This is a genomic window from Erwinia phyllosphaerae (genome assembly GCF_019132875.1).
In the GTDB taxonomy this organism is placed as follows: domain Bacteria; phylum Pseudomonadota; class Gammaproteobacteria; order Enterobacterales; family Enterobacteriaceae; genus Erwinia; species Erwinia phyllosphaerae.
In genome coordinates this window covers 56,534-517,906 of sequence record NZ_JAHSPF010000001.1, presented here as the reverse complement: position 1 = coordinate 517,906, position 461,373 = coordinate 56,534, and the positions used below count along the sequence as shown (strand labels likewise).

Annotated in this window: 379 protein-coding genes, 5 tRNA genes, 7 pseudogenes, 1 riboswitch and 1 other annotated feature (2 of these 393 only partly in view); of the genes and pseudogenes, 245 read left to right on the top strand and 146 right to left on the bottom strand. The window is 54.3% G+C overall.

Annotated elements, in window-relative coordinates; translation table 11 throughout:
• The 6 genes and pseudogenes from sanA to metG form a co-directional block, all read right to left on the bottom strand.
• Positions 1–76: pseudogene (gene sanA, locus KUE00_RS02250) on the bottom strand (outer membrane permeability protein SanA); its annotated part reaches 632 nt to the left of the window's first position; the annotation flags it as partial.
• Positions 77–226: 150 nt separating this feature from the next.
• The gene (locus KUE00_RS02245; protein ID WP_246757859.1) at positions 227–1,924 is read right to left on the bottom strand and encodes an NAD-dependent malic enzyme; all 1,698 of its coding nucleotides are present in this window, start codon (positions 1,922–1,924) and stop codon (positions 227–229) included.
• Positions 1,925–2,055: 131 nt separating this feature from the next.
• Entirely contained in the window at positions 2,056–2,937 is an 882-nt protein-coding gene (gene cdd, locus KUE00_RS02240; protein WP_246757858.1) for a cytidine deaminase, read from the bottom strand.
• Positions 2,938–3,063: 126 nt separating this feature from the next.
• On the bottom strand, positions 3,064–3,756 hold the full coding sequence (locus KUE00_RS02235; protein WP_246757857.1) for a CidB/LrgB family autolysis modulator: 693 nt from the start codon (positions 3,754–3,756) through the stop codon (positions 3,064–3,066).
• Complete coding sequence (locus tag KUE00_RS02230; RefSeq protein ID WP_246757856.1) at positions 3,749–4,135, bottom strand: CidA/LrgA family protein; 387 nt, start codon at positions 4,133–4,135, stop codon at positions 3,749–3,751. The genes KUE00_RS02235 and KUE00_RS02230 overlap by 8 nt, the downstream gene beginning before the upstream one ends.
• 115 nt (positions 4,136–4,250) lie before the next feature.
• Complete coding sequence (metG, locus tag KUE00_RS02225) at positions 4,251–6,284, bottom strand: methionine--tRNA ligase (protein WP_246757855.1); 2,034 nt, start codon at positions 6,282–6,284, stop codon at positions 4,251–4,253.
• Between the two features lie 162 nt (positions 6,285–6,446).
• On the opposite strand from metG, the gene apbC reads away from it, so the two are divergent.
• The gene (gene apbC, locus KUE00_RS02220; RefSeq protein ID WP_246757854.1) at positions 6,447–7,553 is read left to right on the top strand and encodes an iron-sulfur cluster carrier protein ApbC; all 1,107 of its coding nucleotides are present in this window, start codon (positions 6,447–6,449) and stop codon (positions 7,551–7,553) included.
• A gap of 75 nt (positions 7,554–7,628) precedes the next feature.
• On the opposite strand, the gene KUE00_RS02215 is transcribed toward apbC, so the two are convergent.
• Positions 7,629–8,051 (bottom strand): GNAT family N-acetyltransferase, encoded by a 423-nt coding sequence (locus tag KUE00_RS02215; RefSeq protein WP_246758074.1) that lies wholly within the window; start codon positions 8,049–8,051, stop codon positions 7,629–7,631.
• 2 nt (positions 8,052–8,053) lie between these two features.
• Positions 8,054–8,308: a hypothetical protein gene (locus KUE00_RS02210; RefSeq protein WP_246757853.1), complete on the bottom strand. Its 255-nt coding sequence runs from the start codon at positions 8,306–8,308 to the stop codon at positions 8,054–8,056.
• Positions 8,309–8,535: 227 nt separating this feature from the next.
• Positions 8,536–8,638, top strand: a riboswitch (TPP riboswitch).
• Positions 8,639–8,670: 32 nt separating this feature from the next.
• Here KUE00_RS02210 and thiM point away from each other — a divergent pair.
• From thiM to fbaB, 3 genes are all read left to right on the top strand, one after another.
• On the top strand, positions 8,671–9,459 hold the full coding sequence (gene thiM, locus KUE00_RS02205) for a hydroxyethylthiazole kinase (protein WP_246757852.1): 789 nt from the start codon (positions 8,671–8,673) through the stop codon (positions 9,457–9,459).
• Entirely contained in the window at positions 9,456–10,253 is a 798-nt protein-coding gene (gene thiD / locus KUE00_RS02200; RefSeq protein ID WP_246757851.1) for a bifunctional hydroxymethylpyrimidine kinase/phosphomethylpyrimidine kinase, read from the top strand. The genes thiM and thiD overlap by 4 nt, the downstream gene beginning before the upstream one ends.
• A gap of 132 nt (positions 10,254–10,385) precedes the next feature.
• The gene (gene fbaB / locus KUE00_RS02195) at positions 10,386–11,438 is read left to right on the top strand and encodes a class I fructose-bisphosphate aldolase (protein ID WP_246757850.1); all 1,053 of its coding nucleotides are present in this window, start codon (positions 10,386–10,388) and stop codon (positions 11,436–11,438) included.
• 39 nt (positions 11,439–11,477) lie between these two features.
• Here fbaB and KUE00_RS02190 read toward each other — a convergent pair whose 3' ends face one another.
• The 13 genes from KUE00_RS02190 to KUE00_RS02130 form a co-directional block, all read right to left on the bottom strand.
• Positions 11,478–12,164, bottom strand: coding sequence for a GntR family transcriptional regulator (locus KUE00_RS02190; protein ID WP_246757849.1), 687 nt, complete (start codon positions 12,162–12,164; stop codon positions 11,478–11,480).
• Between the two features lie 100 nt (positions 12,165–12,264).
• Positions 12,265–13,722: a mannitol dehydrogenase family protein gene (locus KUE00_RS02185; protein WP_246757848.1), complete on the bottom strand. Its 1,458-nt coding sequence runs from the start codon at positions 13,720–13,722 to the stop codon at positions 12,265–12,267.
• Positions 13,723–13,762: 40 nt separating this feature from the next.
• Positions 13,763–15,046, bottom strand: a complete 1,284-nt coding sequence (locus KUE00_RS02180) for an MFS transporter (protein ID WP_246757847.1) — start codon at positions 15,044–15,046, stop codon at positions 13,763–13,765.
• Positions 15,047–15,160: 114 nt separating this feature from the next.
• Positions 15,161–16,171 carry a Zn-dependent oxidoreductase gene (locus KUE00_RS02175; protein ID WP_246757846.1) on the bottom strand — a complete coding sequence of 337 codons (1,011 nt, stop codon included), beginning with the start codon at positions 16,169–16,171 and terminating at the stop codon, positions 15,161–15,163.
• Between the two features lie 10 nt (positions 16,172–16,181).
• Complete coding sequence (gene manD, locus KUE00_RS02170) at positions 16,182–17,396, bottom strand: D-mannonate dehydratase ManD (protein ID WP_246757845.1); 1,215 nt, start codon at positions 17,394–17,396, stop codon at positions 16,182–16,184.
• A 262-nt stretch (positions 17,397–17,658) separates the two neighbouring features.
• Complete coding sequence (gene yegS, locus KUE00_RS02165; RefSeq protein ID WP_246757844.1) at positions 17,659–18,561, bottom strand: lipid kinase YegS; 903 nt, start codon at positions 18,559–18,561, stop codon at positions 17,659–17,661.
• Positions 18,562–18,972: 411 nt separating this feature from the next.
• Positions 18,973–20,310, bottom strand: a complete 1,338-nt coding sequence (trhP, locus tag KUE00_RS02160) for a prephenate-dependent tRNA uridine(34) hydroxylase TrhP (RefSeq protein ID WP_246757843.1) — start codon at positions 20,308–20,310, stop codon at positions 18,973–18,975.
• 93 nt (positions 20,311–20,403) lie between these two features.
• Positions 20,404–21,111 carry an envelope stress response regulator BaeR gene (gene baeR / locus KUE00_RS02155; protein WP_246757842.1) on the bottom strand — a complete coding sequence of 236 codons (708 nt, stop codon included), beginning with the start codon at positions 21,109–21,111 and terminating at the stop codon, positions 20,404–20,406.
• Between the two features lie 26 nt (positions 21,112–21,137).
• Positions 21,138–22,529, bottom strand: coding sequence for an envelope stress sensor histidine kinase BaeS (gene baeS / locus KUE00_RS02150; protein ID WP_246757841.1), 1,392 nt, complete (start codon positions 22,527–22,529; stop codon positions 21,138–21,140).
• Entirely contained in the window at positions 22,530–23,936 is a 1,407-nt protein-coding gene (gene mdtD, locus KUE00_RS02145) for a multidrug transporter subunit MdtD (RefSeq protein ID WP_246757840.1), read from the bottom strand.
• Positions 23,937–23,951: 15 nt separating this feature from the next.
• On the bottom strand, positions 23,952–27,026 hold the full coding sequence (mdtC, locus tag KUE00_RS02140) for a multidrug efflux RND transporter permease subunit MdtC (RefSeq protein WP_246757839.1): 3,075 nt from the start codon (positions 27,024–27,026) through the stop codon (positions 23,952–23,954).
• Entirely contained in the window at positions 27,023–30,142 is a 3,120-nt protein-coding gene (locus tag KUE00_RS02135; RefSeq protein WP_246757838.1) for an MdtB/MuxB family multidrug efflux RND transporter permease subunit, read from the bottom strand. Before KUE00_RS02135 ends, mdtC begins: the two co-directional genes overlap by 4 nt.
• The gene (locus tag KUE00_RS02130) at positions 30,142–31,362 is read right to left on the bottom strand and encodes an MdtA/MuxA family multidrug efflux RND transporter periplasmic adaptor subunit (RefSeq protein WP_246757837.1); all 1,221 of its coding nucleotides are present in this window, start codon (positions 31,360–31,362) and stop codon (positions 30,142–30,144) included. Before KUE00_RS02130 ends, KUE00_RS02135 begins: the two co-directional genes overlap by 1 nt.
• Positions 31,363–31,626: 264 nt before the next feature.
• On the opposite strand from KUE00_RS02130, the gene KUE00_RS02125 reads away from it, so the two are divergent.
• Complete coding sequence (locus tag KUE00_RS02125; protein WP_246757836.1) at positions 31,627–32,586, top strand: aldo/keto reductase; 960 nt, start codon at positions 31,627–31,629, stop codon at positions 32,584–32,586.
• Here KUE00_RS02125 and yegD read toward each other — a convergent pair whose 3' ends face one another.
• The 3 genes from yegD to KUE00_RS02110 all read right to left on the bottom strand — a co-directional run bounded on the left by yegD (position 32,587) and on the right by KUE00_RS02110 (position 37,621).
• On the bottom strand, positions 32,587–33,939 hold the full coding sequence (gene yegD, locus KUE00_RS02120) for a molecular chaperone (RefSeq protein ID WP_246757835.1): 1,353 nt from the start codon (positions 33,937–33,939) through the stop codon (positions 32,587–32,589).
• A 275-nt stretch (positions 33,940–34,214) separates the two neighbouring features.
• Entirely contained in the window at positions 34,215–36,845 is a 2,631-nt protein-coding gene (locus tag KUE00_RS02115) for a diguanylate cyclase (protein WP_246757834.1), read from the bottom strand.
• Positions 36,846–36,991: 146 nt separating this feature from the next.
• Entirely contained in the window at positions 36,992–37,621 is a 630-nt protein-coding gene (locus tag KUE00_RS02110) for a phosphatase PAP2 family protein (protein WP_246757833.1), read from the bottom strand.
• 273 nt (positions 37,622–37,894) lie between these two features.
• Between KUE00_RS02110 and udk the strand changes: the two genes are divergently transcribed.
• The 3 genes from udk to asmA all read left to right on the top strand — a co-directional run bounded on the left by udk (position 37,895) and on the right by asmA (position 41,132).
• Positions 37,895–38,536 (top strand): uridine kinase, encoded by a 642-nt coding sequence (gene udk / locus KUE00_RS02105; protein WP_246757832.1) that lies wholly within the window; start codon positions 37,895–37,897, stop codon positions 38,534–38,536.
• 85 nt (positions 38,537–38,621) lie between these two features.
• Positions 38,622–39,215 (top strand): dCTP deaminase, encoded by a 594-nt coding sequence (gene dcd, locus KUE00_RS02100; protein ID WP_246757831.1) that lies wholly within the window; start codon positions 38,622–38,624, stop codon positions 39,213–39,215.
• A 90-nt stretch (positions 39,216–39,305) separates the two neighbouring features.
• Positions 39,306–41,132: an outer membrane assembly protein AsmA gene (asmA, locus tag KUE00_RS02095; RefSeq protein ID WP_246757830.1), complete on the top strand. Its 1,827-nt coding sequence runs from the start codon at positions 39,306–39,308 to the stop codon at positions 41,130–41,132.
• A gap of 84 nt (positions 41,133–41,216) precedes the next feature.
• Here asmA and KUE00_RS02090 read toward each other — a convergent pair whose 3' ends face one another.
• Positions 41,217–42,788 (bottom strand): TerC family protein, encoded by a 1,572-nt coding sequence (locus KUE00_RS02090; protein ID WP_246758073.1) that lies wholly within the window; start codon positions 42,786–42,788, stop codon positions 41,217–41,219.
• Positions 42,789–43,568: 780 nt separating this feature from the next.
• On the opposite strand from KUE00_RS02090, the gene wbaP reads away from it, so the two are divergent.
• From wbaP to galE, 15 genes are all read left to right on the top strand, one after another.
• Positions 43,569–45,002 carry an undecaprenyl-phosphate galactose phosphotransferase WbaP gene (gene wbaP, locus KUE00_RS02085; RefSeq protein ID WP_246757829.1) on the top strand — a complete coding sequence of 478 codons (1,434 nt, stop codon included), beginning with the start codon at positions 43,569–43,571 and terminating at the stop codon, positions 45,000–45,002.
• 246 nt (positions 45,003–45,248) lie between these two features.
• Positions 45,249–46,382, top strand: coding sequence for a polysaccharide export protein (locus KUE00_RS02080; RefSeq protein WP_246757828.1), 1,134 nt, complete (start codon positions 45,249–45,251; stop codon positions 46,380–46,382).
• 10 nt (positions 46,383–46,392) lie between these two features.
• Positions 46,393–46,827 carry an arsenate reductase/protein-tyrosine-phosphatase family protein gene (locus KUE00_RS02075; RefSeq protein ID WP_246757827.1) on the top strand — a complete coding sequence of 145 codons (435 nt, stop codon included), beginning with the start codon at positions 46,393–46,395 and terminating at the stop codon, positions 46,825–46,827.
• Positions 46,828–46,839: 12 nt separating this feature from the next.
• Complete coding sequence (gene wzc / locus KUE00_RS02070; RefSeq protein WP_246757826.1) at positions 46,840–49,017, top strand: tyrosine-protein kinase Wzc; 2,178 nt, start codon at positions 46,840–46,842, stop codon at positions 49,015–49,017.
• A gap of 110 nt (positions 49,018–49,127) precedes the next feature.
• Positions 49,128–50,045 (top strand): glycosyltransferase family 2 protein, encoded by a 918-nt coding sequence (locus tag KUE00_RS02065; protein WP_246757825.1) that lies wholly within the window; start codon positions 49,128–49,130, stop codon positions 50,043–50,045.
• 23 nt (positions 50,046–50,068) lie between these two features.
• A complete protein-coding gene (locus KUE00_RS02060; protein WP_246757824.1) occupies positions 50,069–51,196 on the top strand; it encodes an EpsG family protein in 1,128 nt (375 codons plus the stop codon).
• Between the two features lie 67 nt (positions 51,197–51,263).
• Positions 51,264–52,016 (top strand): glycosyltransferase family 2 protein, encoded by a 753-nt coding sequence (locus KUE00_RS02055; RefSeq protein WP_246757823.1) that lies wholly within the window; start codon positions 51,264–51,266, stop codon positions 52,014–52,016.
• A 43-nt stretch (positions 52,017–52,059) separates the two neighbouring features.
• A complete protein-coding gene (locus tag KUE00_RS02050; RefSeq protein ID WP_246757822.1) occupies positions 52,060–53,094 on the top strand; it encodes a glycosyltransferase in 1,035 nt (344 codons plus the stop codon).
• A gap of 68 nt (positions 53,095–53,162) precedes the next feature.
• Positions 53,163–55,310 carry a phage tailspike protein gene (locus KUE00_RS02045; RefSeq protein WP_246757821.1) on the top strand — a complete coding sequence of 716 codons (2,148 nt, stop codon included), beginning with the start codon at positions 53,163–53,165 and terminating at the stop codon, positions 55,308–55,310.
• Between the two features lie 78 nt (positions 55,311–55,388).
• Entirely contained in the window at positions 55,389–56,372 is a 984-nt protein-coding gene (locus KUE00_RS02040; RefSeq protein WP_246757820.1) for a glycosyltransferase family 2 protein, read from the top strand.
• 36 nt (positions 56,373–56,408) lie between these two features.
• On the top strand, positions 56,409–57,836 hold the full coding sequence (locus KUE00_RS02035) for an oligosaccharide flippase family protein (protein ID WP_246757819.1): 1,428 nt from the start codon (positions 56,409–56,411) through the stop codon (positions 57,834–57,836).
• 31 nt (positions 57,837–57,867) lie between these two features.
• Positions 57,868–58,812 carry a polysaccharide pyruvyl transferase family protein gene (locus tag KUE00_RS02030; protein WP_246757818.1) on the top strand — a complete coding sequence of 315 codons (945 nt, stop codon included), beginning with the start codon at positions 57,868–57,870 and terminating at the stop codon, positions 58,810–58,812.
• A 30-nt stretch (positions 58,813–58,842) separates the two neighbouring features.
• Positions 58,843–59,652, top strand: a complete 810-nt coding sequence (locus KUE00_RS02025; RefSeq protein WP_246757817.1) for a glycosyltransferase family 25 protein — start codon at positions 58,843–58,845, stop codon at positions 59,650–59,652.
• Between the two features lie 271 nt (positions 59,653–59,923).
• Positions 59,924–60,820, top strand: a complete 897-nt coding sequence (galF, locus tag KUE00_RS02020) for a UTP--glucose-1-phosphate uridylyltransferase GalF (protein ID WP_246757816.1) — start codon at positions 59,924–59,926, stop codon at positions 60,818–60,820.
• A 46-nt stretch (positions 60,821–60,866) separates the two neighbouring features.
• A complete protein-coding gene (galE, locus tag KUE00_RS02015) occupies positions 60,867–61,880 on the top strand; it encodes a UDP-glucose 4-epimerase GalE (protein WP_246757815.1) in 1,014 nt (337 codons plus the stop codon).
• Positions 61,881–61,963: 83 nt separating this feature from the next.
• Here the strand turns inward: galE and rfbA are convergent, their stop codons facing one another.
• Both rfbA and rffG read right to left on the bottom strand, forming a co-directional pair.
• Positions 61,964–62,836 (bottom strand): glucose-1-phosphate thymidylyltransferase RfbA, encoded by an 873-nt coding sequence (gene rfbA, locus KUE00_RS02010; RefSeq protein WP_246757814.1) that lies wholly within the window; start codon positions 62,834–62,836, stop codon positions 61,964–61,966.
• Between the two features lie 9 nt (positions 62,837–62,845).
• Positions 62,846–63,910, bottom strand: coding sequence for a dTDP-glucose 4,6-dehydratase (rffG, locus tag KUE00_RS02005; RefSeq protein WP_246757813.1), 1,065 nt, complete (start codon positions 63,908–63,910; stop codon positions 62,846–62,848).
• A 473-nt stretch (positions 63,911–64,383) separates the two neighbouring features.
• On the opposite strand from rffG, the gene rfbC reads away from it, so the two are divergent.
• From rfbC to gndA, 9 genes are all read left to right on the top strand, one after another.
• Positions 64,384–64,917, top strand: coding sequence for a dTDP-4-dehydrorhamnose 3,5-epimerase (gene rfbC, locus KUE00_RS02000; protein ID WP_246757812.1), 534 nt, complete (start codon positions 64,384–64,386; stop codon positions 64,915–64,917).
• Between the two features lie 82 nt (positions 64,918–64,999).
• Positions 65,000–65,875 (top strand): dTDP-4-dehydrorhamnose reductase, encoded by an 876-nt coding sequence (gene rfbD / locus KUE00_RS01995; RefSeq protein WP_246757811.1) that lies wholly within the window; start codon positions 65,000–65,002, stop codon positions 65,873–65,875.
• A 101-nt stretch (positions 65,876–65,976) separates the two neighbouring features.
• Entirely contained in the window at positions 65,977–66,810 is an 834-nt protein-coding gene (locus KUE00_RS01990) for an ABC transporter permease (RefSeq protein WP_246757810.1), read from the top strand.
• Positions 66,800–68,170, top strand: coding sequence for an ABC transporter ATP-binding protein (locus KUE00_RS01985; RefSeq protein ID WP_246757809.1), 1,371 nt, complete (start codon positions 66,800–66,802; stop codon positions 68,168–68,170). Before KUE00_RS01990 ends, KUE00_RS01985 begins: the two co-directional genes overlap by 11 nt.
• Positions 68,160–72,164: a glycosyltransferase gene (locus tag KUE00_RS01980; protein ID WP_246757808.1), complete on the top strand. Its 4,005-nt coding sequence runs from the start codon at positions 68,160–68,162 to the stop codon at positions 72,162–72,164. The genes KUE00_RS01985 and KUE00_RS01980 overlap by 11 nt, the downstream gene beginning before the upstream one ends.
• Before the next feature lie 17 nt (positions 72,165–72,181).
• Positions 72,182–73,984, top strand: a complete 1,803-nt coding sequence (locus tag KUE00_RS01975; RefSeq protein ID WP_246757807.1) for an HAD family hydrolase — start codon at positions 72,182–72,184, stop codon at positions 73,982–73,984.
• Positions 73,985–74,917, top strand: a complete 933-nt coding sequence (locus KUE00_RS01970; RefSeq protein ID WP_246757806.1) for a glycosyltransferase family 2 protein — start codon at positions 73,985–73,987, stop codon at positions 74,915–74,917.
• Positions 74,918–74,931: 14 nt separating this feature from the next.
• Positions 74,932–75,750 carry a glycosyltransferase gene (locus KUE00_RS01965; protein WP_246757805.1) on the top strand — a complete coding sequence of 273 codons (819 nt, stop codon included), beginning with the start codon at positions 74,932–74,934 and terminating at the stop codon, positions 75,748–75,750.
• A 229-nt stretch (positions 75,751–75,979) separates the two neighbouring features.
• The gene (gene gndA, locus KUE00_RS01960) at positions 75,980–77,386 is read left to right on the top strand and encodes an NADP-dependent phosphogluconate dehydrogenase (protein WP_246757804.1); all 1,407 of its coding nucleotides are present in this window, start codon (positions 75,980–75,982) and stop codon (positions 77,384–77,386) included.
• Positions 77,387–77,452: 66 nt separating this feature from the next.
• Here the strand turns inward: gndA and KUE00_RS01955 are convergent, their stop codons facing one another.
• The 11 genes from KUE00_RS01955 to hisL all read right to left on the bottom strand — a co-directional run bounded on the left by KUE00_RS01955 (position 77,453) and on the right by hisL (position 85,858).
• A complete protein-coding gene (locus tag KUE00_RS01955; RefSeq protein ID WP_246757803.1) occupies positions 77,453–77,920 on the bottom strand; it encodes a hypothetical protein in 468 nt (155 codons plus the stop codon).
• A gap of 153 nt (positions 77,921–78,073) precedes the next feature.
• Complete coding sequence (locus KUE00_RS01950; RefSeq protein WP_246757802.1) at positions 78,074–78,550, bottom strand: YbaK/prolyl-tRNA synthetase associated domain-containing protein; 477 nt, start codon at positions 78,548–78,550, stop codon at positions 78,074–78,076.
• Between the two features lie 43 nt (positions 78,551–78,593).
• A complete protein-coding gene (hisIE, locus tag KUE00_RS01945; protein ID WP_246757801.1) occupies positions 78,594–79,205 on the bottom strand; it encodes a bifunctional phosphoribosyl-AMP cyclohydrolase/phosphoribosyl-ATP diphosphatase HisIE in 612 nt (203 codons plus the stop codon).
• On the bottom strand, positions 79,199–79,975 hold the full coding sequence (gene hisF / locus KUE00_RS01940; RefSeq protein ID WP_246757800.1) for an imidazole glycerol phosphate synthase subunit HisF: 777 nt from the start codon (positions 79,973–79,975) through the stop codon (positions 79,199–79,201). The genes hisIE and hisF overlap by 7 nt, the downstream gene beginning before the upstream one ends.
• Complete coding sequence (hisA, locus tag KUE00_RS01935; protein ID WP_246757799.1) at positions 79,957–80,694, bottom strand: 1-(5-phosphoribosyl)-5-[(5-phosphoribosylamino)methylideneamino]imidazole-4-carboxamide isomerase; 738 nt, start codon at positions 80,692–80,694, stop codon at positions 79,957–79,959. Before hisA ends, hisF begins: the two co-directional genes overlap by 19 nt.
• Entirely contained in the window at positions 80,695–81,285 is a 591-nt protein-coding gene (gene hisH / locus KUE00_RS01930) for an imidazole glycerol phosphate synthase subunit HisH (protein ID WP_246757798.1), read from the bottom strand.
• Complete coding sequence (hisB, locus tag KUE00_RS01925) at positions 81,285–82,352, bottom strand: bifunctional histidinol-phosphatase/imidazoleglycerol-phosphate dehydratase HisB (RefSeq protein WP_246757797.1); 1,068 nt, start codon at positions 82,350–82,352, stop codon at positions 81,285–81,287. The genes hisH and hisB overlap by 1 nt, the downstream gene beginning before the upstream one ends.
• Positions 82,349–83,431, bottom strand: coding sequence for a histidinol-phosphate transaminase (gene hisC, locus KUE00_RS01920; protein ID WP_246757796.1), 1,083 nt, complete (start codon positions 83,429–83,431; stop codon positions 82,349–82,351). Before hisC ends, hisB begins: the two co-directional genes overlap by 4 nt.
• Entirely contained in the window at positions 83,428–84,732 is a 1,305-nt protein-coding gene (gene hisD, locus KUE00_RS01915; RefSeq protein WP_246757795.1) for a histidinol dehydrogenase, read from the bottom strand. Before hisD ends, hisC begins: the two co-directional genes overlap by 4 nt.
• Positions 84,733–84,735: 3 nt before the next feature.
• Entirely contained in the window at positions 84,736–85,635 is a 900-nt protein-coding gene (gene hisG / locus KUE00_RS01910) for an ATP phosphoribosyltransferase (RefSeq protein ID WP_246757794.1), read from the bottom strand.
• Between the two features lie 78 nt (positions 85,636–85,713).
• Positions 85,714–85,835: a sequence feature (His leader region), on the bottom strand.
• Positions 85,811–85,858 (bottom strand): his operon leader peptide, encoded by a 48-nt coding sequence (gene hisL, locus KUE00_RS01905; RefSeq protein WP_100396937.1) that lies wholly within the window; start codon positions 85,856–85,858, stop codon positions 85,811–85,813. Its footprint overlaps the feature before it by 25 nt.
• Positions 85,859–86,037: 179 nt before the next feature.
• Between hisL and KUE00_RS01900 the strand changes: the two genes are divergently transcribed.
• Positions 86,038–86,865: an SDR family oxidoreductase gene (locus KUE00_RS01900; RefSeq protein ID WP_246757793.1), complete on the top strand. Its 828-nt coding sequence runs from the start codon at positions 86,038–86,040 to the stop codon at positions 86,863–86,865.
• 91 nt (positions 86,866–86,956) lie between these two features.
• Here KUE00_RS01900 and KUE00_RS01895 read toward each other — a convergent pair whose 3' ends face one another.
• From KUE00_RS01895 to puuR, 4 genes are all read right to left on the bottom strand, one after another.
• Positions 86,957–87,895: a glycosyltransferase family 2 protein gene (locus KUE00_RS01895; RefSeq protein ID WP_246757792.1), complete on the bottom strand. Its 939-nt coding sequence runs from the start codon at positions 87,893–87,895 to the stop codon at positions 86,957–86,959.
• Positions 87,895–88,257, bottom strand: coding sequence for a GtrA family protein (locus KUE00_RS01890; protein ID WP_246757791.1), 363 nt, complete (start codon positions 88,255–88,257; stop codon positions 87,895–87,897). Before KUE00_RS01890 ends, KUE00_RS01895 begins: the two co-directional genes overlap by 1 nt.
• Positions 88,258–88,404: 147 nt before the next feature.
• Positions 88,405–89,682, bottom strand: coding sequence for an NAD(P)/FAD-dependent oxidoreductase (locus KUE00_RS01885; protein WP_246757790.1), 1,278 nt, complete (start codon positions 89,680–89,682; stop codon positions 88,405–88,407).
• Positions 89,683–89,697: 15 nt separating this feature from the next.
• Positions 89,698–90,255 carry an HTH-type transcriptional regulator PuuR gene (gene puuR, locus KUE00_RS01880; protein ID WP_246757789.1) on the bottom strand — a complete coding sequence of 186 codons (558 nt, stop codon included), beginning with the start codon at positions 90,253–90,255 and terminating at the stop codon, positions 89,698–89,700.
• 335 nt (positions 90,256–90,590) lie between these two features.
• Between puuR and KUE00_RS01875 the strand changes: the two genes are divergently transcribed.
• Positions 90,591–92,009: a glutamine synthetase family protein gene (locus KUE00_RS01875; RefSeq protein ID WP_246758072.1), complete on the top strand. Its 1,419-nt coding sequence runs from the start codon at positions 90,591–90,593 to the stop codon at positions 92,007–92,009.
• A gap of 52 nt (positions 92,010–92,061) precedes the next feature.
• On the opposite strand, the gene KUE00_RS01870 is transcribed toward KUE00_RS01875, so the two are convergent.
• Positions 92,062–92,391 (bottom strand): hypothetical protein, encoded by a 330-nt coding sequence (locus KUE00_RS01870; protein WP_246757788.1) that lies wholly within the window; start codon positions 92,389–92,391, stop codon positions 92,062–92,064.
• Between KUE00_RS01870 and KUE00_RS01865 the strand changes: the two genes are divergently transcribed.
• Positions 92,390–93,754 (top strand): APC family permease, encoded by a 1,365-nt coding sequence (locus KUE00_RS01865; protein WP_246757787.1) that lies wholly within the window; start codon positions 92,390–92,392, stop codon positions 93,752–93,754. The two genes, KUE00_RS01870 and KUE00_RS01865, sit on opposite strands and share 2 nt — an antisense overlap.
• A gap of 105 nt (positions 93,755–93,859) precedes the next feature.
• Here KUE00_RS01865 and sbcB read toward each other — a convergent pair whose 3' ends face one another.
• A complete protein-coding gene (gene sbcB / locus KUE00_RS01860) occupies positions 93,860–95,287 on the bottom strand; it encodes an exodeoxyribonuclease I (protein WP_246757786.1) in 1,428 nt (475 codons plus the stop codon).
• Positions 95,288–95,579: 292 nt separating this feature from the next.
• Here sbcB and dacD point away from each other — a divergent pair, with 292 nt between their 5' ends.
• The 16 genes from dacD to KUE00_RS01780 all read left to right on the top strand — a co-directional run bounded on the left by dacD (position 95,580) and on the right by KUE00_RS01780 (position 116,135).
• Positions 95,580–96,749, top strand: coding sequence for a serine-type D-Ala-D-Ala carboxypeptidase DacD (gene dacD / locus KUE00_RS01855; protein WP_246757785.1), 1,170 nt, complete (start codon positions 95,580–95,582; stop codon positions 96,747–96,749).
• Between the two features lie 218 nt (positions 96,750–96,967).
• Positions 96,968–98,026: an FUSC family protein gene (locus KUE00_RS01850; protein ID WP_246757784.1), complete on the top strand. Its 1,059-nt coding sequence runs from the start codon at positions 96,968–96,970 to the stop codon at positions 98,024–98,026.
• 158 nt (positions 98,027–98,184) lie between these two features.
• Positions 98,185–98,505 carry a DUF496 family protein gene (locus tag KUE00_RS01845; protein WP_246757783.1) on the top strand — a complete coding sequence of 107 codons (321 nt, stop codon included), beginning with the start codon at positions 98,185–98,187 and terminating at the stop codon, positions 98,503–98,505.
• A gap of 203 nt (positions 98,506–98,708) precedes the next feature.
• The gene (locus tag KUE00_RS01840; RefSeq protein ID WP_246757782.1) at positions 98,709–100,166 is read left to right on the top strand and encodes an EmmdR/YeeO family multidrug/toxin efflux MATE transporter; all 1,458 of its coding nucleotides are present in this window, start codon (positions 98,709–98,711) and stop codon (positions 100,164–100,166) included.
• Between the two features lie 16 nt (positions 100,167–100,182).
• Positions 100,183–101,427: an MFS transporter gene (locus KUE00_RS01835; RefSeq protein ID WP_246757781.1), complete on the top strand. Its 1,245-nt coding sequence runs from the start codon at positions 100,183–100,185 to the stop codon at positions 101,425–101,427.
• A 339-nt stretch (positions 101,428–101,766) separates the two neighbouring features.
• The gene (fes, locus tag KUE00_RS01830; protein WP_246757780.1) at positions 101,767–103,005 is read left to right on the top strand and encodes an enterochelin esterase; all 1,239 of its coding nucleotides are present in this window, start codon (positions 101,767–101,769) and stop codon (positions 103,003–103,005) included.
• Entirely contained in the window at positions 102,992–103,204 is a 213-nt protein-coding gene (locus tag KUE00_RS01825) for an MbtH family protein (RefSeq protein WP_246757779.1), read from the top strand. The genes fes and KUE00_RS01825 overlap by 14 nt, the downstream gene beginning before the upstream one ends.
• Complete coding sequence (locus tag KUE00_RS01820; protein WP_246757778.1) at positions 103,201–107,118, top strand: enterobactin synthase subunit F; 3,918 nt, start codon at positions 103,201–103,203, stop codon at positions 107,116–107,118. Before KUE00_RS01825 ends, KUE00_RS01820 begins: the two co-directional genes overlap by 4 nt.
• Entirely contained in the window at positions 107,115–108,368 is a 1,254-nt protein-coding gene (gene entS, locus KUE00_RS01815) for an enterobactin transporter EntS (protein WP_246757777.1), read from the top strand. Before KUE00_RS01820 ends, entS begins: the two co-directional genes overlap by 4 nt.
• 202 nt (positions 108,369–108,570) lie before the next feature.
• Positions 108,571–109,749: an isochorismate synthase gene (locus KUE00_RS01810; RefSeq protein ID WP_246757776.1), complete on the top strand. Its 1,179-nt coding sequence runs from the start codon at positions 108,571–108,573 to the stop codon at positions 109,747–109,749.
• Positions 109,750–109,759: 10 nt separating this feature from the next.
• A complete protein-coding gene (locus KUE00_RS01805; protein ID WP_246757775.1) occupies positions 109,760–111,370 on the top strand; it encodes a (2,3-dihydroxybenzoyl)adenylate synthase in 1,611 nt (536 codons plus the stop codon).
• Positions 111,371–111,384: 14 nt separating this feature from the next.
• A complete protein-coding gene (locus KUE00_RS01800) occupies positions 111,385–112,236 on the top strand; it encodes an isochorismatase (RefSeq protein WP_246757774.1) in 852 nt (283 codons plus the stop codon).
• Positions 112,233–112,985: a 2,3-dihydro-2,3-dihydroxybenzoate dehydrogenase gene (gene dhbA / locus KUE00_RS01795; RefSeq protein ID WP_246757773.1), complete on the top strand. Its 753-nt coding sequence runs from the start codon at positions 112,233–112,235 to the stop codon at positions 112,983–112,985. Before KUE00_RS01800 ends, dhbA begins: the two co-directional genes overlap by 4 nt.
• Positions 112,985–113,407, top strand: coding sequence for a proofreading thioesterase EntH (gene entH, locus KUE00_RS01790; protein WP_246757772.1), 423 nt, complete (start codon positions 112,985–112,987; stop codon positions 113,405–113,407). The genes dhbA and entH overlap by 1 nt, the downstream gene beginning before the upstream one ends.
• A 116-nt stretch (positions 113,408–113,523) precedes the next feature.
• Positions 113,524–114,522, top strand: a complete 999-nt coding sequence (gene yncE / locus KUE00_RS01785) for a 7-bladed beta-propeller protein YncE (RefSeq protein WP_246758071.1) — start codon at positions 113,524–113,526, stop codon at positions 114,520–114,522.
• 176 nt (positions 114,523–114,698) lie between these two features.
• Positions 114,699–116,135, top strand: a complete 1,437-nt coding sequence (locus tag KUE00_RS01780; RefSeq protein WP_281434434.1) for a glycoside hydrolase family 1 protein — start codon at positions 114,699–114,701, stop codon at positions 116,133–116,135.
• 96 nt (positions 116,136–116,231) lie between these two features.
• On the opposite strand, the gene uxuR is transcribed toward KUE00_RS01780, so the two are convergent.
• From uxuR to uxuA, 3 genes are all read right to left on the bottom strand, one after another.
• Complete coding sequence (uxuR, locus tag KUE00_RS01775; RefSeq protein ID WP_246758070.1) at positions 116,232–117,020, bottom strand: Uxu operon transcriptional regulator; 789 nt, start codon at positions 117,018–117,020, stop codon at positions 116,232–116,234.
• A 120-nt stretch (positions 117,021–117,140) separates the two neighbouring features.
• Positions 117,141–118,556: a glucuronate isomerase gene (uxaC, locus tag KUE00_RS01770; protein ID WP_246757770.1), complete on the bottom strand. Its 1,416-nt coding sequence runs from the start codon at positions 118,554–118,556 to the stop codon at positions 117,141–117,143.
• 22 nt (positions 118,557–118,578) lie between these two features.
• A complete protein-coding gene (gene uxuA / locus KUE00_RS01765; RefSeq protein WP_246757769.1) occupies positions 118,579–119,757 on the bottom strand; it encodes a mannonate dehydratase in 1,179 nt (392 codons plus the stop codon).
• Between the two features lie 376 nt (positions 119,758–120,133).
• Between uxuA and KUE00_RS01760 the strand changes: the two genes are divergently transcribed.
• Entirely contained in the window at positions 120,134–121,435 is a 1,302-nt protein-coding gene (locus KUE00_RS01760; protein ID WP_246757768.1) for an MFS transporter, read from the top strand.
• 13 nt (positions 121,436–121,448) lie between these two features.
• Complete coding sequence (locus tag KUE00_RS01755) at positions 121,449–123,854, top strand: glycoside hydrolase family 31 protein (protein ID WP_246757767.1); 2,406 nt, start codon at positions 121,449–121,451, stop codon at positions 123,852–123,854.
• Between the two features lie 135 nt (positions 123,855–123,989).
• Here the strand turns inward: KUE00_RS01755 and KUE00_RS01750 are convergent, their stop codons facing one another.
• On the bottom strand, positions 123,990–124,943 hold the full coding sequence (locus KUE00_RS01750; protein ID WP_246757766.1) for a nickel/cobalt transporter: 954 nt from the start codon (positions 124,941–124,943) through the stop codon (positions 123,990–123,992).
• A gap of 597 nt (positions 124,944–125,540) precedes the next feature.
• Between KUE00_RS01750 and KUE00_RS01745 the strand changes: the two genes are divergently transcribed.
• Complete coding sequence (locus KUE00_RS01745; protein WP_246757765.1) at positions 125,541–126,971, top strand: MFS transporter; 1,431 nt, start codon at positions 125,541–125,543, stop codon at positions 126,969–126,971.
• A 49-nt stretch (positions 126,972–127,020) separates the two neighbouring features.
• On the opposite strand, the gene KUE00_RS01740 is transcribed toward KUE00_RS01745, so the two are convergent.
• From KUE00_RS01740 to KUE00_RS01730, 3 genes are all read right to left on the bottom strand, one after another.
• Positions 127,021–127,365, bottom strand: coding sequence for an ArsR/SmtB family transcription factor (locus KUE00_RS01740; RefSeq protein WP_246757764.1), 345 nt, complete (start codon positions 127,363–127,365; stop codon positions 127,021–127,023).
• A 181-nt stretch (positions 127,366–127,546) separates the two neighbouring features.
• Positions 127,547–128,074 (bottom strand): RES family NAD+ phosphorylase, encoded by a 528-nt coding sequence (locus KUE00_RS01735; RefSeq protein WP_246757763.1) that lies wholly within the window; start codon positions 128,072–128,074, stop codon positions 127,547–127,549.
• 290 nt (positions 128,075–128,364) lie between these two features.
• Positions 128,365–129,252, bottom strand: a complete 888-nt coding sequence (locus KUE00_RS01730) for a LysR family transcriptional regulator (protein ID WP_246757762.1) — start codon at positions 129,250–129,252, stop codon at positions 128,365–128,367.
• Positions 129,253–129,377: 125 nt separating this feature from the next.
• On the opposite strand from KUE00_RS01730, the gene KUE00_RS01725 reads away from it, so the two are divergent.
• A complete protein-coding gene (locus KUE00_RS01725) occupies positions 129,378–130,904 on the top strand; it encodes an MFS transporter (RefSeq protein WP_246757761.1) in 1,527 nt (508 codons plus the stop codon).
• A gap of 95 nt (positions 130,905–130,999) precedes the next feature.
• Here the strand turns inward: KUE00_RS01725 and KUE00_RS01720 are convergent, their stop codons facing one another.
• The 3 genes and pseudogenes from KUE00_RS01720 to KUE00_RS01710 form a co-directional block, all read right to left on the bottom strand.
• Positions 131,000–131,389 carry a DUF943 family protein gene (locus KUE00_RS01720; protein WP_246757760.1) on the bottom strand — a complete coding sequence of 130 codons (390 nt, stop codon included), beginning with the start codon at positions 131,387–131,389 and terminating at the stop codon, positions 131,000–131,002.
• Positions 131,389–132,161 (bottom strand): annotated as a pseudogene (locus KUE00_RS01715) (DUF3289 family protein). The gene KUE00_RS01720 and the pseudogene KUE00_RS01715 overlap by 1 nt, the downstream one beginning before the upstream one ends.
• A gap of 584 nt (positions 132,162–132,745) precedes the next feature.
• Positions 132,746–132,821, bottom strand: a tRNA-Asn gene (locus KUE00_RS01710).
• 322 nt (positions 132,822–133,143) lie between these two features.
• Here KUE00_RS01710 and KUE00_RS01705 point away from each other — a divergent pair.
• Positions 133,144–134,265 (top strand): Gfo/Idh/MocA family protein, encoded by a 1,122-nt coding sequence (locus KUE00_RS01705; protein WP_246757759.1) that lies wholly within the window; start codon positions 133,144–133,146, stop codon positions 134,263–134,265.
• Positions 134,266–134,390: 125 nt separating this feature from the next.
• Positions 134,391–134,924, top strand: a complete 534-nt coding sequence (locus KUE00_RS01700; protein ID WP_246757758.1) for a VOC family protein — start codon at positions 134,391–134,393, stop codon at positions 134,922–134,924.
• A 68-nt stretch (positions 134,925–134,992) separates the two neighbouring features.
• On the opposite strand, the gene KUE00_RS01695 is transcribed toward KUE00_RS01700, so the two are convergent.
• Positions 134,993–136,453: an AMP nucleosidase gene (locus KUE00_RS01695; protein WP_246757757.1), complete on the bottom strand. Its 1,461-nt coding sequence runs from the start codon at positions 136,451–136,453 to the stop codon at positions 134,993–134,995.
• A gap of 141 nt (positions 136,454–136,594) precedes the next feature.
• Here KUE00_RS01695 and KUE00_RS01690 point away from each other — a divergent pair, with 141 nt between their 5' ends.
• Together KUE00_RS01690 and KUE00_RS01685 are read left to right on the top strand one after the other, a co-directional pair.
• Positions 136,595–137,221 carry a nucleotidyltransferase family protein gene (locus tag KUE00_RS01690; RefSeq protein ID WP_246757756.1) on the top strand — a complete coding sequence of 209 codons (627 nt, stop codon included), beginning with the start codon at positions 136,595–136,597 and terminating at the stop codon, positions 137,219–137,221.
• Positions 137,205–138,206: an XdhC family protein gene (locus KUE00_RS01685; protein ID WP_246757755.1), complete on the top strand. Its 1,002-nt coding sequence runs from the start codon at positions 137,205–137,207 to the stop codon at positions 138,204–138,206. The genes KUE00_RS01690 and KUE00_RS01685 overlap by 17 nt, the downstream gene beginning before the upstream one ends.
• On the opposite strand, the gene KUE00_RS01680 is transcribed toward KUE00_RS01685, so the two are convergent.
• The 4 genes from KUE00_RS01680 to KUE00_RS01665 form a co-directional block, all read right to left on the bottom strand.
• On the bottom strand, positions 138,184–140,466 hold the full coding sequence (locus KUE00_RS01680; protein WP_246757754.1) for a xanthine dehydrogenase family protein molybdopterin-binding subunit: 2,283 nt from the start codon (positions 140,464–140,466) through the stop codon (positions 138,184–138,186). The genes KUE00_RS01685 and KUE00_RS01680 overlap by 23 nt on opposite strands.
• Complete coding sequence (locus KUE00_RS21890) at positions 140,463–141,461, bottom strand: FAD binding domain-containing protein (RefSeq protein ID WP_246757753.1); 999 nt, start codon at positions 141,459–141,461, stop codon at positions 140,463–140,465. Before KUE00_RS21890 ends, KUE00_RS01680 begins: the two co-directional genes overlap by 4 nt.
• Entirely contained in the window at positions 141,458–141,949 is a 492-nt protein-coding gene (locus KUE00_RS01670) for a (2Fe-2S)-binding protein (RefSeq protein ID WP_246757752.1), read from the bottom strand. Before KUE00_RS01670 ends, KUE00_RS21890 begins: the two co-directional genes overlap by 4 nt.
• Positions 141,950–142,198: 249 nt before the next feature.
• Complete coding sequence (locus KUE00_RS01665) at positions 142,199–142,651, bottom strand: type II toxin-antitoxin system RatA family toxin (protein ID WP_246757751.1); 453 nt, start codon at positions 142,649–142,651, stop codon at positions 142,199–142,201.
• A gap of 304 nt (positions 142,652–142,955) precedes the next feature.
• Here KUE00_RS01665 and KUE00_RS21910 point away from each other — a divergent pair.
• The 11 genes and pseudogenes from KUE00_RS21910 to mdcH all read left to right on the top strand — a co-directional run.
• Positions 142,956–143,072: pseudogene (locus KUE00_RS21910) on the top strand (type II toxin-antitoxin system RelE/ParE family toxin); the annotation flags it as partial.
• Between the two features lie 94 nt (positions 143,073–143,166).
• The gene (locus KUE00_RS01655; RefSeq protein WP_246757750.1) at positions 143,167–143,469 is read left to right on the top strand and encodes a helix-turn-helix domain-containing protein; all 303 of its coding nucleotides are present in this window, start codon (positions 143,167–143,169) and stop codon (positions 143,467–143,469) included.
• 243 nt (positions 143,470–143,712) lie between these two features.
• Positions 143,713–143,931 carry a DUF7661 family protein gene (locus KUE00_RS01650; RefSeq protein WP_246757749.1) on the top strand — a complete coding sequence of 73 codons (219 nt, stop codon included), beginning with the start codon at positions 143,713–143,715 and terminating at the stop codon, positions 143,929–143,931.
• A gap of 340 nt (positions 143,932–144,271) precedes the next feature.
• Entirely contained in the window at positions 144,272–145,927 is a 1,656-nt protein-coding gene (gene mdcA / locus KUE00_RS01645; protein WP_246757748.1) for a malonate decarboxylase subunit alpha, read from the top strand.
• Entirely contained in the window at positions 145,927–146,778 is an 852-nt protein-coding gene (locus KUE00_RS01640; protein ID WP_246757747.1) for a triphosphoribosyl-dephospho-CoA synthase, read from the top strand. Before mdcA ends, KUE00_RS01640 begins: the two co-directional genes overlap by 1 nt.
• A gap of 9 nt (positions 146,779–146,787) precedes the next feature.
• Positions 146,788–147,087, top strand: coding sequence for a malonate decarboxylase acyl carrier protein (mdcC, locus tag KUE00_RS01635; RefSeq protein ID WP_246757746.1), 300 nt, complete (start codon positions 146,788–146,790; stop codon positions 147,085–147,087).
• Positions 147,080–147,916, top strand: coding sequence for a biotin-independent malonate decarboxylase subunit beta (locus KUE00_RS01630; protein WP_246757745.1), 837 nt, complete (start codon positions 147,080–147,082; stop codon positions 147,914–147,916). Before mdcC ends, KUE00_RS01630 begins: the two co-directional genes overlap by 8 nt.
• Positions 147,913–148,710, top strand: coding sequence for a biotin-independent malonate decarboxylase subunit gamma (gene mdcE / locus KUE00_RS01625; protein WP_246757744.1), 798 nt, complete (start codon positions 147,913–147,915; stop codon positions 148,708–148,710). Before KUE00_RS01630 ends, mdcE begins: the two co-directional genes overlap by 4 nt.
• A 130-nt stretch (positions 148,711–148,840) precedes the next feature.
• Positions 148,841–149,800, top strand: coding sequence for an AEC family transporter (locus KUE00_RS01620; RefSeq protein ID WP_246757743.1), 960 nt, complete (start codon positions 148,841–148,843; stop codon positions 149,798–149,800).
• Positions 149,801–150,409 (top strand): malonate decarboxylase holo-ACP synthase, encoded by a 609-nt coding sequence (locus KUE00_RS01615; protein WP_246757742.1) that lies wholly within the window; start codon positions 149,801–149,803, stop codon positions 150,407–150,409.
• Positions 150,406–151,311 carry a malonate decarboxylase subunit epsilon gene (mdcH, locus tag KUE00_RS01610; RefSeq protein WP_246757741.1) on the top strand — a complete coding sequence of 302 codons (906 nt, stop codon included), beginning with the start codon at positions 150,406–150,408 and terminating at the stop codon, positions 151,309–151,311. Before KUE00_RS01615 ends, mdcH begins: the two co-directional genes overlap by 4 nt.
• Here the strand turns inward: mdcH and KUE00_RS01605 are convergent.
• Positions 151,287–152,240, bottom strand: a complete 954-nt coding sequence (locus KUE00_RS01605; protein ID WP_246757740.1) for a LysR family transcriptional regulator — start codon at positions 152,238–152,240, stop codon at positions 151,287–151,289. The two genes, mdcH and KUE00_RS01605, sit on opposite strands and share 25 nt — an antisense overlap.
• Positions 152,241–152,478: 238 nt before the next feature.
• On the opposite strand from KUE00_RS01605, the gene KUE00_RS01600 reads away from it, so the two are divergent.
• Entirely contained in the window at positions 152,479–153,093 is a 615-nt protein-coding gene (locus tag KUE00_RS01600) for a TetR/AcrR family transcriptional regulator (RefSeq protein WP_246757739.1), read from the top strand.
• Between the two features lie 25 nt (positions 153,094–153,118).
• Positions 153,119–154,018 (top strand): alpha/beta fold hydrolase, encoded by a 900-nt coding sequence (locus KUE00_RS01595; protein ID WP_246757738.1) that lies wholly within the window; start codon positions 153,119–153,121, stop codon positions 154,016–154,018.
• Between the two features lie 17 nt (positions 154,019–154,035).
• Here the strand turns inward: KUE00_RS01595 and KUE00_RS01590 are convergent, their stop codons facing one another.
• A complete protein-coding gene (locus KUE00_RS01590) occupies positions 154,036–155,277 on the bottom strand; it encodes an NAD(P)/FAD-dependent oxidoreductase (RefSeq protein ID WP_246757737.1) in 1,242 nt (413 codons plus the stop codon).
• Positions 155,278–155,442: 165 nt separating this feature from the next.
• Positions 155,443–156,930 carry a D-xylose transporter XylE gene (gene xylE, locus KUE00_RS01585; protein ID WP_246757736.1) on the bottom strand — a complete coding sequence of 496 codons (1,488 nt, stop codon included), beginning with the start codon at positions 156,928–156,930 and terminating at the stop codon, positions 155,443–155,445.
• A 379-nt stretch (positions 156,931–157,309) separates the two neighbouring features.
• On the opposite strand from xylE, the gene xylA reads away from it, so the two are divergent.
• From xylA to KUE00_RS01570, 3 genes are all read left to right on the top strand, one after another.
• Positions 157,310–158,635 (top strand): xylose isomerase, encoded by a 1,326-nt coding sequence (gene xylA, locus KUE00_RS01580; RefSeq protein ID WP_246757735.1) that lies wholly within the window; start codon positions 157,310–157,312, stop codon positions 158,633–158,635.
• Between the two features lie 27 nt (positions 158,636–158,662).
• Positions 158,663–160,114, top strand: coding sequence for a xylulokinase (gene xylB / locus KUE00_RS01575; protein ID WP_246757734.1), 1,452 nt, complete (start codon positions 158,663–158,665; stop codon positions 160,112–160,114).
• A gap of 203 nt (positions 160,115–160,317) precedes the next feature.
• The gene (locus tag KUE00_RS01570) at positions 160,318–161,562 is read left to right on the top strand and encodes a XylR family transcriptional regulator (RefSeq protein WP_246757733.1); all 1,245 of its coding nucleotides are present in this window, start codon (positions 160,318–160,320) and stop codon (positions 161,560–161,562) included.
• Positions 161,563–161,694: 132 nt separating this feature from the next.
• On the opposite strand, the gene KUE00_RS01565 is transcribed toward KUE00_RS01570, so the two are convergent.
• A tRNA-Asn gene (locus tag KUE00_RS01565) sits at positions 161,695–161,770 on the bottom strand.
• 144 nt (positions 161,771–161,914) lie between these two features.
• Positions 161,915–162,823, bottom strand: a complete 909-nt coding sequence (locus tag KUE00_RS01560) for an AraC family transcriptional regulator (RefSeq protein WP_246757732.1) — start codon at positions 162,821–162,823, stop codon at positions 161,915–161,917.
• 116 nt (positions 162,824–162,939) lie between these two features.
• Here KUE00_RS01560 and KUE00_RS01555 point away from each other — a divergent pair, with 116 nt between their 5' ends.
• On the top strand, positions 162,940–163,956 hold the full coding sequence (locus KUE00_RS01555) for a zinc-dependent alcohol dehydrogenase family protein (RefSeq protein WP_246757731.1): 1,017 nt from the start codon (positions 162,940–162,942) through the stop codon (positions 163,954–163,956).
• Between the two features lie 104 nt (positions 163,957–164,060).
• Here the strand turns inward: KUE00_RS01555 and KUE00_RS01550 are convergent, their stop codons facing one another.
• The 4 genes from KUE00_RS01550 to KUE00_RS01535 all read right to left on the bottom strand — a co-directional run bounded on the left by KUE00_RS01550 (position 164,061) and on the right by KUE00_RS01535 (position 169,162).
• Complete coding sequence (locus KUE00_RS01550) at positions 164,061–165,605, bottom strand: methyl-accepting chemotaxis protein (RefSeq protein ID WP_246757730.1); 1,545 nt, start codon at positions 165,603–165,605, stop codon at positions 164,061–164,063.
• 503 nt (positions 165,606–166,108) lie between these two features.
• Positions 166,109–166,366: a hypothetical protein gene (locus KUE00_RS01545; protein ID WP_246757729.1), complete on the bottom strand. Its 258-nt coding sequence runs from the start codon at positions 166,364–166,366 to the stop codon at positions 166,109–166,111.
• A gap of 499 nt (positions 166,367–166,865) precedes the next feature.
• Positions 166,866–168,191, bottom strand: coding sequence for a ferredoxin reductase domain-containing protein (locus KUE00_RS01540; protein WP_246757728.1), 1,326 nt, complete (start codon positions 168,189–168,191; stop codon positions 166,866–166,868).
• A gap of 563 nt (positions 168,192–168,754) precedes the next feature.
• Positions 168,755–169,162: a nuclear transport factor 2 family protein gene (locus tag KUE00_RS01535; protein WP_246757727.1), complete on the bottom strand. Its 408-nt coding sequence runs from the start codon at positions 169,160–169,162 to the stop codon at positions 168,755–168,757.
• Between the two features lie 105 nt (positions 169,163–169,267).
• On the opposite strand from KUE00_RS01535, the gene KUE00_RS01530 reads away from it, so the two are divergent.
• Positions 169,268–170,230 carry a LysR family transcriptional regulator gene (locus tag KUE00_RS01530; RefSeq protein WP_343215869.1) on the top strand — a complete coding sequence of 321 codons (963 nt, stop codon included), beginning with the start codon at positions 169,268–169,270 and terminating at the stop codon, positions 170,228–170,230.
• A gap of 44 nt (positions 170,231–170,274) precedes the next feature.
• On the opposite strand, the gene KUE00_RS01525 is transcribed toward KUE00_RS01530, so the two are convergent.
• Positions 170,275–171,339, bottom strand: a complete 1,065-nt coding sequence (locus KUE00_RS01525; RefSeq protein WP_281434433.1) for a LacI family DNA-binding transcriptional regulator — start codon at positions 171,337–171,339, stop codon at positions 170,275–170,277.
• Positions 171,340–171,534: 195 nt separating this feature from the next.
• Here KUE00_RS01525 and KUE00_RS01520 point away from each other — a divergent pair, with 195 nt between their 5' ends.
• The 8 genes from KUE00_RS01520 to KUE00_RS01485 all read left to right on the top strand — a co-directional run bounded on the left by KUE00_RS01520 (position 171,535) and on the right by KUE00_RS01485 (position 178,296).
• Positions 171,535–172,353 carry an ABC transporter substrate-binding protein gene (locus KUE00_RS01520; protein WP_246757726.1) on the top strand — a complete coding sequence of 273 codons (819 nt, stop codon included), beginning with the start codon at positions 171,535–171,537 and terminating at the stop codon, positions 172,351–172,353.
• Positions 172,354–172,423: 70 nt separating this feature from the next.
• Positions 172,424–173,230: an amino acid ABC transporter permease gene (locus KUE00_RS01515; RefSeq protein ID WP_246757725.1), complete on the top strand. Its 807-nt coding sequence runs from the start codon at positions 172,424–172,426 to the stop codon at positions 173,228–173,230.
• A 1-nt stretch (position 173,231) separates the two neighbouring features.
• The gene (locus tag KUE00_RS01510; protein WP_246757724.1) at positions 173,232–173,978 is read left to right on the top strand and encodes an amino acid ABC transporter ATP-binding protein; all 747 of its coding nucleotides are present in this window, start codon (positions 173,232–173,234) and stop codon (positions 173,976–173,978) included.
• Positions 173,978–175,051, top strand: coding sequence for a Gfo/Idh/MocA family protein (locus KUE00_RS01505; RefSeq protein ID WP_246757723.1), 1,074 nt, complete (start codon positions 173,978–173,980; stop codon positions 175,049–175,051). The genes KUE00_RS01510 and KUE00_RS01505 overlap by 1 nt, the downstream gene beginning before the upstream one ends.
• 32 nt (positions 175,052–175,083) lie before the next feature.
• Positions 175,084–176,202, top strand: coding sequence for an NAD(P)/FAD-dependent oxidoreductase (locus KUE00_RS01500; RefSeq protein ID WP_246757722.1), 1,119 nt, complete (start codon positions 175,084–175,086; stop codon positions 176,200–176,202).
• A 121-nt stretch (positions 176,203–176,323) separates the two neighbouring features.
• Positions 176,324–176,542 carry a ParD-like family protein gene (locus KUE00_RS01495; protein ID WP_246757721.1) on the top strand — a complete coding sequence of 73 codons (219 nt, stop codon included), beginning with the start codon at positions 176,324–176,326 and terminating at the stop codon, positions 176,540–176,542.
• On the top strand, positions 176,523–177,314 hold the full coding sequence (gene map, locus KUE00_RS01490; protein WP_246757720.1) for a type I methionyl aminopeptidase: 792 nt from the start codon (positions 176,523–176,525) through the stop codon (positions 177,312–177,314). Before KUE00_RS01495 ends, map begins: the two co-directional genes overlap by 20 nt.
• A 163-nt stretch (positions 177,315–177,477) precedes the next feature.
• Positions 177,478–178,296, top strand: a complete 819-nt coding sequence (locus KUE00_RS01485; protein WP_246757719.1) for an AraC family transcriptional regulator — start codon at positions 177,478–177,480, stop codon at positions 178,294–178,296.
• On the opposite strand, the gene KUE00_RS01480 is transcribed toward KUE00_RS01485, so the two are convergent.
• A complete protein-coding gene (locus KUE00_RS01480) occupies positions 178,267–178,905 on the bottom strand; it encodes a LysE family translocator (RefSeq protein WP_246757718.1) in 639 nt (212 codons plus the stop codon). The genes KUE00_RS01485 and KUE00_RS01480 overlap by 30 nt on opposite strands.
• 270 nt (positions 178,906–179,175) lie before the next feature.
• Positions 179,176–179,251, bottom strand: a tRNA-Asn gene (locus KUE00_RS01475).
• A gap of 497 nt (positions 179,252–179,748) precedes the next feature.
• Between KUE00_RS01475 and KUE00_RS01470 the strand changes: the two genes are divergently transcribed.
• From KUE00_RS01470 to cbl, 5 genes are all read left to right on the top strand, one after another.
• Positions 179,749–180,663, top strand: a complete 915-nt coding sequence (locus tag KUE00_RS01470) for a sugar ABC transporter substrate-binding protein (RefSeq protein ID WP_246757717.1) — start codon at positions 179,749–179,751, stop codon at positions 180,661–180,663.
• Positions 180,664–180,678: 15 nt separating this feature from the next.
• Positions 180,679–182,163, top strand: coding sequence for a sugar ABC transporter ATP-binding protein (locus KUE00_RS01465; RefSeq protein WP_246757716.1), 1,485 nt, complete (start codon positions 180,679–180,681; stop codon positions 182,161–182,163).
• A 26-nt stretch (positions 182,164–182,189) separates the two neighbouring features.
• Entirely contained in the window at positions 182,190–183,203 is a 1,014-nt protein-coding gene (locus tag KUE00_RS01460; RefSeq protein WP_425523558.1) for an ABC transporter permease, read from the top strand.
• 272 nt (positions 183,204–183,475) lie between these two features.
• The gene (nac, locus tag KUE00_RS01455; RefSeq protein WP_246757714.1) at positions 183,476–184,393 is read left to right on the top strand and encodes a nitrogen assimilation transcriptional regulator NAC; all 918 of its coding nucleotides are present in this window, start codon (positions 183,476–183,478) and stop codon (positions 184,391–184,393) included.
• Between the two features lie 139 nt (positions 184,394–184,532).
• Positions 184,533–185,492, top strand: coding sequence for an HTH-type transcriptional regulator Cbl (gene cbl, locus KUE00_RS01450; RefSeq protein ID WP_246757713.1), 960 nt, complete (start codon positions 184,533–184,535; stop codon positions 185,490–185,492).
• 148 nt (positions 185,493–185,640) lie between these two features.
• On the opposite strand, the gene KUE00_RS01445 is transcribed toward cbl, so the two are convergent.
• The gene (locus tag KUE00_RS01445) at positions 185,641–186,300 is read right to left on the bottom strand and encodes an O-methyltransferase (protein WP_246757712.1); all 660 of its coding nucleotides are present in this window, start codon (positions 186,298–186,300) and stop codon (positions 185,641–185,643) included.
• 263 nt (positions 186,301–186,563) lie between these two features.
• On the opposite strand from KUE00_RS01445, the gene KUE00_RS01440 reads away from it, so the two are divergent.
• From KUE00_RS01440 to KUE00_RS01380, 13 genes are all read left to right on the top strand, one after another.
• Positions 186,564–188,024: an NAD-dependent succinate-semialdehyde dehydrogenase gene (locus KUE00_RS01440; protein ID WP_246757711.1), complete on the top strand. Its 1,461-nt coding sequence runs from the start codon at positions 186,564–186,566 to the stop codon at positions 188,022–188,024.
• Positions 188,025–188,390: 366 nt separating this feature from the next.
• Complete coding sequence (locus tag KUE00_RS01435) at positions 188,391–189,860, top strand: aldehyde dehydrogenase family protein (RefSeq protein WP_246757710.1); 1,470 nt, start codon at positions 188,391–188,393, stop codon at positions 189,858–189,860.
• Positions 189,861–189,886: 26 nt separating this feature from the next.
• Positions 189,887–190,555: a haloacid dehalogenase type II gene (locus KUE00_RS01430; RefSeq protein ID WP_246757709.1), complete on the top strand. Its 669-nt coding sequence runs from the start codon at positions 189,887–189,889 to the stop codon at positions 190,553–190,555.
• A 20-nt stretch (positions 190,556–190,575) separates the two neighbouring features.
• The gene (locus tag KUE00_RS01425) at positions 190,576–191,853 is read left to right on the top strand and encodes an NAD(P)/FAD-dependent oxidoreductase (RefSeq protein WP_246757708.1); all 1,278 of its coding nucleotides are present in this window, start codon (positions 190,576–190,578) and stop codon (positions 191,851–191,853) included.
• A 21-nt stretch (positions 191,854–191,874) separates the two neighbouring features.
• Positions 191,875–193,479 (top strand): ABC transporter substrate-binding protein, encoded by a 1,605-nt coding sequence (locus KUE00_RS01420; protein ID WP_246757707.1) that lies wholly within the window; start codon positions 191,875–191,877, stop codon positions 193,477–193,479.
• Positions 193,480–193,560: 81 nt separating this feature from the next.
• Positions 193,561–194,514, top strand: coding sequence for an ABC transporter permease (locus KUE00_RS01415; RefSeq protein ID WP_246757706.1), 954 nt, complete (start codon positions 193,561–193,563; stop codon positions 194,512–194,514).
• Positions 194,514–195,365: an ABC transporter permease gene (locus KUE00_RS01410; RefSeq protein WP_246757705.1), complete on the top strand. Its 852-nt coding sequence runs from the start codon at positions 194,514–194,516 to the stop codon at positions 195,363–195,365. The genes KUE00_RS01415 and KUE00_RS01410 overlap by 1 nt, the downstream gene beginning before the upstream one ends.
• A complete protein-coding gene (locus KUE00_RS01405) occupies positions 195,362–197,059 on the top strand; it encodes an ABC transporter ATP-binding protein (protein WP_246757704.1) in 1,698 nt (565 codons plus the stop codon). The genes KUE00_RS01410 and KUE00_RS01405 overlap by 4 nt, the downstream gene beginning before the upstream one ends.
• Before the next feature lie 13 nt (positions 197,060–197,072).
• Positions 197,073–197,906 carry a GNAT family N-acetyltransferase gene (locus tag KUE00_RS01400; protein ID WP_246758065.1) on the top strand — a complete coding sequence of 278 codons (834 nt, stop codon included), beginning with the start codon at positions 197,073–197,075 and terminating at the stop codon, positions 197,904–197,906.
• On the top strand, positions 197,903–198,826 hold the full coding sequence (locus KUE00_RS01395; protein WP_246757703.1) for a 2-hydroxyacid dehydrogenase: 924 nt from the start codon (positions 197,903–197,905) through the stop codon (positions 198,824–198,826). The genes KUE00_RS01400 and KUE00_RS01395 overlap by 4 nt, the downstream gene beginning before the upstream one ends.
• Positions 198,826–199,953 carry a M20 aminoacylase family protein gene (locus tag KUE00_RS01390; protein WP_246757702.1) on the top strand — a complete coding sequence of 376 codons (1,128 nt, stop codon included), beginning with the start codon at positions 198,826–198,828 and terminating at the stop codon, positions 199,951–199,953. Before KUE00_RS01395 ends, KUE00_RS01390 begins: the two co-directional genes overlap by 1 nt.
• Positions 199,954–200,064: 111 nt before the next feature.
• Positions 200,065–201,381, top strand: a complete 1,317-nt coding sequence (gene gabT / locus KUE00_RS01385; protein ID WP_246757701.1) for a 4-aminobutyrate--2-oxoglutarate transaminase — start codon at positions 200,065–200,067, stop codon at positions 201,379–201,381.
• A gap of 120 nt (positions 201,382–201,501) precedes the next feature.
• Positions 201,502–202,005, top strand: a complete 504-nt coding sequence (locus tag KUE00_RS01380) for an Lrp/AsnC family transcriptional regulator (protein WP_246757700.1) — start codon at positions 201,502–201,504, stop codon at positions 202,003–202,005.
• 308 nt (positions 202,006–202,313) lie between these two features.
• Here KUE00_RS01380 and KUE00_RS01375 read toward each other — a convergent pair whose 3' ends face one another.
• Positions 202,314–203,192, bottom strand: coding sequence for a LysR family transcriptional regulator (locus KUE00_RS01375; RefSeq protein ID WP_246757699.1), 879 nt, complete (start codon positions 203,190–203,192; stop codon positions 202,314–202,316).
• A 332-nt stretch (positions 203,193–203,524) separates the two neighbouring features.
• Here KUE00_RS01375 and KUE00_RS01370 point away from each other — a divergent pair, with 332 nt between their 5' ends.
• From KUE00_RS01370 to phnH, 3 genes are all read left to right on the top strand, one after another.
• Entirely contained in the window at positions 203,525–205,429 is a 1,905-nt protein-coding gene (locus KUE00_RS01370) for a hypothetical protein (protein WP_246757698.1), read from the top strand.
• Between the two features lie 397 nt (positions 205,430–205,826).
• Complete coding sequence (locus tag KUE00_RS01365) at positions 205,827–206,276, top strand: lysozyme (RefSeq protein ID WP_246757697.1); 450 nt, start codon at positions 205,827–205,829, stop codon at positions 206,274–206,276.
• A 128-nt stretch (positions 206,277–206,404) separates the two neighbouring features.
• Positions 206,405–206,962 carry a phosphonate C-P lyase system protein PhnH gene (gene phnH, locus KUE00_RS01360; RefSeq protein ID WP_246758064.1) on the top strand — a complete coding sequence of 186 codons (558 nt, stop codon included), beginning with the start codon at positions 206,405–206,407 and terminating at the stop codon, positions 206,960–206,962.
• Positions 206,963–207,008: 46 nt separating this feature from the next.
• Here phnH and KUE00_RS01355 read toward each other — a convergent pair whose 3' ends face one another.
• From KUE00_RS01355 to KUE00_RS01345, 3 genes are all read right to left on the bottom strand, one after another.
• Positions 207,009–207,827, bottom strand: a complete 819-nt coding sequence (locus KUE00_RS01355; protein WP_246757696.1) for a glycosyltransferase family 8 protein — start codon at positions 207,825–207,827, stop codon at positions 207,009–207,011.
• A complete protein-coding gene (locus KUE00_RS01350) occupies positions 207,824–209,212 on the bottom strand; it encodes a D-arabinono-1,4-lactone oxidase (protein ID WP_246757695.1) in 1,389 nt (462 codons plus the stop codon). The genes KUE00_RS01355 and KUE00_RS01350 overlap by 4 nt, the downstream gene beginning before the upstream one ends.
• Before the next feature lie 122 nt (positions 209,213–209,334).
• A complete protein-coding gene (locus KUE00_RS01345) occupies positions 209,335–209,997 on the bottom strand; it encodes a TetR/AcrR family transcriptional regulator (protein WP_246757694.1) in 663 nt (220 codons plus the stop codon).
• A gap of 175 nt (positions 209,998–210,172) precedes the next feature.
• Between KUE00_RS01345 and KUE00_RS01340 the strand changes: the two genes are divergently transcribed.
• Positions 210,173–210,352 (top strand): hypothetical protein, encoded by a 180-nt coding sequence (locus KUE00_RS01340; RefSeq protein WP_246757693.1) that lies wholly within the window; start codon positions 210,173–210,175, stop codon positions 210,350–210,352.
• Between the two features lie 93 nt (positions 210,353–210,445).
• Here KUE00_RS01340 and KUE00_RS01335 read toward each other — a convergent pair.
• Positions 210,446–210,997: pseudogene (locus KUE00_RS01335) on the bottom strand (UPF0149 family protein); the annotation flags it as partial.
• 246 nt (positions 210,998–211,243) lie between these two features.
• Here KUE00_RS01335 and KUE00_RS01330 point away from each other — a divergent pair.
• From KUE00_RS01330 to KUE00_RS01315, 4 genes are all read left to right on the top strand, one after another.
• The gene (locus KUE00_RS01330) at positions 211,244–213,040 is read left to right on the top strand and encodes a DNA/RNA non-specific endonuclease (protein ID WP_246757691.1); all 1,797 of its coding nucleotides are present in this window, start codon (positions 211,244–211,246) and stop codon (positions 213,038–213,040) included.
• A gap of 176 nt (positions 213,041–213,216) precedes the next feature.
• Positions 213,217–213,558, top strand: coding sequence for a hypothetical protein (locus KUE00_RS01325; RefSeq protein ID WP_246757690.1), 342 nt, complete (start codon positions 213,217–213,219; stop codon positions 213,556–213,558).
• Between the two features lie 257 nt (positions 213,559–213,815).
• The gene (locus tag KUE00_RS01320) at positions 213,816–214,298 is read left to right on the top strand and encodes a cold-shock protein (RefSeq protein ID WP_246757689.1); all 483 of its coding nucleotides are present in this window, start codon (positions 213,816–213,818) and stop codon (positions 214,296–214,298) included.
• Positions 214,299–214,354: 56 nt separating this feature from the next.
• Positions 214,355–214,894 (top strand): DUF2058 domain-containing protein, encoded by a 540-nt coding sequence (locus tag KUE00_RS01315; RefSeq protein ID WP_246757688.1) that lies wholly within the window; start codon positions 214,355–214,357, stop codon positions 214,892–214,894.
• Positions 214,895–215,073: 179 nt separating this feature from the next.
• Here the strand turns inward: KUE00_RS01315 and KUE00_RS01310 are convergent, their stop codons facing one another.
• Entirely contained in the window at positions 215,074–215,772 is a 699-nt protein-coding gene (locus KUE00_RS01310) for an RluA family pseudouridine synthase (protein WP_246757687.1), read from the bottom strand.
• Positions 215,773–215,938: 166 nt separating this feature from the next.
• Between KUE00_RS01310 and KUE00_RS01305 the strand changes: the two genes are divergently transcribed.
• On the top strand, positions 215,939–216,181 hold the full coding sequence (locus KUE00_RS01305) for a DUF2543 family protein (protein ID WP_414148533.1): 243 nt from the start codon (positions 215,939–215,941) through the stop codon (positions 216,179–216,181).
• A 154-nt stretch (positions 216,182–216,335) separates the two neighbouring features.
• Here KUE00_RS01305 and KUE00_RS01300 read toward each other — a convergent pair whose 3' ends face one another.
• Positions 216,336–216,566 carry a hypothetical protein gene (locus KUE00_RS01300; RefSeq protein WP_246757685.1) on the bottom strand — a complete coding sequence of 77 codons (231 nt, stop codon included), beginning with the start codon at positions 216,564–216,566 and terminating at the stop codon, positions 216,336–216,338.
• A gap of 993 nt (positions 216,567–217,559) precedes the next feature.
• Between KUE00_RS01300 and KUE00_RS01295 the strand changes: the two genes are divergently transcribed.
• From KUE00_RS01295 to KUE00_RS01240, 10 genes are all read left to right on the top strand, one after another.
• On the top strand, positions 217,560–223,802 hold the full coding sequence (locus KUE00_RS01295) for an amino acid adenylation domain-containing protein (protein ID WP_343215866.1): 6,243 nt from the start codon (positions 217,560–217,562) through the stop codon (positions 223,800–223,802).
• 28 nt (positions 223,803–223,830) lie between these two features.
• A complete protein-coding gene (locus KUE00_RS01280; RefSeq protein WP_246757684.1) occupies positions 223,831–232,758 on the top strand; it encodes a non-ribosomal peptide synthetase in 8,928 nt (2,975 codons plus the stop codon).
• On the top strand, positions 232,755–244,481 hold the full coding sequence (locus tag KUE00_RS01275; RefSeq protein WP_246757683.1) for a non-ribosomal peptide synthetase: 11,727 nt from the start codon (positions 232,755–232,757) through the stop codon (positions 244,479–244,481). Before KUE00_RS01280 ends, KUE00_RS01275 begins: the two co-directional genes overlap by 4 nt.
• Positions 244,478–245,242 carry an SDR family NAD(P)-dependent oxidoreductase gene (locus KUE00_RS01270; RefSeq protein ID WP_246757682.1) on the top strand — a complete coding sequence of 255 codons (765 nt, stop codon included), beginning with the start codon at positions 244,478–244,480 and terminating at the stop codon, positions 245,240–245,242. The genes KUE00_RS01275 and KUE00_RS01270 overlap by 4 nt, the downstream gene beginning before the upstream one ends.
• Before the next feature lie 43 nt (positions 245,243–245,285).
• Complete coding sequence (locus KUE00_RS01265) at positions 245,286–245,498, top strand: MbtH family protein (RefSeq protein WP_246757681.1); 213 nt, start codon at positions 245,286–245,288, stop codon at positions 245,496–245,498.
• A 27-nt stretch (positions 245,499–245,525) separates the two neighbouring features.
• The gene (locus KUE00_RS01260; RefSeq protein WP_246757680.1) at positions 245,526–247,190 is read left to right on the top strand and encodes a cyclic peptide export ABC transporter; all 1,665 of its coding nucleotides are present in this window, start codon (positions 245,526–245,528) and stop codon (positions 247,188–247,190) included.
• A 28-nt stretch (positions 247,191–247,218) separates the two neighbouring features.
• Positions 247,219–255,618: a non-ribosomal peptide synthetase gene (locus tag KUE00_RS01255; protein WP_246757679.1), complete on the top strand. Its 8,400-nt coding sequence runs from the start codon at positions 247,219–247,221 to the stop codon at positions 255,616–255,618.
• The gene (locus KUE00_RS01250) at positions 255,618–256,358 is read left to right on the top strand and encodes a glycosyltransferase family 32 protein (RefSeq protein ID WP_246757678.1); all 741 of its coding nucleotides are present in this window, start codon (positions 255,618–255,620) and stop codon (positions 256,356–256,358) included. The genes KUE00_RS01255 and KUE00_RS01250 overlap by 1 nt, the downstream gene beginning before the upstream one ends.
• A 122-nt stretch (positions 256,359–256,480) precedes the next feature.
• Positions 256,481–257,170, top strand: coding sequence for a thioesterase II family protein (locus KUE00_RS01245; protein ID WP_281434431.1), 690 nt, complete (start codon positions 256,481–256,483; stop codon positions 257,168–257,170).
• 65 nt (positions 257,171–257,235) lie between these two features.
• Positions 257,236–260,346 carry an efflux RND transporter permease subunit gene (locus tag KUE00_RS01240; protein WP_246757676.1) on the top strand — a complete coding sequence of 1,037 codons (3,111 nt, stop codon included), beginning with the start codon at positions 257,236–257,238 and terminating at the stop codon, positions 260,344–260,346.
• A 48-nt stretch (positions 260,347–260,394) separates the two neighbouring features.
• Here KUE00_RS01240 and KUE00_RS01235 read toward each other — a convergent pair whose 3' ends face one another.
• A complete protein-coding gene (locus tag KUE00_RS01235) occupies positions 260,395–261,129 on the bottom strand; it encodes an SDR family oxidoreductase (RefSeq protein WP_246757675.1) in 735 nt (244 codons plus the stop codon).
• A gap of 99 nt (positions 261,130–261,228) precedes the next feature.
• Here KUE00_RS01235 and KUE00_RS01230 point away from each other — a divergent pair, with 99 nt between their 5' ends.
• Positions 261,229–262,122: an AraC family transcriptional regulator gene (locus tag KUE00_RS01230; protein WP_246757674.1), complete on the top strand. Its 894-nt coding sequence runs from the start codon at positions 261,229–261,231 to the stop codon at positions 262,120–262,122.
• 25 nt (positions 262,123–262,147) lie between these two features.
• On the opposite strand, the gene KUE00_RS01225 is transcribed toward KUE00_RS01230, so the two are convergent.
• The gene (locus KUE00_RS01225; protein WP_246757673.1) at positions 262,148–262,738 is read right to left on the bottom strand and encodes a hypothetical protein; all 591 of its coding nucleotides are present in this window, start codon (positions 262,736–262,738) and stop codon (positions 262,148–262,150) included.
• A 223-nt stretch (positions 262,739–262,961) separates the two neighbouring features.
• On the opposite strand from KUE00_RS01225, the gene KUE00_RS01220 reads away from it, so the two are divergent.
• The 4 genes from KUE00_RS01220 (at position 262,962) to KUE00_RS01205 (ending at position 265,582) form a co-directional block, all read left to right on the top strand.
• Positions 262,962–263,483, top strand: coding sequence for a GNAT family N-acetyltransferase (locus tag KUE00_RS01220; RefSeq protein ID WP_246757672.1), 522 nt, complete (start codon positions 262,962–262,964; stop codon positions 263,481–263,483).
• A 2-nt stretch (positions 263,484–263,485) separates the two neighbouring features.
• Positions 263,486–264,043 (top strand): GNAT family N-acetyltransferase, encoded by a 558-nt coding sequence (locus KUE00_RS01215; protein ID WP_246757671.1) that lies wholly within the window; start codon positions 263,486–263,488, stop codon positions 264,041–264,043.
• 107 nt (positions 264,044–264,150) lie between these two features.
• Positions 264,151–264,633 (top strand): glutathione peroxidase, encoded by a 483-nt coding sequence (locus KUE00_RS01210; RefSeq protein WP_246757670.1) that lies wholly within the window; start codon positions 264,151–264,153, stop codon positions 264,631–264,633.
• 220 nt (positions 264,634–264,853) lie between these two features.
• Positions 264,854–265,582 carry an SDR family NAD(P)-dependent oxidoreductase gene (locus tag KUE00_RS01205; RefSeq protein WP_246757669.1) on the top strand — a complete coding sequence of 243 codons (729 nt, stop codon included), beginning with the start codon at positions 264,854–264,856 and terminating at the stop codon, positions 265,580–265,582.
• A gap of 228 nt (positions 265,583–265,810) precedes the next feature.
• Here KUE00_RS01205 and KUE00_RS01200 read toward each other — a convergent pair whose 3' ends face one another.
• Positions 265,811–266,278 carry a GNAT family N-acetyltransferase gene (locus KUE00_RS01200; RefSeq protein WP_246757668.1) on the bottom strand — a complete coding sequence of 156 codons (468 nt, stop codon included), beginning with the start codon at positions 266,276–266,278 and terminating at the stop codon, positions 265,811–265,813.
• Between the two features lie 290 nt (positions 266,279–266,568).
• Between KUE00_RS01200 and KUE00_RS01195 the strand changes: the two genes are divergently transcribed.
• Together KUE00_RS01195 and KUE00_RS01190 are read left to right on the top strand one after the other, a co-directional pair.
• Positions 266,569–267,138, top strand: coding sequence for a cupin domain-containing protein (locus tag KUE00_RS01195; protein WP_246757667.1), 570 nt, complete (start codon positions 266,569–266,571; stop codon positions 267,136–267,138).
• An 8-nt stretch (positions 267,139–267,146) separates the two neighbouring features.
• Positions 267,147–267,452, top strand: a complete 306-nt coding sequence (locus KUE00_RS01190) for a hypothetical protein (protein WP_246757666.1) — start codon at positions 267,147–267,149, stop codon at positions 267,450–267,452.
• A 396-nt stretch (positions 267,453–267,848) separates the two neighbouring features.
• Here KUE00_RS01190 and KUE00_RS01185 read toward each other — a convergent pair whose 3' ends face one another.
• Positions 267,849–268,583, bottom strand: a complete 735-nt coding sequence (locus tag KUE00_RS01185; protein WP_246757665.1) for a metallophosphoesterase family protein — start codon at positions 268,581–268,583, stop codon at positions 267,849–267,851.
• Positions 268,584–269,269: 686 nt separating this feature from the next.
• Between KUE00_RS01185 and KUE00_RS01180 the strand changes: the two genes are divergently transcribed.
• The 3 genes from KUE00_RS01180 to KUE00_RS01170 are packed head-to-tail and all read left to right on the top strand — an operon-like array spanning position 269,270 to position 272,976.
• Entirely contained in the window at positions 269,270–270,325 is a 1,056-nt protein-coding gene (locus KUE00_RS01180; RefSeq protein WP_246757664.1) for an amidohydrolase family protein, read from the top strand.
• Positions 270,315–271,583 carry an MFS transporter gene (locus KUE00_RS01175; RefSeq protein ID WP_246757663.1) on the top strand — a complete coding sequence of 423 codons (1,269 nt, stop codon included), beginning with the start codon at positions 270,315–270,317 and terminating at the stop codon, positions 271,581–271,583. The genes KUE00_RS01180 and KUE00_RS01175 overlap by 11 nt, the downstream gene beginning before the upstream one ends.
• Before the next feature lie 58 nt (positions 271,584–271,641).
• Positions 271,642–272,976, top strand: coding sequence for an MFS transporter (locus KUE00_RS01170; protein WP_246757662.1), 1,335 nt, complete (start codon positions 271,642–271,644; stop codon positions 272,974–272,976).
• A 39-nt stretch (positions 272,977–273,015) separates the two neighbouring features.
• Here the strand turns inward: KUE00_RS01170 and KUE00_RS01165 are convergent, their stop codons facing one another.
• Complete coding sequence (locus tag KUE00_RS01165) at positions 273,016–273,732, bottom strand: IclR family transcriptional regulator (protein WP_246757661.1); 717 nt, start codon at positions 273,730–273,732, stop codon at positions 273,016–273,018.
• A gap of 166 nt (positions 273,733–273,898) precedes the next feature.
• Between KUE00_RS01165 and KUE00_RS01160 the strand changes: the two genes are divergently transcribed.
• Positions 273,899–274,594, top strand: a complete 696-nt coding sequence (locus KUE00_RS01160; protein WP_246757660.1) for an RraA family protein — start codon at positions 273,899–273,901, stop codon at positions 274,592–274,594.
• Complete coding sequence (locus KUE00_RS01155) at positions 274,591–275,538, top strand: hydroxyacid dehydrogenase (RefSeq protein WP_246757659.1); 948 nt, start codon at positions 274,591–274,593, stop codon at positions 275,536–275,538. The genes KUE00_RS01160 and KUE00_RS01155 overlap by 4 nt, the downstream gene beginning before the upstream one ends.
• A gap of 189 nt (positions 275,539–275,727) precedes the next feature.
• On the opposite strand, the gene KUE00_RS01150 is transcribed toward KUE00_RS01155, so the two are convergent.
• Positions 275,728–276,633: a LysR family transcriptional regulator gene (locus KUE00_RS01150; protein WP_246758062.1), complete on the bottom strand. Its 906-nt coding sequence runs from the start codon at positions 276,631–276,633 to the stop codon at positions 275,728–275,730.
• 428 nt (positions 276,634–277,061) lie between these two features.
• On the opposite strand from KUE00_RS01150, the gene KUE00_RS01140 reads away from it, so the two are divergent.
• Entirely contained in the window at positions 277,062–277,355 is a 294-nt protein-coding gene (locus KUE00_RS01140; protein ID WP_246757658.1) for a DUF1330 domain-containing protein, read from the top strand.
• Between the two features lie 185 nt (positions 277,356–277,540).
• On the opposite strand, the gene KUE00_RS01135 is transcribed toward KUE00_RS01140, so the two are convergent.
• Positions 277,541–277,972: a carboxymuconolactone decarboxylase family protein gene (locus KUE00_RS01135; protein ID WP_246757657.1), complete on the bottom strand. Its 432-nt coding sequence runs from the start codon at positions 277,970–277,972 to the stop codon at positions 277,541–277,543.
• Between the two features lie 291 nt (positions 277,973–278,263).
• Between KUE00_RS01135 and KUE00_RS01130 the strand changes: the two genes are divergently transcribed.
• Complete coding sequence (locus KUE00_RS01130; RefSeq protein ID WP_246757656.1) at positions 278,264–278,716, top strand: acyltransferase; 453 nt, start codon at positions 278,264–278,266, stop codon at positions 278,714–278,716.
• Between the two features lie 153 nt (positions 278,717–278,869).
• Here the strand turns inward: KUE00_RS01130 and KUE00_RS01125 are convergent, their stop codons facing one another.
• The 3 genes from KUE00_RS01125 to KUE00_RS01115 all read right to left on the bottom strand — a co-directional run bounded on the left by KUE00_RS01125 (position 278,870) and on the right by KUE00_RS01115 (position 281,357).
• Entirely contained in the window at positions 278,870–279,586 is a 717-nt protein-coding gene (locus KUE00_RS01125; protein ID WP_246757655.1) for an N-acyl homoserine lactonase family protein, read from the bottom strand.
• Positions 279,587–279,819: 233 nt separating this feature from the next.
• A complete protein-coding gene (locus KUE00_RS01120; RefSeq protein WP_246757654.1) occupies positions 279,820–280,326 on the bottom strand; it encodes a P-loop nucleotide/nucleoside kinase family protein in 507 nt (168 codons plus the stop codon).
• A 305-nt stretch (positions 280,327–280,631) separates the two neighbouring features.
• On the bottom strand, positions 280,632–281,357 hold the full coding sequence (locus KUE00_RS01115; RefSeq protein WP_246757653.1) for a type 1 glutamine amidotransferase: 726 nt from the start codon (positions 281,355–281,357) through the stop codon (positions 280,632–280,634).
• A 118-nt stretch (positions 281,358–281,475) separates the two neighbouring features.
• On the opposite strand from KUE00_RS01115, the gene KUE00_RS01110 reads away from it, so the two are divergent.
• Positions 281,476–282,249, top strand: coding sequence for an AraC family transcriptional regulator (locus KUE00_RS01110; RefSeq protein WP_246757652.1), 774 nt, complete (start codon positions 281,476–281,478; stop codon positions 282,247–282,249).
• Between the two features lie 638 nt (positions 282,250–282,887).
• Here the strand turns inward: KUE00_RS01110 and KUE00_RS01105 are convergent.
• A complete protein-coding gene (locus KUE00_RS01105; protein WP_246757651.1) occupies positions 282,888–283,586 on the bottom strand; it encodes a glutathione S-transferase family protein in 699 nt (232 codons plus the stop codon).
• Between the two features lie 165 nt (positions 283,587–283,751).
• On the opposite strand from KUE00_RS01105, the gene KUE00_RS01100 reads away from it, so the two are divergent.
• Together KUE00_RS01100 and KUE00_RS01095 are read left to right on the top strand one after the other, a co-directional pair.
• Positions 283,752–284,663, top strand: coding sequence for a LysR family transcriptional regulator (locus KUE00_RS01100; protein WP_246757650.1), 912 nt, complete (start codon positions 283,752–283,754; stop codon positions 284,661–284,663).
• A 17-nt stretch (positions 284,664–284,680) separates the two neighbouring features.
• Positions 284,681–284,929: pseudogene (locus tag KUE00_RS01095) on the top strand (hypothetical protein); the annotation flags it as partial.
• A gap of 290 nt (positions 284,930–285,219) precedes the next feature.
• Here the strand turns inward: KUE00_RS01095 and KUE00_RS01090 are convergent.
• Entirely contained in the window at positions 285,220–286,008 is a 789-nt protein-coding gene (locus KUE00_RS01090) for a sulfite exporter TauE/SafE family protein (protein ID WP_246757649.1), read from the bottom strand.
• Between the two features lie 108 nt (positions 286,009–286,116).
• Between KUE00_RS01090 and KUE00_RS01085 the strand changes: the two genes are divergently transcribed.
• The 8 genes from KUE00_RS01085 to KUE00_RS01050 all read left to right on the top strand — a co-directional run bounded on the left by KUE00_RS01085 (position 286,117) and on the right by KUE00_RS01050 (position 296,019).
• Positions 286,117–286,884: an AraC family transcriptional regulator gene (locus tag KUE00_RS01085; protein ID WP_246757648.1), complete on the top strand. Its 768-nt coding sequence runs from the start codon at positions 286,117–286,119 to the stop codon at positions 286,882–286,884.
• 681 nt (positions 286,885–287,565) lie between these two features.
• The gene (locus tag KUE00_RS01080) at positions 287,566–288,771 is read left to right on the top strand and encodes a bifunctional succinylornithine transaminase/acetylornithine transaminase (protein ID WP_246757647.1); all 1,206 of its coding nucleotides are present in this window, start codon (positions 287,566–287,568) and stop codon (positions 288,769–288,771) included.
• A gap of 15 nt (positions 288,772–288,786) precedes the next feature.
• Positions 288,787–289,821, top strand: coding sequence for an arginine N-succinyltransferase (gene astA, locus KUE00_RS01075; RefSeq protein WP_246757646.1), 1,035 nt, complete (start codon positions 288,787–288,789; stop codon positions 289,819–289,821).
• The gene (astD, locus tag KUE00_RS01070; RefSeq protein WP_246757645.1) at positions 289,818–291,284 is read left to right on the top strand and encodes a succinylglutamate-semialdehyde dehydrogenase; all 1,467 of its coding nucleotides are present in this window, start codon (positions 289,818–289,820) and stop codon (positions 291,282–291,284) included. The genes astA and astD overlap by 4 nt, the downstream gene beginning before the upstream one ends.
• A 13-nt stretch (positions 291,285–291,297) precedes the next feature.
• Positions 291,298–292,641, top strand: coding sequence for an N-succinylarginine dihydrolase (astB, locus tag KUE00_RS01065; protein WP_246757644.1), 1,344 nt, complete (start codon positions 291,298–291,300; stop codon positions 292,639–292,641).
• Positions 292,625–293,629 (top strand): succinylglutamate desuccinylase, encoded by a 1,005-nt coding sequence (astE, locus tag KUE00_RS01060; protein ID WP_246757643.1) that lies wholly within the window; start codon positions 292,625–292,627, stop codon positions 293,627–293,629. The genes astB and astE overlap by 17 nt, the downstream gene beginning before the upstream one ends.
• A 10-nt stretch (positions 293,630–293,639) precedes the next feature.
• The gene (locus KUE00_RS01055) at positions 293,640–295,058 is read left to right on the top strand and encodes an amino acid permease (protein WP_246757642.1); all 1,419 of its coding nucleotides are present in this window, start codon (positions 293,640–293,642) and stop codon (positions 295,056–295,058) included.
• A 220-nt stretch (positions 295,059–295,278) separates the two neighbouring features.
• Positions 295,279–296,019: an SDR family oxidoreductase gene (locus tag KUE00_RS01050; protein ID WP_246758061.1), complete on the top strand. Its 741-nt coding sequence runs from the start codon at positions 295,279–295,281 to the stop codon at positions 296,017–296,019.
• Between the two features lie 40 nt (positions 296,020–296,059).
• On the opposite strand, the gene KUE00_RS01045 is transcribed toward KUE00_RS01050, so the two are convergent.
• Positions 296,060–296,326 carry a tlde1 domain-containing protein gene (locus KUE00_RS01045; RefSeq protein ID WP_246757641.1) on the bottom strand — a complete coding sequence of 89 codons (267 nt, stop codon included), beginning with the start codon at positions 296,324–296,326 and terminating at the stop codon, positions 296,060–296,062.
• A 284-nt stretch (positions 296,327–296,610) separates the two neighbouring features.
• Positions 296,611–296,913 carry a hypothetical protein gene (locus tag KUE00_RS01040; RefSeq protein ID WP_246757640.1) on the bottom strand — a complete coding sequence of 101 codons (303 nt, stop codon included), beginning with the start codon at positions 296,911–296,913 and terminating at the stop codon, positions 296,611–296,613.
• A 240-nt stretch (positions 296,914–297,153) separates the two neighbouring features.
• On the opposite strand from KUE00_RS01040, the gene KUE00_RS01035 reads away from it, so the two are divergent.
• Together KUE00_RS01035 and KUE00_RS01030 are read left to right on the top strand one after the other, a co-directional pair.
• Positions 297,154–297,684 carry a DUF2778 domain-containing protein gene (locus tag KUE00_RS01035; RefSeq protein WP_246757639.1) on the top strand — a complete coding sequence of 177 codons (531 nt, stop codon included), beginning with the start codon at positions 297,154–297,156 and terminating at the stop codon, positions 297,682–297,684.
• Positions 297,662–297,934 (top strand): hypothetical protein, encoded by a 273-nt coding sequence (locus tag KUE00_RS01030; protein WP_246757638.1) that lies wholly within the window; start codon positions 297,662–297,664, stop codon positions 297,932–297,934. The genes KUE00_RS01035 and KUE00_RS01030 overlap by 23 nt, the downstream gene beginning before the upstream one ends.
• Before the next feature lie 281 nt (positions 297,935–298,215).
• Here KUE00_RS01030 and KUE00_RS01025 read toward each other — a convergent pair whose 3' ends face one another.
• Positions 298,216–299,133, bottom strand: a complete 918-nt coding sequence (locus KUE00_RS01025; protein ID WP_246757637.1) for a LysR family transcriptional regulator — start codon at positions 299,131–299,133, stop codon at positions 298,216–298,218.
• Between the two features lie 103 nt (positions 299,134–299,236).
• Here KUE00_RS01025 and KUE00_RS01020 point away from each other — a divergent pair, with 103 nt between their 5' ends.
• A complete protein-coding gene (locus KUE00_RS01020; RefSeq protein ID WP_246757636.1) occupies positions 299,237–300,433 on the top strand; it encodes an MFS transporter in 1,197 nt (398 codons plus the stop codon).
• 164 nt (positions 300,434–300,597) lie between these two features.
• Here KUE00_RS01020 and KUE00_RS01015 read toward each other — a convergent pair whose 3' ends face one another.
• The 4 genes from KUE00_RS01015 to KUE00_RS01000 all read right to left on the bottom strand — a co-directional run bounded on the left by KUE00_RS01015 (position 300,598) and on the right by KUE00_RS01000 (position 305,315).
• The gene (locus KUE00_RS01015; RefSeq protein ID WP_246757635.1) at positions 300,598–301,152 is read right to left on the bottom strand and encodes a P-loop NTPase family protein; all 555 of its coding nucleotides are present in this window, start codon (positions 301,150–301,152) and stop codon (positions 300,598–300,600) included.
• A gap of 176 nt (positions 301,153–301,328) precedes the next feature.
• Positions 301,329–302,372, bottom strand: coding sequence for an NAD-dependent epimerase/dehydratase family protein (locus tag KUE00_RS01010; RefSeq protein ID WP_246757634.1), 1,044 nt, complete (start codon positions 302,370–302,372; stop codon positions 301,329–301,331).
• 268 nt (positions 302,373–302,640) lie between these two features.
• Complete coding sequence (locus KUE00_RS01005; RefSeq protein ID WP_246757633.1) at positions 302,641–303,384, bottom strand: alpha/beta fold hydrolase; 744 nt, start codon at positions 303,382–303,384, stop codon at positions 302,641–302,643.
• Between the two features lie 155 nt (positions 303,385–303,539).
• On the bottom strand, positions 303,540–305,315 hold the full coding sequence (locus KUE00_RS01000; protein WP_246757632.1) for a bifunctional diguanylate cyclase/phosphodiesterase: 1,776 nt from the start codon (positions 305,313–305,315) through the stop codon (positions 303,540–303,542).
• 801 nt (positions 305,316–306,116) lie between these two features.
• Here KUE00_RS01000 and KUE00_RS00995 point away from each other — a divergent pair.
• Positions 306,117–308,243 carry a sensor domain-containing phosphodiesterase gene (locus tag KUE00_RS00995; RefSeq protein WP_246758060.1) on the top strand — a complete coding sequence of 709 codons (2,127 nt, stop codon included), beginning with the start codon at positions 306,117–306,119 and terminating at the stop codon, positions 308,241–308,243.
• Here KUE00_RS00995 and KUE00_RS00990 read toward each other — a convergent pair.
• The gene (locus KUE00_RS00990; RefSeq protein ID WP_246757631.1) at positions 308,240–309,160 is read right to left on the bottom strand and encodes an AraC family transcriptional regulator; all 921 of its coding nucleotides are present in this window, start codon (positions 309,158–309,160) and stop codon (positions 308,240–308,242) included. The two genes, KUE00_RS00995 and KUE00_RS00990, sit on opposite strands and share 4 nt — an antisense overlap.
• Positions 309,161–309,265: 105 nt before the next feature.
• Between KUE00_RS00990 and KUE00_RS00985 the strand changes: the two genes are divergently transcribed.
• Positions 309,266–310,099 carry an oxidoreductase gene (locus KUE00_RS00985; RefSeq protein WP_246757630.1) on the top strand — a complete coding sequence of 278 codons (834 nt, stop codon included), beginning with the start codon at positions 309,266–309,268 and terminating at the stop codon, positions 310,097–310,099.
• Positions 310,100–310,194: 95 nt separating this feature from the next.
• Here the strand turns inward: KUE00_RS00985 and putA are convergent, their stop codons facing one another.
• Positions 310,195–314,145, bottom strand: coding sequence for a trifunctional transcriptional regulator/proline dehydrogenase/L-glutamate gamma-semialdehyde dehydrogenase (putA, locus tag KUE00_RS00980; protein ID WP_246757629.1), 3,951 nt, complete (start codon positions 314,143–314,145; stop codon positions 310,195–310,197).
• A 431-nt stretch (positions 314,146–314,576) separates the two neighbouring features.
• Between putA and putP the strand changes: the two genes are divergently transcribed.
• The 9 genes from putP (at position 314,577) to KUE00_RS00935 (ending at position 325,265) form a co-directional block, all read left to right on the top strand.
• Entirely contained in the window at positions 314,577–316,061 is a 1,485-nt protein-coding gene (putP, locus tag KUE00_RS00975; protein ID WP_246757628.1) for a sodium/proline symporter PutP, read from the top strand.
• Between the two features lie 207 nt (positions 316,062–316,268).
• A complete protein-coding gene (locus KUE00_RS00970) occupies positions 316,269–316,625 on the top strand; it encodes a toxin-antitoxin system TumE family protein (RefSeq protein WP_246757627.1) in 357 nt (118 codons plus the stop codon).
• Between the two features lie 22 nt (positions 316,626–316,647).
• Entirely contained in the window at positions 316,648–317,028 is a 381-nt protein-coding gene (locus KUE00_RS00965; protein ID WP_246757626.1) for an HVO_A0114 family putative DNA-binding protein, read from the top strand.
• A gap of 194 nt (positions 317,029–317,222) precedes the next feature.
• A complete protein-coding gene (gene efeU / locus KUE00_RS00960; RefSeq protein ID WP_246757625.1) occupies positions 317,223–318,050 on the top strand; it encodes an iron uptake transporter permease EfeU in 828 nt (275 codons plus the stop codon).
• Positions 318,051–318,077: 27 nt separating this feature from the next.
• On the top strand, positions 318,078–319,196 hold the full coding sequence (gene efeO / locus KUE00_RS00955) for an iron uptake system protein EfeO (protein ID WP_246758059.1): 1,119 nt from the start codon (positions 318,078–318,080) through the stop codon (positions 319,194–319,196).
• A gap of 1 nt (position 319,197) precedes the next feature.
• Entirely contained in the window at positions 319,198–320,478 is a 1,281-nt protein-coding gene (efeB, locus tag KUE00_RS00950; RefSeq protein WP_246757624.1) for an iron uptake transporter deferrochelatase/peroxidase subunit, read from the top strand.
• Between the two features lie 545 nt (positions 320,479–321,023).
• Complete coding sequence (gene phoH / locus KUE00_RS00945; RefSeq protein ID WP_246757623.1) at positions 321,024–321,812, top strand: phosphate starvation-inducible protein PhoH; 789 nt, start codon at positions 321,024–321,026, stop codon at positions 321,810–321,812.
• A gap of 327 nt (positions 321,813–322,139) precedes the next feature.
• The gene (locus tag KUE00_RS00940) at positions 322,140–323,672 is read left to right on the top strand and encodes a methyl-accepting chemotaxis protein (protein ID WP_343215865.1); all 1,533 of its coding nucleotides are present in this window, start codon (positions 322,140–322,142) and stop codon (positions 323,670–323,672) included.
• A 297-nt stretch (positions 323,673–323,969) separates the two neighbouring features.
• Positions 323,970–325,265 (top strand): hypothetical protein, encoded by a 1,296-nt coding sequence (locus tag KUE00_RS00935; RefSeq protein WP_246757621.1) that lies wholly within the window; start codon positions 323,970–323,972, stop codon positions 325,263–325,265.
• Between the two features lie 955 nt (positions 325,266–326,220).
• Here KUE00_RS00935 and KUE00_RS00930 read toward each other — a convergent pair.
• Positions 326,221–326,308, bottom strand: a tRNA-Ser gene (locus tag KUE00_RS00930).
• A gap of 244 nt (positions 326,309–326,552) precedes the next feature.
• Here KUE00_RS00930 and phoA point away from each other — a divergent pair.
• Complete coding sequence (phoA, locus tag KUE00_RS00925; protein WP_246757620.1) at positions 326,553–327,956, top strand: alkaline phosphatase; 1,404 nt, start codon at positions 326,553–326,555, stop codon at positions 327,954–327,956.
• Positions 327,957–328,694: 738 nt separating this feature from the next.
• Here phoA and KUE00_RS00920 read toward each other — a convergent pair.
• Positions 328,695–328,782 (bottom strand) — tRNA-Ser (locus tag KUE00_RS00920).
• Between the two features lie 219 nt (positions 328,783–329,001).
• On the opposite strand from KUE00_RS00920, the gene KUE00_RS00915 reads away from it, so the two are divergent.
• The 4 genes from KUE00_RS00915 to KUE00_RS00900 all read left to right on the top strand — a co-directional run bounded on the left by KUE00_RS00915 (position 329,002) and on the right by KUE00_RS00900 (position 332,851).
• Positions 329,002–330,465: a peptide MFS transporter gene (locus tag KUE00_RS00915; protein ID WP_246757619.1), complete on the top strand. Its 1,464-nt coding sequence runs from the start codon at positions 329,002–329,004 to the stop codon at positions 330,463–330,465.
• Positions 330,466–330,537: 72 nt separating this feature from the next.
• Positions 330,538–331,476 (top strand): glyoxylate/hydroxypyruvate reductase GhrA, encoded by a 939-nt coding sequence (ghrA, locus tag KUE00_RS00910; protein ID WP_246757618.1) that lies wholly within the window; start codon positions 330,538–330,540, stop codon positions 331,474–331,476.
• Between the two features lie 40 nt (positions 331,477–331,516).
• A complete protein-coding gene (locus KUE00_RS00905; RefSeq protein ID WP_246757617.1) occupies positions 331,517–332,254 on the top strand; it encodes a phosphatase in 738 nt (245 codons plus the stop codon).
• A gap of 33 nt (positions 332,255–332,287) precedes the next feature.
• Positions 332,288–332,851, top strand: coding sequence for a TorD/DmsD family molecular chaperone (locus tag KUE00_RS00900; RefSeq protein WP_246757616.1), 564 nt, complete (start codon positions 332,288–332,290; stop codon positions 332,849–332,851).
• A 64-nt stretch (positions 332,852–332,915) separates the two neighbouring features.
• On the opposite strand, the gene KUE00_RS00895 is transcribed toward KUE00_RS00900, so the two are convergent.
• Both KUE00_RS00895 and KUE00_RS00890 read right to left on the bottom strand, forming a co-directional pair.
• A complete protein-coding gene (locus KUE00_RS00895; RefSeq protein ID WP_246757615.1) occupies positions 332,916–334,289 on the bottom strand; it encodes a CoA transferase in 1,374 nt (457 codons plus the stop codon).
• A gap of 44 nt (positions 334,290–334,333) precedes the next feature.
• The gene (locus KUE00_RS00890) at positions 334,334–335,221 is read right to left on the bottom strand and encodes a DMT family transporter (RefSeq protein ID WP_246757614.1); all 888 of its coding nucleotides are present in this window, start codon (positions 335,219–335,221) and stop codon (positions 334,334–334,336) included.
• Positions 335,222–335,336: 115 nt separating this feature from the next.
• On the opposite strand from KUE00_RS00890, the gene KUE00_RS00885 reads away from it, so the two are divergent.
• Together KUE00_RS00885 and exaC are read left to right on the top strand one after the other, a co-directional pair.
• Complete coding sequence (locus tag KUE00_RS00885; protein ID WP_425523557.1) at positions 335,337–336,044, top strand: glutamine amidotransferase; 708 nt, start codon at positions 335,337–335,339, stop codon at positions 336,042–336,044.
• Positions 336,045–336,149: 105 nt separating this feature from the next.
• The gene (exaC, locus tag KUE00_RS00880; RefSeq protein ID WP_246757612.1) at positions 336,150–337,670 is read left to right on the top strand and encodes an acetaldehyde dehydrogenase ExaC; all 1,521 of its coding nucleotides are present in this window, start codon (positions 336,150–336,152) and stop codon (positions 337,668–337,670) included.
• A 503-nt stretch (positions 337,671–338,173) separates the two neighbouring features.
• On the opposite strand, the gene KUE00_RS00875 is transcribed toward exaC, so the two are convergent.
• Both KUE00_RS00875 and KUE00_RS00870 read right to left on the bottom strand, forming a co-directional pair.
• Complete coding sequence (locus KUE00_RS00875; protein ID WP_246757611.1) at positions 338,174–340,351, bottom strand: putative bifunctional diguanylate cyclase/phosphodiesterase; 2,178 nt, start codon at positions 340,349–340,351, stop codon at positions 338,174–338,176.
• Positions 340,352–340,441: 90 nt separating this feature from the next.
• Entirely contained in the window at positions 340,442–341,794 is a 1,353-nt protein-coding gene (locus KUE00_RS00870; protein WP_246757610.1) for a cation:proton antiporter, read from the bottom strand.
• Positions 341,795–342,155: 361 nt separating this feature from the next.
• On the opposite strand from KUE00_RS00870, the gene hemB reads away from it, so the two are divergent.
• Positions 342,156–343,133, top strand: a complete 978-nt coding sequence (gene hemB / locus KUE00_RS00865) for a porphobilinogen synthase (protein WP_246757609.1) — start codon at positions 342,156–342,158, stop codon at positions 343,131–343,133.
• Between the two features lie 49 nt (positions 343,134–343,182).
• Here the strand turns inward: hemB and umuC are convergent, their stop codons facing one another.
• From umuC to KUE00_RS00820, 9 genes are all read right to left on the bottom strand, one after another.
• Complete coding sequence (gene umuC, locus KUE00_RS00860; RefSeq protein WP_246758058.1) at positions 343,183–344,445, bottom strand: translesion error-prone DNA polymerase V subunit UmuC; 1,263 nt, start codon at positions 344,443–344,445, stop codon at positions 343,183–343,185.
• Between the two features lie 111 nt (positions 344,446–344,556).
• Positions 344,557–344,997 carry a translesion error-prone DNA polymerase V autoproteolytic subunit gene (gene umuD, locus KUE00_RS00855; protein ID WP_246757608.1) on the bottom strand — a complete coding sequence of 147 codons (441 nt, stop codon included), beginning with the start codon at positions 344,995–344,997 and terminating at the stop codon, positions 344,557–344,559.
• A gap of 418 nt (positions 344,998–345,415) precedes the next feature.
• Positions 345,416–346,489 carry a porin gene (locus KUE00_RS00850; RefSeq protein ID WP_281434427.1) on the bottom strand — a complete coding sequence of 358 codons (1,074 nt, stop codon included), beginning with the start codon at positions 346,487–346,489 and terminating at the stop codon, positions 345,416–345,418.
• Between the two features lie 82 nt (positions 346,490–346,571).
• Positions 346,572–347,228, bottom strand: a complete 657-nt coding sequence (locus tag KUE00_RS00845) for a flavin reductase family protein (RefSeq protein WP_246757607.1) — start codon at positions 347,226–347,228, stop codon at positions 346,572–346,574.
• 1 nt (position 347,229) lies between these two features.
• The gene (locus tag KUE00_RS00840; protein WP_246757606.1) at positions 347,230–348,651 is read right to left on the bottom strand and encodes a M24 family metallopeptidase; all 1,422 of its coding nucleotides are present in this window, start codon (positions 348,649–348,651) and stop codon (positions 347,230–347,232) included.
• Positions 348,652–348,675: 24 nt separating this feature from the next.
• On the bottom strand, positions 348,676–349,500 hold the full coding sequence (locus tag KUE00_RS00835; protein WP_246757605.1) for an ABC transporter permease: 825 nt from the start codon (positions 349,498–349,500) through the stop codon (positions 348,676–348,678).
• Positions 349,493–350,320 carry an ABC transporter permease gene (locus tag KUE00_RS00830; protein WP_246757604.1) on the bottom strand — a complete coding sequence of 276 codons (828 nt, stop codon included), beginning with the start codon at positions 350,318–350,320 and terminating at the stop codon, positions 349,493–349,495. Before KUE00_RS00830 ends, KUE00_RS00835 begins: the two co-directional genes overlap by 8 nt.
• Positions 350,321–350,329: 9 nt before the next feature.
• Complete coding sequence (locus tag KUE00_RS00825; protein ID WP_246757603.1) at positions 350,330–351,379, bottom strand: ABC transporter substrate-binding protein; 1,050 nt, start codon at positions 351,377–351,379, stop codon at positions 350,330–350,332.
• A gap of 22 nt (positions 351,380–351,401) precedes the next feature.
• Positions 351,402–352,508, bottom strand: coding sequence for an ABC transporter ATP-binding protein (locus tag KUE00_RS00820; protein ID WP_246757602.1), 1,107 nt, complete (start codon positions 352,506–352,508; stop codon positions 351,402–351,404).
• Between the two features lie 523 nt (positions 352,509–353,031).
• On the opposite strand from KUE00_RS00820, the gene KUE00_RS00815 reads away from it, so the two are divergent.
• The 3 genes from KUE00_RS00815 (at position 353,032) to KUE00_RS00805 (ending at position 355,989) form a co-directional block, all read left to right on the top strand.
• On the top strand, positions 353,032–354,135 hold the full coding sequence (locus KUE00_RS00815) for a sugar phosphate isomerase/epimerase family protein (protein ID WP_246757601.1): 1,104 nt from the start codon (positions 353,032–353,034) through the stop codon (positions 354,133–354,135).
• 92 nt (positions 354,136–354,227) lie between these two features.
• A complete protein-coding gene (locus KUE00_RS00810; protein WP_246757600.1) occupies positions 354,228–354,968 on the top strand; it encodes a GntR family transcriptional regulator in 741 nt (246 codons plus the stop codon).
• Positions 354,969–355,296: 328 nt separating this feature from the next.
• Positions 355,297–355,989: a DUF421 domain-containing protein gene (locus KUE00_RS00805; RefSeq protein WP_246757599.1), complete on the top strand. Its 693-nt coding sequence runs from the start codon at positions 355,297–355,299 to the stop codon at positions 355,987–355,989.
• A gap of 54 nt (positions 355,990–356,043) precedes the next feature.
• Here KUE00_RS00805 and KUE00_RS00800 read toward each other — a convergent pair whose 3' ends face one another.
• A complete protein-coding gene (locus KUE00_RS00800; protein WP_246757598.1) occupies positions 356,044–357,126 on the bottom strand; it encodes an aldo/keto reductase in 1,083 nt (360 codons plus the stop codon).
• A gap of 338 nt (positions 357,127–357,464) precedes the next feature.
• Between KUE00_RS00800 and KUE00_RS00795 the strand changes: the two genes are divergently transcribed.
• From KUE00_RS00795 to KUE00_RS00735, 13 genes are all read left to right on the top strand, one after another.
• Positions 357,465–358,379, top strand: coding sequence for a manganese catalase family protein (locus tag KUE00_RS00795; protein WP_246757597.1), 915 nt, complete (start codon positions 357,465–357,467; stop codon positions 358,377–358,379).
• Positions 358,380–358,672: 293 nt separating this feature from the next.
• Positions 358,673–358,915 carry a regulatory protein YcgZ gene (ycgZ, locus tag KUE00_RS00790; RefSeq protein WP_246757596.1) on the top strand — a complete coding sequence of 81 codons (243 nt, stop codon included), beginning with the start codon at positions 358,673–358,675 and terminating at the stop codon, positions 358,913–358,915.
• Positions 358,916–359,051: 136 nt separating this feature from the next.
• Positions 359,052–359,300, top strand: a complete 249-nt coding sequence (locus KUE00_RS00785) for a hypothetical protein (RefSeq protein ID WP_246757595.1) — start codon at positions 359,052–359,054, stop codon at positions 359,298–359,300.
• A 259-nt stretch (positions 359,301–359,559) separates the two neighbouring features.
• Entirely contained in the window at positions 359,560–360,732 is a 1,173-nt protein-coding gene (locus KUE00_RS00780) for an HD-GYP domain-containing protein (protein ID WP_246757594.1), read from the top strand.
• Positions 360,733–361,172: 440 nt separating this feature from the next.
• Entirely contained in the window at positions 361,173–361,931 is a 759-nt protein-coding gene (gene otsB / locus KUE00_RS00775; RefSeq protein WP_246757593.1) for a trehalose-phosphatase, read from the top strand.
• Between the two features lie 12 nt (positions 361,932–361,943).
• Positions 361,944–363,368 (top strand): alpha,alpha-trehalose-phosphate synthase, encoded by a 1,425-nt coding sequence (otsA, locus tag KUE00_RS00770; RefSeq protein ID WP_246757592.1) that lies wholly within the window; start codon positions 361,944–361,946, stop codon positions 363,366–363,368.
• A 928-nt stretch (positions 363,369–364,296) separates the two neighbouring features.
• Entirely contained in the window at positions 364,297–364,650 is a 354-nt protein-coding gene (gene flhD, locus KUE00_RS00765) for a flagellar transcriptional regulator FlhD (RefSeq protein ID WP_246757591.1), read from the top strand.
• Entirely contained in the window at positions 364,650–365,228 is a 579-nt protein-coding gene (flhC, locus tag KUE00_RS00760; RefSeq protein ID WP_246757590.1) for a flagellar transcriptional regulator FlhC, read from the top strand. The genes flhD and flhC overlap by 1 nt, the downstream gene beginning before the upstream one ends.
• Before the next feature lie 127 nt (positions 365,229–365,355).
• The gene (gene motA / locus KUE00_RS00755) at positions 365,356–366,234 is read left to right on the top strand and encodes a flagellar motor stator protein MotA (RefSeq protein WP_246757589.1); all 879 of its coding nucleotides are present in this window, start codon (positions 365,356–365,358) and stop codon (positions 366,232–366,234) included.
• Positions 366,231–367,268 carry a flagellar motor protein MotB gene (motB, locus tag KUE00_RS00750; protein ID WP_246757588.1) on the top strand — a complete coding sequence of 346 codons (1,038 nt, stop codon included), beginning with the start codon at positions 366,231–366,233 and terminating at the stop codon, positions 367,266–367,268. The genes motA and motB overlap by 4 nt, the downstream gene beginning before the upstream one ends.
• Positions 367,269–367,278: 10 nt before the next feature.
• Entirely contained in the window at positions 367,279–369,279 is a 2,001-nt protein-coding gene (cheA, locus tag KUE00_RS00745; RefSeq protein ID WP_246758055.1) for a chemotaxis protein CheA, read from the top strand.
• A gap of 23 nt (positions 369,280–369,302) precedes the next feature.
• On the top strand, positions 369,303–369,800 hold the full coding sequence (gene cheW, locus KUE00_RS00740; RefSeq protein ID WP_246757587.1) for a chemotaxis protein CheW: 498 nt from the start codon (positions 369,303–369,305) through the stop codon (positions 369,798–369,800).
• A 209-nt stretch (positions 369,801–370,009) separates the two neighbouring features.
• Positions 370,010–371,668, top strand: coding sequence for a methyl-accepting chemotaxis protein (locus KUE00_RS00735; protein WP_246757586.1), 1,659 nt, complete (start codon positions 370,010–370,012; stop codon positions 371,666–371,668).
• Positions 371,669–371,812: 144 nt separating this feature from the next.
• Here the strand turns inward: KUE00_RS00735 and pdxH are convergent, their stop codons facing one another.
• Positions 371,813–372,397 carry a pyridoxamine 5'-phosphate oxidase gene (gene pdxH / locus KUE00_RS00730; protein ID WP_246757585.1) on the bottom strand — a complete coding sequence of 195 codons (585 nt, stop codon included), beginning with the start codon at positions 372,395–372,397 and terminating at the stop codon, positions 371,813–371,815.
• Positions 372,398–372,655: 258 nt separating this feature from the next.
• On the opposite strand from pdxH, the gene KUE00_RS00725 reads away from it, so the two are divergent.
• The 11 genes from KUE00_RS00725 (at position 372,656) to KUE00_RS00675 (ending at position 382,656) form a co-directional block, all read left to right on the top strand.
• A complete protein-coding gene (locus tag KUE00_RS00725; protein WP_246757584.1) occupies positions 372,656–374,311 on the top strand; it encodes a methyl-accepting chemotaxis protein in 1,656 nt (551 codons plus the stop codon).
• Positions 374,312–374,660: 349 nt separating this feature from the next.
• On the top strand, positions 374,661–375,533 hold the full coding sequence (gene cheR / locus KUE00_RS00720) for a protein-glutamate O-methyltransferase CheR (protein WP_246757583.1): 873 nt from the start codon (positions 374,661–374,663) through the stop codon (positions 375,531–375,533).
• The gene (locus KUE00_RS00715; protein WP_246757582.1) at positions 375,533–376,582 is read left to right on the top strand and encodes a protein-glutamate methylesterase/protein-glutamine glutaminase; all 1,050 of its coding nucleotides are present in this window, start codon (positions 375,533–375,535) and stop codon (positions 376,580–376,582) included. The genes cheR and KUE00_RS00715 overlap by 1 nt, the downstream gene beginning before the upstream one ends.
• A 41-nt stretch (positions 376,583–376,623) precedes the next feature.
• Positions 376,624–377,013: a chemotaxis response regulator CheY gene (gene cheY / locus KUE00_RS00710; protein ID WP_034935773.1), complete on the top strand. Its 390-nt coding sequence runs from the start codon at positions 376,624–376,626 to the stop codon at positions 377,011–377,013.
• A 9-nt stretch (positions 377,014–377,022) separates the two neighbouring features.
• Complete coding sequence (gene cheZ, locus KUE00_RS00705; protein ID WP_246757581.1) at positions 377,023–377,664, top strand: protein phosphatase CheZ; 642 nt, start codon at positions 377,023–377,025, stop codon at positions 377,662–377,664.
• 157 nt (positions 377,665–377,821) lie between these two features.
• On the top strand, positions 377,822–378,967 hold the full coding sequence (gene flhB / locus KUE00_RS00700; protein ID WP_246757580.1) for a flagellar biosynthesis protein FlhB: 1,146 nt from the start codon (positions 377,822–377,824) through the stop codon (positions 378,965–378,967).
• Positions 378,967–381,048, top strand: a complete 2,082-nt coding sequence (flhA, locus tag KUE00_RS00695) for a flagellar biosynthesis protein FlhA (protein WP_246757579.1) — start codon at positions 378,967–378,969, stop codon at positions 381,046–381,048. The genes flhB and flhA overlap by 1 nt, the downstream gene beginning before the upstream one ends.
• Positions 381,048–381,440: a flagellar protein FlhE gene (flhE, locus tag KUE00_RS00690; protein ID WP_246757578.1), complete on the top strand. Its 393-nt coding sequence runs from the start codon at positions 381,048–381,050 to the stop codon at positions 381,438–381,440. Before flhA ends, flhE begins: the two co-directional genes overlap by 1 nt.
• A gap of 323 nt (positions 381,441–381,763) precedes the next feature.
• A complete protein-coding gene (gene mchS3 / locus KUE00_RS00685) occupies positions 381,764–382,153 on the top strand; it encodes an MchS3 family protein (protein ID WP_246757577.1) in 390 nt (129 codons plus the stop codon).
• A 15-nt stretch (positions 382,154–382,168) separates the two neighbouring features.
• Complete coding sequence (locus KUE00_RS00680; protein WP_246757576.1) at positions 382,169–382,372, top strand: hypothetical protein; 204 nt, start codon at positions 382,169–382,171, stop codon at positions 382,370–382,372.
• Positions 382,373–382,500: 128 nt separating this feature from the next.
• Positions 382,501–382,656, top strand: a complete 156-nt coding sequence (locus tag KUE00_RS00675) for a hypothetical protein (protein ID WP_343215864.1) — start codon at positions 382,501–382,503, stop codon at positions 382,654–382,656.
• Between the two features lie 168 nt (positions 382,657–382,824).
• Here KUE00_RS00675 and KUE00_RS00670 read toward each other — a convergent pair whose 3' ends face one another.
• From KUE00_RS00670 to argS, 3 genes are all read right to left on the bottom strand, one after another.
• Positions 382,825–383,088, bottom strand: a complete 264-nt coding sequence (locus KUE00_RS00670; protein WP_246757575.1) for a hypothetical protein — start codon at positions 383,086–383,088, stop codon at positions 382,825–382,827.
• Positions 383,089–383,101: 13 nt separating this feature from the next.
• Positions 383,102–383,311: a hypothetical protein gene (locus KUE00_RS00665; protein WP_246757574.1), complete on the bottom strand. Its 210-nt coding sequence runs from the start codon at positions 383,309–383,311 to the stop codon at positions 383,102–383,104.
• Between the two features lie 194 nt (positions 383,312–383,505).
• Complete coding sequence (gene argS, locus KUE00_RS00660) at positions 383,506–385,236, bottom strand: arginine--tRNA ligase (protein ID WP_246757573.1); 1,731 nt, start codon at positions 385,234–385,236, stop codon at positions 383,506–383,508.
• A 646-nt stretch (positions 385,237–385,882) separates the two neighbouring features.
• Here argS and KUE00_RS00655 point away from each other — a divergent pair.
• Entirely contained in the window at positions 385,883–386,449 is a 567-nt protein-coding gene (locus KUE00_RS00655) for a VOC family protein (protein WP_246757572.1), read from the top strand.
• Here KUE00_RS00655 and KUE00_RS00650 read toward each other — a convergent pair.
• A complete protein-coding gene (locus KUE00_RS00650; protein ID WP_246757571.1) occupies positions 386,446–387,594 on the bottom strand; it encodes a MalY/PatB family protein in 1,149 nt (382 codons plus the stop codon). The two genes, KUE00_RS00655 and KUE00_RS00650, sit on opposite strands and share 4 nt — an antisense overlap.
• A 99-nt stretch (positions 387,595–387,693) precedes the next feature.
• Here KUE00_RS00650 and cutC point away from each other — a divergent pair, with 99 nt between their 5' ends.
• Positions 387,694–388,446 carry a copper homeostasis protein CutC gene (cutC, locus tag KUE00_RS00645; protein ID WP_246757570.1) on the top strand — a complete coding sequence of 251 codons (753 nt, stop codon included), beginning with the start codon at positions 387,694–387,696 and terminating at the stop codon, positions 388,444–388,446.
• A gap of 167 nt (positions 388,447–388,613) precedes the next feature.
• A complete protein-coding gene (locus KUE00_RS00640) occupies positions 388,614–389,480 on the top strand; it encodes a hypothetical protein (protein WP_246757569.1) in 867 nt (288 codons plus the stop codon).
• A gap of 29 nt (positions 389,481–389,509) precedes the next feature.
• Here KUE00_RS00640 and KUE00_RS00635 read toward each other — a convergent pair whose 3' ends face one another.
• The gene (locus tag KUE00_RS00635; protein ID WP_246757568.1) at positions 389,510–390,607 is read right to left on the bottom strand and encodes a glycerol dehydrogenase; all 1,098 of its coding nucleotides are present in this window, start codon (positions 390,605–390,607) and stop codon (positions 389,510–389,512) included.
• Between the two features lie 160 nt (positions 390,608–390,767).
• Here KUE00_RS00635 and KUE00_RS00630 point away from each other — a divergent pair, with 160 nt between their 5' ends.
• Positions 390,768–391,391 carry a LysE family translocator gene (locus KUE00_RS00630; RefSeq protein WP_246757567.1) on the top strand — a complete coding sequence of 208 codons (624 nt, stop codon included), beginning with the start codon at positions 390,768–390,770 and terminating at the stop codon, positions 391,389–391,391.
• Between the two features lie 296 nt (positions 391,392–391,687).
• On the opposite strand, the gene KUE00_RS00625 is transcribed toward KUE00_RS00630, so the two are convergent.
• Complete coding sequence (locus KUE00_RS00625; protein ID WP_246757566.1) at positions 391,688–392,149, bottom strand: hypothetical protein; 462 nt, start codon at positions 392,147–392,149, stop codon at positions 391,688–391,690.
• Positions 392,150–392,593: 444 nt separating this feature from the next.
• Between KUE00_RS00625 and KUE00_RS00620 the strand changes: the two genes are divergently transcribed.
• Together KUE00_RS00620 and KUE00_RS00615 are read left to right on the top strand one after the other, a co-directional pair.
• Positions 392,594–392,848 carry a hypothetical protein gene (locus tag KUE00_RS00620; RefSeq protein ID WP_425523549.1) on the top strand — a complete coding sequence of 85 codons (255 nt, stop codon included), beginning with the start codon at positions 392,594–392,596 and terminating at the stop codon, positions 392,846–392,848.
• Between the two features lie 302 nt (positions 392,849–393,150).
• Positions 393,151–394,188, top strand: a complete 1,038-nt coding sequence (locus tag KUE00_RS00615; RefSeq protein ID WP_246757565.1) for an Abi family protein — start codon at positions 393,151–393,153, stop codon at positions 394,186–394,188.
• Positions 394,189–394,441: 253 nt separating this feature from the next.
• Here the strand turns inward: KUE00_RS00615 and cmoB are convergent, their stop codons facing one another.
• From cmoB to KUE00_RS00590, 5 genes are all read right to left on the bottom strand, one after another.
• Complete coding sequence (cmoB, locus tag KUE00_RS00610; RefSeq protein ID WP_246757564.1) at positions 394,442–395,407, bottom strand: tRNA 5-methoxyuridine(34)/uridine 5-oxyacetic acid(34) synthase CmoB; 966 nt, start codon at positions 395,405–395,407, stop codon at positions 394,442–394,444.
• Entirely contained in the window at positions 395,407–396,147 is a 741-nt protein-coding gene (cmoA, locus tag KUE00_RS00605; protein ID WP_246757563.1) for a carboxy-S-adenosyl-L-methionine synthase CmoA, read from the bottom strand. Before cmoA ends, cmoB begins: the two co-directional genes overlap by 1 nt.
• A gap of 88 nt (positions 396,148–396,235) precedes the next feature.
• Positions 396,236–396,631, bottom strand: coding sequence for an MAPEG family protein (locus tag KUE00_RS00600; protein WP_246757562.1), 396 nt, complete (start codon positions 396,629–396,631; stop codon positions 396,236–396,238).
• An 84-nt stretch (positions 396,632–396,715) separates the two neighbouring features.
• Positions 396,716–397,540, bottom strand: coding sequence for a DUF72 domain-containing protein (locus KUE00_RS00595; RefSeq protein ID WP_246757561.1), 825 nt, complete (start codon positions 397,538–397,540; stop codon positions 396,716–396,718).
• A 55-nt stretch (positions 397,541–397,595) separates the two neighbouring features.
• Positions 397,596–398,159 carry a hydrolase gene (locus tag KUE00_RS00590; RefSeq protein ID WP_246757560.1) on the bottom strand — a complete coding sequence of 188 codons (564 nt, stop codon included), beginning with the start codon at positions 398,157–398,159 and terminating at the stop codon, positions 397,596–397,598.
• Between the two features lie 278 nt (positions 398,160–398,437).
• On the opposite strand from KUE00_RS00590, the gene aspS reads away from it, so the two are divergent.
• The 6 genes from aspS (at position 398,438) to ruvB (ending at position 403,871) form a co-directional block, all read left to right on the top strand.
• On the top strand, positions 398,438–400,234 hold the full coding sequence (gene aspS / locus KUE00_RS00585) for an aspartate--tRNA ligase (RefSeq protein ID WP_246757559.1): 1,797 nt from the start codon (positions 398,438–398,440) through the stop codon (positions 400,232–400,234).
• Positions 400,234–400,668, top strand: coding sequence for a dihydroneopterin triphosphate diphosphatase (gene nudB, locus KUE00_RS00580; protein WP_246757558.1), 435 nt, complete (start codon positions 400,234–400,236; stop codon positions 400,666–400,668). Before aspS ends, nudB begins: the two co-directional genes overlap by 1 nt.
• A gap of 196 nt (positions 400,669–400,864) precedes the next feature.
• Positions 400,865–401,608 carry a YebC/PmpR family DNA-binding transcriptional regulator gene (locus KUE00_RS00575; protein ID WP_246757557.1) on the top strand — a complete coding sequence of 248 codons (744 nt, stop codon included), beginning with the start codon at positions 400,865–400,867 and terminating at the stop codon, positions 401,606–401,608.
• Positions 401,609–401,642: 34 nt separating this feature from the next.
• A complete protein-coding gene (gene ruvC / locus KUE00_RS00570) occupies positions 401,643–402,167 on the top strand; it encodes a crossover junction endodeoxyribonuclease RuvC (protein ID WP_246757556.1) in 525 nt (174 codons plus the stop codon).
• A 73-nt stretch (positions 402,168–402,240) separates the two neighbouring features.
• On the top strand, positions 402,241–402,858 hold the full coding sequence (gene ruvA, locus KUE00_RS00565) for a Holliday junction branch migration protein RuvA (RefSeq protein WP_246757555.1): 618 nt from the start codon (positions 402,241–402,243) through the stop codon (positions 402,856–402,858).
• Positions 402,859–402,866: 8 nt separating this feature from the next.
• Positions 402,867–403,871 carry a Holliday junction branch migration DNA helicase RuvB gene (gene ruvB, locus KUE00_RS00560; RefSeq protein ID WP_246757554.1) on the top strand — a complete coding sequence of 335 codons (1,005 nt, stop codon included), beginning with the start codon at positions 402,867–402,869 and terminating at the stop codon, positions 403,869–403,871.
• A gap of 10 nt (positions 403,872–403,881) precedes the next feature.
• Here the strand turns inward: ruvB and znuB are convergent, their stop codons facing one another.
• Both znuB and znuC read right to left on the bottom strand, forming a co-directional pair.
• Positions 403,882–404,667, bottom strand: coding sequence for a zinc ABC transporter permease subunit ZnuB (znuB, locus tag KUE00_RS00555; RefSeq protein WP_246757553.1), 786 nt, complete (start codon positions 404,665–404,667; stop codon positions 403,882–403,884).
• Positions 404,664–405,416, bottom strand: coding sequence for a zinc ABC transporter ATP-binding protein ZnuC (znuC, locus tag KUE00_RS00550; RefSeq protein ID WP_246757552.1), 753 nt, complete (start codon positions 405,414–405,416; stop codon positions 404,664–404,666). Before znuC ends, znuB begins: the two co-directional genes overlap by 4 nt.
• A gap of 76 nt (positions 405,417–405,492) precedes the next feature.
• Between znuC and znuA the strand changes: the two genes are divergently transcribed.
• The 3 genes from znuA to lpxM all read left to right on the top strand — a co-directional run bounded on the left by znuA (position 405,493) and on the right by lpxM (position 408,880).
• Entirely contained in the window at positions 405,493–406,440 is a 948-nt protein-coding gene (gene znuA, locus KUE00_RS00545) for a zinc ABC transporter substrate-binding protein ZnuA (RefSeq protein WP_246757551.1), read from the top strand.
• A 12-nt stretch (positions 406,441–406,452) separates the two neighbouring features.
• Positions 406,453–407,784, top strand: a complete 1,332-nt coding sequence (gene mepM, locus KUE00_RS00540; protein WP_246757550.1) for a murein DD-endopeptidase MepM — start codon at positions 406,453–406,455, stop codon at positions 407,782–407,784.
• Between the two features lie 127 nt (positions 407,785–407,911).
• Positions 407,912–408,880 carry a lauroyl-Kdo(2)-lipid IV(A) myristoyltransferase gene (lpxM, locus tag KUE00_RS00535; RefSeq protein ID WP_246757549.1) on the top strand — a complete coding sequence of 323 codons (969 nt, stop codon included), beginning with the start codon at positions 407,912–407,914 and terminating at the stop codon, positions 408,878–408,880.
• A gap of 52 nt (positions 408,881–408,932) precedes the next feature.
• Here lpxM and KUE00_RS00530 read toward each other — a convergent pair whose 3' ends face one another.
• Together KUE00_RS00530 and pyk are read right to left on the bottom strand one after the other, a co-directional pair.
• A complete protein-coding gene (locus KUE00_RS00530) occupies positions 408,933–410,165 on the bottom strand; it encodes an MFS transporter (RefSeq protein WP_246757548.1) in 1,233 nt (410 codons plus the stop codon).
• A gap of 151 nt (positions 410,166–410,316) precedes the next feature.
• Positions 410,317–411,759 (bottom strand): pyruvate kinase, encoded by a 1,443-nt coding sequence (gene pyk, locus KUE00_RS00525; protein ID WP_246757547.1) that lies wholly within the window; start codon positions 411,757–411,759, stop codon positions 410,317–410,319.
• 676 nt (positions 411,760–412,435) lie between these two features.
• On the opposite strand from pyk, the gene KUE00_RS00520 reads away from it, so the two are divergent.
• The 10 genes from KUE00_RS00520 to KUE00_RS00475 all read left to right on the top strand — a co-directional run bounded on the left by KUE00_RS00520 (position 412,436) and on the right by KUE00_RS00475 (position 423,041).
• On the top strand, positions 412,436–413,266 hold the full coding sequence (locus KUE00_RS00520) for a hypothetical protein (protein WP_246757546.1): 831 nt from the start codon (positions 412,436–412,438) through the stop codon (positions 413,264–413,266).
• A 9-nt stretch (positions 413,267–413,275) separates the two neighbouring features.
• On the top strand, positions 413,276–413,998 hold the full coding sequence (locus KUE00_RS00515) for a 2OG-Fe dioxygenase family protein (protein WP_246757545.1): 723 nt from the start codon (positions 413,276–413,278) through the stop codon (positions 413,996–413,998).
• Positions 413,991–414,713: an SDR family NAD(P)-dependent oxidoreductase gene (locus KUE00_RS00510; RefSeq protein ID WP_246757544.1), complete on the top strand. Its 723-nt coding sequence runs from the start codon at positions 413,991–413,993 to the stop codon at positions 414,711–414,713. The genes KUE00_RS00515 and KUE00_RS00510 overlap by 8 nt, the downstream gene beginning before the upstream one ends.
• 45 nt (positions 414,714–414,758) lie before the next feature.
• A complete protein-coding gene (locus KUE00_RS21885) occupies positions 414,759–415,742 on the top strand; it encodes a TauD/TfdA family dioxygenase (RefSeq protein WP_246757543.1) in 984 nt (327 codons plus the stop codon).
• Positions 415,743–415,746: 4 nt separating this feature from the next.
• Entirely contained in the window at positions 415,747–416,094 is a 348-nt protein-coding gene (locus KUE00_RS00500) for a hypothetical protein (protein ID WP_246757542.1), read from the top strand.
• A 191-nt stretch (positions 416,095–416,285) separates the two neighbouring features.
• The gene (locus KUE00_RS00495) at positions 416,286–417,470 is read left to right on the top strand and encodes an aminotransferase-like domain-containing protein (RefSeq protein WP_246757541.1); all 1,185 of its coding nucleotides are present in this window, start codon (positions 416,286–416,288) and stop codon (positions 417,468–417,470) included.
• 153 nt (positions 417,471–417,623) lie between these two features.
• Positions 417,624–418,892, top strand: coding sequence for an ATP-grasp domain-containing protein (locus KUE00_RS00490; protein ID WP_246757540.1), 1,269 nt, complete (start codon positions 417,624–417,626; stop codon positions 418,890–418,892).
• A gap of 15 nt (positions 418,893–418,907) precedes the next feature.
• Entirely contained in the window at positions 418,908–420,131 is a 1,224-nt protein-coding gene (locus KUE00_RS00485) for an MFS transporter (RefSeq protein WP_281434426.1), read from the top strand.
• A gap of 404 nt (positions 420,132–420,535) precedes the next feature.
• On the top strand, positions 420,536–422,011 hold the full coding sequence (gene zwf / locus KUE00_RS00480) for a glucose-6-phosphate dehydrogenase (protein ID WP_246757539.1): 1,476 nt from the start codon (positions 420,536–420,538) through the stop codon (positions 422,009–422,011).
• 391 nt (positions 422,012–422,402) lie between these two features.
• Entirely contained in the window at positions 422,403–423,041 is a 639-nt protein-coding gene (locus tag KUE00_RS00475) for a bifunctional 4-hydroxy-2-oxoglutarate aldolase/2-dehydro-3-deoxy-phosphogluconate aldolase (protein ID WP_246757538.1), read from the top strand.
• Between the two features lie 98 nt (positions 423,042–423,139).
• Here KUE00_RS00475 and purT read toward each other — a convergent pair whose 3' ends face one another.
• Complete coding sequence (gene purT, locus KUE00_RS00470; RefSeq protein WP_246757537.1) at positions 423,140–424,324, bottom strand: formate-dependent phosphoribosylglycinamide formyltransferase; 1,185 nt, start codon at positions 424,322–424,324, stop codon at positions 423,140–423,142.
• 138 nt (positions 424,325–424,462) lie between these two features.
• Between purT and KUE00_RS00465 the strand changes: the two genes are divergently transcribed.
• Complete coding sequence (locus tag KUE00_RS00465) at positions 424,463–424,804, top strand: YebG family protein (RefSeq protein ID WP_246757536.1); 342 nt, start codon at positions 424,463–424,465, stop codon at positions 424,802–424,804.
• A 478-nt stretch (positions 424,805–425,282) separates the two neighbouring features.
• Here KUE00_RS00465 and KUE00_RS00460 read toward each other — a convergent pair whose 3' ends face one another.
• Complete coding sequence (locus tag KUE00_RS00460) at positions 425,283–426,122, bottom strand: sugar phosphate isomerase/epimerase family protein (RefSeq protein WP_246757535.1); 840 nt, start codon at positions 426,120–426,122, stop codon at positions 425,283–425,285.
• 300 nt (positions 426,123–426,422) lie between these two features.
• Between KUE00_RS00460 and KUE00_RS00455 the strand changes: the two genes are divergently transcribed.
• Positions 426,423–428,486, top strand: coding sequence for a prolyl oligopeptidase family serine peptidase (locus tag KUE00_RS00455; protein WP_246758053.1), 2,064 nt, complete (start codon positions 426,423–426,425; stop codon positions 428,484–428,486).
• Here the strand turns inward: KUE00_RS00455 and exoX are convergent.
• The 3 genes from exoX to KUE00_RS00440 all read right to left on the bottom strand — a co-directional run bounded on the left by exoX (position 428,483) and on the right by KUE00_RS00440 (position 430,230).
• Entirely contained in the window at positions 428,483–429,145 is a 663-nt protein-coding gene (gene exoX / locus KUE00_RS00450; RefSeq protein WP_246757534.1) for an exodeoxyribonuclease X, read from the bottom strand. The genes KUE00_RS00455 and exoX overlap by 4 nt on opposite strands.
• 12 nt (positions 429,146–429,157) lie before the next feature.
• Positions 429,158–429,916 carry a carbon-nitrogen hydrolase family protein gene (locus KUE00_RS00445; RefSeq protein WP_246757533.1) on the bottom strand — a complete coding sequence of 253 codons (759 nt, stop codon included), beginning with the start codon at positions 429,914–429,916 and terminating at the stop codon, positions 429,158–429,160.
• A gap of 83 nt (positions 429,917–429,999) precedes the next feature.
• Positions 430,000–430,230 carry a DNA polymerase III subunit theta gene (locus KUE00_RS00440; protein ID WP_246757532.1) on the bottom strand — a complete coding sequence of 77 codons (231 nt, stop codon included), beginning with the start codon at positions 430,228–430,230 and terminating at the stop codon, positions 430,000–430,002.
• Positions 430,231–430,387: 157 nt separating this feature from the next.
• Between KUE00_RS00440 and yobA the strand changes: the two genes are divergently transcribed.
• The 3 genes from yobA to KUE00_RS00425 are packed head-to-tail and all read left to right on the top strand — an operon-like array spanning position 430,388 to position 432,015.
• Positions 430,388–430,747, top strand: a complete 360-nt coding sequence (gene yobA / locus KUE00_RS00435; RefSeq protein ID WP_246757531.1) for a CopC domain-containing protein YobA — start codon at positions 430,388–430,390, stop codon at positions 430,745–430,747.
• Position 430,748: 1 nt separating this feature from the next.
• The gene (copD, locus tag KUE00_RS00430; protein ID WP_246757530.1) at positions 430,749–431,627 is read left to right on the top strand and encodes a copper homeostasis membrane protein CopD; all 879 of its coding nucleotides are present in this window, start codon (positions 430,749–430,751) and stop codon (positions 431,625–431,627) included.
• 49 nt (positions 431,628–431,676) lie between these two features.
• Entirely contained in the window at positions 431,677–432,015 is a 339-nt protein-coding gene (locus tag KUE00_RS00425) for a YebY family protein (RefSeq protein WP_246757529.1), read from the top strand.
• A gap of 308 nt (positions 432,016–432,323) precedes the next feature.
• Here the strand turns inward: KUE00_RS00425 and KUE00_RS00420 are convergent.
• From KUE00_RS00420 to KUE00_RS00410, 3 genes and pseudogenes are all read right to left on the bottom strand, one after another.
• Positions 432,324–432,829 (bottom strand): annotated as a pseudogene (locus KUE00_RS00420) (tyrosine-type recombinase/integrase); the annotation flags it as partial.
• A 414-nt stretch (positions 432,830–433,243) separates the two neighbouring features.
• Positions 433,244–433,594 (bottom strand): DUF1493 family protein, encoded by a 351-nt coding sequence (locus KUE00_RS00415; protein WP_246757528.1) that lies wholly within the window; start codon positions 433,592–433,594, stop codon positions 433,244–433,246.
• Positions 433,585–434,031: an STM2901 family protein gene (locus KUE00_RS00410; RefSeq protein ID WP_246757527.1), complete on the bottom strand. Its 447-nt coding sequence runs from the start codon at positions 434,029–434,031 to the stop codon at positions 433,585–433,587. Before KUE00_RS00410 ends, KUE00_RS00415 begins: the two co-directional genes overlap by 10 nt.
• Before the next feature lie 464 nt (positions 434,032–434,495).
• On the opposite strand from KUE00_RS00410, the pseudogene KUE00_RS00405 reads away from it, so the two are divergent.
• The 11 genes and pseudogenes from KUE00_RS00405 to KUE00_RS00355 form a co-directional block, all read left to right on the top strand.
• Positions 434,496–434,702 (top strand): annotated as a pseudogene (locus KUE00_RS00405) (S24/S26 family peptidase); the annotation flags it as partial.
• A 147-nt stretch (positions 434,703–434,849) separates the two neighbouring features.
• Complete coding sequence (locus KUE00_RS00400; protein WP_246757526.1) at positions 434,850–436,109, top strand: hypothetical protein; 1,260 nt, start codon at positions 434,850–434,852, stop codon at positions 436,107–436,109.
• A gap of 550 nt (positions 436,110–436,659) precedes the next feature.
• Positions 436,660–437,079 (top strand): PH domain-containing protein, encoded by a 420-nt coding sequence (locus KUE00_RS00395; RefSeq protein ID WP_246757525.1) that lies wholly within the window; start codon positions 436,660–436,662, stop codon positions 437,077–437,079.
• Positions 437,080–437,634: 555 nt separating this feature from the next.
• Positions 437,635–439,266 carry a TIGR04028 family ABC transporter substrate-binding protein gene (locus KUE00_RS00390; RefSeq protein WP_246757524.1) on the top strand — a complete coding sequence of 544 codons (1,632 nt, stop codon included), beginning with the start codon at positions 437,635–437,637 and terminating at the stop codon, positions 439,264–439,266.
• A gap of 12 nt (positions 439,267–439,278) precedes the next feature.
• The gene (locus tag KUE00_RS00385) at positions 439,279–440,220 is read left to right on the top strand and encodes an ABC transporter permease (protein WP_246757523.1); all 942 of its coding nucleotides are present in this window, start codon (positions 439,279–439,281) and stop codon (positions 440,218–440,220) included.
• Positions 440,217–441,068 carry an ABC transporter permease gene (locus KUE00_RS00380; protein ID WP_246757522.1) on the top strand — a complete coding sequence of 284 codons (852 nt, stop codon included), beginning with the start codon at positions 440,217–440,219 and terminating at the stop codon, positions 441,066–441,068. Before KUE00_RS00385 ends, KUE00_RS00380 begins: the two co-directional genes overlap by 4 nt.
• The gene (locus tag KUE00_RS00375; protein WP_246757521.1) at positions 441,065–442,684 is read left to right on the top strand and encodes a dipeptide ABC transporter ATP-binding protein; all 1,620 of its coding nucleotides are present in this window, start codon (positions 441,065–441,067) and stop codon (positions 442,682–442,684) included. The genes KUE00_RS00380 and KUE00_RS00375 overlap by 4 nt, the downstream gene beginning before the upstream one ends.
• A complete protein-coding gene (locus KUE00_RS00370; protein WP_246757520.1) occupies positions 442,681–443,685 on the top strand; it encodes a putative FMN-dependent luciferase-like monooxygenase in 1,005 nt (334 codons plus the stop codon). The genes KUE00_RS00375 and KUE00_RS00370 overlap by 4 nt, the downstream gene beginning before the upstream one ends.
• Before the next feature lie 11 nt (positions 443,686–443,696).
• Complete coding sequence (locus tag KUE00_RS00365; RefSeq protein ID WP_246757519.1) at positions 443,697–444,794, top strand: alkylhydroperoxidase domain protein; 1,098 nt, start codon at positions 443,697–443,699, stop codon at positions 444,792–444,794.
• Positions 444,795–444,874: 80 nt separating this feature from the next.
• Entirely contained in the window at positions 444,875–445,720 is an 846-nt protein-coding gene (locus tag KUE00_RS00360) for a VOC family protein (RefSeq protein WP_246757518.1), read from the top strand.
• Between the two features lie 220 nt (positions 445,721–445,940).
• Positions 445,941–446,405 (top strand): OB-fold putative lipoprotein, encoded by a 465-nt coding sequence (locus KUE00_RS00355; RefSeq protein ID WP_246757517.1) that lies wholly within the window; start codon positions 445,941–445,943, stop codon positions 446,403–446,405.
• Positions 446,406–446,567: 162 nt separating this feature from the next.
• On the opposite strand, the gene KUE00_RS00350 is transcribed toward KUE00_RS00355, so the two are convergent.
• The gene (locus KUE00_RS00350) at positions 446,568–446,738 is read right to left on the bottom strand and encodes a hypothetical protein (RefSeq protein WP_246757516.1); all 171 of its coding nucleotides are present in this window, start codon (positions 446,736–446,738) and stop codon (positions 446,568–446,570) included.
• 175 nt (positions 446,739–446,913) lie between these two features.
• Between KUE00_RS00350 and KUE00_RS00345 the strand changes: the two genes are divergently transcribed.
• The 3 genes from KUE00_RS00345 (at position 446,914) to KUE00_RS00335 (ending at position 448,652) form a co-directional block, all read left to right on the top strand.
• Positions 446,914–447,114, top strand: coding sequence for a hypothetical protein (locus KUE00_RS00345; protein WP_246757515.1), 201 nt, complete (start codon positions 446,914–446,916; stop codon positions 447,112–447,114).
• A gap of 355 nt (positions 447,115–447,469) precedes the next feature.
• Positions 447,470–447,769, top strand: coding sequence for a DUF3811 domain-containing protein (yjbD, locus tag KUE00_RS00340; RefSeq protein WP_246757514.1), 300 nt, complete (start codon positions 447,470–447,472; stop codon positions 447,767–447,769).
• A 235-nt stretch (positions 447,770–448,004) separates the two neighbouring features.
• The gene (locus KUE00_RS00335; RefSeq protein WP_246758051.1) at positions 448,005–448,652 is read left to right on the top strand and encodes a metallophosphoesterase; all 648 of its coding nucleotides are present in this window, start codon (positions 448,005–448,007) and stop codon (positions 448,650–448,652) included.
• A gap of 1 nt (position 448,653) precedes the next feature.
• Here the strand turns inward: KUE00_RS00335 and rsmF are convergent, their stop codons facing one another.
• From rsmF to yebS, 3 genes are all read right to left on the bottom strand, one after another.
• Positions 448,654–450,090, bottom strand: a complete 1,437-nt coding sequence (rsmF, locus tag KUE00_RS00330) for a 16S rRNA (cytosine(1407)-C(5))-methyltransferase RsmF (RefSeq protein WP_343215861.1) — start codon at positions 450,088–450,090, stop codon at positions 448,654–448,656.
• A 150-nt stretch (positions 450,091–450,240) separates the two neighbouring features.
• Entirely contained in the window at positions 450,241–452,877 is a 2,637-nt protein-coding gene (locus KUE00_RS00325; protein WP_246757513.1) for a PqiB family protein, read from the bottom strand.
• Entirely contained in the window at positions 452,846–454,090 is a 1,245-nt protein-coding gene (gene yebS, locus KUE00_RS00320) for a membrane integrity lipid transport subunit YebS (protein WP_246757512.1), read from the bottom strand. The genes KUE00_RS00325 and yebS overlap by 32 nt, the downstream gene beginning before the upstream one ends.
• A gap of 199 nt (positions 454,091–454,289) precedes the next feature.
• On the opposite strand from yebS, the gene KUE00_RS00315 reads away from it, so the two are divergent.
• The 4 genes from KUE00_RS00315 (at position 454,290) to htpX (ending at position 458,730) form a co-directional block, all read left to right on the top strand.
• Positions 454,290–454,790 (top strand): GAF domain-containing protein, encoded by a 501-nt coding sequence (locus KUE00_RS00315; protein WP_246757511.1) that lies wholly within the window; start codon positions 454,290–454,292, stop codon positions 454,788–454,790.
• A 97-nt stretch (positions 454,791–454,887) separates the two neighbouring features.
• Entirely contained in the window at positions 454,888–455,568 is a 681-nt protein-coding gene (gene proQ, locus KUE00_RS00310) for an RNA chaperone ProQ (RefSeq protein ID WP_246757510.1), read from the top strand.
• 19 nt (positions 455,569–455,587) lie between these two features.
• The gene (gene prc, locus KUE00_RS00305) at positions 455,588–457,615 is read left to right on the top strand and encodes a carboxy terminal-processing peptidase (protein ID WP_246757509.1); all 2,028 of its coding nucleotides are present in this window, start codon (positions 455,588–455,590) and stop codon (positions 457,613–457,615) included.
• Positions 457,616–457,848: 233 nt separating this feature from the next.
• Complete coding sequence (gene htpX / locus KUE00_RS00300; RefSeq protein WP_246757508.1) at positions 457,849–458,730, top strand: protease HtpX; 882 nt, start codon at positions 457,849–457,851, stop codon at positions 458,728–458,730.
• Between the two features lie 42 nt (positions 458,731–458,772).
• Here htpX and KUE00_RS00295 read toward each other — a convergent pair whose 3' ends face one another.
• Entirely contained in the window at positions 458,773–460,158 is a 1,386-nt protein-coding gene (locus tag KUE00_RS00295; RefSeq protein ID WP_246757507.1) for an MFS transporter, read from the bottom strand.
• A 190-nt stretch (positions 460,159–460,348) separates the two neighbouring features.
• On the opposite strand from KUE00_RS00295, the gene kdgR reads away from it, so the two are divergent.
• On the top strand, positions 460,349–461,140 hold the full coding sequence (kdgR, locus tag KUE00_RS00290; RefSeq protein WP_246757506.1) for a DNA-binding transcriptional regulator KdgR: 792 nt from the start codon (positions 460,349–460,351) through the stop codon (positions 461,138–461,140).
• Positions 461,141–461,176: 36 nt separating this feature from the next.
• Here the strand turns inward: kdgR and KUE00_RS00285 are convergent, their stop codons facing one another.
• Positions 461,177–461,373, bottom strand: partial view of a YobH family protein gene (locus tag KUE00_RS00285; protein ID WP_246757505.1) — the 3' portion only. Its footprint extends 40 nt past the window's final position; the window shows 197 of its 237 coding nt (coding positions 41–237); its start codon lies beyond the right edge, outside the window; it ends in the stop codon at positions 461,177–461,179.

Here is a 461,373-nt window from a genome sequence, read left to right as displayed (position 1 = left end):
AGCGGTCCAGGCCGAGCGCGGCTAAGACCATCAAAGTAATGATGATCAACAGACCGTAAATCAAGCGTTTTAGCATGCCGGACGGTACTCAGACTTAAGCGTAAAGGGTGGCTCAAGGCTACTTTACAAGGCGAGGTGAAGCAAGCGGCAGCGCACCGGCTGGCGGCTTTTTGCGCAGCGGCTCGCAGAAGTGGAAAAGCCGGGCGCAAAGGCCCGGCAACCGTCCTCAGATTGAGGTGCGGCGATAGTTACGGTATTGCGGTAGCCAGAAGTTAGCGGCAATGGCACGCGAAAGCACATCTTCCGACGTGACCACCGCTACGCCTGCCAGCTGGGCGGCTTTGCCCACGGCCATCGCGATAACTTTCGAAACGCCCTGAATATCTTTCACTTCAGGCAGTACCGCACCCGCGCCGTCGTTCACCAGCGGCGAGCAGTCTGCCAGCGCGCGACTGGCGGCCATCAGCATGCTGTCGGTAACGCGAGTTGCGCCGGAGGCGATCACGCCCAGACCAATACCAGGGAAAATGTAGGAGTTGTTGCACTGCGCGATAGGGAAAGTTTTTTCTTTCCAGGTCACAGGTGCAAACGGACTGCCGGTGGCGACCAGCGCCGCGCCGTCGGTCCATTCCAGAATGTCCTGCGGCGTCGCTTCCACGCGAGAAGTCGGGTTAGACAGCGGCATCACGATAGGACGCGCGCAGTGCTTATGCATCTCGCGAATGATTTCTTCGCTGAACAGGCCGGGCTGACCGGAAACGCCAATCAGGATATCCGGGCGGGCGTTGCGCACCACGTCCAGTAGCGACAGCGAATCAGAGGCGGAATCCCAGCTGTGCAGATTTTCACTTTTCTGTACCAGCTTGCTCTGGAAGCCCAGCAGGTTTGGCTGCTTGTCGGTCAGCAGGCCGAAGCGGTCCACCATAAAGACGCGGGCGCGAGCTTCCTCGTCGCTCAGGCCTTCCGATTTCATCTGGGCGATGATCTGTTCAGCGATGCCGCATCCCGCGGAGCCTGCACCCAGGAAGACAACCTTCTGCTCGCTCATTTTGCTGCCTGCCGCGCGGCTGGCGGCGATCAGCGTGCCAAGCGTAACGGCTGCGGTGCCCTGAATATCGTCGTTAAAGCAGCACACCTCGTCACGGTAGCGTTCCAGCAGTGGCATCGCATTCTTTTGTGCAAAGTCTTCAAACTGCAGCAGCACGTTCGGCCAGCGGCTTTTTACCGCCTGAATAAATTCGTTAACGAAGTTGTCATACTCTTCGCCGGTGATGCGCGGATGACGCCAGCCCATATAAAGCGGATCGTTGAGCAGCTGCTGGTTGTTGGTGCCGACATCCAGCACCACCGGCAGCGTATAGGCCGGACTGATGCCGCCGCAGGCGGTATAGAGCGACAGCTTACCGATTGGAATCCCCATGCCGCCGATGCCCTGGTCGCCCAGGCCCAGAATGCGTTCGCCATCCGTCACCACGATAACCTTCACGTTTTGCTTGGTGGCGTTTTGCAGCATATCTTCAATGCTGGCGCGGTTAGGGTAGGAGATAAACAGCCCGCGCGCACGACGATAAATTTCTGAGAAGTGTTCACAGGCCGCGCCGACGGTTGGGGTGTAGATAATCGGCATCATCTCTTCCAGATGATTGTCCAGCAGGCGGTAAAACAGCGTTTCGTTGGTGTCCTGGATATTACGCAGATAGACGTGCTTATCGTTGGCGTTTTTAAAATCCTGGAACTGGCGCCAGGCGCGCTGGGCCTGCTCTTCAATGGTTTCAACCGTTTCCGGCAGCAGGCCGTTCAGGTTGAAATCGTTACGCTCTTCAACGGAGAAGGCGCTGCCTTTATTGAGTAACGGAAATTCCAGCAGGATAGGGCCAGCGTAGGGGATATAGAGTGAACGCTTGTTTTCGTAGTCGAGTTCCATGTCATTAATGCTCGTCAGGATCGGAATGGTGTGGCCCAATCCTAAAATAATTCATCTGAAAGTACAGCTTTTGTTAACAGCTGATAACAAAAGCCCTCAATTTTCAATAACAAAAAACGCAACGCCAGCGGTCAGCTTAACGGAATAGTTTGCAGGCTGGCACAGCCGAGCGCCTGGAGAGTCGCGGCCGTCGCCTGACGCTGAATCACCCGTGCATCCGGTTCTTCTGCCAGAACAGCGCGCTGAATTTGCTTCACGTCGTAACCGGCCATGTTCAGCAGGATCAGCGCGGCCTGTAGCGGCGGCAGCGTCGGGTTAAAAGCCGCGTTTTCCGCATAGCTGCCTGCGAAGATAGCGCCATCGGCCATCTGTAGCGCAACGCCGCTTAGCGCCTGAGAATAAGGTGCATGGCTGCGGTTTGCGGCTTCCAGCGCGGCTTTGCAAAGCTCGTCGCCTTTAATCAGTAAATTATGGTCAACGTCATCCAGCAGCAGCGTTTTGATAGCCAAATCGCGTGGGCCAAAAGCATCCGGCAGATAGTCGCCCAGCGTGGCCGGCTCGCGTCCCGGCAGGTGAATACGTAAATGCGTACCGCTGTTCAGTTCATTCATAAACTGACGGCAGTGGCCGCATGGCGTGTAGTTAACGGTGATGGCTTCCAGCGCCCCCTCGCCGCGCAGCCAGGCGTGTGTAACCGCGCTTTGCTCGGCATGCACCGTTTGCTGCATCGTTGCGCCGCTGAACTCCATATTGGCCCCAAAGTAAAGATGGCCGCTTTTGCCCAGCGCCAGCGCGCCAACGTTAAAACTGGAAAGCGGCGCAACGGCACAGGCTGCCGCCAGCGGGAGCAGCGCGAAGGTCAGCTCACGATTATCCAGGCCGGTTTGCGCTCTGATTTCATCCATCTGCGCTGGCGTAAAGAATGCCGGAAAATCGTCGGCCAGTACGGGCTGTAGCGCATCTTGCAACACGGTTGGCAAGGTGGCAAAAGCAGTATGAAAACGTGATTGCATAGGGGCTTCTCTTTCGTGAACGGCCGCTTATTCTGGCGGGCGGGTTCGGTAATGTATGTGATTATAATCACATACATTATGTAATTTATGAAAGAGAGCTGTGAAATGCGCGACTTATCGCAAGTTTTAGCGCCATAAATGCATCATCAGCGGATACAAAAGCGGCGCGAGCAAGGATGTGATAATGCCGCAAATCACCAGCGCCAGCGAGCTGTAGGCCCCTTCCTGATAATCCAGCTCCGAGCAGCGCGCCGTGCCTAATGCGTGAGAAGCATTGCCAATTGCCAGCCCGCGTGAGGCTTTGCTACGAATTTTCAGCAGGTTCAGCAGCATATGGCCAAATACCGCGCCCAGCACGCCCGCTATCAGCACGCAAATGGCGCTAATGGCCGGAATGCCGCCCAGCGTGGCCGAGACCGCCATGGCAATAGGCGTTGTCACCGACTTGGGCATAATAGTAGCGGCAATTTGCGGGGTAGCGCCCATCCACAAAGCGATAGCCGTACCGGAAATCATCGCCGTCATGCTGCCGATAAAGCAGACGCCGATAATCGATTTCCAGCGCGCCCGAATCTGGTGCATCTGTTCATACAGCGGAAGCGCCAGCGCTACCACGGCGGGTTGCAACAGCTGGTTGAGGATGGCGCTGCCCTGAAAGTAGCGGGCGTAAGGCATCTGCATTAGCAGCAGCAGTGGAATAATTACCGCCATAGAGATCAGCAGCGGATTCAGCAGCGATATTTTCACCTTTGCCGCCAGCCGACGCGCGCCGAAAAAGACCAGCAGCGTTAGCGGCAGCGACCACCATATATCACTCATCGGCCGCTCCCTTTACCTTGCCGTGCAGCTTATGTGAAACCAGGCCTACGGTTAGCAGCACGATAAAAGTACTGGCCACGCAGGAAACCACGATGGGGCCAAACTGCGCGCTTAGCACGTCGGTATAGCCCATTACGCCGACGCTTATCGGCACAAACAGCAGCGCCATATAGCGTATCAGCAGCAGGCTACCGGGTCTGACCCAGTCGGGCGGCAGCAGTTGGAAAGCCATCAGGAAAAACAGAATGAGCATGCCGATAATACTGCCCGGTACGGCAAAAGGAAGCAGTGCGGCAAGCGCATTTCCGGCATAGAGGCAGAGATAGATAATCAAAAAAGCGCGCAGGTAGCGCCAGACGGCTAACAGTGCGGTACGCATGATAAGCTCCTGTTTTTCAGCGCGTTAATCATACGATTAAAAGAATAAGCGGGCTACCCGTAACAGCGGGCCAGGCAACAATAAAGCGGGCGAAAATTTCGCCCGCCAGCCTGTATTATTTTACCTGCATGCCGGGCTGCGCGCCGCTGTCCGGGCTGAGCAGGAAGATATCCTTGCCGCCAGGGCCTGCCGCCATCACCATGCCTTCCGAAATGCCAAAGCGCATCTTACGCGGTGCCAGGTTGGCCACCATCATCGTCATGCGGCCAATCAGCACTGACGGATCGGGATAGGCGGTACGGATGCCGGAGAGAATGTTACGCGTTTCGCCGCCCAGATCCAGCGTCAGGCGCAGCAGCTTGTCCGATCCCTCTACAAACTCGGCGTTCTGGATCAGGGCAATACGCATATCTACCTTAGCGAAATCATCAAAAGTGATGGTATCAGCAACAGGAGCGTCCGCCAGTGGGCCAGTGACGGCTGGTTTGTTCGCCGCTGCGGCATCTTCTTTCGAAGCCTCGATCAGCGCGTTCACCTTGTCCATCTCTACGCGGCTGTAAAGCGCTTTAAATGCAGAAATAGAGTGATCCAACAGCGGCTGCTCAATGCCGTCCCAGCGCAGTTCCTGGTTCAGGAAAGCTTCGGTGCGCTCGCTTAATGACGGCAGCACCGGCTTCAGCCACGTCATCAGCACACGGAACATATTAATACCCATTGAGCAGATAGCCTGCAGATCGGCGTCGCGGCCTTCCTGCTTTGCCACGACCCATGGTGCCTGTTCGTCTACGTAGCGGTTCGCCACGTCCGCCATCGCCATGATTTCACGCACGGCGCGACCAAACTCGCGGCTCTGCCAGGCATCCGCAATGCTGGCTGAAGCGTCGACGAATGACTGATAAAGCGCAGGATCGGCCAGTTCGGCAGAGAGCCTGCCGTCAAAGCGCTTGTTAATAAATCCGGCGTTACGGGAAGCCAGATTCACCACTTTATTGACGATATCAGCATTCACGCGCTGGACGAAATCTTCCAGGTTCAGGTCAATGTCGTCGATGCGTGAGGAAAGCTTGGCCGCGTAGTAGTAGCGCAGGCTGTCGGCATCCAGATGATTAAGCCAGGTGCTGGCCTTAATAAAGGTGCCGCGCGATTTTGACATTTTCGCGCCGTTTACCGTGACGTAGCCGTGAACAAACAGGTTGGTCGGTTTACGGAAGTTGCTGCCTTCCAGCATGGCCGGCCAGAACAGGCTATGGAAGTAAACGATGTCTTTACCGATAAAGTGATACAGCTCGGCGTCAGAATCTTTTTTCCAGAAGGCGTCGAAATCGATGTCGCCGCGCTTGTCGCACAGGTTTTTAAACGAGCCCATGTAGCCGATTGGCGCATCCAGCCAGACGTAGAAATATTTGCCGGGCGCACCAGGGATTTCAAAACCGAAGTAGGGCGCATCGCGGGAAATATCCCACTGCTGCAGTCCTGATTCAAACCACTCCTGCATCTTGTTGGCAACCTGCTCCTGCAGCGCGCCGGAACGCGTCCAGGCCTGCAGCATGGCGCTGAACTCTGGCAGATCGAAGAAGAAGTGCTCAGAGTCGCGCAGCACCGGCGTCGCGCCGGAAACCACGGATTTTGGATCGATAAGCTCGGTTGGGCTATAGGTCGCGCTGCACACTTCACAGTTATCGCCGTACTGATCTGGCGACTTACATTTCGGGCAGGTGCCTTTAACAAAGCGATCCGGCAAGAACATGCCTTTTTCCGGATCGAAAAGCTGGGAAATAGTGCGGTTCTTAATGAAACCGTTCTCTTTCAAGCGGGTATAGATCAGCTCGGACAGCTCGCGGTTTTCATCGCTGTGCGTGGAGTGATAGTTATCGTAGCTGATGTTAAAACCGGCAAAATCAGTCTGATGTTCCTGACTCATTTCGGCAATCATCTGCTCGGGAGCGATGCCCATCTGCTGAGCTTTCAGCATAATCGGCGTGCCGTGCGCGTCATCCGCACAGATGAAGTAAACCTGATTGCCGCGCATTCGCTGGTAACGGACCCAAATATCTGCCTGGATGTGCTCGAGCATGTGGCCAAGATGAATAGAACCGTTGGCGTAAGGGAGTGCGCACGTTACCAATATTTTTTTCGCGACTTGAGTCATAGTGAGACTTGTTATACCTGTTTAAAAGAGGGAATGGCGATGTTACCCGAAAGGTCCGGCCTGCGTAAACAACGCCGCGCCGCACATGCCGTTTTTTGATGCCTTCCGCTTCAGCCCGGATCTGATATGCTTTTCCCCACGCCAAATAAAAAAGGAGCCGGGATGATGCCACAGTCCCAACATTCACCGGAGGCGCTGCGCGCTATGGTGATGGGTGTTTTGACCACCTTTGAACACCCGACGCTGCAACGCAATCTGACCGCGCTAAAGGCGCTACACCACTGCGCGATGCTGGACAATACCCTGCATATTGAGCTGCTGATGCCTTTTGCATGGCACAGCGGATTCGAAGCGCTGCAGGAGCGCGCCAGCGCCGAACTGCTGCGCCTCACCAGCGCTACCGCCATCAGCTGGAAGCTAAACCACGATATTGCCACGCTAAAAAGAGTAAAAAATCAGCCTGGCGTTAACGGCGTGAAAAATATTATCGCCGTCAGCTCTGGCAAAGGCGGCGTGGGCAAATCAAGCACGGCGGTAAACCTGGCGCTGGCGCTGGCGGCTGAAGGCGCCAAAGTCGGTCTGCTGGATGCGGATATTTATGGCCCGTCGATACCCGATATGCTCGGCACGCAGCATGAGCGTCCTGGTTCGCCCGATGGTAAACACATGACGCCGATTATGGCACACGGGCTGGCTACCAATTCCATTGGCTATCTGGTCACTGACGATAACGCGATGGTCTGGCGCGGGCCAATGGCGAGCAAGGCGCTTATGCAGCTGCTGAACGAGACGATGTGGCCGGAGCTGGACTATCTGGTGCTGGATATGCCGCCGGGCACGGGCGATATACAGCTGACGCTGGCGCAGAATGTACCGGTAACCGGGGCGGTGGTGGTGACGACGCCGCAGGATATCGCGCTGATCGACGCCCGCAAAGGCATCGTGATGTTTGAAAAAGTCAGCGTACCGGTGTTGGGCATCGTGGAAAACATGAGCGTGCACGTTTGCAGCAACTGCGGCCATCACGAGCCAATTTTCGGCAGCGGCGGCGCGGCCATACTGGCAGAGCAGTACCACACGCGTTTACTGAGCCAGCTTCCGCTGCACATCACGCTGCGTGAAGATCTGGACGATGGCGAGCCAACGGTAGTGCGTCGCCCGGACAGCGAATTCACCTGGCTCTATCGCCAGCTGGCAGGCCAGATCGCCGCTCAGCTTTACTGGCAGGGCGAGGTGATTCCGGATGATATCGCTATCCGCGTGGTGTAACGGGGCACAGGAAGATTTAACCCGCAGCGCGAGCCAGACAGGCGTTTAAAGGGCGAAGCAGTTCGCCCTTTTTACTTACAGCACGTAGTGCAGCAGCAAATATTCACCCTGTTCACCTTCGCCGCTGCTGATAATCTGCCAGCCGTGGCGCTGATAAAAAGCCAGTGCGGGCTTATTAGCCTTCAGGCATTTTAATGCCCCGGTAGAGGTAAAGCTTTTCTGGACGGCCTCCAGCAGCTCGCTGCCGATGCCCTGACGCTGCCTGTCCGGATCAACAAACAGGCTATGCAAGAAGTTATCGGCTGGCAGCAGCGCGGCAAAGCCGGTGCGATGACCATCATGTTCCGCGACCAGAATCCGTTCGCCGAGCGTGACGCGGTCAAAATCTTCCAGCTGCCACTCGCTGGCATCAAGCCAGTGCCAGTTTGCTTTTCTTGCCGCCAGAAACAGCGTGCGCAAAAACGGGCGGTCGGCCTCTTCAAAAGCGCGGATCGTCATCATTATTCTCCCCAGACCGGCTTTACATGCCTTTCGCTTTCAATACCGGTTCCCCGGTAATCATAATCGATTTTTCCGGCCTCAAAGAGCTGATCCAGCAGCCTGAAGTTGTCCGGCGGCGTTACGTTGCAGCGGCTGTTAAGCAAGGTATCCTGGATCGTAAACGAGCGATCGCCTCGGGCTATCTGATGCAGGTAGCGCAGCATTTGCAGTGCTGCGACGCTAATACCGTATTGTTCATTAAGCGGTCTTGTCATCTTACTTCTCGTTGCTTGCCCTGTTTTACTCTCAGATTAGCGGATGGCGGGACTTTAACAAAAAGCGTCAGCGAGGGACATTGCCACAAGAGAAAACCTGCGGCGGTTGGTGAAGCGAAATCCGCTATGGGTCATTTAACGTCCCTGAAAACAGCGGCTGGCGGCGTTATCCGGCGCGGCGTGAAAGCTTGCGTTAAAGCCAACACTTCCCTATGCTGCAAAGCTTGCACTATGACTCGGGGTGCCGCTTCCTTTACCGGAAAAGGCTGAGAAAAACCCGTTGAACCTGAACTGGATAATGCCAGCGGAGGGAAGTCAGATGCCTGACCGCATCGCCTTCTTGATCGCCGGTTGGGAGTATTATGATCCAACCTTCTCGCTTTACGGCCAGCCTGGCCGATTCTCTGATCCTCTTTCGCCAACGCTCGCCGCTGGTTCACTGTATGACCAATGAGGTAGTACAAAGCTTTACGGCTAATGTATTGCTGGCGCTAGGCGCTTCGCCTGCGATGGTGATTGAACCTACGGAAGCCCGACAGTTTAGTGCGATAGCCGATGCATTACTGATCAATGTGGGTACGCTTACGGTGGCACGTAGCGAGGCGATGCTGGCTGCGGTGCAAAGCGCGGCGGCGGCGGGGCGGCCATGGACGCTCGATCCGGTTGCCGTTGGCGCGCTGACTTTCCGCACTGACTTTTGCCAGCGGCTGCTGGAGTACCGTCCGGCCGCCATTCGCGGTAACGCTTCAGAGATTATGGCGCTGGCTCGACAGGCGGTTTCCGGCCGTGGTGTCGACAGCCTGCATGATTCTTCCGCTGCGCTGGAAGCTGCCGTTTTGCTTGCTCAGTCTTGTGGTGCCGTTGTCGCTGTAACAGGGGAAATTGATTACGTTACCGATGGGCAACGTCTGTTCGACATTCCCGGCGGGTCGCCTCTGATGACTCGCGTTGTGGGGACAGGCTGTGCTTTGTCTGCTGTAGTCGCGGGTTTTGCGGCATTGCCTGGCGACCGAGCCCTGAACGTTGCCAGTGCCTGCCGCGTCATGAGCCTTGCGGGTGAGTGCGCGGCCGAAGCGGCGAGCGGGCCAGGCTCGTTTGAGCCGCTGTTTCTGGATGAGCTTTACCGCCTGGTTCAGGAGGCCGCGCAATGAGAATTAATGCGCTGACTATCGCCGGTACGGATCCCAGCGGCGGGGCGGGGATCCAGGCGGATCTGAAAACTTTCTCCGCATTAGAGGCCTACGGCACCAGCGTGATTACCGCGCTGGTGGCGCAAAATACCCGTGGCGTACAGTCCGTCTACCCTATAAACGCCGACTTTGTGGCTGCACAGCTCGCTTCAGTATTAAGCGATGTTCGTATCGACAGCGTAAAAATCGGCATGTTACAGGACAGCGATATTGTTGAAACCGTAGCGGAAAGCCTGGCCTCTGCCACCATTCCGTGGCGCGTGCTGGACACCGTAATGCTGGCAAAAAGCGGCGATCCTTTGCTCTCTGAACGGGCCGTTGCCACCCTGCGCGACAGGCTGCTGCCCCAGGTTTCCCTGATCACGCCCAATCTTCCCGAAGCCGCCGCGTTGCTGGCCTGCGCGCCCGCGCGTAATGAAAACGAGATGCTGTGCCAGGGCAGAGAGCTGCTGGCGATGGGGTGTCAGGCGGTGCTGATGAAAGGCGGCCATTTGAGCGATGATGAAAGCCCGGACTGGCTGATTACCGCCGGGATGGAAGAGCGTTTTACCGCGCCGCGCGTGCCGACGAAGAATACGCACGGCACGGGCTGTACGCTTTCAGCCGCACTGGCCGCATTGCGTCCCCGCCACGAAAACTGGGTGACAACGGTACGGGAAGCCAAGCTCTGGCTACAGGGCGCTTTGCAGCAGGCCGATACGCTGGAAGTAGGAGAGGGCATTGGCCCCGTGCACCATTTTTATCGCTGGTGGTAATGCTTAGTGGGATCGTTCTGAAAAATGGAGTCAGCAATTTGCCTTAGCGCCTGAAAAGGGTCCACGCTGTCTGGGGTCAGGGTTTTACCAGCGGCGGCTTATGCGCCGCCCAACCTTCAAACAGGAGCTTACATGACGGACATCACAGGGTTACTGGGTAAAGAAGCAGACTCTCTGTTACAACATCGCTGTATGACCATTCCCGCCGACAATCTTTATCTGCCGGGGCCGGACTATGTCGACAGAGTAATGATTGATAACAACCGTTCGCCAGCGGTGCTGCGTAATATGCAGACGCTTTATAATACCGGACGGCTGGCAAAGACAGGTTATCTCTCAATTTTGCCGGTCGACCAGGGCGTGGAGCACTCGGCAGGCGCTTCTTTTGCTGCCAATCCGCTGTACTTCGATCCCAAAAACATTGTTGAGCTGGCGATCGAGGCTGGCTGTAACTGTGTGGCTTCTACCTATGGCGTACTGGCGTCCGTGTCGCGCCGCTATGCGCACCGTATTCCGTTTATGGTCAAGCTGAACCACAACGAAACCCTGAGCTATCCCACCCAGTATGACCAGACGCTGTACGCCAGCGTGGAGCAGGCCTTTAACCTGGGTGCGGTAGCGGTTGGCGCAACCATCTATTTTGGCTCCGAGCAGTCGCGCCGCCAGCTGGAAGATATTGCCGCCGCGTTTGAACGGGCGCACGAGCTGGGCATGGTTACGGTGCTGTGGGCCTATCTGCGTAACAACAGCTTCAAAAAAGATGGCGTGGATTACCATGCCAGCGCCGATTTAACCGGCCAGGCCAACCATCTGGCCGCAACGATTGGCGCGGATATCGTTAAGCAGAAAATGGCCGAAAATAACGGCGGCTATAACGCGGTGAAATTTGGCTCGACGGACGAGCGCGTTTACAGCACGTTGACCAGCGATAACCCTATCGATCTGGTGCGCTATCAGTTGGCTAACTGCTATATGGGGCGGGCAGGATTGATTAACTCCGGCGGCGCATCGGCAGGCGAAACCGATACGGCTGAATCGGTTCGCACCGCTGTAATCAACAAGCGCGCTGGCGGCATGGGATTAATTCTGGGACGTAAAGCGTTTAAAAAATCGATGAAGGACGGCGTGGCGCTGATCAATGCCGTGCAGGATGTTTACCTGAATAAGGATATTACTATCGCGTAAAGCGCAGCGCCGACGGCCTGGGTGGGGCGTCGGCGTAACTCAATCCTGCTCGAACCAGTCACCATTTTGCTCGGTTATCGGTGAAATCGAAAAAATGATCTCCTGCAAATGGCGGCGCAAAGCCTGCTCGGCCGTCTCGATATCTTTCGCCAGCAGCCCCCGTAATATCTCTTCGTGCTGCTCAATCAGCCTTTCCGGCGGCGAAACTTTACTGAGCGTCAGAAAGCGCACGCGGTCCATCGTTGCCTTAATGTTTTCTACCGTTTCCCACGCCAGCTCGCAGTTAATGCTTTGGGCAATCAGCCGGTGAAACTCATCGTCCAGCAATAAAAAACCCTGGCTGTCCTGGCGCGCTGCCGCCATTTTTTGCAGCTGTAGATTATGTTCCAGCTGCGCCAGCGCCTGTGGGCTGGCTTCCGTCGCCGCCCGGCGAATAACGGCCAGCTCCACGGCTTCACGAATAAAGCGTCCATCAGCCACGCGCCGGACGGATATTTTGCGTACAAACGTTCCGCGCTGCGGCAGGATCTGCACCAGCCCGGCTTCGGCCAGCTTGATAAAGGCCTCCCGCACCGGCTGGCGTGAAACGCAAAAGCGTGCGGAGACCTCTTTCTCAGAGAGCAGGGCACCGGGAGAGATGGCGCAGGTGACAATATCCTGGCGCAAAAAACGATAAATTTGCTGGTTAACAGGTTCGCTGGCGGTAATCGTGTAGGCAGTAGACATTCGACAGTTTCATTCCAGTAAGGCGTCGTAAAGCCTGACGCCGGAAACAGCAAGTCTAATCAGCCTGCCGTGCCAGCGCCAGTCCTTTTAGCCAGGGCCTTTAGCCGATCGCCTGACGTACCGCTTCTTTTGCCCCTGCGCTCAGCAAGAGTTGATAGTGATGGCTGACGCGTTCACGGAACCGCGAGTTATCCGGCAGGTCGTCGCCAAAAACGGCTCGCAGAGAAAGCAGGGCGGCGACGCGCTCGTCGCCTTCACTGCTGCTACTGACCAGCTCTGCCAGCTCGGCACGTAACGGATCGTTAATGACGATCTCTTTACCCTGCTCATCAACGCCGCTAACGAAACGCATCCAGCAGGCCACGCCCAGCGCCAGTAGCTCAAAGCGGCTGCCGTTAGCCAGATGCCAGCGAATGCTTTCCAGCCAGCGCTGCGGCAGTTTTTGCGTGCCGTCGGTAGCAATCTGATAAGTACGGTGCTTAATCGCCCGGTTCTGATAACGAGCAATCAGCGAATCCGCATAGGCTACCAGATCGACGCCCCGGGTACTGAGCGTAGGTGCCTGTTCATCCAGCATCAGGCTGCGCGCGGCTTTGAGGTAACTGGCATCGTTCATGCAGTCGCTGATATGTTCGTAGCCAGCCAGATAGCCTGCATAGGCCAGCAGTGAATGGCTGCCGTTCAGCATGCGCAGCTTCATTTCTTCAAAAGGCACCACGTCCGCAACCAGTTCCGCGCCCGCTTTTTCCCACTGCGGACGCCCGTTAACAAAGTTGTCTTCAATGACCCACTGGAAGAAAGGCTCACATTCCACGCCCACCGGGTCGGCACAGCCCAGCTTCTCCGTCAGCGCCTGAAGCGCTTCTTCCGTCATCGCCGGGACAATACGATCGACCATTGTCGAAGGGAAAGTAACCTGTTGGCGAATATAGTCAGCCAGTTCTGCATCCTGCTGCCCGGCCAGCTGGGTGACCACGTTGCGGGTAACGCGGCCGTTTTCCGGCATATTGTCGCAGGACATCACGCTGAAGGGCGGCAAATTAAGCTCCCGGCGGCGCTTAATGGCAGCCAGAATAATGCCCGGCAGCGATTCGGGCTGCTGCGGATTGGCCAGGTCATGCTTAATCGCCGGATGCTCCAGGTTAAGCTCGCCGGTAGCAGGCTGATAGCAATAGCCTTTTTCTGTCACCGTTGCAGAGACAATGGCGACGTCCGGCTGGCACATCGCGGCGATAAGCTTATCTACGCCGTCTTCCTTGCGAAAGAGCGCTTCCTTTATCACGCCAACCACTCGCGTATGCAGGCCGTCATCGGCTTTTTCCGTCACGCTGTAAAGCAGATCCTGCTCGCGCAGCGCTTTAATCAGGTCGCCGCTGTTAATCTGGCATTCGCAATAGCCCCAGTCGCTCTGGTGTTCGGCTGCCAGAATATCCGCGCAAACGGCCTGATGCGCGCGGTGGAAAGCGCCAAAACCGAAATGCACGATACGCGTGCGCAAGGCGGAACGATCGTAACCGGGAAGTACGGTGTCTTCAGGCAGCAGATCAACAGATAACATAGTCAGTCCTTTTCAAAAGAGGGCAGCTTGCCCGGAATAATCAAACCGAAACGGGTTTAGCCGATCCCTTGGGGCTTTTGATGACAAACAGCACCAGCACTGCGCCCAGAGCGGCAACGACACCCGCCAGCACAAAAGCGCTGTCGAATTTACCGGTGTGATGCACGATATAGCCGGTGACGATGGGGCCAACAATGCCGGAAAGGCTACCGATAAGATGGATAAAACCGCTGATACCGCCGACGCGGCTTTTGTGGACAACGTCCTGAATAATAGCCCAATAGATCGCGCCGGTGATATAGAGAAAAAAGATGGAAACCGACATTAACATCACTGCCGGATAGACGCCTTTTACCGAGCCCGCCAGCGCCACGCAGACGGCCGCAGCCAGCAGCGACACAACCAGAACGATTTTGCGGGACAGCAAAAGCTTGCCGGTGAGGCTAAAAATCTTGTCGGAAATCCAGCCGCCCGAGGCCAGGCCGACAAAGCCTACAATCCACGGAATGACGGTAGTCATGCTCATCGATTTAATATCCAGGCTGTGCGCCTGCACCAGATAGGCAGGAAACCAGCTAAGAAAGAAGAAAAGAATGTAGTTGTAGCAAAAGAAAGCGAAGGCGGTTACCAGGATAATCGGCTGGCGAAGATAGTAGCCAAGGCCATGCGCAGCCTGCGCCAGTTCTTCATCCGGCGTGGTTTGCTCTGCCTTCTGGCTGGCGATCAGTTCCCGCTCCTGCGCGCTGACAAGACGGCTTTTTAAAGGGTTATCCGCAGCGATAAAGAACCAGACGACCATCCAGACAATGCCAATAGAGCAGATAATCACGAAAGCGGGTCGCCAGCCGAAAGCCAGCGCCAGATAACCGATAATCGGGCCGGCAACCGCGCCGCCCAGCGGCGAACCGGCGCTCAGAAAACCCATCGCGGTCGCGGCCTGTTTTTTTGGGAACCAGCCGTTAATGGCTTTGTTAGCCGAGGCGCAGATAGGGCCTTCCGCCATGCCAAACAGCACCCGCAGGATCAGCATTGACCAGAAGCCGGTTGCCAGGGCAGTAAAGCCGCAAAACAGCGACCACATCCCAACGGCGATGCCCAGTACCAGCGTCGGGCCAAATTTATCCGTAGCCAGGCCACCAATAAAGTTAAACAGCGCATAGCCAAAGAAAAAGCTGCCGAAAATCAGGCCGAACTGCTCGGCGTTCAGCAGCAGATCTTTTTCAATCATCGGTACGGTTAACGAGAGGGCAACACGATCGAGGTAGTTGATCATGTAGACCAGAAACAGTAAGAGTACGAGGGTCCAGCGGAGATTCTTAAACATAGTAACCTCTTAATTATTATAGTATTAAGAAAGAATGCTACGCCGCCGGGAACCTGGCCCAGGGAGCGGTGCTCCCTGGCCGAATACGACCCAGGACGTGAAGCCCGGTATTGTTTAATTAACGGTCAGGATCACTTTGCAGCAGCTGCGCGGATCTTTTTCAAACAGCGTCATCGCCGTTTCTACATCTGCCAGCGGCAGGTAATGCGTAACCAGTTTTTCTGGCTGGATCAGTTTTTTCTCCATCCAGTCGATAACCTGCGGAAAACGGTGGCTGTTAAGCCTGGAGGTAAAGAGAGAAAGCTCTTTGCTGGTCAGGCTTTGCTGCGTAACGGTACATGGCTCGCCGGAAAAACCCAGTAAACCAATACGCGCCGCGGGCGAAGCCAGCGCAACGGCTTCAGCCAGAATGCCGGGATGACAGGCCGCATCGATAATCAGCGTCGGCCTGATGCCTTCCAGCTGTGCGGCAAGCGGGATTTCACTGTTATCCAGCACCACGTCCGCGCCGTTTTCCTGCGCCATCTTCAGCCTTTCCGGCAACCTGTCCGCTACGATAACCTTGCTCAGGTTATAAACGCCTTTCAGCGCCTGAATCGCCGTTAAGCCCATCGGGCCTGCACCAAAAATCAGCGCGATATCGCCTGGCTGCGGCTGCAAAAAAGCACAGATGTTGGCGGCAATGGTAAAAGGCTCAATCAGGCTGGCTAACTTATCGGGGATTGCATCCGGCACGACGTAAGCGTTTTGGGCTGGTACAGCGGCATATTCGCTGAAGCCGCCGTCGCGATGTACGCCAATCACCTGTAGCTCGCTGCAAACGTTAGGACGACCTACAGAACAGGGATAGCAGTGACCGCAGCTGACAACAGGATCAACCGCCACGCGTTCACCGATACGCGCGGTTTCAACGCCTTCACCCGTTGCCGTAATAACGCCAAAAAACTCATGGCCGATCACGCGCGGATAGCGGGCGAAAGGGTTATGTCCATGCCAGATATGCACGTCGGAACCACAGATGCTGGCATACTGAACTTTTACCAGCACTTCGCCAGCCGCAGGCTGTGGCTGGTCGCGTTCTGCAACCACCAGCTCGCCAGGTTTTGCAATAACCACACTTTTCATGTCCTTCTCCTTACCAGTTCCATAAGGTGCCGTCTTCAAGACGCGCCACCGGTAAATAAGCGGGTTCATAGGGATATTTCGCCGCCAGCTTTTCATCAAACTCAATGCCTAAGCCAGGCTTGTCGCCAGGATGCATATAGCCATCCTCAAACGTCCAGCTATGTTTAAAAACTTCCATCATCTGTTCGGAATAGCCCATGTATTCCTGCACGCCAAAGTTCGGCACCCAGAGATCGAAATGCAGCGCCGCGGCCATACAGACAGGAGAAAGGTCGGACGGGCCGTGCGATCCGGTGCGTACCTGATAAAGAGAGGCGAAATCGGCAATGCGGCGCATACCGGTAATGCCACCCGCATGGGTGATAGTGGTGCGGATATAGTCAATCAGCTGTTCTTCTATCAGCTGCTTGCAGTCCCAGATGCTGTTAAAGACTTCGCCAACCGCGATTGGCGTAACGGTATGCTGGCGGATCAGGCGGAAAGACTCCTGGTTTTCGGCAGGCGTAGGATCTTCCATCCAGAACAGGCGGTAATCCTCAATGCTTTTGCCAAAGCGCGCGGCCTCAATGGGCGTTAAGCGATGGTGCATGTCATGCAGCAGATGCTCGTTAAAACCGAATTTATCGCGAATGGCGGCAAACAGCTTTGGCGTAAAGTCGAGATATTTCTCCGTTGACCAGAGCTGCTCTTCCGGCCAGTCACCTTTGGTCGCGGGCTCATAGGCAAGCCCTTTGCCTTTCGCCATGCCGTAAGTGGTTTTCATTCCGGGGACACCGCACTGGGCACGGATGGCTTTAAAGCCCATCTCCTTGTGCTTTGCATAGTCGTCCATCACTTCATCAATGCTGTGCCCGGTGGTATGGCAGTAAACCATGACGCCAGTACGCGAAGCACCGCCCAAAAGTTGATAGACCGGCATGTTAGCCGCTTTGCCTTTGATATCCCACAGTGCCTGATCGACAGCGGAAATAGCGGACATCGTGACCGGACCGCGACGCCAGTAGGCCCCTTTATAAAAATATTGCCAGATATCTTCGATCTGATGCGCGTTACGACCGATCAGCTGTGGGCAAACGTGATCTTTCAGATAGGAGGCGACGGGCAGCTCGCGACCGTTCAGCGTGGCGTCGCCAATGCCAGTGAGACCTTGATCCGTGGTGATCTTAACCGTGACAAAGTTTCTGCCGGGGCAGGTTACAAAAACTTCCGCTTTTACGATTTTCATTCATATCATCCTGGTGAAGAGCATGAGGAAAACCTACGCACTGTTGTACTACCATACAAGTTGCAAATTAAAGAACTTCGATAGCGGTCACGTTTGTTATTAACTTTGCCAGGATGCGGGAGAGGTTTGCCTGTGGGCGAAAAGGGTCTGTCTATGGCTGGAAAAGTTTTGTCTGTAGCAGGAAGCGGTTTATCTGTGGCAGGTGGCTGGCGTAAGCGAGGGCAGCTGTGCCATCAGCTTACGCCAACGATGGAGAGATAACCTATAGCAGCAGTTCACAGGTCGGCGGCAGACGGCAGCTGAGCGCGGCGGGCATTATTTCGATACGGAAAGTGGTGCCGCGCAGCGGTTCGCCGTCAAGGTTAAAAGTCATCTCGTTTGGCGAGGTAATTTCCAGCCAGGGCAGCGATGCGCGAACGATGTTAGGGTTTTCATCATCGCTGCCGGTCAGCGAGTTAAACAGCGTTGGCAAAATCTCTTTGGACGTAACGATACTCAGTTCCAGCTTGCCATCGTTAATCAACGCGGCCGGACAAAGGCGCTGGCCGCCACCGGCCTGGCGGCCGTTACCGATGCCGATCACCAGCGCATCGCCTTGCCAGCTGAAATCCGGGCCGCGCAGTTCACAGCTGTCCGCTTTTAACGTATCCATGCGCAGCAGGCCGTGAATCAGATAGGAGACGCCGCCAAGCGCCGACTTTAGCTTTTCCGGCGTTTCGGTGGTAATACGCGTGCCGAAGCCGCCCGTCGCCATGTTGATAAAATAGCGATCCTGATTGACGCGCGCCAGATCGACAGCGGTTGCTTTGCCGACAATCGCCAGCCGCAGCGCCTGCTCCATCTCGTCCGGAATACCGACGCTGGTGGCAAAATCGTTCGCCGTACCCAGCGGAATAATGCCCAGTACCGGACGCTGTGGCGCCTCAACTTCCGCCAGCGCGGTCGCGATTTCATTAATGGTGCCGTCACCGCCGCCAGCGACCACGGTTGTCGCCCGTAAGGCTACCGCTTCTTTTACAAAGCGTTCGCCGTCGCCCTGTTCCCAGGTCACGCGAACTTCAATCCGGAGATTTTCCTCGCGCAGCTTCAGGATAGCCTCGCGCAGGGCTTCATTGCCTGCGCCTTTACCGTTAAGAACAACCAGCGTGAGTGAATGTTGGTCCATCTTTTATTCCCGTAAAAATGGCCTGCGCCAAAAGTACCCCAGTTATAGCATATCCGGCTGCGGGTGGAAAAAAGGCTGAAGGATTTACGAGGCCGCTCGCACAGAGAGAGTTGAAGAGGGGAGAAGAGCACGGGCCGGCACGGACTGAAAAGGCTTCAGGTCTTATGTGGAACGCGCAAATATCGTCCGCGCGGCTAACGCTTAAGCCTTAAAAGAAAGGCCCGCGCTGCTCACATTTAAGCTTTAAAAGAAAGGCCCGCGCGGCGAACCGGCGGGCCAGGAGGTGGTTACACAAATTGCAGTTTAGATTTTTTCATTCGGCGCAGGCGCATCATAACTGCAAAATAGCAGCGGGAATGTGATGGCATTCTAAAAAGTAACTTCAGGAAACTTTAAACGTCATCAACTTTTTTACGCCTCGGGGAAATTGCGCATCAGCAGTGCAAACGCCAGCTCAATCTCTTGCGGTACCGGGATCCAGACGAAATGACCGTTGCCGGGCGCAACCTCGGCGGGCTGGAGCTTTGCATTTTCCATCTGCTCCAGCTGAAAATGAACATTGCCTGCGGGCGTCATCAGTTCCAGGCTGTCGCCAAGGCTGAATTTATTTTTAACTTCTACCAGCGCCATGTCACCACGGCGTTCGCCGGTAAATTCCCCTACAAACTGCTGGCGATCGGAGGCGGAAAAGCTGCGGTCGTAGGTCTGATAGCTGTCATGAGTATGGCGACGTAAAAAACCTTCGGTGTAGCCGCGATGCGCCAGACCTTCCAGCGTTTCCAGCAGCGAGGCATCAAAAGGTTTGCCCGCAGCGGCATCGTCAATTGCGCGGCGATAAACCTGGGCAGTACGCGCGCAGTAGTAGTGCGATTTAGTGCGGCCTTCAATTTTTAACGAATGCACACCCATTTGCGCTAACTTTTCCACATGCGCGACGGCCCGCAGATCTTTGGAGTTCATGATGTAGGTGCCATGCTCATCCTCAAAGGCGGTCATATATTCGCCGGGACGCATCGCTTCTTCAATCATAAAGACTTTATCGGTCGGTTGACCTTCGCCCAGCGTCGGCTCAACGTTTTTGACCGGGATTGGCTGGTACTGATGCACGATATTACCGATGTCATCTTCTTTGCCTTCCTGCACCTTATATTCCCAGCGGCAGGCGTTGGTGCAGGTTCCCTGGTTTGGATCGCGCTTGTTGATATAGCCGGAAAGCAGACAGCGGCCGGAATAGGCCATGCACAGCGCGCCGTGGACGAAAATTTCCAGCTCAATATCCGGCACCTGCTGGCGAATTTCCGCTATCTCTTCCAGCGACAGCTCGCGGGAAAGGATCACGCGGGAAAGCCCCATCTGCTGCCAGAACCTGACCGTCGCCCAGTTAACCGCGTTAGCCTGTACGGACAGATGGATCTCCATCTGTGGAAAGGCTTCGCGCACCATCATAATCAGGCCCGGATCGGACATAATCAGCGCGTCCGGCCCCATTTCAACCACGGGCGTCAGATCGCGGATAAAGGTTTTCAGCTTGGCGTTATGCGGCGCGATATTGACCACAACATAGAATTTTTTTCCCTGCGCGTGCGCCTCGTTAATGCCAATAGCCAGGTTTTCATGGTTGAACTCGTTGTTACGCACGCGAAGGCTATAGCGGGGTTGCCCGGCATAGACGGCATCCGCGCCATAAGCGAAGGCGTAACGCATGTTTTTCAGCGTCCCGGCAGGAGAAAGCAATTCTGGTTTGAACATGGTGGGGTCTCAATCTGACATAAGGCCGCAAAGGTTGCGGCCTTACAAAATGTGCGGGGATTGTAAAAGCTGACGGCAGGAATGTAAATTGCGCTAGATCAAACGGCACACGTCCGCTTCCCAGCGATAGCCCATACCGTAGACCGCGCGGATAAAAGGCTGGTCGGCATCCAGCGCCTCCAGCTTGCGCCGCAGATTTTTGATATGGCTGTCGATGGTGCGATCGGTGACTACCCGGTAATCGTCATAAAGATGATTCAGCAGCATCTCGCGGGAGAAAACCTTGCCCGGCTCGTGCGCCAGCGTTTTTAACAGGCGGAATTCGGCGGGGGTCAGATCCAGCGTGGTGTTGTCCCAGCTGGCCTGAAAACGTTTTTCATCCACCACTAACAGCGACGCTTTTTGCGCCTCTTCTGGCGTACGTTTACAGCGTTTCAGGATGGTTTTTACGCGGGCAACCACTTCACGCGGGCTGAACGGCTTGCAAATATAGTCATCTGCGCCAATTTCCAGCCCCAGTAAGCGGTCGATCTCTTCGGTACGGGCCGTGACCATAATCACCGGCAGTTCGGAAAAACGGCGAATTTCCCGGCACAGCGTCAGGCCATCCACGCCCGGCAGCATTAAATCCAGCAGCATTAAGTCCGGCGGCGTTTGCTTTACCCATTCCAGCACCTCATCGCCACGCAGAAGGTGGTGGGTACGGTAGTTGGCCGCCTGTAAATAATCGACCAGCAGCTGGCCGAGCTTGGGTTCATCTTCAACCACCAGAACGAGTGGGCTAAGCGGTTCCTGATTCATGGCACTCATCTTTGCAAGAAGGCGAATTACGCCCGGGTTAATCTTGCGGGTAAGTGTACCGTAATTCGCAGACCTCCGGCAGCAGAGTGCGTCGCCTTAATCGTGCCGTCGTGCGCCTGAACAATATTCTGGCAGATAGCCAGACCAAGGCCGGAGCCGCCGCTGGCGCGATTACGTGAGCTTTCCGCCCGGTAAAAACGCTCAAAAATTTGTTCCTGCTGCGCATCCGTAATGCCGGGTTCACTGTCATCAAAATTGATAACGTGCTGATCCTGCTGCGCCTGTAGCGTCACGGTCAGACCGCCGCCCGCATCGGTGTAGCGCAGGCTGTTCTCCATCAGGTTGGTGAAAAGCTGCATTAGCCTGTCAGGATCGCCAAACAGCGGCGCAGAGTCGGGCAGCTGAAGCCGCAGATAAAGATTGCGGCTCTGATATCGGCTTTTGAAATTGGCAGCCACCATATCCAGCAGCTCCACCAGATCGATCTGGCTTTTGCGATAGGCCAGCGCGCCTTCGTCAGAAAGAGAGAGCTGATGCACGTCGTCAACCAGCTTGGTTAAGGTAGCTACCTCTCCCTGTAATGAGGTGATGGATTCCGGCGTCAGCTTGCGCACGCCGTCCTGAATGGCCTCCAGCTCACCGCGCAGAATAGCCAGCGGCGTGCGCAGCTCGTGAGAAATATCGGCCATAAACGCGCGGCGCATGCTTTCATTTTTTTCCAGCGTGCTGGCCAGCCGGTTAAAATCCTGTCCCAGACGGCCAAGTTCGTCACGGCTGTCAGCCTGCACGCGCGTGGCAAAATCACCCGCGGCCAGATGATGCGTGCCTTCCACCAGTCTTTTTACCGGTGCCAGCAGCCCGCGCGACATTAGCCAGGTGACCGCCGCCGCCAGCAGCATCGTCAGGCCGACGATAATCCAGCTGGTGCGTTTTTGCTGCTGGTCAAAGTGAATATCCGCGCTGCGCGTTAGCCTTTCCGGCGGTGAGCCGATAACCCAGCCGACGATATGACCGTTGCTGGTGGTGATATTGCGGCGGCTGCCTTCCGGCGGAACCGGCGCGCGCGGTCCTATCATGACGTGATATTGCTGGTCGATGATCCAGAACTGGGTGCGCCAGCCGTGCGGCGGCAAAGTGCTGTTGGCGTCCGGATTCTGCTCCAGCGAGTGCAGGATCTGAAAAACCAGCTTGTTATTTTTACGCAAAAAATCCCAGTTGCCGTGCTGCTCATACTGATCCGCCAGCGCATCGCTCAGCAGGCCAAGCCGCTGTTCGTTGCCTTTTTTGATGTAGTCGATAAAGCCATGCTCAAAGCTGAGCCGCACGCCCCAGTGCATGGTGATCAGCACCAGCATGCAGGTGGAAAAAATAGCGATGAAAAGTTTGGCGGTGATGCCGATACGTAATCTGGCGAACATTTAAGACTTTCTCCGGCGGCTCAGCACCACATTTTTGCTGACGTCGGGCGGCACATGCCGAAACACCAGCGCGGGCAGGATAATCACGATCGCCATACAGACGTAGGTATAAATAAAGGCCTGGTGCACCAGCTGGCTGTCGGGCTGCGACTGCTGACCAAAGGTGCCGAGCAGCAGGCCAGCCAGGGTAACGCCGATACTCATCGACAGCTGCATAATCATCGACAGCAGGCTGTTGCCGCTGCTGGCCAGCTCGTCCGGCAGCTCTTTTAGCGTCAGCGTATTCATCGCGGAAAAGCGGATAGCGTTGACCATGCCCTGTAAAAACAGCACCACCGGCAGCAGCCAGTTCCAGCCCAGCAGCGCAACAGCCGGGAACAGCAGCACGACCAGTGCCAGGCCGACCGTGGCGCTGACCAGCACGTTACGATAGCCAAAGCGATTAACGATTTGTACCACGATGCGCTTCATGCCCATATTGCCCAGCACCATCGGGATCATCATCAGCCCCGCATGGAAAGGCGTATAGCCCATGCCAACCTGCAGGAAGATTGGCGTCATAAAGGGCAGCATGCCGCTGCCGATACGACCGGTAAGGCTACCCAACAGCCCGATAGAATAGACGCGGTTATCAAACAGCTTCAGGCTGAACAGTGCCTTGTCGTTGGCGCGCGCGTACAACAGATAAAACATCAGCGAAAACACCCCGGCGAGGATAAACAGACCGAGCATCAGCGGCGGGATCCCGCTGCCGCGCGAACCGTCCAGCGCCAGCGTCAGCGTTGCCATGCCCACCGCCAGCAGCAGGAAGCCGCAAAAGTCGAAAGGACGGCTCGGTAGCCGCAGATTAGGCATCAGCTTTAAGGTCGCGACCGCGCCCGCCAGGCCCACCGGGATATTCAGCAAAAAGATCCAGTGCCAGCTGGCATACTGCACCAGTACGCCACCCAGCGCTGGCCCCAGCAGCGGTCCAACCTGACCAGGCAGCGTCACAAAGGTCATGGCGGCCATATACTGCTCGCGCGGCACCAGCTTCATTACCGTCAGCCTGCCGACCGGCACCATCATCGCGCCGCCAATACCCTGTAGCACTCGTGCAGCCACCAGCTGATCGAGCGTGGAGGAAAGCGCGCAGAACAGCGATCCCAGGCTAAACAGCACGATAGCGCTGAAAAAGATCGTGCGTACGCCAAAACGATCGGCCAGCCAGCCGCTGAGCGGCAGCATGACCGCGACGGTCAGCACATAGGAGACCACCACTGAATGCATGTGCAGCGGACTCTGATGCAGGCTGTGCGCCATCGCGGGCAGGGCAGTGTTAACGATGGTGGTATCCAGCGACTGCATAAAAAAACCAAAGGCTACAATCCACAATGCCCAGCGCACGCTTTTGGGTAGCGTATTCATCGGCAGGCCGCTCCTCTATTTAGCTTCAACAGCCTGTGCCGCTGATTTTTTGCGGCGCAGCTTATCCATATAAAGATAAACCACCGGCGTAGTATACAGCGTCAGCAGCTGGCTCATTACCAGGCCGCCGACGATGGTAATGCCTAACGGCTGGCGCAGCTCCGCGCCGTCGCCCGTGGTCAGCACCAGCGGCAGCGCGCCAAGCAGCGCCGCCAGCGTGGTCATCATAATGGGACGAAAGCGCAGCAGGCTGGCCTGAAAGATCGCCTCGCGGGCGCTGAGATTGCCGTTGCGCTGCGCATCCAGCGCAAAATCGACCATCATAATGGCGTTTTTCTTGACGATGCCGATCAGCAGCAAAATGCCAATCAGCGCAATCAGGCTGAACGGCGCACCAAACAGCTCCAGCGCCAGCAGCGCCCCCACGCCCGCCGAGGGCAGGGTAGAGAGGATAGTCAGCGGATGCACATAGCTCTCGTACAAAATCCCCAGCACAATATAAACCGTGGCGATAGCGGCAAGGATCAGCCACAGCTGATTACTTTGCGTCTGCTGAAAGATTTGCGCCGTACCGGCAAAGCTGCCGCGCACGCTCGACGGTACGCCCAGCGAGGTCATACTCCGCTCGATGGCGTCTGAAGCCTGGGAAAGCGATACGCCTTCCGGCAGGTTGAATGAGATAGTCGATGCGGCCGACAGTCCCTGGTGGTTAACCGACAGCGGCGCGTTGGCTGGCTGCCATTTGGCAAAAGCGGAAAGCGGAATCGCCTTGCCGTCGCTGTTAATCACATACATTAAATCCAGTGAGCTGACGTCCTGGGTATAGCGCGGATCGACTTCCATCACCACTTTGTACTGATTCAGCGGTTGATAAATAGTAGAGATCTGGCGCTGGCCAAAGGCGTTGTTCAGCAGATTATTGGCGTCCGAAACGCTGAGTCCCAGCTGTGCCATCCGCGTCCGATCGTAAACCAGCGCCATTTCGGCACCCTTATCCTGCTGATCGGAATTCACATCCGCCAGCTGCGGCAGTGCGGAGAACGCCTGGCGAATTTTTGGCTCCCAGCTGCGTAAATCGTCAAGATCGTCCGACAGCAGCGTATACTGATAGCCCGCGTTGGCTTCACGGCCACCAGCCCGTAAATCCTGCACCGCCATCAGAAACAGGTTGGCGCCCGGCTCTTTCGCCAGCTTGCCGCGCAGTCGGGCAATCACCGCCTGGGCACTGTCGCTGCGCTCGCTAAGCGGCTTCAGCGAAATAAACATTGACCCGCTATTGGTGCGTGAACCGCCGGTAAAGCCCACTACGCTTTCCACTGCCGGATCGTCGCGAACGATTTTCATAAAGTCTTCCAGCTTACCGCGCATCGACTGGAACGAGATGCTCTGGTCGGCCTGGATAAAGCCCATTAGCCGTCCGGTGTCCTGCTCCGGCATAAAGGTTTTTGGCACCACCACGTACAGGTACATGGTCAGGCCGACGGTGGCGAGAAACAGCAGCAGCGTCCAGCGCGAGTGGTTCAAAACGCAGTTCAGCGAACGGCCATAGCCTTGCTGGATAGCTGTCAGCAGACGGCCGAAACCGCGCAGGCGCGGCTGCTCGCGTCTGGCATGCGCTTTCAGCAGGCGACCGCACATCATCGGCGTCAGCGTTACCGAAATCAGCAGCGAAATGAGAATAGAAACGGAGAGCGTTACGGCAAATTCGCGGAAAAAGCGGCCAATCAGCCCGCCGAGCATCAGCAGCGGCAGAAACACCGCCACCAGCGACAGGCTCATCGACAGCACGGTAAAGCCAACTTCGCGCGTGCCCTGTAGCGCCGCCTGAATTGGCTTCATGCCCGCTTCTACGTGGCGGGAAATATTCTCCAGCACCACGATAGCGTCGTCCACCACAAAGCCGGTCGCCACGGTCAGCGCCATCAGCGACAGGTTATTCAGGCTGAAGCCGCACAGATACATGGCGGCGAACGTGCCGATCAATGAAACCGGCACCGCAACGGCGGGGATCAGCGTGGCGCGTCCCGAACGCAGGAAAACGAACACCACTAAAATCACCAGCACGACGGAAACGATCAGCGACTGCTCTACTTCAGCCAGCGAAGCGCGGATGGTGGGGGAGCGATCCTGAGCGACGTCAAGCTGGATAGAGGCCGGGATACTGTCGCGCAGCTCCGGCACCGCCGCACGGATCCTGTCAACGGTCTCGATAATATTGGCTTCCGGCAGTTTGCGGATCATCACCAGAATGGCCGGTTTGGCATTGGCCATGCCCGCGTTGCGCACGTCCTGTACCGAATCCGTTACTTTGGCTACGTCCTGCAACCGTACCGCCGCGCCGTTGCTGTAATGCACAATCAGCGGCTGGTATTCGGCTGCCGTTTTCATTTCATCGTTGGTTTTTATCTGCCAGCGCTGCTGATTATCTTCTATCGCGCCCTGCGGCCTGCGCTGGTTAGCGTTGCTGATAGCGGTGCGCACCGCATCCAGCGACACGCCCTGATTGAACAGCGCCTGAGGATTCAGGGCCACGCGCACGGCAGGCAGCGAACTGCCGCCAATCGACACGTCGCCCACGCCGTCAATTTGCGCCAGCTTTTGCGCCAGTTGAGTAGAGGCGTAATCGTAAAGCTCGCCCTGCGACCAGGCGTCCGAGGTCAGCGTCAGGATCATGATCGGCGCATCGGAAGGGTTGATTTTGCGCCAGCTGGGGCGGCTCGGCATGCCGGTCGGCAGCAGGCTTTGCGCCGCGTTGATCGCGCCCTGTACGTCACGTGCCGCGCCGTTGATGTCGCGGTCGAAATCAAACACGAGAATAATTCGCGTACTGCCTAACGAACTGGTCGAGGTCATTTCGCTGACGCCCGCAATACGGCCCAGTGAACGTTCCAGCGGCGTGGCGACGGAGGAGGCCATGGTTTCTGGCGACGCGCCGGGCAGCGAGGCGGACACCAGTATCACCGGGAAATCCACCTGCGGCAGCGGCGCTACCGGCAGCAGGCGAAAGCTCAGAATGCCCGCCAGCGCGATGGCAATCGTCAGCAGAATAGTGGCGACCGGCCGATGAATAAACAGCGCGAAAAATTTCACCGCGCCTCCTTCAGCTTCAGGCGACGGCGGGCAGCCTGCGCCAGCCGATCGAACAGCAGATAAATCACCGGCGTGGTAAACAGCGTAAGCACCTGGCTAACAATCAGCCCGCCAACCATCGCCACGCCCAGCGGTCGCCGCAGCTCTGCGCCCACGCCCGTACTTAACATCAGCGGCAATGTGCCCAGCAATGCCGCCAGCGTGGTCATCAGAATAGGGCGGAAGCGCAGCAGGCAGGCCTGATAAATAGCCTCATACGGCGGCATGCCTTGCTCCCGCTCCGCTGCCAGTGCAAAGTCGATCATCATGATGGCGTTTTTCTTCACGATGCCGATCAGCAGAATAATGCCGATAATCGCAATAACATCCAGTTCGTTGCCGCTGAGCAGCAGCGCCAGTAGCGCGCCCACGCCCGCCGTGGGTAACGTAGAGAGAATGGTAATGGGATGAATAAAGCTTTCATACAGCACGCCCAGCACGATATACATCGCCACGATAGCGGCCACAATCAGCCAGACGGTGCTGGAAAGCGCGGCCTGAAACGCCAGCGTGCTGCCCTGAAATTTGGTCATGATTTCCGTCGGCATCGCCATATCCCTTTCGGCCCGGGTAATGGCATTGACCGCCTGCTCCAGTGAATAACCTTCGCTGACGTTAAACGAAAAGGTAGTGGACGGAAACTGGTCAAGATGGTTAATGCTTAGCGCACCGTGGCGCTGTTCTACGCTGGCAATAGCGCTCAGCGGCACGCTGCCGCCATCGCTGCTTTTCAGCCTGATCGTCTCCAGCGCGGCCAGGCCTGGCGTGGCGGAAACGTCATTTTCCAGCACCACGCGATACTGGCTGGCCTGGGTGTAAATGGTGGAGATTAGCCGCTGGCCAAAGGCGTTATAGAGCGCGTTGTCCACGTCGGCCATGCTGATCCCCAGACGGCTGGCGTTATCGCGATCCACTTTGATATAGGCTTCCAGGCCCCGATCCTGCCAGTCGCTGCTGACATCCTGCAGCTGCGGCAGATTTTTCAGCGCGGCGGTCAGCTTCGGCACCCACAGGCTTAACGAATCCAGCGAGCCGGTTTGCAGCGTAAACTGGTACTGCGTGCGGCTGAGCTGGGTATCAATGGTTAAGTCCTGCACCGGTTGCAAATAGAGGCTAATGCCCGGCAAATCCGCGACGGCCTGCTGTAAACGTTCAATAACCACCGGAATGCGATCGGCGCGCTCGTTCAGCGGCTTAAGGTTGATTTGCAACCGTCCGCTGTTCAGCGCGGGGTTGGTGCCGTCGATGCCCACGAATGAGGTCAGGCTCTGCACCGCCGGATCTTTCATAATGATTGAGGCAACCTGCTGCTGCCGCTGCGCCATATTGGTCCAGGAAACAGACTGCGGCGCCTGCACCGTCCCCTGAATAATGCCGTTATCCTGCAGTGGGAAAAAACCTTTGGGGATCAATACCCACAGCATGATGGTAATCACCAGCGTGCCCAGCGCCACGCCCAGCGTCAGCAGCTGGTGATCCAGTACCTTTTTCAGAAAGCGGCCATAGGCAGCAATCACGCGGTCAAACATCGCCTCGCTGGCGCGTGAAAAGCGGTTCTGTTTGCGTAGCGATTCGACGCTGAGCATGCGCGCGCACATCATTGGCGTCAGCGTCAGCGAAACCACGGCGGAAATCAGGATAGATATCGCCAGCGTCACGGCAAATTCGCGGAACAGCCTGCCAACGATATCGCCCATAAACAGCAGCGGGATCAGCACGGCAATCAGCGAGAAGGTCAGGGAAATAATCGTAAAGCCGATTTCGCCCGCGCCTTTCAGCGCCGCCGCCAGCGGCTTTTCGCCTTTTTCGATATAGCGCGAGATGTTTTCAATAACAACTATGGCGTCATCGACCACAAAGCCAGTGGCGATGGTTAGCGCCATCAGCGTCAGGTTGTTGATGGAGAAGCCAAGGAAATAGATAACGGCAAAGGTGCCCACCAGCGACAACGGCACCGCAACGGCCGGAATAATCGTTGCCGGCACGTTGCGCAGGAACAAATAGATAATCATCACGACCAGCGCTATCGCCAGCACCAGCTCAAACTGCACGTCATGCACCGAAGCACGAATATTGGTGGTGCGATCAGTTAAAACCTTCACCTCTACCGATTTAGGTAGCGAAGCCGTCAGCGCGGGCAGCATCTGGCGAATGCTGTCTGCCGTAGTAATAATGTTAGCGCCCGGCTGCCGCTGAACGTTCAGTACGATAGCCTGCTGGCGATTGGCCCAGGCACCGAGCCAGCTGTTTTCCGCGCCTTGCTCTACCGTGGCAACGTCGCGCAGTCGCACCGGTGCGCCGTTCTGCCAGCTGATAATCAGCTGTCGATAATCTTCCGCCGACTTCATTTGATCGTTGGCGGAGAGGGTGATAGAGCGTTCCGGGCCGTCCAGGCTACCCTTGGCCGAGTTAACGTTGGCGCTGCTGATGGCGGTACGCACCGTTTCGCTGGTCAGTCCCAGTGCGGCAAGTGCCTGAGCATTAAGCCTGACGCGCACGGCGGGGCGCTGACCGCCCGCGAGCGTCACCAGACCGACGCCGGAAACCTGGGAAATTTTCTGCGCCACGCGCGTTTCCACCATATCCTGCACCTGGGTCATCGGCATACTGGTGGTGGTGACGGCCAGCGTCATAATCGGCGGATCGGCCGGGTTAACCTTGCTGTAAACCGGCGGGTTCGGCAGATCTGAAGGCAGCAGGTTAGTGGCGGCGTTGATCGCGGCCTGTACTTCCTGCTCGGCCACGTCCAGCGGCAGCGTTAGCTGAAACTGCAGCGTGACCACCGACGCACCGCCGGAGCTTTGCGAAGCCATCTGCTTTAAGCCCGACATCTGGCCAAACTGGCGCTCCAGCGGCGCGGTAACGGCCGAGGTCATCACGTCCGGACTGGCACCGGGATAGAGCGTCACCACCTGAATGGTCGGATAATCGACTTCCGGCAGCGCGGAGACGGGCAGCACGCGATAGCCAAGAATACCGGCCAGCAGAATCGCAATCATCAGCAGCGTCGTGGCTACCGGGCGAAGGATAAACTGGCGGGAAGGGCCGCCGTTGGAACCAGAAGGCGTATCCTGCATTACTGGCGAGCTCCTTTCGCGGGCAGCGTAGCTTTATCCGCAAGCGGCGTTGCCTGTGGCGCGACGACTTCAACCGTTGCGCCTTCCGTCAGGCGGTCGATACCGTCGGTCACTACCTTTTCGCCCGCATCAAGACCGGCGTTAATAACGGCCTTTTCGCTGTCCTGTACGCCGATGGTTACAGTTTTTTTACTGACCTTGCTGTCGCTGTTTACGACCCAAACGAAGTGGCCCTCATTGCCCATTTGCAGCGCGGCCACCGGAATAACAATGGCGTCCTGCAGCGTATTAACCTGTAGCCGCGCGTTGACAAACTGATTAGGGAAGAGCCTGTCATCGCTGTTAGCGAACTGCGCTTTAACTTTGATCGTGCCGGTCGTGGTATCGATTTGGTTGTCCATACTCAGCAGCGTGCCGGTGGACAACAAATTTTTATTACTGCGGTCCCAGGCTTCCACCGGCACCGGCTGGCCGGATTTTTGCGCGTTCAGCAGCGTTTCAATCTCGTTTTCCGGCAGGCTGAACACCAGTTCAATCGGATGCGTTTGCGTGATCACCACGATACCGTTGGTATCGCCACTGTTGACGTAGTTACCAATATCTACCTGACGTAGCCCGACGCGGCCAGAAATGGGCGAAGTAATCCGGCTATAGGTTAAATTTAACTGCGCGCTGGCGACGCTTCCTTCATCAGCCTTGATGGTGCCCAGGGTTTCGCTGACCAGCGCGCGTTGCGTATCCAGCTCCTGCCCGGAGACCAGGTTGGTTTTCACCAGCTTCTCCAGGCGTGCCAGATCGCGACGGGCGTTGGCAAGCGTGGCCTGGTCTTTTGCCAGCTGGCCCTGGGCCTGGGTCAGCGCAACCTGGTAAGGACGCGGATCGATCTCCGCCAGCAGCTGTCCCGCTTCGACCTGCTGGCCTTCTGTAAAGTGAATGGCGACCAGATCGCCTTCAACGCGGCTGCGCAGCGTAACGGTATTGGCTGCGGTAACGGTGCCCAGACCGGTCAGGTACTGCGGCACGCTCTGGCGGACGGCGGCAGCGGCCTGCACGGGTGCCAGCGCGCCACCCGTTCCGTGGCGTCCACCGCCGGAACCACGCTGATGCCCCGCTTTTTCGGGGGCTTTTTGCGGCGTATGTCCATGCCACCAGTAAAGTCCGCCGGCAATCACTGCAACCAGTATAAGAAGGATTATTTTAAAACGGCGCCGGGTATTCATCCTGTTATCAGCTCTCCAGAAGGCAAAAGTTAGCGTCAGTGTGGCATCACGTTAAAAACGGACAGTACGGATGCAGAACGCTCAAGCTTGTTATTTTAACGGGTTTATTGCACGGAAAAATGAAGGAATTAAGAATAACGATTCAACGAATGTCAGTATTGTTAGTTGTTGCAATTCCTTTACCTTAAATCAACAAAACGGCAGCCCGGTTATTTGCTACGCTAAACTGCATCTGATAAACCCTTTCAATACAGGAGTATAAAAATGAGTTTACAACATCGCACGCTGGGCCGCTCTGGTCTGCAGGTTCCCGTCCTGACGTTTGGCGGCAACGTTTTCGGCTGGACCAGCGATCAGCCCACCTCTTTTTCTCTGCTGGACGCGCTGGTGGAAAAGGGGCTCTATTTTATCGATACCGCCGACTGCTACTCGCGCTGGGCGCCGGGCAATCAGGGCGGCGAATCAGAAACGATTATCGGTAACTGGCTGAAAAAAAGCGGCAAGCGCGACAAGATTGTGCTGGCGACCAAGGTCGGCATGGATATGGGCGAAGGGAAAACCGGTCTGGCACCTGCCTATATTCGCCAGTCGGTAGAGGATTCGCTAAAGCGTCTGCAAACTGACTATATCGACCTGTACCAGGCGCACCGCGACGACAGCGACACGCCATTGCAGGAAACGCTGGCGACTTTCGACGCGCTGATTAAAGAGGGTAAAGTGCGCGCGATTGGCGCTTCGAACTATAGCGCAGACCGCCTGGCGGAAGCACTGAAAATCAGTGAAGAACAGGGACTTTCCCGCTATGAGACGCTGCAGCCGGAATATAACCTTTATGACCGCCAGGATTATGAAAGCGGACTGGAAAAGGTGGCGCAGCAAAATGGGCTGGGCGTGATTAACTACTATTCTCTGGCCAGCGGTTTTTTAAGCGGCAAATACCGTAGCAAAGCGGACGCCAGCAAAAGCAAACGCGGCGAAGGCGTAGTGGAAAAATACCTTAACGATCGCGGCCTGCGCATTCTGGCAGCGCTGGATAGCGTGGCCGAAGCGCATCACGCCACGCCAACGCAGGTTGCGCTGGCATGGCAGATTGCTCGCCCGAGCATTACGGCACCCATCGTCAGCGTGACCTCGCTGACTCAGCTGGAAGAGTTAAGCAAGGCCGCAGCGCTTAAGCTTAGCGATGAGGCGGTAAACAAACTGACCGAAGCGAGCAGCTACTGATTAACGAAACATCACCTGCGCCCAGCGAGCCAGGCCAGCGGTAACGGAACCAAAATCGTCGCCGCTGGTTAGCCGGATATCCGGTAGCAGCTGGGTCAGCGCCTGCCGCAGTACCGGCGAGCGGGCGCTGCCTCCCGTCAGATAGATGACATCCGGCCGGGTGCCGCTCTCATCCAGCGCTAGCTTTACCTGCTCCTGAATACGTTCCAGCGGCTGGGCAATCGCGGCCTTCAGCTGTGCAGTGCTGATTTCCGTCGCCAGCGCGGACTCAATAAAATCCAGCTCCGCCTTCGCCAGCGCCTGTTCAGACAGCGCAATTTTGCTCTCTTCCGCCGCACGCACCAGACGATAGCCCAGGCGCTGCTGCCATACCTTTAACAGCCGCTGCACTTTTTCCGGCTCCTGCGCGTCGCGGATTAAATCCTGTAGCTGCTTACGGCTGGCAGTTGCGTAAAAATCACTTTGCGCCGGGACATCGTTGATCGCAACGGCATTCCACCACGGCAGCGCGGGCAGGGCGATGCCTTTTTGCGTCATGCCGCCGCTGCCCAGCAGCGGCATCAGCTCTTTAAACGTCAGCATGATATCCAGATCGTTACCGCCGACGCGGCAGCCGCTGTGGCCCAGCAGGCTCTCCTGACGTTCCGCTTTATCGTGCCACTGCGGGCCCATCAGCAGCATGGAGCAGTCGGTGGTACCGCCGCCGATATCGACGATCAGCACTCGCGTTTCTTCTTTCAGCGTGGCTTCAAACTCCAGGCCAGCGGCAACAGGCTCGAACTGAAACTCGACCTCTTTAAAACCGGCCCGGCTTGCGGCGCGAGCCAGAATGCCCTGCGCCTGGCGGTTGGCTTCTTCGCCGCCCAGCCCCTGGAAGTTAACCGGACGGCCAATCACCGCCTGGCTGATGCTGTCATTGAGCTGCGATTCAGCCTGCTGGCGAATATGCAGCATCATGGCGCAGACCAGATCTTCAAAAAAGGCGACCTGCTGCGGCTTCAGGCCGTTGGCGCCCAGAAAGGATTTAGGGGATTTTACAAACCAGGTATCTTCAGGCTCGGCCATATACTGTGCCAGCGAAGCCAGACCAAACTGCACGCTTGCGGGCGTAACCTCAATATCTTCTTCGCGGTTAAAAGCGAGGGCGCGACGTAAAATTGCCTGGTTTTCCGCTTCCGGCGTTGGCACCTGGTGATGGCGAAACAGCCATTCGCTGACCGTATCGCGCGTTGGCGCGCAGAGCATAGAGGGCAGCAGGCTGGAACCCTTCTCCAGCGGCAGCAGGGTCGGCACACCCTCTTTCATGATGGCTACCGAGCAGTTTGCCGTACCGTAATCAAAGCCGATAAACATTTATCCCCTCCACGAGCATAAAAAAAGGGGGCGACTTTAGCCCAGGGCCGACGGGAGAGCAAGCGCCAGATGAGGGACAAACTCAATGTGCAGGAAACCAGGAGAGAAGAGTAAAGCGTCTGAGCCGTAGATAGCGCGCTTAAAGATCCATTCTAAGACTCAGCGCTGCAAGCTTAAATATTCATTCTAAGCCTCAGCGCTGCGAGCTTAAAGATTCATTCTAAGCCTCAGCGCTGCAAGCTTGAAGATTCATTCTAAGCCCCAGCGCTGCGCGCTTAAAAACCCTTCTGGCGCTTATCGTTTAGCGGCAGGGCCTGGCCTTTTTCCGGCACCGGAACCGTCTCCAGCAGCCTGGCTTCATATACGGAGACCTGTCCACGCCCGTTGTGCTTGGCGTTGTAACAGGCCAGATCTGCCTGCGCCATCACGTCGCTGTCGTGACAGTTATCTTTATTCAGCAAGGTCAGGCCGGCACTGGCCCCAATCCGGTGCAGCTGGCCGTCCCACACGAAAGCGTAGTGGTTGACGGCCTCCACCAGGCGAGTCGCCAGCTCGTGCGCTTCGCGTAGCGCACAGTCCGGCAGCAGCACGCCAAACTCGTCGCCGCCCAGGCGGGCAAGCACGTCATTACCGCGCAGATGTTGCTTCATCTGATTGGATATTTCCCGCAGCAGCGCGTCGCCCGCAGCGTGACCAGCGCTATCGTTGACCGCCTTGAAGCGATCCAGATCGATAAAAATCAGGCTGTGCTGACGCTGCTGCTGCCTGGCCGACTGCAACAGCTGCTTGAGGCGCTGTTCAAAACTCACCCGGTTGGGCAGGCGCGTCAGCATATCGTGCGAAGCGCCGTAGCTCAGCCGCCGCATCATTTCCCGGGAGGCGCTGACGTCCTGAATAACCACCACGCTGCCAATGTTTTCGCCTTCCTGGGTCTTCAGCGGCGTAATGCTGTAGTGAATATCAAAACGGTCGCCGCTGCGGTTATGCAGCACCAGCTCCTGTTCCAGGTCGGGAACGGATTTACTGAGCGGCAGTTCGCACAGCAGTAGATTTTCCATCGGCGGGCCGTCGTTGCCTCGCGTGATGCGCAATATGGTGCTGACGGGCTGGCCTTCCGCTTCTTCCTGCGTCCAGCCGCTCATCATTTCCGCCACCGGATTCATAAAAATGATGCGCATCTCCTGGTCGGTGCTGATCACCGCTTCGCCAATGGCGTCCAGCGTGATGTGCATCCGCTCTTTTTCCTGATAAAGCGCGTCGGTCAGCTGACGCATCGCGGTCACGTCCTGGTTGATACCCAGCATCCTTTCTGCTTTGCCGCCGTCGTCAAAAACCAGCGTTGAATGACTGTGAATAAAGCGAATGCCTTTTTCCGTGACGATACGAAATACCAAATCCACCGGCCTGGATTTTTTAATTCCTTCGTCGAAAGCGTCAATGGCCATTTGCCTGTCTGCGGGAAGCAGGCTGTTGACCCAGGTAAGGTAGGTCGCCTGGCCTTCTTCTTGCAGACCGTAGATCTCAAACATGCGTTTGTCCCAGCTCATTTTGCCGGTTTTCAGGCTCAGGTCCCAGACGCCGATACCGCCTGCTTCGGTAGCCAGCGTAATACGCTGCATCAGACGGCGGTTGACCTTTTCGGTCTGCTTGAGGTCGGTGATATCTTCAATTTGGGAAATAAAGTAGAGCGGCCGCCAGTCCGTGTCGCGTACCAGCGAAACGGCCAGCAACACCCAGACAACCTGGCCATCTTTGCGCAGATAGCGCTTTTCATGGCTGTAGGTATCGATTTCGCCTTCCAGTAAGGCGTTCAGTTTCCCTTCGTCGGAAGCCAGATCTTCAGGATGCGTCAGCTGCTGAAAGGTCATATTAGTCAGCTCTTCCTGCCGATAGCCCAGCAGGCGGCACAGCGATTTATTAACCTGTAGCCAGCGGCCTTCCGGTGCGACCAGCGCCATGCCGATAACGGAGTACTCCATGGCGTGACGAAAACGGGCTTCGCTTTGCGAGATAAGCTTTTTCTCTTCGCGAAAAGAGTGCATCACCAGCGTCATCATATGACCAGGCACAATCGCCAGCAGCAGCGGTAGCCAGGGCACGTTATTGACCACCGAAACGTTATCCGCATAGTGCAGCAGCTGATTCAGCGCCAGCAGCATGGTCATCATCATCAGCGTGGCGAGAAAGATAATAAAGGCAGAAAAACGCGGCAGCCGCACGGCGCTGTAAAACAGCACCACCATCACAAAGGTAAAAGACCAGGGAAGATAGCGTAAGGCGCAGTAGTTCAGCGCCAGCGTAATAATGAGCGTTAACAGCGTTTCGAATAGCGCGTTCTGGTTCAGCGACCGGCGTATTTCTTCGGGGTGCCACAGCAGGGCAACCGGCCCCAGTGCCAGCATGCCAATCGTTTCGGATATCGCCCAGGTGGTAAAAAAGTGCAGGCTAGCCTGGCCAGAAAAGCTCTGTACCCAGCAGGCCAGCAGCGCACCGGCCAGCGGGGTAAAAATACAGACGGCGACCACCATCTTGCTCCAGCTAAGCAGCGAATCCAGCGGGGTCTTTTTATTCAGCAGAATACGCAGCAGCGCACCGCCCAGCAGCGCCTGCAGCAAATTAATCAGCGGAAACATCCACACGATGGCAGAGCGATCCGCCAGCAGGAAATTGGCAGCAAAGATGCCGATAATACAGCTACCCAGCAGGACAGGCAGCGTATGGATGGGCTGGCGGAAGACAATCATGGTCATCAACGCGGTGGAAAGCCACAGTGACGAAATCTGTACGCTGACCTTAATCAGTTCCAGGCAGAACAGCGTCAGAACAAAGGAAAGCAAGCCAAAAGCCGCGCCTTTGAGCCACGGAAAAGAAAAGCGGCCAGCAGAGAGAAAAGTATCAGTCGTCATAAATATCCAGCGAGGCAACAGAAGTCGGCCAGCCCGTACCAGGTAACTTAAGGCATGCTAACACAATCATTTTTGATTGCCTGCGCTAATTCAAAAGATCGCTCTGTTCGGTCGATTGAATTGTTTACGATTGTTAAGCGCGCCGGTTACTGCCGCAGCTTCAGTAAGTCTGCGCGTGTCCAGGGATGATCAATACCGGCTATCTGCACCGACAGACGCTGTAAAAACCACTGGGTAGTGGCGAGGCGGCCATGGCTCAGCAGCAGAAGCGGCAGCAAGAGCGCAATACAGAGCTGCACGGCGGAAAAACCCTGCAGCCGCGCATGTCGCTGGCTGACCAGAAAAGCGCTGCTCAGCGTAAAGCCCAGCACCAGGCCAGCCACCACTTCGCTAACCGAATGATAATCCAGCACCAGGCGGGAAACGCCCACCATTACCGGGATGGCATAACCGACGGCAACGGCCAGCGCGCGGCCGGAGGGGGACAAACGACCGCTAAGCAGCCACAGCATTACCGGCCATAGCGTGGCGGACATAGCGGTATGGCCGCTAAAGCCGGTAAAATTCAGCCAGGCACTGCCGATGCCAAAGCCCATAAACGCCACTTTCGACAGGCTGACGATAGCGCCAGCAGAGCAAAAGGCCAGCGCCCAGTAGAGAGGAGCACGCCGGTCGCTGTTTTTCCAGCCAATCAGTCCAGCCATAACGATAGCCGTTGGGATAAGCAGCATGCTATCGCCAAAATAGGTTAAAATATGCACGGTACGCCAGAACACGCTGTTTCCTTATTATTGTAAATTGAACCGACAGGCCGGCGAAGAATGATATGCCGTGTTGCGTCGTCAGGCCAGCCGCAAATGATGACGAATGCCGCCACAGGCGTCCGGGCCGGTAGATGAAACTGGTCATTAGTTTAACGGCAGAGCGAACAGAGGCATAACGGGAAAGTCTTAAAAGCTTTTCGCTGGCATCAACATCCCGAAATCCTTATAATTACGCGCGAAAACATCCTCTCCATCGTCTCAGACACAAATCAGGTCTTTAATTTTATGACTGACAAGTCGCATCAGTGCGTCATCGTAGGTATCGCCGGCGCATCTGCCTCGGGAAAAAGTCTTATTGCCAGTACGCTCTATCGTGAAGTGCGCGATCGGGTTGGTGATGAAAATATTGGTGTTATCCCTGAGGATGCTTATTACAAAGACCAAAGCCATCTGACTATGGATGAGCGGGTAAAAACGAATTACGATCATCCCAGCGCGATGGATCATAACCTGCTGCTACAGCATCTACAGATGCTGAAGGCCGGCCAGGCTATCGATTTGCCGGTTTATAGCTATGTTGAGCATACGCGTACCGCGCAGACCATCCAGCTGAAACCCAAAAAGGTGATTATTCTGGAAGGCATACTGCTGCTGACAGACGCCCGCCTGCGCAGCGAAATGAATTTCTCCATTTTTGTCGATACGCCGCTGGATATCTGCCTGATGCGCCGCATGAAACGTGACGTCAACGAGCGTGGCCGCTCAATGGACTCCGTGATGGCCCAGTATCAGAAAACGGTTCGCCCGATGTTCCTGCAGTTTATTGAGCCTTCCAAACAGTATGCCGATATCATCGTGCCGCGCGGCGGCAAAAACCGCATCGCGATTGATATCCTGAAGGCAAAAATCAATCAGTTCTTCGAATAGACCTGTTTTGCTTCGCTGACCGGAGTCCTGCGCAGGAAGCGGCCGGTCAGCGTTATCCCGCACCTTTACAGCAGTGGAGTACTTCATGCGATTATGCGACCGCGATATCGAAGCCTGGCTTGACAGTGGCCAGCTCGACATTTCCCCGCGTCCGCCGGTAGAACGGATTAACGGCGCCACCGTTGACGTTCGGTTGGGCAACCAGTTCAGAACTTTCCGCGGCCACACCGCGGCCTACATCGATCTTAGCGGCCCGAAAGACGAAGTCAGCGCGGCGCTTGACCGGGTAATGAGCGATGAAATCGTGCTGCCGGAAGGCGAAGCTTTCTTTCTACACCCTGGCGAACTGGCGCTGGCCGTGACTCTTGAGTCGGTCACTATCCCCGATAACCTGGTCGGCTGGCTGGATGGCCGCTCGTCGCTGGCTCGCCTTGGCCTGATGGTTCACGTGACCGCGCACCGTATCGATCCGGGCTGGCAGGGACGTATCGTGCTGGAGTTCTATAATTCTGGTAAGCTGCCGCTGGCGCTGCGGCCAGGCATGCTGATTGGCGCGCTAAGCTTTGAACCGCTTTCCGCACCGGCGGCCCGTCCTTATAACCGCCGCCAGGATGCTAAATATAAAGGTCAGCAGGGCGCGGATGCCAGCCGTATCGATAAAGATCAGGACAGCGCGTAAAGGCGGCAGGGAAAGGTGCTGAGTCACGCCACCTTTTGCGCTGCGGCTAGTGGATGACGTCGTAAGAAGTGCAAGCAATAAGGGGAAGGCATGAAGAGATTTATCACCACGCTGGCCATTTTGCTGGTGGTCGTTGTGGCCGGAATGACGGCGCTGGTTTTGCTGGTCAATCCGAATGATTTTCGCGCCTATATGGCTGAGCAGGTCGAGCAGCGCAGCGGCTATCACCTGGCGATGAACGGCGACCTGCGCTGGCACGTCTGGCCGCAGCTCAGCATTCTTTCCGGCCAGATGACGCTGACCGCGCCCGGTGCGGCACAGCCTTTCGTCAGCGCCAGCAATATGCGGCTCGACGTTAAGCTGCTTCCTCTGCTTTCCCACCAGCTGGCGGTCAAACAGGTCCTGCTGAAAGACGCCGTTGTTCGCCTTACGCCTGACAGCGAAAGCGCGCGTCCCGCTAACGCGCCAAAAGGCCCGGCCAATTCGGCACCGCCGTCGCCGCTTTCCCAGCGCTGGACGTTTGACATTGATAATTTGCAGATAGCGGACGGCCTGCTGGTCTGGCAGCAGGACAGCGGCGAACAGCTTAACGTGCGCGATCTAAACCTTCAGCTGTCGCAGAAACAGCGTCAAGCCCATATCGAGCTAAGCAGCCGTATCAGCCGCGATCAGCGCGAACTGCAAATAAACCTGAACGCCGATGCGGATCTTAGCCGCTATCCACAGCACCTTTCCGCGCTGGTTAATCAGCTGGATTACCAGCTGAGCGGTGTCGATCTGCCGCGTGAAGGCGTTAAAGGGCAGGCGAAGCTGGCGGCCGACTGGAGTGATAATAACGCTTTCAGCCTGAAAGATATTGCGCTGAGCCTGAACGACAGCCAGATAAGCGGCAGCGCCAGCGGAACGCTGGCCGGCCGTCCACAGATTAACCTGGACCTGCACGCGCCGCTGCTGAATATGGATTCGCTGTTAGGGCTGGAGGTCGGCGGCAACAACGGGCAAGGCATTCAGGCCCAGCGTTCTGGCCCGGGGCCGGTTATCGCTCAGGTAGAAGCCGATAACGCCAGTTCGCCCTTTAATCAGTTCAACGGCAAGCTGGCGATAGCGGTGGACAAGATGCGCTGGCGGGGCATGGCCTTTGACCAGGTGGCGTTTCAGGCTACCAATGATAACGGCCTGCTTACTCTCTCTACGCTAAGCGGTAAGGCCGGTAACGGGCATTTTTCTCTGCCCGGCAGCGTGGATTTCCGTCAGGCGCAAACCCGGATAGCCCTTAACCCCTCGCTGCAAAATATTGCCGTCGCACCGCTGCTGCAGGCGTTTGAAATGCCAGCTTCGCTGAGCGGTGACGTGACGCTGAACGGCAGTTTTAGCGGTACTGGCCTGACCGTTCCCGCTTTTAAACGAGCATGGCAGGGGAGTGCGGAGTTAAGCCTGAATAACGCGCTGATATCGGGGCTGAACTTCCAGCGCATGATCCAGCGAGCGGTAGAACGCAGCAGCAACCGCGTTCATGCTGCCTCGTCCCCGGATAACGATTTCCAGCAGATAACGGGAAAAATGATGCTGCAAAACGGGCTGCTCGCCTTTGTCGATATGCAGGGACGCGCTTCCATGCTGAACTACAGCGGCAAAGGAACGGTGGATCTGGCGAAGCAGCAGGCGGATATGAATTTTGGCATCACCGTGACCGAGGGCTGGCAGGGTGACAGCGAGCTGGTGAGCCGTTTACAGCAAACCGCCGTGCCTTTACGCATTTATGGCCCGTGGAACGGACTGAACTATTCGCTGCAAATCGATCAGGTGCTGCGCCAGCAGCTGCAGGATGAGGCGAAAAAACGACTTAAAGAGTGGTCGGAAAAAAATCCGCAAAATGGCAAAAACAGCTCGGTTCAGAAGCTTATTAAGGATCTGTAGAGCGTTAACGAAAGGTAAGGCGCGCCATCCCTGGCGCTTACCGCAGGCCCGGCGGGTGCCGGATTTTTCCGCCGTCAGGACTGGTTAATAGGCTTCTTCTTCCTGCACCAGAGAGATAATCTGTACTTTCTGCACGCGATGGTTTTCAACCTGTAGCGTGCGGAACAGATAGTCTTCAATCTGAATCTCTTCGCCTTCCTGCGGCACGCGCTGCATATGCTCCATTAACAGACCGGCCAGCGTGTGGTACTCGCGCTTTTCGTCCAGCGGTAAAGGAATGTAGAGGATCAGATCGTCCAGCGGCATGTGGCCGTTGGCTGTCCAGCTCCCGTCCGCGTTCTGCTGAATGTCGTAGCGAGGATCGATAGCTTCTCCTTCATTGGGAAGATTACCGGCTATCGTTTCCATCACGTCGCTGAGCGTCACCACGCCTTCCACCGAACCAAACTCATCCACCACAAACGCAAAATGCGTGCGCGCGTTGCGAAATTGCTCCAGCGCCGGCAGCAGAGAAAGCTGCTCCGGAAACACCAGCGGCTGACGAATAAGCGCGCGGATATCCAGGCTGTCGCCGTGCAGCGCCTGCTTGAGCAGGTCAATCACATGAATAACGCCGAGCGGATCTTCACTGTTTTCCGTGACCACCATCCGCGTGTGCTGGTTCTGATCGAGCATCGCCATAATTTTCTCCGGCGACTCGCTGAGATCGACCGACACGATATCCTGACGGGAAGTCATGATACTGCTTACGGTACGCTGGCCCATACCGAGCACGCGCGCAATCATCATGCGTTCCTGCTTGTTGAAAATCGCCTGGCTGCTGGCATCGGCCACCAGCGAGGAGGTTTCAGCATCCAGCTCTGTCTGCTCGTGACCGCCGCGCAGCAGACGCAGGACGGCTTCGGCGGTGCGCTTGCGCAGCGGGGCTTTGGCAGAGAGAAAACGTCGGCGATTAAAATGCGCCAGCTGGTTCAGCGCTTCGATAATCACGGAGAAGCCTATCGCGGCATAGAGATAGCCTTTAGGAATATGATAGCCAAAGCCGTCCGCCACCAGGCTAAAGCCGATCATCAGCAGGAAGCTCAGGCAAAGAATAACGATAGTCGGATGCTGGTTAACGAAGCGGGTGAGGGGTTTGCTGGCCAGCAACATTAAGCAAATAGCGATAATCACGGCCGCCATCATTACCGCAAGGCTGTCGACCATGCCTACAGCGGTAATCACTGAATCAAGCGAGAAGACGGCATCCAGCACCACTATTTGCGCGACAACCGGCCAGAAGCGCGCGCCGCGTTTTTGCGGATTGTCATCTTCATCTTTACCTTCCAGCCTTTCATTCAGCTCTATGGTCGCTTTAAACAGCAGGAAAACACCGCCCAGCAGCATAATTAAATCGCGCGCGCTAAAAGCGTGTCCGGCCACGACGAAGAGGGCAGAGGTCAGCGAAGAGAGCCAGGAAATAGAGGCCAGCAGCAGCAGGCGCATGACCAGAGCAAGCAGCAGGCCGGTGACGCGGGCGCGGTCACGCTGCGCGGACGGCAGTTTCTCTGCCAGAATGGCAATAAAGACAAGATTATCAATGCCCAGCACCAGCTCTAATACGATCAGGGTGACAAGGCCAGCCCAGATTGACGGATCGACGATCCATTCAAACATCAGAAGTTCACTCATACAGATTAAGGAAACGCCATGATGATAGGGGATGTCACATAATTCAACAAATAATCACACGGCTACGCTGCGGGGCGTATAACTGGCGCTCTCTGTTACTGCCGATTTTAGAATCATCTGACGGGCATTCAAATGCATGGAATAGTTTTTCAAGAATATTCGCATAGGTATGACCAATAAAATAAGGGATACTTAAGGTGCAGGGTTAAATCGGACGGGATTAATCTTAGTTTTACAATAAAGTTAATCTGAATTTCTTATCAATGACCCTGTTAGCTATAGCGAGGAGGACAAGGTAGTCTTAATCCTAAAAGAGCGGAGCAGCGGGAACAGGCTCTTGTAAACAGGCCAGTTATAACTAGTATAGCAACGTGTTAGTAAATGCCTGCGTAAATGTAGCAATTAGCACGGTCGTAGCTCGGCGTCCTTTTAAGTTTTGGCTTCATCCGGGCGATGAAAAGCTTTAGCCTGCACCGAGAGGACAGGATAAAACCAACATAGCAGAACGAGATACAGCGCATTGGCAGCTACAAGCCAGGGGCGGTAGCGTGTCTGGACAGGTGGAAACGTCAGCGTCCTGACAGGGCTTCCATCAGGTTGTTGTTGATTTTACATGTCAATTTTCAAGCTCTGCTACGCGTTCCGGCGATCTGTTGCACCACCCCGAAATACGTCTTTCATAAATGACGTGCTTAAAAAATACGCAATCCTCAGCAGTGGAAATTATTAAACCACAGGCTTTTGAAGAAAAAATAAGAGTTAACTATGCGCGATATAGAATTTACCTTTAAAGGGCTGTTAATTAAACTTTCATTAGCACTTTCAGACCTGATTTTTTTTAACGCCTCTTTATTTATTGCAATCCTCCTGATGAAAAGTTTTCCGGGGAATTTACTGGATGACATTTCAACTCAGGATCTGCAGTTAAAAATAAGCACACACATTATTCTTTCTGTTATTTGTATTGCCTGGTTCTGGGTTCGCCTGCGCCACTATACTTATCGCAAACCCTTCTGGTTCGAATTAAAAGAAATTTTCCGTAGCGTCCTGATCTTCTCCGTGATCGACCTTTCCATCACGGCATTATCTAAATGGGAAATGTCACGCTGGACCTGGTTATTAACCTGGCTGCTGGCGCTGGTGCTGATCCCGGTAGGGCGTGCGCTGGTCAAACGCATTCTGAATCGCTACGGCCTGTGGAAAAAACAGTCCATCATCATTGGCAGCGGCAAAAATGCTGAAGAAGCCTATATGGCGCTGCAAAGTGAAGAGGTAATGGGTTTTGACGTGGTAGCGTTCTACGATGTAGACGGCATGACCGCCGCGCCAGCGCTGTTCGGTATTCCCGTTATTAATGATGAATCATCGCTGTGGCAGCAGGTAAACAGCGAAACGCAGTTTATTGTGGCGGTGGAGTTTGAACAAAGTCATCACCGTGACCTGTGGCTAAAAAACCTGGCGAAACATAATTGTCGTTCCGTTTCCGTTATTCCTTCATTACGCGGCGTTCCGCTTTACGGCACTGATATGGCTTATATCTTTAGCCATGAAGTGATGATTTTACGGGTAAGCAACAATCTGGCAAAACGCACCTCGCGTATTATCAAACGTGCTTTTGATATCTTTGGCGCGCTGGCTATTATCACCATGTTGATGCCCGCGCTGGCTATTCTGATATTTATGGTTTCTCGTGACGGCGGCAAACCTATTTACGGTCACGAACGTGTAGGGCTAAACGGTCGTAAATTTAAATGCCTCAAGTTCCGCTCGATGGTGATCAATTCCAAAGAAGTGCTGGAAGAGGTATTACGTACCGATCCTGTTGCGCGTGCGGAATGGGACAAAGACTTCAAGCTTAAGAACGATCCTCGCATCACCCGTATCGGCCACTTTATCCGCAAAACCAGCCTCGACGAGCTGCCGCAGCTCTGGAACGTGGTGCGCGGCGAAATGAGTCTGGTTGGACCGCGTCCGGTTATCGAAGATGAGCTGGAGCGCTACGCGGGCGACGTTGATTACTACTTTATGGCCAAGCCGGGCATGACCGGACTGTGGCAGGTCAGCGGTCGTAACGACGTGGACTATGAAACTCGCGTCTATTTTGACTCCTGGTACGTAAAAAACTGGTCTTTATGGAACGATATTGCCATTCTCTTCAAAACCATTGGCGTGGTACTGAAGCGAGACGGCGCATACTAAAAAATTTCGGCGCGTTTGCAAGAGCGCGCCGCTGTTATTGCGTGGTTTGACTGATGACTGTCACTGACTTGCGCGCTCAACGTTCCTCTGTTAAGCGTCGGCTCACAGCGAGCCGGCAAGGCAAAAAAGGAAAGGGATCAGGTGATGACTGACAGTTACAGTGAATAAAACGCTTTTACCTTTGCAAGACGCTACACAGCGGCGGATCCGCCACTATCAATCAAATTACTGATAGCGATGAAACAGATGATTACAATCAAAACGAAGTTATTGCCCTTGTTGATCTCGGCTGCACTCCTTTCAGGATGTACGATCGTTCCGGGTTCAAAGCTTTCCACCAGCGGTAAAGATGTTATCAAGCAGCAGGATAGCGATTTTGATATTGATAAATACGTCAATGTCTTCCCTATGACCCCAAGCCTGGTTGAACGTATGCGTCCTACCCCTGTGGTAGCGCGTCCTAACCCACAGCTGCAAACCGAAATTCAGAACTACGAATACCACATTGGTATTGGCGACGTGCTTAACGTCACCGTCTGGGATCACCCGGAACTTACCACGCCAGCCGGTCAGTACCGTAGCGCCAGCGATACCGGTAACTGGGTGCATTCAGACGGCACGATTTTCTATCCTTACATCGGTCGCGTGCGCGTAGCAGGCCGTACCGTGCAGGAAGTACGTACCGAGATGGCCAGCCGCCTGGCGCAGTACATCGAAAGCCCGCAGATCGATGTCAGCGTCGCCTCTTTTAAATCACAGAAAGCCTACGTGACCGGAGAGGTAACCACTTCCGGCCAGCAGGCGATTACTAACGTGCCGTTAACCATTCTGGACGCGGTTAACGCAGCGGGCGGCCTGACTACCAACGCCGACTGGCGCAACGTGGTGTTGACCCACAACGGTGCTGAAATCCCGGTTTCTTTACAGGCGCTGATGCAAAACGGCGACCTGTCGCAAAACCATCTGCTTTACCCCGGCGATATTCTGTTTATCCCGCGTAACGACGATCTGAAAATCTTTGTGATGGGCGAAGTGAAACAGCAGAGCACGCTGAAAATGGATCGCAGCGGCATGACGCTGTCGGAAGCGCTGGGCAGCGCGCAGGGCATGGATCAAACCTCCTCTGATGCGACCGGCGTCTTCGTTATCCGTCCAATCAAAGGTAAGAACCGCACCAAGATTGCCAACATCTATCAGCTGAACCTGAAGGATGCATCAGCGATGGTGATGGGGTCTGAATTCCAGCTTGAGCCGTATGACATCGTGTATGTCACCTCTACGCCGCTGACTCGTTGGAACCGCGTTATTTCTCAGCTGACGCCAACCATTTCCGGCGTGTATAACGCAACCGAGAACGTGCGTTATATCCATAACTGGTAATCGGGGCAATATGATTAATTCAATCTTAGTCGTCTGTGTCGGCAACATCTGCCGTTCTCCGACCGGCGAACGGTTGTTAAAACGTGCACTCCCTGACAAGCAAATAGCGTCCGCCGGGCTGAATGCCATGACGGGCTATGCTGCAGAACAGACCGCCAGCGAGGTTGCCGCAGCAAACGGCCTTTCGCTGGCGGGTCACCAGGCGCAGCAGTTTACGGCTGAACTCTCACGGGAGTTTGACCTCATCCTGGTGATGGAGAAAAAGCATATCGATCAGATTACCCGTATTGACCCGGCCGCACGCGGCAAAACCATGCTGATGGGCCACTGGCTCAATCAAATTGAGATAGCGGATCCGTATAAAAGAAGTCGTGAAGCCTTTGAGGCCGTTTACGGATTACTTGAAAACGCTACCCAGAAATGGGTCAACGTATTAAGCCGATAGTTGGGATTATTCATGAAAACAAAAAACAGGGTCATGACGGCACCGCAGGAAGAGACAAAAGGGTTAGATCTGGCGCATCTGGTTGGTCAGCTGGTTGACCATCGCTGGATCATTGTCGCCGTCACTGCCGTCTTTATGCTGCTGGGCACGCTTTATACGCTCTTCGCCACGCCAATCTACAGCGCTGACGCGCTGGTACAGGTAGAACAGAAAGACTCCAGCTCGGTACTGACCAATATTCAGGATGCTTTACCGCAGACGCCTGAATCCGATACCGAGATTCAGATCCTGCAGTCGCGCATGGTTATCGGTAAAACCGTTCACGACCTGGGTCTGGATACCGTGGTTGAGCAGGACTACTTTCCAATAATTGGTAAAGGACTGGCGCGCATCATGGGCGACAAGCAGGCGGATATCGCCGTGTCTCGCCTGGAACTGCCGCTTAAATGGAAAAAGCGCAACGTTGAACTGGAAGTGAACGACGCGCAAAGCTATACCGTAAGCAAAGACGGCGACGAGCTGTTTAAAGGCCGTGTCGGCCAGCTGGAGCAGCACGGCGACGTGACTATGCTGGTCAGCGGCATCGATGCAGATAAAGGCACCAGCTTCACGGTTACCAAGCTCAATGAGCTACAGGCAATCAGCATGGTGGTGGGCAACCTGTCCGTTGCGGACAAAGGTAAAGACACCGGCGTGCTTGGCCTGAACTATCAGGGTTCCGATCCTGATAGCATCAGCAAAATCCTTAACCGCATTGTTGATAACTACCTGCTGCAAAACGTTGAGCGCAAATCTGAACAGGCGGAACGCAGCCTGGCCTTCCTGCGCGATCAGCTGCCACAGGTACGCAACAAGCTGAACGAAGCAGAAGACAAGCTCAATACCTTCCGTCGTCAGAACGAATCGGTTGATATGTCGCTGGAAGCGAAGTCGGCGCTGGACTCTTCGGTTAACGTACAGAACCAGCTGAACCAGCTGACCTTCCGTGAAGCCGAAGTTTCCCAGCTTTACACCAAAGATCACCCGACCTACCGCGCCCTGCTTGAAAAGCGTAAAACGCTGGAAAACGAGCAGTCGCAGCTGAACAAAAAAATCGGCACTATGCCACAGACCCAGCAGGTTATTCTGCGTCTGACGCGTGATGTGCAGTCTGGCCAGGAAATCTACATGCAGCTGCTGAACCGTCAGCAGGAGCTGGCTATCAGCAAGGCGAGTACCGTTGGCGATGTGCGCATTATCGACCGTGCGGAAACCGCGCTGGCACCAGTCGCACCGAAAAAGATGCTGATTATCCTTGCCAGCCTGATCGCCGGCCTGGCTATTTCTGTGGGTCTGATCCTGCTGAAGGCGCTGTTCCATCACGGCATCGAAAATCCAGAGCAGCTGGAAGAGCTGGGCGTCAACGTTTACGCCAGCGTACCGCTTTCCGAATGGCAGCGTAAAAAAGACAGCGCGGCGCTGGCGCGTCGCGGCAGCAAAGTGAAAACCGATCCGCACGAAACGCTGCTGGCGCTGGGTAACCCAACCGACCTCTCTATCGAAGCGATCCGCAGCCTGCGTACCAGCCTGCACTTTGCAATGATGGAAGCGAAAAACAACGTACTGATGATTACCGGTGCCAGCCCTGGTATTGGTAAAACCTTTATCTGTGCCAACCTGGCGACGCTGGTCGCGAAAGCAGGGCAGAAGGTGTTGTTAATCGATGGCGATATGCGTCGCGGCTATACCCACGATCTGCTGGGTGCCGACAACCGTCAGGGGCTGTCTAATGTCCTTTCCGGAAAAACAGCATTTTCACCTGCGCTGGTTCAGCAGGGCGCTTACGGCTTTGACTTCCTGCCTCGTGGCCAGGTTCCACCAAACCCGTCTGAGCTGCTGATGCATCCACGCATGAACGAGCTGCTGACCTGGGCAAGCGAGAACTACGACCTGGTGCTGATCGATACGCCACCAATCCTGGCCGTGACCGATGCTTCCATTATTGGTAAGAGCGCGGGCACTTCGCTGATGGTCGCGCGTTTTGAAACCAACACCGCGAAAGAAGTAGATGTCAGCATCAAGCGCTTCGAGCAAAACGGCATTGAGATTAAAGGCGTGATCCTTAACGCCGTAGTGCGTAAAGCCGCTAACAGCTATGGCTACGGCTATGACTACTACGACTACAACTACGGTAAAGACGCGAAGAGCTGACAGGCTGCACGCAAAACCAACCGGGTCGGACTCCTCCGGCCCCGTTCGTCGGGAGAATAATCGGCCCGGCGAACGCAACCCTTTTGTTTAGACGTTAAAAGGTGCTGGCAATGCAGGATATTCGCTTCTCAATCGTCATCCCGGCGTATAACGCCTCAGAAACCATCGCCACCACGCTCGACTGCGTGCTGGCGCAAAGCTACCGTAACTTTGAAGTCATCATTGTCGATGACAAGTCAGACGACGCGGCGGCGCTGGCCGAGCTGGTTAACGGCCCGCGCTATCAGGAACTCAACATTCAGCTGGTGCTGTCGCAGGAGAAGCTCAACGGTGCCGGTGCGCGTAATAAAGGCATCGAACTGGCAAGCGGCGACTTTATCAGTTTCCTGGATGCTGACGATGAATGGCACGCTGACAAGCTGAAAGAGTCGGCCAGCAAAATTGCCGAGCTGGAAGCGCAGGGTGTAGAAAAATACATCGTCTTTAGTCAGGTTAATATCTGGCAGGATGGCAGCTTCCTGAAAGTCATGCCGATGCAGCCGCCGGGCGCCAACGAAACCATAGCGGAATATCTTTTTGGCTGTTATGGCTTTATGCAGACCAGCACGCTGGTGCTGAAGCGTGAAGACGCGCTGAAAATCAAATTCGACACGCGCTATCGTCGCCATCAGGATTACGATTTCTGCATCCGCGCCGACCGTATGGGCTATCGCTTTGTGATGATCCCGCGTCCGCTGGCAAACTACCATCTTATTACCCATTTTGGTTCAAAGCATAAAGGCGAGTCGGTTAAATACTCGTTTTTCTGGCTCGACTGCATGAAGCCATGGCTGACCGCGCGCGATATTCATACCTATAAAGCCTATAAGCTACCGCTGCGCTATAAAATGGATGGCAAGTCACTACACGCCAGCCTCAGCTTTGCCCGTTATTTCTTCTTAACCAATAAAGATAACCAGGCTTACTTCGTCAATCGACTGAAAGATAAGGTAAAAGAGCGCTTCGCCGGGAAAAAGGTTGTTTCCTGAATAATAATTCGGTGGATTAGAACATGGCAATATATTGGATTATCAGTTACACGATCCTGATATTTTGCCTTTTTGAGCTGGCGGCCATCAACCAGCTTCAGGAAGTCAAAATAAAGCGCGTCGTGACCTACTTCTTTTTTGTCGCCACGATCATATTGATCTGCTTTGGCGGCATGCGCGGGCCTGGCTCGGGCCTGGATAACGAGCAGTATCTTGGTTTCTTCCAGAACTTCTCCGCGCAGCTATCGATGGATGACTACGGCACGCTGGCGAAAATCTATCGCTACGAAAGCTTCTTTACGCTTCTGGCCGGCATCCTGGCGGTGTTTACGCGGGAAAGCTACTTTTTCCTGCTGCTGATCTGCATTATAGCCGTGGCGACCAACGCCTGGTGCTATAAAAAATATGCGCCGCTGATCCTGTGTTCGCTGTGTCTCTATTCAACGCACCTGTTTATCAACAAGGATATGAACCAGGTACGTTTCGGCCTCAGCAGCGCCTTTACCGTCGCCGCTATTCTGCTGGCTCAGGATCGTAAATGGGCGTGGGCGATAGTCGCAATGGTGCTGGCAACGCAGTCGCACTCTACCGCCTATGCGCTGATACTCCTGATCCCGTTTCTGTTTATCCGCGAGCGCAAATATCTGCCGCTGCTGATGATCGTCGTCTCCATTCCACTGGGGCTGGTCGGCGGTAAAAAACTATTCCTGGACACGCTGGGTATTGCGTCTCTGGTGGGCGACCGCGTATCGGGCTATGAGGGGACGGTATTCGATCAGGCCTCGCCGGTCTTTGGCCTGGCTAACCTGAAAAACATCGCCTTTATCGGCTTTTTCACCGTGGTTTACTGGGGGAAAAGACAGGTTGCGCCGGAAGACAGGCTGCCTTATATCCTGCTGATTGCCTATGCTATTGGCGCAGCGGTGCGTATTACCTTTGCTGACTTCTCTATTCTTGGCGGCAGGGTAGGTAACCTGTTCCTGCATACCGAGCCGCTGCTGCTGGCGTTTCTGATGATGCGCATTCGCAATCTGCTGTTCAATACGGTATTGCTGTTTGGTATGGCGAGCTACTATCTGGCCTATAACACCATCCTGTCCGTGCAGTCTATCGAAGGCTATAGCCTGGCACCGATATTCCGTCTTTTCTGATTTGCCCTTGCTTCGCGCTTTAGCGAAGCAATTTTCCACTCGTCTTTCTACAGATTCAGGTATCCAGATGAACAATCATGTTGGCACCGTCGGCATCGTTATGCCGATGTATAACGCGCGGCAGACCGTTTTGCGCGCCGTACAGTCGATAATCGACCAGACTTACCCTGACTGGCACCTCTACCTGATCAACGATAAATCGACCGACGATTCGCTGGCGCTGGTGCGCGAACAGTGTCGCGATCCGCGTATTACCATTATCGAAAATGAAGTTAACCTGGGTGCTGCCGAAACGCGTAACGCTGGCTTACGGGCCGCGACGCAGGAAATTATCGCTTTCCTCGACAGCGATGACGAATGGCACCCTGAAAAACTGGCGTTGCAGACGGCGGCCATTGCGGCCGGTGACAACTTTGTTATTACCCATTATCACTACAAAACGCGCAAGGCCGACCACGACATCGTTTACGGCAAGCCGGTGCTGCTGCGTGATAACTTCGTCAAAAAACAGTATCGCGTCTGTTTCTCCTCGGTCTGCTTCCGTCGTCCGCCGCAGGGCATTTTCTTCCAGCGCAAAGGCCACGAAGATTTTCTCTTCCTTTACGAACTGTTCAGCCTTTATCAGCAGGCACGGGTTATTCCGAAAATCCTGGTCAACTACTATGAACTGGGCGACTCCCTGTCGCGGAACAAAAATCGCGCGGCGCAGTGGCATCTTGAATTATTAAGAATTATCTATAAAAACAATCCGTTAAAAATCTATTACTATTACGGCTGGTATATGGTTAATGGCGTGCTGTTTACCCTGAAGCATCGATAAGCCAGCAGGTGGTTTTCATTTTTTCTGAGGTGGATAGCGGTTCATGAAAAAAATAGTTCTGGTGATTAAAGACGCCTACTCCTATGCGGGTACCGAAAACATCTGCAACTTTATGTCAGAGTGTCTGGGCGAAAGCAGTGAAGTCACCATTTATTCGCTGGAGGGCAGCGGTAAACCTTTTTATCCCTTCAGCCAGGTGAAAGAGATCGTCAGCTTTGACGGCCACAGCAACCCGATTAAAAGTATCGTACAGCGCGTGCACGAAGAGAACTTCGACAGCGTTTTCCTGATTAGCATGGGCCGTCTCAGCGTGATGTACGCTTTGTGGAGCCTGCTGTCGCTGAAGAAAAAGCGCGGCAAAGCCTACGCCTGCGAACACATCGCCATTAATTCTTTCAGCAAGCCCATTAAATTGCTGAAATATCTGCTTTTACGCTATTACGACAGCGTGGTCGTGCTGACCGATAAAGATCACCAGGTCTTCAGCCGCTGGGGTATTCCCAGCAAGCAAATTCCTAATCCGGTGGTCTACAAATCCTGGCAGCGCGAAACGCGTAGCCGCCAGGCGCTGGCGGTAGGCCGTCTCGATCACCAGAAAGGTTTCGACCTGCTGCTGGATATCTGGCACGACTTTGCCCGTAAGCATCCTGACTGGAAGCTGGTTATCGCCGGTGACGGCGAGCTGCGCGAGCAATTGCAGGCGCAGGCGGCAACGCTCGGCATCACCGACAGCGTCGACTTTGTCGGCAAAGTAAGCAATATCAATGATTATTATCGCGACAGCGATATGGCGCTGATGACTTCACGCTATGAAGGCCTGCCGCTGGTGCTGCTGGAAGCAAAATCCTGGTCGCTGCCGGTGGTCGCCTACGACTGTCCGACCGGCCCACAGGAAATTATCAACCACGAGCAGGATGGTTTCCTGGTGCCAATGAACGATAAAGCAACTTTTCTGGCCCGTATGGATCAGCTGGCCAACGACGACCGGCTCTTTTTTGCCATGAGCGAAAGTACCCGGACGACCGCGCTGAAGTTTGACGGCAAAAAAATAAAACAGAGCTGGCTCGCCCTGGCGTAGGCCGCTGGCGTTATTACCTCGGGAACATTTGATAACCCGACAGGGTCCACGAGAGCACAGGATCGAGCATGAAAAGACGCGAAGTATTACAAACGGCAGCCACCTCGGTGATTGCCGCCCTTTCTGTGAGTACCTTTTCCAGCTATGCCGCAAAAAATACCGCCGTTGCCGGTAAGGCGGTTGGCCCGAGCGATCTGCCGTCGGGCGACGCGCCGATCCTGACGCCGGAAAACGTCTGGGCGATGCCGAACGAGTTCTGGCAAAATTTTTCCGGGAAGCTGTGGATTGGCAAAGCCGGTAGCGATCCTACTCAGGCTGGCAACCAGATCCCGCTTTTCCTGCGCGACAGTAAAGGACAGCTTACCGAGCTGACGCAGCCGGTGACGTTAAACCGTGAGACGCTGACACGTTTCGTTAATAATGATGCTGCGCTGATCGCCAACCCGGCGCACTCGATGGCGGTAGTGGAAGAGAGCGGCCAGACGCTGTTTAACATCCCTGACGTAACGCGTGCAGGAGCCTATAGCTTTAGCCAGCGTATCGCTGAGCCGGGTGGCTATCAGCTGATTGGTGAAATACCTTCAGCCGCCGTACTGCGCAACACGACGCCGCTGTTTGAAGGCGCGAAGGTCAAGCTGAAAAGCTGGCATGAAGGCCGCGAAGTAGGCGGCGGTGAGTTTGTCGGCAGCCTGAAGCCTGCGCAGGACGACGGCGGCGTAATTCTTACCGGCAAAACCTTCCACTGGCGTCGCGTGGTCGAGGATTACAATCGGCTCACCGTGTTTGACTTCGGCGCGATTGCCGATGGCCAGACCGATGCGGCGGACGCGGTACGCGCGATGTACCTGTGGACGCAAAATAATAACGAACAGATCTCGATTCAGTTTCCAGCCGGCCGCTTTTTCGTCTCGAAATTTGACGCCCTGGAAAAATATACCCGCTTTTTCCGCCTGACCGGTGCGCCAGTTAACTTTGGCTATTTTCCAACCACCACGCTGGTTTCGGACGGTAAGGCTGAATTTGTCTTCGGCGTAAAAGCACGCTGGGTAGAGATCGCCAATATCAGCTTTGAAGGCGGTAACGACAAGCGGCCTAACCTGCAGGGTTTCTTCCTGAATAACTGCCCTGCGGGCCAGTTCTTCCGCGCTTCCTGCCTGCGCTTCAGCCAGGTTGGTGGCGTTTCGCTGAGCCTGATGGACACGCTGGATTGTAAAATCGACCAGTGGTACGCCTCTCACTGTAGCGGCGACGTGATTAAAGGCGTCTGGTCCGACACCAAAAAAGGCAACTGGGATCACAACACCGCCGTTGAGCTGTCAAACTTCAACGCGCAGGGCTGTGATGGGGTGGTTATTAACCTGCCACGCTGTAGCCAGTCGTTTATCCACAACGGCTGGATTGAGCACAGCCCGAATCCCGGCAATATCTCCGACGGGCAATGGATTATAGATGGCCTGAGTATGGAAGGCTGTAAAAATGCCCTCAACGCCCGCAACTCGCGCCTGAACCTGCGCCAGATCAACCTGCAGGTAGGTAGCCGTATTGATAATGCTAACGCGCCGGGAAGCTGGCTCAGCAGCTTTGAGCTTGGCTCGACGCGTATTGAGTCGTTTGGCGCGGCAATCGACGGCAGCCTGAAATATGGTTACGTGACCGCGAAGCACCGTCTGGAAAACAAAAGCAGCACGGAACAGTGGGTGGAGCTGGGACGGTTCTATTCGCCGGAAGCGGGCGACAGCTGGGAGATCGAAATCCCTGGCGACCAGGGCAAAGCGGTCATTCATTTGCAGCGTCTGGCACATAAAAGCACTGCCAGCTGGCACAGCGAAGGCGGCAGCCCGATTACCGATGTTGCCTTCTATGCGCCTTATGACACCGACGTTATTCTGTGCGTAAAAATGGCCTCAGAGGTTTCTTCAGCCATGGTGCTGCTAAAAACCACGGGCAAAGACCGTTACCTTACCGGCAAGTGTGCCCGGTTTGACGCTACGCTTAAACCACTCAAAAGCGCCCCTGGTCAGGGAAGCCACAAAGCGGAAACCCGTTTCTCTCTGCAAAGCGGCAAAGTAGCGATTGGTGGAACTAACGACGGCGATTTACTGCTGTCGGCTAATGCCATTACGGCTGAACGTGTCGATGCGTCCAGCCCGGCAGGTTATGTATCAGTGCTGATTAATGGGGAGCACTGCGCCTTGCCTTATTTTAAAACAAAATAATGATGTCACCGACAACGTCGACGCAGGGAAGCGGACGTTTTTATTTGGATAAACTTTGATGATAGTGTGGTGGCTCTAATGAAAGACTTATCGGTGGTCATACCTGTTTATAATACTGGCGAACACCTGCCTGCGTTATTTGAACAACTGCAGCAATTTCCTGCACATCGCGTCGATATTATTCTGGTAAATGATGGCTCACGCGACAACAGCAAAGCGCTGTGTGAAGCGATAGCCGCAGAAAGGGACAATTTCCACCTGATCGATAAGCCGAACGGCGGCGTATCCAGCGCACGCAACGCGGGTATTGAAGCGCTGACCAGCCGCTACGTCTGGTTTTGCGACGCTGACGATCGTTTTTTCCCGGAAAAGATTATTGCGTTGATTGATGAGGCTTCCGACGCGGACGCTATCTGCTTTTCCTACGAACAGATTACCCAGCAGAGCGGGCAGAGTGACAAATGCCTTTTCCCGCAGGATCGCTGCAGCGGCCAGCAGGCTATCGCGCAATATAACTCATACGACGGCCCGAATAATCTCAGCACGGTATGGAACAAGCTTTTCCTTGTCGATACGCTACGACAGCACAAGCTGCGATTCGATACCGCCATGCACCATTCGGAAGATCGCGCGTTCAATCTTAATTTTCTTTACGTGTCGCAAAGCGTCGTGCTGTCACCGCAGCTTTGCTACCAGTATATTCGTTACCCGTCCGGAACGCTGGCAACCAGCTACTCTTCCAGCCGTATTAACGATACAAAAAGATCTGACCAGATTTTCCTTGGCATGATGCAGGCGCTGGGAAAAAATACCGAGCCGCTGGCCAATATGATGCGATTTAATTATATGACGATGCTTACGGAAAATATAATTAAGTCACAGCTATCTTTTTTTTCGGGTTATCGCCTGGTAAAAGAAGAATATAAAGATAACCGCGGTGGGCATTATGCCGTCAACCACCTTACCGCAGGACGTTCAGCCCGGCTGCTATGTCGCTTGCTTAACTGGCACATGCCATTTCTCTACTATTCAATTTTTTGGCTAAAAGAGAAATTAAAATAAAATTTTGTAGAAAGTTAATACAGGGGCCTTCCCGGCATGGTGGACAGAAAAAAAATTAAAAGTGCGGCCATCTGGTCCGCATTTGAAGCGCTTTCGTCAGCGGCGCTCAGCATTATTTCCGTGGTCTTTCTGGCGCGTATTCTTAACCCGGACGACTACGGTAAAATTGCCGCCGCCCAGACCATTGCAGCCCTGATGGTGCTGGTTCTTAGCCTGGGTCTGACCGAAGCGGTGATCCAGCGTAAAGATTTGACGCAAAAACTCCAGCTTACCGTGCTCTGGAGCACGCTGGGCCTCAGCCTGTTTAGCTTTTTAGCCTCGCTGGTTATTGCGCTTTATATTGAACACGTCTGGAACAGCAAGATTATTGCCATCATCATGGTAAGCGAAGGGATTGGCGCGGCGATGCAGATTGCAGCGGTGCTGCCGACCGGGCTGCTGATGAAAAATCTGGAAATGAGCGCGCTGACCAAGCGAACGCTGATTTCCCGCCTCTGCTTTTTCGCCGTGGCAATACCCATGGCGCTGACCGGATTTGGGCTATGGAGCGTGGTGCTGGGCAGCCTGTTACAAAACACTATCGCCACCACCCTGATTTATGTGCAGTCCAGAAAAATTCTGCCTAAAGGTTTCTATTTCAACCTGAAAGATTTTATCGAACTGTGTAAATTTGGCCTGTTTGTGATGGTGGAAAACCTGCTGTGGAACGTGCTTTCGCGCGTGTTCAGCCTGCTTATCCTCAGCTTTCACGGCGTGGCGCAGCTCGGTATCTACAATATGTCGACTCGCCTGACCGATGCCATTTTAAATATCCTTAACACGGTGATTGGCCGTATGGCGCTGCCGGTCTTCTCGTCGGTACAGGACGATCGCAACAAGCTGATTAACGCCTTCTACAAGGCGACGAAAATCTTCAACTTCGTTTCTATGCCCGCCTTTGTCGGCATTGCTTTGACCTGTAACGACTGGCTGCCGCTGGTGCTGGGCGAGCACTGGCGTCCGGCGGTGCCGATTATTCAGGTTATCGCCATCATGAACGCCGTGATGTTCTCACGTATGTTCGTGGGCATTGTGATGAAAGCGGTAGGGCAGTCGCGCCGTTTCCTTTACCTCTCGCTGACCTCGGCGATTGTTGCGGTGATTGCCGCGCTGGTGACCGCGAAGCTGTCGCTGATTGAAACGATGATTACCTGGTCGTCGATGCGGGTGATTATCACTATTCCGCTCGGCATCTGGTTGATGAAGCGTATTATTACTCTGGGCGTTATTGACCAGCTGCGTCCGGTTTTCTATCCGGCATTGACCACGCTGATTATGGCGCTGGCGCTGATACTTTTCCGCCACTTTGGCGCGGGTGAAACAGCACATCCCATTCTCTATGTAGTCAGTGAAATTGGCGTTGGCGTGCTGGCTTATCTGCTGGTCATGGGCGTTCTGTTTAAAATGAAAAAAATCGACATTTAAATATCTGTTATGGTGACATATGAATAACGTAATGATTGACCTTAAAAACCAGCTAAATGCCATTGTTGCAGAGATTAAAGACAAGAACGACGTCATCTATCTTGACTATCCGTTTCACCATAACGTCGGCGATCTGCTGATCTATGCAGGAACGCTGCAGTTCTTTCGTGATAACAACATCAAAGTAAAACTTTGCCGTTCTGAGAAAGATTTCGATCTTGCGGAAATTCGTAAAAAGCTGACGCCAAACACTACCATTCTTTGCCACGGCGGCGGCAACTTTGGTGACATCTATTTTGTGCATCAGAATCTGCGCGAGCAGGTCGTCAAAAACTTCCGCCAGAATAAAGTCATTATCATGCCGCAAACCGCGCACTTTTCTGATGAAAAGCGCCTGGCAGAGTCGGCGGCTATTTTCCGTCAGCACCCTGACGTGGTTATTTATTCGCGTGATACGCGCAGCTTCGAATTATTCAAACGCTTTACCGACAAAGTTTATATGATGCCGGATATGGCGCATCAGCTTTATGGCTCGCTGAAAATCAACAACAGCAAAAAGGACGATACGCTCTATTTCCTGCGCGTTGACTGCGAGGCCAGCGCCGATCAAAGCGCCTACGGGCTGCCGCAGGAAACGAAAACCTTTGACTGGGTCGATCTGATTACCGAAGCCGACCAGAAAAAGATTCACTTCTTAAGCCGCGTGGCTAAAGTGGGCAAAAAGCTTAACTCCTCACTGATCAAAAACTATGCCGATAAGGCGTGGCGCGATCATACGTTTGAGATGGCGAATCGTAACGCACATCTGTTCTCAGGCTATAAAGAAGTGGTTACCTCTCGTATGCACGGGCATATCCTTTCCTGCCTGGTGGATACTAACAATATGCTGATCGATAACTCTTATGGTAAAAATAGCGGCTACTACGCACAGTGGACGCAGAATATCGATCACGCGCGGCTCTACAGCCAGAGCTAATTATTGTGACCTGAACACGGGAGAACGGTGATGTTACCGATCTATATCGTATCGCTGAAAAGAGATACCCAGCGGCGTGAAGTTTTGTCCGCTATCCTGGACAAGTACGCGCTGAACTATGAGTTTGTCGATGCGGTTTACGGCAAAGATTTGCCGGCCGAAGAGGTAGCTAAATTCAGGGTTGATGGCGTAACCCGACGTAAAGGGCACCGTCCTACCGCAGGCGAGCTTGGCTGCACCTTAAGCCATCTTAAAATCTACGAGATTATGCAGGAGCGCGGTCAGCCGTGGGCCTGCATTCTGGAAGATGACGCTATTCTCGATGCGCGCTTCGCCGATTTCTGCCGTGGCTTTGATAATGGCGACTTTAGCGCGCTGCGCGGCGATGAGCTTTATCTGCTGGGCGGCCAGAACGGTTTGCGCTGCGCGCCTTACGTTGCGTTAAGCCACTGGTATAAAAAGCGCGTCGGCAACGAACGCTTTCGCAAGTCGATCAAGAGCGAAAACTTCCTCTTTCGTACCTGCTGTTATGTGATCGGCGCAGAATCGGCCGCGAAGCTGACGGCGCTGGCGCGCGAAGAGTTTTTTGTCGCCGACGAGTGGAACTACTTCCTGCGCAAGGGCGTGTTTAACAATATCTTCGTCGCGGACTTTGTTGACCACCCTCTCGATTTAACGACCAGCCTGATCGAGCAGGAGCGCAAAGAGCAGCAGGTAAAAGCTTTTGGCCAAACCGCAACGATCGCGGCTCCTTCCGTGCTGTCGATGTCGACGGTTAAGCCGCGAGTAAAGCGTGCATTATTGATTTGCCGCGCTCAGCTACGTTCTTTCTATATTTAATTTTTTCTGATGCGCCCGATGTAATTTTGTCGCGGCGCATTTTTCGTTTAAGGCGCACAATTAAACAGCAGTGTGCAACAAATATATTTAACGCCTAATGCTGGCGTAAATCTGATTATTTCAGGGTATCGCTACGGGCAAACCGGATAATAAGCGGGTCCGCTGTTTTATCAGAAAAGCCCCTGTTTTTTTTCAGATAAAGATTATACTTGCCAGACCGGGCGATCCTGCATAATCGACCTATGTCTTCACTTCATTAGATGGAATTAACATGACCAAGCTTAAAGCAGTTATCCCCGTCGCGGGTCTGGGTATGCACATGCTCCCTGCTACAAAAGCCATTCCTAAAGAGATGCTGCCCGTTGTCGATAAGCCGATGATCCAGTACATCATCGACGAATGCGTAGCCGCAGGCATCAAGGAAATTGTTCTGGTCACTCACGCGTCCAAGAACGCGGTTGAAAACCATTTTGATACTTCCTATGAACTGGAAGCGCTGCTGGAAGCGCGCGTTAAGCGTTCGCTGCTGAGCGAAGTTCAGTCTATCTGCCCACCGGGCGTAACCATCATGAACGTGCGCCAGCCGCAGCCGCTGGGCCTGGCTAACTCCATCCTGTGCGCTCGTCCAATGTTGCATGACGAAGCCTTTGTCGTGGTACTGCCAGACGTGCTGCTGGATGACTCTACCGCCGATCCGCTGCGCTATAACCTGGCCGCCATGGTGGCACGCTTTGAAGAAACCGGTCACAGCCAGGTACTGGCTCACCACATGCCGGAAGCCGATCTGTCTGAATACTCCGTAATCAAAACGGCGGAAACGCTGGATAACCCGGGCCAGTTCAGCCAGATTGTCGAGTTCGTGGAAAAACCAGAACAGCCTCAGACTCTGAATTCCGACCTGGCTGCCGTTGGCCGCTACGTGCTCTCTGCGGATATCTGGGCAGAGCTGGAAAATCTGGAACCGGGCGCATGGGATCGCTACCAGCTGACCGACGCTATCGCCAGCCTGGCGAAAAAACAGCCGGTACAGGCTCAGCAGCTGACCGGTAACAGCTTTGACTGTGGCCGTAAGATGGGTTACATGAAGGCTTTCGTTTCCTGGGGCCTGCGTAACAATGCCCAGGGCCGCGAATTCCGCGAAGAGATCAAAAAGATTCTGGCGAAGTAATCCTGTTCATTGATAGCCGCGCTGGCGCGGCTGTAAAGGAGTCAACATGGCTATTTTGGTAACGGGCGGAGCTGGCTATATCGGTTCCCATACGGTGCTGACGCTTCTTGAGCGCGGCGACGACGTTGTGGTCCTGGATAACCTGAGTAACGCTTCACGGGAATCCGTCAGCCGTGTAGAACAGCTCACCGGTAAAAAAGCGACTTTCTGCGAAGGCGACATTCTGGATCGTGCCTGCCTGCGGGATCTTTTCGCGCAATACGATATCTCAGCGGTTATTCACTTTGCCGGTCTGAAGGCGGTAGGGGAGTCAACCCGCATGCCGCTGGAGTACTATCAGAATAACGTTACCGGCACGCTGGTGCTGCTGGAAGAGATGCGCGCCGCTGGCGTAAACCAGTTTATTTTCAGCTCTTCCGCCACCGTTTACGGCGCGGATGCGCCGGTTCCCTACGTGGAAACCACGCCAATCGGTGGGACGACCAGCCCGTACGGTACCTCCAAGCTGATGGTTGAATTTATTCTGCGCGACTACGCCAAAGCTAACCCGGATTTTAAAGTTATCGCGCTGCGCTACTTTAACCCGGTCGGCGCGCACGAATCTGGCCAGATTGGCGAAGATCCTAACGGCATCCCTAACAACCTGCTGCCTTACATTGCTCAGGTTGCGATTGGCCGTCTGGAAAAGCTTGGCATCTTTGGCGACGACTATCCAACCAAAGATGGCACCGGCGTTCGCGACTATATCCACGTGATGGATCTGGCGGAAGGCCATCTGAAAGCGCTGGATCATTTGCCTGCTATCAGCGGTTATAAAGCTTATAACCTGGGTGCGGGAGAAGGTTACTCGGTGCTGGAAATGGTGAAATCTTTTGAGAAGGCTTCCGGCCGTCCGATCCCTTACCAGATTTCTCCACGCCGCGATGGCGACCTGGCCGCGTTCTGGGCTGATGCTTCGCTGGCGGATAAAGAACTGAACTGGCGCGTTTCACGCGGTATCGACGAGATGATGCGCGATACCTGGAACTGGCAGAGCAAGAACCCTAACGGGTATAAGTAAAAGTAAAAGTAAAAAGCACAGCAAATGCTGTGCTTTTTAAAGTAGTTAGTCCATAGCACAGCGTCGGCTGTGCTTTTTTACGACTAAATCTTTTCGTCAATCAGGTTTTGCAGATACTGGCCATAAGATGTTTTAGCAAGCAGTTTTGCCTGAACGGCAACCTCTTCGTAATTCAACCAGCCTTTGCGCCAGGCTATCTCTTCGAGGCAGGCAACCTTCATGCCCTGACGTTTTTCAATGGTATGAATAAACTGTGAGGCTTCGATCAGGCTGTCGTGCGTACCGGTATCCAGCCAGGCAAAACCGCGTCCCAGCAGCTCCACGTTCAGCTGGCCTTTTTCCATATACATCTCGTTCAGCGTGGTAATTTCAAGCTCGCCACGATGAGAAGGTTTTACCTGCTTAGCCATTTCTACAACGTTGTTGTCATAAAAATATAAGCCGGTAACAGCCCAGTGTGATTTTGGCTTCAGAGGCTTTTCTTCAATGGAAAGCGCCCGGAAGTTCTCATCGAATTCAACTACGCCAAAACGCTCCGGATCCATTACCTGATAGCCGAATACGGTAGCGCCCGCTTTAGACTGCGCGGCAGCTTCCAGTTTTTTCCCAAAGCTTTGTCCAAAGAAAATGTTATCGCCCAGCACAAGCGCGCAGGATTCGCCAGCAATAAACTCTTCGCCGATAATAAAAGCCTGAGCCAGTCCATCCGGAGAAGGCTGAACGGCATATTCAAGCTGAACGCCGAACTGACTGCCATCGCCTAACAGACGCTGGAAAGAAGCCAGATCGTCAGGTGTCGTAATAATCAAAATCTCTCTAATCCCTGCCAGCATCAGCACGGACAGCGGATGATAAATCATCGGCTTATCGTAGATGGGCAGCAGCTGCTTTGATACGCCACGAGTGATAGGATAGAGACGCGTTCCGGATCCGCCGGCTAAAACGATGCCTTTCATAAAATACCTTTATTTATTTAAACCCAGACGTTCACCCGCGTAGGCACCGCTCTGAACACGCTGCCACCACTCTTTATTATTCAAGTACCACTCAACGGTTTTACGAATGCCCGTTTCAAACGTTTCCTGAGGTTTCCAGCCAAGCTCGCGAGCAATCTTGCCTGCGTCAATAGCGTAGCGCATATCATGGCCTGGACGATCGGTAACGTGGGTGATTAACTCGGCAAAATGCGTCACGTTCGCAGGCTTATCCGTAATCAGCTCGTCAAGAATGGCGCAGATAGTTTTTACGACCTCAATATTTTTGCGCTCGTTGTGACCACCGATGTTATAGGTTTCACCCGGTGCGCCTTCTGAAACGACTTTATAAAGCGCGCGTGCATGATCCTCGACATAAAGCCAGTCGCGAATTTGTAAGCCTTCACCGTAAACAGGAAGCGGTTTCCCTGCCAGAGCATTGAGGATCACCAGAGGGATCAACTTTTCTGGAAAATGGTAAGGACCATAGTTGTTAGAGCAGTTGGTAATAATTACCGGCAGCCCATAGGTACGGTGCCACGCGCGGACCAGATGATCGCTCGAAGCTTTAGATGCAGAGTAAGGGCTACTTGGCGCATATGGCGTCGTTTCCAGGAACAGATCGTCTGTTCCGTGTAAATCGCCATAAACCTCATCAGTAGAGATATGGTGAAAGCGAAAAGCTGCTTTCTTATCGTCCGAAAGCGCTGACCAGTATGCACGAGCCGCTTCCAGTAGGGTGTAGGTACCCACGATATTAGTTTCGATAAACGCCGCCGGGCCATCAATAGAGCGGTCTACATGGCTTTCTGCAGCCAGATGCATTACGGCATCCGGTTGAAAATCGGTGAAGGCTTTATCAAGACCTGCACGATCGCAAATGTCGGTTTGGGAGAAAGCGTAACGCGTATCAGATGCTACGGAAGTCAGCGACTCGAGGTTACCCGCATAAGTCAGGTTATCGATAACAAGCACTTCATCAGAAGTGTGATTAATTATATTGCGTACTACAGCTGAACCAATAAACCCAGCACCACCTGTTACCAAAATCTTCATAGATATGCTCTGCAATAATTTTTGACCGGTACATCTGACCACGACGGGGTATGGCAATGCAACCATAAACCTTTCCGCAGCAGCCAGTAAAATTAAGGAAAAATTATACGCAAAAGTAGACAGCGCCAACAAATTGTAATTTTAAAAATTTAAGCTATTTTTCACATCAAAATCACAAAGTAAGAAAATTTCCCTACAGTTGAGCGATGCTTAATTAAGCAGAGATGCAATGCCCTAAATTCGGACATTTGCTTATTTCTGTTGTGATAGCAAGTTTTTGAAATTTTGCTTAAAATGCTGCGCATAATTTACGGTTTTGATACTTTTTTGTGCTCCGCACTGAGCTAAGTAAAACGCTATTGCTTAGCCGTGCAGCGAAGCCGAAATTTTTGTAAGCTCAACAGCTGTGATAAGCTGCGCGGTACAACAAAGAAGCCATCGCCCCCTAAACAGAAGCAAGAGAGTGCGTTTAAATGAATGTTTTAGAAACGAAAATTGCAGGTGTGAAAATCATTGAACCGAAAATTTTTGGCGATGACAGAGGTTTTTTTCTGGAAACTTTCCAGCGCGATCGTTACCAAAAAATTCTGGGTATCACTGAAGAATTTGTTCAGGATAATCATTCTCGATCTTCTAAAGGCGTGCTGCGGGGCCTGCATTTCCAGCGTGTTAATCCACAGGGCAAACTTGTTCGTGTTGTTCGTGGTGAGGTTTTTGACGTCGCCGTTGATATCCGTCGGGATTCGCCTACGTATGGACAATGGGTTGGCGTAATTCTTTCCGAAGAGAACAAGACGCAGTTCTGGATCCCGCCAGGTCTGGCGCATGGTTTTATCGTTTTGTCGGATTTCGCTGATTTTGAATATAAATGCACGAACTACTATGATCCGGGCAGCGAAGAGTGCCTGCTTTGGAACGATCCTGCGGTAGGCATTGAATGGCCAATGACTAATCCTTTACTTTCAGCAAAGGACCAGCAGGGCAAACTACTTTCTGAATTGCTCTGAACGCGATGGAACATCAGGCTTTAAAAGCTTCTGTTTGGTTTTAAAGCTTTTCTGTAGTCACACTAGCAAAATGGTTTACCGGATGAAATTATTGATTGTAGGAGCTGCAGGACAGGTGGGGCAAGAGCTGAGCGCCAGAGCAAACCCCCAATGGCTGGTTAAAGCTGTAGACCGTCTTGGCCTGGATATCGCTGATGAAGTGGCAGTTGACAGATTGATAACAAATTTTGCTCCTGATGTGATTATCAATGCTGCGGCCTATACCGCCGTTGATAAAGCTGAAAGCGATGAAGCTAAAGCTTTTTCAATCAACGGTCATGGTGCTGGTTACCTTGCACAAGCAGCCCATAAGTCTGGCGCAGCTTTGCTACACATTTCAACAGATTATGTATTCCCCGGCGATAAAAAAGGGGCGTATTGTGAAGATGATGCTACAGGCCCTGCTGGCGTTTACGGTGCCAGTAAACTTGCTGGTGAAGAAGCCATTATCACCTACTGTCCTCGCCATATTATCTTAAGAACTGCCTGGGTATTTGGTGAATTTGGCAACAACTTTGTCAAAACAATGCTTCGCCTGGCTAAAGATCGTGATGTTCTTTCAGTTGTCGGCGATCAGTACGGTAGCCCAACCTGGGCAGGTGATATAGCTGAGGCGTTGCTGAAAATCGCGCAAAAGATCGAAGAACATTCGGAAGTCGAGTGGGGAACGTACCATTTCAGTGGCTATCCCTATACAACGTGGGCGAATTTTGCTGATGAAATTTTAACCGCTGCCGTAACGGAAGGGCTTATTGAGAAAAAACCAGTCATTCGTCCTATCACTACAGCAGAGTATCCTACGCCAGCTACTCGTCCGCTCAACTCTCAGCTGGACTGCAGTAAGATCCTGCGTAATTTTCAGATCAAGCCCAGCGAGTGGCGAGCAGCATTAAAAAATATTACTGCTTACAGCGCCTGACTTGTAAAGCAGACGATCGCCTTTGTCCGGGATTAAAGCGTCTGAACAGACGCTTTATAAATGCTCAGGGCAATGGCTAAATTTGTAACACGAGAATCATCATGGATCCGCATTCAACAAAATCTGCATCATTAATAGCACTGTTCAAAAATGTCTGGATGAACCGCAATCTGATTGTTCAGATGACCAAGCGTGAGATAGTTGGACGCTACCGGGGCTCTGCAATGGGCTTACTATGGTCTTTTATCAACCCAGTGCTCATGCTGGCGGTGTATACATTTGTTTTTTCTGTAGTATTTAAAGCCCGGTGGGGAGCAAGCAGCGTAGCTGCTTCTAAAAGCGACTTTGCTGTGATTCTGTTTGTGGGTTTAATCGTGCATACGCTTTTTGCAGAAACCCTAACACGAGCGCCATCGCTTATCATTGCCAATGTGAACTACGTTAAAAAAGTCGTCTTTCCCCTGGAAATTTTGTCTATAACCAGCCTGGCAAGCGTAGTTTTTCACTCCCTGGTTAGCCTGATAGTGTTACTATCTGCATTCTTCATTTTTAACGGGTTTATTCACTGGACGGCAATTTTTATACCCGTTGTTTTATTTCCTTTAATCCTTGTTACCCTGGGTTTATCCTGGTTTCTGTCATCCTTAGGCGTTTTTTTACGTGATGTCGGACAGACAATAGCTATTCTGATGACAATCCTGATGTTTTTGTCGCCAATATTTTACCCTATCAGCTCGTTACCGCCTAATTTTCAGTCAGTTATCATGCTTAATCCACTGACATTTATTATTGAACAGGCCCGGAGCGTTTTAATTTGGGGCAAGTTACCTGATTTTGTAGGCTTAGCCATTTATTCAGCTATATCACTACTGATATGTTGGGCATGCTATGCCTGGTTCCAGAAAACACGTAAAGGATTTGCTGATGTCCTCTAATGAAAATGCAATCGAAATTCATGGTGTCAGTAAATGTTTTCAAGTTTATGATAACCCTGCAAAAAGACTAAAACAGTTTATTGTTCCTCGCGTTGATCGTGCTTTAGGGAAGGTGCCGCGTACCTACCATAATGATTTCTGGGCGCTGCAAGATATCTCTTTTGTCCTGCCAAAAGGGCAAACCATGGGCATTGTCGGCAGGAACGGTTCAGGTAAATCCACGCTATTGCAAATTATTGCCGGAACGTTAAGTCCCACTCAGGGAAACGTCAACGTAAACGGCCGGGTTGCAGCTTTACTTGAGCTGGGAGCAGGGTTCAATCCTGATTTTACCGGCCGCGAAAATGTCTACTTAAATGCTTCTCTGCTGGGTTTAACTCGTGAGGAGACAGACAATAAGCTTGACGACATCCTCGCATTTGCGGATATCGGGCATTTTATCGATTCTGCTGTTCGCTCGTATTCAAGTGGTATGCTGGTTCGCCTTGCTTTTGCCGTGCAGGCACAGATAGATCCGGAAATTTTGATTGTTGATGAGGCGCTTGCCGTTGGCGATGCAAAATTTCAGGCAAAATGCTTTGCTCGTCTTAAAAAACTTAAGCAGAGCGGTACATCTATTTTATTTGTTTCGCATGCTACCGAGCAGATAGTGACACATTGCGATCGGGCAGTTCTGCTGGACGGTGGTCTCGCAAAATCTGTAGGTGCGCCTAAAGATGTTGTTAATCAATACCTGGATATTCTTTTCGGCAAGAAAAAGACAGCTGGTGATGCACGAGACACTGTAAATACACAGATCGCAAAGGCAGCTAAAGGTGAAAGCGAGCGTCTAGACCGTGAAATTAATAGTGATGCGAAAGCAGGTAATTTATTAAACAGTAGCTACGAGCAGCGTCCTAATTATAATCCTACTGAATACAGGTGGGGCGATGCGGCAGCAGAGATTCTGGATTTTTATCTTGAGCAAGACGGGCAGCCATTTCCAACCAGCGTGGATAATGGACAGTCTATCAAAATTCTCTTTAAGATCCGCTTCAATGAGCTGGTTGTCAGACCAATTTTTGGGTATGCGGTTAAAACTAAAGAAGGTGTAACCCTTTATAATACTAATACCGAGTGGCAATCTGTAGAGATTGTAAATGAAGGGAAACCTGGCACAGAGATTGTCCTGTCTGTTGAGATGGATAATAAAATGTACGAAGGAGATTATTTTTTATCCGTGGGTATTGCCAGTAGCAATATTCAGGGTGAAATAGTTCCTCACGATCGCCGTTACGATTCAATACATATTGTTGTTGGACCAGTGAAAAAATTTACGGGCCTGACTGATTTGAATGCGAGAATTAATCTTGAAAATTGATATTGAGAAAAAATTACGCGATAGCGGATTTGAATGCAGTACTGAGCATGGCGTATGGATTCCTCAAACGCTGACCAGTTTTGGCTATAATGATGGCGATGATGCTGAAAATTACATTTTAAAAACCATCACTGAAGCCCAGGACGTTAGCGTTGACTCAGACGAACTTGCTGAAAAAATGGTCGACTGGCCTTCGATCTATCATTTGAGTCCAAAGCGTTCAAATCTTTTACGACCTTTTGCTGAAATGTTTAAAGGCCGTCGCATTCTTGAAATTGGTTGTGGCTGTGGCGCTATCAGCCGTTTTCTGGGCGAATGCGGTGCCGAAGTTGTTTCCGTAGAAGGTAGCTTACGCCGGGCCACAATCGCCCGCCAGCGGTGCCGTGATTTAAAAAATGTAACCATCATTTCTAATCCATCAGATAAGCTGCCTGATTTAGGTCAGTTTGATATGGTTTTATTGATTGGCGTACTGGAATATGCACGGATGTTTTTGGGAGCAAATGGTGAACAAACCTTGCTCGCCGACTGCTATAGTCGCCTGACGGAAGATGGCAAGATTTTTGTTGCTATTGAAAATAAGATCGGTATCAAATATTTTGCGGGCGCGCACGAAGATCATGTTAATCAGCCTATGTTTGGCATTAACAATTCTTATAGTGAAGATAGCGTAGTAACTTTCGGTCGTCAGGAATTAATTAAGGTGCTTGACGAGGCCGGGTTTACTTCTGCACAAGAGTTTTTGCCGTTACCAGACTATAAGCTTCCTTCTTCGGTAATTACTCCTACCGGCTGGAAGAGCTACTCGCCTGAATTATGCCAGCTCGCGGTTGAAAGTATTCATAAAGATCAACAGCTTGCATTTGAACATGTTTTTTCAGTAGAACAGGGTATTAGAAACGTATGGAATAATGGGCTGGCTGCCGATCTCGCTAACTCATTTTTAATGATTGCAGGCAAATCTGCAGTTGAACCACTTCTGGAAAATATAGCAGCTTTTTATTACTCAGATTCCAGATTAGCTGATTTCCGTAAAACAATTGAGTTTGTAAGCCAGCCAAATGGTGAATTACAAGTTATTACCCACAGAAAAGGGGCGAAGGAAGCAAACCAGGCTTCTGAATTCCATCGTGGGAATTCATTATGGCTGGAGTTAACCTCTATTGTAAATCATCCAAATTGGGATGTTGAACAGCTGGGTGCATGGTCACGTGCCTGGGTGTTACAACTATTGAAAAAAGCCGGGCAGGAAGATAATCTTGATAAAAATTTACCCATGCCTGCATCTTTTCAGGACGCTTTGCCTTTCAATATAATTTTTTCAGAAAGCAACGATTACTCTTTCTTCGATCTGGAATGGAGTAGCGTTAATGAACCTGTTCTGGGCTACATTGCTTTCAGGGGGATCTTTCATTCTTTACTACGAGTGACCTCTTTTAGTTACAGCCAAAATTGCAAAGTTAAAAATATTGCGGAATTAACGTTCCAGATCCTTAAGCGCATTGGTTTTCAATGTGATGAAAATGATTTTGAAAACTATTTACAGCAGGAAGCCAGCTTTTTAGCAGGCGTACAGCACGAAGGCCAGACAAAAATTTATAACAGTTTAAAATCGTTATCAATAGTTGTGCGCGCTAAGCAATTAATCAATGTTGAAATTGCAGAAGATCTTCAGCAAACCATTGCGTCTTTACAGAGACAGCTGAGCGAATTGCATGCTAAAGGTGAAACGACCACTGGCGAATTCGTACTGGAAATTTATCACCTGCGCAAAGAGTATGAAAAACTACAGGCGCAGCTGGATGTAGCCCGGTTTGAAAATGGCCAGTTGATTCAGGAACGTGATGCAGTTTTACAGCAAAGTGCTGCCCAGCAACGACTCTTAAATCAGTACACAGCTGATATGAATACTATTCTGTCTTCTTTTAGCTGGAAAATATCTTCTCCGCTCCGTGTTATAGGTCGTAGAATCCCTGTTGGCGTTCGTTCGCCGTTTAAGCGTGTAGCCATGCACAGCTTCCGATTGATGCAACCGTTAAAAACGAAAATCGGTGTAGTCGCCCGTAAAGTCAAAATGCATCATCGAAGCAAAGGTTTGACAAAAACAGTTGAAGCTGTTGTACGTCGCGGAGCTCGTCACTGTTATTACCGCTTACCTGTTAATTACAGAAATCATGCTCTACGTGTTGGGATGAAAGTGATGCCGCGCTGGTTCGGGCATCATCCTTTCTATCATCAAACGGGTGCTATGGATAACTTCGCCGGTTTATCTGAACCAGTATTTATCCATCATGACGGTAACAAAGGCTATCAGCTGGCATCAAATCCGGATGAATATGTTTTTATTCCTGCCAGAAAACCGCATCATTATGAAGAAATAATTGCAAGATTTTCTGTGCAGCCCAAATTTTCTATAGTTGTACCTATTTATAATACACCGCTGGAATTATTGTATCTGATGGTCAACTCAGTACAAAATCAGTGGTACGGTGACTGGGAACTGATACTGGCTAATGATGCCAGTCCGTTACCAGAAGTCCTACCTGCCTTGAAAAAACTGGCCGCGCAGGATGAGCGCATTAAAGTCATTAATATGGCAGAAAATAAGGGTATCGCCGGTGCAACCAATGTGGCTATTCAGAATGCTACAGGGGATTACATGGTATTACTCGACCATGACGATGAACTTACTGATGATTGTTTGTATGAGCTTTTAAAAAGAATTAATGAGGAAGACCCAGATTTTATCTATAGCGATGAAGATAAAATTACGCCAGAAGGCAATTTTACTCAGCCTCATTTTAAACCAGACTGGTCTCCGGATACTATGATGAGTACCATGTATACCTGTCACGTGGCTTGTATACGAATGGCGCTTGTTCACCAACTTGAAGGGTTACGGACCGAGTTCGATGGCTGCCAGGACTGGGATTTCGTACTACGCCTGACGGAACTAACCAACAAGATCTCTCATATAGCGAAAGTGCTTTATCACTGGCGCATTATTCCAGCTTCTATCGCCTCAGATATTACAGCTAAGCCTTATGTGCTGGCAGCGTCCCAGGCTGTGAGAGCGGAAGCGCTGCAACGTCGTGGTCTTGTGGGCGAAGTGGAACCATTACCGAACTATCATGGTTATTTTCGGGTTAACTATAAGCCTCAGAATAATCCACTTGTTTCTATTATTATTCCTACCAGAGATAATAAAGCTGTATTGTCCCGATGTATTGATTCTATTAATGAATACACCGCCTATAAGAACTATGAAATCATAGTGGTTGACAATGGTTCAAAAGATCAGGACACGCTAGCTTTCCTGAATGAATATGCTGCTAACGGTAAAATTACCGTTATTCGCCACGATGTTCCTTTTAATTTCTCAGAATTGAATAATGTTGGCGTAGAGAATTCATCTGGTGAGATATTATTGTTCTTAAATGATGATACTGAGGTTCTGCAGCCAGACTGGCTGGAAAGAATGGCGGGTTATGCTCAGCTTAAGCATGTGGGAGCTGTAGGCGCGAAGCTGGTTTACGCGGACAAAAAATCTGTTCAGCATGCTGGTGTTCTGAATCTGCAAAATGGCCCTAGCCATGCATTCCTGCGTCAGCATAAAGATTATCCTGGCTATTTTTTGCGCCACCAACTTGAATATAACTGGCTGATTGTTACGGGAGCCTGTTTAATGGTAGAGCGTAAAAAATATCTACAGGTCGGCGGTTTCGATGAAACCTTCCCTGTTGCTTATAATGATGTTGATCTTTGCATGCAGCTAAGTCATGACGGTTTTTACAACGTTATGTGTCAGGGCGTTTGTCTTGTACATCATGAGTCAATTTCTCGTGGTATAGATCATATGGATGAGGTTAAAGCTAAACGGCTTAAGGCAGAATTAAATCGTTTGAATATTAAGCATCCTTACTTTTATCAGTATGATCCTTACTTCAACCTTAATTTAGCACCAAATGGTTACAACTTTGAGATGATGAAATGATGGAAAAGGTGAATAAGATGGCTGGCAGTCACAAACTTAGCGAGTATGATGCCCTCACGCTCAGACACCTTGCAAAAAATGCAAAAGTTATCTCTTTTGACTTTTTTGATACTTTATATACCCGGCCTATTGACGATCCAGAAGATGTTTTCGATTTCCTGGGTCTTAATTTTGGCATTGAAGACTTCCGTCAGCTGCGCCGTGCTGCACAGACTGCTGCTTTTCGTCAGATGATTAAGGCCGGGCGCAAAGAGATCACGTTAAAAAATATATACGATAACTTTCCTCAGGCAGGAGAACGTCGTTTTGATATTGAAAAAGCGGAGTTTGAGTTTGAGCTGGCGCTGGTTGAGCCAAATGACACAATCGTTGATTTCTATAACGAAATGCTTGCCGCTGGCAAACATGTAGTGATTACCTCAGATATGTATTTTGGGGAGGATTTCTTTAAACGTGCATTAGAGAAATTTGGCATCACCCAGGTGCCCCTTTACATTTCTGCAGATCGTAATGCTACTAAACGCGACAGCGGAGAAATTTTCGACTGTATTATTGAAGAAACTGGCGTAGCGCCTGGCGAAATATTACATATCGGTGATAACCATACTGCTGACGTACAGCGTCCCGGCGAAAAGGGCTTAGTAGCCTGGCACTATCGGCCACAATATCTTGAAAAAAGAAATAAAAACCAGTGTCTGGCATCTTCTGTAATAAATGGCCTGTTCCGTTGTTATGCGGAAAAGGAAATTGCGGCAGAGACGTTTGATGAGATGGGTTTCAAATACCAGGCACCCGCTACCTGGGGATTCCTGAAGTGGATTGAACTTCATGCGGCATTTGATGGCGTAACAAAATTACTCTTTGTATCGCGCGACGGATACTCGCTTGAACGCATGGCACAGCAGTTTTTCAAAGATCGCCTGCCGTCATTTGACTATTTTTTAGGCTCACGTATCGCTTTTAACCTTGCGTTAATGACGGAACAGAATTTCTCAAGCCACCTTAGTTTTCTGATGTCTGGTTCAAACGGCCTGTCGCCAGGTGAACTATTGGAAAGAATTGGTATCGAACCGCCACGAGATGATGTAATGGAGCAGTTAGGCATATCTCCAGCGCTAATTATTGCGCCAGATAACTATGCTCTCATTCAACGTTTTTTAACCGGGTATCGTGCTGAAATTTTAAAAGTCTGCCAGAAAAATCGTCGCGGATTATTTATGTATCTGTGCCAGTTAGGTGTTAAGCCCGGCGATAAAATTGGCCTTGTGGACGTTGGGTGGAGCGGCACTACGCAAGAGGCATTTGAAAAAACAGTTAAAACCATCATGGACGTTGAGGTTGTTGGCTACTATTTCTGTCTGGCAAATACGCCGGAGAAAAAAAGCCGTGAGCCTCATCAGACCATGAAAGCTTTAATTAACAATGAGACTGTTTCTGCGCGTGTGGTTGACAAAATCTATGAAAACAGAATGGCGGTAGAGCTATTTTTCTCTGCGCCACATGATACGATTATCGGTTATGAACCTGTCAAGGATAAGGTCAATGCGGTGTCTGATATCGGCAGAGCTAAGGCGAAAAACCACAACGAGATCATTTCTTCTTTAAATCATGGCCTGGATGTCTTTAACCGTATCTTTGTTGAATTCTGTGAGCGAATGGGCATTCAATTAACGGCTTTACAGCTTTCACAACCTATTATCGAACTGGTGACGGACGAAAGCTGGCGTACTAACCCTCTGTTCCGTCAGGTAGAAAATTTTGACTCATGGGGTAGCTCGCGCAATCAGACCATGAAATTTGCTGACTATTTTAAACAGTAAATGATGACGGAAAAACGCTCTTCTGACGTTATTATTATGCTCGGCACCTACAATGGTGCCGCTTATATTAAGCAACAGCTGGATTCTTACCAGGCCCAGAGCTTTCATAACTGGGAACTATGGTGTTCAGACGATGGTTCAGCCGATGATACGCTGGCTATTCTGACATCATTTTCTCAACAAGAGTCTCGCCCGGTTAATATTGTGTCGGGCCCACGAACCGGCGTGTGTGCGAATTTCCAGTCTTTGATTGCCAGTCCCTCGATCGCGGGGGACTATTTTGCTTTTTCAGATCAGGATGATATCTGGATGCAGGATAAGCTGGCGCGCGCTGTAGAGTGGCTGGAAAAGCAGGATCCATTGCAGCCAGCCCTTTATTGCTCAAGAACGCAGTTGATTGATGATAAAAATAACCCGCTGGGGCTGTCGCCAGACAATAGCAGGCCGCCATCTTTCCGTAACGCACTTTTGCAAAACCTGGCCAGTGGTAACACCATGGTTTTCAACAAGTGCGCGCGCGATATTATGAAATCGATAGCCCATTTACCTTGGGTAATTCATGACTGGGCACTCTACCTGGCAGTGACCGGCTGCGGCGGTCGCGTCTGGTTTGATAGCCAGCCTTCTGTCCTTTATCGACAACATGCGGACAATCTTATTGGCAACGGTATGGAAGTGCGGACAAGATTAAACAACTTTGTTCGTACTCATCGCGGCAATAAGGTGGCATGGAACGATTGTCATTTTCGCATGCTTGATGCACTAGGGGACCGCCTTACTCCTGAAAACAGGCATAGTCTGGACTGTTTTAGAAGGATACGTCAAAGTTCATGGTTAGGGCGCATGAAGTTGATGAGACAGTCTGGTATTTATCATCAGAAATCTATTGGTGCACTGGCGACATGGACCTATGCGCTATTCAATCGCCTGTAAAATTTGGTAGCAGAGTGAAAATAATCGCATCGTTAGTTCTTTACCGACATAGCTACGCGGATATCAGCAAAACGCTGGATTCGCTCCTGCGCGAAAAGTCCGTTGAGAAAGTGTGTATTGTCGACAATGGCGGGCACTGCGCCTGGCTTCAGGAATATGCTCACCATAAGGTTGAGATCCTTACTCTTGCCTCGAATCAAGGCTTTGGTGGGGGTCATAATGCCGTTTTTCAACGTTATGGTAAGGCCGCAGACTATTTTCTGATTTGTAATCCGGATATTTCTTTCAATTCTGGCGAAGTCGATACCCTGTATGCGTTTAGTCAAAAAGAAGGGGCAGGGCTGACTATTCCTAAAGTGATTTATCCGGATGGTAGCCTGCAGCACGGTTGTAAGCTGTTGCCTAAACCTCACCAGCTGTTCATGCGTCGATTTTGTGCTTCTCTGGCACAAAAGACTAACCATAATTATGAATTGCGAAACGCCGATTACGATAAGGTTTTCTTTGCACCGTCCCTGTCCGGTTGCTTTGTTCTGCTAAGCCAGGCTGCACTGGCGAAAACGCACGGGTTTGATGAACGTTTTTTCCTCTACCTGGAAGATGTAGATTTAAGTCGACGAGTTTGTGCTTCAGGGCTGCCTGTACGATACTGCCCTTATTCTACCGTCGTACATGAGTCACAACGGCGCTCTTATCGGGATGTTAAATTCCTTATTTATCATATGACTTCTGCTATCCGCTACTTTAATAAATGGGGATGGTTACAAGACAAAGAGCGGGATAAATTTAATCAACAATGCCTTACTGCGCTTCCCTTTACAGGAAAGGTTTGACAAAAGCACGGCTAAAAGAGAGATTGTTACCAGTAACATTTCATCAACATCTCTCTTTTTGGATAAAGATTGAACATTATCAGCAAGTTGAAATGGAAAAGATGATAACTGTGATAGGTCGCTTAGCATGATTTGTCATGTATGATAGGGCCATCATTGTTAACGTACCGAACTATCCCCAGAGGGGACCAGGCTCGTTAAGCTTCGTATTTTCAGACAGGAGTATGTAATGTCCAAGCAACAGATCGGCGTTGTAGGTATGGCAGTAATGGGCCGTAACCTGGCTCTTAACATTGAGAGCCGCGGCTATACCGTATCCATCTTTAACCGTTCGCGCGAAAAGACTGATGAAGTCATCGCTGAGAACGAAGGTAAAAAGCTGGCTCCTTACTACACCATCGAAGAGTTCGTTGAATCCCTTGAGAAACCGCGCCGCATCCTGCTGATGGTTCAGGCAGGCGAAGCGACCGATAAAACTATCGCTTCCCTGACGCCACACCTTGATAAAGGCGACATCCTGATCGATGGCGGTAACACCTTCTATAAAGACACCATTCGCCGTAACCGCGAGCTGTCTGAGCAGGGCTTCAACTTTATCGGCACCGGCGTTTCCGGCGGTGAAGAGGGCGCACTGAAAGGCCCATCTATCATGCCTGGCGGCCAGAAAGAAGCTTACGAGCTGGTTGCACCGATTCTGGATAAAATTGCAGCACGTGCAGAAGGCGAAGCCTGTGTAGCCTACATCGGTCCGGACGGCGCGGGTCACTATGTAAAAATGGTGCACAACGGCATCGAATACGGCGATATGCAGCTGATTGCAGAAGCTTATTCACTGCTGAAAAACGCGCTGAACCTGAGCAACGAAGATCTGGCTAAAACCTTTAGCGAGTGGAACGAAGGCGAGCTAAGCAGCTACCTGATCGACATTACTAAAGATATCTTCACCAAGAAAGACGAAGCGGGTAACTACCTGGTTGACGTCATTCTGGACGAAGCTGCCAATAAAGGTACCGGTAAATGGACCAGCCAGAGTTCTCTGGATCTGGGCGAGCCGCTGTCGCTGATCACCGAATCTGTGTTTGCGCGCTACCTGTCTTCACTGAAAACCCAGCGCGTTGCGGCTTCTAAAGTACTGAGCGGCCCAACCGTGCAGACCGTTGCTGGCGATAAAGCAGAATTCGTTGAGAAAGTGCGTCGCGCGCTATATCTGGGCAAAATCGTTTCTTACGCTCAGGGCTTCTCTCAGCTGAAGGCCGCCTCTACCGAAAACAACTGGGATCTGAACTACGGCGAGATTGCTAAAATCTTCCGCGCTGGCTGCATCATTCGCGCGCAGTTCCTGCAGAAAATTACCGATGCCTATGCCGATAACGCGGACATCGCAAACCTGCTGCTGGCACCGTACTTCAAAAATATCGCTGATGAATACCAGCAGGCCCTGCGTGACGTAGTGGCTTATGCGGTTCAGAACGGTATCCCAACGCCAACCTTCTCTGCTGCTATCGCTTACTACGACAGCTACCGTTCAGCGGTACTGCCAGCGAACCTGATTCAGGCGCAGCGTGACTACTTCGGCGCGCATACCTATAAGCGTACCGATAAAGAAGGCGTGTTCCACACCGAGTGGCTGGATTAATTTCTACACTGAAATTGTCTTTTCAGTACCGCGCTAAACCCCACGTTTGTGGGGTTTTTTTTTGGCTTAACTCCATGTACCGGTTCCCTCAACCGCATCACCTTCTATCGAAGGTAACCCCGAGTAGGTGAACAGGCCGTACAGGTAGCTGCTATCGCAAAACAGAATCACTAAGTTTTGCTGCGAGGGAGCCTGATCGGCATTTGGAAAAATATGAAACTCGGTGCCAGAAGTCATCAGCTCAGCTAAATCATCAAAATCCAGCGAGCCGCTTCCACCCGTACCTGTTATATCCGGACTTAACGTATCCGGAGCCTGGCCTTTAAACACGTTAGTAAGATTGCCGGTAAGCTGGAACAGGATAGAGAGCGAACCGGGCTGATAAGTGAAAGCAACCGTAGAGCTACTGCTACTGTTCCAGCTAATATCGCTAAGGTTCCTTAGCCGCTGTCTGGATCCTTCAGACCAGCCAGGGAATTTTTGCAGAACGGTTTCGATTGCCGCCGCTCGTTGTTCAGGAGAAGAAATTTTCATCACACTTCCTCTTGAGCCGCCTCCACACTGGCTGCGGATCATCTCTTATTGCATGTACGGCTTATTTTTTCAAATGCGCTGAGATGAGGGGAAGGGTAGCGAAAACTCTTTAGATAAGATTTAAGGCTAAGCACCTGAATAATGACAGCAAAACTATCTCAGTATCTCCGCTGGCTCAAATCGACAAATCCGCTGATAATCCCGTGCATCCAACACCATCGACTTTTCCAGCAGGCCAGCGTTGAACGCAATTTCGCTATTGCGCTCGCAGAGTGTCGGATCGACCACCACCTGTAGCTCGTCATGAAAGCTAAACGGCGGGATCGCACCAAATACGCAGCCGGTTAGCCGGTCTACTTCTGCCGGACTGGCCAGCGAGGCGCGCAGACCGCCAACAGCCTGCGCCACTTTGCCTAAGTCCGCCTGTTGGTCTGCGGGCAGCACCGCCAGCACGTATTGTTTGATGCCGTTACCTTTGACGTGACAGACCAGCGCTTTTGCTCCCTGGCCCACGGCGGTGCCGCGAATCGCCGCTACTTCTTCACACTTGCCCGTCGGCTCATGCTCCATGACCTGATAACGCGCCTGGTGGCTGTCCAGTAAAGCGGTTAGCTTATCGAAAGTGCTCATCCCTTTTCCTTAATAAAAAAGCCGGTTTCCCGGCCTGTCTTTATTACTTATGGCGCTGGCGCAGATTCTCTATTACCGCACTCAGGTTTAAATCCTGATCCTGAAGCAGCACCAGCAGGTGATAAACCAGATCCGAAGCCTCATTAGTCAACTCAAAGCGGTCGTTCACCGTCGCGGCCAGCGCGGTTTCCACGCCTTCTTCTCCCACTTTCTGCGCGATACGCTTGGTGCCGCTGGCGTACAGGCTGGCGGTGTAGGAGCTTTTCGGATCGGCATGTTTACGTTCGGCCAGAAGCTGCTCTAACTGATAGAGGAATGTCCAGTCGGCGGCGGCAGGCGAGAAGCAGCTTGAGGTGCCGCGATGGCAGGTTGGGCCAACCGGATTAGCCAGCACCAGCAGCGTATCGTTATCACAGTCCGGCGTAATGCTGACCACGTTCAGGAAATGTTCGGAAGTTTCACCTTTGGTCCACAGACGTTGTTTAGTACGCGACCAAAAGGTGACCTTGCCGATTTCCAGCGTTTTCGCCAGCGCCTGCTGGTTCATATAGCCGTGCATCAATACTTCGCCGGAAACGGCGTGCTGCACGATAGCCGGCATCATGCCGTCGGTTTTTTGCCAGTCGAGTTGGGATAGCTGCTGTTCTGTTAACACGTACGAATCTCCACGCCTTTGTCGAGCAAAAATGCCTTCAGCTCGCCAATGTTGATAATCTGCTTATGGAACACGGAAGCGGCCAGCGCGCCATCCACATCGGCATCACGGAAAGCCTCATAAAAGTGCTCCATCGTGCCCGCGCCGCCGGAAGCAATCAGCGGCACTTTACAGACGGCGCGTACTTTTTGCAGCTGAGTCAGATCGTAACCGTTACGTACGCCGTCCTGGTTCATCATATTTAAAACGATTTCACCCGCGCCGCGTCTTTGTACTTCTTCTACCCAGTCCAGCGTTTCCCACGTGGTTACCCGGGTACGCGCTTCGTCGCCGGTGTACTGATTCACATGGTATTTGCCGCTTTCGCTGTCATACCAGGTATCAATACCGACCACGATACACTGCACTCCGAAGCGATCGGCAAGGCGCGTAATCAGTTCAGGATCGGCCAGCGCCGGAGAATTGATAGAGATTTTATCCGCGCCGAAGGAGAGAATTTGCGCGGCATCTTCCGCAGACTTAATGCCGCCAGCCACGCAGAAAGGAATATCGATCACTTCCGCCACGCGCGCTACCCAGCTTTTATCGACCACGCGATTAGCCGAAGAGGCGGTGATATCATAAAAAACCAGCTCGTCCGCGCCTTCCTGCGCATAACGCTGTGCCAGCGGTACGATATCGCCAATGATTTCATGATTACGGAACTGCACGCCTTTAACCACCTGGCCGTCGCGAACGTCCAGACAGGGGATTATCCGTTTTGCCAGCATGTTATCGCCTCCGAAACGTTAAATTTACCTTCCAGTAAAGCGCGACCAACAATCACGCCTTGGGCACCGCAGCCGCGCAGCGCGCGAATATCGTCCAGCGAACCGATGCCGCCGGATGACTGAAAGGCGATGTGTGGATAAAGGGCTGAAACCTCGCGATATAATCCGACGTTAGATCCCTGTAGCGTGCCGTCGCGGGAAATATCGGTACAAAGAACGTGCTTCAGGCCATACGGCTGAAACTGCTCAATCACTTCCTCCAGCGTTACGCCCGCCGCTTCCTGCCAGCCGCTGATAGCCACTTCTTTACGGTTGCTGGCATTGATACGCACGTCCAGCGCCAGCACGATCGCTTCTGCACCATATTGCCTGAACCAGTTTTGCACTTCCTGCGGCTCTTTTACCGCCGTAGAGCCGACCACCACGCGCGTGGCGCCAGCTTCCAGCAGCGCCTCTACGTCATCCTTAGTGCGAATGCCGCCGCCAACCTGCACCGGCACGCTTACGCCCGCCAGCAATTTTTTCAGCAGTGGGATCTGGCGCGCGGCCGGATCTTTCGCGCCGGTTAAGTCGACCAGGTGCAGGACTTCCGCACCCTGGGCCTGATAATCCTGTAAGCGCGGCAAAGGATCGCTGCCGTAGTCGCGCTGCTGGCCATAATCGCCCTGATGCAGCCGGACCACTTTTCCTTCTATTAAATCTAGTGCGGGAATGATCACTTACATCTCCAGAAAATTTTTCAGCAGCTGCGCGCCAGCCGCGCCGGAGCGCTCCGGGTGAAACTGTACGCCAAAGAAGTTATCTTTTTGCACCGCAGCGGTAAAAGGCTCGCCATAGTTGCACTGAGCGATGGTGAACTCGTTCACCGGCATCGCGTAGCTATGCACAAAATAGAAATACGCGCCGTCGGCAATGCCGCGAAACAGATGGTTGCCCGCCTGAGCAGTAATCTGGTTCCAGCCCATGTGCGGCAGCGGCAGGCCATGATCGTTCATCTTCTGCACCGGCCGGTCGATAATGCCCAGCGTGGTGACGCCGTTGCTTTCCTCACTAAGCGAGCCCAGCAGCTGCATACCCAGGCAAATACCTAATACCGGCTGGGTACAGGCTTTTATCAGTTCAATCAGCTCACGTTCGCGCAGCTGATCCATCGCCGCCTGAGCCGTGCCGACGCCCGGCAGCAGCAGTTTGTCGGCTTGCAGTACTACGTCCGCTTCGCGGCTGACCTGCGGCTCGTAACCCAGTCGCTGAATCGCCCACTTAACGGAGGAAAGGTTAGCGCAGCCGGTATCAAGGATGACCACATTCATCACAGCACTCCTTTCGAGCTGGGGAGGGTATTGCCTTCTACGCGGATCGCCTGACGCAGCGTGCGGCCAAAGGCTTTAAACAGGCTTTCCACGCGGTGATGATCGTTTTTACCTTTGGTTTTCAGGTGCAGGGTGCTGGCCATGGTGTAAGAGAGCGAGCGGAAGAAGTGCTCTACCATTTCCGTGCTTAAATCGCCCACGCGCTGATAGTTAAATTCCGCCTTGTACTCAAGATGCGGGCGGCCGGAAATATCCAGCGCGCAGCGTGCAAGGCATTCGTCCATCGGCAGGACAAAACCAAAACGGCCAATGCCGCGCTTGTCGCCCAGCGCCTTCAGCAGCGCCTCGCCCAGTGCCAGACCGGTATCTTCTACCGTGTGGTGATCGTCGATATAAAGATCGCCTTTCACTTCAATATTCATGCGGAAGCCGCCGTGCGTGGCGATCTGATCCAGCATGTGGTCAAAAAAGCCGACGCCGGTATTGAACTGGCTGTTGCCCTCGCGATCCAGCCAGACTTCGACTTTAATCTGTGTCTCTTTAGTGTGGCGATTGACCAGCGCGTGACGATCGCGTTTGGTCAGCTGCTGCTGAATCGCCGACCAGGTAAGACCATTTTGCGAATAGTGCAGGCCCTGAATACCCATATTGCTGGCCAGCTGCAGATCGGTAGTGCGATCGCCAATGACATAGCTGTTAGCGGTATCCAGCGCGCCGTCCGCCAGCCATGCCGTCACCAGTTTGGTTTTTGGCTTGCGGCAGTCGCAGTTGTCTTCCGGCAAATGCGGGCAGATCAGCACGTCGTCAAACTGCACGCCCTGAGAATTTAACACCTGCATCATTAGCCGATGCGGGCCATCAAAGTCGGCCTGCGGAAAACTGTCGGTGCCCAGACCGTCCTGGTTGGTGATCATCACCAGCCGATAGCCCGCACCTTGCAGCGCCAGCAGGGCAGGGATTACGTCCGGCTCGAAGGCCAGCTTCTCCATACGGTCTACCTGATAATCTTCCGGCGGCTCGGAGATAATCGTGCCGTCGCGATCGATAAAAAGAACTTTCTGACTCATGCTTGCTCCATAGATGACGCGCCCGGCAGCTTTTGCAGCGCGGAAATAACGCGATCGCACTCTTCACGGGTGCCGATGGTGATGCGCAGACAGCCCGACAGCCCCGGCTGTTTATTCTGGTCACGCAGGATAATGCCCTGATCCCATAAGGATTTAAAGACCTGGCCTGAGTCGGTGAAGCGGGCCAGCACGTAGTTAGTCTCGCTGGGGAAAACCTCTTCCACGCAGCTGCACTGGCCTAGCTCGCGGATTAACTTTTCACGCGTGGCCAGCACTTCTTTAACGTGCTCCCTCATTAATGTCAGGCCTTGCTCGCTTAACGCCTGCGCGGCAATATCGGCCACCGGCGTGGCAAGCGGATAAGGCGCGATAACTTTCAGCAGCAGCGCGATAACCTCGGCGTTAGCCAGCGTAAAGCCGCAGCGCAGTCCGGCCAGCGCGAAAGCTTTGGACAGCGTGCGCAGAATAACCAGGTGAGGATATTCCGCCAGCCAGCCCGTGAGCGTGGCTTCGGCGCAGAACTCAATATAGGCTTCGTCGGCTACGACCAGCGCTTTGCCGCGCGTCATCTCCAGCAGCTGACGGATATCTTCAGGATTGACCAGATTCGCGGTCGGGTTGTTCGGGCTGCAAACGTAAACCAGCTTTACGCCATCAAGCTGGTCGGCAATAGCAGGTAGATTCAGCTGCCAGCCATCCCGCGCGGCTACGGTGCGATACTCTACGCCCAGCGTTTCCGCACTGACGCTATACATGCCGTAAGTTGGCGGACAGAACAGCACGGCGTCTTTGCCCGGCTCGCAGAAAGCGCGCATCAGCAGTTCGATGCCTTCGTCCGCGCCACGGCAGGTTAGTACCTGATCGGGTTGCAGGCCAGCGTAAGCCGCATAGCGTTCAATGACCGCTTTGGGCTGGCATTCCGGATAGCGGTTCAGCGTCTGCTGGCTCAGCTCAAACGGCACCGCCAGCGGATACTCGTTGGCGTTCAGCCAGACGTCACCGTTGCCGCCAAGACGGCGGGCAGACTGGTAAGGCGTCAGCTGGCGAACGTTGGCGCGGGCTAAATTTTCAATGCTCATGGCTTCTCCTTCAGCGCGGCAACGCGCAGAGTGACGGCGTTTTTGTGGGCGGTAAGCTGCTCTGCCGCCGCCAGGATTTCAATAGTAGGCGCCAGATCCATAAAGCCCTGTCTGGTCAGTTCCTGCACCGTCATCCGTTTCTGGAAGTCAGCCAGCCCCAGGCTGGAACAGGTCGCCGTAAAGCCATAGGTAGGCAGTACGTGATTAGTGCCGGAAGCGTAATCGCCCGCGGACTCCGGTGACCAGTCGCCGAGGAAGACCGAGCCGGCGCTGGTAATGTCGTCAACCAGATCGCGCGCCTGGCGAGTCTGAATAATCAGGTGCTCCGGCCCGTAAAGATTGCTGATTTCCACGCACTGCGCCAGGTCTTTGGCCACAATCAGACGGCTGGCGGAAAGTGCTTTGCGCGCCGTTTCTGCACGCGGCAGCTCGGCCAGCTGCTTTTCTACCGCAGCGGCAACCGCTTCGGCCATAGGTTTTGAAGGCGTCAGTAGAATAACCTGCGAATCCGGCCCGTGTTCGGCCTGGGAAAGCAGATCGGAGGCGACAAAATCCGGCGTGGCTTCCGCATCGGCAATCACCAGCACTTCGGAAGGCCCGGCGGGCATATCGATGGCCGCACCGTCCAGACGCTGGCTTACCTGACGTTTAGCTTCGGTAACGTAAGCGTTGCCCGGACCGAAAATTTTATCGACTTTCGGCACTGACTCGGTACCCAGCGCCAGCGCGGCAATGGCCTGCGCGCCGCCAACCTGGAAAACTTCCTGCACGCCGCACAGCTTTGCCGCATATAAAATTTCGTCGGCAATTGGTGGCGGCGAGCAGAGCACCACACGCTTGCAGCCCGCGATACGGGCAGGCGTCGCCAGCATCAGGACGGTCGAAAAGAGCGGGGCCGAACCGCCGGGAATATAAAGCCCTACGCTGGCTACCGGACGGGTAATCTGCTGACAGCGCACGCCCGGCTGGGTTTCAATATCGATAACCGGCAGTTTTTGCGCCTGGTGAAACTTATCAATATTTGCCACCGCCACGGCCATCGCCTGTTTTACTTCATCGCCAAGGCGGCCGGAAGCCGCCTCAATCTGCTCGCTGGTGACGCGCAGCGTGTCGATCTCGGCTTTATCAAAAGCGGCGCTGTAGTAGCGCAGTGCGGCATCGCCTTCCGCTTTTACCTTTTCCAGAATTGCACGAACGCTGGTGGTGATGTTTTCCGAGGCGGAAATAGCCGGGCGCATCAGCAGCGCTTTTTGCTGCTCTGTGCTGCAATCCTGCCAGTTAATCGGAACCAAAGAGCTCATCGCTTACTCCATCATCTTCTCAATCGGCAACACGAGAATGGAGCTGGCGCCCAGCGCTTTCAGTTTCTCCATCGTTTCCCAGAACAGCGTTTCGCTACTGACCATATGCATGGCGACACGGCTCTTGTCGCCCGCCAGCGGCAGGACGGTAGGACGTTCCGCGCCCGGCAGCAGGGAAATAATATCTTCCAGCCGCTCGCTCGGCGCGTGCAGCATAATGTATTTGGATTCGCGCGCCTGGATCACGCCCTGGATGCGGGTCATCAGCTTGTCGATCAGCTCCTGTTTGGCGGCAGGCATTTCGCCATCGCGCTGAATCAGACAGGCTTTAGAACGGTAAATCACTTCCACTTCACGCAGGCCGTTGGCTTCCAGCGTTGCGCCAGTAGAAACCAGGTCGCAAATGGCATCGGCCAGACCGGCACGCGGAGCCACTTCGACGGAGCCGTTCAGCAAACAGGATTTAAAAGAAACGCCTTGTTTATCCAGGTATTTCTTTAACAGGTGAGGATAAGACGTAGCGATACGGGCGTTTTGCAGACACTGCGGGCCGGTATAGTCATCATCAACCGACATGGCCAGCGACAGACGACAGCCGCCAAAATCAAGACGACGCAGCGTGGAGTAGCGTGGATCTTCACCCTGAGCGCGACGGGTCAGCAGCTCTTCTTCCAGCACGTTTTCACCGATGATGCCCAGGTCAACCACGCCATCCATCACCAGGCCTGGGATATCGTCATCACGCACGCGCAGGATATCGATCGGCATGTTCTCGGCGAAGGCGATCAGGCGCTGCTGTTGCAGGTTGATTTTAATGCCGCAGCGGGCCAGCAGTTCGCGTGAATCATCGCTTAAACGGCCTGATTTCTGCATAGCTATGCGTAAACGTTTATTATCTAACATCGGTGCTTATCCTTTTTCCTGTCTGTTCGATTTAACTGCTTCTCGCCGTTCATCCATTCAGGGCCGGGCGTTCGCCCATAAAAAAAGCCCCCGGAAGGCGATCTTCCGGGGGCTTTTTTTGCGTTCTGCACCACTGGAAGATCTGAATGTCTTCCAGCACACATCGCCTGAAAGACTAGTCAGGGTGATGGTGATGATGATGGTTGAACTGAACGCGTGTCATAGAAATCTCAAATTTGGTTGAATGATTATTCATTTCGTGACCAATAACCTAACCCAGGACAAATGACCGACGCAACACTTTTTTATCATTCCTGACAGATAAAAAGAGGCGGGCGATTGTTGTTGACGCAAGGCTGGCGTAATTTGAGTGACATAGTGAAAAGGTCAGGAAGCCGAAAAATGAAAAAAGTGGCAATTGTAGGACTGGGCTGGCTGGGAATGCCGTTGGGATTAGCGCTGACGGCCAGAGGCTGGTTTGTTACCGGCAGCAAAACCACCGAGGATGGCGTAGAGGCGGCGCGAATGTGCGGGCTGGCAAGCTGTCTGTTGACGTTAACGCCGGAGCTTAACTGCGACGCGGACGATCTCAACGAACTGCTTAACGTTGATGCCTTAGTGATTACTTTGCCTGCCAGCCGCACGGCGCAAGGCGGCGAAAATTATCTGCTGGCGGTACAGCAGATAGTAGACAGCGCGCTGGCAGCAGGCGTGCCGCGGATTATTTTTACCAGTTCAACCTCTGTTTACGGGGCAGGTAGCGCGGAGATGAACGAAGACAGCCCGCTGGAACCCGTTACCGTAGCCGGAAAAACGCTGGCCGAGCTGGAAAAGTGGCTGCATGAGCTACCCAATACCTCTGTCGATATTCTGCGTCTTTCCGGGCTGGTGGGGCCGCAAAGGCATCCTGGACGTTTCCTGGCAGGTAAAACAGAGTTAAGTGACGGGTCGCACGGCGTCAACCTGGTGCATCTGGAAGATGTGATCGAGGCTATAACCTTGTTACTGGAAAGCGGCAACGGGGGACGTACTTATAATCTGAGTGCGCCGGAACATCCGCCACGCGAAACGTTTTATCCGGCGGTTGCTCGCCAGCTGGGCCTGACGCCGCCGACCTTCCGTCAGGAAGAGAACGAGAGCAGCGGTAAAATTATCGATGGCAGCCGGATCTGTCGCGAGCTTGGTTTCACCTATCGCTATCCGGACCCGGGCAAAATGCCGCTGAGCTAAGGAATGTGTAGCTGGCAAAATGCCGCTGAGTTAAGGAATGTGTAGCTGGCAAATCATAGCGTTCAGATTTGCCAGCTAAAGCTTTAAATTATCATTGCATAAAGTCTGATGAGTTATCAGATTTTCTCTTCGCTTTTATATATTTTGGTCTTCTTTTTACTTCTATATAGATGCGACCTATATATTCACCCAGCACGCCAATGCCAATAAGTTGAACGCCGCCAAGAAACAGAATAGATACCATGATAGAAGGATAGCCTCTAACGGCATTACCCCAAATAATTTTATCCACGATCATCCACGCGCCGTATAAAAAAGATAAGGAAGCGACTAACAGGCCGAGGTATGTCCAGATGCGTAACGGGAAGGTAGAGAAAGACGTAATACCTTCTAAAGCCAGATTCCATAACTTCCAGCCATTGAATTTAGTCGTGCCGGCAACTCTTTCATCACGAATATATTCAACAATATCTGTTTTTCCGCCAACCCAGCTAAGGATCCCTTTCATAAACAGGTTGCGTTCTTCCAGCAGCTTAATATTTTCTACGACTTCTCGTGAAATGAGGCGAAAGTCTCCTACGTTCTCTTCAATTTTTGGCGTACTTATTTTATTATGTAAATGATAAAACCATTCGGCTGTCTTTCTTTTAAAATGACCGTCAGAGCTACGATCGATTCTTTTAGCAAGCACCACATCCGCGCCGTTTTGCCATTTTTCAATAAGCTGTGGAATCACCTCTACAGGATCCTGCAAATCAACATCTATCGGAATAACAACATCCCCTGTAGCATGTTCAAGGCCTGCAAAAAGCGCGGGTTCTTTGCCAAAATTGCGGGTGAAATTTATCAGCTGAACAGCATTGTCCTGCTTCATCAAATCCGCAGCAATATCGGCCGTTTTATCTACACTACCATCATTAATAAAAATGATTTCCAGAGTATATTGCGCCAGCTCTTTCTTTACCGCCGTATAAAAAACAGGAATGGCATCTTCTTCATTATAGACGGGTACAATTAGCGATATTTTCATCAAATAGCTTCCCTGAAAACAACCAGTTTTGAGTATATAAAGCCAGCAACCAGGCTAATCACTGAAAAAGCCACCAGCGTGACGATAAACGGATAATGTAATCGATCGGCAATGTATCCCGTCAGCCAGGCAAGAGACCCCATGAAAATGACAAACAGGAAATAACGGTTTTTTGTCGCCTGCTTTTTAAACGTCCATTTTGCGTTGATAATAAAACTAAAAGTGACAGCAATAAGAAACGCCACCAGATTGGCAAAGGATTGTGGGCATGCCAGCGCATACACAAGCAATGAAAAGGTCAGCCAGTGAAGCAGCGTGTTAAGCACGCCTACCGATACATATCTTGTAAATAACTGCCACATAACATATCCTTTTGCGAAATTTTAACGATCCTATCATTTCCAGCGGTTGAGGAAAATATAGGTTTGTATCAACCTTAGAAAAACAAATAGATTCGATTAGTAGTCAGATATGCATGCACAATATGCAACAATACATTGGGTATATAGTTAAACCCCCAACCGATCCCTTAACGCATACCAGGCCGCACCGAGGGCCGTTAAAGGTATGCGTAAGCGGCGGCCGCCAGGGAAGGGCGCATGCGGCAGGCGGGCAAAAGCGTCAAAGCGCTTTGGCTCGCCTTTTAACGCTTCACAAACCAGCTTGCCCGCCAGATGTGTCCAGGTCACGCCGTGACCACTGTCCCCTTGCATATAAAACACGCCGTTTTCCAGGCGGCCTACCTGCGGCATTCGTGACAGCGTCAGCAGGAAATTGCCGCTCCAGGCATAGTCAAATTTGATGCCGTCCAGCTGCGGAAACGTTTTTAGCAGCTTTGGGCGAATCAGCCCGTCTATGTCGCCAGGCGTACGCGCGCCATAGGTGACGCCGCCGCCGTATAGCAGCCTTCTGTCAGCGGTAAGCCGGTAATAATCGAGCAGATAGTTACAGTCTTCCACGCAGTGATTATCGGGCAGTAAAGAGAGCGCTTTATCCGCAGAAAGTGGTTCAGTCGCGATAATTTGTGAACCGCAGGGCAGGCTTTTACGCGCCAGCCTGGGTTCCAGATGCGGCGCAAGGTAGGCGTTACCGGCAAAAATCACGTACTTCGCCGTAACGCTGCCTTTAAGGGTACGGATAAGATGAGGCACGCCATAGCGAACGGCCGTCACTTCGGACTCTTCATAAATGCGGCCACCATGACGGCGAATCGCTTCTGCTTCGCCCAGCGCCAGGTTCAGCGGATGCAGATGACCGCCGCTGTAATCCAGCAGGCCGCCGACATAGCGCTCGCTGGCGATCTTCCGCCGGATGCCCAGCTCATCAAGCAGTTCAAGCTGATGGTTGCCATACTGCTGCCAGCGCTTGTGCTGCTGCTTTAAATGAGCAAGCTGGCGACGGTTGAGCGCGGCAAAAATAGCGCCGTGACGATAATCACAGCTAATAGCGTAGCGATCGATCCTGTCGCGGATAACCGCCGCGCCTTCAAACATCATGCCGCCCAGCAGTTGCGCACTCTCTTTACCGTAGCGCTTCTCAATAACGTCGATATCGCGGCTGTAAGAGTTCACCACCTGGCCGCCATTACGCCCGCTGGCGCCGAAACCAATTTTTGCGGCTTCCAGCACAACCACGTCATAACCCGCTTCGGTCAGAAAAAGCGCCGAAGAGAGCCCGGTAAAGCCGCCGCCGATAATGCAAACATCGCACTGAATATCGTCGTTAAGCTGAGGCCAGGCATCGTGTGGATTGACGGTAGCGGCGTAATAACTCGGCACATGTTCCATAAATCCCTCTCGCCGCTATAGCGTGGCTGGCGTATGCGCGCTGACAATGCGGCACGGCTGGGTGGACGTATTGGTAAAGCTGTGAGGATGTCCGGTATCAATAACGTAGCTCTGACCCGCATGAAGGTGATAGCTTTGCCCATCAACGGTCAGCGTGATTTCGCCCTCCAGCAGCGTACCGGTTTCCTCACCCGGATGACGAACCTTTTCCCCGGTTGTTGCGCCAGGTTGATAAGTTTCCAGCAGCATTGCCAGCGTGCGATCGGGCCTGCCGTTATGGATCAACCGTAGCGACACGCCCTGGCTGCCTATGTCAATCAGCTCGTCAGCCTCAATCACCACTTTCGGCTGCGTCACCTTCACCGGATCGGAGAAAAATTCGGACAGCGAAAGGTTATATACCTTTAATAGCTTTTGCAGCGTACTTACCGCCGGGCTGACCTTATCCTGTTCAATTGTACTGATAGCGCTGTGCGTCAGGCCGGACAGTTCGGCGACGCGCCGCTGCGACAATCCCAGTTGCTGCCGGATCTCTGCCAGCCGACGTCCGGGAGCCAGGGAAACTTCATTCATAGCCTTAATTCCTTGTGATGCCTGTAGCAGGCTAAAAAAAATCCGTTAAGCGGTCGACGGGCTGCCGACAGCCGTTGCCACAATAGTACGTCAATCAATGGGTTGTTCGAAATAATGCCCGGCCGGCCTGTTCGATATATCAACCAGAAAAGCCGTCAGGAGGGCAGTCGCGTGCAATATATTGTCAATCTGACAGCGCAGGCAACAATATGCAAAAGATTTTGCCGCAAAAATAATCTTTCTCATAACATTTGCCGCGCTTAAATGTTAGCGCTATGTTAGAAGAGTGGCGGTTATTTTGAGCAATGCTCAACAACTCAATACAGGCGGGCGGCATCATGACCAATATCGTCGAAGTAGAAGATTTTACCAGGCACACCGAAGAGAAACGAACCAGCGCGTTCCAGCATGAAGTAGAAGCCTATCTGGAACGCTATCCTGAAACGCAAAATGTCGATGTTCTGCTTAACGATTTAAATGGTGTTTTCCGCGGTAAGCGCATTCCTGTCGCTAACCTGTTCAGGCTGGAAAAAGGCTGTTATTTTCCCGCCTCTGTCTTTGCAATGGATATTCTGGGCAACACGGTAGAAGAGGCGGGCCTTGGCCAGGCGCTCGGCGAACCGGATAACCTTTGCGTCCCGGTTGAAGGCACGCTCACTCCCTCAGCGGCCGACCCGCAACATCTGGCGCAAGTTTTATTGACCATGCGTAATCAAGATGGTACTCCCTTTGACGTTGAACCCCGAAATGTCCTGAATCACCTTTGGCAGCAGTTGCGCAATCGGGGATTGTTTCCGGTGGTAGCGGTAGAGCTGGAGTTCTATCTGGTGGATAAAAAGCGTGATGCCGAAGGCTATATCCAGCCGCCGTGCTCGCCGGGCAGCGAAGAGCGCAACCGGCAAAGCCAGGTCTATTCAGTCGATAACCTTGACTGCTTCTCTGAAGTATTAAACGACGTCGACAGGCTCGCTAAACAGCAGGGCATCCCGACCGATGGCGCGCTGGCTGAGGCCTCGCCAGGCCAGTTTGAAATCAATCTGCATCACACCCGCAACGTTCTTAGCGCCTGCGATCACGCTATACAGCTTAAGCGCCTGATCCGCCAGACCGCAGAAAATCACGGGATGAACGCGACTTTTATGGCCAAGCCATACGAGGAATATGCCGGAAGCGGTATGCACGTGCACGTTAGCCTGCTGGACGCCGCCGACCATAACGCGTTTATTACCGACGACGGAAGCGATTCGCCGCTGCTCAAGCGCGCGCTGGCAGGCATGATCGACCTGATGCCGGCCTCGATGGCGCTACTGGCACCGAATGTTAATGCCTATCGTCGTTTCCTGCCCGAAGCTTTTGTGCCGCTGCAGGCTTCATGGGGACATAATAACCGTACCGTTGCGCTGCGCATTCCCTGTGCCGAAGCGGAAAATCATCGGGTGGAATATCGTGTTGCGGGGGCGGATGCTAACCCTTATCTGGTGGTTGCGGCGGTGCTGGCGGGTATCCTGCACGGTATCGATAACCAGCTGCCGCTACCGCCAGCGGTAACGGGCAATGGCCATCAGGCGGAAGGCCTGCCCCTGCCGGTGCGGCAAAGCGACGCGCTGTATGAATTTGCGCAAAGCTATCCGTTGCAGAAGATGTTAGGTGAACGTTTCGGTTTTGTCTGGCACAGCTGCAAGCACCATGAACTGATGCATTTTGAACGCCTTATCACCGCGACGGAAATTGACTGGATGTTGAAAAACGCCTGAAAGCGTCAGCAAAGAAATGGCCAGCAAGGGGCCAAAAAACTTGTATTCTGTTTTACAGCCAGGCAAAATATGTCCCCTGTAATTGATAACCGGCGTTCAACGCGTCGGTTATTTTTTTTTGCACGAAAATTTTTAAAGAGGCCGGTTCAATACCGGACAGATACACGCTTACAGCGTCATTTTGAGGAAAGTAAAGATGGGTCAACATTTCATTACCCCGGCCGCAGCCGGTAAACATCTGCGCGACGACTACGGCGCAGCGGCAGCGAATCCCTTCACTCCTGCCTGTTTTACCCTCTCTACAATGAAAAGCGCTCGCATAAAGCGAAGTTTCCCTGTGGTTCAGCCCAGAAAGGTTGATGCTATGGGGAGGCTGAATCATGTCGCATAATCCAGCTTCTGCGCCGCAGTCACGCGCGCACCTGAAAAAAACGCTGACTCTGATGCCTGTAGTGATGATGGGCCTGGCTTATATGCAGCCAATGACCCTGTTCGATACCTTTGGCATTGTTTCCGGCCTGACCGATGGTCATGTAGCGACCGCCTACGCCTTCGCGTTGATCGCGATCCTGTTTACTGCGCTGAGCTATGGCAAGCTGGTTCGCCGCTTCCCGTCTGCCGGCTCGGCCTATACCTATGCCCAGAAAGCTATCAGCCCACACGTTGGCTTTATGGTTGGCTGGTCATCGCTGCTGGATTATCTGATCATGCCGATGATCAATATTCTGCTGGCGAAAATTTATTTTGAAGCGCTGGTGCCGGGAATTCCTTCATGGATTTTCGTGGTGCTGCTGGTTGGTTTTATGACGCTTTCTAACCTGAAAGGCATTAAAACCGTTGCCAACTTTAACAGCGTTATTGTGATACTGCAGATGGTAGTGATGGTGGCTATCACCGGTATGGTGATTTATGGCGTGGCGCACGGTGAAGGCACCGGCACGCTGGTCAGCAGCAAACCATTCTGGTCTGAGCAGGCTCATGTTGTGCCGATGATTACCGGCGCGACGATCCTGTGCTTCTCGTTCCTTGGCTTTGACGGCATCAGCTCGCTGTCTGAAGAAACCAAAGATGCAGGCCGTGTTATCCCGAAAGCGATCTTTTTGACTGCCCTGATTGGCGGCGTGATCTTTATCGTGGTTTCCTACTTCCTGCAGCTCTATTTCCCGGACATTTCGCGCTTTAAAGACCCGGACGCGTCGCAGCCGGAAATCATGCTCTATGTGGCGGGTAAAACCTTCCAGTTCGGCATCCTGATTTTCTCCTGCATTACCGTGTTGGCTTCCGGTATGGCTGCACACGCTGGCGTTTCTCGCCTGATGTATGTAATGGGTCGTGACGGGGTGTTCCCGGAGCGTTTCTTCGGCTATATCCATCCAAAATGGCGTACTCCGGCGCTGAACGTGTTGCTGGTTGGCGTGGTGGCCCTCTCTGCTATTACCTTCGATCTGGTAACGGCGACGGCGCTGATTAACTTCGGCGCGCTGGTGGCGTTTACTTTTGTGAACCTGTCAGTGATTTCGCAGTTCTGGATCCGCGAAGGCCGTAACAAGACGCTGAAGGATAATATTAACTTCCTGATACTGCCGCTGTGCGGCGCGTTAACGGTAGGGGCGCTGTGGATTAACCTGGAAGAAAGTTCCATGATCCTGGGCCTGGTGTGGGGCGCGATTGGTCTGCTCTACCTGGCCGCCGTTACCCATCGCTTCCGCAAACCGGTACCGCAGTGGACTGAAGAGCCGATGTAATCGGCCAGCAGTTTGAAAGGGCGCTTCGGCGCCCTTTTTCTTATCGTATGCCAGCGGCCGTACTGAGAAAGGGTGCTTCGGCGCCCTTTGTCATTTATCTCCGCGTCAGGAGACCAGCTCGCGTGCATAGTCAAACAGCGCTTTCAGCTGCGCCATCTTCGCCTTATCACCTTCATATTGATTGAACAGCATCTCCAGCTCCTGAATATAATTCTGTACCCGCTCAGGATCCAGCGCCTCACGGCGATGCTGAAGCCAGCGCTTTTGTTCAGCTTCATCCAGCGTGCCGGGGAAATTGCGCGCGCGATAACGGAACAGCAGTTTTTCAATGCGCTTGTCGTTAAAGGTTAAGTCCAGCGCGGGCAGGTTTTCCGGTGTAGTTTGCCGGATAATATTCATCGCGCTGCGATCGGCATCGCTGAAAAAGCCGTCGTAGAGTTGAGCATCTACGTCTTCCGAAGCGGTAAAAGGTTCCGCTTCTGCAAACAGCGCGACTACTTTTTCGCGGATTTCAGGATGCTGGCGCAGCAATGCCAGATTATCAAGGCATAGCTGGCGATCGATTCCCAGACGTTCGGCATCTTCCGCGCGCAGCGTGTTTGCAGGCGCTACCACAGGACATTTATTAATATGCACCAGCTTTAGTGGAACAGGAGAAGCTTCACCCAGATCTTCCCGGCGCGTATAGAGCCTTTCACGCATCGCATCCGCGTCCAGCTCCAGCAGCGGTGAGATATCCTGTGCCAGATCGCAGGTAATCAGCGCATTTTTATTAACAGGATGCCAGGCGAGCGGGGCAATCCAGCTGGTATTGCCGCGAAATGCGCCAAACATACCGGAAATATGCATCAGCGGCTTCATCTGCGGAATATCGATCAGCGTCATAATCTTTTGCTTATTACGATGGCTGAACAGGAAATCATACAGGCGCGGCTGTTTCTCTTTCACCAGCTTAGCCATGGCAATAGTGGCATAAACGTCGGACATGGCGTCGTGCGCGTTTTCATGGGCGACGCCATTGGCTTTGGTCAGATGTTCCAGACGGAAGCTGGGGAAACCGTCATCGTTTTCCGGCCATGCAATGCCTTCCGGCCTTAAGGCGTAGCAGGCGCGCATCACGTCCAGCAGGTCCCAGCGGCTGTTGCCGTTCTGCCAGCTCCAGCCGTAAGGATCGTAAAAGTTACGATAGAGCAGGTTGCGCGTAACCTCATCGTCAAAGCGAATATTGTTGTAGCCAACAATGCAGGTGTTTGGCTCGCTAAACAGCTGGTGGATACGTTGAGTAAACGCCGCCTCGCTTAACCCTTTCGCCTGCGCCAGCTGCGGCGTTATTCCGGTGATCATCACGGCTTCCGGCTGCGGCAGATAGTCATCGGCAGGCTTGCAGTAGAACACTTCCGGTTCGCCGATAATGTTGAAATCCATATCCGTACGAATACCGGCAAACTGCGCAGGCCGGTCCAGCGACGGACTTTTGCCGAAGGTTTCATAGTCGTGGAAAAGGAAGGTGGGTTGCGAAGCATCGTGTTTCACTGACAGGCATCCAATTAGAAAATATTTTTCTAATGGTAGAGCAATTTGCAGGTGGGCTGAAGCCTTTGTCGTAAAGCTGAGGGGTAATCTTTTTTATCCAGCAACTGGCACAAGCACTGAATCTGCATCAGGTTCAAACTTCTTTATCACGATACTTGCAAGCTTACATACTCAAGCGGAGCTAAATAGTCAGGCTAATCTTAATATTTTCTTGCAATTTTTTAACGCGTTACAGCATGAAATCCCGTACAACAGGCAGGTTTTTTTCACTGCAGATATCGAGGATTTTCCGTTGAAGAAGCGTCAGCTTGCAAGTATCAGCCTGGTTCTGGCCGTTGTTGCCGTGGCCCATGCTGAAGATAACCCCTTAGCTTTTCCCCTGACTCCGCCAGCTATCGACGCCGCTTCCTGGGTTTTGATGGATGCCACAACGGGTCAGGTGCTGACGCAGGGCAATGCCGATGAGCGCCGCAACCCGGCCAGCCTGACTAAACTGATGACCGGCTACGTGGTTGACCGCGCCATCGACAGTAAGCGCATCACGCGTGATGACATGGTCACCGTGGGCAAAGATGCCTGGGCGGCCGGTAATCCGGTTTTTAAAGGCTCGTCGCTGATGTTCCTGAAGCCGGGCGAAAAAGTGTCGGTACGCGATCTTAGCCGCGGCGTGATTATCGATTCCGGCAATGATGCCTGTGTGGCGCTGGCGGACTACGTTGCGGGCAGCCAGGCCGCTTTCGTCGATCAGATGAACCAGTATGTTCAGAAACTGGGCCTGACCAATACCCATTTTGAAACGGTACACGGTCTGGATGCGCCGGGTCAGTATACGACCGCAGGCGATCTGGCAAAGCTTTCGCGCGCGATTATCTATGGCGAGCCAGATTTCTATCAGATGTATGGTGAAAAATCGCTGACCTGGAACGGTATTACCCAGCAGAATCGTAACGGATTATTATGGGATAAAACGCTGCACGTTGACGGACTGAAAACCGGCCATACCGAAAGCGCAGGTTTTAATATCATCGCTTCAAGCGTTGACGGCCAGCGCCGTTTAATCGCGGTCATTATGGGTGGCAAAAGTTCTAAAGGCCGTGAAGAGCAGGCAAGAAAACTGCTGATCTGGGGCCAGAATAACTTTGACACCATTCAGCTGTTCCATGCCGGTAAAGAAATTGGTCATGAAAACGTCTGGTACGGCAATCCGCATCAGGTGTCCGTAGGCAGCGATAAAGACGTCTATCTCTCTCTTCCGCGTGAAGACGTGAAGAAGGTTAAGGCGAAGTACGTTATCGATCGCAAAGATCTGGAAGCGCCGCTGAAACTACATGAGCAGGTCGGGACAATTCAACTGGTGGATGGCGATAAGGAACTGGCTTCCTATCCGCTGGTCACCCTGCAGCCGGTGGAAAAAGCTGGAATCATTACGCGTATTACTGATTATATTAAGCGCAAACTGTAAGCAATACCGGCGGTTCTTTGCAGGGCCGCCGATATTAATACGCTTTGTTTAAGCCGCGCTTATCATTACCCGCCATAAGATAAAAGTGACGAGCGCGGCTCGTTGTAAACAGCGAGTTAACACTAAAGGCGAAGACGGTAAAAGTTACGCTATTTCACTTAAGATCTCCCTGACTTCAGGTATGATGCCGGGCAATTAGTCACCGCCTGGAGAGTCTTGTGCGTCCCGACAAGCCGTTATCGGCCTTTGAATTCACCCTTTATCGTAATTATCGCACGGTGCACGGCATCCGCATTGCGCTGGCGTTTGTTCTGACCTTTTTGCTGATACGGCTGTTCGCTATTCCGGAAGGCAGCTGGCCGCTGATTACGTTAGTGGTGGTGATGGGGCCGATCTCTTCCTGGGGCAACGTTTTTCCTCGTGCTATTCAGCGCATTGGCGGGACCATTTTTGGATCGGTCTCGGGGTTTATCGCGTTACGACTGGAACTCTGGTCGATGCCGGTGATGCTCGCCTGGTGCACGCTGGTCATGTTTTTATGTGGTTTTCTAACGCTCGGCAAACATCCCTATATGGCGTTGCTGATTGGCATTACGCTGGCGGTTATCTGCGGTGGCGCGCCGGGCGATATGACGATGGCGCTGTGGCGCGGCGGCGATGTGATCCTCGGATCGCTTCTGGCGCTGCTGTTTACCAGTATCTATCCGCAAAAAGCCTATACCCACTGGCGCATTAAGCTTTCCGACTCCTTACTGGAAACCGCAAAAATCTATCATGCCGGTTTCTCGCCTAACCTGGTGGATAAACCGCGACTGACTCGCCCTTTACAGCGACTGCTTACCGGCGTGGTTAAAATGCGTTCGTTAATCGATCCCGCCAGCAAAGAAACCCGCATACCTCGCTCGGTGTTTGAGGGTATTCAAACCCTGAACCGCAATATGGTGTGCACGCTGGAGCTACAGCTGAACGCCTGGTGGTCATCGCGTGAAAGCCATCTGATTATGCTGAATGCGCCAGCGCTAAAGCGTACGCAACAGATGACGGAAGATACGCTGCGCGCGCTGTCGACGGCGATTGTGGAAGGCAGCACGGAAAAAATTGCCGCCAACAGCGGAGAGCTGGCAGAAATTACCCGTGAGCTACGGCAGCTGATCGCGGAATCCAACAGTGACGAGCTGGTGGAAACGCCGATTCACGGTTACGTCTGGCTAAGCCTGGAGATGGCGGCCCAGCTGACAAGGCTCTCCGAACTGATGCGGCTAGTGCTGCGTAAATAAGCGATTAATAACAACTTACTGCGAAAAACGTCGGTTCGCGCTAAGATAACGCCAGTCCGACTCTACAAATTGAAAATTGCCCTCGGCCGCGGCGTGCCGCTAAGCTGAGCGCTATGATAATAATGCCTGCCACGCAGGCCTGAACAGAAGGTGTTTCCATGGAAAATGCAAAGCAATCCTTTCAGGACGTACTGGAGTTTGTGCGGATGTTCCGTCGTAAGAACAAGCTGCAGCGTGAAATTCACGATATCGAAAAGAAAATCCGCGACAACCAGAAACGTGTCCTGCTGCTGGATAACCTCAGCGAGTACATCAAGCCGGGCATGAGCGTCGAAGCCATTCAGGAAATCATCGGCAGCATGCGTAGCGACTATGAAGACCGCGTGGATGACTACATCATTAAAAACGCCGATCTTTCCAAAGAACGCCGCGAGCTGTCGAAAAAACTGAAGGCGATGGGCGTGCCTAAAGGTCAGTAAATAGCAGCGTTGATGAAAGGGCGATCGTCGATCGCCTTTTTTTATTGCTGCAAAAAGCGTTTATTCGCCCCCGATAAGCGCTGGCAAATTTTTGTGACAACCGACCTGTAAAAATTCACCCTTTTGTCAGAAAAAGATTTTGCATATCAGGCAGCCTTTAACCATCATCAGTAGAGTCTTCTCCCTTTCTGGCAGGCATTATCTTGCAAATCTTCAGAGTTTCCCCGTTACAGGCGGTCCGGCGTACGCCGTGGTATCCAAAAAGACGTTCATATCGGGTACTTTTCTGGCGAGAAATTACGCCGCTGGCGGTGCCGATTTTTTTTGAAAACCTCTGTGTTTTGCTGATGGGCGTGCTCAGCACCTTTCTGGTCAGCTGGCTGGGTAAGGAAGCGATGGCGGGCGTCGGGCTGGCCGACAGCTTTAACATGGTGATCATCTCTTTTTTCGCCGCCATCGATTTGGGTACTACTGTGGTGGTGGCGTTCAGCCTTGGTAAACTTAACCGCGAACGCGCGCAGGCGGCGGCTCGTCAGTCGCTGGTGCTGATGACCATTTTTGCCGTGCTGCTGGCGATCGGCATCGAATTTTATGGCGAATGGATTATCGATCTGATAGCGGGTAGCGCAGAACCGCAGGTTAAAGCGCTGGCGCAAACTTACCTTAATATCACCGCCTGGAGCTATCCAGCCGCGGCAATTGCGCTGATTGGCTGCGGCGCTCTGCGTGGGGCGGGCAACACGAAAATCCCCATGCTGATCAACGGCGGCATGAACATCCTGAATATTATTATCAGTACCGTCCTGATTTACGGCTGCTTTTCCTGGAAAGGCATGGGCTTTGTCGGGGCAGGGCTGGGATTGACTATCGCGCGCTATATTGGCGCAATCGCGGTAATTTACGTGCTGGCTATCGGCTTTAATCCACGGCTAAAAATCACGCTCAAAAGCTATTTTAGCAAGCTTAACACCAATATTTTGATGGAGGTGTTGGGCATCGGCGTGCCGGCCAGTATCGAATCTGTATTGTTTAACGGCGGCAAACTGCTGACTCAGGTTTTTGTCGCCGGGATGGGTACCGATGTTATCGCCGGGAATTTTATCGCTTTTTCTATCGCCTCAATGATTAACCTGCCGGGCAACTCGCTGGGCTCCGCCTCCACTATTATCGTTGGCACGCGGTTGGGAAAAGGGCAGCTCGGGCAGCCGGAAAGGCAGCTGCGGCACATTTTTTGGCTCTCAACCATTGGTCTTTGTGCGCTGGCCGCGCTGACGGTGCCTTTTGCCGGGATTCTGGCTTCGTTCTATACCCGTGATGCAGATGTTATCCATGTGGTGAAAGTTTTAATCTGGCTGAACGCGCTGTTTATGCCGTTCTGGGCCGCTTCCTGGGTACTGCCTGCCGGGTTAAAAGGCGCGCGCGACGCCCGGTTCACCATGTGGGTTTCGCTACTGGGGATGTGGGGATGCCGCATCGTCGCCGGTTATGGGCTGGGCGTGGTGCTGGGCTTTGGCGTCGTCGGGATTTGGCTGGGCATGTTTCTTGACTGGATTGTGCGTGGTATCTTCTTTTACCGTCGCATGACCAGCGGCCGCTGGCTGTGGAAATATGCCCCGCAGCAGGCGTCACCTGCGCAAGATCTGGCGCTGTCAAAAAAATAAAAAATCAGGAAATGCTATGCAATCGCCCGCTTCCGGGGAAACAGAATCGCTGTTTCACCACCGTTCTTTTGTCGCTTTCTGGCTGGCGCGCACCAGCTCCAGCTTTGGTTTTCAGATGCTTTCTATCGCGGTGGGCTGGCAGATCTACGCCATCACCGGTCGCGCTTTCGATCTTGGCTTAATCGGGCTGGCACAGTTTCTGCCTGCGGTGCTGCTGGCGCTGCCTGCCGGACACGTCGCCGACCAGTTCGATCGTCGTCTGGTCACGCTGCTGGGACAGTTAACCGAGCTGCTGGCCATTGCCGCGCTCGCTGTACTAACGCTGCTGCATCTCACCAACGAGCTGGTGATTCTGGGGTTGATTTTTATCCTGTCGATTGCCAGAACGCTGGAAGCGCCTTCGCTACAGTCCATGCTGCCTGCGCTGGTGCCGCCCGGCATCCTGGCGCGAGCGACGGCAGCTAATGCGGCCTCAATGCAGACGGCCTCGATGCTTGGCCCGGCGCTGGGCGGCTTTCTTTATGTTGCAGGGCCAGCAGCCGTCTACGTCACCACCGGCGTGCTTTATCTGATTTCCGTTGTGATGGTGAGCCGGCTGCGTTACGACCATGCGCCACCGCCGCGCCAGCCGGCTACCTTTGCCAGCGTCTTTGCTGGCGTCAAGTTTATCCGCAACCGGCCAGACGTACTTGGCGTAATCTCGCTGGATCTGTTTGCCGTATTGCTGGGCGGCGCTACGGCGCTGCTGCCCATTTTTGCCAAAGATATTCTGCATACCGGGCCGTGGGGATTAGGCTTGCTGCGCGGCGCGCCTGCGGTCGGTGGCCTGCTGGTGGGCTTTTGGCTCAGCCGTAATTCGCTTGAACGTAACGTTGGACGCATTATGTTTGCTTCCGTGGCGGGCTTTGGCGCAGCCACGCTGGTTTTTGCCTTGTCGAAAGAGCTGTGGCTTTCGCTGCTGGCGCTGTTTGCGCTGGGCGGTTTCGATATGGTCAGCATGGTTATTCGCGGCGCGCTGGTACAGCTGGATACGCCAGACGAGATGCGAGGACGCGTCAGCGCGGTAAACTCTATTTTTATTAACACTTCTAACCAGCTCGGCGAATTTGAATCCGGCATGCTGGCGGCGTGGATGGGCGCGGCCCCGGCGGCAGCGCTGGGCGGTATCGGCACGCTGATAGTGGTGGGGCTATGGATGGCCTGGTTTCCTGGCCTGCGCCAGCGTCAGCGCCTGCACGATCCGGCTGCGGAGCAAAGCTAACCCAGCTATAAACCTCGCACCGTCGGTGCGAGGTAAAGTGTCAGCCGTACTTTAACTTTTCTGCAATCCAGCGTCGCCAGCTATCAACGGCGCTTATCTTTTTTCCTGCCCTTATTTTTTCCTTTCCTGTCTCTTAAGGTCGCCTTACCCCCTGCTTTACCGCTATTCAGGCCAGATCATAGCCGCCTTTCCTTGCTAATCCCTTGAATTTATATGGCTTATGTTAAAGCCGTCCGTGGCGCCAACTCACCGGTTCGTCACCTTTTCTTATTGCAAATGAAAATTATTATCAATAAAATTGACGCCGTTCCGGTTTTACCTCTTATATAAGGCAATGATATGGCTGGCAGTTTAGAAAGCGATCCTGTTGTAGCCTGGCCGCAAAAGCCTGGCCTGGTTTCGCCTTCAATCGTGACGGAGGGCGATATTTGCACCGTGACGTTTTACTGGCAGGACCCGGCCGGTGGGGAGCTGACTTCATCGGTTAAACGGGTCTGGATCTATATAACCGGCGTGACCGATCACCATCAGCCGCGCGCACCGCAAAGCTTACAGCGTATTGACGGCAGCGACGTCTGGCAGTGGCAGGTCCGCCTGAACGCCAGCTGGCGCGGCAGCTACTGTTTGATTCCTTCCACCAGCGAAAACGACTTTTCCGCCGCCGCGCTGCAACAGCCGCCGGATCGCACGGCACTGCGCGAAGGCTGGCGCAAATTGTTGCCGCAGGCCATTGCCGATCCGCTTAATCCCAACAGCTGGCAGGGGGGACGTGGTCATCCCGCCTCCGCGCTGCATTTACCGCAGGCACCCGCGCAGCCGGGCTGGGACAAAAATGAAACCGAATTTACCGCGCCTCGCTGCATCCAGTGGCAAAGCCAGCGCCTGGGCAATCAGCGCCGGGTATGGCTTTTTACCACTGGCGAAAGCCCGCAGCCGCTGCCGCTCGCCATTTTGCTGGACGGCAAATTCTGGGCAGAACAGATGCCGGTATGGCCAGCGCTACAGGCGGAGACCAACTGCGGCCATTTGCCGCCAGCGGTTTATCTGCTCATCGACGCGATTGATACGCAGCATCGCGGTCAGGAACTTACCTGTAATCCCGATTTCTGGCTGGCCGTCCAGGAAGAGCTGCTGCCGCTGCTGTCCACGCAGGTTAGCTGGCGCGACGATGCCACGACAACGGTGGTTGCCGGGCAGAGTTTTGGCGGCCTTTCCGCGCTTTACGCTGGCCTGCACTGGCCGCAGCGCTTCGGCTGCGTGCTGAGCCAGTCCGGCTCGTTCTGGTGGCCGCATCGTCAAAAGACGGGCGAACCTGGCTGGCTGGCAGAGCAGCTGACCAAAGGTTTAGGCAAGGGTAGCCCGCTGCGCATTTATCTGGAAGCTGGCCTGCGTGAGCCGGTTATTTTACGGGCTAATCAACATATTTATCCGCTACTGCAAAGGGCGCATCCCTCGCTGCACTATCGCCTTTTCGACGGCGGGCACGATGCGCTTTGCTGGCGCGGCGGTTTGATCAACGGCCTGACCACGCTGTGGCAACCTTTTCACTTATCCGGAGTTTTCGATGGAACAGAGTAATCCTTTCGATCGCCCAGAGGGCCCGTTTTTCATTTTGCAAAACGGCAAGCGTTACAGCCTCTGGCCTGAACACTGTACGTTGCCGGCAGGCTGGCAGCGGGTGTATGGCCCGGCTACGCAGCAGACCTGCAACGACTGGCTGGCTGGCCGCTGGCAGAACCTGACCCCGGATTGCGCCGCAGCGGAGAAAACATCATGACTATTGAAACAGGCGAAACGCTGGTGAAGAAAATAACACAGCAGGTAATGCCGCTGGTTGCCGCGCAGCCAGGCATCTGGATGGCGGAGCAGCTTTCGCCGCAGGTCAACGCCTGGAGCGTGGCGCACTACGTCGAGCTGAACGGCGAATTGAACGAGCCGCTGCTTTGTCAGGCGGTAGTCAGCGGCATGCAGGAGGCCGACACGCTGCGCATGCGTTTTGATGAGCAGGATGGCGTGCCGGTGCAGTGGGTTGATAACAACGCTGTTTTCGCCGCGCCGCGCTGTGTCGATCTCCGTCAGGAGGCCGATCCGGTTGCTTCGGCGCTGGCCGCAATGCAGCAGGATCTCGATCAGGATTTACGCATCAGCAGCGGCAGCCCGGTTTATTGCCATATCATTTTCCGCTTAAGCGACACGCGCTGGTACTGGTATCAACGTTTCCATCATCTGGTGGTCGACGGCTTCAGTTTTACCGCGATTACCCGCCGTATCGCGGAAATTTATACGGCGCTTTGCGCAGGGACGCCGCCGCAACCAACGCCGTTTGTGCCTTTTAGCGAAGTAGTGGAAGAGTACGATCGCTACAACGCCTCGGCGACCAGGCAACGCGATGCCGCTTTCTGGCAGGAGCAGGCCAGCCAGTTACCGATGCCGGCCAGCCTTTCGGTGCTGCCGCTGGACGGGCAAAGCGCCACCACGCGGCTAATCCGCCAGCACTTACGGCTCGACAGCAAAGATTTTCAGACGCTGCTGGGACAGAGCAGTCTTAACGCGGCGGAACTGGCGCTGGCGCTGGTAACGGTGTGGCTTGCGCGCCTTAGCGGAAGGAGTGAATACAGCGCCGGATTTATTTTTATGCGCCGTCTGGGATCGGCGGCGTTAAGCGCGACCGGACCGGTACTGAACGTCCTGCCGATGGCGGTGCGCATTGAGCCCCACACCACGCTGCCGCAGCTGGCCGAGCGGCTTCAGCAGCAGCTGAAAAAGGTGCGTCGCCACCAGCGTTACGATGCCGAGCAGATCCAGCGCGACATTGGCCAGCTTAGCCCGCTGTTCGGGCCGGTGATCAACCTGAAGATGTTTGATTACCGCCTCGATTTTGCCGGGATAGAAGGCGTGACGCATCAGCTGGCATCCGGGCCGGTTCGCGATCTGGAAATCGCGCTTTATCTTGACGAGCAGGGCAACGTATCGCTGGAAGTGCTGGCGAACGCCGAACGCTATCAGGCACAAACGCTGCGCGCGCATCTGGACAGGCTGCCGTTGCTGCTTAACCAGTTTGCGCTCAATCCGCAGATGGACTGTGGCCGCGCAGACCTGCTGCATCCTGGTGAGAAACAGCTCTTGCAGCAGGTTAATGATACGGCAGTTGACGTTAAGATGACGACGCTGAGCAGCCTGATTATCGAACAGGCGCGGCGCACGCCAGACGCGTCGGCACTGGCCGATGAACACTATCACTTTACCTATCGTGAAATGCGCGAGCAGGTCACGGCGCTGGCGCATGAGCTGAAGAAAAAAGGCGTTCAGGCGGGGGATATCGTGGCCGTGGCGCTGCCGCGCTCGGTATTTCTGTCACTCTCGCTGCAGGCGATTGTCGAGCTGGGCGCCGCCTGGCTCCCGCTGGACACCGGCTATCCGACAGACCGACTGAATATGATGCTGGAAGATGCCGCGCCGCGCCTGCTGATTACCACTGAAGAGCAGCGAAGCCGCTTTGATGCTGGCGTGCAGAGCTTCTGCTATCACGCGCCGCTTGCTTTATCCGCTGGCTCCATCGAGCAGGATCTGTCGCGTCCGCACCATACCGCCTACGTCATCTATACCTCTGGCTCAACCGGCAGGCCAAAAGGCGTCATGGTCGGGCAGGAAGCGATTGTTAACCGACTGCTGTGGATGCAAAACCACTATCCGCTGGGCGCAGATGATGTCGTCCTGCAAAAAACGCCGTGCAGCTTTGACGTGTCGGTCTGGGAGTTTTTCTGGCCGTTCCTGACCGGTGCTCAGCTGGTGATGGCGCCACCGGAAGCGCATCGCGATCCGCAGGCGCTACAGGCGCTGTTTAGCCGCTATCGCGTTACGACCACGCACTTTGTTCCCTCAATGCTGGCGGCTTTCGTGGCGGCGTTGCAGGATGACGGCGCGTGCGCCTCTCTACGTCGCGTTTTCTGTAGCGGCGAAGCGCTGCCGACCGATCTCTGCCGTCAGTGGCAGGCCAAAACCGGCGTGCCGCTGCACAACCTGTACGGCCCGACCGAGGCGGCGGTGGACGTCAGCTGGTATCCGGCTTACGGCGAGGCGCTGCAAAAGGTGACCGGCTCCAGCGTGCCGATTGGCTATCCGGTGTGGAACACGGGGCTGCGCATTCTCGACGGCAACATGCAGCCGGTTCCGCCAGGGATCGCAGGCGATCTTTACCTGACCGGCGTGCAGCTGGCCCAGGGTTACCTGGCGCGTCCGGATCTGACCGCCAGCCGCTTTATTGCCGATCCGCAAAGCGACGGTGAACTAATGTACCGCACCGGCGACGTGGCGCGCTGGCTCAGCGATGGCGCGGTGGAATATCTGGGCCGCAGCGACGATCAGCTTAAGATCCGTGGGCAAAGGATCGAGCTGGGTGAGATCGATCAGGCGCTGCTGTCGCTGGATAACGTAGCGCAGGCGGTGACCAACGCGTGCGTGCTGGGTAACGCCAGCGCAGGCGGCGATCAGCGCCAGCTGGTCGGCTATGTGGTTTCCGCAGCGGGCGAGCTTGATCTGGCCGCGCTGCGTGAACAGCTGAGCGAACGTTTGCCCGCGCACATGGTGCCGGTGGTGCTGGTGCAGCTGGAGGCTTTCCCACTCAGCGCTAACGGCAAGCTGGATCGCAAAGCGCTGCCGCTGCCGCAGCTGGCAAGTGCAGAAGGGCGTGCGCCAGCGGAGGGCGTGGAAACTATAGTGGCTGACGCTTTCGCCCGCCTGCTGGAATGCGAGGTGCGCTCGGTTAACGACGATTTCTTCGCGCTCGGCGGCCATTCTCTGCTGGCAATGCGGCTGGCGGTCGATCTGCGCCGCCGCCTCGATCGTCCGGTGACGGTCGGTCAGGTGATGGTTGCTTCTACCGTCGGCGCGCTGGCCGCTCAGCTCGCGCAGCAGCAAACGGAAGAGGAAGCGAGCCGTGCAGGTATGGAAACGATTTTACCGCTGCGCCGTACGGACGGCCCCACGCTGTTCTGCTTCCATCCCGCTTCTGGTTTCGCCTGGCAGTTCAGCATCCTGCAACGCTATCTGGATGCGCGCTGGTCGCTAATCGGCATTCAGTCGCCGCGTCCACGCGGGCCAATGCAGCAGGCAGATAATCTGGATGAGGTATGCGACCACCATCTGGCCACGCTGCGCCAACAGCAGCCGCACGGGCCTTATTATCTGATGGGCTACTCGCTTGGCGGCACGCTGGCGCACGCCATTGCCGCACGTTTGCAGGCCGCAGGGGAACAAGTGGCGTTCCTGGGTTTGCTGGATACCTGGCCGCCGGAAACGCAAAGCTGGGGAAGTACGGAGCAGCTGGACGAAGAGGTGCTGGCGGAAATCAATCGCGAGCGCGAAGCCTTTATGGCGGCGCAACAGGGGCTGCGTCAGTCGCTGGAAGCGGCGGCGAGCAACGATTTGTTCAGCACTATCGAAGGCAACTATGGCGACGCCGTACGACTGCTGGCCACCGCGAAAAGCCGTCATTTTGCGGGCGAGGCAACGCTTTTTGTGGCGCAAAAAACGCTTAAGCCCGGTCAGGATGCGCAGACGGCCTGGGCGCCCTGGCTGGACAGCCTGCAAACCTGGCCAGTTGAGTGCGCCCACGTCGATATTATTTCGGCAGAAGCGTTCACCCATATTGGCCCACGCCTCAACCAACTTCTTAACCAGGCGACCGGATGAAAAAACACGCTTTTATGCTCAGCCTTAGCCTGCTGAAAACGCATCCTGCTTTTCGGGCGGTATTTATCGCCCGCTTTATCTCGATCCTGGCGCTGGGCCTGCTGGGCGTCGGCGTGCCGGTACAGATCCAGGCGCTGACCGGTTCTTCGTTGCAGGTTAGCCTTGCGGTCACGCTGACCGGCCTGGCGCTGTTTACCGGCCTGATGTACGGCGGCGTGCTGGCAGATCGTCACGAGCGCCGCCGCCTGATCCTGTTCGCCCGTTCTACCTGTGGGCTGGGCTTTATTGGTCTGTGCATCAATGCCGCGCTGCCGTCGCCTTCACTGACGGTGATTTATCTGCTGGGGCTGTGGGACGGCTTCTTCGGCGCGATTGGCGTAACGGCGCTGCTTGCCGCCACGCCCGCGCTGGTGGGGCGCGAAAACCTGATGCAGGCTGGGGCTATCACTATGCTGACGGTCAGGCTTGGCGCGGTAATTTCGCCCATGGTGGGCGGCGTGCTGCTGGCTTCCGGCGGCGTCTTCTGGAACTTTGCGCTGGCGGCGGCGGGTAGCTTTATTACGCTAATCCCGCTGCTGCGTTTGCCGCAGCTCCCGCCGCCGCCGCAGTCGCACGCCAAACCGCTGCATGCGCTGCTGGAAGGCCTGAAATTTTTGTTCAGGCATCCACTGATTGGCGGCGTGGCGCTGGTGGGCGCTTTGCTGACTATGGCGACGGCGGTGCGGGTGCTCTATCCGGCGCTGGCAGTGCGTTGGGATTTGAGCGCGCAGCAAATTGGCTTTCTCTACGCGGCTATCCCTTTAGGTGCGGCAGCGGGGGCGTTAACCAGCGGTAGTCTGGCACAGCATCCACGCCCCGGGTTGGTGATGTTGCTGAGCGCTATTGTGGCTTTTGCGGCGGTAGGGCTATGCGGGCTGATGCCTTACTGGCAGGCAGGCGCGCTGTGCCTGATGCTGTTCGGCTATCTGAGCGCGCTAAGCGCATTGCTGCAATACACGCTGATCCAGAATCTGACGCCGGACGCCATGCTGGGCCGCATCAACGGCCTGTGGACGGCGCAAAACGTGATGGGTGATTCTCTGGGGGCGCTGCTGCTGGGTGCCATGACCACCGTCATGCTACCTGCCGCCGCCGCCAGCAGCAGCGGGCTGGGACTGGCGCTTATCGGCGTCGTGCTGGCCTGTGCTTTCGGCTCCCTCAGGCGCTATCGCCAGCCGGTTCCCGAGCCGGTAGAAAGCGTCGCAAAATAATCTTGCCCTGCCAGCTTCTGCGGGCAGGGTACACGCTTAGTTTAAAGGCGCTAATACTGCGCCAGGTCGCGGCGTGAGGTTTTCCGCTTCTTTAAACTGTGATACGGCGCTTGACATCACAAAATATTTACTTAAAGTTACGCGTTGATAATGCAAATGATAATCATTATTAACCTTATTATCGCTGTGGCTGGAGGCCGATATGGAGACGCTTTGTGCTGATGACGTTAAAACATCAGTTCCTCTCTCAACCGAGAGCTTTTTCTTCGGATCCGCGTGGAAAAGCTTAATCACTCAGGGTCGCTTCGCCGAAGTCACCTGTCCTGCCGCCGACGGCGACAATTTGCAGGGCGCGTTTCAGCAACAGGTGCGTAGCGCCTTTGCGGCGGCAAAAGAGAAGGGGATCGTGCGTCCGATACTGGTTGGCGCTATTCCGTTCGATACGCGGCAGCCTTCCGCTCTGTTTATCCCCGAACGCGCGGAAACCTTTTCGCGCCAGCAGCAGATTGCCGCAGCCCAACGGGCCAGCGCTACGCCAAATCCGGTTATTACAGGCCGCCGGGCCATTCCCGAGCAGGCAGAGTTTCAGGAGATGGTGGCGCGAGCGGCAGAAGCGACCGCTCAGCCAGGTTTAGACAAGGTGGTGCTGTCGCGCCTGATCGATATCACGACGGAAGAGCCGGTCAACGCCGCCGCGCTGATGAACAGGCTGGTGGCGCTTAATCCCACCAGCTATCACTTTCACGTTCCGCTGGCGGATGGCAGTACGCTGCTGGGTGCCAGCCCGGAGCTGCTGCTGCGTAAATCTGGCGAGGCCTACTTTTCGCTGCCGCTGGCCGGTTCCGCACGCCGCGACCACGGCGACAAAGAGCGGGACCTGGCCGTTGGCGAACAGCTGATGTTTTCACAGAAAGATCGCTATGAACACCGCCTGGTCACCAGCGCGATGCACGACGTGCTGAAGCCGCGCAGCAGTCACCTGAACGTGCCGGACAAGCCTGAGCTGATTACCACCTCAACGCTGTGGCATCTGGCGACCGCGATTGAAGGCAAAACCAGCTCGGCGCAGGAAACGGCGCTTTCGCTGGCCTGCCTGCTGCATCCTACGCCTGCGCTCAGCGGCTATCCGCACGTTGCGGCCCGCCAGTGGATTGAAAAGCTGGAGCCGTTCGATCGTCAGCTGTTCGGCGGCATCGTTGGCTGGTGTGACGACGAAGGCAACGGCGAATGGGTGGTGACCATCCGCTGCGGCACCCTGGCCGGAAAAAATATCCGCCTGTTCGCCGGGGCGGGCATTGTTCCGGCCTCGTCGCCAGAGTCGGAGTGGCGCGAAACCGGCGTCAAGCTCAGCACCATGCTGCACGTATTTGGACTGCAATAAGGACATTTCCATGACGATTTCCTATTCCCGCTGGCCAGCCGATTTTGCTGCCCGCTACCGTGAAAAAGGCTACTGGCTGGATCTGCCGCTGACGGACATTTTGTCGCGTCAGGCAGATAATTCCTGCACGGCGCTGATTGAAGGCGACCGCGAATACAGCTATCAGCAGCTTGAAGCGGCCAGCAGCCGTCTCGCTGCTGCCTTACAGCGTCGCGGCCTGAAGTGTGGCGATACCGCGCTGGTGCAGTTAGGCAACGTGGCGGAATTTTATATCGTGCTGTTTGCGCTGCTGAAAATCGGCGTAGCGCCGGTCAACGCGCTGTTCAGCCACCAGCGCCAGGAGCTGGATGCCTACGCCAGCCAGATTGAACCCGCCTTGCTGATTGCCGATCGGCAGCATGCGCTGTTTGCCAGCGACGACTATCTACAGCCGCTGCGCCAGCGCTATCCCTCGCTGCGCGAAGTGGTGCTGCGTAATGCCCGCGAGGATGATATCTCGCTGGAAGCGTTGATCGCTGAAGCGCAGGGCGATTTTGTTGCCGCTCCTTCAAAGGCTGACGAAGTGGCGTTTTTCCAGCTTTCCGGCGGCAGTACCGGGACGCCAAAGCTGATCCCACGTACGCACAACGACTACTACTACAGTATCCGTCGCAGCGTGGAAGTCTGCCGGTTTAACGAAAAAACTCGCTATCTCTGCGCGCTACCGGCAGCGCATAACTATCCGCTCAGCTCGCCCGGCTCTTTAGGCGTGTTTTACGGCGGCGGCTGCGTCGTGCTGGCGAGCGATCCAAGCGCCAACCTCTGCTTTCCGCTCATTGAAAAACATCAGATTTCGGTTACGGCGCTGGTGCCGCCAGCGGTCAGCCTCTGGCTGCAGGCGATTCAGGAGTGGGGCACCAGTCGTGCGCTCAGTTCGCTGCAGCTGCTGCAGGTTGGCGGGGCGCGGTTAAGCGAAGCGTTGGCAGCGCGTATTCCGGCGGAAATCGGCTGTCAGCTTCAGCAGGTGTTTGGCATGGCAGAAGGGCTGGTCAACTACACGCAGCTGAACGACGACGCCTGGCATATTTGCTCAACCCAGGGCAAGCCAATGAGCCCGGATGACGAAGTCTGGGTCGCGGACGAGCAGGGCAACCCGCTGCCGCCGGGCGAAACCGGACGGTTGATGACGCGCGGCCCGTACACGTTTCGCGGCTACTATCGCAGCCCGGAGCACAATGCCAGCGCCTTTGACGCCAACGGCTTCTACTGCTCTGGCGATCTGATTTCCATTACGCCGGACGGCTATATCTGCGTGCAGGGCCGCGAGAAAGATCAGATCAATCGCGGCGGTGAAAAAATAGCGGCGGAAGAGATCGAAAACTTACTGCTGCGCCACGAAGCGATTCTGCACGTCGCGCTGGTCTCCATGGAAGACAGCCTGCTGGGTGAGAAAAGCTGCGCCTTTATTGTCGGCAAGCGCCCCGTGCGCGCCGTAGAGATCCGCCGCTATCTGCGCGAGCTGGGCGTTGCGGATTACAAATTGCCCGACCGCATCGAAACGGTTGACGAGCTGCCGCTGACGCCCGTTGGCAAAGTGGATAAGAAACTGCTGCGTCACCAGCTGGCCGCGCAAACTAACTGAATTCTGGAGAAAACATGTCTATTCCTGCACTAAAAGCCTATGCACTGCCGACCGCAGCCGATCTGCCTGAAAACAAGGTGAAGTGGGCGTTTGACCCTTCGCGCGGTGCGCTGCTTATCCACGATATGCAGAACTACTTCATCAATTTCTGGGGCGAAGATTGCCCGATGATCAAACAGGTCATCAGCAACATCGCGGCGCTGCGCAGCTACTGCCGTCAGAACAATATTCCGGTTTACTACACGGCGCAGCCGAACCATCAGAGCGATAAAGACCGCGCGCTGCTGAACGATATGTGGGGGCCGGGCCTGAACAAGCATCCGGAGCAGCAGAAGGTAGTCGCCGAACTGGCACCGGAAGAGGGCGACGAAGTGCTGGTAAAATGGCGTTATAGCGCCTTCCACCGTTCGCCGCTGGAGCAGCATCTGAAAGAAACCGGCCGCGACCAGCTGATTATCTGCGGCGTGTATGCCCATATCGGCTGCCTGACCACCGCTATTGATGCCTTTATGCGCGACGTGCAGCCTTTTATGGTGGCGGATGCGCTGGCCGACTTCAGCCGCGACGAGCATTTGATGGCGCTGAAATACACCGCCGGGCGTGCCGGGAAAGTCGTCATGACCGAAGATCTGCTGCCGGTGCCGCAGAGCATTGAACAGCTGCGCGCGCTGGTACAGCCGATGCTGGACGAGGACGAAACGCCGGAAGATGACGAAAACCTGATCGACTACGGTCTGGATTCGGTACGCATGATGGCGCTGGCGGCACGCTGGCGCAAAGCGTTCGACGATATCGACTTTGTCATGCTGGCTAAAGAGCCCACGCTGGCGGCCTGGTGGCGTCTGCTGACGCGGGAGCGCGCATGAGTTTCGATTTTACGGACAAACACGTATGGGTAACCGGTGCCGGAAAAGGCATCGGTTATGTTACCGCGCAGGCTTTTCACGAGGCGGGCGCAAAGGTAATTGGGCTGGATCTGGCGTTTCCGCAGGCTGACTATCCGTTCCAGACGCACGAGCTGAACGTGGCCGATGCGCAGCAGGTCAAAGATGTTTGCCAGCGGCTGCTGCTGGAAACGCCACGGCTGGATGTGCTGGTGAACGGCGCAGGTATTTTGCGCATGGGAGCGACCGACGAGCTGGACGTGGCTGACTGGCAGGCGGTGATGGCAGTTAATGTCGGCGGTGCGTTTAACCTGTTTCAGCAGACGATGCCGGTATTTCGCGCCCAGCGCGGCGGCGCTATCGTCACTGTTGCATCAGATGCGGCACACTGCCCGCGCATTGGCATGTCTGCCTATGGCGCTTCCAAGGCGGCGTTGCGCAGCCTTAGTTTGACCGTTGGCCTGGAGCTGGCGGGTTACGGCGTGCGCTGCAACCTGGTATCGCCTGGCTCTACCGATACGGATATGCAACGCACGCTGTGGCACAGCCCCGATGCGGAGCAGCAGCGTATTCGCGGCTTTGCGGAACAGTTTAAGGTCGGTATCCCGCTGGGCAAAATCGCCCGGCCGCAGGAGATCGCCAGCACTATTCTGTTTCTTGCGTCCGATCAAGCCAGCCATATCACCATGCAGGATATCGTGATTGACGGTGGAAGTACGCTGGGGGCGTAATGCAAAAATCAATCTGGAAACGCCAGCTGAGCCTGGACGAGCTGAATCGCATGGGGGACGGATCGATGGTCGCCCATCTTGGCATGATTTTCACGCGGCTGGATGAGACGGAACTGGAGGCATCGATGCCGGTCGATGCCCGCACGCAGCAGCCGTTTGGCCTGCTGCACGGTGGCGCTTCGGTGGCGCTGGCGGAAACGCTGGGCTCGATGGCGGGTTTTCTGACCAGTCAGGAAGGACAGTGCGTGGTTGGCACCGAGATTAACGCCAGCCACCATCGCGCCGTGACCGGCGGCACCGTTCGCGGCGTCTGCCAGCCCTTGCATCTGGGGCGCAGCCAGCAGGTCTGGGAAATCGCTATTTTTGACGAGCGGGATCGGCGTTGCTGCACCGCGCGGCTGACAACAGCCATCTTAGGATAAGCATTCGCGGCTGCCGTAGCTTCTGCGGCCGTCCGCCGTTTTCATAACGTTAATTACATGGAGAGAATATGAATTTTAATTTCAGCCGCGGAAAAGGGTATCTTCTGACGCTGGCGATGTTTGCTGCCGCGCTGCCGGCCCACAGTGAAACCACCGATCCGCTACGCCAGCCGGTAGGCAAAGGCGCTTACGAAATGGCTTACAGCCCGTCTCAGCAGGCGCTTTATGTCTCTACCTCGCAAAGCCGCCAGCTGGACAAGGGCGGCATCGTTTATCGCCTGAACCCGCAGACGCTGGCGATTACCCAGGCCATTCACAATGACCTGAAGCCTTTCGGCACCGCTATCAATACCAAAACCGACACGCTGTTTATTGGCAATACGCTGAACAGCGCAATAACGGCTATTGATGCAAAAAGCGGCGACGTTAAAGGACGTCTGGTTCTGGATAAGCGTCCGCGCAGCGAGACCTTCCGTCCGCTTGCGCCGCGCGAGCTGGTGGTAGATGAAAGCACCAATACCGTTTACGTCAGCGGCGTGGGCGAAGAAAGCCAGATTTGGGCTGTGGACGGCGACGCGTTGACGCTGCGCCATACCTTTACCGGCTTAGGCAAGCGTTCTACCGGCCTGGCGCTGGACGCGCAGGCGCACCGCCTGTATGCCACGGGCGGTGATAACGAGCTGTTTACCTTCGACACCACCAGCAACAAGCTGTTATCGAAGGTAAAACTGGCCGAAGGCGAGCATTTCTTCCTGAACATCAGCCTGGATACGGCTGCGCATCGTGCTTTTATCACCGACTCTAAGCAGGCTGAGCTGCTGGTGGTAGATACCCGCGACGGTAAGGTCATGCAGAAAGTCGCCGTGCCAGAATCGCTGGCGGTCTTGTTTAACCCGCAGCGCAACGAGATCTACGTGACCCACCGCGATGCGGGTGAGGTCAGCATTATTGACGGCAAAACCTATAAGGTGCTGAAAACCCTTAAAGCGCCGACGCATCCAAATAGCCTGGCGCTGTCGCCGGACGGCCAGACCCTCTATATCACCATCAAGCAGGCTTCTTCCCGCAAGCAGGAAGCCACCGCACCTGACGACGTTATGCGCGTCGCGCTGTAACCCTCTCCCGGAGGCCTGGCTTCCGGGATTTTTCATTCCGCGTAGTGAACAGCTCCTGTCGGCTATTGTTCCCTCGCCGTATTAGTTCCTGTTAGCGCTGCCGCTTTTGCTTTAAAATCCTCCGGTGCTTCAGTCAATTGCTGTTAAAACCTGTCGTTTTAAAAAGGATGAATGCAATGAAAGAAAGGTTTCCGCAAGGCTTTATGTGGGGCGGAGCGACCGCCGCGAATCAGGTTGAGGGCGCTTATGATGAGGAGGGTAAAGGACTCTCAATCGTCGATGCCATTCCCGGCGGCAAAGAACGCCTGGCTATCGTGTCCTCTCCCGACTTTGATTTCACCGTTGATCCCTCTCGCTATACCTATCCCAACCATAAAGGCATCGATCACTATCATCGCTTCCGCGAAGATATTGCGCTATTTAAAGAGATGGGTTTCAAATGCTATCGCTTCTCAATTGCCTGGACACGCATCTATCCCAATGGCGTAGAGTTGCAGCCTAACGAAGCGGGCCTGCGTCATTATGACGAGGTTATTGACACCTGCATCGCGCACGGCATCGAGCCGGTTATCACTATCTCGCATTATGAGATGCCGCTGCATCTGGCCACCGAATTTGGCGGCTGGAAAAACCGCGACGTTATCGGCCACTTTGAGCGCTTTGCCCGCACGGTGCTGGAGCGCTACGGCCAGAAAGTAAAATACTGGATGACCTTTAACGAGATCAACAGCGCGGCGCATTTCCCGATGATGAGCCAGAGCATGACGGTAAAAACCGGCGCGCTGGATCCGCAGGCGAAGTTTCAGGCGTGGCACAACCAGTTTGTCGCCAGCAGCCTGGCGGTAAAAATTGCCCACGAGACCAATCCCGCTATTCAGATTGGCTGTATGGTGATTTTCGCTACCGCCTATGCGTATGACTGCAACCCGCTGAACCAGCTGGCCACGCTCCAGGAAATGCAGTCGTTTAACTACTACTGCGCCGACGTGCAGGTTACCGGCAAATATCCTTACTACGCCAAAAACCTCTGGCAAAAGCTTGGCGTGAAGCTGGATATCCAGCCGGGCGATCTGGCGTTAATTAAACAGCACACGGTGGACTACATCGGCTTCAGCTATTACATGTCTACCACCATCAACAAAACGCATACCGACGCGGCGGGCACCCAGGGAAATCTGCTGGGCGGCGCGCGCAATCCGTTCCTTGAAGCCAGCGACTGGGGCTGGGAAATCGATCCGGTTGGCCTGCGTATTGGGCTGAATCTGCTGTACGACCGCTATCAAAAGCCGCTGTTTATTGTCGAAAACGGCCTGGGCGCGGTGGATAAGCCGGATGAACATTTCAACGTCGAGGATGACTATCGCATTAACTATCTGCGCCAGCATATTGAAGCGATGGCAGAGGCGATTGAGGATGGCGTAGAGCTGATGGGATATACGCCGTGGGGCTGTATCGACCTGGTCAGTATGTCCACCGGCGAGATGAGCAAGCGCTACGGCTTTATCTATGTCGATCTGGACGACACCATTTCCGGCACCGGTAACCGCTACAGGAAAAAATCGTTTTACTGGTATCAGAAAGTGATTGCCGGTAACGGCAGCGACCTGAGCTAAGGCCTTTTCCTTTATTCAGCCTGCCCGGCAGGCTGAAATCGTCTCATGGCTTCGTTCAGGTCTTATAGCTTGTCGGGGCGGAAATAAATTAAGGCCTTAGCTTTCATTTTGCTGGTCGCTGACCTTGTCCAGCGGCCAGGAGTCAAACAGATAGCCGTCAAAATCGATGTCGTCCACGTCAGAAAACTGCAGCAGGCGGCGCTTTACGTTTTCCAGATGCTGCCACATGGCAAGCTTTGCCGCGCGGGCATCTTTTTTAATCAGCGCGACCAGAATTTTTTTATGATCGCTCAGCCACTCTTTACGGTAGTGCGTATTGGCCAGATGCCGATGCAGCTGGCTCCACATGGTATTGTTCTCGCGCCACTGCCAGGACTGTTTAAACAGCTCCACCAGCATGCTGTTATGCGTCGCCTGCGCTATCGCCAGGTGAAAGTTCATATCGCCGTTTTCGGTTTCATTAACCGCGCCGGAAGCCAGCTCTCTCTCTTCCAGCTCCAGCGCCTGCCGCATTTTACGGATATCGTCACGCGTCGCCTGAATGGCGGCGAATTCGGCGATATTGCTTTCCAGCAGCTGGCGCGCCTGTAGCATTTCAAAAGGGCCGGCATCGTTGCAGCTGCTTGCTTCATGGGCAACAGGCTCCGGCGTCATACGCTCGCCGAGGACAAAGATCCCCGCGCCGCGCCTGACCTCAATTAATCCTTCCAGCTCCAGCATGATCAGCGCTTCGCGTACCAGGGTGCGGGTTACGTTCAGCTTCTCGGCGATTTCGCGCTCAGGCGGCAGACGCTCCCCGATAGCGTAAGGTTTTTGCGCAATCAGCTTGCGCAGCATTTCGCCAACTTCCTGATAGGGACGCTGTTGAGAAGAGTTTAATTTCATCATGTTCTTATGCTGGTTAACCTGCCGGGGGCCGCTATGTAAAAGCGGACTATAACATACCGGTACGAAGTATCGGACCTGTTGCTGGCCGCGCCTTTTCTCCGGAGCGGTCGAATCAGGCTAAGATGCCGCGGCAAAATAGCGCTGCGCATTATTAAAACAGATATCCTGCACCATGCTTCCCAGGAGCTTCCTGTCATCAGGCACGCTGCCTTCCATGACCCATTCGCCCAGCATATTACAGAGAATACGGCGAAAATATTCATGGCGAGTATAGGAGAGAAAGCTGCGAGAGTCGGTCAACATGCCGACAAACTGGCTGAGCAGACCCATCTGCGCCGTCTGCTCCAGCTGGCGCAGCATGCCGTCTTTCTGGTCGTTAAACCACCAGGCGGCACCAAACTGAACCTTTCCGGCCACGCCTTCCTGCATAAAATTGCCGCTCATGGTCGCCAGCACTTCGTTATCTCTGGGATTCAGGCAGTAGAGAATAGTTTTCGGTAGCTGGTTGTTGACGTCCATGCAGTCAAGCAGGCGAGCCAGCGGCAGGGCGATAAGGCCGTCGCCAACAGAATCGAAGCCGCAGTCCGCGCCAAGCTGACGGAACATCCGGGTATTGGTGTTGCGCAGCGCGCCAAGGTGATACTGCATTACCCAGCCGCGCCGCGCGTATTCACTCCCAAGCCAGACCAGTACCGTGGTAGTAAAACGCGCGATATCCAGCTCTGCCAGCGGTTCGTTGCGTCGGCGCTTCGCCAGGATGGTATCCAGCGTGGCGTCATCTACCGGCTGGGCAAAACGTAACGTTTCAATACCGTGATCGGCAGCCCGGCAGCCGTGCGCGGAAAAATGGTCGAGACGACGGAGCAGGGCGCGGCGCAGCGCGTCAAAGCTGTCGATAGCCACGTCCGCTGCGGCTTCCAGCTTTGTCAGATAGTCGGTGAATCCGTCGAGTTCAATTTTAAACACTTTGTCCGGCCGCCAGCTCGGCGCAACGTCGATATCAAAGCTATCGTCTTCGGCAATCTGGCGATGTGAGGCCAGCGAATCAACAGGATCGTCGGTGGTGCCAACCATCCGCACGTTCATCTGTCGCATAATGCCGCGCACCGAAAATTCCGGCGTCGCCAGCTTTTCCCGGCAGCTGTCCCAGATAGCCTTAGCGGTATCCGGCCCCAGCAGCGTATCGGTAATGCCAAAGGGACGGCGTAGCTCCAGATGCGTCCAGTGATACAGCGGATTACCCAGGGTTTTGGGCACGGTATGCGCCCACGCCAGGTATTTTTCGTAGTCCGTGCTGTTTTTCCCGGTGATTAACGCTTCGCTCACCCCCGCGGCACGCATCGCCCGCCACTTATAGTGATCGCCATCCAGCCAGAGCTGACCGGGATTATCAAAGCGGCGATCGCAGGCGATCTCCTGCGGATTTAAATGGCAGTGAAAATCATAAATGGGCATAGCCGCCGCGTAATCGTGATAGAGCTGGCGGGCGGGCTCGCTTTTTAACAGGAAATCGGCGTCCATAAATTTGTGCATCGTAAGGCTCTTGCGTTAAGGATTAAAAGAAAGCGCGATGGATGGCCAGTTCAACGCCGCGCACTTCCGCCAGACCTTTCAGGCGGCCAATAGCCGAATAGCCGGGGTTGGTCTTTTTCTGCAGATCGTCCAGCATCTGATGACCGTGATCGGGCCGCATCGGGATAAGATCTTCTTGTCCGGCGGCTTTACGGCGATACTCTTCGCTGGCAATCGCCTTGACGACCGCAAACATATCGACGTCGCCCGCCAGATGCGCAGCTTCATGAAAACTATTAGGGTTTTCCTCGCGTTGGGTTGCGCGCAGGTGGGCAAAGTAGATTCGTGGCCCGAACCGTTCAACCATAGCGGCCAGATCGTTGTCGGCGCGGACGCCCAGCGAACCGGTACAGAAGGTAAAGCCGTTCGCCATGCTTTTGACCGTATCGATCATCCACTGCATATCGTCGGCGGTGGAAACGATGCGCGGCAGGCCCAGAATAGGGCGCGGCGGATCGTCCGGATGCACCGCCATGCGCACGCCCACTTCTTCCGCTACCGGAATAATGCCGTGCAGGAAATGGCTGAAGTTTTCGCGCAGTCTGGCTTTGTCGATATCGGCATAACGGCGTAGCTGTTCGCGCAGCTGGTCAAGGGTATAGCCTTCTTCAGCGCCCGGCAGGCCAGCAATAATGTTGTTAATCAGCCGCGTTTTTTCTGCTTCGCTCATATGGGTAAAGCGCTGTTGGGCCTGGGCGATCTCTTCGTCCGTATAGTCGGCTTCTGCGCCGGGACGCCGTAAAAGATGCAGCTCAAACACGGCAAAAGCAATCTGATCGAAGCGGAGCGCCTTTGCACCATCCGGCAGTTCCCACGCCAGATCGGTGCGCGTCCAGTCAAGGATCGGCATAAAGTTGTAGCAAACGGTTTTGATACCGCACGCCGCCAGGTTACGCAGCGTCTGCTGATAGTTTTCGATCCATAACTCACACTGCCCGCTGCGGGTTTTAATCTCTTCATGAATCGGCACGCTTTCCACCACCGACCACACCAGGCCGGCGGCTTCAATTATCGCCTTGCGTTCGCGGATGGCTTCCTGCGACCAGACTTCGCCATTAGGGATCGAATGCAGCGCCGTGACAATGCCGGTTGCGCCAGCCTGCCTTGCATTGGCAAGAGAAACGGGGTCGTTGGGGCCATACCAGCGCCAGGTTTGTTCCATTTTTTAACCTCCAGAGAGAGCGAAGCGGCGGCTAATTGCCAGCGCTCGTCGCCAGTAGAGGCAGAATCGGACACCGCTGGAAATAAGTCAACCAGAACACGTAATTTGGTTAACCACGTCACAAATGTAAAACGATGCTGGCGACCCGAAAACGGAACTGTGTTTCACTCCTGCTCGTGATGCCAGTGCTGTTTCGCTGATGTAAGCCCCTGCGACAGCTTATCCTTACGGACTGTGGGCGCATCCTTGTCCTGTCTTTTTCGATGGTGAAACGATAAATAATGACGATAGCCCTGGCTTTAAATTGGTTGACCAATTTAATCTGACCGACATGCCGGACGCCAGGCGGGGCACGCTCGTGAACATGGAGACACAGATGAACCGCAGTTTAGAAAGACAAATAAGCGCCACAGGCAGTAAACGTATTTTCCTTAACCTGCGATGGTGGGTACTGATCCTGTTTTTAACCGGCGTTACGGTTAACTATATCACCCGTAACTCGCTGGCGATTCTGGCGCCCGAGCTGAAAACCAGCCTGGGGATCACCACGGAACACTACTCCTGGATAGTGGGCGCTTTTCAGCTTGCCTATACCCTGTTCCAGCCGATTTGCGGCTGGCTGATTGACGTCATCGGCCTGAAGATCGGCTTTATGATCTGCGCGACGATCTGGGCGCTAACCTGCCTGCTGCATGCGGGCGCCGGAAGCTGGCTACAGTTAGCCATTCTGCGTTTTATCATGGGCGGCGCGGAGGCGGCGGCAACGCCAGCTAATGCCAAAGTGCTGGGCGAATGGTTTCCTAAAAAAGAGCGGCCGATAGCGGCAGGCTGGGCCGGGGTAGGCTTTTCCATCGGCGCGATGCTGGCTCCGCCCATTATCTATTTTGCCCATGCCTCGTTTGGCTGGCAGGGCGCTTTCCTGTTTACCGGTTTTCTGGCGATTTCCTGGGTCGGCCTCTGGGCGCTTTTCTATCACAATCCGGCGACGCATCCCAACCTGGGCGCGCAGGAGTTAGCGCTGATCCAGCAGGATAATGAGCCGCCAGCCGTCAAGCAGAGCTTCTTCCGCGCGCTCAAATCGGTGGCAAAAAACAAACGCTTCTACGGTATTGCGATCCCCGCTTTTATGGCTGAGCCAGCCTGGGGCGTTTTAAGCTTCTGGGTACCGCTTTATCTGGCCAACGAGCTGGGGATGGATTTAAAACAGATCGCCATGTTCGCCTGGCTACCGTTTCTGGCCGCCGATCTGGGCAGCGTTGCCAGCGGCTATCTGACACGTCTTTATACCCGGCTGTTTGGCTGTACCCAGGTAAACAGCGTCGTGGCCAGTTCGATCACCGGCGCATTTTTAATGCTGTCGCTGGCGCTGGTTGCCGTGACCAAAGACCCTTATGTCGCCATTGCCTTAATCTCCGTTGGCGGCTTTGGGCACCAGATTATCTCCTGCATGCTGAGTGCGCTGGTGGTAGAAAAATTCGATAAAGGAGAAATGGCGACCGTCAACGGCATGCGCGGCTCCTTCGCGTGGATATCCAGCTTTCTTTTTTCCCTGCTTATCGGCATCACGGCGGACAAAATTGGCTTCAATCCGCTGTTTATTGCGATGGGCTTTTTCGACCTGATCGGCGCACTGTTTCTGATTGCTTTTATTGCTGAACGCCGCGCCACACGCGCCTGAAGAGAAGATAACGATGAAAACGCTTAAGCACTGGACCTTAAACGCCTCGGACAACAATAGTATTGAACTGCTGGTGGATAACCGCCATTTGCTCACTCTGGCCGTGCTGGAACAGCAGTTGATACGGGTGACGCTTAAACGTCACGGCGAGCTGGCGCTGGACCGTACCTGGAGCATCGCGCCGAAAGAGGATGTGCCGTGGGAGGGGCGTCCGCGTGCGAGCCTGGCCGGTTTTTCCCTGCCTGGCTACTCGCTTAGTGAACAGGATGACCGGCTGGTTATCGCCACGGCGCGGCTCAGGGTCACGGTGCATCAGCCGCTGTGGCTGGAATGGCACTATCGTAACGATGCCGGTGAATGGACGTTGCTGGCCAGCGATCGTCCCAGCGGTGCCTATCTGGTCAACGCACACGGCGATGGCGTTGCCCACTATCAGCGCCGGATGAGTGACGAACGCTACTATGGCCTGGGCGAAAAAGCCGGTGATTTGCAGCGCAACGGCAAGCGTTATGAAATGCGTAACCTGGACGCGATGGGCTATAACGCCGAGTCAACCGATCCGCTTTATAAGCACATTCCGTTTACGCTGACCCACCGGGGCGAAGCCAGCTTCGGCGTTTTTTACGACAACCTGAGCAGCAGCTGGTTTGATTTGGGTAACGAGCTGGATAACTATCATCAGCCTTATCGCCGCTGGCAGGCGGAAAGCGGTGATATCGACTACTACTTTTTTGCCGCTACGCGCATTGTTGACGTGACCAAAGCTTTTGTCCGACTGACCGGGAAAACCTTCTTTGGACCGAAATGGAGCCTGGGCTACAGCGGCTCTACCATGCATTATACGGACGCGCCAGATGCCCAGGCGCAGCTGCTGAATTTTATCAGCCTGTGCCAGCAGCACGCGATCCCCTGTGACTCTTTCCAGCTCTCCTCCGGCTATACCTCGATTAACGACAAGCGCTACGTGTTTCACTGGAACAGTGAAAAGGTGCCGCAGCCGGAAGCGATGAGCCAGGCTTTCCACGAGGCCGGTCTGCGGCTGGCGGCAAATATCAAGCCCTGCCTGTTGCAGGATCATCCTCGTTACCAGGAGGTGGCCGAACAGGGGCTGTTTATTCAGGATTCAGAAAGCGACGCGCCGGAACGTTCTGTGTTCTGGGATGATGAAGGTTCTCATCTGGATTTTACCCATCCTGGCGCGATAGCCTGGTGGCAGGAAAACCTCACCAGCCAGCTGCTGGCAAAAGGAATTGATGCCAGCTGGAACGACAATAACGAGTATGAGGTCTGGGACGGTGAAGCGCGCTGCCACGGCTTCGGCAAGCCGCTGGCGATTAAAAATATTCGCCCGGTAATGCCGCTGTTGATGATGCGCGCCTCAATGGAAGCGCAGCAGCGTTTCGCGCCGGAAAAACGACCTTTTTTAATCTCCCGTTCTGGCTGTGCCGGGATGCAACGCTATGTGCAGACGTGGAGCGGCGATAACCGTACCAGCTGGCACTCGCTGCGCTACAACATTCGTATGGGATTAGGCATGAGCCTTTCCGGCCTGTACAACGTGGGGCACGACGTTGGCGGTTTTTCCGGCGACAGGCCGGACGCGGAGCTCTTTGTGCGCTGGGTACAAAACGGCGTTATGCATCCTCGTTTTACTATCCATTCCTGGAACGATGACGGCACCGTTAACGAACCCTGGATGTATCCCGCCGTGACGCCTGCCGTACGCGAGGCTATTGCGTTACGCTATCGTTTGCTGCCCTACCTTTATACGCTGCTCTGGCAGGCTTATCGTGACGATGAGCCAATGCTGCGCCCGACCTTTCTTGACCACGAGCACGATGCCCAGACCTTTAATGAATGCGACGAGTTTATGCTGGGTCGCGATCTGCTGGTGGCCAGTGTGGTAGAGCCGGGACAGCGCGAGCGCCGCCTGTGGCTGCCGGATAACCAGAGCGGCTGGTATGACTTTTATAGCGGTCAGTGGTACGGCGGCGGACAGTGGATCTCACTGCCCGCGCCGTTGGAAAGGCTGCCGCTGCTGGTCCGTGCCGGAGCCGGACTGCCGATAAGCCAGCGTCTGCAACACGTTGACGTCAGCGCCGATATTTACCGCGAGCTGCGACTGTTTCCGCTACAGGGTGCCGGAACGGCCAGCGGGTCGCTCTTTGAAGATGATGGTGAATCCTGGGGCTACAAAGAGGGCAATGCGCTGCTGGTTGACTGGGAGATGCAGTGCGACGCCGACGCGGTACGATTAACACTCTCTCGTAAAGGGCACTTTAAACCGGCCTGGCAACAGCTGGCCGTTCTGCTGCCCAAAGGGGAACGGCGTCGCCTGTTTATTAACGGCCTAGAACAGGCCGCCGGGGCTGCGGCTATCGTGGCAGAACTGCCAGAAAAAGCGTGGGAAACAGAGTAAATTCGCTACAGAGTAAAATCGTCACGGACTTTATAAGTTCGTGGCGTTATTTTAACTATGCGGAACAGGAACGACTTCTTTCATTATCTTGGCTAAAAATAAAAGCTGGCACTGAAGCCAGCTTTTTTGTGTTACTCAACATCCGGCGGCGATAAAGTCGCCGTTAGCGCTGACCGGGATAACGGTGGTAAATAACACCAGCGCAAACAGGATCAGGATAAGCCCGCCCAGCGTCATCGTCAGTTTTGTCAGCGCGGTCGCATACTGCGTTGCCCATTCTGCATTGGCAGTCAGTACCCATTCTCTGGCGTGATGAACAACGGTTGCCAGAATCGTAATCGATAGCGCGGTTCCCAACGACATGACCAGTACCGCAGCCACGCCCCAGCTAAACATGCCGATTGCGTTGGCAAACAGCAAAATCATCAGCGCTCCGCTACAGGGTCTGATACCAATAGTGGCAATCACCCAGAGCGCGTTGCGCCAGCCGCCGGTTAGCTCGTCGGCCGTCGGTTGATGCTTATGGCCACATCCGCACTCCGCATGATGATCCGAATGCGCACGTCGGCGCAGTAGCGATAGCGGGTTAATGCCTGCCGCGCGAAAAAGTAAGGCCAGACCGAAAACCGCGATGAGCAAAGCGCTGGCTTTCTCTATCCAGTAACGGCTGCGGCTGAGATCGCCCGTTGACAGGTTAAACAGTATTGCCAGCACCACGATAAAAACGATGGCGACAACGCCCTGCATCAGGCTGCCCAGTAAGGTGATCGCTCTGCTTATTTTAAGGTGCTGGCGATGGGTAGCCAGATAGGTCGTGATAACAAATTTACCGTGTCCTGGTCCGACAGAATGCAAAAAGCCATAAACGAAGCTGCCAAAGATCAGCATCAGTCCGCCGCTTATCTGGTGATCGCGCTGTTGCAGCATGTAGAGCACCAGATAGCGGTGCAGGGTGATTTGCAGCGCCAGGCAATACTGCACAACGTCGCCCCAATGACGGGCAAACAGATAAAGCAGCGCAAGACAAAGCGCGCCGCCAGCGCTAAGCAAGGCAATTTGCGGTGGCTTGTTAAAAGAGTGTGCCTTCATATTTTCCTGCTTAGCGGCTTTATGACAGCTGCGTGAAACCAATAAAAGCGGAGGCACGGGGATTGCCCCGGTACTTCTGCCGGATTTAAACAATGAGTTTTAATAAGCTGAAACTCAAAAACATTGTTCCAGGTGTTATTCCGCCTGGCTGTTATCGGTAAAACTAATGCATAGACGGCAAGAAGCCCGTTTAAATTTCCTTAAACGGGCTTCTTAAATTCGATTGTACCGAACAGTGCGGTCCTCGTCGGTAAGCTAATCATCTAACTACCCTCTGTCAAGGCTCCTGAAACGGCCATCGTTCAGGGCCAGTGAAAAGTATATATGGCTAAAGAATTTTGGAGAAGGCTATGTCAGGCTTACAGGATAACTATCCTGCTGGTATACGCATTCAGAAAGCAAAAAGAAGAGTTATATTCGGCAGTAAAATTTATTACGCCCGCAAATAAACTATTGGATAATTATAATCTTTGCTTAATATAAGCATGATTTTTTTTACCCTATGTGATTACGCAAAGTAATATTTGTCGGCAGAGGCCGAATGCTCTACTGTTTGATTGTACGTATGTATGCGTACTATTTAACTGAGGGTTACTTATGTTCAACGCAAACCAATCCCAATCAGTCCGACGTGGATGTCTGGCGCTTCTGGCCTTTGCTCAACTTATCATTTCACTTGATATCAATATCGTTTTTGTTGCGTTACCAGAAATAGGAAAAGGCCTCCATTTTTCCGGACAGTCGCTTCAATGGGTAGTTAGCGCCTACACGGTTTTTTGCGGGGGTTTTCTATTGCTGGGAGGCCGGGCTGCTGACCAGATTGGCCAAAAGAGAATGTTTATTTTTGCACTGTTTCTTTATGCCGCTTCATCTTTAATGGGGGCGATTGCATGGACACCGGAGATGATAATCGTCGCTCGCGCGGTTCAGGGCACAGGCGGCGCGTTCCTTTTTCCGGCTACGCTTTCTTTACTGAACCGGTTATTCACAGAGGGCTCAGAAAGAAACCGTGCCTTAGCTATCTGGGGAGGCGCAGGCGCCAGCGGGCTGACGCTGGGTTCGCTTTCTGGAGGAATACTGACGGAATATGCCGGTTGGGCATCCGTTTTCTATATCAACGTCCTGCTGGCTGGTATAGCAATTATTCTTGCCGTTGCTCTTCTGCCCGCTGATAAGAAAAGAGCGGTCAGACAAGGTTTCGATATGCCGGGAGCATTGACGGTGACGGCCGCTTCAACTTTACTGGTTTTTTCTCTGGTACAAGGGCCTGAAGAGGGGTGGCGATCGGTGACGGTTCCGTTTACCTTATCCGTGCTCAGCCTTATCCTTTTTGTCGTCATTGAGCTTAAAAGCCGGACACCTCTGATGCCGCTGACGCTATTAAAGAATCGTTATCTTCTGTCAGGTGTAGTTATCACTTTTATTTATATGGGCACGTTTGGCGCGCTGCCTTATTTTGAAACTATCCTGTTCCAGGACGTGTTGAAATATTCAGCTTTAAAAACGGGGCTCGCTTTTATCGTGCCATCCGTATTTATTTTTGCCGGTACGCAAGCAGGTGCCAGGCTGACCGGAAGCTTCGGAACGCGTAGCGCTATGATGGCAGGATGCCTGACGGGTATCGCCGGAACCTTGATGATGATGTATGGAGCAACGGTCACCGGAACATACCTGATGCTGCTGCCGGGATTGATCGTTTCAGGTATTGGACAGGGGATTGTCTGGACGACCATGTGGATCTCAGCAGCAACGGGTGTACGGCATGATGAGCAGGGGATTGCATCCGGCATGGCATCGACAACGCTAAATGTAGGCAACGCCATCGGGCTGGCGATTTTGATTGCCGTGGCGACTTCACTTTCCCGGCATAGCGGCGAAGTTCATGACGCTTTCTTTCTGGCCACCATGGCAAAATACGCATTTATGTTAGCGGCGACGGGCATGTTTATGGCGTTTTTGATAGCCTGTTTTCTTCCTTCAAATACCCCATCTGCGCTGGACAACAAGACGTTAACGCCAGCTGACTGAGTAGAGATCCAGAGTTAAATAAGCGCCTGACGGCGCTTACCTGCTTACTTTACTCGGCACAATAGGTGGCAATTATCGAACTGGTCTGCTCATCCTGCGTAGCAGCCTTAAGAAACGAATCAAGAAGTCCAGGGAATCGCGAATCCAGATCTTCGCGCCTCAGGCTAAGAAGGTTCTCTCTTCCTGAAGGGATCTGCCAGATAATGCCGCCGTCACGGAGAGTGCGCCAGTGATGGGTAAGCGTAGATTTGGAAATACCTTTCAGCAGTGAGCCACAGGTATGTTCCTTTCCGTCTGCCAATACTTTCACCACGCTCATTCGGACAGGATGCCCAAGAGCGGCCAGAACACTGTCCAGCCGTAGCTGTTCACGGTTTGGATGATGCTTCATCATAGAAAAATAACCTTATTAAAAGGTATACAAACAATCGTACAATCATACTATAGATTTCATGATCCGCAGTTATTCGTCATGGTGTTATTGCATCGTTTTCAAATCTGTCAGCGCTGACGCAATCGTAAAATTAACTTTCGCTCCAGTATCATCCAGCTATCAGGAAGCTTTGAAACAGATGTCAGGATAAATCTTGATAATCGTCATAATTCAAGCCAGCTTCTGCTGCTTCATAAAGGGATACAGAAGGTTTGCTCTCCTGATTCCAGGAAAAAAGAACCAGATGCCAAAGACCTGGCGCTTTTCGGGAAGGGTCTATTAATCCGTTTATGCCATATGATTCCAGACGATTACGGACGCTCCATGACTCGGGGATACCGCCCTGACTTACAGTTTCCTGCCATGGGGCAAGCGTATCGTTGATATCAATATTGGCTGCCTGCAATCCAGCTAAATTTCGTAAATCAAAAATTTTATCAGCGATAACGCTGACCTTGATAATTTCAAGCCTGGCACGCCTGGCGCCGTTATGGGCTTTCAATGCCGCCTCTACGCCTTCTGGTGATGAACTAAGATACAGCGTGGGCTGATTGCTGTCTGAATAGCGGCCCGGAACCCTTGAGCCTGATAAAGCAACATCCCGATAAAGCGGATCTATTGCCCGATAAAAAATCCCCTTAACACTGGTTAAATAGTTGGTTAGTTCCATGAAGCCTCTGGACTCTCTTCTCAATAATTCAATGCTTAACGATAGTTGATTATTACTCAGGTCTGCCAGTAATCTGGCGAATGATGAAAGCCATCATCCACGCGTAAAACGCGCTTTATAAGCATAAATAATTACGATGTTTCGTAGGATTGATAACGGCGCTTTATAAGCACAGATAATTATGAGGTTTCGTAGGCTCAATACCGACGCAGCAACGCTAAGATGACTCTGGCAGACTTTTCGCCTCAATCTTTTACAACAGGTAAATAAAATGACGAAATATTACGACATCAGCAGGGCCAGTTCTCAGCCATAAAATCAATAAAACAGCGTATCCGTGGAGAAAGGTAGTGGCTCGTTGGCCACAGCGCTGAAAAACCGCCTGTTTTTACGCAGTGACCGGCTAACACTTCCTGCAACGTTCCCTGATTAAAAGCTTCCCGCACCACAAAATCAGGAACGTAACTTATCCCCAGTCCTGCGGTGCTGATATGGATTACCGCTTCAATGTTATTGGCCGTTAGTACAGAGACGGGATTAAAATCGCCTGTAATACGTATCCCCTGTAGTTCCCATGGCTGAACAAGCCCCGTTGAAGGAAAACGAAAGAGAACACATTTGTGATTTTTCAGATCTTCTGGGGAGGCAGGGGAGCCGTATTCGTCCAGATAAGCGGGACTTGCGCAAAGGACAAAGCTAAAATTCCCGAGCGTTTTCGATGTTAGCCTGGAGTCGGCGATCTCTCCGCTTCGTATAGCTACATCAAACCCTTCATCAATAAGGTTTACCAGTCGATCGCTGAAGTCCAGTTCCAGTTCGATAGCCGGATAGCGGCGAGTGAACGATGGAAGAAGAGGGAGCAGCAAGCGATAGCCTATTACCGGCAGTGAAACTCTGAGTTTTCCGGCAGGCTGTTCTACGGTGCGGGTTAATTCTGCTTCGGCTTCTCTCAGCTGCTCAAAAATATGCTGACAGCGTGCCAGTAACGTGATCCCTTCTGCGGTCAGGCTGACGTTTCGCGTACTGCGGTTAAAAAGTCTTACGCCCAGCTTATTTTCAAGTCTGGCAACGTTCTTACCCACGGCGGATGCGGAAATACCCAGGGATCTTGCTGCCTGTACAAAGCTGAGCGTTTCCGCCGTCCGTACAAAAGAAGTTAACAGAGTAAAACTGTCCATAGATTATAAACTTTTTGTCGCGTCAGAAGGTATAGCCAGTCTATTTATCTTATTAAATATCCGCAATAGGATGGGCAGACATTGTTTTTAACTTCTTAAAAACGCCGAATATCAAAGGTAATCTAATGACCTTCACCCTTGCATCTCCTTCACGGTATGCCAGAGCTATTGCCGCTCTCTCAATTTTCCTGGCGGCCATGCTGTTACCGCTAAGCTTTACCGGTGGCGTGATTACCACTCCGGCTATCAGTCATGCACTGGGTGGCTCTCCAGCAGTTCTCGCCTGGCTAACAAATGGATTTATGCTGACCTTTGGCAGTTTTCTACTAACAGCCGGCGTTACTGCTGATATTACCGGCCGAAAGCGTATATTTATTGCTGGCTTAATTACCTTTTGCTTTAGCAACCTGCTTATTGTTGTTTCTGAAAGTACTGGCGTAATCGGGCTATTGAGGGGGATTCAGGGTATCGCAGCAGCAATGACGCTGGCTGGGGGCAGTGCGGCACTGGCCCAGCTCTATGACGGAAATGCACGAACCAGGGTATTCAGTCTGCTCGGCACCATGTTTGGCGCCGGATTAGCTTTCGGGCCTCTCCTGATTGGGCTGATTACCGACGCTTTCGGCTGGCGCTGGGTTTACGCTGCAATGGCAATACTTTCAGGTATCCTGATGCTAACGGGCATGGCATTTCTACCACCTTCAGAAAAGCAATCGCAACAGAAAATGGATATAGTGGGCATAGTGCTTTTTACCGTGGCGCTTGTCCTGTTTACTCTGGCAGTTATGCTTATGCCAGGATGTGGGTGGTTATCATTTCCTGTGCTGGCTTTATTTATTGCCTCCATGCTGCTTATTCGACTATTTCTGACTCGCTGTCGGAAAGTAGAACATCCTGTTTTTGACCTCTCTCTTTTGCGCTATCCACGTTTTACTGGCGTGTTGTTATTACCGGTAGCGACCTGCTATTGCTACGTTGTCCTGCTGATTATTATTCCGCTGCATTTTATGGGTGGAGAAGGGTTGAACGAGACGCAAAGCGCCGTTTATCTTATGGCTTTGACCGGTCCGATGCTGATATTTCCCTCGCTTGCTGCCGTACTCACCCGCTGGTTTAAACCGGGGACAGTATCAGCAGCGGGGCTAATCCTGTCTGCCGTAGGATTACTGATGGCCGGGCAGGCAGTACAAAGCGGCAGCCTTAGCTTGCTTATGGTATCAATGCTTATCACTGGTACAGGTGCAGCGCTTCCGTGGGGGCTGATGGACGGGCTGGCCGTCTCTGCTGTGCCGCTGGAAAAAGCTGGCATGGCAGCCGGTTTGTTTAATACGGTGCGCGTGGCCGGTGAGGGGATTGCTTTAGCGATAGTTACAACATTTTTAGTAGAAATAAACGAACTGAATCTTGAAAAGGCAGTTTCTGCTTATAAACCCGATCTAATTAAGCAGGCTGCTACCTGGCTGGGAGGAGGGAATCTTAATCAGGCAGCAAAGGTTTTACCCAACCTTCCGCGAACGCTACTCCGTGAAAGTTACGATGATGCCTATACATTCTTATTTCAGGCTCTGGCGGTCATTACTGTTTTGTGCGCGTTTCTGGTGTGGATGACGTTAAGTAACAGCGAGGTGAGATCTCAAACCTTACCTGAATGATGTCCGTTTTTGCATAGCGAGAAAAAAGTAAAAGACGGCAGGAAAGTAAAGAATAGAAGCCAATACCCATTTAAAACTGGATATTGGCTTTCTGTTTAAAATTGATACTTAACTCCACCATTGCGTGTGCGCCAAATCATCATAAGAATATTTTTATCAATGCAGTTTTTGGGCGGTTTCATATCTGAGAAGCAAAGCCTGTCTTCGTCACCTTCCATCTGATAGCCATCGCCAAAAGCATAAACTACCATAAGAAAGGGTGTTCTGTCGCCAGATGGGATATTGTATTTATTCATAATCTCACTCTGATTTTTTTTCCACCAGCTTATCTTTTCTGAATCGGTTAACGGTAATTTATCAACAATGATCTGTGCTGTACTGCCATCGTAATGTGCCCCAATAACAGAAACATCGTTTTCCGCACTAAATAGATAGAGCAAGATGCAGGAAAATATAGCAAGTAGTAAAATAATTAATTTTCGCATTAACGTCTCCCTTCAATTTCTATTACAGCTTCCATATTGGTCAGGAATGGACGAAAGCCAAATCTATTAAAGCGTTGTAAGATAAACCAAATTTTAAAAAACTGAAGTTGGTTAAACTTTTTCTTGCGTATATCACTGACATCCAGGCCGAAATGATCCTGGCCAATGAATCTGACAGCTGCCCGCCATCCACTGTCATTAATATCTAAACGAATAATTTCAATTTTGTAGCATGAACATCGTGTATGGTAATTCCCATGCCATTAATTTTATCAAGTACCAAAGAATTGAATTTAGGAAGTACAGAGAGTTTGATAGCAGCAGCTAAATCATCCAGTTTCTCATCAGGAAATCCTCGACTGTTATAATCGACCAATAACCCAATCGCTTCTTTCATAACAGAGGTTGTTTTCCTGGCAGCATAGTCACTGTACAACTTCTCACGATAAGCCGTATTCAACTGGGGATCGTGAAAGGCTAAACCTCGTGAAAACTGAAAATGCCTCAGCATCCGATTGATTAAATGCCTGTGCGGGCCGATGAAGGAATAGGGTAGAGAAGTTACCTGCATTTCCTCAAACAAGAGTTGGGCACATTGCTGCACGCTTAGCTTGCCGCCACGGCTAATGCTGCCATACGCCCCGGCGAACCTTGATTGTGGATTATCAAACGTTGTTAATCGGGTTAAGGCATAGGGATCAACCTCATTTGATATATTGACCAGTCCAAACTCACTTTTTAACCTGTCCTCTGATATATCGCCATAACGCATATCATCGGTGGAAAAATCGTTAAAGCGCTTCTGCGTCGCGAAAATCATCGCTGGAAACTGAGCGTTGCTCATAGATAGTACTCCCTTACTTAGATCCATCCTCATTGAAATGCCAGACTGTCCATTTAGCGCAGTATATCGTAAAAATTTATCGTTGATAGCTATATCATACCGCCAGCAAGCACTGAGGGAACGCTTGATTGAAAGATAGAATGACGAAACGTCACACAATATCAGGAACCAGATAAAGGATGGAAGGTCACTGAATTTTCTGTGCAGATTCGGTACTACGCCTTCGCTCAGAGCATGATGAAACGACAGCACTTCCGCTGCTGGTAATCCAGAAAACTATTTCCAATCGAGCATAGTCGTTTTGTTTATCTGAATAGCAATAATCTTTTGCACCGCAAAAGCGTGCTTACTATTCGCCTGAAGAACTGCCGGCCAGGCGGGAGGCCGTTCTTACCTGATATTTTAATATTCTGACCGGGCGCAATAATTTCTCTCACGCACGACACGCTATCGTCAGGTAGGCCAACAGCAAAAAGCCCGCTTCAGTTTCCTGAAGCGGGCTTCTCAAAATATGGCTCCTCTGACTGGACTCGAACCAGTGACATACGGATTAACAGTCCGCCGTTCTACCGACTGAACTACAGAGGAATCGTTTGAACGGGGCGCATAGTATCGAGAGTGCATGGGGAAGTCAAAGCCTGTTTGGTGTTTTTGCATCGACTGCTGAATAAAGCAGCATGCTGTTCCGTTTTTAGCTAAATAAACGGATGCTGATATCGGGGCCGAGGCGAGTACTGACAGTTACACCAGCCCCGCTTTGCGTAACATCTCGCAATTCGCTGATGTATGGCTTTTTGGCGTACAGCAACTTTCGTCAGAACGATCACGTTTGTTTCATTTTGATATTGTTTATGCTGATTTCGAAATATAAATTCCAATCAGATGCCTCATTCACCTGCAAGGAATCTCTATGAAAAAGATCAGAATCGGCTTGATTGGTACAGGTTATATCGGACGCTGCCATGCTATTGCCTATGCGCAAGCCCCTACCGTATTTGCTTTAAAGGGCGAAATAGTGCGCGAAATGGTGGCGGAAATAAATTCGGAAACGGCAAAAGCGCAGGCTGCGGCGCTGGGTTTTTTGCGTTCGACAGGCAACTGGCGCGAACTGGTGGCCGATCCTGCTATCGATGTGGTTGATATTTGCGCTCCTAATTTTTTGCATAAGGAAATGGCGCTGGAAGCGATCCGCCACGGTAAGCACGTTTATTCCGAGAAACCGCTGGCGCTCAACGTTGCTGATGCAGAAGAGATGACGCATGCGGCGCAGCAGGCCGGGGTGAAAACGCTGGTGGGCTTTAACTATATGAAAAACCCGACCAGCCAGCTGGCAAAGGAAATTATCGCCAGCGGTGAGATCGGTGAAGTGGTGCACTTTTATGGCACGCATAATGAGGACTATCTGGCCGATCCGCTGACGCCGCTGGACTGGCACTGTCAAAAAGCGCTGGCTGGCCTGGGCGCCTTAGGAGATTTAGGTGCGCATATTGTCAATATGGCGCATTACCTGGTGGGGGATATTAGCGAAGTCTCCGGTGATATGCAGACGGTGATTAAGCGGCGCCCGGATGCCAAAAATCCGGCTTTACTACGCGAGGTTGAAAACGAAGATCGAGCCAGCGCGCTATTGCGCTTTACCAGCGGCGCACAGGGCGTCATTGAAACTTCACGCATCGCCTGCGGCAGCAAGATGGGACTAACCTACGTGGTCACCGGAACTAAAGGCGCGCTCCGCTATACGCAGGAAAGAATGGCGGAGCTGGCGCTTTATCAACACGGCGATACAGTCGGACGGCAAGGGTTTAAAACAATTCTTACCGGCCCGGCGCATCCTGACTATGCGGCCTTTTGTATTTCTGCCGGACACGGCATCGGCTTTAACGATCAAAAAACGGTGGAGGTACGCGATCTTATTAACGGTATTGCTGCCAACGACCGCATGTGGCCAGATTTTGCCGAAGGGCTACAGGTATCAAAAGTGCTGGAGGCAATAGCCATTTCGGCTCTGGAACGCCGCTGGGTGGGTATCTAATGATGGGGAGGAAAAGGGTAGCAATACTGTAACCTTTGAGGTTTTTCCATCAGGATATTACTGGTTAAATGTGACAAACATCACTTTTCTGCCAGGCTTAAGGAAGGCTAATCAAAAGGGAAAAAATGATGAGTATCAGAGGTATTGAGCATATTGGCATTACGGTTTCTAACCTTGCAGAGGCAGAAAAGTTTTTTATTAACGCGTTGGATGCCAGCGTGCTGTACCGTCTGGTGCCACCAGAAGATCCTGATGCAACCATGGAGGGCAAAGATATCCATTCGGTTAACGGCTTTCCGCCAGAGATGAAGGTGACAGGCGTGGCAATGCTGCGGTTAGCCAACGGCTGCAACGTGGAGCTGTTTCAAACCAGCCCGGAAACGGCAAATGGCCGCCAGGATATCAGTCATGCGGGCGTTAATCATTTCTCCATGTACGTGGATGATATTCATGCAGCAGGTGAGAGAATGAAAAAGCATGGCGCAGAAATGTATGATGGCCCAAATGATGCGTTTTCGCAGGAAGAGGGTAAGGGCAACCAAACCTGGTTCTGTCGCGCGCCTTTTGGTGCGCTGATTGAGCTGATTACGCTGCCTTCTCCTTTGCATTACGACGCTGAAGCGACCGAAAAACGCTGGATCCCGGCGAAGTCATCGTAAAAATTACTCAGGCGTAGAAAATAGCGGTAGCAAGGCAACAGTCGGCCGCCTTGCTACCGCCTGCCACCTTAACGGAAAGGCGGCTCGTTAAAAGTTCTTAATTTACGTGAATGCAGCTTGTCGCCTTCTGCGCGCAGCAGGTCGATGGCGCAAATACCAATCTGCAAATGCTCAGAGATAGCGCCTTCGTAAAAACGGTTCGCCTGTCCGGGTAATTTAATCTCGCCATGAATCGGCTTGTCGGAAACGCATAACAGCGTGCCGTAAGGTACGCGGAAACGATAGCCCTGCGCGGCGATGGTGGCGCTTTCCATATCGACAGCCACGGCGCGGCTAAGGTTAAAACGTAGCGCGGAAGCAGAGTAGCGCAGCTCCCAGTTACGATCGTCCGTGGTAACCACCGTGCCGGTACGCAACCGCTGTTTTACCTCTTCGCCCGGCATACCGCTGACCTGTTTGGTCGCGTCGAACAGCGCGCGCTGTACCTCGGCAATGCTTGGCACCGGAATATCCGGCGGCAATACCGCATCCAGCACGTGATCGTCACGCAGATAGGCATGCGCCAGTACATAATCGCCGATGGTCTGGCTTTCGCGCAGGCCGCCGCAGTGGCCAATCATCAGCCAGGCGTGCGGACGCAGTACGGCGAGATGATCGCAGATGGTTTTTGCATTGGAGGGGCCAACGCCGATATTGACCAGCGTAATGCCCTGGCCTTCTTTCGCGATTAAATGCCAGGCCGGCATCTGGTGATTTTTCCACGCCAGGCCAGAAATGGTTTCCTGAGGATCGGGCGTGTCGGCGGTAATATAAATGCTCCCCGCGCAGGAAAGGGCTTCGTAAGGCGAATCAGGATCGGCAATCTGCTCGCAGCTCCAGCGCACGAACTCATCCACGTAGCGGGTATAGTTGGTAAACAGTACCCACGACTGGAAATGTTCCACCGGCGTGCCGGTGTAGTGACGCAGGCGGGCCAGTGAAAAATCGGTGCGCAGCGCATCAAAATGCGACAGCGGAAACTTTTCGCCAGGCTGATAAAGTCCGTCGGCGTTTTCATCGCCGATTTGCGCCAGCTCGGTAGTGGGAAAATGCTGCGCCAGACCAGCGCTCATGCTGCGATCCAGCCCCAGGCTGGTGCCGTCAATCACATAGGGAAACGGGATCTCCTGCTGTGAAGGCCGCACTTCCAGCGTAACGGGGTATTCGTTGCACAGCATCGTGAGCTGCTCGGTAAGATAATGACGAAACAGCGCGGGACGAGTAATAGTCGTTGCGTAGCTGCCGGGCCGGGTAAAGCGGCCAAAGGCGCGTGACAGCTTGTGTTGTGCCGCATCGCCTTGCCAGCTAACGCGCAGCTCAGGATATACAAACAGACCGTCGGCGCGGCTGGCGGCATCCGGCAGCGTACCTTCGTTAACATAGGTAGTGATGGCCTGTCGCAGTGCGCTGACTGCCGCCTCATACAATGAGTCCAGCTTGTCCAGCGCCTCGCTGACAGATAATCCTTGGGGGGCAGAAGGCTGCGTCATGGTCTCTCCTCGGGCGGTTATTGTTTTCTTAACAGCATGTTAGCTGAAATCGCGCGTACGTGCTCAGATGCGGGAGGAATTCTTACAACCTTCATCATTTTGCGCTACGCTGATAACCTGAAAGTCACTAAGGTAAACAATATGGACAAGACAGAGCCCAGGGAAAAAACGGTAGGCGTATTAATTATCGCTGCCGGTGTAGGGCAGCGTTTCAAGGCTGCGGGTGGCGCAACCGACAAGCTGCAGGCGGAATTTACGGATACTGAAGGACGGCGAAGGTCGGTATTCGCCCATAGCTTTTTCGCCGCGCTACAGAGTGGTCTGCCGATATGCGTGGTGACCAGACCTGAACAACAGGCCATTCGCCAACTTTGCCAGCAGCACCACGTAACCACAGTGCTGGTGGAAAACACGCGCATGGGGGAGTCAATCGCTGCGGGCGTTCGGCAGATGGCCACCTGGGACGGCTGGCTGATCCACCTTGCGGATATGCCGTTTATCACCGGCGCAACGCTGCGGCTGGTTGCAGATAAAGTGGTAGAGGACGGTATTGTCCGCCCCGTCTGGCAGGCTCGCCAGGGGCATCCGGTCGGCTTTGGCCGCCAGACCTTTAAGGCGCTCAGCACGCTGACGGATGAACAGGGCGCGCGCGGCCTGGCGCTGCATTTTCCTTTATATACGATTGAGCTGGAGGACGAAGCGGTCCTGCGGGATATCGATCTGCCTTCACAGCTGCCAGCGGGAGAAAAACATGCAGTCGCTAAATAGTCGCGTCATCAGCCAGGCGCTCGGCTGGATTGAACAGCAGCCCGTCTGGCTCTGCACCGTCATTAAAACCTGGGGTTCTGCCCCCAGGGCAGTGGGTTCGCTGCTGGTGGCTAATCAGCACGGCAACGTATGCGGCTCGCTATCCGGCGGCTGTGTGGAAGAAGATTTTTTGGCTCGCCTTCAGGCCGGGCAATATCGTCAGGCCAGCCAGGTTATCCGTTACGGTGATGGGGGCTTAGCGCCAGATCGGCCGCTGCCCTGCGGTGGTTCGCTCGAGGTGTTGATTGAATATCTGCCGTCGGACACTCAAAGCCTGGCTTATCTTCAGCGCCATGCCGCCGCGCTTGCAGACGGCAGTGCTTTAAGTAAAGGGCTAACGTTGCCCAATCGCTGCCGCATGCTGGCTGTCAGCGAGGATTCCGTCGCGACCGTTATGCGTGATGGCGACCAGCTGACGCTGACGTTTGCCGCTGCGCCTGGCGTGCTGATTGCCGGACTCTCCGCTGTCGCACTCTGCTGTAGCGAATTTGCGGTGGCGCTCGGTTTTGAAGTTACCGTCTGTGAAAACCGACCCGAAGTGCTGCGCGATTACGCCAGCAGCCTTAATGCGGCTGTCCAGCTTATCGAGCAGTTTCCGGCAAAATTTATCGAAACTCACGGCTGTCGACGTCACTGCGCGGTAGTTTCGCTGACGCACGACCCGCGTATTGACGATCTGACGCTGATGGAAGCTATTCATACCGACGCTTTTTATATCGGCGTTATCGGGTCACATCGCAGCAGCGATAAGCGGCGCGAGCGCCTGAGAACGATTGCAGAATTTACTGAAGAACAGTTGAACAGGGTGCATGCGCCGATAGGCCTGGCGATTGGCAGTAAAACGCCAGCCGAAATAGCGCTGGCGGTGATGGCAGATATTGTGATGCATAAGAACCGCGGGCCGCAGACCAGCCCGCAGCTGCTTACAGCAGTTTGTCCTGGGTAATCGGTAAGTCGCGAATACGTTTGCCGGTGGCGTGCCATACCGCGTTGGAAATGGCCGCCGCCACGCCGACAATGCCTAGTTCGCCCACTGCTTTGCCGCCCAGCACGGTTGCCAGATAATCGGGCTTGCCGACGTCGATAGTAGTCAGCTCAGGAATGTCTGCATTAACCGCCACCAGATAATCGGCCAGGTTAGCGTTGGTGATGCGGCCGTCCCTGTCGTCAATGGCGCCTTCTTCCAGCAGCGCCTGGCCAATACCCATTACCATGCCGCCAATCCACTGGCTTTCCGTCAGTTTTGGATTGTAGATACGGCCCGAGTCAAATGCGCCCACCATTCTTTTTACCCGCACCGTACCAAAATCTTCATCAACCGCGACCTCGACAAAAATGGCGCTCCAGCTGTGGGCAGAAACGCCACCTTCCGTCGGCGGCACCATCATCGAAGAGGTGCTGTCAGCTTTGTTGCGATCGTCCTCGCTGGCCGTTGTTGCAAAGGTGTCCTGATGGGCGATCAGTTTATCGTTACCGCTCAGCCTTAACAGCTCGCTAAAGCTGACGCGCAGATTGGGTTTGTCGCTTAGCCAGAGAAAACCGTCCGCCAGCGCTAACGCTGCCGGAGATTGCTGCCATAACGGCGATTTCTCGGTGCTGACGGCCAGCGTAATCAGCATATCCCTCAGCGCCAGCGCCGTTTTATGTACCGCACCGGTCAGCAGGTTGGCCAGCTGGGAACCGCCCGCGACGGGCGCTCGCGGCAGCAGCGTATCGCCAAGCAAAACGGTAATACTTTCCGGCGCGACCAGCAGCACATCCGCCGCCGTTTGCGCCAGAATGGTATAGGTGCCGGTACCGATATCCACGCCGCTGCTTTGCACTTCAAGACGCCCGTCGGCATACAATACTATCTGCGCTTCGCCAGGCGTGCGGCGCACGGGATAGGTGCCGGAGGCCATTCCCCAGCCAATCAGCTGGCGTCCTTCGCGCAGGCTGCGCGGTTCCAGAGGACGCTTGCTCCAGCCAAACGCGTCGGCACCCTGCTGGTAAGCCTCGCGCAGCTGGCGAGAGCTCCAGGGAATTTTGGCCTGCGGATCCTGCTCCGCGTAGTTTTTTAATCGCAGCGCCAGCGGATCCATTTTCAGCGCCCAGGCCAGTTCGTCCATCGCGACTTCCAGTGCAAAAGCGCTGGGATTCTCGCCCGGCGCGCGCATCCAGCTCGGGTTAACGGTATTAAGATGAATCAGCTTGTGGTGCGAAAGAAAATTTGGCGACGCGTACATTAGCGGCGTAACGGCGTTGCAAGGCTCTTTATGCACATCGTTTAGCGCGGTTTCGTTCCAGCTGTCATGCACAATGGATTGCAGCGTGCCATCCCGGCTGGCACCCAGCGCCAGCTGCTGGTGAGTGCGCGGTCTGCCACCAAACGCGGTAAAGGTTTGCGGGCGGGTTAGCGCCAGCTTCACCGGACGTTTAAGCTCGCGTGCCGCCACGCAGGCCAGCGCGCTGTGTGGCTGAATACCGCCTTTACAGCCGAAGCCGCCGCCAACGTAAGGCGAAATCACCCGAACCTTTTCGCGATCGATAGCCATCCATTCAGAAACAACCTGGCGCGCACCGCCTACCCACTGACTGGGTTCCCACAGCGTCAGGCTGCCGTCCTGCCAGTGCGCGATGCAGCCGTGCGGTTCTATTGGCGAGTTATATTCTCTGGGCGTGGTATAAACGCCGCCGATCTGCACCTCGGCCTGAGCCAGCGCCGGGACCGCATCACCCCATTCAATGGTTAAAGCATCTACCGTTTCGGGCCTGGCGTCAGGATTATCGGGATGGACAATGGCAGCCTGCTGTTCGTATTCGGTTTCGATCAGCGCGGCCGCTTCGGTGGCCTGCTCCAGCGTTTCAGCCACCACCAGCGCAATATGCTGACCGTTCCACAAAACCTTGTCGTCCTGTAATGGCAAAAAGGCCTGAGCGGCCGCGCCGCCCTGACCAAAGGTCTTTGCCGGGTGAATAATCAGGCCGCTATGGTGGTTATAGACGGCAAGAATGCCAGGTGACTGGCGCGCTCGTTCAATATTCATGCTGCGGATGCGGCCATGAGGAATGGTCGACTGTACCACCACCGCATAAGCCATATTCTCCAGCGATTTTTCAATCGCATAGGTAGCCAGCCCCTGAATTTTCAGGCGGCCATCGGCGCGATCTAACGGGCTACCCAGCGCCTGTTTTCGGGTTGTAGTCTGCGCTTCTGTCATGCTCATGCCAGGCCTCCCACGGTCATTAACGCTCTGGCGACCACGCGCGGAGCAAGAATAATTTTGTGGCCGTTGTGCTGGCGAGCGATAGCGCCCTCGGTCACTTTTTCAGCCGCTTTACGTAACGTTGCTTCATCCAGCCGCTGTCCGCGTAAAGCCTGTTCAACCTGATAAGCACGCCAGGGTTTGGTCGCCACGCCACCCAGCGCAACGCGGGCTTCTTTGATCGTCAGGTTATCGTCTTCCAGCTCCAGGCCAACGGCAGCGCTGGCGGCGGCGAACTCGTAGGAGCTGCGATCGCGGACCTTAAGATAGTGCGAGCGAGCTAAAGCCGCGCTGCGTGGCAGCGTCAGGCTCACGATCATTTCGCCATAAGCGAGCTGGTGCTCAAGATCGGGACGATCTTCCGGCAGGCGGAAAAAATCCGTTACCGGGACGGAACGCTGTTCGCCGCGGGCGTTTTGCAGATTTAACACGGCATCAAAAGCGGTCAGCGCCACGGCAAAATCGCCGGGGTAAAGCGCAATACAGCTGTCGCTGGTGCCCAGAACCGCGTGGTTATGATTCAGACCATCCAGCGCGGCGCAGCCAGAGCCGGGCTGGCGTTTATTGCAGGCGGAATAGGCCAGCGGATCGCGGAAATAGCTACAGCGGGTACGCTGCAGGATATTGCCGCCCAGCGAAGCCATATTGCGTAACTGCGCCGAAGCGGCCAGCGACAGGCTTTCCGCCAGCGCCGGAGCAAAGGTTTTTACCGTTTTGCTGTCGGCCGCCTGGCTCATTTTTACCAGCGTGCCCAGCGTCAGCGTGCTGTCGGTTAAGGTGATATCGTTCAGGCCGGGCAGGTGGGTGATATCTACCAGGGCAGCGGGGCGCTCCACGCCGCACTTCATCAGATCTAACTGCGTCGTACCACCGGCAAGAAAGCGGGTTTCAGGCTGACTGCCCAGCGCGGTAGCGTTGGCAACATCAGCGGCGCGTTGATAGCTAAATTCTCTCACGATACGATCTCCTGCCTGACTCGCGCGGCGGCATCCTTAACGGCCTTCACGATATTGGGATAAGCGCCGCAGCGGCACAGGTTGCCGCTCATATATTCACGAATTTCATCATCGGAATGCGCATGACCTTCTTTGATACAGGCGACGGCCGACATAATCTGGCCAGAAGTGCAGTAGCCGCACTGGAAAGCGTCGTGTTGCAAAAAAGCAGCCTGCACCGCATGCAGCGTGCCGTCTGCTTCCGCCAGCCCTTCGATGGTGGTGATTTCCCTGCCTTCCGCCTGGGCCGCCAGCGTCAGACAGCTCAGCACGCGCTCGCCGTCAATATGTACCGTACAGGCGCCGCACTGGCCCTGGTCGCACCCTTTTTTAGAGCCGGTTAAGCCAATATGTTCCCGCAGCGCGTCCAGCAAGGTAGTACGTGGATCGATCGTCAGAAGGCGAGTCTCGCCGTTCACGATTAACTGCATGGCGTGATGGTGTGTCATTGTCGTCTCCAGATTGGGGAGGTCACCGACAGCATGCGCAGCGCTATGCCAGCGACACTGTCACATTGCTTTAAAAACAGGTAAGCCTGTAAAGGGGGAACACAAGCGATCGCTTTTTTAGATGAGCGTATCGGAAAGATAAGGATAGTCAGGAACGGCAAAAAAAAGTGAAAGCGGCGTGCTTTAAGCTCGCGTTTAAAAAAGTTTCCCGCGCGTTATAAGTCCAACAAGCGGACGCATAAGCCAAAATCACGCCTGCGCTGACGAATAAATTTTTTCTGCACGTTGAATAAACCGATCTGGCAGCATGCTGACCATCAGACTAAAAAAGGGCGAAAGGGCGAGCTTCAGAAGACGACCAGAGAAGCGATACGTCACGCGGAAAGTGACGATACAGCCAGCCCCCTCGCGGCAAGGCGCAAAAAACCAGTCGCCGGAAAAGGCGGCAAGGAACGATCCGGAAACCAGCCGCAGATGCAGCGATGTATGAGGATGGAAAGTGGCCCGCGTGGTCAGGCTCAGCTGGGGAAGCTGCTGGTAGCGCAAGCCAATGCGTACCAGCTGGCTGTCATCCTGCTGGTTTAAGATTTCGACCTGGCTGCACCAGGGTAAAAACTCAGGATAGGCCGCGACATCGGCAACCAGCTCATACATCTGGCGCTGGCTAAAACTAACCTGGATACGTTTCTCAAAAGTGGTCATTTTTTTAAACCTTTCTGTTGCGACCGGGGCCAGCAGGCATCATTGGCTGATGCTAAGGAGTAACATCCGCAGGCTTATTGATCCGTCGCAACAAATTCATCATGCATCGCCGAAGGTTTTAGGCGGATATTTGCGAGCTACTTTCCACATTAGTCTTAGCGCTTTGTCACATTCATAGAATTTTCGGAAGATATTTCCAGCTTCTTTATAAAGCGAGATGCGTAACGACGGCAGCAAGCGCATTATCCTGCACTATAGGTTTGCATCTATATAGCCTGGAAGCTATAGTGACAGGGAGTAAAGTATGTGGAAGATTAAAACAACCGATCGGTTTGACTGGTGGTACAGCGCATTGCAGGACAAGGAGCGAGCCTGCGTACTGGCAGCGCTAATGGTGCTGAGAGAAAAGGGACCTGCTGTGCGCGGCCAGAAAAGCAGGGAACGAAAAGCGTTTTTATGACGATCGCTATTGCGGATCGGGAACTGACAGATTATCTCAATAAAACACGAGGTTTATGATGAGAACACTGGAACATATCCTGGCGGAGGAAAAGCCAGACGTTGTTGCCGAAGCGGAAGTGCTGGCAGCCGAACTACGTTTGAATATCCATCTGGCAGAACTGCGCGAACGCGTACAAAAAACCCAAACTGAAATGGCGCAGGCGCTGGGAGTAAAACAGCCCACGGTAGCAGGGATGGAAAAACCGGGACGCGATATCAAGCTTTCTACGCTAAAACGCTATATTGAGGCGGCAGGTGGCACATTGCAGCTGCGCATCGACCTGCCGGACGGGTCACACTATGGCTTTGTGCTGTAAGAATAGCGTTAATACCAGGTTTAGTCCTGGCCAATATGCTGAAGGGTTGCGGGTACCCGCGCTGTGTCCGTGACCCCGAATTTTTCAATAGGGTACCTTGCCCACAGGAAGTTCCGAATCGTTAACCTGGCAGTTTTTTTATGACAAATACTGTTTGATAAACAATCCTTATATCTGCTGAATCCAGCGGCCTGTTTCTCTGAAGTGTTTAAAACCCATCGGTTAGCGGAGCTGGAGGCAACCATGATGATTTTCAACGTTTTTGGCCGAACGATGGGGATAAAAGCGATAAATTCTGGCTGGGCGCTATATCGGGTAGATCTTAACGAAAACCAATTTTCCCGTTTATATGATTACTCTGTCCCGGCTGATTTAAGCTCCGACGAGCTGGTACAGTGGCTGGATGATATTTTCCATGAAGCGGCTACGGCAAAAAATCCTGTCGTAAAACGACTGGCCTGACGCTTTTACCTTTGCTGCCTGATTCAGGCCGTTAAACCGCCCCCGCTGACCCGCCGCCATAAAGTGTAAAAAGCTCTGCAATATCATAACGGGCTGTCTGCCCGACCACCAGGCTGGTCTTCTGCCAGCGGCATCTTATTCATTACCGTCAGCCCGCCGTTTCTGTACCAGAAAATTCACAAAAATAACCTTAATGACGTGATCTGGCGCAAATTACCTGACATTAAATCGTTAACTTCAGAGTAACGATCGGCGTCAGGGGTTGTTTGATGGATACCCCGGCAAGGCTCATACTTTCTGCGTTCGTTATCATGCGAAACGTTAATTCAGGAGGTTAATCATGCCATCAGATCAACAAACGGCGCGCGTCTGGAACAGGCGACGCACGGAAAAGCAGCGGCGAATAGCGTCGGTTCCGGTACAGGGAAAAGTCCTCCCTACAGACGGGATGGTCGAAATGCTGGAGCGGTTGATTTCACCAGAAGATCGCGTAGTGCTGGAAGGGAACAACCAGAAACAGGCCGACTTTCTTTCCCGCATGCTGGCGCAGGTTAATCCGCAAAAAGTTCACGACCTGCATATGATTATGCCCAGCGTCGGGCGCAGTGAACACCTTGATATCTTTGAAAAAGGGATAGCGCGCAAGCTTGATTTTTCCTTCTCCGGCCCGCAAAGCCTGCGCATTTCGCAGCTGCTGGAAGATGACCAGCTCGAAATCGGCGCTATCCATACCTATATCGAACTCTACGCCCGCCTGTATGTTGATCTGGCGCCCAACGTCGCGCTGGTGGCCGGTTATAAAGCCGACCGAAAAGGCAATCTTTATACCGGGCCGGGAACGGAAGATACGCCCGCGCTGGTCGAAGCGGCGGCGTTTCACGACGGCATCGTTATTGCTCAGGTTAACGAACTGGTAGAAGACGAGTGTGACCTGCCGCGCGTTGATATCCCCGGTTCCTGGATTGACTACGTGGTGGTTGCTGATAAACCTTTCTTTATTGAGCCGCTGTTCACCCGCGATCCGCGCCTGATCAAGCAGGAACATATCCTGATGGCGATGATGGCCATCAAAGGCATTTACGCCGAGCACCAAGTCCAGTCGCTCAATCACGGCATTGGTTTTAACACCGCTGCCATCGAACTGCTGTTGCCCACCTATGGCGAACAGCTCGGCCTGAAAGGCAAAATCTGCAAGCACTGGACGCTGAACCCGCATCCGACGCTGATACCGGCTATCGAAAGCGGCTGGGTAGAGAGCGTGCACTGCTTTGGCGGCGAGCTGGGAATGGAAGAGTATGTCCGCGCGCGTCCCGATATCTTTTTTACCGGCGCAGACGGCTCGATGCGCTCCAACCGTGCTATGTGCCAGCTTGCCGGCCAGTACGCTGTGGACATGTTTATTGGTTCAACACTGCAAATTGATGGTCTCGGCAACTCTTCTACCGTCACGCGCGGTCGCCTTTCCGGCTTCGGTGGCGCGCCAAACATGGGCCACGATCCGCATGGTCGCCGTCACGCTACTCCTGCCTGGCTGGCCATGAAAAACGGTCCGGATTTGATGGCGCGTGGCCGCAAGCTGGTGGTGCAGATGGTTGAAACCTTCCAGGCGGGCGTCAAACCCTCTTTTGTCGAAAAACTGGATGCCATCGAAGTGGCGAAAAACGCCAGTATGCCGCTTGCGCCGGTGATGATTTATGGCGATGACGTCACCCACGTCCTGACGGAAGAAGGTATCGCTTATCTCTACCGTGCCGAAAGCCTGGAAGAGCGCCGCGCGATGGTCGCAGCGGTGGCAGGCATCACCGACGTTGGCCTGGGCGTAGATGCGAAGCGCGTAACCGACCTGCGCCGCAGCGGCAAGGTAGTCTTCCCGGAAGACCTCGGAATTCGCCGTGCTGACGCAACGCGCTCGCTGCTGGCTGCCGGTAGCGTTGCTGATTTAGTCGAATGGTCCGACGGACTTTATAACCCACCGGCCAAATTCCGGAGCTGGTAATGAAACGACTCGCGCCGCAATCGGTAGAAACCCGTCTGCAACAGCTGGCGCAGTGCGCGACCGATTGCCTGATTACAGAAGTGAACCTGACGCCGAAGCCGGGACTGGTGGATCGTCGCGGGAGCGGCGCGCATCGGGATCTGACGCTGGCGCTGATGGAGCGCTCTGCCCACAGCCTGACGCCAACGTTTTATGCGCTTGCCCAGCAAAGCTGGCGGCGTCCGGCCGACGTGGCGCTGCGAGAAACCGTAGGTCGTCTTGGCCGTGAAGGTGAGCGCCAGATGATGGCCGCCACGGCGGGCGTCAATACCCATCGTGGCGCGATTTGGGCGCTGGGCCTGCTGGTCAGCGCGGCCGCCATGCTGGACGGCAATGCCGGAAGCCAGCAGCTGTGCGACGCCGCCGCCGCGCTGGCTCGTCTGCCCGACCAGGCCACGCCAAAAACTTTTAGTAAAGGGCTGCGTGCGGTGCATCGTTTTCAGGTGCCGGGCGCACGCGAAGAGGCGCAGCAGGGCTTTCCGCATATTACCCGGCTTGCGCTGCCGCAGCTGCGGCGCAGCCGTCGTGCCGGGGCAGACGAAACCGCCGCCCAACTCGATGCGCTGATGGCGATCATGACTTCGCTAACCGATACCTGCGTACTGAATCGTGCAGGGCTTGCGGGCATGCAGGCGATGCGCACCGGTGCACAAGCGGTGCTGGACGCAGGCGGTTATGCGCAGGCGGCGGGTCGTCAGGCGCTGGAACAGCTGGATAACAGGATGCTGGCGCTGAATGCGTCGCCGGGCGGCGCGGCCGATTTACTGGCCGCCACGCTCTTTATCGACAGGCTGGCATCGCCACTCATTTAAGAGGTTGCTATGGAAAATATAACGTTGTCTTACCCTGCCCGCCGCAAGCTCAGCGGTAAAGCGCTGGCTGGCGTAGTAGGTTCAGGCGATATGGAAGTGTTATACACCGCGGACAGCGGCGCGGCGCTTAACGTGGCTATCACCACCTCGGTGGATAACAGCCAGTCACGCTGGGATGCGCTGTTCAGCCGCCTGGCAGAATTAAGCGACTTGCCTGCCGGAAAGCTGGTTATCCACGACTTTGGCGCGACGCCCGGCGTGGCGCGTATCCGTATCGAACAGGTGTTTGAGGAGGTAAACCATGCGTGATGACAGCAGCTTTATCGAACTGCGCGCCCGTCAGCGTGCCATGACATTGCTGGATGAAGGCAGCGCGCGCGAACTGCTCGATCCCTTTGATGGCGTCATGTCGCCGTGGCTGGAAAAGCAGGGCATTGTGCCGCAGGCCGACGACGGCATGGTGGTAATGAAAGGCACGCTTAACGGCAAGCCCACGGTGGTTATCGCCATCGAAGGTACCTTCCAGGGCGGCAGCATGGGCGAAGTTTCCGGTGCCAAAATGGCGGGCGCGCTGGAGCTGGCGGCGGAAGATAACCGCAACGGCGTGCCGACCCAGGCGATATTGTGCCTCGAAACCGGCGGCGTACGCCTGCAGGAAGCCAACCTCGGCCTGGCTGCGATCGCCGATATTCATGCGGCGATTGTCGATTTGCGCCAGTACACGCCGGTTATCGGCATTGTTGCCGGCACCGTCGGCTGCTTTGGCGGTATGTCGATTGCGGCCGCGCTGTGCAGCCATCTGATTGTAACCCGCGAAGCGCGTCTTGGCCTGAACGGGCCGCAGGTTATCGAGCAGGAAGCGGGTATCGATGAATACGACTCGCGCAACCGGCCCTTTATCTGGAGCATGACCGGCGGTGAAATCCGCTATCAGAGCGGGCTGGTGGATGCGCTGGTGAAGGATGGCGTACAGGCGATAAAAACGGCGGTGAACGATGCGCTGGCGCAAGGCGTTCCGGCACAGCATCGCAGCGAAAATTACGCTTTCTATCTGGAAAGGCTAAGCCGTTTTGATACCGCTCAGCAGGCCAGCACCGATACCATTCATCAACTCTTTGCTACGGAGGAAAAATCATGAGCGCATCCAACAGCCGCGGCGATCTGTGGCTTACCAGATTAACCGCCGGTGCCGCACGTCATGATGGCCTTTGCCCTTCGGTACAGGTAGCCGACAGCGAGCTGAATGGCGAAATCGCCCGCTTTATCGCCGTGGTGCCTGATGCACACAATCGCTATCCGCGAGCGGCGCAAGGTGAAGTTGGCCTGCTGGAAGGCTGGACGCTGGCAAAAGTGGTGCAGGAAACCATTGCTGAAGATGCCGACCGCCCGGTTAAGCGCCCGATTGTCGCGGTTATCGACGTGCCAAGCCAGGCATATGGCCGTCGTGAAGAGGGATTCGGCATCCACCAGGCGCTGGCGGGCGCGGCGGGCGCCTATGCCCAGGCGCGTCTGGCCGGGCATCCGGTGATTGGCCTGATCGTCGGCAAAGCGATGTCCGGCGCGTTTCTGGCGCATGGTTATCAGGCCAACCGACTGATTGCCTTTAACGATCCGGCCGTACAGGTGCACGCCATGGGGAAAGCCTCGGCGGCGCGCATTACATTGCGCACCGTTGAAGCGCTGGAAAAGCTGGCCGCCAGCGTGCCGCCGATGGCCTATGACATTGGCAATTACGCGACCTTCGGCCTGCTGTCGTCGCTACTGGATATCGCTAATCCCGATGCGCCAGCCGATGAAGACGTGCAGCGGGTTCAGACAACCTTAGCCAACGCTGTCCGCGATGCTCGTCAAAAACCGGGCCGGAGTGCGCAAACCGCGCCCGAACGCCACGGCTCGACGCTGGTGCGTGAACGTCTTCGCGCCAGCTGGTAACCCTTAAAAAATAATTCAACCTGCCGGCTGTCAGTATGCCGGACGCTCGCGGCGTCCGGCCTCTGCGGCAACTGAAAAAATTCGATACATCGCGTCTGCTTTCACTCTTTTAATAACAAACAGGTGATTTATGACTTACGTGATTCTGCACGCGCTTGCCCCGATTTTTATTATCATGCTGCTGGGGTTCTGGGCTGGCAAAGCAAAAATGGTTGATAACAAGAACGTCTCTCTACTCAATATCTTTGTGATGGATTTTGCCTTGCCCGCCGCGCTGTTCAGCGCGACGGTGCAGACGCCGTGGAGCGGCATAGTGGCGCAGACGCCGCTGATAGCGGTACTGACGTTGGCGATGTGGATCGCCTATGCGGTGCTCTATTTTGTGGCTACCGGCATCTTTAAAAAATCACCGCAGGATGCGGCAGTGCTGACCTTGACGGTGGCGCTGCCTAACTACGCCGCGCTCGGTTTGCCTATTCTTGGCAGCGTGGTGGGCGAAGGCTCGGCGACCTCGCTCTCCGTCGCGGTCTCTATCGCCTGCGGTTCAGTGCTGATGACGCCGTTTTGCCTGCTGATTCTGGAACGCGAAAAAGCGCGCGCCGCCGGAGAAACGCAGCGCTCTACGCTGGCAATGCTGCCGGTGCTGATGTGGCGCTCGGTTAAAAAACCGATTGTCTGGGGCCCGCTGCTGGGCGTCGTGCTGTCGGCTATCGGCATTAAAATGCCGGATCTGGTACTGACCGCCATTAAGCCGCTTGGCCTGGCGGCAACTGCGGCGGCGCTGTTCCTTACAGGCGTTATCCTCTCTGCGCGCCAGCTTAAAATTAACAGCATGGTGCTCAGCTCTACCGTGACCAAGCTGTTGATTCAGCCCGCGCTGGCCTGGGGGCTTGTGCTGCTGTTTGGCCTGCACGGTACGGTGGCGATTACCGCTATTCTGATGATTGCGCTGTCGGCAGGTTTCTTTGGCGTGGTGTTCGGCAACCGCTTTGGCGTGCAGTCGCCGGATGCGGAAGCGGTATTGCTGCTAAGCTCGCTGTTATCCATTTTATCGCTGCCGCTGTTTATCTCGTTAACCGCAGGAATGTAAATGACCCTTCATCCGCACGATTTACTCTGGCTACGCGCTGGCGCAACGCTCATTAATATCCAGGAGAGCTGGGTGGCGCAGCAGTGGGACAGTCGGCAGCCCGTGGTGGTGCGGAGGGATGTGACAGATAACGGCAAAATCCCGATTGGCGTGCGCGGCAGGGCGCGGCATCAGCGCGCGGCGGGCTGGGTACTGGCGCAGGATATTGAGCGTGTGACAACACCAGAGGAACTGCTTGATACAGCGTTGCCGCAGGATTTTCAGGCGCACGCCACCGTGCAGGCACTGAATACCCTGACGCAGCAGCGCTGGCCATGGCGCTGGGGCGTGACCGGCAGCACCGGTTTCGCGCTGGCGACCTCGCTGCCGGTACTGCATGCCCAAAGCGATCTCGATCTGCTGATCCGCGCACCTCAACCGCTGGTGCCGGATGATTTCATACTGTGGCAGCAGCAGCTGAACGCTTTACCGTGCCGCGCGGATACGCAGATTGAAACGCCGTCTGGCGGCTTTGCGCTTAACGAGTGGCTTCGCGGCAAAAGCGTGCTGCTTAAAACCGCACGTGGCCCACGCCTTACCGCTTTTCCCTGGGCAGAGGAGAACAGATGAAAACGATGCTTACCTTTCCCGGTCAGGGCACGCAGCGGCCCGGCATGCTGCAGGCGCTGGCTAAGGATGCAACCTGGCAGACCGCCCGCGAAGTGCTGGGCGATGAGATTAGCCAGCTTGATTCCACCGAAGCGCTCGAGCATACCCGCGCGGTACAGCTGGCGCTGCTGATTAGCGGCGTCTCGGCGGCGCGCCGTTTGCTGGCTGACGGCGTTCAACCCGATATGGTCTGCGGCCTGTCGATAGGCGCCTTTGCGGCGGCGGTCACCTCTGGCGCGCTGGATTTTGCCGATGCGCTGCGGCTGGTGGCGCTACGCGGCGACCTGATGGAGCAGGCGTATCCGCACGGCTACGGCTTAACGGCGATTAGCGGCCTGACGCTGGCGCAGGTCGAAGCGCTGGTGGATGAAAAGAACAGCTTTATTGCCAACATCAACGCCGAAACTCAGGTTGTGATCGCCGGTAGCGATGCGGCGATGGAGGAGGTGGCTCGCCAGGCGCTGCGGCATGGCGCACAGCGCGCGCGGCGGCTGGCGATCAGCGTGCCGTCACACTGTGCATTATTGGCGCAACCGGCACAGCAGTTGAAAACAGCCTTTGAAAACATAACGCTTCAGCGGCCGCAGATTGCGTATTTGAGCGCCAGCAGCGCGCGCGTTATCTGGCAGCCTGAGCGTATTGCAGAGGATTTAGCCATGAATATGGCCCGCAGCGTGCGCTGGCACGAGTCGATGGAGGCGGCAAAAGAGCGCGAAGTGCGGCTGGTAATAGAAATGCCGCCCGGTGAAGTGTTGACCGGCCTGACGCGAAGCGTGCAGAGCCAGGGTGAATGTATTGCGCTGGAGCGCAGCGGCGTCGAACTGGCGCAGCGGCTGTTTCAGCGGCTTGCCAGCGCGCGCTGAGCTTTTTCCTGTAGGCTTAGCGCAAACATACGTCCTTCGGCCACCAGCGCCAGCAGGTTAGGATCGAATTCGCGGTTGCGCGGAAAGACGATAGCAATCTGCTGACGCATCTGGTACGGCTCGGCCAGCTGCAGAAAAAAGAGGTCGTTCTCATACTGCTTACGCATTCTGCCCGGCACCAGCGAATAACCCATCCCCGCCTGCACCAGGCTCAGCATTGAAAAGATATCGTTGACGCGCGTAACGATATTGGGCTCAAACCCCGCAACGTGGCAGGCTTCCTGAAAACCGGCAAAGGTGGCAAACCCTTCCGCCAGCGACACAAAAGGCTGATTGCTGTAGTTGCGCAAATCCACGTTTTCTTCACCGCTCGCGCCGTCGCCATGCGGCACCGCCAAAAAAATATCATCCTGAAACAGCGCTACCTGCTCAAATACTTTGTCATCGATCTCCGCTTCGCTAACCGAAATAATAATCGCATCCAGCTGGCTGTTTTTCAGCGCGTTCAACAACAGCTCGTTAGAACCCATCGTGAGGTTCAGCTCCAGCTCCGGACGGCGTAGCTTCATCTTCATGATCAGCCGCGGCACGGTTTCCAGCGACAGGGAGTACAGCGTGCCGATACGCAGATTGCCCAGCCCAAGACCCGCCGTACGCAGGGCTTCATCAATGCCCTGGCTCAGCGTAGCCAATGCCTCGCGGCTGTACTCCAGCAGCGTTACGGCGGCGGGCAGCGGCACCAGATTGCGGCCTTTGTGCTCAAACAGCGGGCAACGCAGACTGTCTTCCAGCGTATGCAGCGCGCGGTGCACGCTGACGGTGCTGATACCCAGCGTTTCCGCCGCTCTGGCCAGGTTTCCTGTTTCCATATAGCAGCTGAAAATCAGCAGCTTGCGTACGGTCAGGTCGTTATCGATAGTCAGTTTCATCGTTATCCGGCTGTCAAATAAGCGGTAAAAAGAGTGAAAGGATAAGACAACACACCAGACGCCGTACTGCATTTTTTGCGGCGTTGCGTTTCGCCATCTTATCGCACAGCTACAGAATGCCAAAACGGCCTGACTCCCCCCTTACCGGTACTCCGCCAGGCGGAATTGTCTTGCCTTGTCGCCGGGGTTACGTTATTTATTTAGGAAGCGATCACTCAACAATTAGACGGGTAACGCCATGACAGAGTCTGTTCAGGTTTCACCTCGCGGTCGTCCAAGGCGCTTCAACGAAGAGCAGGTGCTGGATCGCGCGATTGAATTATTCAGTACTGCCGGTTATTCGGCTGTCGGCATCAACGATCTAGCGCGCGTCACCGGCCTTAAGGTCGGCAGCATCTATAAGGCCTGGCAAAGCAAAGAAAATTTCTTTGCCAAAGCGCTCCAGCGCTATATCGCGCTGCGCGAAACGCAGATTTGCCACTCTCCGACCAAGGATAACAATGCGCGAGCGCGTATTGCCGGGCTTCTGCATCTGTATGTTCGCCTGAGCCAGGGTAAGGATGGGGCGCTGGGCTGCATGATGGTGACCGGCATTACGGAGATCCCCAATTTTTCTTTCACTGGCGACATTCTGCGTCAGCAAATCGCCAGCCGTCGGCAATTACTCAGCGACCTGGTGGCGCTGGGCCAGCATGACGGATCTATTACCTGTACCACTCCGCCTGCCATCGTTGCGGACATTCTGATCGCGCTGCTTTACGGCATGCGGGTGTTGGGCAAAGCGGAATCCTTTATTAATGCCAGTGACGCCGATGTTTACGTCGCGGCAGCGCTCAGGATTCTGGACCAATAACGACAACACATTAAGGAAACAGCCTGTGGAAAAATTTGATCTGCCGCCTGCGCCAGCAGGATTCGAGCACCGGTTTGTTCGCGCCGATGGCCTGAGATTTCACTACGTTATTGGGGGAGCAAACGTACCGGAAACGATTGTGCTTTTCGCCGGTTTTCCTGAAACCTGGTATGCCTGGCGGCACGTCATGCCCGCGCTTGGCGAGCGGTTTCGCGTTATCGCCATCGATCTGCCTGGCCAGGGCGACAGCGACAAGCCCTTAGACGGATACGATACGCAAACGGTGGCGGAACGTCTGCATGCAGCGCTCGCGGCAGCGGGCGTAACGCGCTATCACCTTGTCGCCCACGATGTCGGTGCCTGGGTCGCGCTACCGTACGCTTTGCTGTTCGGCGATGAAATCAGCTCGCTGGTGTTAATGGACGCGGGCATACCTGGCGTCACCATGCCGGAGTTTCTCCCGTCCTCGCCCGATAAATCCTGGAAGACGTGGCACTTTTCCTTCCATGCGCTGCCGGATCTGCCGGAAATCATGTTGCAGGGCCGCGAGCGGGAATATCTGACCTGGTTTCTGCGGGAAAAAAGCGCCAGTCCCTACTGCTATTCCGATGAAACCATAGAAATTTATCTCCGCGCTTTCACCGCGCCTGGCGGAGTACGGGCTGGCCTGAGCTTTTATCGCGCGGCGGCAAAGTCTGCGCAGCAAAATAAAGCGCTGCTGGCGACAAACAAGCTGGCAATGCCGGTATTAGGATTAAGTGCGGACCAGGGATCGATCCCTGATATCGCTGCGGCGGTAAAACCTTATGCTGTCGATATCAGGGGAGAGGTGATTGCAAACTGCGGCCACTTTCAGCCTGAAGAGCAGCCGCAGGCGGTAAGCAACGCGGTGCTTAAATTTATTGATGCGGTGAACCGTCTTTAACGGCGTGCTGGAAAAATTTATCTGTCCGGCTGCTTACTGCGGGCAAACCATTCGACTCCTTTAAGCAGCCCACGCCAGTAAAAAACGGGAAGAAACCGCGTCGTTAAAAACCATGCCAGACGGCTGGGATGGCTGGGTTCTAACGGAAAAGTCGGCAGCAGCCTGTTATTATAACCATATTCTGCCAGCACGACTTTGCCTCGTTTAACGGTAAGAGGACAGGAGCCGTAGCCGTCGTAATGGCTAGCCGGTTCTTTTCCCTGCATAACGTTACGCAGGTTTTCCGCCACTACCACAATCTGTTTCCTGGCCGCCGCCGCCGTTTTTGAGGCCGGGGCTGAGCAGCAGTCCCCTAAGGAAAAGATGTCAGGATATTTTTGATGCTGCAACGTCGTGCTGTGTACGTCGCACCAGCCATCCACATTAGCCAGACCGCTTTTTGCTATAAAATCTGGCGCGGTCTGAGGCGGTACAACGTGCAGCATATCAAAGCGTTGCTCGACGTGGCGATCGGGCTGTCCCGGCTCAGTAATATGGAACGTGGCGAGGCGCTTTTCTCCATCAACTTTAACCAGGGAGGAAGAACAGGTGACCGTTGCCGTATAGCTATCAAGGTAAGATTTTAAGACGGGAATAAAATAAGGGACGCTAAAAATTGCTTCTCCCGCCAGGTTAAACGAAACGTTGATATCATTTAAGCGACCTGTTTTCTGCCAGTGTTCGCATGACAGATAAAGAGCTTTTTGCGGCGCGCCGGCACATTTGAAAGGGGGTTTAGGCTGGGAAAAAATGGCATTGCCGCTTTTTAACTCTTTGACTAATTCCCAGGTGTAGGCGGCCAGGCCGGGCTGGTAATTCGAGGTCACGCCATTGCGGCCCAGCGTTTCCTCCAGTCCTGCAATACGATCCCAGCGCAGCACTATCCCGCTGGCGATAACCAAATAGTCATAGTCTATTACTCTTCCTGACTGCGTCGTCACGGCATGTTGCTCGGGAGAAACGCTGGCAACATATTCCTGAATCCACCGTGTTTCGGCAGGAATAACTTTAGCGAGAGGGCGGGCGGTACGACTATTGTGATAAAGCCCTGCGCCTACTAATGTCCACGCAGGCTGATAAAAATGATTTTCATTCGGTTCAATGAGGGTGATATTAAGGTTCTTAACGCGCTTTTTTAAGCTGGCTATCAGGCCAACGCCAGCCGTTCCGCCGCCAATCACGACGAGATGTGCAGGTTTTTTTGCGTTGCCGGGACCCATCGCTTCACTCCTTTAAAGAGACTTTAAGAACTTATCATAGCTGGATGGGAGCATAGCGCATCCTTATTCATCGTTCGCATCCGATAGCGGGAGGCAATAAAAAGCCCCAACAGCTCAGTATTGGGGCGAAGGGAATCGCGTTATCACTTTGGAGAAGGCGGCGTTTTATTCCGCGACTTTTTCACCCGTGCCGACCACAGGTTTTTGCCATTGGGATTCCAGCTCTTCCAGCGATTTCCCCTTGGTTTCCGGTACAAATTTCCACATAAATAGCGCTGCCAGCACGGCCATTACGCCATACAGCCAGTAGGCGAAGCCGTTATTAAAATGAGCATTAAGCGTGCTGTTTTTATCCATCATAGGAAACGTCCACGACACCAGATAATTGGCCAGCCACTGTGCTGCGACGGCGACGGACATCGCTTTGCTGCGGATGCGGTTGGGAAAAATCTCTGCCAGCAGAACCCAGCAGACAGGCCCCCAGGAAATCGCAAAGGAAGCCACATAAAACAGCATTGCCCCCAGCGCCACCACGGCGGACATTTTCCCGTAGAAGGCGGTGCCCAGCGTAAACATTCCTATAGCCATTCCCAGCGCGCCGATAATTTGCAGCGGTTTACGGCCAAAATTGTCTACCGTCATAATAGCAATGGTGGTGAAAATCAGATTAATGACGCCCACAATAATCGTTTGCAGCAGCGCCACATCGGTACTGGAACCCACAGAACGAAAAACTTCCGGCGCGTAATAGAGCACTACATTAATGCCGACAAACTGCTGGAATACGGAAAGCATAATGCCAATAACAATAATGCCGACCCCAAAAGAAAAAAGCGGCGAACGGCTGGTGGTGCCGGCATTAACCGAGTGAAGAATGGTATGCACTTCTTTCTGGCCCTGTACTTTACCCAATAGTTTTTCCAGCACGGCAGCAGCCTGCGCCTGCATGCCTTTGGCCGCCAGCCAGCGAGGGCTTTCCGGCACGACAAATAACAGCAAAAAGAAAAGCAGTGACGGAACGGCACCGGAAAGAAACATAAAGCGCCAGCCCATCGTATCCAGCCAGTTCGCACTGCCTGAAAGCGCAATGCCGTAATTAACGCAGTAAACCAAAAGCTGGCCCAGAATAATGGCAAACTGATTACAGGCAACCATGCGGCCACGAATATTTGCCGGTGTAATCTCCGCAATATACATAGGGGAAATCATAGAAGCCAGGCCAACGCCAATGCCGCCGATAATACGGAATATAACAAACTCGCTAAGGTAGCCGGAAAGATAATAAGGCACGCCGCCGTCAGCGCTGATAGCACGATGGCCAATCTCAGGAAAAGCCGAACCTAACGCCGACAGAAAGAACAGGACGGCAGCAATCAGCAGCGTCTTTTTTCGCCCCAGGCGCGCGCTTAACGGGCCGCCCAGCATGCCGCCGATAATACAGCCGATGAGCGCGCTGGCCACACAAAAACCCAGCAGCGAGTTCGCCGCCGATTCGCTTAGTCCTCTTGGGGCGATAAAGACTTTCTCCAGCGAAGAAACGGTACCGGATATTACCGCCGTATCATAACCGAATAATAATCCGCCCAGCGTCGCCACCAGCGTGATGGAAATAATATAGCGATTGTTGGCTTTTATTTCAGTTGCTATTGCCATAACAAACCTCTTGAGAAAGGGAATGCCGGAAAGGCCCGTTTTTATCTTTAATAATTGCAGGCTGATAATTTAACGTCGCGGCCAGGAACTATGTTCGATCGTGAAAATGATTGTCGCGAGACAAAACATAATCTTCCGGATGGGCTAAGGGAATTACAATTTTTTGTAATCAATAGCGGCATTTTGCTTTTCATGATGACGATCACAGGTTGTTGTTTTTCTTCACGGCTGCGGTTAAATGCGGCTTTGTGATCGCCGTCATAGTTGGGATTTTACAGTATGGGCTTGTGAAATTTTATAATTGTCCGTGCGCCTTTGTTATCTGCATAGTGAATCTGCTTTCGTTAATCCGTGAAATAAAAAATTAAGGAACGTGCTCATGGCAGATTATTTTGATGGTATCAACAAGATTGCTTATGAAGGCTGCGACAGTCAGAACGACCTGGCCTTTCATTTTTATAATCCGGATGAAATTATCCTGGGTAAAAGCATGAAGGAACATTTGCGGTTTGCTGCCTGTTACTGGCATACCTTCTGCTGGGCGGGCACCGATATGTTCGGCACGGGCGCTTTTGAACGTCCCTGGTTTAAGGGCGGTAACGAGCTGGAACAGGCGAAAGCGAAAGCGGAGATCGCCTTTGAGTTTTTCGACAAGCTTAACGTGCCGTTTTACTGTTTTCACGACGCTGACGTTGCGCCACAGGGTAGCTCCATCAAGGAATACCTCTATAACTTTGCCGTGATGACGGACGTGCTGGCGGAAAAACAGCAGCAGACCGGAGTAAAACTGTTATGGGGGACGGCGAACTGCTTTACGCATCCTCGCTATGGCGCGGGCGCTGCGACCAGCCCGGATCCGGAAATCTTCGCCTGGGCCGCCGTACAGGTTAATGCCGCGATGGCCGCCACGCAAAAACTGGGCGGCGAAAATTATGTGCTGTGGGGCGGCCGGGAAGGTTACGAAACCCTGCTAAATACCGATCTGAAGCAGGAGCGCCAGCAAATTGGCCGGTTTATGCAGATGGTAGTAGAGAATAAACACCGCATCGGCTTTAACGGTACGCTGCTTATCGAGCCAAAGCCGCAGGAGCCGACCAAACATCAGTACGACTACGACGTCGCTACCGTGTACGGCTTTTTGCGGGAATTTGGTCTGGAAAAAGAGATTAAGGTCAACGTAGAGGCAAACCATGCCACGCTTGCCGGCCACTCTTTTCAGCATGAGATCGCCACGGCGGCCGCGCTGGGTATCTTCGGTTCCGTTGACGCTAATCGCGGTGATTTGCAGCTCGGATGGGACACCGATCAGTTCCCGAACAGCGTTGAAGAGAATACCCTGATTATGTATGAAATCCTTAAAGCGGGCGGTTTTACCACCGGCGGGCTGAATTTTGATGCCAAAGTCCGTCGCCAGAGCACCGATCCTTACGATCTCTTTTACGCGCATATCGGGGGGATGGACGTGATGGCACAGAGTTTACGCATTGCCGCTCGTCTGCTTGAAGAAGGCCGGCTGCAACAGGCTTGCGCAGCGCGCTATGCGGGCTGGAAAGGTAAGCTGGGCCAGGAGATCCTTGCCGGAAATTTCTCTTTGCAGGAGCTGGCGCACTTTGCTGAGGGATCGGCGCTCTTTCCCGAGCACCGCAGCGGCCATCAGGAGCGGCTGGAAAACATTGTCAACCAGGCCATTTATCATAAGTCTTAAGCGGAGCCAGGCCGGAGGAAGCAGCGCATGTATATAGGTATCGATCTTGGTACGTCCGGGGTTAAAGCCGTATTGCTGGATGAAAACAATCAGGTTTTAGCCAGCCATACGGAACAGCTAACGGTTTCCCGACCTCATCCTCTGTGGTCGGAACAGGATCCGGAAGCGTGGTGGCAGGCGACCGACAAGGTCATGCTTGCGCTGGCGGCGCAACGCTCGCTGCGCCAGGTTCGGGCTATCGGGTTAAGCGGACAGATGCACGGTGCCGTGCTGCTGGGACGCCAGCAGCAGATCCTGCGGCCAGCAATTTTATGGAACGATGGCCGCAGCGCCCGGGCCTGCCAGGAGCTGGAGGAGTGCGTGCCGGATGCCAGAAGCATAACCGGTAACCTGATGATGCCCGGCTTTACCGCGCCGAAGCTGCTATGGGTCAAAGAGCATGAAGCTGATATTTATCGGCAGATAGCGCGCGTTCTGCTGCCGAAAGATTACCTGCGCTGGCGGATGACCGGCGAGTTCGCCAGCGACATGTCGGATGCGGCGGGCACGATGTGGCTGGATGTCGCCAGGCGTGACTGGAGCGACAGGTTGCTGGCCGCCTGTGGTCTCTCGCGTGAGCAAATGCCGACGCTGTTTGAAGGTAATCAGGTGACGGGGCAGGTAGCCGCGGCGCTGTGCCAGCGCTGGTCGCTTCCTGCCGGGCTTGCCGTCGTAGCGGGCGGGGGCGATAACGCAGCCGGGGCGATTGGTGCAGGGATCTGGCAGCCGGGGCAGGCAATGCTGTCGCTGGGGACGTCCGGCGTTTACTTTGCCGTCAGCGAGCGTTTTCTGAGTAATCCCGAGCGTGCGGTACACAGCTTTTGCCATGCGTTGCCCGACAGCTGGCATCTGATGTCGGTAATGCTCAGCGCCGCTGCCTGCCTGGACTGGGCGACGCGGCTCACCGGCCAGCCTTCCGTGGCGGCCTTGCTCGCCCTGGCGGAAAAGGCACGGCTATCAGATCGCTCGCCCTGTTTTCTGCCCCACCTGTCCGGCGAGCGCACGCCCTATAATAATCCCGCCGCCACCGGCGTCTTCTGGGGGTTTACTCATCAGCACGGGCCGGAAGATTTGGCCATGGCGGTGCTGGAAGGCGTAAGCCTGGGACTGCTGGAAGGTATGGAGGCGCTGCACGCCAGCGGCATCCGGCCTTCTGCCATCACGCTGATCGGCGGCGGCGCGCGCAGCGCTTTCTGGCGACAGCTGCTGGCGGATATATCTGGCGAAGCGATGGATTACCGGACGGGCGGCGACGTCGGCCCCGCGCTGGGTGCCGCCCGGCTCGCCCGCATGAGCTGCTATCCGGGCGTCTCTCCGGCTGAGCTGTTGCCGGAACTGCCGCTGGAAGCGCGCTATACGCCCCGTGCGGGGCAGCTGGATTTTTACCGGCAGCGCCAGGCGTTGTTTAAACAGCTTTATCAGCAGACCGCTGCTTTATAAGGAATGCTGCCGCGCTGCTGTATAAATGTCAGGATGCCGTACTGATTGAGTCTGTCAGCAGTCTGAGAAACCGCCCCGCGCGGTTTCTTTTTTTCTCGTTTTGTTGATCGCACCGACAGGCTTGTCTGCTGCTGCCTGCCATCCCTTGTCTTTAAGCAAAATTTCTTCATATTGAATCCATCGCGTCCGTTGCAGAGATTGATATGAAAAAAAACGACTACGCTCCCGCGAAGCGGGCAAGGATTTCGTTGCTGTTTAATGCCAACAAAGCCTATGACCGCCAGATTATTGAAGGGATCGGCGAATATTTCTATGCCTCCCAGTGCGACTGGGACATCTTTATCGAAGAGGATTTCAGCGTGCACGCCCTGAACGCGGATATTCTTTCCAGCAACGGAATTATCGCGGACTTTGATGATGAGCATCTGGCTTCCCGGCTCGGTCAGATCGCCGTGCCCGTGGTGGGCGTGGGCGGCTCTTATCGTCGCCGCGAGGACTATCCTCCGGTCAGCTATGTTGCCACGGACAATGAAGCGCTGGTGGCCAGGGCCTTGCATCATCTGATTGAAAAAGGCATTGAGCGCTTCGCCTTTTTTGGTTTGCCAGCCGGGGCAGGGAAGCGCTGGGCGCAGGAACGTGCCTCGGCATTTTTGCATCTGACCAGCGCAATGTCTTATCCCGGCGTCGTCTACGAAGGCATGGTGACGGACAGCAATACCTGGGAGACCGCCCAGCAAAAGCTGGCCGAGTGGCTGAGTTCGCTGCCCGATCACACCGGGATTATTGCCGTGACGGACGCGCGCGCCAGGCATATCCTGCAAACCTGTGACTATCTTGGCATTGCGGTGCCGGAGAGGCTGTGCGTGATAGGTATTGATAATGAAGAGCTGACCCGCTATCTGTCGCGTATTTCGCTCTCGTCGGTGGTGCAGGGCACGCGGAAGATGGGGTTTGCCGCCGCCAGGCTTCTTGACGACAGGCTTTCAGGCCGCCGCGTTACTACCGAGCCGGTGATCGTTCCCCCTGAAAGCGTTATTGCCCGCCAGTCGACCGATTACCGTTCAATTATTGACGCAATGGTGGTGAAGGCGATGTGGTTTATCCGCAAGAACGCCTGCCGGGGAATTACCGTTGAGCACGTGCTTGACGCGGTTGACACTTCCCGCTCGAATCTCGATAAAAAATTTATGGTCGAGCTGGGAACGACCATTCATAAAGTGATTCAGGATGCAAAATTTGCCAGGGCAAAAGAGCTGCTGGAAACGACCACGCTACCGGTTGCCGAAATCAGCCGACTATGCGGCTACAGCACGCCGCAATATTTCTGCACCGTTTCCCGGCAAAACCTGCTGATGTCGCCAGTCAAATATCGCAGCAGCCTGGCAGGTGGACAGCGTAGCGCGGCCGATATGCGTCAGGCAGGCGAGGTTCAGGCTGAGGCAGAGTAAAGGGTATCAGGCAAATGCCGAGCGGTGAGGAGCCGTTCCCTGCTTAACAGAATGGCCTGGTGAAAGCCAGCAGCCAGCAGGCACAACAGCAAAAAGCCCGCTTCAGTTTCCTGAAGCGGGCTTCTCTGAATATGGCTCCTCTGACTGGACTTGAACCAGTGACATACGGATTAACAGTCCGCCGTTCTACCGACTGAACTACAGAGGAATCGTTTGAACGGGGCGCATAATAACGAGGTCGACTCTGGCTGTCAAAGGGGTAATGCAAATTTTCAGTGCAACTGGCTGAAATGTGATCGCTGCCGGTTGCGCCAGCTGTCAGGAGCCTGTCACTGCGTTGCTACTGACCTCATTACTGGCCCGTTTGTTGCCGATATTCGCCTGGCGTTACGCCAGCAAAACGTTTGAATGCCCGTCCCAGCGTGATGGCGGAATCGTAACCGACGCGCTCAGCGATGGCGGCAAGCGTTAACCGGGGATCGCGTAGTAAACAGCGTGTGCGGAACATGCGCCAGTGGGTCAGATAAGCGCCGGGCGTTTCACCCGTAACAGCCTTAAAGTGAAGGGCAAAGGATGAACGTGACATGCCCGCTTCGTTGGCCAGCGTTTGCAAATTCCACGGTTTAGCAATGTCCTGATGAAGGCGTTTCATCACGCTGCCAAGTCTGGCATCGGTCAGCGCGGCAATCCAACCTTGTTGCGTTTGCTCACGCAAGCAATGCGCGCGAATTGCCTGCACAAAAACCACATCGGCCAGGCGGCTCACTACAATACGCGAGCCCATATGCTGCCCCTCGGTTTCGATAGCCAATAATTTTAACGCTGCCTCCAGCAGCGGCGAGCGGGTAGCATCGGCAGGGATGACGGCTACAGGGGGTAAGAGTGACAATAGCGGTTCTGCGCCTGCGCTATCAAAAGTAAAATAACCGCAAAGAATATCAGCCGCTTCTCCCTGGCCACCAAAATGCAGTTTTTTTCCCGGACGTTCGGCAAATACCTCTTCACATCGACGTGTTGGGCTGGCGTGGTGGTCTACCAGAGAAAAAAGAGTATTGGGCTGCACCAGAAAACAATCACCTTGCTGCAGTTTGACAGGCTGTTGTCCCTCCGTTATCAGCCAGCCCTCTCCCGAAATGATAAAACCAAAGCGGATAGCAGAACTCTCAACAAAGCTGACGCCCCACGGCGCGCGCGGTAAAAGGCGGGAATAGAGCGCGCTTTGCAAACGCATGGCGGCAAAAACATCGTCGAGCAGATCCATAGCAAACTCTTCAGAATGGACGATAAGTCAGTATAAATATCTTTTTAGTCATTCAGAGTCCAGCTGAAAAAGATTAGGTTAAAAGGGCATCTTCACTAACCGAAAGAGAAATCATTATGCAAAGCTATCGTCTTGAGCATTTCGGCAGCCTTGATGGCTTAAAACGGGTCGAGGAGCCGCAGCCTGTCCCTGGAGCAGATGAGGTTTTAATCAAGGTTCGTGCCTGTAGCCTCAATTACCGGGATTTGGCGATCCTGTACGGTACCGGTACGCTTTCGCCCAAAGAAGGATTGATCCCCATATCTGATGGCGCGGGCGAAGTGGTCGCGACCGGCGAAGCGGTAAGCCTGTTTGCCGTCGGTGACAGGGTAGCGGGAAGCTTTTTCCCTTACTGGTTTGGCGGTGCGCAAAATAGTGCCGCCGGACGTGGCGCATACGGCACGCAGGCCGATGGCTGGCTAACCCAGTATAAAGTGGTCAACCAGGAGGGGCTGGTCGCCATTCCTGATTATTTAAGCTGGGAAGAGGCGGCAACCTTGCCTTGTGCGGGCGTGACGGCGTGGAACAGCCTGCAACAGTCCAGACCGATAAGGCCGGGCGAAACGGTACTGACACTGGGCACCGGCGGGGTAGCGCTGTATGCGGTGCAGTTTGCTAAGTTGAGCGGGGCGCGGGTTATTGCGCTGACGTCAAATGATGAAAAAGCGCAGTTGCTAACCACGTTGGGCGCGGATCACATCATTAACTACCGCCAGTATCCTGAATGGTCGGGCAAAGTACGTGAACTGACTGACGGCGAAGGCGTCTCACGAGTTGTCGAAGTTGGCGGGCCGGGTACGCTGCAACAGTCGTTGCTTTCCACTGCGCCGGGCGGAGAAATTGCACTGATAGGATTTGTTGCCGATGGCAATGCACCCATTGATTTTATGTCGTTGCTCAAAAGCAGCGTGACCGTCAGGCCTTTTAGCGTCGGCAGCCGCGCAGATTTTATTGCCATGAACCGCGCATTAAATTTCAGCAAGCTGCGGCCCGTAGTTGGCCAGGTGTTCAGCTTTGAGCAAACGGAGGAAGCCTGGCGATATTTCGACAGCCGTCAGCATGTGGGTAAGGTAGTGATTACGGTTAACGAATAGCTGCCCGGAGCATCTGGTCATCATAATCGGTTTGGGCCACGATGGGTTGTGGCCCGACCCTGTTTAACCAGCAAGCGGGAAAATCAAAATAAACTGATATTCCCTTAAACGCGGAAGGTATTTACCATTCCCCCTAAAGCATGTACCTGCTCTGCCAGGGATTGCGAGGCGGTAGTAGATTCTTCCACCAGCGCGGCGTTACTCTGGGTTACCCCATCCATTTGGCCGACTGCCACGCTTATCTGGGAAATGCCCTGCATCTGCTCATTTGAGGCCAGAGCAATTTCATCCATCGCTGCAGCCAGCTCGCTGACCTTGCCGGTTACGCTCATGATGTTTTCCGCCGTACCGTCGGCTACCGCGACACCCGCGTTAATTTGAGAAACCGCGTTTTCAATCAGGACTTTAATATCCCGTGCGGCCGTGGCGCTGCGCTGTGCCAGCGTACGAACTTCACTGGCTACTACGGCGAATCCTCGGCCTTGTTCTCCGGCCCGTGCAGCTTCAACGGCTGCGTTCAGCGCCAGGATATTAGTCTGGAAAGCGATGCCCTCAATCGTGCCGGTAATATCTTTTATCCTGGTCGCGCTGGAAGAGATGTCAGCCATCGTTTTGGTCATTTGACGAACATTTTTTTCACCGTCACGGACCAGTGCAGCCGTCTCACGGGCCGAGCTGGCCGTAAAGGTGGCACCCGCAGTGTTGCTTTTCACCGTGGCGGTTAACTCTTCCATACTTGCAGCGGTTTCCTGCAGGGCAGATGCCTGCTGCTCGGTACGGGACGACAACTCCGTATTGCCTCGGGCAATTTCATCGGAGGCCAGCGCAACTGAAGTTGAAGCATCTTTAATTTTTGATACCAGCTCACAGAGGTGACTTTGCATCCGGGCCAGTGACGCCAGCATGCTGGTGGTGTCTCCCGGACGGAGCGCTACCTGAGAGGTAAGATCGCCGCCAGCAATCGCTGCCGCCAGCTCCTGCGCCTGCACCGGCTCGCCGCCTAACTGACGCATTAAAATTCGTAAGGTCATAAAACCGGTCCCTGCGGCAATCAGCAGCGATAAGAAAACCAGAACAACCAGCAAAAAGCTGGTCCGACGGCTCTCCTCACTGCTTTTTTCTACGGCATTCTGGACATTGTGCACCTGCACATCCGTCATATCGTTAAGCGCAGCCTGCAATGCCCGTTGCGTTGGACGAGAGACATTCATCAGAAAAGGAACCACTTCAGCCTGTCGGTTCTGAAGACCAAGCTGGCCTGCTTTTTCAAAGTCGGCCATAGCGGGGCCTTCTCTCTCGATAATGGCTTTGAAAGCTTCACGTCCCGCCGGGGTAGAATCAATTTTCATTAGCTGGGCCAGCGCTTCCCGATTTTTGATAAACAAATTCTTCTGGGTTTGAACGCGTTCCCACTCAGGCTGCATCTGTTTTGGATCGGTTAGCAGCGCCAGGTTACGCACCGCGATGGAGAGATCGCGTACGCTGCCCCGCATATCAAGCGCCAGCTTATACTTCTTCATTTTGATGTTTGCCACATCATTCATGCTATCCCTGGCATGGTTCAGAGCATTAACAGCTACGCCAGCACACACGGCCAGCAGCAGCACCATGAGGCCGTAGCCGATAACAATACGCATTGATATTTTCACGATAATTTACCAGGGTAACTAATGAGTGTGTTTACTATCGGCAAAGTGAAGAAATATTTGAGTGTAAGCTGGACTAATTTTGGGCGGACTGAGGAGGGGGAATGGGACAAAAAGGTGTTTCGGATGGTAATTCCTTTGCCTCAGCCTCACCATCAGCCTGCTGGTTATGCTCCCTGGGGATAATCTCGCCGTAAAGCCATACTGCATACCCGGAAACTAATGGTGTATTAACATTGGGCAGATGATAAAGCGTCGCGCCTGGCAGGTTGACGGAAAAATTATCAGGGGCCACTATCGGGCCTTTAATACAGTATTAGCGCTCTGAGATAAGAGCGCTAATATCTACTTTTTAAATTTATAGAAAAACCAAAAAAACACTATTCCGGATGATGATGCAATGGCGGCTTTTTGATATTGATATGTCGTGTTAGAACAGTAAGCCATGGCAGCCATTACTACAGATAATAATACAGAGGCTATTATTATCCTCATTACACGAGGAGTTACCACCAACAAGTGCCTCCATATAAGATGCCATTAAGACTTCCCGCCCCAGGTGCGCCTGCTAACCATCCGGGGACAAAGCCTGTTCCCGGAACAGCAACGCTCCCGGCGGTTGCCCCTGATAAACCACCGCTTATAGCATCCTTAATAAACTCCCTGGACATGTCGTTCATATTATAGTTTTGCAATCCTGCACCGGATATCATGTTTATTTCATTGGAATTCAGGGTTTTCATAATATCTTTTTTTGTTTGCATGTCCTTGCGAGACATATTAACTAAATTTACCCCTTCCATTGTGATTAATATCACATAATTAAATTTCTGGTTATTTTTTGATCTCTATCAATATCGTTGCTGTTTCTCAAGTGTAATCCTTTGCCTCTTTAATATTCCGGTAATAGATAATTATATTGAGAGCTCGGGTATCTTTAAAGACGCAATGAGCGCTTTCACAATCTCAAGGCAGGCAAGCAGGTAACTCATCAAAAGAATAATGCTCTTTGCGCAATCAATCGTATGCCGGTATCCCCCAGAGTCATTAACCTGTCCGTATGAAGTAAATATCATGATGGAGGATAATGTTGCTGATAAATTATCCATTTTTTTTAACTAAAGTGGCCCAATAAGCCCCTTCAAAAATAGTGGGGCTTACTGTCATATATCAGCCAAACCATTCAGCCGGGCACTTCACTTAACCGTTCAATATTGTCCGGCAGTGGTTTATTGCGGCACTAATGCCTATCAGTTTTACTTTCTATGAGTCCCAGATGGCTCCGTACGCCGCGCGGCCACGTGCCTCACATCCGTCCACCACATAGTCAGTGAGCTTGCGGTTTGCAATGCATACCACCGCTTCCGCCTCTATCCGTTCTGCTTCCTGCCAGGCAAGCTCCAGCAGATCGGGTTTTCCTTTCGCATCGGTGTCCCAGATAATGACGTCCGGTACCACGGCCAGCACCTCGTCAACAAAAGCATCGCCGTAGGTAAGGCGGGGATTGCGCGTTGACCATATCAGGCAGTGGCGCGCCTGGTTAGCCACCAGGTGGGGTAACAGAGGGCCAATCCCGCTGCCCGTGGCGACAAACACCACCGAATGAAACAGCTGATGCACACTGCCAACGCCAGGCGTGGGAATGCCGCGAAACCAGACATGGGTTGGCGGATTATCAATGAACGAACTGGTCCAGTCGCCTGCCCGTGAGACCAGCATCCGACAGCCAGGCCCCTCCAGCACCGGGATGTTAGCAAACGGGTGCCATTCACTTAGCGGATGACGGCTAATAGTCAGCGACGAGCCGGTAAAGGGATCGCGCGGCAAGTGGAAACGCAGCAGTACCGCATGCTCTGAAGGGCGGGTAAAGGTCACCGGTATGCGGCGCAGATGGAACCACGGCAACAGCACACTGATGGTGATGGTGAGCAGCCCCCAGAAAGCGGGCAGCAGACAGACGGGATGTTGCGTATCACGGGCAAAACAGCTCACCTGGGCCCATGAAAGAAACAGGGCCAGCCAGCCAACGTAGCGATGAACGTGTTCAAACTGGTTATGATAACGCGCCCGCATTTTTGGCAGAGCCATCAGGCAGATTAACGCCAGCAACAGCCCCAGCATAAGGTTGAGCATGACCAGCCGCAGGGAAACACCTGGCAAATGGTGCATATAGTTCCAGCAAACGCCGGCAGTAAATAGCAGCGTCCATACTGTGGCAAATAATGCACAACCTGAATGTATTCCGCCAAAGTGATAGACTTTTGCCACGTGACGTCGCACCCTCAGCGGCCAGCTTTTTGGGGTTTTCCAGACGAGGCGAAACAGCAGGTTAATTAAATACTGCTGACGAATAAGCACGGAAGCTAATAAATTACCCAGCGCCATATGCGCCATTGCAGCCAGATTTAACTGCTGAGGTTGCCACCAGTTGCCGATCGTCAGGGCATAATAAAGCCACAGAAGATTAATAGACATCATCAGAATAAACAGGCGCTGATAATGGCTTAATGGATATAGCTTGCTGCGCTTCAACCAGAAAATAGTTCGACTGTTGCCTGGCCAGACAGCGATCGTTCGTGACTCTTTCAAAAAATTACCCCACAGGAATGGAAGGACAGGACGCTCTGAATTTTGGATAACGCCCTGACAAACGCGGGTAATATAGGGGGTAAACAGATAAACAGGATTTGAGAATAATCTAAAATGCACGGCTGGCGAAAAACTTAGGGCCAGCCTTAGCCATAATCCATCAGTAGAAAATGCTACATCCGCTTTATGCGCAGCAGCGTATAGCCGTCGCCGTCAACAGTAGCTGGTTGCTAAGAATACTCTGTATAAAGAAGCTCACCGGCTGTTCATAAGCAATGTGCAGCCGGCTGATAAAAATATTTTAATATCGGATAAAAATTTTATTTAAGCATAACGCTATGTCGGAAAGCGCAAATTAAAGCTGGGAAGTAAAAAGTGCTGCAATAAGCAATGATGAAAAATAAACTTTGGCCCTGTCGTGATAACAACAAAATAGCTGTGCCGGATGAACAGGGAAAAAAGAATCACGGGTATGTCAACTTTGCCCGATCATAAAATATCCTGGCAGAAGGGTGAAATAAGGCCACGCGCTTGCAAACATCGCGGCCTGGGTTTAAAAATCTTTACTCCAGGGGCACCAGCTTCATTGGCTTGCCGCCCAGTTTAGGCGCAATACTTTGCTGAACTGCGACAACGGCTGCAAGCGGCCGCCATGCCATAGTTATAGCGTCGATAAGACCCGCATCGTTTAAATGTAGGCGATCCATACCGTCAATGGTGTGATCGCCAAACCTGATAGTAAAAATGGCGACAAAATCCGCCTCGTTGCGCAACAGCAGCTGTAAATCAAAGGCTTCTATAGTGTCCAGCAGCTGGGCAAGAACCTTGCTAACCTGTTCCTTCCCTTCGAAGGGAACAGGAATGATTGGGCTGCGGAACGTGACGTTATCCGCCATTTGGGCCATAGCGCCTTCAACGTGACGCTTGCCCAGGGCGGCAAGCCAGGCATCAAGATGTGCTGTAACGATCATGGCATAGTCCTTCTTATTAATTGATTTCAACCGCTGGCTGGCAAGGGCCAACGCACCTTTCACGTTCATCCTAACGCCATTGACCCGGCAGCATTAACGGGGGTAGTGTTCATTTCAGAAGTGACAAAACTGTCATTAATAGCAACTTTTGGGGAGCAGGCGGTGGAAAGTTTCAGTGCGCTGGGAGGGATGGAGGTCTTTGTGCAAGCTGCACGGGCCCAGAGCTTTGCAGAAGCAGGCAGAAATCTTGGCCTGTCTGCGTCTGCCGTCAGTAAAAGTATTTCCCGGCTGGAGGAGCGTACAGGCGTGCGGCTCTTTCAGCGCAGTACGCGCAGCATCCATCTTACTTCAGAAGGTGAAATGTTCTTCGAAAGGTGCAGGCGAATTTTTGGGGAAATTCAGGCTGCGGAAGATGAACTCAGCGCAATGACACAGCACCCGCACGGGCGACTTAAGGTGGGGCTGGCACTGGCGGCAGGGCTACCGCTACCCGTGCTCGCCGCATTTATGGCGCACTATCCCGAGATAGAGCTGGATTTAGATTTTACCGACCGGCTCGTCGATGTGATCGATGAAGGATTTGATGTGGTAATTCGGGGGAGTTTGCTCCGGGATTCGCGCCTGGTATCTCGCCCGCTGGGGCCTTATCGTACATGTCTGGTAGCTGCACCAGGGTATTTGAAAGAGAAAGGGATCCCGGCAAAACCGGAAGATCTTTTAGATCATACGTGCCTGCACTACCGTTTGACGTCGGGCGGGAAAGCATACCAATGGCCGCTGCAATCCACTGCTTTTACAACGGGATTTTCGCTGCCGTTAACAGTGATATGCAACAGCGTAGATGCGCTGCTTTACATGGCGCTTGCCGGACGCGGTATCGCGTGTATGCCCGACTTCGCTGTCAAAGACGCGGTTGCAGAAGGGCGGTTAAGCATCGTGCTGGCTAACGACATAATCGACGCCAGCACGCTGCATATCGTGTGGCCCAGCAACCGGAAAATGACGCCAAAGGTGCGCGTCTTTGTTGACTTTATGCTCGCTCATTTTAGCGATTACCTGGTGACTTAACGCCGTGCCTGCGGTTAATCAGCCTTGCGAAAAAGCAGTACGGGCTACCTCATTTCTCCCGTCGATTCCCGCACCACCAGCCAGCTATCAAATTCCGGTAACGCGCCGGCAGGCTGCTGGCGGATATGGCAGATCAATCTGCGCGCGGCTTCCCGGCCCATCTCATAAACCGGCTGAGCCACTACCGTCAGCGGCGGGGCCACCAGTTCCGTCCAGGGGAAATTATCATACATCACAAACGAGATATCTTCGGGCACCCGCAGACCGCGTTTTGCCAGTTCGCGCAGTAAACCCATGGCGATAAGGTTATCTGAGGCGATCAGCGCGGTAGGCGGCTCGGGCAGCATAAGCAACTCGGTCAATATCTGTTTGATATTCTCATCGTTGATGGCATTAAGCCGCACCAGTGCCGGGTCCAGTGTTATTCCCGCCGCCTGATGTGCATCGATCATCCCTTTCACACGTTGCGCGACGGGCGTTGGCCCTAACGCCATCGAGTGGGAATAGGGCGTGGCAATACGCATACTGGAAAGATAAGCGATACGCCGATGGCCGGCGTTCAGCAATAGCCGTGTGGCGTCTTTTGCTACAGCCAGAAAATTTGCCTGAATAGTTTCCACCTCCAGCCCTTCGACCGCACGGTCAAAGGTCATCAGAGCGCGTCCTTCCGCCAGCACCTGTTTCAGGTGATCGTTATCGCGTGCCAGAGAACTACAGGGCGCAACGATGATCCCGTCAACGCGCTTGTCCAGCATCACGCGTACGGCTTCCCGTTCTTCCTCCACGGTTTCATCGCTGTTACTGAGAAGCAAATGAAACCCTGCCTGGCGAGCGACGTCGGCCATACCGCGTAAGGCAAGACCAAAGTGGGGGTTTTCGATATCGCCAACGATTACCCCAATGGTATTAGAACGCCCGGTATTCATGCTGCGTGCCAGCTCGTTTGGCCGGTATCCCAGCGTTTCAGCAGCGTGAGTGACGCGGGTTTGCACCTCTTCGCTGACGGAACCATATCTGCCTAAGGCTCTGGCAGCCTGGGCTTTTGACACGCCTGCCAGCTGCGCGACATCGGCTACCGTCGGGCTTCGCAATTGATTTTTTGTTGTCATAATTATTTCGAATCACAAGTTGATAACATCGAAATTGACGCTGCTTAAAGCGTGTGCTTAATATGAGTATATCCACTTGAGACCGGTCTCACAACAAGCGCCGGTTTCATTTTGACTCCCATTGAGACCGGTCTCAATTATAACTCACCGGCTCGGTGGACTTTAAAGTTTCACCTGCAAAGACGGAAGGGCCTTATGACATCGCATAACCGTTTTACCCATCTGACCGCCGCGTTCTTCGGCGCCGCGGTCATCCTTTCAGCCAGCTTCAGTGCTCAGGCGGCTGATAACAATCCCTATGGTTTAATTGAGCCGGGCCATCTGCGTGTGGCCAGCCTGGGAGACGCAAAGCCTTATACCTTCACCGATAAAAGCGGCAACTTTACCGGTTTTGACGTCGAGTTCTTCAAAAACGTCGCCCACCGTATCGGTATCGATCAGGTCGATTTTGTTGGTCAGGATTTCTCCGCCATCCTTCCTGCCGTGGCTAACGGGCAGTACGACGCTGGCGTTTCGGCTATCGGCATTACGCCCGCCCGCGAAAAGACGGTCGATTTCTCTACGGGCTATCTGGCTGGTTATCTGACGGTGTTAACCCGCAGCGATTCCGGCGTGAAAAACGTCGAGACGCTGGCCCACAAACGGCTGGGCGTGATTCAGGGAACGCTGCAGGAAAGCTATGCGCTGCAACACTTCAAACAGACGGATCTGGTTCGCTTCCCTGATAACAACGCTGCCGTCTCCGCGCTGAACAACGGCACTCTTGATGCCATGTTTCTGGATTACGAAGCCGCCAAAGATTATGCCAGCCGCTTTAAGCTGACGACGGCCGCCAATATCCCTTCTTTTGATGCGCCAGCAGGGGTGGCGATAGCCAAAAACAAACCCGCTTTTAAAGCCGCGCTGGATAAAGCCATCAAAGATGCCATGCAGGATGGGACCTGGAAACAGCTCTACGAGAAGTGGTTCCCCGGTTCGCCAATGCCTGAACAGTATCTGCCCCAGCACCATTAATTCCGCGCGCTGTGCGTGTGCCTGCATCCGGTGATGGCTTCTCTCCATCACCCGCAACAGAGAATCGGCTATGGATCTGATAACTATTCTTTCGCGTACCTTCTTTGATATCCCGGCGATGATGGATGTACTGCCGCAGCTGCTGGCAACCGGGCTGGTCAATACGATTATTATCTCGGTGGCGGCCACGGTGCTCGGGACCTTTTTCGGTCTTATCCTGGCGCTGATGGGGATTTCCCCTTCGCGCTGGCTGCGCGTGCCCGCCCGGCTTTATACCGATCTGTTTCGCGGCCTGCCTTCCATCCTTACCATTTTGCTGATCGGTCAGGGCCTGGCGCGTTTCAGTTACCAGCTGTTTGGACCCACACCTTACCCGCTCGGCATCTTTGCCCTGAGCCTGATTGCCAGCGCATACATGGGCGAAATCTTTCGTTCAGGTATTCAGAGCATCGAACAAGGCCAGATGGAAGCCTGTCGGGCGCTGGGCATGAGTTATAACCGGGCAATGCGGCTGGTGATTATTCCGCAGGGTATTCGCCGCGTGTTACCCGCCATCGTTAACCAGTTTATCGCCATTATTAAAGACTCTTCGCTGGTCTATTTGCTGGGGCTGATGACCGGTCAGCGCGAACTGTTCCGGGTCGGCCAGGATGCGGCGGTACTTAGCGGCAACCTGTCGCCTCTGATGCTGGCCGGACTGTTTTATCTGGTTATCACCGTGCCGTTGACGCACGCGGTGAACTACATCGACATCCGTTACCGGACCGGTCGTCGACGCGCGACGGCTCCGCAAAGCGGCTTGAAAGAAGTTGATGAAGTAGATGTCAAACGCGCCGTTGCGCCCACCGCCTCCCTGACCAGCGAACAAGGACACTGATATGGCAACTTCCTCTACGTTTCACGGTGCAAGCCTTGAGCTGCGCAACCTGACGCTGGCGTATGGCCCAATCGAAGTACTGCGCAATGTATCGCTGAATATTGCTCCCGGCGCTACCACCTGCATCATCGGTCCTTCCGGGTCAGGCAAATCAACCTTATTGCGCGGTATCAACCGGCTGCATGAACCCAAAAGCGGCGATGTATTGCTGGCAGGCCGTTCGGTGTTGAAAGACAAACCCGACGCGCTGCGGCTGCGCATCGGCATGGTGTTTCAGCACTTTAATCTGTTTCCCGACCATAGCGCGCTTGAAAACGTGGCGCTGGCACCCTGGAAAGTAAAAGGCCGTTCTAAAGCCGAAGCGCTGGAGATTGCCCGCCAGCGTCTGGCCGAAGTGGGATTAGCGCAGCGCGCCGATCATCGTCCGCGCGATCTCTCCGGCGGCCAGCAGCAGCGTGTGGCCATTGCGCGTGCGCTGGCGATGGAACCGGAAGTAATGCTGTTTGATGAAGCGACCTCTGCGCTCGATCCCGAACTGGTAAAAGGCGTGCTGACGCTGATGGCCGAGCTGAGTCAGCGCGGCATGACCATGGTAGTGGTGACGCATGAGATGGGATTTGCCCGGCGCGTTGCCGACCAGGTGGTGTTTATGGACGAAGGTGAAATCGTGGAAGCGGGTACGCCAGAGCAACTGTTTGAACGCCCGCAGTCAGCCCGTTTACAACGTTTTTTATCGGAGGTGCTCTGATGGCACATCGCAAGGTTTCAGCCCCCGTTCGTACGGCTCTGGTGGGTTTTGGCGTTGCCGGAAAGGTCTTTCATGCACCGCTGATTTCACACAATAAAGATTACCTGCTGGAGGTGATTGTCAGCCGTGACGAACAGCGAGTGGCATCGGCACAGCATCTCTACCCACAGGCGCGAATTGTGCCGGACTGGTCATCACTGCTGCAGCTGATCGATAGCGGTGAAATCGCAATAGATCTCATCGTGCTGGCCACGCCACCCGCGCAGCATCTTGAGCAAGCTTTGCAGGCCAGCCAGCGCGGCATCCATCTGGTAGTAGATAAACCTTTTGCCCCGGATGTGGAAGCGGCTCAGGCGATGATTAGCGCAGCCCGCCAGGCCAATACTTTGCTGACGGTGTTTCATAACCGCCGCTGGGATGGGGATTTCCTTACGCTTCAGCGCCTGGTGCAGGCAGAGGCCTTTGGCACGGTCAGAAGTTTCGAATCCCGCTTTGAGTGGTGGCGACCTGAAGGCTTTGGCAACTGGCGTGACAAGGTAACGATTGCGCAGGGCGGCGGCCTGCTGCTGGATCTGGGTAGCCACCTGATCGATCAGGCCATACAGCTATTTGGCCCGGTGCAGGAAGCCAGCGCGGAGCTGGCGCGGCATTCGGGCAAGCAGTCCGACAGTGACGAAGACTGCTTCGTCTCACTTCTACATCAAAACGGAGTGCGATCGCGGCTATGGATGAATGGCCAGGCCGCATTAAACGCGCCGCGCTTTCATCTGCTGGGCAGCAAGGGCGCTTTTACCCGCTTCGGGCTGGATAACCAGGAGCCGCAGCTTGCCGCAGGAATGTCGCCAGCGGACAGTCGGTACGGCGTTACGCCATCTGAACAGTCTGCCCGGGCAGGCACAGTGGATGAGCCCCATGACGTTCCTCTACAGCGCGGCGACTATCCCGCCTTTTATCAATTGCTGGCCAGCGCGCTGTTGCACGGCGCTCCGCCTCCCGTAACGGCCGATGAGGCGCTGGCTGTACTGCAGCTTATCGAACAACTCCATCGGCAAAACCGCGTGCGTATTGCCTGATCGGCGTAACTCTTTAACAGAAGGAATAAATAATGAGTGAAAAATCTGTGGCTAAAACCGTTGTCGTGTTGGGCGGTGGGGTGCTGGGCGTGTCAACCGCATGGCAGCTGGCCAAAGCCGGTGCCAGAGTGACGCTGGTAACGGAAGCGGAGCTTTGTTCTGGTGCATCGGGACGTTCGCTTTCCTGGCTTAACTCGGCCGGCGAACGTTCACAACCTTATCATGCGCTGAGAATGGCAGGGATTGACCGTTACCGCACGTTGTTTGCCCGCCATCCCGATCTCGACTGGCTGCGTTTTGATGGTGCGCTGTGCTGGGCCGCTGACGATGAAGCAGGGACGAAAGCGCGGCACGCTTATGAAAAAGCGCTTGGCTATGACTCGCACCTTGTTGATCAGACTACAGTCAGTCATGTCGATCCAAAGGTAAACGCAACCGCGCTCGCCAGCGTCGCTATTGCCAATCCGGGCGAGGGCTGGGTCAGCCTGCCGCATCTGGTCGAGCATCTTGTTCAGGAGCTAAAAGCAGCGGGTGGCGAAGTGATTGAGCATGCGGGAAAAGCGAGTGTGATAGTTACCGCCGGACGTGCGGCTGGCGTTCGCAGCGAGAAACGCGGTGAATTCATCGCAGACCGAGTGCTGGTGGCCTGCGGCCCATGGACACCCGAGGTTGTCGCGCCGCTCGGTGTACATATTGCTAACGGTTCTCCGGTTTCTATGCTGGTTACCAGCACGGTACAGGATCGTGGTTTGAAGGTGGTGATGAATACGCCACGCGCGGCGATTCGCCCTAATCCTGGCAATACGCTGGCGGTCGATCATGACTGGTACGAAGAAGATATTGTGGCGCATGCTGACGGTCGATACAGCATCGATGAAGCGGTGGTCAGTCAGTTAATGGTGGAAGCGGGGCGCCTGGTTGGCGATGGTTCACCGCTGGCGGCACAGAGCTGGAAAATTGGGCTGAAGCCTGTTCCGGGCGATGGCGAACCGGTCGTTGGGGAACTAAAGAACGTACCAGGCTGCTTTGTGGCGTTTACCCATTCAGGCGCAACGCTGGCGCTGATCCTTGGCGAACTTCTTACGGATGAAATGCTTACGGGTGCGAAGCATCCTATGCTCTCCACCTTCCGGCCGGAAAGATTTAGCTAAACGTTTTTCCAGCGCCACGAGGGTTGTGGCGCTGGGTAGATATAATCATTGTAATCAACCCATGACATTTGCCGATGGAAAATATACGATTTATATATGAATCGTAACGGAGTATAGGCTTATGGGTATCGTTAAAATCTCAGACCTGCTGCATGAAGACGTCCGCGATGCCAGCAAGGCCATGTCACGTTCAGTTAACGCACAGGCTGAATACTGGATCCGCCTGGGTATGATGAGCGAGCTTTATCCCGAACTTAATTATCAGCAGATCAAGCTAATGATGTTGAAATCGGGTTCTGACCGTTTAATGGAGGTGATTGATGCCATCAATTCCCATTAAAAGCACAGATGAACTTGCTCGCCAGCGTCATGCCGGAGCATTACTCGCTTCCGTCTTTGAAATGCTGGATACGTTTATTGCTCCGGGAGTCACCACCCTGGACATCAATAACCGGGCAGAACAATTTATTGTCGAGCAGTTGCAGGCTCGCCCGGCCAGCAAAGGACAATATGATTATCCCTACGTACTGAACACCTCAGTCAATGAAGTCGTTTGTCACGGCATCCCTAAAGCTAGCGAATACCTGAAATCCGGTACTATCGTTAACGTAGACATTACCCTGGAAAAGGAGGGTCTGATTGCTGATTCCAGCAAAATGTATCTAATCGGGGATGTCTCACCGTTAGCTCGCCGTCTGGTGAAGAAAACCTGGGAAGCCATGTGGTCAGGCATTAGAGCAGTAAAACCGGGTGCGACGCTGGGCGATATCGGGCACGCCATCCAGACGCATGTTGAAAGTAGCGGCTATACCGTTGTCAGGGAGTATTGTGGGCACGGTATCGGTAAGGAAATGCATGAAGAACCCCAGGTGTTGCACTATGGACGACCAGGGACGGGCGAAATATTACAGGAAGGAATGGTGTTCACCATCGAACCGATGGTAAATCAGGGTGCCAGCAAAATAAAAACGAAAAAAGATGGCTGGACTGTGGTGACGCGCGATAAAAAGCTTTCGGCTCAGTGGGAACATACCGTAGCAGTGACCGCTGACGGTTTTGAAGTATTAACCCTGCGTAAAAACGAAATCATACCGTGCCATATCGCCTTGTAGTGGCTTTCACTGAAGAACAGGCTGAAATAAAACCGGCAAGCTCCTGCGGTTTCCTTCAGGAAAGGTTTCCCACAGATAGTCGAGAAAAGCAGATAAGCGGGCGTTCAGTAATCGCCTTGAAGGATAAATATCCATTCATAACCAACGCATAAGGCATAGCACGTTGACCTTAGAATCTACCGAATGGTTCAGCCGAAATGGCATTGAATGCTCCAGGGTAAAAGCCTGTTATTCCGGCTTTCCCAGGCATTTACATGATGAGTATGTTATTAGCGCAAACCTGACGGGGATAGAAGAGATCTGGCTAGCTGGAAAGACGACTTACGTCAAAAGTGGCCAGGTTACCTTATATAATCCCGGTACGATCCAGGCATCGCGCTTCGACAGCCAATGCGTGGAATTTGTTAGCGTGCACCTGCCGCAGGCTATGGTAAAAAAGCTGGTTAATAAAGAAAATTTGCGGGACGATCGTGAGGCACCGGCATTGCATGAAGGCGTCATTAACAATCCACGGTTGTTTAATGTGCTGTGCCGCTATGCAAACTCGGCTCGTCAGGATAACGGCATCTGTCAGGAGCAAGAGCTGATGCTGCTTTGTGGTGAATTACTGGAAAAAGATGTTTCTGTGAAGGGAAAGGATGAACAAAGAATAGAATGGGTTATTGAATATTTGCGCGAGCATAGTAACGTAAAGCCGCAGCTGGAAAGCCTTGCTCAAATTGCCGGGCTGAGCAAATACCATTTCGTTCGTCTTTTTACGCGGCATACCGGCATGCCACCCTTGCAGTACCATATGCAGTTGCGTCTGCACCAGGCGCGTAATTTATTACGCAGGAAGGTTCATCCTCTTGACGCGGCCATAGCCTTAGGATTTTACGATCAGAGCCACTTTATTAATGCTTTCCGCAAGGTAATGGGGACCACGCCCCATTACTATTTTTCACAGGTGGGATCAGGAGGTGATAAATTCCCGATAACCTGACGCGATAACATAAATGGCGAAATAGCTAAAAATGAGTGCCGAGGCAATGTAAGAGTATTTAAGCAGGCGGTGACCCAATAACTTACCGCCGAAACTCCCCACCAGACACAGAATACAGGTCCAGAATACGCCGGCGATAAAGAAGCCGCTCAGAAACCAGGCCGAGGCCGTTACGCTGTGCTGTCCCATGCGGGAAATGAGCGCGCCTCCGACCGTAGCAAACCATAAAATAGCCGTAGGGGAGGACAGAGCCAGGACTATTCCTCGCCTGAACTCACGTAGCAGAGAACGATACTGATGCGTTTTATTTACATCCAGTTCAGATGCTTTGCGGAAAGCGGCAACCAGCATTTTCCCGGCGAACCATAAAAGCAGGGCGCCCCCTCCAGTCCACAATACCCAGCGGACGGCTTCGTACTGCAGCAGCACGGTCATTCCCGCCAGCGCCAGTAACGCATAGGCTAAGTCTCCTACACAGGTGCCGACCCCCAGCCAGAAACCATGAAAATAGCCCCGCTGCATGGCCAGCGTAATCATGGCGATATTAGCGATACCAATATCAAGACACAGCGAAAGACTGAGTAAAAAGCCGTTAGAAAACTGCATCATAAAGTAAAACCTTAATTGGCTGCTCGTGCCCAGGCATGTTCAGGTTCTGCCCAGGCGGTTAGCAAATCGGCTTTCCCACGCTGGCGGCAAGGTGAAGCATGGCCCCGGCCCGGCATTGTTGACTGCGACAGGCGTAAAAGCTTACTAAACACTCGCTCACTTTATATGTATTGGAAATAATTGCGCAGGGGAAGACGTTTGCTAATGCAAAATCATATCTTTGAAAGCAAAAAGCCCGCTTCAGTTTCCTGAAGCGGGCTTCTCTAAATATGGCTCCTCTGACTGGACTCGAACCAGTGACATACGGATTAACAGTCCGCCGTTCTACCGACTGAACTACAGAGGAATCGGTTGATGCAGCGCATAGTAGCGAGGTCGCCCGGCAGTGTCAAAGAGGAAATCGCGTTTTGCCGTGCGTTCGTCTGCAAAATCAACAGCCCGCTCTGTTTTTCGCCCGTTCGGGCAAAATTCAATCTCTTGCGCCAGATCCCACTTTGCTGCGAATGGCCGCTCGATGTTAGAGGTATGTCAAAATTTTGTTATTTGGTGTTTTTAAAACGCCTGTTTCAATGCTTTTATATGTAAAGTTTCAAAAAAATAAATATGAAACAAACGAACCGATAGCGAGCATGCCTGGCGGGTGTCCGAAAGGGAAAAACAGGCATCATTAATTAACTGATTGATTTATTGCAATTAATGACAAGGAGAGACCAACGGCAGTCCGTTTTATCGATAGCTTTGCCTTTACCGAACTTTAATCAACGCGCTGGTGAAGTTGAATGAATGTAAAAAATTTCTTTCATTCAGGCCCAACCCAGCCACCAATGCCAGAAGGGCTTTAGCATGCACAAGAAGATGATCGTATCGCTGTTAGTTTTACTGCCGTTTTTCAGTATGGCCAAAGATATTCAGATCGGGGTCTCAATGGCGCTGTTTGATGACAATTTTCTGACTATTGTACGTAACTCCGTACAAAAAGAGATGCAAAAAGAAGGTGTTAAAGGACAGGTAGAGGACGCGAAAAACGACGTTTCCCAGCAGCTTCAGCAGGTACAAAACTTTATCGGCCAGGGTGTGGACGCCATTATCGTTAACCCGGTCGACACCAACGCGGTCAAGCCAATTATGGCGCAGGCCAGCAAAGCAGGTATCCCGCTGATCTTTATTAACCGTCGTCCCGCAGCAGAGTTAACCGGAAAAATGGCCTATGTCGGCTCAAACTCCGAGCTGGCAGGAAAACTGCAAATGGAAGCGCTGGCAAAAGACATGAATTACAAAGGCAATGTCGCCATTCTGCTTGGCGATTTAGCTAATGAGTCAACCCGTGAACGTACTAAAGGCGTGAAAGAAGTGGTTGCTAAATATCCCGGCCTGAAAATTACCCAGCAGCAGACGGCAAAGTTTATGCGCAACGACGCCGTAGACGTTGTCAGTAACTGGCTGACCGCAGGCGATGATATTCAGGCTATCGCTTCTAATAATGACGAAATGGCCATTGGCGCACTACAGGCGCTTGGCAAAAATGATAACCATGTGCTGGTCGCCGGAGTCGATGGGACGCCAGATGCGCTACAGATGATCAAAAACGGCAAAATGGTCGCCACGGTTTTCCAGGATGCAAAAGGTCAGGGTGAAGGTGCCGTACAGACGGCGGTGAAGCTGGCAAAAGGCGAAACCGTTGAAAAAGACGTCGATATTCCTTTCCAGCTGATCACCAAAGAAAACATGGCGAAGTTCACCAGCCTGAATCAAAAATAAGCCTGGAGATGCAACATGACTGCATACGCACTTGAAGCCGAAGGTATCAGCAAATTTTTCCCGGGCGTGAAGGCATTAAGCAACGTCTCATTACGCGTCAGGCCGGGAAGCGTGCACGCGCTAATGGGCGAAAACGGCGCGGGCAAATCAACGCTAATGAAATGCCTTATCGGTATCTATCGGCCTGACGAAGGGCTGATCCGCGTAAAAGGCGAGCCGGTCGCGTTTCAGGACACGATGGATGCGCTGCATTCAGGCATCTCCATGATCCATCAGGAACTTAACCTCGTCCCCCACATGACCGTGGCGGAAAATATCTGGCTGGGGCGCGAGCCCATGAAGTATGGCTTCGTCGATCATCGCAAGCTCAATCAACAAACGCGCGATCTGCTGAGCAAGCTAAAGATCCGCCTTTCGCCTGACGATCTGGTGGGCGACCTAAGTATCGCCTCCCAACAGATGGTCGAAATCGCGAAGGCGGTTTCCTGGAATGCCGACGTGGTCATTATGGACGAGCCCACGTCGGCCCTGACCGAAACCGAAGTGTCGCATCTTTTCGCCATTATTCGCGACCTGCGGGAGCAAGGCAAAGCCATCATCTATATCAGTCATAAAATGGATGAAATCTTTACCATCACCGATGAGGTCAGCGTTTTTCGCGACGGTAGCTGGGTCGGCAGCAACGCAACGGCAGACTATACCCGCCAGTCGCTGATCACCCAGATGGTGGGCCGCGAGCTGACCCAGCTTTTCCCGAAATTCAACAACGATATCGGCACGGAAGTGCTGACCGTGCGCAATCTTCAGCGTAATGGCGTGTTTCACGACATCAGTTTTGGCGTACGCCGTGGTGAGATCCTCGGCGTGGCGGGGCTGGTTGGCGCGGGCCGCAGCGAAGTGATGGAAAGCCTGTTCGGCATGACCAGCACCGACGGCGGCGAAATTTTAATAGATGGCGTGCCGGTAAAGATAGATTCCCCCTCAACGGCGATTGAAAAGGGACTGGCATTCCTTACCGAGGATCGTAAAAAGTCCGGGCTGTTTCTGGTGCTGTCGGTAATGGAGAACATGAGCATCGTCAACATGCCGGAATACAGCAGCAAGGCCGGTTTTGTCAGCCATATCCAGATGGCGAAAGACTGCATGGAGCAGATTCGGCGACTGAATATTAAAACCCCGACGATGGACCAGATTATCAACAACCTCAGCGGCGGCAATCAGCAGAAGGTTTTGATTGCCCGCTGGCTGCTGGCGCAGCCAAAAGTGCTGATTCTGGATGAACCCACGCGCGGCATTGATGTGGGTGCCAAAGCGGAAATTTACCGTTTAATCAGCGAACTGGCGAACCGCGGCGTCGCCATCATTATGGTCTCTTCCGAACTGCCGGAAATTCTGGGCATGAGCGATCGCGTGATGGTCATGCACGGTGGCCGTATCACCGGCATCCTCAGCAAAGAAGAAGCGGATCAGGAAACCATTTTGTCACTGGCGTCTGAATAAGGACTGAAACCATGAGCGATGTAAAAATGAACAGCCAGCAGCTTTCGAAGGTGAGCCGCTTTAGCAGCCTGAAGGGAAAAATGCCGAAAGATACCGGTATTTTTATTGTCATGGTCGCCATTGCGCTGATTTTTGAAATAGCGGGCTGGTATGTACGCGATCAGTCCTTTTTGCTGAATCCTAATCGACTGGTACTGATTGTGCTGCAGGTGGCGATTATCGGCATCATCGCGGTAGGCGTTACCCAGGTCATTATCACTACCGGTATCGACCTGTCGTCCGGTTCGATTATTGCCTTAACGGCGGTCGTCGCGGCAAGCCTGGCGCAAACTTCCGACAGCCTGTCACCTATGTTTCCGTCGCTGGTGAATATGCCAGCAGTGGTGCCGATTGTCGCCGGTATCGGCGTGGGGCTGCTTTGCGGCCTGGTCAACGGCGTTCTGATCACCCGTACCGGTATTCCACCTTTTATTGCCACGTTAGGCATGATGGTTTCCGCACGCGGCCTGGCGCAGTACTACACGCAGGGTAATCCGGTCAGCTTTCTTTCCGACAGCTTTACCTCTATTGGTCAGGGTGCGATGCCGGTCATTATTTTCCTGATCGTTGCGGTCATTTTTCATATTGCGCTCAAACATACCCGCTACGGCAAATATGTTTACGCCATCGGCGGCAATATGACCTCGGCTAAGGTTTCCGGCATCAAGGTCAATAAATACCTGGTAATCGTTTATACCATTGCCGGCGGCCTTTCTGGTCTGGCTGGCGTGGTGCTGGCGGCTCGGGTAAGTAGCGGTCAGTCCAGTATGGGCGTCTCTTACGAGCTGGATGCGATTGCGGCTGCGGTCATCGGCGGCAGCAGCCTGATGGGCGGCGTTGGACGCATTACTGGCACGCTGATTGGCGCGGTTATCCTTGGGCTCATCAAAAGCGGCTTTACCTTCGTCGGCGTCGACGCCTACGTGCAGGACATTATCAAAGGCATTATTATCGTCAGCGCCGTTGCGGTCGATATGTACCGTAACCGTAATAAACGCTGATCCCCGCCATTATTGTCTGCACAGCCTGACAACATGGGCTGCACCTCCACGGTGCAGCCCACACTCCCGGCCTGGGCTATGAGCCTTTGTGATTACGCCTTTAGAGGTAATCAGATTCTCTTATTTTACCGTCTGTTAGCCATAAACCCTGTTGATGACGCCTTAACAAGAAATTTCTGGCACGTCGCTTGCAATTCTCTCACAGCAGCAAAATGAATATCTGTTTCTTACCGCCAGCGACTCTGGCATTTGGGATCCGTGACGGAGGCAAAATGAACTTAAGACGACTGAAATATTTTGTAAAAATCGTCGATATCGGCAGCCTGACCCAGGCAGCAGAGGTCCTGCACATTGCGCAGCCCGCGCTTAGCCAGCAGGTAGCGACGCTGGAAAATGAACTGGACCAGCAGTTGCTTATCCGTACCAAACGCGGCGTAACGCCAACGGAAGCGGGTAAGATTCTTTATGCCCACGCTCGTACTATTCTGCGCCAGTGTGAACAGGCGCAAACGGCAGTTATCAATGCTGGTCAGACCTTAACCGGGCAGGTTTCTATCGGGCTGGCACCGGGCACGGCCGCGTCGTCGCTAACCATGCCGTTACTGCAAACCGTTCGCGAACAGCTGCCGGAAGTGCTGGTCTATCTGCATGAAAACAGCGGCAGTTCATTAAATGAAAAAGTGATGAATGGACAGCTGGATATGGCCGTCCTTTACGATCGTGCTCCGGGCGCTGGCGTGACCAGTATTCCCCTGATGAAAGAAGAGCTTTACCTGGTTGGCACCAGCGATTGTCCGGGACAAAACATTGACCTGGCTAACGTGGCCGAAATGAATCTGTTTTTGCCGCGCGACTACAGCGCCGTACGTAAACGCGTGGATGAGGCTTTCTCTCTCCGCCGCCTCAGCGCCCGCATTATCGGCGAAATCGAATCCATCGCCACGCTGACTGCGGCCGTTGCCAGCGGCATGGGGGTAACCGTACTGCCGGAATCTGCCGCTCGTGCGCTGGTTAGCTCTACCAATGCCTGGATGGCGCGCATTAACAGCCCAACGCTGAATCTGCCTCTGTCGCTGAACGTCTCCGCGCGTTTGCCGCTTTCGCCTTCTGCTCAGGCAGTTAAAAATATTCTGCTGTCTCTGCTGAACAAACCCGCCGTTGAAGGCCGCGAGCTGATGCTGGTCGGCTAACTCCTGCCACGGGCGCGTGCAGGCGCGCCTCGTTTCTATATCGCTAAAAAGCATATAAAACCTCTTTTTATTATTTGTTGCTATCAATCAGCCTTATTAACATGTCTGAAATGAACAAATAACAGAGGGAGGAGCGCACGTGAATTTTCAACAGCTTAAAATCATCCGGGAAGCGGCGCGCTGCGAGTTTAATCTTACCGAAGTCGCTAATGCGCTGTTTACCTCCCAGTCTGGCGTCAGCCGCCATATACGCGATCTGGAAGATGAACTGGGCGTAGAGATTTTTATCCGTCGTGGCAAACGTCTGCTTGGCATGACGGAACCCGGCAAAGCGCTGTTAAACATTGCTGAACGCATACTGGATGAAGCCGGAAAAGTCCGTCGCCTCGCCGATGTTTTTACCAATGAATCCAGCGGCGTTTTAACCATTGCCACCACGCACACCCAGGCGCGCTACAGTCTGCCAAAAGTCATCAAAGCTTTTCGCGCGCTCTATCCCAATGTCCGGCTGGAATTAAATCAGGGCTCGCCGCAGGAGATCGTGTCGATGCTGGTGGCGGGAGAAGCCGATATCGGTATTGCCAGCGAACAGGTGGTGAACAATCCTTCCCTGGCCGCGTTTCCCTGGTTCAGCTGGCATCACGCGCTGCTGGTGCCGAAAGGACACGAGCTGGAGCGCGAGCAGCCCGTATCGCTGGCGGCGCTCAGTCGCTATCCGTTAATCACCTATCGCCAGGGCATTACCGGTCGTTCCCGCGTTGACCGCGCCTTTTATGCCGCAGGTCTGACGCCCGATATTGTCTTAAGCGCGCAGGATTCCGATGTGGTAAAAACCTACGTGGAGCTGGGCTTAGGCGTTGGCGTGCTGGCAGATCAGGCCTGCCAGCTGGATGCGCACTCTTCTTTAACGAGGTTAGAAGCCAAACACCTGTTTGAATCCAATACCGTCTGGCTGGGCTTAAAACGCGGGCAGCTACAGCGCAACTACGTCTGGCAGTTTCTGGAATTATGTAACGCTAATCTGTCGCTGGAAGAGATCAAACGACAGGCGCTGTCCACGCACGACGCGGTAGAGCCAGTGCTGGACTTTCAGATTTAAATTTTTTGGAAGACGGCTCGAAGATTTTATCGCTTATTTTGCTTTAAAAGCGGAGCAGAGAGCGACGCCGGTTGAGCCGCAGGTTATCACGCCGCCGCGCGTTGTTTAGCACGCACCCACAGTGCAAAAGGGCCGTCCCGGCCCTTTTTTAATCCACAATTGCTATTGAAAAACCGTCCCAGCCTTTTGCGCCGACGGTCTGTATCGCCGTTGCGGTCAGCCTGTCATCTTCTCCCTGCTGTTGCAGAAACTCGCGTATGCCCGCCACATGTTCATCCTGATTACCGGCATCGGCTACGCGGCCGCTGCGCACCACGTTGTCGCCAATAATGACCGAGCCTTTACGGGAATATTTCAGCGCCCATTGCAGATAAGCCGGATTATTTTTCTTATCGGCATCGATAAAAATCAGATCGAAAGGCGCGGAGTGGGCCAGCTTCGGCAGGCTTTCCAGCGCCGGGCCAACCAGGATTGTTACGCGGCTTTCCAGCCCGGCGCGGCGAATGTTTTGTGCAGCAATCCCGGCATGGCGCGGCTCAAATTCCAGCGTAATCACTTTGCCATCCTCAGGCAGCGCCTTTGCCAGCCAGAGCGTGCTGTAGCCGCCAAGCGTGCCGATCTCCAGGATGCGCTTTGCGCCCATCATTCGGGCAAAGATATGCAGCAGCTTGCCCTGATTGGGCGAAACGTCAATGGCGGGCAGGTTTGCTTCACTGTTTACGGTCAGCGCCGCCAGCAAATCCTCATCCTGCTTCACCAGCGTTTCGATAAAAAAATCATCCGTCTTGCTCCAGCTAAGCTCACTCATAATTTTTCTCACGATGGCAGGTAGACCTAAAATATAGCAGGCTCGTCAATAAAGGCCCTGCCTGTTACGCGCGGTCCCGGTCCCAACTATAACCATAGCCACGCCCGTTCTGCTGCGACACGACAGACGGTAAATCATCCCCGCAGCATAAAATGCCGTTTCGTTCGTCAAATCTTTCTGCCGCCGCATCCGGCCAGGGCTGTAACGCAGCATCCGCTGCGGCGCTTCCTTTAAAGTAAAAATAATTAACCAGAGGGGCAAAGATGATGATGCAACGCTTGAAGGAGCCGCAGCTGTTAAAGCAGCTGGCCTGTTTTGCTGGTCGCTGGCAGTCGGCAGACAATGGCGAAACGCTGCCGGTTACCAATCCGTCCAGCGGCGAAGTGCTGGCAACCATCCCCGCGCTGGGCGCGGCAGAGACGGAGCGCGCTATAGCGTTTGCCGAATCGGTACGCAAAAGCTGGGGGAAAACGCCCAACGCACAGCGGGCGCAGCTGCTGGAGAAGTGGCATCAGCTGATTCTGGCTAACGCTGACGATCTGGCCGCCATTATGACGGCCGAGCAGGGCAAGCCGCTGGCGGAAGCGAAAGGTGAAGTGCTGTACGGCGCCAGCTTTGTGAAGTGGTTCGCGGAAGAAGCCCGCCGCGTCTACGGCGAAACCATTCCGGCACCGAATGACGACCGCCGGATCCTGGCAATCAAGCAGCCGGTTGGCGTGGCGGCTGCGATTACGCCGTGGAATTTTCCCATTGCGATGATTACCCGTAAAGTTGCGCCCGCGCTGGCGGCAGGCTGCCCGATTATCGTTAAGCCCTCTGAACTGACGCCGCTCTCGGCGCTGGCACTGATGGCGCTGGCGGAGCAGGCTGGTTTTCCGCCAGGCGTCCTGCAGGTGTTAACCGGTTTGCCACAGGAGATTGGCAAAACGCTGACCGGCAGCCGCACCGTGCGCAAAATTTCTTTTACCGGCTCTACGCGTGTCGGTCAGCTGCTGATGCAGCAAAGCGCCGACAGCATTAAACGGCTTAGCCTGGAGCTGGGCGGTAACGCGCCGCTGATCGTTTTTGACGATGCCGATCTTGAGATTGCGGTGGCGGGGGTTATGGTCAGCAAGTTCCGCAATGCCGGTCAGACCTGCGTTTGCGCTAACCGCATTCTGGTGCAGCGTGGGATCAGCGAACGCTTTAGCCAGCGCCTGCTGGAAGAAGTGGTAAAGCTGAAGCCTGGCGACGGTTTTGCGCCAGACAGTACGCTGGGGCCGCTAATTAACGCGGCGGCGGTCAATAAGGTTAATGCGCATATTGATGACGCGGTCAGCCAGGGCGCAACGATCCTTACCGGCGGTATCACTCGCGGTGAGGGGACCTTTGTGGCGCCAACGGTGCTGGCAAATGTGACCACCGCTATGCGTATTGCGCATGAAGAAACCTTCGGGCCGGTCGCGCCGCTGTTTATTTTCGATACGGAAGAAGAGGCGCTGTCGATGGCAAACGATACGCCTTACGGACTGGGCGCTTATTTCTTTACTGAGAATCTCCGTCGCGCCTGGCGCGTGGGCGAGGCGCTGGAATTTGGCATGGTCGGCCACAACACCGGCGCCATTTCGCTGGAGGTTGCGCCGTTCGGCGGCATTAAAATGTCGGGAATTGGCCGCGAAGGCTCCCGCCACGGCATTGAGGAATATCTGGCAATAAAAGCTTTTCATTTTGGCAGCCTGAATTAAATAGCCCTCGCTTTTTATTAAAACGCCCGCGCTTTGCAGCCGGGCTTTTTTTATGTCCTCAGAAAACTTTTATGGAAGAAATTATTTAAACGCGGTTTTGAACAGAAGAGTAACGAGCCGTAATGGTGCAAAAAGCTGTCCGTTCGCTCTGCGCTGGTGCGTTAATAATTGATAGAAAATCAGTCAGTTAAAAACAGCGGCCGCGTGCGATTTTTACCCGCAATTACGGCATAAAATTTTTTTCGCAAAGCTTATACGCATTTTTATTTTTCCGGCGGCTGGCATACTTTCTGCATAAGTTAAATTAATCCGGGACATCTTCCCATAATTAACTGACTTAATACCGCGTCACAGATGGAGTCGCCCATGCTGAGCTTCGATCCCGATAAAATTGCTTTACCGAAAGGGCACTATATTAACGGCGAGCACTCTGCGCCCTCCGGCAGTCTGTTTACGGTTCATCGTCCTTCGGATGGACGAATCGCAGGTGAACTGCCGGAAGCTGACGCGGCAGTGGTAGACGAAGCGGTAAAGGTGGCTGAGCGCGCCGCCAGGGAGAGCGGCTGGGCAAGCTGTCCGCCTCGCCAGCGCGGTGCCGTACTGCGGCGCTGGGCCGATCTGATCCAGGCCGACACCCGGCTTCCGCTGCTGGAGGCTCTGGGATCTACACGCCCGATTTATGACGTTCTCCATCACGAGATCCCTTTTACTGCCGAAGCCATCCGCTTTTACGCGGAGTGTGCAGATAAATATAGCGGCGATGTGTTACCAACGCGTGACGCCAGTTTAGGCATGCTGATCCCGGAACCCTACGGCGTGATCGGCGCGATTACCCCGTGGAATTTCCCGCTGTCGATGGCCTCCTGGAAGTGCGGCCCTGCGCTGGCGGCGGGCAATGCGGTGGTGTTAAAGCCTTCCGAGCTTACGCCTTATTCCACCATTCGTTTTGCCGAGCTGGCGGTGGAAGCCGGGTTGCCCGCTGGCGTACTGAATATCGTTCAGGGCAGCGGCGCAGTAACCGGTAGCGCGCTGGTCGCGCATCCGCTGGTGCGCAAAGTTTCCTTTACCGGCTCGACGCTGACCGGCGCGCGCATTATGAGCGATGCGGCGCATCACGGCATGAAGCCGGTCACGCTGGAGCTGGGCGGCAAAAGTCCCCAGCTGGTTTTTGACGACGCGGGCGATGTGGCAGAAGTGGCGGGACGCATTCTGCGCGGTTTTACCGCTAACGGCGGCCAGGCCTGCGTGGCCGGAACCCGCCTGATTGTTCAGCGCGGCATTGCGGATGCGCTGATCGCTCAGCTGATGACGCTCTGCCTGGGCTTTCGTCCCGGCGTAACCTGGGATGAAAACAGCCGCTACTCGCCGCTTATCGACCGCCGTCAGGCCAGCAAAGTTGAACAGGTTATCCATGCCGCCGTGGCGCTGGGCGGCGAAATTCTCGTTGGCGGCCAGCGCTTTGCAGGCACGGGCGATGGCTACTTCTGGCAGCCCACGCTGCTGGCTAACGTAGCGGCCGACAGTCCCGCCGTGCAGGAAGAGATCTTTGGCCCGGTGCTGACCGTGCAGGTTTTCGACACGGAAGAGGAGGGACTGTCTTTGGCTTCCCATCCGACTTATGGCCTGTGCGCGGGCGTCCACACCAAAAATCTCGACCGGGCGCTGCGCGCTATTCGGGGGATTGCCTCGGGCACGGTCTGGGTTAACCGCTATGGCCGCTCGGGCGACTTTATTATTCCTACCGGCGGCTTTCACGGCTCCGGCATCGGTAAAGATCTGGGACGGCAGGCTTTCGAAGCCTGTCAGCGCTACAAGAGTGTCCTGATCGACTTCTGACTCACCCGCTATCAAGAGGATCTATCATGAGCGTGTTTAAACCGAAATTTATCACCTTCGACTGTTACGGTACCTTGATCAACTTCGATATGGCTGGCGCGGCGGCAAAACTGTTTGCCTCGCGCATCCCTCCGGAAAAAATGCAGGCTTTTACCGACGACTTTTCCAGCTATCGCATGGATGAAGTGTTGGGGGCGTTTAAGCTCTATCCCGAAGTGGTGGCGAATGCGCTTTACCGCACCTGTAATAAATGGGGCGTGGAGTGCACAGACAAAGATTGCGCCGACGTCATGGCCGCCTGCGCCACCTGGGGGCCGCATCCTGACGTCCCGGCAGGCCTGGCAAAAGTGGCGCAGGAGTTTCCGCTGGTGCTGCTGACAAATTCAACCAATGAACTGATCAAAAATCATGTGCCGCGCCTGGGCGCGCCAATTCACATGACGATTACGGCGGAAGAGGTCGGTGCCTATAAGCCGCAGATGAAAGGCTTTGAATATATGCTCAGCAAGCTCAACTGTGGCCCGGAAGAGATCCTGCACGTCTCCAGCAGCCTGCGCTACGACCTGATGACCGCCTTCGATCTGGGCATTACCCACAAGGTCTACGTTAACCGCGGCCACGGGCCGGGCAACCCTTTCTACGGCTACAGCGAAATCAGCGGTATTGACGGCCTTCCGGCCATTGTGGGTCTCTAATCCGCTACGGGAGCAGTGCGATGAAACTGGAATCCTTCTGGCAGGCAACCGCGCCGGTTTTTACCGGGGCGGCAGGCAAGGAATTGCCCAAAACGGCGGATGTTGTGGTCATCGGCGGCGGCTTTACCGGCATTTCAGCGGCGCTGAACCTGGCGCGCAGCGGGCTGAACGTGGTGGTGCTGGAAGCGGCAGGCGTAATGAGCCAGGCGTCGGCGCGCAACGGTGGGCATTGTAATACCGGCGTATCGCAAAATTTTGCCTCGCTGGTGGCAAGCCTGGGCGAAGAACAGGCTAACCGCTACTATCGCGCCTTTGCCAGCGCCGTGGACTATGTGCAAAGCGTGGTGGCGGACGAGCAGATCGACTGCGATTTTTTGCGCTGCGGCAAGCTCAAGCTTGCCAGCAAGCCGTCGCATTTTGCCGGATTGAAGGCAACCTATGACGCGTTAAGGCGCACCGTAGACCGTGACGTCGAGCTGATAGGCGCGGATGAGATTCGGCGCGAAATAAATTCGGACGTATTTCACGGCGGTCTGATCCAGCAACGCGGCGGCCAGATGCACATGGGCAAATTTGGTATCGGCCTGGCCGAGGCGGCGGCACGCAGCGGCGCGGAGATTTATGAACATACGCCGGTCACCAGCCTGACCCGGGTGAAGGACTATCAGCATCGGGTTGGCACGGAAAAAGGCGAGATCCTCGCGGAAAAAGTGTTGATGGCGACGGGCTGCTCCAATATCGGCCCGTTTGAATGGTTTCAGCGGCGCATCATTCCGGTCGGCAGCTTTATCGTGGTTACGGAACCCTTACCGCAGCAGCAGCTGCGCGAGCTGCTACCGGAAAACCGTACCTGCGTGACCTCGATGAATATCGGTAACTACTTTCGCACCACGGCGGATAACCGGCTGGTCTTTGGCGGTCGCGCCCGCTTCGCCATCAGCAGTCCGACTTCAGACGCGCGCAGCGGCAAGGTTTTACAGGCTGCCATGCACAAAATTTTCCCGACGCTGAAAGAGACCCGCATCGACTACTGCTGGGGCGGGCTGGTCGATATGACGGCCGATCGCCTGCCGCACGCCGGTGAACATGAAGGCGTCTTCTATTCGCTGGGCTACAGCGGTCACGGCACGCAGATGTCGGTGTGGATGGGCCGCGTGATGGCTGACCTGATAGCCGAAAAGCGCGTGGAGAATCCGTGGCAGCGCGAAAGCTGGCCAGCCGTGCCGGGCTATTTCGGCAAGCCGTGGTTTTTACCCGTGGCGGGACTCTATTACAAAACACTGGATCGGATCTCCTGAACATGACCTGAGGGCGTGCAGATGAGTAAATTTCGTAAAGCGTTCACCAGCGTAAACCCAGCGTTAACCCAGGCCATCACGGACGTGGCGATATCCCGGCGCGGCATGATGAAGCTGCTGTCGGCAGGCGCGGTGATGAGCACCGGCCTGATCGGCTTTCCTGAACTCGGCTTTGCTGCCGAAGCGCCAGTCAAAGGCGGCAAGCTGCGTGCCGCCGTCGCCAACGCTTCCGCCACCGATACGCTCGATCCGGCGAAGGGCAGCAACAGCGGCGACTACTGCCGCCAGTTTATGTTTTACAGCGGGCTGACCGAGCTGGATAAAAACCTGGCGGCACAGCCCGCGCTGGCAGAATCGGTAGAGAGCAGCGACGGCATCACCTGGCAGATTAAGCTGCGTCCCGGCGTCACTTTTCACGACGGTAAAAGCCTGACGGCGGACGACGTCATCTGGTCGTTAAGCCGCCATAAAGATCCGGCCGTCGCCTCAACCGCTATCACCCAGGCGAAACAGTTCAGCAGCCTTACCGCCGTCAGCCCGACGGAAGTGACGCTGGTGCTGACGCAGCCTAACTTCGATATCCCGGTGGTGCTGGCCACCAGCCAGTTTTTAATCCTGCAAAAAAACACCACCGACTTCAGCAAGGCGATCGGCACCGGCCCGTTTGTACTGCAAAAATTCACCCCGGGCGTCAGCACGGTCGGCACCAAAAACCCGCACTACTGGAAGCCAGGCCTGCCGCACCTGGACGAGGTAGAGCTGATGGGCGTCACCGATCAGGCCGCTCGCGTTAACGCGCTGATGTCCGGCGATGTCAATCTGGTGGCCACCATCTCGGCTAATGACGTGAAGCGCCTGCGCCAGTCCGGCCAGTTTGGCGTGCTGGAGAGCAAGTCCGGCATGTATACCAACCTGATTGTGCGTACGGACATCAGGCCGGGCAGCAACGAAGATTTTGTGCTGGGTATGAAGTATTTGCAGCCGCGCGAAATGATGGTGAAAACCGTGATGCAGGGCTTCGGGCAGGTCGGCAACGATACGCCGGTGCCGCCGTGGCATCCGCTGTTTAACAAAGAGATCCCGCAGCGCCCGCTGGACGTTGAAAAGGCGGCATTCCACTTCAAAAAAGCCGGTATGGCCGGAGCCACGGCCGAGATTATCACCACGCAAAACATTGAAGGCTCGGTGGAGGGCGGTCAGCTTATCCAACAGTTTGGTCACGCCGCCGGTATGAATTTCAAGGTCAGGCGCGTGCCTTACGACGGCTACTGGTCAACGCACTGGATGAAAGATCCGGTCGGCTACGGCTCGATCAATCCGCGCGCGACGGTAGATCTGCTGCTGTCGCAGTTTTACCTTTCCGACGCGCCGAATAATGAGTCGGGATGGAAAAATGCGCAGTTCGACCAGCTGGTCGTGGCCGCGCGCGGCGAACGTGACCAGGCGAAGCGCAAGCAGATGTATGGCGATATGCAGCAGATGATCTATGACCACAGCGGCACGCTGATCCCGACGTTTATCAGCTCGCTGGACGGCCACAGCAACAAAGTCAGGGGGCTGGAAGCCTGGCCTTCGGGTCTGATGATGGGCTATCGCTTTCACGAGTTCGCCTGGCTGGCGGCCTGAATGTTGCGCGGCCGCCGGGCGTTTATCGCGCTGCCTGGCGATTTTATCTGGCCCGTTGCCCCATCCAACCGGAGAACGGCTATGAACCGCTACCTGCTTTTTCTGATTGCCCGACGCTGCGGCTCGGGCCTGCTGACGCTGCTGATCGTCTCGGCGGTGGTCTTTTTTGTCACCAGCCTGCTGCCGGGCGATGCGGCGCAAATGGTGCTGGGACAGAGCGCCACGCCGGAAACCGTGGCGGCGCTGCGTCAACAGATGGGGCTGGATCAGCCGCTGCTGCTGCGCTATCTGCACTGGCTCGGCGGCCTTCTGCACGGCGATTTCGGTACGTCCTTCGCCAGCCATCTGCCGGTGGCGCAGCTGGTAGCCCAGCGCATGCCCGCTACCTTCGAGCTGGCGGCCATAACCACGCTGGTTTCGGTGCCGCTGGCGCTGCTGATTGGCCTGGCCGCCGCAATGAAGCGCGGTTCGCTGTTCGATCGCGGCCTGATGCTGGGCACGATGGCGGTGGTGGCGGTGCCGGAGTTTCTGGTGGCGACGATTGCGGTGATTGTCTTTGCGGTGAAGCTGCACTGGGTGCCCGCTATGTCGCTCGGCACGCCCGCGCTCAACTTTGCCAGCTATCTGCAAACCTATGCGCTGCCGGTATTAACGCTGTGCTGCGTGCTGGTGGCACAGATGGCGCGGATGACCCGCTCTGCTTTGATCAACCAGATGGACAGCCCTTATCTGGAGATGACGCTGCTGAAAGGCGTTTCGCCGCTGCGCGCCATGCTGCGCCACGCGTTACCTAACGCCGTCGGGCCCATTGCCAACGCCATCTCGCTTAGCCTGTCGTATCTGTTTGGCGGCGTGATCATTATCGAAAGCATTTTCAGCTATCCGGGACTGGCCAGCCAGCTGGTCGATGCGGTCAGCAACCGCGATCTGCCGGTGGTCCAGCTCTGCGTGATGCTGTTTGCCGGGTGTTATCTGCTGCTGTTGCTGCTGGCCGATATCCTCACTCTCGCCTTCAATCCCAAATGGAGAAGCTGATGAACGCACTCACGCTCCCCGGCCGTTTCTTTCTTTCGCTGACCACGGCGGGAAAAACCGGCCTGCTGATTACGCTGCTGTGGATAGCGCTGGCGATTTTTGGCTCTGCGCTGGCACCGTACAGGCTGGAGGATATCGGCGCTGGCCCAATGTTTGGCGGCTTCAGCAAGGCTTTCTGGTTTGGCACAGATTATCTGGGCCGCGACATGTTCAGCCGCATTCTTTACGGCGCGCGCTATTCGATTGGCCTGGCGCTTGGCGCGGCGCTGCTTGCCAGCCTGACCGGTACGCTGCTGGCGCTGTTAGCGGCGGTCGCCGGGCGCTGGCTGGAGGAAGTTCTGGGCCGCATTAACGACGCGATGCTGGTCTTGCCCGGCAAAATCCTGGCGCTGATGATCGTGGCGGTGTTCGGCTCTTCGCTACCGATGCTGGTCATTACCGCCGTCTTCACCTATTGGCCCGGCGCGTTCCGCATCGCATGGGCAATGGCTTCCAGCCTGCGAACGATGGACTACGTTCGCGCCTCCAGGCTGCGTGGCGAAAGCCGCTTTTATATTGCGGTACACGACATTTTGCCCAACATGCTGCATCCGATGCTGACCGATTTCGGCCTGCGCTTTGTTTATATCGTGCTGCTGCTCAGCGGCCTGAGTTTTCTGGGGCTTGGCGTACAGCCGCCTTACGCCGACTGGGGCACGCTGGTGCGGGAAAATTTGCAGGGATTGTTCGACGGCTCTCCGGCGGTGCTGATGCCCGCGCTGGCCATCGCCAGCCTGACTATCGGCGCTAACCTGTTTATCGACAGCCTGCCGGCCATGCGTCCGCTCAGCCCGGCGAAGGAGGTGGTATGACGGTCACCCCACACACTGCCCGCCCCACGGTGGCGGTAGACAATCTTCGCGTGATTGCGCATGGCGAAGATGGTCGGGAAATTCCGCTGGTGGACGACATTCGTTTCACCGTGCAGAAAGGCGAGGTGCTGGCGCTGATTGGCGAGTCCGGCTCCGGCAAAACCACTATTGCGCTGGCGCTGATGGGCTATGCGCGGCACGGCTGTCGGATTGCGCAGGGCACCGTTCACGTTGCCGGTATCGACGTAACATCGCAAACGCCCGCGCAGCTGCGCCAGTTTCGCGGTAACAAAGTCGCCTATATCGCGCAGAGCGCCGCCGCCTCTTTTAATCCGGCGATGAAAATCCTCGATCAGGTAGTAGAGCCGGTTGTAATCCACAAAATTATGAGCCGCACCGAAGCCGAAAAAAAGGCGGTCGAGCTGTTTCGCGAGCTGGCGCTGCCGGAACCGGAAACGATCGGTCTGCGCTACCCGCACCAGGTTTCCGGCGGCCAGCTACAGCGCCTGATGACCGCGATGGCGCTGATTGGCGATCCGGAAGTGGTGATTTTAGATGAGCCGACCACCGCGCTGGACGTTACAACCCAGGTCGAAGTGCTGAAAACCTTTCGACGAGTGGTGCGCCAGCGCGGCATGACCGCGATTTACGTCAGTCACGATCTGGCCGTGGTGGCGCAGATGGCCGACCGCATTCTGGTGCTGCTGAAAGGGGCGATTGCCGAATACGGCAGCACGGCGGATCTGCTGCGCGCGCCGCAGACGGAATACAGCCATCAGCTGCTGGCAGCGGCACAGCAAAAGATGCGCCCCAGCCCGTGGCGGCCGGAAGAGGCCGCGCTGCAACCAATGCTGGAAGTGCGCGACCTCTTTGCCGGTTACGGCCCGACTAATGCACAAGGGCAGCCGAAGATCCCCGTTCTGCACGATATCAATCTGCGGCTCTACCGCGGTCAGGCGCTGGGCATTATCGGCGAATCCGGCTCTGGCAAAACCACGCTGGCGCACGCTATCGCCGGAATGAATGCGCCCTCCGCCGGGCATATTTTGTTTAACGGCCACTATATTGCGAGCGAAATGCGTCAGCGTTCTGAAGACGAGCTGCGGCGCATTCAGTACGTATTCCAGATGGCCGATACGGCGCTGAATCCGGCGCACAGCGTGGCCACCATTCTGGCCAGGCCGCTGAAGCTGTTTCACGGCCTGCGCGGCGCGGCGCTGGACCAACGAATGGCGCAGCTGCTGGAGCTCGTCAGGCTGCCGCGTTCCGTACTGCATCGCCGTCCGTGGTCGCTTTCCGGCGGACAAAAGCAGCGTATCAATCTGGCAAGAGCGCTGGCCGCGGAACCTGATTTGATCCTGTGTGATGAAGTTACCTCGGCGCTGGATACCGTCGTGGCGGCGGCGGTGCTGGATTTGATCACCGAACTACGCCGCGAGCTTGGCCTGTCGGTTATTTTTATCAGTCACGACCTGCATGCCGTTCGCTCGGTTTGCGACCAGATACTGGTGGTGAAAAATGGCAGGATGGTGACGCAGGTAGCGCGCGCCGACTACGATAAACCTTCAAGCGAACTCTATTACGAACGACTAAAGCGTGCGGTGCCGGAACTACGCCAGGGCTGGCTTGATGAACATAACGAGATTGCCGATGGCCTTACTGCACCAGCTTCGCAGACGAGAGCGGGTGGCTGAAAGAGAGGAAAATATGACGATTACCACCATGAGCGAGCACTATCTTGATGAGGCCGTGGCGCTGACGCAGGCGCTTGGCTGGCCGCATCGCCGTGAAGACTGGCAGCAGGCGCTGGCGCTGGGCGAAGGGCTGGCGCTGGTTGAAAACGGCGAGCTGCTGGGCACCACGCTTTACTGGCGCTGGGGCGACTACGCGACCATCGGCCTGGTAATAGTGGCTGATAAAGCACAGGGGAAAGGCTTTGGCAAAGCGTTAATGCAGGCCGCGCTGGCAAAGCTGGAAGGGCATCAGCTTCGCCTGCACGCAACGGTTAAAGGCAAAGGACTGTATGAAAAACTGGGTTTTGCCACCAGCGGGCTGCTGGTGCAGCATCAATGCCGAGCGCTGGCGGCGGTTGAACATATTGCGCCCGCCGCCTCGCAAAGGCTGCGGCCAGCGCAGCAGGAAGATCTGGCACGGCTTAGCGAACTGGAAAGCAAAGCGCACGGCATGCGGCGGCCTTTACTGCTTGATAACCTGTATGCCAACGCCCGACGTCTGCTCGTGCTGGAAGAGCAGGGCAGCATAAGTGGTTTTGCCGGTTTACGCCGCTCCGGCCACGGCTATGTTATCGGGCCGATCGTTTGTCGCGATGTCGCTCAGGCAAAAGTTCTGGTCAGCGAATTATTACAGGGGCTGGAGGGGGAGTTTGTGCGTATTGATACCGATAGCGCCTACGGCCTGGCGGCCTGGCTGACCTCGCTGGGCTTAGCGGAGGTTGATGCCTCCGCCATCATGTATAAAGGGCAACCCTGGCAGCCGCAGGGCGTGCTGGCGTTTGGCTTAATGAGCCAGGCGCTGGCATGAATATTCTCTATAAGTCAGAACCCGAACGAGGGCGCATCTGGGCAGAATTACTGGCGGAGAGGGCACCGGAGGCACACTTTCGCCAGTGGCCTGACGATGGCGACCCGGCAGAGGTTGAGTATCTGGTTGCGTGGCAGCCGCCGGAAGATCTCCGGCCTTATACCTCGCTGAAAGTGCTGTTTTCGGTTGGCGCGGGTGCCGAGCAGTTCGATTATGCCGCGTTGCCGCCGGATTTGCCGGTAGTGCGCATGATTGAGCCAGGCCTCACCCAGGGGATGGTGGAATACGTCACCTTTGCCGTGCTGGGTTTGCACCGCGAGATGCCGCGCTATTTCCGCCAGCAGCGCGAAAAACAGTGGCTGGAACATTCATCACTGCCAGCCGCGCGGCGGCGTATTGGCGTGATGGGCGTCGGCACGCTGGGCGAAGCGGTACTGCAACCGCTGCTGGCGCTGGGCTTTGACTGCGCGGGCTGGAGCCGTACGCCAAAACAGATTGCAGGCGTTACCAGCTTTGTCGGCACGGAGCAGCTCAACGCTTTTCTGGCGCGCAGCGATATTCTGATCTGCCTGCTGCCGTTAACCACGGCGACCGAGGGCATCCTGAATGCCGACCTGTTCAGCCAGCTGCCGCCGGGTGCTTCGCTGGTGCAGGTTGGCCGGGGCAAACAGCTTAATCATCAACATTTGCTGGATGCGCTGGAGAGTGGACAGCTTGCTGCGGCGGTGGTTGACGTAACTTCACCAGAGCCGCTGCCTGGCGACCATCCTTTCTGGCACCACCCGGCCATCTGGCTAACGCCGCATATTGCCAGCCAGGCGCAGCCGGAAAGCGCATTAACGGCGCTGCTGGAAAACATCCGCCGTTTCGAACGCGGCGAGCCGATGCACGGGCTAATTGAGCGAGAGCGAGGATACTGATGGACGATTTAATCGCGCTGCGGCGCGATCTGCACGCGCATCCTGAACTGGGTTTTGCCGAACACCGAACGGCAGGCATCGTGGCGGACTTTCTGACCGCGCTGGATATCGAGGTTCATCGCGGCATTGGCAAAACAGGCGTAGTCGGCGTGCTGCGGCGCGGTACGGGCGAAAAAACTGTTGGCCTGCGTGCCGATATGGACGCGCTGCCCATGGAGGATGCAGGCCTGCAGCCGTGGAAGAGCCAGCATCAGGGCTGTTGCCATGCCTGCGGCCACGATGGTCATACCGTCATGCTGCTGGGCGCGGCACGGGCGCTGGCTCAGGCAAAAGACTTTGACGGTACGGTCATTTTTATCTTTCAGCCTGCGGAAGAAGGGCTGGCCGGCGCGCAGGCGATGATTGACGATGGCCTGTTCCGGCGTTTTCCCTGTGAGGCAGTATATGCGTTACATAACTGGCCGGAGCTGCCGCTGGGTAGCGCGCAAACCCGGCCCGGCGCGATTATGGCCGCCGCCGACCGCTTTGATATCACCGTGAAAGGCGGCGGAGGACATGCCGCGCAGCCCCATCTTGCGGCGGATACCCTGCTGGCGACCAGCGAGCTGGTGGTGCAGCTGAATACCATCGTTGCCCGCGCCATCGATCCCTGTGAATCCGCGCTGCTGACGGTGACGCGTATTCAGGGCGGCTTTTCCCACAATATGATCCCGGCAGAAGCCAGTATCACCGGCACCGTCCGTACCTTTAGTCCGACGGTACAGGACATCATGGAAAAGCGTCTGCGTGAGATAACCACGCATATTACCGCCGCCCATGGCCTGACGGCGGACATCCACTACCGGCGCTACTATCCTGCTACCGTTAACAGCGCTCCCGAAGCAGAGCTGGCGCTGCATGCGGCGCAACAGGCCGGGCTCAGTGCCTCAGTGGCGGCTCATCCGGCGCTTACCTCAGAAGACTTCTCTTTTATGCTGGCGGCTTTGCCAGGCGCCTATCTGTGGCTGGGGTCGGCAGAAAGCTACCCGCTTCACCACTCCGCCTACGACTTTAACGATGCGGTTATTCCTTACGGCGTGGGCTGGCTGTGCGAAGTTGTCAGGGCAGCCCTGCCGCTAAAAATTTAATTCGTCATTTCACCCGCTTTTCAACAGCGAATGCCGCCGCCGTCGCCAATACGGCAGCCGCGGCAGGCGGCCGGTTGCGATACTTTAGCTTTCAGGCCATGAGGAAAAGAGATGCACAATTTGCTTATTGAAGAATCTGCCATTACCGATAACGTCTTATTGTTGGACGCGCGCGAAGAGCAGGTGCCGCGCGGCGTGGTGACGGCGCATCCGCTGGTGATTACCAAAGGAAAGGGCGCGGAGGTCTGGGATGTGGAAGGCAACCGCTATCTGGATTTCGTGGCGGGGATTGGCGTGCTGAACGTTGGCCATAATCATCCGGCCGTGGTGGCTGCGGTCACCAGACAGCTACAGCAGATTACGCACGCCTGTTTTCAGGTGGCCGCTTATCCTGGCTATATCGAACTGGCTACCCGGCTTAACCAGCTGATCGGCGAGGGCGAAAAATATAAAAGCGTCTTTTTTACCAGCGGCGCAGAAGCGGTAGAAAATGCGGTAAAAATTGCCCGCGCCCATACCAACCGTCCGGGCATCATCGCCTTTGACGGCGCGTTTCATGGACGCACGCTGCTGGGCTGTACGCTAACAGGAATGAGTCAGCCCTATAAGCAGAATTTTGGGCCTTTCCCCGGCGACATTTATCGCGTGCCGTTTCCGAATGCGTATCATCAAATCAGCGAACAGGACTGCCTGAAGGCGCTGGACACGCTGTTTGCCGTGCAAATTATGCCGGAACGCGTCGCGGCGATAATTATTGAGCCGGTGCAAGGTGACGGCGGCTTTCTGCCCGCAACGCCAACATTTATGCAGGCGCTGCGCGACATTACCGAGCGTCACGGCATCCTGCTGATTTGTGATGAAGTGCAGACCGGCTTTGGCCGCACCGGCAAAATGTTTGGCTTCCAGCACAGCGGCGTACAGCCCGATCTGGTTACCGTTGCCAAAAGCCTGGGCGGCGGCCTGCCGATTTCCGGCGTGACCGGCAAAGCGCATATTATGGATGCGCCGCTGCCTGGCGGGCTCGGCGGCACCTACGGCGGCAACGCACTGGCCTGCGCGGCTGCACTGGCAGTACTGGAAATCTTTGAACAGGAAAATCTTCTGGCACGGGCTAACCAGCTTGGCGAACAGCTTCACGCACGGCTGGTGCAGCTGGCGGAAAAATATGCCTGTATCGGCGACGTGCGCGGCATTGGCTTTATGCGCGCGGTAGAAATTATCGATATCGATACGGGCAAGCCGGATGCCGCGCTGACGCAAAAAATCCTTGATACGGCCTGTCAGGAAGGCGTGCTGCTGATTAAATGCGGCGTACAGCGTAATACCATTCGTTTTCTGCCACCTCTGGTGACCACCGACTCCCAGCTGGAAGAAGCGCTGCATATTGTGGATATCGCGCTGGCGCGCGCGACCGGCAGGCTTGGCTAGGCGGCCTTCTTGTTGCGGTTACTGGCATAGTAAGATAACGGTATAGCAGGGCGCTGGCGTAGCCAGCAGGAAGCATGCTATACCCATCTTACTGACAAACTGGTAGCAATGAGGGGTGTTATGAACGGCTTAATGAAACTGGACCGCATCGACATCAACATTCTGGTACAGCTACAAAAGGATGGTCGTATCAGCAATGTGAACCTTGCCGATGCCGTTGGGCTTTCTCCCAGCCCTTGCCTGCAACGCGTAAAACGTCTGGAAACCGCGGGTTTTATCACCGGTTATGAAGCACATGTTAATTTACCTAAAATAACCGATTCAGTGACCGTCTTTACTGAGGTCACGCTGTCAGGCCACCGTCGTGAAGACTTTATGCGTTTTGAAAATGCTATTCGTGAAGTAGATGAACTGATGGAGTGTCACCTGATCACCGGCGGGTATGATTATCTGCTGCGTTTTATCACCCGCAGTATTGAGCATTATCAGGAAGTGATTGAAGGCGTACTGGATGCTAAGGTGGGTATCGATAAATACTTCAGTTATATAGTGATAAAATCCCCCGTTATTAAAAGTAGCGTCCCGCTGCGTTCGCTTATTTCCCGCCAGACAGTCGAGCTTTGAACTTATGCTCTGGCAGCCTGTAAAGGGTTGTCGGAGATACTTCCCGCTTAAGGTTACCCTGCTTTTATTGCACTTTCCCTTAATTGTACTGCCCCCCACATCTATTATAGCTGGTGCTAATTACGTCTTCTCTGGTCTGTATACGGGGCTTCAGAGTGGATGGAATGATTAAAAATCCTGAAGCGATGGCGGGATGTTTCCCTTGCGCCTGCGCGCGTGGCCTGGATTTTTCAGATGACGCAAAGCGTCTTGCTAAAGAAGTAAACATCAGCGAGCGAGGATAAAACCGGACATCCTGTCCCCTGGCTTTACGCAATGGCTTTAACTTCGTCAACCGTTTCCAGCGCATATTTTAAAGAGACTTCACGCTCTTTTAAATAATAGATATAGGTCTTAAGTTCCGGGAACAGAGAGTCAACTTTATAACTTAAGCTATTGAAAAAATCGAACTTATTTTTATAAAAATCGACCATGGATTCGCTGATAAGTCCAACAGCTTCGCCATTGTCTATCAGGGATAAATAGTCCGCTATATCGTCCACAATAATAACCTGCGCGGTAGGGCAGACGGTAAGTATTTTTGCGTGCGCATTTTTGACGTAGTGCTCATAAAAGCCATTGTTTGGAATGATAACCGGCACGTTTTTCATTTCGCATAAATTATAATCCGAAATTTTTTTTGAATAGAGATAGCAGGCGGCCTCGCTGAAAAAACTCATCGACAAAATACCGTTATCACTGATTTCTCGATGAGAAATAATACCGTGAATTTCGCCGGACAACAGTGATTCAACAGAGTTGCTGGTATGACATGAGCAATAGGAGACGCTTTCGGTTTTTTTTCTGGTTTTTACCAGCAGGTTAAACAAAAAGGGATTTAAATTTTCTACGCCTATCATTAATCCCCGGCGAATATTGAGATTGATTCTTCTTTGTGAAAAATAATCTTCCAGTTCGGACATTTTATTGTAGTAAGGCATGACCTTTTCATAAAGCTCAAGACCTTTTTTGGTCAGGGTGAAATCATGGTCGGTACGGGAAAAAAGTTTAAACCCTAATTCATCTTCTAATATTTTTATGCGACGGGAAATTGGCGAAGAGGTGACAAAGAGTATCTCAGAAGCCTTTTTTAAAGACTTTTCTTTCGCTAAAACAATAAAGCATTTTAAGTTTGACGACAGAAACATAAAACCTCCAGAGCGTTTAACAACTGTTAACTTAACGTAAATTTATGAAAAATATAGCATACTTACGAAAGGTCTGGATAAGGGGGATTGACGAAAAAAAGGGCTTTTTATTTGTCTTATCATTGAGATGCTATTTTTTGCGTGTAAGCCTTAATTTTTAAAATTGTCAGCTCTACCCACAGTTATTATTCTGCCCAACCGAAAATAGCCAGTGAAAAATAGCGTTAACGCGGCATTTTCCAGTAAAAATATTGCATATTTGTAAAATCAAGTTTGCACCTATTCAAAAAATGAAAACATCACATAATATAAAATTAATTAAGAGGATTTAAATGAGCGGTTCTAATGACAATGGCCAGGAAGATTTAACAAGTCATCAGCTTAAGTTAAATGAAGTAACCAAAAATCTAAACGTTGTTGATAAAAACGGTAAAAGTATTGATTTCGATAAAATAATATATTCCGCCGCGGGTGAAACAAGTGGGGGAAGCTTTGCCACCGTTCAGTCAATTGATGAATTACGCGCGCTGGAACCCAATGTGCACGGCGAAGTAGTGGTCGTTCTCTCTTATAGCGCAGGCACAGGCCATGGCGGCGGCTTCTTTATTTGCGATATGAATGATAAAACCACGGCAGAAGATTTTGGCCTGACTATTGTGACGGCCGGCGGCGCCCGCTGGAAACGCTATATTACCGATAAATCTGGCGTGACGGTGGTTGACTTTGGTGCCATCCCGGATGGAAAAACCGACTGTCTGACCGCGGTTACCCGCATGTGGAACTGGACCCGCATTCTGGATAAAGCCACCAATACCCGCCCGCATGAAAATGTCGGTATTCGTTTCCCGTCCGGTAACTTCTTTCTCTCTAAATTTGATATTTCCGCTACCGAGGTCAGCCGTTTCCGTCTTAGCGGCGCACACGTTAACTTCGGTTATTTCCCGGTTACCCGTCTCTTTTCCGACCAGAAAAACGGCGAGGTGATGTTTACCGTGAAGGCTCGCTGGACCTATATCAGCGGCCTTATCGTCAACGGTCAGGACAACACTAAAACCAAAGGCTTCTTTAAGAACATCATTGATGGCGGCCAGTTTTTACGCGTCACCGCGATGCATTTTATGAACCTGGGTGGACGGGCACTGGATCTGATCGACACGCTGGATTGTAAAATCGACCAGTGGTATGCCGGTCAATGTAGTGAAACCGTGATTTACGGCCGCTGGTCAGGCCGCACGGAAGGCGCGTGGGATCACCTTACCGCTATTGAGCTAAGCAACTTTAACGTGCAGTACGGCAGTAAAGCGCCGATGCTCGATCTGCCGCGCGCCACGCAGTGCTTTATTCACAACGGCTGGATTGAACATACCGAATTCCCTGGCGATATCTCTAACGGCCAGTGGACTATCACCGGCTTAAGTCTTGAAAATAACGGCAGCCCGTTGAAATGCTACCATTCACGTATTGTTTCTACGCAGCTGAACGTGCATGGCACGCACGGTCTGGATCGTACTGCTTCTGGCGAGCGCTGGCTCTCTGCTTATGAAGATGGCCAGCTTTTCCTTGAAAATCACGGTGTTAAAATTGAGGGTTCGCTTAACTATCAATATGTTACCGCACCGGAACGGATGGATAACCGTGCCGACCGCGAAACCTGGTACAAAGTGGGCGTAGTTGAAGTGCCGGAATGGTCGACCGTGCTGCGAATGCAGATTATTGGCTCTTCGCAAACGCTGAACGTAACCTCAACCCAGACTGACTACTCAACCCGTACGCCAGAAGGTGAAGCAAAAATTTCTATCCAGAACGTTAACGGCAACCTGGTTACCTCATGGGCGGCTGAAGGCTCCTGTCCCATTACTCGCGTTGTGCTGAAGCAGACGGCAACCAACACGGCGGAAGTTTACGTCAAGCTGGCCAAATATACCGGTTTCTGTATTGCGCTTTTGACGACCAACTGCTTTGACCGCTTCACGCGCGGCGTGCATTTCCGCTTCGTTAAATCTTACACGCAGATAACCGGCGATGAGGCAACCGCGCTGGACGCACTGCCGGATACCGCGTTTTTGCAGCACTGGGAAGGCTCTGAGCGGGTTGGCTATGGCTATAACAGCAACAACGATCTGCTGATGCGTGGCCGCTTAGTGAGCACCAGTGCGGTAGGCGCGACTAAAGAGTGTCTGCGCGTTATGGTTAACGGCCAGGCTTATGCGATTGAGCTGAAGCCAATTACTGGTTAACCATTACGAATTGTTGTTTTCTATTTAAAAAGTGTTTAATTAGCATTTAATTTAGCCATCGACTAAATTCTCGATGGCTTTTTTTTTGCCAGATGTTTTAGTAGGAAAGCTTTAAGCAGCTAATGTTATTTTTCCTGCATCAATAGCGCTGCTTGATATTTTAAATTATATGGATCAGCAAGATGGTATTTATTGCATGCTGTGATTTAATTATTGGGTTTGAGTAGTGTTATCGCGTTAATTAAAATAAAAAGCAGGGTAGTACGGCAGAGTTAATCGCTATTTGGTAGTCTGCTGAATTTTAATGCGTTTAGCTTTTATTATTTTTGTAGCGACATGGGAAATATCTGCGGTTACTTTCTGCCAGGATAACAATTAACTTTAAAAAGAGGAAGATATGATTATCAGCGACAGCGGCATTCGCTTTATTAAAAATGAAGAGGGTGAAAAACTAACGGGCTACCTGGATTCAGTAGGGATACCGACTATTGGGGTAGGCCATACTGGTTGCGTAGAGGGAGCCGCCGTGTGCCAGGGCATGGCTATCAGCGAAGGACAGTCCAGCGAGCTGCTGCGCAGCGATCTGGCTACGGTCGAAAAGGCTATTGCACAGCACGTTAGCGTTCCTCTGACGCAAAATCAGTATGACGCATTGTGTAGCCTGATTTTTAATATTGGCGTCTCGGCATTTGCCCATTCCACTGTTAAAAAGAAGCTCAATGACAAAGCCTATAAGGAAGCTGCCGATGCTTTTCTGTTATGGAAAAAGGCGGGCAGGCTGGTTGACCTGCTGCTGCCGCGCAGACAGCGTGAACGCCAGCTGTTTTTAACACCGGATAAAGCTTAAAAATCATCTTCGCGTTAGAAATTCACTGTTTCGCCATGCGCTTTTCACAATGTTGTCATACTCTTTCGGCAAGCTAAATTAATTATTGGCCGCGACCCGTGCGGTTTTTGTTTCTTAAGGAAAATATGATGACTCTGGTTGCCAGTTTTAGCCACGCGTTTGGTGATTCACAGCGCGCTTTTCGCCTGATTTTAAAAGCCATCAGCGAACCCGGCAGCAAAGTTGCTCTGCCACAGCTGCCCGCGTGGGGCAACGCTTCGCCAGCGGCAACGGCGGTGCTGATGACGCTGGTGGACAGAAAAACGCCTTTCTGGCTGGACAGCTCGCTCAGTGACGAAGCCATGCTGGCAGATTTGCAGCGCTATGGCGCTAACATGACGGCGGACATGGCTACCCCGGTGGCACTGCTGCATGGCGCTTTCGACATGGCCATTGAACAGTTTGCCCCCGATGACAGCCGCACCACTGTCGTTATTGAAGTGCCTGCGCTTAGCGGTGGATTAACGTTACGCCTTAGCGGCCCGGAACTGCGCGAACCACGAGCCATTGCGCCGCGCTTGCCGAGCGCTGTTTTACGCTATCTTCGCGAGCGCGCGCACAGCTCTTTACAGCCGATAGATCTGATTTTCACCTGCGGCGATCGGATGATGGCGCTACCGCACACCACCAACGTGGTAGTGTGCTGAACGATTGAGAAAGGCGACGGGCGAGGAACCTCACCCGGTTAAAGCGTTACTCAGCAACATCCCACCACATTTTATTGAGCTCGTAATAGCGGTCAGCGGGGTCGGGCTGCTTCTCCCAGGGCTTATCAATAATGTAGTGAATATTTTTCACCTCAGAAAGATGCCACATGGCAGCATGCTGGAACGGCAGCGTTTTCAGCGCGTTATAGATGTAGGGCAGCGGCTGCCAGCGCTGGTGAAAGTAGTCGTTCAGGAAATCCTGCTCGGCAAACAGATAGCGTGACAGATCGTTTAACGCCGCCAGCTTTTGCAGCATATCCGCATAAACCGCCCGATCCGGTCGCAGTACCAGGAAGCCGCCGTTCAGGTAGTTATCCACTTCATCCGGCTGTTCGGTATGCTCCAGGCCGCGACAGTAGCTGTAGAAACAGTTTTCCGGCGTCCAGCTTTTTGGATAGCTGGCAATTTTATTTGGATTGCAGCGGCAGGCGTGGCAGGCGGCGATCTGATCTTCAGCCAGCGGCATCCCGAACAGCTCATCCATATTCTGTACCACCAGCATATCGGCATCCAGAAACACAATGCGCTCAAACTCGGTAAGCTGCCAGACCGCCAGCTTGGTCCAGACTTCGGAAAAACGCGCGTTGGCGTAGTGCTGTTGCAGGTTGCTGTCGGGGCTGACCGGCTGCACTTCGCGCACCAGACAGCCTTCTTTCTCCAGAACTTCCCTGGCGTGCGCGTCGATATTTTCCGTGGCCATTACCACCAGCGGGTAGCGGCTGCCGCTTTTCTTAAGCGATCTGTTTAGCGCCCTGACGCCTGCCAGGTAGCCTGGCTGCGTTAACAGGGTTGCCCATGCCATCATTGGCCTTCTCCTTCAAAAAGTTCTGCGGTAAACGCATTAGTAAATTTCTGCTGTGGATCAAGGATTTCACGCGCCTGACGGAAGGCCTGCCACTGCGGATAAATTTCCGGCCAGTTATAGAGCGCCTCGTCAAAATATTTGCCCCAGTGTGGTCGACCGCCTTCGGCCGCTAAAATCTTTTCAACCGCCTGTAAGAAGCTCACGCCTTCTTCAGAAAGCGAACCGTCTTCGGCGTAATAAACCACAAACCCAAAGAAGCAGGTATCCGCGCCATATGAGGGGCTGAGCCAGCTCTCAGAAGGCCCGGTACAGCGCAGAATAATCGGGTAGTGCATATGCGGCTGCGTTTCGCTATGCCAGTCTTTGATCTTGCGAATGACCTCACCCGCCCGTGCCAGCGGAATGCCGATCTCGACGTTGATCTGCGGCGTGGCGATACCGCGACAAAAAACCTGATAAACGTCGCCGGTAACGTCCGAAAAATCTTTAAAGCGCGTCACGGTGCGGAAAGGCTTACCGTTTTCGTCAACGATTTTGGTATCGCTACGCATATGCTCCAGCGTTTGCTCGATGGTTTCGTTCATCGCATCGCTGGTCTCTTCCTGCTTCACCAGGTCATGGTTATTCGCCTGGTACTGCGCAATTTCTTCGCTATTGGCTTCGCGCGCGGCCCAGACGTGCACCTGGTTTTCATTGGGGAACCACCAGGCTTTGCTCAGCGCATAATTATGGTTCCAGTCCAGCAGGTCTTGCTCCAGCGTATCGCCGCTGACCGCGTTTTTAAAACAGGTATAAATCAGCGATGCAGTAGTGCGCAGCGTGACCTGGGTAACGATACCCAGCACGCCCATACCTAACTGGACGGCATGAAAATCGGGATGGCTACGGCCAAAGTTCATCACCGAGCCATCTGCCAGCACCATGCGGATGCTCAGCGCCTCATCGGCGATAGAGCTTTGCTGCAGTCCCTGACCGTGCGTACCGGTGGCCAGCGCGCCCGCCAGCGTCTGCGAGGCGATAACGCCGGGCGAAGAGGGCAGCATTTTGCCTTCGGCAGTCAGGATTTCATAGATTTCGTGCATCGGCGTACTGCCGCCAAAGGTCGCACTGTTATCGTCCATGGCGATCAGGCCGCGCAGATGACGAAGGTCTAACAACGTGTCGCCCTCTGCCGTCAGCTTAAGCATGCGGCCCGGCGACATTTTGCTGCCCATCACGCGGATTTTTCCCGTGCTGGCAGCAACGAGACGGCAGAGTTCTTCTTCTGTTTGGGGGGCGCTAACGGCACGGCTGTCCGCCAGCGTGGCGTTTTGCGCCCAGTTCACTATTTTGCCTTCTTCAATGTCCGGCTTACGGCGTGGATAACCGGGATTATGGCGTGCCATTGGCAGCTCCTGGCATAAGGCCTGTCAGTAAGTGAATGCGGGGGTTCTTCAGCGATTAACCTTAATAAGCGTAGCTGAATCGCCCTGGAACAATAGCTGTTACCCTAAAAAAGTTGTACAACTTATTTGTTAATTGTACAAGATTGCACTGCTTCAGGGCACAAATAGCGCAGTGTGGCGTCGACGACCAGCTGGCGGTTACGGGCAATACTTTGCTGCTCGCTTTCATCACCGCCAAACAGGGTGTTAAAGGTGTAGCGGTTAGAAACGTTATGCGTGCAGATGCTGCTGATCAGGCGATGCACGTCAATCGTATCGGCCTGAGCGGTAAAGACACCAGCGGCTTTGCCGCGCGACAGAATCTCTTCCAGCACGTCGAGCGCGCTCTGGTTTAGTGCTTTAATCCGTGCCGACTGGCTGATATAGCGGCCGCGCATCAGGTTTTCGCTACAGACCAGACGCATAAAATCAGGATGGGAAAGGTGATAGTCAAAGCTGGCCTCAGCCAGTTTCTGCATTGCCAGCCGCGGCGGCAGCTCGGACAGGTTTAGTCCGGTTTCGTGCTGGCGAATAGCCTGGTAAACCTGCTCCAGCACGGCCATATAAAGGTTCTCTTTATTACCGAAATGGTAAACCACCATCCGCTTGGTGGTGTCGGCATGGTCAGCGATCTGTTCCATACGCGCACCCTGCAGGCCGAACTCGGCAAAAGTAGCCAGTGCACCGGCAAGAATGCGCTTTTTTAGTCCTTCAGGATCGTTTTTTCGTTTGGCGATAGCGGGCATAGCAAATCAGTCAATCCATAATCCAGAGCCTTACGGCTGAAGCCGCAAGGATACCATAAAAAAACTAAAGCCGATTTCCGGCAAAAGTCGGAACAATATGGTATTTCCCTCCTGGCCGCGCCTGCGTTTAAATCTTCCCTATCGCATTCTTGTTTCGGCATCGCAGGAGAAGGTTATGAAACTGTTCGCTTCTTTCAGAAAATATATGAGTGCTGTTTCCGGCTGGCTTTCTCTGCCGGTGTCGCAGGAAGAGTATCCCGATCCCTCCCGGATGACGGAATCCCTGCTGCCCGTCAGCCAGCTTTACGGCTTTGAAACCAGCTGGCTGCGCGCAAGGAGCTATGGTGAAAAATAACCGCTATCGCCTGACCTTGCGCTACAGCTACTGGAATGAACTGTGCACTTTAACCTTGCAGGCCGCGCCTTCAGCAGCGCGGCTTTGTCACTAGTGCAGCGGCCAGTTACCGGCCAGCTCAAGCGCGGCGTGACGGATTGACTCCACGCTTTGCTCAAACTCTTCTGCCGTCATCTTTTCCAGCTCGGCAAAATTCTCTTCCCGACCGTGCAGCGCGATGGCGTGTAGCGCAGGCTGCAAATGTTCCGGCAGCGCCGACCAGTCGCTCAGCTCGACGCCTCGCATATAGCCGATGCACCACTCTTCCACGATAGTCACTTCCAGATCTTCCACGCTGCTGGTGCCGAAAAGCGGTTCGAACTGTTCCGGATAATCCTTCAGGCGTTCGGCAATATCGTTCAGATGTTGCGTCACCAGCCCGTTAAAGCGCTCCTGATCGACCGTATCCCATGCCGGAAAATGATTTTCGCCCCCCCAGATCATTACCTGCAGGCGCTCAGGGGAAATGGTCTCCGGCGCAGAGAGCACGGCGGTTAACAGCCCGTCCAGCTCAGATGCATCCAGCACCGCGTCGTCGGTGCCGTACTGCGCCAGTATATCGTCAAGCCATTCCAGTTCTTCGGCCGTGAGTGGTCCTTGTTGCATGTCATAACCTCTTATCTGTCCGTCAATTAGCGCGGGGGATGTTATTGTCAGCGTTGATGACCAAAAAAGCCATGCCCGGGTTTATCCGCAGTCTGAAAACCGCTGCGCGTCTGCTCATACTCTGCAATTATGATACTTTTGCAAAAAAAGGGGGGCCGAATTTCATCAGGCTATTCTTTCCGTCACACCATGCTTATCACCAGCGGCTATGGTTAAAGGGGCTTACCTTTTACCACGGAGAAACGGATGAAAAGCAAAGAGCTAATCGCCTCGCGGCTGACGTTAACCGCAAAGCAGCGGCAGCAAACGCGCGCCGCCCTGAAAAAAGGCGGCCAGGCAGAGCCGGATCGAGGACGCGCCCAGCGTTACGCCTTTCAGCAACGTGCCAGGCAGGGCATTATTACCGGTGAAACCAACGATCTGCTACCGATCTCCTTTTTGCAACAGGGATTGAGCGCGGCGCGGGCCGTGGCGCTGGTGCGCGAAGACGGCGTACCAAAAGGCAGCGGCTTTTTAACGTATGGCGGCCTGTTTGTTACCAATCACCATCTGCTGCCGGAACCGCCAAAGCAGGGGGCGATCACCCTACAGTTTGGTTATCACCAGAGCGAAACGGGCGCAATTGCTGACGGCCTTCTGTACAGTATCGATCCGGAACGCTTCTGGCTGACCAGCCCAACGGAAAGCTTTGACTGTACGCTGGTCGCGCTGGGCGAAGCCCTCAGCGGCAGCGGCGAAAATCCTGTTCCTCTTAACCTGAGCGATCGCAACGATAAGCATGCGCTGGGTATCAGCCTCAATCTGATCCATCATCCCGGCGGCGCGCCGCAGCAGGTTACCCTACGCAATAACACCTTGCTGGCACGTCACGAACAGTTTTTACACTATGAAGCCGACACCGAGGGCGGCTCATCCGGCGCGCCGGTCTTTAACGACAGCTGGCAGCTGGTTGCGCTGCATCATGGCAGCGTGGAAAGCAATGGCGAATGGCTTAACGAAGGCATCCGCATCAGCGCATTAACCGACTGGCTGAAGGGCGAACTGCCGCAGCTGGACGCCGCCATGCAGGCACAGCTAATGCAGGCGCTAACCGCTGACGTCACGCCGCTGCGTACGGTAGCCAGCGCAGCCGCACCGGACGCCAACTATGGCAATCGCGACGGCTTCCAGGCCGATTTTCTGGGCGGACATCCGATTAACCTGGCCGACATTGTCGCTCCTCGTGCAGCCGAAGTGGCTCCGTTGCGCGACGGCAGCAAGGGCACGGCGGCGCTGCTTAACTATGAGCATTTTTCACTGATTATGAACGCCGAACGGCGGCTGGCCTTTTTCAGCGCCGTTAATATCGACGGCGCGCGCTATATCAATATCGATCGCGGAAACGGCCAGCCCTCGCTGCTACCGGAAGGGGATAGCTGGTACGAAGACAGCCGCATCGACAGCCGCTACGTCACCGGCCAGGCTTTCTATAGCGAGTACAGCCGCTGGTTCGATCGCGGCCATCTTACCCGCCGTAGCGATCCTACCTGGGGAACCGCAGCCGAAGCGGTGCGGGCTAATAAAGATACCTTCCACTTTACCAACTGCTCGCAGCAGCATTACCTGTTCAATCAGAGCCAGCAGTACTGGCAGGGCGTCGAGCGCTATATTCTGGAATATGGCGTGCTGGTCACTAAAAAGCAGATCAGCGTGCTGACCGGGCCGGTATTGAACGATCAGGCCAGGCAGTACGCAGACTGGTCGGTGCCGCTGATGTTCTGGAAGGTGGTGCTGCGCATCGGCCCCCAGGGCAAGCCGCAGGCGACGGCATTGCTGGTCAGCCAGGATAAGCTGCTCGACACGCCGCGTCGCATACTGCCGCAGGCACAGGCGGAATCCGCGCCCAACGTTGATGCTTATCGCGTGACGGTCAGCTCGCTGGAAAAACTCACCGGTCTCGACTTTGCCGCTTTTCGCGACTGGGACAGCTGGCAGCCGGACGCCGCGCTGCTGGCCGATCCGCTACCGGCAAAGCTGGTTATGACCTGGGAGGATCTGCTGTAAGTCAGCACCGTACTACCGTGGCAGCCTTAGCATCTGCGGCTATGGAGGAATCAAAGTTATCTTCTGCCGTCTCGTGCTGAGTTGCCGTTAAAACGGATGGCAGAATCAGAACCTATACTTGATGTTCTCAATGCGCTGTCCGTTGTCAGCGTAAAGAAAACGACCAGGAGATTACTATGGCTGAAACCAGCAAGCGGGACCGCATGCCCTATCTGTTATTCCTTTGTGAGGGCCACATCCTTGCCCAGAATATTGATGGCCACGTCGTCGATCTGGGAACCTTTACCCGTGAAGCGGGCAAAATTTCCTGGCTAATGGATGGCAACAGCGAGAAGGGCGAAGGGCTGAACACGGAAAGCGAAGCGCTGGAAGATATTGCCGGTAAAACAGACTTCCTTTTTCTGGATGGCCAGTTTACCAGCCTGCCCGATCTGTCAGCCGACTATCAGGACAAGCTCGCCTCGCTGCCGGCAAAAGAGATTGTCTTAAACGAGCTGGACGACACGGCAACCCGTTAATCCGGCACAGAGAACCATGCCAGCGAGCAGGCTTTTCGTGGCCGGTTCGCTGGTAGCACAGACTCGTCACCGGCGGCCTTGCCGGAAAGACCGTTTAGCAGCAGATAAATCTCCGGACCGTTGTACGGGCATTAGCCGCCATCTCCTCGCCTGGCAAAATTTCTCGTCGGGACCTGAACCAAAGGCGTGGTCTGCGCAGGCATTGTGTTTTACACTGCGCGTCACGAAAATTGAGTAGATAAACGATACGGGCAGCAATGGCGATGAACGGAACGATCACAACCTGGTTTAAAGATAAAGGCTTTGGATTTATCAAAGATGAAAACGGCGACAACCGTTATTTTCATGTGATTAAGGTCGCCAATCCTGATCTGATCAAGAAAGATGCGGCGGTCACGTTTGAACCTACCACTAACAGCAAAGGCTTATCGGCTTATGCGGTAAAAGTGGTGCCGGAAAGCAAATACATCTATATCGCAGGCGAGCGCCTTAAGCTTACCGCGATCAAGTCTTTCCTGGTTTACCATGAGGAAGTTCCGGCCGATACCCGCATTGATAAAGAAAATGGGGTGCTTTCGGTAGGCGTATTGATGGGCAGCATCCGGCCAAAATCAGAGACTAAGCCTGGCGAAATGCGCTCGCTGAAAAAACTGGCGATTACCACTTTCCAGGGAACGACGTTGATCTTTTCGGAAGATGAAATTGACGTGGATGCCACGGTGAAACTGCTCGGAAAATAAGGCAGACGTGGATGTTACGGTAAAATCCCGGCCATCATGCAACAGGTTTAACGAAGATGACAAAACTTACTCTACAAGAGCAGATGCTTAAAGCTGGATTAGTCACCAGCAAAAAAATGGCTAAGGTTCAGAAAACGGCCAAAAAATCACGCGTGCAGGCGCGTGAGGCAAGAGAAGCGGTAGAAGAGAATAAAAAAGCCCAGCTTGAGCGCGATAAGTTGCTGAACGAGCAGCAAAAACAGGCTGCGCTGTCGAAAGAGTACAAGGCGCAGGTGAAGCAGCTGATTGAAATGAATAAAATCGATATTTCAAGAGGAAATATAGGTTTTAACTTCACCGACAATAACCTGATTAAAAAAATCGAAGTTGATAAGGCGACGCAAACGCAGCTGATTAACGGTCGCCTTGCCATTGCTCGCCTGGCGGTTAACGCCAGCGGCGAAAGCGAATACGCTATTATCCCTGCCAGCGTAGCCGATAAAATCGCGCAGCGAGACGCAACCAGCATCGTATTAAACAGCGCGCTGAGTCAGGAAGAGCAGGACGAAGACGATCCTTACGCAGATTTCAAAGTGCCCGATGATTTAATGTGGTAGGCAACCAACGCCGGTTTTTTTACTGGCGTTGTGGTCAGTGACTTTGACGCCAGATTTTTTTTACTGGCGTTGTGGTAAGCGACCCCCGACGCCAGGGTTTCCAACCGGCATTGCAGTAATCAACCCCCGACGCCAGGTTTTCCAACCGGCATGCTGAGCAAGAGTCCTCTCGGCGGCGGTCAGAACGGGCAGGGGCAGCGGGCTTTAATCAGCTTCCCGCTGACGGGATGCACGAAATGCAGCTCGCTGGCGTGTAACATCAGCCTCGGCGTTTGTTCCGTTCCCGGCAGCAGGCGACCGCCATACAGATCGCAGCCTAAAATAGGGTGCCCCAGCTGCTGGCAGTGGATGCGTAGCTGGTGGGTGCGCCCGGTTTCCGGAATAAGCTCTACCCGCGACAGCGGCAACAGCGTCTTATTTTCTGCCTCGTGATAAAAGCGCTCAATGACCCGATAGCGGGAGCGAGCGGGCTTGCCCTTTATCGGGCAAATCGACATCAGCGGAAACAGCGCCGGATCTTTGGCTATCGCCGCCTCTATGACCCCCTCATCGTCTTTTAAATGTCCGCAAAGCAGCGCGGTATAGGCTTTACTCACTGTGCGCTGGCTGAACTGCTGGCAGAGAGCGGCATTGATCGCCTTATTGCGGGCAATGACCATTAATCCGGAGGTGCCAAAATCAAGGCGGTGAACCAGCGTGCAGCCGGGAAAAAGCGCGACCAGCCGGTAATGCACCGAATCGAGGTTTTGCGGGTTTTTTCCGGAAAGGCTGAGCAGCCCGGCAGGCTTGTTAATAAGCAGCAGGTGTTCGTCCTGACAGAGCGTGACTATCTCTTCATAACAGGGCGGGGCAATAAAGGAATCGAAAAGGGTGGACATCAGGCTGCCGTCTGGAGAAGGGCTGCGGATAATACCCCATTTTCAGCGGGCTGGCGAGCTGGCCGCAGCGCTGCACGGATAACAAAAAAATAAAATAAAAGTGATAGTATTTACATCAGCCCTTATGGGCAACGCCCAAACAGACCTAAATTTCCGGGGACAGCTAATGAAAGAAGTACCGATCAAATTTTATGACATCGCAGATGAGTATTCGGCAGAATCGACAAAGCCGGTAAGCGAGTCGGAGCGTGAGCCTGTGGCGCGCTATTTCCAGCTATTGCTTGACCGCCTGGCAAATAACGAAGAGATCGACGAGGATGCGCAGCAAGAGATGGCCAGCGAAGCCGGTATCAGCGAAGAACGCATTGATGAAATCGCCACCTTCCTGAACCAGTGGGGCAACGAATAGCGTACCGGGGCGGCCAGCAGGCGGCCTTTTGCGTTTTGCCAACAATTTTAAAGCCCGCTTAAGCTTTTAAGCGGGCTTTTTATCGCTTATCAGGCGGCGATTTTTTTAGTACCGCCTACAGGATTTTTTCCCGTTAAATGCGATCTTTTCGCGTTTATTTTTGTGGCTGCTGCTGCTGCTGAGCGTCGGCCTCTTTCTGTTTCTTTTTGGCCATGTGGTGGCCGACCGCGCAGCCTGCTGCTGCACCCACTACGCCATGATGATGCGCAACATGACCCGCTACGCCACCCACGGCTGCTCCCTTCAGGCAGCCTTTTGCTTCAGCCTGCGCGCTCACGGTCAGAAACAGGCCGGCAGCGACAGCGATAATTGTTAGTTTTTTCATGATTTTTCCTTAAATAAATGGGCAAGGGTCGAACGCTTATAAGCGTAGTCAATCCCAACGGCCAGATCGCCAGAAATGCATGAATTTAAAACTTTTTTACCTGGGGTTACACTTTGCCAGGCGAAGGCCGAGGGCAATGCGTTGCTGAACTCTTTCGGCCCTGTCCGACGTCATTCGGACATCAGCAGCGGCTTATTTAATGAAGTGTTGCAACCCTTTTGTATTTAACTCACTGATATTTAAATCCTTTCATCTGCACCGGGTGACTGCCCCGCGCAATAATCCTCTTAAAAAGCCCGCTCCCAGACTACGATGTTCTCAAAAGCAGCCTGTGTTACGTAATAACGTAACGATAACGCAGAAAAAGCTAACGTGGAGAGGGGCCATTTAGCCGTTGAGTACGCAGAAAAAATTGCTAAGGGAATTCTTAAAAAATACCGGGTCAGGTTTGGCCCGGCAATCTGTCATTGCCAGAGGGGGTAAACCGCCTCCGGCTGCGGGTTCACCCCCTAAAAATAGCGTCGGATACTGTACTAAAGTAGAGGGTAAACTCATCTTTAATTCTTATGTTTATTTTTATATTGACACATTTCCTTCATCAAAAACCTGTACCAATTTACCTGCCGTAAGGCTTTAGCGATTCTTAATTAATGCGTCGAATAAAGTACGGATTAACTCATGTTAACGTCGGTAACTGTGAGGTTTATTTATTTAAATTTATGATTTTTTATTTTTTCAGGCCGCTTTACGCCACCGGTAAGAGTTGATATGGTTAAGAAAATTTTTAGTATGTACCTTGTGCATTCCGTTATTAGTCTTTTATTTACAGGTGTTTATCTGTATTAATTTCTATGGCTATGTGTTTTATGGGCCTTTAGCGTTAATACACATAAATATTGCTGATATTTGCATTTCCGATCTTAGTTTAGATCCGTTAATAATTAAGGTGCGGGTAATGCTTTAGCGGCGGTTTCGTTTCCCAACCTGGGGTAAATGTGCATGTTGCTCGACAGACAGTCTGAGGTCATTACCAAGCAAGCATTGTATCCATTAGCTTCTCTTTTTAATATTGGCGCAATGATTGATATCAGAGGCCCTCTTGACGAGCAGCGAATGCGGGCAGCCGATCGAGCCGTAAAAAGCGATCCAGCACTGCGTTCGGCTTTGTCGATGGCGGGCTGGGAACCCGAGTTTGTCACGCTTGAGCACGACACTTTGCCTCTGGAAGTGCTGGATCTCTCCAGCCACGACGATCCTTTCCAGTCCGCCATTTCCCTTATTGAGCAGCGTCTACGGCAGGTATTTCCTTTCGACGGAGAAACGGCTCTGCTGCGCCATACGCTGATACGTCTTGCAGAAGATCGGCATCTGATGGTGGGGATTTATCATCATTTAGCCTACGATGGCTGGGCAACCTCCCTGATTTATCAGCAATTAGCGGCTTTTTATAACGAGCCTGTGCTGGCTGGATCCGGGCGCGATATGTTGCCATTGAGCCATCAGGAGCAGATCGCCGATGAGCGGAATTATAAAAATTCCCGCCTGTTTGCCGCCGATCGGATGTACTGGCAGAAAAGATTAGCGGATTATGACACCGCGCTTTTCCCGCAGGGATGCCGTGATGTCGCAGCCAAACGCTATTCCTTCACGCTGGATAACGGGCATCGTGAAAAGCTACAGGAGCTTGCGCTCCGCTCCGACGGCACGCTTTTTCAGGCGTTGATCGGTATTACGGCCACCTTTCTTTTCCGCACCTTTGGCGTTGACGATATTGTTATCGGTTTACCTGTTCTTAATCGGCGGTCAGCCCGCGCTAAACAGACGTTTGGATTGTTTGCCAACGTTCTGCCGTTTCGGCTGAAAAGACGCAACAGCGATACTTTTAACTCGCTGTTAAAAAATATTCATTCCCTGCTGAAATCTGACTATCGCCATCAGCGTTTCCCGGCGCATCAGCTGCTTAAGGGAGGAATATCCTATGAAGCAAGCCTTTCTTATGAAAAGCACGATTACAGTGCGATTTATGAGGGAACGGATACCCGGCTCACCGTTTTATCCGGCTTCTCTCAGGATTACCCGCTCAAGCTATTTATTCGCGATTACGACGTTGAAAAACCGTTAAAAATTGATATCGACTACAACGTTTCCGCATTCAGTGAAATGGACATTGAGCAGGTATTTGCAGAATTTAAAAATATTCTGGCTAACTCTGTTGCATTTCCCGACCGCCAGCTGCTGATTAGTCATCAGGCTAATCCGGGCAAAGCGTTATCCCTCCTGCCAACGGTGACGACCGATCTTTGTACGCAGTTTGAGTCAGCCGCAGCGCGCTATGCCGATCGGGTGGCGATCAGCTGCGAGGGCGAGCGGCTGACCTATGCGGCGCTCGACAGCGCGGCTAACGCGCTGGCCTGGCGGCTGCGCGAGCAGGGCGTCGGCAGCGGGCCGCACGAAAGCCTGGTGGGCCTGAGCGTCGGGCGCGGCCCCGGCCTGCTGGTGGGTATCCTCGGCATCCTCAAGGCGGGCGGCGCGTACGTGCCGCTGGACCCGGTTTATCCCGCCGAGCGCCTTGCCTTCCTGACTGCCGACAGCGGTATCCGGCTGGCGGTGGCCGACGACACGGGCCTGGCGGCGCTGGCCGGGCTGGACGTGCAGGCGGTAAGCCTTTCAGCGGACGGTGTTTCACACCACCAGGCCCCGCCGCGCGCGCTGCATCCGCAGCAGGCCGCCTACGTTATCTACACCTCCGGCTCCACCGGGCAGCCGAAGGGCTGCGTGGTCAGCCACGCCAGCGTGGTGCGGCTGTTTACCGCCACGGAGCACTACGGCTTTAGCGGGTCGGACGTCTGGACCCTGTTCCACTCCTACGCGTTCGACTTCTCGGTGTGGGAAATCTGGGGCGCGCTGCTGCACGGCGGGCGGCTGGTGGTGGTGCCTTATCTGAGCAGCCGCGACCCGGAACGTTTTGCGCAGCTGCTGGAGGCGGAGTCGGTGAGCGTGCTGAGCCAGACCCCGGCGGCCTTCCGCCAGCTGACGGCGGTATCGGCCGGGCGCGACTTTGCGGCGCTGCGGCTGGTGCTGTTTGGCGGCGAGGCGCTGGAGCCGGGCAGCCTGGCGCCGTGGTTCGCGCAGCACGGCGAGCGGGTGCGGCTGGTGAACATGTACGGCATCACCGAAACCACGGTGCACGTCACCGAATACACGCTGACGGCAGAAAGCATGGCGCAGGGCAGCGTGATAGGCGCGCCGCTGGCGGATTTGCACGTGCAGGTGCTGGACCGCTACGGCGAGCCGGTACCGGCGGGGGTAACGGGCGAGATGTACGTGGGCGGCGCGGGCGTGACGCGGGGCTATCTGGGCCGGGCGGCGCTGACGGCGCAGCGCTTCGTGCCGGACCCGTACGGCGCGCCGGGGGCGCGGCTTTACCGCTCGGGTGACCTGGCGCGCCGCCGGACGGACGGCCGGCTGGTGTACCAGGGACGGGCGGACCAGCAGCTGAAGCTGCGCGGCTACCGCATCGAGCCGGGCGAAATCGAGGCGGCGCTGCGGGCGCAGGCGGGGGTCCGCGACGCGGCGGTGCTGCTGGATACCCCGGCGCAGGGCCAGCCGCGTCTGGTGGCCTACGTGGTGGGCGGCGAGGGGCCGCAGGCGCTGCGCGGGGCGCTGTCGGCAACGCTGCCGGAGCACATGGTGCCCGCGGTGATTATGCCGCTGGCGCAGCTGCCGCTGACGGCCCACGGCAAGCTTGACCGAAAGGCGCTGCCGAAGCCGGAAGTCACGGTATCGGCGGGTGGCGAAGCGCGTACCGGGGTGGAAAAAGCCCTGGCTACCATCTGGAGCGAGGTGCTGTCTGTTCCGGAGCCGGGCATCGACGACAACTTCTTCACGCTGGGCGGCGACAGCATCAGTTCGCTACAGGTGGTTTCGCGAGCCAGAGCAGTGGGTATTAACATTACGATAGAAGGCTTTTTAGCCGGGCAGCATATCCGAAAAATTGCCGCCGGGGCGCAAAACGCGCCTGTCGTAGCCGATGATGAAAGTCTGACACTACCTTTTAGCCTGCTGTCAGCCGAAGATCGCGCACGGCTGCCGGATAACGTTGACGATGCTTTTCCTTTATCCAGGCTACAGGCCGGAATGCTGTTTCACTCTACGCTGGCCGAAGAGGGCGCGATTTTCCATGACGTCTTTACTTTCCGACTGCGCATGCCGTGGAACGAACACGCGTGGCGTCGTGCCTTTGAGCAGCTCCCCGCTTCGCATACGCCTTTAAGAACCTCTTTCCACTGGACAGGCTACAGCGAGCCGCTACAGGTTGTGCATGCGACCGCCGACATTGATTATCAAATCGTCGATCTGCGTCAGCTGGAAACGGAACAGCGGCGGCAGGCGATTGATGATTTTATCGCGCAAAGCAAATCTTACCGTTTCGATCCGGCCAAAGGGCGCATGTTTCGCGTGAGCCTGCATCGCCATAGCGATGACGAGCTACAGCTGACGCTGGATTTTCACCACGCGATTTTCGATGGCTGGAGCGTGGCTACGCTGCTCAGCAGTTTAATCCACCGGGTGACCGGCACCGAGGCAAAAACCGCACGCTCAGATACCGCAGCCAATACGGCTTTCGTGGCGCTGGAACGCAAAGCCGAGGCCGACGAGCAGCTGGTGTCCAGCTGGCGTGAGCGAGTAGCCGACGTCGCGCCAACGTTGCTGGGTAACGATAACGTGGCTGAGCTACCGGCCACGCGACAGGTTCAGCGCCGGGCTTTCCGCCTGCCCGACGATTTAACCAGCAAGCTTAAACAGCGCGCCACGGATCTGGCTATCCCGTTAAAAATCGTCTTGCTGACGGCCCACCTGAGCGCGCTGGCAAAAGTCACCGGCGGTGAAGTTACGACGACGGGCTACGTCACCCACGGTCGCCCGGCGGGCGCGGATAAGGCAGTCGGTTTATTCCTTAACACCCTGCCGTTCAGCATGGCGTTGCCGCCGGTCAGCTGGAATGCGCTGATAAAAAGCATCGCCGCCGAAGAGCAGGCGATTCAGGCAATACGCCGCCTGCCCGCCGCGGTAATCAAGCCGCTGAACGGCAGCGGACAGCTCTATAACGTCAGCTTTAATTATATTCACTTCCATATCTATAACAGCCTGCCTGACCTGGCGGATTTCCAGGTCGTCGATGTTGAAATTTTCGAAGAAACCGATTTCCCGCTGCTGGCGCAGTATTCGCAGGATCCGTTTGACGCCTCGCTGGAGCTGACGCTGGTTGCCGATCCTGCGGTGGTACCCGCATGGCAGGTAGAGCAGTTTGGCGAGTATGTGCTGCGGGCGACAGAGGCCATTGCCAACGACTCAGAGGGCCCGTGGTATAGCAGCCTTCGCCCTGAAGCGTTACCGCGCGTACCTGACGCATCGCCGGAACCCGTTTTCGACCTGTGCACGCAGTTTGAGTCAGCCGCAGCGCGCTATGCCGATCGGGTGGCGATCAGCTACGAGGGCGAGCGGCTGACCTATGCGGCCCTCGACAGCGCGGCTAACGCGCTGGCCTGGCGGCTGCGCGAGCAGGGCGTCGGCAGCGGGCCGCACGAAAGCCTGGTGGGCCTGAGCGTCGGGCGCGGCCCCGGCCTGCTGGTGGGTATCCTCGGTATCCTCAAGGCGGGCGGCGCGTACGTGCCGCTGGACCCGGTTTATCCTGCCGAGCGCCTCGCCTTCCTGGCCGCCGACAGCGGTATCCGGCTGGCGGTGGCCGACGACACGGGCCTGGCGGCGCTGGCCGGGCTGGACGTGCAGGCGGTAAGCCTTGCAGCGGACGGTGTTTCACACCACCAGGCCCCGCCGCGCGCGCTGCATCCGCAGCAGGCCGCCTACGTTATCTACACCTCCGGCTCCACCGGGCAGCCGAAGGGCTGCGTGGTCAGCCACGCCAGCGTGGTGCGGCTGTTTACCGCCACGGAGCACTACGGCTTTAACGAGTCGGATATCTGGACCCTGTTCCACTCCTACGCGTTCGACTTCTCGGTGTGGGAAATCTGGGGCGCGCTGCTGCACGGCGGGCGGCTGGTGGTGGTGCCTTATCTGAGCAGCCGCGACCCGGAGCGTTTTGCGCAGCTGCTGGAGGCGGAGTCGGTGAGCGTGCTGAGCCAGACGCCGGCGGCCTTCCGCCAGCTGACGGCGGTATCGGCCGGGCGGGACTTTGCGGCGCTGCGGCTGGTGCTGTTTGGCGGCGAGGCGCTGGAGCCGGGCAGCCTGGCGCCGTGGTTCGCGCAGCACGGCGAGCGGGTGCGGCTGGTGAACATGTACGGCATCACCGAAACCACGGTGCACGTCACCGAATATACGCTGACCGCAGAAAGCATGGCGCAGGGCAGCGTGATAGGCGCGCCGCTGGCGGATTTACACGTGCAGGTGCTGGACCGCTACGGCGAGCCGGTGCCGGCGGGGGTAACGGGCGAGATGTACGTGGGCGGCGCGGGCGTGACGCGGGGCTATCTGGGCCGGGCGGCGCTGACGGCGCAGCGCTTCGTGCCGGACCCGTACGGCGCGCCGGGAGCGCGGCTTTACCGCTCGGGTGACCTGGCGCGCCGCCGGCCGGACGGCCGGCTGGTGTACCAGGGACGTGCGGACCAGCAGCTGAAGCTGCGCGGCTACCGCATCGAGCCGGGCGAAATCGAGGCGGCGCTGCGGGCGCAGGCGGGGGTCCGCGACGCGGCGGTGCTGCTGGATACCCCGGCGCAGGGCCAGCCGCGGCTGGTGGCCTACGTGGTGGGCGGCGAGGGGCCGCAGGCGCTGCGCGGGGCGCTGTCGGCGACGCTGCCGGAGCACATGGTGCCTGCGGTGATCATGCCGCTGGCGCAGCTGCCGCTGACGGCCCACGGCAAGCTGGATCGTAAGGCGTTGCCGAAGCCGGAAATCGCCGTGGCGCAGAACGAAGAAGGCTATCAGTCCAGCCTTGAGCGGGAAATCGCAGAGCTGTTAAGCAGCGTGCTTGGGCTGTCCGGTATCGGGCGTCATCAAAGCTTTTTAGAAACGGGCGGCGATTCCATTCTGGCGACCCAGGCACTTTTTCGCCTGCGCGAGCTGTATGGCGTTGAGCTTCCCCTGCGAACGATTTTTGAAGCGGGCACGGTTGCAGGCGTGGCCGCGAAGATAACGGCTCTGCGGCAGGAAGAACGTCACGGGGAGCGACAGACCAGCGACTCCGCACCGCTTCTGCCATCACGACGTCGTCAAAAATGAACGACCCATTTTACAAGGAGCGAGCGCGGTGAATAATTTTTACGATGATTCTGAAGCCCTGATATTTCCTTTATCCTCGGCCCAGCGGCGACTCTGGACGCTGGCCGAAATCAATGAAGCGGACGTAAGTTACAACATTCCTTTTGCCTTGCGCTGTCGCGGTAAGTTTCATTATCAGGCGCTGCGCCAGGCGCTGGCCGATTTACAGCAGCGCCATGAAATTCTGCGTACCAGCTATGGCATTATCGACGACAGCCCGATGCAGCGCATTCATCCTGCCGAAGACAATCTGGCGCTGCCGCTTATCCGTATTAACGAAGCACAGCTGGAGAAAAAACTGGCAGAGGATGCCGCCGAGCCTTTCAATTTGCAGCTGGCTCCCGTTTTTCGCGCTCGCGTTTACCAGTTAAACGATGACCATCATATTCTTTCCATGGTCGTTCACCATATTGCCTGCGACGGCTGGTCGGTCGCTATTCTGCTGCGTGAGCTAAGCCATTTCTACAATGCCCGCGTAGCCAGTCTGCCTGCGACGCTTGCCGAGCTTCCTTTACAGTATGCTGACTATGCCGAATGGGAAGAAGCGGAAGCTAAGCGGACGGCAAATCAGGCAGGCGAGGCTGGAACGGCGCATCATTTGCAGCCTGCGGTTGCGTTACCCGGCTGTGAGACTGACGAAGCGGAGCAAGAGAACGCCTGCGGCATCGTTCAGCAACGTTTTGACGCTGACTTTCTGCAAAAACTTAACGGCTACGCCCGCGAACGCCATACCACGCTGTTTGTCACTCTGCTGGCAGGCTTTATGGCGCTGCTGCACCGGTTAACCCAGGCTGACGATGTCTGTATCGGTTTTCCGGTTGCCAACCGAAAGCGCAGTGAGCTGGAAAATATCGTCGGCTATTTTGTGAATACGCTGGTTATCCGCGATGAAATAAGCCGGGACGATACCTTTGACAGTCTGGTTCGCCGCTGTGCAACCAGCGTGCTGGATGCGCTGGAGCACGAAGAGGCCAGCTATGAGAAATTGCTGAAGCAAACCCCGCGTGAAAATACCAACAGCGTGCCGTTTACGGCCATGTTCGCCTTCGAGAATATTTCCGCAACCGAATTTGCGTTTACCGATCTGCAAATCGAGCCGGTCGATGTTTATCCGGCCCAGGCTAAATTCGACCTCACGCTGCTGCTGAAGCAGGACGGCGAGGCGCTGACCGCAACCTTCGAATTCCGTCGCGAGCGTATTTTACCCGAGGTCGCCCGTGCCTGGATGGCGTGCTATCAGCGCTTACTGGAGGCTGAAGTGCTGACCCCGGGCCAGGCAATTGACCGGGTAAAGCTGGCGGATGCTCTTATCACACCGCCTGCATCACCGACGAGGGCTACCGATCTTTGTGCGCAATTTGAGTCAGCCGCAGCGCGCTATGCCGATCGGGTGGCGATCAGCTACGAGGGCGAGCGGCTGACCTATGCGGCGCTCGACAGCGCGGCTAACGCGCTGGCCTGGCGGCTGCGCGAGCAGGGCGTCGGCACCGGGCCGCACGAAAGCCTGGTGGGCCTGAGCGTCGGGCGCGGTCCCGGCCTGCTGGTGGGTATCCTCGGCATCCTCAAGGCGGGCGGCGCGTACGTGCCGCTGGACCCGGTTTATCCCGCCGAGCGCCTCGCCTTCCTGGCCGCCGACAGCGGTATCCGGCTGGCGGTGGCCGACGACACGGGCCTGGCGGCGCTGGCCGGGCTGGACGTGCAGGCGGTAAGCCTTGCAGCGGACGATTCGCGCCGGGATGACAGTCAGGCTCCGCCGCGCGCGCTGCATCCGCAGCAGGCCGCCTACGTTATCTACACCTCCGGCTCCACCGGGCAGCCGAAGGGCTGCGTGGTCAGCCACGCCAGCGTGGTGCGGCTGTTTACCGCCACTGAACACTACGGCTTTAGCGGGTCGGACGTCTGGACGCTGTTCCACTCCTACGCGTTCGACTTCTCGGTGTGGGAAATCTGGGGCGCGCTGCTGCACGGCGGGCGGCTGGTGGTGGTGCCTTACCTGAGCAGCCGCGACCCGGAGCGTTTTGCGCAGCTGCTGGAGGCGGAGTCGGTAAGCGTGCTGAGCCAGACCCCGGCGGCGTTCCGCCAGCTGACGGCGGTATCGGCCGGGCGGGACTTTGCGGCGCTGCGGCTGGTGCTGTTTGGCGGCGAGGCGCTGGAGCCGGGCAGCCTGGCGCCGTGGTTCGCGCAGCACGGCGAGCGGGTGCGGCTGGTCAACATGTACGGCATCACCGAAACCACGGTGCACGTCACCGAATATACGCTGACGGCAGAAAGCATGGCGCAGGGCAGCGTGATAGGCGCGCCGCTGGCGGATTTACACGTGCAGGTGCTGGACCGCTACGGCGAGCCGGTGCCGGCGGGGGTAACGGGCGAGATGTACGTGGGCGGCGCGGGCGTGACGCGGGGCTATCTGGGCCGGGCGGCGCTGACGGCGCAGCGCTTCGTGCCGGACCCGTACGGCGCGCCGGGAGCGCGGCTTTACCGCTCGGGTGACCTGGCGCGCCGCCGGCCGGACGGCCGGCTGGTGTACCAGGGACGGGCGGACCAGCAGCTGAAGCTGCGCGGCTACCGCATCGAGCCGGGCGAAATCGAGGCGGCGCTGCGGGCGCAGGCGGGGGTCCGCGACGCGGCGGTGCTGCTGGATATCCCGGCGCAGGGCCAGCCGCGTCTGGTGGCCTACGTGGTGGGCGGCGAGGGGCCGCAGGCGCTGCGCGGGGCGCTGTCGGCAACGCTGCCGGAGCACATGGTGCCCGCGGTGATTATGCCGCTGGCGCAGCTGCCGCTGACGGCCCACGGCAAGCTTGATCGTAAGGCGCTGCCGAAGCCGGAAGTCACGGTATCGGCGGGTGGCGAAGCGCGTACCGGGGTGGAAAAAGCGCTGGCTACCATCTGGAGCGAGGTGCTCTCTGTTCCGGAGCCGGGCATCGACGACAACTTCTTCACGCTGGGCGGCGACAGCATCAGTTCGCTACAGGTGGTTTCCAGAGCCAGGGCCGCAGGAATCGGTATCACGCCTAAGCAGGCCCTGCTTTTCACTACTCTCCGCAAGCTTGCGGCGGTGGCTGATACCTCTAAAGGCAACGTAGCGCTACAACAAAAAGCCCGCTGTCCGTCAGGCCCTTTGCCAGCCACGCCGATTATCGCCTGGTTCCAGGCTTTAAAATTGCCCGAGCCCGCGCACTGGAATCAGTCGCTGGCGCTTGAAATAGTACGCCCCGTTGCGCCAGCTCTGCTTGCCCGCGCGCTGAAAGCGGTGGGACAGCATCACGATGCCTTCAGGCTGCGCCTGGACTACGACAGCGTGGAGAGCCTCTCCCTGGCCGAAGTCATGCAGGAACCTTTCCCGCTTGCGATCCGCCCCGTTAACTCTCAGGCAGAGAGGGATGCGGCCATCCTTCAGGCGCAGCAGGAGCTCTCTCTTGATGACGGCCCGGTTGCCCGCGCCGTGCTGATCCAGCACGCGGGCATGGCTGATATCCTGATGCTGGTGATCCACCATATTGCGGTTGACGCGGTTTCCTGGCACATCCTGCTGGACGATCTTGACCTAGCGCTAAAACAGCTGCTGAAAGAGCAAGAGATTGCGCTGGCCCCGGTTGCCACCGACCTGGCCGACTGGAGCCGTTCTCTGCAAGCCGCAGCGGAGCGTGCCGATCCTCAGCGCTGGCTGACGATGGCGGCGCAGGGCTACCCTTCGCCATTCCGTGATTTTGCGGCAGTGCAGGGGCTGAACAGAGAACAGGGACTAACCGTCTGTAGCCGCACGCTCTCGCTGGAAAGCAGCGCATTGTTTTTACAGCTGCTCGCCAGAGGCAGTGAAGCCCGCGCCTCTGCGCTGCTGTGTGCCGCGCTGTGGCGGCTTTTTAATGAGCAACCGCTGGCGGTAACGCTGGAACACAACGGTCGCGATGTAGATACGGATGCCGATCTCTCCCGCACGCTGGGCTGGTTCACCAGCCTCTATCCTTTCCTGTATCGCGGACAGCCCGCGCTGGCGTCGGCTGAACTGCTGGCCGGGATCGAATCCTCGCTGCTTGAGCTGGCACCGCACAAAGCCGAATATGGTTTAGTCCGCTGGCTGGGCGACGATGAAGAAGTCCGGGCCACGCTCGACGAGGCCGATCTGCCAGCCCTGAGCCTGAACTACCTGGGCCTGCTTCCCGAGCAGCAGGAAGGCGAGTTTGTGCTGCGTCACGATATCAGCAGCGTCGATCGCGCTGTCGGCAACGTCAGGGCCTTTACCCTGGATCTGGTCGCCGTAGTGATTGGCGGCGAGCTGCGGTTTTACTGGAACTATTGCCGCAACGTGCTGAAACCCGAGATCGTCGAAGGCTGGGCCGATGCGCTACAGCTGCATTTACAGCAGCTTCTTAGCGAGCTGAGCGCCCGGCCGCTGCTGGTCGCCGATTTCCCGCTGGCCAACATCCGGCAGATTCAGTTTGAGGCGCTGGTCGGCAAGCAAGCCGTGACGGACGCCTATCCCTTGTCGCCTTTGCAGGAAGGGATGCTGTTCCACAGCGTCGCCGAACCCGAAAACCATGCTTACCACGAGCAGGCGGTGGCCCTGCTTGAACGACTAAATCCAGAGTTGTTTATCGAAGCCTGGAAAATATTGATCTCCCGACATGATATTTTGCGTACCAGCTTCCACTGGCAGGACCTGCCGCGCCCGCTGCAAATCGTTCATGCCACGGCCGAACTGCCGGTTACGGTAGCTGACTGGCGCGGCGAAAATGCGACCGAACGGCTTGCGACGTTTTTACAGCAGGATGCGGCTGAAACGTTCGATTTAAGCGCGGCACCTCTGCTGCGAGTGATGCTGGCCAGGATGGACCACGACAGCTGGCGCTGGGTATGCAGCTATCACCACATTTTAATGGACGGCTGGTCGCTGCCTTTACTGATGGGCGAGCTGGTAGAAATTTATGAAAGCCTGGCGGCGGCCGCACAGCCGACGCTGCCGCCGCCGGTACAGTATGGGCGTCATATCGCCAGGCTGGTGCAGCACGCCAGCGGGCAAAGCGGTAAGGTTTTCTGGCAGAACGCGCTGTCTGGCCTGCAACGTCCCACGCTGCTGAGCCCTCAGCAGCAGCCGTCCGCGGATTATCACTACCTGCTGGTAACCCTGCCGCCGGAACAGGAGCAGGCCGTCCGCACAACCGCGCGCGAGGCCGGGGTTTCGCTGGGCAACGTCTTTAATGCGGCCTGGGGAATATTGCTGGCGCTCTCCGGCCACGGCAACGACGTGGTGTTTGGCAGCACGCTTTCCGGCCGCGAGGCAGGCGTAGAGGACGTTGATAAAATGATCGGGCTTTTTATCAATACCTTACCCCTGCGTTTACGCCTGCGGCCCGACATGAGCGTGCGCGACCTGCTGCATAAAGCCCGGCAGTTTCAGGCTGATTTACAAGAGCACAGCCACGACCGCCTGGTTGACGTCCAGCGCTGGAGCGGCCTGGAAGGCGACGGGACGCTGTTTGACAGCGTGCTGGTGATTGAAAACTATCCCGGCGGCGCGCCGGAAGATAACGGTAAGGGCTTCCGGCTGGTGGAGTTTGCCTATAAGGAACACTCAAACTATCCGGTCACGCTGGCGGTACTTCCCGAGAACGGCCTGAAAATTAAGCTTGATTATAACTGCGCCACTTTTGATGACGCAGCGGCGGCCCTGCTGCTTAAGCGATTAACTGATTTGATCGGTAAAATGGTCGAGGATCCGGATCGCAAGCTGAGTACGCTGGATCTGCTGGCGGAAGAGGAGCAGGTAAGCGCCCGCCAGGTATGGAACGCAGGCGCATTCAACGCCGCGTCGCCAGTGCTGGCGCACCAGATGTTTGCAAATAGCGTTAGCCGCCAGCCGCAGGCTCCGGCGCTGTTGCAGGGCGAAACAAGATACGACTACAGCCAGCTCAATCAGAAGGCCGACGCGCTGGCCGCGACGTTACAACAGCAGGGCGTGGGGCCAGAATCCGTGGTGGCGGTCATGCTGTCGCGCGGGCCGGAAGCCGTGATCTCGTTCCTGGCGATCCTGAAAGCGGGCGGGGTTTATCTGCCGCTCGATGCCCAGTATCCGGTCGACCGTCTGGATTACATGCTGCGGGACAGCCGGGCAGTGATGTTGCTCAGCGATAAGGCGCAGTCCATAGAGAAACTGACCGCGCTGCCGGATGCGCTGCTGCTGCTGGACAGCTTCGACTTTACGGCGCAGGTCCGTCCCGTCGCCTGTACCAGCCTGACCGCCAACAACCTGGCCTATCTGATTTATACCTCCGGCTCTACCGGCAAGCCCAAGCCGGTAGGCGTCTCCCATGCCGGTATCGCCAATTTGCAGGCGGAAACGGCGCGGATGCTGGGGACGGATGCTAACGCCAGAGTCTATATGCAGGCTCCGCTGAGTTTCGATGCCTCGGTATGGGAAATGATGATGGCGCTGTTTGGCGGCGGCGCGCTGGTGCTGCCGGATAATGATGCCGAAGGCGACGTGCTGGCCGCGCTGAATCAGGCCGCCGAACGCCACCACTTTACCCACGTGCTGGTCACGCCAGCGTTGCTGGGACTGCTGGCGGATTACGCCTTGCCTTCTCTCCATACCCTGATTGTGGGTGGCGATGCCTCAGCGCCGGGCATGATGGCGCACTGGGCGAAAAGCCGCCGGGTTTTCAATGCTTACGGCCCATCGGAATGTACGGTGTGCGTGGCGATTGAACCTTGTGACGTAAACACCATTACGCCGCCGCTGGGGCTGCCGCTCCAGGGTATTCCAATGTATCTGCTTGATCCATGGGGGAATCCTGTCCCGCCGGGCGTGACCGGAGAGATCTTCCTGGGCGGTGATAGCCTGGCTCGTGGCTATATCGGCAGGCCTGCCCTGACGGCTGGCGTCTTTATCCCGGATCACCTGAGCGGCGTGCCCGGCGCGCGGCTCTACCGTACCGGAGACACCGCTATTCGCCTGCCGGATGGCCGCATCAAATATGCGGGCCGTACCGGCGGTTACGCCAAGCTCAGGGGCAACCGCATCGATCTTAATGGCGTAGAGCTGCTGTTGCAGGGGCATCCTGCCGTGCGGGAAGCGCTGGCGATGATCCGGACGGTGGAAAACGGCCAGTCGCTGATCGCCTGGGTCGTAGCCGAAAAAGGCACCGATGCAGACGAACTGCGCGATTACATGGTGAAGCATGCGGCCGCGTTCGAAGTGCCGGGTGCCATTGTACCGCTCGCCAGATGGCCATTAACGCCTGCCGGTAAGATTGACCGCAACGCTTTACCTCTTCCGACAGCCGCGCCGCGCCAGTCCGTTGATGGCAAGACGCTCAGGCCGGTGGAAGCAACGCTGCTGCAAATCTGGTCGCAGGCGCTTGGCCGCGACGATATCGATCTGCACGATGACTATTTTTCGCTGGGCGGCGATTCCATTATCGCGCTGCAAATCACCTCGCTGGCCCGTCAGGAAGGATGGTCGGTGACGCCGAGAATGGTCTTGCAGCATCGCACCGTGGCGGCGCTTGCCGCTATGGCCAGCGTGCTCGACACCCATGAGCCGGAGCCGGACAGCGCGAAGGTGGAGCTGGCGCCGATCCAGCACTGGTATTTTGCGCAAAACCTGCCTGCCGTCGCGCACTGGAACCTGAGCATCCGCCTGGAGCTACAGGCGCGGATGACGCCGCAGCTGCTCCAGCAGGCGCTGAACGAGCTGGTGAAACTGCATCCGGCGCTGCGTCTGCGTTTTGAACAGGTCGACGGCGTCTGGCAGCAGCATTACAGCGCCGCTGCGGCTATTCCGCTTGAACTGCTGCCCGCCTCGCATCAGCAGGCGGCCGTCCGGGAAGCCGAGCTTCAGTCGCTGCTTAATCTTTCCACAGGGCCGCTCGTGCGCGCTGCTTATCGCGATGCCGGAGAAACGAACCAGCCCGAGCTGGTGCTGATCGCGCATCATCTGATCATGGATACCTGGTCGTTACGCATCCTGACAGAGGATCTGGCCTCCATCTATACCTCGCTGCATAGCGGCACGCCGATCCGCGTCCTGCAGGAAGGCACCAGCTATCGCCAGTGGTCACAGTGGCTCAGCCAGCACGCCACAGACTTTACTTCACAGATACCTTACTGGCGAAACATGCTGGACGCCGGAACGCCGCCAGCGGCAATGCCCCGCAAAGGCTGTGTCGGCGATCGCCAGGTCATCTTTGCCGAGCTGGACAGAGAGACCAGCGATCTCCTGACCGGCGATGCGCACCAGGTCTACCACAGCCGTGGGCAAGAGCTGCTGCTGACCGCGCTGGCGCAGGCATGGCACCGTTGGTGCGGCAACGCGCATCTGGCCATTGAGCTGGAAACGCACGGTCGTGAAGCGTTTCAGGATGCCGCGATGGATCTCTCGCGCAGCGTGGGCTGGTTTACCGCGCTGTTCCCGCTGCGGATTGCGACCGGCAGCGGCTGGGCCGACACCGTTGATAACGTCAAGCAAACCCTGCGCCATATCCCTTCCGGCGGCCACGGCTACGGCGTTTTACGCTATCTGCAACAGACGCCTGACCTCTGCGAACCGGCACCACCGTCCATCAGCTTTAACTACCTGGGCGACACGGCCATGTCAGCCTCGTCCGCGATGGCTATCCGGCTTTCCCGGCGCGAAGCCGGGCCTGGCCAGGCCGCGTATCAGCTACTGCCTCATGCTCTGAACGTCACGGTAATGCTTGTGGCGGGTCGGCTGCGGTTTTCGTTGGCCTATGCCGACACCGCCGCCGATGCCGCGATGCAAACATTGCTCAACCACTATCAGCACGCCCTGCACGATTTGGCCGAACATTGTCGCCTCGCCGAGCCGGTTGACCTCCAGAGCAGCGATGTCTCCGGGGTTCAGCTCAGTGACTCAGAGTTGTCTGCCATTTTGAGCGATTTAACCGAGGACGACCAATGAACACCAGTGTGAAAGCGAAAATCCGTATTGAAAGCGCCCATAAGCTAACGCCTTTGCAGATGGGCGTGCTGTTCCACGCGATGTATGCGCCCGACAGCGCCGCCTATTTCGAACAGCTGTTTTGTCGGCTGGATGGCGATATCGATCCGCAACAGTTCGAGCAAGCGCTGGCGTTACTGGCCCAGCGGCACGCCATTATGCGCACGGGTATTGTGACCAAAGGCCAGCGCGATCCGCTGCAGGTCGTGCTGGAAAAAGTTTCCGTGCCGCTAACGGTCTACGACTGGCGCGATCGCAGCGGCGACGTACAGGAAACCGCCTTTCAGAGGCTGCTGGATGATGACCGTCAGGAGGGCTTTAACCTCAACCGACCGCCTCTGATGCGCTTTATTTTAGTGCGGTTCAGCGAGCGGGAGTGGCGGCTGGTCTGGAGCCATCACCATCTGCTGCTGGATGGCTGGTCGGTACAGCTGCTGCTGAAGGATTTTTTCCAGCTGATGACGGGCAACAGGACGGAAGCCGCCTCCAGGCCGTTCTCTGATTACCTCACGTGGCTGGAGGGACAGTCGCAGGACGCCGCCCGCGATTTCTGGCAAAGCATACTGGGCGACCTGCAGACGCCGACGCCGCTGGGCATCGATAAGCCGACCGGTGCAGGAGAGAAAGATTTTGCCGAGCGCCGTCACAGCCTGAAGGTGCCGGAGCTGGCTAACGTCGCTTCCGCCTGCAAGGTCAGCGTCGGCACGCTGCTGATGGCGGGCTGGGCGGTGCTGCTCGGCCACTACGCGCGCAGAGATGACGTGACCTTTGGCGTAACCTTATCGGGACGTGCGATTGAGCTGCCCGGCGTCGATAACATCGTCGGGCTGTTAATCAACACGCTGCCGCTGCGCCTGCGGCCGGAGCCGCAGAGGAAGCTTGCTGACTGGCTGGCGGAAGTGCAGGAAGCGCAATTTGCCCTGCAACGCTACTCCTACAGCGCGCTGTCAGATATTCAGACCTGCAGCGGCGTGCCGCAGGGAACCTCCCTGTTTGAAAGCCTGCTGATTATCGATAACTTTCCCGTTGGCGATCTGCGTTTAAGCGAGCAGCTGCCTTTCGAAATGAGCGGGATCGATATGTATGAGCGCACTCATTACCCGCTGGCGCTGACGATGGTGCCGAAAGAGGGCGAGGTTTCGTTAAAGCTCGGCTACGACCGCAGTAAAATTGACGACGCAACCGCCGAAAAAGTGATCGGCGATTTTGAGCTGCTGCTGAATAAAATCAGCGACCGCGCGGACGCGACCGCCGGTGAGTGGGCCGAATGCCTGGGTTCCGCGCCGTTAGCTGAAGTGCGCACAGGCGAGCAGCATGCCCATCCCGATGGGCAGACGGAGCGGTTCTGGCGCGACTACCTGCATGGCGTGGAGGCCAGCCCGGTTGGCGAAGAGCGCGCGCGTAACGGCGCTCATCAGCGCCTGACCACCGAACTCTCTTCTGCGCTGACGCAGCGCCTGTCGCCGCTGGCAATAAGTCAGCAGGTGACGGTAAACACGCTGGTGCAGAGCGCTTACGCGGTCGCGCTGGCCCGCCTGACCGGACGACAGGAGACGATTTTTGGCGTAACGTTATCCGGCCGTCCAGCGGAGCTGGCGCAGTCGGAAAATATAGCGGGCCTGTTTAGCCAGACGCTGCCGATGCGCATCGACTGCGCGCCGGGCACCGACGTCGCTGCGTTTTTTGAACAGGTGCAGGTTTCGCAGGAAGAAATTGAGCGGCACGCCGACGTGCAGCCTGCCGATATCCAGCGCTGGGCGGGCTTTGCTGCCGATTGGTCATTTTACGACAGCGTGCTGATCTGTGCAGAACCGGGGACAGGTGAAGCCAGCCTGAACGCTGACGCAACGGCAGAACATTCTCACTATGCCTTCTCGCTGTACGTTAAGCCGCGCGGCACGGAGCTGACGCTGGAGGCGGTATTCGATCCGGCGCGGGTTGACGCGACGCGGGCAAACCTGCTGCTTGAGGGCACGCGCGGCATGCTGGCGCAGCTGGCCGACGGCGCAACCCACGTTGGCGCGCTGCGGCTGACCAGCGGGGCGGAAGCGCAGGACGCTGTTTATCAGGACAGCGCGGTGACAAAAACCATTCGTCAGGGCAACGCGGCCCAGCAGGCGAAAAATACCGTCCGTGAGGACAACGCGGGCGCATGGTCGGAAGAGGCCGCCCGCCAGGACAATGCGGCGCGGCAGGTGCAGGAAGCGGGCCTTTACAACACCATGGCGCGGCAGGAAGAGGCAGACGCGAGCCTGCCGGAGCTGTTCCGCCGCGCGGCCGCGCATGCCCCGGCGCAGCGGGCGGTGTCCGGTGCCGACCGCGAGCTGAGCTACGGCCAGCTGCTGGCGGAGAGCCGCAACTTTGCCCGCCGCCTGGCCGGACACGGCGTGCGGCCGGGCATGGCGGTGGCGGTGTGCCTTGACCGCGGGGCCGACATGCTCGCCGCGCTGCTGGGCGTGATGTGGGCGGGGGCAGAATACGTCCCGGTTGACCCGACGCACCCGGCCGCGCGGCGGGCGATGATTCTGGAAGACGCCGCGCCGCAGCTGGTGGTGGTGGATGCCGCTAACGAGCGGGCCTTCGACGGCCAGCCGACGCTGCGCTACGCCAGCGACTGGCGTCAGCTGGACGGCGAGCTGCCGGGCGACGCGCTCTCTCCGCTTGCGCCCGCCTACACCATCTTTACCTCCGGCAGTACCGGACGGCCCAAAGGCGTGCGGGTCACGCACGGCGCGCTCGCCAATATCCTGCTGCACTTTTGCACCAGTCCGGGGCTGAACGCCGCCGACCGCCTGCTGGCGGTCACCACGCTGAGCTTTGACATCGCGGCGCTGGAGCTGTTTTTACCGCTGAGCTGCGGCGCGGAAGTGGTCATCGCGACCGCCGCGCAGGCGACAGGCGGCCCGCTGCTGGCGGAGCTGATAGCGCGCCACGGCATCACGGTGATGCAGGCCACCCCGGCCAGCTGGCGCATGCTGCTGGCGGCGGGCTGGCGGCCGCCGGAGGGCTTCCGCGCGTGGTGCGGCGGCGAGGCGCTGCCTCTGGAGCTGGCGCGCGACCTGCTGGCGACCGGCGTGCAGCTGTGGAACCTGTACGGGCCGACGGAGACCACCATCTGGTCGGCGGAAACCGAAGTGACCGAACCGCTGGCCGCGCCGCTGCCGGTAGGCGGGCCGATACGCCAGACCGCGCTGTACGTGCTGGACGGTGCCGGACAGCGCCTGCCCGCAGGCGTCAGCGGCGAGCTGGCTGTCGGCGGCGCGGGGCTGAGCACGGGCTACCTGCGTGACCCGGCGCGGACCGCGCGGGCCTTCCGTCCCGACCCGGACGGCGCGGAGCCGGGCAGCCGTCTTTACCTGACCGGTGACCTGGCGCGCGAGCGCACCGACGGCCGCATTGAGGTGCTGGGACGGCTTGACCACCAGATTAAGCTCAACGGCTTCCGCATCGAGCTGGGCGAAATCGACGCGGCGCTGCGCGCGCTGCCGGGCGTGCGTGACGCGGCGGCGGCAATCCACCGCACGGCGTCCGGCGGTCAGCTGGCGGGCTATCTGGTGGCGGCAGAAGACGCGCCGGAAGACGCGGTCTGGCTGGCGTCGCTGGCTGAAGCGCTGCCGCGCTACATGCTGCCCACGGCGCTGGTACGGCTGCCCGCGCTGCCGCTGACCGCAAACGGCAAGATCGACCGCAAGGCGTTGCCTCAGCCGCAGATCCGTAATACCTCTTATGTGCAGCCTCGCACGCCGGAACAGAAAACGCTTGCTGCCATCTGGCAGGATGTACTGGGCGTGGAGCAGGTGGGCATCACCGACAACTATTTCTCTCTGGGCGGCAACTCGATCCTCAGTATCCGCGTGGTAACGCAAGCCGCCGCGCAGGGTATCCGCCTGAACATTGAAGACCTGTTCCAGAAGCTCACCATCGAACGCCTGACGGAAAGTAATAGCGCACCCGTTCAGGCCGCCGAAGCGCCGCGCATTGAAGCCTTTGCGCTGCTGACGGAAGAAGATCGCCGCGCCGTTCCGGAGGGGGCGGTGGACGGCTATCCGCTCAGCGAGCTCCAGGCCGGTATGCTGTTCCATAACGGCGCTGATGAAACGAATCGGCTCTATCACAACGTGGTCAGCTATCTGCTGGATAACCCGGCGATGGACACGGACGTGGTACGCCAGCGGATGAACAAGCTGATAGCCGTGCATCCGGTGCTGCGTACGGGCTTTTCACTGGCGGGCTACAGTCGGCCCCTGCAATGGGTTTATGCGCAGGCAGAACCTTTGATCGAAGAAGAAGATTTGCGGGAAGCCAGCGAAGTGGCTCAGCTTACCCTGATTGGTCGTGCGCAGCAGCGCCTGCGCGAAGAGAGATTCGATCTGGCTAAACCGCCGCTGCTGCGCCTGCTGTTCCAGCGCCTTGACGACAGCCGCTGGCAGGTCACCGTTGCCCTGCATCACGTCATTCTGGATGGCTGGAGCCTGGCGTCACTGTTGACTGCCTTGCTGCATGGCGAAGCCGCAGAAGCGACGGAACCACAGCAGATCTTCCGCGACTTTATTCATCTGGAGCAGCAGGCGCTGCACAGCACGCGTGACCATACGTTCTGGCAGAAGCAGCTGAAAGATCTGCCGGTGACTACCTTACCGCGCTGGCCGTTTATCGCTAAGAACGCAGAGGCCGCGCAGGCTAACTACGAAACTGCCTTGCCGCCAGCCTTATATCGGGGCCTGACAGCGCTGGCACAAGAAAAAGGCGTGCCGCTAAAAAGCGTGCTGCTGGCCATTCATATGCGTGTGCTGGCCCACTGGAGCGGCGAACGCGAAGTCGTGACGGGCCTGGTGACCAACGGCCGACCCGAAAGCGCAGGCAGTGCCGAGGCGCTGGGACTCTTCCTTAACACGCTGCCAATGCGTATCAATACCGGCGGATTAACAGGCAGCGAGCTGCTGGAAGCCGTCCGCCAGGCAGAAAGCGCCCAGCTGCCGCACCGACGTTTTGCCATGACCGAGCTGCGCCGCATGCTGCAAAACAGAACGCTGTTTGAAACCACCTTTAACTTTGTAGATTTTCACGTCTACAACGATACGGTCACCCGTGGGCGCGACAGGTTTGATCCGGTGAAAGTCCTTAACGCCGCAGGCAGTCAGGCGCTGGATATACCGCTGGCAACCAGCTTCAGCGTCGATCGGCAACAGGGCACGCTGCACTTGATTTTAACCTGTGACGGCACGCTGTTCCCGGCCGCACAGGTGGAGGCTATGGGTGCCAGCTATCTGCTTGCGGCTGAAGCCCTGCTCGAGGGCGCGGAAGAGATATGTGACAGCATGGCGCTTATTTCGACAGAAGAAAGGGACGAAATAGCACAGCGCTCTTGCGGTGCCAGCGCTGTATCGCAGCCGGTGCTACAGGCATTTCAGACAATAGTAGAGCGTCATCCGCAGGCGCTGGCGGTAGTGAGCGCCGATGGCGAGATGGACTATGCAACGCTGGATCGACGCGCTAACGAGCTGGCCGCGCAGATGCAGCGTGCCGGGCTGCGTCCGGATGTGCCGGTAGCCTTGTTGTTTGAGCGCTCGCCCGATCTGGTTGTCGCCATGCTGGCCGCCATGAAGGCTGCCTGTCCTTACGTGCCGCTGGCGCCTTATCTGCCGCAGGGCAGGCTGGCGGAAATTCTGGCGGACGTCAGGCCGCAGGCGACGTTAACCGTGCAGGCGCTGCAACATATTCTGCCGGTGGCAAGCGATGCCGGCCATCTGTTTGCCCTGGATGCCTTGCCGGAAACGCCTTATCCGTTACCGGCACTGCCGCAGGCCCATCCGGCCACGCTGGCCTACCTGTTGTTCACCTCAGGATCGACCGGGCGACCAAAAGGGATTGGTATTCCGACGGGCGCGCTGGCTAACCACATGGCCTGGATGCAGCGTCGTTTCCCGCTCGCGCCGGGCGACCGCGTACTGCAAAAAACCCCGGTTGGTTTTGATGCTTCCGTCTGGGAGTTCTGGGCGCCGTTAATGGCGGGCGCAACCCTGGTTTTACCTGCCGACGGTGTGCAAAACGATGCGATAGCGATGCTGGAAGCCGTGCAGCGGCATGCGATAACCGTGCTGCAACTGGTGCCGGGCGTGCTGGATATAGTGACCCGATTGCCAGAGCTGGCTGCCTGTACCTCCTTGCAGCGCGTGTTTGTTGGCGGGGAGGCGCTCCAGGCCTCGACCGTTGAACGCTTTAACGACGTGCTCGGCGTGCCGCTGATTAATCTCTATGGCCCGACCGAAACCACCATCGACACCACTTTCGCCTGCTATGGTGGCGATGTCGGTGAAGTAGTGAGCATCGGCGAGCCGATCGATGGCGTCTCCGTTTACGTGCTTGACCAGTACATGCAGCCCGCAGGCGTCGGTATTTATGGCGAGCTATGGATTGGCGGCGCTGGCGTAGCCCGAGGGTACTGGGATCGCGCTTCGGAAACGGCAGCAAATTTCCGCCCTGATCCTTTCTCAACGCAGCCGGGTGAACGCATGTTCCGCACCCGTGATGTAGTGCGTTGGCTACCGGAAGGCGGCCTGCAATACGCCGGGCGCAGCGACAGCCAGATCAAACTGCGCGGTAACCGCATCGAGCTGGCCGACATTGAAGCCGTGCTGGCGCGCCAGCCTGGCGTGACCCGCAGCGCCGTGCGCGTCTGCGTGGAAAAACCGGGACAGCTGGTGGCCTGGGCCATGGGCCCGGCGGCGCAGGAAGCCGCGTCGCTGATTGCCGCACTACGTCACCATCTGCCCGACTATATGCTGCCGCAGCGCATTGTTGCCGTTACCTCATGGCCGCTGACGCCTAACGGCAAAACTGACTACGCGGCGCTGACGAAGCTTGCCGCCGTGACGGAGCCTGCGTCTGCGGTAGTGGCACCAGAAAGCGAGATTGAAAGCGAACTGGTGGCGATATGGCAGAAGCTCTTGCCGCACCTGACCTTAGGGGTCACAGAGAACTTTTTTGAAGTGGGCGGCGACTCGATTCTGGCTATGCAAATTGCCGCCGAGATGCGCCGTAAAGGCTGGGCGATGACGCCGCGCCACCTGTTCGAGCAGCCAACCATCCGCGAGCTGGCGGCGGTTATCGTGCCTGCGCACAACGAGCAACAGTCGGACTATACCGCGCCTGTAGGCCTGCTGCCGCTGTCACCAGTGCAGCGCTGGTTCTTTGAGCTGGAGCTGTCTGACCGGGCGCACTGGAACCAGGCGGTGATGCTTCGCGTGCCGCAGCATATTCAGCCGCACCGCCTGCAGAAAGCGCTGGAGCGGCTGGTCAGCCTGCACGAAGCGTTCCGTCTGCGCTTCGTGCAAAAAGAGACGAGCTGGTTTGCCCGGCTGGAGGAGAACGCGGGCGACTGGTACAGCAGCCTGAACGTTTCCGATCTCTCCGCCGCCGCATACCAGAAGGTCACGGATTCTCTGGTCGAAACCACCCAGCGCAGCCTCGATCTGGAACAGGGGCCGCTGTTTAAAGCGGTACACCTTGATAAAGGACTGGAGGTGGAAGGGCGCCTGCTGCTGGTTATCCACCATCTGATCGTTGATGGCGTCTCCTGGCGCATCCTGCTGAACGAGATCAACCTGCTGCTTGACGGCGTTGAACTGGCAACACCTGCACCAGGCTTTGGCGGCTGGCTGGCGTTGCAGGAGAAGTATGAGATGCCGCAGGCGGTGCTCGACTACTGGCTGGCGCAGGCGACAAAGTCGGCGGAAGAGTTTCGTGCGCCATCTTTTATTCAGCCACAGCACAGCGGCCACTACTCGCAGGTCAGAACGATTGAAAAGTCTTTTGGCAATCCGATCGCGCAGCGGCTGACAGATCATTCACAGCTGCACCTTAAGGCCAGGCCGCTGGAGCTGCTGCTTACGTCGGTGCTCTGTGCCATGGGGCGCTGGGCGCATGAAGATCGCATCGCGCTGACGCTTGAAGGACACGGCCGCGATAACGCCGGTGACTGGGCGCTGGAACGTACGCCGGGCTGGTTTACCGTGCTCTATCCGGTGATGTTCGATCTGAAAGATACGGACAGCGAAATGACGGTGCTACAGATGGTCAAGAAGACGCTGCGGGAAGTTCCCGATGGCGGTTACGGCTACGGGCAGCTGCGCGATACTGAACAGCTGCCGCCGGTCTCATTTAACTATCTGGGCCAGTTTGAAGAGAGCGATGAGCGCGGGCTGACCGTGGTTGACGAGGCCGTTGGCGACAACGAGGACCCACAGGGTAAACGTCCGTTCCCGCTGGAGATCGTTGCCTTTATCCGCGCCGGAAAACTCACCCTGCGTTGCGTGTTTGACGACCGGGTTCCGGAAGCTGCAAACATCACGGCAATGCTCGATTCCGCCGCTGACTGGCTGCAAAAAATGCTCGCCTGTGAAGATGTTTCTGCCGCCTGGACGCTGCATGATTTTCCGCTGGCCGACGAGGAAGAGCGCGGCCTGGCGGTAGCGCTGGGCGACGCGGGCAATCATCTTGCTGACCTGTGGAAGGCCACGCCAACCCAGCAGGGCATGCTGTTTCACAGCCGCTTAGAAAACGGCACGAGCGAAGTCTACCTTGAGCAAATCGTGATGCGGCTGCATGAGGAGATGGATGCCGATCTGCTGGCGCAGGCGTGGAACAGGGTGATTAATCGTCACGATGCCTTGCGCGTCTCCTTTGTCTGGGAAGATCTCGACCATCCGCAGCAGCGGGTGTGGCGTAGCGTTCAGGTTCCTTTCGAGACGGTCGATCTCCAGGGCAATGCCGCTGAGCTTGAAGCATTCATGGCGGCAGATCGGCAGCGCGGTATCGACTTAAGCGTCGCGCCGATGATGCGGGTTAGCCTGCTCAGGAAACAAGGTAAGCCGTGGCGTCTGGTCTGGCTGCATCATCATGCGCTGCTGGACGGCTGGTCGATGGCGCTGATCTTTAACGACCTGGCCGAGTGTTATCGCGCGCTGAAGCTGAACCAGCGCTGGCCGACAAATTCTGCGCCTTCTTACGCTACCTACCTTCGCTGGCTGCAACAGCAGGGCGCGACTCAGGAGACGGCAGAGCGGTTCTGGCGCGAGTATTTCCAGGGCCTGGAGCTGGCCAGCCCGGTTGGTGAAGAGAGCACGCGTACCGGTATTCATCAGCGCGTGACCACGAAGCTCTCTTCTGCGCTGACGCAGCGCCTGTCGCAGCTGGCGGCCAGCCAGCAGGTGACGGTAAACACGCTGGTGCAGAGCGCCTATGCGATTGCGCTGGCCCGCTTGAGCGGACGGCAGGAGGCGCTGTTTGGCGTAACGTTATCCGGCCGTCCAGCGGAGCTGGCGCAGTCGGAAAATATAGTGGGTCTGTTTATCCAGACGCTGCCGATGCGCGTTAACTGCGCGCCGGGTACCGCCGTCGCCACGCTGGCCGCTCGGGTGCAGGCTTTACAGGGGGAGATTGAGCGGCACGCCCACATTCAGCCTGCCGATATCCAGCGCTGGTCGGGCTTTGCCGCCGGACAGCCGCTGTTCGACAGCGCGCTGATTTACGAAAACTACCCGCTGGGCCAGGGGCTGGTGGAGGCTTCTGACAGCCTGAACGCGGATGTAACCGAGGTGCTCGACCATCCTCACTACGCCTTTTCGCTGTACGTTAAGCCGCGCGGCTCGGAGCTGACGCTGGAGGCGGTATTCGATCCGGCGCGGGTTGACGCGACGCGGGCAAACCTGCTGCTTGAAGGCACGCGCGGCATGCTGGCGCAGCTGGCCGACGGCGCAACCCACGTTGGCGCGCTGCGGCTGACCAGCGGGGCGGAGGCGCAGGACGCTGTCTCCCACCACACCATGGCGCGGCAGAAAGAGGCAGACGCGAGCCTGCCGGAGCTGTTCCGCCGTGCGGCCGCGCATGCTCCGGCGCAGCGGGCGGTGTCCGGTGCCGACCGCGAGCTGAGCTACGGCCAGCTGCTGGCGGAGAGCCGCAACTTTGCCCGCCGCCTGGCCGGACACGGCGTGCGGCCGGGGATGGCGGTGGCGGTGTGCCTTGACCGCGGCGCCGACATGCTCGCCGCGCTGCTGGGCGTGATGTGGGCGGGAGCCGAATACGTCCCGGTTGACCCGACGCATCCGGCCGCGCGGCGGGCGATGATTCTGGAAGACGCCGCGCCGCAGCTGGTGGTGGTGGATGCCGCTAACGAGCGGGCCTTCGACGGCCAGCCGACGCTGCGCTACGCCAGCGACTGGCGTCAGCTGGACGGCGAGCTGCCGGGCGACGCGCTTTCCCCGCTTGCGCCTGCCTACACCATCTTTACCTCCGGCAGTACCGGACGGCCCAAAGGCGTGCGGGTCACGCACGGCGCGCTCGCCAATATCCTGCTGCACTTTTGCACCAGTCCGGGGCTGAACGCCGCCGACCGCCTGCTGGCGGTCACCACGCTGAGCTTTGACATCGCGGCGCTGGAGCTGTTTTTACCGCTGAGCTGCGGCGCGGAAGTGGTCATCGCGACCGCCGCGCAGGCTACCGGCGGCCCGCTGCTGGCGGAGCTGATAGCGCGCCACGGCATCACGGTGATGCAGGCCACCCCGGCCAGCTGGCGCATGCTGCTGGCGGCGGGCTGGCGGCCGCCGGAGGGCTTCCGCGCGTGGTGCGGCGGCGAGGCGCTGCCTCTGGAGCTGGCGCGCGACCTGCTGGCGACCGGCGTGCAGCTGTGGAACCTGTACGGGCCGACGGAGACCACCATCTGGTCGGCGGAAACCGAAGTGACCGAACCGCTGGCCGCGCCGCTGCCGGTGGGCGGGCCGATACGCCAGACCGCGCTGTACGTGCTGGACGGTGCCGGACAGCGCCTGCCCGCGGGCGTCAGCGGCGAGCTGGCTGTCGGCGGCGCGGGGCTGAGCACGGGCTACCTGCGTGACCCGGCGCGGACCGCGCGGGCCTTCCGTCCCGACCCGGACGGCGCGGAGCCGGGCAGCCGTCTTTACCTGACCGGCGACCTGGCGCGCGAGCGCGCCGACGGCCGCATCGAGGTGCTGGGACGGCTTGACCACCAGATTAAGCTCAACGGCTTCCGCATCGAGCTGGGCGAAATCGACGCGGCGCTGCGCGCGCTGCCTGGCGTGCGTGACGCGGCGGCGGCAATCCACCGCGCGGCGTCCGGCGGCCAGCTGGCGGGCTATCTGGTGGCGGCAGAAGACGCGCCGGAAGACGCGGTCTGGCTGGCGTCGCTGGCTGAAGCGCTGCCGCGCTACATGCTGCCCACGGCGCTGGTACGGCTGCCCGCGCTGCCGCTGACCGCAAACGGTAAGATCGACCGTAAGGCGTTAGCCGACATTGAAGTCACCAACAGAAGCGCCAGCTTCCTGCCGCCGGAAGGCCCGGTTGAAACGGCGGTGTGCGCTATCTGGCAAACCGTCTTCTCGCTTGAGCAGGTTGGGGTAGAAGACGATTTCTACGCGCTGGGCGGTCATTCGTTAATGGCTACCCAGATCCATACGCGCATCGTGCGCATCTTCCGGATCTCTCCGCCGCTGGGCGAGGTATTCAGAGCAACCACGCCACGCGAGCTTGCCGCCGTCATTTACGCCCATGCCGATAAGGATCGGGCCAGTCAAATGGCGGAAGCTTATTTACGTCTGCGCGCAATGACGCCCGAACAGCGCCAGGCATTACGTAACGAAGGAACGCTTATCACAGGAGGTTCGGCATGAACTGGGAAAAATCTGTTGCCATCGTCACCGGCGCAGCAGGAGGCATCGGCGGGACTTTCGTCCGCCAGTTGCTGAGCGGCGGCTGTCGGGTAGTGGCCATCGACAAGCAGAGCGACAGGCTGGAAGAGCTGGCGGTGGCGTGCCAGCCCTGGCGCGACGCGCTGGCCATCCGGCCCGTTGATATCACCAACGAAGCGGAAGTACGGGCGACCTTTACCGAACTGAGCATGCACTTTGGCGTGCCGGAGATTCTGGTCAATAACGCTGGCGTGCTGCGCGATGGCCTGCTGGTGAAGAAGGATGCAGACAGCTTTGTGCGCAAACTGCCTACGGCGCAGTGGCGCGGCGTGCTGGAAGCTAACCTGACCGGCACGTACCTGATGAGCCGGGAATTTGCCGCAATACGATCGCAGCAGGCGGGCGACGGCGTCATCGTCAACATCTCTTCCGTGACCAGCGCCGGTAACCCCGGCCAGTCTGCCTATGCGGCTTCCAAAGCCGGGATGGACGCGCTGACCCGCACCTGGGCGCTGGAGCTGGCCGACAGCCATATTCGCGTGGTCGGCATCGCGCCCGGCCTGACCGACACGCCGATGGCCCGCGCGCTGCCGGAGGCCGAGCTGGACGACATGCTCAAAAATATTCCGCTGGAACGCATGGCCACGCCGCTGGAAATCTGGCAGGGCCTGCGTTTTGCGCTGGAGTGCGATTACTTCAACGGTCGTATTTTGACCATTGATGGCGGTGCAGGATTCTGCTGAGTATCAGCATCTTTAACACAACCCTAACTTATCCGAGGTCGTTATGAGTGAAATTGAAAACAACGCTGTGACTTACTCTGTTGTGATGAACCACGAAGAGCAGTACTCCATCTGGCCTACGTATCGCGACGTCCCGGCCGGCTGGCAGCAGGTTGGCGAACCCGCCAGCGAGCAGGAGTGCCTGGCCCACATTGAGAAAGTCTGGACAGACATGCGCCCACTGAGCTTACGCAAAGCCATGGATGATAATCGTTAAATTTGGGATGCAGGCGGGAGAGTGAACATGAACATGTACAGGCTACTTTCTGAACGACCGCAGGGCGCGCCCCGGCTGTCAATGTTACTGGCGGCACAATCGCTGGCCGGGCTGGCCGGTGCGGGACTGGTTGCAATTCTTACACAGGCAGCGCATGCCGTTGAACAGCAGGGGAAAGCGCTCTCTCTGGTCGCGCTGACTGCCTTAACGTTGTTCATGTTCCTTTTCAGCCAGCGTTACGCTATGCGCTGCACGGCCCTGCGCGTGGAGCGTTCTATCCACAGCGTGCGCGTGCGCGTGGTGGATAAGCTGACCAGGATTGATTTGCAAACCTACGAGCAAATTGGCGAAAAGAACCTGATGGCGTGCGTGGAAAAAGACATTAAAACCATGTCCAACGCCTGCACGGCCATTATCGCTTCCGGCCAGTCGGTGATGCTGTTTGTCTGCGCGGCGGCTTATCTGGCCTGGCTTTCGCTACCGGCATTTCTTCTCACCGCAGGCGTTATCGTCTTTGGCGTCGCGCTGAATTTTATCCGCATGCGGGCCATTTTCAACGCTACGGAACAGGCGCTGCAGTCGGAAAACAGCCTGTCAGGGTTAACCAGCCACATTATCAGAGGATTCAAGGAACTTAAGCTTCATCAGAAACGCCGCCGGGAAGTCTATGAGGAACTGGTGGACGCGTCCGATCAAACCGCCAGCCTGAACCAAAAGGCGTTCGGCCTGGCGACCGACCACATGATTATGCTGCAGTCGATTCTCTATATCCTGATTGGCCTGGTGATCTTCGTGCTGCCTCTGGCCGGGCAGATGCAGACGCTTTTACAGGTTCAGGTCATTGCGGTGATCCTCTTTCTGAACGGCCCGCTGAGCCAGTTTATCGGCATTTTACCGATGTACGCTCAGGCCAACGCGGCAGCAAAAAGCATTGGCGAGCTGGAGCAGCGGCTGGATGCCGCCGCCAACCGGGATCCCGATTTGCCCGACGTCGTCACCGAGCCAATGCGCAGTATTGAGCTGAGAGATGTTCGTTTTGCCTACGAGGCGAACGAAGGGCCAGCTTTTGAAATCTCTCCTCTTAATTTATTGATTTTTCAGGGTGAGGTGATTTTTGTTACCGGCGGCAACGGTTCCGGGAAATCGACTTTCCTGAAATTGCTGACCGGCCTGCGCTTTGCCAGCCACGGCGACGTGCTGCTGAACGGTGAGCGGGTCAACAAGCCGGAAAAAGTGGCGGGCTATCGCGGGTTATTCTCGGCGATATTCGCTGACTATCACCTGTTTACTAAGCTCTACGGCACGGAAGTCCCGCACCGTTCACTGATAACCGAGCAGCTTGGCAGGCTCGCCCTTGACGGTAAGGTGCGCCTGGACGGCCGCATTTTCACGCCGCTGAATCTCTCCACCGGCCAGCGTAAGCGACTCGCTCACCTGGTCACCTTGCTTGAAGATCGGCAGATCTACATCTTCGATGAGTGGGCCGCCGATCAGGATCCCCATTTCCGCAGCTGGTTCTACCGTGAAGAGCTGCCCAGGCTGAAAGCGCTGGGCAAGACCATTATCGCCGTTACCCACGATGAACAGTACTTCGAACATGCCGACCGCTGGTTCCATTTTGAGGAAGGCCGTTGCGAAGAACGTTTTTTTAAGTCAGCCGTACCCGTGCGCCTTTTTCCCGAACATGCCTGATGAATGTTGGCCCCCAAGGAGTAGCCCGATGAGTGTTAGTGGTAATCTGGACCAGAACGCCGGTTTTGACGAAGACCTTGATCTCCTTGATGCGTTGTTAGCTGACGATCTGCTGGAGCAGCAACCGGCCATCGCCGCCCGGGCGGCGAACCAAGGGCCGCTATCCTTTCAGCAGGAGCGCCTGTGGTTTCTCAGCGAATTAGATCCTGACGCCGCCGCCTATACGATTTTCAACGCCTTCCGCCTGCACGGCCAGCTTAACGAACAGGCGCTGTGCGCGGCGCTGGAAACGCTGGTTGAGCGCCACGAAGCCTTGCGCACCGCAATTGACAGCCAGAGCGGCAAGGCAGAACAGCGCATTATGCCGGGCTATATGCCGGTGCAAAAAAGCATTGATTTGACCGATTCCACAGAGAAAAGCGCGGACGAGGCGCTGCATAAGCTGCTGCTGCGTGAAGCGGCGCGTCCCTTTGTGCTCGCCGACGGCAAACCTTTCCGCGCCGTGCTGGTAAAGCTGGGGCCGGACGAGCACGCGCTGATGCTCAGCCTGCACCACATCATCAGCGATGCGTGGTCAATGACCGTGCTGATGAGCGAGCTGGCCGTGCTGTATCACGCTTATGCCCGCGGTGAGCGGCCGCTGCTGCCTCACCAGCCGGTACGCTATCTCGACTATGCTCTCTGGCAACGAGAGAGCGGCGTTGCCAGAGAGCGTGAAAACAAAGAGATGAATTACTGGCTCGCTGAGCTGCAAGGCCTGCCGTTGCTGGAATTGCCATGCGATCTTCCGCGCCCGCAGAAACAGACGTTTAACGGCGCAACAATCAGTTTTCAGCTGCCTGCTGCCACTACGCGAGCCTTGCAAACGCTGGCCCATAGCGAGCGCTCTACGCTGTTCAGTTTAATGATGGCCGCGCTGCACGTGCTGATGGGACGCCACGCGCGGCAGGCTGATATCGCCATCGGCACCTCGATTGCGGGCCGCGATAATCCGGAGCTGGAAGGGCTGGTTGGCTTCTTTGCCAATATGGTGGTTATCAGGGCCAGGCTGGAAAGCGATCCGAGCTTCCGCGAGCTGCTGCGTACCACTACCGGCAAAGTTCACGCCGCGATGGATCACGGTACGCTGGCTTACGATCGGCTAGTGGAAGGGATGAAAATCGCCCGCGATCCCAGCCGCAATCCGCTGTTCCAGGTCGCTATGACCATGCTGAACCTGCCCGCCACGCGCATGTCGTTGGGCACCCTCGAAGCCGAAAGGCTGCTCAGCCAGGAAGCCGCCCGTTTCGATCTGGAGCTGTTTTTAAGCGAGTCGGAGGGGACGCTGTCCGGCACCTTTGTTTATAACACCGATCTGTTTCTGCCAGCCTCGGTTAGCCGCCTGACGGAGCAGTGGCTAATCCTGTTAGCCGATATCGCCGTTTCGCCAGACAAGCCGGTATCGCGGCTGGCGCTGGTAAAAGAGCGGGCGCCTCTGCTGTCACTTCCTCTTCAGGCTGAGCCACTGCCGTTCAGGCCGCTACACGAGCTGATTTTGCAGCACGCCGAAAAGTACCCCGAGAGGCGAGCGCTGCGGCTGGGCGAAGAGAGTCTCTCCTATGGCGAGCTGGCCGCGCAGGCACGCCGTATCGCCCACGTTTTGCTGAACGCCGGGATAAAAGCGGAAGTGCCGGTAGGGCTGTGGTTTGAACCGGGCTTTGACATGATCGCCGCGATGCTGGGGACGTGGCTGGCCGGTGGCGGTTATCTGCCCGTCGATATTCACTCTCCCGCCGAGCGTATCGCCACCATCCTGGAAGACAGCCAGGTAAAATTTATTCTGTCCGATAAGGCCAGCGCGGCCACGCTGCCAGCCTTTGCCGGTACGCTGCTTTGCATTGATGAAACTGACGAGCCGCCAGCCGGTGAACTGCCGCAGGTCAGCGCCGACCAGCTTGCCTACATTATCTATACCTCTGGCTCCACGGGACGGCCCAAGGGCGTGGAGATCACCCACGCTAACGTGGCGAGACTGTTCACCGCCTGCGACAGCCTTTTCGAGTTTGACCGCAACGACGTCTGGACCTTTTTCCACTCTTACGCCTTTGATTTCTCGGTATGGGAAATCTGGGGCGCGCTGGTTCACGGCGCTTCTTTGCTGATCGTCCCGCCCATCGTGGCGCGAACGACCGACAGCTTCTACGACCTGCTGTGCGACAAGAAAGTCACCGTACTGAGCCAGACGCCGTCCGCTTTTCGCCAGCTGATGGCGGCCGAAGAGGCCAACCCGCGCGAGGGCGATCTGGCTTTGCGCTACGTCGTTTTTGGCGGCGAGGCGCTGGATATCGCCAGCCTCGCTTCCTGGATGGACAGGCACGGCGACGAAGAGCCCCGCCTGGTCAATATGTATGGCATCACTGAAATCACCGTACACGCCACGTTCCGCCTGATTAACTGGCGGGATTTAGCGCGCGCGTCCAGCAGCGTCATCGGCGCGCCGCTGCCGGATTTATGTCTTCGCCTTCTCGATCCGCATGGCGAACCCGTCCCGCAAGGCATGGTCGGCGAGATTTTTGTCGGCGGCGCGGGCGTAGCGCGGGGCTATCGTCATCAGCCAGAGCTGACCGCCGCGCGCTTTCAGCGTGATGCCAGCGGCATGCCTTTTTACCGCAGCGGCGACCTGGCGCGCATTAACGCCTGGGGCGAAATGGAATACCGTGGGCGAGCCGACTCCCAGATCAAACTGCGCGGCTATCGCATCGAAACCGGCGAGATCGAGAATACCTTACGGCGTCATCCCGCCATTGACGATGCCGTGGTGGTGGTCAGAGGGCAGCAGGAAGCCGCACGGCTGGTGGCCTACGTGCGTAAGCGCCAGACCTGTCTGCCGGAAAGCGGCGCGTCTGCCGAGGACTGGCGGCCAAGCTTCGATATGATCTATGCCGCAGAGGTTGAGGATGACGAGCTGGATGTGGTCGGCTGGAACAACTCCTACGATAACAAGCCGCTGCCGCTGGAAGAGATGCGTCTGTGGCGGGATGAAATTCTGCAACGGCTGCGCGCGCTGGCACCGACCCGCATTCTGGAAATGGGCACCGGTTCAGGCATGCTGCTGCTGCCGCTGGCTCAGCAGGTCGAACGCTATCAGGGACTGGACTTTTCCGCCGAGGCCGTTGCCCGACTCTCCAGAAAGGTGGCGCAGCGTGGCTTGACGCACGTGCAGCTGGAGCAGCGCGAAGCCCGCGATCTGGCCGGGCTGGCCGAGGATTTTGACCTGGTGATCCTCAACTCCGTCGCGCAGTACTTCCCCGATGCCCGCTACTTTATTGACGTGATGGAACAGGCGATGGATCGGCTGCAGACCGACGGTCGCCTGTTTGTTGGCGACCTGCGCCATCTGGGCCTGCTGCGGCATTTTCATGCCAGCCGCCTGGCGCATCGTCGGCCAGCCGGTGCTGACCGGGCCAGCCTGCTGGCGCAGCTGGCAAAAATGGTGGAGGAGGAGAAAGAGCTGCTGGTCGATCCCGACTTTTTCTTCCACTGGGCGGCGCAACGCAACGACATCGCGCGTATCGACGTGTTACCGAAGGTCAGCGGCGGCGCGAACGAGCTTACCACCTATCGTTACGATGTCGTGCTTGTCAAAGGCGAACCGCAAACTTCCGCGCCTGCTGCACGTGTGGAAGCCGCAAGCGTTGAAGCGGCGTGGCGAGGAGAGCCTGCGTTAATCTGCAATATTCCTAACTCACGGCTGGCCGCTGTCGAAGCGTTTCTGGGCTGGCTGGCTGGCGATGCCGCAGCTGCGCCAGGCGCGCAGGAGTGGGACGCCTGGTCCGACACCCAATCCGGCTCCGATCCCGCTGCGCTGGTTGACATCTGGCGGGCACGTGCGGGCGCGGCGAAGCTGTGCTGGGCCAGTCAGGGCCAGCCCGGACAGTTCGATCTGGCCGTGGCGGCCAGCAATGCAGCGCTGCCTGCTTTTACGCCTGCCGTCAATCGTGATGCAGAGCTTACCCGCTTCTTCAACGTTCCCGTCCAGCTGAGAGAGGGAGACGCACTGGCAACGACGCTGCGTAGTTACCTTTCCGCTTATCTTCCTGACTATATGCTGCCGGCGGTGTACGTGCCGCTGGACGTTTTCCCGCTGACCATAAACGGCAAGCTCGACTTTGCCGCGCTGCCGGAAGCGGGCCAGGAAATAAAAGAAGCCGCCGCAGAACAGGATCAGCAGTTAAGCGAGGCCGAACGCAAGGTGGCAGACGTCTGGGCCGAGGTACTCCAGCTGGCCCGGCCAGCGCTGCACGCCAACTTCTTTGAAACGGGCGGCCACTCGCTGCTGGCAACGCAGGTGATTTCGCGCCTTAACGCGGCGTTTGCGGTGAAGCTGCCGTTAAGAAGCCTGTTCGATCGGCCGACCATCGCCGGGCTGGCGGCCTTGCTGGATGATTTGCAGAAGAAAACCGCCTCTGCTCTGCCGCAGCCTGCCGCCATCAGGCCGGTGCCGCGCGAAGGCCTGCTGCCGTTAGCCTATACCCAGCAACGGTTCTGGTTTATGGAGCAGATAGATCAGGGGCCTGTCGGCTCGCATAACATTTCACTGGCGCTGAGGCTGCGCGGGCAGTTAGCGCCTGCCGCGCTGCGTACGGCTATCCAGGCTATCGTGACGCGTCACGAGGCGCTGCGCACCCTGTTTATTCAGCACGATGGCGAGCCTGCGCAGCTGATAAGAGCAGAGTGGACGCCAGCGATTGAGGAAGCGGATTTCAGCCATCTTCCCCGCGCTGAGGCCGAAACGGCGCTGAGGACATTGCTGTCCGTGCAGGCCAATACGCGCTTCAGCCTTGATGTCGCACCGCCTTTGCGCCTGAACCTGGTGCGGATGGGAGAGCAGGAGCACGTGCTGCAACTTACCCTGCATCACGCTATCTGCGACGGCTGGTCGCTGGGCGTGATGGTGCGCGAATTCAGCGAATGCTATTCCGCCTGCCTGGCCGGACGATCGCCACAGCTGGCGGCGCTGCCCGTGCAGCTGGCTGACTTTGCCGTCTGGCAGCGGTCGGAGATGGCGGGCGCGCGTTTGCAGTCTATCTTGCAGCAGTGGAAGCAGCGTTTGCAGGGCGTGCCTTACGGTCTGGCACTGCCTTTTGAAAGAGCGCCGCACGCCGACACGCCACAGATGGGCAAAATCATCTATTTCAATTTCGATGCGCTTCAGCTGGGTCAGCTGAAGCGCTTTGCTGAAACAAACGGCGCGACCCTGTTTATGGTGCTGGCGGCAGGTTACGCCGCGCTGTTGGGGCGCTACAGCGGCGTGGATGATGTGGTCATCGGCACGCCAATCGCCCAGCGTCAGCAGAAGGAGCTGGAAGGCATCGTCGGCTGCTTCCTGAATACGCTTGCGCTGCGTATTCAGGGCGAGGGCGGATTAAGCGGGCAGGCGCTGCTGGCGCACGTGCGTGAACGCGTGCTGGAAGCTTACGAATGGCAGGATGCACCGTTTGACGCGGTCGTCAGCGAGCTTAGCCCGGAACGCTCACGCGATAGCCATGCGCTGTTCCAGACCATGCTGACCCTGCAAAATATGCCGCTGGGCAACTTCACGCTGCCGGGGCTGGAGGTTGAACCTCTTCAGGGCCAGGAAGGCGTGGCGGGATTCGATCTCAGCCTGACCTTTATTGAAACGGCTGACGCCAGCGGCCAGGCCGGTTTGCAGGGCATGCTCGAATACGATGCGAATAAGTTTTTATATGCGTCGGTTGGGCACTTCGCCACCCAGCTGAAAACGCTGCTGCTGGCGATGGCGGCAAAACCAGAGATGCCGGTCAACAGGCTGGATCTGCTGGCAGCGGACGAGCGCCAGTGGCTGCTGGAAACGCTAAACGCTACCCGCCAGCAGATCCCGCAGCTGTGCCTGCATGAACTTATCGCTCAGCAGGCCTCGCGTACGCCGGACAGCATCGCCATTCGTGATGCCGCTGGCGAGATCAGCTATGCAGAGCTGGAGGCGCGAGCTAACGCGTTAGCCTGCGCTCTGCACGATCGGGGCGTCGGGCCTGACACTATCGTGGGGCTCTGTACCGAGCGCGATCGCGGGATGGTTATCGGGCTGCTGGGAATTATGAAGGCCGGTGCCGCCTATCTGCCGCTGGATCCGGCTTATCCGACCGAGCGTCTTGATTTGATCCTGGCCGATGCCCGGCCGCCGGTGCTGGTCACCCAGACCGCGCTGACGTCGACCACCTCTTTTAGCGGGCCGAAAATTCTGCTGGAAGAGCTGGGTCAGGCCAGCCGCTGTCCGGCCAGCGGCGCGACGCTCGCGAACCTTGCCTATATCATCTACACCTCTGGTTCTACGGGCGTGCCGAAAGGGGTAATGATTACCCATGGCGCTATCGTTAACTACCTGAGCTGGGCGCTGGATAACTATATGCCAGGCAGCGAGGGCAGCGTATTGATGACGCCTTCCTACGCCTTCGACGGCAGTATGACCACGCTGTTTACGCCGCTGTTAAGCGGACGCTGTATGCAGCTGATGCTGCGCGATGACGTGCTTTCCCGCATCAGAAATTCTTTGCTGGAGAGCAAAGAGCCGCTGGCGCTGATTGACTGCGGCCCGGCACAGCTGGAGGTGTTGCAGCACGTGCTGCAACCTGAACAGCTGGCCGCCAGCCAGGTTGGTGCCATCGTCATCGGCGGCGAGGCGCTGCATGCTGCTACCGTGGAACAGTGGCGTCGCCACGCGCCTGCCACCCGCCTGTACAATGAATATGGCCCAACCGAAGCGACGGTAGGCTGCTGTAATTATCACATTACCGCCGATACCCCCTGGTTTGGCGCGGTGCCGATTGGTCGCGGTATCTGGAACGTCAGGGTTTACGTGCTGGATGACTATCTTCAGCCGTTGCCCGTGGGAATGCCTGGCGATCTCTACGTGGCGGGTGAAGGTCTGGCGCGTGGCTATGCAGGGAAACCGGCGTTAACCGCGCAAAGTTTTATTCCGGATCCGTTCTCGGCAGGCGGGCGTCTCTACCGTACGGGCGATCGCGCCTGCTGGGGAACAGGCGGCGTTATCCACTATCTGGGCCGCAGCGATAACCAGGTTAAATTCCGCGGCTTCCGCATTGAACCTGGCGAGATTGAGGAAAAAATTCGTCTCTATCCGGGCGTGTCTGAAGCGGCGGTGAAGGTGCATACGGACGGGCAGGGCGTAAGCCGTCTGGTGGCCTGGCTGGCGGCCGAAAACCATGACGGTCTGGATGCCTGGCTGCGCGAAAGTCTGCCTGGCTTTATGGTGCCTTCGCACTATGTGCTGCTGCCGACGCTGCCCATCTCCGTGAGCGGCAAAGTGGATCGTAACGCCTTGCCGTCGCCTGCGATTATCCACCAGCCTCAGGCATCAGGCGAAAGCCGAGCGCTGAACGCCACCGAACAGCGGCTGGCGGCAATCTGGCAGGAAGTGGTCGGCCATCCGGTCAGCGATCCGCAGGCCAACTTCTTTGAAGCGGGGGGCGATTCACTGCGGGCGGTGAAGCTGATTTTCCTGATTGAGCGCGAGTTTAAACGTGTATTGCCGCTGGCGAGCCTTTTCGGGCTGCGCACGCTGGAGGCGCAGGCGGCAGCGCTAACCTCTGACAGCAACGCGGCCACCGACGCGCTGGTGCCGATCCACGTACGTGAAAATGCGCCCAGCGTGGTGCTGGTGCATGACATCTCCGGCCAGATACTTTCCTACCGTTCACTGGCCGAAGAGCTTACCACGTTTGGCGTCTACGCTATCCAGGCGCTGGCCGAGCAGCACACCCGTGCGCCTTCGGTTACCGAGATGGCAGAGCTGTATGCTCGCGCCATTGTGGAAGCCAGACTCCCCGGCCCGCTGATCCTGGTTGGTCACTCCTTTGGTGCGCAGGTGGCTACCGAGCTGTCGCGCAAGCTGACCACCCTGGGCAAAACGCCGCTGATGCTGGCGATTCTTGACGGCATAGCGGAGCCGGACAGGGAGTCTTTGCAACAGCTTCCCCGCGACGATCTGGATCTGATGGATTACATGATCCGCACCATTGAGCTTTCTATGGATAAACGCATTGATGTGGATGCCGCTCGCCTGCGCGCGCTGCCTGAAGGTGAACGTGAAAGCTGGATTACCGCCAGCATCACCGAGGCGGGCGTCGTTCCTGAACACACCTCACCGGAGCATGTTATGCAGCTGTTTACCATTTACAAAAACAACCTGGAGAGCCTGCACGGCTACCAGCCAGGCCGGGTAGCGTGTCCGGTGACGTTATGGGCCACCGACGCGCTCGCGCAACAGGGAGACGCAGGCTGGGAAAAATATGCCGATCGGGTCACTGTCCACCAGGCCAGCGGCGATCACGTCGGCATGCTTAAGCCCCCGCACGTACAGGAACTGGCCGCAAGCCTGACTAAATCCATCAACGACGAGATGCGATAATGAGTATTCCACGTATAGTTCATCAGATTTGGTATCAGGGTGAAGACCAGGTTCCGGAGAAATACCGGCGTTACCGCAAAACCTGGCAACAGCATCATCCGGACTGGCAGTGCCTGCTGTGGGATGCACACTCCCTGCGTGAACATGTGGCCAGCCACTGGCCGCAGTTCTTGCCGGTTTACGACGCTTATCCGCAGGACGTGCAGCGGATGGACAGCGCCCGCTACTGCCTGCTGGCCACGCTGGGCGGCCTGTATGCCGACCTGGACATCGAATGTTTGCGGCCTGTCGATGAGCTGCTGACCGGCCATGAACTTATCCTTTCCGAAACCGTGGGCTACAACATCGCCTTTATCGCCAGCGCCGCCGCCCATCCCCTGTGGGAAACGGTACTGCATCATTTAACCCACAAAATCAGCGCCGATTTGAGCGACGTACCTTCCTTTATGCGGGAAAACGCGGCGATGCAAATCGCGGTGGTCTCCGGGCCGCGTTTCTTCACGCTGTGCGTAGAGGAAAGCGGCGTGCTGGCCTTGCCGGGAACGCTGGCCTGCCCTGGCGAATATTTTGAGGGCACCGCCACGCCGGGTTATGTCCACGATAAGCAACAGGGCTGGATCCCCTACGGACGGCACGACATGGATTTGAACTGGATGTCGCCTTCGGCCCGGCTGCTTTCCAGGCTGGCGCGCGGCTTCTCAACGGTGGTCAGCGGCATGCGCGCGCTCGTCAGACAGTAGGTACGGTCAATAAAACAGGGCAGGGCCAGCCGCTGCCCGTAAAGCCGTGATAACTATGTATGCCAGCGGCGTGGCGGTGAAGCAGCCGCGCCGCTTTTAGAGAGAAAAGGAGAGAGTTTCTGATGCGACTGATTTGTTTCCCTTATGCAGGCGGCAGTATGGCAATTTTTCGTGGGCTGGCGCAGTTGCTGCCTGATATCGAGGTACATACTCCCGAACTACCCGGACGCGGTTCGCGGATGAACGAAGCGGCGCACGTTTCGATAGAAGAGCTGGCCGGGCGCATGATCGAGGAGCTACGTCCTCATTTTGCCAGCCCGTTTGCGCTGTTTGGCCACAGTATGGGCGCCGCGCTGTCTTTTGAAATCGTTAGCCAGCTGTCTTTGGCCGAGCGCGCCAACCTGCGCCATCTGTTTGTTAGCGCCTGTCCCGCGCCCGGTTTTGCTGCTAATCGACGCAGATCTCTACAGGGGCTTAACGATGCTGACTTTATTGAAGAGCTGCGTCTTCTTGGCGGCACGCCGTCGGAAATCCTGGAAAATGCAGAGCTGATGGCGCTGCTGCTTCCCATGCTGCGGGCCGATTTTACCGCCGTTGAAAATCATCGGGCGAAATCTGACACCGTTCTGGACGCCAGCGTTACCGCTTTAGCAGGCGACAGGGATGAAAGGGTCACTGCCGAAGCCGTTTTTGGATGGCGGCAGGCGACGCGCGGCAGCTTTGAATCGCATCTGTTACGGGGCGACCATTTTTTCCTTAAGCCACAGTTTTCCGCTATCGCTAATATCATCAATTTGCGACTGGCAGCGTAGCTATAGCAGGGCGCTTCAGGATAGCCCTGGTTTGCAAGCCCTGATTCACTCTATGGAAATCCCCGATGTCGCCGTTTTTTATTAACCGACCCATCTTTGCATGGGTCATTGCCCTGTTTATTGTTCTGGCAGGCTTGATTGCCATCCCTCAACTTCCCGTTGCGCAGTATCCGTCAGTGGCACCACCCAGCGTCAGCGTCAGCGTAACCTATCCGGGCGCTACGCCAGAGACGATGAACGAGTCCGTGATCTCACTGCTGGAGCGCGAAATTTCCGGCGTGGATAACATGCTCTATTTCGAATCCTCCAGCGACACCTCGGGCACGGCGAGTATTACCATTACCTTCCGGCCCGGAACCGATATCAAACTGGCCCAGGTGGATGTGCAGAATAAACTTAAGGTTGTGGAAGCCCGCCTGCCGCAAACGGTTCGGCAAAACGGCATCCAGGTAGAGGCGGCTAACTCAGGATTCCTGATGATTGTCGGCCTGCGATCGCCCTCCGGTGCCTGGACCGACCAGGATCTGAGCGACTATTTTGCGCGTAACGTTTCGGATGAGCTGCAGCGCGTGCCCGGCGTCGGGAAAGTGCAGTTCTTTGGCGCTGAAAAAGCGATGCGGGTTTGGTTAGATCCCAATAAGCTGTTTACCTATAATCTGTCCGCTTCCGACGTTATCACCGCCTTAACGCAGCAAAACGCCCAGGTTTCGCCGGGACGCGTCGGCGATGAGCCCGCCCGGCCAGGCCAGAAGGTTACCTATCAGCTAAACGTTCAGGGACAGCTTTCTTCCATTGAGGAATTTCGTAACATCACCCTTAAGGCGCAGCCCGACGGTTCTCGCGTGCGGCTGGGCGACGTGGCCCGCATTGAGCACGGCCTGCAAAACTACTCTTTTGCCATTCGTGAAAACGGCAAGCCCGCTACGGCCGCGGCCATCCAGCTGACGCCCGGCGCTAACGCGGTCAGCACGGCGGAAGGGGTGCGGGCGCGACTCGATGAACTCTCTACGGCGCTGCCGGAAGGCATGGCGTTCTCCGTGCCTTTTGATACCGCGCCCTTTGTGAAGCTGTCGATTGAGAAAGTCATCCACACGTTCATTGAAGCGATGGTGCTGGTTTTTCTGGTAATGCTGCTGTTTTTACAAAAGCTGCGCTACACCTTTATTCCAGCCATCGTGGCCCCCGTGGCGCTGCTTGGCACCTTCACTATTATGCTGCTGAGCGGCTTTTCTATTAACGTGCTGACCATGTTCGGCATGGTGCTGGCGATTGGTATTATCGTGGACGATGCCATCGTGGTAGTGGAAAACGTTGAGCGCCTGATGGCAGAGCAAGGGATGTCGCCAAAGGAGGCAACGCGCGAGGCGATGCGCGAGATCACGCCAGCCATCATTGGCATCACGCTGGTGCTGACGGCGGTATTTATCCCGATGGGGTTCGCCAGTGGGTCAGTCGGCGTGATTTACCGCCAGTTTACGCTCTCTATGGCCGTCTCTATTCTCTTTTCGGCCTTCCTCGCCTTAACGCTGACGCCAGCTTTATGCGCTTCTTTGCTGCACCCCGTTACCACGCGCGGTACGGACAGGAAAGGCTTTTTCGGCTGGTTTAACCGGCGCTTTAATCGGCTGGCAAACGGCTATCGTTCGGGGCTGCGGTTTAGCTTAAAGCGCAGCGGAAGAATGATGATCCTGTACGCCCTGTTATGCGGCATCGTTTTTATGGCTTACCGCACGTTACCTTCTTCCTTTTTGCCTGATGAAGATCAGGGATATTTTATGACGGCTATTCAGCTGCCGTCAGAGGCTACCCAGGAGCGAACTCGCAAGGTGGCCGAACATCTGGAATCTGTCGTGGGTAAGCGGGCCGGGATAAACGGCAATATTACCGTCTTTGGCTACGGTTTTTCCGGCTCTGGCCCGAATACGGCGCTGGCGTTTACCACCCTGAAAGACTGGGGCCAGCGCAACGGGGCGACGGCGGAAGGCGAGGCGGCGTTTGTACAGCAGGAGATGGATACGCAGCCTGATGCGATGGCAATGAGCCTGCTGCCGCCAGCGATTGCCGATATGGGTACTTCCTCCGGTTTTACCCTCTATCTGGAAGACCGGGGCGGAAAAGGCTATGCCGCGTTACTGCAGGCAGCCACAAAGTTAACGGAGCTGGCCGCAGGCAGCAGCATAGTCAGCGGCGTTTACACCGACGGATTGCCCGAAGGCGTCAGCGCCAGGCTGAATATCGATCGGGAAAAAGCGCAGGCGATGGGAGTGTCATTTGATGAGATTAACCAGACCTTATCGGTGGCGACCGGCTCTTACTACGTCAATGATTATGTCGACGACGGCCGCGTGCAGCAGGTGATTGTGCAGGCGGATGCGCCATACCGCATGCAGCTCCAGGATCTGCTTAAGCTCTACGTGCGCAACAGTAAGGAGGAGATGGTGCCGCTCTCTGCATTTATCACCACCAGCTGGACGCAGCTTCCGCAGCAGCTCAATCGCTATCAGGGCTATCCGGCGATAAAGATTAGCGGCAGCACGGCGCCGGGCTACTCCAGCGGGGCGGCAATGGCAGAGATGGAACGGCTTGCCGCCACCTTACCCAAAGGTTTTATGGCGGAGTGGAGCGGAACTTCACTTCAGGAGAAGAACTCGGCGGCGCAGATGCCGATGCTGCTGACTTTATCGGTGCTGGTGGTCTTTATGGTGTTGGCCGCCCTGTATGAAAGCTGGTCGGTGCCGTTTTCGGTGTTGCTGGTAGTGCCGCTTGGCCTGGCTGGCGCGCTGGCGGCGGTTTACCTTGCGGGCATGCCAAACGACGTCTTTTTCAAAGTCGGCATGATTATGCTGATCGGGCTTTCAGCGAAAAACGCCATTCTTATCGTCGAGTTTGCCCGGCAGCTGCATGCGCAGGGGGCGACGGTTTTCGAGGCCACCATCGAGGCGGCAAGCCTGCGCCTGCGGCCGATTATTATGACCTCGCTGGCCTTCACGCTGGGGGTAGTGCCGCTGATGCTGGCAACGGGAGCCAGCGAGCGTACCCAGCACGCCATCGGCACCGGCGTCTTTGGCGGGATGATCAGCGGTACGCTGCTGGCGATTTACTTTGTCCCCGTTTTCTTTATCAGCGTTTGTGCCGTGGTGGCAAAATGCTCTTCGGTGATTAAAAAAGGGGCGTAATAAGGGCGGTAAGCCGGTGTTTCTGACCGGCTTACCGCCACTTTTAGGCTATGCCAGCGCCACCGCGTCTTCGCCAGCAGGAATGCGCAAAGGGGCAGCGGGATCGGTCGCCGCACGCCATATCGCAGCGGTAACATCATCTGCCGTAGTGACGGGCTGCGGTTGCCGCATCTGCTGCATTATCCTTTCCATCATCGGCTGATAAGCCTCCAGCAGCGTGTTTTCAATACGCGGCATCGCGTTTTTAGCGAAGTCGGTTGCAGGGGCCATGCCCGGTAAAACCAGACGCACGTTAATGTTAAAAGGTTCTAATTCCAGCGCCAGCGACTCAGTAAAAGCATTTACCGCTGCCTTACTGCCTGTATAGACTGCCAGCAGCGGCAGGGGCTTAAGAGTCACTGATGAGGTGACGTTAATTATCGTCCCGCTGCGCTTCGCCCGGAAGAGCGGCAACACCGCCTGCGTCAGCGCAATAGTGCCCAGCGTATTAGTCTCAAACACGTCACGCACTGTCGACATCGGGGTGCCTTCCAGAGAGGTCAGCACGCCAATGCCTGCGTTATTCACCAGCACGTCGATATCGCCCGCTTCGGCAATGGCCTTACGGATGCTTTCGGCATTGCTGACATCCAGCGCCAGCAGACGTAAATGTTCTGAAGCCGGGAACAGGTCGGGGTCTGGCGTGCGCATGGTCGCAATGACTTTCCAGCCGCGTTGCAGAAAATAGCGCGCCGTGGCGTGACCAAAGCCGGAGGAACAGCCGGTAATCAGGATCGTTTTCATCTTTTATTCCTGCATTGTCATGGGTGAACACTCACTATAGAGTCTGCGCTCTGGACGCCCTACAATGCAGAGTCCGGTTTTCATTCGCAGGAGTCCAGAATGATCGATCCTCTCGCTGAAATGGTGTCGCTGCTGCAACCGCAGGCGGCTTTTTCCAAACGCGCCTGCGCCAATGGCCGCTGGCGCGTGCACCGCAGTGAAACCGGCGAGCCGTTCTACTGCCTGGTACTTGAAGGCCGTATATGGCTGAATATGAAAGGCTATGAGCCGGTAGCGCTTGAGCAAGGGGATTTTGTCCTGATACCCGCGGCGTGGGAATTTTTTATGACCAGCTATGAGCCACCGGACGCCGCTGCCCCTGACATGCTGCCTGAGATGCTAAGCCCGGGTGAATTCTGGATAGGCGACAAACAGCGGCCCGCCGAGACGCAAACGCTGATTGGCTATTGCCGGTTCAGTTCTCCCGACGCTGGCCTGATTGTTTCCCTGTTACCGCAGTTTATTCATATTCGCGGTGAATCACGGCTTACCACCCTGGTTCAGTTAGCAATGGATGAATGCCGTGCTCGGCGTCCGGCAAGACAGGTGATAATTGAAAAGTTGCAGGAGCTGTTGCTGATTGAAGCGCTGCGATCGCTGCCGCCAGGCCCTGCCAGCCCCGGTATCATGCAGGGGCTGGCCGACGATCGTCTGGCGTGGGCCATCCGGGAGATCCACGCCAGGCCCGGCCATTCATGGACAGTTGCCCAGCTGGCAAAAGCTGCCGCGCTTTCACGTTCGGCCTTCTTTGTGCGTTTTCGCGATGCGGTGGGCGTTTCGCCTATGGTTTATCTGCTTACCTGGCGCATGGCGCTGGCGAAAAATCTGCTGCTCAGCAAAAAAATCTCCATCGCCGACGTCGCCGAACAGGTGGGCTATCGTTCGGCCAGCGCTTTTAGCGTCGCTTTTACCCGCTATGCGGGGCAGACTCCCGTAAGTTTTGCGGCGGGTTAGGGGAGAGGCGAGCGGAGGCCATATTTCAACATTTGTTATCAAGACTGGACTTTACGGCCTCTAACATCCTTTTTCGGATCAGGCCGCTGCCCGCGCGGATTGCCAGCCAGTAAACCGCCATTTTCAGATGCGAGGCTCTGTCCGGACAGTGGATAAAGGTTTCTGTCAGTAGTTCATATTTATTTTCAGCAAGCGGCTTAACCTGATAGCGCAGTAACAGCTTTGCGCCGCCTGGTCTGGCTGGGAGTTGATAAGCACTGGCATCAGGCACCGTTTCCAGCCCAAAATCCGCCCGCCAGAACTGTCCCCTTAAGCCATAACAAAGCTCGGATGCCGAGCGTGTTAAAAGCGTAAAGCTCTGTAATCCAAAGCTGTTAAGTGTCTCACGTGACCTGTTGCTTTGAAGTTTTTGCGGAAGTTGTCGCACTGACATTAAAGCATGAATGACAACCTCTTTCTGGATATCGAATCCTGCTACCAGCGAAAGGATTTTTTCAGGGAATAGGGTGGTAATGACGGCCCGATGTTTCTCATGGAACTGAAATTGAGGCAGTAACGAAGGAACATCCTGCCATTCAGTCAGCGCTTTCCTGGTGACGAATCCCGGGTTTAGCATGGTGATTTCCTTTTATCCACAGAGTCCTTTAGCTTCAGGAGTAGTTACGGGCATATTTAGTTTCTGGCTATTCTGTATCTAAAGCAAATGGCTATTAAGGCATTATCCGCCTTGAGAGAAGAAACTTATGACGAATACAGCATCCGAATATTAAAGATGTAAAGAGAGGAATTCATTTATTAATCTGATATCTTTAATTTTTTACAGAGACAGGTTTCATTCCATGCCATTACAACTACGGAAAGCTACGCTGGCCGATGCAATTTTACTTAATGAGCTGGGCTACAGTCTTTATCTTGCACATTTTAGACACATGTGGATGTCAGAATCCGACATGAACGATTTTTTGGAGCGTGAATATTCTCTGTCCACACTTGAACAAAGTCTGAAAAAACCGGGTATGAGTTGGTACGTGGTAGAAACCGATCGTCCGATTGGTTTTGCGAAATTTACATGGGAAAGCACAATACCCGATACAAAAATTTCAGGTGTGCTCCTTAACAAATTCTATATTGATCCTACAGAGACAGGTAAAGGCTACGGTCAGCTAATCTTTAATAAAATCATAGATCTTGTACGAACCAAGAGGAAGGATTTTTTGTGGCTGGAAGTCCTTGAACAGAATGAACGTGCCTGTAATTTCTACAACAAGCAAGGTATGCGGTACATTAAAGACATCATTTTTAAAACTGCTTCACAGCAGAGCGTACTCAAAATCATGGGAATGCCTTTACGGGACGTCTGATTATGCATCTTGATGAAATTCCAACTTGTTTTTTACAGCACGAAAGATTTTACCTTACTGCACCTGCTATGAGCCGCACGGAAGAAATGCAATATAAGCTGAACGCATTTACTGCGCTTCATCATGCATTTTTGCTCTGGTCACCCGGCTTTCATTCTTTTGCTTCCGTTCAAAAAAACATGGTCACTGCCGTAGATAATTTTTCAAATGATAATGAAGAATATAAATTTTTAATTATTGATCGTGAGACTGACGAGCTGATCGGCTGTATAAGCTTGTTCATTCGTAACCCGACTATCCCTTTCTATGAAATTGGCTACTGGCTTGCCACAAATGCGATGGGCAAAGGAGTCATGAGTGCTGCATGTCAAATGGTCACAAACATAGCTTCAGAATTTTTCCGCGCAAAAAGAATTGAAATTCGTACGGCCAGGCGTAACGTGCGGAGTCAGGCTGTTGCGTTGAAATGCGGCTTCAGGCTTGAAGCTATATTGGCTAATGAGCGACTGGACAGCGCGGGGAAGATTGATGATACCTTTGTCTACACCTGTAGCAGCTAACAGTATCATTCAAGAACTTTTATCATGCATTTAGCGCTTTCGCTGTGTAGTGGTGTGGTTGACAGTTCTGACCTTGAATCTTCACAGGCAATGCTAAGGATTACGACATGGCCACCTTTTATCAATTTACCGCCGTTAGTCTCCATGGCCAGCTCATCTCTATGGCTGATTATGCGGGCAAGCTGGTTATTGTGGTTAATACCGCCAGCCATTGTGGATTCACGCCGCAATACGCCGGACTGGAAGCGCTCTACAAGAAGTATGCTGCCCGGGGGCTGGTGGTGCTTGGTTTTCCCTGCAACCAGTTCGGTAAGCAGGAACCCGGCGGCGCTGAAGAAATCGCGCAGACCTGCCATATCAATTACGGTGTAAGCTTCCCGATGTTTGAAAAAATTGAGGTCAACGGCGCTGCTACGCACCCGATGTTTCGTTATCTGAAAGACGAATTGCCTGGCGTGCTGGGTGGACGAATCAAATGGAACTTCACTAAGTTTCTGATTGGACGCGATGGTAAACCGCTCAGGCGTTTTGCACCGTTTACTACCCCGGAGAAGATGGAAACCGTCATTCTTGCAGCACTTGAAGCCTGAGTTAATGCGAAGAGTCTACTTTTAAAGAGCCTTCGGCAGGCTGTTTATATCCTTGGGAGATGAATGTCCGCTTTTCACTCGTTGTGGGCGGTTTACTCCTTTTTGCCAAAGGCGGGCGTGCATGGGATACCTCTGCAAAAACGGGTGTACCCATAGATTTCGTATTCAGGTGTCCCTGATTCGGGGATGCGGCAGTGCTGCATCAAAGTGGAGAAGAGTAATGGAAATAGCAGATAAAGTTTTTATAGTGACAGGCGCGTCGTCAGGAATTGGCCTGGCAACAGCTACGGCGCTAACAGAGCGAGGTGCAAAAGTTGCACTCGTCGCACGTAGTACCGATGTATTGCAGACGTTAGCTGGCACTTTGAATGGCAGCCTGGCGGTGAATGCCGACATGACCGATATCGCCTCGGTGCGTTCAGCCATTCAGCAAATCCACGATCACTATGGTCGTATCGATGGCCTGATAAATAACGCTGGCCGCAGCTATGCAACCTCTGTTGAGGAAATAGATCCAGAGCTTTTCGATGAGATTTTCCACCTCAACGTCCTTGGCCCCATTGTGGCGATGCAGTCAGTCATTCCTGTTATGCGAGCGCAAGGAGTGGGGGCTATTGTCAACGTCAACTCGGGCACCGCCTTTATGACGATACCGGGCTACAGCGTGTATTCTGCATCGAAGCGGGCATTACTCGGATTTAGCATGACCGCACGGCTGGAATTGCAAAAAGATGGCATTGTCGTATCTGAGGTATACCCATACATCACGGCGACTAACTTTGGAAAAGCACGTATGGGCAGCCATGAAGATAAGGGTGGTGGTCCAGCCTCCGACTATGCGAACGGGGATACGCCAGAGTTTGTGGCCGGCCTGATCCTGAAAGCCATTGAGGAAGGGCAGGCACAGTACTTTGCAAACGATAAGCTTAAAAAACTGGCGGGTCAGTAAGTTGGCGATGGTTTTGTCATCATCACTGCTCTAAACGCCGACATATCCTCTGACTGCATTCTGACAATATTAAATTCAATGCATGCCTGCGGCCGCAGGCTTTTTTATTATGTCTGCAATTCGCTTACTGCGGCTCTGATCCGCTTGCTTTTAGGACGCTCTGTGCCGGGAGCTGGTGTTGCCCATGCTCGAATAAATAAGCCAGGGGAAACTGAATATGAGTGTAGGTCAACCTGGCGTTTTTCCATTGTCATAAATATCAGGCCGGGTGATGGTCCATGCATAGTTTTTCCGATTAACAGGCTCGTAGCCAAATTTTTCATAAAGCCAGGGGGCTGTCGTTGTGAATAGCATAATTCTGCGTAACTGCTCAAACACTGGATGATCATGTATACATTCCATTACCCATCTTCCAAGCCCCTCTCCCTGATGTTCTTCAAGAATATAGACATCGCAAAGGTAAGCGAACGTAGCATAATCTGTTATCAGCCGAGCGAAACCTATCTGTGCTTCATCATGATAAACACCAAAGTTAAGACTGTTTTTAATTGATGCGCCGACAATAGCCAGATTAATACCTCTGGCCCAGGTTGATCTCGTCAGATAGCGATGGATAGCCTGTACGTCCAGTTTTTCCCTGTCTGTGCTTATCAGGTAGTTATCCTTATACCATTCATATTTCTCTGCATTACTCACTTTCGTTCCTGTTTATAAGGTTTAGGAAACCTTACCTTATCATTTGATGGAAAGTCGTATTGTCTGAATCGCTTCGGTAAAGCTAAATTTTGTGATGTTATTAATAAGGTATAACGTCCGCTTTTCGCTCATACCTGCGCCAGTAGCAGACTAAGCGGCCGCGCAGGCTCATATGTCGTACGCGGGTGCAACGCATATTCATATCTCTTAAATTTTTTTATCAGCAGGCTTCAGGGCCTCTTTGCTGTTCACCGCTATGCTTACAGCTCAACTTAATAAAGGAAACCAGCATGAAAAACAACACGCTGCGCGCGCTTGCGCTTTTATACGGACTTACAGTCATTTCTTATGCCAGCGCCGATGACGGTATACATGCTGTCCACGCCGACTCGGCAGAACAGACGGTGAGCAACGGACAGACTCAGCCGCCGGTAAAATTTGCCACCATATGGGCTGATGGTGAAGGGGCGACGCACGTCGGACACTGCCGCTTTGAAGGCCTACAGTTTAAGAGCTATGCTCCCCCTTCAGCGCCGCAGTGGATTGGCGTTTCGCCTGATGAGGTGGAGAGCATTGCCTACGCCGTGCTTCCCCCAGGCTACGTCGGCAGCTGGCATCATGCACCGGGCCCGCAATGGGTCATTACCCTCTCTGGAAAATGGTCCGTGGAAACCACGGACGGCACCACGCTGGTCCAGGGGCCGGGCGAGGTGCAGTTCAATGCTGACAGCAACTCCCGGCCCCGCAGCGATGATAAAAGGGTGGGGCACGTGTCGCGAACGGTGGGAAGTGAGCCGAACGTGCAGCTGATTATTAAACTTAAGCCGGGTGTGCGCACCACCGGTTCCTGTGCAAACTGAGGAAAAAAATGTGTTACCGCTTTACTAAAACGCCTTTTGTGCTGGCTCTGATGATGACCGGTTTCTCTACCGTGGCGGCAGATGTGCCCGGCGTAAAAATCGTTACGGAGAGCGCCGCGTTTCACGAGCTGGTAGCCAGTAATGCCCGTCCCGAGCTTATTACTGACAGTGCAGTATGGGCCGAGGGCCCGGTATGCACTCCCGAGGGACTGTTTATTTTCAGCGACGTGAGGCAGAACCGGGTCATGAACTGGTCAGAACAGCAGGGGCTGAAAGTCTGGCTTGCCCCGCCGGACACGTTTTTACTGGGGTAACGCCCGGCATACCCGACGGCATAATATCGGACGGGAAAGGAAACGTCTGGAGCAGCAGCAAAGAGGGCGTACAGGTCTTTTCTGAGCAGGAAGTTTAACAGACAGATAATTTCATCTGGCACACATATAGTCTGAGTATGTGTGCCAGGAAAAACCATGCCCGCATACTTTTGTAGCACTCTGCATAACGTCTTCCGGTCAGACGACTGCCGATTTCGCGTCTGAACATCTCAATTGTCCACCTCCGAAGAATAAACTTATACGATTCAAAGAAAAGCCAGGCTGGCGATCGATTCCATACCGGAGAAGCTCGGCCTCCTTCCGGTTTGTGCCAGAAGCGGAGGTTGCAAAGCCAATAATGGTTCATTAAATGAAGGGAATAAAGGAGGACAAAGCTTACATACGTCCTGTTCTGAGCGCATTCAACCAGTCGGGACGGTTATTGCTGAGCGCAACTAAAGCTGCTGATTCCCAGTCATACTCAATCGCTTTGAGTTCCGCTTTCCATAGCCCGTTATGTTGCTCCACAATTGCATAGCGGGCATGGGGAGAACCACTTTCCATTATATGCGTAAAGGGTGCGTCATCATCATAAGCCTGCAATCCTACGCTGCCGGGATTGACAATGAGTCGGCCGTCGGACAGCCGCAGTTTTCGGGGGATATGCGTATGGCCGCACAGGATCAGCGATTCGCTTCTGCTTTCAATAAGTGCTAAAACGCGCGCTTCAGATGAGGGCTGCACGCCTGAAACAGTGACCTCTTCAAGAAGATAAATGAGGTCGTCGCCCGGTACACCGTGCACCATCAGAATGTCTTCATTAAAAGTTAACTGCGCTGGCAGGTTTTTAAGCCATTTCCAATGCGCAGCCTGAAGGCTTTTAAACGCATGGCGGTCAGACAAGCTCATACCTGACAAATCCTGTTCGAGGAGTTGTCGTTCGTGATTACCCCTTATAGTTGGAATGTTAAGAGACATCAGCCTGTCGGCAGTTTCCGCAGGAAATAGCCCTCCTGAAACGATATCGCCCAGGTTCACAATCTGATCGACCCCCTGAGATTGAATGTCCGCCAGCACAGCATCCAGCGCCGGAAGATTCCCATGTATATCTGATATCACTGCCAGTTTCATACTGCTTTCCCTGTTATGTTTGATCTCACAGATTCACTCACCTGAGCGGCCTGCAAAGAGGATAAAGACACTGTCTGCAATTAACCTGTCCCGGATAATAACGTTGCGTCTGTCCTGGTGCATTGCTCAGATTGCTGAGCAGTTAGCTGAAAGTTGCATGACGGCTTTGCAGAATATTTCTAGTGTATAAAGCGTTTATCACGCGTGCACTTCTCATGTCGGTGAACAAAGAGGGTGTAAGCCCAATAAGTCTCCCTGTCAGGGCTGCTACAGCAGTTATGTGCCAGAAGCAGACATAGGTATTGTAGGCAACTATAAATATCGGTAGGAGATTATGGTAATTCTGACATACAAGGGGCGATGAGATGAGTGAAATCTGTCAGAGCATGGCGGCTTCGCTGCATGACTGATGCCAGACGACTATTGCTTTTTCTTTGGCAGGTGCATACCCACTGAATAGCGTCTGCGTTAATCAGCGTTGAATCAATCTTTAACTCACTGAAAAATAATTACTCCTTCTCAATACTCAACTTTCCTCCTCTTTCACAAGATGAAACATCTGTGATTCACCTCTTATTTACATCATTTAAACCAATCGTTAACTGGATAAAAACGCGACAGCCTCGTTATAGTAGTTTTGTAAAATAAAACACAGTTGTACACAGTGCAACAAATGCGAGGTGTTCATGGAGATCGTTACCGCACCGCATCTTGCGGTCAGAAACGAGTGGCTTGTGCTACATCGTGAGACGCCACTACAACCCGAGCTGCCCATCATTGATGCGCATCATCATCTCTGGGATCGGCAAACCGGACGCTATCTCACCCACGAGTTCAGCGACGATATCCAGACCTCAGGGCATCGCGTTTTCTCATCTGTCTACGTGCAGTGCCGTTCTATGCTGCGTCTCGAAGGGCCGGAAACGCTGAAACCGCTTGGTGAAATCGAGTTTGCCAGTGGCATAGCCGCGATGTTCGCTAGCGGAAATTATGCAAACGCTCTCGGATGTGAAGCCATCATCGGCGGCCTTAGCTTGCTGGCGGGCGATGCGATGCAGCCTGCCATCGAGAGTGCGCTGGCTTTATCAGGCGGGCGGTTGCGCGGAATGCGTAATCCACTGGCCTGGCATCCGGATCCGCGGGTAACGTCCAGCCCGGTTACGCCACCAGCAGGCCTGGCGCTGAGCGCTCCGTTCCGCCAGGGCGCTGTCTGCCTCGCGAAAAATGGATTGTCGCTTGACGTGTGGGTTTACCACACGCAGCTGGATGAAATTGCCGAGCTGGCGCGGCAAATACCAACGCTACAGATTGTGCTCGATCACTGCGGCGGGCCAGTCGGCGTAGGGCCTTATTCAGAAAGGGATCCTGACATGTTTCAGCAGTGGCGAAGCAGTATGAGAAATCTGGCGGCACTGCCGAACGTATGCGTAAAAATTAGCGGCTTTGGCATGACGGTCAGGGGATTTCACTTCGCAATGGCAGAGACACCACCTGATTCGCGAATGCTGGCACAGGCCTGGCAACCGTGGTTTGAGACGATCGTTTCTCTTTTCGGTGTGAACCGCTGCATGTTCGCCAGTAACTTTCCGGTCGACAAAGGCATGTTCAGCTACGGCGTCTTCTGGAATGCCTGCAAACGCCTGGCGCAACAGGCTTCCCCTGACGAACAGGCGCAGTTGTTCTGGCGCACTGCCGCAACCTGCTACCGGATAGCCTCTGTGGAGAATATCAATGACCAGTAAAAGCGAGTTCAAGCAGCTTACTGCGACTAAAGCGACGACAGACTCTTTGCCTCAGCACGTGGCTGAGAAACGAACGCTGACGCTGGGTGGCCTTGGCTGGGCATTTGAAAGCTACGACTCATTCCTGCTCTCATTACTATTGCCGGTATTAGGGGTAGTGTTTGGCGTGAATAAAAGCGAGCTTGGACTGTTTATCAGCGTCACTGCCGGTGGACAGATCGTCGGCGGGATCCTTTTTGGTTTTATCGCCGATAAAATTGGTCGGGTAAAAACGGCCCTGACCTGTATCGCCATCTATTCACTCTTTTCCGGACTGTTAGCCTTTACGCACGATCAACAGCATTTCGCACTTTTGCGTTTTTGTGGTGCGCTGGGTATGGGCGGAATGTGGACGTCAGGTGCGGCGCTGATTGCTGAAACCTGGCGACCTGAACGGCGTGCGCGCGGCGGCGCTTTGATGCAAATGGGCTTACCTGTTGGCGCTATTCTGGCTATCAGCCTGACGGCAATCGTGAGTTCGGTTAACGGCGGCCTGGAGCAGGGCGCATGGCGCTATCTGTTTATGATCGGCGCGCTGCCGGTATTCATTATGAGCGTGGTGGCCAGGTTCACGCCGGAATCAGAGGTTTGGCTTGCACGGCAGCAGGGGAAAGCTAAGCACACTCAACCAGCCTCGAAGCTGGGCAAACAAAATCTGAAAGGCCTGCTGCTGGCTTTCGTCTTTATCTTTTTTATTCAGTATCTGTTCTGGGGTGTATTTACCTGGACGCCAACCTATCTACGGGAAGTAAAACATCTGGATTTTCTGCACAGCCTGAAATTTGTGCTCGCGCTGCAGGTCGGGGCGATCGCAGGTTTTCTGGTCTTTTCAGTGCTGGCGGATAAATGGGGGCGTCGTCCGATGTTCTTGATTTATCTGTTAACGGGCGCCATGGCTGTTGCGCTTTACCTTGTTACTACTCAACCCTTCATTCTGATGCTGGCGATTTTCATGGCTGGTTTTGGTGTTAATGGTATTTTTGCGGGCTCGGGACCCTTCCTGGCAGAAATCATCGGAGACACGTCATCGCGTGGCTTCCTGATGGGGCTCGCCTACAACGGAGGCCGGCTGGGCGGGTTTATCGCGCCCCTGCTAATCGGCGCCGTGGCCAGCGCCGGCGGTTTCACCGCGGGACTGGCGACTACCGTGGTCGCCTTCCTGGCGGCAATGGTGGTGGTGTGGCTGGCGCCGGAAACCAGAGGCGTCAAGCTGAAGTAAGGTATGACATCTCTACATCGTTTTCCTGATAAACATAATGAAACCCTGCGAGGAAACAATGACCGATCAATTACCGAATAGCGCTATCGACAACGACGCGCTGGAAAAAGAGACCATGCGGCGGGTTATCTGGCGCATCCTGCCTTTCCTGGTCGTAAGCTATCTGGTCTCGATTATTGACCGGGGCAATATAGGTATGGCTGCGCTTCAGATGAATGAGGATCTGGGCCTGAGCAAGGCGGCTTTTGGCTTCGCCAGCAGCTTATATTTTGTGGCCTACTTTATATTTGAGGTACCCAGCAACCTGGCAATGCAGAAGGTCGGCGCACGATTGTGGCTCCCGCGGATTATGATCAGTTGGGGAATGGTATCGATGTGTATGGCGCTGGTGCAAAATACAACCTCCCTTTATATCGTGCGTTTTCTGCTGGGAGCGGCGGAAGCGGGCTTTTTCCCGGGCGTGGTGCTCTATCTTACCTGGTGGATCCCTTCGCGTTACCGTGCGCGCATTATTGCCTCTTTTATGGTGGCCATTCCGCTGGCTAACTTTATTGGTTCACCGCTTTCAGGTTTGATCCTGACGCTGGATGGCTGGTTCGGGCTGCGCGGCTGGCATCTGTTATTCATTATTGAGGGGCTGCCTGCGGTGCTGCTGGGGATAGCCGCATTTTTTATCCTGCGGGACCGCCCGCATCAGGCTGGCTGGTTGAACGAGCGGCAGAAAGCGTGGCTGGAAAACACGTTAGATGCCGAGCGCCAACAGCAGAAACAGATCGGCCACATCAGCACATGGCAGCTGTTGAAGCACCGCCAAATCTGGCTTATGGCGCTGATTTACGCCGGCGCGTCCTCTGCTGGAACCACGCTTAGCGTCTGGTCTCCACAGCTACTAAAGTCATTCCATCTTGATAACCTGACTACCGGGCTGCTTAATGCCATCCCCTATGGCCTGGCCTCGGTGCTGATGATTGTCTGGGGACGGAGCTCGGACCGCACCAATGAACGCCGCTGGCACACGGCTCTCACCCTCTTTATGATTGCGGCTGGCGTGTTCGCTGCGTTCATCAATCTGTCGCTGCCGATTACCATTGTTATTCTCAGTACCATATTAATTGGCGCTTATTCGGCGAAGGGGCCATTCTGGGCGATGGCCTCAGGCTGGATGAGCAGCACATCAGTCGCCGCGGGGCTGGCGGCAATCGGCGCGATAGCCAACCTGATTGGCGGAGTGGTGATGGTGAATGCCTACGGTATTATTAGCGAACAGACAGGAAGCCATACGCTGGCGATGCTACCACTGGCTGGCTTGTGCCTGGCAGGCGGCATTGCGGTGCTGATCATGGGGCGTCATTACTCGCAGCCTGCCGGTCAGGAAAAACCGGTCACCCATTAATAAGCAAAGGCGGGATTTTTCCCGCCTTTTCAACATACGTTATTCTTTTATACCGTAAAATTTTTCGCAGAAGGGTTTACTGGCCCCTGACTTGATCGACAGGCGGTTGGCCGTCTCCCGCATAAGCTGGCTGAGGCCGCTCTCTTTGCGGTCTGCAGTCAGACGCGATGACGGTCCTGTCAGCGCCAGTGCCGCGATGGGGTTATCGTGGACGCCAAAAACCGGCATCGCAAAGGCCGCAGTGTGCGGATCTCGCGCGCCAGAGGTATAGAACGGCAGCGTTTCTTCGTCTTCCGGCAGCGCCTCACCCAGTCCCCAATGACGTAAAACTTTGCTGATAGCGGAACCATCCAGTGGGAATTGACTGCCGGGCAGGTTGCTATGGCGTAATCCCTCTGAAGTTTCGGCGCGGAACAGACACAGGCGTTGGCCGCCCTCTATCACATACCAGCTCGCACTTTCACTGGAGGCCTGAGACAGCGCCTGCAATTCCGGTTGTACAATTCTCGCAAGCTGAAATGATTGCTCAAAAAGTTTGCCGAGATAGAGCAGACGGTGGCCGAGCGTATAGGTGCCATCTTCATGCCGGATAATGTAGTTCATACGCTCAAGCGAATTCATTAAGCGATAAACGGTGGTTTTGTGGTATCCCGAAAGCTGGGCCAGCTCAGTTAACGTCAGGCTGTCATTACCGGGACGGAAGCAATCCAGTAAAGCGAGCGCCTTTTCAACGGCAATTACGCCTTCATTCCCCATCACTTTCTCCTTTTGGCCGAACAAAATTGTACCTGAATTTTGTGATTAACTTCGTGTTTACATCACAAACAAGCTCGCAACTCTGGCGAAAAGAGAAGCAATGCTCGTATAGTTGTTTTATATAGTACATCAATGTTGTACACAGTAAAACAAATGGAGACTAACCATGCCTGCTTCACAACAGAAATTAATAAATTTGAATATTGAGCGCGTTAGCGCGGAAGAGGTCCGTCAGGCCGCCGAATATCAGGCGGCGATTCTCGCTGATGTGGCCGGACGCCGCGGCACATTACATGGACGTATCAAGCCACTGGCGCCGCACATGGCTGTGGCTGGCCCGGCGATTACCGTAGAGGTCCGCCCTGGAGATAACCTGGCTATTCACGCTGCGATGGCCGTCGCCAGGCCTGGCGACGTGTTAGTGATAGACGGCAAGGGCGATCTCTCCTGCGCTTTACTGGGTGAGATCATGGCAACGCAGGCACAGGCCAGCGGCATCGCAGGTATCATCATTGACGGCGCAGTTCGTGATGCTGAAACCTTAAGTAAACAAAGATTTCCTGTTTTTACAGCCGGTCTCAATCCGTGCGGCCCTACCAAGTTCATTCCAGGCCGGGTCAATCATGCTATTTCGGTCGCAGGCGCCGCGGTGCAGGCGGGAGACCTGGTGGTTGGGGATATTGACGGCGTCGTGGTTATCCCTCGCGATGAAGTAGGTACCATTATTGAGCTGGCGAAAGGTAAACTGGAAGGAGAGGTAAAACGTCTGTCGGCTATCCACGACGGCGATCTTCGCCCACACTGGCTGGAGAACGCTTTGCGTCAGGCGGGTATGCTGAGCGAAGGGGAGGTATTGCCATGAGCATTAAAAAAGTCGTACTGGTAACCGGCAGCGATTTGGCTGAAGCGGCGCTCGGCATGCTGGAAGATTATGAACTCGTATTTGCTGGTCGCCAACCATCAGAAAACCAACTGATAGAATTATGCCAGCAGCATAATCCGGTCGCCATATTAGTGCGCTATGGCAAGATTACGGCATCTGTGATGGATGCCGCTCCGGCATTGAAGGTAATTTCCAAGCATGGCAGCGGCATTGATGTCATTGACGTCGAAGCGGCGGCAGCGCGCGGCGTGATGGTTCGCGCGGCGACAGGCGCTAACGCCGCGGCGGTTTCAGAACACGCCTGGGCGTTAATTCTGGCCTGTGCCAAGTCAATCATTCCGCTTGACCGCCGCCTGCGCGAAGGGCACTGGGATAAATCGACGCATAAATCGCTCGAACTGGAAGGCAAAACGCTGGGGCTGATTGGTCTGGGTGCGATTGGCAGTCGCGTAGCGAAAATTGCCGGCGCCTTTGGTATGAAGGTGCTGGCTTACGATCCTTATGCCGCCACGGTTCCCCCCGGATGCGAACGTGTTGATATACTCAAAAATCTTCTTACGCAGGCTGATGTTGTATCTCTTCATTGTCCCTTAACGCAACAAAATCGGGGAATGATAAATGCCGTTACGCTGGCACAGTGTAAACCCGGCGCCATCCTGGTCAATACCGCGCGGGGCGGATTGATCGACGACGCGGCGCTGGCAGCGGCATTAAAAGGGGGGACGTTGCGCTGGGCGGCGCTCGATAGCTTTAGCTGTGAACCATTAACCACGCCGCACATCTGGGAGCAGGTCGAAAATGTCATTCTGTCTCCGCACGTTGGTGGCGTAAGCGACGCCTCTTACGTGAAAATGGGTACAACCGCAGCGGCCAACATTTTGCAGGTGCTACAGGAGTTATCTCAGACAGAGACGACGTACTAATTTTTATTCCCTCCTGTTTTTTAACAGCTCCGGCTCGTTCGGGGCTGCTATAACTTATGCATTATTTTTTGTCACAAGAGAAAGGTCAGCTTTTCGCTCTGAGCGGACATTAACCTGCACAGAGTCCACTATGTGTCAGGAACAGACATTGTTTGCTTCATTTTGGACATCGAAAAAATAAAAGCTAACTCAGGCAAAGTAAGGTTTTAAAATTTCTTCTGTCCATTTCATAAAGGCTCTTACGCGCTGAGAAAGGCTGCGTCGGTGCGCGACGACAAAAGAAGCGGCCAGCGGCTCGGGAAGCAAACCGGGCAGCACTTCAGTCAGCGTTCCGCCTTTTATATGAGGCAAGAGAGAGGAATAACCGCCCTGGATTAAGCCTAAACCCGCCAGCCCTGCTTCATGGTAAGCCGGCACACTGTTGACCCTCACCGAGCCAGGTAACAGCAGAGTTTTGTAGCCATTGCCTGTCGGATACTCCCAGCCTTCAGATTTAGAACCAAAGTTTCGCATGTAATGCACCATCCTGTGTCCCTGGCTGACAAGATCATCGAGCGTTTCCGGAACCCCGAACCGGTCCAGATAATCCGGGCTTGCTGCATTAATCATGCGCAGATGGCCCAGCGGCCGAGCAATCAGTGTTTCATCAACTATGGGCCCGAGACGGACAACGCAGTCAAATCCTTCCTCGACGAGATCAACACGGCGATCGGTACTTGAAAGTTCTATTTCCAGCTCGGGGTGTGCTTCCAGCAACTCCGGCAAAGCGGGGATCACCACGCTTTGTGCCAGTACAGCGGGCATATCAACGCGTATCCTGCCCCGCAGTGACATGCCGCCCTGAGAAAACATTGCCTGCAGTTCCTCCGCTTCGGACAACAGATCACGCGCACGCGAATAAAACGCCCGCCCGTCTTCCGTTAATTGCACTGTCCTTGTTGTCCGGTGAAGTAGGGTTGCACCTGTCTGCTGTTCGAGCTCACGCACCAAGACTGACGCGCGTCCTTTATGAATTCCGAGACTTTCTGCAGCCCGGGTAAAACTCTTCATTTCTGCCACTCGTGCAAAAACAATCAGCGCTTCCAGATCTTTCATTGTTAACCAACCGAGTAACAGTGCGTTATTTTTTTCGTTATTTAAGGCAATGCTAATACCAAATACACTGCTTTCACAACGCATATCCTCCATGACTCCGTATGAAGGCAACTAAGATGACTGAAATTTTGAAAAGACTGAAGCCGTTGTTATCTATCATTCCGGCTATGGGCATACGGCACGAATGGCGGCGGCGGTAGCTGAAGGTACCAGTACCTCGCTGATTGCTATTAACTCTGAGGGAAATATAACTGAGCAAGACTGGGTAAAACTCAGTGGGGTCGATGTCATTCTGTCCGGTTCGCCAACCTATATGGGAGGACCCAGCTACATAATTAAGTTAAATGTTTTAAAACACTTCAGCTAATTCTACGCCGGTCTGTGTGCTTATGCAGTAATACAGCACCGCTTATAAAGGATAAAGAGAAATGAATAAAGGTTATTTAATCGCTCACGTGACCGTCTCGGATAGGGTTGCCTATTCTGAATATGCCAGAGCCGCAGGGGAGGCGATGCAGGCTTTCAATCCGAAAATAATTGCCTGGTCCGGACAATATGAAAATCTTGAAGGAGAATCTCATGATAAACATGTCATATTTGAATTTGACTCTTTTGATGAGGCTAAACGTTTTTACGAAAGTCCTGAATATCAGGCTGCCAGATTGATACGGGCGGGTGCTGCAACCGGAACGTTTGTGTTGGTTGAAGGGGCAGGCCTCTAATACAATAAACTGACAGGTCCGCTTTTCGCTCAAAGCGGACGTTACTGGACGCATGTCCGCTTTGTGCCAGAAGCGGACGTTGGTTAAACTCGGTTGGGTATGCCCTAAAACAGGGCCGGGATGGTGTCTGTCTGATAAAGCCTTATGAAAGAGGATAGGTAATATCAAGATAAGCTAAAGCCAGATTATTGACGCATTCCAATAGCCAGGCGATTAAAAGCAGACATCAGGGAAATTGCAAAAGTCAGATCAGAAATTTCTGTATCACTAAAGTGAGCTTTCAGAGGGTTAAAATAACTATCCTTTCCGAATGTCTCACTTACGTTGACTAATGCCTCCGTCCAGTCCAGTGCCGCTCTTTCCTTATCATTAAAACGAGAACTTACTTTCCATCCTGAAAGCGCGTCAATTTTTGCATTATCCACACCTGCAGTCCGCAAAGACTTTGCATGCATTTCCAGACAGAAAGCGCAGCCGTTTATCTGTGATATTCGCAGGTAAACGAATTCGATAAGTTCTTTTCCTAACGTACTTTTCTCAAGCGCCTTTTTTGTAGATGCCAGGCCTGCATAGGCTTCTCCCGAAAGCGAGGTATAAGGCAAACGAAGTTGGGACATTGGATATCTCCTTAAGATGTAGGCTGAAGATATTATACGTTTCTGTCTGTCTTGAAGTGATCCAGAGTGCTCCTGAAGGAGCAGGGGTGATGCATGGATCCTGTCCGCTTTTCGCTCATAGCGGACTACACGCCTGCATCTGGCTGCTTCGTGCCAGACACGAGCCTTGCAATCATCATTGTGTTCGAATATGTGAGTAGGTTAGTTTGACCACCAGGTAGGGCTAAAAGACTGTTTAGAGCTTTTTAAGCCATTCTGAGCCGAATCATCTCAAGTAAGGACACAGCTGATATGAAAATTATTGAAAGCGGCATTCGTGGCGTAGAACAAGGTAAAAATGTGAAAGTAGTCATGCCGGTAAACATCTATGAATGTGAGCTGGGCGATGATGTTTTTGTAGGGCCGTTTGTAGAAATACAAAAGGGATGCATTATAGGCGACAGAACCAAAGTACAATCTCACACTTTCGTTTGTGAAAACGTTATCTTAGGTGAGGACTGCTTTATAGGTCATGGTGTAACCTTTGCTAACGACCTTTTCAAAAGTGGTGGTCCTGATGCTTCTGCAAAAAGCTGGATAAATATTGTATTGGGCAACGCAGTAACAGTGGGCAGTGGCGCAACAATTTTAACAACGGAAATTTGTAGTGGTGCGGTAATTGGCGCAGGTAGCGTGGTTACAAAGCCCGTGCAGGTAAAAGGAATATATGCGGGCAATCCCGCTCGGCTTCTGAGAAAACTTTAAACATTATCTCTGCATTTTTCCCTAAATTCATCTTCCTTTTAGCCCAAAAGACGTCCGTTTCTCGCTCAAAACTGAGCTATTGAACCTTGCATTAAGGCAGTTTTGTGCCAAAAGCGGACATTTCAAAAATGTGGTGCATCAATAAGTAGAAAGTTATTCATAAAAGGCTGGGGATAGACGTAACGATGCCCACTGTTCAGTATCATGCCCGTAGACCACAAACGCTGCATTTTCACTTGCAGCGATATCTGCAATTTTCCGTGTACTCCGCCTTATACCGGTCTCATCATCCATATCTGTAACGTATATCTGACGTGTAGCCGCATCTGCCATCGAATGATGCATAACAGCATCGGCTGCAAGCAAAACAACCCCTGTTTCAGGAAGTCGCAATAAAAGGGACTGGTGCCCGGGGACATGTCCGCTGGTTTCGAGCAACGTGACTCCCGGTACAAGCTCATAATCACCCTCTATCAAACGATACTGGAGAGCAGGATGATCCCATGATGTACGATTTGCTTCGAAACGGGGATGTCCACTTCTGGCCAACTCATAATGTTCTTTCTGAATGATGAATTCGGCACTGCTAAATAAATCATGATTGCCGGAATGGTCTTCATCAAGATGGGTGCATATGAGGTAGTCAATATCGGCCGGACTAACGCCGATGGCTTTGAGACGAGCAGTAACTGTATCCTCGGGCCTAATCTGAATTGTAAGATCCGGCGGATTTACAGGCGTATCTACAAAGGAGCGAGGCCAGCCAGTATCGACCAAAATATTAAACCCCTCGTCTGTTTGAATCAAATATCCTGGTACCGGTATCTCACCTGGCTGCATAGTACCCAGGTAAAGCATGTAAAGACGCATAACATTTTTCCATAGTATGTTTAAAGGTAGATGAATATATTTCCTCCTACAGAATATCCAAAAAGCTTTACCTGATAAATTCTGACTTCTGTATTTCGCTCATCGCAGACAGTGACTGTTCAACAGACCGCTTTGTGCCTGGAACGCAAGTTGTGGTCGTTATGACCTGAGTATCAATAAGCGTTGGAAAAATTAAAAGCCGCCAGCTCGCGGCTTATGTGCGGAAAATAAATTCATCTGTATTCAATAATATCAAACCCTTCGTCAACAGATGGTTCTGAGAAGTAACTTGTTATAATCTCAAATTGTTTATCTGAAGCTGCAAAATGGTGAGTATCTTCTGCATTGCGGGCACGTAACCGGCTTTTACACACTTCATCTGGCACGTTCAGGAAATGCAGGCGATTTGCGGCACCAGACTCTTTGATGATACTCATCATCCATTCACGATTTGTTCGTGTATTTGCGGGGAAGTCCAGGACAACTGATATCCCCGCTTTGAGTAACGATACCAGATGGGGGTTCAAGGCGTTTCTGAGCCTGGCGGAGTACTGCACATAATCAGCGACTGATTGCATTTCATTTGCATAGAGTGCAGCAAGCCAACTATCCTCGTTGATAATGACCGTACGGAAGGCAGCTCCTAATTTTGTTGATAACGTAGATTTACCTGAAGCAATTTTCCCACATAACAGATGCAGAGTCGGTTTTTCAGATGATGTGGCACTGGTGATATCCATTGTTTACCTCACTGGGTTGTTCCCGGTAAGGCCCACCTTACCGGCGGGAAAATGGCAAACGTTATCCCACCCTGGCCTAAAGGTGATAATAATGAATGAATAAGATAACGCTGAGTAAGTTTTCATCGCTTTCAAATTAGCAGGTAAAGACTACAAAAGCAGCCATTGCTTCACTTTTAATTTTGCATGTCTGCTTCTCGCTTATTGCAGACAGTGGCTGTTCAACAATTCGCTTAATGTCAGGCGCGGATGTTTAAACATTAATGTTCATTAAAAACTGGAGGCAAGCATCATCAGGCATGACATTATGCCTGGGCTCTTTTATAACTTGTTTCCAGCTTATCGAGAAAGCCAAAGAGCACTTGATTCATTTCACTGTAATCGTGCGCTCGAAGTTCTTCAGGAGTGTTAACGAAGCGGTATTCAACGGCACGACTCAGGTCTTTCTCAGAATGTGCGATCAGTAGTTCAACGATATCCAGTGTCAGCTCCATGTGGCACTGGAAACCAAAGACGTGATCCGAATATGAGATTATCTGGCGCGGGCAGCCCTCGCTGTAAGCAATGATTTTTGCATTTGGTGTCAGGCCCGGCATATCGTTATGCCAGTGTCCGACTTCTAGCGACTTAGCAAAGTGAGAGAACATCTCATCCTTGCTGCCTTCATCAGTGAGCGTGATCGGGAACTTACCAATCTCTTTTTCAGGGCTGTGCGCGAACGGCGCGCCCAGCGCTTCACCGATCAACTGTGAGCCGAGGCAGATGCCGATAACAGCCTTACCGGTTTTAACAGCGGAAGCAATCAGCGCCTGTTCACCTTTAGAATCGAAGTGCAGGCACTCTTCCAGTGTAGTGACTGGATCCTGCGGACCGCCCATAACGATTAAGAAATCAATGCCTTTGGCGTCCGTTGGCAGTGCATCGCCTGCGTATACGCGTGAGTAAGTCACATCATGACCGTGATTTCTGGCCCACGTTTCATAGGCGCCTGGGGCTTCAAAACTTTCATGTACGATAAAGTGTACACGCATAAGAATATGCTCCTGTAATACCTGTGATAATCTTCATTTAAATAACTCACCCATCCAGTAGAGCCATAGTCCGGGTAGTTCCATTTTCAATATCATAAATGCAGGGGCTAAATCTGAAATGCCAGGTAGTATAGATAAAGCGCCAAGACATGATGAAGCAACGGGCTGGTCAAGCACAGCGATAAGCTACCAGCGTGGAGAGACAGATCCTCCCCATTATCATGTCGAGGGACAGCTGCTGTTTGCCATCAGGGGAGTTATGCTGGTTGAAACAGAGAATGACCGCTGGGTAATACCTCCTCAGCGGGCATTATGGCTACCGCCTCTTCAGATCCATAGTTACCACCTGCTTTCACATACGGATCTACGGGCTATCTATTTCAGCAGAAGCCTTATCGCTGAATGTACGAACTTTAAGAAGAGTAACCAGGTGCATGTGATTACGGCTACGGCACTGGTGAAAGAGCTGATAGCAGGGCTATTCAGTGAGGACTACAACAGACCGAGCCAACGGAAAATGGCTCTGTTGCTCCTGGAAATTCTCAGCGAGGCTCCTCCTTTAGCTGCGGAGCTTCCAATGCCGCATGATGAGCGATTATTCTGTGCGGCCAGAGAACTATTATTCAATCATCGTTGGGAAGCATCGCTGAGCGATCTGGCCTTTATCGCTGCCATGTCTGAACGTACATTTTCGCGATTGTTTATTAAGGATACTGGCTTTAGTTTTAGAACATGGAAGCAGAGAGCCAGGATTTGCGCTTCATTAGATCTTCTCGCGAATGGCATTCCCATTAAACAGGTCGCTTACAAGCTTGGGTTTTCATGCCCGGCTGCATTTACAGCTGCTTTTCGTTCCATTCTGGATTCAACACCGCGCGATTTTTTGCCTTAGTCTATGGACTTATGGCCGCTTCTCGCTCAAAGCTGCCTGTAAGTTTTGCCGCGCTTACCGGCGCTGGCCAACGCCTCGCGGGTGCACAGTAAACTGCGCGCCCCTCGCCGTTCCTGCGTTCCTGCGTTTCTGTTGCATGCTGACATCAGTGAAAGAGCGGCGACGGCGGCGATAGACATTGCTTTGAAGGTTTTCATGGTTTTTATCTATAGTTTGTATGGTTGAAAGCTTGTTCGCTTTCGAGGAGATAGTAATAATCATAGTTACTATTGCTATGTTAACAATAAATACTGGTATTGTGATCGACCTAACTATCTCCGTGATAAGTATTCTCAATAAGGATTTCTTCAGCATCATGTACAATGAAAAAGCCGCCTGAAGGCGGCTTTGTGTTATCAGTAGTACTCAGTGGGCCGCCTTTACTGTATCCAGACCATTCAGTCAGTGTCACAACCCGTTATCACTGGCAAGGTATTCTTCCGATCTGCCGCGCAACGCATTTGGCGTTAGCTTTAATCTCACTGAACCGACTATCCTCGGCCGAAGCAGACTCCCATGCCTGCCCACTACCGCCCCAAAGTAGACCTCTTTAATCGCGCGAAATCCACGGCTGGGTTTTGCGCAACTTTAAAGTCAGATCACGCTTTATTATCGAGCTCAGGGATACCGCTGCTTCGGTCAGCATATGCAGCCTGGAAACCCGGACGCTGTTGCCAACGCTGCCAGTATGCGTCCAGAAACTCGAAACGTTCGTCCAGCGGCGTAGCATTTACCGGGAACTTCGAGAACGCGATCGCGGTTGCCAGCGTGATGTCGGAGAAAGTAGGCTCTTCGCCCCCCAGCAGCCATTGGCGCCCGTCGGAAAGATGTTTATTGACCAGTGCAGCATGCGCTAACGCTTCTTTGCGGCAGTGTTCGCCCCAGGCTTCGTTCTTCGTCAGTTCGAGTTTGAAGCCGAGACCGGTATGCAGAACGTGGAAAACCGTGACGATTCGATACAGGATGTGAACCCAGATGCGGTTATCCCACATGTTGTCCAGGCCCTGCTCCAGCGGCGTATCCCCCATGATCTTGCGGCCCGGGTAGGACTGGTCCAGGTACCGGACCACAGCTGCAGTTTCGGAGATATAGCTACCGTCAGCGAGCTCAAGGGTCGGCGTCTCACCCCAGGCATTCATTTTCAGGTGACGCCATCCACGCTGTTCGCCAACCGGCGTCATGTCGTAAATAGTCTCCTTGAACTGATCTGCGATCCCTTTTTCATGCATAAACAGGCGCAGGCGCTGTGGGTTAGGGAAAGCCGAAGGCGAAGTGAAAACGTTCAGTTTGCTGGTCATTGTGTAGCTCCTAAAAGTAGGTCGAGGTGTAGGCCAGGACCGAGCACTGCTTGAGTCGCGGGGCCTTGATGCGTTGTTGCTGAAGTAGTAGACATACTTTAATGCGTAGCTTTTGGTTAATAAACCGTGTAACAATCAATTTATTTATTACAAATGGTAATCAATATGGCAACGGGTAGCCCACTTCAGCTTGGCAGCATTGAACAGTTCTGTAGAGCAGCGGAGACCGGCAGTTTCACCGGTGCGGCTGAGATTCTCGGTTTGACGCCGGCCGCAGTCAGTCGGTCGATCAGTCGGCTCGAGCAGCGCCTTGGAGTACGTCTTTTTTTGCGGACCACCCGCGCTGTCAAGCTTACAACGGAGGGCGAGCTCTATTGGAAAGAGTGTCATCTGGCGCTTGAGCAAATCGCCGAGGCTGAGCGAGCGATCACGGGTTCACAAACCATCCCTAGCGGACCGCTGCGCATTAGCGTCAGTGCTGCTTACGGAACATTTCGCCTTTTACCCTTAATGCCCAGGTTCACTGAGCTTTATCCGCAGATCGATATTGAGATTAGTATCTCGGACAAAATAATCGACTTTGTTGAAGAGGGCTTCGATCTGGCAATCAGGCTAGGCGTTCCTCAAGATTCGCGTCTTGTCGCCTTCAAGCTTGAGAACGCCTCGCTTGGGGTATTCGGAACTCCGGCATATCTTGCAAAAAAAGGTGAACCATATCGTATTGATGACCTCAATCAACATGATTGCATCCAGTACATATCACCCAATACAGGGCGCCCGCTGCAGTGGCTGTTTACCGATGAATCAGGGACTCTAATCGAGAAACAGATAACGAGCAGGATGCGTGTACTTAATGATGCGTTAGGGGCTGTCGCCTGGGTTAACGCAGGTGGAGGCCTTTATCAAACCTATAGTTTTGCAGTGGGAGACGCTTTAAGACGTGGAGACCTCGTCGAGGTTTTGCAAAAATACGGCGGCCGCTCTCGCCCGTTTTCGATTCTCTACCCCCAGAATCGTCATCTGTCGGCGCGGGTTCGCGCATTTGTAGAGTTCTTGCGTTCAGCAGTTAAATCATGACTTACAGGATACGCTCCAATGATTCGGATATCGCCGGTCATTTTTACTCACAAAAGCTCGCACGCACCGTCCAGTACGAGTCCGGACTTGAACTTAATATCATGACGCGGTTGGAGCGTAGCGATCAGGTTTCATTTTATCAGGAACAACCCGTTGTTATACCGTACAGTTTTAAAGACAAACTCCGAAAGTACTATCCGGATCTGCTCGTCACCTTTAATTACCTCACGACAATGTTAGTAATGCACACTCGGCGCTGGGAATAATTTCGTACTACCGCTCCTCGCTCAAAGCCGCCGCTGCTGGTCATGCGCCCGCTCTGTCCGAAAAGCGGCCTTTAATCATCGCTAAGTAAGCTTTTCCGGTACGTGGCGAAACAGGCTATGCTTTCAAATCTTTAGAAATTATATCGCTCGTGATTTCGCAAGCCATTAAACGCCCATCGCGGTTCCAATCTTCTGGGGATAACGGAAGTTTTTTATTTCTTAGAACTGAGTTGAGAGGCAGGAATGACCAATCAGGAAGCACCTCAACAGGTTTTTATCGGCACTAGTGCTTACAGCAGCATTGCCAGCAGCACAGAGCACAATAGCAGCACATAAATTCGCGCATGCCAGACGTCCGGTATGGCGGGGGACGTTCTTCGGGTAATCAGAATACCGGCCAGTCCCGTTAAGACCAGCAAGGCCATGATCTTCAGGTTCACAAAGCCCAGGAAGCCGCTTACCGGAATTTTTTGCCACCCGTCAATTGCATAAATGATGGTTCCGCACAGCGCCACCGGCAGAGAAAGCAGGGTAGCGGCGCTAATGCAGTCGCGCATAGAGTAGCCGTGCCGCCGCAGCAACGGCACCGTCATTACGCTGCCGCCAACACCGAGCAAGGCTGCGATTAAACCAATCAGGATGCCGCCGCCCGTCGCCGATGCCAGCGATAAACGACGCGGAAGGCTACCGCTGAAGAAACCTTTGCGAAGCAGGCAATCGCCAATCGTCAGCAGCATATAAAAGATAAACAGTAGGCGGATCGGTTCTTCGCTTAATAGCCCTGCCAGCCATGAGCCGACCACCGCGCCAGCGGCAATAAACCACAACAGCGGCAAACATGCCTGCGTTGAGATGGCGCTTGCACGCCAGTTTCGATAGCTGATCCATCCTGCGTTAAATATCATGACCGCCGTCGAGGTGGCGACGGCTATATGCATCGCATGTCCGGCCATTTCAGGCTGGTGGCGTAACAGCTGGTAAACAAAGGGTACGACGACGAAACCGCCGCCAAAGCCAAACAGCACCGTCGTAATGCCGGTGGTAAAGCCTGCCAGCGCAATAATGAGAATATCGTTCAAGGGAATGTTCCGCAGTGGAAATGGATTGATAGCTTATCGCCTCTACACACCGCTTCCCCTTTGCGAAACACTCAATTACCCTTGCAAAACGGTCAGAGGGAGACAAAAGTGCGCAACGTAAGCATTGATGATGTCGATTTTATGCAGCGTGATGTGGTCGCGATTGGTAATGACTATGCGCAGGGGTTTTTACTGGCCTCCCATCAGCATCGCCGCGCGCAACTGCTGTATGGCGCAACCGGTCAGATGCATGTATCAACCCGTGACGGAGAATGGGTGGTGCCCCCGCAGCATGCGGTATGGATCCCTCCTCAAACGCTGCACGCTGTAAAGTTTGTGGGCGTAACCACGCGGAGCCTGTATATAAATCCAGAATGCGCAGCGCGGTTAAATCATGGCAGTCGCTGCGAGGTCATAAGCGTATCGGCACTTTTGCGTCAGCTACTGCTTGAAGCGGTAGATTTACCGCCGCTCTACGACAGCGATCGCGATTGTGCGCTGATGAACCTGCTGTTACTGGAACTGGCAGCCATGCCGGTGCGCGCGTTCGATATTCCGCTGCCGCAGCATCCTGCGCTGCTGGCGCTGTGCCAGGCGTTTTTGCTCGCTCCGACTATCCACGATCCAGCCGAACGCTGGGGCAGGGCGATGTTTATGAGCGCCAGCACCTTTCGTCGTCATTTCCTGCAGCAAACGGGCATGTCATTTTCCGGCTGGCGTCAGCGAGCCTGTGTGGTCAGTGCGCTGACGTGGCTAATATCGGGCAAACCGGTAAACGAAGTGGCGCTGTCTCTTGGTTATGATAACGGTTCATCGTTTGCGACCATGTTCCGCCGCGTAACAGGCCAGTCCCCCTCTTTTTATCATCCGATTTAAGCGATCCGGCCTTTAATTTCTGTTATGGAAATGGTCAGCTCCAGGCGATAAACGGACCTTATTACTACGCATTGAAAAAGTGTCGCGCCGCAACAAAAATATCGATGATTATCTAATTCCGCCTGACAAGATAGCCTGCACAATGGTGAATGGCTTCGTCATCCATTCGCAGGAGAATATCAACAGCGAACCGTTAAATGTCTCGAGGCAATAAGATAAATCCCGGTTGGATTAACGACAGTAAGGCCGACATTAATTTTTTACATGCTTTTTTTTGCCAGGCTGCAAAAAATAAAATGAAAAATTATTGCGGTGCGCATATGAATAATTAATCAATTTTTTACCGCCTTATGTAGTGCATTTTTATGCAAATTGTATGCACTAAAGCTGCATAAAAAAGATTTTTTCCATTTCTTTCAGATCTTTGAAAGGGGTCAAAAAGTGAATAGAATGTCTCCACGATGTATTGACTTTGTTACGGTGGGCGGTAAATATCATCCTCACTTAAAACGGAAGGAACAGATTGATTTAATCAAAATTCATCCGAACCCGGCATGGCTATCTATTTAATGGTCAATATCGATCGCGATACGATTAATTAATCGCGCTGATTAACTTTCCTGCCAAATACATAGATCAGTTTCGCCGATATTCCCTTTTTTCATTTCAGGAGAAATGACAATGTCTGCACGTCCACACCGCGACGATTTCGATAAATATATGGTGCCCTGTTTTTCTCCTGCGCCATTTATTCCGGTAAAAGCCAGCGGTTCGCACGTCTGGGATCAGCAGGGCAATACCTATATCGATCTGGCCGGCGGCATTGCGGTTAACGCGCTGGGACATGCCAATCCTCACCTGGCCGAAGCGCTTAAAGCGCAGCTTGACCGGCTGTGGCATATCGGCAACGGCTATACCAACGAACCGGTGCTGCAGCTGGCGAAAACCCTGGTGGAGTCCACTTTTGCCGACAAGGTCTTTTTCTGTAACTCCGGCGCGGAAGCCAACGAGGCGGCGCTCAAGCTGGCACGTAAAGTTGCTGCCGACCGCCACGGCAAAAACAAAAGCGAAATTATCGCCTTTCAGAACGCCTTCCACGGGCGCACCCTTTTTACCGTGACGGTCGGCGGCCAGCCGAAATACTCGGCGGACTATGCGCCACTGCCCGGTGATATCACCCATCTGCCCTACAACGATTTACAGGCCGTCAGCGACCATATATCTGAACGCACCTGTGCCGTGATCGTCGAGCCGATTATCGGCGAGGGCGGCGTTCGTCCTGCCGATCCCGCTTTCCTGCAGGGGCTGCGTCAGCTTTGCGATCGCTACCACGCCGCGCTGATTTTTGACGAGGTGCAGACCGGTGCCGGGCGCACCGGTTCGCTTTACGCTTACCAGCACTATGGGGTTGAGCCAGATATTTTAACCAGCGCCAAAGGGCTGGGCGGCGGCTTCCCCATCGGCGCGATGCTGACGCGCGACGCCTGGGCGCAGGCGTTTCAACCCGGCACGCACGGTACCACCTTCGGCGGCAACCCGCTGGCCGCTACCGTCGCCAACAGCGTACTGGCGCAACTCGACAGCGCGCTACTGGAAGGGGTGAAAGCGCGTCACGACTGGATCGTGGAGCGATTAGGCGCGCTGACCGCGCAGTTTGAGGTGTTCAGCGATATCCGCGGTGCAGGCCTGCTGATTGGTGCCGAGCTGGCAGCGAACTATCGCGGCAAAGCCAAAACCCTGACCAATCTGGCGGCGGAAGAGGGGGTCATCGCCCTGATCGCCGGGCCGGACGTGCTGCGTTTCGCGCCAGCGCTGAACATACCCTTCAGTGACCTGGAGACGGCGTTTACGCGGCTTGAGCGTGCCATCGCCCGCTTTGTCGGCTAACAGAGGAGAACTGCCGTGCTGTTTCGTCCGGTAAAAGAATCCGATTTGCCCGATATCCTGCGGCTCGCTGCGCGCGCTGGCGTTGGGATGACCTCACTGCCACATGACGAGGCGCGTTTGCGGGCGCGTATTCGCGGCAGTATCGACACTTTCGCGGGACGGCTGCCGCGCGCGCAACAGGGTTTTCTCTTTGTGCTGGAAGATCCGCTGACTGCGCGCGTAGTCGGCATCAGCGCGATTGAAGTTGCGGTCGGGCTGAACGAGCCTTTTTATAACTTCCGCATTCAGCGCAGCGTGCGCGCCTCACGTGAGATCGGCGTCTATAAAAATCAGGAGCTGCTGCACCTGTGCTATGACCATACCGGCCACAGCGAACTCTGTACGCTGTTTCTCGACCCGGACTATCAGGTCAACCGTAACGGTTTGCTGCTGTCAAAAGCACGCCTGCTCTTTATCGCCGCGCACCGCCAGCTTTTCTCCTCACATCTGTTTGCCGAGATGCGCGGGGTGGTAGATGAGCAGGGCACCTCACCGTTCTGGGACGCGCTGGGGCACCACTTTTTCGAAATCGCCTTTTCCGAAGCCGATCGCCTGACCGGCACCGGCATGAAAACCTTTATTGCCGAACTGATGCCCTCGTGGCCGATCTATATATCGCTGCTGCCCGCCGCGGCGCAGCGAGCGATTGGCGAAGTGCATCCGCGCACCGCGCCCGCCAGAGCTATCCTGGAAAAAGAGGGTTTTAGCTGGCGCGGCTCCGTCGATATTTTCGATGCCGGTCCGGTGCTGGAGGCGGAAACCGACGCCATCCGCGCTATCCGCGACAGCCGCATCGTCATGGCCGGACGGGCGGGCGAGGTGCTGGCTGAAGGCTGCGCGCCCTGCATCGTCGCCCGCGACGATTTCGAACATTTCTGTGCCGTGCTGGTGCAGCCCGCCGCCGACGGCCGCTCCCTGGTGCTTAACGACGCCCAGCGCCGCGCGATGCAGGTCGGCGAGGCTGACAAATTGCGTCTGGTTTCCCTTAATCCTGAAGAGAACTCTTTATGAGCTATGCAGCACACTTTATCGCCGGCACGTGGCGCCAGGGCAATGGCCCGCGCCTGACCAAATATTCCCCGGACGACCAGCAGATCCTCTGGCAGGCGCAAAGCGCGGATGAGGCTGACGTCAGCCTGGCTTGCGATGCGGCGCGCGAAGCATTTCCGCGCTGGGCGCGTCTGCCTGTAGAGGCGCGTATGGAGATCGTCACGCGCTTCGCCGCCTGTCTGACGGAGGCGAAAGAGCAGCTGGCCACGCTGATTTCGCAGGAGACCAGCAAGCCACTGTGGGAAACCCGTACCGAAGTCCAGGCGATGATCGGCAAATCGGCGATTTCGCAGCAGGCATGGACGCAGCGCACCGGCTTTAGCGAAGTGGCGATGGCCGACGGTAAGGCGCAGCTGCGCCATAAGCCACACGGCGTGATGGCGGTGTTTGGGCCTTATAACTTCCCCGGACATCTGCCGAATGGACATATTATTCCTGCTCTGATCGCGGGCAATACGCTGGTATTCAAACCGAGCGAGCTGACGCCCGCCACGGCAGAGCTGACTCTGCGTCTCTGGCAGCAGGCTGGCTTACCGGATGGTGTGCTGAATCTGGTGCAGGGCGCGAAGGAGACGGGTAAAGCGCTGCTGGAGAACCCGCAGATCGACGGCGTACTGTTTACCGGTAGCGCGGCGGCGGGCTTTCATTTCCACCGCTATCTTGCCGGCCAGCCGGAGAAAATGCTGGCACTGGAGATGGGCGGTAATAACGCGCTGATCGTCGACGACTATAGCGACCTCGACGCCGCGGTTCAGCTGGTTATTCAGTCCGCTTTTATCTCGGCCGGCCAGCGCTGCACCTGCGCCCGCCGCCTGCTGGTAAAAAGCGGTGCGCAGGGTGACGCGCTGCTGGCCCGCCTGGTAGAGGCCAGCACGCAGATCCGCGTTGGTCAGTGGGATGCCCAGCCGCAGCCCTTTATGGGTGGCGTGATTTCGTTGCAGGCGGCTCAGGCGATGCTGGAGGCGCAGCAGAGGCTGCTGGCACTGGGGGGTAAAAGCCTGCTGGCGATGCGTCAGCCCGAGGCGCTGGCCACTCGCCTGACGCCCGGCATTATCGAAATCACCGGTATTGACGCGCCGGACGAAGAGTACTTCGGCCCACTGCTGAGCGTGATGCGCTATACCGACTTCGACGAGGCGATCCGGCTGGCGAACAAGACGCGCTACGGCCTGGCGGTCGGGCTGGTTTCGCCTGATGCGGCGCTGTTCGAACGGCTGACAGAGACGGCGCGCGCCGGGATTGTCAACTGGAACCGACCGCTGACCGGGGCCTCCAGCAGCGCACCTTTCGGCGGCGTGGGTGCCTCCGGCAATCACCGCCCCTCCGCCTGGTATGCAGCTGACTACTGCGCCTGGCCGATGGCCTCGCTCACCAGCGATGTGCTGACATTGCCCGCCACGCCTGCTCCGGGCCTTCCTTTCTGATACTGAGGTTTCTATGTCTGGCTATGAAGCAAACTTTGACGGGCTGGTCGGCCCGACGCATCACTATGCAGGGCTGTCGGTCGGAAACGAGGCTTCGTTACATAACCGCGACGGCCTGTCGAACCCGCGCAAGGCGGCGCTACAGGGATTGGCGAAAATGAAAGCGCTGGCGGATCGCGGCTTCGTGCAGGGAATTTTGCCGCCGCAGCCACGCCCCAACATTGACGCGCTTCGTGCGCTCGGCTTCAGCGGCAGCGATACTCAGGTGCTGGCACGCGCGGCGGCGGCGTCACCGCATCTGCTTTCCGCGCTCAGCTCCGCGTCGTCAATGTGGACGGCGAACGCGGCGACGGTATCGCCTTCGGCAGACAGCGCCGATGGCCGGGTACATTTCACCGTGGCGAATCTTAATAACAAGCTGCACCGCTCGCTCGAAGCGCCGGTGACCTCGGCGATCCTGCGCGCCACCTTCAACAACGACGCCCACTTCAGCCATCACGACGCGCTGCCGCAGCAAAGCGATTTAGGCGACGAGGGTGCGGCTAACCATAATCGGTTTTGCGGCGACTACGATCGGCAGGGCATTCAGTTGTTCGTCTATGGCCGTCGCGCCTTTGGCGGCGGCATCGCGCCGCAGCGTTATCCGGCGCGTCAGACGCTGGAAGCGAGCGAAGCGGTGGCGCGCCTGCACCAGCTTCATCCTGACTACACCCTGTTTGCCCAGCAGAACCCCCAGGCCATCGACAGCGGCGTGTTTCACAACGATGTGATTGCGGTCAGCAACCGGCATGTGCTGTTTCACCATCAGAACGCCTTTGTCGATCAGGATCGGCTGCTGGACCAGCTGCGCGAAAAGAGCGCCGCGCTGGACATACCGTTTGAGAGCGTTGAAGTGCCGCAGGATCGCATCTCGCTACAGGATACCGTCGCTTCCTATCTGTTCAACAGCCAGCTGCTGAGCAAGCCTGACGGGAAAATGATAATCGTGGTGCCGGAGGAGTGTCGCCAGCGCGAGAACGTCTGGCGCTACCTGAACGAGATGACGACGCGTGCTGGCTCGCCCATCGACGAGATCCAGCTATTCGACCTGCGCGAAAGTATGCGTAACGGCGGCGGACCCGCTTGCCTGCGGCTGCGCGTGGTGCTGAACGAGGCGGAGCGCACCGCCGTCAATAGCGGCAGTCTGATGAACGACGCGAGCTATCAGCAGCTGACTCGCTGGGTGGAAAAGCACTATCGCGACCGGCTGCACAGCCGCGATTTGGTGGATCCGCAACTGCTGCGCGAGGTTCGTCAGGCGCTGGACGAGCTGACGCAGATCCTGGCGCTGGGGAGCATCTATGACTTTCAGCGCTGAGAAGGGCGAGACGATTATTGAGGCGCTGCTTAACTGTCGGCTGCGCAACTTGCGCTTTCCCGCCGCCCTGCAGGCGAGCTGGCTGGAAGAGGGGGTGTTACAGCTGCTGCCTGCGCATCCCACCGGGGCGGTGGTGATCTCCGCCGGGATCCACGGCAATGAAACCGCGCCGGTGGAGATGCTGAGCGCGCTGCTGGCGTCACTGATGGCGGGCGAACAGCGGCTCAGTCAGGCGCTGCTGGTGGTGTTTGGCAATCCGCCCGCGCTGCGCGCCGGAAAGCGCTATCTGCACAGCGATATGAACCGGTTGTTCAGCGGTCGTCACCGCAACGCCGTGCCGGGCAACGAGAGCCGTCGCGCGGCGCAGCTGGAACAGGTGACCGCCGCATTTTTCCAGCGGGTGGAGGCGGAGGGTGCGTTGCCACGCGTTCACCTTGATATGCATACGGCGATCCGCGGCTCGCGTTTTCCGCAGTTTGCCTTGATCCCTTTCCATCAGCATCGCTACAGCGCGGCGTTTTACGCGCTGCTGGCAGCCTGCGAGCTGGATGCGGTGGTGCAGCATACCGCGCCGGGCGGCACCTTCAGCCACTACCTCAGCGAAACCTTCGGCGCGCAGAGCTGCACGCTTGAGCTGGGAAAAGCGCGGCCGTTCGGGCAAAACCAGCTTGGTCGCTTCGCCGCCGTCGACAACGCCATCCGCGCTCTGTTGGCAGGCAGCGCGTTGCCGACAAGCACACAGCCCCCGATGCGCTTCTTTACCGTGGCGCAGAGCATTATCAAAACCAGCAGCAGCTTCAGGCTTAACCTCGATCCGACGGTAGAGAATTTTACCCGGCTTCCGGCGGGCTATGAGATCGCCTGCGAGAACGACAAAAGCTGGCGCGTGGACGACGCCGCGCCCTGGATCCTGTTTCCCAACGCCAGCGTCGCGCCGGGTTTACGCGCCGGTCTACTGCTAAAACCGGATCTTTCGCCTCATCACTGAAGGAATTGCCATGACCGTTAAAGAACCGCATGCGCCGTCAGCATCCTCCTCCCCACAGCTGGAGCGGGGGCTGAGCGAGCGCCATATTCAGATGATCGCGCTGGGCGGCGCGATCGGCACCGGGCTGTTTATGGGCGCCGGAAAAAATATCGCCGTGGCGGGCACCTCTATACTGATCATCTACGCGCTGGTCGGATTTTTTATGTATATGGTAATGCGCGCGATGGGCGAGGTGCTGTTATCAAAACTCGACTACCGTTCCTTCGCCGATTTTGTAGCGGATTACCTGGGGCCGAAAGCGAGCTTTTACCTTGGCTGGTCCTACTGGCTGAGCTGGGTGGTCACCTGCATCGCCGACGTGGTGGTGTGCGGCGGCTATATGCAGTACTGGTTTCCCGAGATGTCCGCCTGGATACCGGCGCTGATCACCCTTGGCGTTCTTTGTATGTTCAACCTGCTGTCGGTCAAAATGTTCGGCGAGGCGGAGTTCTGGTTTGCACTGATTAAAGTGATAACCATTGTCGCGCTGATTTTTACCGGGATTTGGATGGTTGCTACCGGCTGGACTTCGCCGGACGGGGTGCAGGCTTCGCTGCATCATCTTACCGACTCGGCGGTGTTTCTGCCGCATGGCGTGACGGGGTTTCTGGCCGGTTTTCAGATCGCCATTTTCTCCTATACCGGTATAGAGCTGCTCGGCACCATGACCGCCGAAACTCGCGATCCGCAGGTAATCCTGCCGAAAGCGATCAAGGCTATTCCGCTGCGCATTATCATCTTCTATATGCTCTCAATGATCGTGATTATCGCCGTGACCTCCTGGGCGGCGATTTCGCCAGACGTCAGCCCGTTTGTGACGCTGTTTGACAAGGCAGGACTGCCCGCCGCCGCCGCGATCATCAACTTTGTGGCGCTGACCTCCGCCATGTCTTCCGCCAACAGCGGCGTCTACTCCAGCACCCGCATGCTCTACGGCCTGTCGGTTGAGAATCATGCCCACTGGCAGTTTCGCATTCTGTCGCGAACCACGCGCATCCCGGTGCGCAGCCTGCTTTTTTCCTGCTGCTGTATGCTAAGCGGTACGCTACTGCTCTTTCTGGTTCCTGACGTGATGACGCTGTTTACCATCGTCTCGACGCTGGCGGCGATACTGGTGATTTATAGCTGGGGTATGATCCTGGTGGCCTATCTGGCTTACCGCAAGCAGTGTCCTGAACTGCATGCGCAATCTCGCTTTAAAATGCCAGCGGGTATTGTGATGAGCTGGCTTAGCCTGCTGTTTTTTGCCTTCTCGGTGGTCATTATGGTGTTCGACCCCGATACGCTGGCCGCGCTGTGCGCCATGCCGTTCTGGTTCGGACTATTGTGGATTGTCTGGAGAGTAAAGGCGCGCAAAGCGCAGGCGCTGAGAGCGATTAGCAGCTCCTGACCGCTGGAAAAAAGAAAAGACGACACAAGCCGGTGCCGCCTTCGGACAGGAAGGCGGTATCCACCAGTCTGGTGGAGAGCGTTGCATTGACCCGTTAAGCTCACAGCCAGAAGCAGATAGTCAATCTGTAAGGTCATAGTTGCATGCTGAAACAGATGACCGCTGATGTTTATTTTTTGTAATGTGTTCGAGAATGTTAAAGCCAAATGAGAGAGTAAACGTGAGCAGATTTGAGGGTAAACGCGTACTGATTACTGGCGGTTCCAGCGGTATGGGGTTGGCAGGTGCTCAGCGCATTGTCAGAGAAGGCGGTCATGTAGCCATTACAGGACTCAATGAAAAAAGGCTGGAATGCGCCCGTAATCTACTGCCTGAAACATCGCTTATTCTTAAAAGCGATGCTGCCAGCGAAGCAGATATTAATGCGCTGCAGACCGCTATTAGCGGCTGGGGTTCGCTTGATGGATTGTGGCTCAATGCCGGTTTCGCTGAGGTAAGCTCTCCGGAGTCAGTAACGGCAGAGGCCTTTAATCGTATGATGAATACTAATGTACGAGGTCCGATGCTTCAGCTGGCAGCTCTCTCCGGCTCCCTGAGTTCAGGCGCATCTGTTCTGGTAACTTCATCTTCCTCTGTGTATGAAGGTGCGGCAATGACAAGTTTATACGCAGCGACGAAAGGTGCGGTTATCGCTATGGTTAAAAGCTGGGCTGCCGCTCTGGCTGAACGCGGTATTCGCGCTAACACTCTGGTGCCGGGACCAATTGAAACGAACTTCAGGCATTTTATGCCAGAAGAGTCGCGTCAGCAGTTTGAAGATTTTGTGGTAAGTCAGGTCCCTCTGGGGCGTGCAGGAACAGCAGAAGAAGCCGCCGCAGTTGCACTTTTCCTCCTGTCTGATGACGCATCTTACGTTACCGGCAGCCAGTACGCTGTAGATGGCGGACTGGTACATTACTGATTTTTTACCAGGGTGGCGGCAGCTTCCCAGAGGCAGGCGTTTAATTTCCATTGGTAACCACCTCAATCTCGTCGTAGGTTACCAACTCGTCAGGCAGTTTTCGGGTTTGAGTGCTAAGCAAGTACTGGCGAATACTCAGAAAATCACTGCGGTTTTTTGGGGCTATACAGCCTTCAGAAATGCCTGGCGGCCCAGGAAAGTGAAGTCGAAAATTTCCGTGTTTCACGCCGTTTATCCAGGTAAAGCCATCAATTTTTCCATCCTGCCTGTAAAGGGCAAACCATTCGCCTTTAATAAAGATCTTCATACCATCGCAGGCTGAAGAATCTTAAAAAAACCGTTTTGCTTATCAATATCCACGCGAAATCCACCGCCACTCACTTTTATACATGCCCGTGCACTTGTATAAAACTTATCAGAATGCGTTTTCGGAATTTTTGGCAGGGAAAAAGTGTGCTTTTCGACCGAACGCTGCAGAAATGCGCTGAGGGCGTTTCTGCGGTGAGGGCAACTGAGGTTATGTTAAAAGCGAGGACTCTGAGCATTAGAGTGTGCCGCCGGATGAGCGGCATGGAAATGAGGGAGGGACCATCAATTACTCGTTGAATGGGACTCCCTCCACTGTTTAACCATATCCTTAGTTACTTCTTTTTTGTAGCAGATCGGTGAATAACCACCAGCCTTACTCCACGCGCTGCGGCCACCACAGGAACTGCCATTTCTTGCACTATTAAAGGGGCACGCGCATGTTCCAGGATAGGCTGCTATTGATTCATCAATAATGGCCTGTTTTACCTGTGCGTCTGACACAGTTCCTTTTGCTGTGGCAATAGTGTTGAAAAGAAAAGGTACCAGTAAAGCCGATAACAGACACAAACGTATGGTCTTAAGCATTTAACGATCTCCTGGGAATGATCCTAAGAAGATTGCATTTTTGTATAAAAAATCAACCAAAATCAGTTCTTACTGCAGATGTTATGGTAAATATGAGTGAAGGGCAGATATGGAAGAGTTTTGGCCGTGGGCGTCAGCCTGCCCGTTAATTTCACTCTGCAGGTGTGATAGCATCGCCCGATTTACTGGCATGCCTGATAGCTTACAGGGAGCGTTTAATGCAATTACAGGGAACGTGTAATGCAATTGATGAGAATGACCTATGACGATCTGACAAAAGGCGGTGGCGAGGCAAAGCTGCACGTTTACGGCGTGGGGACCTTTCCGGTCTTTTCCGGCCAGAAGCCTTATACCAACGATCCAGACTGTACCTACAGGCCTAACAGTGCCATTCCGATCGGGCGCTACTGGATTGTTCCGCGCCCGGAAGGCAGTATCGCAAATCGGATCAGAGGATGGGCCGTCGACATTTGGAACAGCTCAAATCATTCAGAGTGGTTTGCGCTCTTTAATTCGGAAACGATGAATGATTCCATCTTGATCAACGGCGTTGCACGCGGCGGTTTTCGCCTGCATCCGCTTCGGCCAGACGGGTTCGGAGAAAGTGAAGGGTGTATCACCTTCGTGCGGCGTGCTGATTTCTACATGGTAAGGCAGGCGCTGCTCCGGAGAAAAAAAGTTCGCGTGCCGGGTTCGCGAAACGGCTTGATGGCATACGGCTACGTTGATGTTCAGGGAGAAAGTAACTTTGCAAACTGCAAAATTCGTTAGAAAAAAAGCGGGATTTTTCGTCTGCTTTATTTTGGCCTTTATGGCGTCACGTTACGGAATGCCGCTCTATCCGCTGACAGCGTGGCTCGTTGAACATTCTTACCAAATTTTCAGCCGTTACCAGGATGACGTATATGAAGCAGGTACGGATCCGGTGACGTTTTTTTCTCTGATGACTGTTACCGCGTTTTACGCTCTGGCCATGTATTGGCTGGTAAAAATGGCAGTTAAAAAAGTAAAACGCAGGTAGGCTGATCCGGTAAAAGGCAAGGGCGCTCTGTTTCCTTCTAATTTCGGTTCGGTAGCGGGTCAATAACATCAGGCGCTTCAAAGTAGCTTATTATAAATAGCAACCCATCATAAAGAGAGAGCTAAGGCCATGATTGCCATGCTTCACTCAGCGTTCTGAACAAGGTAGTGAGCAGCAAAGTCAGGCCTGGCTTCTGGTCCGCTATAACAACAAGCGGACGTTCTGTGTTAAGTAAAGATTTATTATGCCAACTGGACTTTCTGTAGCGATGCAATAGCGCCTTATGTTGCCGGAGACAGATTGCTTAATTCCTGCTGCATGAAATCTATGAGCGCTCTTGTTTTAGCGGGCAAGTAGCGCCGATCTGAATAAATTGCGAATAATTGCAGTGGGGCTGCGGATTGTTGAAACTCAATTTCTATTAACCGTCCATCGTTAATGTAGGGTTGGCAGGCTTGTTTCGACAAAATCGCAAACCCGACACCTGCCAGTGCAGCTCGTCCTGCCATCTCTCCGCTGTTTACCCGATAATGCCCTTTAACCTTAACCGTCTCGAATCCTCCTTTCATACTGGTAAATTGCCAGGGAGCGCCTTTCAGTGCATTTACCGTTGTAATACAGGGTAATTCTTCAAACTGCCGGATATGAGAAGGGGTGCCATACCGCTGAATGACGGAAGGGGCTGCAACAATGGTGCAAGGGATAGTCATCAGATGACGGGCTACATAGTCACTGTCATCCATCTGACCACGGGTAATAATGACAGCTAAATCCAGATCGTCTCGCAAAGATTCAAAGCCTGACAGATTTGTGACGCAGCTAATCTCCAGTTCCGGGTACTGACAGGCGAAATCGGCAATAACAGAACCCAGCAATGCAGGCCCTGATTCATTGGGGATACAGATGCGCAATGGACCCTTAAGTTGCATTTGCCGCAATGTTAACTCTGTTTCAGTTTGCTCAAGCGCCTCCAGTAATGGCTTTGCTCGGATATAGAGCAGGTGCCCCGCCTGGGTGAGTTTCATATGTCGGGTGCTGCGCTCAATGAGCTGAAGATTTAGTTTTTCTTCTAACTGAGAAATACAGCGACTGACGTTTGATGTCGGCATTTCAAGGAGTTTAGAGGCCCCAACAAAACTCTCTTTTTCTACCACAGCAATGAACACTTTTAGAGTATTAAAATCAAGAGCCGAACGCATCAACTATCCCATATATGATAATAGTGAGTGCCATTTTTACCATATAATAATCATCAGTGATAGCAGTTAAACTCAGATATCTTTTATCAACAGGTTGCCTGCTATGCCACCGATCGCACAAACATTTAATCATAAATCCCTTATGCCGATGGCCATTGTAATAGCTTTTGTCCAGTTCACTAATGCGCTGGAGTACATGGCGTTAACGCCTGTCTTTGCTTTTATGGCAGAGAGGTTTTCAGTGCCAGTAGCGTTTTCTGGCTATGTCTCAGGTATGTACACGTCAGGTGCCGTCATTTCTGGAATTGTCGCTTTTTATTGCATCGACCGGTTTAATAAAAAACAATTTTTATTGTGGAATATGGTACTGCTGGGAGCGCTAACATTTTTTTCTACACTCACTACTCATTTTGGCGTCCTTCTGGTGCTCCGATTTTGCGCAGGATTGGTTGGTGGGACGACAATGGGGGTGGGTACGAGTATTGTGATAAATAATGTCCCAGCAAACCTACGTGGAAAAATACTGGCAACGGTGATTGCCTCATTTTCGATGGTAAGTATCGTCGGAATGCCTGCTGTATTATTTTTGTGCACGCATTACGGTTGGCCTGCTGCGCTATGGTCCATCAGTTCACTTTGCATACTGTCTTTACCGTTAATAGTATTAATCCTTCCTGGGGAGAAAGTCTCGCCAGGCGTGAAGGTTAACCTGTCTGTTAATACTCAAACTTTACTTTTCGCATCTTGTACTGCACTGGTACAATTTAGTCCAATGCTGATTATTCCTGTTTTAACGCCATTAATGATGCAATATATGGGAGCACAGCAAAACCTGTTACCCTTATTGTTTTTAAGCGGAGGCATTGCAGGCTATTTCTCCACAAGGATAACAGGTATTTTAACGACGCGTTTATCTGCTCTGATGTTGGCAACAGTTTCAACCCTGTTATTTATAGCAAGTTTGCTAATTCCTGCGATGGGATATCATAGTGCATTTCTTTTTATAACTTTATTTCTTGCAGCCTCATATAGCCGACTTGTTTCCGCTTCTTCAGTTGCTGTCCACTATCCTGAGAACGAACAACGGGCCAGTTTTTCTTCGCTACAGACAGCAATCATGTACCTGATAACTACTCTCGCATTCTTTCTGTCTTCCTTATTACTCCCTGACCGGGGAATAACAACGCAAAATCTAAACAGACTGTTGGTTGTCAGTGCGTTAGCCGCATCTGCATTTCCCGTAATGGTCTTAATACTTCAAAAGAAGCTGGCTAAGCGTACTCCTGACCCTCTCCATTGATTAGCGATGTTCGCTTCTGGCACAGGGCTGCCCTACGCAAGGTTTAACAGGCAACTTTGAGCGATGAGCGGACAGGCTGGCGTTTCACGTGCATTGAGCGAGTTAGCAATTTAATTGAGCCAGGTACAGATGGTTATGACTGATTGACTCCTCTCAGAGGAGTATTAACCTTTTTTGAAATCCCCGTTTAGATCCCAGTTTCGATAGCAGGCGTTGATATCACGGGGTACTGTCAGCATCAGCTTGGGGATCGCTGCCCGCTCGAAAATCTTCCTGTGCCGAAGGTGATTTTCAGGCGCAACATGCACTATGTATTTAAGCATTTCCCATGTCACATTCTCCCTTCCAGTATTGAGTCCACCGATCCTGGGATTTGACGAATAACATCGGCGTATATAGCGCTGCAACGCTATTACCACTGGCACATCAAGTAAGATCAGTCCTGTGGCACGTTCAAGTCGCGTAGACAGGCACTTTGTGTAATTACCGTCCATTACCCATCTTTCTTCGCAAACTGCCTTTGCATGCAACCGATAAAAATCTTCTGGTTCACGAGGGACCCATTTTGTATCAGGCAGATGGTGCAATTGATCAAGATGGATTAAAGGTAAAGCTGTTTTAGAAGCTATGGCTTTTGCCAAAGTGGATTTGCCGCTATTTGATGGCCCCATGATACAAATGCGTGAGCCGAGGTCATCTAATGATAAAGAAATATTCACCTGCCAGCCTCTCAAACATCCTAAAAGGTAACCATAAAATACAGCTATATTAAAAAACTATACTCTCCAGCAAGCCCTTAGGTTCTGCTCTCCGGTAATAAATACTATGCGGACCTGATAACGTCCGATATGAAGAACAGGTCAGTAGCCCGCCAGACGACGGGCTACCTGAGCTGTCAGGGAATAAGTTTACTGTTTCGCATGGCTTTCAGATGCTCGATCAACACATCATCGGAGCGCCTGGTCATGGCGTCAAACCCTTCCTGGCGCGCTTTAGTGACGTCAAAGATGGCATCTTTCTCAACATGAAAGATGAAATCTCCAAATCCTCCCAGCGCCAGCTTATCGATATCCCTCTCTTTCAGTTGCGCCTTGTCGGCGATGGATGACCAGAGAGGCTTGAGCCCGCCAAGACGTTCGCTAAGCGAGACAGGCTGCGCCTCGCCAACCGCTACGCCGAACCATTCAGCCAGTTTCGGCCAGACATGACACCAGCGAAACACGTCACCATTGGTAATATTGAACGCGCCAAACCTGGCATTTTCGGCAGCCCAGATAGCGCTTTGACCAAGTATACGGCTGTCGGTAATGTTCACCAGCGTATTGCGATAAGCTTCATCCGTGCCGGGGAAATGCAGATCGGTTCCCGTTTCGCGGCAAATCGTACCGTATACGCCAATCAAATTTCCCAGATTCATAGGCGATCCAAACGAGTGGCCGATGACGATATCCGGACGCAGCGCAGTCCAGCCGATGCCTTCCTCGCCAATCTTTTTTGCATAGTCCTCATGACGGAAATAGAGGTTTGGCGGAAAATGACGGCTGTCCTCTTCCCGTGCCGGGGTACGGTAAACACCCAGATGTGCGCCATAAACCTTCCCGCCCTGAATAAATATAATGTGCTTTAACATATTGCCTGACGAGCGCACCGCACCGATCAGGTTCTCGAACATTAGCGCATTAACATCCGCCTCCACGCCTGGATTGGGATCCTGACGCAATGCCGCGTAAAAGATATGGGTCACTGTTTCAAACGCTTCGCGGTGCTGATGAAGATCCTCTGAAGAGGTCAGATCGGCGCTGATATGAGGAGAAGGATGGGGACTGTGCGAGGAACGCCCAAGAGTAGTGATTTGCCAGCCCGCTTTATGGAAGGAATCATGAGCGGCAAAGCCAACTACACCGCTTGCACCGACCAGCAATACGTGCTTGTTATTCATACAGTTCTCCACTTGGTTTCACGTCGGCAGGAAACAGAGCTGTTGCCGAACGCCGTCATTAAAAAGTGATCTATATGACGTAATGAGTCAAACAAAGATGAGCGAGCGAAGCGGATATCAGGTTTCTTCAATGCAGAAAAGCGATTTTAGCTATCTTCTACAACCCTGAAGCGTGTATCGCTCTGTAGAACAACTACAGCAGCGTAACTATTACCGTAAAGAAATTTATTCAGCTGCATTATTCAGGCTTTAATTAATAAGGGCCAGGCTACTGAACAGAGGAAGGCTCTTGTTCTCTGACAAATTTGAGCATTTTACTTATAGTCGCATCATCCGGATGATTGACCTCGCGCAGATGATCGCCTTTACCTGAGATCAGCTGTATCGCATGTTTTTCTGCCAGTTCATGCATAGCGGCGTAATACGGGTCATCGCGTCCTGCCCAAAATAAGACCGGCACTTTAACGTTAAATAAGTTTTCCGTCTCCTGCGCAGGCTTTCCTAATTCATTAAAAAAGCGTGCTGCACTTTGTTCATCATCCGGGGAAAGGGGGGAGGTGAGTTCCGATGCTACTTCCCGGGCAAAGGACATAAAAATATCAAAAGTGAGTTTACCCACCGGCGTTTCAGGAAGTCCTTTTAAACAGTCCCAGCCTCCCAGAATCACAGAATGTAGCCGGTCCGGGTAACAACGGATGAGCTCTATTGCCAGCCAGGCTCCGGCGGAATAGCCAATTAAATGCGCTTTGTCATAACCCAGCTCATCCATCAGCCTCACAATGGCTAAAGCCTGGCTCTGCCGCGTATACCATTCCTGCTTATCCGGTTTTTCGCTTGCTCCATGTCCCACCATGTCGGGACAGATAACGCGGAAATACGGGCTAAATGCTGAGATTAAACCATTATTCTCCCAACATTGCCCACTCATCAAAAGGCCGTGCAGCATGATGATTAAAGGGCCTTTCCCTTGCGTACGGTAAAAGAGTCGCGGTGTTCCTGATGTGTAAGGCATGAAGATTCCTGTGCTTTTATCGTTCCTTTTAACTCTGAACCCGCTCCTGAAGAAAGTCCAACCACCATTTCCTGGTTAGATTCACCCGGTAAGAATAAATGAAAAAGTAAATGCAAACCTGATTACCAGATTAGCAGGAAGCCCTCAAAATCCACTCAGCACTGGTCGCGCAGCTTCCAGGAGAGCCATTTGTCGAGTTCCACCTCAGGCAGCGGCCGGGAATAGAAAAATCCCTGTACCTGGTCGCAGCCGTATTCCGCCAGCGCGGTGACGGTCTCCGCGTTTTCGACGCCTTCGGCCAGCACGGTATAGTCCAGCTCTTTGAGCATGCCAATAATGCTGCGGGCAATAATGCGCGACGCCGTATCGGATGAAATTTTGCTGATAAGCGTCCTGTCCAGCTTAATAATGTCCAGCGGCATACGTCGCAGGTAGCTGATATTACTGTAGCCGGTCCCAAAGTCATCCAGCGATATGCCGAAGCCGCGCAGCTTAAGCATTTCCAGTCCCTTGATGGCAGAGGGACTTTCAATAATCCGCTCCGTCTCCAGACACTCAATGCCCAGCAGCGAGGTAGGCAATTTTGCTTTTATCATCTTCATTTCCAGCACGTCGGCAAAATCCTGGCGGGAAAAGTCGTCGCTGCTGATATTAATAGTGACCGGAAGCTGAATGCCGCTGTTCCGCAGGCGCGAAAGGCGTTCGATTACGCGGTCCGTGACCCAAACCGTTAGCGCGCTGAGCAGTTCGGTTTGTTCGGCCAGCGGCAAAAACTGGGCCGGGCTAAGCTCGCCGCGCTGCGGGTGCCGCCAGCGGATTAACGCTTCCAGCCCCACCGGTTTACCGCTGTGCAGACAAATTTTGGGCTGCCAGGCAAGCCAGAGTCCATTATCTTCGCGCAGGGCGGAAGCCAGCTCGTGGATCAGGGTAAAGTCTCGGGTATGGCGCGTATCGGCACACTGGTTGAAACGCATCGAGGAAGCCCCGCGTGCGATGGCTTCATGTAGGGCACTTACCGCGCGGCGCAATGCCTCCTGGGCAGAAATTTCGTCAGGCGTAAAGGTGACTTCACCGGTATGCGTTGCAAGGGCAACGGCGATACCTTCACCGAGATCGGCGCTGATACCTGCCAGCTTACTTGCCACCCAATCTGCGGTCAGGTGACTGTTATCTCGCGTCAGCAGCGCGAAGCGCCCGGTGGCAACGGTGTACAGCATATCGCCGGACGCGGGCCGCAGACGCAGAGGAAGCAGCGTGGCCACATCCTTAAGCAGGCTTTCCACTGGCCCCATGCCCATTGAGCGAGCCAGCTCATAAGCGCGCGGCATATCGATGCAGTCAATCAGCACCAGCCGGCGTGGCGCAAGGTCTTCGGATGTTGCCAGAAACTGCAGGTCGCGGATCAGGCGCTGGCTGTTAGGCAGGCCGGTAACCGGATCGGTAAAGCTGGCCGCATGCCAGGCTTCCAGAAACGACGTCACCAGCGCGGCCAGTAGTTTCAGCGTAACCATCTGCTCGGCATTAAATGGATGAGGGGCGGTGTCGGTCACACACAGCGTCCCTACCACGACGCCTCCCTGATATTTCAGCGGCACGCCAGCATAAAAGCGAATATAGGGCGCGCCGGTAATAAGCGGGTGAGTAGCAAAGCGGTTGTCCAGCCAGGTATCAGGTACGATCACCGCAGTATCGCCATCCACCGCATGCCGACACAAAGAATCTTCGCGTGAGGACTGTGCGAGGGCAAAATTATGGGCCGCCTGCACGTGCTGGTGCTCGTCGTCCAGTACGGAGATAAAGCTGCCCGGAATACCCAGCGACTGGCTGGCCAGACGGACAAACCTGCGCAGCACATCGTCGCGGCTTTCATCGGGGCTGCGCAGCGCTTTCAGCGCCTGGCGATCTTCGTCGCCGGTAAAATTCATTTGCATAAGGTCCTCCGCCCCGGCCCTGTTCCGATGCGAAATTAAAAAAAGAGTGAGTAGTGGATCGTAATAACGCGCAATGTTTGCGAAGGGAAAACAATTGAAGCTTTATTTTAATGCCTACAATAGGCGATAACTGGTCTGACGTCACTTTTTATTTCTTTAATGAAATAATTAGTGAGGAACGATTCTTTTATTTCATTGTGCGGTTTTTATTTTATTAATAAGACTGGCGGCTATTTGATTTAAAAAAACACATGCGTCCTGATAATACAGGTAAGCAAGCGCCATACAAAGTAATCAGGATCCATACAAAGTAATAAAGTGTATTTAATTTACTACTTTTATCTTCCTTATCCTGTAGCGTGCAGCCATGTGCGCCTGCTAATGCCGAACGAACTACCTGTGCAATTTGCGTGGAGGCCTGCAAAAAAATAACAGGAATCTTTGCGCCCGGGTGCCTTAAGTTCTTCCGGAGAAGGTCGATATTAGGGTAACGACATTAGCGGAAAACATTATTTTTCGGTAACTGGTGGCTGGCTGGGGTAGGGGCTTCACCTGCCTGATGCATTGCCCGCTCATGTTACGAAAAATGATAATGCGATAAGACTTTTTATCTGACCCCGCCTGCGGCAGGGCCAGGCTTTTCGGGCCTTTCTTCCGGCGGCGACACGGCAGAGTTCAGCTGTCTCGTCTGATTGAACGTGTCCCCATTTGCTGCGTCATGTCGGCTACAGCACACCATAACAAAGGGGACAAACTCTGAAACGCCCACTCTCAGACCAGGAAGCTGCCCGCCTTGCCGCACTGGCGCAGTATCAGCTGACAAACGAGCTTCCGGAAGAGGCGCTCGACCGTCTTACCGCGCTCGCAGCACGCCTCTTTCGCGTGCCGGTCGCTTTTATCTCACTGATTGACGACCAGCAGCAGCTCTTCAAGTCCTGTTACGGGCTGAATATTTCCGGCACTGCCCGCAGCGTAGCGTTCTGCGATCATACGCTGATGCAGGCTGATATCCTCTGCGTGCCGGACGCGCTAGACGATCCGCGTTTTTGCGACAGCCCGTTGGTGCACGGCTACCCTAACATCCGCTTTTACGCGGGTATTCCGCTGTCCACGCCGGATGGTTACCGTATCGGCACCGTTTGCCTGATCGATACGCAGCCGCGTCCGCCGCTTACACCGGCAGATCGCCAACACCTGGCCGACATTGCCGCGCTGGTTATGGACCGGATGGAAATCCGCCGTCTGGAGCTGCTGCGCCATGCCAGCCAGCAGCGGTTACAGGCGATATCCACGACCTCGCCAGATACCATTATCTGCACCGATCTCTGCCGCGGTATCACTTTCTGGAACCCGGCGGCGACCAGAATGTTCGGCTTTGACGCGCAAGAGATGGTCGGTCAGTACGTAGCGGATCTCATCCCCAAACGCTGCCAGGCCGATTACCGCAACGAGCTTGCGCATCTGATCAGTGACGAAGAGGCCATTGCCCGTCCGCGTACCATCCAGATTTGGGGACTGCGCCGCAACGGCGAGGAGTTTCCGGCCGAGGTCTCTTTCTCGGGCTGGCGGGAAAACGGTGAGAGGCTGGTCGGCATGATCATCCGCGACGTGACGGCCAGACATGAAAGTGAAGCGCGCCTGTGCGAGCTGGCCTCGCTGGATATGCTCACGCGCCTTGCCAGCCGCAGCGCATTCATGGAGCAGCTTGGCCAGCTGACCGAGGCCGGCGTGCCTTATACGCTGCTGATGACCGACCTTGATGGCTTCAAGGAGGTTAACGACACCCTCGGCCACGCCGCAGGCGACGCGCTTTTATGCCATGTGGCCGAGCAGATCCGCGCGGTCTGCGAGCATGCGGTCATGGCTGCGCGGCTGGGGGGCGACGAATTCATTATCCTGCTGCCGGGCGGGAGCAGTGAGGCAACGCTGACTGCCGGACGCCTGATTGCAGCGGTACAGACGCCGTTTCGCTATCACGGTTCGCCCGTGGTGGTCGGCGCGAGCACAGGGATAGCATCTTATCCGGAACATGGACAGGATCCCTCATCCGTGATGTCAGCGGCAGATCTGGCTCTTTACCGTGCCAAAGCGTCTGGCAAGGGTTGCAGCGTTCTGTTTCTGCCAGCGTTTCGCGAGGCCGAACAGCGGCGGCGGCGTTTTGAGCGTGAACTGGAAACCGCCGTACGTCAGCAGCAGTTTGTTCTGCATTACCAGCCGCGCTATGACGTCGGAAGCGGACGTCTGCTCGGCTGCGAGGCACTGGTTCGCTGGCAGCATCCGGCTCGTGGCCTGCTGCTTCCGGCCGCTTTTATCGACATGCTGGTGAAAAGTCCGCTTTCGGTCACCCTTGGCGAATGGATAATCCGTACCGCCCTGGCACAGGTTCGCCAGTGGCAAATCCGCTGCCCGCAGCTGCGCGTCAGCATTAACCTGTTTCCTCGCCAGCTGGCCGGCAACGCGCTGGAAACGGTACTGCGCGAATGCGTTGGCGGCGATGCGGACTTTGTTGATTTCGAAGTGGACGAGCCGTTGCTGACGACGCTGTTTCAGGATGCGCCCGCGCATTTCGAAGCGGTCCGGAAAACGGGCGCTTCTTTTGTTATCGATCACTATGGCCGCACGCTGGGGGCCATGAGCCTGCTGCGGCACGGTTTCTTTAGCGGGTTTAAAATTGACAAATCGCTGACGCACGAGCTCAGCACTAACATACATGTACAGACGATGTTCCGGGCGATGGCCGCGCTGGGCAAAAGCCTGGGCATTAACGTGGCGGCGGAAGGTGTCGAAGAGGGGATGCAGCAGGCGTTTGTGACCAGCGCGCAGTGCGACATTATGCAGGGTAACGGATTATGCCGACCGCTTACCGTATCGGACTTTGAGACGCTGCTGACGGAGGAACGCAGCACGTCGCCGCACAGCAAATTTTAATGGGAAGAAACGAATATCGACGCTGGCTGCACCGGTGGGATGGCGAAGTTACGCTGCATGCGTTTTATCTCTTCTGCCGGGGGCAGGCCAAACAGGCGTTTGAACTCGCGATTAAACTGCGAAGGACTTTCATAGCCGACGGCGTAACTCGCGGCGGCGGCAGTGATATGTTGACGCACCATCAACATCCGCGCCTGGTGCAGGCGCACCGATTTTACATACTGCATCGGCGGCATACGGGTTATTGCTTTGAAGTGAGTATGAAAAGTCGGCACGCTCATTCCGGTCTCTTTAGCCAGTTGCGTCAGCGTTAACGACTCTGCGTAGCAGGTATGGATGCGCTGGATCACTTTGCCGATTTTGCCAAACTGCCCGTGTAAGGCCAGCGCGGCGCGCATTGCATTGCCCTGTGCGCCTGTCAATACGCGGAAATAGAGCTCACGAACCCTGGCGGGGCCGAGGATCGCCGCTTCAAGCGGATCGTTCAGGCTCTCAAGCAAGCGCAGCACGGCCATGGTTACCTTATCGTCCATCGGACTCGAGATCATACTTTGCGGTGCGGCAGGAGGATGCGGGACAGCATTCTTTTCGATCTGCAACAGGAGTTCAGCGGCCAGCTGAAAATCCAGATGCAGATAAATCGCCAGCAAGGGATGTTCTGCTGACGCGTCGGTTTCCATCACAAACGGTACCGGCACCGAAACCGCCAGATAGTGCTGTTCATCGTATAAATAGGTCTGCTGACCGAAAAAGCCGCGCTTGCTGCCCTGGCAGACAATGACGATCCCCGGATCGTAAAGCACCGGGGTTCTGGCGAGTGGACGATCGGCACGCAAAATTCGTACATCAGGCAATGCAGTAAGGTTATATCCCTCCTGCACGGCGAGTGCTTTCACTAAAGTGATCATCACGGACATCACTGCACCTCATAAGATCAGGCAAGAAAAACAGAAAATACGGCCTAAAAAAGCGGCAAGGCAGAGAATACCATTCAACTTCCACTGTTCATGGGAATTCTTTTTATGACATCTGCAAAAACACTTTTAATCACCGGCGTCAGCAGCGGGTTTGGTCGTGCGCTGGCGCAGGAAGCCCTCGCCGCAGGCCATCGGGTTATCGGCACCGTGCGCAATCACGAGGCACAGCAGGCTTTCGATGCGCTTGATGCGCAGCGGGCCTTTAGCCGCCTGCTTGATGTTACCGACTTTGAGCGTATTGATAAGGTGATTGCGGAAATTGAATCCACCGTTGGTCCGATTGACGTGCTTGTCAACAATGCCGGTTACGGCCATGAGGGCATCATGGAAGAATCCTCGCTTGCAGAAGTGCACCGTCAGTTTGACGTAAATGTGTTCGGCGCGGTAGCGATGATTAAAGCCGTGCTGCCGGGCATGCGCCAGCGGCGTCACGGCCATATTATTAATATCACCTCGATGGGCAGTTTTATCACTATGCCCGGCATCAGCTCTTACTGCGGCAGCAAATTCGCCCTGGCTGGCATATCAGAAACGTTAAGCAAAGAGCTTGCTCCGTTCAATATACACGTGACGGCCGTGGCGCCTGGCTCCTTTCGCACCAACTGGGCCGGACGATCGATGGTACGCAGCGCGCGCAGCATCCCGGACTATGACGCTTTATTTAATCCCATTCGACAGGCACGTGAGGAAAAAAGCGGTAAGCAACTCGGCGATCCCGTGAAGGCTGCACGCGCCATGCTGGCAATCATTGAGAGCCAGAACCCGCCAACACAGCTGTTATTAGGCAGTGATGCATTAAGTCTGGTGCGGCAAAAGCTCGCGGCGCTCAGCAAGGAAATAGAACAATGGGAAGAAGTGACGCGCTCAACGGATGGTTGAGTAACGAAAGATAAGCGCTGCAAAATTTACACAGAAGAAGAGAAGAAAACGGGGCGAAGTTCGCCCCGTTATTATATTGCTACAGTAAACGGAGATTAACCGATGGTCATCAGGCTGGCATTGCCGCCTGCCGCCGCAGTGTTAACGCTGAGTGAACGCTCAATCAGCAAACGCTCCAGCAGCAGATTGGTTTCACCACGGCCAAAGCCCTGTACCGAAACAATCGCGCCTTCTCGTGCGGCTACGGTTTCGCAAACGCTGCGTAGCTGATCGGCATCGCCGTGATAAATCACCGCGTCAAACTCAGTTTGCTGCGCCAGCGGACTGGCGGCAAAGTCGATACGGCTTTGCACTGCCGCAGGCAGCTTCTTCGCCAGCGAGCGATGCAGTTCATCATCCTGCCATAGCGCACGACTGCCTACGGCGGTCACGGCGGCAAGCTGCACCAGCGCATCCTGCTCGTTATCCGCAAGGCAAAGTACGCGCTCGCGCGGCAGCAGCGTGAAGGTGTTGCGCTCGCCCGTTGGGCCAGGCAGCAGACGAACGGTGCCGCTTTGTCCCAGTTCCGCGAACTGTTTGCAAATTGCCGCCAGCTCTGGCTTATCCTTCGCCCATTCCGTCAGCGTCTGATGGGTGGTCAGCAATACCGGGCGCAGCGCCGCATCAACCGGACGTTCGCTGTCCTGGCGATCCAGCGTCAGCTTCAGCGCGCCTTCCGGACGGTTAGAGAGCAGACGATACAGATAAAGCGGCCCGCCCGCTTTTGGACCGGTGCCGGAAAGGCCCTCGCCGCCGAACGGCTGCACGCCAACCACGGCGCCAACCATATTACGGTTAACGTACAGGTTGCCCACTCTGGCGCTGGCGGTAACCTGATTGATGGTTTCATCAATACGCGTATGCACGCCCAGCGTCAGGCCATAGCCGGAGGCGTTAATCTGCTCGATAATTTTCGGCAGCGTGCTGCGGTTATAGCGCACCACGTGCAGGACCGGGCCAAAGATCTCTTTATCCAGATCCGCGACGTTTTCCAGCTCAATCAGCGTTGGCGGAATAAACGTGCCGCTCTGCCACTCTTTACTGTCGTGCGCATCGTTAAAGGCGGCCTGGTAAACCTTCATCCCTTTACTGCGCATCGCCTGAATATGGCGCTCGATATTCTCTTTCGCTTCGCTGTCGATCACCGGACCGATATCGGTTGAAAGACGTTCAGGATTACCCATGCGGCATTCGGCCATCGCGCCGCGCAGCATTTGCAGCGTATGGTCGGCCACGTCTTCCTGAATACACAACATACGCAGGGCAGAGCAGCGCTGGCCCGCACTGTCGAAAGCCGAGGCGACGATATCGACCACCACCTGTTCAGTCAGCGCGGAAGAGTCGACGATCATGGTGTTCATACCGCCGGTTTCAGCGATTAACGGCGTTGGTCTTCCCTGCGGATCCAGACGACCTGCAAGGTTACGCTGTAATAGCGTTGCGACCGCGGTAGAACCGGTAAACATGACGCCACGTACGCGGTCATCGCCGGTCAGCTGCGCGCCCACGGTTTCACCCATGCCCGGCAGAAGCTGTAACGCACCCACCGGCACGCCCGCCTCATGCAGAATAGCAACGGCGGCAGCGGCGACCAGCGGCGTCTGTTCGGCAGGCTTAGCCAGCACGCTGTTGCCAGCGGCCAGCGCGGCGGCAATTTGTCCGGTAAAGATCGCCAGCGGGAAGTTCCACGGGCTAATACAGACTACCGGGCCCAGCGGACGGTGCGTTTCGTTATCAAAATCGTCACGTACCTGCCCGGCGTAGTAGTGCAGGAAGTCCACGGCCTCACGCACTTCGGCAATGGCGTTATTAAAGGTTTTGCCCGCTTCACGTACCAGGATACCCAGCAGACGCTGTAGCTGTCCTTCCATCATTTCGGCGGCGCGAGTCAAAATTTCTGCACGCGCGGCAGGCGGGGTGGCGAACCAGATTGGGCCAGCGTTGACGGCGGCATCCAGCGCGGTAGAAACTTCCCGGGCCGTAGCGTGGCGCACATAGCCAACGATATCGGCAGGCTCTGCCGGGTTAACGACCGGCAGCTGTTCGCCACTTTCCGTTTCACCATCGATAACCGGCGCGGCATGCCACGGCTGGATAGCGCTGTTCAGCAGGGCGCTGGAAAGCGAAGCCAGACGATGCTCGTTGGCCAGATCCAGACCGGCAGAGTTCTGGCGATTGTCGCCATACAGATCGCGCGGCAAAGGAATTTTTGGATGCGGCAGGCCGATTGCGCCTTCCGTGCGGGCCAGTTTTTCGACTTCCTGTACCGGATCGGCAACCAGGTCTTCAATTTGCAGCGTGTTGTCTGCAATACGGTTAACGAAAGAAGTGTTTGCGCCGTTTTCCAGCAGGCGACGCACCAGATAGGCCAGCAGCGTTTCATGTGTACCGACCGGCGCATAAATACGGCATGGGCGATTCAGCTTGCCGTCGGCCACTTTGCCTACAACCTGTTCGTACAGCGGTTCGCCCATGCCGTGCAGGCACTGGAACTCATACTGGCCAGGATAATAGTTGTTACCCGCCATCTGATAGATCACCGCCAGCGTGTGCGCGTTATGCGTAGCAAACTGCGGATAGATCAGGTTAGGTACCGCCAGCAGCTTGCGCGCGCAGGCCAGATAAGAGATATCGGTGTAAACCTTGCGGGTGAATACCGGGTAGCCTTCCAGTCCGTCCATCTGCGCGCGTTTGATTTCGCTGTCCCAGTAGGCGCCTTTTACCAGACGGATCATCAGGCGGCGGCGGCTGCGCTGGGCCATATCGATGAGCGCGTCGATCACAAACGGGCAGCGTTTCTGGTAGGCCTGAATAACAAAACCGATGCCGTTCCAGCCTTCCAGTTCCGGCTCAAAGCAGAGTTTTTCCAGCAGATCCAGCGACAGCTCCAGCCGATCCGCTTCTTCCGCATCGATATTGATGCCGATGTCGTAAGAGCGCGCCAGCAGCGTCAGCGATTTCAGGATGGGGTAAAGCTCGCTCATCACGCGTTCATACTGCGCGCGGCTGTAGCGCGGATGCAGAGCGGAGAGCTTGATTGAGATGCCCGGGCCTTCATAAATGCCGCGGCCGTTAGAAGCCTTACCAATAGCGTGGATCGCCTGCTGGTAGGAAACCAGATAGGCTTCGGCATCTTTAGCCGTCAGCGCGGCTTCGCCCAGCATGTCATAAGAGTAGCGGAAGCCTTTCTCTTCCAGCTTGCGGGCATTGGCCAGCGCTTCCGCGATGGTTTCGCCGGTAACAAACTGTTCGCCCATCAGGCGCATCGCCATATCCACGCCTTTGCGGATCAGCGGCTCGCCGCTTTTACCGATGATGCGGTTCAGAGAGCGGGAGAGGTTAGCTTCGTTATGCGTTGCCACCAGGCGGCCGGTAAACAGCAAACCCCAGGTCGCCGCATTAACAAACATCGAAGGGCTACGGCCCAGATGCGACTGCCAGTTGCCGTTGCTGATTTTATCACGGATCAGCGCGTCACGGGTTGGCTTATCCGGGATACGTAATAGCGCTTCCGCCAGGCACATCAGCGCCACGCCTTCCTGAGAAGAGAGTGAGAACTCTTGCAGCAGCGATTGCACCATTCCGGCGCGTCCACCTGCACCTTTTTGGTGCCGAAGGGCGTTAGCGAGCTTATGAGCCAGCTTTTGCGTTTGCTGTCCTAATGGCTCGGGCAGACGAGCCTGCTCAAGCAACATCGGCACTGCCTGCGTCTCAGGCGTGCGCCATGCCGCAGTGATGGCCGAGCGCGTAACCGACTGGGGCAGAATATGTTCTGCAAACTCCAGAAACGGCTGATGCAGTTCTTCAACCGGCGCCTCGTCGTTCTCCTGAGCCACCGCCTGCAAAGGGAATTCCGGCAGGGCGTCGCCTCTTTCCAGCTGTTCCAGATAGTTAAAAATAGCCTGTTTAATCAGCCAGTGCGGCGTGCGGTCGATCTGGCCCGCGGCCTGGCGAATACGGTCGCGCGTGGCCTCGTCCAGCTTAACGCCCATAGTGGTTGTGCCCATGCCTTCAAACTCCTTGCAAATAGTCAAAAATGAAACTGGCAAGCAATATCACTTAAGTTGCAACTTTGTGCAACCTTGTTAAATGTGACCCTGATTGCAGAGTGCAAAATCGCTTTTTTTAAAAGCGGCATGAATATTGCTGCAAGAATCCGGCCAGATTTGCGAAACGCCACAATTTCTGGTTTTACAGGGGTTTTTTGGCAGGTGCTACCGGTGAGTTTGTGATCCAGTGCAACCTGTCAGATCGCCGTAAACGATGTAAGGTGAAATTTATGTAACGAGTGTGTTAAACCATTCAGCGGTGTTGTACCAGCTGACGGTTTACGGCAGGATACCCCGCCTGGGATGGGGATGAGTGGCACCGCTACGTTCCGGCGGTAACGCAAATAGCCTGGCGGTTGCACATTAACAATAATAAGTGGAGAACCTGAATGACAGTAAGTACACCGATGATGGTGACCTTTTGCGTTTATATTCTTGGCATGGTGTTTATCGGCTTTATGGCCTGGCGCTCGACCAAGAATTTTGACGACTATATTCTCGGGGGACGTAGCCTTGGCAGCGTGGTAACCGCACTGTCGGCAGGCGCATCAGATATGAGCGGCTGGCTGTTGATGGGCTTGCCCGGCGCTATCTTCCTGTCCGGCATTTCAGAAAGCTGGATCGCCATCGGCCTGACGTTGGGTGCCTATCTGAACTGGAAGATCGTTGCCGGACGCCTGCGCGTACAAACCGAACATCACGATAATGCATTAACGCTGCCGGATTTCTTTGCCAGCCGTTTTGAAGACCATAGCAAAATCTTGCGGGTTATCTCGGCGCTGGTCATTCTGGTGTTCTTCACTATTTACTGCGCTTCCGGCATTGTGGCCGGTGCCCGCCTGTTTGAAAGCACTTTTGGCATGAGTTATGAAACGGCGCTGTGGGCCGGTGCGGCCGCCACCATCATCTATACCTTTGTGGGTGGTTTCCTGGCAGTAAGCTGGACCGATACCGTCCAGGCCGGGCTGATGTTTTTTGCCTTGATTCTGACGCCGGTAATGGTGATTTTTGCCGTAGGTGGACTGAGCGACTCGCTGGCGGTTATTCAGGCCAAAAGCATTGAGAATATCGATATGCTGAAAAACCTGAACTTCGTGGCGGTAATTTCGCTGCTGGGCTGGGGGCTTGGCTATTTCGGCCAGCCACACATTCTTGCTCGCTTTATGGCGGCAGATTCTCACCACTCTATCCGTAGCGCGCGCCGTATCGGTATGGCGTGGATGATCCTGTGCCTCGGTGGCGCAGTAGCCGTCGGTTTCTTCGGAATTGCCTATTTCCAGAACCATCCTGAACTGGCGGCGGGCGTCAGCGATAACAGCGAGCGTATTTTTATCGAGCTGGCTCGAATTCTGTTCAATCCATGGATTGCCGGGATCCTGCTTTCTGCTATTTTAGCGGCGGTGATGTCGACGCTGAGCTGCCAGCTGCTGGTTTGCTCCAGCGCGCTGACGGAAGATCTCTACAAGAACTTTTTGCGCAAAAACGCTACCCAGCGCGAGCTGGTCTGGGTAGGGCGGCTGATGGTGCTGCTGGTGGCGGTGATCGCTATCGCGCTGGCTTCTAACCCCAATAACCGCGTACTGGGACTGGTAAGCTACGCCTGGGCAGGTTTTGGTGCTGCCTTCGGCCCGGTAGTGGTCTTCTCGCTTATCTGGAAGCGCATGACGCGTAACGGTGCGCTTGCCGGTATTATCGTGGGTGCCGCTACCGTGCTGATCTGGAAGCAATACGCATGGCTGAACCTGTATGAAATCATTCCGGGATTCATCTTTGCCAGCATTGCTATCGTGGTATTCAGCATGATTGGCAGCAAGCCTTCCGCAGCGGCGGTAGCGCGTTTTGAAACGGCGGAGGCCGAGTTCCATTCGCGTTAACAGTAGGTGACAAAGCTTAAAGGTGGTGGATAAACCTTAAGCGCTTTGTTTACAAGCTAAGGCTCGCTTCGGCGGGCCTTTTTTATGCGCGGGTGGGGGCAGAATAACGGCAGGCATCAGGTTAATTATGAGGATCTTAAGAAAGCGAAAGGTTGAAACGCTACTTTTATAGGGTTATGATTGGGTCATATAACAAGGATTTGTTGCATGGACTATGGATTAGAAACGCTTCTGAGCTTGCACGGTACAAAATATGAATATGCCTGTGGCTACTGGTATGAAATTATCGCTTATCGGGTAGAGCCGGGCATTAACAGGCCACATGGCATCAGATATTCGTTAACGCTGCACGATCGCCATAATCAACGTGTTTACGGTATGGATAATGCACATGCGCCTCACTGTCCGCAAAAAAGAATGTCAAGAGCTCGGATCCAGCGATGGGATCACGTGCACCAGACGCTGACAGATAAGGGTAAGCCTTATGATTTTGTTGATGCGGCACAGCTCATGGAACATTTTTTTACCGCTGTTGACGACATTATCGCGCAAGTGATCCAATGACGTTATAAAACAAGGGACTATTATGAAAGCACTTATTGGTATTATGCCGGAAAATGAATTTCGCGCGCGAATAATGGCGATTGTCAGAAAAGAATATGTGCCCGCTGAGGATGAGCCGAAAATCTGGTTTTCATCGCTTAATGCCGTCGCACAGATCCTCAGCCCTGAAAATCTTGAGCTGCTGGATCTCATCGATCGGGAAAAACCAGAAAGCATCTCCCGCCTGGCGGAATTGTCGGGACGGGCAAAGAGCAATCTTTCAGCCACGCTTACCACGCTGGCAAAGCACGGTTTTGTAAAAAAGGTAAAAGGTAATAACTGCATCAAACCCGTCGCTATTTTTACCGAATTTGATATCAGAACCGCCCGTTTCCCGCCCCGAAAAGCCAGCGCTGCCGCATAAGCGTTTCCCCCGTCATTGTGCGGGGCGTTCACTTCCTTCCATGTTTCGCCAGCCTGAAGGCGTAAGACCACCTCAGACAGTGAAAATAAACGGCCCGCCTCTTGTATTTCTTATGCCGATAATGATAATCGGTATCGTTTAGATTTACCCTTCTTTACCCGTAGCCCGTTCCTTCTTTGATGCCCGAGGTGCCTGTGTTTGTGCCGTTTCTGATTATGTTACGCGAAGGCCTCGAAGCCGCGCTGATCGTTAGCCTGATTGCCAGCTATTTGCAGCGCACCCAACGCAGCGAATGGTTTGGCGCAATGTGGGTTGGCGTGTTTGTCGCCGCCACGCTCTGCCTGGTGCTGGGCTACGTTATCAACGAGACCACCGGCGAGTTTCCCCAGCAGGAACAGGAACTTTTTGAAGGCGTGGTAGCGGTTGTCGCCGTCTGCATCCTTACCGGAATGGTGTTCTGGATGCGCAAAGTTTCACGCAATATCAAAGTGCATCTGGAAGGCGCGGTGGATAACGCTTTACAGCGCGGAAAGGGCGGTGGCTGGGCGCTGGTGCTGATGGTTTTTCTGGCCGTCGCGCGTGAAGGGCTGGAATCGGTCTTTTTTCTGCTGGCGGCCTTTCAGCAGGATGTCGGTATTGCGCCGCCGGTTGGCGCTATCCTGGGGCTGGCCACGGCTATCGTGCTCGGCATGCTGATTTACTGGGGCGGCGTGCGGCTGAATATGGCGGTGTTCTTTAAATGGACCAGCCTGTTTATCCTGCTGGTCGCGGCGGGCCTTGCGGCGAGTGCCGTTCGTGCATTTCATGAAGCCGGCTTGTGGAACGCGTTCCAGGGCCAGGCTTTCGATCTCAGCGACGTGCTTTCTACCAGTACGCTAACCGGTACGCTGCTGGAAGGCGTTTTTGGCTATCAGGAAGCGCCAAGCGTCAGTGAGGTCACGGTCTGGCTTTGCTATTTCATTCCTGCGCTGCTGCTTTATTGTCTGCCTGCACGGCCTTCGGCTGCGGCAATTTCACGTTAATTTGTTCGGCTTACACCTAAGGGATTTATCATGATTCACCGTTTTCGTAAGACGTCGCTGGCGGCAGCGCTGCTGGCCTGTTCTTCTGCTGCTCTGGCTGCAAATGTACCCCAGGTAAAAATCACGGTTAACGACAAGCAGTGCGAGCCGATGAACGTTACCGTCAATGCCGGTAAGACGCAGTTTATTATCCAGAACAACAGCCAGAAAGGGCTGGAGTGGGAGATCCTGAAAGGGGTCATGGTGGTGGAAGAGCGGGAAAACATCGCGCCAGGTTTTACGCAAAAGCTGACCGCTAATCTTGCAGCGGGCGAATATGAAATGACCTGTGGATTGCTCAGCAACCCTAAAGGCAAGCTGGTGGTGAAAGGTGCGCAGGATAAGTCAGACGCGCAGCCGGTGCTGATGCAGCTGGCTGGCCCACTGGCCGACTACAAGACCTGGGTCAACAGTGAAGTAGCCGCGCTGGTTACGGGCACCAAAGCCTTTACCGATGCGGTTAAAGCGGGCGACATTGAGAAAGCGCAGGCGCTCTATGCGCCAACGCGCGCGCACTACGAGCGTATTGAGCCAATCGCTGAGCTTTTCTCCGATCTGGACGGCAGCATTGATGCCCGTGAAGATGACTATGAGAAAAAGGCCGCCGATCCTAAATTCACCGGCTTCCACCGCCTGGAAAAAGCGCTGTGGGGCGACAAGTCAACCAAAGGCATGGAAAGCTACGCCGACAGGCTCTATGCCGACACGCTGGAACTGCAAAAACGCGTCAGCGAACTGGCTTTCCCGCCGGGTAAAGTGGTGGGTGGTGCGGCCGATCTGGTTGAAGAGGTTGCTTCCAGCAAAATTTCCGGCGAAGAAGATCGCTACAGCCGTACCGACCTGTGGGATTTCCAGGCCAACATTGATGGTGCACAAAAGATCGTTAACCTGCTGCGTCCAATGCTGCAAAAAGCCAATCCCGACCTGCTGGCGAAAATCGACGCTAACTTTAAGAAAGTTGACGCGGTTTTATCTAAATATCGCAGCGGCGAAGGATTTGAATCCTATGACAAGTTAACCAGCGCCGACCGTACCGCGATGAAAGGGCCTGTCACTACGCTGGCGGAAGACCTGGCTTTACTGCGCGGAACGCTGGGACTGGATTAGTATGGTAAAGCGAGCTGATGACGAAGCGGCGCTGCCTTCGCGCCGCCGTCTGCTTAAGGGAATGGGTATTCTTGGCGGCGTCGCGCTGACGGGCGGCTGTCCGGCACATGGCGCGACGGAAAAATCGTTTTCGCCGGGCGCGCTGTCGCCCAATGCCCGACAGCAGACCCAGCCTTTCTTCGGCCCGCATCAGGCGGGCATCGTCACGCCACAGCAGGCGGCGATGATGCTGGTGGCCTTTGACGTGCTGGCTGCGGATAAGGCCGATCTGGAACGCCTGTTCAGACTTTTGACCGATCGCATTGCTTTTTTGACCCGGGGCGGTAAAGCGCCGCTGGTCACTAATCCTCGCCTGCCGCCGATGGATTCCGGTATCCTGGGTGAAACGATTTATCCCGATAACCTGACGATAACGGTTTCGGTCGGCAATGCCTTGTTTGACGAACGCTATGGCCTGCAGGCGTTAAAGCCGCGCAGGTTACAGCCGATGACGCGTTTTCCTAACGATGCTCTGGATGCCAGCCTGTGCCATGGCGATCTGCTGCTGCAAATCTGTGCTAACACCAACGACACCGTTATCCATGCGCTGCGTGATATCATCAAGCATACGCCGGATCTCCTTAGCGTTCGCTGGCGGCGGGAAGGGTTTATCTCGGACCACGCAGCGCGCAGCCAGGGTAAAGAGACGCCGATTAATTTGCTGGGCTTCAAAGACGGCACGGCCAATCCCAATACGGCCGATGGCTCACTGATGGATAAAATCTTATGGGTGACCACTAAGCAGGATGAGCCTGGCTGGGCAGTCGGCGGCAGCTATCAGGCCGTCCGGATTATACAGTTTCATGTTGAATTCTGGGATCGCACGCCGCTGCGGGAACAGGAAAACATTTTTGGCCGCGTCAAGCACAGCGGTGCGCCGTTAGGCATGCTTAACGAGCACGATGTGCCGGACTACGCCAGCGATCCGCAAGGTACGATTACACCGCTGGACGCGCATATCCGTCTGGCAAACCCGCGCACGCCTCAGACCCAGGAAAACCTGATGCTGCGTCGTGGCTACAGCTACTCGCTGGGCGTGTCTAATTCTGGCCAGCTGGAAATGGGACTGCTGTTTGTTTGCTATCAGCACGATTTGCAAAAAGGCTTTCTTGCTGTACAAAAAAGACTCAATGGTGAGGCGCTGGAAGAATATATCAAACCCGTCGGCGGCGGTTATTTTTTCGCGCTGCCCGGCGTCGTTGACGACAAACATTATCTTGGACAAGCTTTACTTCAGGCCTGATGGTTTTCAACCTTCCGTTACGCCTCGTGCGGAAGGTTGTTTTTTAATCAATTGCCAACTTTCTAACCAGTTCTCACTATTTAGAAAAAAGTGTTCCTCGATTATCAATAGCTATCTCATTGAATTTTATCACCTGTTAATTTAGCCATCGCGTACGCGTCCTGTTATTCAGTAGTTTCCTCTGCCTCGCCTGCAAATTTAATGTTGCATTATTGTGGGAATATGTTGAAATTTAATTATCAGGCGTCAGATGTTTCCAGTGTGCAACACGGAGATCGCGAATGGACAAGTCCTTTTACGGACATAAGCGTCAGACAAATATCGCATCCTTACGCGAGGGCCTCATTGCCCCGGTGACTTTCTCCCTCTTTTTTTCACTTCGTGCCGACTCTTTTCAACACCATCCGGTACCCGTATCTTTGTCCCGAGTACCATTCCAAAGGCCAGCTAAGGCTTACAAGGAAGCCGCCAAAACCTCTAAAGCGTTCACGTAATCGCACCGCCTTATCGGGTGTGGGAAATGAAACCAACTGTAAGGTGCCACTATGGGAAGACAGAAAGCAGTGATCAAAGCTCGTCGTGAAGCCAGGCGTGTGCTTCGTAGCGATTCACGCAGTCATCGTCAGCGTGAAGATGAATCGGTCACCTCGCTGGTGCAGATGGGTGGGCTGGATGCAATTGGCATGGCGCGCGACAGCCGCGACCATTCACCGATTGAAGCCCGTAATGAAGCTCAGGCGCACTATCTTAAAGCCATAGAGACGAAGCAACTGATTTTCGCCACAGGCGAAGCAGGCTGCGGTAAAACCTGGATTAGCGCTGCGAAAGCGGCCGAGGCCCTGATAAATAAGGATGTAGAGAGGATCATAGTGACGCGTCCGGTACTGCAGGCGGACGAGGATCTGGGATTTTTGCCCGGCAACATCGCAGAAAAATTCGCTCCATACTTCCGGCCGGTCTATGACGTTCTGGTTAAACGTCTTGGTTCTTCCTTTATGCAGTACTGCCTGCGTCCCGAAATAGGTAAGGTTGAGATTGCACCTTTTGCCTATATGCGCGGACGTACCTTCGAAAATGCCGTGGTGATCCTTGATGAGGCGCAAAACGTCACCGCCGCCCAGATGAAGATGTTTCTGACTCGCCTTGGGGAAAACGTTACCGTTATCGTGAACGGCGATATCACACAGTGCGATTTGCCGTCACACGTTCACTCCGGCCTCAGCGATGCGCTGGCCCGCTTCAAAGAGGACGAGATGATTGGCGTGGTGCGTTTTGGTAAAGAAGATTGCGTACGCTCACAGCTCTGCCAGCATACGCTGATGGCTTATGGTTAACAGTTATAACAATCGATAGCTTTTTATCGTCATCTTAAACAGTTGCTCTGCAAGCCCGAACGGGGAAATCCCGGTTCGGGCTTTATTTTTGCCTGCTTTACGCCTTTTTTCCTGATTTTTTCTTCGTCTGTAACTTTTTTTCCGCTGCCTTTGGCTTAAAAAAATAGTTCAGATTAGTGAATGCGTTAGCTGAAAAATGAGACGGAATTGTGCAGAAGCTTTAAAGCTCGAATAGGTTGTGCCGATAGTAGTGATTGTCAAGATAAGTGCCTGTCGCGCACCTTTCCCCCTTTTGAGAGCGTGAATAAGATGTTTAGAAACCTTTCGGTGAGTACCAAATTCGTTGCTGCTTTTGGCGTTGTCGTAGCGCTGCTTCTGCTGCTCTGCGCAACCTTTTACATTAACTTCTCGCGGATTATCGATTCAAATAACTGGAACGTGCATACCTGGCGCGTGATAGATGAAAGCCGGGGGCTAACGTTAAGCCTGGTTAATATGGAAACGGGACTACGTGGTTACGCCATCAACGGCAAAGAGGAAATGCTGGCACCCTGGACGGAAGGCCAGAAAACGTTTTCCCAGCATGTCCAGCAAGCAAAATCGCTGACTTCAGATAATGAAAAGCAGCAGGATCGGCTAGCCCGGCTGGCCGCGCAGGAGCAGGCCTGGGAAGCGTCTTTTGTGACGCCGCTGATTGAAAGGCGCCGTGCCCTGAATGCCGGCACGCTCTCCGGGGAGGCTTTCCAGGCCGCTTTCCAGGCCAACACAGGCAAAACGCAGATGGACGCTATGCGTCAAATCATCAACGAGCTGGCCGGGGATGAGCAGGGTTTACTGGTTAAACGCCAGGCTACCGTGGATTCCACCGAAGCGCAGACCAGGCTAACCCTGCTGTTTGGCGCGCTGGCTGGACTGATTGTTGCCTCTACGCTTGGCTATCTGCTGGCCCGTTCCATTACCGTGCCTTTGCATCAGGCGGTAAACGCCGCTCGCGCTATTGCAGCCGGCGACTTGTCAACGGTGTTGGTGGCTCGTTCAAAAGATGAAACCGGCGTGCTGATTGAAAATTTTGCCGTTATGCAGACGCAGTTGAAGAAAGTGGTTTCTGAAATCCAGGATGCCGCCGCTTCTATTGACAGCGCAGCGAAAGAGGTGGCCTCTGGAAACACCGATCTCTCCAGCCGTACGGAAGAACAGGCTGCATCGCTTGAAGAAACCTCTGCCAGCATGGAGCAGCTGACCGCAACGGTGCGTCAGAACTCCTCTAACGCGCAGCACGCCAGCGGCCTTGCCTCCGATGCGTCACGCGTGGCGGAGCATGGCGGAGCGGTGGTTGGCAAAGTGGTCTCGACCATGTCTGCCATCTATGACAGTTCCAAAAGCGTGGCCGACATTATCAGCACGATAGAAAGCATCGCTTTCCAGACGAATATCCTGGCGCTTAACGCCGCTGTTGAAGCAGCACGCGCCGGTGAGCAGGGAAGAGGCTTTGCCGTGGTGGCATCCGAAGTCCGTGCGCTGGCGCAGCGCAGCGCGGTGGCGGCTAAAGAGATTAAAGCACTGATTGAAACCTCAAGCCTGCGTATTACGGAAGGCAGCGAGCTGGTGGCTAACGCCGGAAAAACGATGGATGACATTGTTGCTTCTATCGGTAACGTTTCGCAGATTATGGCCGAAATCTTCTCCGCCTCTGGCGAACAGGTAAACGGTATTGAGCACGTAAGTACGGCAGTCAGCCAGATGGATGAAGTAACCCAGCAGAACGCCGCGCTGGTGGAAGAAGCCGCCACCGCAGCAGCTTCGCTGGAAGACCAGGCCGCTCAGCTTATTCGCACTATTGCTATCTTTAAAATAGCCTGAGCCTGAAGGCAGCATCTGCCGATTGAAGTAACACGATATTCGAAACAAAGCATCACAGGCTATAAGTGGTCTGTGCTGGCAGGGATGGCAGGAAGGTGTAAGTTTCCTGAGCCATGATTCTGCTAATCCCCTGAAGCCCGAACCTGAGTTCGGGCTTTTTTTCGCGAAAATTTTGTCAACGGCGGCTGATAAGAGGGGAAGAGTGCGAAAAAAACTGCCCTGAAGCTGCCAGTACAGGAACCAGAGGCGATATCGATTCACTCAGATCCAAACCCTCACTCTCAGGTGGAATCGTTTATGTCAGTCGACAGGCTTAATCCAGCAGGTGGCATTACCCAGCCCCAGCCGTTTGATAACATGTTCAGCACGGATACTAAAAACGCAGAGGCGTTCAATAATCAAAGCGTAGCGAAGCAGTCTGGCGGTGGCGGCATAAATTTCGGCATGGCTCAGCCGGGCAGCAGCAGCCTGAATTTTGGCGATTTGTCGCAGAAAAGTAATGCCGTCCAGAATAGCGGAGACGCGACTAACGCACAGAGTTCCGGCAGCGAGCTTAATCAGCAGACCACGCAGTTGCTGAACGAAGTGCTAAAGATAATTATGCAGATGCTACAGCAGTTCAACGGCGGCAGCGACAGCGATACTAAAGGTTCCGGTTCGCCATCGACTACCAGCGGCAACGGTTCCGGCTCGCCGGCAACCAGCAGCAATACCAATGGTTCCGCTTTGCCGGCAACTGATAGCGATATCAACGCTTCTGGCTCGTTAGCAACCGGCAGCGGTGGCGAAGCCTCTGCCGGGAATACTGACGAAGCGTTGCCTTCTTATCAGGAAGCGACGGCCAGTCCGCCATCTTACCAGGCGGCGACGGCTAACCCGCCTTCTTACCAGGATGCCACCGCTTCTGCTCAGCCGGAAGCCGCAGCAGCAACAGGCGCAGCGGATGCTGATGCAGCGACGGCCGGAAACACGAAAACGGCTGCCACATCGGCGGAAAGCACCGCTTCTGCCTCTTCAGCCAGCGCAACAGCGGCTTCCGATCAGGTTACAGGCAGCGGGCCACGCTCTTTTGATATTACTAACGCCGAGGATCACGATATAACCCTTGGCATGTTTGATAAGGATAATAAGCAGGTGGCCTCCATGACGCTGAAGCCGGGCGAGAAGGGCACCATGAATTATCAAAACGACTTCACGGGCGTGATTAAGCAGGCTGATGCGGATGGGAAGTTTCAGGACAGTGCCAGTCGCCTGGAATTTTATAACGGCTTCATTAATACCAGCGATATCGACGGGCGAAACGCGGCTATCAGCGCTACCGACCATAACGGATTTAATATCGGTGATAACAAAAGCATTGCTGACGGCGCGCCAGACAATATCGTTTCAACCGACTCAGCCGGAGACAAGACTATTGCAGGCTGGTATGACGGTTCAACCGATACCATGAAAGCTGGCGGAGAATATATGGAAAATCAGCTGGGAACCGGTGACACCTATATTCATCCAAACGACGACCAGCTCGGCCAGGGGAATAACCCTATGCGCCATACCGATGCGACTAAGGTCGATGTGACCTTCAGTAAGGCATAAAGCTGCCTGTCGAACCCGGTCAAGGCTTCTCACCCTTCCTTGTGGGGAACATGCATAAAAAAAGCCTGAACGTGAGTTCAGGCTCAGACTGTTAACAAACTTACTCAGCTCGTGCTTTCCGGCATTTTAACAGCAACACCGTAGCTTTCTGGCAGCGGAGGCCAACCGGATAAGCGGACCGTTTTGGCGCATGGACGCGCCAAACGAGCCTCCATGGATGGATTCACGGCGTGTCCGTGTTCCGGTTGACCTCTGCTGCTGTTCTCCGGGCTGAACGCGACCTGACGTTTAAGAGTCTGTTAACGCCCTCAGTCCCAACTGACTAAAGTCAGTTGTCGAACCCGGTCAAGGCTTCTCACCCTTCCTCGTGGGGAATATGCATAAAAAAGCCTGAACGTGAGTTCAGGCTCTTCTTTAAATATGGCGGTGAGGAAGGGATAGACTCGCTTTGCTCGCCCCGCGGGCAGTTCGTTCGCGAGCGCCCGAACTGTCCAACTGACTAAAGTCAGTTGTCGAACCCGGTCAAGGCTTCTCACCCTTCCTCGTGGGGAACATGCATAAAAAAAGCCTGAACGTGAGTTCAGGCTCTTCTTTAAATATGGCGGTGAGGAAGGGATAGACTCGCTTTGCTCGCCCTGCGGGCAGTTCGTTCGCGAGCGCCCGAACTGTCCAACTGACTAAAGTCAGTTGTCGAACCCGGTCAAGGCTTCTCACCCTTCCTCGTGGGGAACATGCATAAAAAAAGCCTGAACGTGAGTTCAGGCTCTTCTTTAAATATGGCGGTGAGGAAGGGATAGACTCGCTTTGCTCGCCCTGCGGGCAGTTCGTTCGCGAGCGCCCGAACTGTCCAACTGACTAAAGTCAGTTGTCGAACCCGGTCAAGGCTTCTCACCCTTCCTCGTGGGGAACATGCATAAAAAAAGCCTGAACGTGAGTTCAGGCTCTTCTTTAAATATGGCGGTGAGGAAGGGATTCGAACCCTTGATACGTTGCCGTATACACACTTTCCAGGCGTGCTCCTTCAGCCACTCGGACACCTCACCAAATTTTTATCCATCACCCTCTCGGGCGACGGGGCGCTACTATAGGGAGTCCGGCGTTAAGGGTCAAGAAGATTTTTTCCTTTTTATTCTGGCAGGTTAAGCGGTGAACAGCATGCGCTGCCTTTCTGCTGGCGCAGCCGAAGCCTGTCACCCTTATGACACTTTCCTGACACAAAATCGTCATGGTTGTATCGCAGACTAAGCTCCTGAAATTTTTAGCAACGTTTGCTCATGGAGTTATGCAATGAAGAAAAGCCTGTTTACTTTTTCCTGTGCCGCCACGCTGTTATCAACCGCGCTTTGCGTGCAGGCCGCAGATTATAATCGCGCCGCGCAGGGCGATATCACACAGCCTGGCGGCGCTCGCCGGTTGCAGGAAGATCAGACAGAAGCGCTAAAAGCTTCGCTAAACAGCAACAAAGCAAAAAATGTCATCCTGCTGATTGGCGACGGCATGGGCGATTCCGAAATCACTGCCGCGCGTAACTATGCTGAGGGCGCGGGCGGTTTTTTTAAAGGGATCGACGCGCTGCCGTTGACCGGTCAGTACACGCATTATTCGCTGGATAAAAAGACGCATAAGCCGGATTACGTCACCGATTCTGCGGCATCGGCCACCGCATGGAGCACCGGTGTAAAATCCTATAACGGCGCGATTGGCGTGGACGTAAACGGCAAAGATCACCAGACGATCATGGAGATTGCAAAGGCCGCAGGAAAAGCGACCGGCAACGTCTCTACCGCAGAACTGGAAGATGCTACGCCAGCAGCGCAGATTGCGCACGTGACCTCCCGTAAGTGTTACGGCCCGGAAAAAACCAGCGAAACCTGCGCGGGCAACGCGCTGGAAAAAGGCGGCAAAGGATCCATTGCCGAGCAGCTGTTAAACGCCCGCGTTGACGTAACCCTGGGCGGCGGTGGCAAAACCTTTGCTGAAACGGCGAAAGCAGGCGAATGGCAGGGCAAACCGCTAAACGAACAGGCTAAAATTCGCGGTTATCAGCTGGTAAGTAATCTTGAAGGGATGAATGCGCTAACGGAGGCTTCACAGGATAAGCCGGTACTTGGTTTGTTTGCCGACGGTAATATGCCGGTGCGCTGGAAAGGGCCAAAAGCGACCTATCACGGTAACCTTGAGGGCAAACCGGTCAGCTGCGAAGTTAACGGCGAGCGTCAGGCTTCTACGCCAACGCTGGCCCAGATGACCGATAAAGCTATCCAGCTATTAAGCAAAAACCAGAACGGTTTCTTTTTGCAGGTGGAAGGCGCGTCGATTGATAAACAGGATCACGTAGCGAATCCATGCGGCCAGATTGGCGAAACGGTCGATCTGGATGAAGCCGTCCAGAAAGCGCTGGCGTTTGCGCATAAAGATGGCAATACCCTGGTCATCGTTACCGCCGACCATGCGCACTCCAGCCAGATTATCGCCAACGACAGCAAAGCGCCTGGCCTGACGCAAACGTTGCAAACGAAAGAGGGCGGGCTGATGACTATCAGCTACGGCAACTCGGAAGAGGAATCGCAGGGACACACCGGCACGCAGCTGCGTATTGCGGCTTATGGCCCGCATGCAGCGAACGTCGTGGGATTAACGGATCAGACGGATCTGTTTTATACCATGAAGGCGGCGATGGAAATTAAATAAGCGGAAGGAAAAAAGCCTGAACGCGAGTTCAGGCTCAGACTGTTAACAAACTTACTCAGCTCGTGCTTTCCGGCATTTTAACAGCAACACCGTAGCTTTCTGGCAGCGGAGGCCAACCGGATAAGCGGACCGTTTTGGCGCATGGACGCGCCAAACGAGCCTCCATGGATGGATTCACGGCGTGTCCGTGTTCCGGTTGACCTCTGCTGCTGTTCACCGGGCTGAACGCGACCTGACGTTTAAGAGTCTGTTAACGCTCTCAGTCTGAACGTGAATTCGGGCTATCTTTGAAATATGACGGTGAGGAAGGGATAGACTTGCTTTACTCACCCTTCCTCGTGGGGAATATGCATAAAAAAAGCCTGAACGTGAGTTCAGGCTCAGACTGTTAACAAACTTACTCAGCTCGTGCTTTCCGGCATTTTTACAGCAACACAGTGCTTTCTGGCAGCGGAGGCCAACCGGATAAGCGGACCGTTTTGGCGCATGGACGCGCCAAACGAGCCTCCATGGATGGATTCACGGCGTGTCCGTGTTCCGGTTGACCTCTGCAGCTGTTCGCCGGGCTGAACGCGACCTGACGTTTAAGAGTCTGTTAACGCCCTCAGTCTGAACGTGAATCTGGGCTATCTTTGAAATATGACGGTGAGGATGGGATAGACTTGCTTTACTCACCCTTCCTCGTGGGGAACATGCATAAAAAAAGCCTGAACGTGAGTTCAGGCTCTTCTTTAAATATGGCGGTGAGGAAGGGATTCGAACCCTTGATACGTTGCCGTATACACACTTTCCAGGCGTGCTCCTTCAGCCACTCGGACACCTCACCATATTGTTGTTGCAACCTCGTTGCTAACGGCCGCTAATGTAGGGAAAAGCACTGCGCCGGTCAACTCTCTTTCTGCATTTTTCCGTTCGTTCACTCACTTTTACAGCGGTTTGCTGCTTAAAACGTCAAAAAAGCGTTTAACTTATTGGTAACAACACATTCTGCGGCGCAATGTGCATAATGATCTGCTTCATCAGCCAGTAAATCGTGAGGCCAGTAGTGAATCAGATTGACAGCAGAAGCGCTGAACCGGACGGAACCCGCGCGCTCTTTTTTATCCAGATTTTTTCCACGCTCGGCTTTGCCGTGCTTTATTCCTCGCTGGTGCTTTACGCCACTAAAAAACTGGGCTTCAGCGAAACGCAGGCCAACACCATGATGGGCGTCTTTGGCGCATTTAACTATGGCCTGCACCTGTTTGGCGGCTACCTCGGCGGACGCTTCCTCAGCAACCGCAATCTGTTTGTGCTGGGAATGGTCCTACAGGTGATCGGCTGCTGGGTGCTCTCCGGACAGCAGGCGGAAGGGCTTTACTGGGGGCTGGCGATGTTCCTGACCGGCAGCGGGCTGAACGTTACCTGCATCAACATGATGCTGACGCAGCGTTTCGCGCCGGAAGACAGCCGCCGCGAAAGCGCCTTTCTCTGGAACTACGCCGGAATGAACCTGGGCTTTTTTATCGGTTTTACCGGCGCGGGCTACTTCCAGCTTCAGGAACATTATCAGGTACTGTTCCTGTTTGCGACGCTGGGAAATGCTGTCGCTATCGTGGTTTCTCTTCTGCGCTGGAAAACGCTGGCCGATCTTGATACGCCGCTGCTCCACGTTAGCGGTAGCCAGCTGCGGCTGCGCATGCTGGCGGGGCTCATTATTCTGGCCGTGCTGGTGCCGGTTTTACGCATCTTGCTGACGCATGCCGGCTTTACCGGCACTTTTGTGCTGGCACTCGGTGCGGTAATTTTTCTGCTTCTGGCCGTGCTTACCTTGCGCCATCGCCCGCGCGAAGAGCAGCGCAAAATGACTGCTTATCTGCTCCTGGCCCTCAGTTCGCTGATCTTCTGGACGCTGTATCAGCTGGCACCGATGGGGCTGATGCTGTTTACCGAACACAACATCATGCTGGACGTCTGGGGTATCCGTATTGCGCCGCAGTGGGTACAGAATATCAACACGCTGGTTATTGTGTTTGGCGGGCCGCTGCTGGCTATTGGATTCCGCAACCTGCGCGAACGCGGCTGGCGCGTTGATATTCCTTTGCAGTTTGCCGCTTCGCTGTTCTGCATCGGACTGGGCATGCTGGTCCTGCCGATTGGCATTATGCTGGCGGGCCAGGACGGCATGGTGGCGTTTAAATGGATCGTTATCAGCTACGTCCTGCAAAGCATTGCGGAACTGCTGATTTCGCCCGTCGGTTACGCGATGATCGGTAGGCTGGCTCCGCAGCGCTATCAGGGCATTATGATGGGCTGCTGGATGATGGTTACGGGCGTGGCGTCGGTACTTTCCGGCTATGTCTCCGGATTGATGCCGCAAAACAGCGGCAGTACGCCTGCGCTGACTAATCCGGGCTACAGCCATATCTTTACGCTGCTGGGCTGGGGCAGCGCGGCGACCGGGGTGATGCTGCTGGTACTGATGCCGCTGCTGCGCAGGCTGATTCAATCGTCCGCCTCTCGCCTTTAAGCAACAACCGGAATTTTTACTTGCCACGGCTGCTGTTTTACCCGAGCCTGAAGAAAAAACAGGAGAACCTGCATGGATATCATCTTTTACCATCCTTCTTTTAATACGGAAAAATGGATTGCCGGTTTACAGCAGCGTCTGCCGCAGGCGCGCATACGTAAGTGGACAGCGGGCGATACGGCGCATGCGGATTACGCGCTGGTACGCCAGCCGCCGGTGGAAATGCTACAGGGACGTGCGCTGAAAGGCGTCTTCGCGCTGGGCGCGGGCGTGGATGATATTCTTAACCAGCTGCGCGAGCATCCACACATGCTGGCCGAGGGCGTGCCGCTGTTTCGTCTGGAAGACACCGGCATGGGCCGCCAGATGCAGGAGTACGCGGTATGGCACGTTCTGGGCTGGTTTCGCCGCTTTAACGAATATCAGCAGCAGAAAAATGAGGCGGTATGGCAACCGCTGCGCAATCATTCCCGCGATGACTTTACTATCGGTATTCTGGGCGCGGGCGTGCTTGGCAGCAGCGTGGCGGAAAGCCTGCGCTTCTGGGGATTTCCGGTGCGCTGCTGGAGCCGTTCGCCAAAAGACTTGCCGGGCGTGACCAGCTTTCATGGCGAAGCGCAGCTGGATGACTTTCTGGCAGGCAGCAAGGTGCTGATCAACCTGTTGCCAAATACGCCGCAGACCGTCGGTATTCTTAACCGTAAACTACTCGGCAAGCTCAAGCCACAGGCTTACCTGATTAACCTGGCGCGCGGCGCGCATCTGGTGGAGGACGATCTGCTGGCGGCCATTGAGGCGGGCGAAATCAAAGCGGCGGCGCTGGATGTATTTGTGCAGGAGCCGCTGGCGCTGCAGCATCCTTTCTGGGCGCACCCTGCTATTGCCATCACGCCGCATAATGCCGCTGTAACTTTACCGGAAGAAGCTATGGACTATATCGCCGACGCGATCCGACTGCGCGAAACTGGCGCAATGCCGTCTGGCCTCGTCGATGTGGTAAGAGGCTATTAATTCAGCGGGCAGTGGATTGCCCGTTAGCAAGGAGAAAACTATGTATCCTGTCGATCTTCACATGCATACCGTTGCCAGCACGCACGCCTACAGCACGCTGCGGGACTACGTTCAGCAGGCGCAAACCTGCGGCGTCAAACTGCTGGCGATTACCGATCACGGGCCTGATATGGCAGATGCGCCGCACTACTGGCACTTTGTGAATATGCGTATCTGGCCACGCGTAGTGGAAGGCGTAGGCATCCTGCGCGGTATTGAAGCCAATATCAAAAACGTCGCGGGTGAGATTGACTGTACCGGGCCGATGATGGAGGTCATGGATATCGTGGTCGCAGGCTTTCATGAGCCGGTTTTCGCGCCGCGCGACAAGGCGACCAATACGCAGGCGATGATCTCCGCGATGGCCAGCGGCAACGTGCATATCATCAGCCATCCGGGCAATCCGAAATATCCGGTGGATATTCCCGCTATCGCCGAAGCCGCCGCAAAGTACGAGGTCGCGCTGGAGCTGAATAACTCCTCTTTTACCCACTCACGGAAAGGCAGCGAGCCAAACTGCCGGGCGATTGCGGCAGCGGTGCGTGACGCGGGCGGCTGGATAGCCTGCGGTTCCGATTCCCATACGGCATTTACGCTGGGAAACTTTGAACACTGTCTACGAATTATGAAGGAAGTGGATTTTCCGCAGGAACGCGTATTAAATGTTACGCCGCGCCGCCTGCTCGATTTCCTGCAGCGCAGAACCGGCAGCGCCATTGCGGAATTTGCCGAACTGTGACGTTGTCACGCCTGATATTATGGACCTACTGTTATGAATGAATTTTCGATCATCTGCCGTATCCTTGGCTCGCTCTACAATCGCCAGCCGCAGGATCCGCTGCTGGTGCCGCTTTTTACTCTGCTGCGTGAAGGTAAGCTGCAGCAGCAGTGGCCGCTGGAGCAGGATGAGTTGCTAACCCGCTTACAGCAGAACAGCGATCCGCAGGCGCTGGCGGCTGACTATAACGCTCTGTTTGTCGGCAGTGACTGCAAAGTACCGCAGGAAGGTTCCCGGTGGGAAAACGGCCCACAGGAGAGCGCGGTTCGCGCCTTTTTGCAAAGCCGTGGTATGCCTTTGAGCGAAGCTCCGGCCGACCGTTTTGGCTCGCTGCTGCTGGCAGCGTCGTGGCTGGAAGATCAGTCGCAGGAAGATGAAGTTCAGGCTCAGATCGCGCTGTTCGATGACTTTTTGCTGCCCTGGTGCGGCCAGTTTTTGGGCAAGGTAGAAGCCTGGGCCGACACGCCGTTCTACCGCACGCTGGCCGCGCTAAGCCGTGAAGCGATTCAGGCGATGCGTGATGAACTGGCGGAAGAAGGCGAGGAAGGCGAGGGCTAAGCGCTCTCCTCAACCGGCTTTCTGTCTTGAATTAACGCGTACAAAGGCGAAAACGGGCAGCCAATTACGTCTGCCATGCTGCCGTATCTGAACCGAGCGGCGAAGCGGAGCGCGACCAGACCAGCGGCGTGCCCGGTAGCCAAATCGGCGGATTAAGGCGCTTGCCAATGCCCCAGCGCGTTATTTCCGTCGCGGCATTTTCATCATACAGCCCCGCTGGCCCCAGACCGTCGGGCTGCACTGTGTCGGGATAAGGATGGTCTGTCAGCACGCAGGCTGTTCTGGCTAACGATAACCTTGCCGTAAAACCTGTGTTATTACGCAGCCGCAAACGCATTCCCTCCAGCGCGGCTGCTGCCATCAGGTAGCCGGTAGCGTGATCCAGCGCCTGCACCGGCAGCGGAGCCGGGGCATCGCTCAACTTCCACTGGCGTCCGGTATCGGCTATACCGCAACCCATCTGCACCAGGCTGTCGAAACCGCGCCGGTTACGCCACGGCCCCGTCCAGCCCCACGCGTTCAGGCTGATATCAATCAGTCCGGGCGAAAGTTTTTGCAGACTCTCGCCGTCATAGCCCAGCGCGGGCAGTGCATCAGCACGATAGCCGTGTACGATAATGTCTGCCTGGCCCAGCAGCTGTTCAAACAGTTTCCGCCCTTCGGCAGATTTCAGATCCAGCCGCGCGCAGCGCTTACCCAGCGTGATTTCCTCTTCCAGTGCGGGTTCCTGCCAGCCCGGCGGATCCAGACGCAAAACCTCCGCACCCAGCCCGGCCAGAAAGCGTGTAGCGACAGGGCCAGCGATAATCCTCGTCAGATCCAGGATCTTCACGTTATGCAGCGGGCGCAGGACGTGCAGCCGCCAGGCAGGCGGCGCGGCTTCCGGTTGCAGCGTTTGCGCAATCAGGGCTTCTCTCTGTAGGCTCTGGCCCTGCGGATGTTGTTGCCAGGCAGCAACGCTGCGCATTTCAGCCGCGCAGCCGCCAGCCTCGATTACCGCCTGCTCCAGCGAGGTTTTTTGCCAGCGTCGGACGGCGTCGGCAAGCTCTTTACGGTCAGAATGAATGCCAAGCACTTTTTCCATTGCGGCCCGATGAGGGGGCGCATTAGTATGCAGGCGGATCCAGCCGTCGTCGGTAGCATAGTCGCCAGCGAAGGCATCCCACTGCGCAGGCGCAGAACGGTTGATGGGATGAAAGCTGTGCTGAAACCAGCGCGAGGCCAGGCGCATATTAACCTGGAGCCGGGAGGGATTGTTCACCAGCGCGGCTGCCGCCTGCATTGCCAGTGCAAAGCTGGTGGCCGCCAGTTCGGTAACAGGATAAGCGGAACTCAGGCGTTCAGTGCCGTTAAAGCGCACGTCTGGAACGGGCGTTGCGCTGTTGCGCAGGGCCTGCCAGAGCTGTTGCCATAAAAGCGTAGTCAACCGTTTTGCCATGGTTTTCTCCTTTTTTTAACCATAGCAATGAAGCCTGGCTGGCGCTACCGCATGCGTTTCAGCCTGGGCAGCCGCGCATGCATACGCAGATTACGTAAATTAATGACCGCAATCGCGGTGCCCAGCACCACCAGCAGCGAACCGCAGATTTTAAACACGTTCATGCTGTCGCCCTGAAACAGCACGCCCATAATCACTGAAAGCACCGGGGTCAGCAGTGACCAGGGCATAATCAGGTTGACGTTATAGGTACGCAGCAGCCCATACCAGATGGAATAGGCAACCACAGAAGAGCAGACGGCGCTATAAATAATCGCCAGCCAGCCTCGCCAGGAGGCATGAACCAGGCTGGTCAGCTGGCCGCTTTCCATCACCAGCGAAGAAAAGCCGACAATGGGGATCGCCAGCAAAGAGAGCCAGCCCGTCATAGCCAGCGGCTTGATACCGGAAGATTTCTTCACAATTAAATTACTGATTGCCCATCCGGCCGCGCTGCACAACAGCAGGCAAAGCACCCACCAGGAGGGAATGGTGGGGCTTCCGGCTAACACCACAACGCCGGTTAAGGAAACAGCGATGCCCAGCATCTGCACCAGCGACAGTTTTTCCTGCAGAAAAACCATGGCCAGGACCATCGCGAAAGGCGTCCCAAGCTGTACCACAATCGCGCCGGTCCCGGCATCGGTATACTTCAGCCCAAGAAACAGCAGGGAAAAGTGCATAAAGCCGAAGGTAAAAGCCAGCGGCAGCAGATAGCGTAACTGCTCGCGCGTGACGCGGGTAAAAGGCACCAGGATCAGCGCTACCACCACAAAACGCATTAGCGTCAGAAAAAGCGGCGGGATCTCGCCCAGCCCCCATTTCACCACGATATTGTTAAAGGCCCACAGGGTGACGACCAAAAAAACCAGCAAAAAATGACGTAATGCCACAACGTAATCCTTTAGTGTGTTTAATCATTCGCTTATCATGGCACGAATCGCGCTTATTTTAAGCGCATCGCCCGCTTTTTTGTTTCCCCGGTTAAACCGCTATCGTTCAGCAAGGATATTTCTGACTATGAGCTTACCTGTAGCAATTATTCAGTTCGAAACGCCGCCTGAAAACGTAATGGCACGCGTGGGCGAGCAGCACCAATGGTTTGTGGCAGCGACAGGCTTAGGGCCTGACGATTATCTGGTGGTTCGTCCCGATTTGGGTGAAGCGTTGCCGAATCCCGCTTCGCTTTCGGCTGCCATTCTTTCTGGCTCTTGGGCGATGGTAACGGATCATGCGGAATGGAGCGAACGTTCAGCGGCATGGATCCGTAGCGCAATGGATCACCAGCTGCCGCTGCTTGGCGTTTGCTATGGTCACCAGCTGATGGCTTACGCATTGGGCGGCGTAGTTGATGACAACCCGCGCGGTTGGGAAGGTGGGCTGCAACAGGTTACCAGGCATGCCGACTGCGCTGGCGATCCGCTGCTGACGATATTGCCCGCGCAGTTTTCCGCCTGGCTTTCCCACCGTCAGTCCGTGCTGCAACCGCCAGAGGGCGCGCGGGTTATCGCTTCTTCAGCGCTCGATGACTGCCAGATTGTGCGCTACAGCCCGCAGGCGCTTTCAGTGCAGTTTCATCCCGAATTCACCCTGGAAATTATGACCGCCTGTCTGCAGGCGAGCGAGCAAGGTGATGTCCCCGTCTGGCCTCTGCGGCTGCTTCAGGCGTTTTGCCAGCAATATCATTCTGCCGACAAACGCGCGGCGTCGCTTTAATATCGTGCCGGTCACACTTTCTGTCGCGCCAGGCTGTCAAACTAAATCGTTCTGTTAATGTTAACTTAAAGTTGTTCAATTGTTAATTATCACGGAGGGACGATTATGCGCTACGCATATCCAGGCAGCAGCGACTCTTTAATAGAGCTGAAATCGCACTACGGCAACTTTATTAACGGCGAGTTTGTTGCGCCGCTTAACGGCAATTATTTCACTAACAGCTCGCCGGTTGACGGCTCGGTTATCGGCGAATTTCCTCGTTCAGGGAAAGAAGATATTGAAAAAGCGATCGACGCCGCGCATGCCGCGGCCGAAGCGTGGGGGAAAACCTCTGTCCAGTCGCGGTCGCTGGCGCTGCTGAAGATCGCCGACCGGCTGGAAGAGAATCTGGAATATCTGGCGGTAAACGAAACCTGGGATAACGGCAAACCGGTGCGCGAAACCCTGGCGGCCGATTTACCGCTGGCGGTCGATCATTTCCGCTATTTCGCGGGCTGTTTGCGGGCGCAGGAAGGCACGGCGGCAGAAATCGACGAGTTTACTGCCGCCTATCATTTTCACGAACCTCTGGGCGTGGTCGGCCAGATTATTCCGTGGAATTTTCCTCTGTTAATGGCGGCCTGGAAGCTGGCTCCGGCGCTGGGCGCGGGTAACTGCGTGGTGTTGAAACCCGCCGAGCAGACCCCGCTGTCGATAACTCTGTTTGTCGAACTGATTGCCGATTTACTGCCGAAAGGCGTACTCAACGTGGTGCACGGCTATGGCCGCGAGGCGGGAGAGGCGCTGGCGGGTAACACACGTATCGCCAAAATCGCGTTCACCGGGTCGACAGCAACGGGCGGCCATATTCTGGAGCTGGCGGCAAAAAACCTGATCCCTTCTACCGTAGAGCTTGGCGGCAAATCACCAAATATCTTCTTTGAAGATATTATGCAGGCCGAGCCTTCATTTATAGAAAAGGCGGCAGAAGGCGTGGTGCTGGGCTTTTTAAACCAGGGCGAGGTCTGTACCTGTCCGTCACGTGCGCTGGTGCAGGAATCTATTTATGTCCCGTTTATGGCAGCGGTGATGGAGAGAATAAAAACCATCAAGCGCGGCGATCCGCTCGATACCGATACCATGATTGGCGCGCAGGCTTCACAGCAGCAGTTTGATAAAATCCTCTCTTATCTTGATATTGCGCGCCAGGAAGGGGCAGAAGTGCTGACCGGCGGCAATATTGAAAAGCTGGAAGGCTCGCTGGCGAACGGTTATTACATTCAGCCGACGCTGTTGAAAGGTAATAACAGCATGCGCGTTTTCCAGGAGGAAATTTTTGGGCCGGTAGTCGGCATTACTACCTTCAAGGACGAAGCGGAAGCCATCGCCATCGCTAACGACTCTATTTACGGGCTGGGCGCAGGCGTCTGGACACGTGATATCAACCGCGCCTATCGGGTAGGCAGAGCCATCAAGGCAGGGCGCGTCTGGACTAACTGCTACCATCTCTATCCGGCACACGCCGCGTTTGGCGGCTATAAGAAATCAGGGATTGGCCGCGAAACCCATAAAATGATGCTCGATCACTATCAGCAAACCAAAAATCTGCTGGTGAGTTACAGCACGGAACCGCTGGGCTTTTTCTGACCTTAGCTAACGAAGGTGTCGCCAAAATGGTTCGCCGTTTTGTACCGACGGGCAGCACCTGAGTTTAAAGTGCGGGGGAAAGGAGACAACGAGCAGAGAGTGGCGCGACATGGACGTCGCGCCCCGAGCTGACAGGGATGCCGTTTTTGCATCTTTACGACCGTACCCTGTTCGCCTCGCCTGTACCGCTTCCTTAAGCTATTCCCTGTTCGCCTCGCCTGTACCGCTTCCTTAAGCTATTCCCTGTTCGCCATGCCTGTACCGCTTCCTTAAGCTATTCCCTGTTCGCCTCGCCTGTACTGCTTCCTCAAGCTATTCCCTGTTCGCTACGCCTGTACCGCTTCCTCAAGCTATTCCCTGTTCGCTACGCCTGTATCGGTTCTTTAAGCTATTTCGCTATTTCGCTATTTCGCTATTTCACTATGCTTTGCGCCAGTTTCCGCAAGTTCGGCGTTGCCGAACGTCTGATATCACATATCGTTAACGTGACGTTGTCACTTGTATCAACTTGCTTTACGTGGGGTTAACAGCGCTTTGATCTCTTCTTCCGCCACGGCGTGGGAAAACAAAAATCCCTGTAGCTGATTGCATCCCGCCTCGGCCAGCGCCTGCATCTGGCTGCTGGTTTCCACGCCTTCCGCCGTCACGGTTAACCCCATAGCCTGGCCCAGCCTGACCACCGATTCGATAATCGCCGTGGAATTTTCCGTCACGCCCAGCGACTGGGTAAAAGAGCGGTCGATCTTGATTTTATCCACCGAGAAATGGCGCAGGTAGTTAAGGCTGGAGTAGCCGGTGCCGAAATCATCCAGCGCGATACGGAAACCTGCCTGGCGCAGCTCGCTCATGATCTCCTGCGCGCCTTTCTCATCTTCTATCAGGACGCCCTCGGTAATTTCCAGCTCAATACGCGAAGGCTGCGTTTTCTCCTGCTTAACGATGGCCTTGACGCGTTCGACAAAACCCGCCGAACGAAACTGTAAAGGCGAAACGTTAATCGCCATAGATAAATCCGGCCAGGCAAGCGACACGCGGCACGCCTCGCGCAATACCCACTCGCCAAGCTGAATAATCAGCCCCATCTCCTCCGCCAGCGGAATGAAGTCGCCGGGAGAAATCAGGCCGTGAACCGGATGATTCCAGCGGATCAGCGCTTCCAGCCCCACTACTTTTTGGCCGGCAATATCCATCAGCGGCTGGTAATAAACCGCCAGATCGCGCTTGCTCTGTAGCGCAATACGCAGGTCGCCTGCTATCTGCTGGCGCTTTTTAACCGATTCATCCATTGATTCGTCAAAAATGCGATGCTGTCCGCGCCCCTGGCTTTTGGCTTCGTACAGCGCGATATCCGCCTTGCGCATTAGCTCCAGCCTGTCGCTGGCGTTTTGTGGAGCCGTGGCCACCCCAATACTGACGCCGATCCAGGTCTGGCTGCCTAATAAAGTAAAAGGGCGAGCCAGCGACGCGATGATACGTTCGCAAAGTTGCTCAATGACGTGCAGGGAGGTTATGCCTTCCAGAATCACCACAAACTCGTCGCCGCCCAGTCGCCCAACCGTATCGTTTTCCCGCACCAGTTCGCTGAGCCGGTGGCCTACATCGATGATCAGTTCGTCCCCGGCATGGTGCCCATAGGTATCATTCACCAGCTTGAAGCGATCCAGATCCAGCAGCAGTAACGCTATTTGTCCTTCGCTGCGCATTAGCCTGCCTAACGCCTGCGTCAGCCGTTCTTCGACCAGCGCGCGGTTAGGCAAACCGGTCAATACATCGTGAAAGGCCAGATGCTGAGCCTGTGCCTCGCTGGCGCTAAGCTGTAGCAGCGACTGCGATAGCCGCGACGAGGAAAGCCATAAACGGCGGATCATTAACACGCAAATCAGCGTGATAATCAGCACCATCACCAGGCCAACAGGGCCGATGACCTGAAACATCTGCGAACCGGGCGTAGAGGGCCGCCAGCTGATATACCCCAGCGGCTCGCCTGCGACATTGGTCAGCAGATAGTTAGCACCTTTGTGCAGCGGATTGCCGTCGGCATAATGCAGGTCGCGCAGCAGGCTGCGCTGGGCGAGGGAGTCAAGATAGCTGCTGTCCAGATACTTAACGCTGACCAGGCGGAACCGGCCGTTTTGCCCGTAGCCGTTGTCTATTGCGCTAATGGCCAGCGCGGCGGGGCGTTTGTCGATCAGGGTGAAGTCTACCGTTTCGGCATGGCGGCTACCGATGGCAAAGGGGATTTTCAGCTTATTCAGCAGGGACGTGACCGGCGGGCGCAAATGCTCAAATCGCGCTACCGGCACGTTTTCGCCCCATTCCCAGCGGTAGACCGGCTGATTATGCTCATCAAGAATATAGATAAGCTGATGGCCAAACATCTCCGTCAGCCAGGCACCGACGTTTTGATTCAGCCAGAGGATATCCAGCGGCGCACGCTCCAGTCGGCTGCCAAGCGGCTGCCATAGCGCGAGGCTACGGTTCTGCTTGATCATTTCTGCCAGGCTTTGCGAAAGCGAGGTCTGAATAATGCGCTGCTGCTGTCCGGCGGCGTCGCGATTGGTTTTGGCCGTCGCCCACCAGACGGTAAACGTGGCAGCGGTAAACGTAATCAGTAACACCAGCACTAACGGGATAAGCACTTCACGAATAAAATGGCTGCGAAAACTGTCTGATATTTTCATCTTTTTATCAACCCGCTCTCCAGAACAGCAATAGATCCCCTCGCTTTGAGGCTAGCATAAATCCTGGATTGAGCAGGTTGATGGTCAAAGCTACTCCCGCTCTTTTTGCTGCCGGGCGGCTATCCGCGCCTGACGCCAGTTCAGCAACGGCGTCACCGAAATACCGTGCAGAATGACGCTGGCCACGATCAGCGTAAAGGCGATATTCGCCATCCGCGTCATCTCCGGGCCAGCGACGCCATGCGTATAGGCCCAGGCAATATAGTTAATACTGCCGATACCGCGAATGCCCAGCCAGCCGATAATCAGCTTTTGCTGCCAGGGAACCTTAATGCCCGTGGTGCCCAGCCAGACCGCTACCGGACGCACCACGATAAAAAGCACCGCCGCCATCACCAGGCCCAACGGATCCCAGTGCTGCGCCAGCGTCACGCCCAGCACGATGATAATGCCTGCGGCAAACAGGCGTTCTACCGTATCGCCAAAGGAGAGGGCGTCGCCAACTACCAGGCCAACGGAGCGCGCCGGATCGGGTTTAAAAGAGTCATGGCGAATATGCGGATTAACCAGCAGTTCAGCGGGTGGCCGATGTTCGCTGTCGTCGAAAGCATCGGCAGGCTGGCGGCTGATTACCCGCACCTCCGCGCGGCGCAGGCCGACACCGGCTGCAAACGCGGCCAGAAAGCCGGAGGCATCCAGCGTCTGGGCAGCGGCATAGCTTAGCGCAATCAGCGCCAGCGCCAGAAAGTCGTTGGGAGCAACGTCCTGATGCGCGTGGCGTAAGTGCGTTACGTATTGTCCGACAAAGCGACCAAGAACAAAGCCGATCCCCAGCCCGCCCACGATGGCCCACAGCACATCTTTTAGCGCCCAGTGGGTGAGCAATTCTGCCGACAGCGGCTGCTGCGTGGTCAACAGCGTCACGGCCAGGATCAGCAGCGGCAGGGCCGTGCCGTCGTTCATTCCCGCCTCGCTGGAGAGCGAAACGCGCAGGTTATCGTCATCGCGCGCGTCGTTAACGGAAATCAGGCTGGCGAGTACCGGATCGGTTGGCGCCACAATGGCGCTAAAGGCCAGCGCGTAAGGCCACGACAGGCCAGCCAGGTAGTGGGCGGCCAGCGACATGCCCGCCACGGTCAGCAGCATTCCCGGAAACGCCAGCCGCAGCCCGAGCCGCCAGCCCGGATTACGCAGCGGCAGACGCAGCTTCAGGCCGGTAATAAACAGGGAAGCCGCCATTGCGATTTCGGTCAGGTGCGCGGTCAAGACGCTGTGGGCGGCAATATCAATATGCAGCAGATCCAGTACCCACGGGCCGCAAATCACGCCCGCTATCAGATAAAGGGTGAACGTGGTGAGCGGACCACGGTTAATCCAGCCCGATGCCAGCGACATCAACAGTAAAAGCGCGCCGGTAGCGGCGGTCCAGCTTAGAAATCCCATCTTTACTCCTTTGCAGTCACTGGCTTAATTATGGACGTTAAAAAAGAATCGGGCTGGATATCTGTTTGAAAAGGCAAATTTTTACCAGGGATGCGGTTAAGGCTGGCCTTATCCCCAGCAAAAAAGCCCGCTGGTCTGAAAAATAACGCTATCGCGGGCGATGAGAAAGATCGGGCGAGAAGACGGGTGAAAAGGGAAGCCGATGGCAAAGGCAGCGGGCAGGAGAAAGCCAGGCATTCTGTGCCGTTAGCCAGGGCAGGAAGATGACAGACATTGTCAGAAAGCGCCTGTAGGTATACTGTTAACAGACTTCTCCGGCGGTGCCGCTTTGCCGCTGACCATCTGTTAAACCGAGGTTGTTTTGTCCAGTCTATCCCCAAACCTTCGCCCAAGACGTTTGCGTCAGACCCCATCTTTCCGCTCGCTGTTTCAGGAATCTTCGCTCAGCATCAACGATCTGGCGCTGCCAATCTTTGTTGAAGAAGAGCTGGATGACTATAAGGCTATCCAGGCGATGCCTGGCGTGATGCGCATTCCCGAAAAGCGTCTGGCCTATGAGATTGAGCGTATCGCCAAAGCGGGCATCCGTTCCGTAATGACCTTTGGTATCTCTCATCATACCGATGCCGACGGCAGCGACACCTGGCAGGAAAACGGTCTGGTTTCGCGCATGGCGCGCATCTGTAAAGATGCAGTACCGGAAATGATCGTCATGTCCGACACCTGTTTTTGCGAATACACCACGCACGGCCACTGTGGCGTACTGCACGACCACGGCGTGGATAACGATGCAACGCTGGTGAACCTGGGCAGACAAGCCGTTGCCGCCGCGCGCGCCGGTGCAGACTTTATTGCGCCTTCTGCGGCGATGGACGGGCAGGTGGCGGCAATCCGCCACGCGCTGGATGAAGCGGGCTTTACCGATACGGCGATCATGTCTTACTCCACCAAGTTTGCCTCTTCCTTCTACGGCCCTTTCCGCGAAGCGGCGGGCACCTCGCTGAAGGGCGATCGCAAAACCTACCAGATGAACCCAATGAACCGTCGCGAAGCGATTCGCGAATCGTTAATCGATCAGGCGGAAGGTGCGGATGCGCTGATGGTGAAGCCGGCGGGCGCCTATCTGGATATTATTCGTGACGTGCGCGAGCGCAGCGAACTTCCGCTGGCGGCTTACCAGGTTAGCGGCGAATACGCGATGCTGAAGTTTGCCGCGCAGGCTGGCGCTATTAACGAGCAGGACGTGGTGCTGGAAAGCCTGGGCGCCATCAAGCGCGCCGGTGCCGATCTGATCTTCAGCTATTATGCGCTGGAGCTGGCCGAAAAAAATCTGCTGTAGCAGCATGGAGAGGGGCAGGCTGTCGCCCGGCTGAACGGGCAATAGCCTCTCACCTCGCTACGGGCATATCGCTGTAGCGCGTTGTCCAGGCGGGAGAGAGCATCTCCCGCTTCATTGACCAGCTTTTCTCAATGCCCTGTCCGGCGAACCAGATTTTGCCCTTGCCGGACTGGTTCAGCGTATCAATTACCTTCATCAACGCCACGCTGTTCGCCAGCGGTTTTTCTTCGGCAAACAGGTCGTACTGCGCCACGCCTTCGCTATAAAAGTCACTGAGCATCACGCCCGCTTTCAGATAGCGTTCGCCTTCGCGCCAGATGCGGTCAAGCGCTTCGGTCGCTACGCGAATAATGTCGCGCGTATCGTTTGAAGGCAGCAGCAGTCGGCCGGAAGCCTGATTGTTATAGCCGCTGGCGTTGCTGTCATACGGGCTGGTGCGGATAAACACGCTGATAAAGCGGCAGTACTGTTTTTCACCGCGCAGCTTTTCCGCCGCGCGCTCTGCCCAGGCGCAGATGGCCTGGTGCATATCGCTATAGTCCGTAATACGGTGACCAAAAGAACGGCTGCACACAATTTGCTGTTTGGTGGGCGTAAGCTCTTCTATTACCAGGCAGGATTCACCGCGCAGCTCGCGCACCGTTCTTTCCATCACCACGCTAAAATGTTTTTTGATGGTGGGCACGGAGCTGTCGGCCAGATGCAGCGCGTTTTTAATCCCCATCAGCTGTAGCCGTTTACCGACGCGACGACCAATGCCCCAGACTTCTTCAACAGGCACCAGCGGCAGCAGCTTGCGCTGACGGGCGGGATCGGACAGATCGACCACGCCGCCCGTCTTGCGCCACTTTTTTGCGGCGTAGTTGGCAAGCTTGGCCAGCGTCTTGGTGGGCGCAATACCGACGCCTACCGTCAGCCCGGTGGCCTGTAAGATCGTCTGCTGAATTTCACGGCCAAACTCTTCCAGCGCGATGCAGTTGCTGACGCCGGTTAGATCGATAAAGGCTTCATCGATAGAGTAACGTTCTACAGAGGGGGCCAGCTCGTCGAGAAGGGTCATTACGCGGTGGCTGAGATCGGCATAGAGCGCGTAGTTAGAACTAAAAACCTGCACCTGCATCCGTTGCAAATCATCTTTAATTTTAAAGTAGGGCTCGGCCATTTTAATACCCAGCGCCTTTGCTTCCGCTGAACGCGAAATAATACAGCCGTCGTTATTAGAGACGACAACGACCGGCCTGTTTTTTAAATCCGGCCGGAAAACCTTCTCGCAGGAAGTATAAAAGTTGTTCACATCAACCAGAGCAAACATAGTCATAGCCCAAATCAAGCCAGAGCGCGGCGGTTATCCTTGCGGTAAAGAGCCCGTCAGCCAGCGCGGACTCTTTATCGGGAAAGCTAAAAACAGTGATTCAGCGAGCCGTTACGTAAAACTCTCGCGGCTGTTTTTTGTAGATTTCAGAATAAAAGTGACCACGCCGAAGATCTCCAGCTCTTCCGCATTGTGAAACTCGACGGGAGAATAGTGGCGATTGCGCGGCACCAGCTGCAAGCAGGGACGGGTACGCAGTTCCTTAACGGTAAATTCGCCCGCTACCGCCGCCACCACAATATCGCCATGCGTCGCCGACAGTGCCCGATCCACCACCAGCAAATCGTCGTGGCCGATACCGGCCTCAATCATCGAGTCGCCGCTGACCTTAATAAAATAGGTGGCGCTGGGATGACGGATCACCAGCTTATTCAGATCCAGCCGGTCCTCAATGTAATCCTGGGCCGGACTGGGAAAGCCGCAGGGGACGCGCTCAATAAAAAGCGGCAAAAAAAGGTCGTCCATAATTTCAGCAGGAAAAATCGGCTGCATAATAGTTATTCCAGATTAGCTGTATATACATACAGTATCGCCGAACGCGGTGAGCAATCAAGACGCTAAACTGAATTTTTATAAAACTTGCTGATCTTGCAGCGTTTTTAATTTTATTTGAGCGCCGGGCTTATTTTAGTCAAGGCAGAAAACAGGCGGTTAATTTAGCCGCAATCAGGCAGAGGATAAAAAGGAATTAGCGCGAAAGATAAATTCTGCTTAGCTTTTTTATGCTGATCAAGACGCCATGTGACTATTACAGCGGCAGCGAAAGATCGGGCGATGGCTAAAACCGCCCGATAAAAATGCTTTTTCCCGGCGGTATGCTATGTTTTTACGCCTCGAAAAATCAGTGCCGCATGCTGTTTTGCCAGCTTGCCTGGATCGGACTGCCCCAGGACTATCACTGGCAGCTCTGTCAAAACTGATAAACCAGCCCAAGCGCCAGCACGTCATCGGTAGCCAGTCCCAGCGGGTTATCCTTTCTCAGGAGGTTTACTTTGTACTCTCCAAACGCCACCATATTTTTATTGAAGTAATAAGAGGCACCTGCGGCGATATAGTTAATAATGTCTGTATCGCCGATACCTTCAATATCTTCTCCTCTGGAGGATACATAAGCCAGAGAAGGACGAAAACCGTTGGTAAATTGATATTGCGCCACGATTTCCAGGTTTTTCGCCTGATTGGCGAAGCCACCGCTCACCGGGATGGCGTTCTGGCTGACATCATAGACGGCGGCCAGATAGATGCTGTTTGCGTCGTATTTTAAACCCGCCGCATAATGCTGCGCTTTATCGCCTTTGCCTCTGCTCAGGCTATTCTGCGCTTCGGTGCGATCCAGACTGGCGAGGGATCCTACTACACTCACACCTGAGTCAAAGGAATAGGACATCGATAGTGCATAGCCATCGCCGTTGGAGCGCGTCACTGCACCGCTGTCGCCAGTGCGATCGTTCTTACCTTCGTACTGGGCGGCAACGTTTAGTCCCTTGAGCAGGCCAAAGAAATCGTTGTTACGCCAGGTCAGCAGTCCTGTAGACCTGCCGATGAGAAATACATCATTGTAATCGGAGTCGCTGCCGAAATACGGCAGCATATCGGTATAGCTCATTACGTCATACACAAGGCCAAAGTTGCGGCCATAGTCTATTGACCCTAGCTCACCGTACTTTACTCCGGCATAGCCAAGGCGGGTGGCGTTGCCATTTTGTGCATCACTGCCTTCAGCGTTATGCAGGCTATACTGGTAGGACCAGGTGCCGTAGCCGGTAAGCTGGCTGGATATCTGCGTCATACCGCTAAACCCGCCCTGAAGATTTGAAGAGACGTCGCCATCATTGTTCGCATCATCAGAAATAGAGTGAGAAACTTTAATTCGACCGATAAGCTCCAGCCTGTTGCCATCTTTATTATATATCTCTGCGCCGTGCGCCGGACACAGGAAAGCCAGCAGTGGCATTGCTGCCATTGCAAATGAACGCCTCATCATTATTATTTACCCTGTCTGAATATAATTATTTTCCCATAAGAGGGAGTTTATATATAAGCCATTGCCTGACGGGCGACACCCGCTATTTAATTAACTGACTTTCCTTCCACTGTTCTTTGGTTAATGTTTTCACGTCAAACTGTTCACGCGTGCGGCAGTAGGTATTTCCGCCCATACGGCCTATAGCGTCCATCAACTGCTGATCGATATGCAGGTTTTCCGGATTGATCGCATCGCTTCTGATGTACACGCCGATGACCTCGCCTAAGATAATTTCACGCGCCGCCCCAACCTGAAGCGTGGTGTGACGCCGACACTCCAGCGCTGCCGGAGCGGCCAGAATTCGTGGGCTGCCTACCATTCTCCCTGGCGTAGTTTCCAGCCCGGCAACGTCAAGCTCATTTACCTCCGGGCCAAATTTGATGGCGCAGATTTCCATCTGGCTGACCAGCGCATCATCAACAATATGAACAGTAAATTCGCCGGTTTCACGAATATTGCGGGCGGTGTCTTTAAAGCGCATGTCGTCATAATTTTCCACGCCGATGGCCACAATCGCCGGAGCGTGCGTCAATACGTTAAAAAAGCTGAACGGGCCCGCATTGGGCACGCCTTCTTTACTGACTGTGGTGACCAGTGCGACAGGGCGAGGGATGACGGTGCCAATCAAAATTTTGTAACGTTCGCGCTCGGTTAACGCAGAAAAATCAAAATAAGTGTGTGGGATAGCGGGGTTCATTTCAGGCTCCGGAAGCAATACGGTGAGTTTCAAGTGGTGTATGGTGGCTGAGATTTTCAAATCCATCATGGGTCACAACATAGCAATCACCGATGTTACAGCCAGCCGAAAGCGGTTCCAGCCACTGGGTATGCAGCACAAATACCATGCCTTCTTCCAGCCGATCGTAGTTGTGCGAGGAAATGTTAAAGCTGTTCTGTCCCCCCGCCATGCCGACCGAGTGGCCGAGGTTGGGGTTATGAGGCCCGTGAGTTGCCGGATATACATGCATCAGCTTGCGGCCTTGTGCCTCCCAGTCGAGATCGCGCACATACTGTTGTGGGATCAGACGTGCGCTGCCGTCAGGCATTGGAGACCAGTTGTAAGGCATACTTCGCGCCTCTGGCGAAATGAGCAGGCCTTGCTCAATCATTGATTCAAAGGCGGCGTTGTTGATATCGCACATCAGCGCACCGGGCCTGATCAGACGCTCAGCCCGCTTCACGCCCTCGGTACAGGCTGCCAACACTTTTTCCTGGCGTTCGGTAATCTCGCCAACCGCAATCATTCGGGCTGTCTGCGCGGTGTAGCCGCGCCAGGTAACATTGGAGATATATAAATTGATCAAATCACCGGGGCGAACGACGTGTCCGTAAGGCTTGCCGCAATGGGTGCCGAATTCATTAATGCCAATCTGATAGCCGTCACCGGTTTCGCCACCAAACGCCATTTGTGCAGCGGTAAATGCGGCAAAAATCTCATGATCCGTCACGCCTGGTTTAGTAACGTGCCAGGCTGCCTGGGTGCCGATGCCGATCAGCTGAGCCGCCGCACGGAACATTTCGATTTCGCGCGGCGAACGCACTTTCTGTAAGCGGTCGAGGATTGGGTTGTCGCTAATAAATTTGCACCCCGGCAGCATCGATTCCAGCCCGGCCCAGAAGGTCAGGGCAGTCCGGTCACCGATTATCCCGATTTGCGCTTTCTTCATGCCAAAGCCAGTGAGGATTTCGCTGCATTTTTCCGCCGTTTTAAGCACTGAGTCACCGGGCCTGTCGGCGTACTCACGGCCAATCGGCCCAATCTGCCAGATATCGTTAACCAACAGCGGTTCGCCAGCGGGGGGAAGCAGCACGGACTGAGTAAAGAAAGAGAGTAGCGTCAATGGTTTATCGACATCGGTCGGGATAATTAATACTCCTTCGCGCATCCAGTCACAGAGGTAGCGCAGATAGTGGTTGGAAGCATGAAACCAGCCGACGCTGCCGGTATGAACAACCAGCGCATCGTGCCCGGCTTCAACCGCTGAACGGCGAACGCGGCGCAAACGCTCCTCAAACTCTTCCGGCGGCAACGGTAACGGGGCTGAGAAGTTAAAATCGGGCTGAAAATCGGCCAGCAGAGAGCCAATGCGGTAGCCCGCGGCCTGAGGATGAGTATTCATAATAATTCCTTTTTATTCATTTGGTTATTGATTGTTCGGGCGAGGTGCCAATACGCGTCGGGCCACCAGTAGCCCCAGCAGCGTGATGGCGATCAGGATCCCGGAAATAGCCGCAACGCGGACATCCAGCGATTCCTCAATCAGCGCAAACATGCGCAGCGGCAGAACCGTGGTGCTGGCATCTGCCAGAAACAGCGTGACGGTGACGTTATCCAGTGACTGGATAAACACCAGAAATGCCCCGGCAAGAATGCCCGGCATCAGCAGCGGTAAAGTTACCCGTCGTAAAGTCATGAACCAGCTGGCGCCCATGGTAGTGGACGCTTCTGCCAACGAAGGGTTCACTCCCTGAGCCACCACCGAGGCGGCGCGATACATCAAGGGGCCAAACACCACTACGTGGCCCAGCACGGTCAGCCATAAAGAAGGAGCAAAGCCAAAAAAGTTCGCGACAATCAGCGCTGCCAGCCCATAGACCAGGCTCGGCAGCACCAACGGTGCCAGCAACAGTGGCTCAATCGCATTAACGCTTTTACGCTTCATCCGCGTCATGCCGATGGTTGCCGGTACCGCAAACAGCAGCGAGCCCAGTACCGCCAGTCCGGCAATTTTCAGTGAGTTCCATGCAGCAATGTGCTCAGTACCGGATTTGACCGGATCTAACAACGCTTCATACCAGCGAAGGGAGAAGCCTTCTGGTGGGTACTTCAGCGTTTGCCCGGCGGTAAAGGACATCATGATGGCGATGACAATCGGTGCGACCAGATAGATCAGACACAGCGTGCCAAAGCCAAACACGAACAGTTTATAAAGCAGCGCCGGGATCGGATTTTCTCGTTGTTCAGACATGGCCACTCAGTCTCCTGTGACGTGAAATCATGGTCAGTGCAACCAGCAGACAGCCGGTAGACACCAACAGCACCACCGCAATAGCTGAAGCCAGAGGCCAGTCAAACAGCGTGCCGACTTCGCGATAGATCAACTGAGGAACATATACATTGCGCGCGCCGCCAATTACCGCCTGGGTAACGAACGAGCTGCTGGTGCTGGCAAAGACCAGGATCCAGCCCGCCAGCAGCCCAGGAAGCATCAGCGGGAGCAATATAGTCAGCAGAATACGCCACGGCCCGGCCCCGGAAACCAGTGCGGCTTCGGTCAGCGACCAGGGCGTACGGGTCATAATGGCAATCAACGGCAAAACGATCAGGGGCAGATCGATCTGGCACATTGCCAGTACCAGTCCGGTTTCGGTAAACATCAGGCTGGTTGGCATGCCGGTGATCCCCAGCGCCATCAGTGCCTCGCTGATCGGTCCCTGGCGCCCCAGAATAACGATCCACGCAAAGGTTCTGACCACATTGCTGGTCAGCATTGGGATCAGCGTCAGGAAGATGACAATCTGCCGCACGTTTTTGCCGCTGTGCCAGTAAAGCAGCGCAATCGGCATGCCCAACAGCGTGGTGGCGATAACCGTTTCTATCCCCAGCCTGGCAGTGTTGATCAGCACGTGAAAGTTGAACGAATCGCCAAAAAATCGGATGTAGTGTTCCAGCGTCACGCCACTTTTAGCAAAGAAGCTGAACCCCACTAAAACAGCGAGCGGCGTTGCAAAGAACGCCACAAAAAGCAGTAGCATGGGCATAACATAGGGGAAGCCGCTCTGTTTCATAACCTCGCCTCACCCGGCTACAAGCGTGTCGAACTCGCGGATCCAGGCATCGCGATTCTGATTAATCGCCGCCCAGTCAGGATAAACCAGCGTTGGAAGCTGGGCGCGGGTAACATAGGCCGAAATAGCTGGCGTCAGCTCCACGTTTTTGTTGGTAGGGAACATTTCTGCCGGAGGCTGTTTGAACCGATCCTGCGCCGCCTGAGAAATGGCCGCATCCATATAGGCATAGACGGCGTCGGCGTTTTTGGTGCCTTTGACCATGTGAATATTGACTGGTGCGGCTGGAGAACCGGTTGTAGGATGCACAAATTCCGCGTTCATCCCCAGGCTCTTCAGACGTGCCACGTTGCTGGTACTGCACATAAACACGGCAATTTCCTGCTGCTGAAACAGCGTCATCTGATGGTTGGTGCTGTCGACAATGCTGGCCATTTGTTCAGGATGAGTTTTGAACAACCTGAACACCGCAGCCATATCATTCGGTCCGTTGCCATAAATTTTGGCAATTTCGGTGTAGGCCATTACGGCAGTGTTAGAAGCGAAACCGGTCCAGGAGACCAGCCCTTTATATTTCGGGTTATCAAACAGATCGGCATAGCCAGCCGGACGCGGAACAAGGTCAGGATTATAAGCAATCCCGTTGACTTCTACCGTCACGGTCGGGCCGTACTCGCCCTGGAAACTTTTGTCGAGCAGGTTCCAGTTTTTCAGTCGCAACGGGTCGATCTTCTCAATCAGATTATTTTTTACGGCGATGTCCATTTGGCCTGGCGACATCAACAAGGCATCGTAGGGCGGGTTGCCAGGGCTGGCCATCACTTTTGCCAGCTGATCCTGCGCCATCGCCGGAGCAATCGTCAGCCCAAACCCCTCTTTGCTCATTATCGGCGTCAGCACGCTGCGGTAGGCATCCTCCCAGTTGCCAGGGAAAGTGGCCGCAACGGCTGACTGTTGGCTGGTAGCCATCGCCCGAAGAGAAAGAGGCAGCAGGGAGGCTGCTGCCGCGCCCACTAGAAATTGACCGAACCGACGACGACTGATTTCAAAGTCTTTCATGTTGTTCACCTCTGGTTGTAATTTACGGTTGTGGTTCAGCCGGAAAGGCGTGACAGCGAGAAGTATCGATTTCAGCAAAAAGCTGTGAGCCGGGAAGGGGGATGGAGGTGCCGGGCCCACGAACCTGTGAGGCACGTAAACCGTTGCCACAGTCCAGGGTGAGCTCGTGAACAAGTACCGGCCCAAGCGGCACCGACACAGTTAACCTTACCGGCTGGCGATTTTCGCCGGGCAGATCGAACAAAATCACCTCTTCAGGTCTGAAGGTAATGACCACCTTCGAGCCGAGGGTAAAATTAAGCCTGCGTGGCAGACGAAGGGTTTTATTATCCGCCAGGCCAATCAGCGTCGTGTCGTTCTCAAAGCGCAGCACCTTACCCGGCAGCTGGTTGGTCTGGCCGATAAAGGTATTCACGAAAAGTGATTTTGGACGGTCGTAAACCGCCATCGGTGTATCAATCTGCTCAATATTGCCTTTGTTCATCAGTACCAGGCGGTTGGCGAGACTTTGAGCTTCCTCCTGATCGTGCGTCACAATCAGGGTGGTAATGCCCAGACTCTTTTGCAGATGCAGCAACTCGACCTGGAGATCGAAGCGCAGCGCACGGTCAAGTGCACCTAAAGGCTCGTCAAGCAGTAACAGCGAAGGCCGACCGGCAATAGCGCGCGCCACTGCAACACGCTGCTGCTGTCCCCCTGAAAGTTCACGGGGAAGGCGGTTGCCGTATTCGCCTAAGCGAACCAGCTCCAGCATCTCCCTGACGCGTAACTTACGCTCAGCGCGAGAGATATGTTGACAGGCCAGCGGATAGGCAATGTTCTCGGCCACTGTCAAATGCGGAAACAGCGCATAGTTCTGAAAAACCATCCCAATGCCGCGCGCTCTGGCTGAGACGGTGGCCAGGTTTTGGTTGCCCAGCTCAATTTTCCCGGCTTTAGGCTGGATAAGTCCGGCAATGGCGCGCAGGACGGTCGATTTTCCGCAGCCGCTGGGGCCAAGCAGAGCAACAATTTCGCCTGGCTCAATGGTGAAGGCAATATCGCTAATCGCATTATTGCCGCCGTAGCTATGGGTAAGACCCTGGACGCTTAGCCGCTTACGTTCTGATGTTTTGGGCATAGTTGACATAGTGCTTTCCTGGTGCTGAGACGCTAAACGAAAAATCTGCGGGCAGATGACGAAAAAATTGCAAAGCACATGCCAATAAAACGCTGCGGGTTAAAAAAATGTGTAACCCCTTGAAATAAAAATGCTTTCCTTTTTTATAAGTATTCGCAAATACTTTCGTAAGTTTGTGATACTTAGGTTTAGAAACATAATGGTTAAAGTTAATTTCTTTTTTGGTGCGAGAGATTCATCAATTTGGTGCAAATATCGACCGATACAGAGAGGGCTGGAGCGGAAAGCTCGTGATGAAGGTAAAGCCTTCATCCGGGATATCTGGCTGAAAGCCTTATGTGACAGGGGTTAAAGCAAATAACTCTTAAAGCATAAGTATTTAAAGATAAAATTATCTACATTAAAATTTATATAAAAATATTTTTTATTAAATTATTTTATAATAAATACAGTATGTTGACAGGGTTTGCTTTACGCCTGGCATACCGCTTGCAAAGCAACATGAACACTCTTTGTAAAAAGGAATCACGTTGTGAGATTAGGCATTGATGGTTTAAAGCTTCCTGAAGCGAAAAAGCGCGGCCCGTTGGCAAGTCTTGACCACGTCACCGAACTGGGTTTGAGCGGGATCTTCTTCAGTACTTTGTTGGAGATGAGTCCCACCCTGGACGTCGGTGAGCTACGGGAGATTCGGGCCAAAGCCGACGGGCTGGGGCTCTATCTGGAAAGCGGGCTGGGCAAAATCAACCCTTATTGCAGCGCCGAATCGCCGGAACTGCGTGATGCTGGTAACGGCGATATTATTGCAGGGCTAACCCGCATGATCGAAGCTGGCGCTGAGATTGGCTGCAAAGAGTTGTGGGTATCTCCAGGAAATTTTAAGGCCGCTTATCCTGGCCGGCTGGCAGTCGATCGCTTTCGTACCGATGTAACGTGGGATGAGCAACTGTTGGCGATGGAAAAGGTACTGCTTAAACTGGCCCCGGCAGCAAGGGCTAACGGCGTGCATATGAATATCGAGACGCATGATGAGATAACATCGTTTGAGATTTTGCGGCTGATTGAAGCGGTTGGAGAAGACTGCCTAGGAGTAGTGCTGGATACCGCTAATATGTTGCAGCGCGGTGAACATCCGGTATGGGCTGCTAAACGTCTGGCTCCCTGGGTTCGGCAGACGCATATAAAAGATGCCTACATTGGCCGGGCGCCTGGCGGCCTCGATTTCCAGCCGCGACCTTGTGGCACCGGCATCGTAGATTTTTCTGCCGTGCTCAGCCTGCTGGCCAGATGTAACCCGCAGCTGAATCTCTCGCTGGAGATTGCCCAGTCATCGGCAGATAAACCGCGTAAAGCAAACCCACGCCAGTGTATTCAGATTGACGATCCTGTCTGGCGGGCAGGGCATCCAGACCTGACCCCTGAGGAGTTGGAAGCCTATTTCGCCATGCTGGATATATATCAACAGCGAGTCGTAGCGGGCGAGGTAGCAGACTGGGAAAGCTTTGAGTCCGCCAACTACGGTTATCCCGGCTACGAGCAGCAAGCCTATGGCTTTAGCCAGGCTGTCGGCTTTATTCAGCAGTCTGCTGCTCATATCCGGGCGCTCTGTGCCGGGCAGGGCATCATTCTAAATTAAGCAGTTGCGCAGGGATTGTATTATGGCGATAGTAAAGCCTGAAGGCCACGATGGGGAGCAGCGATGCTTATCGTAAGATTAGGGAGAAAAGAATGAAGACTACGCGCAGCCGGGGAGCCGCAGCGGTAAACAAAAAAGAAGCCCTCAGCGGAGAGGGCTCTGATGATGTTTCAGAACGTATTCGCGTTACCCTGGCTACGGCCATCGGCGAGGGAGCGCTAAAACCGGGCAGCAAGATCCTTGAAGAAGCCATTGCCGATCACTTTAGCGTAAGCCGTACCGTGGTACGCGGAGCATTAGGCGTGCTGGAAAGCGATCATCTGCTGGAACGAAAGCGTAATCGCGGGACTTTTGTGGCCGAGCCGGGCATTCAGGAAGCCAAAAGCCTGTTCGAAGCACGTCGTAAGCTGGAAAGTATTCTGCTGGAGTTGCTTACCGAACGCGCCACAAAGGACCAGCTCGACGCGCTGGAAAAACTCACGGACGAGGAGGAACACATTCATCAGCATGGCGATGAGAAATCTAAAACCGTGCTGTCCGGAAAATTTCATATCGTGCTGGCGGAAATGGCCGGTAATTCGGTTCTTACCGAAATGTTGTCTAAAATTGTCGCGCGGTTGTCTCTGGTGATGGCCTTGTATGAAGAGAAGCACAGCAATGACTGCGGTGCCGACCATCATCGGATGATTGTAAAAGCGCTAAAAGCTAAAGACCTGCTGAAGGCTCAGCAACTTATGGAGCACCATCTTACTGATATTGAAGGCCGGGTACATTTGACCGAAGGTCAGGGCGATCGCCATTCCTTTATCTCGGTGTTAGAAAATTTCTCCTGAGATTAACCTGCCGACGACGTCGGCAGCTGCTTAACATTCCACTCTGGAAAATCTATGATGGCGGCATATAGCTCAAGCCTCCTCATTTTAATGGCCGTAACGTCATTAGTGGCAGGCAGGGTGTTTTGTCAAACTGACAGGCTGTATTCAGACTGGCCGGACAGGCATCATTTCCGCTAAAAAAAGGCTAACCGGCGCAGTTACAAAGACTTATCAATGGTTTTTGTCACGAAAAAATGCCATAAGGGTTTGGTTTACGCTTTGCTAAAAGAGTGATGTCTGCTGAGGGATCTTCAGCTTTTTATTTTGCGGATAATGATACCTGCTTATGTTCAACTTCGACTGGCACCGTTTCCTTCTTAACAATCTTTCCATTACCTTTCTGGGCGAAGTCGTGGTACGCGTCGTATTCGCCTACGTTATCGTCTTCACCTTTCTTAAAATTTCCGGCAGGCGCGGCATTCGCCAGCTGTCGCTGTTTGAGCTGGTGATTGTGTTGACGCTGGGTTCAGCGGCTGGCGACGTCACCTTTTACAACGATGTGCCGGTCCTGCCGGTGGCGATGGTATTTGTGGTGCTGCTGGCGCTCTATCGCCTGACCACTTTTCTGACCGCGCGCAGTCCTCGCTTTTCAAAGCTGATCGAAGGCGAGGTGATTACGTTAATTCAGGACGGGCTTTATAAGCTCGACAGCCTCGACGGCCTGAATATCTCCGAAAACGAGTTTTTTATGGAGCTTCGTCAGGAAGGCGTCGAGCATCTGGGGCAGGTTCGGCTGGCGCTGATTGAGCTGGATGGCGATATCAGCGCTTATTATTACAATGCGGACGAGGTGCGGCCGGGGCTTTCGGTACTGCCACCGGAGCACCGGCCTGACTTTACGCAAATGCCGTCAGACGGGTTATATGCCTGCAACCATTGCGGACTGACGCAGCGGTTACAGGCCCGGCAAAAGCTGGTTTGTCCGCGCTGCACGCGCGAGGTCTGGTCACTGGCGATGATGACTCAGCGCTCGCGCTAGCCGCACAACTTTCGCGACGCGAGCGGCGAACCCGCTTTCGGGTTCGCCAGATGGTTATTTCTGCAAGTCTCTGCGCTCATCCAGCGTTTGCTTATATTCGTCCAGAAAGACTTTTTCTGACGGATCCAGCCGGTCCATGCCGCTGGTAAAGCGGTGCCAGTAAGGATAGCGCGGAGCCGGACGCGTTACCTGCTCGATGCGTTTAATCTGCGCTTCGCTCAGCTTCAGTTCCGCTGCGGCCAGGTTATCTTTCAGGTGCGCTTCGCTACGGTTGCCGACAATCAGCGAGGTAATGCCAGGCCGCGTCAACAGCCACGCAAGGCAGACTCGCGCGGTCGAAACGTTATGCTCTTTGCCTACCTCGGTCAGCACGTCGATAACGTTATAGGCGTGTTCCATATCGTGTACGTAGGGTTCCGGCCAGCCGTTGCCCTGGCGCGAAGTCGGCGGCGTTTTGGTGTTGCGCTGGACGGTGCCGGTCAGTAAACCTTCGCCCATCGGCCCCCAGATAAAAGTGCCAATATGCTGATCGAGCGCCATCGGCAGCAGTTCAAACTCCGCCTCGCGCGATTCCGGCGTGTAGTAAATCTGCTGGCTGACCGGCTTAAGGATATGGTTTGCCTGGGCATAGCCCAGCGTTTTCATCATCTGCCAGGCGGTATAGTTAGAGGTGCCGAAGTAGCGAATCTTGCCGCTGGTCACCAGGTCTTCCAGCGCGCGCAGCGTCTCTTCCACCGGCGTGACGCCATCCCAGTTATGGATCTGGTAGAGATCGATATGATCGGTCTTTAAACGTCTGAGGCTGTTTTCGCAGGACTTAATCAGGTGAAAACGCGTTGCGCCGCTGTCGTTGGGATCGTCGCTCATCGGGCTGCGGGCTTTGGTGGCCAGAATAAATCGATCGCGGTAGTCGGCCAGCGCTTCGCCCAGCGTCTCTTCCGCGCCACCCTGCGAGTAAAGGTCGGCGGTATCCACCGTATTGACGCCTTGTTCCAGCGCGATTTCCAGGAAGCGACGCGCCTGTTTGGCATCTACATTACCGGTTTTTTCAAAACCGGCCTTGCCGTTAAAGGTTAACGTACCGAGCGTCAGCTCAGAAATCATCAGGCCCGAATGGCCCAGCTTTCTGTACTTCATTGCTTTCTCCTCATTGTTAAAACCTGAGGGCAAGCATAGACCACGATCGGCCGCTCTCCGCCATTCAGAAACATTTCGTACAAATTGTTATGTGATTCAATAAGTTTTCAAAATATTTCAGCGCGCGGGTAACAGAATAAAATGGCCCTGGCGAGCAGAAAGATAGCGGCCTGCGGCTAGCGGCTCCCTGAATATGCACTACGCTTGATGTGGGTTTTCTAAACCTGAATGTTGCTTTTAGCCTGCGTAAAGTACGTTGCCGCAACAGTTCAGGTTAGAGAATACCGGACAACCTGCCACAGAGCAGAACCGTAAGCCTGTTTATACTGGAGTGAGCTATGTTCAAACACGTAAAACAACTGCAATACACTGTTCGCGTAGCCGAGCCGAATCCAGGCCTGGCCAATCTTCTGCTGGAACAGTTTGGTGGACCACAGGGCGAGCTGGCCGCCGCCTGCCGCTACTTTACCCAGGGTCTGGCCGACGAGGATGCTGGACGTCGCGATATGCTGATGGATATCGCCACCGAGGAGCTGAGCCATCTGGAGATCATCGGCTCGCTGGTGGGCATGCTGAATAAAGGCGCCAAAGGCAAGCTGGCGGAAGGCACGGAAGAAGAGGGCGAGCTGTACCGCTCTATCACCGGTAACGGCAACGACAGCCATCTGACGTCGATTCTGTACGGCGGTGGCCCGGCGCTGACTAACTCTGGCGGCGTGCCGTGGACGGCAGCCTATATTGATACCATCGGTGAACCTACCGCCGACCTGCGCTCCAATATTGCTGCTGAAGCACGCGCAAAAATCCTGTACGAGCGCCTGATTAACGTCACGGACGATCCGGGCGTAAAAGATGCGCTGGGCTTCCTGATGACGCGTGAAGTCGCGCACCAGATCTCCTTTGAAAAAGCGCTTTACTCTATCCGTAATAACTTCCCTGCGGGCAAACTGCCGCCGGTTGAGCAGTACGCTAACGTTTACTACAACATGTCCGAAGGCGGCGATCTGCGCGGCAGCTGGAACTCGGACGAAAACTTCACCTATGTAGCCAACCCGCAGCCTGCGGTAGATGGTGGCGACGGGATGGCGAGTCTGGGACTGCCGGTCGATCAGAAAGCCGATCTGGATAACCTGGCAACGCGTACCGCTTCCGATCCTTCCGTCAACCCGGTAACCGGCACCGACCTTGGTTCAGTAGCGCCAATTGAAAACGAAGCAACAGGCAAATCCGCCGTTAACATTCCTAAAAAATAATCCCCCGGCAGGCGAAACGTCCGTTTTGCCTGCCATTCTCAAAGTTGTACAACTTTTCTTAATTTGTTACCGCCAGCGGCATTTTTGCGCTAATGCGCTAACATCATTAAGGAATAATTGAACACTTTTGAATGAAGTGTGACCATCTACGCCATAAACTGTCGCAAAACAGCATTTTTTGCAAAAAAAACGCCTCGCAGAAATTTAAGATACTGTACATTACTTTGAAAGCTGTACAGGGTCGATTACGTCACCCCTTAGGGCACTTTTTCACCTGCTTAAGAGGATCCATTATGCGTCAGGACAGTTTTAACTCACAAACAGCGGAGATGAGCCTGTATTTTAGCGCTGATGCTGTGCCTTCTCATCAGGAAACGCTGGGCCAGGTAGTGATGGAGATTCTGAAATGTGGCATGACGGTAAACCGCCAGTCCATCTGTGCAAAGCTGTTAAGCCGTCTGGCAGACAGTCAGCAGGCCGATCTTGAAAAGCATCATCACGAACTTATCGCTATGCTGTTTGGTCGTGAAATCTGAGTATTTAGTCACCTTTTGTTATGCCCGCTGTTCGTCCGGCCTGTCTTTTCTTTCCGCGTCGGTTAAGGCATTCTTGCCCTGGCCGCTGCGGAAAAACGATCCACACGGCATGTAACATCAAGCCAGAGAAGCCTCTATGGACAATCACCATTCCGAGAAACTAAGAGAAATCATGCTGGGAGAGGCGACCCTCGCCATTCTTGAACAGCAGCGTCCCCTTAATCCCGCTTCCCTTATTCAGGAACTCCGCCTGCTGGCGGCAAAAGATCCTGATGAAGCGCGTCGTAAAGCCTGCCTTGCCGCTATCCGGGAAATTCGTACCGCGCAAATGGCTGAAGGCGACAGAATGACGCGCCGCGCCGACGACGATAACGTCTTCCATTAGTTTTTTTCTTTTTGCGTTATCCGCGTTTGTAACTCCTTCATGCAAATATAAAAGAGGCATCTCCGGCCTCGTTAAGGTTGTTATTCCTCTCCCAAAAGCTGAAAAGTGGCTTACCCTTTTAGGCAGGACGGCCCGTTTCAGCCAGAATGTAAATAATCCGTAAAAAGAAAAATTACTGACCGCAATAGCTGAAGGTTTTTTCACCGGCGCCGATACTTGTGCTGAATGGAGGAAAAGGCAGGAGGTCAGGAGAGGCGGAATGATAATAAGAATTCAGACCAACGAATTACGTATTGGCATGTATGTGCACAAGCTGGAAGTGTTCTGGCTGAAGCATCCCCTTGTGCGCAACCATATGTTGCTGGCTACACAGCAGCAGATAGAGGTTATCGCGGAAAGCGGCATCAAAGAAGTCTGGATCGATCTGACGAAAGGCCGCGGGCCGGACCAGCAGGACGCGATTTACGAGCAGCAAATTTTACCGCAGGTGTCGGGCATCCATGAAGAAATCGCCCAGGCACAGGCTATTTGCCTGCACGCAAAGGGCCAGGTGATGAGCATGTTCAGCGATGCCAGGCTGGGCCGCACCATTGATACCGGCAGTACGCTGCCGCTGGTGGATGAGATAGGCGATTCGCTCAACCGGCATCCCGCCGCGCTGCTAAGCGTGGTCAGGCTGAAAACGCACGATGACTATACCTATCTTCACTCCGTGGCGGTCTGCGCGCTGATGGTCTCGCTCGCCCGTCAGCTTAATCTTGATGATGAACAGACGCGTCTGGCCGGTACGGCCGGGCTGCTGCACGACGTGGGCAAAGCCGGGATTTCGCTGGAGATCCTCAACAAACCCGGCAAGCTTACGAACGAAGAGTTCGACATTATGAAACAGCATCCGGTGATGGGTGAAGACCTGCTGCGTCGCAGCGGCGGCGAAGATGCCGTGCTGGACGTTGCGCTGCATCACCATGAGAAAATCAACGGCAGCGGCTATCCACACGGCCTGAAAGGGCAGGATATTTCGCAGCTGGCGCGCATGGCAGCCATTTGCGACGTTTATGACGCCGTAACCTCAAACCGGCCCTATAAAGCGGGCTGGAACCCGGCCAGCGCCATGCACCAGATGGCAAGCTGGGAAGGGCATTTCGATCGCAAAATCTTTTATGCTTTTGTGAAAGCCGTGGGCATCTATCCGCTGGGTTCAATTGTCCGTCTCGCTTCCAAGCGCGTCGCGGTAGTGGTTGAGCCGGGTGCCAGCTCGTTGCTGCTACCCAAGGTATGCGTCTTCTATTCGCTTTCGGCTAACCAGATGCTGCGCCCGGAAGTGATCGACCTGGCTGACCGCTACTGCTGGGACAGTATTATCGGACCGGAAGAGGCGGACACCTGGAGCCACTACAACCTGACCGCGCTGTGGATGTCGCCCGTTATCTGACGCCTGGCGGATCTCTCCGCCTTTAACATTTCAACTCTATATTTCCTGTTTTTTCCAAAATTTTCACAATTTCGTATTACTCCTGGCGCTTTTTGCCCACTTATTTGCCACGCTACAGGCGCAATGAACGGCTCCGCGCCGCCATGACGTCTGGCAGAGCCGTTATCAGCGTCTATACTGAATGCTGACAATTGTTACGTATGTGGCAATGAGGTGAGATTGACTGCACGTGGCGTGCAGAAAAAATGCAGAAGGAATCAGCAGCGACAACCCTCTCTAACGCATCCTCTTTCTCACTCCGGCCTGGTGCCGCATCCGCTAAAAATTTTTTTCCTCGTGCGTTGTGGGCATTGCAGACAGGTCGTCTGCTCCCGCCAGCGTCAGTCAGCCAGAGGCCGATTGACGTATCGCCGTGGCACACATAATCAGGAGGAAGAGTTGTGAACACGCTGGAATCACTACCGCCACTGTCACCAGATGGCCGTTACGCTTTTTTCTTTGATGTAGACGGGACGCTGGCTGCCATTCAGTCACGCCCGGAAGAAGTTTTTATTCCCGACAGCGTTAAAGCTTCGCTTTCGCGACTGGCTAAACAGAGCGATGGCGCACTGGCGCTGGTTTCTGGCCGTCCGGTCAGCGAACTGGACGCGCTGGTCGCGCCGCTGCGTTTTCCTCTTGCTGGCGTACATGGTGCAGAACGCCGTGACGCCAGCGGCCATATCGAACGCCTCTCCCTGCCGGACGACGTTGCCGCTTCGCTCTCTTCTTTATTAAGCGATGCCGTAGCGAAAATGCCGGACACGCAGCTGGAAACCAAAGGTATGGCTTTTGCGCTGCACTATCGCCGCGCGCCGCACTATCAGCAGGATATCCTGGCGCTGGCAGAAGAGATGACCCAACGTTTCCCGCAGCTCACGCTACAGCCGGGCAAATGCGTGGTGGAGCTGAAACCGCAAGGCGTCAATAAAGGGGCAGCTATCTCTGCTTTTATGCAGCAGGCCCCGTTCGCTGGCAGAACGCCGGTATTTTTAGGTGACGATTTGACCGACGAAGCAGGTTTTGACGCGGTCAATGCCCTGGACGGCATAACAATCAAGATCGGTGAAGGCAGCACGTCAGCAGGCTACCGTCTGCCGGATGTCGCCAGCGTTTATCACTGGCTTGAAAAAACATTATTAGAAGAGACGATAAGTCATTAAGGAGTCAAGGTTATGAGTCGCTTAGTAGTCGTATCTAACCGCATCGCTGTACCAGACGGTTCTAAAGCCAGCGCAGGCGGCCTGACCGTCGGCATCGTAGACGCGCTAAAAACGACCGGAGGCATGTGGTTTGGCTGGAATGGCGAGATCAATGACACCGAAAAAGACGAGCTGGATCTGTTTGAGAAAGACAATATCACCTACGCCTCTTTCGGTATGAACCAGAACGATTATGACCTCTACTATCTGCAGTTCTCTAATGCAGTAGTCTGGCCAGCCTTCCATTACCGCCTCGATTTAGTGAATTTCCAGCGTGATGCCTGGGAAGGTTACTGCAACGTAAATACCAAGCTGGCGGAACGCCTGCTGCCGTTAATCGAGCCGGACGATATTTTGTGGATCCACGATTACCACCTGCTGCCGTTTGCCGCCGCGCTGCGCAAGCTGGGCGTAAAAAATCGTATCGGTTTCTTCCTGCATATCCCTTTCCCGACGCCGGAAATCTTCAACGCACTGCCGCCGCATAACGAACTGCTGGAAATGATGTGCGATTACGATCTGCTCGGCTTCCAGACGGAAAGTGACCGTACGGCTTTCCTGGAGTGCTTATCGCTGTTGACCCAGGTACAAAGCAGCGGCAAAACCCATGTCGCCTTTGGCAACCAGTTTGCCACCGAGGTTTATCCGATCGGTATCGAGCCAGACAGCATCAAAGAGATGGCCGAAGGGCCACTGCCGCCGAAAATGGCCGCGATGAAGCGCGATCTGGGCGATGCGAAGAACATTATCGCCTGTGAGCGTCTGGACTATTCAAAAGGCCTGCCGGAGCGTTTCCTTGCTTATGAAGCGCTGCTGGAGAACTATCCGCAGCATCACGGTAAGATCCGCTATTCGCAGATTGCGCCAACCTCAAGGGGTGACGTGCAGGCTTATCAGGATATCCGTCACCAGCTGGAGACGGAAGCAGGGCGTATTAACGGCAAATACGGCACGCTGGGCTGGACACCGCTCTATTACCTGAACCAGCACTTCGACCGCCGCCTGCTGATGAAAATCTTCCGCCTGACCGATATCGGTCTGGTGACGCCGCTGCGTGACGGGATGAACCTGGTCGCGAAAGAGTACGTTGCCGCACAGAATCCGGAAGACCCGGGCGTGCTGGTGCTGTCGCGCTTTGCAGGCGCTGCCAACGAGCTGACCTCCGCGCTGATTGTTAACCCTTACGACCGGGACGAAGTGGCCGCCGCGCTTAACCAGGCGCTGACCATGCCGCTGAACGAGCGTATTTCGCGCTACAACGACATGATGGCGGTGCTACGCAAAAACGATATCACCCACTGGCGTCAGTCTTATCTGAAAGATTTAAAGGCATTGCCGGTACGCAATGAGGCACAGGGAGGGGCGAATAAAGTCGCCACCTTTCCCCGCCTAGCATAAGTCATGCCAGTAAATTCAGGGGCGATCGCAGATCGCCCCTTTTTTTTGCCCGTTGAAGAAAAAGCTGTGTACTAATTACCCACAAAAGGGCCAAAAAAAAGGAAAAACAGAAAAATTAAGACTTTTGTCTAAAGAAATCAGCGATGATGCCGATACTAAGGTAGCAAGGTTAAAATTTCTGCTCAAACATTCACATTCCTTATGTAATCATTAGTTACATCTCCTGGCATGCGCCAAACACAAGCCCCACGCGGCTTACACTAGCCAAACACTTCTTGCTATAAACCTGCATATGGTCACATTCAGACATTCCTTCCCGCCGCAGATAGTCACCTTTGGTGATTACGTTTTACACGCCATTAACATGGCTTTTTTGGTTTTTAACGCCATTTAATTGTCTTTAAGCGATATAAATAGCTAACAAGATGCAAAAACACACTATGTAGTTATTCAATCGACCTAAAAGAAACCATTTTCGTTGGTAAATGATCCCGTAACGTTAAAATTTAACAAAAAGGGCCGAAAGTGCTTAGTTAGTGAACTAATCAACAGCATTTCTGAAGGATATTTTAGTTAAAATACCCCCAAAAGTGTGATCTACGTCACACTTTATCTAAAATTTATGGTGGCCTCCGTTGTATCCGGAAATTAGAGCATATAAAGTTGCCTTGTTTTCGGAATAGTCCTAATCAAGGGCAAGATTGAGCAGGGAATGCGTCAGGAAAAAGGACGAAAACAAGGGAGCTGTAGCTGGCAAAATGAGTTAATGACTACTTTCTTCAGCGTGTTTTTTTAGGACCGACTGAAGCTTCGCGAACGTTTGGCTTCTGCCACTTAATTTTTTGCCATAAGAAGATTTACCAGCAGCAACAAAGGTAGCGGCGCAATCCGCCAACGTTTAAGTCGTGTCAGTCGGGATGGAAAAAAAATGGGTACATCAGAATTACTAAAACATATTTACGATATCAACTTGTCCTACTTGTTGCTTGCTCAACGCCTTATTAATCAGGAAAAAGCCTCCGCTATGTTTCGTCTGGGCATCGACGAGCCAATGGCCGATGCGCTTGCTCAGCTGACGTTGCCAGAAATGGTAAAACTGGCCGAGACTAATCAGCTGGTTTGTCAGTTCCGTTTTACTGACCATGCCACGATTAATCGCTTAACTCAGGAATCTCGCGTGGACGATTTGCAGCAAATCCACACCGGCATTCTGTTGTCCAGCCGTTTATTACGTAATGCTTCTGCAAAAAATGACGACATGCCGAAAAAGAGGGCAAGTTAATGAGCGAAAAAAGTATTGTTCAGGAAGCACGTGATATTCAGCTGGCTATTGAATTAATTACGCTGGGCGCTCGCCTGCAAATGTTAGAAAGCGAAACGCAGCTGAGCCGCGGCCGCTTAATTAAATTATATAAAGAACTGCGTGGCAGCCCACCGCCAAAAGGCATGCTGCCTTTTTCTACCGACTGGTTTATGACATGGGAACAGAATATTCATTCTTCTATGTTCTGTAACGCATGGCAGTTCTTACTCAAAAGCGGTTTGAGCAGCGGCGTAGATGCGGTAATTAAAGCTTACCGTCTCTACCTGGAGCAATGCCCGCAACAGGACGAAGGCCCGCTGTTGGCGCTGACCCGCGCCTGGACCTTAGTCCGGTTTGTTGAGAGCGGAATGCTGGAGCTTTCCGACTGTAAATGCTGCGGCGGTAGCTTTATTAACCACGCGCACCAGCCTGTTGGCAGCTTTGTCTGCAGCCTGTGCCAGCCGCCATCACGTGCGGTAAAAAGACGTAAACTTATCGCAGATCCTGCCGATAATATTTCACAACTGCTGGATGAACAGGTAAAACTTGCCGTTTAATGTTCACCACGTGGAGTGAATCCAGCAGCGGTTAATACCGCTGCTTTTTTTTTGCCCGCGTGTTGCAACAACCTGCCTTATTCCGGTTCATCTTCAACCCACACGTCGCCAGACGTAAGGATTTATTGTGTTAGTTATATTGGGGTATATCCTGGTTCTCGGTTCAGTGTTGGGCGGCTACGCAATGGTCGGCGGCCATCTTGGCGCGCTTTACCAACCTTCTGAACTGTTAATTATCGGCGGCGCAGGCATTGGTGCGTTTATTGTGGGAAATAGCGGCAAAGCAATTAAAGCCACGCTGAAAGCGATGCCGCTGTTAATGAAAGGCTCAAAATATAATAAAGCGATTTATATGGATCTGATGGCGTTACTTTATCGCCTGATGGCCAAATCGCGCCAGCAGGGCATGCTCTCGCTGGAAGGGGATATTGAAAGTCCGAAGGAAAGTGAAATTTTTGCTAATTACCCGCGCATCCTTGCCGATAAAAGATTGGTGGACTTTATCACTGATTATTTACGACTGATGGTGAGCGGCAATATGAACGCGTTTGAAATCGAAGCCCTGATGGATGAAGAGATTGAAACCTACGAGCACGAGTGCGGCGTGCCGGCAACGGCCATCGGTGCTGTAGGCGACTCTTTACCCGCTTTCGGTATCGTTGCGGCGGTCATGGGCGTGGTACACACGCTGGCTTCTGCCGACCGCCCGCCAGCCGAACTGGGTGAGCTGATTGCCCATGCGATGGTGGGAACCTTCCTGGGTATCCTGCTGGCATATGGCTTTATTTCACCGCTGGCTGGCGTTCTGCATCAGAAATGTGCCGAAGTCACCAAGATGATGCAGTGCATCAAAGTGACGCTGCTTTCCAGCCTGAACGGCTATGCGCCGCAGATCGCCGTCGAGTTTGGCCGTAAAACGCTTTACTCCACCGAGCGTCCGTCGTTTACCGAACTGGAAGAGCATGTCCGCAACGCTAAAGCGCCAGCGAAAGGACAGGATGCATGAAACACGACAGTCACCCCATTGTAGTCGTCAAAAAGAAAAAGCAGCACGGTCACGGGGGCAGCCATGGCTCATGGAAGATTGCCTACGCCGACTTTATGACCGCGATGATGGCTTTTTTTATGGTGATGTGGCTGATTGCGATTGCCAAGCCTCAGGAACTGGCCGGCATTGCCGATTACTTTAAAACGCCGCTGCGTGTAGCGATTACCGGCGGCACCAAAAGCAGTGAAAGCACCAGCGTGATCCCTGGCGGCGGAATGGATCCGTCACAGAAGAAAGGCGAAGTGCACAAGATCCCTGATATCGATGCGGAAAAACGCAAGCTGGATGAAATCCGCTTAAACCGCCTGCGCGAAAAGCTGGATCAGCTGATTGAAGCCGATCCGCGACTGAAGGCGCTGCGTCCGCATCTGATTATCAACATGGTAGAAGAAGGTTTGCGCATTCAGATTATCGATAGTCAGAACCGGCCGATGTTCAAAACCGGTAGCGCAGATGTTGAACCTTATATGCGTGACATTTTACGCGCCATTGCGCCGATTCTGAACGATATCCCGAACAGGATCAGTTTGTCAGGCCATACGGATGATATTCAGTACGCCAACGGCCAGCGCGGCTACAGCAACTGGGAACTGTCGGCGGACCGCGCCAACGCTTCCCGCCGGGAGCTGGTTGTCGGCGGCCTGGACAGCAGCAAGATGCTGCGCGTGGTCGGCATGGCGGACACCATGAAGTTAAAAAACCGCGGCGGCGACGATGCTGTTAACCGTCGAATCAGCCTGCTGGTGTTGAACCATGATACCGAAGCGCAGATTGAGAAAGAGAACTCTGAAAGCGACGCGGTACAGGTCAACGATAACGACGTAGCAAGTTTACCGAAAATAGTGGCGCCGTCCGTACCGGGCGACGCGGCGAAAAAACCAGACCCTCAACCCTCACAGGCTGAGCCGGTAGGTGGACAGGCAGCACCAACTTTAACACCAGCATCGCCTGCGCCAGCGGCCCAGACCGATCGCAACTCACAGCAGAGGTGATACCGTGAGCATGGATATCAGCGATTTTTATCAAACGTTTTTCGATGAGGCCGACGAACTGTTGGCCGACATGGAACAACACCTGTTGGGCTTAGATCCACAGGAACCGGATGCGGAACAGCTTAACGCTATCTTCCGTGCGGCCCACTCCATTAAAGGCGGAGCGGGGACTTTTGGGTTTACTGTTCTGCAGGAAACCACGCACATCCTGGAAAACATTCTTGACGGCGCGCGTCGCGGCGAAATGCAGCTGAGCACGCCTATCATCAACCTGTTTTTGGAAACCAAAGATATTATGCAGGAACAGCTGGATGCCTATAAAACCGCGACGGAGCCGGATGCGGCTACCTTCGCCTATATCTGTCAGGCACTGCGTCAGCTGGCCCTGGAAGCCAAAGGCGAAAGCGCGCCCGTAGCCGCTGCACCAGCCGCAGCCTCGACGCCAGCCGCCGCTGCGCCAGCTGCTGGCCTGCGCCTGGCGCTGGTTAACCTGAAGCCGTCAGAAATTCCGCTGATGCTGGAAGAGCTGGGCAATCTGGGGACGCTTTCTGACGTGACCAAAGGTGAAACGTCGGTAGAGGTGACGCTGGATTCTTCGGTCGGCCAGGATGATATCGTGGCGGTGCTCTGTTTTGTGATTGAAGAATCGCAAATCAAATTTCTGGATGCCGCTTCTGCACCGGTAGCCGTGGCGGAAGCGCCAGTGCTGACCGTAGTGGAAGAAGCCCCGGCTCCGGCGGCACAGCCTGCTGCGGCAGCGGTTGCCGAAGCTGCGCCTGCGGCAAAGCAAAGCGCCAAGAAACCGGCAGCAGCGAAGGCCAGCGAATCCACCAGTATCCGCGTGGCGGTAGAAAAGGTCGATCAGCTGATCAACCTGGTCGGCGAGCTGGTGATTACCCAGTCGATGCTGGCGCAGCGCTCCAACGAGCTGGATCCGGTTGCGCACGGCGACCTGCTGAACAGCATGGGCCAGCTGGAACGCAACGCCCGCGACCTGCAGGAATCGGTGATGTCCATCCGTATGATGCCGATGGAATACGTTTTCAGCCGCTTCCCGCGTCTGGTTCGCGACCTTGCCAGCAAGCTGGGCAAAGACGTTGAGCTGACGCTGCTGGGTAGCTCCACCGAACTGGATAAGAGCCTGATCGAACGCATTATCGATCCGTTAACCCATCTGGTGCGTAACAGCCTGGACCACGGTATCGAATCGCCTGAAAAACGCGTGGCTGCCGGCAAATCCGGTACGGGTAACCTGACGCTTTCTGCGGAACATCAGGGCGGCAACATCTGTATTGAAGTGGTCGACGACGGTGCCGGCCTGAACCGCGAACGTATCCTCGCGAAAGCGCTCTCTTCCGGCCTGCCGGTGCATGACGGCATGAGCGATGAAGAAGTCGGCATGCTGATCTTCGCGCCTGGCTTCTCAACGGCGGAACAGGTTACCGACGTTTCCGGTCGCGGCGTAGGCATGGACGTGGTGAAACGTAACATCCAGGAGATGGGTGGCCACGTGGAAATCGCTTCTAAGCAGGGCAAGGGCACCACTATTCGTATCCTGCTGCCGCTGACGCTGGCTATTCTGGACGGCATGTCCGTTCGCGTCGCGGACGAAGTCTTTATTCTGCCGCTGAATGCGGTAATGGAATCGCTGCAGCCTCTGGCTGGCGACCTGCATCCGCTGGCCGGTGGCGAGCGCGTGCTGGAAGTGCGTGGCGAGTACCTGCCGCTGGTTGAGCTGTGGAACGTCTTTGACGTGCATGGCGCGAAAACCGAAGCAACGCAGGGCATCGTGGTGATCCTGCAAAGCGCAGGCAAACGCTACGCGCTGCTGGTAGACCAACTGATTGGCCAGCACCAGGTGGTGGTCAAAAACCTTGAAAGTAACTATCGCAAAGTACCGGGCATTTCGGCGGCAACCATCCTCGGTGATGGTAGCGTAGCGCTGATCGTCGACGTGTCGGCTCTGCAGTCTCTCAACCGTGAAAAGCGTGTGGCGGGAGCCGCAGCCTGACTTTAACCGATAAGGGTAAAACTATGACTGGAATGGCAACTGTCACTAAACTCGCTGGCGAAACCGTTGGTCAGGAGTTCCTGGTGTTTACACTGGGTGACGAAGAATACGGTATTGATATTTTGAAAGTGCAGGAGATCCGTGGTTACGATCAGGTAACCCGTATCGCCAATACGCCAGCCTTTATTAAAGGCGTGACTAACCTGCGCGGTGTTATTGTACCCATCATCGACCTGCGCGTTAAATTCGCACAGCCGGATGTGGAATATAACGAAAACACCGTGGTTATTGTTTTAAATCTTGAGCTGCGCGTAGTGGGGATTGTTGTTGACGGCGTTTCCGACGTCCTGTCACTGACCACCGATCAGATCCGTCCTTCACCGGAATTTGCGGTAACGATGTCTACCGAATATTTAACCGGTCTGGGCGCGCTGGGCGAGCGCATGCTTATTCTGGTCGATATCGAGAAGCTGCTTAACAGCGACGAGATGGCGCTGATGGATACGCTGCGCAGCGCATAACGCTTAGCTTTAAATAAAGAATAAGAACACCCTGTGAGCAGGAAACTGCCGGGGTGTTTTTTATATCTTAAATCCGTTAACCAGGCTAAAAAATTAATTTACTTATTAAAGTATCACTTTAGTAAATCTGTTTGCTGCCTGCATAAAGTTCTAAAAATTAACGCCGATAAATTAAACGTTGATTCAATTTCTTCTACCAGGGGTATCCTATGTTTAAACGCATCAAGGTCGTTACCAGCCTGCTGTTAGTGCTGCTGGTATTCGGCACGCTTCAGCTGCTGGCGGGCGGATTATTTATTCACGCGCTGACCAATGATAAAACCAATTTTTCTATTGCACAAAACTCCAGCGAGAACGTAGCGGCTTTTACCGATGCATGGGTATCGCTCAACCAGACTCGTATTGCTATTAACCGCGGCATGCTGCGTATACAGAGCGACACGGCAAATAATATCAATAGCGCTTCGCTGACGGATATTAGCAATCAGGGCAAAAGCCTGCTGGCCAGCGCGGATAAATCCTATGCGCGCTACCAGTCAATCCCTAATACCAAAGGGATGGATGCGGCCGTTATTGCACAGCTGGAAAAGAATTACGACAGCTATTCTAAAACGCTGGGCCAGATGCTGACGCTGATGGAAAACAGACAGCTTACTGAAATGTTCAAACTGAACATTGAGCAGAAGCAAAACGATATGCAGGATGCTTACACTACCTGGCGTGCCGCACAGAACGTGCTGACCGCGCAGGGTGCGGTAGATAACGAAAGCGCCTACGCCAAAATGCTGTGGGTGATTGGTGCCGTGATGGTGCTGGTTATCGCACTGATTTCACTGTGCTGGATTGGTCTGCGTACCGTGCTGATTAAACCACTGCAGGAAAACATTGAACATATCAGCCATATCGCCAGCGGCGACCTGACGCACGAGATCCAGGTTGAAGGCCGTAACGAAATGGCGCAGCTGGCAACCAGCCTGCGCGACATGCAGCAGGCGCTGGTGCGTACGGTCAGCGATGTGCGTGATGGTTCTGACGCTATCTATACGGGCGCTACGGAAATTGCTGCGGGTAACACCAATCTTTCTTCCCGTACCGAAGAGCAGGCCGCTTCGCTGGAAGAAACGGCTGCCAGTATGGAACAGCTGACCGCTACGGTGAAGCAGAACGCCGAAAACGCCCGTCAGGCTTCACAGCTGGCGCTGAGCGCGTCGGAAACCGCGCAGAAAGGCGGCAAGGTAGTGGATGGCGTGGTGAAAACCATGAGCGACATCGCGGGCAGCTCGAAGAAAATCGCTGATATCACCAGCGTGATCGACGGCATCGCTTTCCAGACCAATATCCTGGCGCTGAACGCCGCGGTGGAAGCAGCGCGTGCGGGCGAGCAGGGCCGTGGCTTTGCCGTGGTTGCTGGCGAAGTGCGCAACCTGGCGCAGCGTAGTGCCCAGGCGGCTAAAGAAATTAAGAGCCTGATCGAAGATTCAGTAGCGCGTGTCGATACCGGATCGCAGCAGGTAGAAAGCGCCGGTGAAACGATGGCGGATATCGTCAATGCGGTAACACGCGTGACCGATATCATGGGCGAAATCTCCTCTGCTTCTGATGAACAGAGTCGCGGTATTGACCAGATTGGCATCGCGGTCACCGAGATGGACCGTGTGACGCAGCAGAACGCCACGTTGGTGGAAGAATCCGCTACCGCTGCGGCTACGCTGGAAGATCAGGCCAGCCGTCTGACTCAGGCCGTTGCCGTATTCCGCGTACGCAAAGACCAGGGTAGTCGCGCCGCCGCGCCAGTTGCCCGTACCGTTAAATCCGCGCCGCGTAAAGCTGCTGCGGCCACTGACGAAGGTAACTGGGAAACGTTTTAATAACGAACCAGTAAAAGATTAAAAGCGGGTTTTTTAAGACCTGCTGCACAAGCCCGGTACAGCGCCGACCCAGATAAAGGGCGGTTCTGACCGGGCTTTTTTTATGCTTCTGGCAACGAAACGCGCGGCAATCGGAGAAAAGCCTCAGGGCTGGAGCAGCTGCTTTTCCCAGCGCCGATCTTCTGTCCTCGTATAAAGCTCTCGCAGATGCAGGCGGTTGTCGCGGAAGGTCAGAAATTCAATCGTTCGGGGGATAACCTGCACGCCGCCCCAGCGTTCAGGCTTTTCGATCGGCTGGCCTGCGGTTTCTTCTTTGGCCTGCCGGAGCTTTTTTGCCAGCTCGTCTTCACTGCTTAATGGCTGGCTCTGCTGAAAACAAAGCGTGGTCAGCTGCGCGTCGCGCGAGCGCGTAGACCACAAGCTTTCCGACTGCTGCTCGCAGGCCCGCTGTGCCACACCTTCAACGCGCACCTGATAGCCTTTTGCTTCCCACCAGAAGGTAAGGGCGACGTTAGGGTTTTGCGCTATCTCTTTACCTTTACGCGAATCAAACCACGTACAGAAAGTAAAGCCCTGGTCATCGGCAGACTTCAGATCGACAAAGCGTGCGCTGGGTTCACCATCCGCAGAGACGGTGGAAACACATACTGCGCCGGGATGCTTCAGTGCCGCATCGCGTTTTACCTCGTCCCACCAGGTATGAAATTTAGCAAGCGGATCGTCTGACATGGTTGCTACTCCCTGAACAATAAGCGAATGAATTTTTGGCTGGCCCGGCGATGCATCAGTAAATTCCCGGGGGCTTTTACAAAGCATTATTCATCATTAAGACAGTGTAACGCACAGCAACGATTCGTCCCTTTTGGTGGCGCTGTAATGGCAGATTTCGCACCTGGCCGAATCACGCATAATCCGTGCTGTGCCTGCATAAAGTTCCCTTGGCCCTTGCCGATAACTAAACCAAATAGCCCCCCTACTGAGGTAGTTATGTTCAAGAGTATAAAAGTGGTGACCGGCCTGGTTAGCGTGCTGGTGTTGTTTGCTGTACTGCAGTTGGGAACTGGCGGTCTGTTTTTTAAAACCGTACAGAATGACAAGGAAAATTTTGAGTTCAACCAGCAAATGCGCGTCCTGCAGCAGGCAATGGGCACGGCATGGGTTTCGCTGGTCCAGGCGCGCAACACGCTGAACCGCGCCGGTATTCGCTATCTGCTGGACGTTAACAAAACAGGTCTGGGCGCGACTGCCAGCGATCTGATGGCGCAGGCGCAGGCAGATCTGGCTGCGGCTGATAAAGGAATGGCGACGTTTAACGCCACGCTGAGCGAAGACGGGAAAAAGGCAGAAGACGTCCAGGCATTGCAGGCGCAATACAAGCAGTTCCATGATGCGCTGGCAGACCTGGTAGTAATGATGCAGACCGGCCGTTTCAACGATTTTGTTGCCCAGCCGACGCAGAGCTATCAGGAGCAGTTTCAACAGGCTTATAACCACTGGCAGGACGTGGTTAACGGTCTGACCGCAAAAGGGGTTCAGGCTAACACTGATGCTTACCATCAGACCATCTGGCTGCTGCTGGGCGTGCTGCTGGTTTCCGCTGCGGTTATCGCCCTGGCCTGGAGCGGCATCCGTAAACTGCTGCTGCTGCCGCTGAACGCAAACATCGATCATATTCGCCATATCGCCAGCGGTGACCTTACGCAGACTATCGAGGTGGAAGGCCGTAGCGAAATGACGCAGCTGGCGCAAAGCCTGCGCGACATGCAGCAGTCGCTGGTGCGTACGGTCAGCGATGTGCGTGACGGTTCTGACGCTATCTTTACCGGCGCCACTGAAATCTCCGCAGGCAATAACGACCTCTCTGCTCGTACCGAAGAGCAGGCCGCCTCGCTGGAAGAAACGGCTGCCAGTATGGAACAGCTGACCGCTACGGTGAAGCAAAACGCCGAAAACGCCCGTCAGGCTTCACAGCTGGCGCTGAGCGCGTCGGAAACCGCGCAGAAAGGCGGCAAGGTAGTGGATGGCGTGGTGAAAACCATGAGCGACATCGCGGGCAGCTCGAAGAAAATTGCTGATATCACCAGCGTGATCGACGGCATCGCTTTCCAGACCAATATCCTGGCGCTGAACGCCGCGGTGGAAGCAGCGCGTGCGGGCGAGCAGGGCCGTGGCTTTGCCGTGGTTGCCGGTGAAGTACGCAACCTGGCGCAGCGTAGTGCCCAGGCGGCCAAAGAAATTAAGAGTCTGATTGAAGATTCCGTGGCGCGTGTCGATACCGGATCGCAGCAGGTAGAAAGCGCCGGTGAAACGATGGCGGATATCGTCAATGCGGTAACGCGCGTGACCGACATCATGGGCGAAATCGCCTCGGCTTCTGGTGAACAGAGCCGCGGTATTGACCAGATTGGCATCGCGGTCACCGAGATGGACCGCGTAACGCAGCAGAACTCCTCGCTGGTAGAGGAATCTGCCGCCGCCGCTGCGGCGCTGGAAGCGCAGGCCAGCCGACTCAACCAGGCCGTCGCCGTGTTCCGCATTCGTAAAGAGAGCATCGCTCAGGCCGTCAGCAAGCCGCTGCCGGTAAGCACGCCGAAGAAGGCGCAGGCTGCCGCAGTTTCTAACGATAACTGGGAAACGTTCTAAGTAATCACGCGCCGTCGTCTGACGATGACGGCGCGACATTAAAGCATCTTACGCGTGAGAGGGTGTTTTTATGTCGCGGGCAGTAAAAAACAGCGTATTAACGCAATTTTAGCTCAGGAAGTTCGAACTGCTGCCGATAATCAGAGAAGCAATCTGAATGAATCGCCGGGTTAGCGCCCTCAGACAGCGTAAAACACATAACAGAACGCCGCGCTGGTAGTGGAAGCGGCAGCAGCCCCAGGCACGCTCGGGCCGCCCGGATAAGAGGTTTTTACCTTAACGACCGCGCAGGCCACAGGGAAAAATAATGACTTAACCCCTTAATCTGTACCTTGCAGGGTGGATCTGGATGAAAAAATCGACGTTGTTAGCACCGCCGGAAAACGCAACGATGCTGTCACAAATGGTGCAGCGTCTGCCGTTATCCGATACGCACTTTAAGCGTATCAGTCAGTTGATTTATCAGCGGGCTGGCATCGTTCTGGCCGACCACAAGCGCGAGATGGTTTACAACCGTCTGGTACGCCGCTTGAGAACGTTAGGTATCGACGATTTTGGTCGCTATCTGGCGCTGCTGGAGAGCGACTCCGGCAGTGCAGAGTGGCAGGCTTTTATTAACTCGCTGACTACTAACCTGACGGCGTTTTTCCGTGAAGCGCACCACTTTCCGATTCTGGCCGACCACGCCAAACGTCGCGGTGGCAGCTTTAGCGTCTGGTGTGCAGCGGCGTCAACCGGTGAAGAGCCTTACTCTATCGCCATGACGCTGGCCGAGACGTTAGGCGCGGGTCCTGGCAAATTCCAGGTGCACGCGACCGATATCGATACCCAGGTACTGGAAAAAGCGATGTCGGGCGTCTACCGCCAGGAAGAGCTGCGTACGCTGTCTCCACAGCAGCTACAGCGCTTCTTCTTTCGCGGGACTGGCCCACACGCCGGCATGGTGCGCGTGCGTCCTGAGCTGGCTAACACCATCACCTTTTCCCAGCTCAACCTGCTGGGCAATGAATGGGCCGTGCCGGGACCGTTCGATGCGATCTTCTGCCGCAACGTGATGATCTATTTCGATAAAGAAACGCAGGAAAAGATCCTGCGGCGTTTTGTACCCATGCTAAAACCTGGCGGCATCCTGTTTGCCGGTCATTCTGAAAACTTCAGCCAGATCAGCAAAGAGTTTTACCTGCGAGGCCAGACGGTTTACGGGCTGACTAAGGAAAGATAATGGGCAAAATCAAAGTGTTATGTGTTGATGACTCATCGCTGATGCGTCAGCTGATGACGGAAATCATCAATGGTCATTCAGACATGGAGATGGTGGCGACAGCGCCCGATCCGCTGGTGGCACGTGATTTAATCAAAGAATTTAATCCTGACGTACTGACGCTGGATGTCGAAATGCCGCGCATGGACGGACTGGATTTTCTGGAAAAGCTGATGCGCCTGCGGCCGATGCCGGTGGTGATGGTTTCTTCGCTGACCGGCAAAGGCTCTGAAGTGACGCTGCGCGCGCTGGAGCTGGGTGCGGTGGACTTTGTGACCAAACCCTCGCTGGGTATCCGCGAAGGCATGCTGGCCTACAGCCAGATGATTGCCGACAAGGTGCGCGCCGCTTCCAGAGCGAAACTGCATGTACGCCGTGCGGCACCGACGCCGGTCATGCTGAAAGCCGGGCCGATGCTGAGTAGCGAAAAGCTTATCGCTATCGGCGCTTCAACGGGCGGAACGGAAGCGATCAGGCACGTGCTTGAACCACTGCCGGCCACCAGTCCGGCGCTGATGATTACGCAGCATATGCCGCCAGGTTTTACCCGCTCTTTCGCCGAGCGTCTGAACAAGCTGTGTCAGATCACGGTAAAAGAAGCGGAAGACGGCGAGCGCGTGCTGCCGGGCCATGCTTATATCGCGCCGGGCGCGATGCACATGGAGCTGGCGCGCAGCGGCGCAAACTATCAGGTGAAACTGCATGATGGCCCACCGGTCAATCGTCATAAACCTTCGGTAGACGTGTTATTTAAATCAGTTGCGCAACATGCCGGTCGTAACGCCGTAGGCGTCATTCTGACCGGAATGGGTAACGATGGGGCCGCCGGTCTGTTGACCATGAACAAAGCCGGTGCCTGGACCATTGCCCAGAACGAAGCGAGCTGTGTCGTATTTGGTATGCCCCGCGAGGCGATAGCGCTCGGGGGCGCCAGTGAAGTGGTGGATCTCCACCAGATCAGCCAGCACATGCTGGCAAAAATTAGCGCCGGACAGGCATTACGTATCTAACGCAGCGCCCGTCCCGCGGGGCTACACAAACAGGAGTAATTATGGCTGACAAAAATATGCGGTTTCTGGTCGTCGACGACTTCAACACGATGCGTCGTATCGTCCGTAACCTGCTGAAAGAGCTCGGCTTCAATAACGTTGAAGAAGCAGAAGACGGCGTTGACGCCCTGGCTAAACTGCGCGCTGGCGGCTTCGACTTCGTGATTTCAGACTGGAACATGCCAAACATGGACGGCTTGCAGCTGCTGCAAACCATCCGTGCAGACGGCACGCTCGGCAAACTGCCGGTGCTGATGGTCACGGCCGAAGCCAAAAAAGAGAACATTATTGCGGCTGCTCAGGCGGGTGCCAGTGGCTATGTCGTTAAACCTTTTACCGCAGCAACACTTGAAGAGAAGTTAGGCAAGATCTTCGAAAAGCTGGGTATGTAAGGAGCCGAGATGAGCGAACTTCCGAAACCAAATGCCGATGCGTCCGCGCACGACATTATCTCCCGAATCGGTTCGCTGACGCGGATGTTGCGCGACAGCCTGCGTGAGCTGGGACTGGATCAGGCCATTGCTGAAGCGGCGGAAGCCATTCCCGACGCCCGCGATCGCCTGGACTACGTAGTGCAAATGACCGCTCAGGCGGCCGAACGCGCGCTGAACTGCGTGGAGGCTGCACAGCCACACCAGACAGAGATGGAGAATGGAGCTAAAGCGCTGAAAGGCCGTTGGGATGAGTGGTTTGAGAATCCTATCGAACTGGCAGACGCCCGCTCGCTGGTTTCGGATACCCGTGGTTATCTGGAATCGGTGCCACAGCATACGGGCTTCACCAATGCTCAGCTGATGGAAATCATGATGGCGCAGGATTTCCAGGACCTGACCGGTCAGGTTATCAAGCGCATGATGAACGTTATCCAGGAGATTGAGCGCCAGCTGTTGATGGTGCTGCTGGAAAATATGCCGGAACAGCCTGTGCGTCCGAAGAAAGACGCCGACAGCCTGAAAAATGGTCCGCAGATCAATGGTGAAGCGCCCGGCGTGGTGGCGAACCAGGATCAGGTCGACGACCTGCTTGACAGCCTCGGGTTCTAGTTTTTTCACTCCCTCAGGGCCGATGCTTATCGGCCCTTTTTTGCTATCAGCGAAATAACCCCCTTTTTACGCGTTTACTCGCGGCATCATCCCTGCGCGTTTTTGGCATGCTAGCCACATCAATCCCGTACCCCAGAAATTCCTTGAGGATTAGCCTGTGTCTGGTGATAGCGAAGAGGAAAAGACCGAATCCGCAACCCCCCACCGACTTGAAAAAGCACGAGAAGAAGGGCAGGTTCCGCGCTCGCGCGAGCTGACCTCGGTGTTAATGCTGGTGGCGGGCTTAGGTATTTTGTGGATGGGCGGCGAAAGCATGGCCCGCAAAATCGGTCAGCTGTTGGCGCAGGGGCTGGTGTTTGACCACTCGGTGGTCAGCGATACCAGCCAGATGCTGCACCTGATTGGCCGACTGTTTGTCCAGGCGGTTTATACGCTGATTCCGATGATGGCCGGTCTGGTTCTGGTAGCGATAGCCGCGCCGATGCTGTTGGGCGGCGTACTGATCAGCGGGAAAGCCATCAAGTTCGACATGGGCAAGATGAACCCGATTAAAGGATTAGGCAAGCTGGTTTCCGCGCAGACGGCGACGGAGCTGGGCAAGTCGATTTTAAAAGCGGTGCTGGTGGGCTGTGTGACCTGGCTGTATGTCAGGCACAACTGGCCGGAGATGATGCGCTTAATGAGCGAATCACCTTATACCGCGCTGGCCAGCTCGCTGAATATGATTGCTATGTGTTGCGTGCTGATAGTGCTGGGGCTGTCGCCGATGGTGGGCTTTGACGTGTTCTGGCAGCTCTACAGTTACTACAAAGGGCTGCGAATGACTCGTCAGGAAATCCGCGACGAATATAAGCAGCAGGAAGGTGACCCGCACATCAAAGGCAAAATTCGCCAGCAGATGCGCGCGGCAGCACGTCGACGCATGATGGCCGATGTGCCGAAAGCGGACGTTATCGTTACCAACCCGACGCACTACTCGGTCGCGTTGCAGTACGACGAGAAGAAAATGAGCGCGCCGAAAGTTATCGCAAAAGGCGCGGGTGAAGTGGCATTACGCATTCGTGAACTGGGTAAAGAGCACCGTATTCCGGTGCTGGAAGCACCACCGCTGGCACGTGCGCTCTATCGGCATAGTGAAATTGGTCAGCATATTCCCGGTACGTTATATGCGGCTGTTGCAGAAGTGTTGGCCTGGGTCTGGCAGCTCCGTCGCTGGAAGCTTGAGGGTGGCCTGGCTCCGAAAAAACCTGCTAATTTACCTGTGCCGGAAGCACTGGACTTTGGCTCTGGAGAGAAAGACTGATGGCGAATCTGGCCACACTGTTACGCTTACCGAACATGAAAGATACCCAATGGCAGATCATGGCCGGGCCGGTGTTAATCATGATGATCCTGTCGATGATGGTACTGCCATTGCCGCCTTTCATCCTCGATCTGCTGTTCACCTTTAATATCGCGCTGTCGATTATGGTGCTGCTGGTAGCGATGTTTACCCAGAAAACGCTGGAGTTCGCCGCGTTTCCTACCATCCTGCTGTTCTCTACCTTATTGCGCCTGGCGCTGAACGTTGCTTCAACCCGTATCATCCTGCTGGAAGGCCATACGGGCGCTGGCGCGGCGGGACGCGTAGTTGAAGCCTTTGGCCACTTCCTGGTGGGCGGCAACTTCGCCATCGGTATCGTGGTCTTTATTATCCTGGTCATCATTAACTTTATGGTTATCACTAAAGGTGCGGGGCGTATCGCGGAAGTTGGCGCGCGTTTCGTACTGGACGGGATGCCCGGTAAGCAGATGGCCATCGACGCCGACCTCAACGCCGGCCTGATTGGCGAAGACGAAGCGAAAAAGCGCCGTTCTGAAGTTACTCAGGAAGCGGACTTCTATGGTTCGATGGACGGTGCGAGTAAGTTCGTTCGTGGTGACGCCATCGCCGGTATCATGATCATGGTGATTAACGTCATCGGCGGTCTGCTGGTGGGCGTGGTACAGCACGGTCTGGACGTGGGTCATGCGGCGGAAAGCTATACGCTGCTGACTATCGGTGACGGTCTGGTTGCACAGATCCCGGCCCTGGTCATTTCGACCGCAGCGGGTGTTATCGTTACTCGCGTGGCGACCGATCAGGACGTCGGCGAGCAGATGGTTACCCAGCTGTTCAAAAATCCGCGCGTGATGATGCTGAGTGCTGGCGTACTGGGTCTGCTGGGCCTGGTGCCGGGCATGCCTAACCTGGTGTTCCTGATGTTTACCGCTGCGCTGCTGGGTCTGGCCTGGTATCTGCGTGGTAAAGAAAACCAGCCGAAGGCCGAGACGCAGAGCAGCCTGGTGAAGAACATCGAAACGCCAACCAATATCGAAGCTTCCTGGACCGACGTGCAGCTGGAAGATACGCTGGGAATGGAAGTGGGCTACCGTCTGATCCCGATGGTGGATAATACGCAGAATGGCGAGCTGCTTGGCCGCATTCGCAGTATTCGTAAGAAGTTTGCGCAGGAGATGGGCTTTCTGCCGCCGGTGGTGCATATCCGTGACAACATGGAGCTGCCGCCAGCGCGCTACCGTATTCTGATGAAGGGCGTGGAAATTGGCAGCGGCGACGCCTATCCGGGCCGCTGGATGGCGATCAACCCGGGTACCGCAGCGGGGACGTTGCCGGGTGAAGCGACCGTCGATCCGGCTTTCGGCCTGGCTGCAATCTGGATTGACAGCGCGCTGAAAGAACAGGCGCAGATTCAGGGTTATACCGTAGTAGAAGCAAGTACTGTCGTTGCCACGCACCTGAACCATCTGATTGGCCAGTACGCCAGCGAGCTGTTTGGCCGTCAGGAAGCGCAGCAGCTGCTGGACCGCGTAACGCAGGATATGCCTAAGCTGACGGAAGATTTGATCCCGGGCGTGATCACGCTGACCACGCTGCATAAAGTGTTGCAGAACCTGCTGGCGGAACGTGTTTCCATTCGTGATATGCGTACCATTATTGAAACGCTGGCAGAGCACGCCACCGTGCAGACAGATCCGCATGAGCTGACTTCCGTGGTGCGCGTTGCGTTGGGCAGGGCAATTACACAGCAGTGGTATCCGGGCAATGGTGAAGTGCAGGTTATCGGGCTGGACACTACGCTGGAACGTCTGTTACTGCAGGCATTGCAGGGCGGCGGCGGTCTGGAACCGGGCCTGGCGGATCGTTTGCTGGCGCAGGCGCAGGGTGCATTATCCCATCAGGAGTCGCTTGGCGCGCCGCCTGTGCTGTTGGTTAACCATCCGTTGCGCGCGCTGTTGGCTCGCTTCCTGCGTCGTAACCTGCCGCAGCTGATGGTGATTTCTAACCTGGAGCTGACCGATAACCGGCAGATCCGGATGACTTCCACCATTGGCGGACACTAATGAAAAAGCTGCTGCTGCTGTTAATCTGTTTGCCGCAGCTGGCGCTGGCCGGAGGGGGCGCCTGGCACGCCTCCGCACCGGGGCCGGGACTGATTAATCGAGGCATGCAGGCACCGTCGCCTGCGCTTAAGGCGGCAACGCCGGTTAACGGCGCGATTACGGAGATTAACTGGCGCTATACGCTGAATGGCCCGACGCCTTCCGGTTTTGCGGCCTGGCTTTGCGCAGAAACCCGCTGCGTGCGGCTTGAGGGTGGCAGTGGCTCCACGCGCGGGCTGACAAATATTCAGGCAGGTGGCTCGCTGCATTTTGTTTATGGCGTGCAGGGAAAAGGGCGCTTGCCGCAGGCGCTGCGCGTGCTGGGTAATGAGGTGATGGTGAATTACCGTTAAGGTTGCTGTCTGTACCACAGCACAAACGAAGGGGCGAAGCGATTCGCCCCTTTTTTGTTGGGCGGACAAAATTTTTGAATTTGACTACTGATTGACTACTGATTGGGTAGCGGCGTCGCTGCATGATTGGCGTATAGCGCTGGTGATTGACCTGCTGTGAATGTCGCTTTAAGCCAGGAATAAAAAATCTTTTTCTAACTGATGTAGATAGCAATTAGTTTCCAGGTGATAAAGGCCGCGTTCGAATAAAGGAAGTATTGTGGGCGCTATCACATACATAATGTTAGTGCCAATTTATAGTTTATTTAAGCAAGGAGGCCTTAATGAAATGGAAAAAGATCGTTATTTTTTTATTGATCCCTTTTTTTGCCCAGGCAGAGCAGGACATAGAAAGACGCTTATCCTCTGTAACGCTATTCTCTTTCGGCTTTAATGGTTTTGTGGCAAAAAAAATGCCACAGCAAATAATCTATGAAGATGTTTTGCATGACAAAAGTTCCGTATTGATTTTCGAAAACATTATGAAAGGCGGCCATGCTACTCCTGAAGCCAGGGCTTATGCCGCATGCGGGCTTTGGGAAAAGAAAGAAATTAATAAAATTTATTTGGATGACAGCCTGAAAGAATTACAGGTGACCATTTTAAAAGCGGATCTCCTTACAAAGGAGAAATTAGGAAAGCTTATTCTTAGAATAAAGTTATATGGGTGTTAGTAATGGAGATAATATATGGAAATTTTAAATTCAGAAGAGCTTAAAGAAGTTTCAGGAGCAATGAATTTACAAGGCTTGCCCCAATCTAATAATGTTATCAACCTTCAAGGGACAAACATGGTTTCATGGATTGACGCGGCGAATACTTGCTGGATGCCAGGTACATCATCAATAATCATGTACCCTGGAGGATTCTATATTCCGAATTTCAGATTTTAAAAAACAAAGAGATGCCGCTTATGGTGGCATCTTTGCCTCAGGGCCGAGCTTTAAAGCTATTCATTCTGTCATCTATGGCAGAACACCATCACATTGAGATCGAGGCTGTAAAGTTACAATCTTGCAGCATGAGTCCACCACTCCCCGAAATCCTGAGCCTGCTGCGCAACCTGATCCGCATTGGCACCGTGTCCGCCATCAATCTCGACGACGAGCTGTACCACGTCGATACCAGCAATAACACAATCAACCTGGCCGGACCGCGCCGGTCAACACCCGCATAATGCACCGTAGCCTTGACTCATCAGCATGGTAACGTACAGCCTGAGCGGCGGCGGCTACACAACAGCGCTGATGTTTGAAGTGTTGCCGTCAGATATTCATTATGAGACAGAAAAATTTAGTTAAAGGATATAGCGGAGTAAGTAAAAGCCCCTGCTAAACAGCCCTGACTATTTTGCCGTTCTCATTCTAATAGCCCCCGCGGCTTCCAACACGGGTGAGGATTGACGTTTAACATGCTTAGCTGATTTAGTAAGTGCAGCCACGATTTCCTCACGTGAGGCCGTAATCGCTTTACCACGTGGAGTAATGTTCTTTAACTCGGTCGAAGTGATGGTTCGCTCAGAAGCTGAGCCATCAGCACCTACCTTACGTAGCTTTAACTCATAAGAAGCAGGACGGGGGGATGTCAGTTTAGTAGCTTTGTTAGCCATAGTGCCTCCTTCTTTAATCATCGGTTAGATTATCGCTTAATTTTTGCTCGCCTTCAACCTGGGTAATATCAGTCTGTAGCCATTGGAAAAGCCCTTCAGCATCACGGTAAAGGATTTCCTTGCCACAAATGTCGATAAAACCGTATACATTAATATAATAATCAGCAACATCCACATTTATGGGGGAAATCAAACGTAACCCTTCACACTTAGTTTCAGCCATAAAAAGAATAGCTGCATATAAAGCAAATCGAAGCATATTCCCATCAAGGATAGAGGAGAGGGAGTCGGGATTAAAATTTCAACGTTATCCCTTCGTTAACCAATAAAAAAGGCACGAGCGATTGCCCGTGCCTGCCCGAATAAACTTATCGGTGTCGGATGAGATGAAAGCTCACCCCATCCTTAATGCAGAAATTACATTCTTTCTACGGTATCAATACCCAGCGTATCCAGACCCTGCTTCAGCGTTTTCGCGGTCAGCAGCGCCAGCTTCAGGCGGCTCTGCTTTGTCGTTTCGTCTTCGGCGGCAAGGATAGGGCAATGTTCATAAAAACCAGAGAACAGCCCGGCCAGATCGTACAGGTAGGCACACATAACGTGCGGCGTGCCGTCGCGTGCAACCTGAGTGATGGTTTCTTCAAACTGTAGCAGGCGCACGGCCAGTGCGGCTTCGCGATCTTCGGTAATAACGGTTTTACCGTTGATGGCGGATTCTTCAATGCCTGCCTTACGGAATACGGAAAGCACGCGGGTGTAGGCATACTGCATATAAGGCGCGGTGTTGCCTTCAAAAGCCAGCATGTTGTCCCAGTCGAACACGTAATCCGTGGTGCGGCTTTTTGACAGATCGGCATATTTAACCGCGCCGATCCCCACGCTGTTGGCCAGTTTATTCAGCTCGTCGGCTGGCATATCCGGATTTTTTTCGCTGACCAGCTTTGTGGCGCGCTCTACCGCTTCATCCAGCAGATCTGAAAGCTTGATGGTGCCGCCCGCGCGGGTTTTAAACGGTTTGCCGTCTTTACCCAGCATCATGCCGAAAGCGTGATGTTCTAAAGGTACGTATTCCGGTACGTAGCCCGCTTTGCGCACGATGGACCACGCCTGCTGTAAATGCTGGTGCTGACGAGAATCGATATAGTACAGCACGCGGTCGGCATGCAGCGTTTCATAACGATATTTGGCGCAGGCGATATCGGTCGTGGTGTAGAGGTAGCCGCCATCCTTTTTCTGGATGATAACGCCCATCGGCTCGCCGTCTTTGTTCTTGTATTCGTCCAGGAAGACAACGGTGGCGCCTTCGCTTTCTACCGCCAGGCCTTTGGCTTTCAGATCGGCGACGATGCCTGGCAGCATGTCGTTATACAGGCTTTCGCCCATCACGTCTTTACGGCTCAGCGTCACGTTCATGCGGTCATAAACGATCTGGTTTTGCGACATAGTAATGTCGACCAGCTTTTTCCACATTTTACGGCAATATTCATCGCCGCCCTGTAGCTTGACGACATAGCCGCGTGCGCGCTCGGCAAAAGCAGGATCTTCATCGTAGGTACGTTTGGCTTCACGGTAGAAAGCTTCCAGATCGGAAAGTGCGATCTCACCGTGCGCTTCGTTCTGCTGCTTTTCCAGAAAAGCGATCAGCATGCCGAACTGCGTGCCCCAGTCACCTACGTGGTTGGCGCGAATGACGTTATGGCCTAAAAACGACAGGGTACGCACCGCCGCATCGCCAATAATGGTCGAGCGAACGTGACCGACGTGCATCTCTTTCGCCACGTTTGGCGCGGAATAATCGACGACGATAGTTTGTGGTTCAACTGTCGTAACGCCAAGGCGAGGCGCGTTAACGACGCTGTCAACCTGAGCAGCAAGCCAGTCGGCATCCAGAAACAAATTAATGAAGCCAGGTCCGGCGATTTCAACCTTGCTGACGATACCCTGCAGGTCAAGGTGTTTAAGCACTTCTTCAGCCAGCTGTCGCGGCACTTTACCCAGTTGTTTTGCGACGGCCATGATGCCGTTCGCCTGGTAATCGCCAAACTGTGCTTTGGCTGACTGCCGTACCTGCGGTTCACAACTGGCCGGAGCGCCTGCTGCAATCATCGCCTGACTGACTTTATCTGAAAGAAGAGCCTGAATATTCACCGGATTACCTTATATGCAAAAACGCCTGCGTCATGGTGCGCAGGCTGTCATTTTGTACGAGGCCCTGTAGCAAAATTGCTGTACAGTGGCACCGCTAAAAAAGAAGGGGAAAAGTATACTGTATTTCGGATGTAGTTATCCAGGTACCTGAAGGCTCAGGAGGCGGGCTTTGCAGGAAAAAGTGGGGACAGTTTCCTGCATAGTCCGTCAGGTGCGGCGGCGGTGTGGGCGGTATGGACTGGCAACGGTCATTTTTTCGTTACGAACCTTCCAGTGACGTACCAAAGCAAACCCCATCATAACGACAAGCACTGCGACGAGTATTAACATCAGCATTTGCTATTCCTCAGTAGTAGAAGCGGAACGAATCTATAAGTATTCATAATACCCTACAAGTCAGGGGTGAGGATTTAAGAATAGTCGCATTGTATAAATTTAACTGAACGAATTTTTTGTCTTAAGACAAATTATATAGTGAAAAATGAGATCAAGAACCACCTTTTACTGGATAAAATGTTAGTTTTTTGCGTATTTTGCTGGTTTATCAGCGCTGAAAGTTAAGTTTATACAGTTTTATTGGTACGAAATTGTCAGTAATGCGCAGGATAAATATTACATTTAGTTAAGTTTTGGAAGGGGTAGTAGAATGTTTTCTGGTAATGTTGCTGAAGAACTAAGCGATTTGGTTAACAGTTCTTCTGAGTTTTTACGCTATCTTAACGATTTGGCGGCGCGTCTGGGCCTCGATCTGGTTGATTTAAAAGCCGATCATATTGCCGTGCGCTGCAATCAGCCCGCGACGGCAGAACGCTGGAAAAAAGGTTTTTTACAGCATGGCGTGCTGTTTTCAGAAAAAGAGATCAACGGGCGGCCCGTCGCTTTATTTGAACTGCATGAACCTTTAACCGTTGGGCCGTGGCAGATAAGCGTAGTAGAGCTTCCCTGGCCAGGCGAGCGTGTTTACCGCCATGAGGGCTGGGAACATGTTGAAATCGTTCTGCCGGGTGATGAAGAGCAGCTGAGCGCTCGCGCGATTGCGCTGATGTCCGATGAAGGTCTGTCAAGGCCGGGTATTTCAGTCAAAAACAGTGCGCCAAAGGGGGCAGGCGAAAGGTTGCTTAATCCTACGCTGGCCGTCAGCGACGGCAACGTAACCATCAAGTTCCATCCCTGGAGCCTGAAGGACGTCGTGGAGAGCGAACGGGCGTCTTAACGTGTTAGCGTCTGTACCGCTTTTTCCATCCGCCGTAGCGCCTCGTGGATAAGGTCATGCGTACAGCCAAAGTTAAAGCGCACAAATTTATCATCGCCGAAATCTTTTCCCGCTGAGAATCCCAGCCCGTGCCGCTCGAAAAACAGCGCCGGGCTGGCAACGTTAAGCTGGCTGGCGTCGATCCAGGCCAGGTAGGTTGCTTCAGGCGCGGCAAGAGAAAGGCCTTCAATCGCGTTGATTCGCCGATCCAGCATTGCGCGGGAAGCCTTCAGATAAGCCAGTAGCTCATCCAGCCACGGCTGACCATCGCGCCATGCAGCGGTCGCGGCAACCAGCGACAGTACATCCGGCTGCGGCACAATACCCTGACGAACCGCGTTGAAACGCATGCGCAGCTCTTTGTCGGGAATAATGGCTACCGAAGCGCCAAGGCCGGCGATATTGAAGGTTTTTGAGGGTGAAACCAGCGTTACCGAACGCCGTTCTGCTTCTTTTCCCAGGCTGGCAAAAGGAATATGTTTCGCCCCTTCGGCAAGCAGTAAATCGCAGTGGATTTCATCAGAACAAACGATCAGGTCGTGACGTACCGCAAAACGGAGCTGGGCTTCCAGCTCTTCACGCCGATAAACCGTACCGCCGGGATTTTGCGGATTACAAAGCATCATGAGTTTTTCATGGCCGGTCATGGCCGTTTCCAGCTCGTCAAAATCTGCAATCCAGCGGTTTCCGCTCAGCCGTAGCGGGACATTGAGCTGCGTCCTTCCGGCAAGTTTGGCCGCTTTACGAAACGGCGGATAGATGGGCGTCGGCGCAAGCGTTCCCTGATGCGCTTCGGTAAAAGCGCGCACGGAAATGTTCAGGCCGCTCACTACGCCGGGCAACATCACCAGCCATTCAGGTTCGATTTTCCACTGATAGCGCGTCTGCATACGCGCTATTACCACCTCAGTCAGTTCATCCGGTGCCGAGCCATAACCAAAGATGCCGTGACTGACACGCTGCTGTAAGGCTTCGACCACGCATTCTGGTGAACGGAAATCCATATCCGCTACCCAAAGCGGCAAAATATCTTTGTCGCCATATTTTTGCCATTTCAGGCTGTCGCTGTGACGGCGATCGATTCGCTGGTCAAAATTGCATGCCATGTTAGTGATTCCCGTTACTATTATTTTAAGGTCTGTAGTCAGACTAAACAGCGAAAATCATTTACACAACCAGCCAGCAGTCATTAACAGGAGGATGGAATGTTAAAACTGGAAGTATGCTGCTACGGAGTCGATTGTGCGTTAGCCGCGCAAAATGCGGGCGCCGATCGCGTCGAGTTGTGCTCGGCACCTTCAGAAGGCGGCCTGACGCCGTCAGCGGGCAGCCTGATACAGGCTCGGGAAGCCGTGACCATTCCCGTTCATCCTATAGTCCGCCCGCGAGGTGGTGATTTTTGCTTTACGGACAACGAGTTTAATCAGATTAAGTCTGACATCGCCTTTATTCGTGAACTGGGCTATCCGGGACTGGTTATCGGGATGCTGGATGCCAACGGCCATATTCCCCTTGAGCAGATGAAACAGGTGATGGCGCTTGCTGAAGGCATGGCGGTAACGTTTCATCGCGCGTTCGATCTTTGCCACAGTCCGTTAACCGCCTTACAGCAGTTAACCGATCTGGGCGTGGCGCGTATTTTAACCTCCGGCCAGCAGCAGAGTGCCGAAAGTGGTTTACCTTTATTAAAGGAACTAAATCAGCTGACGCGTGGTCCAATCATTATGGCTGGCGCAGGCGTTCGCCTCAGTAACCTGCAAAAGTTTGTAGATGCAGGATTAAGCGAGCTGCACAGCTCCGCCAGTCAGAGGATTGCTTCCTCAATGCGCTATCGCAAAGCAGGCGTTTCTATGACATCGGTAGCGGAAACGGACGAGTTTAGCCGTCTCTGTGTGGACAGCGATATGGTCGAAGCGATGAAGGCTTCCCTGACGCTAAGCCCACCGATTGTTGCCTGACCCTCGATTTTGCCGCGCAGCACGCCAGTTCAGCGACGTGATGTTTGCAAGTACCAGGCCCCATCCATTTTGGTGGGGCTTTTTTTCTGCCTGTCGATCGTCATTTTTCTCATCCGCCCAGAATCCACTTACACTTAGATTTTCCCGTTGAGCTAGCGAGACTGCTGATGAACCCGATGTTGATTACCGCGTGTGCCGCGCTGCTGGCTTTGCTGAATGCTGCGCCAGCCGCCGCCGTTGAAAAATGTCCGGCCAGCGCCGCGCAAATTAATGACAGCAACAGCCTGCTGCTGCTGGGCGGCACGTCCAGAGGGCCGGTAAAGCAGGTGGTGATGGGCGAGTTTGGTAAGGATGTTGACCGGCAAAGACGTCTGCTGGGGGAGTTTGACCGCTGTGGTTCACTGCTACGTGCGGATATCAATTTTGATAAGAATGAGGGCGACCTGGTGCTGAAGATGGTACAGAGCATCACTCGCGTTGCCACCGGCTGGAAAGCTGTTTATGCCGTAGCCATATTTATCAAAAAGCCGGGCGAGTTGGTGGAGGTTAATAACAAGCAGGGCACCATCGATTTTCTGGTTGGCAAAGCGGGCACCATCACCAGCTCTTCAGAAGCTTTTTTACTTCAGGGCAAAAAAGGTTTTACTGAAACCACTAACAGCTATGATAGCCGACTGCGCCTGATAAAAAGCGTGGCGCGAGGATCGGACGCGCAGGCGAATGGCGAATCTGTCTATCAGTGGAACGATAAAAATCAGCTTATTGCCAGCCACTCTGACAACAATGAAATGAAATGGTCTTATGACGGGATGAATCGTGAGAAAGGGTTGTTTTCCATTACGCATAATCCTGACAGCAGGCTGACCACGCAGGATGAGTGCCAACTGTGGGACGATCACGATAACTGTACCCTCAGCTATTCGCATGAAAGGGAAGTTTTTGCGCAGGGAGAAATTTCGCGGAACATCAGCGCCGCCTACCGCTTTGAGTACTGGCAGCCGGAGCAGGATAAACAGGGGCCAGATGCCCAATAAGAAAGGCGGCCCGAAGCCGCCTGGAAGCGTTATTTTACCGTCTGGCTGAACGCATCGACCGCCAGGATCGCGCTGGCAATATCCGCAGCGCTAAGGTTAGGGTTAAGGTTTTTCAGCGTATCGCCTTCGCTGTTCGCCAACTCGCCTACCTTCAGCAGGTTTTCCCAGCTCTCGTTTTCCAGATGCATCTCACGCAGCGTGACAGGCATTTTGATTGAGCGATAGAAGCGAACGTAACGCGCAATTTCCTCATCGGGACGCTGTTCCAGCACCATTTGTGTTAGCGTGCCGTACGCCACTTTTTCACCATGTGTCAGGTGATGAATGTCGCCATCAATAGCGGTAAAACCGTTATGGATAGCGTGCGCACCGGCTAATCCGGCATTTTCAAAGCCCAGTCCGGAAAGCAGCGTGTTGGCTTCCACTACCGCCTCGACGGCTGGCGTAACCACTTTTTTCTCTACGGCCTGATAAGCGCTGTAACCCCAGGTCAGCAGCGTTTTTTCGCAGGCTTCGGCAATTGCCATCCCGGCAATGGTGGGATCGCCATCCACCATCGATTTGCTGTGCGAGCGTTTGACCGCCTGCGCTTCGACATAGGTCGCCAGGCCGTCGGCAATGCCGGAAGCGAACAGCCTGACCGGCGCACGAGCGCAAACCTGCGTATCGACCAGCACCAGATCCGGATTTTTGCTGTAGAAGCGATAGCTTTCAAACACGCCGCTGTCGGAATAGATGACGGAAAGGGCGCTACAGGGCGCATCGGTCGAAGCGATAGTAGGGACAATAACGACGGGCTGTTTTAACTCGTCGGCAACCGCTTTGACCGTATCCAGCGTTTTGCCGCCGCCAACGCCGATGACCAGACGCGCGCCGTCTTTCCTGGCCAGTGCCGCCAGGCGAGAAATCTCGTTGCTGGACGCTTCACCGTTGAACTGCTGATAGTGAAACTCAACGGCATGCTGCCGCAGCGAGTCCTGTACTTCTTTTCCCGTTAGTTTCCACACTACTTCATCCGCGACCACGAAAGCATTGTTGCCCAGTTCTGCAACATACTCACCCAGCTGCGCCATCACGCCAGCACCCTGGACATATTTACGTGGTGAAGAGAAAACAAATTTGCTCATCAGGCACTCCTTTTTGTGAAATAAAGGGTTGTACTGCTTCCACCGTAGACCTTTTGTAGCGAGAGCGTTGGTGGAAAAGCGGCATAGCAGTGAAAATGCGATTTTCGCCAGCGCAACATTTCTGTTAAAAAAGGGTTAAATTATTCCACGGGAGTTCGTTATGACCGCTTCGCTACTCGCTTTTCTTCTCACTATTACCTTGTTGACGATGACGCCGGGCTTCGATACGGCGTTAATTTTGCGTACATCGGCGGCCAGCGGCTGGAAAAAAGCGCTGGCGACCAGCATGGGCGTAAACCTTGGCTGTATGGCATGGGGTGTTGCCGTGGGCGTGGGGCTGGGCGCGCTGCTGCTGGCTTCTGAAATTGCCTATAACGCATTGCGGCTGGTTGGTGCGGCTTATCTTTTATGGCTGGGCGTGGGGCTGCTGTTGAAGCCTCGTGGCGCTTTGACGACCGATCTGCCAGAAGCGAAAAAGCAAAGCAGCTACCGCAGCGTGTTTATGCGGGGATTTTTGGGAAATCTGCTGAATCCAAAAGTAGGGATTTTCTACGTCTCATTTCTGCCGCAGTTTATTCCGGCTGGCGGCTCGGTGGCGCTCTGGAGCATCGGGATGGCCTTTGCGCATGTGGTTATCGGCACGATATGGAACGGGATGCTGATTGCGTCGACGCAATATTTTGCGGAGAAGCTGCGTAAGCCAGCGGTAATGAAAGTGATGGATCGCCTGACCGGCTGCGTCTTTATTGGCTTTGCCGCTAAGCTGGCGCTGGCGAAGCGCTGAGGGGTTGCTGTGGCAAATGTTGCTGCACGTCGGGTGTAAAGCTGCAAGGGCAGATCGGAACGCGGACACGCCGTTAATACATCCCTCCAGGCTCGCCTGGCGCGTCCATGCGCCAAACGGTCCGCTTATCCGACCAGCCCTTGCTGCTGGTTGAGCGATTGAGTTGCTGTGAGAGGCGCTGCGGGAGCGGTGCAAAACATTGGCAATTGGGTTGCTGTGGAAGATCGCTGTAAGAGCTGCTACAGGATCGTAGCAGCGCATTAGCAATGGAATTGCCGCATTAAGTTCCCGCAACCTTACCGAATCTGTACCAAACCGCCATAGGTTTCCATATAGCGTGGCGCTTTCAAATCATCGACCTGAAAGTTCACCAGCTCGAACAGCAGGCAAAGCAGGTTCTGTTGCGTTTCCCCACTGACGGAGCCGCTCATTAATACCTGCGTCAAAGCCTGGCAATAGTCGGTAAGGGTTTCAGGCTCCGTAATAAAAGGCGTATTACGAAGCGTAGTAACGTCACCTGTTGTTAATTGCATAATACGGTTATCGGGAACCGGCTCCTGATAAATTGACCGTAATTTCTCAAAGCTGGCGGTAAGCTTTTTAAAAAGCGCAAGGCGTTCCATGTCATTATCCGTCTCCATTAAGGCGGAAACGAGTCGCTCGTTATATTCCGCCAGGTCAATAAAGTCCATTCCCGCAGGAAGTGATGAAAAATTTGTAAACTCGGGGCGAGTTTGGGTAAACTGTTTCACAGCCATGATGTTACTCCGTTTAACATTGTGGTAAGAAGCTCGTCAGTGTCTCACCACTGGCGAGCTTCGCTATTTAACGCGGCCGACTTTGTTCGGCGCATGCCCACTCTATTCTTTTTATCTGCCTGGTCAATACTGAATTACCCTTTTTTCCTTCGAATAATTGATGGGATTTTTGTTATGGAAGGGTGCTCGAAAAATAGTAAGAAAACCTGAAATAAGTCGTCATTTTTTGCGAGGTGGCTCGTAATGAAAATACAAGTAACTTTTAAAGGTTAAGGCTTTTAGTAATATAGAGGTTCTGTTGTGGTTCGTTATTTTTATTGAAGGTAATTTGGTGGGGGTTACGTAAAGCGTGTCATAACAGTATGCTTATTCATAGTGTAGAGGTAGCAACAACCGCCTCTTATCGGGTGACGGAATACTCTGACTACTCAATAAAGAGGAATTATGGCGCTCTATAGCTTCATTCTGGCACTGCCAGGCGTAACGAATCAGACTAAAGGACTTGAAGACGCACTGCATGAAAGCGGCTGTGACGATGCGTTGCTATGCGCATACGGAAAATCCGTCTGCGTTGAGTTCGACCGTGAAGCTAATTCTCTGAATGAGGCTATTGCATCAGCGATTAAAGATATCAAATCGGCCGGAATCGGCGCTATTGTTAAAAGAGATGACCTCACGTTTCTGGTGATAAGTAACTAGCGTCTCTTTATGTGCATCAGTGATGAACAGGTCACGGTTGTGCATTGGTTCCTGGGGAAAATGAAAAGTACATATTGAAGTAGTAACTTCAAATAATTTAGAGTGTTAGCACGAGTAGAATAAAGGAAGGTTGCTACAATGATTTGCACTAAGGAGGAACCGGAAAAAGTGTCACCTCCAAAAATGCGAAACCCCGAGAGGGACTAAAGTCTGTCTCGGGGATCTAAGTAGATTGTTGGAGGCGCTTAGTATGAACACCAGAGGGGCCGAACCAACTGCTCTGAAAAGGATTCTAAACACCTATGGCTGAAAGTCAAGTTCCTTACGATTATGCTGGCAATGAGGCCAGCCTCATTGAAAACCTGTCTAAAGAGCGCTTTGCGCCGTACTTAAAAAGTGCTGGGTTTAATACCCAGTATGCTTTCAGTTTGTATCTTTATAATGCACGGCTGTCAAAATCCTTCCTTTATCCCTTACATATTCTTGAGGTCACTCTTCGGAACAGGATGAGCGAGGTATTCAGCGTTTATTTCGATGAAAAATGGTTTGACCATAGCTCTTTCAGATCGGGATTGTCGGATGAAAGCATGGATGCGCTGGATCGTGGGATAAGAAGAGCTAAAAAGCCTAACAAGGAAGATATTATTTCAACATTAACTTTTGATTTTTGGTCAAACCTGTTTAGACCAGAGTACGACAGGTTTGTATGGCAAAAAAACATGAAGAATTTATTGCCGAATGTCTCTATGACTCGAAAAGAGTTCGAGAAAACGGTCAAGGGCATTAACGATTTTCGAAATCGTATTGCGCATTATGAACCAATACATAAAATGAACTTGAGTCAGATGCATATTGACATACTGCATACATTGCAATGGTTGTCAACTGAAACCAGCCTCTGGGTAAAGCACCATTCCACTGTCAACGAATGTTTACGCATGAAACCTTCGCCAAAAGGGAATGGGAGTGTTTTGATAAGCGACCGATGTGATAAGGATTTTACAGTAGTAACTCTCGATGAAAACATCAGTAAAATAAATAACTCGAAATTTACGATTTGCGTTGATAGTAAAGGTGATATAAAAGCCGTTCTAAAAAAAGAACATCTGGCTAACTATATAATGTCCCAGTCAGAAGACGATGAAATAATAATAGATCTCAAGTCTCATGACGTAAGCACTCTAATCGAGAAAATGCTTGTTAGTAATGTTAATATTTGCGATGCAGGAGATCCTTATATATGTATTGGGAAGTATTTTAAAAGCAGAGTCAGTTTCCTCGTTGTTCTGGATAAAGGAGAAATCACAGGCGTAGTAGAGAAAGCACATCGGAGATATTAATATTACATATAGTTAATCAGATTTTCTGTACCTTGTTGGTGGATATATTCATCCCTTTACGACCCCGTGCCGTAGTCCCGTTTCTGAGTGCAGTTCTTCCGAGAGATATTAATAAGCCCGATCCGGATAAACCACACCTGCATAAGCCAGAGCCGGATAAGCCATGCCGGATACCGCACAGGCGCAGTATCCGGGTTTCCACGGAAAGAACATCATCCGGACAGGACGAAATCCACTTCGGGTTGCAATCGACCTAAGGTTTTCGCGCCACCAGCACGGCGCGCAGCGGGGCCGGATAGCCTTCAACGGTTTTAGTCGGGTCGTTGGGGTCGAGGAATTCCGCCAGCGACTCGCTGGTCATCCAGTCGGTGCGGCGCTGTTCGTCAGTTGAGGTAACAGAGTAGTCCGCGATTTTAACGTCAACGAAGCCGCACTTTTCCAGCCAGTTTTTCAGCGCGCCGGTAGACGGAATAAAATAAACGTTACGCATCTGCGCATAGCGTTCGCCCGGCACCAGCACCGCATGCTCGTCGCCTTCAACGACCAGCGTTTCCAGCACCAGCTCGCCGCCGCTGACCAGCTGGTTTTTTAGCTGATAAAGGTGATCCAGCGGCGAACGGCGGTGATAAAGCACGCCCATTGAAAAGACGGTATCAAAGGCCTTCAGTTCCGGCAGCTGTTCAATCCCCAGCGGCAGCACGTGCGCGCGCTGATCGTTACCCAACAGCTTGCGCACCGCCTCAAACTGACAGATAAACAGCTGCATCGGATCGATACCGACCACCAGATTCGCGCCCGCGCCAACCATGCGCCACATGTGATAGCCGCTGCCGCAGCCAACGTCCAGCACGGTACGGCCAGCCAGCGACGAGATATGCGGCAGCACGCGGTCCCACTTCCAGTCCGAGCGCCATTCGGTATTGATATTCACGCCGTACAGCGAATAAGGGCCTTTGCGCCACGGCATCAGATTGCGCAGCAGGCTTTCAAGGCCGCCGCGCTGGCGCTCGCTCAGGTGGCTGCTGTCGGCGCTTACGCTGTGCAGCAAGTCCAGCGTTTCCGGCACGATGACCGGCAAATGCTCAACGGAGCGATCCCAGTTCTTGAAATGGCCGTGCAGCTGTTCACGCTGCCAGGCGGCAATCTGCGCCGGTAAGGTTTCCAGCCAGTGCGACAGCGGGCTTTTAGCGATAAGCTGATAAAAATTACCAAAATCCATCAGTCAGTTCCTGCCTTCAGCGCAATCAGCGAGCCAAAATTAAAGCACTGGAACCACAGCTCGGCGTGCTCAAAACCGGCGGTACGCAGCCGCGCCTTATGCGTTTCCACGCTGTCGGTCAGCATGACGTTTTCCAGCATGCTGCGCTTCTGGCTGATCTCCAGTTCGCTGTAGCCGTTAGCCCGTTTAAAGTCGTGGTGCATATTAAACAGCAGCTCGCCCACGTCCGCGTCGGCAAAGCTGAATTTTTCAGAAAGCACCAGCGCGCCGCCGGGACGCAGCCCTTGCCAGATGGTGTTAAGCAGCGCCTGGCGCTCAGCAGGTTCTAAAAACTGTAACGTAAAGTTCAGCACCACCAGCGAGGCATTTTCGATGGGGATATGACGAATATCGGCTTCAATAACCTCTACCGGGGTGTCGGCGCGAAAGGCGTCGATATGGCGGCGGCAGCGTTCTACCATCGCGGGGGAGTTATCGACGGAAATAATCCGGCAGCCTTCTGCTTTAATATTACGACGCACCGACAGCGTGGCGGCACCCAGCGAGCAGCCCAGATCGTAAACCTGGCTATGCGGCTGGACAAAACGCTCGGCCAGCATGCCGATCATCGAAATAATGTTCGAATAGCCGGGCACCGAGCGCTGGATCATATCGGGAAAAACTTCGGCCACGCGCTCGTCGAACGTCCAGTCGCCCAGTTTGGCAATTGGCGCGGAGAACAGCGTATCGCGGTTAGACATAGTGGTAAATCCGGAAAAACGAAAGGGCGTATTCTGGCAGAAAGCGACGCGGGCTGCATCTTTTCTGCCGCTGAATTAACGGCTGCGGCTAGTTAAGGGTAAAAACCAGATCCCAGGGAAGAAAAATCAAATTGAGAATAATCATTGCCAGCAGCGACAGCATAGTGATGATCATCCCGTTTTTACGCCATAACAGCGTGCTGGTGCGCATGCCGTAGCTGTGTAAAACACGGCCAAGGAAAAAGAAGAGTCCGGACAGATGTAGCATCCACATGTCCGCGCCGTTCATCTCCATCACCACCAGCAGCAGCAGGGCGAGAGGAATATACTCAACCGCGTTGCCGTGAATACGAATGGCCGTTTGCAGTTCATAAAAGCCGCCGTCGCCATGAGACACGCGGTACTGACGGCGCAAACGCACCACGTCAAAAGAAAACTTGATAAGAAACAGTGCTCCAAGCACCACATACAGCGCGCTGACCATCCTTACTCCGTGCAGGCTAAAACGTCAGGCGCCATCATAGCGGCGAAAAGACGCGCTGTCAGCAAATGCTCCTGTTCGTCCAGTTCAGAATAAACTTTCCTGCTGCGGCCAGTCCGGCATTGCGCCAATATCCGGCACGGCTTGCTGCAACGCGGGCCAGAGGCTTTGCACCATCCCGGGCGCGAAGGCCACGTCTGGCGTATGAATAAACAGCCACGGCTGGCCCTGTTCACGCCACTGCGGCAGCTTTTTTTGCCAGGCTTCAAACCATTGTAAATTAGCGCTGGCGTCATCGCCGCCGATAAAGCGGATCATCGGCTGGTCGGCAGTCATCACCGCATGTACCGGCAGATGGGGTTTTTTGCGCTGCGCTTCAATAATGGCCGGATTACTGGCGATAGCGGAATGTACGCCGCGCGTGTCCAGAATGACCCGATTCACGCTGCGCTGGTGTAAACCCGCATTCAGCGCTTTTTCAGCCTCGCCCTTGGCGAAAAATTCAGGATGACGCACTTCCACGCCGTAGCTGAACGTTTTTGGCAAGCCGTCAAGAAACGACCAGAGCGCGGGCAAATCGGCTGGCGAAAAGGCGGAGGGAAGCTGTAGCCAGTACTGACCGATGCGGGAAGCGAGCGGGGCCAGCAGGCTGAAAAATTCTGCGGTCAGATCGCCGCTGTCGCGCAAGGCAGCCTTGTGGCTGATGGTGGCGGGAAATTTAAAGCAGAAACGAAAGTCGTCATGGGTCATGTCATACCAGCGCTGCACAATGTCAGGACGCGGCAATGCGTAAAGCGTGGTGTTGCCTTCTACGCAGTTAAAGTAGCGTGCGTAGTCGGCAAGCGTTTCCATGCCCAGCTTTTTCCATTGTGGATGCTGCCACTGCGGCAGACCCAGATAAAAAGGCTTCATCTTTATTCCTTTTATCCTGCAACAGCGACCGCTTCCGTGCGATCGCTGGCGGTAATTACAGCGCGGCGATAATGTCGTCAGAGGTGCGAACGCGACCCAGACGAGGGAAAATATACTTAAAGCTGCCGTTATGCTCTTCCGTGCTGCCAGCGGCGCAAATATCTTCTGCCACGATCAGGTTAAAGCCCAGTTCCCAGGCGTTACGCGCGGTAGATTCTACGCCAATATTGGTAGAAATGCCGCCCAGCACGATGGTATCAATACCGCGACGGCGCAGCTGTAGCTCCAGATCGGTGCCGTAAAACGCGCCCCACTGGTGCTTGATGACTTCGATATCGCTGTCCTGTTTGCCCAGCGCTTCCGGCCAGTCCCACCAGTTGTCCGGCAGCGGGCCGCCGTGGCTGTTGTCGACAGGCTGCTTTGGTGCATCGCCAAAGTCTTTTGCCCAGCCTACGCGCACCAGGACTACCGGCGCATTGGCGGCACGGAATTTATCGGCCAGCTTTGCTGAACGGGTAACCACATCTGCCGCCGTGTAAGGGCCACCGGCGAAAGGCAGAATGCCTTCCTGTAAATCAATCAGCACCAGCGCGGTGGTCGCTGCATTTAATTCCAACATATTTGCTCCGAATGTCAGGGAAAACGGTCGAGAATACAGGCAGTCAGCCCATTTGGGCGATAACAACAATGTGAGAGACGCGTGAAATTTGTTAGCTTTTGTGAGATGCAGGATAATTGTAGCGGTTTTTGTTGGCTTTCGGCGCCGCTGGCTGGAAGCGGCACTTATCGCGCCGGGCTTTTTCCATTATAATAGCCGCCTTTTTCGCGGCGGCATCGCCCTGAACAGATAACATTAAAGATGCTGCCCGTGAGCGGCGAAGTTAAAAGGATAGCGTTATGCGTACTGAGTATTGCGGACAGATCAACCTGTCTCACGTAGGCCAACAAGTGACACTGTGCGGGTGGGTTAACCGCCGCCGCGATCTGGGAAGCCTGATCTTTATCGATATGCGCGATCGTGAAGGTATCGTGCAGGTGTTCTTCGATCCCGATCGCCAGGACGCTTTTAAGCTGGCCTCTGAACTGCGTAACGAGTTCTGCATTCAGCTTACCGGCACCGTGCGTGCCCGTGACGAAAAAAACAAAAACAGCGATATGGCGACGGGTGAAGTCGAAGTCTTTGCGACCGACCTGACCATTATCAACCGCGCCGAGCCGCTGCCGCTGGACTCTAACCAGGTTAACAGCGAAGAAGCGCGCCTGAAGTATCGCTATCTGGATCTGCGTCGTCCGGAGATGGCGCAGCGCCTGAAAACCCGTGCGAAAATCACCAGCTTCGTTCGCCGCTTTATGGACGATAACGGCTTTTTAGATATCGAAACGCCGATGCTGACCAAAGCCACGCCGGAAGGCGCGCGCGACTATCTGGTGCCAAGCCGCGTGCATAAAGGCAAGTTTTATGCGCTGCCGCAGTCGCCTCAGCTGTTCAAACAGCTGCTGATGATGTCCGGCTTCGACCGCTATTATCAAATCGTGAAGTGCTTCCGTGACGAAGACCTGCGCGCCGATCGCCAGCCGGAATTTACCCAGATCGACGTAGAAACCTCCTTTATGACCGCCCCTCAGGTGCGTGAAATCATGGAGCGGATGGTGCGCGACCTGTGGCAGGACGTCAAAGGTGTCGAGCTTGGCGATTTCCCGATGATGACCTTTGCGGAAGCGATGCGTCGTTACGGCTCCGACAAGCCGGATCTGCGTAACCCAATGGAGCTGGTGGACGTTGCCGATCTGCTGAAGGCAGTCGAGTTTAAAGTCTTCTCCGGCCCGGCTAACGACGTTAAAGGCCGCGTGGCGGCACTGCGCGTGCCTGGCGGCGCAGCGCTTAGCCGTAAGCAGATTGATGAATACGGCAAGTTTGTAGAAATCTACGGCGCGAAAGGCCTGGCGTGGATGAAGGTTAACGAGCGTGCGAAGGGCCTGGAAGGCATCAGCAGCCCGGTTGCCAAATTCCTGAGCGCGGAAATTGTCGAAGAGATCCTGACCCGCACTTCCGCCGCCGATGGCGATGCTATCTTCTTTGGCGCCGACAGCGCGAAAATCGTTGCCGATGCGCTGGGTGCGCTGCGCCTGAAGCTGGGCCGCGATCTGGATATCACCAACGGCAACGCGTGGGCGCCGCTGTGGGTGGTTGACTTCCCTATGTTTGAAGAAGATGGCGAAGGCGGCCTCACCGCGATGCACCATCCGTTCACCGCGCCGCGCGATATGACGCCTGCCGAACTGAAAAACGCGCCGGAAACGGCTATCGCCAACGCCTACGACATGGTGATTAACGGCTACGAAGTCGGCGGCGGCTCCGTGCGTATCCACAACGGCCAGATGCAGCAAACGGTATTTGGCATTCTGGGTATCACCGAGCAGGAACAGCGCGAGAAGTTCGGCTTCCTGCTGGATGCGCTGAAGTTTGGTACGCCGCCGCACGCTGGTTTAGCTTTCGGTCTGGATCGCCTGGTTATGCTGTTAACCGGTACGGATAACATCCGTGACGTTATTGCCTTCCCGAAAACGACGGCAGCGGCCTGTCTGATGACCGAAGCGCCAAACTTCGCTAATCCGGCCTCGCTGGGCGAGCTGGGCATTGAGGTGATGAAAAAGTATCAGAAATCCTCCGACGAACAGTCAGAGAACAACTAATGGCGTATAAGCAGCCCGTTTCGGTACTGGTGGTGATCTACGCCCGCGATACCGGACGGGTGCTGATGCTGCAGCGGCGTGACGATACCACCTTCTGGCAGTCCGTAACGGGCAGCCAGGAAGAGGGCGAAAGCCTGGCGGAAACCGCACGGCGCGAAGTGCTCGAAGAGACGGGAATTGATATCAACGCCGGACAGCTCACATTAGTGGACTGCCAACGTCAGATAGAATTCGAAATCTTTGCGCATTTCCGCCACCGCTACGCGCCAGAGGTTACGCACAACAGCGAGCACTGGTTCTGCCTGGCGCTGCCTTGTGAACGCGATATCACCATCAGCGAACATCTGGCTTACCGCTGGCTGGCGGCGGCAGAAGCGGCGGCGCTGACGCGATCCTGGAGTAACCGCCAGGCAATCGAAGAATTTGTTATTTAACTCCGGGGCCGACCAGTAAGCGGCCGATGGAATGGAATAAGTCAAACGTTCAGGCGTTTATCGGCGCAGCAAATTTGTTCGCTGCCAGCGCGCAGCAACCGCAGCGTACTTCAGTACGTGAGGATTGCGAGCACTGCCAGCGGACAAAGTTGCAAGTAAGATAGCCTGTCCGATATTTATCTGGAGAAAAGATTTAATGGCTGGTCATAGTAAATGGGCAAACACTAAGCACCGTAAAGCGGCTCAGGATGCCAAACGCGGCAAGATTTTCACTAAAATCATCCGCGAGCTGGTGACGGCGGCAAAACTGGGCGGCGGCGATGCCGGTTCTAACCCGCGTCTGCGTGCGGCAATGGATAAAGCGCTGTCCAACAACATGACGCGTGACACCATGAACCGCGCTATCGCGCGCGGCGTCGGCGGTGAAGACGACAGCAACATGGAAACCATCATCTATGAAGGCTACGGTCCTGGCGGCACGGCGGTCATGGTTGAATGCCTGAGCGACAACCGTAACCGTACCGTTTCCGAAGTGCGTCACGCCTTTACCAAAACCGGTGGCAACCTGGGCACCGATGGCTCCGTAGCCTATCTGTTTACCCGTAAAGGCGTGATCTCTTTCGCACCGGGCCTGGAAGAAGATACCGTGATGGATGCGGCGCTGGAAGCCGGTGCAGACGACGTAGTGACCTACGACGATGGCGCTATTGACGTATTCACCGCCTGGGAATCATTGGGCGAAGTCAAAGACGCGCTGACCGCAGCCGGTCTGAACGCCGACAGCGCAGAAGTCACCATGATCCCATCGACCAAAGCGGATATGGATGCGGAAACCGCACCAAAACTGCTGCGCCTGATCGATATGCTGGAAGATTGTGACGACGTGCAGGAAGTCTACCATAACGGTGAGATCTCCGACGAGGTGGCGGCGACGCTGTAATGGCGTCCTCACAGCAACAAAAACGGGGTGCGTGATGGCGATCATTCTGGGTATCGATCCCGGCTCACGCATCACCGGCTACGGCATTATCCGCCAGGTAGGTCGCCAGTTGACCTACCTGGGCAGCGGCTGTATCCGCACTAACTCCACCGATTTACCGTCGCGCCTGAAGCTGATTTATGCGGGCGTCAGCGAGATCATCACGCAGTTTCAGCCGGAATATTTTGCCATCGAGCAGGTCTTTATGGCGAAAAACGCCGACTCGGCGCTGAAGCTGGGCCAGGCTCGCGGGGCGGCTATTGTCGCGGCAGTGAATCACGATCTGCCGGTGTTTGAGTATGCTGCACGCCAGGTGAAGCAAACCGTAGTCGGCATCGGCAGCGCCGAAAAAAGCCAGGTGCAGCACATGGTGCGAACGCTGCTGAAGCTTTCCGCCAACCCGCAGGCAGACGCCGCCGATGCGCTGGCTATTGCCATCACGCATTGCCACCTTAGCCAGAACGTTAACCGTCTGGGCGAAGGCAAGCTCAATCTGGCGCGTGGCCGCCTGCGTTCCTGATAAGCTGGATATCTATCCAGCTTTTTTTATGATATAAATCCCCGCATTAACCTATTTCTGAAGGAAGCTTAAGGTGATTGGTCGTCTGAGAGGCAATATTCTGGAAAAACAGCCGCCGCTGGTGCTGCTGGAAGTCGGCGGCGTAGGCTATGAAGTGCACATGCCGATGACCTGTTTTTACGAGCTTCCCGAACTGCAACAAGAAGCGACGGTGTTTACCCATTTTGTGGTGCGTGAAGACGCACAGCTGCTGTTTGGCTTCAACAGCCGTCAGGAGCGGGCGCTGTTTCGCGAGCTGATCAAAGTTAACGGCGTCGGGCCAAAGCTGGCGCTGGCCATTCTTTCCGGCATGTCCGCACAGCAGTTTGTTACGGCCGTAGAGCGTGAAGAGATCGCCGCGCTGGTCAAGCTGCCTGGCGTGGGTAAAAAGACCGCCGAGCGCCTGGTGGTAGAAATGAAAGACCGCTTTAAAGGCATGCACGGCGACCTGTTCGCTGCCGATGCGCCGTTTGCGCTGACCAGCGAAGTCCAGGCACCTGCGGCGGGCAATAACGCGGAAGAAGAAGCCGTTGCCGCGCTGGTATCGCTGGGGTATAAACCTCAGGAAGCCAGCAGAATGGTCGGTAAAGTGGGCCGTCCGGATGCAGATTGTGAAACGCTGATCCGCGAAGCCCTGCGCGCAGCTATTTGAGGTAAAGCATGATTGAAGCCGACCGCCTGGTCTCGCCGGGAACCTTCAGCGAAGAAGAAGTGATTGACCGCGCCATCCGTCCAAAGCTGCTGGAAGAGTATGTCGGCCAGCCGGTGGTGCGTGAACAGATGGAAATTTTCATCCAGGCCGCGAAAATGCGCGGTGACGCGCTGGATCACCTGCTGGTATTCGGGCCGCCGGGCCTGGGGAAAACCACGCTGGCCGGTATTGTCGCTAACGAGCTGGGCGTTAACCTGCGCACCACTTCCGGCCCGGTGCTGGAAAAAGCAGGCGATCTGGCGGCGATGCTCACTAACCTTGAACCGCACGACGTGTTGTTCATCGATGAAATCCATCGTCTGTCGCCAGTAGTGGAAGAGGTGCTCTATCCGGCGATGGAAGATTACCAGCTGGATATCATGATTGGCGAAGGGCCAGCGGCTCGCTCCATCAAGCTGGATCTGCCGCCGTTTACGCTGATTGGCGCGACAACGCGTGCGGGGTCGTTAACGTCGCCGCTGCGCGACCGCTTCGGCATTGTGCAGCGCCTGGAGTTTTATCGCGTAGAAGATCTCCAGCACATCGTTGGCCGCAGCGCTGCCTGCCTGGGTCTGCCGCTCAGCGAAGAGGGCGCACTGGAAATCGCTCGCCGTTCGCGCGGTACGCCGCGTATCGCTAACCGCCTGCTGCGCCGCGTCAGGGATTTCTCGGAAGTGAAAGCCCAGGGCAGCCTGAGCGGCGACGTGGCTGCCAGAGCGCTGGATATGCTTAACGTGGATACGGAAGGCTTCGACTATATGGACCGCAAGCTGCTGCTGGCCATTATCGATAAGTTTACCGGCGGCCCGGTCGGGCTGGATAACCTGGCGGCGGCGATTGGCGAAGAGCGCGAAACCATTGAGGACGTGCTGGAGCCTTATCTGATCCAGCAAGGCTTTATTCAGCGAACGCCGCGTGGCCGAATGGCAACGCAGCACGCCTATAAGCACTTTGGCATCACGCGGGAAGAGTAAGAGAAACCGGCTACACAGCCGGTTTTTTCATCATGCTCAGCATAAACATCAGCGACGCGCCCAGCACCACCGACGGGCCGGCTGGCGTATCGTAAAAGGCGGAAAAGGTTAGTCCGGCGCTGACGGCCAGAATGCCTACCACCACAGCGAAAGCGGCCATCTGCTCCGGCGTGCGGGCGAAGCGTCTGGCAGTTGCGGCAGGGATAATCAGCAGCGAAGTAATAATCAGCGCGCCGACAAACTTCATCGCCACACCAATGGTCAACGCCGTAACCAGCATCAATACCATTTTGGTGCGCTGGATATTCACGCCGTCCACCTGCGCCAGTTCAGGGCTAATCGTCATAGAAAGCAGCGCGCGCCAGTTTGCGGCCAGCACAATCAGTACCACGGCCACACCCGCGGCAATGGTATAGAGGTCGGCTGGCGTTACGGCCAGTAAGTCTCCAAACAGATAGGCCATCAAATCTACGCGCACGCCGGACATCAGGCTGACCACGACCAGGCCTAACGACAGCGCGCAGTGCGCCATAATGCCCAGCAGCGTATCAATAGCCAGATGCGGGCGGCGCTCCAGCCAGACCAGCAGCAAAGCCAGCAGCAGCGTTACGGCAATCACCGCGTAAAACGGGCTAATATTCAGCAGTAAACCGAAAGCGACGCCGAGTAGCGAAGCGTGCGCCAGCGTGTCGCCAAAATAGGACATGCGCCGCCAGACCACAAACGAGCCCAGTGGGCCTGCTGCCAGCGCCAGAAAAAATCCCGCCAGCCAGCCGGGTAACAGCAGTTCAATCACTTGTTTTGTCCTCTACGTAAAACGATACGTCCTTGAAGGTCGTGACGATGATTATGTTGATGGCGATAAATCGCCAGCTGTTCCGCGCCGCGAGGGCCAAACATAGAGATAAACTCCGGATGTTGCGACACCGCCTCCGGCGTGCCCGAACAGCAGATATGCTGATTCAGGCACAGCACCTCGTCCGTTTTCGCCATCACCAGATGCAGATCGTGCGAAACCATCAGCACGCCGCAGTTCAGCTCGCGCCGCAGCTGATCGATCAGATCGTAAAGCGCCACCTGACCGTTAACATCCACGCCCTGGGTCGGCTCATCCAGCACCAGCAGCTGTGGCTGATTGAGCAGGGCGCGCGCCAATAAGACACGCTGCATTTCACCGCCCGACAACTTTTGCAGCGGCGCGTTAACCAGCTGGCCAGCCTGTACGCGTTTTAACGCGGGCAAAATGTCGGCGCGTTTGACGCCGCCACGCAACAGCATAAAACGCTCGACCGTCAGCGGCAGCGTGGCATCCAGATGAATTTTTTGCGGCACGTAACCAATACGCAGCCGTTCATGGCGAATCACGCTGCCCTTCGTTGGCTGAATCAGTCCCAGCACCACGCGGACCAGCGTAGACTTACCGGCACCGTTAGGCCCAAGCAGCGTTAATATCCTGCCGGGTGCCAGCGCCAGAGAAACGTTGGAAAGCACGGCGCGCTGACCAAAGCTGACGGAAATTTTTTCAAGGCTAATCAGTGAGGACATAGGATTACAGTTTGCAGAAGTTTTCGAATGTTATAATATCACAATCCATCAACCTGTCACGATGGACTGAATCATTATGTTACATAAAACCAAGCCCTTATTCGCCCTCTGTGCTGCACTGGGGTTTGCCGCTTCGCTTGCCGCACCCGCGCAGGCTGCCGTAGTCGCTTCCGTTAAGCCATTAGGTTTTATTGCCGCCGCCATTGCCGATGGCGTGACGCCGGTCGACATTTTGCTGCCTGACGGCGCTTCCGAGCATGATTATTCATTGCGCCCTTCAGACATCAAACGCTTGCAGGACGCGGATCTGGTGGTTTGGGTTGGCCCGGAAATGGAAGCGTTTATGCCGAAAGCCGTCGCCGCGCTGCCCGCACAAAAATCGCTTGAGCTGGCAGATTTATCGACGGTTAAACCGCTGCTGATCCGCGGTCAGGATGAAGATGAAAATGAGCATGAAGAGGGGAGTGAAACCGATCGCGGTCACGCCCATACTCATCACCACGGCGAATATAATATGCACCTGTGGATGTCGCCTGAGATCGCCCGGCAATCTGCGGTTGCAATCCATGCAAAATTATTGGAACTTATGCCGCAAAGCAGAGACAAACTAGACGCGAACCTGCAGCACTTTGAGGCAGAATTGGCCACGGCCGATACGCAGATAGCGACTCAGCTTAAGCCGGTTAAAGGAAAAGGGTATTTCGTCTTTCACGATGCGTATGCATACTTTGAAAAACATTTCGGTCTGACCCCAACAGGTTATTTTACCGTTAACCCTGAAATCCAGCCCGGCGCCCAGCGTTTACATCAAATTCGAACAGAGTTGGTTGAGCACAAGGCCGTTTGTGTCTTTGCTGAGCCACAATTCAGGCCGGCCGTAATTGATGCCGTTGCCAGAGGAACCTCGGTGCGTTCAGGAACGCTCGATCCGCTGGGAACGGCCATCACACCGGGAAGAGACAGCTATGTGACATTCCTCTCACAGCTGTCCAGCCAGTATACGAGCTGTCTGAAAGGAGCATAGAGGAACTAATACGTGCAGCAAATTGCCCGCGCTGTCGCTATGGCGTTTAATACATTGCCGCGAACCCACCGCGTTATGCTGGGTTCGCTCACCGTTGTCACGCTGGCCGTCTCCGTATGGCGGCCATTCGTTTATCATCCCACCGTCAGCGATGACAATCCGATAGTCAAAAGCATTGAGCTGGACAAAAGCCAGCTGCGCACGCTGCTGCCGGAAGCCAGTGAGCCTATCGATCAGGATACGCCTTCGCCTGATGATGATGTGCCGAAGGATGAACTGGACGAGGATGTACCTAATGAAGCCGGCACCCACGACTACGTGGTGTCTGCGGGAGATACGTTAAGCAGCGTGCTTAATCAGTATGGCATCGATATGGGAGATATCAACCAGCTGGTCAAGGTCGATAAAGATCTGCGTAACCTCCAGATTGGGCAGCAGCTGTCGTGGACGCTAACCGACGATGGCCAGCTCCAGCGTTTAACCTGGGAAGCGTCGCGTCGCGAAACCCGTACCTATGACCGTTCTGGCGATACGTTCAAATCCTCTTCCGCTATGCAGAAGGGCGAATGGCAGAACAGCGTGCTTTCCGGCACCGTAGACGGTAGCTTTGTAACCAGCGCCCGCAGCGCCGGGCTGAGCAGCGGTGAAATCAGCGCGGTCATTAAAGCGCTACAGTGGCAAATGGATTTCCGCAAGCTGCGCAACGGCGACCGTTTTTCCGTGCTGATGTCGCGCGAAATGATGGAAGGCAAAAGCCAGCAGAGCCAGCTGGTTGGCGTTCGCCTGCAAACCGGCGGCAAAGATTATTACGCGATTCGCGCCGCAGACGGCAAGTTTTATGACCGCAGCGGGGCAGGTCTGGCGCACGGTTTTATGCGCTTCCCGACCGCGAAGCAGTATCGCGTTTCCTCCAACTTCAATCCGCATCGCCTGAATCCGGTAACCGGCCGTGTTGCGCCGCATAAAGGCGTGGATTTCGCTATTCCACTGGGCACGCCAGTGCTGGCAGTGGGCGACGGCGAAGTGATCGTTGCTAAACGCAGCGGCGGTGCCGGTAACTATGTGGCGATCCGTCATGGTCGCCAGTATATGACCCGCTACATGCACATGAAAAAGCTGCTGGTGAAGCCGGGTGATAAAGTGAAGCGGGGCGAGCGTATCGGGCTTACCGGCAACACGGGGCGCTCTACCGGGCCGCATCTGCACTTTGAAGTCTGGATCAACAACCAGGCGGTTAATCCTCTGACAGCGAAACTGCCGCGTATGGAAGGGTTGACCGGCAAAGATCGCAGCGACTATCTGGCTCAGGTTCGCGAAGTTACGCCGCAGCTGCGCTTTAAATAACCGTTATTACTATCAATAAAGCCGACGGATGCACCGTCGGCTTTTTTCTTTGCGCGGTAAATGCCGCGGGCATTGCAAAATTGCTCGTCAACACTATCATTAGCCGCTCAAAGTTTGAGGCGAGTGCATGGAACATAAGAAAAGCAACATTGAGTTTATTCCCACCTTTCAGAAATCTTTTCTGCTACCGCGTTACTGGGGGAGCTGGCTGGCTATCGGTCTGTGCGCCGGTATGGCCTGGCTGCCGGTCGGCCTGCGCGATCCTTTGCTCGGCGCGCTGGGGCGCTTCGCCGGGAAATTCGCCAAAAGTGCTCGCCGTCGCGCGCAGATTAATCTGTTTTACTGCCTGCCGGAACTAGCCGAATCCGAACGCGAAAAGATTATTGATGAGATGTTTGCGACGGCACCGCAGTCCATGGTGATGATGGCAGAGCTGGCCATGCGGCCGGCCCATACGCGTAAGCGTATTACCTGGCACAATAAAGAAATTATTGAGCAGATCCGCGCCGAAAATCAGAACGTGATCTTTCTGGTTCCGCACGGCTGGGCGGTAGATATTCCGGCGATGGTGCTGGCGTCGGAAGGCCAGAAAATGGCGGCGATGTTCCATAACCAGCGCGATCCCGTTATGGACTATATGTGGAACGCCGTCCGCCGCCGTTTTGGCGGGCGTATGCATGCCCGCAATGACGGCATCAAGCCTTTTATCAGCTCGGTGCGGCAAGGGTACTGGGGATATTATCTGCCCGATCAGGATCACGGCGCGGAGCACAGCGAGTTTGTGGACTTTTTTGCCACTTACAAAGCAACGCTGCCTGCGGTCGGACGCCTGATGAAGGTTTGCCGGGCCAGGGTGATCCCGCTGTTTCCGGTCTATAACAGTAAAACGCACGGTCTGGATATTTATTTGCGTCCGCCGATGGACGATCTGCTGACGGCAGATGACACCACGCTGGCGCGCAGAATGAATGAAGAAGTCGAAATTCTGGTGCGGCCGAATCCGGAACAGTACACCTGGATCCTCAAGCTGCTGAAAACGCGTAAAGAGGGCGATATCGAACCTTATCGCCGCAAGGATCTTTACCGTAAAAAGTAACCTGGCTGGCCGAGGCAGAAAAATCTGCCTCAGCCGTTAGTGAAATAAAGACCTACAGCGACACGACGGTCGAGCGCCGTTTACGCTCTTTTAAAAATGCCCGCACCAGCCAGAACCAGGCCAGCCCACAAAGCAAGTTCACCGCGCTAAACCAGAAGCTGTTGCCACGAAAATAGGCGCTTTTCGCCAGCTCTATCCCCAGGGCAAAGACGATAATACTCACCATTCCCAGCATTGCAGCCACTCCGCCTTTGCCCGCGTCGCTGGAATAAAGCGTCAGGCGATAAAGACTGGCGTTAACCAGCCCCGTGCCAAAGCCGTACAGGCTCAGTCCGGCGGTCAGCCACAGGTAGCTATGTAAATTGATGGCGTTAGCCGCTGCTGCCAGCGCCAGACCGGTAAGAATAGGCCAGGCCGCCAGGCGCAGCGGATACTCAATCGGCCGCCGACCTGCAATCCGGCCCAGCGTCAGGTTGCCCGCAATCATCGCGATAAATACCGGGAGCTGGAGCAGGGCATAATCCATCCTGGTCAGGCCCTCGTCATGGATTAAAATGACCGGCGACAGCGCCACCCACGCAAGACAGGGAATCGAGACCAGCCCAATCGCCAGCGAACCGCCCATTACCTGACGATCTTTCAGCAAGGCAAGATAGCCGCCCGCCAGCGATTTAAGCGACAGCGACAGCGTTTTATCGCCTGCCGTTTCCGGCATGGTGCGCCACAGCCCAACCAGCGCCAGCGCGGCAACGCCGCCAAACAGCCAGAACATGCTGCGCCATTCGCCAATCGACAGAAAAGCCGCTCCGGCCAGCGGGCCTGCCAGCGGCGCAATCAGCGCCACGTTAGCCATTAGCGCCATCATTTTTACGGCCAGCGATTCGCTAAAGGCTTCCTGAATGGTGGCGTAGCCGACCGCGCCAATAAAACAAAGGCTGGTTCCCTGCATCAGGCGCAGCAGAATAAACTGCTCAATATTCTGTACCCAGTGCGTGGCAAAACAGGCCAGCGTAAAAAAGGCGACGCCCGCCAGCATCACCGGCCGACGGCCTGCCTTATCCGAAAGCGGCCCGAGTAACCATTGCAGTACGATGCCGCCGATTAAATAGGCGGTAAGCGAGGCGGAAACCCATTCAGGGCCAACGTGAAATTCGCTGGTTACCAGCAGCATGCCCGGCTGGATCATATCGTGGGCGATATAGCTGGCAAATTCGAACAGCACCAGCGAGAGCGGGAAAATCAGATGGCGTCGGGACAGGCTCGACACCGGAACAAATAAGGGCATTCTGGCTCCTTCCAGTAAAAAGCAAACAGGATAAAACACGGCAACATACAGCAAGAATGTGCAGGGTTAATGACTTTTTTATTGAAATAAAAAGAAAGAAGGGACGAGGAAAAGCTACCGGGCACGCTGGCCCGGTAACGCGGAACAAAACTTATTCTACACGCAGTACACGGCTGGTGTTGGTCGTGCCTGTCGTGCTCATCACATCACCCTGGGTAACGATGACCAGGTCACCGGACATCAGGAAACCTTTATCACGCAGCAGGTTGATAGCGTCGTGAGCAGCGACCACGCCATCATTGTTGCTGTCAAAATAGACTGGCGTTACGCCACGATACAGCGCGGTCAGGTTTAACGTATGTTCATGGCGTGACATAGCGAAAATCGGCAGGCCGGAAGTGATACGTGAAGTCATCAGCGCGGTGCGGCCAGATTCCGTCATGGTAATGATCGCCGTGACGCCCTGCAGGTGGTTGGCTGCATACATGGCGGACATGGCAATCGCTTCTTCAATATTGTCGAACTGCACGTCCAGGCGATGTTTGGAAACGTTGATGCTGGGGATCTTCTCCGCGCCGAGACACACTTTTGCCATCGCCGACACGGTTTCTGCCGGATACTGGCCCGCTGCGGTTTCCGCTGACAGCATCACCGCATCGGTACCATCCAGCACGGCGTTCGCCACGTCCATCACTTCTGCGCGCGTTGGCATCGGGTTGGTGATCATCGATTCCATCATCTGCGTGGCGGTAATCACCGCACGATTAAGCTGGCGTGCGCGGCGAATTAGCGCCTTCTGAATACCGACCAGCTCCGGATCGCCAATCTCTACGCCCAAATCGCCCCTGGCAACCATGACCACATCGGAAGCCAGGATAATGTCATCCATCGCTTCCTGCGAGGCAACGGCTTCTGCGCGCTCCACTTTAGAGACGATTTTCGCTTCGCAGCCGGCTTCACGAGCCAGGCGACGCGCATAGTTGAGATCTTCGCCGCAGCGTGGGAAGGAAACGGCCAGGTAATCCACGTCGATTTTGGCGGCGGTAAGAATATCCGCTTTGTCTTTTTCCGTCAGCGCTTCGGCTGAAAGGCCGCCGCCAAGCTTGTTGATACCCTTGTTATTAGAAAGCGGGCCGCCAACGGTCACTTCGGTAAAGACCTTCATGCCCTGAACTTCCAGCACTTTCAGCTGCACGCGGCCATCATCCAGCAGCAGAATGTCACCAGGCACAACGTCAGCAGGCAAACCTTTATAGTCGATGCCAACTTTTTCTCTGTCGCCTTCGCCTTTGCTCAGGCTGGCGTCTAACAGAAAGCGATCGCCCTGGTTAAGGAAAACCTTGCCTTCTTTAAACGTTGAAACGCGAATTTTCGGGCCTTGCAAATCACCTAAAATAGCAACGTGGCGGCCGAGTTTTGCGGCAATCGCGCGCACGTCGCTGGCACGCTGCATATGATCTTCTGGCGTGCCGTGAGAAAAGTTAAGTCGAACGACGTTAGCGCCAGCTGCGATAATTTTTTCGAGATTGTTGTCGCGATCGGTAGCCGGACCAAGCGTGGTAACGATTTTGGTTCTTCTTAAACGTCGAGTCATGGAGAGTTCCTTGTGTTTTAAAACGGCTGGTGAAGGAGTAACCCTCGCCAACGGTGCATCTGTGCGCATTTGTGCTGATAAAACAGACGTTCAGACAGTTAACGGGCCGGTCTGTTTCTCACTCTGTTTGCTCTGAAGGCGGGCGGTGAAGCCGTCAATGGATACAATACTGGCACAGCAGCCCGAAGTCATCATCTTGTCCCGCTTAGTCTCGACGAATTTATCGCATCCCGTCGGCCTGAAGGGGGGGAGCCATGCCGCATAAAAATCCTGAAGCGCTTACGCGATTAATCTGATTCGTTAGAAAATTTTATGCGCTGCAAACGTGCTGAGAGCGTCAAATGCGCTTTCATCTTCCTCAGAGCGGCAGGGTGAGCTTTGCAAGTACACAGGATTAAATGCCGTTATTTATCTCTTTTACTGGCCAATAATAGCGGCTGTGGTGTTTTATCAAGCCGTTCGCAACGCTTGCAAAATAATTATCACCAGCAATAACTATGTTTACAGTGATATTTTTTATTAGTGATAATAACCAATGTTTATTTTAAATAAACAACAGAAAAATTAATGTTGTTGACGCGTCAAAGCGAGGGTGATAGAAATTAAATAAATTATAACAATTTATTAATTATTTTAGATCAGGGAAACAACAGAAAAACAACTTTTGCGAGGTTTTATGTCGTTTCAATATTACGAAGATGATGTCAAAGACCTGGACTTATATAAAGTCGCGCGGATTATCAAGGAAGGAAACGCGGATGGCCGGGTACTCTACATTATTCGCAACGCGGTAAAACCTGCGGTCTGCGAAAAAATAAAAAGTAATTTTTATGAAATTATGCAGATTAAAGGTAATCATCGCCCTGATGATGGTTTCGTAAAAACAGAACAAATCGGTTCCTCACAGTTTCATAAAACGGGACTTGAATACATCACGGCCACGGTGGAATCAGATGCTGATGTTTTGAATTTATATCAGGGTATTTCAGATCACGATGTGCAAAGCTTGTATCTGGACAAACAGCTGGAAGTTTTCTTTACGCAAGAAAAAATCGGCTATCGTCCTTCAGCTTTCAAAAGCCATCATGCTAATTTTGCGACTACCAGAAGATGGCTGGATAACGGCAATATGTCTCTGTGGCCTCATGATGACAGCGCCCAACTGAAATTTGCAGAAAAAGATGGTTATGAAATTGCAAAAGCTAAAAATGTGATTTCATCAAATCTATGTATTTGCGATGCGGCTAACGGTGGTGAACTGAAAGTCTGGAACTGTCGCCCGGACGATAATATTCGCCGGGAGTTTGATGTTGTCGACACGGGTTATCCTTATCCGCTGGAATTTGCCGATAACTTTGCCAGCTTCACCGTCCGTTTAGCCCCGGGCGACCTCTATTTCCTGAATGCCTCTTATCTGCATGGCGTAACCAGCTCTGTAGAAAACGAAAGGATTAGCTCAGGGCGATTTATTGGCTACATTGAGAATAAAGTGGTCTGGTGGACATAGAGATAAAAAATGGAAATTAATCATATTGTTCAGGATTTGCAGGGCACAGGACATGCAAAATTTAACCTCCAAAACTTCGAAGACTTCATTATTCAGGATGAAGAGCTTAAATTGCTAAAATCCCGTTTCCCTGAAATGCCGCTCGATACTTATTCGGAAGGCAACAGATTAAGAAACTATATCCAGGTGGCTTATCAGAATGATACGTTGCGTTACGGCAAGTTTGAGCCTTATCAGCAGACTAAAAGATATAATCCTGTTACCGGCGGTGTCGTAAGAGACTATCAAAATATCAGTGAAGAGATCCTGAATACCAGGCTCTTTAATGAAATCGTGCAAAAAGATATCGATATAGTAAAAAATATTGATGATATGCCGCCCGTCGAAGAGTTAATGATTGGCGTCCACTTTTTCCGCTATAACGCAGGAAAAGAGCCGGCCTACAGTTCACCTTCATGGTTGCATAAAGATGATGAAGATGTGGTGTTCATGCATCTTGTGGATGTTTCTGCCGATCTTGTCGGCGGGGAGAGCATTATCGCTAAACACCCTAAAAAGATCGACCGCGTACTCAGAATGCGAAAAACATTCGATACGCTGGTTGTGAACCATCGCTGCTTTCATGCTGTGACACCAATGAGCGTGCCTGAAGAATACGATGAGCGTAATTTCTTGCACAGGGACATTATCCTGGTGACCTTCCAGAAAAGAAAAGGTGAAGATTTTGAGTAAGAACATAGCTGTTGTTACCGGCAGTAACGGAGGAATAGGACAGGCGATAGTTAATTCGCTCCTCGATAAAAACTATAAGGTCTACGGTTTAGATCGGGAAAATGATATTCATCACGACAGCTTTGAATTTATTGAAGCAGATTTAAAAAATTTAAATGCGCTGAACGATTTTAGCTTCAATAATATCTCACTCGGTGATTATAGTCTGTTGATCAATGCAGCGGGCATCAGAGAGATTGTGCCGCTGCTGGATTTAAGCCTGGATACCTGGTCAGACGTCTTTTCAGTCAATATTACCGCACCTTTTCTACTCTCCAGAAACTTCTGCAGAAAGCTGGTGGCGCAAAAAAGTGAGGGAAGTATCGTCAACATTGCTTCCGTTAGCGGCATGCTTGCGGAGCCGGAACGGACAGCTTACGTCTCTTCTAAACATGCTTTACTGGGTATGACTAAGCAATTTGCGCTGGAGTTTGGTCGACAGGGGATAAGGTGTAATTCTGTTTCACCCGCTATTACCCGCACAGGTATGACCGAGCACTATTTTCACGATCCCGACATTATGGAAAAAATAAATCGCGGTCTTTACGCTCCCCGCACGGGCGAGCCACAGGATATTGTTGCCGTGGTGAATTTGCTGGCCGATAAAAACTCGCAGTTTATCAACGGCGCTAATTTTGTTGTGGATGGCGGCTGGACCTGTGGGAAAGATTTGTAATTAAAACGCGGATAACCTGGTTTTTAAATTTATTGGAGAATGTCAGTGATTGAGACCGTATGGATTTCCTGGGAAGAGCAGCAAAACCTGAAGCGACTGGCCGAAACATTCAGTCAGTTTGATGACGATACGCTTTTTTCATCGCTACCCTTATTAAAGCAAGAGGTTAAAAATATCCTCAGCCCGGAGACCTGGTCTGCTCTGAATGGATTTATGCCTGGCGACGGTAATATTTTACGCGTTAATGGCCTGCCTTTTGATTACAACATACAAGAAACGCCCTATACCGGCTACGTTGACAATGCAGATCTGCCGATTGCCAGCGTCATGCAGTTTGCCGTTTTTGCCGCCTGCGATATTTTTCCGATCTCATATCTGCGGGAAAATAAGGGCCTTCTATTCCGTCATGTGGTACCCACGCGTAAACGGGCAAAGCGAGTCAGCTCCCACGGCAGCGCGCTGACGCTGGATATGCATGTTTCAAATCCTATCCTGCCTATTATCCCCGAAGAGACCCACAACGTTTCCGGCTCGCCGGAGGTGCTCGCTTTTTACGGCATCCGGCCCGATCCTGACGTCTTTACGGAGGTCGTGGAGCTGGACGAGGTGCTGGCACAGCTGGAACAGCACGTCATTGATGAGCTTTGCGAAAAGAAATATTTTTTCAGAATGCCGTCTTCTTTTAACGGCGATGAACTGAAAGGGCCGCTCGCCATTCTTGGTATCAAAGAAGGCATGTATTACAACAGAACGGATATGGATACCGTTATCCCGGTTGATTATCCTGCCCTGGTTAGCCTGAACGTCTTTATGGAAGCGACCAAAAAAGTGAAAAATTACTATCGCCTCCAGCTGCCACCGGGCGATATGCTGCTGTTTAAAAACCAGCGGACGCTGCACTCACGGCAAAAATTTGTGGCCAGATATAATGGTCTCGATCGCTGGATGGTGCGCCTGTACGGCAGTGCCAACATGGCCCGCCATCATGCGGCAGACGAATCAAAACGCTATCTTGGACTGACTTATTAATCATATGAAAACTTTAATTATCAGTGACACAGTCACTAATCTGAAAAAAATTGATGCCGCGCTGACCGATAACGCTTGCCTGGTAACGGGCTATTATCCTCAGGAGGCCGATCTTTCTCCTTTTGCTCTGATAAGCCCCAATCTGCATGAAGCCGTGGCGGAAAGCGAAAATATTGTTATTTCCCTGGAAAGTGATAAGTGGGATGAGGTTATTCTGGGCTTGTCAGGTATTCTGACCAGAGTTTCAGAAGAAACCAAAATAATCAGCTATACCCGACTCGCGGCAGACAAGCTTAAAATCTACTCACAGTTTTTATCCTCAAAAAATCTTGTATTTGTAGATAAATCCTGAGTGGAAAAAATGTTCGCCGGGCTTATTGGCAGTGAATGAAACGTTGTCGATCGCCTGCTTTTTTGCAGGCGGTTTTTTTAAGGAAATCAGCAATACCGGGACGATTACGGCCATAACGTTATTGTAGTCACAAGATTTTAACAGTAATATAAAAAATAGTTAAAACCAGAAATCTGGATTGGGAGTAAGCAATGCTTTCGAAAAAGTCCGCCGGTATCAAATCTTCCGCAGTAAGAGAGCTGCTTAAATTCAGCAAAATGCCTGGCGTTATATCGCTGGCAGGTGGCATACCTGCGACAGACCTGATTGATGTGGAAGGTATTGATACTATCCTCAGAGATATTTTATCTCGTGAACACAGAAATCTATTTCAGTACAGCGTCACGGAAGGCGAAGAGCATCTGCGCGAACAGCTCTCCCGCTGGAATAAAGGCCACAATCTGGATGTCGACGCAGAAAGTATTATTATTACTAACGGTTCGCAACAGGCTATTGATTTGCTGGCCCGCGTGTTTCTGGAAAAGGGTGATAAGGTTCTGGTAGAGCGCCCGACATATCTGGCGGCGCTACAGCTGTTTGGCTATAGCGATGCTACCGTGGACGAGCTGCAATATGATGCAGAGGGCATTGATTTAAACCAGCTGGAACAGGCGATGGCCGCTGGCGGCGTAAAAATTGTCTATCTGACGCCTAATTTTGCCAATCCTACGGGCGGTACCATCAGCTACGAGCAGCGCGTGACTATTGCCAAACTGGCGCAGCGCTACCGTGCGGTAATTATTGAAGACGATCCTTACGGGCATCTGCGTTTCAGCGGCAGCCCGGTGCCGTCAATCTACTCCATCGCACAAAGCCTCTTCGGCAAAGATCACACTGTGTGTTACATGTCCAGTTTTTCAAAAATCTTCTCACCGGGATTAAGACTTGGCTGGTTAGCGGTGCCGGAACAGTTCCATATGGCAACGGTAGTGGCAAAACAGGCACTGGATTTGCACACCTCCACGCTGAACCAGAGTATTGCAGCCCATTATCTTGAGTCCGGAAGGATCAACGAAAGGGTGGAGATGCTGAAGGCGACCTATAAAGATCGTCGCGACTATCTGATTGAATCACTGCACGAATACCTGGGTGATGACATTACCTGGAATACGCCTGACGGCGGGATGTTCCTCTGGTGCCATCTGGCAGAAAACATTGATGCCTCCCAGCTTTTGCAGGAATGCATTAAGGAAAATGTTGTCTTCGTGCCGGGTGAAGTATTTTTTGCACGTAACCCACAGAAGAACTCGCTGCGTTTATCCTATTCCATGCTTAATAATGATAATGCGCGCGAAGCGGGCATACGCATTGCCAGGGCCTTGAGCAGGTTAAAATAATCTGAAAGGGCATTAATCTTATTAATGCCCTGTTTTAACATTGATAAATATTCATTGCTGGTATCGATGCTGGCCGAAATTCATTCGAGCTAATTAATAAAAAAACAAAAGCGTATTCAGTAGATAAAATTTAATTATTTCAGAGGGTAGGTTATGAGCAGTCGTGGAGATTATATTCTTCTTGTAGGCGCAGAAGTTCCTTTTCGCGAGCGTACTTTTGCTGGTGCATTACGTGCCGCAAAAGGAATGGATGTATTTACCGTTACTAATAATATCCTGTCGCACACGCTAAAATATTTTGACGGTTATATTTGCGCGCCGATATCAAATCATGAAAAGGTATTGCAGGAAGTCATCCGCTACGAAGAGCTAACCGGCAGAACGCCGTTTGCGGTTATTCCTACCAACGACTTTACCGTGGTAACCGCCTCCTTTTTAGCGAATCATTATGGTTTGCCACACAATGATATGTCTGTTGTCGAAAGATGCAGAGATAAATTTATTATGCGTGACTGCCTGCTTAAAGCGGGTTTACCGGTACCGAAATATTTTCAGGTTTCGGATGTAGCGACCTTACGCCTTGCCGTTGAACAAACCGGTTATCCGGCTATTATCAAGCCACGCCTGATGGCGGGCAGCCTGGGCGTAATAAAAATAGCCTGCGAAGAAGAGCTTATCCCTGCATTCGATAAAAGCGTTGCGGATGTGAAAAGTATCAATGGCGAGGCTAACGCTGACGAAAGCTTGTTTATTGTGGAAGAATTTATCGATTTCCCCTTTGAAGTCAGCGTAGAGGTACTCAATACGCCAGATTTTAGTCGGGTAATCGGCGTTACCGATAAATACCTGGGCGCACCTCCTCATTTTGTTGAGTTAGGGCACGTTGTCCCTTCTCGCTTTACCTCCAACCGCACACTTATTGAACTTGCCGAAAAAACCTGTCGCGCATTAGGTATCAGGCACGGTATCGCACATTTTGAAGCCAAAGTGAGCGCGGAAGGTGAGGTAAAGATCATTGAGGTTGCGGCCAGAACCGGCGGTGACAGTATCATGGGGCTGGTTGAAAAGGTGTACGGCTATAATCCTTATCAGCTCCATGTCTCTTCCTATATCGATCCGGACATGGTTTTTACCAGCGATCTCGAGTCAGGGAAAGGCATTGCTGCTATTGCTTTTATGAAAGCCGAAACGGGCACTATTGCAGCAATCAACATCCCGCAAACTCTCCCGGCTAATATCCTGCACTTTAATGTGATGGCTATTAAAGGCCAACAGGTTTATCCGCTGGACTCCTGGCGTAACCGTGAAGGGATAATTGAATTTTTCTGGCCGGGCGAAATGCAGGGCGAAAAGCTTTTTACCCGGCATCTGGAGCTGGCTCAGGATCTCTCAAAACAGACATTTCAGATGGTATCTGTATAAAGGTAAGGAACTGCTTTGGCCGTCTTCAGTTTTCAAAAATTTATTATCAGCAGAGGGCTGGGCGCCCTCTGCGACCAGTTTCTGATGTTTGCTGTCCCTCTGGCCATTCTTAAGTCTACAGGGTCTACCAGCTTATCCGCTTTGTCTTTCGTGATTGAATGGATACCCCGGGTGCTTTTCTTTCCCATCGCGGGTTCGCTGCTGCAAGGGAAGAACTTCAAAAAGATATTTCTGGCGCTGGATATTTTCCGCTGCGTGGCATTACTGGCAGCTTGTCTGCTGATCAAAATAACCGGCATTTTTGGCGCGTTAACCGCGCTAATGGCCCTGATGTCGCTATGTTACGTGCTGAACTTCGTATCAATAGAATCGGTTATTCCTGCCAACGTGCCGCGTGAAGATTATGCTAAAGCACATGCAAAAATTCAGACGGTTGAACAGTTCTCGCAGATTCTGGGGCCGGCTATTGCCATCGTTATTTATTCGCATACTCAGGTTAACGGTATTTTGCTGGTGTCAGCCGTTCTTTTTTTGCTCTCCGCCATCAATTTGTTCACGCTGACAATCTCTTCACCAGCCTCAGAAAAAATAGCAAAGCCTGGCGATATCATTAAGTCTAATAAGGCCGCTTTTTCATATCTGTTTGAAGATAAAAAAATCATTTATCTCTGCGCGATGACGTGGATTGTTAATATTATTTATGGCGTGGTCCTGGCTATCTCTCCGGCTATTATCCTTAAGCATTTCAGGCTGGACTCTGGCTCGCTGGGGGTGATGCAGAGCATCGCCGCGCTGGCTTCCGTAATACTTTTTTACCTGATCCCGAAAGTCTCGTTTCGCTTTGGCGTTACCCTGGTGGGGCAGTGCTCGCTGTTAATCATATTACTTAGTGGCTTACTGCTGGGCGTCGTGGATAACTACTACCTGTGGGTTGCGCTCTATGCGCTGCTGAGCGCCTTTGACGGCGGATTCAGCGTCTATATTCGCATTATGCGCAGCACGGTTATTCCTCCGGCCATTTTATCGCGCGTGATTGGCGTAGTAGGCATGCTGAATTTGCTTTCTATTCCGCTTGGCGGACTGGCGGTCAGCCTGCTTTCTGAAAAAATGGCGTTGCAGAACATTATATTAATGGCTTTTGCGTTATCGTTTGTCCTGACAATAGTCCTTCTGTTTGTAGGGCGATTAAGGTTCGGCTATAAAAAGTATTTTCCTCAGGTGCAGAAAGAACCGGGTTAAAGGCCGTAAATGATGCCAGGCAGCCAATTTATTCCGCCATTCCGGGCCTCTCTTTTTATCTGTTTTGTCGATTTCTAACAAAGGTGAAATCGATGAAGCCAGTAGTGGGTAAAAGTTTGTTTTTTATTTCTTTAATGGGCATTTTCGCCGTCGTTTCCCGCTTTTTACTGTCTGTTTGCGTAACGCGCCCGATTTGCTGAAAACAGAGGGGCGGAAAAATTAAGCACAAACTGCCTGCTTCCTGGGCGGCAAATTTTAGGCAAACTGGCTACTCTGTGCTGGAGAGGCGCTGTCAGGTTTACGTAGACCCGGCAAAAGCAGTACATTGTATTGAAAGAAAATCAGAAAAGCCCGACGGTGAGGGAATCCGCCGGTCGGGCTTATCCTGCAACGAGGAGAATAGAATGGCGGTTACACAAACAGCCCAGGCCTGCGATCTGGTAATTTTTGGTGCCAAAGGCGATCTTGCACGCCGGAAACTGTTGCCTTCCCTGTATCAACTGGAAAAAGCCGGTCAGATCCACGAAGAGTCGCGCATCATCGGCGTTGGCCGTGCCGACTGGGATAAAGCAGCCTACACCAAGGTCGTACGCGAAGCGCTGGAAACCTTTATGAAGGAGGCCATCGACGAAGCGCTGTGGGATAAGCTGAGCAGCCGACTCGACTTCTGCAATCTGGACGTGAACGACGCGGCGCACTTTACCCGACTGGGCAAAATGCTGGATCAGAAGAAGCGCGTAACCATTAACTATTTTGCCATGCCGCCGGGCACCTTTGGCGCCATCTGTAAAGGGCTGGGAACGGCTAAACTGAACGCGCAGCCTGCCCGCGTAGTAATGGAAAAACCGCTGGGTACCTCGCTGGAGACCTCGCGGGAGATCAACGATCAGGTTGGCGAATATTTCGAAGAAAACCAGGTTTTCCGTATTGACCACTATCTGGGCAAAGAGACGGTACTGAACCTGCTGGCGCTGCGTTTTGCCAACTCGCTGTTTGCCGCTAACTGGGATAACCGGACTATCGACCACGTGCAGATTACCGTGGCGGAAGAAGTCGGTATTGAAGGCCGCTGGGGTTACTTCGACAAAGCGGGCCAGATGCGCGATATGATTCAAAACCACCTGTTACAGGTTTTGACCATGATTGCGATGTCGCCACCGGCTGACCTGAGCGCTGACCGCATCCGTGACGAGAAGGTTAAGGTGCTGCGTTCATTACGTCGTATTGACCATACTAACGTGCGTGATAAAACCGTGCGCGGTCAATATACTTCTGGCTTTGTGCAGGGCAAAAAAGTCCCCGGCTATCTGGAAGAAGAAGACGCGAACAAATCCAGCAACACGGAAACTTTCGTCTCTATCCGCGTCGATATCGACGACTGGCGCTGGGCTGGCGTACCGTTCTATCTGCGTACCGGCAAGCGTTTGCCAACCAAGTGTTCAGAAGTTGTGGTCTACTTCAAGAACCCGGCGCTCAACCTGTTTAAAGATTCCTGGCAGGAACTGCCGCAGAACAAGCTCACTATTCGTCTGCAGCCGGATGAAGGGGTAGATATCCAGATTCTGAACAAAGTGCCAGGGCTGGATCACAAGCACAATCTGCAAACGACCAAGCTTGACCTGAGCTTCTCAGAAACCTTTAACCAGTCGCATCTGGCGGATGCCTACGAGCGTCTGCTGCTGGAAACCATGCGGGGCATCCAGGCGCTGTTTGTACGCCGTGATGAGGTGGAAGAAGCCTGGAAATGGGTAGACTCCATTATGGAAGCCTGGGCCGCAGATAACGAAGCGCCTAAGCCTTATCAGGCTGGTACCTGGGGACCGGTTGCTTCGGTAGCCATGATCACCCGCGATGGCCGTTCCTGGAACGAGTTCGAGTAGTTTACCCTCTGCGCCGCTGCAAGGTTTACAACAGCGGCGTAAGAAAAGCGAATTATGCCATCCCTGAACTATGGAGCCTGCGTTGAACAGACGTCAGGCTCCATAGTTTTTTTTATGTCTGGCATAAGCAGGCCGGTAAGATCTTTAAACGCCGCAGGGTTTTTACTGCGATAAAAAAGCGGCAGCGGGACAAACAAAAAGCGGCAGCGGGACAAACTGCGAGCGAGCTTCATAAATTGAACCGTTGTTTCAAAAAAACGAGCGCTTACGTGGACGAAGCCGTCCGTAATCCTGTATGGTAGCAAACGAACACTTGCGGACGCTGCACGCGTCGTTTTTGCCCGCCTTGCTCTCAACGTAAGCTGGCAGGCCTGACAGGAGAAGCAGGACGATGAGTAACTGGGAAATTAGCGCTGAACAGATTCTGAAGACTGGCCCGGTCGTGCCGGTTATCGTAGTGAATAAGCTGGAGCACGCGGTACCGATGGCGAAAGCGCTGGTTGCGGGCGGCGTAAAAGTGCTGGAGGTGACGCTACGCACGGCCTGTGCAATGGATGCCATTAAAGCGATGATTCAGGAAGTGCCGGAGGCCATCGTAGGCGCAGGAACGGTACTGAACAGCCAGCAGCTGCGGGAAGTGACTGACGCGGGCGTTAAGTTTGCTATCAGCCCTGGCCTTACCGAATCCCTGTTGAAAGCAGCCGTAGAAGGGCCGATCCCGCTGATCCCTGGTATCAGCACCGTTTCCGAACTGATGACCGGCATGGATTATGGCCTGCGCGAGTTTAAATTTTTCCCGGCAGAAGCCAACGGCGGCGTAAAAGCGCTACAGGCGATTGGCGGCCCGTTCCCTCAGGTAAGATTTTGCCCGACCGGCGGGATTTCTCCGGCTAACTACCGCGACTATCTGGCCTTAAAGAGCGTGTTATGTATTGGCGGTTCATGGCTGGTGCCTGCGGATGCGCTGGAGTCCGGTGATTACGATCGCATTACGCAGCTGGCGAAAGAGGCGGTGGCAGGCGCGCGCTAAGGTTAAACAGCGTGGGCCGTACAGCGCTTTTCCGTCAGCGCCGTAACGATTTCCTGCATCAGCCCCTTAACAGGGGCTGATTGTTGGCCGATGCTTGCTTAGCCCTGGCCGCTGACCTTCACGCCAGCTGCGCAGTTAACGGCACGCTGTACAGCATCTGCAATATTCTCACCGGTTGCCAGCGCTACGCCCAGACGGCGCTTGCCCTGTATCTCTGGTTTACCAAACAGACGGAGCTGCAGGCCCGCGCCCAGCACCGCATCTAAACTGGCAAACTGCACGTTGCTGCTTTGCAGCTCAGGCAAAATGACGGCGGAAGCCGCAGGGCCATACTGGCGAACGGCACCAACAGGCAGGCCAAGGAAAGCGCGTACGTGCAGGGCGAACTCTGACAGATCCTGAGAAATCAGCGTGACCATTCCGGTATCGTGCGGACGAGGTGACACCTCGCTGAATACTACATCGTCACCGCAAACGAACAGTTCCACGCCGAACAGGCCGTGACCGCCCAGCGCCGTCACTACCTTTTCTGCGACCTGCTGCGCACGCTGTAAGGCCAGCTCGCTCATCTGCTGCGGCTGCCAGGATTCACGATAATCGCCGTCTTCCTGACGGTGGCCGATTGGCGCACAAAAATGAATGCCGTCGACGGCGCTGATGGTCAGCAGCGTGATTTCGAAATCGAACTTCACCACGCCTTCGACAATCACGCGGCCTGCACCGGCGCGACCGCCTTGCTGCGCATATTCCCATGCCGCTGCCAGTTCGCCTGCCTCCCGGATAAAGCTCTGGCCTTTGCCCGAGGAGCTCATTACTGGTTTAACAATGCAGGGGAAACCGATTTCCTGCGCCGCCTGGTTAAAGTCCGCCACGTTATCGGCAAAGCGATAGGAAGAGGTGGGCAGCAATAGCTCTTCAGCCGCCAGACGACGAATGCCTTCGCGGTTCATGGTCAGACGCGCCGCGCGAGCGCAGGGCACTACGTGCTGGCCCTGTTTTTCCAGCTCAATCAGCATATCGGTAGCGATAGCCTCGATCTCCGGCACGATATAGTCCGGACGTTCCAGCGCGACCAGCGCTTTTAATGCTTCGCCATCCAGCATGTTAATCACATGGCTGCGGTGGGCGACATGCATAGCTGGCGCATCGGCATAGCGATCGACCGCGATCACTTCAACGCCCAGACGCTGACATTCGAGCGCCACTTCTTTGCCCAGTTCTCCTGAACCTAACAGCATTACACGAGTTGCGGCAGGACGCAGCGCAGTACCAAGAGTTGTCATAAATCTCTACCTGATTGAGGGAAAAAACGCGCGCGCAGTATAAACGAAAACGATTGCGCGTTCATCAGGTTTTCGGGCTTGAGAAATAATGCAGGGCTGATATACTGTATAAAAATACAGTTAAACGAGGTGTGTACTATGGCTGTTGAAATCAAATATGTTGTCGTCAGAAAAGGTGAGGAAAAGATGACTTTCGCCAGCAAGAAAGAAGCCGACGCTTATGACAAAATGCTTGATATGGCTGAAGTGTTCTGCGACTGGTTAAGCGCCGCGCCGCTGGATATGGACGAAAACCAGCGTGAAGCGCTGGGTATGTTCCTGTCTGAACACAAAGATGCCGTCCAGCATATTCTGCGTACCAGTAAAATGCCAGAAGCGGCAGACGAGCGTCCTGCGGCTTCCGTTGCCGAGCTTAGCGCCGTGACGGATGAAAAAGGCGAGGAAAAAGCGGGCAAAACCGGGCGTGGCAAAGCTGCTTGAGGGGTAAAGTCCCCTGAATAGCTGAATAGCTGAATAGCTGAATAGCTGAATAGCTGAATAGCTGAATAGCTGAATAGCTGAATAGCTGAATGGACAGATAGCGATATCATTAAGCCGCCAGGTTGCCGGACATTCGCCGTGCTGCCTGCTCAGCGGCAGAAAAGCCAGCCGCCCGGCTGGCTCTGTTTTATCCACTGGCGCAAGAGCAGGTCGTGCTTAGCCAGTTAACTGACCGGCACGCTTTATGGCTTGACCTGGCCACTTAACCGACCGGTACGCTTTGTGACATGTTTAGCGAGTTAACCCATCAGCACGCTTTGCGACATGTTTAGCCACTTAACCCACCAGCACGCTTTATGGCCTGACCTGGCCAGTTAAGCGGCCAGCACGCTTTGTGATATGTTTAACCAGTTAACCCACCAGCACGGTTTATGACATGTTTAGCCAGTTAACCGGCCGGTACGCTTTATGGCCTGACTTAGCCAGGCTGGCCTGGCGTCGCCTGGGCGCAGCAGCGTTTCAGAGCATGCATTGCCTCTTTTGCCGCGTCGGCGGGCGCTCGCTGATGGAGCCCATCGTTAAAGACTTCCAGTCCCACCGGCCCCCGGTAACCTTCCGCTTCCAGGTAATCCAGCAGCGTATAAAGCGGGAAGTTTCCCTGACCCGGCAGCAGGCGGTGGTGCCTGGCCGTCTGCACCAGCTGGTCACCCGACGGCAGTTCGTCCAGGTCAGAAAGCTGTACCAGAAAGATTTTTTCCATCGGGATCCCATTGAGATCGGCGATAGTGCGGTTGCGCACAAAAATATGAAAGGCATCGATAACCAAACCAAGGTTGGGTTCATTGACGCGCTGGACAAGCTGCCACGCGGCCGGGGTTGTGTTGATGTGCGTACTCCACGCCATCGCCTCGAAAGCCACCCGCAGGCCGCGTTTTCCGGCTTCCTGAGCCAGCCAGCGAATATCTTCCTCTTCTCTTTCGGCAATACACTCTTTTTGCGTGGAGGCCGGAGTCAGTATTGTTGTCGCACCCAGCGCCACGGCCGTATCCAGCATTTCCAGAGCATCGCGGCGTTTTTCTTCGCGCTGGTGGTCGGGCGCGCCGTCAAAATCTAGCAATACCTGGTAATCAGTCAGCGACAGGTTTTGCTGCTGTAGCAGGCTTGCGACATCTTTCGCCGTGCCTTTGGCCGCATCGACATCCTGCCGCCACAGTTCTACCTGGTTGAATCCCGCTTCGGCCGCGGCAGCAATTTTCTCTTCCGTCGTGCCGCCTAATAAAACCGTATTGATAAACAACGGGCTATTTTGAAAACGCATACTTTTCCCCTTATCGACTATTCTGTCTGACCTGATAAAACGTAAACGGTCTGACCTTTTGACTCTGTGATGCGGGTAAGTATAGTGGTCTGCGTAAATTTGCCAGTAACATCAGTGGGGTAAAGGTTTGCCAGGCTTTGCCTGCCTTGACGCTTCCTGACGCGTGCGTTCAGAAAACCTGAATGCGCCAGAAAGCTTTTAAACCTTGTTTTTCAACTCTTCTTCGTGCCTGCCGCTTGGCAATCACCGCCACAACTGCCACCCTTACTTTGTATAACTGATTCAGCGGGGCAAAGAATGATAAAACCACCAGTCGCCAGAAAGATTCCTTTTGAGATGACCGCTCATGGTGAAACGCGCATCGACAACTATTACTGGCTGCGCGATGACAAGCGTGAAAATCCAGACGTGCTGGACTATCTGCACGCGGAAAACGATTACGGCAAAGCCGTTATGCATACGCAGCAGGCACTGCAGGATCGGCTACTGAAAGAGATGGTCGACCGCATTCCACAGCGCGAGCAGTCCGTTCCCTACGTCAGAAAAGGCTATCGCTATCAGCGGCGCTACGAAGAAGGCAATGAATATGCCATTTACCTGCGCCAGCCGGAAAACACAGAAACCCCGGAAGAGTGGGAAACCCTGGTCGATGGCAATCAGCGCGCTGCTCACAGCGAGTTTTACACGATGGGCGGCCTGGGCATCAGCCCGGATAATCAAACGATGGCGCTGGCCGAGGATTTTCTTTCACGCCGTCAGTACGGCATTCGATTCTGCAATCTGCAAACCGGCAGCTGGTATCCGGAAGTCCTGGAAAACGTCTCCTCCAGCTTCGTCTGGGCCAGCGACAGCCGCACCTTTTATTACGTATTAAAAGACAAGCAGACGCTGCTGCCGTGGCAGGTCTGGCGTCACCGGTTGGGAACGTCGCAGCACGAGGACGAGCTGGTTTATGAAGAAAAGGACGACACCTTTTACGTCAGCCTGCATAAAACGATGTCCGAGCATTTTATTTTAATCGTGCTTAACAGCAGCACGACCAGTGAAATCCGGCTGCTTGACGCCGAATTTGCTGATGCGCAGCCGCAAATCTTTTGCCCGAGACGCAAAGATCACGAATACAGTCTCGATCACTATAACCACCATTTTTACGTTCGCTCCAACCGTGAAGGCAAAAACTTCGGTCTCTACCGTACCGATCACGTAAAAGAAGAGAAATGGGAAACGCTGATTGCGCCTCGCGAGCAGGTCATGCTGGAAGATTTCGCTCTGTTTCGCGACTGGCTGGTGGTAGAAGAACGCCAGCGCGGCCTGACCAGCCTGCGCCAGATCAGCTGGCAAACCGGCGAGGATTACGGCATTGCCTTTGACGATCCGGCTTATGTCACTTGGCTCTCTTTTAATCCTTCTCCGGATACGAGCAAGCTGCGCTACGGTTACTCTTCCATGACCACGCCGGATACCCTGTTTGAACTGGATATGGACAGCGGCGAACGGCACATCCTTAAACAGGCTGAGGTAAATGGGTTTGATGCCAGCCACTACCGCAGCGAACATCACTGGATCACCGCGCGTGACGGCGTCGAAGTGCCGGTATCGCTGGTTTACCACAAAGAGCACTATCATCCGGGTAAAAATCCGATGCTGGTTTATGGCTACGGCTCCTACGGCAGCTGCATGGAGGCGGACTTCAGTGCCAGCCGTCTTAGCCTGCTGGATCGCGGTTTTGTTTTTGCGCTGGCGCATATTCGCGGCGGCGGCGAGCTGGGCCAGCAGTGGTATGAAGACGGCAAGCTGCTAAACAAGCTCAATACCTTCCATGATTTTATCGACGTCACGAGTACGCTGGTTGAGAAGGGCTATGGCGATCCTGAAAAGCTGTACGCGATGGGCGGTAGTGCTGGCGGCCTGCTGATGGGGACCATCATCAATATGCAGCCAACGCGCTTTCACGGCGTGGTGGCTCAGGTTCCTTTTGTCGATGTGGTCACAACCATGCTGGATGAGTCAATACCGCTAACGACCGGTGAATATGATGAGTGGGGTAATCCGGCCGACGAGCAATATTATCGCTATATCCGCCAGTACAGTCCTTACGACTGCGTGAGCGCGCAGGATTATCCGCATATGCTGGTCACGACCGGGCTGCACGACTCACAGGTGCAGTACTGGGAGCCGGCGAAATGGGTGGCGAAACTGCGGGAGTTAAAGACCGACGAAAATCTGCTGCTGCTCTGCACCGATATGGATGCGGGCCACGGCGGCAAGTCGGGACGCTTTAAATCTTACGAAGGCGTGGCGCTGGAGTATGCGTTTCTGATTGGACTTGCGCAGGAGACGCTGAGCGCCGCCAGCGCGCGTTAATCTGCTGACAGCGCCCGTTCCATCGCGCTTTTCAGATCGGGCTTCAGATCCGGGATATTTTTTAACATCCACTTCAGATATCCCGGATCGCGCTTCACCACATCATCAATGCGGCTACCCCGGTATTTCCCAAAGGGAAAAGTCACGCTGGAGCCGCGAACCTGCATGCGGCGCACCATCTCCGGCGCGTCCCAACCGGAAAACTCCATAATGCGAATTAACAGCGCGGCGGTAACGTAGCAGTCATACAGCGCGCGGTGAGCATGCAGATCGGCCGGAGGCGTAACCTGAAGCTGCAACGATTCACGCAGCGCCTGGTTGCCATATTTTTTGCCGGGCCACAGGCCGCGCGCCAGCGTCATGGTGCAGATCCATTCGCCCGGCATTTCCGGCAGCATGCGGCGGTCAAAGCTGGCATTATGCGCAACGTAATAAGCGCTGCCATGGTAGCGACCGATTGCTTCTTCAATAGTGGGTTTGCCCGCAACCATCGCTTCGGTAATACGGTGGATCGCCATCGCCTGTCGGCTGATAGGGCGATCCGGCATGATAAGGTCGCTCATGGGGTTAACAATTTGACCGTCGATGACGTCAACGGAGGCAACCTCTACCACGCCGCCATGTAATCCACAGGTTTCAGTATCTATTACGCGTAACATAGATTTTCCCTCTCAGAGAACGGCTGCCGGATGCAGAGAGTGAACTTCGCCTTGCCAGTCGTGGCCTTTACGGCGGGCAATAATCAGCTGTTCGCCTTCGCTGCCGCTGACCACCTGCCGACCTTTTTCGTCCCAGATGGCGCTTTTACCCGCGCTTTGAAAACCGCCTGTCGGCAGAGCATGGTTGGCCATCAGGACAGCCATCTGATATTCACGCGACCAGCGTGCCAGATAGTCGCAGTCCTTATGGTAGCCGTTTTCAGAGAGCAGGACGCTGGTGGCATACAGATTTGCGCCACGGCGGGCCGCATCCCGGGCATACTCTTCAACGCTGATATCCGCGCAAACGGCCATGGCCACATGGTGATGCTGGTAGCCAAACAGCGGGACGCTTTGCCCTGCTTTAAAAAACGGCTTTTCAGCCTCAACCAGATGGCGTTTGAAATAGGTCAGCCGGGTACCGTCAGGCAGGAAGGCCATTGCACTAAGCCGGGTATGCTCGCCATCCTGCAGCGGCAGGCCGGTAATAATGCTCATCTTAAATTTGATAGCCGCTTCGGCGAAAACGTTCAGCCTCGTATCGTCCTGCGGCATCGCCAGCTCGCTGGCAAGCGCAAGCTCATAGCCGGTGATGGACAGTTCAGGAAACATCAGCAGGTCGACCTGATGCAAAGCGGCCTGTTCAACGAATTCGAGATGGCGCTTAATATTCCACGCGATATCTCCCGCACGGGAGCCTGATTGCGCTGCAGCGATACTCCAGACAGACATAAATATACTCGCGTAACGGATTTTGAGACGTTATCTCAACCGAAGCGGTCAGGAAACACAAGCAAATAAAGCTCTTTTTGCCACTATTTTTGTTTGGGCTCGTAAGGCAGACGCGACAGGCTCAGTGAAGCCTGACGATAATGCATAAGACGCTGGCGGAACCAGTCGCGCAGCGCTTCGGGCTGTTCGCGCTCTACCATTTCGGCCACAATCGGCATGTTATAACGCTCTTTAAAAGCCACGCCAGCGGCGGCCAAATCGACGTTGATTTTATCTTTTTCTTCCTGCGGCAGTTCAGCCAGATTGTAGTTCATCAGTACCTCCATTAATCCGTCGCAAAAATAAAGCAGGCGAGCGCGTTTCGCAAGCCCGACCGTGGCTTTAAGTTGTGAACGACTCGACACTTTATTTTTAGCGGAGTATTCTTGCGGCCTTGTCGCAGCTTCCGCTGCACCAAAAGGGAAGGATTCAATGCGTAGGTCAATGATTTTCGCGCTGGCGCTGAGTGCCGCCGCTTTCTCACAGCAGGTTTCTGCTCATGCCCATCTTAAAAACCAGTATCCTGCTGCCAACGCCAGTGTCGAAGCTTCGCCGCAGGCGCTGACGCTAACTTTTTCGGAAGATATCGAACCCGCTTTCAGCGGTGTGGAAGTGACGGCGGGCAGCCAGGTCGTTCCTCTTGCCAAAGCTGAACGTGCGCCGAAACAGCACAATCAGTTGATTGTACCCTTAGCGAAGCCGTTGACCAGCGGGCAATATCAGGTTAGCTGGCATGTACTGTCGGTTGACGGACATAAAACTAAAGGAAACTACACCTTTAGCGTGAAGTAATATGTCCCTTAGCTTCTTCTATATACTCTGCCGCTGGCTGCATTTTGCGGCGCTAATGACGCTTGCCGGTGGCAGCCTGTATACCACGCTGTTGGCCCCCGCGTGTTTCAGGCCTTGTCTTTCCGTACGCTTTAACAATCTGCTGACTGCCGCTGCGCTGGTATCGCTATTGACTGCTGTTTTCCTGCTGGCAGCGCAAACTGGCCTGATGGCAAATGGCTGGGCTGATATCGCCAGGCCAGAGATATGGCAAGCGGTATTGCAGACGCGTTTTGGGCAAGCCTGGCAATGGCAGCTGTTTGCCGCGCTGGCTGGCGTAGCGGCTTTGATGGCTAAAGGTCGACCTCGACAGCAGCTACTGCTGTTAAGCGGAGTAGGGCAGCTGGCCGGGCTGGCTTTTGTTGGCCATGCCGCCATGCTGGATGGCGTAGCGGGCTGGCTACAGCGTGCTAATCAGGTCGTGCATTTACTGTCTGCTGCTTTCTGGGCTGGCGGTCTGTTGCCCGTATTGATTTTAATGCGCGATATGCGGCAGCTTCCCGCCAGTTACGATGCGGTACGCACGCTGATGCGCTTTTCCCGCTATGGGCATCTTGCGGTCGCGCTGGTTATTATCAGCGGCATCATTAACACTTTTATCCTGTTGCCGACGTGGCCGCCTGCATACGGGCAGTACAGTCAGCTTCTACTGCTGAAAACATTGTTAGTAGCGGTAATGTGCTTTATCGCCCTGTTTAACCGTTACTGGCTGGTGCCGCGCTTCCAGCGTAGCGGCCAAAATGCGCACCATCAATTTATGCTCACCACGCTGGCTGAATTACTGTTGGCAACGCTGGTTCTGTTGCTGGTAAGCATTTTCGCCACGCTGGAGCCAGCCTGAATTATTTACCGCCCGTCTTCGGGCGTTTTGAAAGAGGTATCGTACTATCATGAAAAAACTGGCCAGCCTGATCGTCGCGCTAAGCTTTTGTTCCAGCGCAATGGCTTCAGAAATTATTACCGTCAGCCGTTTTGAAATGGGTAAAGATAAATGGGCATTTGACCGGGAAGAGGTCATGCTGACCTGCGCTAAAGGCGGCGCTCTGTATGCTATTAATCCCAGCACGCTGATGCAGTATCCGCTAAACGAGATTGCCGAGCAGCAGGTCAAAAGTGGACTGGCGAAAGGAGAGCCGATTAGCGTCATCCAGATCGACGACCCCGCGCATCCTGGCCAGAAGAAAAGCCTGGCACCTTTCGTCGAGCGTACGCAAAAGCTGTGTGACTGATAGCTCTGCCGCGCTTCTGCTTATCTAAGCAGGCGCGGTAGCAGTAATTGCCTCATCTTGCCATTCCGTCACTATTTCTGCCGTTACGATCACAGACCTGTCATATTCTGGCTGGCCCTGATGGTGCCAGCTGGAAAATCCTTGCTTCTGTACTACCTTTTAAAGGGCAAGGCTTCATAGCCTGCATAAATGCCAACTTTTAGCGCACGGCTCTTAAAGAGCCATTCCCCTGGACCAAAGACAGGACTCGTCTTTGGTCTTTTTTTGGTCAGGGCTTTAAAACAGTACTTTACAGATAAATCAATCACTTAAAGTTCGCCCCGTAGTACCCCCCTGTATGAACCTATGTAGCCACTTTTTAGCGCCATTCTTGCGAGCGGATTATTGATTACGGCCTCTTCCAGCTGGTCAGGTGCAAAGTGCGCATAACGCATGGTTATACGGATATCGGAATGCTCCAGGATGTGTTGCAGTACCACGATGTTACCGCCAGCCACCATAAATGACTGGCAAAGCTGTGGCGCAGAACGTGACTCATCTGGCCTTTGGGTAAGGTTATTTCGGCCAGACGTAACACGCGGTAAAACGGTCGATAACACTCAGAGAAAAACTTTTCTTCTTTATCTTTAAGCTCGTTATACAAATCATCCCCGATAGGAACCGTGCGGTTTTTCTTCCCTTTGGTGTTGATGAAAGTAATCTTGTTTGGGGATATCTGACTTGCCTTTAGTCCTGCGGCTTCACTCCAACGTGCACCGGTAGAAAGGAAAATTCTAACTATCAGAGTTAGCTCCGGATTGCCGTGCAGTTCACAACTTACCTATAAAAAAACCAACCCCACCAAATGCCAGGGCAGTGGTAATAAATAAAACTGGATTGGCTGCAATAACATCCCAGTATTTACTAAATAATACAGTTAGATTCACTGTCGGCTCAGGCTCGATTGTATTCAAAATAGCTTAATCGAAGGCAATGCATCAGCAAACTTAGCCTCCTTCTTCCTTCTACAGACTTAACACGTCGAAGATTAGTGCTTAAATATCTATCTCTATAAGAAAAGTACATAGATTACTCATGCTCAGCTAACCTATCTACCGCATAAGAATTTTGAAAAATTATTATATTTGGTAAGGGATGTTCCCGATGGTCGGGTCATTTTCCACACAAAGGAACAGTAGCAGGTCGAGGGTGAGATCTCTTGCGTTTACCTTTGTAGACGTTATGCCCATCAATAAAGCCAGCGTCCCGCCTTAGCTGATTCTATCAGCATGTCAATTGTTAGCGGCTCAGCTCGCCGGTTTACAACCTTAAGCTCCTTCGAGCGAAGGAAATTAGGGATAAGACCTTTACTTGGCGGCCAATATTTAAAAAAATCAAAACCTGATTTATCTACGTTAAACCGTGAAAAATACTCAGTCATAATTTCGTCACCCGTTTCTCTCGCCCACGGATAATGACCGGTAGAAAGGCTGGTTTCAGGCGTCAGGACAGGCTTTTTTTTTGCAAACAAAGGCTTCTGATTATAGTTCTCTTCATACCAGCTCATCACACTGGCTGCGATATCATCTTTTAGTTCCATAGCTTATCATCGCCTCTGGCAATAGTGTTATAGCTGCGGGTTGCCTTCCAGGATATCTGAATAACGTCGTTCATAAGATATGCGATACCTAACATAGGCACCCACCTTCCCACAAAAGCGCCAAGATTATTTACGTAGCTGAACCGTAGATGTTTAATGCTTTCGTTAGTCAAAGTAGGCCAACGACTCACCCGAACATTCAGCCACTGGCGAAGATTTCGGCTTAAAATGGATGTGCCATCGGTTGTGCCGCCAGGTTTTGTCCTGGTTATAAGATGAGGCTGGCCAATTATCACTAATGCAAGCGTGGCGATATCTTTAACGCCTAATTGTTTCTGCGCTTCCTCCAGAAAAATCCAGAAAAAAAGCTCACCTGCCGAAAGGTTATGAAACCCTTTATAGAAGTAAGTTCCTTTAAGCTGTTCAGTAGTATCCATATCATTCCCTTGATTTAGTTACCATGCATACCTTAACAGTAACATAAAATTCCATAACGGTTTCGGACGCCTTCAACGGCATTTTGCACGGTTTTTCATATTTCAGAATCCTGCTTGCTCTTTCTGCTTTCAACGCCTCTCAGCGCTTAAAAGAGGTGCTCTGCCATACATGTTCCCCCCTCCGCGCGCAATGCTATCCCCGCCACGCCTGCCCGCTTTGTAAGGCACTTTTAATGCATGTGCATGGGGGAAGCACGCCAGTACTGGCACCCATCAGGTTTTTTCGTATGTGTATTCTAATGCAGATCCATGCACTCTGTACATGCATGACCCGTTCTGATGATTTCTATGTCGTTTACCGGGCGGGTAGATCAGTAGGGGATTTGAAAGGTTTGCATCGTGCTCTGCAAAATATGGGTTAAAGCGTGTCTGTCAAATTCAAGGGTAAATGACCTGTATTTGTTAATAGTGATTTCGGTTCATGGCTGGTTGACGCTGGCGTAAACGATATAAGTAATGGGCTCTGGTTATCAGGAGTAGAAGGTAAATATGATATAATGCTTTTACCGGGAAGAAAAGTAAGTGTTACAAAAAAATCAAGTTTTATATGTGGAGTAGATGAATTAGAGACGGCTGGGAAAGTAATGTTAACTATAGGTTATAACTTTTAAGATCAAGGTTTATAACTATCGTTTTAGCCCTTATACTCTGAACATGATCTGTAAGAAATATCCGTATCAAACGTAAGGAATATAACATTACGTGAAACAGGAGAGGTTACAAAAATATATCAATGGGCATTATTTAAGGGGTGTTAAATGATGGATTATATCAAAGAAAAGTTAGTTATGGAGATTGGCAATGCTGACTCTATTTCTGAGGCTTTAATACTATACAAAAACTTCTATCAACTTATTCCTGAATATAAATTTGTTTTTTCTTCTCCAAAGGGCCCCTACCCTGGGTTTGAGTGCAATAAAAAATTTAAACATGGAGAAGCAATAAGATCCCTTTTCAACGATGAAAATGTCGTAGTTTTTGATCCATTAACATTTGAAGAGATGTTTAGTAGTAAAGGATGTTCTACTTTTAGAATTGATTATTCTATATCCCTGGACAGTCAAGCTTTAAGCTATCTTCAATCATGTATTAATGGTAAAAAGCATAACCATGAAAATGATATTGAAGAAGTATTTAAATTTATAGTTAAAAAAGAAACGCAAGTAGATTCAATTTTATATGAAATGGAAAATCTAATGAATTTAGATAATCCAGAAAACCACCCTAAGATATTTGATAAACTCTTAGGCTATCAGTTTATAAGGAACATCAATCCTGATGTATTTGAAAGAGAAGGGGGTATTAATGCAAATATATCAAAAAATGAACTATTTATAAATACTGATGCCCATTTTAAAAGAATGATGAAAAATTCCCAAGATCTAAGGTTAAGAGAAGGTATAAATTTTCGTCATTCACAGGTGTATATTTACCTTCTTATGATGAGTATCATACAAATAAGTTCCCCCTCCAGGTCTTTGAAGAATAAAATGCTAGAGATGTTATCTTTTGCGCATAATAAAGCTGGCTTTTTAGCGACAAGGGAAATAATGATAGCTAAAGAGTTTTTTGAGAGAGGAACAAAATTTCCTTTTTTTAGCAAAATTCATAAAAACTCAAAAAAATTATGGTCGGCTTTAAATGGCATGGTATGGGACCTGACTCATTACAGATATTTAGAACAGGCTATTACGTTTAATATGGGAAATGACGAGAGATATTTTTTTCCAGGTATCCTAAGCTATGATAAGGGTTTTATAGAAGTAATGGAGCTTACACCTTTAAAAACTGTTGCCTTTAATACTAATAGGAACATACCAATACCTTTTTATGATGTTGGGGATGGTTCTAAAATAACTGGAAATATAAAAGAAATCCGGAATTACTATAATGAGCTATGCAGTGATGCAAAAAGGAAAGAGAGGGAAACTTCTCGTGAACTTCAAGATAATAACTTTGCATCCCTTATATTGGAACTTGAGAATACGCTGGAGTCTGTAGCCAATGTGCCGCGATAAAAAATTGTAGCCACTAATGCGCCATTCCCCAATCTAAATCTTTGATTATAAAGGACGTTAAAATTATTTGGTCTTATTTTAATATTCACATAAATCAATATTTTATATTCTTCGGACCGAAAAAAGCCGAAAAAAGCCGAAAAAAGCCTGAAATCAGGGCTTTCTTGCATCCGCGCTTGTGAGTTTCATTACATCCGGCGATTATGCGTCGCATTAGTCGCATTAGTCGCATTAGTCGCATTAGTCGCATTAGTCGCATTAGTCGCATTAGTCGCATTAGTCGCATTCGCTGGCGCAGTCCTGTTTATTGTCACACAGAAAATCTGCCGCGCTGGCAAATAGCTGGGTTTTTTATTTTATTTAAATCAGAAGGATGCGGGATAATTATAGCTAAAAATAAGAGGTAATATTGAATTTAAGTGATCAAGATGTTTTCGTTATGTAGACATTCAATTCATTTTAAGAGGTCACTCTTAGTGAAAAAATACCCTTGGGCTGGCAAGGGTGGTAGAATGTCTCTCCGGAATTACTTATATAAGGATATAGCGCTATGGCTTACATTGATTCTAATCTTATCAACAATGAATCTTTGCTTTATCGCGGCAAAGTCACACTATGGGCTTTATTGCCCTGGATAGTCTGGGGAGTGATTTTCGCAGTGGTTACGGCAGGAGCAGGATTGTTACTGATACCTCTTGGCTACATGATTATACGTTCTAATGAGGCCGGGATAACAGATAAACGTGTTATCGCGAAAACCGGGTTAATCAAGAGAGATACTATTGAGATAGGTTTGAGTAAAGTCTCAAGCCTACAGGTTAAGCAAAGTATTCTGGGCCGTATTCTTGGTTATGGTTCTTTAACAGTTTGCGACGTAGGCACATCACGTGCACCAATAAAATATATAAAAAACCCTATGGAGTTCAGGCGGCGTTTTTTTGAATTACAAGAAAAGAATGGAATGAATTAAATCTTTATAAATTTTGATAACCCAGCCTTAGCGCTGGGTTTTTTATCTAAAAATCATGGGGGCTGCGCTAAATAAAAGTAGTGAATTCGATAATGTTGACCATCTTCTGAAAATATTATCTGGCAATATGATAACGCCAGCATCCAGACTTTGTTCAAGCAATAGCCCGGAATTGCTGACGCTCTGTCTTTATCTTTATCTCTGTCTCTGTCTCTGTCTCTGTCTCTGTCTCTGTCTCTGTCTCTGTCTCTATCCCTATCCCAATCTCAATCCCAACCCATTACAGGCAGTGCATTGTATTTCCGGGTAGTAATAATTGATAGCCAACAGTTTTTTTACCTCGGATAGCACATATATAACTTACCTTTTATCTAAACTATTCGATTCATACTGGGGTCGGCAGATGCTCGGACGGTATTTACCAGCGTGCTGATGCATAAATCCGCCATTTCTCTTTTTTAAATAAGCTTTGACCAATTCATTGGTTTGCCAGTTTGTTCCGTCATTCGATGATGATTCCGCCTGCTGAGGCAGCTGATAACAAAGGAATTCACCATGAAGACACTTTTTACGCTTTTGCCGGTGCCGCGCGCGCTGGCTTTTACATTGCTTGCAGGGAGTTTCACCGTTCACGCCGCCACGCCGGTTAAAGGGGGAACGCTGATTTATCTTGAACAGCAGGCACATACTAATCTTTATCCTCCAGCGGGCGGCTTTTATCCCAACGGGGGCATTCTCAATCAGATCACCGATAAGTTAACCTGGCAAAACCCGCAAACCTTACAGGTTGAGCCGTGGATTGCCGAAAGCTGGACCACTAACGCCGATAAAACCGAATATACCTTCAAAATTCGTCCTGGCGTGACCTTTTCGGATGGTACACCGCTGGACGCCAACGCCGTGGCCAAAAATTTCGATACCTACGGTCTGGGCAATAAAGCGCAGCGTCTCCCGGTTTCAGAGGTCATTAATAACTACGAGCGCAGCAAAGTTGTCGATCCCTTAACGGTGAAGTTCTATTTCAAAAAACCATCACCGGGCTTTTTACAGGGTACTGCGACCATCGGTTCGGGACTGGTTTCTTTAAGCACGCTGGCACAGAGTTTCGATCGGCTGGGTGACGCTCGTCATATCATCGGATCCGGCCCGTTTGTGGTCAGTGATGAAAAGCTGGGGCGTGAAGTTGATCTGGTAGCGCGAAAAGATTACCGGTGGGGGCCAAAAAGCAGCCAGCAGCAAGGCCCGGCTAATCTCGACGGCATCAAGATAATCGTGACGCCTGAAGACAGCGTACGCATTGGCGCATTGCTGGCAGGGCAGGCCGACTTTATTCGTCAGGTTCAGGCTTACGATGAGAAACAAGCCAAAGAGCAAAGCTTCCCGATTTATGCGGCACCCACGCGCGGCGTAAACGACAGCATCAGCTTTCGTCCGGATAATCCGCTGGTAAGCGATATCCGTGTGCGTCAGGCATTGCTGCATGCCACCAATGCTAAACAGATAGTAGAAACGCTTTTTTCTGCAAACTATCCGCAAGCTACCTCTGTGGTAGCCACAACGGCGGCGGGCTACGTCAATCTGGCCGACAAGCTGACTTTTGATCCGACGAAAGCAAAAGCGCTGCTGGATGAGGCGGGCTGGAAACCAGCTGCGGACGGGATTCGGCAGAAAGAGGGTCAGCGTCTGGCATTAACCCTCTATGAATCCGTGCCGCAGCCACAGAACAAGCAGGTATTGCAGCTGGTGGCGCAACAGTGGCGTCAGGTTGGCGTGGCGTTAACGATTAAAGCCGGTGATGCCGGGAGTAAAACCCTTGATAGCCTCGATCCGCAAAAAACGCCGCTTAACGTGACGGAAGTAGGCCGCGCCGATCCGGACGTAATCAAGAGCAGCTTTTATCCGGCGAACAGGGACAATCTGCTGCAAAAGGGCGGCTCCAGCGACAAGGTTAAAAGCTTCCGCGACGACAAGCTGAACCAACTGCTGGTTAACATATCTGCTGAAGTGGATCCGACAAAACGTTTACAGCTAACTGGCGATGTCCAGCGCTATCTGCTGGACCAGGCGTATGTCATTCCGATCTTCGAAGAGCCGCAGGTGTATGCCGGCGCGCCCTGGCTGAAGGGCGTGAATTTTGAAGCGGTTGGTCGTCCGGCACTGTACGGGGCCTGGCTGGAAAAACACTAAGTCGAGGTCATCATGCGCCATTACTTACCGCGTCGGCTGGCGGCAGGGCTGCTGGTTCTCTGGGCCGCCTTCACCTTATCTTTTGTGTTGCTGCAGGTACTGCCAGGCGATGCGGTACTGATTAAATTTCAGAACCCGGATCTCGGGCTTAGCCCGCAGCAAATTGCCGAAATGCGCCAGGCCTACGGCGCGGATAATAGCTTGTGGCAGCAATATCTGCATACGCTGACCGCCATGCTGCATGGTGACTTCGGTTACTCGGTTCAGGCAGGCGTGCCGGTCAGCGAACTGCTGGGCAGCAATCTGCCCGGTACGCTGCGCCTTGCCCTGGGCGGATTTTTACTGGCGGGGCTACTGGCTTTTGCGCTGTCTGCGCTGTCGCGTTTGCCCGCGCTGCGCGGCTTGCGTAATTTGCTGCAGTCCGTGCCGGCGCTGTTTATCTCTATCCCCACTTTCTGGCTTGGCATCGCGCTGATTCAGCTGTTTTCATTTCAGCTGCGCTGGATCCCGGTCATTAATCCTTCGCCCTGGCAGGGACTGATTTTGCCCATCGTCACCGTGGCTATCCCCATTTCTGCGCCGCTGGCACAAATCCTGTTACGCAGCATTGATGACGTGTCGACCAGGCCCTTTGTTGCGGTGGCACGAGCCAAAGGAGCCAGTGAAACTTACGTACTGTGGCGACACATTTTACGCAATGCGATGTTGCCCGTGCTGACCATCGCAGGTTTGCTGCTGGGCGAACTGATCGCCGGGGCGCTGGTTACTGAAACCGTGTTCGGGCTTGGCGGCCTGGGCCAGCTCACGCAGCAGGCGGTCAATAACCAGGACGTTGCGGTGTTGCAGGCGGTAGTGATGATTTCGGCTCTGGGTTTTGTGACCATCAATCTGCTGGTGGATCTGGTAATGCCGCTGCTGGATCCCCGGCTGACGCTTTCAGGAGGTGCAGTATGAGTCTGGTCGATTACGCGATGGCACGGCAAAAAAGCGTTGCTTCGTCCCTCACAATAAGGCTCCAGGCCGGATTATACCTGGCGTGGGCGGTGATAGTGGTTGCCGTACTGGCCGCGCTGCTGCCCGGTTTGTTCACGCATTACAGCGCGACCGAAGGCATCGTCGGCGCACAGCGACTGGCTCCGCAAGCAGGGCACTGGCTGGGCACCGATCAGCTGGGCCGGGATCTGTTTGCGCGCATCGTTTACGGCGCATCACATTCGCTATCGGCCGCGCTTCTGGCGGTGGCGGTGGGATTTATTTTTGGCACCGCACATGGTGTGGTAGCAGGCGCAACCGGTGGTAAAACCGAATCCTGGCTAATGCGTACGGTGGATGTGTTGCTGTCGATTCCCTCGCTGCTGCTGTCGTTAAGCGTCTTGATCTTACTGGGCTTCGGGACGTTAAACGCGGCAACGGCGGTCGGTATCGCTTCCGTCGCCAGCTTTGCCCGCCTGGCGCGTGGTGAAGTGGTACGTCTGCGCCACAGTGAATATGTCGAAGCGGCTTACGGTAGCGGCGGCCGTTTTCTTGCGGTGCTGTGGCGGCACATTCTTCCCAATACGCTGACGCCGCTCGTTGCTTATGCAGCGCTACAGTTTGGCCAGGCCATTCTGGCGCTGTCGACGCTGAGTTTTCTTGGTTACGGCACGCCGCCGCCCGCTCCGGAGTGGGGATTACTCATTGCCGAAGGACGAAATTATCTGGCGACAGCATGGTGGCTAACCACTTTTCCCGGCCTGGTGGTGGTAGCCGTGGTGCTTTCCGCCAACCGCATTAGCCAGCAGCTGGCTGGAGGACGCCGATGAACGCACTGCCTTTACTCGCCGTTGAAACTCTCAGCCTGAGCTATCGCAGCGGCAGCGCCTGGCAACAGGTGGTACATAACGTCAGCTTCCAGCTCAAGGCTGGCGAAATGGTTGCCTTAGTAGGTGAGTCCGGCTCTGGCAAAACCACTGTCGCCCAGGCGATTATGGGGCTGATGGCGGAAAACGGGCGTCGCGATAATGGTCAGATCAAGCTCAACGGCGTTGATATCAGCTCATGGGCACAAAAACGGCTGGATTCACTGCGCGGCGCGCGGATTAGCCTTGTGCCGCAGGATCCCAGTAATTCGCTTAACCCGGTAAAAACCATCGGCGAACAGGTAGAAGAAATCCTGCGCCTGCATTTAAAGCTAACGCGTGCACAGCGCCAGCAGCGCGTGGTTGAACTGCTGACGCGCGTAGGGCTTAGCTACCCCGAACAGCGCGTCTCGCAGTATCCTCATCAGTTATCGGGCGGCATGAAACAGCGCGTGCTTATTGCCATCGCGCTCGCCTTACAGCCGGATATTATTATTGCTGATGAGCCGACCAGCGCGCTGGACGTTACGGTGCAGAAACGCATTCTCGATCTGCTGGATACGCTACGCCAGGAATCGGGTACCGCGGTGCTGTTTGTCACGCACGATTTGCCGCTGGCGGCAGAGCGCGCCGATCGCATCATTGTGTTTCGTCACGGGGAAATTCAGGAATCCGGACCTACGGCACAGATTGTTAGCGGGCCACAACATCCCTATACGCGCCAGCTGCTAATTGATGCTGCACCACGGCCGCACCAGCGAGTGCAAAAACCAGCCGCACGTTTCTCCACGCCAGCTATTCAGGCAACAAAGCTTTGCAAAACATTTACGGCTGGCAAGCAACACAGTTTGCTGGCGCTCGATCGGGCAAGCCTTGTGGTACAACGAGGGACGACGCATGCGCTGGTAGGCGAATCGGGCTCCGGTAAAACAACGCTGGCTCGCATCCTGTTAGGCTTTGAGCAGGCGGACAGCGGTGAGGTAATGCTGGATGGCATTGTGACTGACGGCTTACGGGGCGAAGCGCTGCGCCAGCTGCGACGCAAAATTCAGTTTGTCTGGCAGAATCCGTTTGCCTCGCTCGATCCGCGCCAGACGCTGGCGCAGATTATTGAAGAACCCCTACGCAATTTTGAACGCCTGAGTCGTAAAGAGCGTCGACAGCGTGTCGAAGATGTCACGATACGCGTTGCGCTACCGCTGGCTTTATTGTCACGTAGCGCCCGCGAACTCTCTGGCGGCCAGCGTCAACGCGTCGCGCTGGCACGCGCGTTGATTTTGCAGCCAACGATTCTGGTGCTGGATGAAGCAACCTCGGCGCTGGATGTTACGGTCCAGGCGCAGATCCTTGACCTGTTGCAGCAGCTGCAAATAGCGCAAGGCCTGACCTATCTGTTTATTACGCATGATTTAGCAACGGTACGACAGATTGCCGACAGCGTGACGGTATTACAGGCCGGCAAGGTAGTTGAACAAGGTGACACTGTCACAATCTTCAGCGCGCCACAGCATTCTTATACCCGCGAACTGATTGCCGCAATTCCATCTTTTACTCCCTTTGTTGAAAAGGAGTCTGCATGACCAAACGCATTGGCTTTTTCACCCGACTGCTGGATAAGGCGCCGGCAAAAGAGCGCTACCGGCTGGCAACCGAACAGATTCAGCACGCTGAACGCTGCGGCTTCGATAGCGCCTGGATTGCCCAACACCATTTTCACGAGGCGGAAGGCGGCTTACCTGCGCCTCTGCTGTTTCTGGCACATGTCGCAGCACATACCTGCACTATTCGGCTGGGCACCGCCATTATTACGTTACCGATGGAAAACGCGCTGCGCGTTGCAGAAGACGCCGCCGTGCTGGATCTGCTGGCAAACGGACGGCTGGAGATCGGCCTCGGTTCGGGCGGCACGCCAGATTCGTTTCTGCCGTTTGGCCTGACCTTTGCTCAGCGCGGTACGGCTTTCGCCGATAATTTACATGTTTTGCTCAGCGCCTGGCGAGGGGATTCGCTGGCTCACCCCAATAATCACCTCTATCCGGCAGGCGCGCAGCTCGCCGACCGCGTCTGGATTGCAACTTTTTCAGTTGAGGGAGCGGTGCGCGCGGCCCAGGCTGGACACGGATTGATGCTGTCCCGTACGCAGCCGCGTCCTTCAGGCCAGCCAGCTTTACCGCTTGATGCAATACAAAATCCCCTCATTGATGCCTATCTCGCCGCGCTGCCTGCGGGCGTTGCGCCGCGTATTCTGGCTTCGCGCACTGCCTTTGTTGCTGATAGCAGGGAGCACGCCAGGCGCATAGCCGAACCGGGCATTCGCCAGCAGGCGGAACACTATCGAGCGTCAGGCCATCAATTACGCGGCGAGACTTTTGATGATTTGCTGGGGCAGTTTGATGCGCATATTGGCGATATTGCCGCCGTTAAGGCGTCGCTGGCGCAGGACAGCACGCTATCGCGCGTTACCGATATTTCTTTTCAGGTGCATTCAGCCGAGCCGTCGCATGCGGAAACGCTCCGCTCCATCGAATTAATCGCAGAACATCTTGCGCCCGGGCTACGAGCAGCGGGCGAGCATCGCTAACAGGAGCTTTTATGACTCAGCCCAACGATTTACTGGCCTCGCTGGCAGACATTGCCCCCGATTCTGAACTGGCTGAGGCGCGTCGGCAACGCGACGCCGCCACGCTACATGCTCAGGGCAGTTACGAGATTATTTTTGCTCAAAACGATGATGATTTTCCTCTCGACGAACGCTTAGCGCTGGCCGCGCAGGTGGCGGAATGGCACGGGCAGCCAGCTTTACAGGCACACTATCGGCAGCAGACTCAGCCATTAAGCACTTCGGCGCGCAATACTACCGCGCTGGAGTTTGCGCATCGTCTTACCTTTGAGCCGGTTACGGCTGCGCCTTCACATCTTAAAGCGTTACAGGAGGCGGGCTGGAGCGAGCGCGGGATTGTTACGCTCGCGCAGCTGGTGGCGTTTATTAGTTTTCAAAGCCGACTACTGTCAGGGCTGCGGTTGCTTCAGGGAAAGGGCGCGCAGGACGAGTCACCGGCAGTGGTGGCTGGAAAATGGCACGATGCGCCGCAGACCGCCAGCGGTAAAAGGGCATTAACGGCCTTTACGCAGCTTGAATTAGGCTGGGAACCGTGGCTGGCAGCGAAACCGCTGGCGGAATTTAACGCGGATGAACAGATAACGCTGGCGAAATTTGGACATAGCGATTCGGATTATTTTCGCCTGCTGGCGCGTAACCTGCCGCTACTGGAGCAACGTACGCTTACCGATAAAGGTATTTTCTACACGCAAGGTGGACTGCCTCGTGCCGAACGCGAATTAGCGGCGGCGGTAGTTAGCAAGGTAAACGGCTGTATCTTTTGTGCCTCTGTCCATGCCCGCAAAGCCAGTCAGCTGTCAAAAGATAACGAGGCGGTACAAAAACTGTTGGACGTTGCGCCCGGCGGGCAGTTATCGCACGGACAATCGCCGCGCTGGCAGGCAGTCGTTGAGCTTGCAGCCGCGTTATCCGTCACGCCACCCCGCGCCACGCAGCGTCAGGCAGATGCGCTGCGCGAGCAGGGGCTGGATACGCTTGCCCTGTTAGATCTGATCCAGTCCAGCGCTTTTTTTGCCTGGGCGAACCGCCTGATGCTGACGCTGGGTGAGCCTTTCTTACCTGAAGTATAAGGATAGTCATGTCATCATCTGCCGCCAGCGCTGTGGGCCTTAAAAAGGGTAGCCCGATTGTTAAAAAGAGGAGGTCTTTTATGCCTGTTTCCGTTCTTCGGCCCGTAGTCGATCATGCCGTGGTTAACGTGGCCGATCGGCTTGATACAGCTCGTTCTCTGTTCAGCCGTTTGGGGTTTCAGCTTACCGAGCGGGGGCATCATTCTCTGGGCTCCAGCAATCATCTGGCCATTTTTGGCGAAAACTATCTTGAACTGTTGGGGTACGAACAGGGAAAGGAAAAGCAGCGTGCCGATCTCTGGCAGGCGCCGCCGGGCTTAACCGGCCTGGTGTGGAAAACCGACAGTGCCGATATCGCCTTTCAACATCTGGAGCGGCATGATTTAGATGGCGAGCCGCCAGCCTCGTTTTATCGCCCGGTCACCTTACCGGATGGTTCACTGAGCGAAGCACACTTTCGCACGGTGCGCCTCCGTGCTTCCCGAATCCCCAATGGACGCAGCTTTTTTTGTCAGCATCTTACGCCAGAGGCGGTCTGGCAGCCAGAATGGCAGGTCCATCCTAACGGTGTGCAGAACATCAGCGAATTTGTCATTGTTGCGCAGGATCCTGCCTTATCCGCGCAGGTGTACAGCCAGCTGTTTGGTGTCGAAAAGGTTCTGGCCTGTCAGGATGGGGCGTTTGCGCTGCACGCTGGCGCGGTTACAGTGCGTTTTGCTTGCGTAGATTATGTACGGCACCGTTTTGGCTCATTGCCAGCGGATTACGATGGCAGTGCGCGAATGGCGGCATTAGGTTTTAAGGCCAGCGATTTAACGAAGGTAAAAGCGGCATTATTAAAAGGTGACATTGCATTTAGCGATCGCGACGGCGCTATAGTCGTAAATGCCGGAGAAAACGTTAATCTGGCATTAAGGTTTGCTTAGCTATTTATTGCGGTCAATCATGCAGTGACCTTATTTCTTTAAGGTGGTGCGCATTTTTTGCGCACTTATTCTTCATTTTTATCTTTTTTAATCCTTAACCTAAATTTCTTTTCGTTCCTGCCGATAAAGCCTGTGGCTGTTAAAGAAACGCTTTTATGTCTGCCCGCCAGGCAGAAAGCTTTTTTAACGGCACCATTTCACAGTTTGACAAGGAAAAGAGATGAAAAAAATTATCAAATGGGCTTTCTTTATTATTATTGCGCTAATTGTTATCCGGGTGCTGGCTGGTCCAAACGAAGAGAGTAAAAAAGCCGCTGAGGCTTCACGCGGTGAGCAACCCGCCGATATAGCAGAAAGCGCTCCGCCGCAAAAAGAGGTATTCCGTATCTCGGCAGGTAAACTCTTCAGAGATTATGAAGAAAACGAAGTGGCCGCGGATGAACGCATGAAAGGTAAGCAGATAGCGGTAACCGGCGTGGTTCAGGCTATTGATAAAGATTTTACCGACGCCATTATTATCAGGCTGAAAACAGATAATCAGTTTATGCCCGCCAGAATGGAAATGGTCGACTCACAGAAAAGCACGGCCTTGACCCTTAAAAAAGGAAGTCAGGTAGAAGTGGTTTGCCAGAGTATATCTCGCATAATGGGTGCACCTTCAGGTAGACGCTGCGTTTTTAATTAATAGTGATGGGCTGCACAAGCCCATATTCGCTTTTTCTCATGACCTGAAAGAAATAAAACGCTGATAAGTGTGACAGGAGGAGTGCGGCCATAGCAATAATACCGCTATCCACAAAGATCAAATGCCGACCGAAGTCGACATCGCATTTATCAGCGCAAATAATTACGATTGCGGCTGCCCAACAGGGCCTGCGCCTAAGGTACCGCCCGGTACTGACTGCGCGCTTGGTGCATGAGGGCGTCCATCATTGCCTACCGCGTCGCTGCGGTGCATACAGCCTGCCAGCGATAAAACGGCCAGCAGAGCAACTAAACCTTTTGTACAATTTTTCATAGTATTTTCCGTGGGTTGAAAGTGGGACAGCATGTAAAGGATAGCGCAGGCTGCGCGCACCGCCAGCCGGTCAGCGTAAAATTTTCATCACAAAAAAGGCGCAGTTCCGTATTCCTCCCTCACAGGTAATCAATCCCCGGCTACACTTAATGGACTGGAAGCCAAAGGAGGAATTATGTCTGATAAAGAACTTAATAAAAAACGCAAAGAAGAAGGCGACGTGCATAAAGGTTTGCCAGAGGCAGCGCCTTCCGCCGGCAATGCTTATGAAGAAGACGATCATCCGGCAAGAGATAATCCGGACGAGCATGGCGAAATGCCCCGCACGCGTGATGACAGCCAGGCAGATAAAAAAGATCCATATCAGGAAAAATAATTTGTTAAATCGTTACCTGACGGGTAAAGGCGGCAATAGCTCGCCTTTACCAACGCGGATATTTTACTAACCCGTTTTACTCTCCTGTCCCTGGTGCTTCTCCCGCTCTCATTAAGCTAATCTCGTTATGGCTGGTCAGAATTTGTTGCTGGCAGCTGATGACGATCTTCCCTGAAAAAAGACCTTTCGGTTAATTATCACGTCTGTCATCTCCTTAGAAATTAAGGGCGATTTGCAGACGGGATGCCATCACATTTTTTTTCAGGCTTGTACAACCGCGAGTAAAGCTCTACGCTGCACCTGCTACCTGGGCTGCGCGATGTTCGCGTTTAGCATGCTGGCTGGAGTTATCACCATGAAAAGTACAAAAGAGATTTCTATTGACCAGTTTACCGATGGTGAAAAAGAGCTGATCGAGGCGAAGGTAAAAACGCTGACGCTGAAAAAAGGCCACGTTCCTTCCTCGAAAGAAGAAAAAGAGATTTTAAAAGAAGCCAAGCGACTGGTGATGAAAGATCGCGTAGTGAAAGAAAGTACTAAAGCAGTTGTCGCTAAAAAGCCTCGTAAGCCTTCCACGGCAAAAGAGAGTGAGGTTAAAGAGTTTAACTGGAGTGCCTCTCTGCGAAAAAATCCCCGCGCCCTGAGAAACAGCTAGTCTTTTAGCCCGTCGACAACAGCTTGATGTTAACCTGTAAACAGTAGCTGAAGTGCTTTAACCAGCACTTCAATCAGCAATATGCCGCCAATAATTACCATCGTCAGCATCAGCCAAAACTGTTGAGCGCTTCCCATATTCTGCCGACTCCCTGAGACGTTAACAGACTATACTTTAGTGTCTGTTAATTAAACATTACGTCAACTTCCACGTAAAATTACCTCAGGGTGCGACCATAATGTATCAATATCTTAACGGTAAAGCGTGGCGGCATATCTATATCGTCGGCGACCTGCACGGTTGTCTGAACATGCTCAAAGATAGCCTGGAAACTTATCGTTTTGATGCGGAAAAAGACCTGCTGATAGCCGTGGGGGATTTGATTGATCGAGGGCCGGACAGCCCCGGCTGCGCCGAGTTGCTGAGTAAGCCCTGGTTCCGTAGCGTGCGCGGCAATCACGAAGAAATGGCCATCAATGCGTTGACGAAAGGCGAACATCAACAGTGGATTGGCAATGGCGGAGAGTGGTTTTACAAACTTGAAGGCATGAAGATGATTGAAGCCAGGCACGCCCTTAGCCGCTGTCGGCTGATGCCGCTGATTATCCACCTGCAGCTACAGGATAAGTTGATTGTTATCGCGCATGCTGACTACCCGGCCGATCGCTATGCCTGGGAAGCCCCGGTCGATCCTTTCGACGTGGTCTGGAGCCGTAACCGGGTTGAACAGGCAAAGCAGAGCAGAGCCACAGCAATCAGCGGCGCGGATGCTTTTTACTTTGGCCATACGCCGCTTGCTGAAGCTCTGAGCGCGGCAAACCTGCACTTTATCGATACCGGTGCCGTGTTCGGCAACCGGCTTACCGTGGTACAGGTTCAGTGAGTCAGGAAAACAGCTTGCCGTCCCGCACCAGCTCGCGTGGGTAGCTGTTTTTAATGCGGCTGTTCACTTTCTTCGCCAGCCCAATCGGCTGCTGCTGACAGGTGACGATGATTTCATCGGCCGGCAGCTCGCGTTCAGGATAGATATCGCGCCCGCGATACCACTCTTCAGCTTCCGCCAGCGTCAGCTCAAAACGATTTTTAGCCTGTGGCTGAGCCAGCGCAACAACCGCCTCATGCTGCCAGCGATAGCCTTTGGCGAAGGTTTCCGCCAGCTTTAAGCCGATGCGGGAAAAGCGCACCTTGCCTAACAATGGCTCCAGCGAAACAGGGAAAAGCCACAGTTCCTTATCACGCTGCCAGAGGCTATGCGTGACGCTGTCCCAGGCCAGGCCTGACTTCGCTGCGGCCATCGCTATCTCCTGCTCCTCTTTGCGTTTTACCGGAGAAAAAGGCAGCTTGCCCACTTTATAGCCGGGCAGCGGTAGCGGCGGCACGCCTGACGTTTTACGTAAGCGGGCAACAAAAAAACCTTCGCTATCAAAAAGATGTGGAAAAACGTGCAGGAAACCTTCGTCAGTGCTTGCGCTGTCGGCGCCGATAAAAAGATCGTTAAGCGGTTCAATCGTTACGGCATCAGGATAGCGCGCCAGCAGCCAGGCGATCACCTGCTGATTTTCGCTACGGTTTAGCGTACAGGTTGAGTAGATAAGCGTGCCGCCGGGCTTGAGCGCATGAAAAGCGCTGTCGATCAGGTCCTGCTGCGTCGCGGCGATCTCTGCCGTGCTTTCCGGTGACCAGTTGCGCAGCGCGTCGGCATCCTTACGGATAACACCTTCGCCGGAGCAGGGCGCATCGAGTAAAATCGCATCGAACGTTTCCGGCAAGGCCGGGCCGAAAACGCGGCCGTCAAAGTGCGTAATCGCCGTATTGCTTACGCCGCAGCGGCTGATATTGGCATGCAGCACCTTCACCCGGCTGGCAGAATATTCGTTAGCGAGCAGCATGCCCTGGTTATTCATGCCTGCTGCAATCTGCGTTGTTTTAGATCCGGGCGCGGCGGCCACATCCATCACCCTTTCCGGCTGGGGACAGCCAGCAAACAGGGCGGTGACCGGCAGCATTGAGCTGGCTTCCTGAATATAAAACAGTCCTGACAGATGTTCTGCCGTACTGCCAAGCGGAAGCGCTTCGGCATCGTCACGGCTAATCCAGAAGCCTTCGCTACACCAGGGGATCGGCGTCAGCGCCCAGTTGTAAGGCGCAACCTGCGCCAGAAAATCTGCCACGCTAATTTTCAGCGTATTAACGCGCAGGCTGCGGCGCAGCGGCTGTTGGCTGATAGCAATAAATTTGTCGAACTCTGCGGCGTCGGGCAGCAGGTCGCGCATCTGGCTCAGGAAAAGGTCCGGGAAATACACGCGTGAAGAAGAAGACACTGAAAAATTCCGCTGTAAAAAAGTAGGGCGAGTCTAGCACACTCGCCCTGAGGAAAAAAAACGGGCAGTCGGGCTGCCCGTACAGATTGCTGACAAAGCTAAAGCGATACCTGCAACTAAACACCATGGGCCGGGGACGGCCCGTCACGATTATTTAGCTGGCAGCGCGGTTCCCCATTTACGCCAGTCCTGCGGCTCTTCGTTTTCCAGCAGGAAATGCTTGCCGCTGGTGGCCTGCGGTGCCAGCGGAACGGTTGGCGGCGTGGCAAACTGAATGCCGCCCTGAATAAACTGCTGGAAAGTCCCGGTTTTCACCACGCCGCCAATCAGGCCAAACTTGAAGTTGTAGCCGGATGCCAGCCAGAACACCGAGTTGTTCCTGACCAGATGCTGATATTTCTTGCTGATGCGCAGCGTGATTTGTACGCGATCCGCCATTGCTCCCAGCGAGGTTCCCGTCACCGTGCCCACTTCTATGCCACGGAACAGCACAGGTGTGCCGACGGAAAGCGAGCCACCTTCAGGCGCATCCATAATAATGTTCAGGCCATCCAGATAGCGCGCATCGGTAATGGTTGATTCCTGAAGTTCAAAGGTGCGCTGGGCGCGGCCCTTGCCCGGATCAACGTTGATATAGGGCTGAAGTATCGTGTCCAGATGGTTGACGCCTGCCGCAGAAATTTCTGGTGAAACCACCGAAAAGCGGCTGCCCAGACGCGCAAAGTCCTGCACGTATTCCGGATAAAGCACGGCCTTGGCGATAACCTGATCTTTCCGGTCGTTTAGCGCCAGCGACTCCAGCTGACCGATGGTAATACCCAGATAGCGAATCGGCATGCCTGAAGAGAGCTTGCTGGCATCGAAAGTGCGCAGCGTAATCTGGCTACCTACCGCCCTGGCGGCCGTTTCCGATTCAAACAGCGTGCGCTTGTCTTTGCTGGTTAAACCGGCACCCGCACCGCTGAGGTTATCAAAGCTGATGGCGCCTTTCAGCGCACGGTTCAGCGGCGAAGCCTGCACGGTTAGCCCGCTGCCGTTCAGCTGCACGCGCGCGCCGCCTTCCGACCAGAAAACACTGTTTGGCGTCAACAGCTTGCGGTATTCCGGCTTGATATGTACGCGAACGTCAAATTCGTTGGCTCTTGGCGTTACGTCAACAATTTCACCGACCTGGAACTTACGGTAAAGCACCACCGAACCAGCCTGAATATCCGGCAGGCTGTTAGCGGTCAGCGTCAGCGTGGTAGGAAGCTGGTTAGTGGTAATTCCTTCAGCTGCTTTTTCCGCATTAGCGTAAAGCGGGTAGCTCTGTTTTGGCGCGCCTTTACTACCTGGCTCAAGGCGAATACCGCCATCGACCCATTCGCGCGCGCTGGCACCCAGCACCTCCATCCCGTCAATGCCCAGCTTAACGTCCAGACGGCTGTTAATAATGAACTTGCTGTCGCCATGCACCAGCTGGCGATAATCCGGCGTGATGGCAATGATAAAACCAACGCCTTGCTCATTCAGCTTGCGGTTGACCACCTGGCCAATCTGCATACCGTGCAGCATGACCGGCTGACCCGCATCAATGCCGTAGCTTTCTGGCGCGGTCAGCTTTACCTCCAGCGTGTCGGGACGTTGCAGCAGCGACTCGTTGCTTCGCAACACCGTAAAGCGATTTTGTGGCTCACCTTCGCCCGGCACCAGTTCAAGCGTGCTGCCGGTCAGCAGGCTGCTCAGACTGGTATCGGCCAGCGTGATTTTCGGGCTGCGCATCTCTATACGCGTGCCGCTGCGCATCAGGCCGGTAACGGAAGGATCGATAGTCAGCTCGCCTGTAACCTTACCGTCAGGTTGAAGGTTTAGCGCGGTGAGGGTGCCGACTTCCAGTCCCTGATACATCAGTGGCGTACTACCCGCCTTGAGATCTTTTCCGCCGGGCAAATCCAGCGTAATGAGCACGCCGCGATGGCTATGTGCCAGATCGGGATAAAGCTGGTAGTTATCTTCGCTTTTGGCCTGCGCGGAATCTTCCGGGGAGTCGAAGGCGATAGCACCGTTAACCAGCGCTGCCAGGCTTTCCAGCTGCACTTTGGCCCCGCTTAAGCCAACGTCGGCTTTAACGCCGGAGACGTTCCAGAAGCGGCTTCCTTTTTTCACCAGGTTGGTAAAGCGGCGCTCAATCAGGACGTCAACGGTCACGCCCTGATTGCCGGGATTAATGCTGTAATCATAAACGCGGCCGACCGGAATTTTGCGGAAATAGACCAGCGAGCCGGTATTCAGCGAGCTAAGGTCGGGCGCATGCAGATGAATCAGCATTTCGCCGGTATTAACGCGGTATTTCGGCTGCGTGTCCAGCGCCACAAAATGATCCTGCGGCTTGCCTTTGCCCGGCATCATGCCGATATAGTTACCGCCTACCAGCGCATCCAGACCGGATACGCCCGCCAGCGACGCTTTCGGCGTGACCAGCCAGAACTGCGTTTTGTCCCGCAGCGCCTCTTTCATATCGCTTTTGATACTGGCCTTGATTTTTATCGTGCGTAAATCGTCGGTCATACTGATGCCCTGCACCAGGCCAACCTCTACGCCCTGATAGCGCACCGGCGTGCGGCCCGGCACGATACCGTCCGCCGTGGCGAAATCGATAGTGACGGTGGTGCCGCGCTCCTGGTAATTGGTCCAGACGAGCCAGCCCGCAATCAACAGCGCGATAAACGGTAGCAGCCAGAACGGCGAAATTTTGCGTCGGCGTTTAATGCGTGCGCTAGTCGGTGTAGTCGGCGTTTCCTGTTGCATGTGCATCCCAAAGTAAACGGCTATCCAGCCACTCAACGGCAAGGATAGTAAGAATAACCGACGCGCCAAAATAGAAGGCGGCCGGCCCCATAGTAAAAGCCAGAAGCTGATCGCGATTGACCAGCGACATAGTTAATGAAATCACAAACAGGTCCAGCATAGACCAGCGTCCGACCCAGGTAACTACTCTGAGCAGCCGAACGCGGGTTTTCAGGCCCTGCTCGCAGTTAAAATGAATGCTCACCAGCAGCGTCAGCAGCACGATAACCTTGGTGAAAGGCACCATGATACTGGCGATAAACACCACGGCCGCCACCGGAATATTGCCGGAAGCCAGCGAAAGGATACCGGAAAGGATCGTATCTTCCTGCCGTGAGCCGTTCAGATAAATGATGGAGATAGGCAGGACGTTAGCCGGAATAAGCAGCACTATCGACGCAATTAATGCAGCCCAGGACTTCTGCAGGCTGAAACGGCGCCGCAGACGCAGCGGCGTATGGCAGCGCGGACAGCGGCCGCGTTCATCGGGCAAGCCGGTATGGTGACAGTTGAGGCAAACCCGCAGCTGTTTGGGATCGACATGCGGCTGCGGCTGAGGATAAAAGCGGTGCCACAGCTGCTCAATGTTCATATGAATAAGCGTTACCAGGCTGAGTATCGCCAGCGAGATAAAAGCGATTAAACCCGGCCCGAAATTAATATCCGCATAATCTTTCACCTTTATTGAGGCGACGGCGATGCCGATAAGGTAAATATCCAGCATGACCCACTCTTTCAGCCGGTCAAGCATCAGCAAAACCGGACGCAGATTTAACCCCAGCCTGTCGCCAAAAAAGAGCCACATAACAGAAGCAACAAGGGTTGCGGGTGCGCCAATAGTGCAAAAAGCCACCATTGAAGCGGTAATCACATCGCCCTGCTGGGTCATTTGTAAAATGCCCTCCAGCAGGCTGGCGCGAATCGTGGTGCCCAGCAGGCGTATAGTGAGCAGCGGCTCGCTGAAGGCAAATGGCATCAGCAGCAGCATGGTCACCGCCATCGCCATTAACCGCGTCATCGACCAGTCGCGGCCGTTAAGGATAGTCGCGTTGCAGCGCGGGCAGTGCGCCGTCTCATTAGATTTAACATCTGGTAAGGAAAAAAGGGTATCGCATTGCGGACAACGCTGATAACGTGCCTGAGGCAGAATATGGCTAATAGCGTATATTTTCACAGGTTACCCGGATTGGCAGGGTACGGTCAGGCAAAATCGCCACGGCGAACCACTCTTCGTTTATGCTTTTAAAGCTTCAGATCAACAAGGGTATATTAACTAACGGAATCATTCACCTTGTCCGTCTGGACTTTTAATGCTTATTTTATTGGGCGAAGTCATACTGGACTTCGTAACAAGTTTCAATAATGGTTAAAAAATGACTAAAAAAGAATTCTACTCGGACCTTAATCGCGATTTGCGTGCGCTTATTGCAGGCGAAACCAGTTTTCTGGCCGCGATGGGGAACTGTAGCGCGCTGCTGTTCGAACGTCTGGAAGGCGTGAACTGGGCCGGCTTTTACCTGTTAACGGAAGAGAATACCCTGGTGCTTGGCCCTTTTCAGGGCAAAATTGCCTGCGTACGCATTCCGGTAGGCCGTGGCGTATGCGGAACCGCCGTAGCCGAAAACGCCGTACAGCGTGTAGATGACGTGCATGCTTTCCCGGGTCATATTGCCTGCGACGCCGCCAGCAATGCGGAAATCGTTCTGCCGATAAGCGTTAACGGCCAGACGATTGGCGTGCTGGATATCGATAGCGTGGTCTATAACCGCTTTGATAATGAAGATGAAACGGGGCTAATTGAGCTGGTCGAAGGCCTGTGTGAAGTATTGGCTGGCTCGGATGTCGAAAAATTTATTCACATGAAACGCAGCTAAAGTGCTGGATAACGTAGCATTTGCCGATGGTGTCATTATAATGACGCCTGTTCATGCCTGCGGCTTATTGGCTACCCCGTTGTAATCAGGAAATTTCATGGAAAATCAACCCAAGTTGAATAGCAGCAAAGAAGTAATTGCCTTTCTGGCAGAGCGGTTTCCACAGTGCTTTAGCGCCGAAGGCGAAGCACGACCGCTAAAAATCGGCATCTTTCAGGATTTAGTCGACCGCGTGCAGGGCGAAATGAGCCTGAGTAAAACTCAGCTTCGTTCCGCGCTGCGCCTTTATACTTCTAGCTGGCGCTATTTATATGGCATCAAAGCTGGTGCTACCCGCGTTGACCTGGATGGCAACCCTTGCGGCGTCCTGGACGAGCAGCATGTAGAACATGCCCGTAAGCAGCTCGAAGAGGCGAAAGCGCGCGTTCAGGCGCAGCGCGAACAGCAGCAGGCGAAGAAACGTGAAGCGGATGAAGAAGCCGCGCCGCGCCGTCCGCGCAAGCCGGTTCGTAAACCTTCTGCCGAAGGCGAGCAGCCCCGGGCCGCGCGTGCGAAGCCACAGCGTAATCCTGGCAGCGCGCCTTCCGCAGAACGCCAGCCGCAACGCAGCAAACCCGTTACGGATACCGCAGCGCTGCAGGTAGGTCAAAACATTAAAGTCACGGCTGGCAAAGGTGCGATGGATGCAACCATTCTTGAAATTACCAAAGATGGCGTCCGGGTACAGTTGGCTTCCGGCCTGGCAATGATAGTACGCGCAGAACACTTGCAGTTCTGATACGGAGGCCAATCAGGGCATGAACAACTTTTTTAAAACCACCGTTATTGCTGCGCTGCTGTTTACCGGAAATGTTTTCGCTGCGGATACTATTACGCGCGCCGATCAGATCCCTCAGCTTCATCAGGAACCGCAGCACGCGACGGTCAGCGAGCGCGTTACGTCGCGTTTCACCCGTTCGCACTATCGCCAGTTCGATCTGGATCAGGATTTCTCGGCCAAAATTTTTGCCCGCTATCTGAACCTGCTCGACTATAACCACAACGTACTGCTTGCTTCTGACGTTGAGCAGTATGCAACGAAAAAAACCACGCTGGGCGACGAGTTAAAATCGGGCCAGCTGAACGTTTTTTACGATCTTTATAATCTGGCGCAGAAACGCCGTTTCGAGCGCTATCAATACGCGCTGACAGTGCTGAATAAGCCAATGAATTTCAGCGGTAACGATACGATTGATATCGACCGCAGCAAAGCGCCGTGGCCAAAAAACACGGCTGAACTGAATCAGCTGTGGGATGCCAAGGTCAAGTATGACGAGCTGAGCCTTAAGCTGACCGGTAAAAGCGAAAAGGAGATCCGCGAGGTTCTCACCAAACGCTATCAGTTCGCTATTCGCCGCCTGGCACAGAGCAACAGCGAAGACGTTTTCCAGATGGCGATGACCGCTTTTGCCCGGGAAATCGATCCGCACACCAGCTATCTCTCTCCGCGCAACACCGACCAGTTCAATACGGAAATGAGCCTGTCGCTTGAAGGCATCGGCGCGGTACTGCAGATGGATGACGACTACACCGTGATCAACTCAATGGTAGCGGGCGGTCCGGCAGCGAAAAGCAAAACCATCACGGTGGGCGATCGTATCGTCGGCGTCGGCCAGCCTGGCAAACCGATGCAGGATGTGATCGGCTGGCGACTTGATGACGTTGTCGCCCAGATCAAAGGGCCAAAAGGCAGCAAGGTTCGCCTGGAGATTTTACCGGCCGGTAAGGGCACCAAAACCCGTATCGTCACGCTGACGCGCGAAAAAATCCGTCTGGAAGATCGCGCGGTGAAAATGAGCGTGCATAACGTCGGCAAAGAGAAGGTCGGCGTGCTGGATATTCCTGGCTTCTATGTTGGCCTGACCGATGACGTAAAAGTGCAGCTGCAGAAACTGCAAAAGCAAAACGTCGACAGCATTGTTATCGACCTTCGTACTAACGGCGGCGGCGCGCTGACGGAAGCGGTTTCGCTTTCCGGCCTGTTTATTCCGTCTGGTCCGGTAGTACAGGTGCGCGATAACGTAGGTAAAGTGCGCGAAGACAGCGATACCGACGGCATCGTTTACTATAAAGGTCCGTTAGTTGTGCTGGTCGATCGGTTCAGCGCTTCCGCTTCGGAGATCTTTGCCGCCGCCATGCAGGACTATGGCCGCGCCCTGATCGTAGGCGAGCCAACCTTTGGTAAAGGCACGGTGCAGCAGTATCGCTCGCTGAACCGTATCTATGACCAGATGCTGCGCCCGGAATGGCCAGCGCTCGGTTCGATTACCTACACTATCCAGAAGTTTTACCGCGTTAACGGCGGCAGCACGCAGCGTAAAGGCGTGACGCCAGATCTGCTGATGCCAACCGGCGTCGAAGCGGTCGAAACCGGTGAAAAGTTTGAAGACAATGCGCTACCGTGGGACAGCATCAACGCGGCCTCGTACACCAAAACAGGCGATTTAAAACCGCTTGAGCCGCAGCTGCTGAAGGCGCATCAGGATCGTATCGCGAAAGATATGGAGTTCCAGTACATCCTGAAAGATATCGCGCGCTTTAACGCTATGAAGGACAAGCGCAACATCATCTCTCTTAACCTTGCTGAACGCGAGAAAGAGAACCATGAAGATGATGCGTTACGCCTGGAGCGCATTAACGCTCGCCTGCAGCGCGAAGGCAAGAAGCCGTTGTCAAAGCTTGAGGATCTGCCAAAAGATTATAAAGAGCCGGATCCTTATCTTGATGAAACGGTGAATATCGCCAACGATCTGGCGCAGCTGGAACAGCAGCAGAGCGCTAAATAACCCTCAGGGCACAGCGAAAACTGTGCCCTTTTTTTACCTGAATTTTCCTGCCGTTTGCTGTCTCTCTACCTTTCCTGACACTTAACGTTTTCCCGCCTGTTAAAAGTTGCGACAAAATGTAAAGTTATGTCTTTTTAGGGAGTTAAAGACCTCCAGCGCTTGAAATGTTTTCCTGCACCCATAGGATAGTTATCCGCTGTTAGCGTTTTTTTAACCGAGGAAGAAGAAAGTTTATGATGCGTATTGCGCTTTTCCTGTTAACCAACCTTGGCGTCATGTTGGTGTTCGGATTGATACTCAGTCTGACAGGGATCCGGTCAAGCAGTGTTCAGGGCCTGATGATTATGGCGGGTCTGTTTGGCTTTGGCGGTGCGTTTGTCTCACTGCTGATGTCCAAGTGGATGGCGCTGCGTTCCGTCGGCGGTGAGGTGATTGAACAGCCGCGTAACGAAACCGAACGCTGGCTGATGCAGACCATTGCCGGACAGGCGCGGCAGGCCGGGATAGCGATGCCGCAGGTGGCTATCTATCATGCACCGGATATCAACGCGTTCGCCACCGGCGCGCGCCGTGATGCTTCGCTGGTCGCGGTATCGACTGGCCTGTTGCAGAACATGAACCGTGACGAAGCCGAAGCGGTGCTGGCCCATGAGATAAGCCATATCGCTAACGGTGATATGGTCACCATGACGCTGATCCAGGGTGTCGTGAACACCTTTGTCATCTTTGTTTCGCGCATTATCGCGCAGATCGCTTCCGGCTTTATGTCGGGCGACCGCGAAGAAGGCGAAAGCAGCAACGGCAACCCGCTGGTCTATTTTGCGGTGTCGATGGTGCTGGAGCTGGTGTTTGGTATTCTGGCCAGCATCATCACCATGTGGTTCTCGCGCCATCGTGAGTACCATGCTGACGCCGGTTCGGCACGGCTGGTCGGCCGCGAAAAGATGATCGCCGCGCTGCAACGTTTGAAAACCAGCTACGAACCGCAGGAAGCCAGCACGATGATGGCGTTCTGCATCAACGGCAAATCAAAGTCGCTTAGCGAACTGTTTATGTCGCATCCGCCGCTGGATAAGCGTATCGAAGCGCTGCGCAGCGGCCAGTACCTGAAGTAACGTTTATCGAAGAAAAATGCCGGTCACTGACCGGCATTTTTTTTATCCTGCCTTTTTACCGGGTGCCGGTTGCGTCAGACGCAGAGCGCTGACCACGGCGGCAACGGTCGAGAAACTGCCCGCCAGTAGCAGTGAAGCATGCGTACCCTGCTCGTTAAAGAGGTTAAACATCAGCGCCACTAACGCTGCGCCACTGGTTTGCCCGAGCAGGCGCGCGGTGCCCAGCATCCCGCTGGCGCCGCCGCTGCGATGGCGAGGCGCAGAGGAGATAATCGTATGGTTGTTAGGTGACTGAAACAGGCCAAATCCCGCTCCGCAAATCATCATGCGCCAGATAATACTCCAGTCGCCCGGCGTGGCAGGCAGCAGAGCCAGCGAAAACAGACCGATGGCAAAAAACGCCAGTCCGATAGCGCCGAGCAGCCCGGCGTGGTAACGCTCGATCAGCCTTCCGGCAATGGGTGCCAGCACCATGGTAGCCAGTGGCCACGGCGTGAGCAGCAGACCGGTTGCCACTTCATCACGATGCAGCACCGTCTGCAGATAGAACGGCAGCGAGACCATCGCCAGCATCTGGGCGCAGAAAGAACAAACCGACGTACACAGCGAAAGCGAAAAGACGGGGATCCTTAGCAGGTCTACCGGCAGCAGCGGGACAGGAAGACGCAGCTGGCGGCGAATAAACACAACGCCAATAATGACCAGCGCGACGACCTCCGCCGTAATCAGTTTGCCGCTCTGACCCTGGGCGAAGCCGCTAAGCGCTGAAATCAGCAGGCCAAAGGTCAGCGCGTTCATAATGGCGCTGGGAACATCAAAGCGCTGTCCTTTTGCTTTTTGCACATTATCAGGCAGAAAGCGCCATGCCAGCAGCAGCGCCGCGATGCCTACGGGAACGTTGATCAAAAACAGCCATTTCCAGGAGGCAACTGACAGAACGGCGGCGGCGACCGTGGGGCCGGCTGCGGTTGAAACGGCGACGATCAGCGAATTGATCCCCATGCCGCGACCCAGATGCCGCTGTGGGTAGATAATGCGGATCAGCGCCGTATTAACGCTCATCAACGCTGCGCCGCCAAAGCCTTGCAGCACCCTGGCGAAAGTCAGCATTTCCAGCGAGCTGCAAAGCGCGCAGAACAGTGAGGTAAAGGTAAAAACCACCAGGCCGCACTGATAAATCCGACGATAGCCAACGATATCGCCCAGAAAAGAGAGCGACAGCAGCGAAACGATGATCGCCAGCTGATAGGCGTTAACAATCCAGATCGACGCAGCCGGACTGGCGTGTAAATCTCTGGCGATGGTCGGTAAAGCAACGTTAGCGATAGCGCCATCCAGCACGGCAACGGTAATACCCAGCGCGATGGCCAGAATTGCGCCGTAGCGCTGTGGAACGGGCAGGCCATCCTGTTGAGGAGTTTGTGGCATAAGGGATAATAGTCAGGGGAGTGAATATCACAATGCTAATCATTTTTTACCGCTGGCGCTACGGTTTACGCAGAGGTAACTATCAGCAAATGTGTCCATAGCGCGGCGAGGTTAACATTGCGCAGCCGCGACGGCAAAAAGTATACTGGAAATAGTGTTTCACTTTTTATAAAACAAAAAAGGCAGAGCAATGGCAAAGGATGAAGTGGATAAACAACCCGATTCGGTCTCTTCCGTACTGAAGGTTTTTGGCATTTTACAGGCGTTGGGCGAGGAGAGGGCGCACGGTATTACCGAGCTTTCCCAGCGCGTAATGATGTCTAAAAGCACCGTTTATCGCTTTCTGCAGACGATGAAATCGCTCGGCTATGTTGCCCAGGAAGGCGAAACGGAGAAATATAGCCTGACCCTGAAGCTGTTTGAGTTAGGTGCCAAAGCACTCCAGAACGTTGATTTGATCCGCAGCGCTGATGTGCAGATGCGCGAGCTTTCCCGCCAGACGCGTGAAACTATCCATCTGGGCGCGCTGGAAGAAGACAGCATCGTCTATATTCACAAAATCGACTCGCTCTATAACCTGCGCATGTATTCACGCATTGGCCGGCGCAATCCGCTGTACAGCACCGCTATTGGCAAAGTTTTGCTGGCCTGGCGAGAGGCGGAAGAAGTACGGACAATTTTAGCAGGCGTTACCTTTCAGCAAAGCACGCCGCGCACGGTGACCACGCTGGAGCAGCTGATGACCCAGCTGGAAAAAGTGCGGGCTCAGGGCTATGGCGAAGATATTGAGGAGCAGGAGGAAGGCTTACGCTGCATCGCCGTACCGGTCTTCGATCGTTTTGGCGTGGTTATTGCCGGGCTGAGCCTCTCTTTCCCTACTATCCGCTTTTCGCAGGAAGAGAAGGGGAGTTACGTGGCGATGCTGCACCAGGCGGCAAAAACAATTTCCGAACAGATGGGCTACAGGGATTATCCTTTTTAAAGCAGATGGCCAGCGTAAGGCTGGCCAGCCGTACCCTTAGTTATCCACTACTTCGCTGGTTTTCCGTAATAAAGGACAATCGGTAACGCCAACGATGCCGCTGTCGCTATGCAGATATTGTGCGGTCGTCACGCCTCTGGCAGTGAGATACTGGCATTGTAAACCCATGCCTGCTACGTTTTTATGGCTTCCGGCCAGCACGCCATAGCCTGTGACCAGCAGCGCCAGCCATG

Excerpts from the sequence above, each read along its gene's own strand:
- KUE00_RS02215 (WP_246758074.1), bottom strand. The coding sequence starts at position 8,051 with ATGACGATCCGCGCTTTTGAAGAGGCCGACCGCCCGTTTTTGCGCACG.
- KUE00_RS01190 (WP_246757666.1), top strand. The coding sequence starts at position 267,147 with ATGTGTTACCGCTTTACTAAAACGCCTTTTGTGCTGGCTCTGATGATG.
- KUE00_RS01340 (WP_246757693.1), top strand. The coding sequence starts at position 210,173 with ATGAAACTGTTCGCTTCTTTCAGAAAATATATGAGTGCTGTTTCCGGC.
- rfbD (WP_246757811.1), top strand. The coding sequence starts at position 65,000 with ATGAAATTATTGATTGTAGGAGCTGCAGGACAGGTGGGGCAAGAGCTG.
- KUE00_RS01405 (WP_246757704.1), top strand. The coding sequence starts at position 195,362 with ATGACGGTCACCCCACACACTGCCCGCCCCACGGTGGCGGTAGACAAT.
- KUE00_RS01985 (WP_246757809.1), top strand. The coding sequence starts at position 66,800 with ATGTCCTCTAATGAAAATGCAATCGAAATTCATGGTGTCAGTAAATGT.
- KUE00_RS01275 (WP_246757683.1), top strand. The coding sequence starts at position 232,755 with ATGAACACCAGTGTGAAAGCGAAAATCCGTATTGAAAGCGCCCATAAG.
- yjbD (WP_246757514.1), top strand. The coding sequence starts at position 447,470 with ATGAAAAGTACAAAAGAGATTTCTATTGACCAGTTTACCGATGGTGAA.
- KUE00_RS01165 (WP_246757661.1), bottom strand. The coding sequence starts at position 273,732 with ATGGGGAATGAAGGCGTAATTGCCGTTGAAAAGGCGCTCGCTTTACTG.
- KUE00_RS00870 (WP_246757610.1), bottom strand. The coding sequence starts at position 341,794 with ATGGGATTTCTAAGCTGGACCGCCGCTACCGGCGCGCTTTTACTGTTG.
- KUE00_RS01480 (WP_246757718.1), bottom strand. The coding sequence starts at position 178,905 with ATGATGCAGTTTTCTAACGGCTTTTTACTCAGTCTTTCGCTGTGTCTT.
- KUE00_RS00650 (WP_246757571.1), bottom strand. The coding sequence starts at position 387,594 with ATGGCATGCAATTTTGACCAGCGAATCGATCGCCGTCACAGCGACAGC.
- KUE00_RS02060 (WP_246757824.1), top strand. The coding sequence starts at position 50,069 with ATGGCAATATATTGGATTATCAGTTACACGATCCTGATATTTTGCCTT.
- KUE00_RS01465 (WP_246757716.1), top strand. The coding sequence starts at position 180,679 with ATGACTGCATACGCACTTGAAGCCGAAGGTATCAGCAAATTTTTCCCG.
- KUE00_RS01330 (WP_246757691.1), top strand. The coding sequence starts at position 211,244 with ATGAAAAGCAAAGAGCTAATCGCCTCGCGGCTGACGTTAACCGCAAAG.
- KUE00_RS00490 (WP_246757540.1), top strand. The coding sequence starts at position 417,624 with ATGAGCAGTCGTGGAGATTATATTCTTCTTGTAGGCGCAGAAGTTCCT.
- KUE00_RS01745 (WP_246757765.1), top strand. The coding sequence starts at position 125,541 with ATGTTCAACGCAAACCAATCCCAATCAGTCCGACGTGGATGTCTGGCG.
- KUE00_RS01740 (WP_246757764.1), bottom strand. The coding sequence starts at position 127,365 with ATGATGAAGCATCATCCAAACCGTGAACAGCTACGGCTGGACAGTGTT.
- KUE00_RS00640 (WP_246757569.1), top strand. The coding sequence starts at position 388,614 with ATGAACCCGATGTTGATTACCGCGTGTGCCGCGCTGCTGGCTTTGCTG.
- nudB (WP_246757558.1), top strand. The coding sequence starts at position 400,234 with ATGGCGTATAAGCAGCCCGTTTCGGTACTGGTGGTGATCTACGCCCGC.
- KUE00_RS01135 (WP_246757657.1), bottom strand. The coding sequence starts at position 277,972 with ATGTCCCAACTTCGTTTGCCTTATACCTCGCTTTCGGGAGAAGCCTAT.
- KUE00_RS01320 (WP_246757689.1), top strand. The coding sequence starts at position 213,816 with ATGGCGATGAACGGAACGATCACAACCTGGTTTAAAGATAAAGGCTTT.
- KUE00_RS00630 (WP_246757567.1), top strand. The coding sequence starts at position 390,768 with ATGACCGCTTCGCTACTCGCTTTTCTTCTCACTATTACCTTGTTGACG.
- exoX (WP_246757534.1), bottom strand. The coding sequence starts at position 429,145 with ATGTTACGCGTAATAGATACTGAAACCTGTGGATTACATGGCGGCGTG.
- baeR (WP_246757842.1), bottom strand. The coding sequence starts at position 21,111 with ATGAATCAGGAACCGCTTAGCCCACTCGTTCTGGTGGTTGAAGATGAA.
- KUE00_RS01255 (WP_246757679.1), top strand. The coding sequence starts at position 247,219 with ATGAGTGTTAGTGGTAATCTGGACCAGAACGCCGGTTTTGACGAAGAC.
- mdcH (WP_246757741.1), top strand. The coding sequence starts at position 150,406 with ATGAAAACGATGCTTACCTTTCCCGGTCAGGGCACGCAGCGGCCCGGC.
- motB (WP_246757588.1), top strand. The coding sequence starts at position 366,231 with ATGAAACACGACAGTCACCCCATTGTAGTCGTCAAAAAGAAAAAGCAG.
- KUE00_RS00905 (WP_246757617.1), top strand. The coding sequence starts at position 331,517 with ATGTATCCTGTCGATCTTCACATGCATACCGTTGCCAGCACGCACGCC.
- KUE00_RS01755 (WP_246757767.1), top strand. The coding sequence starts at position 121,449 with ATGAAAACGCTTAAGCACTGGACCTTAAACGCCTCGGACAACAATAGT.
- KUE00_RS01505 (WP_246757723.1), top strand. The coding sequence starts at position 173,978 with ATGGCACATCGCAAGGTTTCAGCCCCCGTTCGTACGGCTCTGGTGGGT.
- nac (WP_246757714.1), top strand. The coding sequence starts at position 183,476 with ATGAACTTAAGACGACTGAAATATTTTGTAAAAATCGTCGATATCGGC.
- KUE00_RS01825 (WP_246757779.1), top strand. The coding sequence starts at position 102,992 with ATGGAACAGAGTAATCCTTTCGATCGCCCAGAGGGCCCGTTTTTCATT.
- uxuA (WP_246757769.1), bottom strand. The coding sequence starts at position 119,757 with ATGGAACAAACCTGGCGCTGGTATGGCCCCAACGACCCCGTTTCTCTT.
- KUE00_RS02130 (WP_246757837.1), bottom strand. The coding sequence starts at position 31,362 with ATGAATACCCGGCGCCGTTTTAAAATAATCCTTCTTATACTGGTTGCA.
- pyk (WP_246757547.1), bottom strand. The coding sequence starts at position 411,759 with ATGACTCGACGTTTAAGAAGAACCAAAATCGTTACCACGCTTGGTCCG.
- KUE00_RS01680 (WP_246757754.1), bottom strand. The coding sequence starts at position 140,466 with ATGAGCATGACAGAAGCGCAGACTACAACCCGAAAACAGGCGCTGGGT.
- phoH (WP_246757623.1), top strand. The coding sequence starts at position 321,024 with ATGGGAAGACAGAAAGCAGTGATCAAAGCTCGTCGTGAAGCCAGGCGT.
- KUE00_RS01845 (WP_246757783.1), top strand. The coding sequence starts at position 98,185 with ATGGAAAATGCAAAGCAATCCTTTCAGGACGTACTGGAGTTTGTGCGG.
- KUE00_RS00970 (WP_246757627.1), top strand. The coding sequence starts at position 316,269 with ATGGACTATGGATTAGAAACGCTTCTGAGCTTGCACGGTACAAAATAT.
- KUE00_RS01225 (WP_246757673.1), bottom strand. The coding sequence starts at position 262,738 with ATGCTAAACCCGGGATTCGTCACCAGGAAAGCGCTGACTGAATGGCAG.
- galF (WP_246757816.1), top strand. The coding sequence starts at position 59,924 with ATGACCAAGCTTAAAGCAGTTATCCCCGTCGCGGGTCTGGGTATGCAC.
- purT (WP_246757537.1), bottom strand. The coding sequence starts at position 424,324 with ATGACAACTCTTGGTACTGCGCTGCGTCCTGCCGCAACTCGTGTAATG.
- KUE00_RS01805 (WP_246757775.1), top strand. The coding sequence starts at position 109,760 with ATGACGATTTCCTATTCCCGCTGGCCAGCCGATTTTGCTGCCCGCTAC.
- KUE00_RS00615 (WP_246757565.1), top strand. The coding sequence starts at position 393,151 with ATGGCTGAAAGTCAAGTTCCTTACGATTATGCTGGCAATGAGGCCAGC.
- KUE00_RS00840 (WP_246757606.1), bottom strand. The coding sequence starts at position 348,651 with ATGAATACTCATCCTCAGGCCGCGGGCTACCGCATTGGCTCTCTGCTG.
- rffG (WP_246757813.1), bottom strand. The coding sequence starts at position 63,910 with ATGAAGATTTTGGTAACAGGTGGTGCTGGGTTTATTGGTTCAGCTGTA.
- hisB (WP_246757797.1), bottom strand. The coding sequence starts at position 82,352 with ATGAGTCAGAAAGTTCTTTTTATCGATCGCGACGGCACGATTATCTCC.
- KUE00_RS01110 (WP_246757652.1), top strand. The coding sequence starts at position 281,476 with ATGCCAGGTAGTATAGATAAAGCGCCAAGACATGATGAAGCAACGGGC.
- KUE00_RS00355 (WP_246757517.1), top strand. The coding sequence starts at position 445,941 with ATGAAAAAAATTATCAAATGGGCTTTCTTTATTATTATTGCGCTAATT.
- KUE00_RS01270 (WP_246757682.1), top strand. The coding sequence starts at position 244,478 with ATGAACTGGGAAAAATCTGTTGCCATCGTCACCGGCGCAGCAGGAGGC.
- KUE00_RS00670 (WP_246757575.1), bottom strand. The coding sequence starts at position 383,088 with ATGGCTAACAAAGCTACTAAACTGACATCCCCCCGTCCTGCTTCTTAT.
- KUE00_RS00850 (WP_281434427.1), bottom strand. The coding sequence starts at position 346,489 with ATGATGAGGCGTTCATTTGCAATGGCAGCAATGCCACTGCTGGCTTTC.
- putP (WP_246757628.1), top strand. The coding sequence starts at position 314,577 with ATGACAGTAAGTACACCGATGATGGTGACCTTTTGCGTTTATATTCTT.
- KUE00_RS01350 (WP_246757695.1), bottom strand. The coding sequence starts at position 209,212 with ATGGCACGCCATAATCCCGGTTATCCACGCCGTAAGCCGGACATTGAA.
- KUE00_RS01560 (WP_246757732.1), bottom strand. The coding sequence starts at position 162,823 with ATGGATCTGCTCGACGATGTTTTTGCCGCCATGCGTTTGCAAAGCGCG.
- fbaB (WP_246757850.1), top strand. The coding sequence starts at position 10,386 with ATGACGGACATCACAGGGTTACTGGGTAAAGAAGCAGACTCTCTGTTA.
- KUE00_RS00845 (WP_246757607.1), bottom strand. The coding sequence starts at position 347,228 with ATGAACCCCGCTATCCCACACACTTATTTTGATTTTTCTGCGTTAACC.
- KUE00_RS01525 (WP_281434433.1), bottom strand. The coding sequence starts at position 171,339 with ATGACAACAAAAAATCAATTGCGAAGCCCGACGGTAGCCGATGTCGCG.
- KUE00_RS01605 (WP_246757740.1), bottom strand. The coding sequence starts at position 152,240 with ATGAAACTGACTATCGATAACGACCTGACCGTACGCAAGCTGCTGATT.
- KUE00_RS02135 (WP_246757838.1), bottom strand. The coding sequence starts at position 30,142 with ATGCAGGATACGCCTTCTGGTTCCAACGGCGGCCCTTCCCGCCAGTTT.
- KUE00_RS02185 (WP_246757848.1), bottom strand. The coding sequence starts at position 13,722 with ATGTTATCTGTTGATCTGCTGCCTGAAGACACCGTACTTCCCGGTTAC.
- KUE00_RS02050 (WP_246757822.1), top strand. The coding sequence starts at position 52,060 with ATGAAAAAAATAGTTCTGGTGATTAAAGACGCCTACTCCTATGCGGGT.
- KUE00_RS00620 (WP_425523549.1), top strand. The coding sequence starts at position 392,594 with ATGGCGCTCTATAGCTTCATTCTGGCACTGCCAGGCGTAACGAATCAG.
- KUE00_RS02175 (WP_246757846.1), bottom strand. The coding sequence starts at position 16,171 with ATGAAAAGTGTGGTTATTGCAAAACCTGGCGAGCTGGTGGTTGCAGAA.
- KUE00_RS02230 (WP_246757856.1), bottom strand. The coding sequence starts at position 4,135 with ATGCGTACCGCACTGTTAGCCGTCTGGCGCTACCTGCGCGCTTTTTTG.
- KUE00_RS02080 (WP_246757828.1), top strand. The coding sequence starts at position 45,249 with ATGATTACAATCAAAACGAAGTTATTGCCCTTGTTGATCTCGGCTGCA.
- KUE00_RS01600 (WP_246757739.1), top strand. The coding sequence starts at position 152,479 with ATGACAGAGTCTGTTCAGGTTTCACCTCGCGGTCGTCCAAGGCGCTTC.
- KUE00_RS01810 (WP_246757776.1), top strand. The coding sequence starts at position 108,571 with ATGGAGACGCTTTGTGCTGATGACGTTAAAACATCAGTTCCTCTCTCA.
- KUE00_RS02075 (WP_246757827.1), top strand. The coding sequence starts at position 46,393 with ATGATTAATTCAATCTTAGTCGTCTGTGTCGGCAACATCTGCCGTTCT.
- KUE00_RS00875 (WP_246757611.1), bottom strand. The coding sequence starts at position 340,351 with ATGAAAATATCAGACAGTTTTCGCAGCCATTTTATTCGTGAAGTGCTT.
- KUE00_RS00445 (WP_246757533.1), bottom strand. The coding sequence starts at position 429,916 with ATGTCTGTCTGGAGTATCGCTGCAGCGCAATCAGGCTCCCGTGCGGGA.
- hisH (WP_246757798.1), bottom strand. The coding sequence starts at position 81,285 with ATGAATGTGGTCATCCTTGATACCGGCTGCGCTAACCTTTCCTCCGTT.
- KUE00_RS01615 (WP_246757742.1), top strand. The coding sequence starts at position 149,801 with ATGACCCTTCATCCGCACGATTTACTCTGGCTACGCGCTGGCGCAACG.
- apbC (WP_246757854.1), top strand. The coding sequence starts at position 6,447 with ATGATGCCACAGTCCCAACATTCACCGGAGGCGCTGCGCGCTATGGTG.
- KUE00_RS01720 (WP_246757760.1), bottom strand. The coding sequence starts at position 131,389 with ATGCGAAAATTAATTATTTTACTACTTGCTATATTTTCCTGCATCTTG.
- rfbC (WP_246757812.1), top strand. The coding sequence starts at position 64,384 with ATGAATGTTTTAGAAACGAAAATTGCAGGTGTGAAAATCATTGAACCG.
- KUE00_RS01010 (WP_246757634.1), bottom strand. The coding sequence starts at position 302,372 with ATGAATAACAAGCACGTATTGCTGGTCGGTGCAAGCGGTGTAGTTGGC.
- KUE00_RS01435 (WP_246757710.1), top strand. The coding sequence starts at position 188,391 with ATGCTGAGCTTCGATCCCGATAAAATTGCTTTACCGAAAGGGCACTAT.
- hisC (WP_246757796.1), bottom strand. The coding sequence starts at position 83,431 with ATGAGCATTGAAAATTTAGCCCGCGCCAACGTTCGCCAGCTGACGCCT.
- KUE00_RS00595 (WP_246757561.1), bottom strand. The coding sequence starts at position 397,540 with ATGAAGCCTTTTTATCTGGGTCTGCCGCAGTGGCAGCATCCACAATGG.
- KUE00_RS01665 (WP_246757751.1), bottom strand. The coding sequence starts at position 142,651 with ATGACCACTTTTGAGAAACGTATCCAGGTTAGTTTTAGCCAGCGCCAG.
- ghrA (WP_246757618.1), top strand. The coding sequence starts at position 330,538 with ATGGATATCATCTTTTACCATCCTTCTTTTAATACGGAAAAATGGATT.
- KUE00_RS00680 (WP_246757576.1), top strand. The coding sequence starts at position 382,169 with ATGGAAATTTTAAATTCAGAAGAGCTTAAAGAAGTTTCAGGAGCAATG.
- KUE00_RS00385 (WP_246757523.1), top strand. The coding sequence starts at position 439,279 with ATGCGCCATTACTTACCGCGTCGGCTGGCGGCAGGGCTGCTGGTTCTC.
- mdcE (WP_246757744.1), top strand. The coding sequence starts at position 147,913 with ATGAGCGCATCCAACAGCCGCGGCGATCTGTGGCTTACCAGATTAACC.
- KUE00_RS01295 (WP_343215866.1), top strand. The coding sequence starts at position 217,560 with ATGTGCATGTTGCTCGACAGACAGTCTGAGGTCATTACCAAGCAAGCA.
- KUE00_RS01410 (WP_246757705.1), top strand. The coding sequence starts at position 194,514 with ATGAACGCACTCACGCTCCCCGGCCGTTTCTTTCTTTCGCTGACCACG.
- KUE00_RS00325 (WP_246757513.1), bottom strand. The coding sequence starts at position 452,877 with ATGCAACAGGAAACGCCGACTACACCGACTAGCGCACGCATTAAACGC.
- KUE00_RS01955 (WP_246757803.1), bottom strand. The coding sequence starts at position 77,920 with ATGAAAATTTCTTCTCCTGAACAACGAGCGGCGGCAATCGAAACCGTT.
- KUE00_RS00935 (WP_246757621.1), top strand. The coding sequence starts at position 323,970 with ATGTCAGTCGACAGGCTTAATCCAGCAGGTGGCATTACCCAGCCCCAG.
- KUE00_RS01115 (WP_246757653.1), bottom strand. The coding sequence starts at position 281,357 with ATGCGTGTACACTTTATCGTACATGAAAGTTTTGAAGCCCCAGGCGCC.
- KUE00_RS01100 (WP_246757650.1), top strand. The coding sequence starts at position 283,752 with ATGGCAACGGGTAGCCCACTTCAGCTTGGCAGCATTGAACAGTTCTGT.
- KUE00_RS00380 (WP_246757522.1), top strand. The coding sequence starts at position 440,217 with ATGAGTCTGGTCGATTACGCGATGGCACGGCAAAAAAGCGTTGCTTCG.
- astE (WP_246757643.1), top strand. The coding sequence starts at position 292,625 with ATGACTTTCAGCGCTGAGAAGGGCGAGACGATTATTGAGGCGCTGCTT.
- kdgR (WP_246757506.1), top strand. The coding sequence starts at position 460,349 with ATGGCAAAGGATGAAGTGGATAAACAACCCGATTCGGTCTCTTCCGTA.
- cheZ (WP_246757581.1), top strand. The coding sequence starts at position 377,023 with ATGAGCGAACTTCCGAAACCAAATGCCGATGCGTCCGCGCACGACATT.
- wzc (WP_246757826.1), top strand. The coding sequence starts at position 46,840 with ATGAAAACAAAAAACAGGGTCATGACGGCACCGCAGGAAGAGACAAAA.
- KUE00_RS01260 (WP_246757680.1), top strand. The coding sequence starts at position 245,526 with ATGAACATGTACAGGCTACTTTCTGAACGACCGCAGGGCGCGCCCCGG.
- KUE00_RS00315 (WP_246757511.1), top strand. The coding sequence starts at position 454,290 with ATGACTAAAAAAGAATTCTACTCGGACCTTAATCGCGATTTGCGTGCG.
- KUE00_RS01650 (WP_246757749.1), top strand. The coding sequence starts at position 143,713 with ATGATGATTTTCAACGTTTTTGGCCGAACGATGGGGATAAAAGCGATA.
- KUE00_RS02125 (WP_246757836.1), top strand. The coding sequence starts at position 31,627 with ATGAGTTTACAACATCGCACGCTGGGCCGCTCTGGTCTGCAGGTTCCC.
- KUE00_RS00590 (WP_246757560.1), bottom strand. The coding sequence starts at position 398,159 with ATGTTGGAATTAAATGCAGCGACCACCGCGCTGGTGCTGATTGATTTA.
- KUE00_RS01185 (WP_246757665.1), bottom strand. The coding sequence starts at position 268,583 with ATGAAACTGGCAGTGATATCAGATATACATGGGAATCTTCCGGCGCTG.
- yncE (WP_246758071.1), top strand. The coding sequence starts at position 113,524 with ATGTTTGCTGCCGCGCTGCCGGCCCACAGTGAAACCACCGATCCGCTA.
- KUE00_RS00820 (WP_246757602.1), bottom strand. The coding sequence starts at position 352,508 with ATGTCAACTATGCCCAAAACATCAGAACGTAAGCGGCTAAGCGTCCAG.
- KUE00_RS01500 (WP_246757722.1), top strand. The coding sequence starts at position 175,084 with ATGAGTGAAAAATCTGTGGCTAAAACCGTTGTCGTGTTGGGCGGTGGG.
- ruvB (WP_246757554.1), top strand. The coding sequence starts at position 402,867 with ATGATTGAAGCCGACCGCCTGGTCTCGCCGGGAACCTTCAGCGAAGAA.
- KUE00_RS01040 (WP_246757640.1), bottom strand. The coding sequence starts at position 296,913 with ATGCTTAAGACCATACGTTTGTGTCTGTTATCGGCTTTACTGGTACCT.
- KUE00_RS01055 (WP_246757642.1), top strand. The coding sequence starts at position 293,640 with ATGACCGTTAAAGAACCGCATGCGCCGTCAGCATCCTCCTCCCCACAG.
- yobA (WP_246757531.1), top strand. The coding sequence starts at position 430,388 with ATGCGTAGGTCAATGATTTTCGCGCTGGCGCTGAGTGCCGCCGCTTTC.
- xylE (WP_246757736.1), bottom strand. The coding sequence starts at position 156,930 with ATGGCAATAGCAACTGAAATAAAAGCCAACAATCGCTATATTATTTCC.
- KUE00_RS01205 (WP_246757669.1), top strand. The coding sequence starts at position 264,854 with ATGGAAATAGCAGATAAAGTTTTTATAGTGACAGGCGCGTCGTCAGGA.
- znuA (WP_246757551.1), top strand. The coding sequence starts at position 405,493 with ATGTTACATAAAACCAAGCCCTTATTCGCCCTCTGTGCTGCACTGGGG.
- KUE00_RS01230 (WP_246757674.1), top strand. The coding sequence starts at position 261,229 with ATGATCGATCCTCTCGCTGAAATGGTGTCGCTGCTGCAACCGCAGGCG.
- KUE00_RS01210 (WP_246757670.1), top strand. The coding sequence starts at position 264,151 with ATGGCCACCTTTTATCAATTTACCGCCGTTAGTCTCCATGGCCAGCTC.
- KUE00_RS01705 (WP_246757759.1), top strand. The coding sequence starts at position 133,144 with ATGAAAAAGATCAGAATCGGCTTGATTGGTACAGGTTATATCGGACGC.
- proQ (WP_246757510.1), top strand. The coding sequence starts at position 454,888 with ATGGAAAATCAACCCAAGTTGAATAGCAGCAAAGAAGTAATTGCCTTT.
- KUE00_RS01495 (WP_246757721.1), top strand. The coding sequence starts at position 176,324 with ATGGGTATCGTTAAAATCTCAGACCTGCTGCATGAAGACGTCCGCGAT.
- KUE00_RS00495 (WP_246757541.1), top strand. The coding sequence starts at position 416,286 with ATGCTTTCGAAAAAGTCCGCCGGTATCAAATCTTCCGCAGTAAGAGAG.
- KUE00_RS01420 (WP_246757707.1), top strand. The coding sequence starts at position 191,875 with ATGAGTAAATTTCGTAAAGCGTTCACCAGCGTAAACCCAGCGTTAACC.
- yegD (WP_246757835.1), bottom strand. The coding sequence starts at position 33,939 with ATGTTTATCGGCTTTGATTACGGTACGGCAAACTGCTCGGTAGCCATC.
- hisG (WP_246757794.1), bottom strand. The coding sequence starts at position 85,635 with ATGTTAGATAATAAACGTTTACGCATAGCTATGCAGAAATCAGGCCGT.
- astB (WP_246757644.1), top strand. The coding sequence starts at position 291,298 with ATGTCTGGCTATGAAGCAAACTTTGACGGGCTGGTCGGCCCGACGCAT.
- mdcA (WP_246757748.1), top strand. The coding sequence starts at position 144,272 with ATGCCATCAGATCAACAAACGGCGCGCGTCTGGAACAGGCGACGCACG.
- KUE00_RS01000 (WP_246757632.1), bottom strand. The coding sequence starts at position 305,315 with ATGCAAATGAATTTTACCGGCGACGAAGATCGCCAGGCGCTGAAAGCG.
- KUE00_RS00825 (WP_246757603.1), bottom strand. The coding sequence starts at position 351,379 with ATGAAAGACTTTGAAATCAGTCGTCGTCGGTTCGGTCAATTTCTAGTG.
- KUE00_RS00375 (WP_246757521.1), top strand. The coding sequence starts at position 441,065 with ATGAACGCACTGCCTTTACTCGCCGTTGAAACTCTCAGCCTGAGCTAT.
- KUE00_RS01380 (WP_246757700.1), top strand. The coding sequence starts at position 201,502 with ATGAACGGCTTAATGAAACTGGACCGCATCGACATCAACATTCTGGTA.
- KUE00_RS01975 (WP_246757807.1), top strand. The coding sequence starts at position 72,182 with ATGGCTGGCAGTCACAAACTTAGCGAGTATGATGCCCTCACGCTCAGA.
- xylB (WP_246757734.1), top strand. The coding sequence starts at position 158,663 with ATGTATATAGGTATCGATCTTGGTACGTCCGGGGTTAAAGCCGTATTG.
- KUE00_RS01020 (WP_246757636.1), top strand. The coding sequence starts at position 299,237 with ATGCCACCGATCGCACAAACATTTAATCATAAATCCCTTATGCCGATG.
- KUE00_RS01470 (WP_246757717.1), top strand. The coding sequence starts at position 179,749 with ATGCACAAGAAGATGATCGTATCGCTGTTAGTTTTACTGCCGTTTTTC.
- KUE00_RS01025 (WP_246757637.1), bottom strand. The coding sequence starts at position 299,133 with ATGCGTTCGGCTCTTGATTTTAATACTCTAAAAGTGTTCATTGCTGTG.
- KUE00_RS00440 (WP_246757532.1), bottom strand. The coding sequence starts at position 430,230 with ATGAACTACAATCTGGCTGAACTGCCGCAGGAAGAAAAAGATAAAATC.
- KUE00_RS01125 (WP_246757655.1), bottom strand. The coding sequence starts at position 279,586 with ATGCGTCTTTACATGCTTTACCTGGGTACTATGCAGCCAGGTGAGATA.
- KUE00_RS02030 (WP_246757818.1), top strand. The coding sequence starts at position 57,868 with ATGATTGACCTTAAAAACCAGCTAAATGCCATTGTTGCAGAGATTAAA.
- KUE00_RS01365 (WP_246757697.1), top strand. The coding sequence starts at position 205,827 with ATGATTATCAGCGACAGCGGCATTCGCTTTATTAAAAATGAAGAGGGT.
- KUE00_RS01390 (WP_246757702.1), top strand. The coding sequence starts at position 198,826 with ATGGACGATTTAATCGCGCTGCGGCGCGATCTGCACGCGCATCCTGAA.
- KUE00_RS01535 (WP_246757727.1), bottom strand. The coding sequence starts at position 169,162 with ATGATCGTTACAGCACATCTTGATGCCTGGCTTGCCGCCCTGGGCAAG.
- KUE00_RS00530 (WP_246757548.1), bottom strand. The coding sequence starts at position 410,165 with ATGCCCTTATTTGTTCCGGTGTCGAGCCTGTCCCGACGCCATCTGATT.
- dcd (WP_246757831.1), top strand. The coding sequence starts at position 38,622 with ATGCGATTATGCGACCGCGATATCGAAGCCTGGCTTGACAGTGGCCAG.
- flhC (WP_246757590.1), top strand. The coding sequence starts at position 364,650 with ATGAGCGAAAAAAGTATTGTTCAGGAAGCACGTGATATTCAGCTGGCT.
- umuD (WP_246757608.1), bottom strand. The coding sequence starts at position 344,997 with ATGCAGCCGATTTTTCCTGCTGAAATTATGGACGACCTTTTTTTGCCG.
- hisF (WP_246757800.1), bottom strand. The coding sequence starts at position 79,975 with ATGCTGGCAAAACGGATAATCCCCTGTCTGGACGTTCGCGACGGCCAG.
- KUE00_RS00780 (WP_246757594.1), top strand. The coding sequence starts at position 359,560 with ATGATAATAAGAATTCAGACCAACGAATTACGTATTGGCATGTATGTG.
- KUE00_RS01440 (WP_246757711.1), top strand. The coding sequence starts at position 186,564 with ATGATGATGCAACGCTTGAAGGAGCCGCAGCTGTTAAAGCAGCTGGCC.
- KUE00_RS00985 (WP_246757630.1), top strand. The coding sequence starts at position 309,266 with ATGACATCTGCAAAAACACTTTTAATCACCGGCGTCAGCAGCGGGTTT.
- KUE00_RS00625 (WP_246757566.1), bottom strand. The coding sequence starts at position 392,149 with ATGGCTGTGAAACAGTTTACCCAAACTCGCCCCGAGTTTACAAATTTT.
- KUE00_RS01265 (WP_246757681.1), top strand. The coding sequence starts at position 245,286 with ATGAGTGAAATTGAAAACAACGCTGTGACTTACTCTGTTGTGATGAAC.
- cheW (WP_246757587.1), top strand. The coding sequence starts at position 369,303 with ATGACTGGAATGGCAACTGTCACTAAACTCGCTGGCGAAACCGTTGGT.
- KUE00_RS00460 (WP_246757535.1), bottom strand. The coding sequence starts at position 426,122 with ATGCGTTTTCAAAATAGCCCGTTGTTTATCAATACGGTTTTATTAGGC.
- aspS (WP_246757559.1), top strand. The coding sequence starts at position 398,438 with ATGCGTACTGAGTATTGCGGACAGATCAACCTGTCTCACGTAGGCCAA.
- efeB (WP_246757624.1), top strand. The coding sequence starts at position 319,198 with ATGGTAAAGCGAGCTGATGACGAAGCGGCGCTGCCTTCGCGCCGCCGT.
- KUE00_RS02115 (WP_246757834.1), bottom strand. The coding sequence starts at position 36,845 with ATGACGACTGATACTTTTCTCTCTGCTGGCCGCTTTTCTTTTCCGTGG.
- KUE00_RS01170 (WP_246757662.1), top strand. The coding sequence starts at position 271,642 with ATGACCGATCAATTACCGAATAGCGCTATCGACAACGACGCGCTGGAA.
- KUE00_RS01140 (WP_246757658.1), top strand. The coding sequence starts at position 277,062 with ATGAATAAAGGTTATTTAATCGCTCACGTGACCGTCTCGGATAGGGTT.
- KUE00_RS01820 (WP_246757778.1), top strand. The coding sequence starts at position 103,201 with ATGACTATTGAAACAGGCGAAACGCTGGTGAAGAAAATAACACAGCAG.
- KUE00_RS01150 (WP_246758062.1), bottom strand. The coding sequence starts at position 276,633 with ATGAAAGATCTGGAAGCGCTGATTGTTTTTGCACGAGTGGCAGAAATG.
- umuC (WP_246758058.1), bottom strand. The coding sequence starts at position 344,445 with ATGTTTGCTCTGGTTGATGTGAACAACTTTTATACTTCCTGCGAGAAG.
- uxaC (WP_246757770.1), bottom strand. The coding sequence starts at position 118,556 with ATGCACAAATTTATGGACGCCGATTTCCTGTTAAAAAGCGAGCCCGCC.
- galE (WP_246757815.1), top strand. The coding sequence starts at position 60,867 with ATGGCTATTTTGGTAACGGGCGGAGCTGGCTATATCGGTTCCCATACG.
- KUE00_RS00835 (WP_246757605.1), bottom strand. The coding sequence starts at position 349,500 with ATGTCTGAACAACGAGAAAATCCGATCCCGGCGCTGCTTTATAAACTG.
- thiD (WP_246757851.1), top strand. The coding sequence starts at position 9,456 with ATGAGAATTAATGCGCTGACTATCGCCGGTACGGATCCCAGCGGCGGG.
- puuR (WP_246757789.1), bottom strand. The coding sequence starts at position 90,255 with ATGAATGAAGTTTCCCTGGCTCCCGGACGTCGGCTGGCAGAGATCCGG.
- KUE00_RS01345 (WP_246757694.1), bottom strand. The coding sequence starts at position 209,997 with ATGCCCGCTATCGCCAAACGAAAAAACGATCCTGAAGGACTAAAAAAG.
- KUE00_RS01315 (WP_246757688.1), top strand. The coding sequence starts at position 214,355 with ATGACAAAACTTACTCTACAAGAGCAGATGCTTAAAGCTGGATTAGTC.
- mchS3 (WP_246757577.1), top strand. The coding sequence starts at position 381,764 with ATGAAATGGAAAAAGATCGTTATTTTTTTATTGATCCCTTTTTTTGCC.
- KUE00_RS00795 (WP_246757597.1), top strand. The coding sequence starts at position 357,465 with ATGTTCAAACACGTAAAACAACTGCAATACACTGTTCGCGTAGCCGAG.
- KUE00_RS01570 (WP_246757733.1), top strand. The coding sequence starts at position 160,318 with ATGAAAAAAAACGACTACGCTCCCGCGAAGCGGGCAAGGATTTCGTTG.
- KUE00_RS00725 (WP_246757584.1), top strand. The coding sequence starts at position 372,656 with ATGTTCAAGAGTATAAAAGTGGTGACCGGCCTGGTTAGCGTGCTGGTG.
- KUE00_RS01215 (WP_246757671.1), top strand. The coding sequence starts at position 263,486 with ATGCATCTTGATGAAATTCCAACTTGTTTTTTACAGCACGAAAGATTT.
- entH (WP_246757772.1), top strand. The coding sequence starts at position 112,985 with ATGCAAAAATCAATCTGGAAACGCCAGCTGAGCCTGGACGAGCTGAAT.
- putA (WP_246757629.1), bottom strand. The coding sequence starts at position 314,145 with ATGGGCACAACCACTATGGGCGTTAAGCTGGACGAGGCCACGCGCGAC.
- KUE00_RS01865 (WP_246757787.1), top strand. The coding sequence starts at position 92,390 with ATGTCGCATAATCCAGCTTCTGCGCCGCAGTCACGCGCGCACCTGAAA.
- thiM (WP_246757852.1), top strand. The coding sequence starts at position 8,671 with ATGATCCAACCTTCTCGCTTTACGGCCAGCCTGGCCGATTCTCTGATC.
- KUE00_RS01700 (WP_246757758.1), top strand. The coding sequence starts at position 134,391 with ATGATGAGTATCAGAGGTATTGAGCATATTGGCATTACGGTTTCTAAC.
- asmA (WP_246757830.1), top strand. The coding sequence starts at position 39,306 with ATGAAGAGATTTATCACCACGCTGGCCATTTTGCTGGTGGTCGTTGTG.
- KUE00_RS01080 (WP_246757647.1), top strand. The coding sequence starts at position 287,566 with ATGTCTGCACGTCCACACCGCGACGATTTCGATAAATATATGGTGCCC.
- KUE00_RS01515 (WP_246757725.1), top strand. The coding sequence starts at position 172,424 with ATGGATCTGATAACTATTCTTTCGCGTACCTTCTTTGATATCCCGGCG.
- KUE00_RS01045 (WP_246757641.1), bottom strand. The coding sequence starts at position 296,326 with ATGAAGATCTTTATTAAAGGCGAATGGTTTGCCCTTTACAGGCAGGAT.
- phnH (WP_246758064.1), top strand. The coding sequence starts at position 206,405 with ATGACTCTGGTTGCCAGTTTTAGCCACGCGTTTGGTGATTCACAGCGC.
- KUE00_RS01900 (WP_246757793.1), top strand. The coding sequence starts at position 86,038 with ATGAAAAAAGTGGCAATTGTAGGACTGGGCTGGCTGGGAATGCCGTTG.
- KUE00_RS01655 (WP_246757750.1), top strand. The coding sequence starts at position 143,167 with ATGATGAGAACACTGGAACATATCCTGGCGGAGGAAAAGCCAGACGTT.
- KUE00_RS00395 (WP_246757525.1), top strand. The coding sequence starts at position 436,660 with ATGGCTTACATTGATTCTAATCTTATCAACAATGAATCTTTGCTTTAT.
- KUE00_RS01695 (WP_246757757.1), bottom strand. The coding sequence starts at position 136,453 with ATGACGCAGCCTTCTGCCCCCCAAGGATTATCTGTCAGCGAGGCGCTG.
- uxuR (WP_246758070.1), bottom strand. The coding sequence starts at position 117,020 with ATGAAATTAAACTCTTCTCAACAGCGTCCCTATCAGGAAGTTGGCGAA.
- KUE00_RS01890 (WP_246757791.1), bottom strand. The coding sequence starts at position 88,257 with ATGTGGCAGTTATTTACAAGATATGTATCGGTAGGCGTGCTTAACACG.
- KUE00_RS01180 (WP_246757664.1), top strand. The coding sequence starts at position 269,270 with ATGGAGATCGTTACCGCACCGCATCTTGCGGTCAGAAACGAGTGGCTT.
- rfbA (WP_246757814.1), bottom strand. The coding sequence starts at position 62,836 with ATGAAAGGCATCGTTTTAGCCGGCGGATCCGGAACGCGTCTCTATCCT.
- KUE00_RS00675 (WP_343215864.1), top strand. The coding sequence starts at position 382,501 with ATGAGTCCACCACTCCCCGAAATCCTGAGCCTGCTGCGCAACCTGATC.
- KUE00_RS01395 (WP_246757703.1), top strand. The coding sequence starts at position 197,903 with ATGAATATTCTCTATAAGTCAGAACCCGAACGAGGGCGCATCTGGGCA.
- wbaP (WP_246757829.1), top strand. The coding sequence starts at position 43,569 with ATGCGCGATATAGAATTTACCTTTAAAGGGCTGTTAATTAAACTTTCA.
- KUE00_RS01870 (WP_246757788.1), bottom strand. The coding sequence starts at position 92,391 with ATGATTCAGCCTCCCCATAGCATCAACCTTTCTGGGCTGAACCACAGG.
- KUE00_RS01685 (WP_246757755.1), top strand. The coding sequence starts at position 137,205 with ATGCAGTCGCTAAATAGTCGCGTCATCAGCCAGGCGCTCGGCTGGATT.
- fes (WP_246757780.1), top strand. The coding sequence starts at position 101,767 with ATGGCTGGCAGTTTAGAAAGCGATCCTGTTGTAGCCTGGCCGCAAAAG.
- htpX (WP_246757508.1), top strand. The coding sequence starts at position 457,849 with ATGATGCGTATTGCGCTTTTCCTGTTAACCAACCTTGGCGTCATGTTG.
- flhD (WP_246757591.1), top strand. The coding sequence starts at position 364,297 with ATGGGTACATCAGAATTACTAAAACATATTTACGATATCAACTTGTCC.
- KUE00_RS01430 (WP_246757709.1), top strand. The coding sequence starts at position 189,887 with ATGAGCGTGTTTAAACCGAAATTTATCACCTTCGACTGTTACGGTACC.
- prc (WP_246757509.1), top strand. The coding sequence starts at position 455,588 with ATGAACAACTTTTTTAAAACCACCGTTATTGCTGCGCTGCTGTTTACC.
- KUE00_RS02040 (WP_246757820.1), top strand. The coding sequence starts at position 55,389 with ATGAAAGACTTATCGGTGGTCATACCTGTTTATAATACTGGCGAACAC.
- KUE00_RS00415 (WP_246757528.1), bottom strand. The coding sequence starts at position 433,594 with ATGGAACTAAAAGATGATATCGCAGCCAGTGTGATGAGCTGGTATGAA.
- KUE00_RS00410 (WP_246757527.1), bottom strand. The coding sequence starts at position 434,031 with ATGGATACTACTGAACAGCTTAAAGGAACTTACTTCTATAAAGGGTTT.
- KUE00_RS01590 (WP_246757737.1), bottom strand. The coding sequence starts at position 155,277 with ATGGGTCCCGGCAACGCAAAAAAACCTGCACATCTCGTCGTGATTGGC.
- KUE00_RS00370 (WP_246757520.1), top strand. The coding sequence starts at position 442,681 with ATGACCAAACGCATTGGCTTTTTCACCCGACTGCTGGATAAGGCGCCG.
- KUE00_RS01245 (WP_281434431.1), top strand. The coding sequence starts at position 256,481 with ATGCGACTGATTTGTTTCCCTTATGCAGGCGGCAGTATGGCAATTTTT.
- KUE00_RS02210 (WP_246757853.1), bottom strand. The coding sequence starts at position 8,308 with ATGACAAGACCGCTTAATGAACAATACGGTATTAGCGTCGCAGCACTG.
- KUE00_RS02065 (WP_246757825.1), top strand. The coding sequence starts at position 49,128 with ATGCAGGATATTCGCTTCTCAATCGTCATCCCGGCGTATAACGCCTCA.
- gabT (WP_246757701.1), top strand. The coding sequence starts at position 200,065 with ATGCACAATTTGCTTATTGAAGAATCTGCCATTACCGATAACGTCTTA.
- KUE00_RS01725 (WP_246757761.1), top strand. The coding sequence starts at position 129,378 with ATGACCTTCACCCTTGCATCTCCTTCACGGTATGCCAGAGCTATTGCC.
- map (WP_246757720.1), top strand. The coding sequence starts at position 176,523 with ATGCCATCAATTCCCATTAAAAGCACAGATGAACTTGCTCGCCAGCGT.
- cheR (WP_246757583.1), top strand. The coding sequence starts at position 374,661 with ATGAAAAAATCGACGTTGTTAGCACCGCCGGAAAACGCAACGATGCTG.
- KUE00_RS01620 (WP_246757743.1), top strand. The coding sequence starts at position 148,841 with ATGACTTACGTGATTCTGCACGCGCTTGCCCCGATTTTTATTATCATG.
- cmoB (WP_246757564.1), bottom strand. The coding sequence starts at position 395,407 with ATGGATTTTGGTAATTTTTATCAGCTTATCGCTAAAAGCCCGCTGTCG.
- KUE00_RS00345 (WP_246757515.1), top strand. The coding sequence starts at position 446,914 with ATGTCTGATAAAGAACTTAATAAAAAACGCAAAGAAGAAGGCGACGTG.
- KUE00_RS01250 (WP_246757678.1), top strand. The coding sequence starts at position 255,618 with ATGAGTATTCCACGTATAGTTCATCAGATTTGGTATCAGGGTGAAGAC.
- KUE00_RS01425 (WP_246757708.1), top strand. The coding sequence starts at position 190,576 with ATGAAACTGGAATCCTTCTGGCAGGCAACCGCGCCGGTTTTTACCGGG.
- KUE00_RS00600 (WP_246757562.1), bottom strand. The coding sequence starts at position 396,631 with ATGGTCAGCGCGCTGTATGTGGTGCTTGGAGCACTGTTTCTTATCAAG.
- KUE00_RS01895 (WP_246757792.1), bottom strand. The coding sequence starts at position 87,895 with ATGAAAATATCGCTAATTGTACCCGTCTATAATGAAGAAGATGCCATT.
- KUE00_RS01970 (WP_246757806.1), top strand. The coding sequence starts at position 73,985 with ATGATGACGGAAAAACGCTCTTCTGACGTTATTATTATGCTCGGCACC.
- xylA (WP_246757735.1), top strand. The coding sequence starts at position 157,310 with ATGGCAGATTATTTTGATGGTATCAACAAGATTGCTTATGAAGGCTGC.
- KUE00_RS00715 (WP_246757582.1), top strand. The coding sequence starts at position 375,533 with ATGGGCAAAATCAAAGTGTTATGTGTTGATGACTCATCGCTGATGCGT.
- KUE00_RS00360 (WP_246757518.1), top strand. The coding sequence starts at position 444,875 with ATGCCTGTTTCCGTTCTTCGGCCCGTAGTCGATCATGCCGTGGTTAAC.
- KUE00_RS00810 (WP_246757600.1), top strand. The coding sequence starts at position 354,228 with ATGAAGACTACGCGCAGCCGGGGAGCCGCAGCGGTAAACAAAAAAGAA.
- KUE00_RS02035 (WP_246757819.1), top strand. The coding sequence starts at position 56,409 with ATGGTGGACAGAAAAAAAATTAAAAGTGCGGCCATCTGGTCCGCATTT.
- KUE00_RS00665 (WP_246757574.1), bottom strand. The coding sequence starts at position 383,311 with ATGGCTGAAACTAAGTGTGAAGGGTTACGTTTGATTTCCCCCATAAAT.
- KUE00_RS01670 (WP_246757752.1), bottom strand. The coding sequence starts at position 141,949 with ATGACACACCATCACGCCATGCAGTTAATCGTGAACGGCGAGACTCGC.
- KUE00_RS01415 (WP_246757706.1), top strand. The coding sequence starts at position 193,561 with ATGAACCGCTACCTGCTTTTTCTGATTGCCCGACGCTGCGGCTCGGGC.
- KUE00_RS01555 (WP_246757731.1), top strand. The coding sequence starts at position 162,940 with ATGCAAAGCTATCGTCTTGAGCATTTCGGCAGCCTTGATGGCTTAAAA.
- trhP (WP_246757843.1), bottom strand. The coding sequence starts at position 20,310 with ATGTTCAAACCAGAATTGCTTTCTCCTGCCGGGACGCTGAAAAACATG.
- KUE00_RS00365 (WP_246757519.1), top strand. The coding sequence starts at position 443,697 with ATGACTCAGCCCAACGATTTACTGGCCTCGCTGGCAGACATTGCCCCC.
- KUE00_RS01310 (WP_246757687.1), bottom strand. The coding sequence starts at position 215,772 with ATGTCCACCCTTTTCGATTCCTTTATTGCCCCGCCCTGTTATGAAGAG.
- KUE00_RS00295 (WP_246757507.1), bottom strand. The coding sequence starts at position 460,158 with ATGCCACAAACTCCTCAACAGGATGGCCTGCCCGTTCCACAGCGCTAC.
- KUE00_RS01355 (WP_246757696.1), bottom strand. The coding sequence starts at position 207,827 with ATGATGGCATGGGCAACCCTGTTAACGCAGCCAGGCTACCTGGCAGGC.
- cmoA (WP_246757563.1), bottom strand. The coding sequence starts at position 396,147 with ATGTCTAACCGCGATACGCTGTTCTCCGCGCCAATTGCCAAACTGGGC.
- KUE00_RS00390 (WP_246757524.1), top strand. The coding sequence starts at position 437,635 with ATGAAGACACTTTTTACGCTTTTGCCGGTGCCGCGCGCGCTGGCTTTT.
- KUE00_RS00895 (WP_246757615.1), bottom strand. The coding sequence starts at position 334,289 with ATGGCAAAACGGTTGACTACGCTTTTATGGCAACAGCTCTGGCAGGCC.
- KUE00_RS01990 (WP_246757810.1), top strand. The coding sequence starts at position 65,977 with ATGGATCCGCATTCAACAAAATCTGCATCATTAATAGCACTGTTCAAA.
- KUE00_RS00635 (WP_246757568.1), bottom strand. The coding sequence starts at position 390,607 with ATGAGCAAATTTGTTTTCTCTTCACCACGTAAATATGTCCAGGGTGCT.
- KUE00_RS01240 (WP_246757676.1), top strand. The coding sequence starts at position 257,236 with ATGTCGCCGTTTTTTATTAACCGACCCATCTTTGCATGGGTCATTGCC.
- lpxM (WP_246757549.1), top strand. The coding sequence starts at position 407,912 with ATGGAACATAAGAAAAGCAACATTGAGTTTATTCCCACCTTTCAGAAA.
- dhbA (WP_246757773.1), top strand. The coding sequence starts at position 112,233 with ATGAGTTTCGATTTTACGGACAAACACGTATGGGTAACCGGTGCCGGA.
- copD (WP_246757530.1), top strand. The coding sequence starts at position 430,749 with ATGTCCCTTAGCTTCTTCTATATACTCTGCCGCTGGCTGCATTTTGCG.
- phoA (WP_246757620.1), top strand. The coding sequence starts at position 326,553 with ATGAAGAAAAGCCTGTTTACTTTTTCCTGTGCCGCCACGCTGTTATCA.
- KUE00_RS01400 (WP_246758065.1), top strand. The coding sequence starts at position 197,073 with ATGACGATTACCACCATGAGCGAGCACTATCTTGATGAGGCCGTGGCG.
- manD (WP_246757845.1), bottom strand. The coding sequence starts at position 17,396 with ATGAAAATCGTAAAAGCGGAAGTTTTTGTAACCTGCCCCGGCAGAAAC.
- baeS (WP_246757841.1), bottom strand. The coding sequence starts at position 22,529 with ATGTTCGCCAGATTACGTATCGGCATCACCGCCAAACTTTTCATCGCT.
- KUE00_RS01520 (WP_246757726.1), top strand. The coding sequence starts at position 171,535 with ATGACATCGCATAACCGTTTTACCCATCTGACCGCCGCGTTCTTCGGC.
- KUE00_RS00800 (WP_246757598.1), bottom strand. The coding sequence starts at position 357,126 with ATGAAGTACAGAAAGCTGGGCCATTCGGGCCTGATGATTTCTGAGCTG.
- mdcC (WP_246757746.1), top strand. The coding sequence starts at position 146,788 with ATGGAAAATATAACGTTGTCTTACCCTGCCCGCCGCAAGCTCAGCGGT.
- KUE00_RS01750 (WP_246757766.1), bottom strand. The coding sequence starts at position 124,943 with ATGAAGGCACACTCTTTTAACAAGCCACCGCAAATTGCCTTGCTTAGC.
- astD (WP_246757645.1), top strand. The coding sequence starts at position 289,818 with ATGAGCTATGCAGCACACTTTATCGCCGGCACGTGGCGCCAGGGCAAT.
- hisD (WP_246757795.1), bottom strand. The coding sequence starts at position 84,732 with ATGAGCTCTTTGGTTCCGATTAACTGGCAGGATTGCAGCACAGAGCAG.
- KUE00_RS00575 (WP_246757557.1), top strand. The coding sequence starts at position 400,865 with ATGGCTGGTCATAGTAAATGGGCAAACACTAAGCACCGTAAAGCGGCT.
- KUE00_RS00350 (WP_246757516.1), bottom strand. The coding sequence starts at position 446,738 with ATGAAAAATTGTACAAAAGGTTTAGTTGCTCTGCTGGCCGTTTTATCG.
- pdxH (WP_246757585.1), bottom strand. The coding sequence starts at position 372,397 with ATGTCAGACGATCCGCTTGCTAAATTTCATACCTGGTGGGACGAGGTA.
- KUE00_RS01220 (WP_246757672.1), top strand. The coding sequence starts at position 262,962 with ATGCCATTACAACTACGGAAAGCTACGCTGGCCGATGCAATTTTACTT.
- KUE00_RS01545 (WP_246757729.1), bottom strand. The coding sequence starts at position 166,366 with ATGCAAACAAAAAAAGATATTATGAAAACCCTGAATTCCAATGAAATA.
- KUE00_RS00655 (WP_246757572.1), top strand. The coding sequence starts at position 385,883 with ATGTTTTCTGGTAATGTTGCTGAAGAACTAAGCGATTTGGTTAACAGT.
- KUE00_RS01735 (WP_246757763.1), bottom strand. The coding sequence starts at position 128,074 with ATGGAACTAACCAACTATTTAACCAGTGTTAAGGGGATTTTTTATCGG.
- cdd (WP_246757858.1), bottom strand. The coding sequence starts at position 2,937 with ATGCAATCACGTTTTCATACTGCTTTTGCCACCTTGCCAACCGTGTTG.
- KUE00_RS00990 (WP_246757631.1), bottom strand. The coding sequence starts at position 309,160 with ATGTCCGTGATGATCACTTTAGTGAAAGCACTCGCCGTGCAGGAGGGA.
- KUE00_RS01325 (WP_246757690.1), top strand. The coding sequence starts at position 213,217 with ATGGCTGAAACCAGCAAGCGGGACCGCATGCCCTATCTGTTATTCCTT.
- KUE00_RS00965 (WP_246757626.1), top strand. The coding sequence starts at position 316,648 with ATGAAAGCACTTATTGGTATTATGCCGGAAAATGAATTTCGCGCGCGA.
- zwf (WP_246757539.1), top strand. The coding sequence starts at position 420,536 with ATGGCGGTTACACAAACAGCCCAGGCCTGCGATCTGGTAATTTTTGGT.
- KUE00_RS01300 (WP_246757685.1), bottom strand. The coding sequence starts at position 216,566 with ATGAAAAAACTAACAATTATCGCTGTCGCTGCCGGCCTGTTTCTGACC.
- cutC (WP_246757570.1), top strand. The coding sequence starts at position 387,694 with ATGTTAAAACTGGAAGTATGCTGCTACGGAGTCGATTGTGCGTTAGCC.
- KUE00_RS01885 (WP_246757790.1), bottom strand. The coding sequence starts at position 89,682 with ATGGAACATGTGCCGAGTTATTACGCCGCTACCGTCAATCCACACGAT.
- KUE00_RS01730 (WP_246757762.1), bottom strand. The coding sequence starts at position 129,252 with ATGGACAGTTTTACTCTGTTAACTTCTTTTGTACGGACGGCGGAAACG.
- KUE00_RS02055 (WP_246757823.1), top strand. The coding sequence starts at position 51,264 with ATGAACAATCATGTTGGCACCGTCGGCATCGTTATGCCGATGTATAAC.
- KUE00_RS00475 (WP_246757538.1), top strand. The coding sequence starts at position 422,403 with ATGAGTAACTGGGAAATTAGCGCTGAACAGATTCTGAAGACTGGCCCG.
- KUE00_RS00830 (WP_246757604.1), bottom strand. The coding sequence starts at position 350,320 with ATGAAACAGAGCGGCTTCCCCTATGTTATGCCCATGCTACTGCTTTTT.
- KUE00_RS02045 (WP_246757821.1), top strand. The coding sequence starts at position 53,163 with ATGAAAAGACGCGAAGTATTACAAACGGCAGCCACCTCGGTGATTGCC.
- KUE00_RS01305 (WP_414148533.1), top strand. The coding sequence starts at position 215,939 with ATGAAAGAAGTACCGATCAAATTTTATGACATCGCAGATGAGTATTCG.
- KUE00_RS01160 (WP_246757660.1), top strand. The coding sequence starts at position 273,899 with ATGCCTGCTTCACAACAGAAATTAATAAATTTGAATATTGAGCGCGTT.
- KUE00_RS01690 (WP_246757756.1), top strand. The coding sequence starts at position 136,595 with ATGGACAAGACAGAGCCCAGGGAAAAAACGGTAGGCGTATTAATTATC.
- KUE00_RS01835 (WP_246757781.1), top strand. The coding sequence starts at position 100,183 with ATGCAATCGCCCGCTTCCGGGGAAACAGAATCGCTGTTTCACCACCGT.
- KUE00_RS02090 (WP_246758073.1), bottom strand. The coding sequence starts at position 42,788 with ATGTTTGAATGGATCGTCGATCCGTCAATCTGGGCTGGCCTTGTCACC.
- KUE00_RS01460 (WP_425523558.1), top strand. The coding sequence starts at position 182,190 with ATGAACAGCCAGCAGCTTTCGAAGGTGAGCCGCTTTAGCAGCCTGAAG.
- KUE00_RS00500 (WP_246757542.1), top strand. The coding sequence starts at position 415,747 with ATGAAAACTTTAATTATCAGTGACACAGTCACTAATCTGAAAAAAATT.
- udk (WP_246757832.1), top strand. The coding sequence starts at position 37,895 with ATGACTGACAAGTCGCATCAGTGCGTCATCGTAGGTATCGCCGGCGCA.
- KUE00_RS02025 (WP_246757817.1), top strand. The coding sequence starts at position 58,843 with ATGTTACCGATCTATATCGTATCGCTGAAAAGAGATACCCAGCGGCGT.
- KUE00_RS01510 (WP_246757724.1), top strand. The coding sequence starts at position 173,232 with ATGGCAACTTCCTCTACGTTTCACGGTGCAAGCCTTGAGCTGCGCAAC.
- KUE00_RS01370 (WP_246757698.1), top strand. The coding sequence starts at position 203,525 with ATGAGCGGTTCTAATGACAATGGCCAGGAAGATTTAACAAGTCATCAG.
- ycgZ (WP_246757596.1), top strand. The coding sequence starts at position 358,673 with ATGCGTCAGGACAGTTTTAACTCACAAACAGCGGAGATGAGCCTGTAT.
- KUE00_RS01195 (WP_246757667.1), top strand. The coding sequence starts at position 266,569 with ATGAAAAACAACACGCTGCGCGCGCTTGCGCTTTTATACGGACTTACA.
- KUE00_RS01780 (WP_281434434.1), top strand. The coding sequence starts at position 114,699 with ATGAAAGAAAGGTTTCCGCAAGGCTTTATGTGGGGCGGAGCGACCGCC.
- KUE00_RS01630 (WP_246757745.1), top strand. The coding sequence starts at position 147,080 with ATGCGTGATGACAGCAGCTTTATCGAACTGCGCGCCCGTCAGCGTGCC.
- exaC (WP_246757612.1), top strand. The coding sequence starts at position 336,150 with ATGCGCTACGCATATCCAGGCAGCAGCGACTCTTTAATAGAGCTGAAA.
- KUE00_RS00805 (WP_246757599.1), top strand. The coding sequence starts at position 355,297 with ATGTTCAACTTCGACTGGCACCGTTTCCTTCTTAACAATCTTTCCATT.
- KUE00_RS01155 (WP_246757659.1), top strand. The coding sequence starts at position 274,591 with ATGAGCATTAAAAAAGTCGTACTGGTAACCGGCAGCGATTTGGCTGAA.
- KUE00_RS01950 (WP_246757802.1), bottom strand. The coding sequence starts at position 78,550 with ATGAGCACTTTCGATAAGCTAACCGCTTTACTGGACAGCCACCAGGCG.
- gndA (WP_246757804.1), top strand. The coding sequence starts at position 75,980 with ATGTCCAAGCAACAGATCGGCGTTGTAGGTATGGCAGTAATGGGCCGT.
- flhA (WP_246757579.1), top strand. The coding sequence starts at position 378,967 with ATGGCGAATCTGGCCACACTGTTACGCTTACCGAACATGAAAGATACC.
- KUE00_RS02235 (WP_246757857.1), bottom strand. The coding sequence starts at position 3,756 with ATGAGTGATATATGGTGGTCGCTGCCGCTAACGCTGCTGGTCTTTTTC.
- yegS (WP_246757844.1), bottom strand. The coding sequence starts at position 18,561 with ATGGACCAACATTCACTCACGCTGGTTGTTCTTAACGGTAAAGGCGCA.
- KUE00_RS00425 (WP_246757529.1), top strand. The coding sequence starts at position 431,677 with ATGAAAAAACTGGCCAGCCTGATCGTCGCGCTAAGCTTTTGTTCCAGC.
- KUE00_RS01105 (WP_246757651.1), bottom strand. The coding sequence starts at position 283,586 with ATGACCAGCAAACTGAACGTTTTCACTTCGCCTTCGGCTTTCCCTAAC.
- KUE00_RS00465 (WP_246757536.1), top strand. The coding sequence starts at position 424,463 with ATGGCTGTTGAAATCAAATATGTTGTCGTCAGAAAAGGTGAGGAAAAG.
- ruvC (WP_246757556.1), top strand. The coding sequence starts at position 401,643 with ATGGCGATCATTCTGGGTATCGATCCCGGCTCACGCATCACCGGCTAC.
- znuC (WP_246757552.1), bottom strand. The coding sequence starts at position 405,416 with ATGTCCTCACTGATTAGCCTTGAAAAAATTTCCGTCAGCTTTGGTCAG.
- KUE00_RS01120 (WP_246757654.1), bottom strand. The coding sequence starts at position 280,326 with ATGGATATCACCAGTGCCACATCATCTGAAAAACCGACTCTGCATCTG.
- KUE00_RS01445 (WP_246757712.1), bottom strand. The coding sequence starts at position 186,300 with ATGAGTGAGCTTAGCTGGAGCAAGACGGATGATTTTTTTATCGAAACG.
- flhE (WP_246757578.1), top strand. The coding sequence starts at position 381,048 with ATGAAAAAGCTGCTGCTGCTGTTAATCTGTTTGCCGCAGCTGGCGCTG.
- KUE00_RS01130 (WP_246757656.1), top strand. The coding sequence starts at position 278,264 with ATGAAAATTATTGAAAGCGGCATTCGTGGCGTAGAACAAGGTAAAAAT.
- KUE00_RS00735 (WP_246757586.1), top strand. The coding sequence starts at position 370,010 with ATGTTTAAACGCATCAAGGTCGTTACCAGCCTGCTGTTAGTGCTGCTG.
- KUE00_RS02190 (WP_246757849.1), bottom strand. The coding sequence starts at position 12,164 with ATGTCTACTGCCTACACGATTACCGCCAGCGAACCTGTTAACCAGCAA.
- KUE00_RS01005 (WP_246757633.1), bottom strand. The coding sequence starts at position 303,384 with ATGCCTTACACATCAGGAACACCGCGACTCTTTTACCGTACGCAAGGG.
- KUE00_RS00900 (WP_246757616.1), top strand. The coding sequence starts at position 332,288 with ATGAATGAATTTTCGATCATCTGCCGTATCCTTGGCTCGCTCTACAAT.
- KUE00_RS00400 (WP_246757526.1), top strand. The coding sequence starts at position 434,850 with ATGATGGATTATATCAAAGAAAAGTTAGTTATGGAGATTGGCAATGCT.
- KUE00_RS00520 (WP_246757546.1), top strand. The coding sequence starts at position 412,436 with ATGTCGTTTCAATATTACGAAGATGATGTCAAAGACCTGGACTTATAT.
- cheY (WP_034935773.1), top strand. The coding sequence starts at position 376,624 with ATGGCTGACAAAAATATGCGGTTTCTGGTCGTCGACGACTTCAACACG.
- mdtD (WP_246757840.1), bottom strand. The coding sequence starts at position 23,936 with ATGAATACGCTACCCAAAAGCGTGCGCTGGGCATTGTGGATTGTAGCC.
- KUE00_RS00515 (WP_246757545.1), top strand. The coding sequence starts at position 413,276 with ATGGAAATTAATCATATTGTTCAGGATTTGCAGGGCACAGGACATGCA.
- otsA (WP_246757592.1), top strand. The coding sequence starts at position 361,944 with ATGAGTCGCTTAGTAGTCGTATCTAACCGCATCGCTGTACCAGACGGT.
- entS (WP_246757777.1), top strand. The coding sequence starts at position 107,115 with ATGAAAAAACACGCTTTTATGCTCAGCCTTAGCCTGCTGAAAACGCAT.
- KUE00_RS00785 (WP_246757595.1), top strand. The coding sequence starts at position 359,052 with ATGGACAATCACCATTCCGAGAAACTAAGAGAAATCATGCTGGGAGAG.
- KUE00_RS01035 (WP_246757639.1), top strand. The coding sequence starts at position 297,154 with ATGCAATTGATGAGAATGACCTATGACGATCTGACAAAAGGCGGTGGC.
- KUE00_RS01175 (WP_246757663.1), top strand. The coding sequence starts at position 270,315 with ATGACCAGTAAAAGCGAGTTCAAGCAGCTTACTGCGACTAAAGCGACG.
- KUE00_RS01235 (WP_246757675.1), bottom strand. The coding sequence starts at position 261,129 with ATGAAAACGATCCTGATTACCGGCTGTTCCTCCGGCTTTGGTCACGCC.
- KUE00_RS01640 (WP_246757747.1), top strand. The coding sequence starts at position 145,927 with ATGAAACGACTCGCGCCGCAATCGGTAGAAACCCGTCTGCAACAGCTG.
- KUE00_RS01375 (WP_246757699.1), bottom strand. The coding sequence starts at position 203,192 with ATGTTTCTGTCGTCAAACTTAAAATGCTTTATTGTTTTAGCGAAAGAA.
- KUE00_RS01800 (WP_246757774.1), top strand. The coding sequence starts at position 111,385 with ATGTCTATTCCTGCACTAAAAGCCTATGCACTGCCGACCGCAGCCGAT.
- metG (WP_246757855.1), bottom strand. The coding sequence starts at position 6,284 with ATGACTCAAGTCGCGAAAAAAATATTGGTAACGTGCGCACTCCCTTAC.
- cheA (WP_246758055.1), top strand. The coding sequence starts at position 367,279 with ATGGATATCAGCGATTTTTATCAAACGTTTTTCGATGAGGCCGACGAA.
- KUE00_RS02180 (WP_246757847.1), bottom strand. The coding sequence starts at position 15,046 with ATGTTTAAGAATCTCCGCTGGACCCTCGTACTCTTACTGTTTCTGGTC.
- KUE00_RS02245 (WP_246757859.1), bottom strand. The coding sequence starts at position 1,924 with ATGGAACTCGACTACGAAAACAAGCGTTCACTCTATATCCCCTACGCT.
- KUE00_RS01760 (WP_246757768.1), top strand. The coding sequence starts at position 120,134 with ATGAACCGCAGTTTAGAAAGACAAATAAGCGCCACAGGCAGTAAACGT.